General features: G+C 60.3%; 438 protein-coding genes, 4 tRNA genes, 1 pseudogene and 2 riboswitches (2 of these 445 only partly in view). Of the genes and pseudogenes, 211 read left to right on the forward strand and 232 right to left on the reverse strand.

Going from position 1 to position 454,207, the window contains the following annotated elements; genetic code table 11:
* On the forward strand, positions 1-270 hold the final stretch of the coding sequence (gene trhO / locus BM229_RS09820) for an oxygen-dependent tRNA uridine(34) hydroxylase TrhO (RefSeq protein WP_093927476.1). 630 nt of this gene lie to the left of the window's left edge; only the last 270 of its 900 coding nucleotides appear in the window; the start codon falls outside the window, past its left edge; the stop codon is at positions 268-270.
* 6 nt (positions 271-276) lie between these two features.
* Here the strand turns inward: trhO and BM229_RS09825 are convergent, their stop codons facing one another.
* The 5 genes from BM229_RS09825 to BM229_RS09845 all read right to left on the reverse strand — a co-directional run bounded on the left by BM229_RS09825 (position 277) and on the right by BM229_RS09845 (position 5,590).
* Positions 277-1,605, reverse strand: a complete 1,329-nt coding sequence (locus BM229_RS09825; protein WP_093927477.1) for an NAD(P)/FAD-dependent oxidoreductase — start codon at positions 1,603-1,605, stop codon at positions 277-279.
* Positions 1,602-2,423, reverse strand: a complete 822-nt coding sequence (locus tag BM229_RS09830; protein WP_093927478.1) for an ABC transporter permease — start codon at positions 2,421-2,423, stop codon at positions 1,602-1,604. Before BM229_RS09830 ends, BM229_RS09825 begins: the two co-directional genes overlap by 4 nt.
* Positions 2,420-3,295, reverse strand: coding sequence for an ABC transporter permease subunit (locus tag BM229_RS09835; RefSeq protein ID WP_093927479.1), 876 nt, complete (start codon positions 3,293-3,295; stop codon positions 2,420-2,422). Before BM229_RS09835 ends, BM229_RS09830 begins: the two co-directional genes overlap by 4 nt.
* A 2-nt stretch (positions 3,296-3,297) precedes the next feature.
* Positions 3,298-4,425 (reverse strand): ABC transporter ATP-binding protein, encoded by a 1,128-nt coding sequence (locus BM229_RS09840; RefSeq protein WP_093927480.1) that lies wholly within the window; start codon positions 4,423-4,425, stop codon positions 3,298-3,300.
* 79 nt (positions 4,426-4,504) lie between these two features.
* Complete coding sequence (locus tag BM229_RS09845; protein WP_093927481.1) at positions 4,505-5,590, reverse strand: polyamine ABC transporter substrate-binding protein; 1,086 nt, start codon at positions 5,588-5,590, stop codon at positions 4,505-4,507.
* A gap of 145 nt (positions 5,591-5,735) precedes the next feature.
* Here BM229_RS09845 and BM229_RS09850 point away from each other — a divergent pair, with 145 nt between their 5' ends.
* Entirely contained in the window at positions 5,736-6,437 is a 702-nt protein-coding gene (locus tag BM229_RS09850) for a GntR family transcriptional regulator (protein ID WP_093927482.1), read from the forward strand.
* Between the two features lie 75 nt (positions 6,438-6,512).
* The gene (locus BM229_RS09855) at positions 6,513-7,910 is read left to right on the forward strand and encodes an aspartate aminotransferase family protein (protein ID WP_093927483.1); all 1,398 of its coding nucleotides are present in this window, start codon (positions 6,513-6,515) and stop codon (positions 7,908-7,910) included.
* Positions 7,911-7,942: 32 nt separating this feature from the next.
* On the opposite strand, the gene BM229_RS09860 is transcribed toward BM229_RS09855, so the two are convergent.
* From BM229_RS09860 to dapD, 7 genes are all read right to left on the reverse strand, one after another.
* On the reverse strand, positions 7,943-9,241 hold the full coding sequence (locus tag BM229_RS09860; RefSeq protein ID WP_093927484.1) for a lytic murein transglycosylase: 1,299 nt from the start codon (positions 9,239-9,241) through the stop codon (positions 7,943-7,945).
* Positions 9,242-9,342: 101 nt separating this feature from the next.
* Positions 9,343-11,607 carry a ribonuclease R gene (gene rnr / locus BM229_RS09865; protein WP_093927485.1) on the reverse strand — a complete coding sequence of 755 codons (2,265 nt, stop codon included), beginning with the start codon at positions 11,605-11,607 and terminating at the stop codon, positions 9,343-9,345.
* Between the two features lie 32 nt (positions 11,608-11,639).
* The gene (locus BM229_RS09870) at positions 11,640-12,209 is read right to left on the reverse strand and encodes a TIGR04282 family arsenosugar biosynthesis glycosyltransferase (protein WP_093927486.1); all 570 of its coding nucleotides are present in this window, start codon (positions 12,207-12,209) and stop codon (positions 11,640-11,642) included.
* On the reverse strand, positions 12,206-13,351 hold the full coding sequence (dapE, locus tag BM229_RS09875; protein ID WP_093927487.1) for a succinyl-diaminopimelate desuccinylase: 1,146 nt from the start codon (positions 13,349-13,351) through the stop codon (positions 12,206-12,208). The genes BM229_RS09870 and dapE overlap by 4 nt, the downstream gene beginning before the upstream one ends.
* Positions 13,352-13,476: 125 nt before the next feature.
* Complete coding sequence (locus tag BM229_RS09880; protein ID WP_093927488.1) at positions 13,477-13,815, reverse strand: hypothetical protein; 339 nt, start codon at positions 13,813-13,815, stop codon at positions 13,477-13,479.
* A gap of 75 nt (positions 13,816-13,890) precedes the next feature.
* Positions 13,891-14,145 (reverse strand): GlsB/YeaQ/YmgE family stress response membrane protein, encoded by a 255-nt coding sequence (locus BM229_RS09885; protein ID WP_093927489.1) that lies wholly within the window; start codon positions 14,143-14,145, stop codon positions 13,891-13,893.
* A gap of 56 nt (positions 14,146-14,201) precedes the next feature.
* Complete coding sequence (gene dapD, locus BM229_RS09890) at positions 14,202-15,029, reverse strand: 2,3,4,5-tetrahydropyridine-2,6-dicarboxylate N-succinyltransferase (protein ID WP_093927490.1); 828 nt, start codon at positions 15,027-15,029, stop codon at positions 14,202-14,204.
* Between the two features lie 172 nt (positions 15,030-15,201).
* On the opposite strand from dapD, the gene BM229_RS09895 reads away from it, so the two are divergent.
* Positions 15,202-16,065 (forward strand): LOG family protein, encoded by an 864-nt coding sequence (locus BM229_RS09895; protein ID WP_067622333.1) that lies wholly within the window; start codon positions 15,202-15,204, stop codon positions 16,063-16,065.
* Positions 16,066-16,085: 20 nt separating this feature from the next.
* Here BM229_RS09895 and BM229_RS09900 read toward each other — a convergent pair whose 3' ends face one another.
* Positions 16,086-17,051 carry an NAD(P)H-dependent flavin oxidoreductase gene (locus BM229_RS09900; RefSeq protein WP_093927491.1) on the reverse strand — a complete coding sequence of 322 codons (966 nt, stop codon included), beginning with the start codon at positions 17,049-17,051 and terminating at the stop codon, positions 16,086-16,088.
* Between the two features lie 4 nt (positions 17,052-17,055).
* Positions 17,056-18,669 carry a GMC family oxidoreductase gene (locus BM229_RS09905; RefSeq protein ID WP_093927492.1) on the reverse strand — a complete coding sequence of 538 codons (1,614 nt, stop codon included), beginning with the start codon at positions 18,667-18,669 and terminating at the stop codon, positions 17,056-17,058.
* 345 nt (positions 18,670-19,014) lie between these two features.
* Between BM229_RS09905 and BM229_RS09910 the strand changes: the two genes are divergently transcribed.
* From BM229_RS09910 to BM229_RS09920, 3 genes are all read left to right on the forward strand, one after another.
* Positions 19,015-22,158 (forward strand): CHASE domain-containing protein, encoded by a 3,144-nt coding sequence (locus BM229_RS09910; RefSeq protein ID WP_208604057.1) that lies wholly within the window; start codon positions 19,015-19,017, stop codon positions 22,156-22,158.
* A 352-nt stretch (positions 22,159-22,510) separates the two neighbouring features.
* Positions 22,511-23,950: a PAS domain-containing sensor histidine kinase gene (locus BM229_RS09915; protein WP_244152154.1), complete on the forward strand. Its 1,440-nt coding sequence runs from the start codon at positions 22,511-22,513 to the stop codon at positions 23,948-23,950.
* 12 nt (positions 23,951-23,962) lie between these two features.
* On the forward strand, positions 23,963-24,334 hold the full coding sequence (locus BM229_RS09920; protein WP_093927494.1) for a response regulator: 372 nt from the start codon (positions 23,963-23,965) through the stop codon (positions 24,332-24,334).
* Between the two features lie 90 nt (positions 24,335-24,424).
* On the opposite strand, the gene BM229_RS09925 is transcribed toward BM229_RS09920, so the two are convergent.
* The 5 genes from BM229_RS09925 to BM229_RS09945 form a co-directional block, all read right to left on the reverse strand.
* The gene (locus BM229_RS09925) at positions 24,425-24,784 is read right to left on the reverse strand and encodes an Hpt domain-containing protein (RefSeq protein ID WP_093927495.1); all 360 of its coding nucleotides are present in this window, start codon (positions 24,782-24,784) and stop codon (positions 24,425-24,427) included.
* Positions 24,781-25,752, reverse strand: a complete 972-nt coding sequence (locus BM229_RS09930) for a response regulator (protein ID WP_093927496.1) — start codon at positions 25,750-25,752, stop codon at positions 24,781-24,783. Before BM229_RS09930 ends, BM229_RS09925 begins: the two co-directional genes overlap by 4 nt.
* A gap of 287 nt (positions 25,753-26,039) precedes the next feature.
* Positions 26,040-27,410, reverse strand: coding sequence for an aspartate aminotransferase family protein (locus BM229_RS09935; protein ID WP_093927497.1), 1,371 nt, complete (start codon positions 27,408-27,410; stop codon positions 26,040-26,042).
* A 48-nt stretch (positions 27,411-27,458) separates the two neighbouring features.
* Positions 27,459-28,943, reverse strand: a complete 1,485-nt coding sequence (locus BM229_RS09940; RefSeq protein WP_208604058.1) for an NAD-dependent succinate-semialdehyde dehydrogenase — start codon at positions 28,941-28,943, stop codon at positions 27,459-27,461.
* 128 nt (positions 28,944-29,071) lie between these two features.
* A complete protein-coding gene (locus BM229_RS09945) occupies positions 29,072-29,620 on the reverse strand; it encodes an Lrp/AsnC family transcriptional regulator (protein WP_244152155.1) in 549 nt (182 codons plus the stop codon).
* A 7-nt stretch (positions 29,621-29,627) separates the two neighbouring features.
* Here BM229_RS09945 and ehuR point away from each other — a divergent pair, with 7 nt between their 5' ends.
* The 8 genes from ehuR (at position 29,628) to doeB (ending at position 37,647) form a co-directional block, all read left to right on the forward strand.
* Positions 29,628-31,004: a MocR-like ectoine utilization transcription factor EhuR gene (gene ehuR / locus BM229_RS09950; RefSeq protein WP_244152156.1), complete on the forward strand. Its 1,377-nt coding sequence runs from the start codon at positions 29,628-29,630 to the stop codon at positions 31,002-31,004.
* 137 nt (positions 31,005-31,141) lie between these two features.
* Positions 31,142-32,152, forward strand: a complete 1,011-nt coding sequence (locus BM229_RS09955) for a TRAP transporter substrate-binding protein (protein WP_093927499.1) — start codon at positions 31,142-31,144, stop codon at positions 32,150-32,152.
* 76 nt (positions 32,153-32,228) lie between these two features.
* Complete coding sequence (locus BM229_RS09960; RefSeq protein ID WP_208604059.1) at positions 32,229-32,867, forward strand: TRAP transporter small permease; 639 nt, start codon at positions 32,229-32,231, stop codon at positions 32,865-32,867.
* Between the two features lie 3 nt (positions 32,868-32,870).
* Positions 32,871-34,157 (forward strand): TRAP transporter large permease, encoded by a 1,287-nt coding sequence (locus tag BM229_RS09965; RefSeq protein WP_093927500.1) that lies wholly within the window; start codon positions 32,871-32,873, stop codon positions 34,155-34,157.
* Between the two features lie 12 nt (positions 34,158-34,169).
* Positions 34,170-34,610, forward strand: a complete 441-nt coding sequence (locus tag BM229_RS09970) for a universal stress protein (protein WP_093927501.1) — start codon at positions 34,170-34,172, stop codon at positions 34,608-34,610.
* A 17-nt stretch (positions 34,611-34,627) separates the two neighbouring features.
* A complete protein-coding gene (locus tag BM229_RS09975; protein ID WP_167360229.1) occupies positions 34,628-35,419 on the forward strand; it encodes an aspartate racemase/maleate isomerase family protein in 792 nt (263 codons plus the stop codon).
* 60 nt (positions 35,420-35,479) lie between these two features.
* Positions 35,480-36,661, forward strand: a complete 1,182-nt coding sequence (gene doeA / locus BM229_RS09980) for an ectoine hydrolase DoeA (RefSeq protein WP_067938832.1) — start codon at positions 35,480-35,482, stop codon at positions 36,659-36,661.
* Positions 36,658-37,647 carry a N(2)-acetyl-L-2,4-diaminobutanoate deacetylase DoeB gene (gene doeB / locus BM229_RS09985; RefSeq protein WP_093927503.1) on the forward strand — a complete coding sequence of 330 codons (990 nt, stop codon included), beginning with the start codon at positions 36,658-36,660 and terminating at the stop codon, positions 37,645-37,647. The genes doeA and doeB overlap by 4 nt, the downstream gene beginning before the upstream one ends.
* Before the next feature lie 15 nt (positions 37,648-37,662).
* On the opposite strand, the gene BM229_RS09990 is transcribed toward doeB, so the two are convergent.
* From BM229_RS09990 to BM229_RS10050, 13 genes are all read right to left on the reverse strand, one after another.
* A complete protein-coding gene (locus BM229_RS09990) occupies positions 37,663-38,622 on the reverse strand; it encodes an ABC transporter ATP-binding protein (protein ID WP_093927504.1) in 960 nt (319 codons plus the stop codon).
* Complete coding sequence (locus BM229_RS09995) at positions 38,619-39,596, reverse strand: ABC transporter ATP-binding protein (RefSeq protein ID WP_093927505.1); 978 nt, start codon at positions 39,594-39,596, stop codon at positions 38,619-38,621. Before BM229_RS09995 ends, BM229_RS09990 begins: the two co-directional genes overlap by 4 nt.
* Positions 39,597-39,599: 3 nt before the next feature.
* Positions 39,600-40,505, reverse strand: coding sequence for an ABC transporter permease subunit (locus BM229_RS10000; RefSeq protein WP_067938852.1), 906 nt, complete (start codon positions 40,503-40,505; stop codon positions 39,600-39,602).
* Complete coding sequence (locus tag BM229_RS10005) at positions 40,505-41,512, reverse strand: ABC transporter permease subunit (protein WP_067938855.1); 1,008 nt, start codon at positions 41,510-41,512, stop codon at positions 40,505-40,507. Before BM229_RS10005 ends, BM229_RS10000 begins: the two co-directional genes overlap by 1 nt.
* A complete protein-coding gene (locus BM229_RS10010; RefSeq protein ID WP_093927506.1) occupies positions 41,506-42,615 on the reverse strand; it encodes a M24 family metallopeptidase in 1,110 nt (369 codons plus the stop codon). Before BM229_RS10010 ends, BM229_RS10005 begins: the two co-directional genes overlap by 7 nt.
* Positions 42,616-42,693: 78 nt before the next feature.
* Positions 42,694-44,286 (reverse strand): ABC transporter substrate-binding protein, encoded by a 1,593-nt coding sequence (locus BM229_RS10015; protein WP_093927507.1) that lies wholly within the window; start codon positions 44,284-44,286, stop codon positions 42,694-42,696.
* Between the two features lie 64 nt (positions 44,287-44,350).
* Positions 44,351-44,941, reverse strand: a complete 591-nt coding sequence (locus BM229_RS10020; protein ID WP_093927508.1) for a helix-turn-helix domain-containing protein — start codon at positions 44,939-44,941, stop codon at positions 44,351-44,353.
* 201 nt (positions 44,942-45,142) lie between these two features.
* Positions 45,143-45,949, reverse strand: a complete 807-nt coding sequence (locus tag BM229_RS10025) for a metallophosphoesterase family protein (protein WP_093927509.1) — start codon at positions 45,947-45,949, stop codon at positions 45,143-45,145.
* Positions 45,946-46,734, reverse strand: a complete 789-nt coding sequence (locus tag BM229_RS10030) for an ATP-binding cassette domain-containing protein (RefSeq protein ID WP_093927510.1) — start codon at positions 46,732-46,734, stop codon at positions 45,946-45,948. The genes BM229_RS10025 and BM229_RS10030 overlap by 4 nt, the downstream gene beginning before the upstream one ends.
* The gene (locus BM229_RS10035; RefSeq protein ID WP_093927511.1) at positions 46,727-47,701 is read right to left on the reverse strand and encodes an ABC transporter ATP-binding protein; all 975 of its coding nucleotides are present in this window, start codon (positions 47,699-47,701) and stop codon (positions 46,727-46,729) included. The genes BM229_RS10030 and BM229_RS10035 overlap by 8 nt, the downstream gene beginning before the upstream one ends.
* Positions 47,698-48,516 (reverse strand): ABC transporter permease, encoded by an 819-nt coding sequence (locus BM229_RS10040; protein WP_093927512.1) that lies wholly within the window; start codon positions 48,514-48,516, stop codon positions 47,698-47,700. The genes BM229_RS10035 and BM229_RS10040 overlap by 4 nt, the downstream gene beginning before the upstream one ends.
* On the reverse strand, positions 48,513-49,457 hold the full coding sequence (locus BM229_RS10045; protein ID WP_093927513.1) for an ABC transporter permease: 945 nt from the start codon (positions 49,455-49,457) through the stop codon (positions 48,513-48,515). The genes BM229_RS10040 and BM229_RS10045 overlap by 4 nt, the downstream gene beginning before the upstream one ends.
* A gap of 50 nt (positions 49,458-49,507) precedes the next feature.
* A complete protein-coding gene (locus BM229_RS10050) occupies positions 49,508-50,995 on the reverse strand; it encodes an ABC transporter substrate-binding protein (protein WP_093927514.1) in 1,488 nt (495 codons plus the stop codon).
* A 238-nt stretch (positions 50,996-51,233) separates the two neighbouring features.
* Here BM229_RS10050 and BM229_RS10055 point away from each other — a divergent pair, with 238 nt between their 5' ends.
* Positions 51,234-52,364 carry an NAD(P)/FAD-dependent oxidoreductase gene (locus tag BM229_RS10055; RefSeq protein WP_093927515.1) on the forward strand — a complete coding sequence of 377 codons (1,131 nt, stop codon included), beginning with the start codon at positions 51,234-51,236 and terminating at the stop codon, positions 52,362-52,364.
* Here BM229_RS10055 and rlmN read toward each other — a convergent pair.
* On the reverse strand, positions 52,361-53,542 hold the full coding sequence (gene rlmN / locus BM229_RS10060; protein WP_093927516.1) for a dual-specificity RNA methyltransferase RlmN: 1,182 nt from the start codon (positions 53,540-53,542) through the stop codon (positions 52,361-52,363). The genes BM229_RS10055 and rlmN overlap by 4 nt on opposite strands.
* A 101-nt stretch (positions 53,543-53,643) precedes the next feature.
* On the reverse strand, positions 53,644-54,144 hold the full coding sequence (locus tag BM229_RS10065; RefSeq protein ID WP_093927517.1) for a MarR family winged helix-turn-helix transcriptional regulator: 501 nt from the start codon (positions 54,142-54,144) through the stop codon (positions 53,644-53,646).
* 234 nt (positions 54,145-54,378) lie between these two features.
* Here BM229_RS10065 and ectA point away from each other — a divergent pair, with 234 nt between their 5' ends.
* Genes ectA through BM229_RS10085 form a run of 4 tightly spaced genes read left to right on the forward strand, consistent with a single transcriptional unit; the run spans position 54,379 to position 58,098 of the window.
* Positions 54,379-54,912, forward strand: coding sequence for a diaminobutyrate acetyltransferase (gene ectA, locus BM229_RS10070; protein WP_067937246.1), 534 nt, complete (start codon positions 54,379-54,381; stop codon positions 54,910-54,912).
* Between the two features lie 53 nt (positions 54,913-54,965).
* On the forward strand, positions 54,966-56,258 hold the full coding sequence (ectB, locus tag BM229_RS10075) for a diaminobutyrate--2-oxoglutarate transaminase (protein WP_093927518.1): 1,293 nt from the start codon (positions 54,966-54,968) through the stop codon (positions 56,256-56,258).
* A 5-nt stretch (positions 56,259-56,263) separates the two neighbouring features.
* On the forward strand, positions 56,264-56,656 hold the full coding sequence (locus tag BM229_RS10080) for an ectoine synthase (RefSeq protein ID WP_093927519.1): 393 nt from the start codon (positions 56,264-56,266) through the stop codon (positions 56,654-56,656).
* A 5-nt stretch (positions 56,657-56,661) separates the two neighbouring features.
* Entirely contained in the window at positions 56,662-58,098 is a 1,437-nt protein-coding gene (locus BM229_RS10085) for an aspartate kinase (protein WP_093927520.1), read from the forward strand.
* 175 nt (positions 58,099-58,273) lie between these two features.
* On the opposite strand, the gene BM229_RS10090 is transcribed toward BM229_RS10085, so the two are convergent.
* Entirely contained in the window at positions 58,274-58,798 is a 525-nt protein-coding gene (locus BM229_RS10090) for an invasion associated locus B family protein (RefSeq protein ID WP_394805059.1), read from the reverse strand.
* Positions 58,799-58,984: 186 nt separating this feature from the next.
* Here BM229_RS10090 and BM229_RS10095 point away from each other — a divergent pair, with 186 nt between their 5' ends.
* Positions 58,985-59,965 (forward strand): asparaginase, encoded by a 981-nt coding sequence (locus BM229_RS10095; protein WP_093927522.1) that lies wholly within the window; start codon positions 58,985-58,987, stop codon positions 59,963-59,965.
* 50 nt (positions 59,966-60,015) lie between these two features.
* Here the strand turns inward: BM229_RS10095 and serB are convergent, their stop codons facing one another.
* A complete protein-coding gene (gene serB / locus BM229_RS10100) occupies positions 60,016-60,891 on the reverse strand; it encodes a phosphoserine phosphatase SerB (protein ID WP_093927523.1) in 876 nt (291 codons plus the stop codon).
* Positions 60,892-61,045: 154 nt separating this feature from the next.
* On the opposite strand from serB, the gene BM229_RS10105 reads away from it, so the two are divergent.
* From BM229_RS10105 to BM229_RS10115, 3 genes are all read left to right on the forward strand, one after another.
* Positions 61,046-62,209 carry a phosphoserine transaminase gene (locus tag BM229_RS10105; RefSeq protein WP_093927524.1) on the forward strand — a complete coding sequence of 388 codons (1,164 nt, stop codon included), beginning with the start codon at positions 61,046-61,048 and terminating at the stop codon, positions 62,207-62,209.
* Positions 62,210-62,288: 79 nt separating this feature from the next.
* The gene (gene serA / locus BM229_RS10110; protein WP_093927525.1) at positions 62,289-63,884 is read left to right on the forward strand and encodes a phosphoglycerate dehydrogenase; all 1,596 of its coding nucleotides are present in this window, start codon (positions 62,289-62,291) and stop codon (positions 63,882-63,884) included.
* A 132-nt stretch (positions 63,885-64,016) separates the two neighbouring features.
* A complete protein-coding gene (locus BM229_RS10115; RefSeq protein WP_093927526.1) occupies positions 64,017-64,745 on the forward strand; it encodes a metallophosphoesterase family protein in 729 nt (242 codons plus the stop codon).
* A 5-nt stretch (positions 64,746-64,750) separates the two neighbouring features.
* Here BM229_RS10115 and tdh read toward each other — a convergent pair whose 3' ends face one another.
* The 3 genes from tdh to BM229_RS10130 all read right to left on the reverse strand — a co-directional run bounded on the left by tdh (position 64,751) and on the right by BM229_RS10130 (position 67,635).
* Positions 64,751-65,791 carry an L-threonine 3-dehydrogenase gene (gene tdh / locus BM229_RS10120; RefSeq protein ID WP_093927527.1) on the reverse strand — a complete coding sequence of 347 codons (1,041 nt, stop codon included), beginning with the start codon at positions 65,789-65,791 and terminating at the stop codon, positions 64,751-64,753.
* Positions 65,788-66,975 (reverse strand): glycine C-acetyltransferase, encoded by a 1,188-nt coding sequence (locus tag BM229_RS10125; RefSeq protein WP_093927528.1) that lies wholly within the window; start codon positions 66,973-66,975, stop codon positions 65,788-65,790. Before BM229_RS10125 ends, tdh begins: the two co-directional genes overlap by 4 nt.
* A 93-nt stretch (positions 66,976-67,068) precedes the next feature.
* Entirely contained in the window at positions 67,069-67,635 is a 567-nt protein-coding gene (locus BM229_RS10130) for a helix-turn-helix domain-containing protein (protein ID WP_093927954.1), read from the reverse strand.
* A gap of 115 nt (positions 67,636-67,750) precedes the next feature.
* Here BM229_RS10130 and BM229_RS10135 point away from each other — a divergent pair, with 115 nt between their 5' ends.
* Complete coding sequence (locus tag BM229_RS10135; RefSeq protein ID WP_093927529.1) at positions 67,751-68,932, forward strand: acetyl-CoA C-acyltransferase family protein; 1,182 nt, start codon at positions 67,751-67,753, stop codon at positions 68,930-68,932.
* 28 nt (positions 68,933-68,960) lie between these two features.
* Here the strand turns inward: BM229_RS10135 and ubiB are convergent, their stop codons facing one another.
* A complete protein-coding gene (gene ubiB / locus BM229_RS10140) occupies positions 68,961-70,493 on the reverse strand; it encodes a 2-polyprenylphenol 6-hydroxylase (RefSeq protein ID WP_093927530.1) in 1,533 nt (510 codons plus the stop codon).
* Positions 70,493-71,245, reverse strand: coding sequence for a bifunctional demethylmenaquinone methyltransferase/2-methoxy-6-polyprenyl-1,4-benzoquinol methylase UbiE (gene ubiE, locus BM229_RS10145; protein WP_093927531.1), 753 nt, complete (start codon positions 71,243-71,245; stop codon positions 70,493-70,495). The genes ubiB and ubiE overlap by 1 nt, the downstream gene beginning before the upstream one ends.
* A 100-nt stretch (positions 71,246-71,345) precedes the next feature.
* On the opposite strand from ubiE, the gene mutM reads away from it, so the two are divergent.
* The 8 genes from mutM (at position 71,346) to gyrB (ending at position 80,910) form a co-directional block, all read left to right on the forward strand.
* Positions 71,346-72,197, forward strand: a complete 852-nt coding sequence (mutM, locus tag BM229_RS10150) for a bifunctional DNA-formamidopyrimidine glycosylase/DNA-(apurinic or apyrimidinic site) lyase (protein ID WP_093927532.1) — start codon at positions 71,346-71,348, stop codon at positions 72,195-72,197.
* A 64-nt stretch (positions 72,198-72,261) separates the two neighbouring features.
* On the forward strand, positions 72,262-73,038 hold the full coding sequence (locus BM229_RS10155) for an enoyl-CoA hydratase (protein WP_093927533.1): 777 nt from the start codon (positions 72,262-72,264) through the stop codon (positions 73,036-73,038).
* A gap of 174 nt (positions 73,039-73,212) precedes the next feature.
* Complete coding sequence (rpsT, locus tag BM229_RS10160; protein ID WP_067622964.1) at positions 73,213-73,476, forward strand: 30S ribosomal protein S20; 264 nt, start codon at positions 73,213-73,215, stop codon at positions 73,474-73,476.
* 521 nt (positions 73,477-73,997) lie between these two features.
* Entirely contained in the window at positions 73,998-75,359 is a 1,362-nt protein-coding gene (gene dnaA / locus BM229_RS10165; RefSeq protein WP_093927534.1) for a chromosomal replication initiator protein DnaA, read from the forward strand.
* 164 nt (positions 75,360-75,523) lie between these two features.
* Positions 75,524-76,642: a DNA polymerase III subunit beta gene (gene dnaN / locus BM229_RS10170; RefSeq protein ID WP_093927535.1), complete on the forward strand. Its 1,119-nt coding sequence runs from the start codon at positions 75,524-75,526 to the stop codon at positions 76,640-76,642.
* A 59-nt stretch (positions 76,643-76,701) separates the two neighbouring features.
* Positions 76,702-77,799 carry a DNA replication/repair protein RecF gene (gene recF, locus BM229_RS10175; RefSeq protein WP_093927536.1) on the forward strand — a complete coding sequence of 366 codons (1,098 nt, stop codon included), beginning with the start codon at positions 76,702-76,704 and terminating at the stop codon, positions 77,797-77,799.
* Positions 77,796-78,416, forward strand: a complete 621-nt coding sequence (locus BM229_RS10180; RefSeq protein ID WP_093927537.1) for a LysE family translocator — start codon at positions 77,796-77,798, stop codon at positions 78,414-78,416. Before recF ends, BM229_RS10180 begins: the two co-directional genes overlap by 4 nt.
* A gap of 79 nt (positions 78,417-78,495) precedes the next feature.
* Positions 78,496-80,910: a DNA topoisomerase (ATP-hydrolyzing) subunit B gene (gene gyrB, locus BM229_RS10185; RefSeq protein ID WP_093927538.1), complete on the forward strand. Its 2,415-nt coding sequence runs from the start codon at positions 78,496-78,498 to the stop codon at positions 80,908-80,910.
* 158 nt (positions 80,911-81,068) lie between these two features.
* On the opposite strand, the gene BM229_RS10190 is transcribed toward gyrB, so the two are convergent.
* The 10 genes from BM229_RS10190 to cysQ form a co-directional block, all read right to left on the reverse strand.
* On the reverse strand, positions 81,069-83,258 hold the full coding sequence (locus BM229_RS10190) for an NADP-dependent isocitrate dehydrogenase (RefSeq protein ID WP_093927955.1): 2,190 nt from the start codon (positions 83,256-83,258) through the stop codon (positions 81,069-81,071).
* A gap of 162 nt (positions 83,259-83,420) precedes the next feature.
* Positions 83,421-84,077 (reverse strand): membrane protein YczE, encoded by a 657-nt coding sequence (gene yczE, locus BM229_RS10195; protein WP_093927539.1) that lies wholly within the window; start codon positions 84,075-84,077, stop codon positions 83,421-83,423.
* 83 nt (positions 84,078-84,160) lie between these two features.
* Positions 84,161-85,588 carry a sulfotransferase domain-containing protein gene (locus BM229_RS10200; protein WP_093927540.1) on the reverse strand — a complete coding sequence of 476 codons (1,428 nt, stop codon included), beginning with the start codon at positions 85,586-85,588 and terminating at the stop codon, positions 84,161-84,163.
* A gap of 4 nt (positions 85,589-85,592) precedes the next feature.
* The gene (locus BM229_RS10205; RefSeq protein WP_093927541.1) at positions 85,593-87,290 is read right to left on the reverse strand and encodes a DUF5927 domain-containing protein; all 1,698 of its coding nucleotides are present in this window, start codon (positions 87,288-87,290) and stop codon (positions 85,593-85,595) included.
* On the reverse strand, positions 87,287-88,273 hold the full coding sequence (locus BM229_RS10210; protein WP_208604060.1) for a glycosyltransferase family 2 protein: 987 nt from the start codon (positions 88,271-88,273) through the stop codon (positions 87,287-87,289). Before BM229_RS10210 ends, BM229_RS10205 begins: the two co-directional genes overlap by 4 nt.
* 69 nt (positions 88,274-88,342) lie before the next feature.
* Positions 88,343-89,539, reverse strand: a complete 1,197-nt coding sequence (locus tag BM229_RS10215) for a glycosyltransferase family 4 protein (RefSeq protein ID WP_093927543.1) — start codon at positions 89,537-89,539, stop codon at positions 88,343-88,345.
* 20 nt (positions 89,540-89,559) lie between these two features.
* Positions 89,560-90,453: a UTP--glucose-1-phosphate uridylyltransferase GalU gene (gene galU, locus BM229_RS10220; protein WP_093927544.1), complete on the reverse strand. Its 894-nt coding sequence runs from the start codon at positions 90,451-90,453 to the stop codon at positions 89,560-89,562.
* A gap of 63 nt (positions 90,454-90,516) precedes the next feature.
* The gene (locus BM229_RS10225; protein WP_093927545.1) at positions 90,517-91,794 is read right to left on the reverse strand and encodes a glycosyltransferase family 2 protein; all 1,278 of its coding nucleotides are present in this window, start codon (positions 91,792-91,794) and stop codon (positions 90,517-90,519) included.
* Positions 91,791-92,591 (reverse strand): 3-deoxy-manno-octulosonate cytidylyltransferase, encoded by an 801-nt coding sequence (locus tag BM229_RS10230; protein ID WP_093927546.1) that lies wholly within the window; start codon positions 92,589-92,591, stop codon positions 91,791-91,793. Before BM229_RS10230 ends, BM229_RS10225 begins: the two co-directional genes overlap by 4 nt.
* Complete coding sequence (cysQ, locus tag BM229_RS10235) at positions 92,591-93,388, reverse strand: 3'(2'),5'-bisphosphate nucleotidase CysQ (RefSeq protein ID WP_093927547.1); 798 nt, start codon at positions 93,386-93,388, stop codon at positions 92,591-92,593. The genes BM229_RS10230 and cysQ overlap by 1 nt, the downstream gene beginning before the upstream one ends.
* A gap of 116 nt (positions 93,389-93,504) precedes the next feature.
* Between cysQ and BM229_RS10240 the strand changes: the two genes are divergently transcribed.
* Together BM229_RS10240 and BM229_RS10245 are read left to right on the forward strand one after the other, a co-directional pair.
* Positions 93,505-94,329, forward strand: a complete 825-nt coding sequence (locus tag BM229_RS10240; protein WP_093927548.1) for an ABC transporter permease — start codon at positions 93,505-93,507, stop codon at positions 94,327-94,329.
* The gene (locus BM229_RS10245) at positions 94,326-94,934 is read left to right on the forward strand and encodes a COG3650 family protein (RefSeq protein WP_139226276.1); all 609 of its coding nucleotides are present in this window, start codon (positions 94,326-94,328) and stop codon (positions 94,932-94,934) included. The genes BM229_RS10240 and BM229_RS10245 overlap by 4 nt, the downstream gene beginning before the upstream one ends.
* Before the next feature lie 51 nt (positions 94,935-94,985).
* Here the strand turns inward: BM229_RS10245 and BM229_RS10250 are convergent, their stop codons facing one another.
* Positions 94,986-95,588, reverse strand: a complete 603-nt coding sequence (locus tag BM229_RS10250) for an alpha-ketoglutarate-dependent dioxygenase AlkB family protein (RefSeq protein WP_093927550.1) — start codon at positions 95,586-95,588, stop codon at positions 94,986-94,988.
* 207 nt (positions 95,589-95,795) lie between these two features.
* On the opposite strand from BM229_RS10250, the gene dnaK reads away from it, so the two are divergent.
* The 3 genes from dnaK to radC all read left to right on the forward strand — a co-directional run bounded on the left by dnaK (position 95,796) and on the right by radC (position 99,822).
* Positions 95,796-97,715: a molecular chaperone DnaK gene (gene dnaK / locus BM229_RS10255; protein WP_093927551.1), complete on the forward strand. Its 1,920-nt coding sequence runs from the start codon at positions 95,796-95,798 to the stop codon at positions 97,713-97,715.
* A gap of 80 nt (positions 97,716-97,795) precedes the next feature.
* A complete protein-coding gene (gene dnaJ / locus BM229_RS10260; protein ID WP_093927552.1) occupies positions 97,796-98,944 on the forward strand; it encodes a molecular chaperone DnaJ in 1,149 nt (382 codons plus the stop codon).
* 116 nt (positions 98,945-99,060) lie between these two features.
* The gene (radC, locus tag BM229_RS10265) at positions 99,061-99,822 is read left to right on the forward strand and encodes a RadC family protein (RefSeq protein WP_093927553.1); all 762 of its coding nucleotides are present in this window, start codon (positions 99,061-99,063) and stop codon (positions 99,820-99,822) included.
* 11 nt (positions 99,823-99,833) lie between these two features.
* Here the strand turns inward: radC and BM229_RS10270 are convergent, their stop codons facing one another.
* From BM229_RS10270 to secA, 3 genes are all read right to left on the reverse strand, one after another.
* Entirely contained in the window at positions 99,834-101,393 is a 1,560-nt protein-coding gene (locus tag BM229_RS10270; protein WP_093927554.1) for a phosphate ABC transporter substrate-binding/OmpA family protein, read from the reverse strand.
* A gap of 19 nt (positions 101,394-101,412) precedes the next feature.
* Entirely contained in the window at positions 101,413-102,384 is a 972-nt protein-coding gene (locus tag BM229_RS10275; protein WP_093927555.1) for a hypothetical protein, read from the reverse strand.
* A 101-nt stretch (positions 102,385-102,485) separates the two neighbouring features.
* Complete coding sequence (gene secA, locus BM229_RS10280) at positions 102,486-105,188, reverse strand: preprotein translocase subunit SecA (protein ID WP_093927556.1); 2,703 nt, start codon at positions 105,186-105,188, stop codon at positions 102,486-102,488.
* Between the two features lie 173 nt (positions 105,189-105,361).
* On the opposite strand from secA, the gene BM229_RS10285 reads away from it, so the two are divergent.
* The 5 genes from BM229_RS10285 to BM229_RS10305 all read left to right on the forward strand — a co-directional run bounded on the left by BM229_RS10285 (position 105,362) and on the right by BM229_RS10305 (position 109,884).
* A complete protein-coding gene (locus tag BM229_RS10285) occupies positions 105,362-106,210 on the forward strand; it encodes a peptidylprolyl isomerase (protein WP_093927557.1) in 849 nt (282 codons plus the stop codon).
* A 3-nt stretch (positions 106,211-106,213) separates the two neighbouring features.
* On the forward strand, positions 106,214-107,440 hold the full coding sequence (gene argJ / locus BM229_RS10290; RefSeq protein ID WP_093927558.1) for a bifunctional glutamate N-acetyltransferase/amino-acid acetyltransferase ArgJ: 1,227 nt from the start codon (positions 106,214-106,216) through the stop codon (positions 107,438-107,440).
* A 4-nt stretch (positions 107,441-107,444) separates the two neighbouring features.
* On the forward strand, positions 107,445-107,843 hold the full coding sequence (gene mutT, locus BM229_RS10295) for an 8-oxo-dGTP diphosphatase MutT (RefSeq protein WP_093927559.1): 399 nt from the start codon (positions 107,445-107,447) through the stop codon (positions 107,841-107,843).
* A 320-nt stretch (positions 107,844-108,163) separates the two neighbouring features.
* Positions 108,164-109,081 carry a diacylglycerol/lipid kinase family protein gene (locus tag BM229_RS10300; protein ID WP_093927560.1) on the forward strand — a complete coding sequence of 306 codons (918 nt, stop codon included), beginning with the start codon at positions 108,164-108,166 and terminating at the stop codon, positions 109,079-109,081.
* Complete coding sequence (locus BM229_RS10305; RefSeq protein ID WP_093927561.1) at positions 109,078-109,884, forward strand: metallophosphoesterase family protein; 807 nt, start codon at positions 109,078-109,080, stop codon at positions 109,882-109,884. Before BM229_RS10300 ends, BM229_RS10305 begins: the two co-directional genes overlap by 4 nt.
* Positions 109,885-109,893: 9 nt before the next feature.
* Here the strand turns inward: BM229_RS10305 and infB are convergent, their stop codons facing one another.
* The 6 genes from infB to pip form a co-directional block, all read right to left on the reverse strand.
* The gene (gene infB, locus BM229_RS10310) at positions 109,894-112,362 is read right to left on the reverse strand and encodes a translation initiation factor IF-2 (RefSeq protein ID WP_093927562.1); all 2,469 of its coding nucleotides are present in this window, start codon (positions 112,360-112,362) and stop codon (positions 109,894-109,896) included.
* Positions 112,363-112,371: 9 nt separating this feature from the next.
* Positions 112,372-112,992 (reverse strand): RNA-binding protein, encoded by a 621-nt coding sequence (locus BM229_RS10315; protein ID WP_093927563.1) that lies wholly within the window; start codon positions 112,990-112,992, stop codon positions 112,372-112,374.
* A gap of 20 nt (positions 112,993-113,012) precedes the next feature.
* Complete coding sequence (gene nusA, locus BM229_RS10320; protein ID WP_093927564.1) at positions 113,013-114,641, reverse strand: transcription termination factor NusA; 1,629 nt, start codon at positions 114,639-114,641, stop codon at positions 113,013-113,015.
* Positions 114,641-115,219 carry a ribosome maturation factor RimP gene (rimP, locus tag BM229_RS10325; RefSeq protein ID WP_093927565.1) on the reverse strand — a complete coding sequence of 193 codons (579 nt, stop codon included), beginning with the start codon at positions 115,217-115,219 and terminating at the stop codon, positions 114,641-114,643. Before rimP ends, nusA begins: the two co-directional genes overlap by 1 nt.
* A 151-nt stretch (positions 115,220-115,370) precedes the next feature.
* On the reverse strand, positions 115,371-116,234 hold the full coding sequence (locus BM229_RS10330) for an ABC transporter substrate-binding protein (protein WP_093927566.1): 864 nt from the start codon (positions 116,232-116,234) through the stop codon (positions 115,371-115,373).
* Positions 116,231-117,202, reverse strand: a complete 972-nt coding sequence (pip, locus tag BM229_RS10335; protein ID WP_093927567.1) for a prolyl aminopeptidase — start codon at positions 117,200-117,202, stop codon at positions 116,231-116,233. The genes BM229_RS10330 and pip overlap by 4 nt, the downstream gene beginning before the upstream one ends.
* A 48-nt stretch (positions 117,203-117,250) precedes the next feature.
* Here pip and ubiG point away from each other — a divergent pair, with 48 nt between their 5' ends.
* Positions 117,251-118,009, forward strand: a complete 759-nt coding sequence (ubiG, locus tag BM229_RS10340) for a bifunctional 2-polyprenyl-6-hydroxyphenol methylase/3-demethylubiquinol 3-O-methyltransferase UbiG (protein WP_093927568.1) — start codon at positions 117,251-117,253, stop codon at positions 118,007-118,009.
* Here the strand turns inward: ubiG and BM229_RS10345 are convergent.
* From BM229_RS10345 to BM229_RS10360, 4 genes are read right to left on the reverse strand one after another with little or no spacing between them, the layout of a single operon-like run.
* Positions 117,984-118,424: a MarR family winged helix-turn-helix transcriptional regulator gene (locus BM229_RS10345; RefSeq protein WP_067627893.1), complete on the reverse strand. Its 441-nt coding sequence runs from the start codon at positions 118,422-118,424 to the stop codon at positions 117,984-117,986. The genes ubiG and BM229_RS10345 overlap by 26 nt on opposite strands.
* An 11-nt stretch (positions 118,425-118,435) precedes the next feature.
* Positions 118,436-119,266, reverse strand: coding sequence for a carbon-nitrogen hydrolase family protein (locus BM229_RS10350; protein WP_093927569.1), 831 nt, complete (start codon positions 119,264-119,266; stop codon positions 118,436-118,438).
* The gene (gene grxC, locus BM229_RS10355) at positions 119,263-119,523 is read right to left on the reverse strand and encodes a glutaredoxin 3 (RefSeq protein WP_067265371.1); all 261 of its coding nucleotides are present in this window, start codon (positions 119,521-119,523) and stop codon (positions 119,263-119,265) included. The genes BM229_RS10350 and grxC overlap by 4 nt, the downstream gene beginning before the upstream one ends.
* Positions 119,524-119,560: 37 nt before the next feature.
* On the reverse strand, positions 119,561-120,292 hold the full coding sequence (locus tag BM229_RS10360) for a ComF family protein (protein ID WP_093927570.1): 732 nt from the start codon (positions 120,290-120,292) through the stop codon (positions 119,561-119,563).
* 14 nt (positions 120,293-120,306) lie between these two features.
* Here BM229_RS10360 and BM229_RS10365 point away from each other — a divergent pair, with 14 nt between their 5' ends.
* A complete protein-coding gene (locus tag BM229_RS10365) occupies positions 120,307-121,125 on the forward strand; it encodes a methyltransferase domain-containing protein (protein WP_167360231.1) in 819 nt (272 codons plus the stop codon).
* Between the two features lie 53 nt (positions 121,126-121,178).
* Positions 121,179-122,237, forward strand: coding sequence for a ferrochelatase (hemH, locus tag BM229_RS10370; RefSeq protein WP_093927572.1), 1,059 nt, complete (start codon positions 121,179-121,181; stop codon positions 122,235-122,237).
* A gap of 104 nt (positions 122,238-122,341) precedes the next feature.
* Here hemH and BM229_RS10375 read toward each other — a convergent pair whose 3' ends face one another.
* Positions 122,342-122,524, reverse strand: coding sequence for a hypothetical protein (locus BM229_RS10375; RefSeq protein ID WP_067261136.1), 183 nt, complete (start codon positions 122,522-122,524; stop codon positions 122,342-122,344).
* Between the two features lie 141 nt (positions 122,525-122,665).
* Positions 122,666-123,277, reverse strand: coding sequence for a L,D-transpeptidase (locus tag BM229_RS10380; RefSeq protein WP_093927573.1), 612 nt, complete (start codon positions 123,275-123,277; stop codon positions 122,666-122,668).
* 167 nt (positions 123,278-123,444) lie between these two features.
* Here BM229_RS10380 and dalA point away from each other — a divergent pair, with 167 nt between their 5' ends.
* Positions 123,445-123,942 (forward strand): divisome-associated lipoprotein DalA, encoded by a 498-nt coding sequence (dalA, locus tag BM229_RS10385; RefSeq protein ID WP_093927574.1) that lies wholly within the window; start codon positions 123,445-123,447, stop codon positions 123,940-123,942.
* A 67-nt stretch (positions 123,943-124,009) separates the two neighbouring features.
* Here the strand turns inward: dalA and BM229_RS10390 are convergent, their stop codons facing one another.
* From BM229_RS10390 to hslO, 7 genes are all read right to left on the reverse strand, one after another.
* A complete protein-coding gene (locus BM229_RS10390; protein ID WP_093927575.1) occupies positions 124,010-124,507 on the reverse strand; it encodes a L,D-transpeptidase family protein in 498 nt (165 codons plus the stop codon).
* Positions 124,508-124,621: 114 nt separating this feature from the next.
* Complete coding sequence (locus BM229_RS10395) at positions 124,622-125,845, reverse strand: class I SAM-dependent RNA methyltransferase (protein WP_093927576.1); 1,224 nt, start codon at positions 125,843-125,845, stop codon at positions 124,622-124,624.
* A 37-nt stretch (positions 125,846-125,882) separates the two neighbouring features.
* Positions 125,883-127,715 carry an ABC transporter ATP-binding protein gene (locus BM229_RS10400; RefSeq protein WP_093927577.1) on the reverse strand — a complete coding sequence of 611 codons (1,833 nt, stop codon included), beginning with the start codon at positions 127,713-127,715 and terminating at the stop codon, positions 125,883-125,885.
* Entirely contained in the window at positions 127,712-129,550 is a 1,839-nt protein-coding gene (locus BM229_RS10405) for an ABC transporter ATP-binding protein (RefSeq protein ID WP_093927578.1), read from the reverse strand. The genes BM229_RS10400 and BM229_RS10405 overlap by 4 nt, the downstream gene beginning before the upstream one ends.
* A 166-nt stretch (positions 129,551-129,716) precedes the next feature.
* On the reverse strand, positions 129,717-130,898 hold the full coding sequence (locus BM229_RS10410) for a CCA tRNA nucleotidyltransferase (RefSeq protein ID WP_244152157.1): 1,182 nt from the start codon (positions 130,896-130,898) through the stop codon (positions 129,717-129,719).
* A complete protein-coding gene (locus tag BM229_RS10415) occupies positions 130,874-131,470 on the reverse strand; it encodes a CoA pyrophosphatase (RefSeq protein ID WP_093927580.1) in 597 nt (198 codons plus the stop codon). Before BM229_RS10415 ends, BM229_RS10410 begins: the two co-directional genes overlap by 25 nt.
* Position 131,471: 1 nt before the next feature.
* A complete protein-coding gene (hslO, locus tag BM229_RS10420; protein ID WP_093927581.1) occupies positions 131,472-132,446 on the reverse strand; it encodes an Hsp33 family molecular chaperone HslO in 975 nt (324 codons plus the stop codon).
* A 76-nt stretch (positions 132,447-132,522) separates the two neighbouring features.
* Between hslO and BM229_RS10425 the strand changes: the two genes are divergently transcribed.
* The gene (locus BM229_RS10425) at positions 132,523-133,017 is read left to right on the forward strand and encodes an NUDIX domain-containing protein (RefSeq protein ID WP_093927582.1); all 495 of its coding nucleotides are present in this window, start codon (positions 132,523-132,525) and stop codon (positions 133,015-133,017) included.
* On the opposite strand, the gene ilvA is transcribed toward BM229_RS10425, so the two are convergent.
* Positions 132,958-134,190, reverse strand: coding sequence for a threonine ammonia-lyase IlvA (gene ilvA, locus BM229_RS10430; protein ID WP_208604061.1), 1,233 nt, complete (start codon positions 134,188-134,190; stop codon positions 132,958-132,960). The two genes, BM229_RS10425 and ilvA, sit on opposite strands and share 60 nt — an antisense overlap.
* 124 nt (positions 134,191-134,314) lie before the next feature.
* Between ilvA and BM229_RS10435 the strand changes: the two genes are divergently transcribed.
* On the forward strand, positions 134,315-135,541 hold the full coding sequence (locus tag BM229_RS10435) for an argininosuccinate synthase (protein ID WP_093927583.1): 1,227 nt from the start codon (positions 134,315-134,317) through the stop codon (positions 135,539-135,541).
* 149 nt (positions 135,542-135,690) lie between these two features.
* Here BM229_RS10435 and BM229_RS10440 read toward each other — a convergent pair whose 3' ends face one another.
* Together BM229_RS10440 and BM229_RS10445 are read right to left on the reverse strand one after the other, a co-directional pair.
* Complete coding sequence (locus BM229_RS10440) at positions 135,691-136,089, reverse strand: DUF7282 domain-containing protein (protein ID WP_093927584.1); 399 nt, start codon at positions 136,087-136,089, stop codon at positions 135,691-135,693.
* Positions 136,090-136,153: 64 nt separating this feature from the next.
* Positions 136,154-136,861 (reverse strand): sulfotransferase-like domain-containing protein, encoded by a 708-nt coding sequence (locus BM229_RS10445; protein WP_093927585.1) that lies wholly within the window; start codon positions 136,859-136,861, stop codon positions 136,154-136,156.
* Positions 136,862-137,029: 168 nt separating this feature from the next.
* On the opposite strand from BM229_RS10445, the gene msrA (BM229_RS10450) reads away from it, so the two are divergent.
* Complete coding sequence (msrA, locus tag BM229_RS10450) at positions 137,030-137,680, forward strand: peptide-methionine (S)-S-oxide reductase MsrA (RefSeq protein WP_420855251.1); 651 nt, start codon at positions 137,030-137,032, stop codon at positions 137,678-137,680.
* Positions 137,681-137,695: 15 nt separating this feature from the next.
* Here the strand turns inward: msrA (BM229_RS10450) and BM229_RS10455 are convergent, their stop codons facing one another.
* Both BM229_RS10455 and BM229_RS10460 read right to left on the reverse strand, forming a co-directional pair.
* On the reverse strand, positions 137,696-138,571 hold the full coding sequence (locus BM229_RS10455) for a ribokinase (protein ID WP_093927587.1): 876 nt from the start codon (positions 138,569-138,571) through the stop codon (positions 137,696-137,698).
* The gene (locus BM229_RS10460; protein WP_093927588.1) at positions 138,571-140,829 is read right to left on the reverse strand and encodes an NADP-dependent malic enzyme; all 2,259 of its coding nucleotides are present in this window, start codon (positions 140,827-140,829) and stop codon (positions 138,571-138,573) included. Before BM229_RS10460 ends, BM229_RS10455 begins: the two co-directional genes overlap by 1 nt.
* Before the next feature lie 193 nt (positions 140,830-141,022).
* On the opposite strand from BM229_RS10460, the gene mutS reads away from it, so the two are divergent.
* Positions 141,023-143,644: a DNA mismatch repair protein MutS gene (mutS, locus tag BM229_RS10465; protein ID WP_093927589.1), complete on the forward strand. Its 2,622-nt coding sequence runs from the start codon at positions 141,023-141,025 to the stop codon at positions 143,642-143,644.
* 29 nt (positions 143,645-143,673) lie between these two features.
* Here mutS and BM229_RS10470 read toward each other — a convergent pair whose 3' ends face one another.
* The gene (locus BM229_RS10470; protein ID WP_007118398.1) at positions 143,674-144,237 is read right to left on the reverse strand and encodes a nucleotide exchange factor GrpE; all 564 of its coding nucleotides are present in this window, start codon (positions 144,235-144,237) and stop codon (positions 143,674-143,676) included.
* 9 nt (positions 144,238-144,246) lie between these two features.
* Positions 144,247-145,311: a heat-inducible transcriptional repressor HrcA gene (gene hrcA, locus BM229_RS10475; protein ID WP_093927590.1), complete on the reverse strand. Its 1,065-nt coding sequence runs from the start codon at positions 145,309-145,311 to the stop codon at positions 144,247-144,249.
* Between the two features lie 110 nt (positions 145,312-145,421).
* Between hrcA and rph the strand changes: the two genes are divergently transcribed.
* The 3 genes from rph to hemW are packed head-to-tail and all read left to right on the forward strand — an operon-like array spanning position 145,422 to position 147,890.
* A complete protein-coding gene (gene rph / locus BM229_RS10480; RefSeq protein ID WP_093927591.1) occupies positions 145,422-146,135 on the forward strand; it encodes a ribonuclease PH in 714 nt (237 codons plus the stop codon).
* Complete coding sequence (gene rdgB, locus BM229_RS10485) at positions 146,132-146,743, forward strand: RdgB/HAM1 family non-canonical purine NTP pyrophosphatase (RefSeq protein WP_093927592.1); 612 nt, start codon at positions 146,132-146,134, stop codon at positions 146,741-146,743. Before rph ends, rdgB begins: the two co-directional genes overlap by 4 nt.
* The gene (gene hemW, locus BM229_RS10490; RefSeq protein ID WP_093927593.1) at positions 146,736-147,890 is read left to right on the forward strand and encodes a radical SAM family heme chaperone HemW; all 1,155 of its coding nucleotides are present in this window, start codon (positions 146,736-146,738) and stop codon (positions 147,888-147,890) included. Before rdgB ends, hemW begins: the two co-directional genes overlap by 8 nt.
* Here hemW and BM229_RS10495 read toward each other — a convergent pair.
* The 7 genes from BM229_RS10495 to BM229_RS10525 form a co-directional block, all read right to left on the reverse strand.
* Complete coding sequence (locus BM229_RS10495) at positions 147,887-148,786, reverse strand: ParB/RepB/Spo0J family partition protein (RefSeq protein ID WP_093927594.1); 900 nt, start codon at positions 148,784-148,786, stop codon at positions 147,887-147,889. The genes hemW and BM229_RS10495 overlap by 4 nt on opposite strands.
* A gap of 12 nt (positions 148,787-148,798) precedes the next feature.
* Entirely contained in the window at positions 148,799-149,596 is a 798-nt protein-coding gene (locus BM229_RS10500) for a ParA family protein (protein WP_093927595.1), read from the reverse strand.
* Positions 149,589-150,194 carry a 16S rRNA (guanine(527)-N(7))-methyltransferase RsmG gene (rsmG, locus tag BM229_RS10505; protein ID WP_093927596.1) on the reverse strand — a complete coding sequence of 202 codons (606 nt, stop codon included), beginning with the start codon at positions 150,192-150,194 and terminating at the stop codon, positions 149,589-149,591. Before rsmG ends, BM229_RS10500 begins: the two co-directional genes overlap by 8 nt.
* A complete protein-coding gene (gene mnmG, locus BM229_RS10510) occupies positions 150,191-152,053 on the reverse strand; it encodes a tRNA uridine-5-carboxymethylaminomethyl(34) synthesis enzyme MnmG (RefSeq protein ID WP_093927957.1) in 1,863 nt (620 codons plus the stop codon). Before mnmG ends, rsmG begins: the two co-directional genes overlap by 4 nt.
* Before the next feature lie 13 nt (positions 152,054-152,066).
* On the reverse strand, positions 152,067-153,353 hold the full coding sequence (mnmE, locus tag BM229_RS10515; protein ID WP_093927597.1) for a tRNA uridine-5-carboxymethylaminomethyl(34) synthesis GTPase MnmE: 1,287 nt from the start codon (positions 153,351-153,353) through the stop codon (positions 152,067-152,069).
* 32 nt (positions 153,354-153,385) lie between these two features.
* Complete coding sequence (rho, locus tag BM229_RS10520) at positions 153,386-154,657, reverse strand: transcription termination factor Rho (RefSeq protein WP_093927598.1); 1,272 nt, start codon at positions 154,655-154,657, stop codon at positions 153,386-153,388.
* Positions 154,658-154,781: 124 nt separating this feature from the next.
* The gene (locus tag BM229_RS10525; RefSeq protein WP_093927599.1) at positions 154,782-155,231 is read right to left on the reverse strand and encodes a CopD family protein; all 450 of its coding nucleotides are present in this window, start codon (positions 155,229-155,231) and stop codon (positions 154,782-154,784) included.
* A gap of 406 nt (positions 155,232-155,637) precedes the next feature.
* On the opposite strand from BM229_RS10525, the gene BM229_RS10530 reads away from it, so the two are divergent.
* From BM229_RS10530 to dnaQ, 4 genes are read left to right on the forward strand one after another with little or no spacing between them, the layout of a single operon-like run.
* Positions 155,638-156,237, forward strand: a complete 600-nt coding sequence (locus tag BM229_RS10530) for a Maf family protein (protein WP_093927600.1) — start codon at positions 155,638-155,640, stop codon at positions 156,235-156,237.
* Positions 156,234-157,067 (forward strand): shikimate dehydrogenase, encoded by an 834-nt coding sequence (locus BM229_RS10535; RefSeq protein WP_093927601.1) that lies wholly within the window; start codon positions 156,234-156,236, stop codon positions 157,065-157,067. Before BM229_RS10530 ends, BM229_RS10535 begins: the two co-directional genes overlap by 4 nt.
* The gene (gene coaE / locus BM229_RS10540; protein WP_093927958.1) at positions 157,064-157,657 is read left to right on the forward strand and encodes a dephospho-CoA kinase; all 594 of its coding nucleotides are present in this window, start codon (positions 157,064-157,066) and stop codon (positions 157,655-157,657) included. The genes BM229_RS10535 and coaE overlap by 4 nt, the downstream gene beginning before the upstream one ends.
* Positions 157,650-158,339, forward strand: coding sequence for a DNA polymerase III subunit epsilon (gene dnaQ, locus BM229_RS10545; protein ID WP_093927602.1), 690 nt, complete (start codon positions 157,650-157,652; stop codon positions 158,337-158,339). Before coaE ends, dnaQ begins: the two co-directional genes overlap by 8 nt.
* A 3-nt stretch (positions 158,340-158,342) precedes the next feature.
* Here the strand turns inward: dnaQ and secB are convergent, their stop codons facing one another.
* Both secB and BM229_RS10555 read right to left on the reverse strand, forming a co-directional pair.
* The gene (gene secB, locus BM229_RS10550; protein WP_093927603.1) at positions 158,343-158,825 is read right to left on the reverse strand and encodes a protein-export chaperone SecB; all 483 of its coding nucleotides are present in this window, start codon (positions 158,823-158,825) and stop codon (positions 158,343-158,345) included.
* Between the two features lie 65 nt (positions 158,826-158,890).
* Positions 158,891-159,391: an FxsA family protein gene (locus BM229_RS10555; RefSeq protein ID WP_093927604.1), complete on the reverse strand. Its 501-nt coding sequence runs from the start codon at positions 159,389-159,391 to the stop codon at positions 158,891-158,893.
* A 104-nt stretch (positions 159,392-159,495) separates the two neighbouring features.
* Between BM229_RS10555 and BM229_RS10560 the strand changes: the two genes are divergently transcribed.
* From BM229_RS10560 to BM229_RS10570, 3 genes are read left to right on the forward strand one after another with little or no spacing between them, the layout of a single operon-like run.
* The gene (locus tag BM229_RS10560; protein WP_093927605.1) at positions 159,496-160,155 is read left to right on the forward strand and encodes a Tim44/TimA family putative adaptor protein; all 660 of its coding nucleotides are present in this window, start codon (positions 159,496-159,498) and stop codon (positions 160,153-160,155) included.
* Between the two features lie 41 nt (positions 160,156-160,196).
* Positions 160,197-161,189 (forward strand): murein transglycosylase A, encoded by a 993-nt coding sequence (gene mltA, locus BM229_RS10565; RefSeq protein ID WP_093927606.1) that lies wholly within the window; start codon positions 160,197-160,199, stop codon positions 161,187-161,189.
* Positions 161,186-161,770: a Smr/MutS family protein gene (locus BM229_RS10570; protein WP_093927607.1), complete on the forward strand. Its 585-nt coding sequence runs from the start codon at positions 161,186-161,188 to the stop codon at positions 161,768-161,770. The genes mltA and BM229_RS10570 overlap by 4 nt, the downstream gene beginning before the upstream one ends.
* On the opposite strand, the gene BM229_RS10575 is transcribed toward BM229_RS10570, so the two are convergent.
* From BM229_RS10575 to hslV, 3 genes are read right to left on the reverse strand one after another with little or no spacing between them, the layout of a single operon-like run.
* A complete protein-coding gene (locus tag BM229_RS10575; protein ID WP_093927608.1) occupies positions 161,767-162,984 on the reverse strand; it encodes an MFS transporter in 1,218 nt (405 codons plus the stop codon). The two genes, BM229_RS10570 and BM229_RS10575, sit on opposite strands and share 4 nt — an antisense overlap.
* A 38-nt stretch (positions 162,985-163,022) precedes the next feature.
* Positions 163,023-164,330 carry an ATP-dependent protease ATPase subunit HslU gene (gene hslU, locus BM229_RS10580; RefSeq protein ID WP_093927609.1) on the reverse strand — a complete coding sequence of 436 codons (1,308 nt, stop codon included), beginning with the start codon at positions 164,328-164,330 and terminating at the stop codon, positions 163,023-163,025.
* The gene (gene hslV, locus BM229_RS10585; RefSeq protein WP_067623712.1) at positions 164,327-164,887 is read right to left on the reverse strand and encodes an ATP-dependent protease subunit HslV; all 561 of its coding nucleotides are present in this window, start codon (positions 164,885-164,887) and stop codon (positions 164,327-164,329) included. Before hslV ends, hslU begins: the two co-directional genes overlap by 4 nt.
* Before the next feature lie 100 nt (positions 164,888-164,987).
* On the opposite strand from hslV, the gene BM229_RS10590 reads away from it, so the two are divergent.
* A complete protein-coding gene (locus tag BM229_RS10590; protein WP_093927959.1) occupies positions 164,988-165,890 on the forward strand; it encodes a hypothetical protein in 903 nt (300 codons plus the stop codon).
* Positions 165,891-165,955: 65 nt separating this feature from the next.
* On the opposite strand, the gene trxA is transcribed toward BM229_RS10590, so the two are convergent.
* The 8 genes from trxA to regB form a co-directional block, all read right to left on the reverse strand.
* Positions 165,956-166,276, reverse strand: a complete 321-nt coding sequence (gene trxA / locus BM229_RS10595) for a thioredoxin (protein WP_007118424.1) — start codon at positions 166,274-166,276, stop codon at positions 165,956-165,958.
* 36 nt (positions 166,277-166,312) lie between these two features.
* On the reverse strand, positions 166,313-169,684 hold the full coding sequence (gene addA / locus BM229_RS10600) for a double-strand break repair helicase AddA (RefSeq protein WP_093927610.1): 3,372 nt from the start codon (positions 169,682-169,684) through the stop codon (positions 166,313-166,315).
* Positions 169,681-172,638, reverse strand: a complete 2,958-nt coding sequence (addB, locus tag BM229_RS10605; RefSeq protein WP_093927611.1) for a double-strand break repair protein AddB — start codon at positions 172,636-172,638, stop codon at positions 169,681-169,683. Before addB ends, addA begins: the two co-directional genes overlap by 4 nt.
* Positions 172,631-173,323 carry a nucleotidyltransferase family protein gene (locus tag BM229_RS10610; protein WP_093927612.1) on the reverse strand — a complete coding sequence of 231 codons (693 nt, stop codon included), beginning with the start codon at positions 173,321-173,323 and terminating at the stop codon, positions 172,631-172,633. The genes addB and BM229_RS10610 overlap by 8 nt, the downstream gene beginning before the upstream one ends.
* Positions 173,296-174,309 carry an aminoglycoside phosphotransferase family protein gene (locus tag BM229_RS10615; RefSeq protein ID WP_208604062.1) on the reverse strand — a complete coding sequence of 338 codons (1,014 nt, stop codon included), beginning with the start codon at positions 174,307-174,309 and terminating at the stop codon, positions 173,296-173,298. The genes BM229_RS10610 and BM229_RS10615 overlap by 28 nt, the downstream gene beginning before the upstream one ends.
* Positions 174,306-174,779: a tRNA (adenosine(37)-N6)-threonylcarbamoyltransferase complex ATPase subunit type 1 TsaE gene (gene tsaE, locus BM229_RS10620; protein ID WP_093927614.1), complete on the reverse strand. Its 474-nt coding sequence runs from the start codon at positions 174,777-174,779 to the stop codon at positions 174,306-174,308. The genes BM229_RS10615 and tsaE overlap by 4 nt, the downstream gene beginning before the upstream one ends.
* Positions 174,780-174,835: 56 nt before the next feature.
* Complete coding sequence (locus BM229_RS10625) at positions 174,836-176,362, reverse strand: PAS-domain containing protein (RefSeq protein WP_093927615.1); 1,527 nt, start codon at positions 176,360-176,362, stop codon at positions 174,836-174,838.
* Between the two features lie 86 nt (positions 176,363-176,448).
* Positions 176,449-177,840, reverse strand: a complete 1,392-nt coding sequence (regB, locus tag BM229_RS10630; RefSeq protein ID WP_093927616.1) for a sensor histidine kinase RegB — start codon at positions 177,838-177,840, stop codon at positions 176,449-176,451.
* Positions 177,841-177,939: 99 nt separating this feature from the next.
* Here regB and BM229_RS10635 point away from each other — a divergent pair, with 99 nt between their 5' ends.
* Together BM229_RS10635 and BM229_RS10640 are read left to right on the forward strand one after the other, a co-directional pair.
* A complete protein-coding gene (locus tag BM229_RS10635; protein WP_093927617.1) occupies positions 177,940-178,554 on the forward strand; it encodes an SCO family protein in 615 nt (204 codons plus the stop codon).
* A gap of 52 nt (positions 178,555-178,606) precedes the next feature.
* Positions 178,607-179,155 (forward strand): ActR/PrrA/RegA family redox response regulator transcription factor, encoded by a 549-nt coding sequence (locus BM229_RS10640; protein ID WP_093927618.1) that lies wholly within the window; start codon positions 178,607-178,609, stop codon positions 179,153-179,155.
* Here the strand turns inward: BM229_RS10640 and BM229_RS10645 are convergent.
* A complete protein-coding gene (locus BM229_RS10645) occupies positions 179,152-179,631 on the reverse strand; it encodes a GNAT family N-acetyltransferase (protein WP_093927619.1) in 480 nt (159 codons plus the stop codon). The genes BM229_RS10640 and BM229_RS10645 overlap by 4 nt on opposite strands.
* A complete protein-coding gene (locus BM229_RS10650; RefSeq protein ID WP_093927620.1) occupies positions 179,628-180,224 on the reverse strand; it encodes an HD domain-containing protein in 597 nt (198 codons plus the stop codon). The genes BM229_RS10645 and BM229_RS10650 overlap by 4 nt, the downstream gene beginning before the upstream one ends.
* Before the next feature lie 78 nt (positions 180,225-180,302).
* Between BM229_RS10650 and BM229_RS10655 the strand changes: the two genes are divergently transcribed.
* The 4 genes from BM229_RS10655 (at position 180,303) to BM229_RS10670 (ending at position 183,711) form a co-directional block, all read left to right on the forward strand.
* Entirely contained in the window at positions 180,303-180,605 is a 303-nt protein-coding gene (locus BM229_RS10655) for an S-adenosyl-L-homocysteine hydrolase (RefSeq protein ID WP_243261870.1), read from the forward strand.
* Between the two features lie 84 nt (positions 180,606-180,689).
* Entirely contained in the window at positions 180,690-182,081 is a 1,392-nt protein-coding gene (gene ahcY / locus BM229_RS10660) for an adenosylhomocysteinase (protein WP_093927622.1), read from the forward strand.
* Between the two features lie 204 nt (positions 182,082-182,285).
* The gene (locus BM229_RS10665; protein WP_093927623.1) at positions 182,286-183,197 is read left to right on the forward strand and encodes a PRC-barrel domain-containing protein; all 912 of its coding nucleotides are present in this window, start codon (positions 182,286-182,288) and stop codon (positions 183,195-183,197) included.
* Between the two features lie 172 nt (positions 183,198-183,369).
* Positions 183,370-183,711, forward strand: a complete 342-nt coding sequence (locus BM229_RS10670) for a DUF2853 family protein (RefSeq protein WP_093927624.1) — start codon at positions 183,370-183,372, stop codon at positions 183,709-183,711.
* 260 nt (positions 183,712-183,971) lie between these two features.
* Here the strand turns inward: BM229_RS10670 and BM229_RS10675 are convergent, their stop codons facing one another.
* Genes BM229_RS10675 through tsaD form a run of 4 tightly spaced genes read right to left on the reverse strand, consistent with a single transcriptional unit; the run spans position 183,972 to position 186,718 of the window.
* Positions 183,972-184,391, reverse strand: coding sequence for an EVE domain-containing protein (locus tag BM229_RS10675; protein WP_093927625.1), 420 nt, complete (start codon positions 184,389-184,391; stop codon positions 183,972-183,974).
* Positions 184,391-184,663, reverse strand: coding sequence for a YciI family protein (locus BM229_RS10680; protein WP_093927626.1), 273 nt, complete (start codon positions 184,661-184,663; stop codon positions 184,391-184,393). Before BM229_RS10680 ends, BM229_RS10675 begins: the two co-directional genes overlap by 1 nt.
* A gap of 1 nt (position 184,664) precedes the next feature.
* Positions 184,665-185,618: an NAD(P)H-dependent glycerol-3-phosphate dehydrogenase gene (locus BM229_RS10685; RefSeq protein ID WP_093927627.1), complete on the reverse strand. Its 954-nt coding sequence runs from the start codon at positions 185,616-185,618 to the stop codon at positions 184,665-184,667.
* Complete coding sequence (gene tsaD / locus BM229_RS10690) at positions 185,615-186,718, reverse strand: tRNA (adenosine(37)-N6)-threonylcarbamoyltransferase complex transferase subunit TsaD (RefSeq protein ID WP_093927628.1); 1,104 nt, start codon at positions 186,716-186,718, stop codon at positions 185,615-185,617. Before tsaD ends, BM229_RS10685 begins: the two co-directional genes overlap by 4 nt.
* A 76-nt stretch (positions 186,719-186,794) precedes the next feature.
* Between tsaD and BM229_RS10695 the strand changes: the two genes are divergently transcribed.
* Positions 186,795-187,493: a uroporphyrinogen-III synthase gene (locus BM229_RS10695; protein WP_167360232.1), complete on the forward strand. Its 699-nt coding sequence runs from the start codon at positions 186,795-186,797 to the stop codon at positions 187,491-187,493.
* 127 nt (positions 187,494-187,620) lie between these two features.
* Here the strand turns inward: BM229_RS10695 and BM229_RS10700 are convergent, their stop codons facing one another.
* Positions 187,621-188,196, reverse strand: a complete 576-nt coding sequence (locus tag BM229_RS10700; RefSeq protein WP_208604063.1) for a hypothetical protein — start codon at positions 188,194-188,196, stop codon at positions 187,621-187,623.
* On the opposite strand from BM229_RS10700, the gene BM229_RS10705 reads away from it, so the two are divergent.
* Together BM229_RS10705 and BM229_RS10710 are read left to right on the forward strand one after the other, a co-directional pair.
* Positions 188,177-189,112, forward strand: a complete 936-nt coding sequence (locus tag BM229_RS10705; protein WP_093927631.1) for a COG4223 family protein — start codon at positions 188,177-188,179, stop codon at positions 189,110-189,112. The two genes, BM229_RS10700 and BM229_RS10705, sit on opposite strands and share 20 nt — an antisense overlap.
* Before the next feature lie 10 nt (positions 189,113-189,122).
* The gene (locus tag BM229_RS10710; RefSeq protein ID WP_093927632.1) at positions 189,123-190,628 is read left to right on the forward strand and encodes a heme biosynthesis protein HemY; all 1,506 of its coding nucleotides are present in this window, start codon (positions 189,123-189,125) and stop codon (positions 190,626-190,628) included.
* Here the strand turns inward: BM229_RS10710 and BM229_RS10715 are convergent.
* The 5 genes from BM229_RS10715 to BM229_RS10735 form a co-directional block, all read right to left on the reverse strand.
* Positions 190,618-191,067, reverse strand: a complete 450-nt coding sequence (locus tag BM229_RS10715) for a GNAT family N-acetyltransferase (RefSeq protein ID WP_093927633.1) — start codon at positions 191,065-191,067, stop codon at positions 190,618-190,620. The two genes, BM229_RS10710 and BM229_RS10715, sit on opposite strands and share 11 nt — an antisense overlap.
* 45 nt (positions 191,068-191,112) lie before the next feature.
* Positions 191,113-191,958, reverse strand: a complete 846-nt coding sequence (gene nadC / locus BM229_RS10720) for a carboxylating nicotinate-nucleotide diphosphorylase (protein WP_093927634.1) — start codon at positions 191,956-191,958, stop codon at positions 191,113-191,115.
* Positions 191,955-193,517, reverse strand: a complete 1,563-nt coding sequence (locus BM229_RS10725; protein WP_093927635.1) for an L-aspartate oxidase — start codon at positions 193,515-193,517, stop codon at positions 191,955-191,957. The genes nadC and BM229_RS10725 overlap by 4 nt, the downstream gene beginning before the upstream one ends.
* A gap of 11 nt (positions 193,518-193,528) precedes the next feature.
* On the reverse strand, positions 193,529-194,581 hold the full coding sequence (gene nadA, locus BM229_RS10730) for a quinolinate synthase NadA (protein WP_093927636.1): 1,053 nt from the start codon (positions 194,579-194,581) through the stop codon (positions 193,529-193,531).
* Positions 194,582-194,715: 134 nt separating this feature from the next.
* On the reverse strand, positions 194,716-195,588 hold the full coding sequence (locus BM229_RS10735; RefSeq protein WP_093927637.1) for a MurR/RpiR family transcriptional regulator: 873 nt from the start codon (positions 195,586-195,588) through the stop codon (positions 194,716-194,718).
* 119 nt (positions 195,589-195,707) lie between these two features.
* On the opposite strand from BM229_RS10735, the gene BM229_RS10740 reads away from it, so the two are divergent.
* The 7 genes from BM229_RS10740 to BM229_RS10770 are packed head-to-tail and all read left to right on the forward strand — an operon-like array spanning position 195,708 to position 203,400.
* Positions 195,708-196,475 (forward strand): N-formylglutamate amidohydrolase, encoded by a 768-nt coding sequence (locus BM229_RS10740; protein ID WP_093927638.1) that lies wholly within the window; start codon positions 195,708-195,710, stop codon positions 196,473-196,475.
* Positions 196,472-197,038: a TRAP transporter small permease subunit gene (locus BM229_RS10745; RefSeq protein WP_208604064.1), complete on the forward strand. Its 567-nt coding sequence runs from the start codon at positions 196,472-196,474 to the stop codon at positions 197,036-197,038. Before BM229_RS10740 ends, BM229_RS10745 begins: the two co-directional genes overlap by 4 nt.
* Positions 197,038-198,363 carry a TRAP transporter large permease gene (locus tag BM229_RS10750; protein WP_093927639.1) on the forward strand — a complete coding sequence of 442 codons (1,326 nt, stop codon included), beginning with the start codon at positions 197,038-197,040 and terminating at the stop codon, positions 198,361-198,363. The genes BM229_RS10745 and BM229_RS10750 overlap by 1 nt, the downstream gene beginning before the upstream one ends.
* 50 nt (positions 198,364-198,413) lie before the next feature.
* On the forward strand, positions 198,414-199,451 hold the full coding sequence (locus BM229_RS10755) for a TRAP transporter substrate-binding protein (RefSeq protein ID WP_093927640.1): 1,038 nt from the start codon (positions 198,414-198,416) through the stop codon (positions 199,449-199,451).
* Positions 199,452-199,510: 59 nt separating this feature from the next.
* Positions 199,511-200,875, forward strand: coding sequence for a glutamine synthetase family protein (locus BM229_RS10760; protein ID WP_093927641.1), 1,365 nt, complete (start codon positions 199,511-199,513; stop codon positions 200,873-200,875).
* A 2-nt stretch (positions 200,876-200,877) separates the two neighbouring features.
* Positions 200,878-202,251, forward strand: coding sequence for an aldehyde dehydrogenase family protein (locus BM229_RS10765; RefSeq protein WP_093927642.1), 1,374 nt, complete (start codon positions 200,878-200,880; stop codon positions 202,249-202,251).
* A gap of 3 nt (positions 202,252-202,254) precedes the next feature.
* Positions 202,255-203,400 carry an iron-containing alcohol dehydrogenase gene (locus BM229_RS10770; protein ID WP_093927643.1) on the forward strand — a complete coding sequence of 382 codons (1,146 nt, stop codon included), beginning with the start codon at positions 202,255-202,257 and terminating at the stop codon, positions 203,398-203,400.
* Between the two features lie 62 nt (positions 203,401-203,462).
* Here BM229_RS10770 and BM229_RS10775 read toward each other — a convergent pair whose 3' ends face one another.
* Positions 203,463-203,936: a c-type cytochrome gene (locus tag BM229_RS10775; RefSeq protein ID WP_093927644.1), complete on the reverse strand. Its 474-nt coding sequence runs from the start codon at positions 203,934-203,936 to the stop codon at positions 203,463-203,465.
* A 195-nt stretch (positions 203,937-204,131) separates the two neighbouring features.
* Between BM229_RS10775 and idi the strand changes: the two genes are divergently transcribed.
* Together idi and hemF are read left to right on the forward strand one after the other, a co-directional pair.
* Positions 204,132-204,662 (forward strand): isopentenyl-diphosphate Delta-isomerase, encoded by a 531-nt coding sequence (idi, locus tag BM229_RS10780; protein WP_093927645.1) that lies wholly within the window; start codon positions 204,132-204,134, stop codon positions 204,660-204,662.
* Between the two features lie 19 nt (positions 204,663-204,681).
* Complete coding sequence (hemF, locus tag BM229_RS10785) at positions 204,682-205,563, forward strand: oxygen-dependent coproporphyrinogen oxidase (RefSeq protein ID WP_093927646.1); 882 nt, start codon at positions 204,682-204,684, stop codon at positions 205,561-205,563.
* A gap of 223 nt (positions 205,564-205,786) precedes the next feature.
* On the opposite strand, the gene hemE is transcribed toward hemF, so the two are convergent.
* Positions 205,787-206,827 carry a uroporphyrinogen decarboxylase gene (gene hemE / locus BM229_RS10790; RefSeq protein ID WP_093927647.1) on the reverse strand — a complete coding sequence of 347 codons (1,041 nt, stop codon included), beginning with the start codon at positions 206,825-206,827 and terminating at the stop codon, positions 205,787-205,789.
* 84 nt (positions 206,828-206,911) lie between these two features.
* Here hemE and hemC point away from each other — a divergent pair, with 84 nt between their 5' ends.
* The 6 genes from hemC to maiA all read left to right on the forward strand — a co-directional run bounded on the left by hemC (position 206,912) and on the right by maiA (position 214,072).
* Entirely contained in the window at positions 206,912-207,859 is a 948-nt protein-coding gene (hemC, locus tag BM229_RS10795) for a hydroxymethylbilane synthase (RefSeq protein ID WP_093927648.1), read from the forward strand.
* The gene (locus BM229_RS10800; protein WP_093927649.1) at positions 207,856-208,788 is read left to right on the forward strand and encodes a LysR family transcriptional regulator; all 933 of its coding nucleotides are present in this window, start codon (positions 207,856-207,858) and stop codon (positions 208,786-208,788) included. The genes hemC and BM229_RS10800 overlap by 4 nt, the downstream gene beginning before the upstream one ends.
* A gap of 62 nt (positions 208,789-208,850) precedes the next feature.
* Positions 208,851-210,926, forward strand: coding sequence for a hydantoinase/oxoprolinase family protein (locus BM229_RS10805; RefSeq protein WP_093927650.1), 2,076 nt, complete (start codon positions 208,851-208,853; stop codon positions 210,924-210,926).
* A 4-nt stretch (positions 210,927-210,930) separates the two neighbouring features.
* Entirely contained in the window at positions 210,931-212,640 is a 1,710-nt protein-coding gene (locus BM229_RS10810; RefSeq protein ID WP_093927651.1) for a hydantoinase B/oxoprolinase family protein, read from the forward strand.
* A gap of 98 nt (positions 212,641-212,738) precedes the next feature.
* Positions 212,739-213,428: a fumarylacetoacetate hydrolase family protein gene (locus BM229_RS10815; RefSeq protein WP_093927652.1), complete on the forward strand. Its 690-nt coding sequence runs from the start codon at positions 212,739-212,741 to the stop codon at positions 213,426-213,428.
* Positions 213,425-214,072, forward strand: coding sequence for a maleylacetoacetate isomerase (maiA, locus tag BM229_RS10820; RefSeq protein ID WP_093927653.1), 648 nt, complete (start codon positions 213,425-213,427; stop codon positions 214,070-214,072). The genes BM229_RS10815 and maiA overlap by 4 nt, the downstream gene beginning before the upstream one ends.
* 3 nt (positions 214,073-214,075) lie before the next feature.
* Here maiA and BM229_RS10825 read toward each other — a convergent pair whose 3' ends face one another.
* From BM229_RS10825 to gabT, 4 genes are all read right to left on the reverse strand, one after another.
* Positions 214,076-215,443, reverse strand: coding sequence for a tetratricopeptide repeat protein (locus tag BM229_RS10825; RefSeq protein ID WP_093927654.1), 1,368 nt, complete (start codon positions 215,441-215,443; stop codon positions 214,076-214,078).
* On the reverse strand, positions 215,440-216,249 hold the full coding sequence (locus BM229_RS10830; protein WP_093927655.1) for an alpha/beta fold hydrolase: 810 nt from the start codon (positions 216,247-216,249) through the stop codon (positions 215,440-215,442). The genes BM229_RS10825 and BM229_RS10830 overlap by 4 nt, the downstream gene beginning before the upstream one ends.
* Positions 216,242-217,231, reverse strand: a complete 990-nt coding sequence (locus BM229_RS10835; protein ID WP_093927961.1) for a P1 family peptidase — start codon at positions 217,229-217,231, stop codon at positions 216,242-216,244. The genes BM229_RS10830 and BM229_RS10835 overlap by 8 nt, the downstream gene beginning before the upstream one ends.
* A gap of 246 nt (positions 217,232-217,477) precedes the next feature.
* The gene (gene gabT / locus BM229_RS10840) at positions 217,478-218,878 is read right to left on the reverse strand and encodes a 4-aminobutyrate--2-oxoglutarate transaminase (protein WP_208604065.1); all 1,401 of its coding nucleotides are present in this window, start codon (positions 218,876-218,878) and stop codon (positions 217,478-217,480) included.
* A gap of 182 nt (positions 218,879-219,060) precedes the next feature.
* On the opposite strand from gabT, the gene BM229_RS10845 reads away from it, so the two are divergent.
* A complete protein-coding gene (locus tag BM229_RS10845) occupies positions 219,061-219,612 on the forward strand; it encodes a cupin domain-containing protein (protein ID WP_093927656.1) in 552 nt (183 codons plus the stop codon).
* A gap of 371 nt (positions 219,613-219,983) precedes the next feature.
* On the opposite strand, the gene BM229_RS10850 is transcribed toward BM229_RS10845, so the two are convergent.
* The 3 genes from BM229_RS10850 to BM229_RS10860 are packed head-to-tail and all read right to left on the reverse strand — an operon-like array spanning position 219,984 to position 222,438.
* Positions 219,984-221,708, reverse strand: coding sequence for a sensor histidine kinase (locus BM229_RS10850; protein ID WP_093927657.1), 1,725 nt, complete (start codon positions 221,706-221,708; stop codon positions 219,984-219,986).
* A 2-nt stretch (positions 221,709-221,710) separates the two neighbouring features.
* Positions 221,711-222,268: an RNA polymerase sigma factor gene (locus BM229_RS10855; protein WP_093927658.1), complete on the reverse strand. Its 558-nt coding sequence runs from the start codon at positions 222,266-222,268 to the stop codon at positions 221,711-221,713.
* Positions 222,268-222,438: a NepR family anti-sigma factor gene (locus tag BM229_RS10860; RefSeq protein WP_201722086.1), complete on the reverse strand. Its 171-nt coding sequence runs from the start codon at positions 222,436-222,438 to the stop codon at positions 222,268-222,270. The genes BM229_RS10855 and BM229_RS10860 overlap by 1 nt, the downstream gene beginning before the upstream one ends.
* Before the next feature lie 94 nt (positions 222,439-222,532).
* On the opposite strand from BM229_RS10860, the gene BM229_RS10865 reads away from it, so the two are divergent.
* The 3 genes from BM229_RS10865 to BM229_RS10875 all read left to right on the forward strand — a co-directional run bounded on the left by BM229_RS10865 (position 222,533) and on the right by BM229_RS10875 (position 224,120).
* On the forward strand, positions 222,533-223,342 hold the full coding sequence (locus tag BM229_RS10865; protein WP_093927659.1) for a response regulator: 810 nt from the start codon (positions 222,533-222,535) through the stop codon (positions 223,340-223,342).
* A gap of 121 nt (positions 223,343-223,463) precedes the next feature.
* A complete protein-coding gene (locus BM229_RS10870; protein ID WP_093927660.1) occupies positions 223,464-223,769 on the forward strand; it encodes an ElaB/YgaM/YqjD family protein in 306 nt (101 codons plus the stop codon).
* Positions 223,770-223,784: 15 nt separating this feature from the next.
* The gene (locus BM229_RS10875) at positions 223,785-224,120 is read left to right on the forward strand and encodes a phage holin family protein (protein ID WP_167360234.1); all 336 of its coding nucleotides are present in this window, start codon (positions 223,785-223,787) and stop codon (positions 224,118-224,120) included.
* Here BM229_RS10875 and BM229_RS18055 read toward each other — a convergent pair.
* Positions 224,071-224,442: a hypothetical protein gene (locus BM229_RS18055; protein ID WP_139226278.1), complete on the reverse strand. Its 372-nt coding sequence runs from the start codon at positions 224,440-224,442 to the stop codon at positions 224,071-224,073. The genes BM229_RS10875 and BM229_RS18055 overlap by 50 nt on opposite strands.
* A gap of 88 nt (positions 224,443-224,530) precedes the next feature.
* Between BM229_RS18055 and BM229_RS10880 the strand changes: the two genes are divergently transcribed.
* Positions 224,531-225,259 (forward strand): Crp/Fnr family transcriptional regulator, encoded by a 729-nt coding sequence (locus BM229_RS10880; RefSeq protein ID WP_093927662.1) that lies wholly within the window; start codon positions 224,531-224,533, stop codon positions 225,257-225,259.
* Between the two features lie 6 nt (positions 225,260-225,265).
* Here BM229_RS10880 and BM229_RS10885 read toward each other — a convergent pair whose 3' ends face one another.
* The 3 genes from BM229_RS10885 to BM229_RS10895 all read right to left on the reverse strand — a co-directional run bounded on the left by BM229_RS10885 (position 225,266) and on the right by BM229_RS10895 (position 228,536).
* Positions 225,266-226,201 carry a YihY/virulence factor BrkB family protein gene (locus tag BM229_RS10885; RefSeq protein WP_167360235.1) on the reverse strand — a complete coding sequence of 312 codons (936 nt, stop codon included), beginning with the start codon at positions 226,199-226,201 and terminating at the stop codon, positions 225,266-225,268.
* Positions 226,202-226,243: 42 nt separating this feature from the next.
* The gene (locus BM229_RS10890; protein WP_093927663.1) at positions 226,244-227,083 is read right to left on the reverse strand and encodes a formate/nitrite transporter family protein; all 840 of its coding nucleotides are present in this window, start codon (positions 227,081-227,083) and stop codon (positions 226,244-226,246) included.
* Positions 227,084-227,273: 190 nt separating this feature from the next.
* A complete protein-coding gene (locus BM229_RS10895; RefSeq protein WP_093927664.1) occupies positions 227,274-228,536 on the reverse strand; it encodes an Hsp70 family protein in 1,263 nt (420 codons plus the stop codon).
* A gap of 158 nt (positions 228,537-228,694) precedes the next feature.
* Between BM229_RS10895 and BM229_RS10900 the strand changes: the two genes are divergently transcribed.
* Entirely contained in the window at positions 228,695-230,179 is a 1,485-nt protein-coding gene (locus BM229_RS10900) for an ABC transporter substrate-binding protein (RefSeq protein WP_093927665.1), read from the forward strand.
* Positions 230,180-230,253: 74 nt separating this feature from the next.
* Here the strand turns inward: BM229_RS10900 and BM229_RS10905 are convergent, their stop codons facing one another.
* Entirely contained in the window at positions 230,254-230,691 is a 438-nt protein-coding gene (locus tag BM229_RS10905; protein ID WP_093927666.1) for an HdeA/HdeB family chaperone, read from the reverse strand.
* Positions 230,692-230,943: 252 nt separating this feature from the next.
* On the opposite strand from BM229_RS10905, the gene BM229_RS10910 reads away from it, so the two are divergent.
* The 11 genes from BM229_RS10910 (at position 230,944) to BM229_RS10960 (ending at position 246,309) form a co-directional block, all read left to right on the forward strand.
* A complete protein-coding gene (locus BM229_RS10910) occupies positions 230,944-231,891 on the forward strand; it encodes an ABC transporter permease (protein ID WP_093927667.1) in 948 nt (315 codons plus the stop codon).
* Positions 231,888-232,703 carry an ABC transporter permease gene (locus BM229_RS10915; protein WP_093927668.1) on the forward strand — a complete coding sequence of 272 codons (816 nt, stop codon included), beginning with the start codon at positions 231,888-231,890 and terminating at the stop codon, positions 232,701-232,703. The genes BM229_RS10910 and BM229_RS10915 overlap by 4 nt, the downstream gene beginning before the upstream one ends.
* Positions 232,700-234,301 carry an ABC transporter ATP-binding protein gene (locus tag BM229_RS10920; RefSeq protein ID WP_093927669.1) on the forward strand — a complete coding sequence of 534 codons (1,602 nt, stop codon included), beginning with the start codon at positions 232,700-232,702 and terminating at the stop codon, positions 234,299-234,301. The genes BM229_RS10915 and BM229_RS10920 overlap by 4 nt, the downstream gene beginning before the upstream one ends.
* Positions 234,302-234,534: 233 nt before the next feature.
* The gene (locus BM229_RS10925; RefSeq protein ID WP_093927670.1) at positions 234,535-235,494 is read left to right on the forward strand and encodes a TAXI family TRAP transporter solute-binding subunit; all 960 of its coding nucleotides are present in this window, start codon (positions 234,535-234,537) and stop codon (positions 235,492-235,494) included.
* 102 nt (positions 235,495-235,596) lie between these two features.
* Positions 235,597-238,350: a TRAP transporter permease gene (locus tag BM229_RS10930; protein WP_093927671.1), complete on the forward strand. Its 2,754-nt coding sequence runs from the start codon at positions 235,597-235,599 to the stop codon at positions 238,348-238,350.
* 12 nt (positions 238,351-238,362) lie between these two features.
* Complete coding sequence (locus tag BM229_RS10935) at positions 238,363-238,794, forward strand: universal stress protein (RefSeq protein WP_093927672.1); 432 nt, start codon at positions 238,363-238,365, stop codon at positions 238,792-238,794.
* A 67-nt stretch (positions 238,795-238,861) separates the two neighbouring features.
* Positions 238,862-239,944 carry a carbon-nitrogen hydrolase family protein gene (locus BM229_RS10940; RefSeq protein WP_093927673.1) on the forward strand — a complete coding sequence of 361 codons (1,083 nt, stop codon included), beginning with the start codon at positions 238,862-238,864 and terminating at the stop codon, positions 239,942-239,944.
* A gap of 65 nt (positions 239,945-240,009) precedes the next feature.
* Positions 240,010-242,745, forward strand: coding sequence for an aminotransferase class I/II-fold pyridoxal phosphate-dependent enzyme (locus BM229_RS10945; protein WP_093927674.1), 2,736 nt, complete (start codon positions 240,010-240,012; stop codon positions 242,743-242,745).
* Positions 242,746-242,762: 17 nt separating this feature from the next.
* On the forward strand, positions 242,763-244,220 hold the full coding sequence (locus BM229_RS10950) for a biotin carboxylase (protein WP_093927675.1): 1,458 nt from the start codon (positions 242,763-242,765) through the stop codon (positions 244,218-244,220).
* A gap of 17 nt (positions 244,221-244,237) precedes the next feature.
* The gene (locus BM229_RS10955; protein WP_093927676.1) at positions 244,238-245,209 is read left to right on the forward strand and encodes a C45 family autoproteolytic acyltransferase/hydrolase; all 972 of its coding nucleotides are present in this window, start codon (positions 244,238-244,240) and stop codon (positions 245,207-245,209) included.
* Between the two features lie 2 nt (positions 245,210-245,211).
* The gene (locus tag BM229_RS10960; RefSeq protein WP_167360236.1) at positions 245,212-246,309 is read left to right on the forward strand and encodes a CaiB/BaiF CoA transferase family protein; all 1,098 of its coding nucleotides are present in this window, start codon (positions 245,212-245,214) and stop codon (positions 246,307-246,309) included.
* 51 nt (positions 246,310-246,360) lie between these two features.
* Here BM229_RS10960 and BM229_RS10965 read toward each other — a convergent pair whose 3' ends face one another.
* Complete coding sequence (locus BM229_RS10965) at positions 246,361-246,921, reverse strand: type 1 glutamine amidotransferase domain-containing protein (RefSeq protein ID WP_093927678.1); 561 nt, start codon at positions 246,919-246,921, stop codon at positions 246,361-246,363.
* A 157-nt stretch (positions 246,922-247,078) separates the two neighbouring features.
* Here BM229_RS10965 and BM229_RS10970 point away from each other — a divergent pair, with 157 nt between their 5' ends.
* The 7 genes from BM229_RS10970 (at position 247,079) to BM229_RS11000 (ending at position 256,002) form a co-directional block, all read left to right on the forward strand.
* Positions 247,079-247,726, forward strand: a complete 648-nt coding sequence (locus BM229_RS10970; protein ID WP_093927679.1) for a paraquat-inducible protein A — start codon at positions 247,079-247,081, stop codon at positions 247,724-247,726.
* A complete protein-coding gene (locus BM229_RS10975; protein WP_208604074.1) occupies positions 247,684-248,343 on the forward strand; it encodes a paraquat-inducible protein A in 660 nt (219 codons plus the stop codon). Before BM229_RS10970 ends, BM229_RS10975 begins: the two co-directional genes overlap by 43 nt.
* On the forward strand, positions 248,336-250,420 hold the full coding sequence (locus BM229_RS10980; RefSeq protein ID WP_093927680.1) for a PqiB family protein: 2,085 nt from the start codon (positions 248,336-248,338) through the stop codon (positions 250,418-250,420). Before BM229_RS10975 ends, BM229_RS10980 begins: the two co-directional genes overlap by 8 nt.
* A gap of 3 nt (positions 250,421-250,423) precedes the next feature.
* On the forward strand, positions 250,424-250,990 hold the full coding sequence (locus BM229_RS10985) for a PqiC family protein (protein WP_093927681.1): 567 nt from the start codon (positions 250,424-250,426) through the stop codon (positions 250,988-250,990).
* Positions 250,991-251,117: 127 nt separating this feature from the next.
* Positions 251,118-251,588, forward strand: coding sequence for a GbsR/MarR family transcriptional regulator (locus BM229_RS10990; RefSeq protein ID WP_093927682.1), 471 nt, complete (start codon positions 251,118-251,120; stop codon positions 251,586-251,588).
* Positions 251,589-251,632: 44 nt separating this feature from the next.
* Positions 251,633-252,874 (forward strand): efflux RND transporter periplasmic adaptor subunit, encoded by a 1,242-nt coding sequence (locus BM229_RS10995; protein WP_093927683.1) that lies wholly within the window; start codon positions 251,633-251,635, stop codon positions 252,872-252,874.
* The gene (locus tag BM229_RS11000; protein ID WP_093927684.1) at positions 252,871-256,002 is read left to right on the forward strand and encodes an efflux RND transporter permease subunit; all 3,132 of its coding nucleotides are present in this window, start codon (positions 252,871-252,873) and stop codon (positions 256,000-256,002) included. The genes BM229_RS10995 and BM229_RS11000 overlap by 4 nt, the downstream gene beginning before the upstream one ends.
* Before the next feature lie 6 nt (positions 256,003-256,008).
* Here BM229_RS11000 and BM229_RS11005 read toward each other — a convergent pair whose 3' ends face one another.
* The 18 genes from BM229_RS11005 to aroC form a co-directional block, all read right to left on the reverse strand.
* Positions 256,009-256,473: a PTS sugar transporter subunit IIA gene (locus tag BM229_RS11005; RefSeq protein ID WP_093927685.1), complete on the reverse strand. Its 465-nt coding sequence runs from the start codon at positions 256,471-256,473 to the stop codon at positions 256,009-256,011.
* A 40-nt stretch (positions 256,474-256,513) separates the two neighbouring features.
* Positions 256,514-257,080: a ribosome hibernation-promoting factor, HPF/YfiA family gene (gene hpf, locus BM229_RS11010; protein ID WP_093927686.1), complete on the reverse strand. Its 567-nt coding sequence runs from the start codon at positions 257,078-257,080 to the stop codon at positions 256,514-256,516.
* Positions 257,081-257,389: 309 nt separating this feature from the next.
* Positions 257,390-258,148 (reverse strand): LPS export ABC transporter ATP-binding protein, encoded by a 759-nt coding sequence (lptB, locus tag BM229_RS11015; RefSeq protein ID WP_093927687.1) that lies wholly within the window; start codon positions 258,146-258,148, stop codon positions 257,390-257,392.
* Positions 258,145-258,639, reverse strand: a complete 495-nt coding sequence (gene lptA, locus BM229_RS11020; protein WP_093927688.1) for a lipopolysaccharide transport periplasmic protein LptA — start codon at positions 258,637-258,639, stop codon at positions 258,145-258,147. Before lptA ends, lptB begins: the two co-directional genes overlap by 4 nt.
* 5 nt (positions 258,640-258,644) lie before the next feature.
* On the reverse strand, positions 258,645-259,253 hold the full coding sequence (lptC, locus tag BM229_RS11025; RefSeq protein ID WP_093927689.1) for an LPS export ABC transporter periplasmic protein LptC: 609 nt from the start codon (positions 259,251-259,253) through the stop codon (positions 258,645-258,647).
* 6 nt (positions 259,254-259,259) lie between these two features.
* Positions 259,260-260,228: a KpsF/GutQ family sugar-phosphate isomerase gene (locus BM229_RS11030; protein WP_093927690.1), complete on the reverse strand. Its 969-nt coding sequence runs from the start codon at positions 260,226-260,228 to the stop codon at positions 259,260-259,262.
* Positions 260,225-260,839, reverse strand: a complete 615-nt coding sequence (locus BM229_RS11035; RefSeq protein WP_093927965.1) for a ribonuclease D — start codon at positions 260,837-260,839, stop codon at positions 260,225-260,227. The genes BM229_RS11030 and BM229_RS11035 overlap by 4 nt, the downstream gene beginning before the upstream one ends.
* Before the next feature lie 54 nt (positions 260,840-260,893).
* Entirely contained in the window at positions 260,894-261,682 is a 789-nt protein-coding gene (locus tag BM229_RS11040) for a PaaX family transcriptional regulator C-terminal domain-containing protein (protein ID WP_093927691.1), read from the reverse strand.
* Positions 261,672-263,696: a phenylacetic acid degradation bifunctional protein PaaZ gene (gene paaZ, locus BM229_RS11045; protein WP_093927692.1), complete on the reverse strand. Its 2,025-nt coding sequence runs from the start codon at positions 263,694-263,696 to the stop codon at positions 261,672-261,674. Before paaZ ends, BM229_RS11040 begins: the two co-directional genes overlap by 11 nt.
* 10 nt (positions 263,697-263,706) lie before the next feature.
* On the reverse strand, positions 263,707-264,771 hold the full coding sequence (locus tag BM229_RS11050) for a 2Fe-2S iron-sulfur cluster-binding protein (protein ID WP_093927693.1): 1,065 nt from the start codon (positions 264,769-264,771) through the stop codon (positions 263,707-263,709).
* Positions 264,772-264,778: 7 nt separating this feature from the next.
* Positions 264,779-265,336: a 1,2-phenylacetyl-CoA epoxidase subunit PaaD gene (gene paaD / locus BM229_RS11055; protein ID WP_093927694.1), complete on the reverse strand. Its 558-nt coding sequence runs from the start codon at positions 265,334-265,336 to the stop codon at positions 264,779-264,781.
* A complete protein-coding gene (paaC, locus tag BM229_RS11060; RefSeq protein WP_244152169.1) occupies positions 265,330-266,052 on the reverse strand; it encodes a 1,2-phenylacetyl-CoA epoxidase subunit PaaC in 723 nt (240 codons plus the stop codon). Before paaC ends, paaD begins: the two co-directional genes overlap by 7 nt.
* Positions 266,053-266,084: 32 nt before the next feature.
* Positions 266,085-266,429 (reverse strand): 1,2-phenylacetyl-CoA epoxidase subunit PaaB, encoded by a 345-nt coding sequence (gene paaB / locus BM229_RS11065; RefSeq protein WP_093927696.1) that lies wholly within the window; start codon positions 266,427-266,429, stop codon positions 266,085-266,087.
* 5 nt (positions 266,430-266,434) lie between these two features.
* Positions 266,435-267,427, reverse strand: coding sequence for a 1,2-phenylacetyl-CoA epoxidase subunit PaaA (paaA, locus tag BM229_RS11070; RefSeq protein WP_093927697.1), 993 nt, complete (start codon positions 267,425-267,427; stop codon positions 266,435-266,437).
* A 28-nt stretch (positions 267,428-267,455) separates the two neighbouring features.
* Positions 267,456-268,661, reverse strand: coding sequence for a 3-oxoadipyl-CoA thiolase (pcaF, locus tag BM229_RS11075; RefSeq protein WP_093927698.1), 1,206 nt, complete (start codon positions 268,659-268,661; stop codon positions 267,456-267,458).
* A 241-nt stretch (positions 268,662-268,902) separates the two neighbouring features.
* The gene (gene cobO, locus BM229_RS11080) at positions 268,903-269,508 is read right to left on the reverse strand and encodes a cob(I)yrinic acid a,c-diamide adenosyltransferase (RefSeq protein WP_093927699.1); all 606 of its coding nucleotides are present in this window, start codon (positions 269,506-269,508) and stop codon (positions 268,903-268,905) included.
* A 70-nt stretch (positions 269,509-269,578) separates the two neighbouring features.
* Positions 269,579-270,517: a DMT family transporter gene (locus tag BM229_RS11085; RefSeq protein WP_093927700.1), complete on the reverse strand. Its 939-nt coding sequence runs from the start codon at positions 270,515-270,517 to the stop codon at positions 269,579-269,581.
* A 10-nt stretch (positions 270,518-270,527) separates the two neighbouring features.
* Positions 270,528-271,637, reverse strand: a complete 1,110-nt coding sequence (gene aroC / locus BM229_RS11090; RefSeq protein WP_093927701.1) for a chorismate synthase — start codon at positions 271,635-271,637, stop codon at positions 270,528-270,530.
* Positions 271,638-271,729: 92 nt separating this feature from the next.
* Positions 271,730-271,830: riboswitch (TPP riboswitch) on the forward strand.
* Between the two features lie 34 nt (positions 271,831-271,864).
* Here aroC and thiB point away from each other — a divergent pair.
* Genes thiB through BM229_RS11105 form a run of 3 tightly spaced genes read left to right on the forward strand, consistent with a single transcriptional unit; the run spans position 271,865 to position 275,053 of the window.
* Positions 271,865-272,842 (forward strand): thiamine ABC transporter substrate binding subunit, encoded by a 978-nt coding sequence (gene thiB / locus BM229_RS11095; RefSeq protein WP_093927702.1) that lies wholly within the window; start codon positions 271,865-271,867, stop codon positions 272,840-272,842.
* On the forward strand, positions 272,818-274,374 hold the full coding sequence (locus BM229_RS11100) for a thiamine/thiamine pyrophosphate ABC transporter permease ThiP (RefSeq protein WP_093927703.1): 1,557 nt from the start codon (positions 272,818-272,820) through the stop codon (positions 274,372-274,374). The genes thiB and BM229_RS11100 overlap by 25 nt, the downstream gene beginning before the upstream one ends.
* The gene (locus tag BM229_RS11105) at positions 274,361-275,053 is read left to right on the forward strand and encodes a thiamine ABC transporter ATP-binding protein (RefSeq protein WP_093927967.1); all 693 of its coding nucleotides are present in this window, start codon (positions 274,361-274,363) and stop codon (positions 275,051-275,053) included. The genes BM229_RS11100 and BM229_RS11105 overlap by 14 nt, the downstream gene beginning before the upstream one ends.
* On the opposite strand, the gene BM229_RS11110 is transcribed toward BM229_RS11105, so the two are convergent.
* A complete protein-coding gene (locus BM229_RS11110; RefSeq protein ID WP_093927966.1) occupies positions 275,050-275,532 on the reverse strand; it encodes a 6,7-dimethyl-8-ribityllumazine synthase in 483 nt (160 codons plus the stop codon). The two genes, BM229_RS11105 and BM229_RS11110, sit on opposite strands and share 4 nt — an antisense overlap.
* Before the next feature lie 77 nt (positions 275,533-275,609).
* Positions 275,610-275,749: riboswitch (FMN riboswitch) on the reverse strand.
* 58 nt (positions 275,750-275,807) lie between these two features.
* Here BM229_RS11110 and BM229_RS11115 point away from each other — a divergent pair.
* From BM229_RS11115 to BM229_RS18425, 5 genes are all read left to right on the forward strand, one after another.
* Positions 275,808-276,422: an FMN-binding negative transcriptional regulator gene (locus tag BM229_RS11115; RefSeq protein WP_093927704.1), complete on the forward strand. Its 615-nt coding sequence runs from the start codon at positions 275,808-275,810 to the stop codon at positions 276,420-276,422.
* A gap of 60 nt (positions 276,423-276,482) precedes the next feature.
* Positions 276,483-277,091, forward strand: a complete 609-nt coding sequence (locus BM229_RS11120; RefSeq protein WP_093927705.1) for a glutathione S-transferase — start codon at positions 276,483-276,485, stop codon at positions 277,089-277,091.
* 190 nt (positions 277,092-277,281) lie between these two features.
* On the forward strand, positions 277,282-277,842 hold the full coding sequence (petA, locus tag BM229_RS11125) for a ubiquinol-cytochrome c reductase iron-sulfur subunit (protein WP_093927706.1): 561 nt from the start codon (positions 277,282-277,284) through the stop codon (positions 277,840-277,842).
* A gap of 15 nt (positions 277,843-277,857) precedes the next feature.
* Entirely contained in the window at positions 277,858-279,201 is a 1,344-nt protein-coding gene (gene petB, locus BM229_RS11130) for a cytochrome b (protein WP_093927707.1), read from the forward strand.
* Between the two features lie 11 nt (positions 279,202-279,212).
* Complete coding sequence (locus BM229_RS18425) at positions 279,213-280,658, forward strand: cytochrome c1 (RefSeq protein WP_276326636.1); 1,446 nt, start codon at positions 279,213-279,215, stop codon at positions 280,656-280,658.
* 253 nt (positions 280,659-280,911) lie between these two features.
* On the opposite strand, the gene mtaB is transcribed toward BM229_RS18425, so the two are convergent.
* Together mtaB and dapF are read right to left on the reverse strand one after the other, a co-directional pair.
* Positions 280,912-282,165, reverse strand: a complete 1,254-nt coding sequence (mtaB, locus tag BM229_RS11140; protein WP_093927709.1) for a tRNA (N(6)-L-threonylcarbamoyladenosine(37)-C(2))-methylthiotransferase MtaB — start codon at positions 282,163-282,165, stop codon at positions 280,912-280,914.
* Complete coding sequence (dapF, locus tag BM229_RS11145) at positions 282,162-282,995, reverse strand: diaminopimelate epimerase (protein WP_093927710.1); 834 nt, start codon at positions 282,993-282,995, stop codon at positions 282,162-282,164. Before dapF ends, mtaB begins: the two co-directional genes overlap by 4 nt.
* Before the next feature lie 104 nt (positions 282,996-283,099).
* Here dapF and BM229_RS11150 point away from each other — a divergent pair.
* A tRNA-Lys gene (locus tag BM229_RS11150) sits at positions 283,100-283,175 on the forward strand.
* A 61-nt stretch (positions 283,176-283,236) separates the two neighbouring features.
* Here the strand turns inward: BM229_RS11150 and BM229_RS11155 are convergent.
* Genes BM229_RS11155 through BM229_RS11170 form a run of 4 tightly spaced genes read right to left on the reverse strand, consistent with a single transcriptional unit; the run spans position 283,237 to position 287,575 of the window.
* A complete protein-coding gene (locus tag BM229_RS11155) occupies positions 283,237-284,085 on the reverse strand; it encodes an ABC transporter permease (RefSeq protein ID WP_093927711.1) in 849 nt (282 codons plus the stop codon).
* A 4-nt stretch (positions 284,086-284,089) separates the two neighbouring features.
* Entirely contained in the window at positions 284,090-285,319 is a 1,230-nt protein-coding gene (locus BM229_RS11160; RefSeq protein WP_093927712.1) for an ABC transporter permease, read from the reverse strand.
* Between the two features lie 60 nt (positions 285,320-285,379).
* Positions 285,380-286,423: an ABC transporter substrate-binding protein gene (locus BM229_RS11165; protein WP_093927713.1), complete on the reverse strand. Its 1,044-nt coding sequence runs from the start codon at positions 286,421-286,423 to the stop codon at positions 285,380-285,382.
* A 60-nt stretch (positions 286,424-286,483) separates the two neighbouring features.
* Positions 286,484-287,575: an ABC transporter ATP-binding protein gene (locus BM229_RS11170; protein ID WP_093927714.1), complete on the reverse strand. Its 1,092-nt coding sequence runs from the start codon at positions 287,573-287,575 to the stop codon at positions 286,484-286,486.
* 252 nt (positions 287,576-287,827) lie between these two features.
* Here BM229_RS11170 and BM229_RS11175 point away from each other — a divergent pair, with 252 nt between their 5' ends.
* The 3 genes from BM229_RS11175 (at position 287,828) to BM229_RS11185 (ending at position 289,726) form a co-directional block, all read left to right on the forward strand.
* Positions 287,828-288,910, forward strand: coding sequence for an NAD(P)/FAD-dependent oxidoreductase (locus BM229_RS11175; protein ID WP_093927715.1), 1,083 nt, complete (start codon positions 287,828-287,830; stop codon positions 288,908-288,910).
* Positions 288,911-289,074: 164 nt separating this feature from the next.
* Positions 289,075-289,254, forward strand: coding sequence for a hypothetical protein (locus tag BM229_RS11180; protein WP_093927716.1), 180 nt, complete (start codon positions 289,075-289,077; stop codon positions 289,252-289,254).
* A gap of 76 nt (positions 289,255-289,330) precedes the next feature.
* Positions 289,331-289,726 carry a response regulator gene (locus BM229_RS11185; RefSeq protein ID WP_167360237.1) on the forward strand — a complete coding sequence of 132 codons (396 nt, stop codon included), beginning with the start codon at positions 289,331-289,333 and terminating at the stop codon, positions 289,724-289,726.
* A 448-nt stretch (positions 289,727-290,174) separates the two neighbouring features.
* Here the strand turns inward: BM229_RS11185 and BM229_RS11190 are convergent.
* Positions 290,175-290,260: transfer RNA gene (locus BM229_RS11190), tRNA-Leu, on the reverse strand.
* A gap of 169 nt (positions 290,261-290,429) precedes the next feature.
* On the opposite strand from BM229_RS11190, the gene BM229_RS11195 reads away from it, so the two are divergent.
* From BM229_RS11195 to BM229_RS11240, 9 genes are all read left to right on the forward strand, one after another.
* Positions 290,430-291,416, forward strand: a complete 987-nt coding sequence (locus tag BM229_RS11195; RefSeq protein ID WP_093927718.1) for a complex I NDUFA9 subunit family protein — start codon at positions 290,430-290,432, stop codon at positions 291,414-291,416.
* A complete protein-coding gene (locus BM229_RS11200; protein WP_093927719.1) occupies positions 291,416-292,222 on the forward strand; it encodes an undecaprenyl-diphosphate phosphatase in 807 nt (268 codons plus the stop codon). Before BM229_RS11195 ends, BM229_RS11200 begins: the two co-directional genes overlap by 1 nt.
* A 160-nt stretch (positions 292,223-292,382) precedes the next feature.
* On the forward strand, positions 292,383-293,816 hold the full coding sequence (locus tag BM229_RS11205; RefSeq protein ID WP_093927720.1) for an NAD(P)-dependent oxidoreductase: 1,434 nt from the start codon (positions 292,383-292,385) through the stop codon (positions 293,814-293,816).
* Between the two features lie 141 nt (positions 293,817-293,957).
* Positions 293,958-298,490 carry a glutamate synthase large subunit gene (gltB, locus tag BM229_RS11215; protein WP_093927721.1) on the forward strand — a complete coding sequence of 1,511 codons (4,533 nt, stop codon included), beginning with the start codon at positions 293,958-293,960 and terminating at the stop codon, positions 298,488-298,490.
* Positions 298,491-298,642: 152 nt separating this feature from the next.
* Complete coding sequence (locus BM229_RS11220) at positions 298,643-299,347, forward strand: SGNH/GDSL hydrolase family protein (protein WP_093927722.1); 705 nt, start codon at positions 298,643-298,645, stop codon at positions 299,345-299,347.
* A 7-nt stretch (positions 299,348-299,354) separates the two neighbouring features.
* Entirely contained in the window at positions 299,355-300,089 is a 735-nt protein-coding gene (gene mtgA / locus BM229_RS11225; protein WP_093927723.1) for a monofunctional biosynthetic peptidoglycan transglycosylase, read from the forward strand.
* A gap of 58 nt (positions 300,090-300,147) precedes the next feature.
* A complete protein-coding gene (fzlA, locus tag BM229_RS11230; protein ID WP_093927724.1) occupies positions 300,148-300,816 on the forward strand; it encodes an FtsZ-binding protein FzlA in 669 nt (222 codons plus the stop codon).
* Positions 300,817-300,838: 22 nt separating this feature from the next.
* Positions 300,839-301,885, forward strand: coding sequence for a tRNA epoxyqueuosine(34) reductase QueG (queG, locus tag BM229_RS11235; RefSeq protein WP_093927725.1), 1,047 nt, complete (start codon positions 300,839-300,841; stop codon positions 301,883-301,885).
* Between the two features lie 10 nt (positions 301,886-301,895).
* Positions 301,896-303,902, forward strand: coding sequence for a hydantoinase/oxoprolinase N-terminal domain-containing protein (locus tag BM229_RS11240; protein ID WP_093927726.1), 2,007 nt, complete (start codon positions 301,896-301,898; stop codon positions 303,900-303,902).
* A 29-nt stretch (positions 303,903-303,931) separates the two neighbouring features.
* Here the strand turns inward: BM229_RS11240 and msrA (BM229_RS11245) are convergent, their stop codons facing one another.
* The 6 genes from msrA (BM229_RS11245) to ade all read right to left on the reverse strand — a co-directional run bounded on the left by msrA (BM229_RS11245) (position 303,932) and on the right by ade (position 309,797).
* Entirely contained in the window at positions 303,932-304,441 is a 510-nt protein-coding gene (gene msrA / locus BM229_RS11245; protein WP_093927727.1) for a peptide-methionine (S)-S-oxide reductase MsrA, read from the reverse strand.
* Positions 304,438-304,887, reverse strand: a complete 450-nt coding sequence (msrB, locus tag BM229_RS11250) for a peptide-methionine (R)-S-oxide reductase MsrB (RefSeq protein ID WP_093927968.1) — start codon at positions 304,885-304,887, stop codon at positions 304,438-304,440. The genes msrA (BM229_RS11245) and msrB overlap by 4 nt, the downstream gene beginning before the upstream one ends.
* A 95-nt stretch (positions 304,888-304,982) precedes the next feature.
* Positions 304,983-305,852, reverse strand: a complete 870-nt coding sequence (locus tag BM229_RS11255; RefSeq protein ID WP_093927728.1) for a DMT family transporter — start codon at positions 305,850-305,852, stop codon at positions 304,983-304,985.
* Positions 305,853-306,120: 268 nt separating this feature from the next.
* The gene (locus BM229_RS11260) at positions 306,121-306,408 is read right to left on the reverse strand and encodes an HU family DNA-binding protein (protein ID WP_007118569.1); all 288 of its coding nucleotides are present in this window, start codon (positions 306,406-306,408) and stop codon (positions 306,121-306,123) included.
* Positions 306,409-306,534: 126 nt separating this feature from the next.
* The gene (locus tag BM229_RS11265) at positions 306,535-307,998 is read right to left on the reverse strand and encodes an AMP nucleosidase (protein ID WP_093927729.1); all 1,464 of its coding nucleotides are present in this window, start codon (positions 307,996-307,998) and stop codon (positions 306,535-306,537) included.
* The gene (ade, locus tag BM229_RS11270) at positions 307,995-309,797 is read right to left on the reverse strand and encodes an adenine deaminase (RefSeq protein WP_093927730.1); all 1,803 of its coding nucleotides are present in this window, start codon (positions 309,795-309,797) and stop codon (positions 307,995-307,997) included. Before ade ends, BM229_RS11265 begins: the two co-directional genes overlap by 4 nt.
* Before the next feature lie 123 nt (positions 309,798-309,920).
* Between ade and BM229_RS11275 the strand changes: the two genes are divergently transcribed.
* Positions 309,921-311,165, forward strand: coding sequence for a glycosyltransferase family 4 protein (locus BM229_RS11275; RefSeq protein ID WP_093927731.1), 1,245 nt, complete (start codon positions 309,921-309,923; stop codon positions 311,163-311,165).
* An 8-nt stretch (positions 311,166-311,173) separates the two neighbouring features.
* Here BM229_RS11275 and BM229_RS11280 read toward each other — a convergent pair whose 3' ends face one another.
* Entirely contained in the window at positions 311,174-312,286 is a 1,113-nt protein-coding gene (locus tag BM229_RS11280; protein ID WP_093927732.1) for a polysaccharide biosynthesis/export family protein, read from the reverse strand.
* Positions 312,287-312,439: 153 nt separating this feature from the next.
* Between BM229_RS11280 and BM229_RS11285 the strand changes: the two genes are divergently transcribed.
* The 7 genes from BM229_RS11285 to BM229_RS11315 all read left to right on the forward strand — a co-directional run bounded on the left by BM229_RS11285 (position 312,440) and on the right by BM229_RS11315 (position 320,605).
* Positions 312,440-313,324, forward strand: a complete 885-nt coding sequence (locus tag BM229_RS11285) for an NAD-dependent epimerase/dehydratase family protein (protein WP_276326642.1) — start codon at positions 312,440-312,442, stop codon at positions 313,322-313,324.
* Positions 313,325-313,334: 10 nt separating this feature from the next.
* The gene (locus tag BM229_RS11290) at positions 313,335-313,946 is read left to right on the forward strand and encodes a sugar transferase (RefSeq protein WP_093927734.1); all 612 of its coding nucleotides are present in this window, start codon (positions 313,335-313,337) and stop codon (positions 313,944-313,946) included.
* Positions 313,947-314,190: 244 nt separating this feature from the next.
* Positions 314,191-316,074: a polysaccharide biosynthesis protein gene (locus BM229_RS11295; protein WP_093927735.1), complete on the forward strand. Its 1,884-nt coding sequence runs from the start codon at positions 314,191-314,193 to the stop codon at positions 316,072-316,074.
* Between the two features lie 129 nt (positions 316,075-316,203).
* On the forward strand, positions 316,204-318,396 hold the full coding sequence (locus BM229_RS11300) for a YjbH domain-containing protein (RefSeq protein ID WP_244152158.1): 2,193 nt from the start codon (positions 316,204-316,206) through the stop codon (positions 318,394-318,396).
* Positions 318,393-319,091, forward strand: a complete 699-nt coding sequence (locus BM229_RS11305) for a YjbF family lipoprotein (protein WP_167360239.1) — start codon at positions 318,393-318,395, stop codon at positions 319,089-319,091. The genes BM229_RS11300 and BM229_RS11305 overlap by 4 nt, the downstream gene beginning before the upstream one ends.
* A gap of 51 nt (positions 319,092-319,142) precedes the next feature.
* Positions 319,143-319,997, forward strand: a complete 855-nt coding sequence (locus BM229_RS11310; protein WP_093927970.1) for an SDR family oxidoreductase — start codon at positions 319,143-319,145, stop codon at positions 319,995-319,997.
* 14 nt (positions 319,998-320,011) lie between these two features.
* Entirely contained in the window at positions 320,012-320,605 is a 594-nt protein-coding gene (locus tag BM229_RS11315; RefSeq protein WP_093927737.1) for an exopolysaccharide biosynthesis protein, read from the forward strand.
* On the opposite strand, the gene dxs is transcribed toward BM229_RS11315, so the two are convergent.
* The 5 genes from dxs to BM229_RS11340 form a co-directional block, all read right to left on the reverse strand.
* Positions 320,602-322,530, reverse strand: a complete 1,929-nt coding sequence (gene dxs, locus BM229_RS11320) for a 1-deoxy-D-xylulose-5-phosphate synthase (RefSeq protein ID WP_093927738.1) — start codon at positions 322,528-322,530, stop codon at positions 320,602-320,604. The two genes, BM229_RS11315 and dxs, sit on opposite strands and share 4 nt — an antisense overlap.
* A 41-nt stretch (positions 322,531-322,571) precedes the next feature.
* Positions 322,572-323,456, reverse strand: a complete 885-nt coding sequence (locus tag BM229_RS11325) for a polyprenyl synthetase family protein (protein ID WP_093927739.1) — start codon at positions 323,454-323,456, stop codon at positions 322,572-322,574.
* Between the two features lie 8 nt (positions 323,457-323,464).
* Positions 323,465-323,707: an exodeoxyribonuclease VII small subunit gene (locus BM229_RS11330; RefSeq protein ID WP_093927740.1), complete on the reverse strand. Its 243-nt coding sequence runs from the start codon at positions 323,705-323,707 to the stop codon at positions 323,465-323,467.
* A 108-nt stretch (positions 323,708-323,815) separates the two neighbouring features.
* Positions 323,816-324,517: a response regulator gene (locus BM229_RS11335; RefSeq protein WP_093927741.1), complete on the reverse strand. Its 702-nt coding sequence runs from the start codon at positions 324,515-324,517 to the stop codon at positions 323,816-323,818.
* Positions 324,514-325,026 carry a MarR family winged helix-turn-helix transcriptional regulator gene (locus BM229_RS11340; protein ID WP_067264985.1) on the reverse strand — a complete coding sequence of 171 codons (513 nt, stop codon included), beginning with the start codon at positions 325,024-325,026 and terminating at the stop codon, positions 324,514-324,516. The genes BM229_RS11335 and BM229_RS11340 overlap by 4 nt, the downstream gene beginning before the upstream one ends.
* Positions 325,027-325,197: 171 nt before the next feature.
* Here BM229_RS11340 and BM229_RS11345 point away from each other — a divergent pair, with 171 nt between their 5' ends.
* On the forward strand, positions 325,198-326,067 hold the full coding sequence (locus tag BM229_RS11345; RefSeq protein WP_093927742.1) for a branched-chain amino acid aminotransferase: 870 nt from the start codon (positions 325,198-325,200) through the stop codon (positions 326,065-326,067).
* Here the strand turns inward: BM229_RS11345 and BM229_RS11350 are convergent.
* The 8 genes and pseudogenes from BM229_RS11350 to BM229_RS11385 form a co-directional block, all read right to left on the reverse strand.
* Complete coding sequence (locus BM229_RS11350) at positions 326,064-326,831, reverse strand: LamB/YcsF family protein (protein ID WP_093927743.1); 768 nt, start codon at positions 326,829-326,831, stop codon at positions 326,064-326,066. The two genes, BM229_RS11345 and BM229_RS11350, sit on opposite strands and share 4 nt — an antisense overlap.
* The gene (locus BM229_RS11355) at positions 326,828-327,859 is read right to left on the reverse strand and encodes a 5-oxoprolinase subunit C family protein (protein WP_093927744.1); all 1,032 of its coding nucleotides are present in this window, start codon (positions 327,857-327,859) and stop codon (positions 326,828-326,830) included. Before BM229_RS11355 ends, BM229_RS11350 begins: the two co-directional genes overlap by 4 nt.
* Positions 327,856-328,584 carry a 5-oxoprolinase subunit B family protein gene (locus tag BM229_RS11360; RefSeq protein ID WP_093927745.1) on the reverse strand — a complete coding sequence of 243 codons (729 nt, stop codon included), beginning with the start codon at positions 328,582-328,584 and terminating at the stop codon, positions 327,856-327,858. The genes BM229_RS11355 and BM229_RS11360 overlap by 4 nt, the downstream gene beginning before the upstream one ends.
* Complete coding sequence (locus BM229_RS11365) at positions 328,577-329,512, reverse strand: hypothetical protein (protein ID WP_093927746.1); 936 nt, start codon at positions 329,510-329,512, stop codon at positions 328,577-328,579. The genes BM229_RS11360 and BM229_RS11365 overlap by 8 nt, the downstream gene beginning before the upstream one ends.
* Before the next feature lie 12 nt (positions 329,513-329,524).
* Entirely contained in the window at positions 329,525-330,835 is a 1,311-nt protein-coding gene (locus BM229_RS11370; RefSeq protein WP_093927747.1) for a TRAP transporter large permease, read from the reverse strand.
* A 4-nt stretch (positions 330,836-330,839) separates the two neighbouring features.
* A complete protein-coding gene (locus BM229_RS11375; protein WP_093927748.1) occupies positions 330,840-331,364 on the reverse strand; it encodes a TRAP transporter small permease in 525 nt (174 codons plus the stop codon).
* A 69-nt stretch (positions 331,365-331,433) separates the two neighbouring features.
* Complete coding sequence (locus tag BM229_RS11380; protein ID WP_208604066.1) at positions 331,434-332,423, reverse strand: TRAP transporter substrate-binding protein; 990 nt, start codon at positions 332,421-332,423, stop codon at positions 331,434-331,436.
* A 38-nt stretch (positions 332,424-332,461) separates the two neighbouring features.
* Positions 332,462-333,721: pseudogene (locus tag BM229_RS11385) on the reverse strand (NAD(P)/FAD-dependent oxidoreductase); the annotation flags it as partial.
* 145 nt (positions 333,722-333,866) lie between these two features.
* Here BM229_RS11385 and BM229_RS11390 point away from each other — a divergent pair.
* Positions 333,867-334,562, forward strand: a complete 696-nt coding sequence (locus BM229_RS11390; protein ID WP_093927751.1) for an aspartate/glutamate racemase family protein — start codon at positions 333,867-333,869, stop codon at positions 334,560-334,562.
* On the opposite strand, the gene BM229_RS11395 is transcribed toward BM229_RS11390, so the two are convergent.
* Together BM229_RS11395 and BM229_RS11400 are read right to left on the reverse strand one after the other, a co-directional pair.
* Entirely contained in the window at positions 334,559-335,773 is a 1,215-nt protein-coding gene (locus tag BM229_RS11395) for a winged helix-turn-helix domain-containing protein (protein ID WP_093927752.1), read from the reverse strand. The two genes, BM229_RS11390 and BM229_RS11395, sit on opposite strands and share 4 nt — an antisense overlap.
* Positions 335,770-336,807 carry a LacI family DNA-binding transcriptional regulator gene (locus tag BM229_RS11400; protein WP_167360240.1) on the reverse strand — a complete coding sequence of 346 codons (1,038 nt, stop codon included), beginning with the start codon at positions 336,805-336,807 and terminating at the stop codon, positions 335,770-335,772. Before BM229_RS11400 ends, BM229_RS11395 begins: the two co-directional genes overlap by 4 nt.
* Positions 336,808-336,953: 146 nt before the next feature.
* On the opposite strand from BM229_RS11400, the gene BM229_RS11405 reads away from it, so the two are divergent.
* Positions 336,954-337,030, forward strand: a tRNA-Arg gene (locus BM229_RS11405).
* A gap of 331 nt (positions 337,031-337,361) precedes the next feature.
* Here the strand turns inward: BM229_RS11405 and BM229_RS11410 are convergent.
* Together BM229_RS11410 and BM229_RS11415 are read right to left on the reverse strand one after the other, a co-directional pair.
* On the reverse strand, positions 337,362-339,281 hold the full coding sequence (locus BM229_RS11410) for a bifunctional 5-dehydro-2-deoxygluconokinase/5-dehydro-2-deoxyphosphogluconate aldolase (protein WP_208604067.1): 1,920 nt from the start codon (positions 339,279-339,281) through the stop codon (positions 337,362-337,364).
* Positions 339,282-339,290: 9 nt separating this feature from the next.
* The gene (locus BM229_RS11415; RefSeq protein ID WP_093927754.1) at positions 339,291-340,136 is read right to left on the reverse strand and encodes a MurR/RpiR family transcriptional regulator; all 846 of its coding nucleotides are present in this window, start codon (positions 340,134-340,136) and stop codon (positions 339,291-339,293) included.
* Positions 340,137-340,336: 200 nt separating this feature from the next.
* Between BM229_RS11415 and BM229_RS11420 the strand changes: the two genes are divergently transcribed.
* The 5 genes from BM229_RS11420 to BM229_RS11440 are packed head-to-tail and all read left to right on the forward strand — an operon-like array spanning position 340,337 to position 345,544.
* Entirely contained in the window at positions 340,337-341,299 is a 963-nt protein-coding gene (locus tag BM229_RS11420) for an L-idonate 5-dehydrogenase (protein WP_244152159.1), read from the forward strand.
* On the forward strand, positions 341,299-342,732 hold the full coding sequence (locus tag BM229_RS11425) for a mannitol dehydrogenase family protein (protein WP_093927756.1): 1,434 nt from the start codon (positions 341,299-341,301) through the stop codon (positions 342,730-342,732). The genes BM229_RS11420 and BM229_RS11425 overlap by 1 nt, the downstream gene beginning before the upstream one ends.
* Positions 342,725-343,222 carry a TRAP transporter small permease gene (locus BM229_RS11430; RefSeq protein ID WP_244152160.1) on the forward strand — a complete coding sequence of 166 codons (498 nt, stop codon included), beginning with the start codon at positions 342,725-342,727 and terminating at the stop codon, positions 343,220-343,222. Before BM229_RS11425 ends, BM229_RS11430 begins: the two co-directional genes overlap by 8 nt.
* 2 nt (positions 343,223-343,224) lie before the next feature.
* Positions 343,225-344,517 carry a TRAP transporter large permease gene (locus BM229_RS11435; protein WP_093927757.1) on the forward strand — a complete coding sequence of 431 codons (1,293 nt, stop codon included), beginning with the start codon at positions 343,225-343,227 and terminating at the stop codon, positions 344,515-344,517.
* Positions 344,518-344,539: 22 nt separating this feature from the next.
* Positions 344,540-345,544 (forward strand): TRAP transporter substrate-binding protein, encoded by a 1,005-nt coding sequence (locus tag BM229_RS11440; RefSeq protein ID WP_093927758.1) that lies wholly within the window; start codon positions 344,540-344,542, stop codon positions 345,542-345,544.
* A gap of 366 nt (positions 345,545-345,910) precedes the next feature.
* On the opposite strand, the gene BM229_RS11445 is transcribed toward BM229_RS11440, so the two are convergent.
* Both BM229_RS11445 and BM229_RS18230 read right to left on the reverse strand, forming a co-directional pair.
* Positions 345,911-346,693 carry a DUF4394 domain-containing protein gene (locus tag BM229_RS11445; RefSeq protein ID WP_093927759.1) on the reverse strand — a complete coding sequence of 261 codons (783 nt, stop codon included), beginning with the start codon at positions 346,691-346,693 and terminating at the stop codon, positions 345,911-345,913.
* A gap of 2 nt (positions 346,694-346,695) precedes the next feature.
* Positions 346,696-346,920 (reverse strand): hypothetical protein, encoded by a 225-nt coding sequence (locus BM229_RS18230; protein ID WP_167360226.1) that lies wholly within the window; start codon positions 346,918-346,920, stop codon positions 346,696-346,698.
* 31 nt (positions 346,921-346,951) lie between these two features.
* Here BM229_RS18230 and BM229_RS11450 point away from each other — a divergent pair, with 31 nt between their 5' ends.
* The 3 genes from BM229_RS11450 to BM229_RS11460 all read left to right on the forward strand — a co-directional run bounded on the left by BM229_RS11450 (position 346,952) and on the right by BM229_RS11460 (position 348,738).
* Positions 346,952-347,521: a sigma-70 family RNA polymerase sigma factor gene (locus BM229_RS11450; RefSeq protein WP_244152161.1), complete on the forward strand. Its 570-nt coding sequence runs from the start codon at positions 346,952-346,954 to the stop codon at positions 347,519-347,521.
* A complete protein-coding gene (locus BM229_RS11455; protein ID WP_093927761.1) occupies positions 347,518-348,237 on the forward strand; it encodes an anti-sigma factor in 720 nt (239 codons plus the stop codon). Before BM229_RS11450 ends, BM229_RS11455 begins: the two co-directional genes overlap by 4 nt.
* A gap of 228 nt (positions 348,238-348,465) precedes the next feature.
* Positions 348,466-348,738 (forward strand): hypothetical protein, encoded by a 273-nt coding sequence (locus BM229_RS11460; protein WP_093927762.1) that lies wholly within the window; start codon positions 348,466-348,468, stop codon positions 348,736-348,738.
* Positions 348,739-348,800: 62 nt separating this feature from the next.
* Here BM229_RS11460 and BM229_RS11465 read toward each other — a convergent pair whose 3' ends face one another.
* Positions 348,801-349,466: a L,D-transpeptidase gene (locus tag BM229_RS11465; RefSeq protein WP_093927763.1), complete on the reverse strand. Its 666-nt coding sequence runs from the start codon at positions 349,464-349,466 to the stop codon at positions 348,801-348,803.
* Positions 349,467-349,706: 240 nt separating this feature from the next.
* Here BM229_RS11465 and BM229_RS11470 point away from each other — a divergent pair, with 240 nt between their 5' ends.
* Positions 349,707-351,104 (forward strand): sensor histidine kinase, encoded by a 1,398-nt coding sequence (locus BM229_RS11470; RefSeq protein WP_093927764.1) that lies wholly within the window; start codon positions 349,707-349,709, stop codon positions 351,102-351,104.
* Positions 351,105-351,253: 149 nt separating this feature from the next.
* Complete coding sequence (locus tag BM229_RS11475) at positions 351,254-352,015, forward strand: MauE/DoxX family redox-associated membrane protein (RefSeq protein WP_093927765.1); 762 nt, start codon at positions 351,254-351,256, stop codon at positions 352,013-352,015.
* A 57-nt stretch (positions 352,016-352,072) separates the two neighbouring features.
* Here the strand turns inward: BM229_RS11475 and BM229_RS11480 are convergent.
* The 8 genes from BM229_RS11480 to BM229_RS11515 all read right to left on the reverse strand — a co-directional run bounded on the left by BM229_RS11480 (position 352,073) and on the right by BM229_RS11515 (position 358,123).
* Positions 352,073-352,149, reverse strand: a tRNA-Pro gene (locus tag BM229_RS11480).
* A 168-nt stretch (positions 352,150-352,317) separates the two neighbouring features.
* Positions 352,318-353,169, reverse strand: a complete 852-nt coding sequence (locus BM229_RS11485) for an arsenate reductase/protein-tyrosine-phosphatase family protein (RefSeq protein WP_093927766.1) — start codon at positions 353,167-353,169, stop codon at positions 352,318-352,320.
* A 127-nt stretch (positions 353,170-353,296) separates the two neighbouring features.
* Positions 353,297-353,623 carry a winged helix-turn-helix domain-containing protein gene (locus tag BM229_RS11490; RefSeq protein ID WP_093927767.1) on the reverse strand — a complete coding sequence of 109 codons (327 nt, stop codon included), beginning with the start codon at positions 353,621-353,623 and terminating at the stop codon, positions 353,297-353,299.
* Positions 353,620-354,312: a phosphate signaling complex protein PhoU gene (gene phoU / locus BM229_RS11495; protein ID WP_093927768.1), complete on the reverse strand. Its 693-nt coding sequence runs from the start codon at positions 354,310-354,312 to the stop codon at positions 353,620-353,622. Before phoU ends, BM229_RS11490 begins: the two co-directional genes overlap by 4 nt.
* 8 nt (positions 354,313-354,320) lie before the next feature.
* The gene (pstB, locus tag BM229_RS11500; protein ID WP_093927973.1) at positions 354,321-355,118 is read right to left on the reverse strand and encodes a phosphate ABC transporter ATP-binding protein PstB; all 798 of its coding nucleotides are present in this window, start codon (positions 355,116-355,118) and stop codon (positions 354,321-354,323) included.
* Positions 355,119-355,199: 81 nt separating this feature from the next.
* Entirely contained in the window at positions 355,200-356,150 is a 951-nt protein-coding gene (pstA, locus tag BM229_RS11505; RefSeq protein ID WP_093927769.1) for a phosphate ABC transporter permease PstA, read from the reverse strand.
* Position 356,151: 1 nt separating this feature from the next.
* Positions 356,152-357,084: a phosphate ABC transporter permease subunit PstC gene (pstC, locus tag BM229_RS11510; protein ID WP_208604069.1), complete on the reverse strand. Its 933-nt coding sequence runs from the start codon at positions 357,082-357,084 to the stop codon at positions 356,152-356,154.
* A gap of 67 nt (positions 357,085-357,151) precedes the next feature.
* Positions 357,152-358,123: a PstS family phosphate ABC transporter substrate-binding protein gene (locus BM229_RS11515; protein WP_093927771.1), complete on the reverse strand. Its 972-nt coding sequence runs from the start codon at positions 358,121-358,123 to the stop codon at positions 357,152-357,154.
* Positions 358,124-358,517: 394 nt separating this feature from the next.
* Here BM229_RS11515 and phnD point away from each other — a divergent pair, with 394 nt between their 5' ends.
* The 4 genes from phnD (at position 358,518) to phnE (BM229_RS11535) (ending at position 361,974) form a co-directional block, all read left to right on the forward strand.
* Positions 358,518-359,474: a phosphate/phosphite/phosphonate ABC transporter substrate-binding protein gene (gene phnD / locus BM229_RS11520; protein WP_093927772.1), complete on the forward strand. Its 957-nt coding sequence runs from the start codon at positions 358,518-358,520 to the stop codon at positions 359,472-359,474.
* A 69-nt stretch (positions 359,475-359,543) separates the two neighbouring features.
* A complete protein-coding gene (phnC, locus tag BM229_RS11525) occupies positions 359,544-360,365 on the forward strand; it encodes a phosphonate ABC transporter ATP-binding protein (RefSeq protein WP_093927773.1) in 822 nt (273 codons plus the stop codon).
* Complete coding sequence (phnE, locus tag BM229_RS11530) at positions 360,362-361,165, forward strand: phosphonate ABC transporter, permease protein PhnE (protein WP_093927774.1); 804 nt, start codon at positions 360,362-360,364, stop codon at positions 361,163-361,165. Before phnC ends, phnE (BM229_RS11530) begins: the two co-directional genes overlap by 4 nt.
* Positions 361,162-361,974 carry a phosphonate ABC transporter, permease protein PhnE gene (gene phnE, locus BM229_RS11535; RefSeq protein WP_093927775.1) on the forward strand — a complete coding sequence of 271 codons (813 nt, stop codon included), beginning with the start codon at positions 361,162-361,164 and terminating at the stop codon, positions 361,972-361,974. Before phnE (BM229_RS11530) ends, phnE (BM229_RS11535) begins: the two co-directional genes overlap by 4 nt.
* A gap of 147 nt (positions 361,975-362,121) precedes the next feature.
* Here the strand turns inward: phnE (BM229_RS11535) and leuB are convergent, their stop codons facing one another.
* The 4 genes from leuB to leuD form a co-directional block, all read right to left on the reverse strand.
* On the reverse strand, positions 362,122-363,228 hold the full coding sequence (gene leuB, locus BM229_RS11540) for a 3-isopropylmalate dehydrogenase (RefSeq protein ID WP_093927776.1): 1,107 nt from the start codon (positions 363,226-363,228) through the stop codon (positions 362,122-362,124).
* 68 nt (positions 363,229-363,296) lie between these two features.
* Positions 363,297-364,265, reverse strand: a complete 969-nt coding sequence (locus BM229_RS11545; protein WP_093927777.1) for an endonuclease/exonuclease/phosphatase family protein — start codon at positions 364,263-364,265, stop codon at positions 363,297-363,299.
* Positions 364,266-364,288: 23 nt separating this feature from the next.
* On the reverse strand, positions 364,289-365,119 hold the full coding sequence (locus BM229_RS11550; RefSeq protein ID WP_093927778.1) for a hypothetical protein: 831 nt from the start codon (positions 365,117-365,119) through the stop codon (positions 364,289-364,291).
* Between the two features lie 275 nt (positions 365,120-365,394).
* Entirely contained in the window at positions 365,395-366,000 is a 606-nt protein-coding gene (leuD, locus tag BM229_RS11555) for a 3-isopropylmalate dehydratase small subunit (RefSeq protein ID WP_093927779.1), read from the reverse strand.
* Between the two features lie 79 nt (positions 366,001-366,079).
* Between leuD and BM229_RS11560 the strand changes: the two genes are divergently transcribed.
* Entirely contained in the window at positions 366,080-366,295 is a 216-nt protein-coding gene (locus BM229_RS11560; protein ID WP_093927780.1) for a hypervirulence associated TUDOR domain-containing protein, read from the forward strand.
* Between the two features lie 38 nt (positions 366,296-366,333).
* Here BM229_RS11560 and leuC read toward each other — a convergent pair whose 3' ends face one another.
* The gene (gene leuC, locus BM229_RS11565; RefSeq protein WP_093927781.1) at positions 366,334-367,740 is read right to left on the reverse strand and encodes a 3-isopropylmalate dehydratase large subunit; all 1,407 of its coding nucleotides are present in this window, start codon (positions 367,738-367,740) and stop codon (positions 366,334-366,336) included.
* 257 nt (positions 367,741-367,997) lie between these two features.
* Between leuC and BM229_RS11570 the strand changes: the two genes are divergently transcribed.
* From BM229_RS11570 to rlmH, 3 genes are all read left to right on the forward strand, one after another.
* A complete protein-coding gene (locus BM229_RS11570; RefSeq protein WP_093927782.1) occupies positions 367,998-369,353 on the forward strand; it encodes a mechanosensitive ion channel family protein in 1,356 nt (451 codons plus the stop codon).
* 184 nt (positions 369,354-369,537) lie between these two features.
* Positions 369,538-369,909 carry a ribosome silencing factor gene (rsfS, locus tag BM229_RS11575; protein WP_093927974.1) on the forward strand — a complete coding sequence of 124 codons (372 nt, stop codon included), beginning with the start codon at positions 369,538-369,540 and terminating at the stop codon, positions 369,907-369,909.
* 23 nt (positions 369,910-369,932) lie between these two features.
* Positions 369,933-370,403 carry a 23S rRNA (pseudouridine(1915)-N(3))-methyltransferase RlmH gene (gene rlmH / locus BM229_RS11580; protein WP_093927783.1) on the forward strand — a complete coding sequence of 157 codons (471 nt, stop codon included), beginning with the start codon at positions 369,933-369,935 and terminating at the stop codon, positions 370,401-370,403.
* Positions 370,404-370,415: 12 nt separating this feature from the next.
* On the opposite strand, the gene BM229_RS11585 is transcribed toward rlmH, so the two are convergent.
* On the reverse strand, positions 370,416-370,772 hold the full coding sequence (locus BM229_RS11585; protein WP_093927784.1) for a hypothetical protein: 357 nt from the start codon (positions 370,770-370,772) through the stop codon (positions 370,416-370,418).
* A 184-nt stretch (positions 370,773-370,956) separates the two neighbouring features.
* Here BM229_RS11585 and BM229_RS11590 point away from each other — a divergent pair, with 184 nt between their 5' ends.
* The 9 genes from BM229_RS11590 (at position 370,957) to BM229_RS11630 (ending at position 378,629) form a co-directional block, all read left to right on the forward strand.
* Complete coding sequence (locus BM229_RS11590) at positions 370,957-372,408, forward strand: FAD-linked oxidase C-terminal domain-containing protein (protein WP_093927785.1); 1,452 nt, start codon at positions 370,957-370,959, stop codon at positions 372,406-372,408.
* On the forward strand, positions 372,405-373,520 hold the full coding sequence (locus BM229_RS11595; RefSeq protein ID WP_093927786.1) for an FAD-binding protein: 1,116 nt from the start codon (positions 372,405-372,407) through the stop codon (positions 373,518-373,520). Before BM229_RS11590 ends, BM229_RS11595 begins: the two co-directional genes overlap by 4 nt.
* The gene (locus BM229_RS11600) at positions 373,517-373,885 is read left to right on the forward strand and encodes a hypothetical protein (protein ID WP_093927787.1); all 369 of its coding nucleotides are present in this window, start codon (positions 373,517-373,519) and stop codon (positions 373,883-373,885) included. Before BM229_RS11595 ends, BM229_RS11600 begins: the two co-directional genes overlap by 4 nt.
* 13 nt (positions 373,886-373,898) lie before the next feature.
* Entirely contained in the window at positions 373,899-375,227 is a 1,329-nt protein-coding gene (gene glcF, locus BM229_RS11605; RefSeq protein ID WP_093927788.1) for a glycolate oxidase subunit GlcF, read from the forward strand.
* A 49-nt stretch (positions 375,228-375,276) separates the two neighbouring features.
* The gene (locus BM229_RS11610) at positions 375,277-376,107 is read left to right on the forward strand and encodes a trypsin-like serine peptidase (protein WP_420855252.1); all 831 of its coding nucleotides are present in this window, start codon (positions 375,277-375,279) and stop codon (positions 376,105-376,107) included.
* Between the two features lie 150 nt (positions 376,108-376,257).
* Positions 376,258-376,728, forward strand: a complete 471-nt coding sequence (locus tag BM229_RS11615) for an Hsp20 family protein (RefSeq protein ID WP_093927975.1) — start codon at positions 376,258-376,260, stop codon at positions 376,726-376,728.
* Between the two features lie 246 nt (positions 376,729-376,974).
* Positions 376,975-377,463: a hypothetical protein gene (locus BM229_RS11620; RefSeq protein WP_093927790.1), complete on the forward strand. Its 489-nt coding sequence runs from the start codon at positions 376,975-376,977 to the stop codon at positions 377,461-377,463.
* Positions 377,464-377,651: 188 nt separating this feature from the next.
* Positions 377,652-378,356, forward strand: a complete 705-nt coding sequence (locus tag BM229_RS11625; RefSeq protein ID WP_093927791.1) for a ZinT family metal-binding protein — start codon at positions 377,652-377,654, stop codon at positions 378,354-378,356.
* Between the two features lie 15 nt (positions 378,357-378,371).
* The gene (locus BM229_RS11630; RefSeq protein WP_093927792.1) at positions 378,372-378,629 is read left to right on the forward strand and encodes a DUF6525 family protein; all 258 of its coding nucleotides are present in this window, start codon (positions 378,372-378,374) and stop codon (positions 378,627-378,629) included.
* A 58-nt stretch (positions 378,630-378,687) separates the two neighbouring features.
* Here the strand turns inward: BM229_RS11630 and BM229_RS11635 are convergent, their stop codons facing one another.
* Positions 378,688-380,163 carry an NAD-dependent succinate-semialdehyde dehydrogenase gene (locus tag BM229_RS11635; RefSeq protein WP_093927793.1) on the reverse strand — a complete coding sequence of 492 codons (1,476 nt, stop codon included), beginning with the start codon at positions 380,161-380,163 and terminating at the stop codon, positions 378,688-378,690.
* Between the two features lie 91 nt (positions 380,164-380,254).
* On the opposite strand from BM229_RS11635, the gene BM229_RS11640 reads away from it, so the two are divergent.
* The 3 genes from BM229_RS11640 to BM229_RS11650 all read left to right on the forward strand — a co-directional run bounded on the left by BM229_RS11640 (position 380,255) and on the right by BM229_RS11650 (position 384,386).
* The gene (locus BM229_RS11640) at positions 380,255-381,043 is read left to right on the forward strand and encodes an alpha/beta hydrolase (RefSeq protein WP_093927794.1); all 789 of its coding nucleotides are present in this window, start codon (positions 380,255-380,257) and stop codon (positions 381,041-381,043) included.
* Positions 381,044-381,168: 125 nt separating this feature from the next.
* Positions 381,169-381,798, forward strand: coding sequence for a DUF1523 family protein (locus tag BM229_RS11645; RefSeq protein WP_093927795.1), 630 nt, complete (start codon positions 381,169-381,171; stop codon positions 381,796-381,798).
* 77 nt (positions 381,799-381,875) lie between these two features.
* Positions 381,876-384,386: a cation:proton antiporter gene (locus BM229_RS11650; protein WP_093927796.1), complete on the forward strand. Its 2,511-nt coding sequence runs from the start codon at positions 381,876-381,878 to the stop codon at positions 384,384-384,386.
* Positions 384,387-384,530: 144 nt separating this feature from the next.
* On the opposite strand, the gene BM229_RS11655 is transcribed toward BM229_RS11650, so the two are convergent.
* Together BM229_RS11655 and BM229_RS11660 are read right to left on the reverse strand one after the other, a co-directional pair.
* Entirely contained in the window at positions 384,531-385,043 is a 513-nt protein-coding gene (locus BM229_RS11655; RefSeq protein ID WP_167360241.1) for a PepSY domain-containing protein, read from the reverse strand.
* 116 nt (positions 385,044-385,159) lie between these two features.
* Positions 385,160-386,737 carry a DUF5928 domain-containing protein gene (locus tag BM229_RS11660; protein WP_093927798.1) on the reverse strand — a complete coding sequence of 526 codons (1,578 nt, stop codon included), beginning with the start codon at positions 386,735-386,737 and terminating at the stop codon, positions 385,160-385,162.
* A gap of 169 nt (positions 386,738-386,906) precedes the next feature.
* Between BM229_RS11660 and BM229_RS11665 the strand changes: the two genes are divergently transcribed.
* The 5 genes from BM229_RS11665 to BM229_RS11685 all read left to right on the forward strand — a co-directional run bounded on the left by BM229_RS11665 (position 386,907) and on the right by BM229_RS11685 (position 392,562).
* Positions 386,907-387,725, forward strand: a complete 819-nt coding sequence (locus BM229_RS11665; RefSeq protein WP_093927799.1) for a sulfotransferase family protein — start codon at positions 386,907-386,909, stop codon at positions 387,723-387,725.
* A 47-nt stretch (positions 387,726-387,772) separates the two neighbouring features.
* Positions 387,773-388,261, forward strand: coding sequence for an SsrA-binding protein SmpB (gene smpB, locus BM229_RS11670; RefSeq protein WP_067266812.1), 489 nt, complete (start codon positions 387,773-387,775; stop codon positions 388,259-388,261).
* Positions 388,262-388,565: 304 nt separating this feature from the next.
* The gene (sseA, locus tag BM229_RS11675; protein ID WP_093927800.1) at positions 388,566-389,420 is read left to right on the forward strand and encodes a 3-mercaptopyruvate sulfurtransferase; all 855 of its coding nucleotides are present in this window, start codon (positions 388,566-388,568) and stop codon (positions 389,418-389,420) included.
* Between the two features lie 33 nt (positions 389,421-389,453).
* A complete protein-coding gene (locus BM229_RS11680; RefSeq protein WP_093927801.1) occupies positions 389,454-390,635 on the forward strand; it encodes an amino acid aminotransferase in 1,182 nt (393 codons plus the stop codon).
* A gap of 202 nt (positions 390,636-390,837) precedes the next feature.
* Positions 390,838-392,562, forward strand: coding sequence for a histidine kinase N-terminal 7TM domain-containing protein (locus BM229_RS11685; protein WP_167360242.1), 1,725 nt, complete (start codon positions 390,838-390,840; stop codon positions 392,560-392,562).
* Between the two features lie 60 nt (positions 392,563-392,622).
* Here the strand turns inward: BM229_RS11685 and amt are convergent, their stop codons facing one another.
* The gene (gene amt, locus BM229_RS11690; RefSeq protein ID WP_093927803.1) at positions 392,623-393,930 is read right to left on the reverse strand and encodes an ammonium transporter; all 1,308 of its coding nucleotides are present in this window, start codon (positions 393,928-393,930) and stop codon (positions 392,623-392,625) included.
* 271 nt (positions 393,931-394,201) lie between these two features.
* Here amt and BM229_RS11695 point away from each other — a divergent pair, with 271 nt between their 5' ends.
* From BM229_RS11695 to BM229_RS11730, 8 genes are all read left to right on the forward strand, one after another.
* Positions 394,202-396,454, forward strand: a complete 2,253-nt coding sequence (locus tag BM229_RS11695; protein ID WP_208604070.1) for a transglycosylase domain-containing protein — start codon at positions 394,202-394,204, stop codon at positions 396,452-396,454.
* Between the two features lie 120 nt (positions 396,455-396,574).
* Entirely contained in the window at positions 396,575-398,311 is a 1,737-nt protein-coding gene (locus BM229_RS11700) for a type I secretion system permease/ATPase (protein ID WP_093927804.1), read from the forward strand.
* Entirely contained in the window at positions 398,308-399,618 is a 1,311-nt protein-coding gene (locus BM229_RS11705) for an HlyD family type I secretion periplasmic adaptor subunit (protein WP_093927805.1), read from the forward strand. Before BM229_RS11700 ends, BM229_RS11705 begins: the two co-directional genes overlap by 4 nt.
* A 90-nt stretch (positions 399,619-399,708) precedes the next feature.
* Positions 399,709-400,167, forward strand: coding sequence for a RidA family protein (locus BM229_RS11710; protein WP_093927806.1), 459 nt, complete (start codon positions 399,709-399,711; stop codon positions 400,165-400,167).
* A complete protein-coding gene (locus tag BM229_RS11715; protein WP_093927807.1) occupies positions 400,164-400,925 on the forward strand; it encodes a glycerophosphodiester phosphodiesterase family protein in 762 nt (253 codons plus the stop codon). The genes BM229_RS11710 and BM229_RS11715 overlap by 4 nt, the downstream gene beginning before the upstream one ends.
* Positions 400,926-400,973: 48 nt before the next feature.
* On the forward strand, positions 400,974-402,161 hold the full coding sequence (locus tag BM229_RS11720) for a GNAT family N-acetyltransferase (RefSeq protein WP_093927808.1): 1,188 nt from the start codon (positions 400,974-400,976) through the stop codon (positions 402,159-402,161).
* The gene (locus BM229_RS11725; RefSeq protein WP_093927809.1) at positions 402,158-402,466 is read left to right on the forward strand and encodes a 4a-hydroxytetrahydrobiopterin dehydratase; all 309 of its coding nucleotides are present in this window, start codon (positions 402,158-402,160) and stop codon (positions 402,464-402,466) included. The genes BM229_RS11720 and BM229_RS11725 overlap by 4 nt, the downstream gene beginning before the upstream one ends.
* Before the next feature lie 12 nt (positions 402,467-402,478).
* Positions 402,479-403,327, forward strand: coding sequence for a mechanosensitive ion channel family protein (locus tag BM229_RS11730; RefSeq protein WP_093927810.1), 849 nt, complete (start codon positions 402,479-402,481; stop codon positions 403,325-403,327).
* A 76-nt stretch (positions 403,328-403,403) separates the two neighbouring features.
* On the opposite strand, the gene BM229_RS11735 is transcribed toward BM229_RS11730, so the two are convergent.
* Complete coding sequence (locus BM229_RS11735; protein WP_093927811.1) at positions 403,404-403,892, reverse strand: peroxiredoxin; 489 nt, start codon at positions 403,890-403,892, stop codon at positions 403,404-403,406.
* Positions 403,893-403,980: 88 nt separating this feature from the next.
* On the opposite strand from BM229_RS11735, the gene BM229_RS11740 reads away from it, so the two are divergent.
* From BM229_RS11740 to BM229_RS11775, 8 genes are all read left to right on the forward strand, one after another.
* Entirely contained in the window at positions 403,981-405,186 is a 1,206-nt protein-coding gene (locus tag BM229_RS11740) for an NAD(P)/FAD-dependent oxidoreductase (protein ID WP_093927812.1), read from the forward strand.
* Entirely contained in the window at positions 405,183-405,743 is a 561-nt protein-coding gene (gene rsmD, locus BM229_RS11745) for a 16S rRNA (guanine(966)-N(2))-methyltransferase RsmD (RefSeq protein ID WP_093927813.1), read from the forward strand. Before BM229_RS11740 ends, rsmD begins: the two co-directional genes overlap by 4 nt.
* A 126-nt stretch (positions 405,744-405,869) precedes the next feature.
* A complete protein-coding gene (locus tag BM229_RS11750; protein ID WP_093927814.1) occupies positions 405,870-407,132 on the forward strand; it encodes an imelysin family protein in 1,263 nt (420 codons plus the stop codon).
* Between the two features lie 60 nt (positions 407,133-407,192).
* Positions 407,193-407,441 (forward strand): (2Fe-2S)-binding protein, encoded by a 249-nt coding sequence (locus tag BM229_RS11755; protein WP_093927815.1) that lies wholly within the window; start codon positions 407,193-407,195, stop codon positions 407,439-407,441.
* Complete coding sequence (gene bfr, locus BM229_RS11760) at positions 407,438-407,923, forward strand: bacterioferritin (protein WP_093927816.1); 486 nt, start codon at positions 407,438-407,440, stop codon at positions 407,921-407,923. Before BM229_RS11755 ends, bfr begins: the two co-directional genes overlap by 4 nt.
* A gap of 69 nt (positions 407,924-407,992) precedes the next feature.
* Entirely contained in the window at positions 407,993-409,516 is a 1,524-nt protein-coding gene (locus BM229_RS11765) for a di-heme oxidoreductase family protein (protein ID WP_167360248.1), read from the forward strand.
* Positions 409,516-410,502 (forward strand): imelysin family protein, encoded by a 987-nt coding sequence (locus BM229_RS11770; RefSeq protein ID WP_093927818.1) that lies wholly within the window; start codon positions 409,516-409,518, stop codon positions 410,500-410,502. The genes BM229_RS11765 and BM229_RS11770 overlap by 1 nt, the downstream gene beginning before the upstream one ends.
* On the forward strand, positions 410,502-411,578 hold the full coding sequence (locus tag BM229_RS11775) for a DUF1513 domain-containing protein (RefSeq protein ID WP_093927819.1): 1,077 nt from the start codon (positions 410,502-410,504) through the stop codon (positions 411,576-411,578). Before BM229_RS11770 ends, BM229_RS11775 begins: the two co-directional genes overlap by 1 nt.
* Positions 411,579-411,607: 29 nt before the next feature.
* Here the strand turns inward: BM229_RS11775 and map are convergent, their stop codons facing one another.
* Positions 411,608-412,438: a type I methionyl aminopeptidase gene (gene map / locus BM229_RS11780; protein ID WP_093927820.1), complete on the reverse strand. Its 831-nt coding sequence runs from the start codon at positions 412,436-412,438 to the stop codon at positions 411,608-411,610.
* A 51-nt stretch (positions 412,439-412,489) separates the two neighbouring features.
* A complete protein-coding gene (gene sfsA / locus BM229_RS11785) occupies positions 412,490-413,197 on the reverse strand; it encodes a DNA/RNA nuclease SfsA (RefSeq protein ID WP_093927821.1) in 708 nt (235 codons plus the stop codon).
* A 47-nt stretch (positions 413,198-413,244) separates the two neighbouring features.
* Between sfsA and BM229_RS11790 the strand changes: the two genes are divergently transcribed.
* From BM229_RS11790 to BM229_RS11805, 4 genes are read left to right on the forward strand one after another with little or no spacing between them, the layout of a single operon-like run.
* Entirely contained in the window at positions 413,245-413,964 is a 720-nt protein-coding gene (locus tag BM229_RS11790; RefSeq protein WP_093927822.1) for a competence/damage-inducible protein A, read from the forward strand.
* Positions 413,961-414,677: a GNAT family N-acetyltransferase gene (locus BM229_RS11795; RefSeq protein ID WP_093927823.1), complete on the forward strand. Its 717-nt coding sequence runs from the start codon at positions 413,961-413,963 to the stop codon at positions 414,675-414,677. Before BM229_RS11790 ends, BM229_RS11795 begins: the two co-directional genes overlap by 4 nt.
* A gap of 11 nt (positions 414,678-414,688) precedes the next feature.
* Entirely contained in the window at positions 414,689-415,258 is a 570-nt protein-coding gene (locus BM229_RS11800; RefSeq protein WP_093927824.1) for a peroxidase-related enzyme, read from the forward strand.
* Positions 415,255-416,208: an OmpA family protein gene (locus BM229_RS11805; protein ID WP_093927825.1), complete on the forward strand. Its 954-nt coding sequence runs from the start codon at positions 415,255-415,257 to the stop codon at positions 416,206-416,208. Before BM229_RS11800 ends, BM229_RS11805 begins: the two co-directional genes overlap by 4 nt.
* Before the next feature lies 1 nt (position 416,209).
* Here BM229_RS11805 and BM229_RS11810 read toward each other — a convergent pair whose 3' ends face one another.
* Positions 416,210-416,641 carry an Lrp/AsnC family transcriptional regulator gene (locus BM229_RS11810; RefSeq protein WP_093927826.1) on the reverse strand — a complete coding sequence of 144 codons (432 nt, stop codon included), beginning with the start codon at positions 416,639-416,641 and terminating at the stop codon, positions 416,210-416,212.
* Positions 416,642-416,764: 123 nt separating this feature from the next.
* Here BM229_RS11810 and BM229_RS11815 point away from each other — a divergent pair, with 123 nt between their 5' ends.
* On the forward strand, positions 416,765-418,006 hold the full coding sequence (locus tag BM229_RS11815; protein WP_093927827.1) for an MFS transporter: 1,242 nt from the start codon (positions 416,765-416,767) through the stop codon (positions 418,004-418,006).
* Here the strand turns inward: BM229_RS11815 and BM229_RS11820 are convergent.
* Genes BM229_RS11820 through mbfA form a run of 6 tightly spaced genes read right to left on the reverse strand, consistent with a single transcriptional unit; the run spans position 418,003 to position 422,844 of the window.
* On the reverse strand, positions 418,003-418,917 hold the full coding sequence (locus BM229_RS11820; protein WP_093927828.1) for an ornithine cyclodeaminase family protein: 915 nt from the start codon (positions 418,915-418,917) through the stop codon (positions 418,003-418,005). The two genes, BM229_RS11815 and BM229_RS11820, sit on opposite strands and share 4 nt — an antisense overlap.
* On the reverse strand, positions 418,914-419,534 hold the full coding sequence (locus BM229_RS11825; RefSeq protein ID WP_093927829.1) for an HAD family hydrolase: 621 nt from the start codon (positions 419,532-419,534) through the stop codon (positions 418,914-418,916). The genes BM229_RS11820 and BM229_RS11825 overlap by 4 nt, the downstream gene beginning before the upstream one ends.
* Before the next feature lie 32 nt (positions 419,535-419,566).
* A complete protein-coding gene (locus BM229_RS11830) occupies positions 419,567-420,019 on the reverse strand; it encodes a YaiI/YqxD family protein (protein WP_093927830.1) in 453 nt (150 codons plus the stop codon).
* A gap of 3 nt (positions 420,020-420,022) precedes the next feature.
* Positions 420,023-420,856, reverse strand: a complete 834-nt coding sequence (gene fghA / locus BM229_RS11835; protein WP_093927831.1) for an S-formylglutathione hydrolase — start codon at positions 420,854-420,856, stop codon at positions 420,023-420,025.
* Between the two features lie 28 nt (positions 420,857-420,884).
* Positions 420,885-421,814: an AEC family transporter gene (locus tag BM229_RS11840; RefSeq protein ID WP_093927832.1), complete on the reverse strand. Its 930-nt coding sequence runs from the start codon at positions 421,812-421,814 to the stop codon at positions 420,885-420,887.
* 55 nt (positions 421,815-421,869) lie between these two features.
* The gene (gene mbfA / locus BM229_RS11845) at positions 421,870-422,844 is read right to left on the reverse strand and encodes an iron exporter MbfA (protein ID WP_093927833.1); all 975 of its coding nucleotides are present in this window, start codon (positions 422,842-422,844) and stop codon (positions 421,870-421,872) included.
* Positions 422,845-422,998: 154 nt separating this feature from the next.
* On the opposite strand from mbfA, the gene BM229_RS18235 reads away from it, so the two are divergent.
* Positions 422,999-423,436, forward strand: coding sequence for an I78 family peptidase inhibitor (locus BM229_RS18235; protein ID WP_167360243.1), 438 nt, complete (start codon positions 422,999-423,001; stop codon positions 423,434-423,436).
* A gap of 9 nt (positions 423,437-423,445) precedes the next feature.
* Here BM229_RS18235 and paaK read toward each other — a convergent pair whose 3' ends face one another.
* Positions 423,446-424,756 carry a phenylacetate--CoA ligase PaaK gene (gene paaK, locus BM229_RS11855; RefSeq protein WP_093927834.1) on the reverse strand — a complete coding sequence of 437 codons (1,311 nt, stop codon included), beginning with the start codon at positions 424,754-424,756 and terminating at the stop codon, positions 423,446-423,448.
* On the reverse strand, positions 424,756-425,193 hold the full coding sequence (paaI, locus tag BM229_RS11860) for a hydroxyphenylacetyl-CoA thioesterase PaaI (protein WP_093927978.1): 438 nt from the start codon (positions 425,191-425,193) through the stop codon (positions 424,756-424,758). Before paaI ends, paaK begins: the two co-directional genes overlap by 1 nt.
* Positions 425,194-425,323: 130 nt before the next feature.
* On the opposite strand from paaI, the gene BM229_RS11865 reads away from it, so the two are divergent.
* On the forward strand, positions 425,324-425,671 hold the full coding sequence (locus BM229_RS11865; protein ID WP_093927835.1) for a DUF2794 domain-containing protein: 348 nt from the start codon (positions 425,324-425,326) through the stop codon (positions 425,669-425,671).
* Here the strand turns inward: BM229_RS11865 and BM229_RS11870 are convergent.
* From BM229_RS11870 to BM229_RS11880, 3 genes are all read right to left on the reverse strand, one after another.
* Positions 425,668-426,450 (reverse strand): C40 family peptidase, encoded by a 783-nt coding sequence (locus BM229_RS11870; protein WP_093927836.1) that lies wholly within the window; start codon positions 426,448-426,450, stop codon positions 425,668-425,670. The genes BM229_RS11865 and BM229_RS11870 overlap by 4 nt on opposite strands.
* On the reverse strand, positions 426,447-427,829 hold the full coding sequence (locus BM229_RS11875; RefSeq protein WP_093927837.1) for a leucyl aminopeptidase family protein: 1,383 nt from the start codon (positions 427,827-427,829) through the stop codon (positions 426,447-426,449). The genes BM229_RS11870 and BM229_RS11875 overlap by 4 nt, the downstream gene beginning before the upstream one ends.
* Positions 427,830-427,892: 63 nt before the next feature.
* Positions 427,893-428,270 (reverse strand): hypothetical protein, encoded by a 378-nt coding sequence (locus tag BM229_RS11880; protein ID WP_093927838.1) that lies wholly within the window; start codon positions 428,268-428,270, stop codon positions 427,893-427,895.
* A 155-nt stretch (positions 428,271-428,425) separates the two neighbouring features.
* Between BM229_RS11880 and BM229_RS11885 the strand changes: the two genes are divergently transcribed.
* Positions 428,426-429,076, forward strand: a complete 651-nt coding sequence (locus tag BM229_RS11885; protein WP_093927839.1) for a carbonic anhydrase — start codon at positions 428,426-428,428, stop codon at positions 429,074-429,076.
* Positions 429,077-429,156: 80 nt separating this feature from the next.
* On the opposite strand, the gene BM229_RS11890 is transcribed toward BM229_RS11885, so the two are convergent.
* The 3 genes from BM229_RS11890 to BM229_RS11900 form a co-directional block, all read right to left on the reverse strand.
* Positions 429,157-430,179, reverse strand: a complete 1,023-nt coding sequence (locus tag BM229_RS11890; RefSeq protein ID WP_067623574.1) for an aspartate-semialdehyde dehydrogenase — start codon at positions 430,177-430,179, stop codon at positions 429,157-429,159.
* A 108-nt stretch (positions 430,180-430,287) separates the two neighbouring features.
* Positions 430,288-430,962, reverse strand: coding sequence for a winged helix-turn-helix domain-containing protein (locus tag BM229_RS11895; protein ID WP_093927840.1), 675 nt, complete (start codon positions 430,960-430,962; stop codon positions 430,288-430,290).
* A 1-nt stretch (position 430,963) separates the two neighbouring features.
* Entirely contained in the window at positions 430,964-431,257 is a 294-nt protein-coding gene (locus BM229_RS11900) for a hypothetical protein (RefSeq protein WP_093927841.1), read from the reverse strand.
* A 217-nt stretch (positions 431,258-431,474) separates the two neighbouring features.
* Between BM229_RS11900 and BM229_RS11905 the strand changes: the two genes are divergently transcribed.
* From BM229_RS11905 to BM229_RS11915, 3 genes are all read left to right on the forward strand, one after another.
* Positions 431,475-432,032 carry a hypothetical protein gene (locus tag BM229_RS11905; protein WP_093927842.1) on the forward strand — a complete coding sequence of 186 codons (558 nt, stop codon included), beginning with the start codon at positions 431,475-431,477 and terminating at the stop codon, positions 432,030-432,032.
* 126 nt (positions 432,033-432,158) lie between these two features.
* Complete coding sequence (locus BM229_RS11910; RefSeq protein ID WP_093927979.1) at positions 432,159-432,788, forward strand: ribonuclease HII; 630 nt, start codon at positions 432,159-432,161, stop codon at positions 432,786-432,788.
* 88 nt (positions 432,789-432,876) lie between these two features.
* Positions 432,877-433,977 carry a site-specific DNA-methyltransferase gene (locus BM229_RS11915; RefSeq protein WP_093927843.1) on the forward strand — a complete coding sequence of 367 codons (1,101 nt, stop codon included), beginning with the start codon at positions 432,877-432,879 and terminating at the stop codon, positions 433,975-433,977.
* A gap of 115 nt (positions 433,978-434,092) precedes the next feature.
* Here BM229_RS11915 and BM229_RS11920 read toward each other — a convergent pair whose 3' ends face one another.
* The 4 genes from BM229_RS11920 to mutY all read right to left on the reverse strand — a co-directional run bounded on the left by BM229_RS11920 (position 434,093) and on the right by mutY (position 436,865).
* Positions 434,093-434,302, reverse strand: coding sequence for an ANTAR domain-containing protein (locus BM229_RS11920; protein WP_244152162.1), 210 nt, complete (start codon positions 434,300-434,302; stop codon positions 434,093-434,095).
* A gap of 29 nt (positions 434,303-434,331) precedes the next feature.
* The gene (locus tag BM229_RS18370; protein WP_244152163.1) at positions 434,332-434,517 is read right to left on the reverse strand and encodes a response regulator; all 186 of its coding nucleotides are present in this window, start codon (positions 434,515-434,517) and stop codon (positions 434,332-434,334) included.
* 68 nt (positions 434,518-434,585) lie between these two features.
* Complete coding sequence (locus BM229_RS11925; RefSeq protein WP_244152164.1) at positions 434,586-435,734, reverse strand: alkane 1-monooxygenase; 1,149 nt, start codon at positions 435,732-435,734, stop codon at positions 434,586-434,588.
* Between the two features lie 66 nt (positions 435,735-435,800).
* Positions 435,801-436,865: an A/G-specific adenine glycosylase gene (mutY, locus tag BM229_RS11930; RefSeq protein ID WP_093927845.1), complete on the reverse strand. Its 1,065-nt coding sequence runs from the start codon at positions 436,863-436,865 to the stop codon at positions 435,801-435,803.
* 82 nt (positions 436,866-436,947) lie between these two features.
* On the opposite strand from mutY, the gene BM229_RS11935 reads away from it, so the two are divergent.
* Genes BM229_RS11935 through BM229_RS11945 form a run of 3 tightly spaced genes read left to right on the forward strand, consistent with a single transcriptional unit; the run spans position 436,948 to position 439,300 of the window.
* Positions 436,948-437,457, forward strand: coding sequence for a DUF721 domain-containing protein (locus BM229_RS11935; protein ID WP_093927980.1), 510 nt, complete (start codon positions 436,948-436,950; stop codon positions 437,455-437,457).
* A 38-nt stretch (positions 437,458-437,495) separates the two neighbouring features.
* Entirely contained in the window at positions 437,496-438,182 is a 687-nt protein-coding gene (locus BM229_RS11940) for a DsbA family protein (protein ID WP_093927846.1), read from the forward strand.
* The gene (locus tag BM229_RS11945) at positions 438,182-439,300 is read left to right on the forward strand and encodes a CaiB/BaiF CoA transferase family protein (protein WP_067624451.1); all 1,119 of its coding nucleotides are present in this window, start codon (positions 438,182-438,184) and stop codon (positions 439,298-439,300) included. Before BM229_RS11940 ends, BM229_RS11945 begins: the two co-directional genes overlap by 1 nt.
* Here the strand turns inward: BM229_RS11945 and lpxK are convergent.
* The 6 genes from lpxK to BM229_RS11975 all read right to left on the reverse strand — a co-directional run bounded on the left by lpxK (position 439,297) and on the right by BM229_RS11975 (position 445,582).
* A complete protein-coding gene (gene lpxK, locus BM229_RS11950) occupies positions 439,297-440,283 on the reverse strand; it encodes a tetraacyldisaccharide 4'-kinase (protein ID WP_093927847.1) in 987 nt (328 codons plus the stop codon). The genes BM229_RS11945 and lpxK overlap by 4 nt on opposite strands.
* Complete coding sequence (locus BM229_RS11955; protein WP_093927848.1) at positions 440,270-441,514, reverse strand: 3-deoxy-D-manno-octulosonic acid transferase; 1,245 nt, start codon at positions 441,512-441,514, stop codon at positions 440,270-440,272. Before BM229_RS11955 ends, lpxK begins: the two co-directional genes overlap by 14 nt.
* A gap of 6 nt (positions 441,515-441,520) precedes the next feature.
* Complete coding sequence (locus tag BM229_RS11960) at positions 441,521-441,763, reverse strand: DUF4170 domain-containing protein (RefSeq protein ID WP_067262181.1); 243 nt, start codon at positions 441,761-441,763, stop codon at positions 441,521-441,523.
* Between the two features lie 63 nt (positions 441,764-441,826).
* Positions 441,827-442,603, reverse strand: coding sequence for a 3'(2'),5'-bisphosphate nucleotidase CysQ (locus BM229_RS11965; protein ID WP_093927849.1), 777 nt, complete (start codon positions 442,601-442,603; stop codon positions 441,827-441,829).
* The gene (locus BM229_RS11970) at positions 442,596-443,942 is read right to left on the reverse strand and encodes a TldD/PmbA family protein (protein WP_093927850.1); all 1,347 of its coding nucleotides are present in this window, start codon (positions 443,940-443,942) and stop codon (positions 442,596-442,598) included. The genes BM229_RS11965 and BM229_RS11970 overlap by 8 nt, the downstream gene beginning before the upstream one ends.
* A 110-nt stretch (positions 443,943-444,052) precedes the next feature.
* A complete protein-coding gene (locus BM229_RS11975) occupies positions 444,053-445,582 on the reverse strand; it encodes a DUF2125 domain-containing protein (RefSeq protein ID WP_093927851.1) in 1,530 nt (509 codons plus the stop codon).
* A 142-nt stretch (positions 445,583-445,724) separates the two neighbouring features.
* Here BM229_RS11975 and BM229_RS11980 point away from each other — a divergent pair, with 142 nt between their 5' ends.
* From BM229_RS11980 to BM229_RS11990, 3 genes are read left to right on the forward strand one after another with little or no spacing between them, the layout of a single operon-like run.
* Positions 445,725-446,474, forward strand: a complete 750-nt coding sequence (locus BM229_RS11980) for an SDR family oxidoreductase (RefSeq protein ID WP_093927852.1) — start codon at positions 445,725-445,727, stop codon at positions 446,472-446,474.
* The gene (locus BM229_RS11985; RefSeq protein ID WP_093927853.1) at positions 446,471-447,115 is read left to right on the forward strand and encodes an enoyl-CoA hydratase/isomerase family protein; all 645 of its coding nucleotides are present in this window, start codon (positions 446,471-446,473) and stop codon (positions 447,113-447,115) included. Before BM229_RS11980 ends, BM229_RS11985 begins: the two co-directional genes overlap by 4 nt.
* Entirely contained in the window at positions 447,112-448,290 is a 1,179-nt protein-coding gene (locus BM229_RS11990) for a TIGR03862 family flavoprotein (RefSeq protein ID WP_093927854.1), read from the forward strand. The genes BM229_RS11985 and BM229_RS11990 overlap by 4 nt, the downstream gene beginning before the upstream one ends.
* Here the strand turns inward: BM229_RS11990 and BM229_RS11995 are convergent.
* The 5 genes from BM229_RS11995 to BM229_RS12015 all read right to left on the reverse strand — a co-directional run bounded on the left by BM229_RS11995 (position 448,287) and on the right by BM229_RS12015 (position 453,505).
* Positions 448,287-448,880, reverse strand: coding sequence for a glutathione S-transferase family protein (locus BM229_RS11995; protein ID WP_093927855.1), 594 nt, complete (start codon positions 448,878-448,880; stop codon positions 448,287-448,289). The genes BM229_RS11990 and BM229_RS11995 overlap by 4 nt on opposite strands.
* A 19-nt stretch (positions 448,881-448,899) precedes the next feature.
* Positions 448,900-449,898, reverse strand: coding sequence for a DNA polymerase III subunit delta (gene holA, locus BM229_RS12000; RefSeq protein ID WP_093927856.1), 999 nt, complete (start codon positions 449,896-449,898; stop codon positions 448,900-448,902).
* A complete protein-coding gene (gene lptE / locus BM229_RS12005) occupies positions 449,895-450,395 on the reverse strand; it encodes an LPS assembly lipoprotein LptE (protein ID WP_067624415.1) in 501 nt (166 codons plus the stop codon). Before lptE ends, holA begins: the two co-directional genes overlap by 4 nt.
* Positions 450,382-452,928: a leucine--tRNA ligase gene (gene leuS / locus BM229_RS12010; protein ID WP_093927857.1), complete on the reverse strand. Its 2,547-nt coding sequence runs from the start codon at positions 452,926-452,928 to the stop codon at positions 450,382-450,384. The genes lptE and leuS overlap by 14 nt, the downstream gene beginning before the upstream one ends.
* A gap of 82 nt (positions 452,929-453,010) precedes the next feature.
* Positions 453,011-453,505 carry a DUF3576 domain-containing protein gene (locus tag BM229_RS12015; RefSeq protein ID WP_093927858.1) on the reverse strand — a complete coding sequence of 165 codons (495 nt, stop codon included), beginning with the start codon at positions 453,503-453,505 and terminating at the stop codon, positions 453,011-453,013.
* Between the two features lie 277 nt (positions 453,506-453,782).
* Between BM229_RS12015 and BM229_RS12020 the strand changes: the two genes are divergently transcribed.
* A protein-coding gene (locus BM229_RS12020; RefSeq protein ID WP_093927859.1) for a porin crosses the window boundary here: on the forward strand, positions 453,783-454,207 show its 5' end (the start). 484 nt of this gene lie beyond the right edge of the window; only the first 425 of its 909 coding nucleotides appear in the window; it begins with the start codon at positions 453,783-453,785; its stop codon lies beyond the right edge, outside the window.

Consider the following 454,207-nt stretch of genomic DNA (forward strand, 5'->3'; position numbering starts at 1 on the left):
CCCGAACAGGAAAGCACGTGGGAAGGCGATTGTTTTGTCTTCGACAACCGCGTCAGCGTTGGCCACGGGCTGCGCGAAGGTCCGCATATGCTCTGTCACGGGTGCCGCCGTCCGATCCTGCCTGAAGACACGAAACACCCCGCCTATGAGGCTGGGGTGTCTTGCCATCAGTGCGCGGACGAGACATCGGACGCCGACAAAGAGCGGTTCCGCGAGCGTCAGCGGCAGATCATGCTGGCGAAAGAACGTGCCGCGCGGGAGCAGGGCTAAACGCCTTTAACGGTCCGACAGCGCGAACCCTGCATAGGCAAAGGGCATTACCGCCCGGCGAAAGCGCCCCAACTCGAACCGCGCAAGCCGTGCGCGCATGGGGGCTGGATAGGGCCGCTCGGGCGTTTTCCCACGGACTAGATCGGCCAATAGCGCGCCGGAATAGCTGCCCATCGCCACGCCGTTCCCGTGGTAGCACAGGCCCGCGAACATCCCCGGCTGATCTGGCACTTCTCCCACAAAGGGCATCCGTTTGCGCGCGATACAGACCATGCCGGACCAGCCGTGCGGCGTTTCAACGTTGCGCCACGCGGGGAACATCGCCTCGAAATCCGCCCGTGCGCGGCGCAGGGCACGCGCCTCGGACGCCGGGTTAGACAGCAACCCGCCACGCACGCCGAACAACATGCGATTGTCGGGCATCAGGCGAAAGTAATGAAGCAGATGGCGGCTGTCATAGCTGGCTTGCTGGCTCGTCCAGCCTTGCGCGGCCAGCTCGGCTTCGGTCATCGGGCGGGTCACGATCACGCTGGACTGCGTTGGCATGTAACGCGCGGCAAGCCACGGCGGCAGGTCTTCGGAGGAATAGCCATTGGTGGCGATGATCACCCGCTCGGCCCGAATGCGGCCCTGCGGCGTCGTGACCTCGAACGCGCCCTCCTGCCTCGTCACCCCGGTGGCCGGACTGTTGTGATAGATCGCGGCCCCCGCCTCTTTTGCGGCCTGCGCGAGGGCGATCACATATTTGCGGGGGTTGAGGCCAAAGCCGATCGGCACGGTGATCGCGCCCTCGAAGCCTGCGTTCAGCCCCTCAGCGGCCAGATCGGCTTTTTCGGTCAGCCGGGCCGTGACGCCGTAATTCTCCGCGTAGTAATCGAGCCTGCCGCGCATCTCTTCGAAATCGCGCGGGCGATGGGCAAGCTGGGTCTCCCCTTGGGAATGCCGATCGACATTGATGCCGCGGGCGGCGATGAAATCCTCCACCTGTCGGATCGCCGCCACCTCGGCCTGCCGCCAGCCAAGCCGCTCTGTCCGCCCGAATTTCCGGTCGAGCGCCGCGTCGTCCAGCATCCCGCCGCCCAAGCAGCAAAAGCCGCCGTTACGGCCCGAGGCGCCAAAGCCCACGCGCTCGGCCTCCAGCACCGTGGCCCCTACCCCGGCCTGCGCCAAATGCAGCGCCGCGTTGAGGCCGGTGAACCCGCCGCCGATGATCACCACATCGGCCTGCGCGTCGCCCTGCTGCGCCGGACGATCCGGCGCGGCGCAGGTTTCATCCCACCAGCACCCCGCGCGGGGTGCTTCGGAATAGGCGAAGGCCGGGTAGATGCGCCTCATGTGGTGGGCCGTTCCGCCGCACGCGTCTCCTCCTGTGCGCGCAGGCTTGAGCGTTTGCTGACCAGCGATGCGGTGATGACCCCCACTGTGACGATGGCGATCATGATCGTCGACAGCGCGTTGATCTCAGGCGAGACGCCAAGCCGGACTGCCGAGAAGATCTTGATCGGCAGCGTCGTCGCCGACGGCCCGGCGGTAAAGGAGGCGATCACCAGATCATCAAGGCTGAGCGTGAATGCCAAGAGCCAGCCCGAGATCACCGCAGGCGCGATGATCGGCAGGGTGACCAGACGAAACGCCTCCCAAGGAGACGAGCCAAGATCAAGCGCGGCCTCCTCCAACGAGCGGTCAAAGGACACCAGCCGCGAAGACACGACGACCGAGACATAGCACATCGAAAAGGTCGTATGCGCCAGCACGATAGTCAGCACCCCCCGGTCCAGCCCGATGCCGATGAACAAGAGCAGCAGCGACAGGCCGGTGATGACTTCAGGCATCACCAGTGGCGCATAGATCATGCCGGAAAACAGCGTCCGCCCCATGAACCGCCCGCCGCGCACCAGCACATAGGCGGCCATCGTGCCCAGCACCGTGGCGATCGACGACGAAATCACCGCAACCTTGATCGTGACCCAAGCGGCATTCAAGAAGGCTTCGTTTTGCAGCAATTCGCCATACCAGCGGGTCGAAAAGCCGGCCCAGACCGTCACCAGTTTAGAGGCGTTAAAGCTGTAGATCACCAGAATGATCATCGGCAGGTAAAGAAAGGCAAACCCCAACGTGAGCGAGGTCACGTTGAACCATGTCATCCGCTTCATTGTTCGGCCTCCGCCTGTTTCTGCTGGTTGCGCTGGAACAGGATGATCGGAATGATCAGGATCAGCAACAAGATCACGGCAACGGCGCTCGCCACCGGCCAGTCGCGGTTGTTAAAGAACTCTTCCCAGAGCACTTTGCCGATCATCAGCGTGCCCGACCCGCCCAGCAGCGAGGGGATCACGAATTCGCCCAAGGCGGGGATGAAGACCAGAAAACTGCCCGCCACGATGCCATTGCGCGACAGCGGGATCGTCACCAGCCAGAAGGCTTGCAGCCGCGAACAGCCCAAATCCTCAGCCGCCTCATTCAGCGATTCATCCAGACGGTCCAGCGCAGCGTAAATCGGCAAGATCATGAACGGCAGGTAGGTATAGACGATGCCGATATAGACTGCCGTATTGGTATTAAGGATCTGTAAAGGCTCTGCCGTTACACCCACCCACATCAGCAATTGATTCAGCAGCCCTTCGTTGCTGAGAATGCCCATCCACGCATAGACGCGGATCAAGAAGGAGGTCCAGAAGGGTAAGATCACCAACATCATCAATGTGGCGCGCCACTCTTCGGGGGCGCGGGCCATGCCGTAGGCGATGGGATAGCCGACCAGCAACGTAAAGGCGGTAGAGATCACCGCGATGCGCAGCGAACTAAGGTATGCTTTCCAATACAGATCGTCAGAGGCGAGGAAGGTGAAATTCTCGAAATCCAGCTGCGCAATCAACGCGCTGATGCCGTCCTTGATGGTCGGCGTATAGGGCGGGATCGCCAGCGCCGTGTCGGACAGCGAGATTTTGAAAACGATCAGGAAAGGCACCAGAAACAGCGCCAGCAGCCAGAAATAGGGGACCGCGATCAGGGCGAAGCGACGCATATTCATTGCGCCAACAAAACGCCTGCGGTGGCGCTCCATGAAATCCAAACCGGGTCTTCCCATGTGATGTCACGCCGCGCGATGCGCCGGGTGTTAGCCGTCTGCGCCTTGATCACCTGCCCGCCGGGCAGTTCGACGTGATAGGTGGAGAGGTTCCCCAAATAGGCGATGTCGAGCACTTTGCCCTGTAGCGCGTTGGGCGCGTCCTCGGGCCGGTCGGTCGAGATTTTTATTTTCTCAGGTCGGATCGCCAGATGGGCCTGCTGCCCCTCGCTGAACGGCAAGGCTGAGGTCGCGGTCAGCGGCGGCTGCCCCTCGATCCAGTTCAGATGGTATTGATCTTGACCGATGGCCTTGGTGCTGGCCTTGATGATGTTCACGTCACCGATGAAGTCGGCCACATAGACAGAATTGGGTGCCTCATAGATCTCGGCCGGGGTGGCCACCTGAATGACGCGGCCCTCGTCCATCACCGCCACGCGGGAGGCAACGGTCATCGCCTCTTCTTGGTCGTGGGTCACGATGACAAAGGTGGTGCCGGTGGATTCTTGAATGTCCATCAGTTCAAACTGGGTATCTTGGCGCAGCTTTTTGTCGAGAGCGCCCAAGGGTTCATCCAGCAACAAAAGCTTCGGAGCTTTCGCAAGCGACCGGGCAAGCGCCACGCGCTGCCGTTGGCCACCGGAAATCTGATGGGGCTTACGGCGAGCGAATTTCTCAAGGCGGGTGAGCTTGAGCATCTCGGCCACGCGGGCCTCAATCGCGTCTTTGCTCATCTTATCACGGCGCAGGCCGAAGGCGATATTGTCCCAAATGCTGAGATGCGGGAAGAGCGCGTAGGACTGGAACATCATGTTCACCGCCCGCTTGTTCGGCGGCACCGGCGCGATGTCTTGCCCTGCCAATTCGATCCGCCCCGATGTCGGGTTTTCAAACCCCGCCAGCATCCTCATCATCGTGGTTTTGCCACAGCCAGAAGGCCCAAGCAGGGCAAAGAATTCCTGTGCGTAGATGTCCAAAGACAAATCGTCGATGGCGACGAATTCACCGAATTTCTTAGTCACATTCTTAAAGCGAATGAGCGGCTTTTCGTCAGGGTTGTTCCAGGGGGCGAAAACGGTTGGGCTCACGATTGAGGCATCCTTTGATCAGGTCGCGAAGGGTAAGAAAAAGGGGTGCGACCAAACTGGCCGCACCCCTTGTTTCAGATCAGGTACCGGACTTGATCTTGGTCCAGAGCCGGGTCACCACGCGCTGAACTTTTGGCGGGTAAGGTGTGGTGGTGAACAGGTTGTCCAACGCCGCCTCAGAAGGGTAGATCGCGGGGTCGCCGATCACATCTTCAACCAGATGTTCTTGCGAGGCTTTATTGCCGTTCGCGTAGTAAACATAGTTCGACGCAGCCGCCATATTTTCGGCGTCCATGATAAAGTTAAGAAACTTATGCGCGCCCTCGGGGTTTGGCGCATCGGCCGGGATGGCCATTTGGTCAAACCACATCTGCGCCCCTTCGGAGGGAGCATTATAGGCCACTTCAACGCCGTTTTCAGCTTCGGCCGCGCGGTCACGGGCCTGCAGAATATCGCCGGACCAGCCGACTGCGACGCAAACGTCACCATTCGCTAGAGCATTGATGTATTCCGAGGAGTGGAACTTCTGGATATAGGGGCGGATCGGCATGAAGACGTCTTCGGCCTTCGCGATGACATCGGGGTCATGGCTGTTGGGGTCTTCGCCGATGTAGTTCAGCGCTGCGGGAATCATCTCGGCCGGGGCATCGAGGAAATGCACGCCACAATCGGCCAGTTTTTCCATATTGGCAGGGTCGAAAACCAGATCCCAGGAGTCGACCGGGGCGTCTTCGCCCAAAACCTCTTTGACCTTGCCGAGGTTTACGCCGATCCCGGTGGTGCCCCACATGTAGTTGATCGAATGTGCGTTGTCGGGATCATATTGTTCGGTCCGCGAGGAGACTACGTCCCACATATTCTCAAGGTTGGGCAGCTTGGAGGCGTCCAGCGGCTGGAATGCCCCGGCAGTGATCTGGCGCTGCAGGAAGGTGCCCGTGGGCACAACCACGTCATAGCCCGACCCACCGGACAGCATTTTGGTTTCCAGCATTTCATTGCTGTCGAACACATCATAGACCAGTTCGATGCCGGTCTCTTCTTCAAATTTCTCCAGCAGGGATTCATCGATGTAGTCGGACCAGTTGTAGACCCGAACTGTTTCGGCAGAAGCGGCACCTGCCATCAAGGTGGCAACGGCGGCGCTGCTTAGTAGCACATGTTTCATATCATACTCCCGTTAGACAGGTCGGGTTGATCCCCACCTTTCGTCAATTTGATCAAGTTTTGCCTCTTCGGGCAAGATGGTTTATGCTTTCACGCAGAAGGAAATGCTGCAAGCTACGGCGAAACAAGATGGAAAGACCGCTCCCATGGGTTCAGAAAAAACCGATTCGAGACTGCTTCCCGCCGCCGACGCGGCAGCCAAGACACCCATCCATCAGCATGTATATGAACGTCTGCGCAAGATGATTCTTTTCGGCGATTTGGCCCCTGGTCAGGGGGTGACGATCCAAGGCCTGACAGCCGCGCTTGACGCGGGCATGACCCCCGTTCGCGAGGCCATCCGCCGCTTGATTTCCGAAGGCGCGTTAACCCATTTGGGCAACCGCCGGGTTACCGTGCCAGAACTCACCCATACGGGCCTTGAAGAACTGGGTTTCATGCGTGAAACGCTAGAGCCGGAGCTGACACGGCGGGCCGCGGAACGCATGACAAAAGGGCGTATGGACGCCCTGAAAGAGTGCGACACCGCGCTGAACCTTGCCATAGACCGGGGCGATGTTGGCGGCTACTTGATGCAGAACTACAACTTCCACGCAATGATCTATGACCTTGCCGAAGCGCCGATCATGGCCGCCACGGTAGATCGGCTTTGGCTGCGGTTCGGCCCTTCGCTGCGGGTGGTCTGTGGGCGCTATGGCACCAGCAATCTGCCCGATAAACACGCAGAGCTTATGGCTGCCTTTTCTGCAGGCAACGTCATTCTCGCCGGGGAGGTCATGGCAGGCGATGTTGCCCAAGGAATGAGCCAAATCCGCGCAGCTCTTGATGGATTGCCCGTTCCGCGTTGATTCGATTGACATGCTATAATTTGATCATATTCTCCGACGAAGCTTAATTTTCACGCAGATAGAAGGTGCGTCCCCATGCCGCCAATCACGAATCACCTCCCCACCGCAGACCTTCAGGCCCTTGATGCGGCACATCACATGCACCCTTTCACCACCAATGACGACTTGGGCAAAAAGGGCGCGCGCATCATCACGCGGGCCAAGGGCATCTATCTGACCGACAGCGAAGGCAACGAAATCCTCGACGCGATGGCGGGGCTTTGGTGTGTGAACCTTGGCTATGGCCGCGAAGAGATGGGCAAAGTAGCCGCGCGGCAGATGAATGAACTGCCCTATTACAACACCTTCTTCCAAACGACTCATGTGCCCGCCATCGCGCTGGCCAAGGAACTGGCCGACCTCGCCCCCGGTGATCTGAACCACGTCTTTTTCGCCGGTTCCGGATCAGAGGCGAATGACACCAACCTGCGCATGGTTCGCACCTATTGGGCGCAAAAGGGCAAACCCGAAAAGAGCCACATCATCAGCCGCAAGAACGCCTATCACGGGTCCTCTGTTGGATCGGCCAGCCTTGGGGGCATGACGCCGATGCACGAACAGGGTGGTCTTCCGATCCCCGGCATCCATCATATCGGCCAACCCGATTGGTACGCCGAAGGGGGCGACCAATCCCCCGAGGAGTTCGGCCTCGCCCGCGCACGTGAGTTGGAGGAGAAAATCCTTGAACTGGGCGCGGATAAGGTCGCTGCGTTCATTGGTGAGCCCGTGCAGGGTGCCGGTGGCGTTGTCATCCCGCCCAGCACTTACTGGCCTGAAATCCAGCGCATTTGTGAAAAGCATGACATCTTGCTGATCGCCGACGAAGTGATCTGCGGCTTTGGCCGGACAGGCAACTGGTTCGGCTCGCAAACCATGGGCATCACGCCGCATATCATGACCATCGCCAAGGGGCTCAGCTCTGGCTATGCACCGATTGGCGGGTCAATCGTTTGTGACGAGGTGGCTGAGGTCATCAACGCCTGCGAATTCAACCACGGCTACACATATTCCGGCCACCCGGTTTGCGCCGCCGTGGCGCTGGAAAACCTGCGTATCATGCAAGAAGAGAACATCATCGACCATGTGCGCGACGTCGCCGCCCCCGCGCTAAAAGAAGCGCTGGAAAAACTGGGTGAACATCCCTTGGTCGGTGGGGTTAACGTCTCTGGCCTTATGGCTTCCTTGCCCCTGACACCGCATAAAGAAAGCCGTGCCAAATTTGCCGCCGATGGTGGCGTGGCGGGGTATACCTGCCGGGAGCATTGCTTTGCCAATAACCTGGTGATGCGTCATGTGGGCGACCGGATGATCATCTCTCCGCCGCTGATCATCACGCCCGAAGAGATCAAGATTTTTGCCGAACGGGCCACCAAGGCGCTGAATGCGACTTATGCGGACCTGAAAGACAAAGACCTGTTGAAAGCAGCGTCCTAAGCAACCGGGCTGCCCTCACGTGGGGCGGCCCGTTACTCTTTGCGTAGGCGTTCCAGCAGCCGGGGAGAGGCATAGCCATCTGGCGCAATCCCCTCGGCTTGTTGGAAGCTGCGCACGGCATTGACGGTCAGCGGGCCTATTTTTGCGTCGATCTTTTGCGTGTCAAACCCGGCTTTGGTCAGCAAGGTCTGCAATTCGATCCGCTCATCAAAGCTCAGCGCGCGGTCTTCACGCGGCCAGTCTTGCTGAAACTCTTCCGCGCCACCGATCCTATCCGCCAGATGGCCCACGCCGATGACATAGGCATCAGCGGTGTTGTAACGCTCGATCACTTCGAAGTTCGGGAAAATCATAAAGGCCGCGCCCTGGGCCCCGGCGGGCAGCAGCACCGACGCCGGACCGTGATCTGCCACCGCAGCGCCGTCCCGCGCGGTCACACCAAGCGCCGCCCATTCCGCCGGGGTTTTGGTGATTTCACGATCGGCCAGCAGGTAGTCAAACCCTTCTGGCAAAGAGACTTCGACACCCCAAGGCTGCCCTTTGGTCCAGCCGAAATGCTCAAGGTATGCCGCCGTCGAGGCCAGTGCGTCAGAGGGATCATCGCCCCAGATATCGCGCCGCCCGTCGCCATCCCAGTCAACGGCATAAGACAAGAATGACGAAGGCATGAACTGCGTATGCCCCATCGCCCCCGCCCAAGAACCGCGCATCTGTTCGGCATCGGTATCGCCAGCCTGAAGGATGCGCAGCGCGTTAAGGAGTTCTGCCTCAAAAAACGCCGCTCGCCGTGCGTCATAGGCCAGCGTCGAAAGCGAATTCATCACGTTATCTCCGCCCCGAAAGCTGCCATAGGCGCTTTCCAGCCCCCAAATCGCGGTGACAATCTCTTTCTCCACGCCGTATTTCGCTTCGATATCTTCCAGCGTACGCTGCCACTGTGCCAGCGCCTTCTGCCCGTTCTGCACCCGCAGGTCCGAGGTCGCGGTATCAAGGTAATCCCAGATCGTCTTGGTAAATTCCGACTGGTTGCGGTCGCGGCGGATCACCTCAGGGTCATAGCTTACCGTATCAAGCGCGCGGTCAAAGACATCTGGATCAATGTTCTCTTGCAGGGCGCGGGGGCGGAATTCTTTTACCCACGCGCGAAGCCCCGCATCGTCACCTATGGTTTCCACAGGTGCATCCTGACCCGCCGGGGTAGAGGAGACGAGCACAACCTCAGACGCACGCGGCGCGGGGCGCGCGGATTCAGACGGGCCGGACCCGAAGGCCGGAACCGCCATACCCGCGGTCGCCATAATGCTTGAAATCATCGCATAGTGCCGGATCATAAACGCCTCGCCTGATAAAGTTGCGGTAAATCCTATGCGTGCCCCGCCCCGGTGGGAAGGGAGGGGCACAAGCATCCGCAAAGCTCCGCCGGTTTGCCGCCTCAGCGGCGGGTGCGGGTCACTTTGCGCTTGATCTTGTCCTTCTTGCGCTTGGCTTTCACGGCCTTGCCGCGCGGGTTGCGCCCTGCCGGGCTACGCCGACCAGCGCCGCCTTGTTTTACCTTCTGATCTTCGATCTCAAGCAGTTCCAGCGCGATGCCCCCGGTCACCGGGACCGCCTCGGCCAAGCGCACGGTCACACGCTGGCCGATGCCGATAATCATGCCGGTATCGGAGCCCATGAGCGTCTGCGCCTCTGGATCATGGTGGAAATACTCGCGCCCCAAAGACCGCATCGGCACCAGCCCATCCGCGCCTGTCTCGTCCAGCTTCACGAAGGCCCCGAACCGGGCGATGCCGCTGATCCGACCGGTGAACTCATTGCCCACACGCTCTGACAAGAAGGCGGCGAGATAGCGGTCGGTCGTGTCGCGCTCTGCCACCATCGAGCGCCGCTCGGTGTCCGAGATATGCGCGCCGGACTGTTCCAGTCCTTCGATCTCTTCCGGGGTCAGACCGTCCTTGCCCCAGCCATGCGCCGTGATCAGCGCACGGTGGACAATGAGGTCGGCATAGCGCCGGATCGGGGAGGTGAAATGCGCGTAAGACCGCAACGCAAGGCCAAAGTGCCCGATGTGCGCAGGGCCGTAATAGGCCTGCGTCAGCGAGCGCAGGGTGCTGATGTTGATCAATTCGGCGTCGTCGGTGCCCGCCGCCTGATCCAGCAGCCGGTTCAGATGCGATGTCATCAGCACCTGCCCCTTGGCCAGCGTCAGCCCGGCCGCCTGCGCCGTCTCGCGCAAGGATTCCAGTTTCTCCGGTGAGGGCTCCTCGTGGATGCGGAACAGCAGCGGCGTTTTCTTTTTCAGCAGTGTCTCTGCAGCGGCGACATTGGCCAGCACCATGAACTCTTCGATCAAACGGTGCGCGTCGAGCCGTTCGCGAAAGTTCACCGACTTCACCTTGCCATCCTCGCCCAATTCGATGCGGCGTTCGGGGAGGTCCAATTCCAGCGGCTGACGCTCCGCCCGGGCCAGCTTCAACGCGCCATAAGCGGCGTAGAGCGGCTTCAGCACCGGCTCCAACAGAGGTCCGGTGCGGTCATTCGGGTTGCCGTCGATGGCGGCCTGCACCTCTTCGTAATGCAATGACGCGGGCGAGCGCATCAGCCCGCGATGGAACGTATGGCCGATCTTGTTGCCCTTGGCGTCCAGAACCATGCGCACGGCGATACAGGCCCGCGGCACACCCTCGTGCAATGAGCACAGATCGCCCGAAAGGCGGTCGGGCAGCATCGGCACCACGCGGTCAGGAAAATAGGTAGAATTACCCCGTATGCGCGCTTCGATATCCAACGCAGAGCCGGGGGTCACATAGGCAGCCACATCCGCGATGGCGACCCAGACAACATGGCCGCCCTCGTTCTTGGGGTCTTCATCCGCATGGGCATAGCAGGCGTCATCATGGTCACGCGCATCCGACGGGTCGATGGTGACAAGCGGCAGATCACGCAGGTCTTCCCGGCCCTTGAGGCCTTGTGGCTTGGCGGCGTCAGCTTGGGCCACCACATCATCGGGGAAATCGTCCGGAATGCCATGCTGGTGGATCGCGATAAGCGACACCGCGCGCGGCTCTGAGGGGTCGCCCAACCGCTCGACGATGCGGGCACGGGGAGAGCCCATGCGCCCCTTTGGTCCGGCCTGCTCGGCCTCGACCAATTCGCCGTCCTTGGCCCCGTGGGTGTGATCCGCACCGACACGCCATTCACGGTCTGCGCCCTTGTCGATCGGCACGATCCGTCCGCCCTCGGCGGCCTTGCGGAAGATGCCCAACACCTTTTTCGGGTTGCTGCCAATGCGGCGGATCAGCCGCGCCTCATAATGGTGTTCTTCGCCTTTCACTAGCGTCAGCCGCGCCAGAATGCGGTCGCCTTCGCCAAGGGCGGGGTCACTCTCGCGCGGGATCAGCAGCACGACGGGCTCTGTCCCCTCGCCGTGCCACTCCATCGGCTTGGCAAACAGATCGCCATCCTTGTTCGGCCCCGTGACCAACAGCACCGAGACCGGCGGCAAGCGATCCGGGTCTTGATAGCTGCGTTTGCGCTTCTCCAGATGGCCTTCGGCCTCCAGCTCTTTCAGCACGCGCTTCAGATCGATCCGCGCCGCACCTTTGATGTCAAAGGCTTTGGCGATGTCGCGCTTGGCGGTCAGCGTGGGGTTCTGTTCGATCCAGTTAAGGATCTCGGATTTGCTGGGTATCTTGCTCATACCTCAGCAGGTAGCACGCAGCCCCCCTGTCGTCATGGCAAATCGTGAATTTCGTCCACGTCAGCAAGGGAGGAGACTTCGGTGATGCGGTAGCCCGGCAGGCTCGCGCGGCTGTCGGCCAGCGCATGCGGACCGGACCAGCGCACACCGTCGAACAGGCTGGGCGGCGCGCGGCGTGGGTGTTTTAGCCCAACGAGCCAGTAGCCGCCGTCAGGTGCCGGACCAAAAACCGCGTCATGGCTGCCAAGCGCCTCGAACGCGCGGGCCAACTCAGCCCGGTTAACCCCCGGAATATCCGCCCCGATCACGCAAGCCGGCCCCGGTGCCGCGCGCAGCATCCGCGCCATACGATCACCAAGGTTGCCCCTGCCCTGCGGCCATCGTGGTAGATGCGCGGGCCACACACGGCTTTGCAGCCCTTCGATATCCGGCGCGACAGCCAGCACCACTTGCCAACGCGGATCTGCGATCCGGCGCAACAAGCGGCGGGTTTGATGGCGAAACCACCACGCAGCACCGACCATCCCGATGTCGCGGCCCAGCCGGGTTTTCACCCGACCGGGATGCGGCTCTTTCACCATAACGATGAGCGTTGGTTTCACGTGAAATAATCCCGCAGCACGCGCGCGTAGATGGATTTAAGCTGGTGGATATGCTCGACCCGCACATGTTCATCGACTTGGTGCATGGATTGACCGACCAGACCGAACTCCACCACCGGGCAATGCGCCTTGACGAAACGCGCATCCGAGGTGCCGCCCGTGGTCGAGAGCTCCGGTTTTACGCCCGTCTCAGCCTCGACCGCGCCTGAGATCAGATCAGACAGCGCGCCCGGCGGCGTGATAAAGCTTTCGCCCGAAATCTTAATTTGCACATCCACCTGCACGCCAAACTCGGCTGCGATTTTATCCGCCTCGCTGCGCAGCCAATCACTTAGGCCGTCGCCGGAATGGTGGTCGTTGAACCGAATATTTACCGCACCGCGACATTGGGCCGGGATTACATTGGTGGCTTTGTTGCCAGTGTCGACCGTTACAACTGCCAGCGTGGAAGGATCAAAATGATCGCTACCCTGATCCAACTCATGGCTCGCCAAACGGTCCATCAGCCGCATCATCGCAGGCAGCGGGTTGTTGGCCCGGTGCGGATAGGCCGCGTGGCCCTGTTTACCCGTCACCTTGAAATGCGCATTCATCGACCCGCGCCGCCCGATCTTGATCATGTCGCCCATCGTCTCTGGGCAGGTCGGCTCGCCCACCAGACAGACATCCATGCGCTCGCCGTTTTCGTCCATGTAATCCAGCAATGCCGTCGTTCCGTCGACGGCGTCACCCTCCTCATCCCCGGTGATCGCCAGCACGATAGACCCATCTGGCGGTGTGTCACCCACGAAATCCACCGCCGCCGCGACAAAGGCCGCCACGCCCGATTTCATATCCGTGGTGCCACGGCCATACATGATGCCGTCTTTCACTTCGGCACCAAAGGGCAGCACGGACCAATCCGCTTCGTCTCCGATTGGCACAACGTCGGTGTGCCCGTTAAAGCCGAAGGACTTGTGGTTGCCCTTCTTCCCCCAACGAGCAAAGAGGTTGCAAACACCGCCCCGGTCAACCCGCGTGCAGTCAAACCCAGCGGTACCCAAAACTTCCTCCAGCACTTCAAGCGCGCCGTCGTTGATGGGGGTCACAGAGGCGCAGCGCACCAGTTTCGCGGTGAGTTCAGCAGGATCGAGACCGGACATTTCGGCTCCTTTTCAGGGTATTTCGCGTTTCCCGATACTTTTGTGGGGAAAAACCTAAGATGCCAAGGGGGGCCAGCGCAAATCCCCGCGAGGATCAGCGTTGAAGTCGCAATACGAATGAAATGTCAGTCGAAGAATGGCGTCATCTGCGCGACGATGACCGAATTCTCTTCCAAAGCGCGTTGCATGAGTTCGCGTTCTTCGCTGTCGATCTCCTGACCTTCGGCCTCGCGCTCTTCCAGCGTGCCATAGCCGGTCACGTCGAGCGGGTTGGTGTCAGCTTGTTTCAGGATCGCCACGGTTTCGCGAACCGCTTCGGCTTCATCAATCCCAGATGCAAAACACATCAGCGCGGCACCGGTGGCCTTGTCGGGCAAACCGTCACCATCCTTGCGCCCGATCTGCACCAAAAGGGTAAAGACCTGCTGGCGCGAAGGTTTTTTGGTTTTCTTAGGTTCAGACATGATAAGGGCCGCCGATTGCTTTCGGCAGCCCTAACCTTTTCGCTCAGACTTGGAAAGGGGCCGTAGCCCCCGCCGTTATGACTTGCCGCGCACCATCCGGGTGACCCAGATCAACAGACATGCACCGATCACACCGACGACGAGTTGACCCAACCAACCGCCCAGCGTGCTGCCGACGATCAAAACCAAGAGCCAGTTCGCGACCAAGGCACCAACGATGCCAAGGATGATGTTCATGATCAGACCCATGTCCGACTTCATGATTTTTTCCGCGATCCAGCCTGCAAGGCCGCCTACGATGATTGCGGCAAACCAACCAATACCAGTCATGTCGTTAATCTCCTTTAAATTCAGGGATCAACGCCATAACCGGGCATTTGGTTCCCTCAGTCGCGCAGCAACTCGTTGATCGAGGTCTTGGAGCGGGTCTTGGCATCCACCCGTTTCACGATCACGGCGCAATAAAGGTTCACGTTGTTCTTCGATGGCATGGTGCCTGCGACGACGACCGACCCTGCGGGCACTTCGCCATACATGATCTCACCGGTTTCGCGGTCGACGATCTTGGTCGACTGGCCGATGAAGACACCCATGCCCAGCACCGAACCTTCGCGCACGATGCAGCCTTCGACGACTTCCGAACGTGCGCCGATGAAGCAATTGTCTTCAATGATGGTCGGACCTGCCTGCATCGGCTCCAACACGCCGCCAATGCCAACGCCGCCCGACAGGTGCACGTTCTTGCCGATCTGCGCGCAGCTGCCGACGGTCGCCCATGTGTCAACCATGGTGCCACTATCCACATAGGCGCCGATGTTCACGAAAGATGGCATCAGCACCACGCCCGGCGCGATAAAGGCAGAGCGGCGCACCACGCAGTTCGGCACAGCGCGGAAACCGGCCTCTTTCCACTCGGCATCGCCCCAGCCTTTGAACTTGCTGTCGACCTTATCCCACCAGCCAGCGCCCTGCGGGCCGCCTTCTTGATGTTCCATGTCCTTGATGCGGAAGCCCAGCAGCACGGCCTTCTTAGCCCACTGGTTGACGTGCCACTGACCGTCGTCCTGCTTTTCCGCCACACGCAGCTTGCCGCTGTCGAGCGCATTCAGCGTCTCTTCGATGGCGTCGCGCACCTCGCCGGTGGTGGCAGATGTGATCTGGTCGCGGGTATCCCAAGCGGCTTCGATGGCGGTTTCAAGTTGGGCGTTGGACATGGGGCAAGTCTCCGAATGTGAAAAGGCCTTTCGAGGGCTATAGCCTTGCACCGCCAAGGGTGCAATTGCCGGGCGATGAGGGGCGTGGCCATTCTGTGATCAACAAGGCATGTTGACCTGAACGGCCATCGCGCCACCTGAGCCAAGCCCTAGACCAAGGAAAGACCCGAGGATGACCGAGGAACACCGCCACCCCCTGCGCCGCGCCAATGTTGACCGCGCCAAGGCCCAAGACGCCCCCGACACGCCGCAAACCCGCGCGCCTGCCTACCGTCTGGCCTTTACCGACGATGACTTCATGTGCCGCGATGAGTTGCGCCCGGTGCGCCTGCAACTGGAACTGCTCAAGCCGGAGTTGCTGCTGGATGCCCACGGCATCCAATCGACCATCGTGCTTTTTGGCGGTGCGCGCATTCCCGCGCCAGCCGAGAAACACACCGCCCGCACCAAGACGCTGGCCGACCTGTCGCGTTTTTATGATGAAACGCGCACCTTTGCCCGCCTGATGACCGAAAAGTCGATGGAGACCGGCGGTGTGGAGAACGTCATCGTCACTGGCGGGGGCCCGGGCGTGATGGAGGCTGGCAACCGCGGCGCGTTGGACGCAGGCGGCCATTCCATCGGCCTGAATATCGTGCTGCCGTTCGAGCAGGCTCCCAACGAATACGTCACGCCGGAGCTTTGCTTTAACTTCCACTATTTCGCGATCCGCAAGATGCACTTCCTGATGCGCGCCCGCGCGATCTGTGTTTTTCCCGGTGGTTTCGGCACCATGGACGAGCTCTTTGAGGCGCTGACGCTGATCCAGACCGGTCGCATGAACCGCGTGCCCTTCTTGTTGTTTGGCCGCGAGTTCTGGGAAAAGATCATCAACTGGGATGCGCTGGCCGATGCTGGGACGATCTCTGCCGAAGACCTCGACCTGTTCCGCTTTGTCGAAAGCGCGGATGAGGCGATGGAAGTTATCGAGAATTGGGAAACCGCCCCCGCCCGCGAACATGTGCCGGGCCGGGAAGAGGTCGAAGATCACGGCTGATCGGGCTTTGCCCGGCCCCGTCACCGGGTAAAGGTCTGGCCCAAGGCCACTTTGGCCCCTTGGACAATATCGCGCAGGATATCGGCGGCGGGTTTGACCGCGCCGATCAGCCCTGCGACCTCTCCGACAAAGGCATTGGCAGTGCGGGCATCGCCCTCTGCCACCGCCGCCTGCCAGCGCGGCAACTCTTGCGCCTGCGCGGCGCGCAGCCCGTCAGGGTCATCATGCCAGCGGTCGGTGAACTCATTGCGCAGCACGCGGCCCGTATAGCGTCTAGGCCAATCGTAGCCGCGCATGATGTCGGTCACGGTGCTGCGCAGCGTGTCGTCGCCGCTGGCCTCAATCGCGGCCTCAAGCATCGCGGGATGCACCAGCGCCTCTTCCGATGCCCAGAAACGCGAACCGACGACCACCCCATCGGCCCCGAGCATCAGCGCCGCCGCCAACCCGCGCCCATCCGCCACGCCGCCTGCGGCGCAGAGCAGCACCTCCGGCGCGCGGCGGGCGATGTGATCGGCAATTTCTGGAACCAGCGTAAAGGTCGCGCGTTTTTCGCCGTGTCCACCGGCTTCGGCCCCTTGGGCGACGATGATTTCAGCCCCCAGATCAATCGCGTGGGCCGCGTCGCGCAGCGTTTGCACCTGACAGATCAACGGCACCTTTGCGTCGCGGATTTGGGGGACGAACTCTGCTGGATCGCCAAAAGACAGAAAGACCGCCGCCGGGTCGCGGGCGAGGACCTGCTCCAACGCCTGCGGATGCTCGCGCAGCTTCCAAGTGATGAAGCCGCAGCCGACCGACTGATTGCCCGCCAGATCCTGCTGCTCAGTGATCCATTCGCCCGCGTCGTAAGCGCCGCCGATCATACCCAGGCCTCCGGCACCTGAGACCGCCGCCGCCAGCCGACCGCCCGCCGCAAAGGCCATGGGCGCTTGGATGATGGGGTGGCTGATCCCCAGCCGCTCGGTCAATCGCGTGTTTAACATACCGTCACCGCCCCGCCAAAATCGCGTCGGCAGCCTTTTCGGCAATCATCACCGTGGGCGATGCCGTGTTGCCCGAAACGATCTTGGGCATGATCGACGCATCAATCACCCGAAGCCCGCGCAGCCCATGCACCCGCAGATCGGTATCGACCACGGCCATCGGATCACTGCCCATCTTGCAGGTGCCAACGGGGTGAAAGATCGTCGTGGCAATATCGCGCGCCTTGTCGAGCAGGTCTTCGTCGCTCTGCACAGCAGGGCCGGGCAAGATTTCCTCGGGCTGATAGGGGTGCAACGCCTTGGCCGTCATAATGTGTCGCGCCTGCTTCATGGCCGCGACCGCGACGCGCTTGTCGCTCTCGGCGGAAAGATAGTTCAGGCGAATGTCGGGCTGCACCGCGCTGTCGCGGCTGGTCAGGTGGCAAGACCCGATGCTCTCAGGCCGCAGGTTACAGACCGAAACGGTGATCGCGGGGAAGGGATGCAGTGGATCGCCCAGCTTGTCGGTCGACAGGGGCTGCACGTGGTATTCCAGATCAGGCGTCTCCAACGCGGGGTCGGACTTGGTGAACATGCCGAACTGGCTGGGCGCCATCGCCAAGGGGCCGCTGCGCCGCATGAGATATTCCAGCCCCATCCGTCCCTTGCCCCACAGCGAATGGGTCATCGTGTTGAGCGTCTTGGTGTTCTGCACCTTATAGACGGTGCGGATCTGCAAATGGTCCTGAAGGTTCTCCCCCACGCCGGGCAGTTCATGCAGCGTGGTGATCCCCATGCCGCTCAAAAGCTCGCTCTGTCCAATACCTGACAGCTCCAAGATTTTCGGCGAGTTGATCGCCCCGGCGGCCAAGAGCACCTCCCCCTCGGCCACGGCCCGAAGGGCGCGGCCCTTATGGGTGAAACGGACGCCGGTCACACGCTTGCCCTCAAGGATCAGCCCATTGGTATGTGCATCGGTCATCACCCGAAGATTGGGGCGCTGCATCGCCGGGCGGAGAAAGCCGCGCGCGGTGTTCCAGCGCACGCCGTCCTTTTGGTTCACCTCGAAAAAGCCCGACCCTTCGTTGTCGCCGTCATTGAAATCAGCACGCGGCTCGATCCCGAACTCCCGCGCGCCGTCCTGCACGGCCTCCAGAATATCCCACCGCAGGCGCTGTTTGCTGACCTTCCATTCACCTCCGGCGCTGTGCATGTCATTGCCGCCCGCGTGGTGATCCTCGGACTTGAGGAAATAGGGCAGCACGTCGTCCCAGCTCCACCCGGTGTTGCCGAGTTGCCGCCAGTGGTCATAATCCGCCGCCTGCCCGCGCATGTAGATCATGCCGTTGATGGAGCTACAGCCGCCCAACACTTTGCCGCGCGGATAGGTAAGAGAGCGCCCGTTCAGTCCCGGCTCAGGGGCGGTTTTCATCATCCAATCGGTGCGCGGATTGCCAATGCAGTAGAGATAGCCCACCGGCACCTTGACCCAGTGGTAATTGTCATCCCCCCCGGCCTCGAGCAGCAAGACGTTATTGGCCGGATCGGCACTGAGACGGTTGGCAAGTACACAGCCTGCGGTGCCTGCGCCGACGATGATGTAATCATAGCGGCCCTCTAGCTGTGTCTCGTCGTGCATGGTGATCCCTTCCCAATATGCCTGCGCCGCCTCCCGGCTCGATATTGGTAGAGCGCCCGGCGACAGGTCACAATCCCTGCCGTAAATGAAGCGCACCGCCCCCCCTTGCCGACCTTTTGCCCCAAAGCCACATCTGCGGCGCTTAGCGTCCGCATCGCATCCGTTTGTTGCTTTTTTTGACCCACAGGTGAATATGGCCAGATTGGATATACTGCCCCGAAGCGCTAGATTGTTCCTTTAACGAAGAGAATTTTATCGCCGCGCGGTGGCTAGATACGAAGGTTGAAACTGTTGCGGCGACCCGAATTTATATTGTTCCTCGGATGTCTTGCCATCACTTTTGGGGTGTTTCTTTACAGCAGCCGCAGCAACGATGCCGCCGCCGAACAGGCCTTTGACCGGATAGCCGAGGAAAGCCTGCAAAGCCTCGACGCGCGTATTCGTACCTACCTGCAAAGCCTCAACGGCGTCGCCGCTTTCTTGAACGCCTCTGACGAGGTGACTGCCCGCGATTTTGCGCATTACGTCGACACCCTGCAAATCGACAGCTTCTTGCCCGGCATAAATGGCATCGGTTTTGTCGCGTCGGTGGCCAAAGGGACAGAGGACGCATTCGTCGAAGAAGTCACCGCCCTTGGGATCAAGGACTTCCGCATCCACCCAGATACCGGCAACGCCGAGAAGTTGGTGATCCAATATATCTACCCCCAAGGGCCAAATGCAGAGGCTGTCGGCCTCGACATCAGTTTTAACGACGACCGCCGCCGCGCTGCCCTGCGCGCCCGCGAAACCGGAGAGCCACAGCTAACACCGCGCATTCTGTTGGTGCAGGATAAGACCCGGCAGCCCGGTTTTCTCCTGCTCCGCCCGGTCTATGCCGCTACTGCGGGCACGCAGGAAGCAACGGAATTTTCCGGCTGGGTCTATGCGCCCTTTGTCGGTGCAAACCTCTTGAACAAGCTGACCTCCGCGCAGGGAGAGGCATATGACATCAAGGTATTCGATGGGCTGACCACAGCCCCAGAAAACCTGATTTTTGACAGCACTAACGAAAATGCCGAGGGCGGACGCCAAAGCGTCGTACAAACAATCGAACGCTTTGGACGACCTTGGACGGTCGTCCAAGTCAGTACAGCCGGTTTCGACAGCGCCATGCACAGCGCCGTGCCGGAAATCCTGCTTATCTCTGGTATTTTGCTGGCGATCCTATTCTTTGTGGCCTTCCGCAGCCTGCGCCAACGCAGCGCAGCGCTCAGCCAGCTTGCCGTCTTGCGCGAACGTCAGATCGACGCCCATGAAGAGGAAAACCGCTCGGTCATCGAAAACGCTGTGACGCCTGTGTTCCTGCTCGACAGCAAGGATCGCGTGCGTTTCGCCAACCAAGCGGCACTGGTCTGTTTCGGCTATGGCCGCGAGGCGCTTGAAGGCATGGACTTTGCCGATCTTGTGACCGAACGGATCAATGATCACGACCATGAACAAGTCAATGCGGCGGGCAAGACCTGCTTTGGCCAAGAGCTGAAGCTTGACCTGCAACGCAACAATTGGACCACCCACACCGGCGAGCGGCGCGTGACGGCGATTGTGCGCGATCTTACCTCGGAACTTGCGGTGCAGGATGAACTGGCGCGCAATAAGGCGCTTTATGACCTAGCCCTTGAAGGCGCGCAGATTGGCGTTTTCGACATTGACCTGCGCAGCGGCAAATCCGAGGTTTCAGACACTTGGCGCCATATCTTGGGAATGGCGGATTACGAGCGGCTTACCGATCCGCAGGCGGAATTTCTGAAACGGGTTCACCCCGATGATCTGCCCCTACTCACCCAGACCGATCAAGCCTGCATTGCAGGTCAGCAAAAGCGATCCGTGACCGAATATCGGTTGAAGGTGGGCACCGGGGAATGGCGCTGGATGCGCTCTGACGCGGTGGTGACCGAACGTGATGAGAACGGCGCCGCCCTGCGGATGGTCGGCACCCAGACTGATGTGACAGATGTCGTTCATGCGCGTAACGCTCTTGAAACCAGCGAGCGGCGGTTCCGGCAGGTGCTTGCCGCCGCACCGGTGGGCATGGCCATTCTCGGCGAAGGCGGCGTCTTTAACAGCGTCAACAGTGCGCTGTGTACGCTCTGCGGCTATAGCGAAGATGAACTGCTATCGAACACCAAACTGGGCGATCTGATGCCCAATGGCGATTTGCAGAAACTTTACGGAGAGGTCCGCGGGCTGGTCGAATCCCACAGTTCTCAGACGTATCAGGCCGAATACCGCATCACCCATAAATTGGGCTATGAACGTTGGGGCCTGTTCAACGTTTCTTGGACATACGACAAGAACAACCGAAGCTATGTCTTCATCGTGCAGATCAACGACATTACCGATCAAAAGAAGCTTGAGCAGATTAAAAGCGAATTTGTCTCAACCGTCAGCCATGAGTTGCGCACTCCGCTCACCTCGATCAAGGGGGCATTGGGCCTGATCGACACCACGGACAACACGCGCCTTCTTCCGGCACATATTCGGCTGATCGACATCGCGCGCAGCAACGCCGACCGACTATCGCATATCGTGAACGATATCCTCGACCTCGAAAAAATCTCCTCTGGGGAGGTTCAGTTCGATTTTCATGACGTTGATTTGAACGACGTGATCAGCGATTCCGTGAATGAGATGTCGCCCTTTGCCACCACCCATAACAACACCTTGGGCCTGCAATTGCCCGAAAGCCCGCTGATGGTCAGGGTCGATGAAAGCCGCACCCGGCAGGTGCTGGCCAATCTGATCTCTAACGCCTGCAAGTATTCCGACGCGGAGTCTGAGGTGCAAATCCGTGCCGAGCGTTTGGGCGACCGGGCGATTGTCTTTATTCAAAACACTGGCCCTGGCGTGCCTGAGAATTTCCGTCCCCGGATATTTCAAGCTTTCTCTCAGGCGGATGGATCAGACACCCGGGCCAAGGGCGGTACCGGGCTGGGGCTGAACATCACCCGGCAGATTATCAAACGTCAGGATGGAACCATCGGCTTTGAAAGCATTCCGAATGGCGTCACCGTCTTTTGGTTCACCTGCCCCATCGCCAATGCCGAGACCACACAGACGCCCACCCTGCCAGACATGCGAATTGCGGCGCGGGATGAAAAACTTCGTGTGCTGCACATCGAAGACGATCTAGATTTTGCTGAGGTCATCCGCACAGGATTGGACAGCGTTGCGGATGTGACCAATGTGACCAACCTTGCCCAAGCGCGAAAGTTGATCGGCAAAGAGGAGCTCGATGTCGTGATCCTTGATTGGTCCTTGCCCGATGGTGATGCCCGCTCTTTGCTGGAAGACATTACGCGGCTGCACCCCGCCGCCAAGATCATCAGCCTTTCTGCCGACAACAATCGCGAACCCGACCCGCGGGTCGGGATTAACCTTATCAAATCACGGAGCGGCATTAGCTCGGTGGTCAATTCAATTACAGGAACAACCGCACGCGCATCCTAAAAGCTGGTAACCCTACGGCATGACGCTAAAGTGCTACATGCCATATTATTGCCAAGATAGTTTGCCAGTTTAATTAAATTACAACTCATAGGTCATGCTATAGTTTGCAGCATGCACGCTTCTGGGCGAGGATTTACGAGTGTCGTCGAAGTCATTTAACAAACGTACCGCCGCCACATTTTTTCTGGGCAGCGCCATTTCAGGTAGTTGGTACACAGCAACTTCTGCACTGTTCGCAGGCCAAATCGGGGAGGTTCTGCCCGTGGTCGGCGCAATCGTTCTTGCGGGTATTACACCCTTTGCGATGAACGCGTTACGTTCAGGCAGCGATCAACCTCTCGAAAACCATAACATGGCGCAACGGCTTAAAGCCTTTGACAGCCATGCCATCGTGAACATCTTAGATACAGGCGGCATCCTCACACAGGTGAATGATCGCTTTATCGAACTGACCGGCTATGCCCGCGACCAGCTGATAGGTCAGCCCGTTTCGATGCTTTACAACGAACGATCTCGCGAACTCGCTGCAGAAATGCGCGCCACTTTGATGCAAGGCAAGACGTGGCAGGGCGAAACTCCTCTGCGCTGTGCCGATGGTCGGGTAATCCAAACACAATGCACAGTCATGCCGCTTTTTGACCAACAAGGGGCATGGGCCGGGTCAATCTCGGCCCGTACAGATGTGACCCACGCCAATGAGCTTTTGGCCGAGCGCGACACTGCGGAAACGCTGTATGAACTGCGCGATGACATCTGGATCGTCGATGCTGAAACGCTCCGCTTTAGCTATATGAACCGCGTCGCAATGAGCCGTACCGGCTGGCGCAACGATTCATATTCAGAACGCACCCTTCAAGACCTTGCCGAAAAAAGCGGCAACCAAACCGTGCTTGAAGCCTGCCGCAACCTTTCTGCTTCGGGCAAGGGGATGACCCAGTTCGACACAGAAATTATGGGCAATCACTTTCAGGTCACGATCAAACTGCTGCCCATCGGCGGCACGGCGGGGCGCTTTTTGATCATGATGCACGACATTACGGACATCATCGACGAAGAGCGGATGAAGTCGGAGTTCATCTCGATGGTCAGCCATGAGCTGCGCTCGCCGCTCACCTCGATCAAAGGGTCGATGGGGCTGCTTTTGTCGCGTGCGGCGGGTGAACTGCCCAGCAAGGCACGCGCCCTGTTGGAGATATCGCACCGCAATGCAGATCGCTTGGTATTGATCATCAATGACATTCTTGATCTTGAAAAGATCTCGAATGGACGGCTGGAGTTCAACCTTCAAAAGATTGATATATCTGAGCTTCTTCGGGAAACGAGTGCCGCCAACGCCTCGCTTGAACAGCGCCACGGCGTACGCATTCAAGTTGAAAACGCGGATGCCCCGATGCAGGTCGTCACGGATCCAAACCGAGTCATTCAGGTGCTGACAAACTTTCTATCCAACGCGGCCAAATTTTCGAAACCCGGTGAGCGGATCGTCATCCGCGCCCAAGAGACCGACGATGAATTGCGCATTTCTGTGTCGGACCGGGGGCCGGGCATTCCGGCGTCTGAAGAGCACAAAGTGTTCCAGCGTTTCGCCGATCTGTCCAACTCAAGCCGCGCTGAAAAGGGTGGTACGGGGCTTGGCCTTAGCGTGTGCAAGGCCATCGTCGAAAACCTTGGTGGCAAAATAGGTTTTGACAGCCGCGAGGGATTTGGTACGACATTTTACTTTACCCTGCCGAAGAAAAATTCTCTGGTAGCGGCAGAGGAACCGGCTTCGCTGCTGCGCGAAGCCTCCTAGAGAGAGTACGGAATGATCAAATTGCTGCACGTCGAGGATGACGCGGATATTCGGGAAATCGCGCTGATGGCGCTTGAGCTGAGCGGCGATTTCGATGTCGTCCAATGCGAAACCGGAGAAGTGGCGCTGAAACAGGTTCAGTCCTACACGCCCGATGTTATCCTGCTCGATATGATGATGCCCGGCATGACGGGGCGCCAGACCCTTGAAAAAATGCGTGAAATGGACAGCCTGCGCGATGTGCCGGCGATCTTTATGACCGCTCGTGCCCAGCATAATGAGATTGAAGAACTGCGTGATCTGGGCGCGGCTGATGTCATCAGCAAGCCGTTTGATCCCATCGCCCTGGCCGATCAGGTCAAAGCAGCGATGCAGGGCGCCTAAGCCAGCACCCCCTCAGTTTACCATTTCGTCGGCTTGGTTGTGAGTTGTAATGAATAAGGACGTGCCACGCCGGGCACGGCCGCCACGTCATTAGGCGTGAGCGTCGATTTCTTTACGACACTGCGCAACGAAACCATCCAGTTCCGAGATGATCTCGATAGGGCAATCCGCCCGGTTGGCGCTTGGCCCGGCCAGATGGTCCACGATCTGCGTCTCACATTTACGCGCCATACGGCCCAGCTCTTCGAACCCCAAGGATCCAGCACTTCCAGCAATCTGGTGCAGGATGGCCTGTGCGCTTGCCAGATTACCTTTGATCTCTTCCACAGTAGTAGCGTCCCACGCCGCTAGCCCATGGCTTGCAATTTGGGTCTGACGCTCGGCCAACATTTCGACAAAGCGCTTGCGAATGCGCTCTATGCCGGGAAGTTCAGCTAACATTTTAGTCATGCCTGTTGATCATTCTGCCAAAAGTCATTGAGCGATTTCGTATGTGCCACACTGGCGGCTTCTGCGCTTGCATGGGCCTGCCCCAGCGCGTCCATGACGGAGTTGCCGCTCTTCCAAATCAGCCGCACGGCCTCGCCCGAACTGACACGCGGGTGAACGCGCTCGCCATTATTGTCGAACAATTCAGTTTGAGACAACTCAAAGTTAACCGCATCCATCAACCCGCCCATATTCGGGCGCCAGCCACTTTCCGTAATGCACACAAATGTGCCGTTACCCGCGTAGGACATGAGCACCTGATGATCGACAAGCGTATCGGACAGGATCTCGGCCACATCGGACACAAGGCTATAGAACTCAAAAGAGGTCATCGTCGCGTGGAAAGCGTCGACCTCGCGGATGGTGAATGCAAAGGCGGTAGAACCGAACAGCGCACTGCGCGACAACTGCGCGACGTAGTTTTCCATCGCGGTGTAGTCGATCACATTGTCCACGTCATAGATCGGGATTGGCTCAAACAGCTCCATATGGGTGGCTTGGTCAGCTATCGTTTTGGCGGCAAAGATTTTCTTGGTTCGCTGCTGGCGATCCTTCACCATGCCTTCGACCAGACCGATACGTGCTTTCAGTTCGGCAATCTCGAACGGTTTGGTCACATAGTCGGTGGCCCCGGCGGCAAAAGCCGCATCGATATAGCGTTTATCGGACATCGCGGTCAGCATCAGGATCGGCGTATCGGCATGGCGCGACGAATTGCGAATGTGCTGCGCCAGTTCGATCCCATCCATCCCCGGCATCTGAATATCAAGCATGAAGCAATCAATCGGCCCTAGGTTCGGATCGCCTAGCATATCAATCGCATGCAGAGCCGATGGGGCGGTCGTCAGTTCATGCGCGCCGATGATCTCTACGAATTGCCCAAGCAATTCGAGGATAATCGGATCGTCATCCACCGCCAGAATTCTCATTACATCTCTCCACAGATAAAAATCTTCGGGCCCCAAACTGGACGGGCCGCTGCTTTCTCCTAATTTCCCTGTGAAGTGTGGCCTAATTTGGGCGATTCCTTAGTAAATAGACGACAAACCGGGGTACTGTTTCCAGTCCGATGCATTTTTTCCAGAACTAATCCGCAAATTTTACCTGATCTCTTTTTTTGAGGAACTTCCGGTCACTCCTCACTCAATTGTGATTCTTCTAATGAAAATGGCCCGACGTTTCCGCCGGGCCCTTCGATCTTTGATGTTTTCAAGTTTTAGCCCAAGGTTGCCTTGATCGCGTCAGCGGTGGCACCCACAACCTTGTCCGCTTCTTCGCGGGTCAAGCAGAAGGGCGGCGCAAAGCCGATGATGTCGCCTTGGGGCATGGCGCGGGCGATCACACCTGCTTTGACCATATCGCCAACGATGGTCGGCACCACTTTGCGCGATGGATCAAACTGCGTGCGGCCATCGCGGTCTTCAACCAGTTCTACGGCGCAGAGCATCCCTTCGCCGCGAATGTCGCCCACCTTGGGGTGGTCGCCCAATGCGGCCTTCATCTGCGCATTCAGATAGCCGCCCACGTCCGAGGCATTCTCGATCAGCTTCAGATCGTCGATCAGCTTGAGGTTCGCGATCCCCGCAGCCGCGCCGATGGGGTGGGCCGAATAGGTCCAGCCATGGCCGATGGGGCCGTTTTCATCGGTGCCCTGCTCCAGCACCTTCCACATCTTGTCACCCACAATCGAGCCCGACAGCGGCGCATAGGCCGAGGTCAGCCCCTTGGCGATGGTGATGAGGTCAGGCTTCATCCCGTAATGGTCCGAGCCGAACATGGAGCCCAGACGGCCAAAGCCGGTGACAACCTCATCCGCGACCAGCAGGATGTCGTGTTTGTTCAGCACCTCTTGCACGGCGGCCCAATAGCCTTCGGGCGGCGGCACGATGCCCCCGGTGCCCAGAACCGGCTCCCCGATGAAGGCGGCGATGGTGTCGGCGCCCTCACGCTCGATCAGCGCTTCCAATTCGCCCACCAGATGCGCGGTGAACTCTGCCTCGCTCATGTTGGCGTCGGGGCGGCGATAATAATAGGGCGCTTCGGTGTGCACCACCTGTGCCAGCGGCAGGTCGAATTTCTTGTGAAACAGCTCCAGCCCAGTCAGCGAGCCTGTCACCAGACCAGACCCGTGATACCCACGCCAGCGCGAGATGATTTTCTTCTTCTCGGGGCGGCCAAGGATGTTGTTGTAGTACCAGATCAGCTTGACGTTGGTCTCATTCGCGTCCGACCCGCCAAGGCCGAAATAGACTTTGCTCATGCCCGCAGGCGCACGGTCGAGGATCATTTTCGACAGGGTGATGCTCGCCTCGGTGCCATGGCCGACATAGGAGTGGTAATAGGCCAGTTCATGCGCCTGCTCAGCAATCGCCTCGGCGATCTCGGTCCGGCCGTAGCCCACGTTCACGCAGTAGAGACCGGCAAAAGCGTCGAGCATCTGGTTGCCGTCGCGGTCCGTGATATGGCTGCCTTTGGCGGTCTTGATCACACGGGTCGGGCTTTCGCCACGGGCGTGCTGCGCCAGATGGGTGGAGGGGTGAAAGAAATTTTCACGGTCCCATTGTTCGAGCATATCGTTCTTCAGCATTGGTCATTCCTTTCTTCCGACGCGCCTTTGCGCCGTATCTTTCAAATCTTAGGCCCAGTCACGGCAGACGTATTTCACTTCCGTAAAGGCTTCGAGCCCCAGCCGCGATCCCTCGCGTCCGATGCCCGATTGTTTCGTCCCGCCAAAGGGGATCGGCGCGCCGGTCACCTTGGTGCGGTTCACGGCCACCATGCCGAAACACAGCGCCCGGCTGGCGCGGTAGATGCGGCGTGGGTCTTGGCTGTGGACATAGGCCACCAACCCGTACTCCGTGTCATTGGCCCGTGTGATCGCCTCATCCTCACTGTCGAAGGCCGCGATGGCGGCCACGGGGCCAAAGGTCTCTTCACGCATGATCAGCGCGTCGGCAGGCACATCCGCCAGCACCGTCGGTTCAAAGAACAGCGGCCCCGCTGCGTGCCGCTTGCCACCACAAAGCAGCCGCGCCCCACGGTCAAGCGCATCTTTTACGTGTTCCTCTTGTTTGGCGACCGCCTTTTCGTTCATCAGGGGGCCGATGTCGGGATCATCCGCGCCGACGCCCACGGTCAGCGCCTGCGTCGCTGCGGCGAACCGCGCGCAGAAGGTCGCATAGCTGTCGCGGGCGATGAAGAAACGGTTGGCGCCGAGGCAGTCCTGACCGGAGGTGGCGAACTTGGCCTTGATCGCCTCTTCGACCGCGCGGTCCATATCGGCATCATCGAACATGATGAAAGGCGCATGGCCACCGAGTTCGAGGACCAAGCGTTTCACGCTGTCGGATGCTTGACGATACAGCAGCTTGCCGATCTCAGTAGAGCCGGTGAAAGAGATGGCCCTCACGCGGGTGTCTTCCATCCATGGTTTCACGATCTCGGGGGCCTCCCCGGTGACGACGTTGAACACGCCTTTCGGCAGCCCTGCCTGTTCGCCCAATTCGGCCAGTGCCAGCGCCGAGAACGGCGTCTCTGCCGAAGGATGCGCCACCACGGTGCAGCCCGCCGCCAGCGCGGCACCTGCCTTGCGAGTCAGCATGGCGGAAGGGAAGTTCCACGGGGTGATCAGCGCGGCTACGCCCACCGGCTCGCGCCAGATTTCCACCTCGGCATCCGGCAGATGCGAGGTGACGCCTTCGATGTTGGGGCGGCGCGCCTCTTCGGAATAGAACTCAAAGAAAGACGCGGCATAGTCGATCTCGCCGCGCGATTCCGAGATGGGTTTGCCCTGTTCGGCGGTCATGATCCGGGCCAGATCCTCACGGTTTTCCAACATCAGATCGCGCCAGCGGCGCAGGATGGCACCACGCTCTTGCGGTAACAGCCCGGCCCAATGGGGAAAGGCAGCATGGGCGGCATCCACCGCGGCGCGGCTGTCGTCGGCGTTAAGCTTAGCAACCGACCCCAAGACTGCCCCGCTTGCCGGGTCAGTCACCTTGAAGTCATCGCTCTGCGCGCCAGCAACCCATGCCCCGCCGACATAGGCGAAATGGCGGGCCAGCTCGCCCCGCGTCAGCGCGGGCAGACCATCGGCGGGGGTTGGGATCATCTTGGTCATCGGGCACCTCCTTGGGATGAATTGCCCCGAAGGTAAGACAGGATGCGGCGCGGGTTTGACCGAATATCACACCATCGGCAGGAGGTTTTGCGGCGCAGCACCCTGCCCGCCGCAAAAACTACGGCGGCTCAGCTTTCGTCTTCGGGCAAGAGCTGCGACAGAGGCAGCGGTGCCGATTTGACCGATTTGGTGACAACATAGGTGAAATAGCGCGTCAGCCCGGCCTGCTGATCCAGCAGCGCATCCATCAGACGTTGGTAACTGTCGATGTCGCGGGTGACGACCTGTAGCAGATAGTCAAAACCGCCGCCCAAGGCCCAGCACTGGACGATCTCATCATGCTGCGCGATCACCGCCTCGAACCGCTGAAACGCCTCGGCACGATGATTGCCCAGTTCGGCCTGCACAAAGACGGTGACATGCGGGGCGATGCGGCGCAGGGCGACATGGGCCTGATAGCCGGTGATGATGCCCGCAGACTCCAACCGCGCCAGCCGTTCGCCGCAGGCGGTGGGACTTAGATTAACCTTGTCGGCCAGCGCAGATTTGGCGATGCGCCCCTCGCGAGAGAGGATCGACAGCACCGCGATATCGCGTTTATCCAGTTTGACAAAGCTCATGCCAGTTTCATGAGAGCGCAGGTCAGACTTGTCAATTGTCATGATTGTGGTGATCATCCCGATCATGACAAAATGGCGCCCAGACCCCGGTTCCCTGACCCGACCTGCCTACCGATCACTCGTTCAGGCGATTGAAACGGCGATTCAAAATGGCGTGCTCAAACCTGGAGACCGGATGCCAACGCAGCGCCAACTGGCGTTCGATCTGTCGCTCAGCGTGCAAACCGTCAGCCGCGCCTATGACAAGCTGGTTGAGGCGGGCAAGATCGTCGGAGAAGTGGGGCGCGGCACCTTTGTGCGTGCGGCGAGCGATGATATCTCCATGCCCTTCGTCAGCCGCAAGGCCGCCGGGCGGTTGCTGGATATGTCGATCCTGAAACCCGTGCTGGACCACGCCCATGAAGAGGCGATGCAAAAGACGCTACGCGCGATGGCGCGGTCCCTGCCCCGCGCCATGATGGGCGGGTTTCGCCAAGACCTCCGCGCCGGAGACAGCAGCAGCGCGGTGCGGCGCTGGCTCTCGCTTTGTGGGCTGGATCTGGAGGGGATGGCAGTGATCCCGACCAATGGCAGCACCAGCGCGATGACCGTGGCGATGATGACGGCGGCCCAACCCGGTGATCTGATTGTGAGCGAAGACATCGGCCATCACACCCTGCGCCCCCTCGCCCGCTTTTTGGGCATCCGCCTGCAAGGAGTAAGCGTCGACGCAGGCGGCATCTGCCCCGAGGCGCTGGAGCGGGTCTGTGCGAAAGAGCCTGTCAAAGCCGTCTACCTGATCCCCAACGGGGCCAACCCGCTGGCCTTTACCATGACCGAAAACCGCCGCGCCGCGGTGATCGAGGTGGCACGACGCCATGACCTGCTAATCATCGAAAACCAATCATGGGGGCCGCTGCAAGACGCGCCGCCACCGCCGATGGCAGCCATGGCGCCAGAACGGGTGCTCTATTTCACCAGCCTCACCAAATGCCTGATGCCGGGGCTGCGGGTCGGTTATCTGGTGGTGCCGGACCACCTTGGGGCATCGGCGGGCAACCGGCATATGGTAACCAATTGGATGGCCACCAATATGATGACCGAGATCGCCGGGCGCTGGATCGAAGAAGGCACTGCCCAGACTCTCCTCAACCGTCAGCAACTGGCCCTGCGCGACCGCGCCGATTTCGCCGCAAACGTCTTTCGCGGGCTCGACATGCGCACCAGCCCAAACGGGCTGCATCTTTGGCTGCCCTGCCACGACACCTACGAAGAGGCCGAACTGGTCAAATCCATCCGCGAGAGCGGCGTCGCCGTGGCCAATGGAGCCAGTTTCGCCATCGGCCCACCAGACCGCCACCCGGGGCTTCGCGTCTCGATCGGGGGGCAATCCTTTCCCGAATTTGCCCGCGGGATTCGCATGATCGATGTAAGATTACGCAACAGGGGTAGGACGGAGTGACTGTGAGAGCGTCTCAAATTGTCATGGATCAATATTCACATTGACATGATTGGGATCGGTTTAAATGATCTAGCAGTCAGGACATTAGTTTCGCTGCGGCCTTTGTGCTGCGCGGGCAATAAATGAAAGGGAGTAACATGGCTATTTTCAAGACCGTTATCACCGGGGGTATCCTCGCAGCCGTGACGAGTGTCGCAGGCGCGGCCTCGGCAGACACATGGCGCTATGCATTCGAAGAGGCACTGGACGAAGTGCAGGGCAAATACGCCCAGAAATTCAAAGAAGAAGTCGAAGCGAACTCCGACCACGAAGTTCAGCTTTTCCCATACGGCACCTTGGGTGAATCCGTCGACACGATGGAGCAGGCGCAGGCCGGCATCTTGCAGTTCGTGGACCAGTCGCCCGGCTTCACCGGCGCGCTGATCCCCGAGGCGCAAGTCTTCTTCGTGCCTTACCTGCTGCCGCAGGACGGTGAGCAACTCAACGAGTTCTTCCGCACCTCCAAGGCCATCAACGAGATGTTCCCCGCGCTCTATGCAGAGCAAGGTCTGGAACTGCTCAGAATGTTCCCCGAAGGCGAGGTCTGCATGACCACGCAAGAGCCGGTCAAAACGCCCGAAGACCTCAACGAGGTCAAGTTCCGCGTCATGACCAACCCGCTTTTGGTGGAGAGCTACAAAGCCTTTGGCGCGACGCCAACACCGCTGCCATGGGGCGAAGTCTATGGCGCGATGCAGACCGGCATCATCCAAGGTCAGGAAAACCCGGGCTTCTATCTGGAATCCACCAAGATGTATGAGGTGACAGACGTCATCACCTGCATCGGCCACAACAACTTCACCACCGCTGTGATGGCCAACAAGGATTTCTATGACGGCCTGTCCGATGAGGACAAAGAGGTTGTGCAGAACGCTTCTGACGCGGCATTCGATTATATCCTCGAATACCAGTCCGGCCTGCAGGAAAAGTCGCTGGAAAACATCGCAGCGGCGAAGCCTGACATGCAGATCAACATCCTGTCCGAAGAAGAGCGCCAGCCCTTCAAAGACAAGGCTGCATCGGTCGAAGAAGCCTTTATCGAGATGACAGGCGACAGCGGCAAGGAAATCCTTGAGCAATTCAAGGCCGACCTCGAAGCCGTTAAGTAAACGCATCCTTTCACCCTCCGGCACTGTCCGGGGGGTGACCTTATTTTGAAGCGATCCATTTTGAACCATTCACGGGATGACGCCGGTGACGGAAGACAACCACAGTTCGCAACTGCAATCGCAGGCAGATACCACCGGCACCGATGACGCCCCCGTGGGCACCTATAAATCCACCCTCCCCGGCCCTTTGGGCACAATCGACAACGCCATCAGCTGGCTTGAGTCTGTGATGCTCGCCGCTGGTGTTTTGCTGATGGCGGCCAATACGATTGCCAATGTGGTGGGCCGTTTCGTCTTTCAAAGCTCGATCTTCTTTTCCGAAGAGCTGAACAGCATCCTGATCATCCTCATCACCTTCGCGGGCATCTCCTATGCCGCGCGGCACGGGCGGCATATTCGCATGTCGGCGATTTTCGACGCCCTGCCCCCGCGCCCCCGCAAGGTGCTGATGATCTTTATCGCCTTCGTCACCGCCATCTTCATGTTCGGCCTCGCGTGGTACGCGCTGCAATATATCATGACCCAAGCCGGGCGTGGCCGCCTGCTGCCTGCGCTGCAAGTGCCGGTCTGGTGGACGCTGGTCTGGGTGCCCTTCGGCTTCTTCATGACCGGGCTGCAATACCTGCTGACCGCCATCAAGAACATCATCGAGCCTGATATTTACCTGTCGACCAGCGTGCTGGAAGGCTACGACGACAACGAGCGGGAGGTCTAAGCGATGGCTACTACCATTTTCTCCATCATGGTCGTCCTGCTGCTGCTCGGCTTTCCCATGATGATCCCGCTGATCGTCGGCGCGTTTGTTGGCTTCTATTCCCTCTTCGGCGGTTTCGGCCAGCTTGAGACGATGGTGCAGCAGATGATGGCTGGCGTCCGGCCCGCCTCGCTGATCGCCGTGCCGATGTTCATCTTTGCCGCCGATATCATGACGCGCGGCCAGTCCGCCGGGCGGCTGATCGACATGGTGATGTCTTTCGTCGGCCATATGAAGGGCGGTCTTGCGGTCGCCACCGCCGCAGCCTGCACCATGTTCGGCGCGGTCTCGGGCTCCACTCAGGCGACGGTCGTCGCCGTCGGCTCCCCCCTGCGGCCCCGGATGCTGAAAGCGGGCTACAAAGACAGCTTTGTGCTGGCGCTGATCGTGAACTCCTCCGACATCGCTTTCCTGATCCCGCCCTCCATCGGGATGATCATCTACGGCGTCGTCTCTAACACATCCATTGCAGAACTATTCATCGCGGGCATCGGGCCGGGCCTGCTGATCCTCGCGCTGTTTTCGGTCTATTCGGTGATCTACGCCTACCGCCACAACGTCCCTACGGAAGAGAAAGCCACATGGGGCGAGCGTGCCCGCGCGGTACAACAAGCGCTTTGGCCGCTGGGCTTCCCGGCGATCATCATCGGCGGCATCTACGGCGGTGTTTTCTCTCCGACCGAAGCGGCGGCGGCCTGTGTGCTCTATGCCATCTTCCTTGAGATGATCGTCTTTCGTGAGATCGACTTTGCGGGCATCTATGAGACGGCGAAATCCACCGGGCTTATCACCGCCGTGGTCTTCATCCTTGTTGCGGCGGGCGCGGCCTTTTCTTGGGTGATCTCTTTCGCGCAAATCCCGCAGGCGGTTTTGGCGGGCATCGGGATCGACAGCATGGGGCCGATTGGGGTGCTCTTTGTGATCTCCATCGCCTTCTTTATCGGCTGTATGTTCGTGGACCCGATCGTGGTGATCCTCGTCTTCGTGCCGATCTTTGCGCCGGTGGTCGACTCGGTTGGCCTTGATCCGGTGCTGGTCGGCACGGTCATCACGCTGCAAGTCGCCATCGGCTCGGCCACGCCGCCCTTCGGGTGTGACATCTTCACTGCCATCGCGGTCTTCAAACGGCCCTATATGGAGGTCATCCGCGGCACCCCGCCTTTCATCATCATGTTGCTGAGCGTCTCGGTTGCCCTGATCTTCTTCCCACAGATCGCCCTGTTCCTGCGCGATCTGGCTTTTGCGAAATAAGAGGAGAGCGTCATGTTCACCCATATCCTCGCCCCCTATGACGGCTCGGTGAATGCCGACCGCGCATTGATGAAGGCGGCAGAGATAGCCAATCTGACCGGGGCAAAGGTGACGCTGCTGACGATCTACCGGCATCATTCGATGCTGGAGGCGTCGCTGTCGATGGTGCGGGTGAACGATCCGGGCAATATCGACGATGCGATGCAGGCCCATGCGACCGAGATCATCAGCCACGGCAAACAGTTGATGAAAGACGCAGGCGTCGAGAATGTACGCGCTTTCGTGCGCTCGGGCCGACCGGCGCGGGCGGTGACCGAATTCGCCAAGAAACATGATGCCGATCTTATCGTCATCGGCTCTCGCGGGTTGGGGGCGACAGGCGATAGCTATCTGCTGGGATCGGTGTCACACAAAGTCACGGGGCTTGCGAAATGCCCTGTGCTTGTCGTCTAGATCAAAGGAATATTCAGGTGACACCCCCTGTGCAAAGCGAAACGCTTGACTGCCGTTTGCGTGAAGATGATCCCGTGCGCCTTGGCGCGATGCTGCTGTCGACCGACATGACCTTTGAGCGTGACGCCGCACGGTTGATCGACCCCGCGCAGGCCGCATTGCATGTGGCGCGGATCGCGTTTGAGAACCCCACCACCCCCGAGCGCCTGCGCGCCATGACCCCCGATATGGCCCGCACAGCGGCGCTGCTGGTGCCGGGGATCAAGCTTTCGGCCATCGCCTTTTGCTGCACCTCGGCCTCTGTCGCCATCGGTAATCCTGCGGTACGCGAGGCCATCGGCGAAGGGCTCCCCGGCGTGCCGGTCATCACCCCCGCCTCTGCCGCTATCGCGGGTTTTGCAGCACTTGGCGTGAAACGTGTGGCAATGCTCACCCCCTATTTACCTGAAACCGCCGCCCCCCTCGCCGCCTATTTCGAGGAACAAGGCCTACAGGTCATGCGCAACGGCGCATTCGGGTTGGAAGACGACCGCGACATGGCGCGGATCGACGACGAAAGCATCATCAACGGCGCCAAAGCACTGGACGGAGCGGAAGTAGAGGCATTTTTCCTCTCCTGCACGTCTTTGCGCGGTGTCGACGTGATCGACCGGATCGAAGCCGCTTTGGGCAAGCCGGTCGTGACCTCCAACCAAGCGCTGTGCTGGGCATTGCAACGGATGGGCGGGCTGTCAGGCCGTCCCGATGGCTATGGCCGTCTGTTCGACTGCGACATGCCAAACGTCCATGCACAGGGCATCATTCCGTGATCCCGGCCCCTCTGGCCGGATCACAATATTCGGGTAACCAGACATGAAAGGGGCTGGCCTATGACCACGTATGAGGCGAATTTTACCAACAGCGAGTACCAGCGCCGGGTCGACCGAACGCGCAAGACCATGGCCGCGCGCAACATGGATGCGATCGTGGTCAGCGACCCGTCGAACATGTCTTGGCTGTCGGGCTATGACGGTTGGTCGTTCTATGTCTACCAAGCGGTGATCGTGACCCATGAAGGTGAGCCCGTCTGGTGGGGCCGCGGCATGGACGCGCTTGGCGCACGACGCACCGTCTTCATGGAGGATGACTGCATCCGCGGCTACGATGACAGCTACGTGCAGAACCCCGAAAAACACCCGATGGAAGACCTCTCGGCCCTACTGAGCGAAATGGGGTTGGAGAACGCGCGCATCGGCGTTGAGATGGACAACTACTATTACTCCGCCCGCGCCCATGACACGCTGAAAACCAAGCTGCCCAAGGCGACCTTTATGGATGCCACGGCGCTGGTGAACTGGGAACGCGCGGTCAAATCCGAGCGCGAGATCGAATACATGGAACGCGCTGCGCGGATCGTGGAGGAAATGCACGTTCGCATCCTCGAAGTCGCCGTGCCGGGGATGCGCAAGAACGATTTGGTGGCCGAGATCTATGCCACCGGTATTCGCGGCGCGCAGGGATTCTGGGGGGATTACCCGGCCATCGTGCCCATGGCCCCGTCTGGCATGGACGCCACCGCCCCGCATCTGACGTGGGACGACCGGCCCATGCAGCCCAACGAGGCGACGTTCTTTGAGATCGCAGGCGCGCACCGGCGCTATCAATGCCCACAATCGCGCACGCTGTTCTTTGGCGATGTCCCGCAAAAATACCGTGACGCGGAAAGCGCCGTGCTGGATGCCATCGACGCCGGGCTCGAACAGGCCAAACCCGGCAACAAGGCCGAGGATATCGCCAATGCTTTCAACAAAACGCTCAACAAGGCGGGGTTTGAGAAGGACAGCCGCTGCGGCTATGCCATCGGCATCAGCTACCCGCCCGACTGGGGCGAGCGCACGATCTCTTTCCGCCGCGGCGACACGACGATTCTAGAGCCGGGCATGACCTTCCACTTTATGCCCGCGCTCTGGCTTGACGACGGCGGGCTAGAGATCACCGAGCCGATCCGCATCACCGAGACCGGCCATGAATGTTTCTGCACCACACCGCGAAAGTTGTTTGTTTCCGCATGACCAGCAATCCCATCACCCCGACCATCCCGCTCGACAAACCCGGCGCACATCACGGTTTCCTGCGCCTGCCCTACAGCCGCGATGATAGCGCCTGGGGCTCTGTCATGGTGCCGATCACCGTCATCCACGGCGGCGACGGCCCCACGGCGCTGCTGACAGGCGGCAACCACGGCGATGAATACGAAGGCCCGATTGCCCTGCAGGAACTGGCGGCAACGCTCGATCCGGCGCAGATCAAGGGCCGCGTCATCATCCTGCCGATGATGAACCAACCCGCCTTTGCCGCTGGCCGCCGCTGTTCGCCCATCGATGGCGGCAATATGAACCGCAGCTTTCCGGGCAGCCCCGGCGGCACGGTGACCCAGAAGATCGCGCATTACATCGCGACCGAACTGGTGCCGCTGGCCGATATCGTGCTGGATTACCACTCAGGCGGACGCACGCTGGATTTCCTGCCCTTCGCCGCCGCGCATATCCTGCCCGACAAGAAACAGGAGGCCGCCTGCATGGCCGCGATGGAGGCGTTCAACGCACCCTATTCGATGAAGATGCTAGAGATCGACAACCGCGGCATGTTCGACACCGAGGTAGAGGAGCAGGGCAAGGTCTTTGTCACCACCGAGCTTGGCGGCGCGGGCACGTCGACGGCCAAGAGCGTCGCCGTCGCCCGCAAAGGCGCGCGCAATCTGTTGATCCATGCTGGAATTCTGGCTGGCGAGCCCGAGATGGCAGAGACCGTGATGCTCGACATGCCCGATGGGCGCTGCTTCACCTTTAGCGAGACGAATGCGCTGCTGGAGCCGCTGGTCGATTTGGGGGATGAAGTGACCGAAGGCCAAGCCATTGCGCGGCTCTGGCCCAGCGACCGCAGCGGTCAGCCCGCAATTACCGCCCATGCGCAGCTTGGCGGCATCCTGACCGCCCGACATGTGCCGGGGCTGGTCAAGATGGGCGATTGTATCGGCGTGGTGGCGCAGGTGGTCTGAACCACCTGCAACGCCTCATTCGTCGACGGGGAAGTAGCAGGCTGCCGGATGCGGTGCCCCCTCAAGCACGGGGCGCTCTTTCCGGCAGACGTCCTGCACCTTCCAGCAACGCGGCGCAAAGGGGCAGCCCTCGGGGATCGCCAGTGGGGAGGGCAGTTCGCCCTGCAGCTTGATCCGCTCTTTGCCGCCTTCGGGATCGGCGCGTGGGGTCGCGGACAGCAGTGCTGCCGTGTAAGGGTGGCGCGGGTTCTCAAAAACTTCGTCCTTCGGCCCCTTCTCAACCGCGCGGCCCAGATACATGACGATCACATCATCGGCGACGTGGCGCACGACTGAAAGGTCGTGGCTGATGAAAAGATAGGCCAGCTGCATCTTTTCCTGAAGGTCCACCAACAGGTTCAGGATCGCCGACTGGATCGACAGGTCCAAAGCCGAGACCGGCTCATCCAGCACCAGCACCTTCGGGTCCAACATCAACGCCCGCGCCACCGCGATCCGCTGACGCTGACCGCCCGAGAACATATGCGGATAGCGGTCGTAATGCTCGGGCCGCAGGCCAACCAGACGCAGCATCTCGCGCGCCTTTTCCTCGCGCTGCTTCTTGGACATGTCCTTGCGGTTGATGACCAGCGGCTCTTGCAGGATCGTGCCGATCTGCTGGCGCGGGTTGAGCGAGCCATAGGGGTCTTGGAACACGATCTGCACATGCTGGCGCAGGTCGGCCCAATCTTCGGGGCGCACCTGTTTGCCATCGAGCGTGAGCGACCCGGCGGTCGGCTCTTCGATCATCGTGACCATGCGCGCCAGCGTGGATTTGCCACAGCCGCTTTCGCCCACCACAGCCAGCGTCTTGCCGGGGTGCAGTTGGAAATCGAGGCCCGCAACGGCCTTGAGCGTCTGGGTCTTGCGCAGGAAGCCGCCACCAACCTGATAGTGACGCTCCAGCGCGTCGGCGGTCATTACGGGGGCAGTCATGACGCGACCCTTTCATCGGTATTAAGCGGATAGAAACAACGCGCCTTGCCCAAGTCCTCGCCCAAGGGCGGCGGGTTCTCGGCGCGGCATTTGTCGTTGGCGAACTTGCAGCGCGGGGAGAAGAGGCAGCCCGCGGGCCGGTCGAACTGGCCGGGCACCACGCCGGGGATCGTCGGCAGGCGTTTCTCAGTCGCGCGTTCGGGCAGCGCATCCAAAAGCGCCGCCGTATAGGGATGGTGCGGCTCGCGGAAGAGCGGCAGCACCTGCTGCTCTTCGATCTTCTGGCCGGCATATTGCACGCTGACGCGCTCGGCGGTTTCGGCCACCACGCCCATGTCATGGGTGATCAGCACCAGCCCCATGCCGGTCTCGTCACGCAGGGAGGTCAGCAGATCGAGGATCTGCGCCTGAATGGTCACGTCGAGCGCGGTCGTCGGCTCATCCGCGATCAGAAGCTTGGGTTTACAAGCAATCGCCATGGCGATCATCACGCGCTGGTTCATCCCGCCCGACATCTGGTGCGGGAAGACCGAGAGGCGCTTTTCCGGGTCCGGGATGCCAACCTGCTCGAACAGTTCGATGGCGCGCTTGTGCCGCTCGGCCCGGTTCAGGCCAAGGTGAAAGCGCAGGGATTCCTTGATCTGCCAGCCCACCGGAAAACAGGGGTTGAGCGAGGACATCGGCTCTTGGAAGATCATCGCCAGATCATTGCCGACAATTTTGCGCCGGGCGCGGCGGTCCATTTTCAGCAGATCGTGACCATCGAAGGTCAGCTCATCGGCGGTCACGGTGGCGGTCCAGGGCAGCAGGCCCATCAGCGCCAGCATCGACACCGACTTGCCCGAGCCACTTTCGCCGACGATGGCGAGGATTTCGCCGGTGTCGACATCTTGGTCAACCGAGTCCACCGCGCGGAACTTGCCCGAGGCGGTGGCGAAATCGACCGAGAGGTTGCGGATACGCAGAAGAGACATCAATCAGCTCCGCTTTAGTTTCGGGTCAAGGGCGTCGCGCAGCCCGTCCCCCATGAGGTTGATCGCCAACACGGTGACGAGGATCGCAAGGCCGGGGAAGGTCACGACCCACCACGCCCGCAGAATGAACTCGCGCGCTTCGGCCAGCATAGTGCCCCATTCCGGGGTGGGCGGCTGCGCCCCCATGCCGAGGAAGCCAAGCGCGGCGGCATCAAGGATCGCGGTGGAAAACGACAGCGCGGCCTGCACGATGATCGGCGCAAGGCAATTCGGCAGCACGGTCACGACCATCAGCCGCAGGGTGCCAGCACCGACAACGCGGGCTGAAGTCACATAGTCTTTCTGCCGCTCCGAGAGCACGCTCGCCCGGGTCAGACGCACGTAATGCGGCTGCAACACGATGGCGATGGCGATCATCGCGTTGGTCAGCGACGGCCCAAGGATGGCCACCAGCACCAGTGCCAGCAGCAGCGACGGGAAGGCGAGAATGATGTCCATGATCCGCATGATGATCGTGTCGAGCCACTTGGGCGCGAAGCCCGAGATCAACCCGATGATGATCCCGCCAGAGGCTGCGATGGAGACCACGACGATGCCAACGAAGAAGGAGTAGCGCGCACCGACAATAAGACGCGACAGCATATCGCGGCCGAGCGGGTCGGTGCCAAGGATATGGCTCCACGTGCCGCCGTCCTGCCAGACAGGCGGCTGCAACGTCGCGGCGCGGAACTGTTGGGTCGCGTCATGCGGGGCGATCCACGGGCCGAACAGCGCCAGAAAGGCGAAGACGGCAAAGATCCACAGGCCAATCACGGCCCCACGGTTTTCGCGGAAATAGAACCAGAATTCGCGCAGGCGTCCGGGGCGCGCGTGTACCATTTCGGCTTCGGCAGAGAGTGCGTCGTCCATTAGCGTTTCCTGATCTTGGGGTTGATGATGCCATAGAGCATGTCAACGGTGAGGTTCACGACCATGACCATGACGGCGATCAGCAGCAGGCCACCCTGCACCACCGGGTAGTCGCGGCGGAAAATGCTGTCGACCATCCACTTGCCGATGCCCGGCCAGCTAAAGATCGTTTCGGTCAGAATGGCGCCCGCCAGCAGCGTGCCGACCGAGAGGCCGATCACGGTAATGACGGGGATAAGTGCGTTGCGCAGTGCGTGGATGCCATTGATCCGGCCCGAGGACATGCCCTTGGCCCGCGCGGTGCGGATGTAGTCTTCGCCCAACACTTCGAGCATGGCCGAGCGGGTCTGCCGCGCGATCACCGCCAGTGGGATGGTGCCCAGCACGATCGTCGGCAGCAACAGGTGCCGCAGCGCCGAGGTAAACGCCCCGTCCTGCCCGGAGGCGATGCTGTCGATCAGCATAAAGCCCGTGGCGTTGGGGAAGTAATAAAGCAGATCAATCCGGCCCGAGACTGGCGTCCAGCCTAAATTGCCCGAGAACACGATGATCAGCAGCAACGCCCACCAGAAGATCGGCATTGAGTAACCCACGAGTGCCGTGGACATCAGCGCCCGATCAAAGAACTTGCCCCGGTTCACGGCGGCAATCACCCCCGCAGGCAGGCCCAAGGCCACTGCAAAGATCATTGCGCAGACCGACAGTTCCAGCGTGGCCGGAAAGAGCGAGAAGAACTCATCCCAAACAGGCCGTTTGGTCACGAAAGAGTTGCCCAGATCGCCCTGCAGAACGCCGGTGAAGTAGTCCCAGAACTGCACATAGATCGGGCGATCAAACCCGAACTGCTGTTGCAGTTCCAAGTAGCGTTCTTCGGAAATGCCCCGCTCGCCCGCCATGACGACGATCGGGTCGCCCGGCAGCATGCGGATAAAGGCAAATGAAATCAGCGTGACGCCGATAAAGGTCGGGATGAAGGTCGCAAGGCGCGACAAGACATATTTCAGCACGGGAGCACCATCAGTTCCTTCGGAAAGTTGGTCAGGGATTTGTAGCCATCTTCGGTGATCAGCACGTCATCTTCGATGCGCACCCCAAAGTTGCCGATCTCATAGAGGCCGGGTTCGTTGGTGTACACCGTTCCGGCGGGTAAAGTCATATGGTTGCCACGCATGATATAAGGCGCTTCATGTACATCGCGGCCAAGGCCGTGGCCTGTCTTGGTGCGGATGCGGTCGGCATAGGGCGAGGCTTCGAGGACCGAAATCACCACATCGTCGATCTCATGCGCGGTGACACCGGCGCGGGTGGCCTCCAGCCCGGCGAGGTTGGCGCGCAGCACGGTGTCATAAACCTCGCGCCCCTCGTCGCTTACGTGGCCGAGGAAAACGGTGCGGGTGATGTCGGCGGCAAAGCCGTTCTTGCGCGCGCCGAAGTCGATCAGCAGCGCATCGCCCGCTTTGACGTGGTAATCTTCGCGCGCTTTGGCGTGTGGACGGGCCGAGCCATCACCGGCAGCGACGATAGGGGCAAAGGACAGATCATCGGCCCCTTTGGCAAAGACCATCTGCACCAGTTTCTGCTCAATCTCTTTCTCGGTCTGCCCGAGTTTCACAGAGTCGAGCGTGGCGCGCAGGGCGCGTTCGGAGATGTTGATGGCTTCTTGCAGGGCGGCGACTTCGGCCTCGGTCTTGATCATGCGCGGGGCGGAAATTTCACGCTCGGCGTCTATGATCCGCAGGTCGGGCTGCGCTTTCTTCAGCGCGTGATGCACAAAGACGCGCATCACTTGGCCCTCGACGGCCAGCGAGGTGATGTTCAGATGCTGCGTCAGCGCGGCAAAGGCATCGTCATAGCCTGTCTGGTCGCGCCAATCGAAAACGGCACCGTCAAAGCCGACCAGATCCCAGCTGCCCAATTCAAGGTTCGGCACCAATGCGGCGGCGGGGCCGTGAGCGGGGATTACTAAAAGAAAGGGGCGCTCGTTGCTCATAAAAAGATGGTCGACGGCGCGGGTGAAATTCGGGCCGGGCACCAGCGCCACGGCGTCCACCGATAGTGCGGCGGCGATATCGGCATAGGCCGAGAGGCGATCATTCAGTGAATTGGACATGGGCTGGCTTTCGAGCTGGCGAAGTTAATAAAATGGGGACGGCATAGAATGCCGCCCCCTTTGGTCAAAGCGGCAGGGTTACTGCTTCAGGCCAACTTGGTTGAAGATGTGGCCACCCAGCGGGTGCACGACATAGTTTTCAACTTCGGGGCGCATGGTCATGTAAACAACCGAATGCGCGATAGTGGCCCAAGGCGCTTGATCCTTGAAGATCTGCTGCGCTTCTTCGTACAGCGGCGCACGCTCTTCTTGGGTCGGCAGAACCTTGGCTTTCTGGATCAGCGCGTCGAATTCCTCGTTGCACCACTGGGCGCGGTTGGATTTCTCTACACCGTCACAGCCCAGCAGAACCGCGAGGAAGTTGTCTGGGTCACCGTTGTCACCGGTCCAACCCAGCAGCACGGCACCGTCACGGTCCTTGGACTTGGAACGCTCAAGGTACTCACCCCATTCGTAGGAGACGATTTCAACATCGACGCCAACTTTGGAGAAGTCTTCCTGCATCAGCTCAGCCATACGGCGGGCGTTGGGGTTGTAGGGACGCTGAACCGGCATCGCCCAGATCTTCATGGACAGGTCGGTCACGCCTTCTTCCTCAAGCATCGCCTTGGCGGCCTCGGGGTCATAGTTGTCGTCTTCGATGGCGTCGTTGTAGGACCACATGGTCGGCGGGATCGGGTTCTTCGCGATTTCGCCGGAACCTTGGAATACCACGTCGATGATCGCCTGTTTGTCGATCGCCATGTTCAGCGCCTTGCGGACATTGGCGTTGTCAAAGGGCGCAACCTGCGTGTTGTAAGCCAAGTAGCCCACGTTCAGGCCTTCTTGCTCCATCACGACGATGTCTTCGGCGTCTTTCATCGCCTGAACATCGGCAGGGTTCGGATATGCCGTCACGTGGCACTCACCCGCCTGCACCTTTTGGTAGCGGACCGAAGCGTCAGGCGTGATCGCGAAGATCAGGCTTTCGACTTTGGCCGGGTCACCCCAGTATTCGTCGTTACGCAGGTAACGAATGACCGCGTCTTTCTGGTAGGCTTGGAACTGGAACGGGCCTGTACCGATGGGCGCTTGGTTCACCATCTCAGGTGTGCCAGCTTCCATCATCGCGTCGGCATATTCCTTGGACACGATCGAGGCGAAATCCATTGCCATGTTGGCGATGAAGGGCGCTTCGGGACGGGTCAGGTTGAAGGCCACGGTGTAATCGTCGACCTTTTCGATGCTCTCGATCAGGTCAGGCATGGACATGCCGCCGTAGTATTCCCATGTGCCGCCAGAGACGGTGTGATAGGGGTTTTCTTCGTTGCCCTGACGGTCAAAGCTGAAGATCACGTCGTCAGCGTTGAAATCGCGTGTCGGCGTGAACTGGTCGTTGGAGTGGAATTTCACACCCTGACGCAGCTTGAAGGTCACGGTCATGCCGTCTTCGCTGACTTCCCAGCTTTCAGCCAGCGCAGGCACGACTTCGGTCGTGCCGACTTTGAACTCGGCCAGACGGTTGTAGATCGGGTGGCTGGAGGCATCAAAGGTGGTGCCGGCTGTGTAAAGCGCCGGGTCAAAACCCTCGGGCGAGCCTTCGGAGCAATAGACCAGCGATTGAGCCGAGGCGGCTGTGGCACCCAATGCCGCCAGCATGGCGCCGGTGGCCAATTTCGTTGTAAAAGACATAATTTTCTCTCTCCTGATTGGTTTGTTTTTTGGCAGCGGTTTGTCCGCCGCAGGTGATACGCCCTTACGGGCGAGACGACGCGAATGCGGTGGCTAGTGCCCCTTCATTCGGGCGTATTCTATTGGCGCCAGCGGCCAGATCGTACTGCATCCGGCCAACCCAGAGCATACGCGCAGGTTTATCTGTCTTGTTGGACCACGAATGCGGGCTGCTGCCGAGGTAATGCAGGCTGTCACCGGGGCGCATGATATGTTCGCCCCCATCGACGACCTGCACGATCTCTCCCTCAAGGATATAGATCACTTCTTCGCCCTCATGCACGACTTCTTCCGAGGCATAACCCGGTGGCACGTTCATGATGTAGGACGACAGTTCATGGCCCGGAAAATCCGCGCCAAGCTTTTCGTATTCAATCGAAGACCCCGACACGGCAAAACGCTGACGTTCATCCGCGCGGGTCAGGCTGTCTTGGGTCTTGGGGGTATGGATAAAAAAGCTAACCTCAACCTGCAAGGCGACCGCGATCTGCGACAGGGTGCCCAGTGATGGCGTGGCCCTGCCCCGTTCAACTTGGCTCAGATAGCCAACCGACACGCCAGAAGCTTCGCCCAACTGCTGCAATGTCAGGGACAAACGGTGGCGCTGCCTACGCATACGCGCGCCAAGTGTGGATACACTATCGCCATTGGCAGTTGGCAAATTCACCCTCCCCGTGAACAGCAACCCGATCTAACGCCGGATATTGCATTATGATGTATCGCTGTGTGAAATTAAAAAGGTTGAGGGTCAACAATAATTTTTTTACCGAAAGGGCGATGTGCCTAAATTTTCGGCACCGGATCGGGTAAAATCATCTTATTCAAAGGACCTTAGCCGATCGTGGCCGATCCGCGCGAGTTCACGCGCCGTGGGGTCAAGCGGAGCAAATGCAACGCTTAGCCCGCTGGAATGCCAGTCGCACAGGCCGAATCCGGTGCCTTCGACGATACGCAGATCGCGCGTTTCTGTCAGGTCGATGGTGGAATGCAGCCCGTTAGAGATCACCACTGGAATGCCATGCCAATGGCTCACCCGGTTCACATGCACATGGCCCGACAAGATCCCCGCGACGTGCTGACCTTTCAGCATTCCGGCCAAGCGCGCGCTGCTTGTCTCATCAAGACTGCCCCAAGCCAGCGCATCAGGGTCAATTCGCGGCGGGTGGTGGATGACCAATAGCTTTGCCAGATCGGAATGGCGCTCTAACGCCGCCTCAAGAAACTCGAACTGCGGATCATCAAGCGCTCCAGCCACCTTGTTCGGCACGCTGCTATCCAACGCAATCACGTGCAGGTCACCGTGCCGTGCATCGTGGAAATAAGGCGCATCCGCCAGCCCCGGCGCAAAGACCGCGTTGAACCCGGCGCGTTTGTCGTGATTGCCAAGCGCCAGCACCAAAGGGGCGCGCAGATCGCTAAGAATGTCGCGCACCAGCTCATAGCTTTCACGGTCGCCCTGATTTGTTAGATCGCCGCTGGCCACCACGAAATCGGGCTGCGGGTCCATCGCGTTGATCACCTCAACCACGCGGCGCAGCGTTGCGGGGGTGTCACTTTGCAGATGTGGATCGTTCAGATCGGGGTGCGAGATGTGCAGGTCGGTCAGGTGGACAAAGCGGGTCATGGGCGTACTCCTGCGGCTTTCAGCAGGGTTTTCGTATAAGGGTGCTTAGGCGCGCGCAACACATCAGCGGCGGGACCGCTTTCCAACGTCTTGCCGTGCTGAAGCACCAGCACCCGGTCACAGATCGACGCCACCACTGCAAGGTCATGGCTGATAAAGACCATGCCAAGCCCCAGATCATCTTGCAGGTCCATTAGAAGGTTCAGGATCTGCGCCTGCACTGACACATCCAAGGCCGAGACCGCCTCATCCGCGACCAGCAGCGCGGGCCGGGTTATGATCGCGCGGGCAATGGCGATACGTTGGCGCTGCCCGCCTGAGAACTCATGCGGATATTTGCCTGCGTCGGCTGGATGCAGCCCGACCTGCTCCAAGGCTTCGGCGACGCGATGGGTGATATTCTCCGTCTCTCCGTTGGCGCGCAGCGGCTCCGCGATGGACCAGCCAATGCGGCGGCGCGGGTTGAGCGAGCCGAAAGGGTCTTGAAACACCATCTGAAAGCCGCGCCGCAGCTTGCGCAATTCCTCTGCGGTCAGGCCGTGCAGATCGCGGCCCTGAAACAGCACCTCCCCCGCGTCCGGACGCTCAAACGCCATAATGAGCCGCGCCAAGGTCGATTTGCCCGAACCACTTTCGCCGACCACGCCCAAGGTCTCTCCGGCGCGCAGCGAAAATGCAGCCCCTTCTAGCGCCGTCAGCACGGGTGCCCGGCGCAGCAGGCTTTGCCGTGGCAGCTTGTAGTGGCGGGTGAGGTTGCGGACTTCCAAGAGCGGCACGTCAGTCATGGCGTGCCTCCGTCAATAAGTGACAGGCAGCACCGCGCGCGACTTCGGTCTGCGTAAAAGCCGGGCGCTGCGTGGCGCATTGGGGCAGTTCGACGGGACAGCGCCCTGCGAAACGGCAGCCTTCGGGCAGGCCCTGCAGGGGCGGCACAGATCCCGGAATGGTTGGTAGGCGCCGCCGTTTCCCATCGGCATTCCGTCCCGCCACACCGACATCAGGCCGCGCGCCCAATAGCCCCTTGGTATAGGGATGCACGGGCGCGCCAAGCACCGCTGCCGTGCGGCCCCGCTCAACCATATCGCCCGCATACATCACCACGATGTCTTCGGTGGCCCGCGCCACGGCGGCGAGGTCATGGCTGATGAAAACCAGCGCCATCTCGCGCTCTCGCGCCAGCCGCTGCAATAGGTCGGTGATCCGCAGCGCCACATTGGCATCCAATGCAGTGGTTGGCTCATCCGCGATCAGCAGCATAGGGTTGCAGGCCAAGGCCAGCGCGATCAACACACGCTGCCGCTGCCCCCCTGACATCTCATGCGGGAACTGCCGCAGGCGTCGGTCCGGGTCGGGGATGCCCACCTCTTCGAACAGGCTCAGCGCCCGGTCGCGGGCTGCGCGGCGGGTCAGACCGTCGTGCAACAGCATCGGCTCTATCACCGTATCGCCCACCCGCCGCAGCGGGTTCAGGGCCGCCATCGGTTCTTGAAACACCATCGCCACCCAGCGGCTGCGCAGCCTCTGCCAATCCCGCTCTGCCGCCCGGGCCATATCCTGCCCGTCGATGCTAAGCTGCCCGGTCAGGCGCGCGCTGTCGGGGGCCATGCCCATCAGGCACAGGGCCAGAAGCGTCTTGCCCGAACCGCTTTCACCAACGACACCCAAGCGGTCGCCACGCTCGATCACCAGATTGGCGTCACGCAGCGCCGCCGCATGGCCGAAATGGACCGAGAGATTGCTGAGTTCGATCATCGCGCGCGCGCCAGTCTCGGGTCGGTGATATCGCGCAGTCCGTCGCCCAGAAGGCCGAACCCCAGCACCGCCACGACGATGCAAAGGCCGGGATAGATTGCCAGCTGCGGGGCGAGATACATCAACGTCTGCGCCTCCGACAACATTCGCCCCCAACTCGACGCGGGCGGCTGCGCGCCGAGGCCAAGATAGCTCAGCGCCGCTTCGGCGAGGATTGCAACGGCAAATTCGATGGTGGCCTGCACGATGATTGCCGCGGCGATATTAGGCAGGATGTGATCGCGGCTGATCGCAAAGCGCCCCCGCCCCGCCGCGCGTGCAGCGGCGACATAATCGCGTGTCCAGATTTGGTTGGCGGAGGCACGGGTGACGCGCGCGAAGATGGGGATGTTGATAAACGAGATCGCCAGCACCGCATTGGTCAGCGACGGCCCAAAGACCGCCGCCAGCATGATCGCAAAGAGCAGCGCGGGAAAGGCGAAGCCCAGATCGGCCAGCCGCATCACCCCATCCTCGACCCAACCGCCAAGCGCCGAGGCGAGCAACCCAAGCGCCACACCGATGCTGCCGCCCAAAAGCACCGCCACCAGCGCCACGGTCATCGAATTGCGCGCCGCCGCCATAAGCTGCGCCACGACATCGCGGCCCAACTGATCGGTGCCCAGCCAATGCTCTGCCGAAGGCGGCGCGAATTTGGTCGAGATCGACATGGTCTGCGGGTCATGCGGGGTCCAGATCAACGACAGGGCCGCCACCCCGACCACTAAGCTGACCAGAACCGCGCCCAACAAGAAATTCGCCGGAAGCCGCCTCATGCCCGCGCCTTCAGCCGGGGGTCGATCACGACATAGAGCAGATCGACCACGAAATTCGCCGTTACTACGATGGCGGCAAAGAGCATCACCAGCGCCTGTACCGTGGGCAGGTCTCGGTTGGCGATGGATTGGAAGATCAGCCGCCCAAGGCCGGGCAGGTAGAAGACGTTCTCGATTACGATGGTCCCCGTCACCAAAGCCGCAAACTGCATCCCGACAATGGTGACAATCGGCACCAACGCATTGGGCAGCACATGACGCCACAGTATCCGGCGGTGCGACAACCCACTGGCCCGCGCGGTGCGCACGAAGTCCTGCCGCATCACCTCCAGCGCCGAAGACCGCGTGACCCGCGCCAGCACCGCCGACTGCACCAGCGCCAGCGCCACCGTGGGCAGAATGAGCGAGCGCAGCGCGGCAACCGGATCGTCCCAGCCCGCAAAGCCCCCGGGGGGCAACCAACGCAGCTTCACCGCAAAGAGCATCACCAAGAGGATCGACAGCCAGAACGCCGGCACCGCAATGCCAAGCTGGCTGAGGAACATCACCCCCCAGTCGCCCGCGCGGCCATGCTGCGCCGCCGCCGTGATGCCAAGGCTCAGGGCAAGCACCAGCGTCACCAACATCCCCGCTACAGCGAGTGAAATGGTCATCGGCAGCCGCTCGGAAATCAGCTCTGAGACCGGGACACGGAAAGAATGGCTGATCCCGAAATCCCCCTGCAAGGCGTTCCAGACCCATGAAACATAGCGCGTCACCAGCGGCGCGTTCAGCCCCAACTGCTCGCGCAGCGCCGCCAGCGCGTCCTCGCTGGCGTCCATCCCAAGGATCGTCAGCGCCGGGTCGCCCGGCAGCACGTTCATCACGGCAAAGACCACGACCGACACGGCCAACAGGGTCAGCACGAAACCAAGCGTGCGGCGGAAAAGGAAATAGGCCACGGGGTCAGGTCCAATGGCTGCGGAACACGTGGCACCGCAACCGGTTTAGGTCAATTGGCGACGCTGACGCCCTTGAGCGGCATGTAGAGTACAGGCGAAGAAGACCAATAGCCTTCTACCCCCTCACGGAAAACACCGAGCAATGGCAGCTGGAACAGGAAAGCATGAACTGACTGATCCGACAGCATCTGCTGGCCCTGCTTGAGCAGTTCATCGCGCTTGGCCGGGTCGACCTCTGTCGTGATCTGCTCCCATAGGGCGGTCATCTCGGCATTGTCATAGCCGTAGAAGTAGTCCGGCCCACGGGCGAAATTGCCCATGTCGTTGGGGCTGGTGTGGGCGATGATGGTCATGTCGTAGTTCTTCTGCTTATAGACCTCATCGATCCAGAAACCCCATTCGACATTCTCAACCTTGGCGTCGATCCCGGCCTCTGAAAGCTGGTTCTGAATGATCTCGGCCGAGCGGGTGGCATAAGGAAACGGCGGCACGCGCAGGGTCATCGTCGTGCCGGCCACGCCGGCGGCTTCGAACATCTCCTCGGCCTTGGTGCTGTCATGCGGATAGGCGTCCGTCAGGTCGACATAGGCGGTGCCATGCGGCGGGTAGAAGCTGCCGATGGGCACGGCTTGGCCGTACATCGCGCCCTCAATGATCTCGTCGCGGTCGATGGCGGTGGCCACGGCGCGGCGCACCTCGACATTGTCGAAAGGCGGCTTCGCGTTGTTCATGGCGAGGATCACCTCGCCCTCGGTCGAGCCGACGTTGACGCGGAAGCGCGGATCGGCCTCGAACTGCGGCAGCAGCTCCGGCGCGGGGAAGCCGGGGAAGGCGTCCAGTTCTTCGGCCATCATCGCCGCAGTGGCGGCGGCGGGGTCTGAGATGAAGCGGAACACCACCTTATCGAGCGCCACATCGGCGGCATCGCGGTAATCGGGGTTCTTGACCAAAGTCAGACGGTCGCCACGGGTCCAGCTGTCGAACTTGAAAGGGCCGGAGCCAATGGGATTTGCGTTGTTGGTCTCCGCACTCTCGGAAGCGACAATGGCGCTGTCGCCCTGCCCCATGTTGAACAGGAAGAACGCATCCTTGCCGCTGAGCGTGATCTCGACCGTCTGCGGATCAACGGCTTTCACGCTCATGATCGGCTCGAAAATATCCTTGGAGGGGTTCACGCTCTCCTCACCCATGGCGCGGTCGAAGGAGAAGACCACATCCTCAGCGTCCAGTGCGCTGCCATCGTGAAACATCACGCCCTCGGCCAGATGGAACGTATAGGTCAACCCGTCCTCGGATACGTCCCACTTGGTGGCAAGATTGGGCTGCACTTCGCCGTTCTCGGCCACGGTGGTCAGCGATTCAAAGACGTTTTGCGTCATCATGCTGTCGATGGAGGCGGTCGCATCCGCTGTCGGGTCAAGCGACGTGGGCTCCTGCTGCATGCCGACAACAAGCTCAGCAGCGGCAGAGGCGGACGCCAGCAGGCCAAAGGCCAGTGTCAACGCGGGAAGAGGTTTGGTGAGGGGCAGGTCAAACATGGGGCAGCACTCCTGTTGGCAGGAGCATCAATAGAACCGGCAGACCGGACGCCCCTTTATGACAGATTGCGCCGGGCGGGGCATCCGGTCAACGGCTTTGCGGCTTGGGCGGAAAACTTCATGCAATTGCAACATACTGGCGGTTTTTTTCCGCTGCTGCTTCCAACCTTGAATTCATCTGCATCCGCTCTTTTGCCGCGCTGCGGGCGGTGCTAGCCTTTGCGCAAAGGGGACGACTATGAACACCTCCACCACCGGTTTTGATTGCATTGTCATCGGCGCGGGCATTGCTGGCGCGTCAGTCGCGGCTGAATTGGCCAGCGACCGCCGGGTGCTGCTGCTAGAGCGCGAAAGCCAGCCCGGCTATCACACCACGGGCCGATCTGCAGCGCTGTTTACCGTGACCTATGGGCCGGATGTTATCCGCGCTTTGTCCCGCACCTCTGCCGCGTTCTTTAACGATCCGGCCAGCCCGCATTTGGACCACCCGCTGTTGGAACCGCGCGGCGCGGTCTTCGTCGCGCGGCAGGACCAGCAAGCATCGCTAACACGCACAGCCGAGGAACTGGGGCCGCATGTCACCCCGCTCACCGGAGCAGAGATCGAAACCCTCGTGCCGCTGCTGCGCAAGGGTTATGCTACAGCCGGACTGCGCGATGGATCGGCGGCGGATATCGACGTGAACGGGCTGCATCAACATTACCTCAAGTCGTTCCGCGCGGCGGGCGGCGTTCTGCAGACCAAGGCCGAGGTGCTGTCGCTGCGCAAAGACGGCGACTGGCAGGTTGACAGCTCGCAGGGCCAGTTTCACGCCCCGATTATCGTCAACGCAGCAGGTGCATGGGCGGATGAGATCGCGACAATGGCAGGCCTCACCCCCGTGGGTCTGACCCCGAAACGCCGCACCGCCCTGACCGTGGCCCCGCCTGAGGGCATGGTGCCAGACCGCTGGCCTATGGTCGTGGATATAGACGAGCAGTTCTACCTCAAAGCCGATGCAGGCAAGCTGCTGATCTCTCCTGCAGACGCGACCCCCTCCGCGCCCTGCGATGCGCAGCCCGAGGAGTTGGACGTGGCGATCTGCATTGACCGGATCGAAACGGCCTTTGAGGTCAGCCTGCGGCGGATTGAGAGCCGCTGGGCCGGTCTGCGCAGCTTTGTGCCAGATGGCGACCCGGTCGCGGGGTTTGATCCTAAAGGAGAAGGGTTCTTCTGGCTGGCGGGGCAAGGCGGTTATGGCATTCAAACCGCGCCCGCTCTGGCCCGCGCTGCCGCCGCACTGGTACGGGGCGAAGATATCCCCGGCGACATTGCCGCCGAGGGGGTTACTGCTGCAGCCCTTGCAAGGGGCCGTGCGGGATTGGCTTAGCCTTTCATCCCAGCTTCAGCTTCGATCTGCTTGCGCGACTTGCGCGCGCGCTCTGTCGCCGATTTCAGCTGACCGCAAGCGGCCATGATGTCTTCGCCACGCGGTTTACGCACGGGCGAGGCATAGCCCGCGTTATAAACGATATCGGCAAAAGCGCGGATGCGGTTGTTGGACGACCGCTCGTAAGGCGAACCGGGCCATTCGTTGAAGGGGATCAGGTTGATCTTGGCCGGGATGCCCTTGATCAACTCAACGAGCCGATGCGCGTCTTCGTCGCTGTCGTTCACACCTTTCAGCATCACGTACTCAAAGGTGATCCGCTCGGAATTACTGACCTTGGGATAGGCGCGTAGGGCGTCGAGCAGTTCTTCGATGTTCCAACGCTTGTTGATCGGCACCAGCTTGTTGCGCACCTCATCGGTGGTGGCGTGGAAAGACACGGCCAACTGGCAGCCAATCTCGGCGGCGGTGCGATGAATTTCCGGCACAACGCCGGATGTCGACAGCGTGATGCGGCGGCGCGAAAGCTGGATGCCCTCGGGGTCCATCGCAATCTTCATCGCGTCGCGCACGTTCTCGAAGTTATAGAGTGGCTCACCCATGCCCATCAGCACGATATTGCTCAAAAGACGGGCCTCTTCGGTCCGAGTGCCAGTCTCGGGCCATTCATCCAGATCGTCGCGCGCCACCATAACCTGACCGATAATCTCAGCGGCGGTAAGGTTACGCACCAGTTTCTGCGTGCCCGTGTGGCAGAAGGAACAGGTCAGCGTGCAGCCCACTTGGCTGGACACACAAAGCGTGCCGCGACCCTCTTCAGGGATATAGACCACCTCCACCTCATGGCCGCCCGCGATACGCACAAGATACTTGCGCGTGCCGTCTTCGCTTTCCTGCCGGGTCACGACCTCGGGCACTTCGATCACGAATTTTTCTGCCAGTTCAGCGCGGTAGCCTTTGGCAAGGTTGGTCATGGAGTCGAAGTCACGCACACCCCATTGATAAATCCATTGCCAGATTTGCCCCACACGCATCTTCGCCTGTTTCTCAGGCGTGCCGTTTGCGATCAACACATCGCGCATGGCGTCACGGGTCAGACCGACAAGGTTGATCGGCCCCTCAGGCAACTTGCGGGGGAGGGTCATCACGTCTTGGGTGATGGGCGCGGAAGCGGACATTTCAAAGACTCACAGGCTAGGGATGGGTCTCTATATAGGGAATGGCGCGATTTGCAAAAGGGTTTGCCGAGCGAAGGGCGGCTGGGCCATCCTGCCCGGCCCTAATCGTTCTTCTTGGTCGTCCGCAGCTCACCCGTGGCCAAAACCGGGGCCGCGTCAAGATTATCGACATTCAGCATCGCCGCGACCCGCTCCAGCGAAGATACCAATTGCGCCTGTTCCCAATCTGCCAGATCGGCAAAAGCCCGCACATAGCGCTGCTGCAGAGCGTCAGGCGCCTCTTCCAAGACATCCTCACCCTGATTGGTCAGGGTGATATTGGTCTGCCGCCGATCCTGCGCCGAAGTTAGCCGTGACACCAATCCACGCGCCACCAGCTTATCAACCAGCGATGTCACGGTAGCTTGGCTCACCCCCATCTGGGTGGCGAGGGTCTTGGCTGTCGGGTCTTTCTTCTCTCCCACGATCTGCAAAACACGCAGTTGCGCCGGGGTCACCCCCGCCGCCTGCGCCAAATCACGGGCATAAAGCTCTGTGGCGCGCAAAATGCGGCGCAAGGCGATCAAACTCTCGTCGACCCGGTCGGGATGTTTCTGCGTCATGGTGCATCCTTGCACATTGGGGGCAATTTCAGCAATCGGTCAAAACCACCCTGAACGCTTAGTATAGCTAAGCGAAACGGTCCAATTTCGTTAGCCCTACGAAACAAATATGCACATAAGTATGCCTCTGAAACCACGCTATAAGCGCATTTTCAGGTATTTTGCTTTGAATGTTGAAGTATCACCCCACATGCCCTACTTAGCTTATCGAAACAATAAGGGAGCCCCGACCGGATGCAGAATGAACTCGACATAAAGAAAGCCCGCACACCCAAGCTGCGTAAGCCCATTGCCGAGGACGGAGCCGCCATCTGGCGGTTGATTCGCGACTGCAAGCCGCTCGACGAGAACTCGCTTTACGCGAACCTGATTCAAGCCGACCACTTCCGCGACACTTGTGTTGTAGCGGAAATGGACGGCGACATCGTTGGCTGGATTTCTGGCCATATGATCCCTGCTCAAGACGCCTTCTTTGTCTGGCAGGTCGCCGTCAGCCCCAAGGCCCGTGGCCTTGGTCTGGGTAAAACCATGCTGATGGAACTGGTGAACCGCGATGAGACTGAGGACGCCAAGACCCTCAAGACCACGATCACCCGGGACAACGACGCCTCCTGGGGGCTGTTCCGCAGCTTTGCCAATCACGTCGGCGGCGACCTTTCGGATGCCCCGCACTTTACCAAAGACGCCCATTTCGAGGGCGCGCATGACACCGAACATATGGTGACGATCACGCTGCCCGAGACTGCCGCGCTCAAACGCGCCGCGTAAACCGCAGCTGACAATTCACACGACAGATTCTCTTGAAGAGAAAGGATATTCCTATGCCTAAAGACATGGCACAGAACACAACGATCTTTACCCGCCGCGAGAGCGAAGCACGCTCCTATTGCCGTGGCATGAACGCCGTTTTCACCCGCGCCAGTGGGTCCGAGATGTTTGACGGCGAAGGCAATCGCTACATCGACTTCCTCGCCGGCTGTTCCTCGCTGAACTACGGCCACAACGATGCGGACATGAAGGCCGCGCTGGTGGAACACATCACCAATGACGGCATCGCCCATGGTCTCGACTTCCATAGCGACACCAAGGCGGCGTTCCTGAACGCCTATGAGGAAAACATCCTCAAGCCGCGCGGCATGGATTACAAAGTCATGATGACCGGCCCGACCGGCACCAATGCCGTCGAAGCCGCGATCAAGCTTGCGCGCAAGGTGACAGGCCGCACGAACGTGATCTCCTTCACCAATGGCTTTCATGGCATGACCATGGGCGCGCTGGCGCTGACCGGCAACAAAGGCAAACGCGGCGGCGCGGGCGGTGGCTCGTTGGCCGATGTGACGCATATGCCCTTCGAGGGATCGCTGGGCAAAAATGTCGACACGCTGGAAATGATCGACGCAATGCTGTCGAACCCGTCATCGGGCATCGACGCCCCTGCGGCACTCATCTTTGAGCCGATCCAAGGCGAAGGCGGTCTGAACGCGGCCTCCGACGCATGGATGCAGGGCATTGAGAAAATCGCCCGCAAGCATGGCGCACTCCTGATCATCGACGACATTCAGGCCGGTTGTGGCCGTTCGGGCAGCTTCTTCTCGTTTGAGGCGTCCGGCATCAAGCCTGACATGATCACCCAAGCGAAATCGCTTTCCGGTTTTGGCCTGCCCTTCGCAGCCCTGCTGATCGCGCCTGAGCATGACATCTGGAAGCCCGCCGAGCACAACGGCACCTTCCGTGGCAACACCCACGCCTTTGTCACCGCCCGCGTCGCGATTGAAAAATTCTGGTCCGACGACAAGTTCGAAAAGTCGCTGGCCGAAAAAGCCGTGGTACTGACCACCGCGCTCAAGGACGTTGCCGATCTGGTCGAGGGCGCCACGCTGAAAGGCCGCGGCCTGATGCAGGGTGTCGACGTTGGTTCTGGTGAACTGGCCGGTGCGATCTGTGCGCGTGCCTATGAATTGGGCCTTGTGATCGAAACATCGGGCGCGAACGACGAAATCGTTAAATATCTTGCCCCGCTCACCACACCGGAGAAGGTCATGCGCGAAGGGTTTGATATCCTCCTTCAAGCGACCCGTGACGTGACGGGCAACATGAAACTGGCAGCGGAGTAATACCGATGATTGTACGTGATTTTAACAAACTTCAGGGCACAGACCGTCACGTTGGTGACGCTCAATGGACGTCCACACGCTTGCTTTTGGCTGATGACAAGATGGGATTCTCTTTCCACATCACCGTTCTTGAGGCCGGGTCGGAACACACGTTCCACTACAAGCACCACTTTGAGAGCGTCTATTGCATGAAGGGCAAGGGCTCGATCACTGATCTCGCCACTGGCGAGACCCATGAGATCACCCCCGGCGTGATGTACGCCTTGAACCTGAACGACAAACACACATTGCGCGCAGAGGAAGAACTGCACATGGCGTGCTGCTTCAACCCGCCGGTCGCCGGCAACGAAGTGCACCGTGAAGACGGCTCCTATGCGCCCGCCGAGGAGGTAGCGTAAGTTATATGACCCAACCGTCCCACACTGTCGAAAAAATCGGCGGGACGTCCATGTCCCGCGTGAACCAACTCAAGGATACACTCTTTGTCGGTGACCGTAAGGGCGCGGACATCTATGGGCGCGTCTTCGTGGTCTCCGCCTTTGGCGGGATCACGAACCTGCTGCTGGAGCATAAGAAATCCGGCGAGCCGGGCGTTTATGCGCATCTGGCCAACGCCAGCAATGATCACGGCTGGCACGAGGCGCTGACCCGGGTGTCTGCCGAGATGCAGCGCGTGCACCGCGAGGTGCTGGAGCATCCCGGTGACATCGAACAGGCCGACGCCTTTGTGTCCGAGCGCACCCATGGTGCCCGCAACTGCCTGATCGACCTGCAACGTTTGTGTGCCTACGGCCACTTCCGCCTGTCGGAGCACATGCTACAAATCCGTGAGTTGCTGTCCGGGCTGGGCGAGGCGCATTCCGCTTTTGTCACCACAATCCTGCTGCAGCGCGCTGGCGTGAATGCCCGTTTCGTCGACCTCTCCGGTTGGCGCGATGAGGGTAATGTTACGCTGGACGAGCGCATCGAGCAGGCGATGGACGGCATTGATCCACACACCGAAATGCCCATCGTCACCGGCTATGCACAATGCGCCGAAGGCTTGATGCGTGAGTTTGACCGTGGCTATTCCGAAGTGACCTTCTCCAAGCTGGCGGCCCTGACGGGCGCGCGCGAGGCGATTATTCACAAGGAATTCCACCTGTCGTCCTGCGACCCGAAACTGGTTGGCGAACATGCCGTCAAAAAGATTGGTCGCACGAACTATGACGTAGCGGACCAACTGTCGAACATGGGGATGGAGGCGATCCACCCCAAGGCAGCCAAGACCCTGCGCCAAGCTGACGTACCGCTACGCGTAACAAACGCTTTTGAGCCCGAAGACCCCGGCACGCTGATCGACGACCGCAAGGCCGAGACGCCTGCGGTGGAGATTGTCACGGGCCTCGATATCGTGGCTTTCGAGCTGTTCGAGCAGGATATGGTCGGCGTGAAAGGCTATGACACCGCGATTCTCGACGTGCTGACACGGCACAATGTGCGGATCGTCTCGAAGGTCTCGAACGCCAATACGATTACGCACTACCTTGATGCGTCGCTCAAGACGATGCGCCGGGTGGAGAAGGATCTGGCACAGATTTATCCCGCTGCCGAGATCACCACCCGCACCCTGTCGATGGCTTCGGTCATCGGGCGCGATCTGAACGGCTTGTCGGTACTGCAGCGGGGCCTCGTGGCCATCGCCGAGGCCGGAGAGACGGCGATCGGTGCGAGCCAAGGGCCGCGCAACGTGGATGTGCAGTTCATCGTCGAGCGGGAGAGCCTGCAACCGGTGATCAAGGCGCTGCATGGTGCTTTCATTGAGGAAGAAGTCGCGACGTCGCTGTCGCGGGCGGCCTGAGGCCCGGTACATTCGACGTATCCTTAGCCGCGGCTCCCAAAAGGAAGCCGCGGCTTTTTCATGCCTGAGGTCCGGCGCCTACGGCTTGTCCCGGTTCCGGGTTGCAAACGCACTGCCACAAACAAAAACGGCCCCGCAATTCGCGAGGCCGTTCCAAAAATTGCTCTGGCCGCTCTCAGCCGCCGCAGCGCTTCGCCGCATCTTCCACCGCCGCTGTGAACCCCAGCAGCGAGAACTTGTCGCTGGTCTGTGTGCCGCGCGATGAGCGGCCGACCAAAGTCGCATCCGCGCCGCGTTTCATGGCGGCGATGATCTTGGCGTCATCCGCCGTGGTTGCAGGCCATGCCCACTCCCCTTCGGTGAACAGCTCGTAGCTATCGCCCGAAATATCCATTGTCACGGTCGAACCGGATGCGAAAGGATAGCCGCCGGTGAAAGCAACCTGACCCTTGGCCTCGGCAGACGGACGATAGAACACCATCAGCAATGTTTGACCCCGGTTCACTGCAACTACCCGCCCATCGCGGGTGTTCACGACTTCCTTGGGCGTTGAAACGCCCCAGCATTCCGTCGGGTTATCTTCTACAAAGACGCTCCAGTCGGTCTTGGCAGCCACCCGATTGGTGCTCTGCTCCTGCGCCACTGCGCCACTTGCCACAAGGGCGAGCGCCCCAAGTGCAAGACCACATGTCTTCATCATTCCCATCTGTCCAGCCTCCAGCCGTCCTTGACCTCAACGCGTTCACAGACCCCAATCGGGCAACCTCGGGCGGGTTGCTCTCTTGCGGGCGTCTGTTATCTGTTCGACACCAACCACAATAACGGCAAACGCGCGACCGACGAAACCCTGATTGGCAGGTTTTCGCCCAGAAACAGGATGAACCTCATGACCAAAGCAGCCCCATTTGCGGAAATCTGGCGCGGACCCTTTCTGGAAAGCGTACATTCTGGGCATGCCGTGATCTGTGACGACAGCGGCCAGATCGTCGAGGCTTGGGGTGATCCTGAGAAAGTGATCCTGCCGCGCTCTTCGTCGAAGATGATCCAAGCACTCCCCCTGATCAATTCAGGCGCCGCCGACGCAGCGGGTCTGAGCACCGAACAACTGGCCCTTGCCTGTGCCTCGCACCAAGGTGCGGCAATCCACACCGACCGTGTCGGCGTTTGGCTCGACACGCTGGGGCTGGGCGATGATGATTTTCGCTGCGGCGCACAGGAACCCAATGACCGTGACGCCATGGAAGCGCTGATCCGCGCGCATGAGAAACCCTGCCAAATCCACAACAACTGCTCAGGCAAACACGCGGGGTTCCTCACGCTGAACAAACACCTCGGCGGGGTAGCGGATTACGAAAAGCCCGATCACGCGGTGCAGAAAGCCTGCCTTGAGGCTTTCGAGACGGTCACCCAAGAAACCTCGCCCGGCTATGGCATTGACGGCTGTTCGGCCCCCAACCCGGCCTGCACCCTACACGGCATGGCCCGCGCCATGGCGCATTTCGCCGCCGCCCCCGAAGGCTCTGCCGAAGCGCGCCTGCACCAAGCCATGCGGCTGCACCCCGAACTGGTCGCCGGCGAAGGCCGCGTCTGCACGGAACTGATGCGGGCGATGGACGGTAAGGTAGCCCTGAAAACCGGGGCCGAAGGCTTCTTCATCGCCATTTGGCCCGAGCGCAAGCTGGGTATCGCGCTCAAAGCCGCCTGCGGCACCACCCGCGCCGCCGAATGCGCGATCACCGCGCTGCTGGTCAAACTGGGCGCGCTGGACGCCAACCACCCCGCCGCGCTCAAGCGGATGAATACGCCCATCACCAACTGGCGCGGGCTTGAGACCGGGATGCTGAAACCAGCGGCGGGACTGCTCTAAACCTCTCGCGCTGCCGCTTTATTCAAACGAAACAGCAGCGCCACGCGGTCTCAGCCCGCAAATTCGGTGCGCGCATAGCCCTGCACGAAAAGCAGCGCGGTCAAATCGCCGAAATTGACGCGGATGTCGCATTCCGCCGCGACCGACGGCTTTGCGTGCAGCGCCACGCCCATGCCAGCCCGCCCCAACATGCCCAGATCATTGGCCCCATCGCCCACGGCGACGACCTGATCTTCGGTGATCCCCAACTTTGCGGTGATCTCTTCCAGCGCGGCGACTTTGGCCTCGCGGCCCAAGATCGGCATACCCACATCGCCGGTCAGCGCCGCCCCATCGACCAGCAGCGTATTGGCGCGGTTCTCATCAAAGCCCAGCATCTCAGCCACTTTGGCAGTAAAGGCGGTGAACCCGCCCGAAACCAGCGCGGCATAGCCGCCGTTGGCTTTCATCGTGCCCACCAAGGCACCGCCGCCGGGCATCAGGGTGATCCGCTCGGCCAAAACCTTGTCAATGACAGCGGCTTCCAGCCCTTTCAGCAGACCGACACGTTCGCGCAGCGCGCCGTCGAAATCCAACTCACCGTTCATGGCGCGGGCGGTAATTTCTTTCACATGGGCGCCAACGCCCGCTTCCTCGGCCAACTCGTCGATGCACTCCTGCTGGATCATGGTGCTGTCCATATCGGCCAGCAGCATCTTCTTGCGGCGGCCTTTGCTGGGCACGATCACCAGATCGACGCCCATGGATTGGCAGCTTTCCCAAACGTCCCAACGGTTTTCCGGCATCTGGGCCAGCGAGAATTCCGCCGCCTCATCCGGGGCCAGCCAAAGCGCGTCGCCCCCGCCCCAAGCGTTGCGCAGGCTTTCGACCAGCGCCGCTTCGAGGGAGGGTTTGGAGGGGGAGGTCAACAAGATTGCCGTGAACATAAGTTTCCGATCCGCATCATTCGCGCCGCGCAAAGCGACATGACCGGCGTCCTAGCGCCATTTTGCGACTTGCGCCAGCCCGGCCTCCACGCGTATGCCGACAAGTGGGACACCCTTCCCCAACGAAGGGCGATTATCTGAGAGGGTAGCATAAATGGCTATTACACAACCGGCATCGCGCCCGGACACGAAACCTGTTGCCGTACCGGCAAACCCACGTTTCTCTTCCGGCCCCTGCGCCAAAATCCCCACATTCGATCTGACCAAGCTGGCGGACGCACCATTGGGCCGCAGCCACCGTGCCGCACCCGGCAAGGCCAAGTTGCTTGAGGCAATCGAGACCACCCGCGAGGTACTCGGCGTGCCTGCGGATTACCGCATCGGCATCGTGCCCGCCTCCGACACCGGCGCATTCGAGATGGCCATGTGGTCGCTCTTGGGCGAACGCCCGGCTGAGATGGTTGCTTGGGAATCCTTCGGCGCAGGCTGGGTCACCGATGCGGTCAAACAGCTGAAAATCGAAGCGCAGGTCCACACCGCCGAGTACGGCGAGATCGTCGACATGGCTGCGCTGAACTATGACAACGACGTTTGCTTCACTTGGAACGGCACCACCTCCGGCGTGCGCATGCCCAATGGCGATGCGATCTTCGCTGACCGCGCGGGCCTGACGCTTTGCGACGCCACCTCGGCGGCCTTTGCGATGGACCTGCCGTGGGATAAACTGGATGTGACGACCTTCTCTTGGCAGAAGGTGCTGGGCGGCGAAGCGGCGCATGGCATGCTGATCCTGAGCCCCCGCGCAGTTGAGCGGTTGGAAAGCTACACCCCCGCATGGCCCTTGCCGAAAATCTTCCGCCTGACCAAAGGCGGCAAGCTGATCGAAGGGATCTTCAAGGGCGAGACGATCAACACCCCTTCGATGCTCTGCGTCGAAGACTACCTGCAGGCGCTGGACTGGGCGAAATCCGTGGGCGGCCTCAAAGGGCTGATCGCGCGGGCCGATGCCAACACCAAGGCGATTGCCGAATTCGTCGAAGCGCATGATTGGATTGATTTCCTCGCCACCGATCCCGCGACTCGGTCCAACACCTCGGTTTGCTTGAAATTTACCGACGACCGCATTCAAGACGGCGCAGCCTTTGCCAAGGCCGTGGCCAAGCGGCTGGAAGCTGAAGGCGCAGCCCTCGACGTCGGCGCTTACCGCGATGCCCCTCCGGGCCTGCGCATCTGGTGCGGCGGCACGGTTGAAACGGCTGATATCGAAGCGATGCTGCCGTGGCTCGAATGGGCCTTTGAAGCCGAAATCAACGCCTAATCAACACCTAAAGCATTCCGGCGGGCGCGTGATCCCACGCGCCGCCCCTGCCCCCATATTTTTGAAAAGGACCACAAAAATGGCTCCCAAAGTACTCATTTCCGACAGCCTGTCGGAAGCCGCCGTTCAGATCTTTCGCGACCGTGGCATAGACGTTGATTTCCAGCCCGATCTGGGCAAGGACAAAGACAAACTGGCCGAAGTGATCGGCAACTATGACGGCCTCGCGATCCGCTCCGCCACCAAGGTGACGGAAAAGATCCTCGCCGCCGCGCCGAACCTCAAAGTGGTCGGCCGCGCGGGCATCGGCACCGACAACATCGACAAGGAAGCCGCGTCGAAACAGGGTGTGATCGTGATGAACACGCCCTTCGGCAACATGATCACCACTGCCGAACATGCCATCGCGATGATGTTCGCCGTGGCGCGCCAGATCCCCGAAGCGTCGGCCTCCACCCACGCCGGCAAATGGGAAAAGTCGAAGTTCATGGGCGTTGAGCTCACCGGCAAGACGCTGGGCGTCATCGGCGCGGGCAACATCGGCGGCATCGTTTGCGACCGCGCGCGGGGCCTCAAGATGAAAGTCGTGGCCTATGACCCCTTCTTGGGCGAAGAAAAGGCCGAGAAGATGGGTGTCGAAAAGGTCGAGCTGGACGAACTGCTGACCCGCGCCGATTTCATCACCCTCCACGTTCCCTTCACTGAGCAGACGGCGAATATCCTCAGCCGCGAGAACCTTGAAAAGACCAAGCCCGGCGTGCGCATCATCAACTGCGCCCGTGGCGGTCTGGTTGACGAAGAAGCGCTCGCCGACCTGTTGAAATCCGGCCATGTGGCGGGCGCGGGTTTCGATGTCTTCGCAGAGGAACCGGCCAAGGAGAACCCGTTGTTCAACCTGCCCAACGTGGTCTGCACGCCGCACCTGGGTGCCGCGACCACCGAAGCGCAGGAAAACGTGGCGCTGCAAGTGGCCGAGCAGATGTCGGACTACCTGCTGACCGGTGCCGTGACCAACGCGCTGAACATGCCATCGGTCACCGCCGAAGAAGCCAAGGTCATGGGCCCATGGGTCAAACTGGCTGGTCACCTCGGTGCCTTCATCGGTCAGATGACCGACGAGCCGATCAAGGCGATCAATATCCTTTATGACGGCTCCGTCGCACAAATGAACCTCAAGGCGCTGAACTGTGGCGTCGTGGCGGGTATCATGAAACGCGCCAACCCGGACGTGAACATGGTTTCCGCCCCCGTGGTCGCCCGTGAAAAGGGCATCCAAATCAGCACCACCAACCAAGACAAATCCGGCGTCTTCGACGGCTATGTCAAAGTGACCGTGGTGACCGAAAAGCGCGAGCGCTCCATCGCGGGCACCGTGTTCTCGGATGGCAAGCCGCGCTTTATCCAGATCAAAGGCATCACCATCGATGCCGAGATCGGGGAACATATGCTTTACACAACCAACGAAGACGTGCCGGGCATCATCGGCACATTGGGCCAGACCATGGGCGAAAACGGTGTGAACATCGCCAACTTCACCTTGGGCCGCCATACCGCCAAGGGCGAGGCGATTGCCCTGCTCTATGTGGACGATCAGGTGCCAGAAACCGTGATCGGCAAGCTGCGCGACACCGGCATGTTCCGGCAGATCAAGCCGCTGCAATTCGACGTGGCCTAAGCCTCGCAACTGCACAATCTGAAAGCGCCCCCTCGTGGGGCGCTTTTGCTTTTGGGAGTATCGTTGGTCCAAGCCTTTCCTTCGCGCTGGCTTTGCGGCATCACGAGGGGGTGCAGAAGGACAGGAACGACCATGCCCAACCCCATCTATGCCATCGGAGACATCCACGGTTACGCTGCCGAACTTGAGCGCGTGCTGACTTTGATCGAAGAAGACGGCGGGCCAGACGCGCGCATCGTCTTCCTTGGCGATTACACCGACCGTGGCCCCGACAGCAAAGCGGTGATCGAACGGCTGGTCACCGGCAAGGCCGACGGCCGCAACTGGACCTTTTTGATGGGCAATCATGACCGCATGTTCAGTTGGTTCATGGAGGATTTCCCGCGTCATGATCCGCTTTTGCTAGTTGAACTGAATTGGCTGAACCCGCGCTTAGGCGGCGACACGACGCTGGGGTCCTACGGTGTACCCGTCAACGGACGCGACCGGATGTCAGACGTTCATGCAAAGGCCCGCGAAGCGGTGCCGCAGGCGCATGTCGACTTCTTGAAAACCCTCGCGCTGTCGCATCAAACGCCCGACCACTTCTTTGCCCATGCGGGTATCCGCCCCGGGGTGCCGCTGGATGATCAGACCGAGAATGACCTGCTGTGGATCCGCAAAGAGTTTCACGAATTCACCGCACCACATCCCAAGCTGATCGTGCATGGCCACACCCCTGTGGATAGCGCTACGCATTACGGTAACCGCGTCAACCTCGACACTGGCGCGGGCTACGGAAAACCGCTTTGTGCAGCGGTGTTTGAAGGCGAAGACGTTTGGGTTCTGACGCAACAGGGGCGCAATCGCCTGCGCCCCTGATTGGTTCACGTCCAGTCGAGGACTACTTTGCCCGACTGGCCGGACTTCATCGCGGCGAAGCCCTTCTCGAAATCATCTACGCCGAAGCGATGGGTGATGATCTGCGAGACGTCGAGCCCGTTTTCCAGCATGGCGATCATCTTGTACCACGTCTCGAAAATCTCGCGGCCATAGACGCCCTTGATGGTGATCGCCTTGAAAACGATCCGGCTCCAGTCCACCGGCGACTTGCCCGGTGGGATGCCCAGCATGGCGATACGCCCGCCCATGGTCATGGCCTCGACCATCTGATCGAGCGCCTGTTGGTTGCCGGACATCTCTAAACCGACGTCAAAGCCCTGTTTCATCTTTAGCCGGGGGATCACGTCGGCCAAATTCTCCTCGGCGACATTAACCGTCACCACATCGGCGACCTTTTCCGCAAGCGCCAGCCGCGCAGGGTTCACATCAGTGATCACCACATGCCGCGCGCCCACATGCCGCGCGATGGCGGCGGCCATGATGCCGATGGGGCCCGCGCCTGTAATCAACACATCCTCGCCCACCAGATCGAAGCTGAGCGCTGTATGCACCGCGTTGCCCAAGGGATCGAGGATCGCGCCGATGTCGTCCGAAATCTCATCCGGCAGCGGGACAACATTGAACGCGGGCAGCTTAAGGTACTGCGCAAAGGCCCCCTGCTCGTTCACTCCAATACCCCGCGTTGCGGGATCGAGGTGGAATTTGCCCGCGCGGCTTTGACGCGACTGTTTGCCGATCAAATGCCCCTCGCCCGAGCAGCGCTGGCCGATCTCCAGCCCTTCGACATTGCGGCCCAATTCCACGATCTCACCCGCGAACTCATGGCCGGTGATCAGTCCCACCGGCACGGTCTGCGCAGCCCAGTCGTCCCAATTCCAGATGTGAATATCGGTGCCGCAGATACCGGTCTTGTTGATCTTAATCAGCACGTCATCCGGGCCGATTTCCGGCACCGGGGCGTGGGTCATCCACAGCCCCTCGCGGGCATGCAGCTTTGACAGCGCCTTCATTTCATTCGTGGTCATTCGATCACCCCACATGCCTTGCCAGCCACTTCAAAGGCTTTCAGCGCCCGGTCCAATTGCTCGCGCGTTAAGGCTGCGTTCATCTGAGTGCGGATGCGGGCCTGCCCGCGTGGCACCACCGGGAAGAAGAAGCCGGAGACATAGACCCCCTCCTCAAAGAGCTTTGCCGCCATGTCCTGCGCCAGTTGCGCCTCGCCCAGCATGACCGGCACGATGGGATGCTCGCCCGGCAGCAGGTCAAAGCCAAGCCTTTCCAGCCCCGCACGCCAGTATGCTGTGTTTTCGAACAACTGCGCGCGTAGATCATCGCCTTGCTCCACCAGTTCCAGCGCCCGCATCCCTGCCATGACAATCGACGAGGGCAGCGAGTTGGAAAACAGATAGGGCCGCGCGCGCTGGCGCAGCAGGTCGATCACCGCCTGCGGCCCGGCGATATAGCCGCCAATCGCCCCGCCAAGCGCCTTGCCCAGCGTGCCGGTCACGATGTCGACCTTGACCCCGTGATGCGCCGGGGTGCCCGCGCCCTTTGGCCCCATGAAGCCGGTGGAATGGCAATCGTCGACCATCACCAGCGCCTCGTATTTCTCCGCCAGTGCGGTGATCTCGGGCAGGTTCGCCAGATAGCCGTCCATGGAGAAGACCCCGTCCGTCGCGATCATGATGAAGCGAGCGCCGTCTTCACGGGCCTGTTTCAGCTTGGCCTCCAGATCTGCCATGTCGCTGTTGGCGTAGCGGTAGCGCTTGGCCTTACACAGGCGGATGCCGTCGATGATCGACGCATGGTTCAGCGCGTCCGAGATCACCGCATCCTCCGGCCCCAGCAGCGGCTCGAACAGCCCGCCGTTGGCGTCGAAACAGGCGGCGAAGAGGATCGAATCGTCATGCCCGAGGAAGCCCGCCAGCTTCTGCTCCAACTCGCGGTGGATGTCCTGCGTGCCGCAGATAAAGCGGACCGAGGCCATGCCGAATCCCTTCTCGTCCATCGCCTCTTTGGCGGTGGCAATCAATTCGGGATGATCGGCAAGGCCGAGATAGTTGTTGGCGCAGAGGTTGATAACCTCGCGGTCGCCCACCGCGATCTCCCCGCCCTGCGGTGTGGTGATCAGGCGCTCGCGCTTCATCATGCCCTCGGCGTCGATCCCGGCCAGAGTGTCGGTGATGTGGTCCAGAAATGCTTTGGTCATGAGACTCTCCTTTTGAGAATCATCTACCATAGCGGAGGCTATTCCGGAATAGAGGATTTCTTGAATAGCGGATTTTTTCCGATATACCGGATATCAGGCGTCCTGCACGACCAGGAAGGCCCGCACCGGTCCCGCCGTGGCGCGGATGGCGTGGGGCACGTCGGCGGCGTAGCGCGCGGTGTCTCCGGCCTGCAATTGCTCGGTCCCCGCGCCGCTGGTGATCTCGACAGCACCTTCAAAGACGCTCAGATGCTCACGGGCACCACGGGTATGCGGGGCGCTGTCCAACATGCCGCCCTCGGCGATGAGCAGCTCATACACCTCATGATGCCCGGCCTCTTCCGGCGGGGATAGGATGCGGATGCGACAGCCGGAGCCAAGGTTGTTGATCGTCGGCACCGCAGCACTGCGCAGCACTTCAATCTGCGCTTCGGTGGGGGCACCATCCAAAAGCCCCGCGAAATCCACCTGCAACGCACGGGTCAGGTTCCACAGCGTGGCGATGGTCGGGCTCGATTCCCCGCGTTCAATCTGGCTCACCATAGAGCGCGACACCCCCGACAGCTTGGCCACGGCATCAAGCGACAGCCCCTGCCCCTGCCGCGCTTCTTTCAGGCGGGCGGGCAGTTGCGTCAGGATCTTGTCATTATTTTCCGTCATGGCGGATATGTCGCGCGGCGCACTGCCCCTGTCAAGCGGCGCTTTGACGGGACGTTTCGCCTGACAATGGTTCATCTCCGCCCCATAGTACCGCCAACGGATAGAGGAGAGCTTCATGTCAAACGATATCGTCATCTTGGGCGGCGCACGCACCGCCATCGGTAATTTCGGCGGCAGCCTTGCCGCGACCCCGCCAACCACCTTGGGCAGCACCGTGGCCCGCGCCGCGATGGAGCGTGCAGGCGTTGACCCGGCGCAGATCGGCCATGTGGTTTTCGGCAATGTCATCAACACCGAGCCGCGCGACATGTACCTCAGCCGCGTCGCCGCGCGGGAGGCGGGTGTGCCTGATGAAGTGCCTGCGATGAACGTGAACCGCCTGTGCGGTTCGGGCGTGCAGGCGCTGGTCTCGGCCACCCAAAGCCTCATGCTCGGTGATGCGGATTTCGCCCTTGCCGGGGGGGCCGAGAGCATGTCGCGCGCGCCCTATATCCTGCCCGACGCCCGCTGGGGCCAAAAGATGGGCGATGTCCGCAGCGTCGACATGCTTTTGGGCACGCTGAACTGCCCCTTCGGCACCGGTCACATGGGGGTCACCGCCGAGAATGTGGCGGATGAGCATACCGTTACCCGCGAAGAAATGGACGCCTTTGCCCTGCAAAGCCAAGAGCGCGCAGCGGCGGCCATCGCGGCGGGGCATTTCAAAGATCAGATCGTGCCGGTCGACGTAAAGGTCAAGCGCGACATGGTGCCGTTCGACACCGACGAACACCCCAAGGCGACCACCGCCGAAGCGCTGGCCGGGCTGCGTCCGGTGTTCCAGAAGGACGGGCGTGTCACCGCCGGTAACGCCAGCGGCATCAATGACGGTGCGGCAGCACTGGTGCTGGCCCGCGCCGAAGCGGCTGAGGCCGCTGGGTTAAAACCCCGTGCGCGCATTATAGGCTACGCCCATGCTGGTGTGCGGCCTGAGGTGATGGGCATCGGGCCGATCCCTGCCGTGCAGAACTTGCTGAAACGCACCGGGCTGAAAGCCAGCGACTTCGACGTGATCGAAAGCAACGAGGCCTTCGCCAGCCAAGCACTAGCTGTGAACAAAGAGCTGGGCTTTGATCCTGCGAAGGTGAACCCCAACGGTGGGGCGATTGCGCTTGGCCACCCGGTCGGCGCGACGGGGGCGATCATCACCGTAAAGGCGCTTTATGAGCTGGAGCGGATCGGCGGCAAGCGCGCGTTGATCACCATGTGCATCGGTGGCGGTCAGGGCATCGCGATGGCAATCGAACGTATTGCCTAAATGCGGGGGGCCTCCGCGGCCCCCTGCCCTAAAGCAGCGCGTCGATCAGGGCGATTGTGGTGGCCCCGGCCATGCCGGACATCACCGCAGTCGCCGCGATATAGCGCCAGAAACGCGGGCGGCGCGGCGGCTGCTCTTCGGCTTGACGGTTCAGCGCCTGTTCGACCAGCCCCGGCAAACGCGGACCAAAGCGGGCCATGACCATCGCCGTGTCGCGCAGATCAGAAACGATCGCGCGCGGCCCTAGCGACTTGGTGATGTAATCGGTCACAATCGGGCTTGCGACTTCCCAGATGTTGATATGCGGGTTGAGCGAGCGGGCGACGCCCTCGACCACGACCATGGTGCGTTGCAGCAAGATCAGCTCGGTCCGGGTTTCCATGCCGAAACGCTCAGTCACTTCGAACAGATAGGTCAGCAACCGAGCCATGGAGATGCGGGTAGCGTCCATGCCGAAAATCGGCTCGCCTACCGCGCGCAGGGCGCGGGCGAATTCATCGACATCCTTGTCAGCGGGCACATAACCCGCCTCGAAATGCACTTTGGCCACGCGCATATAGTCACGACGGATGAAACCGTAGAGAATTTCCGCGTACACCCGACGGGTATAGCTGTCGATATGGCCCATGATGCCGAAGTCATAGGCGATGATATCGCCGTTGGCCGCAACCTTGAGGTTGCCTTGGTGCATGTCGGCGTGGAAATAACCATCGCGCAGGGCGTGTTGCAAAAAGAGTTGCAGCACCCGTTCCGACAGCGCCACGCGGTCGTGCCCGGCGGCATCGAGTGCCGCGTTGTCGCCCAGCGGCAGGCCATCGGCCCAGCCCAGCGTCATCACGCGGCGGCCCGAATAATTCCATTTGATTTCGGGCAGTTGAAAGCCGGGATCATCTTTGGTGTTGGCCGCGAACTCAGACGCGGCAGAGCTTTCCAGCCGCAGGTCCAACTCGCCACGCACCACGCCGTCGAAATGTTCGATCACGTCCATCGGGCGCAGGCGGCGTGAACCAGGCGAGAAAATCTCGGCCATGCGGGCGGCTAGGTAGAAGGCGTCAATGTCCTTGCGGAAGGCTTTTTCGATGCCGGGGCGCAGGACTTTGACGGCGACCTCTTCGCCGGTCTCGGCCAGCCGCGCGTGATGCACCTGCGCGATGGAGGCCGCGGCGACGGGTTCGCTGAACTCGGAAAAGATCGCGTTGACCGGCTCACCCAACTCCTGCTCGACCGCCCTGCGGGCAAGCGCCGTTTCAAAAGGCGGCAGCTTGTCTTGCAGCACGCGCAATTGCACCGCCAGATCGTCGCCCACCACGTCAGGCCGGGTCGACAGCACCTGACCAAATTTGATGTAGGCCGGGCCAAGCGCCGTGAGCGCGCGGGTGGCGGGCGGCATGTTCGGGTCGCCCTTGTAGCCCAGCCATTTGAACGGCAGGCCAAGCGCGCGGGCGACGAAACGCAGCGGCGGGGAGGCGTCAAAAGCATCCAGCACCACATTCATCGCGCCCGCGCGTTCCAGCGTCGCGCCGGTGCGGATCAACCGCCAGATGTTGTGCGGACCGCGCATCAGAGTTTCCAGCCCGAATGCAGCGCCGCGATCCCCATGGTCAGGTTGCGATATTTGGCCTGCCCAAAGCCCGCCGCGCGGACCATCGACAAGAAGGTCTCTTGATCGGGGAAGTTACGGATCGATTCGACCAGATATTGATAGCTGTCGCGGTCGCCCGCGATGGCCTGTCCCATGCGCGGGATCACGTTGAAACTGTAGAGGTCATAGGCTTTTTGCATCGCCGGGTTGGGCAGTTGGCTGAACTCCAACACCATCAGACGGCCACCGGGGCGCAGCACGCGGTAAGCCTCGTTCAGCGCCTCTTGAGGGCGGGTCACGTTTCGGATGCCGAAGCTGATCGTGTAGACGTCGAATGTATTTTCGGGAAACGGCAGCGCCATGGCATCGCCCACCACCCAATCGAGGCTGCCGGTCAGGCTGTCGGCCTCGGCCCGTTTGCGGCCTTCGACGAGCATCGGCTCGGTCAAGTCAAGCACCGTGGCATGACCGTGGCCCGCGCGGCCTAGAAATTTGAAAGACACATCGCCCGTGCCCCCCGCCACATCGAGCAACTTCTGACCGGGACGCGGGGCGAGCCAATCCATCATCGCTTCTTTCCAGACGCGGTGGATCCCCATGCTCATCACATCGTTCATGATGTCGTATTTGCTGGCGACGGAGTTGAACACACCCTGCACGCGACCTGCTTTTTCATGCTCGGGTACGGTCTCGAACCCGAAATGGGTGGTTTTGTCGGCGTCCTGGGTCATCTGCTCTTGCGATCCTCTGGTTCAGTCCCTTGTTATAGGGTGCCGTAGGCTGGGGACAATGCGTGCCTTTTGTCACAGGCAAGCCAGAGGGGAAACCGAGATGCCGGAACTGCCAGAGGTCGAAACCGTCCGCCGGGGGCTGGCCCCCGCGATGGAGGGCCAAGTGATCGCCCGGGCCGAAGTCAACCGCCCCGATCTGCGCTGGCCCTTCCCCGAGCGGATGGCCGAGCGGTTGACCGGGCAGCGGGTCGGGCTGCTGCGGCGGCGGTCGAAGTATATTCTGGCCGATCTGGCGAGCGGGGAATCGCTGTTGGTGCATCTGGGGATGTCGGGGCGGATGCTGGTCTCGGGCGACCCTCTGGGGCAATTTCAGCACAACCACCCCGCGCCCGAGAAACATGACCACGTCGTGTTGCATATGGGTAACGGTGCGCGGATCACCTTCAACGACCCCCGCCGTTTCGGCGCGATGGATCTGATGCCCACCGCCGGGGCCGAGACGCATAAACTGCTGGCCTCGCTCGGGCCGGAACCCTTGGGCAATGACTTTCACGAAGCGCATCTGGTGGCCGCACTAAAAGGGCGCAATACACCGATCAAATCCGCCCTGCTGGATCAGCGGATCGTAGCAGGTTTGGGAAATATCTATGTCTGCGAAGCGCTTTACAGGGCGGGCATTCACCCGGCCCGCAAGGCCGGGCGTATCTCGGCCACCCGGATCGCGGGGCTGGTGCCAATCATCCGCAACGTGCTGGCCGATGCGATCGAGGCGGGGGGATCGTCACTGAAAGACTTCCGCCAAGCCGATGGCGAATTGGGCTACTTCCAACATAGCTTTGATGTCTATGGGCGGGAGGGCGAACCCTGTCGCAGACCGGGTTGTGATGGCACCATTGGCCGCATTGTTCAGAGCGGCCGGTCCTCCTTCTATTGCCCGCGCTGCCAAAGATAACTTGAAACATGGGGGTGCCGTGGTATGCACATTCCCCTGAGCGCAACAACAAAGAGCATTCTTGATGGCTTACGAAACGATCACCGTGGACGTGGACAACCATGTGGCCCTGATCACCCTCAACCGCCCGGATGCGCTCAATGCGCTCAACGACGCGTTGCTGGGTGAATTGGCCAAGGCGCTGAAAGGCGCGCAGGAAAACGACAAGGTGCGCTGCATCGTTATTACCGGGTCGGAAAAGGCATTCGCTGCCGGCGCCGACATCGCAATGATGCGCGAGAAAAGCTTTGTCGACGTCTTCATGGGGGATCTCTTCACGCCAGAGACCGATCAAATCCTGCGCGTGCGCAAGCCGATCATCGCAGCCGTGTCGGGCTATGCCTTGGGCGGTGGCTGCGAATTGGCGATGATGTGCGATTTCATCATCTGTTCGGAAAGCGCCAAGTTCGGTCAGCCCGAGATCAACCTTGGTGTTGTGGCAGGCATCGGCGGGACACAGCGTCTGACCCGTCTGGTGGGCAAGTCCAAAGCGATGGACATGAACCTGACGGGCCGTTTCATGGATGCCGAAGAAGCGGAACGTTCGGGCCTCGTCTCCCGCGTTGTGCCGGTGAAAAAGCTGATGGAAGAAGCCATGGCCGCCGCCGGCAAAATTGCCGAGAAATCGATGATCTCGGCCACCGTGGTCAAGGAATGCGTGAACCGCGCCTATGAGGTGCCGCTGAGCGAAGGCCTTCTGTTCGAGCGCCGCATGTTCCATTCGCTGTTCAACACCGAAGACCAGAAAGAAGGCATGTCGGCCTTCCTTGAAAAGCGCGAAGCGCAGTTCCGCGACAAGTAAGCGATTCCAGTGGCGCGGCTTGCATTGCCGCGCCTGCTGTCTTATAGGCAGCCCCAATACATGCGCGTGCAGCCCGCTCTGGCTAGAATCACCTGCCCTTTGGGGGCCCGGATTTCCGGTAGGGTTGGCGTCACGCATTGCTACGCAACAAAATGAACCCGAAGGCTGATACTCATGGCAAACACAACACAATCCGCAAAGCGCGCACGTCAAAACGAGAAACGTTTTGCGATCAACAAAGCCCGTCGTTCGCGCATCCGCACCTACCTGCGCAAAGTCGAAGAAGCTATCACCTCCGGTGATAAAGAAGCCGCAACCGCAGCTCTGAAAGCCGCCCAGCCCGAGCTGATGCGCGGCGTCACAAAAGGCGTTTTCCACAAAAACACCGCGTCGCGCAAAATGTCGCGTCTGGCCGCACGGGTCAAAGCACTGGGTTAATCCTGCCCCACAGCCAACCCTTTGAAAGACAAGAGGCGCCGCATTGCGGCGCCTTTTTTCGTGCGAGTGCAGCGAAAAAAACACGTCAGAGATTCTTTTCAGGCAATCTCTGAGTCAAGATGGAAGATATGTTGAAGCGGACCTGAAACACTTGCTACCAAAGGTTCAGCGATTCATTTCGCTTGGGGGGACAGGCCCTGAAACAGGCGTCAGCCAATTGGCAGAATGCCAACTTCAGGGAAGTGCGGATGGCCGTTGAAATACGGCACGATGCACTGTCGTGAATGCTGCTGCCAGCACGTTTACCCTGTCGATGAGAACACGAACGGTTCGTTCAGCGCCTCTTGCGCCGGTTTACGGTGTGGCAGGCTAATGGGCAGGCCATTCTAGCAAAGTCCGAAGGACACAGGTCGGTCATCCGCGTGGGACCGGGTGGATGATCTGTTGCCGGGTGAAACGAAAATTTAGGGTCGGGATCCACTCGGCCTCTGTGCGAAGAGCAAAGCGGGACGTTAGGCACGATGACATTAGATCACTGGGGCGAGATCAAAGAGCGGCTTCTGAAGACCGTTGGGCAAAACAACTACACCACTTGGATTGAGCCGCTTGTGCCCGGCGATGTCGAAGATGGAATCGTGACACTCAAGGTGCCCACGAACTTCTTTGGCAATTACGTCAGCCAGAACTTCTCGGACCTGATCTTGCATGAAATTAACGCCGCTGGCACCGATGCCACGCGCCTGAATTTTGCGCTGAACCAGCAGCCCGCCAATGCCGCCGACAAGCCCGCCCCAGCTGCGCGGCAGACCACCGCCGCTGCAAAGCCCGCCGCCAATAGCCAGCTGAGCACTGCCCCGCTCGACCCGCGCTTTAGCTTTGACAACTTTGTTGTTGGCAAACCAAACGAACTGGCCCATGCCGCCGCGCGCCGTGTTGCCGAAGGTGGCCCGGTCACGTTCAACCCGCTGTTCCTCTATGGCGGTGTCGGTCTGGGTAAGACCCACCTGATGCACGCGATCGCCCGCGAGCTGCATGAGCGCAAGCCCGAGATGAACGTGCTTTATCTTTCGGCCGAGCAATTCATGTACCGTTTTGTGCAGGCGCTGCGCGACCGCAAGATGATGGACTTCAAAGAGATCTTCCGTTCGGTCGACGTGCTGATGGTCGATGACGTGCAGTTCATCGCGGGCAAGGATTCAACGCAGGAAGAGTTCTTCCACACGTTCAATGCGCTCGTGGACCAGCACAAACAGATCATTATCTCTGCCGACCGCGCACCGGGTGAGATCAAAGACCTCGAAGATCGGGTGAAATCACGCCTGCAGTGCGGCTTGATCGTGGACCTGCACCCGACGGACTATGAGCTTCGCCTCGGCATTCTGCAAAGCAAGGTCGAAGTGCAGCGCAAGACATATCCGGACCTCGAAGTTGCCGATGGCGTTTTGGAATTCCTCGCGCATCGCATTACCTCGAACGTCCGCGTGCTCGAAGGTGCGCTGACCCGTCTGTTCGCTTTCGCCTCGCTCGTGGGCCGTGAGATCGACATGGGCCTGACCCAAGATTGTCTGGCCGACGTGCTGCGCGCCTCAGAGCGCAAAATTTCGGTCGAGGAAATCCAGCGGAAAGTGTCGGATCACTACAACATCCGTCTGAGCGATATGATCGGCCCCAAGCGTCTGCGCAGCTATGCCCGCCCACGTCAGGTGGCGATGTATCTGTGCAAGCAGATGACCAGCCGCTCCTTGCCAGAGATTGGCCGCCGCTTTGGCGGGCGTGATCATACCACCGTCATGCATGGTGTGCGCCGGATCGAAGAACTGAAGGTTTCCGACGGTCAGATCGCCGAGGATCTGGAACTGCTGCGCCGGGCGCTCGAATCCTGACCCAAATCTGCTGACGGGGTTGTGTTCAGGACACGGTTAAACAGCGATCAGGGGCGCAGCTTGCGCCCCTCTTGCAATCGCAGCAACAAAGCCACAAAAGTTCTTGTGTAAGCGTGGGAACCGGGTAGTTTGCCTCTCCCGGCAATCGGTATGGGAGAAGGCATATGAAATTCAGCATCGAACGCGCGGCACTGCTTAAGGCCGTTTCGCAAGCCCAATCCGTCGTTGAGCGGCGCAACACCATTCCGATCCTCGCCAACGTGCTGATCGAAGCCGAAGGCAGCGATGTCTCCTTCCGCGCCACCGATCTGGATATCGAAGTGGTCGATAAGGTCGCCGCTCAGGTGGAACGCGCCGGGGCCACCACCGTTTCGGCGACGCTGCTGCATGAGATCGTGCGCAAACTGCCCGACGGTGCGTTGATCAGCCTTACCGCCGACACCGCCGCCGGCCGTCTGACCGTCGAAGCGGGCCGATCAAACTTCTCACTGGCGACACTGCCGCGCGAAGATTTCCCGGTTATGGCCTCGTCGGAATATGCCTCCAACTTCTCGGCGCCTGCCCCGGTGCTGCGCCGCCTGTTCGACAAATCCAAATTTGCCATCTCTACCGAAGAGACGCGCTACTACCTCAACGGCGTCTACCTGCACATTGCGGATGCCGAAAGCGGCAAAGCGCTGCGCTGCGTGGCGACCGATGGCCACCGCCTCGCGCGGATCGACGCCGCAATGCCTGAGGGCGCGGCTGAGATGCCCGGCGTCATCGTGCCGCGCAAGACCGTGGGCGAACTGCGCAAACTTCTGGATGACGACGAGATGGAGATTGCGGTTTCCGTTTCGGAGACCAAGATCCGGTTTGCCACCCCTGCCATCACCCTGACATCCAAGGTGATCGACGGTACTTTCCCCGACTACACCCGTGTGATTCCCCAAGGGAACACCCGCAAGATGGAAGTCGACGCCGCCGATTTCGCCCGCGCGGTGGACCGCGTGGCAACCGTGAGTTCCGAGCGTTCGCGCGCCGTGAAACTGCAACTGGACGAAGACCGTCTTGTGCTGTCGGTCAACGCACCTGACAGCGGTGCTGCGGAAGAAGAACTTGCCGTGGCCTATGCGGATGAGCGGCTGGAGATTGGCTTCAACGCGAAATACCTGCTGGAAATCGCCAGCCAAGTGGACCGCGAGAACGCTGTGTTCCTGTTCAACTCCTCTGGCGACCCGACACTGATGCGTGAAGGCAATGATACGTCTGCGGTCTATGTCGTCATGCCGATGCGCGTGTGACTTGGGCGGGAATTTTTGAAATTCCCGCGCCGTTTTCTTTGAAAGAAAACGGAGTCTGAATGACGCAGCTGTATCTATCCAACCTCGGCCTCTCGCATTTCCGCTCGCACCGCCGCGCGGTGATCGATGTCGACGTGCGCCCCGTGGCGATTTATGGGCCGAACGGTGCGGGCAAGACCAATATCATCGAGGCTATTTCTCTACTGTCCCCGGGCCGCGGCCTGCGCCGAAGCAGCGCGCAAGATATGGCGCGTCGGCCCGAAGCGCTTGGATGGAAGGTGACCGGCTTGCTGCACGGCCCGTCGGTTTTGCATGAGGTCGACATCTGGTCCGAGGCGGGCGCTGCGCGGCAAACCAAGATCGACGGCAAAGCTGCCGCGCAGACCGCGCTAGGTCGGATCGCGCGGGTGCTTTGGTTGATCCCCGCGATGGACCGGCTGTGGATTGAAGGGGCCGAAGGGCGGCGGCGGTTTCTGGATCGCGTCACCCTGTCGATGCTGCCCGATCATGCGGAACTGTCGTTGAGCTACGAAAAGGCCATGCGCGAGCGGAATCGCTTGCTAAAGGATATGGTGCGCGAGCCTGCGTGGTATGCCGCGCTTGAAAGTAGCATGGCCGAAACGGGCGCGCAAATTCATGCCAACCGCCTCCACGCCCTCGCGGCGCTGGAAGCCGCTCAAGACGAAGCGCAAACCGCCTTCCCTATCGCCACTTTGGCCTTACAATGCGACATGCCGAGTGAGGCCGAAGCGCTGCGCCGTGCCCTGTCAGACAACCGAATGCGGGATCTTTCTGCGGGGCGTACACTGATTGGCCCGCACCGCGCCGATCTGGAAGGCACCTATGCCGCCAAGGGGGTCGCTGCGCGCGATTGCTCTACCGGAGAGCAAAAGGCGCTTCTCGTCTCGCTGATCCTTGCCAATGCCCGCGCCATCGCCGCCGAATTCGGTGCCCCGCCGCTGCTGCTGCTGGATGAGGTAGCGGCACATCTTGATGCCACCCGTCGCGCGGCGCTTTACGATGAAATCTGTGCGCTTGGCGCCCAAGCTTGGATGACCGGCACCGGGCCTGATCTGTTTGAGAATCTCGGGGACCGCGCGCAGTATGTCGAAGTGACCGAAGAGAAGGGTCTCTCTCGGGTGGAGGCCAGCGTATGAGCATTTCCCTTGCCGACCTGCTGCTCTATTGTGGCGCGTTGCTGATCCTCTTCCTTACCCCCGGCCCGGTCTGGCTGGCGATGATGGCACGAGCGCTTTCAGGCGGGTTTCAGGCCGCATGGCCGCTGGCACTTGGCGTCGCGATTGGCGACATGCTCTGGCCGCTGGTGGCGGTGCTCGGGATCACATGGATCCTCTCGGTTTTTGATACGGTGATGGTGGTGCTGCGCTGGATCGCCAGTGGGGTGTTTATCCTGATGGGCGTGGCCCTGATCCGGCAGGCGGGCGAGAAGATCAGCAGCGACAGCCGCCTGACCCGCCCCGGGATGTGGTCCGGTTTCGTCGCGGGCATTGTCGCGATCCTTGGCAATCCGAAAGCGGTGCTGTTCTACATCGGCGTACTGCCCGGTTTTTTTGATCTGCGCGCAGTCACCGGGCCTGACATTGGCCTGATCCTCGCCGCGTCAGTCATTGTACCGCTAATCGGTAACCTTTCTATCGCGCTTTTGGTCGGCCGTTTGCGCGGCTTTTTGACCACCCCGCGTACGCTGAGGCGGATCAATCTAGTCTCTGGTGGCATGCTGGTTTTCGTGGGCCTTGTCATCCCCTTCGCCTGACACAAAATCTTGTGTCATTCGCGTGACAATGCTGGTCGAAAACACTATAAATCGGGCAAACGAGAAGGGTTATTTCCGCATGTCCGATACCGCGCAGACACCACAGGAATACGGCGCCGATTCCATCAAGGTTCTCAAAGGGTTGGAGGCCGTCCGCAAACGCCCCGGCATGTATATCGGTGACACCGATGATGGCTCTGGCTTGCACCACATGGTCTATGAGGTCGTGGACAACGGGATTGACGAAGCACTGGCCGGTCACGCCGACGCGGTGACGGTCACAATCCACGCGGATGAGAGCGTTTCGGTCAGCGACAACGGACGCGGCATTCCGGTGGGCATCCACGAGGAAGAGGGCGTTTCCGCCGCCGAGGTCATTATGACCCAGCTGCACGCAGGCGGTAAGTTCGACAGCAACTCCTACAAGGTATCCGGCGGTCTGCACGGGGTCGGCGTTTCCGTTGTGAACGCCCTGTCTGACTGGCTGGAATTGCGCATCTGGCGCGAAGGCAAGGAACATATCGCCCGGTTTGAAGGTGGCTTTACGACCAAACACCTCGAAGTCTTGGGCGACACCGACCGTACCGGCACCGAGGTCCGTTTTATGGCCTCTACCGACACGTTCTCGAACCGGGAATACAGCTTTGAAACGCTGGAAAAGCGCCTGCGCGAACTGGCCTTCCTGAACTCCGGTGTGCGCATCATCCTTACCGATGAACGCCCAGTAGAGCCACTGCGGACAGAGCTTTACTACGACGGCGGCGTCAAGGAATTCGTTAAATACCTTGATCGGCACAAAACCTCTGTCATGCCCGAACCGATCTTTATCACCGGGGAGCGGGACGACATCGGCATCGAAGTGGCGATGTGGTGGAACGACAGCTACCACGAAAACGTTCTGCCCTTTACCAACAACATCCCGCAGCGCGATGGCGGCACCCATATGGCTGGTTTCCGTGGCGCGCTGACCCGCACGATCAACGGCTATGCGCAATCCAGCGGCATCGCCAAACGTGAAAAGATCAACTTTACTGGCGACGATGCCCGCGAAGGTCTGACCTGCGTGCTGTCTGTCAAAGTGCCGGATCCAAAGTTCTCCTCCCAGACCAAGGACAAGCTGGTCTCCTCCGAAGTGCGCCCGGCTGTCGAAGGTCTGGTAAACGAAAAGCTGGCCGAGTGGTTTGAAGAAAACCCCAATGAAGCCAAGCAGATCGTCGGCAAGATCGTCGAAGCCGCACAGGCCCGCGAAGCCGCTCGCAAAGCACGGGAATTGACCCGCCGCAAATCTGCGATGGATGTGAATTTCCTTGCAGGTAAGCTCAAGGATTGCTCGGAGAAAGACCCGTCGAAGACCGAAGTCTTCCTCGTCGAGGGTGACAGCGCCGGCGGCTCCGCCCAGACCGGCCGCGACCGTCAAACTCAAGCGATCCTGCCGTTGAAGGGTAAAATCCTCAACGTCGAACGCGCCCGCTTTGACCGGATGCTGGGCAGCCAAGAGATCGGCAACCTCGTTATGGCGCTTGGCACCGGGATTGGCCGAGATGAGTTTAACCTCTCCAAGCTGCGCTACCACAAGATCGTCATTATGACCGACGCCGATGTCGACGGCGCACACATCCGGACGCTCTTGCTGACCTTCTTCTACCGCCAGATGCCTGAGCTGATCGAAAACGGTCACCTCTACATCGCGCAGCCGCCGCTCTACAAAGTGTCGCGTGGCAAGTCCGAGGTTTACCTCAAAGACCAAGCGGCGATGGAAGACTACCTGATCCAGCAAGGTGTCGACGGGGCAATGCTGCGTCAGGGCAACGGCGAAGAAATCAGCGGCCAAGATCTGACTCGCGTGGTCGACATGGCGCGCCAGTTGCGCCGCGTGTTGGAAGCCTTCCCGACCCATTATCCGCGCCACATCCTCGAACAAGCCGCCATCGCCGGCGCCTTCGTCGATGGCGCGGTGGACAGTGACCTGCAAGGCGTCGCCGACAAGGTCGCCGACCGTCTGAACCTGATCGCGCTGGAATACGAGCGCGGCTGGCAGGGTCGCATCACCCAAGACCACGGCATCCGCCTCGCCCGTATTCTGCGCGGCGTCGAAGAGGTGCGCACGCTGGACGGCCGCATGATGCGTTCCGGCGAGGCCAAGAAATCCGGCAGCTTCACCAAGCACTTGCAAGAGGTCTACGATCAGCCCGCCAACCTGATCCGCAAGGACCGCAGCCAGATGATCTATGGCCCCATGGACCTGCTAGATGCGATCCTTGCTGAGGGCGAGAAGGGCCTGTCGTTGCAGCGCTACAAAGGTCTGGGCGAGATGAACCCCGATCAGCTGTGGGAGACCACGCTAGACCCTGACGCGCGTACGCTGCTTCAGGTCCGGGTGGAGGACATGGCCGAAGCGGATGATCTCTTTACCAAGCTGATGGGCGACGTGGTCGAGCCACGGCGCGAGTTCATTCAGCAGAACGCGCTGAGCGTGGAGAACTTGGATTTTTAGGGAGGTGTAGGGAGGCGGGACTGTCTCCGCTGCGTATAGGTATAATAAGCCGTTTAATTATAGCGGCCTATGACAAACCCCTTAGCGCTTTACCGTAACTTTCAGACATATGTGCCGCGCAGCCGTAACTGCGCGGCACATTCTTTAAATCGGGTGATTTAGCCGATGATGCTGTTTAGCGTCTTGGATGGGCGCATCACGGAGTCGGTCTTGGCCGCGTCGGTGCGGTAGTATCCTCCCAGATCAGCCGCTGGCCCCTGAACCGCTGCAAGCTCGCCTAAAATAGCCGCTTCATTGGTTGCCAGTGCTTCTGCGATTGGCGCGAAGTGGGCGGCAAGCTCTGTATCCTTGCTTTGTGCGGCAACCGCTTCGGCCCAATACCGCGCGAACCAGTAGTGGCTGTCGCGGTTGTCCGGCTCACCCACTTTGCGCGAGGGGGAGCGACCATTGTCGAGGATGCCCTGCGTTGCCACTTCGACGGCTTCGCCCAAGATGCGGGCCTTATCGTTGCCCTTGGCATCGGCCAAGAACATCAGGCTCTCGCCAAGCGCACAGAATTCGCCAAGGCTGTCCCACCGCAGGTGGTTCTGCTCGACAAGTTGCTGCACGTGTTTCGGGGCCGAACCGCCCGCGCCGGTTTCGAACAAGCCGCCGCCGTTCATCAGCTTCACGATCGACAGCATCTTGGCAGAAGTCGCCAATTCCAAGATCGGGAAGAGGTCGGTCAGGTAATCGCGCAGCACGTTGCCGGTGATGGCAATCGTGTTCTCGCCTTTGGTGATCGTCTCAAGCGAGGCACGGGTGGCTTCGCGTGGGGCCATGATCTCGAACTTATCGGCCACGCCTTGGGCCTCAAGGATCGGCTTCACGTAGGAGATCAGTTCGGCGTCATGGGCCCGGCTTTCGTCCAGCCAGAAGATCGCCCGGCAGCCTTCGGCCTTTTGGCGGGAAATGGCGAGGTTGACCCAATCCTCAATCGGCGCCTTGCGTGCAGAGGAAGACCGCCAGATATCACCGGCGTCGACTTTGTGCTGGTGCAGCACAGTGCCATCGTCGAGGATCATCTTGACGGTGCCCGCCTCAGCCAATTCAAACGTGGTGGGGTGAGAGCCGTATTCCTCGGCCTTTTGCGCCATCAGGCCGATGTTCTGCACCGTGCCTGCGGTTGCCGGATCAAGCTTGCCGTTCTCTTTGAAGAAGTTGATCGCCTCGTCATAGACGGGTGCATAGGAGTTGTCGGGGATCACGCAGTTGGCGTCGTGTTCCTTGCCGTCCGGGCCCCAGCCCTTGCCGCCAGCGCGGATCAGCGCGGGCATCGAGGCGTCGATGATCACGTCCGAGGAGACATGCAAGTTGGTGATGCCCTTGTCGGAATCGACCATATACATCGGCGGACGGTCTCCCATGCAGGCGTTGATGTCGGCCATGATCTCCGTCTCGCCTTTCACGCGCTCCAGCAGGTCGCCGAGGCCGGAGTTGGGGTTCACGCCCAGTTCCTTGAGCTTTTGCCCATGCTTTTCAAACACCGGCGCAAGGTAGGCTTTGACTGCGTGACCGAACAGGATCGGGTCAGAAACCTTCATCATCGTCGCTTTGAGGTGCAGCGAGAAAAGGATGCCGTCTTCTTTGGTTTTTTCAATCTGGGTGTTGAGGAAGTCCTTGAGTGCCGCGGCGCTCATGAAGGTCGCGTCGACCACGGTGCCTGCAGGATACTCAAGCCCGTCTTTCAGAACCGTCTCACCATCCGCCGTTTCCAGCACGATCTTTGCGCCACTCGCGGCGTCGAGCGTGGCGGAAACTTCGTTAGAGAAGAAATCATTGCCGGACATCGACGATACATGCGTCTTGCTGTCGGATGCCCAATCGCCCATCCGGTGCGGGTTCGATTGCGCGAAGCTTTTCACCGCTTTGGCAGCGCGGCGGTCAGAGTTGCCTTCGCGCAGAACCGGGTTCACAGCCGAGCCCTTGATCGTGTCATACTTGGCCCGAACGGCTTTCTCTTCGTCGGTGCTGGGGGAATCAGGGTAATCAGGCAAGGCAAAGCCTTGGGACTGCAGCTCTTTGATGGCGCCGACCAATTGCGGCACAGAGGCAGAGATGTTCGGCAGCTTGATGACATTCGCCTCGGGGGTTTTTACCAAACGGCCCAATTCGGCCAGATCGTCGGATTGACGCTGGTCTTCGGTCAAAGCCTCAGGGAAGGTCGCCAGAATACGCCCGGCAAGGCTAATATCTTTCGTGCCGACGCTCACACCAGCGGCTTTGGCGAATTTTTGGATGATCGGCAACAGGGACGCCGAGGCCAGCTCCGGCGCTTCGTCAACTTTAGTGTAAATGATGTCGGACATGATATGCTCCAAATTGCTGCATTTGTTGCCCTGATAGCTGAACAGACAGCGAAGGTCGACGGTATACCGCAGTATGCGGTGGGGTCGGCATGGGAAAATGCGGTGATTTAGCGGATTCCAGCCATCGGGCGGGCCAAGCGGCCAGAAAGCGTGGCGATTGCCTTAGCGAGACACGCTGCGCAGCTGTAGGATCTGCATCCCAATCGCCATGGCCGGGCCAATGCCCACCGCAAACAGCAACGTGCCAAGGCCCAAAGTGCCTCCTAACGCCCAGCCAATCGCGACCACGGTCAACTCAATACTCATGCGCACCAGCGCGATGGGTTTGCCCGTGACCCGCTGCAGTCCCGTCATCAGCCCATCACGCGGGCCGGGGCCGAGGTTTGCCACAAGATAAATCGCGCCGCCAAAGCCTGTTACGAAAACACCTGTCAAAGCCAACAGGGCATTCGCCAGATAGCTGTCAAACCGTGGCAGGATCGGCAGTGCATATTCCAGCACCAGCGCCACGATCACCGCGTTCAGAATGGTGCCGATGCCCGGCATCTGGCGCAGCGGAATCCAAAGCAGCAGCACCGTGGCGCTGATAAGGAATGTCGCGAGCCCAAGGCTCCAGCCCGTGATGTTGGTCACGCCTTCGGCAAAAACGGTCCAAGGGCTGACTCCAACGCCTGCATTTACCAAAAGCGCTTCGCCCGTGCCGAACATCACCAGCCCGAGGATCAGAAACACCATCGAGACGAAGGGCGGCTTGAGGGTGAAGGCCTTGGGCGAACTCCACCGCAGCGTGGGGACAGAGGTGACAGACAGGAAACTCACGGGCGCGACCTCTGGCGATGCAATCTAGATGCGCACTTGTTCCAGTTTACGCCAGACCCGGCAAGGTCAATCCGCCCACGAATTTAACGCCAGCGCGAGAAGCCGAAGGTCATATAATCTTTCTGATAAGCATCCGCCGCCAATGCTTCGATCTCATTGTCATAGATGTCGGCAAGCATGAAAGGGCCCGGCTCGACAGGCGCTGGTACGCCGGGGCTGGTCGCATGGCCTTGGGTCGTGGCCAGTGCGGCCAATTCAGCGGCCAAATCCTCTTCGCGGATGATACGATCCGGCAGGCAAAACTCGCCGAAACCCGCGATGGCTTGGGCCTGCGAGCACCACGCGGCATCCACACGGATTGAGGTTTGTCCGGCCAGATTGCCCTTGAGAAACTTCAGAAAGGCCACAAAAGCGGTGCGATGCGCGTCACGGTCATACCCCGCATCAGGGCCGTCTTTCGGCAGCGGCATCTTGTAACGGCGCATCAGCGTGTTGCGCAGCTGACGATAGCTGCCCTCCCCTGTGGTTAGGATATGGCGGCAAAAGGCATCATGTGCCCGCAAGGCCGGATGGCGCAGCACGGTAAAGCCGCGATGCCCCGGCGTTTTGCGTTTCCACTGGCGCAGCTCTTTTTGCGACAACTTATCCCGCAGCGCTTCGCGCGGCACACCATCCAGCGCGGCCAGCCAATTCAACACCTGATCCTCTGGCCCGGACTTGATCGGCAGATAGATCAACCCGCTGGTCGCCGCCGCCACGTAGGAGGGCACATTCGGCCCGCGCCGCGGCTCAAAGTTGGGGGTGCGTGTTAGGTCGAAACGGTCCAGCCGCGCCAGCGCCTCCAGCATCTCGTCATAGTTGCTGACCTTGGCCGAGATCGGGCTGGGGTTCTGTTTCTTGAGGTTCTTGTCCAGCGCCTCCAACTGCTCATCCACACCAAGGTACCGCGCAAGGCCGTTCATCACCTCAACGCTTTGCAGGTCTTCGTAAGCCACGTAAAACGCCGTCTGCCCCGAGGTCTGCAAACGGTTCAGCAGGGTGATCTGAAAGCGCTGCAAGGCATCCAAATGGGCGCTGAACTCATCGGCGTCAAAAACCGCCTGCGCCACCTTCTGCGCCTTCATATCGGTCAGCTTCCACTGCCCCGTCGCCTGCGCGATCTTCCAACTCACGTAGCTGTCGACCGGATTGCGGGTCAGCACGATTTTCGCGCAGCGCTGGTCTTTGATAATGGTATCAAAGACGCGCGGATCGTGATCGTGGAAATACCGAAAACCGCCCAAAGCATCCTGCTGACCCTGGATCGCCGCCAGTAGCTTTTTGGGGTTTTCGTCCCGCGTGGCCTGATCAATACCAAGGATAGGCTCGCTTTTGGGATAGCCCATGAAGAAAGGGTTAAAGGCCTCTCCATGACAGGCGATCCCCGCAAAGGCATTCAGGTTCGCTTCCAGAAAGTTAGACCCGGTCCGCATCTCAGCAAAGACCACGAAACTGTCGAATTTGTCGTTCATGGGGTTATTTCACCAGATAGGGTTTGGGGGTGGGTTTGGCATCGCCAGTCACCCCGCGGGAGACGGGGAAATCGCCGACCAAATAGGGGTGCATACCTTGGTTCTTGAGGTTCTGAAGGAACTGACCGAAACCGTTCAGATCAACCATGCGCGGCGCCTCTGACAGGCGGCGCAGACGGGGGCGGCCAATCTCGTCCAATATGCCCTGTAAAGGCTCCATCGGCGCTTCGATGAATTCAGACATCGTCCAGATCCGCACGCGCGCTTTGGCATGGGCTGAACGCAGCACATCCATATGCGTGCTTTCCGTTTTTTGCAGCTTTGCAGCAAGACGTCGAATATCAGCAAAATCAAGGTTCGAGCGAAACAGCGGTACAGCCCAAGCACCTGTGATGACCGAAATCTGTGCGTTAGGGTCTCTGGCCACGCGCCAATTGATGTCTTGGTTGTCCATTGGGCCGAACTGAAAACACTGGCGTTCGCCACGGGTGTTCCAGATCAGGTTGGTCAAAAACGCGCTGGCATTGTGATCCCGCAGCACCGGATTGTCCGACAAGGCTCCGTTCAACGCGGTCTGGCCTTCAGCAAAATGCACACGGTCAGGGGCAAAGAGATGCCCATGCACGCGGGCCCCGCTGGCACGGCTCAGCCAATGTTCGAAATCCTCGAAAATCTCGGTGAAACCCTGAAACACCGAATAGGGCGCGGCGGTGACGCCGTTTTCCCAATCCTCGTTGGGAAAACGGCTCTGCATATAAAGCCCGGCCCGGCCCCGGGTCCGCCGTTCGACGGCCTTAGCAAAGATGCGGTCGATCTTGCCGGGGTTCGGCTCGGTCTTTTTCATCGCACCGGCAGAGTCGGTCAGGAAGGCATCATAGAGCCTGTCCGCATGAGGCCAGATCTTGCGCGCCACAAAACAATCCGAGCGGCGCAAAAGCTGGAGGTGATCGTCGTAAAAGATATGCGGTTTGCCCTGAAAATCGAACTTCGACAGGGTTAGCGACCGGCTTTCGATCTTGCTGGAATAGAGCCGCGTTAGGGTCTGGAAATAGCTCTCATCCGGGATCCAGACGTGGCGAAAGAACTTGTCGTAGGTCGGCCTGTCGAGGTCTTGCAGGATCGCCGACAGGGTGCGCCGGGTCAGGCACCACCATTGCGAGCCCATATGTGGCACGATCCCGCGCGGCATCCGACGCTTTAACCCCAGCAGGCGCTGCACCTCGACCGCGCGGTCGAACAGATAGCGATTGCGCCGCCACGAGAAGGGGAACCGCAGGGTAAACCGCTCCGCATCCAGCCCCCCCACGGTCCATGGCACATCCGCCGTGGTGGCGCTTTCGATGAAATCGGTCTGGGGGCGATCCTCAAGATAGTCGATCAATTCCTGCACCGGGCGCAGCGGCAGGCAGGAACCCGAGGCCAGATAGACGTGCCGCACCTTGGGAAAGCGAGACAGCATCAATTCCGCCGCCCCCTGCGAGGCAGCAACGATCCCCCAAGTGCCCCATTCGCAGCGTTTGCGGGGGCTGAAATGCACATCCTTCAGGTCAGAGAGTGCCGCCACGAAAGCATCATGCGCCCGCCGGGGCACGGCCTTGTCGATATGGATCACCACGGGGCATCCCGCAGCGGCCCAATGGCGCGCGACCTGCTCGGCCCGGTCAAAAGCGTTGTGCACCAGCATGACGATCCCGACGCTCATGCCCAGTTCCCCTTGGACATAAGGCCGAGAATCTCAAGCTGCCGCCAATTGATGTACCGCTCTGACCACTTGCACCAAAGCTGCGGATCGTCCTTTAACTGCGCTGCATAGGCTTTGTATTCGACCGAAGCCGCGTAATGCTCGCTGCGCTGTAGCTCCTCTGCCGCCTTGGCACCGAAGGTGTCGAGGAACTTGGCATGAAGCAACACGCCGGAGGCTTTCTCTCCGCCCCATTCGTCATAGACCTGATTAAGCCCACGCGGCAGCAGCATATGGGTCGAACTGACATAGGCATAACGCCGGTCCCATTTGACCAGCGGCACCTTGTTAAGCGCCGGGGCCTTTGCGGGCGCGTCGGGAAAGAATACCCGCGCCCGTGGCCCGCCCTGAATCCAAAGGTTCCCGAACCGTCTATTGCGCGAAATGGTGTAGTTGCCGCTGTCGAACCACGACGCAATCTCAAACGGATTTTGGCCCGCTTGGTAAGGTTCCTCGTCAAGCCGCCCTTTGGGATACATATCCAGCAACATCGCGGAAAAGCTTTTGATCGACGACGCATCAAGCCAATCGGTCAGCGCCCGCAGGGGCCGCGTGTCGCAAAAGGGGTAGACCAGAAATTCATCGGGATCGACCGTCAGCGCCCAATGGCCATGGGCGTATTTCATTTGTAGCCAGTTCAGCCAGTCGACGCCGAAGCGCGCGCGCTTGTAGCTGGCCTTGGCGCTCCAGACCGAAACATCGGGTTGCTTGGCCAGATAGTCGAGGGCGCCATCGTCGCTGTCATTGTCCACGAAGAAGAAATGCCCGACACCCATCTCACGGTAGTATTTCAGGAAATAGGGCAGCCGGATCGCTTCGTTGCGCTGCGTGCAGAATAGCAAAATATCGTCAGCTTTGATCTGCGCCGTCCGGTTCGCCACAGAGGTCAACTCGCGCCGCTTGCGAAAGGCGCGGATGCGCCAGCGCTTGCGTTGCAGCCGCAACCGATATGACTGAATTAAGCCCAAACCGCCCCTTACCTTTTCGGACCTGACCGCTCTTTAGCTGCGCTATCACGTCGACTTTAACACGGTCTTGAAGTGTTCGGCCCATGTTGGCGCGATAAAAGTCGTCGCAGGGCGCGGGTCTGGCGGAGATGTGGCCCATTCTTCGATTATTCTGATCCATGAATAGGGCTCGGTTGTGGCGGCGTAAACGGCTTTGTCACCCAAGACCTCGTGCAAGACCGGTAAATCGTTGCATAAAACACGCGCTCCTAGGTGTAGTGCTTCGACGGGGGGCAGGCCAAAGCCTTCGGCATGGCTGGGAAAAAGCATTCCCGCCGCCCCCTGCACCAAGGCCGCCATTGCACTGTCGCCAAGGCCAGAAAGCTCTTGAACCGGGCCATCGGGCGGCAGTTGGTCGAGCCGATCAAAGACCGCCGCGTTATTCCACCCCCGGCTGCCGCAGATCAACAATGGTGGTGCGCCAAGGCCCATGGTCTGCCACAGATCAAGCAAGAACTCATGGTTCTTGCGTGGCTCTATCGTGCCAACGATTATGAAGTAGGGCCGTTTGGGCGGCAGGCCGATGGGCAATGCGCTTGCGTCTGGTGTTGGTGTTTCAAGCCCAAGATGGGCCACCACCGCGGGCGGCACCCGTCCCTGCATTTGCGCCTCACAGCGACGTTTCGTATCTTGAGAGTTGTAGATTACCAGATCGGCATGTGCGTACACTCGGTCAATTTTGGCCCGAAAAGGCGCGACCGTGCCGGGGCGCTGGTATGAAGGATATTCCAGCGGGATCACATCGTGTATCAGAACCGAAATCTGCCCGCGCGCCTCTTTCACGGCGACCAAAACCCGGTCTGTCAGATTGCTGTGCCCCACGTTTAGATAGGCAAAGCCCGGCGGCAAATAGCGCCCAAGCATACGTGACAACCCAGAAGGCAAGCACCGCGCCAGCGCCACGCGCCGCAAATCGCTTTCCGCCCGCATTAAAGCCACCTGTCGCCCCCGCGGCAGACGGGACAGCAAATCGGCCCGGCCCCAAGGCCGTCGGCCTTCTAGCCGATCATAGAAGACTTGCAACCCGGCACGATCAATCAAGACATAGCCCAAAGCCGTGCGTGCCACGCCAAATAGTGGCGCGTCTACTGTAAGAAGATGTGAGAGATAGGCCAGTTCGACCCGATCAACCCCCGTAGCCGTCCGCCCGACCCGGCGCAAAGAGCGCGTCAGGTCGAGCAGCCGAACTGCGGGTTCAATCATTGGTATGCCGATGTAAGAGCTTACTGCGCTGCCCGGTCAACTTGGGCAATGCTTTGTAGGTAAGCGGACAGATCATCCCGCAGTTCTTCGCGCGCAAGGCCAAAGGCCACTGTCGCCTGCAAAAAACCTGCCTTAGAACCGCAATCAAACCGCTGGCCCCGGAAACGGAAGCCGTAAACATCACGCTCCTGTTCGATTTCCTGTGCGATCGCATCGGTCAGTTGGATTTCTCCGCCGGAACCAGACTTAAGCTTGTTGAGGTTCTTTAGAACCGTCGGCGCAAGGATATAGCGCCCGATCACAGCAAGGTTTGAAGGCGCTTTATCTGCGGCGGGTTTTTCCACCATGCCTTTGACTTTGACCAGGTCGCCCTGCTCTTCGCTTGTATCTAAAATACCGTATGAGGACGCCCGCGCGGGTTCGACCTCCATCGCGGCGACCATGCTGCCGCCGGTTTCTTCATAGGCTTCGATCATCTGCTTCAAACAGGGCTTATCGGCGGCGATCACGTCATCCGGCAACATCACCGCAAAGGGTTCATTGCCGATCAAACGGCGCGCGCACCAGACGGCGTGACCAAGGCCAAGCGCCTTATGTTGGCGGATATAAGCAATCGCACCGCTGTCCATATTGGTGTCTTCTAGGGTCTTGAGAAGTTCGAGTTTACCCTTCTTGCGCAACTCTTGCTCAAGCTGCGGCGCGTGGTCAAAGTAATCCTCCAACGCCCCCTTGCCGCGCGAGGTTACAAAAATGAACTCTTTGATACCGGCAGCCCGCGCTTCGTCGATTGCATATTGAACCAGCGGCCGATCAACGAGAGTCATGATCTCTTTAGGCACCGACTTGGTGGCGGGCAGAAAGCGTGTTCCCATTCCTGCAACGGGAAAGATCGCTTTTGTTACCTTCTTGCGCATTCTAATCCTTACAATTTATTCGAAATATACAGAACGCCACGGTCAATTCTCACCTGCGCTTTTCTACCGGCAAGTATCATCGCTGAAACCGCGCTGTCTGGCAACTCGCCTGACTTCCTTTTTCAGCCGATCCTGCCGCCGAGTTAAGCGAAAAACCGCTTCATCCCGTGAAGATTTTCCATATATTCCACCAGTTTGCAGCCAGATAGCGTTGATCGGGTCAAAGGCAACGTGGTGATAAAGGGCTGTGGGTGACAGGCTGAATAGAGTGACGATTTCGCCAGATTCGGCGCGCTTTGCGGCTTTTGCTCGGTCCTTGGCCAGTTTTATAGGCCGCGTGAACATCGCCACGCTGCGACGCAGACAAGCAGGAAATGGGCGAAATGCGCTGTGGGCGTCGCGTGGTACGGCGCTGTTGCCGATCACGCGCTCCATTCCTTCGGCGTGGCCCTTATCTAGCCTATGCAGCAGCCGGGTGACATCGCGCGGTTCAAGCCCGCCGCTCACCAAATAGCGCAACAACCGGCGGCGTTCAGATGCGCGCAAATGCGCCCATTGGGCAGCGCGATCCTGCTCAGGCAGATGTTTGCGGTGAAACACAGCCCAGCTGGCGCCGATATCATACAGATCGCGCGGCACACGGTTGGCACTGCGCATCTGGTTAGCCGCAAACCCGTGGTGGACTTCGGCCAAAGGCACAATTGCCGTGGCATGCCCCGCCCGCGCGAGGCGCATGTTCAAATCGGTCTCATCCAAAAAATAGTGAAAGGCGGGGTCGAACCCACCGAGGTCGGCCAAGACATCACGCCGAAAGGCCATATTGGTGCCTTCGGTTTTGATCGCCCGGCTGGGCGAAGGAAGCATAACGCTAGGGGTTTCGGCGTCAACGTCCAAGTGTTCCGGCTCACCCAGCGCATTTAGCTGGCGCGCACGATACTGAAAGGAGATCCCGTTGCGCCCCCGAACAAAGCCGGTCATGGCGGCTACGTCGGGCTGCGCCGCTGGGGCCATCAAGTGGCGCAGCCATAGTGGCTCTGGCATGGCATCATCGTCGATAAAGGCGACGACCTCTCCCGCGGCCTGCGCGATCCCAAGGTTACGCGCGACAGAGATATTGGCTGTATCAAAGTTCACCAATTTCAATGCGTCGGTAAAGGGCAGATCACGCACCGCGGCGATCCCGGCAGGATCTGCCACAACGATAACTTCGAAAGGGGCATACTGAAGCTGCCCGACCCCCGTCAGACAGCGCCGCAATGCTTCAGGCCGATTCCGGCTGACAATCACGATGCTGACCCGCACACCGTTTCCCAGCGCGCCATTGACGGGGGTGGTTGTCATTCCAATCCCATTTTCGCCATCATGGCTTCGAGCTTCGGCACATCTTCGGGATTGTTCAACTCCCAGAACTCGCGCCCTTTCGCTTCAACCTCGGCACAAAGCACCGAACGGCCATTTTCAAGGAAACGAAGCTGTTCCAGCCCTTCCAACTGCTCCAAGGGACCGACAGGCCAGCTTGGGTATTGCGCCAAGGCTTGAGGCCGGTAGGCATAGACGCCGACATGGTGGAAAACCGGGGTCATCTCAGCCTCTGGATAGGGCTTTCCGGTATAGGGAACGACCTCTTTCGAGAAGTAGAGCGCCCGGTTGTCGGCACTGAAAACCGCCGTCGTGCCGCCGACCCGGCCTGCTTTGCGATCGCCCAGCAGACTGTTAAGCGTGGCACCATCGCAGCGCAGAACGGGGGTGGCGATTTCAGCCTCGGGCATGTCTTTCAGTCCCTGCACCAGCCCCTCGACAAACCAATGCGGCGTCAGCGGTGCATCGCCTTGCAGGTTCACCACTATATCATATCCACCACCCAGCGCGGCATGCGCCTCGGCGCAGCGCTCGGTGCCATTGGCGCAGGTTTCCGAGGTCATCACCACCTCAGCGCCAAAACCCTCGGCAGCTTCGCGGATGCGGTCGTCATCGGTGGCCACCACAACGCGGTCCACGCCAGACACGGCGCAGGCCGCCCGCCAGCTTCGCTCAACTAGTGACTGCTTTTTGCCCGACGCACCGGTAAGTGCGACGAGCGGTTTGCCGGGATAGCGGGTCGAGGCATAGCGGGCAGGAATGGCGACAAGGACAGACATCAGCCCGCCTTCAGATCAACGCCCGGCGCATGGGCGATAAAGAAGGGGTTGGCGAAATCTTCTTTGCCATAGGTCAGCGGCATGAGATCATCAAAACGCACCACGTCGCCCCCGGCACCGTTCAGAACCGCATGGCCAGCTGCAGTGTCCCATTCCATCGTGCGGCCAAGACGCGGGTAGAGGTCAGCCTCGCCCGTTGCCACCAAACAGAACTTCAGTGAAGAACCTGCCGAAGTCATATCACGCACACCGTATTTGCCGATGTAATCGTCGGTCGCCTGATCGCGGTGCGATTTAGAGGCGACAACCATCAGGGCAGAATTGTCTGGATCAGAGACGGAAATTGCCTTGGTCTCTCCCAACTGATCTTTGGCGAAATCGCCTGTTTCTTCGACAGACTGACCGTCGGCTTGGGTGAAGAACATCCGCGACTTGGCAGGCGCATAGACCACACCGCGTGTAGGAACGCCCCCTTCGACCAATGCAATATTCACTGTGAAATCCCCCCGGCGGTGAACAAATTCTTTTGTTCCATCCAGCGGGTCGACGATTAGAAACGTGTCGCCCTTGGCGGTATGGGTCACAGATTGCTCTTCCGTCACCAACATCATGTCGGGGAACGCACGGCGCAGTCCTTCCGAAATGATCGCATCAGCGGCTTCATCGGCGGCGGTGACGGGGCTGTCGTCAGACTTTGACTTCACCTCGAAATCATCCTGACCATAGATCTCCATGATCTTATCTCCGGCTTCCAATGCCAACCGCCGCATTTCTGCGACCAATTTCTCGTAATCCATTTTGCCTCCGGCCCTGCGGGCTGTCGTTGCTTCAATTAATCGTTTCCCTTATGCTGTGCAGCTAACGGAACAGCAAGAATTCCGTGCCACGTTAGGGCTTCGTCAAGGACGCGCGCATGTTCCAATCCAACAGAAAACGGAAATCCGGCATCGGGTCTGCCCTCTCTATGGCAGAGCTCATTTACCATTCTGTCGTGCGCAACGTCCGCAAACAGCACAACAATGCCCTCGTCGCCATTGTAATGAACATGCTGCAAACCGTACTGTTTGTGGTGGCCTTTTACGTGATGTTCTCGATCCTCGGGATGCGCGGATCGGCGGTGCGAGGCGATTTCCTTGTTTATCTGATGTCGGGAATCTTCCTTTACCTGACGCATGTAAAGGCACTGGGGGCCGTCGTCGGGTCTGAAGGGCCGGCCAGCCCGATGATGCAACACGCGCCGATGAATACGATTATTGCCATCGCATCGGCGGCGATGGGGGCACTTTATATTCAGGTGCTGTCGCTCTTTGTAATCTTGTTCATCTACCATGTGGCCTTCACGCCGATCACCATTGATCAGCCAATCCCCGCCTTTGGCATGTTGCTGACGGCATGGTTTACTGGCTGCGCGCTTGGGCTGGTGATGCTGGCGATTAAACCGTGGTTTCCCTCTTTTGTGACGATCTTTTCAACCGTCTATCAGCGGGCGAATATGATCGCCTCAGGCAAGATGTTTCTGGCCAACTCTCTGCCCGGCTACATGCTGGCGATGTTTGACTGGAACCCACTATTCCACAGCATTGATCAAGCGCGCGGATTCGCCTTCATCAACTACAACCCGCGTTACAGCAATTGGGAGTATCCGCTTTGGGTGGGGCTTGTCTTGCTGATGATCGGGTTGATGGGCGAATTCTATACCCGCCGCCATGCTTCGATCAGTTGGAACGCGCGGCGATGAGACTGCTGGCCGTCCTCCTTTGTCTCTGGGCGCTTCCTGCCACCGCAACACAGGACGCATGGCCCGCCTTGTATGACGTGAGCGGCGTGGCAGAGAATGATGCACTGAACATCCGACAAGCGCCTGATGCTGCCGCGCCGATTATCGGCAGCCTTGCGCCCGATGCGGAAGGGATCGAAGTGATCCGCCCCGATGACCACCACGGCTGGGGCTTGGTAAACAGCGGCGAAGGGCGCGGCTGGGTCTCCCTTCGCTACCTCACCCGGCAACCGGGGCAATGGGCTGGTGCGATGCCACCCGTGGCGCGCTGTGGGGGGACGGAGCCGTTCTGGTCCTTCGACGTGACCGGCGAAACGCTGAGCTATGATGCACTGGCGGACAGCCCGCGCGATTTTCGCATCACGCAGTCCGGGGCGGCGCAGGGACGGCGTGACAGCTTTCATTTGATTGGTGAGGAGCCGCAGGGCGCGGCGATCGCCACACTGTCGACCCGCGCCTGTAGTGACGGCATGTCAGACCGCGCCTATGGGCTTTCTGTCGACCTCCTCTTGCAAGGAAATGACGGCTGGCAACATCAAACGGGATGCTGTTCGCTCAGCCGCTGAAACGACGGACTTTTCAAAAAAGTCCGTCTCCGTTTTCTTTAAAAGAAAACGTCACTCCACCACCCGAAGCGTCAGATTGATCCGCCCCCCTTTGGGCAGCAGCGTCGACGTGCCGGGCTTGATCCGATCCACCCCGTGATAGGTCAACCGCGCATCACCGCCCATCACCACCACATCGCCCGACTGCAGCCAGATCGATTCCGTCTTGCCGCCGCGCGTCAGGTTGCCGATCCGAAACAATCCGTCATCTCCCAGAGAGACCGAGACCACGGGCCACTGAAAGTCGGCCTCATCCCGGTCCTGATGCAGCCCCATGCGCGCATCGGCATCGTAGTAGTTTATCAAGCAGCATTCGGGACGGCGTTCCAACCCCGTCAACTTGTCCCAGATCGCCAGAATCGGTGCGGGGATCTCGGGCCATGGCTGGCCATCGGGATGTTCGGTGACGTAACGATAGCCGCGCCGGTCCGAGAACCAGCCATAGCGCCCCGCCGCGCTCATCCGGACCGACATGCGCCCACCGCGCGGGACTTCGGGGCGAAAAAACGGCGCCTGCCGCACCACGCCCCGTACCGCGTCCAGCACCTCCTGCTGAGCGACCCTGCCCAGAAATTCCTTGTGAATATCGAAGCCCCGCAGGCGCAAAGCAGTCATTTTTCGTTCTTCCTCACTCGTTTGGCAAAAACATCACGGAATCGCGACCATCCTGACCAGCCAATGGTTGCAGGGTGCAAATACCCTCCCTATATACGCTCCGAACCGTCGAAGGCACGTGGTCTTCGATGTCAACAGATCGGGGCAGGATGCCAAAACGGGTCCGCGTCTCGTGTCATCGCCTTAGATTCAAAGAGGGATCGAAACATGTCCAAAGTAATCGGTATTGACCTTGGCACCACCAACAGCTGTATCGCCATCATGGATGGCAGCCAGCCGCGTGTGATCGAAAACGCTGAAGGCGCGCGCACAACGCCGTCGATCGTTGCTTTCACCGACGATGAGCGCCTTGTCGGCCAGCCAGCGAAACGCCAAGCAGTCACCAACCCGGAAAACACAGTCTTCGGCGTTAAGCGCCTGATTGGCCGCCGCAACGACGATGCGGATCTGGCCAAAGACAAAAAGAACATGCCGTTCAACGTCATTGATGGCGGCAACGGCGACGCATGGGTTCAGGCCCGTGGTGAAAAGTACTCCCCTAGCCAAATCTCGGCCTTCATCCTTGGTAAGATGAAAGAAACCGCAGAAAGCTATCTGGGTGAGGAAGTCACGCAGGCGGTTATCACCGTGCCCGCATACTTTAACGACGCCCAGCGTCAGGCGACCAAAGACGCCGGCAAGATTGCCGGTCTCGAAGTGCTGCGGATCATCAACGAGCCGACAGCCGCCGCGCTGGCCTATGGCCTCGACAAAGAGAACACGCAAACCATCGCGGTCTATGACCTTGGCGGCGGTACATTCGACGTGACCATCCTTGAGATCGACGACGGCCTCTTCGAAGTGAAATCCACCAACGGCGACACCTTCCTCGGCGGTGAAGACTTTGACATGCGCATCGTGAACTACCTTGCGGATGAGTTCAAAAAGGCCAACGGCGTTGACCTGACGCAAGACAAGATGGCGCTGCAGCGTCTGAAAGAAGCGGCCGAGAAAGCGAAGATCGAGCTTTCCTCCTCCAGCCAGACCGAGATCAACCAACCCTTCATCTCAATGGGCAAAGACGGCTCGCCGCTGCACATGGTGATGAAGCTGACCCGTGCCAAGCTGGAAAGCCTTGTGGGTGACCTGATCAAGGCGTCGATGAAGCCCTGCGCCGCAGCGCTGAAGGATGCCGGTCTCTCGGCCTCCGACATTGACGAAGTCGTCCTGGTCGGTGGTATGACCCGTATGCCGAAAGTCGCAGAGGAAGTGACCAAATTCTTCGGTAAAGAGCCGCACAAGGGTGTGAACCCTGACGAAGTTGTGGCCCTTGGTGCCGCCATTCAGGCCGGTGTTCTGCAAGGCGACGTCAAAGACGTGGTTCTGCTCGACGTGACCCCACTGTCCTTGGGCATTGAGACCCTTGGTGGTGTCTTCACCCGTTTGATCGACCGTAACACCACGATCCCGACGAAAAAGTCTCAGGTCTTCTCGACCGCCGAAGACAACCAGAACGCTGTGACGATCCGGGTTTTCCAAGGTGAGCGTGAGATGGCTGCCGACAACAAGATGCTCGGTGCCTTCAACCTTGAGAACATCCCGCCTGCCCCACGCGGTATGCCGCAGATCGAAGTGACCTTTGACATCGACGCCAATGGCATCGTGTCCGTGGGCGCGCTCGACAAAGGCACCGGCAAAGAGCAGAAAATCACGATCCAAGCGTCGGGCGGTCTGTCGGATGCGGATATCGACAAGATGGTGAAAGACGCGGAAGAGAACGCCGAGGCGGACAAATCCCGTCGCGAGCTGATCGAAGCGAAAAACCAAGCGGAATCGCTGATCCACTCGACCGAAAAGTCGCTGGAAGAGCATTCCGACAAGGTCGATCCGACCACCGTCGAAGCGATCGAACTGGCCATTGCCGCGCTGAAAGACGAACTGGAAACCGACAATGCCGACAAGATCAAATCCGGCATCCAGAACGTCACCGAAGCAGCAATGAAACTGGGCGAAGCCATCTATAAGAACGCTCAGGAGGAAGGCAACGACGATACGGCGCAGCCTTCGGATGCTCAGCAATCGCAGGGTGGCGACGACGACATCCTCGACGCCGAGTTCGAAGATCTGGACGACGACAAGCGCGCGTAAGCGTGAAACGGAACCTGTGAAAGGGCCGGTCCGTCAGACGGGCCGGCCCATCACGTTCCAGCGTAGGAGCATGATAACCCATGGCAAAACGTGACTACTACGAGGTGCTTGGCGTTGCCAAAGGGGCCTCTGCCGACGAGATCAAGAAGGCCTACCGCAGCAAGGTCAAAGACCTTCACCCCGACCGCAACAAAGACAATCCAAACGCCGAAGCCCAGTTCAAAGAAGTGGGCGAAGCTTATGACGTGCTGAAAAGCGACGACAAGAAAGCGGCCTATGATCGCTACGGCCACGCCGCCTTTGAAGGTGGCATGGGCGGCGGGCGTCCCGGCGGCGGCATGGGCGGCGGTCAGGGCGATTTCTCTTCGGCCTTTTCCGACGTCTTTGACGATCTTTTCGGTGACTTCATGGGCCAACGTGGGGGCGGCGGCGGACGCCGTGCCGCACGCGGTGCCGACTTGCGCTATAACCTGCGCATCTCGCTCGAAGATGCCTTCTCGGGCATGCAAAAGTCGATCACAGTTCCGGCCTCTGTCCAGTGTGATTCATGTGACGGCAGCGGTGCCGAGGGCGGCGCAGAGCCGACAACTTGCCCCACCTGTTCGGGCATGGGTAAAGTTCGTGCGCAGCAGGGTTTCTTCACTGTTGAACGCACCTGCCCCACCTGCTCTGGCATGGGTCAGATCGTCAAGAACCCTTGCAAGAAATGCCGCGGCGCGGGCCGTGTTGAGAAAGAGCGCACGCTCTCGGTCAACATCCCCGCAGGCGTCGAAACCGGCACCCGCATCCGGCTTGCCGGTGAAGGCGAAGCGGGCATGCGCGGCGGACCGTCGGGGGACCTCTATATCTTTATCGAGGTGGCCGATCATGAACTCTTTGAGCGTGACGGGCCGAACCTCTTCTGCCGCGTTCCCGTATCGATGAGCACAGCCGCCTTGGGTGGTAATATCGAAGTGCCCACCATCGACGGAGGCCGTGGCCGCGTGCAGATTCCCGCAGGTAGCCAATCGGGCCGTCAGATGCGTCTGCGCGGCAAGGGCATGCCGCCGCTACGTGGCGGTGGTGTGGGTGACATGATTATCGAACTGGCGGTGGAAACCCCGGTGAACCTGACCGGCCGTCAGAAAGAACTGCTGCGGGAGTTTGAGGGCGAAGCCCATAACAACAACCCGGAAAGCAGCAATTTCTTCTCGTCCGTCAAATCCTTTTGGGATTCGATGAAAGGCTGATATCTGAGGGAGCCGCGACAGATGCGGCTCCCTTTTTCGCCACGGCTAAACATGGTGAAAGAACTTTTAATTACCCGTTAATCAATTACTAACCACTTTGGCGCGAAACTCTGGGCATGACCCGCGCCCCGAGAACCTTGGCTGACCAGCCCCTGCCCTATCTGCTGGACGAGACGCGAAATGCGCCGTCTAACACAGGCAAACAACCCTCCTATATCGCAGATCACCGGCAACGCCTGCGCTGCCGCTTTATCGAAGGGGGCGCGGCGGCGATGCCGGATTATGAGATGCTGGAACTTGTTCTTTTCCGAGCCATTCCCCGCCGCGATGTGAAACCACTCGCCCGCGAATTGCTGGACCATTTTGGCGACTTCAACCGCGTCATCACAGCACCCGCACCGCGCCTGCGTGATATCAAAGGCATCGGCGAAGCGGTGATTGTCGAACTAAAGATTATTGAGGCTGCAGCCCAGCGATTGGCCCGTGCGAAGGTGCTGCAGCGGCATATCGTGTCCTCTTGGGATGCTTTGCTGGACTACTGTCACACCACCATGGCCCATCTGGAGATGGAGCAGTTTCGCGTCCTCTATCTGGACCGCAAGAACGTCCTTATCGCGGATGAAGCACAGGCCAAGGGGACCGTTGATCATGTGCCGGTCTACCCGCGCGAAGTTGCCAAACGGGCGTTAGAACTGAATGCCAGCGCAATCATTCTCGTGCACAACCACCCGTCGGGCGATCCCAGCCCTTCAAGATCGGACATCGACATGACGCGGCAAGTCGCCGCCGCCTGTGACGCTTTGGGGTTAACCCTGCATGATCACCTAATCATCGGCAAATCGCGCGAGCTAAGTTTCCGGAGCGAGGGGCACCTTTAGGCACGCGCCCCTTAGCGCACCCAAACCTCAACCCGACGGTTGGCCTGACGGCCCCATTCGCTGTCATCGCAGGCAATCGGCATTGCTTCGCCAAAGGCATCCACCCACAGATCAATACGCGACAGATTGGCGGTCACCGCAGCAGCGCTGACCGCACGTTGCACCGCCTCGGCGCGGCGCAGCGCGATTTCACGATTGGCCCTTGCGGCCCCCTCTCCATCGCTGAACCCCACGAACATTAACCGCCGCGCGTCATACTGGCCCTGCTCCAACGCGCGGGCCAATTGCTGGACGTTGGACCGCGACTGCGCATCAAGCCGGATCGACCCGGCCTCGAACCGGAAGGAGGTGGTGAGCCGCGCCATCGGCACAAGCGTCGCCGTCATGCGCTGCAACTCTTCCAGCGGGGTTTCGACACCGGCGGTGATGATCGCATTTGCAAAACGATTGCCCTGTTCCTCTACCGGGATTTCTTCGGGTGTTTGATCCACGAACCCGGCCCTACGGATCACGATCTGTGCCGATGGGCCGCGGGTAAAGGCGAGAAATTCGCGTGTAATTAGCGGCAGCCGGCGCGCCGGGAAATAGAGAAACATCGGCGCGGTCAGCGGGTAATCTTCGGTCTTGATCGTGCGGCGTGCGGCATCCAGCGCAAAACCGCAGTTGCCGCCAAGGGTCAGCACTTCGGTCCCCCCCTGTTCGGCATAGCTGGTGATGCCAAGCGCAAAGACATCCCGCGCGACCGCTTCTGCCAGCGCGTCGGGCATGGCATGGCGGGTGACATCGGCGCTCAGTTCCAGCCCGGCGGGTGTGAGCACCTGATCCACGATCGCTTGGCTCAGCCCGCTGTCGACAGTCGGCAGGTGCAATTCAATGGGCGCGTCTGGACCACCTAAGCGCTGCCAGTTCTTGATCTCTCCGGCAAACACCCGCGCCAATGTCAGCGGAGAAATCTGTTTCACCGGATTTGACGCCGCCACCACAGGAACCACAGCATCCAGTGCTAGGACCCGACTGCGGTTGGTCCCGGTCAGATCACCCAGCCCCGCATCGCGGGCGTTGGTCCGCTCGTCGCGGCGCACTTCACGCAGGGCCATCACCACATCTGCTTCATCCGCCAATAGATCGGCAAAGCCTTCGTTGGTATTGGTCGCGCGAAAATCAAACCGGGCGGCAAGTTTGCCGTCATCCTTACGCGACAGCAGCAGCGCAAAACGCCCCGCTTCGCCGTCTTCGCGGTCGACGGTATAGCCCTGCCGCGCAGCGAAGGCATCGATCAGCGCGGGCATCAAGACTGCTCCCATGGTGGCGGAGCCCGAGAAGCGCACCTCGGCCACGAAATCCTCTAGGTTGGGGCAACCCGGCCCGGCGCAGGACACGCCGCTGCTGTCGACAGTTAACTCGCCATAGTCGGTTTCGACCCGGTAGAATTCCCCGTCAAACCCTAGCAGGGTACCGCTGAGTTCGACGCTGCCATCGCGTGAGGATAGCGCGACATCCTGCGCCGCGCCCGTAACCGCCGTAAAAAGCAAAAGTGCGGCGCTGATCGCCGCACGTTTCAACCCGTTCATCTAGACCTACCCGGTTGCGTCAGTTCTGCGCGACTTTCAGGTCTTGGAGCAAATTATTCAACACCAGAAAGTTGCCAACCGCATCACAGTCCGGCACCGCGAGGGTCAGGTTCTGGGTTTTCACCTGATCGGTGCCACGCAATTCCAGCGCCTGTGCTTCGATCTCAAGCCCACAGTTGGACTTGCTGACCTCGGCCTCCACACTCAGCGCGACATCGCCTTCTTGCGCCGCTGCGGCGACTGGAAAGCTATAGATTTCGGCCATCAACGGCTCAGCCACATCGGTATCGCCATTGCGGATCATGAAGCCACCTTCGCCCAGCACGGCGGTTGCCATATCGCGGGGCGCACCCGACCAAACATGGCCTGCATCGCCGTAATCCGCGCCAAATTCGCGGGCATGCAGTTCAAAGCCAGCGGCGCCTTTCCATTGCAACACCACGCGGTTGAAGTCAGACAGTTCCGGCACAGTGGTTTGCGCCACAGCGCCATCGCCGTTGCCGAAGGCCAAGATAAAAACCGCCTCTTCGGCCAAGGCGGGCACGGTGACATTCAACCGCCCCTTGTCATCCGTTACTTCGGTGAAGATCATCCCGTTGTGATGCACGGTCAGCCGCTCATTGGGCAGGCACGCGGCATCCAGCGCCAACTTTACCATCGCCGCTGCAACGGCCTGAGCATTTGCGGTAATGTCACATGCAGCGGTGATCGCGACGCCATGGCTTTCGGGGGCGGGCGGCAGACCTTGCGGGGCGGCGGCCTTGGTCACCTGCGCGTCAGGCAGCGGAAGAGCGATTTCACTGTCAAGGGTGGCAGAAGTTAGGGTGATGCCCTCAACTTCTAGCAACGCGCCATTGCTCGCCACAGGGCGCTGCTTTTCGGCCGCACCATAGCGCTGTTCGGCAGTGTCAGAGCTTTGCATGACAAAGCCGATGCCTACGGCGCAGGCCAGAGTACCGACAGTGGTCAGAATTTCTTTGGTGCGGCGCATGACAAGTCTCCTTGAACGGATTCGTTGGAGACTTTATGGGCTAGGATCAGGGCCGGGGTATGGCCCTGAAAAGCCAAGTTATGGGCGAAAAGGTGGCGGACCTATTTGATTTCGCCGTGGCAATGTTTGAACTTTTTGCCCGAGCCACAGGGGCAGAGATCGTTCCGGCCTGGGTTGCCCCATGTGGACGGATCATTCTCATCAAAGCCCGGTGCGGCAGCCTCTGCCTGCTCAGATGCCTCATCGGCAGCCTCGGTCGCGGCGGCTTGCATCGCGGCCTGACGGTCAGCCATTTCCTGCATCATCTCGCGGCGCTGCTCTTCGCTCATCGGTTGGATTTGGCCCAGCTTCTGGGTCACGTCCTGCCGCAGACTGTCGAGCATCGTCTCAAACAGTTGGAATGCTTCGTTCTTGTACTCGTTCAGCGGATCGCGCTGCGCGTAGCTGCGAAAGCCCACGACCGAGCGCAGATGCTCCAGCGTCAGCAGGTGGTCGCGCCATTTGGTGTCGATGGCCTGCAACAGCAACTGTTTCTCGATGTTGCGCATGTTCTCTTCGCCAAAGGCCTCGGCCTTTTTGGCCATCAGCTCATCGGTGGCTTTCATCAGACGCTCGCGGATCACTTCGTCATCCACGCCATCTTCTTCACACCATGCGATGATCGGCACGTCGACGTTCAGCTGTTCGATCACCGCGGCATAGAAACCTTGGGTGTCCCACTGATCGGCGTAGGTCTTGGGCGGCATATAGGTGTCGATCAAATCGTCGATCACCTGCTCGCGCATGTCTGTGACGATCTCATTAAGGTTCTCCGCCTCCATGATCTCGCGGCGCTGGCCAAAGATGACTTTGCGCTGCTCGTTCATCACATCGTCGAACTTCAACAACTGCTTACGGATGTCAAAGTTGCGACCTTCGACCTTCGCCTGCGCGCGCTCAAGCGACTTGTTTACCCAAGGGTGCACAATCGCTTCGCCTTCTTTGAGGCCGAGCGTGGTCAGCACTTTCTCGAGCCGTTCCGAGCCGAAGATGCGCATCAGATCATCTTCAAGCGACAGGAAGAAAGAGGTGCGGCCCGGATCGCCCTGACGGCCCGAACGGCCGCGTAGCTGGTTGTCGATGCGGCGGCTCTCGTGACGCTCAGACGCCAGAACGTAGAGACCACCGGCCTCTAGCACCTTCTGTTTTTCCTCGGCGTGCTGCGCCTCGATCTGGGCACGGATGTTCGCCGGGTCAGCTTCGGGGTCAGCGTCCAGTGCATCCAACACTTTCAACTCAACGTTGCCGCCCAGCTGGATGTCGGTGCCGCGACCCGCCATGTTGGTGGCGATGGTCACGGCACCCAGCTTACCAGCATCGGCGATGATCTGTGCTTCTTGCTCGTGCTGGCGGGCGTTAAGCACATTATGCGCGATCCCATCGGCCGTCAGCATAGCGCTCAGCTGTTCGGACTTTTCGATCGAGGTGGTGCCGACAAGGCAGGGCTGACCCTTGGCGTGGGCCTCCTTCACCTTTTCAATCATCGCCTCGTATTTCTCGCGCGCGGTGCGGTAAACGGCGTCGTCTTCGTCGACACGGGCAATCGGCACGTTGGTCGGCACTTCGACAACGCCAAGACCGTAGATCTCGGCGAATTCCTCGGCTTCGGTCAGGGCCGTGCCGGTCATGCCGCCCAGCTTGTCGTAAAGACGGAAGTAGTTCTGGAAAGTAACGCTTGCGAGGGTCACGTTCTCGGGCTGGATGTCGACGCCCTCTTTGGCTTCAATCGCTTGGTGCAGGCCATCCGACAGGCGGCGGCCCGGCATCATGCGACCGGTGAATTCGTCGATCAACGTCACAGCGCCATCGCGGACGATGTAGTCTTTGTCGCGCTGGAACAGTTTATGCGCACGCAGACCTTGGTTGACGTGGTGCACGATGGTCGTGCTTTCGGGATCATAAAGGGTCATCCCCTCTTCGATCAGATCACGGGCGCGCAACTGCTCTTCGAGGAACTCATTGCCCTCATCGGTGAAGGTCACGTTGCGGGTTTTCTCGTCGAGCTCGTAATGCTCTTCGGTCAACGAGGGGATCAGCGTGTCGATGATCTGATACATCTCAGAACGATCCTGCGAGGGGCCGGAGATGATCAGCGGCGTCCGCGCTTCGTCGATCAGAATGCTGTCGACTTCGTCCACGATGGCAAAGTTATGCCCGTGTTGCAGCATGTCCGACAGGTTCGATTTCATGTTGTCGCGCAGGTAGTCGAAACCCAACTCGTTGTTGGTGGCATAGGTGATGTCGCAGGCATAGGCCGCGCGCTTCTGGTCTTCGGGCATGCCGGAATAAGCGACCCCGGTGGTCAGTCCCAAGGCGCCAAATACTTTGCTCATCCATTCGGCGTCACGTTTGGCAAGGTATTCGTTCACCGTTACCACATGCACACCTTTATGCGTGAGCCCGTTGAGGTAGGCTGCGAAAGTCGCAGTCAGGGTCTTGCCTTCACCTGTCTTTTGTTCGGCGATATTGCCCTGATGCAGGAAAATCCCGCCCAAAAGCTGCGTGTCGAAAGCCCGCAAGCCAAGGGTGCGGCGGGCCGCTTCCCGGCAGTTGGCAAAAGCCTCAGGCAGCAGATCGTCAAGGCTTTCACCCGCATTTGCGCGTTTGGCTAGTTCTTCCGTGCGCGCCTTGATCTCTTCGTCGCTCAGCTTTTCAAACTCAGGCTCCAGCGCATTGATCCGTGCCACAAGCGGACGGGTCGCCTTGATCTTCCGGTCGTTTGGCGTGCCAAAGACCTTTTTGGCGATTGTTCCGATACCCAGCATGTAATCTCCCGCCGAAGTTATGGTGTCTTGCGCCGATCTGGTTGCCGAGCGCCATGGCAGCCCATAGATAGTGGATGAGCCCGCGCCTCTCAGCGCCATAAGGCGATGTAAGGGGCGTGCCATACACTGTCAATGTAGCAGCCCTGCTACGAAGGAAGCGATTGGACCCAACCATGCAAAAACCCCTCACTTTTCTGTCGTCTTTGGCGCTTGCCGCCGCTGTGGCGCTGCCTGTAGCCGCCCAAGACGAACCGGGTGTCGACACGGTTGTTGCCACAGTCAACGACACCGAGATCACGCTTGGGCATATGCTCGTAGCACGTGCCACCCTGCCCCAGCAGTATCAGCAGTTGCCCGATGACGTGCTGTTCAAAGGCATCCTTGACCAGCTTGTGCAGCAGACAGCCCTCGCCGACAGCTTTACCGGCGAATTGCCGCCACGCGTGACCTTGTCGATCGAAAACGAAACCCGTTCGCTCACCGCAGGTGAGGCGATCGAAGGCGTGATGGCCGAAGATGTCAGCGACGAAGAACTGCAAGCCGCCTATGACGCGCAGTACAAAGACGCCGAGCGTGAGCAGGAATTCAACGCCTCGCACATCCTTGTCGAAACCAAGGAAGAAGCCGACGCGATCAAGGCTGAACTCGACGGCGGTGCGGACTTTGCCGAAATCGCCAAAGAGAAATCGACCGGCCCCTCCGGCCCCGGTGGCGGTTCGCTCGGTTGGTTCGGCCCCGGCATGATGGTTCCCGCCTTTGAAGAGGCCGTGGCTGGCATGGAAGCCGGCAGCGTGTCTGATCCCGTGGAAACCCAGTTTGGCTGGCATGTCATCAAGCTGAACGAGACCCGCACCGCCGAAGCGCCCGCGCTGGAAGATGTGCGTGAAGAGCTTGAGACCCAAGTGCGCCAGACCAAAGTGCAGGATGCCATCGAAAGCCTGACCGAAGCCGCCGAGGTTGACCGCAGCGCCGCCGAAGGCATCGACCCTACTGTTCTCAAAAACACTGAATGGCTGAACTAACTCATGGCTAAATCACTGGCTGTCTCGCCGCTCGCCCCGGCCCGTTTCCCTGAACTGCCGGTCATCGACGGCGTGACATTTGCCACCATCGCCGCTGGCGTGCGCTATCAAGGCCGCACCGACGTGATGTTGGCGAAACTGGCGCCGGGCAGTGCTGTGGCGGGGGCGTTCACACGCTCTGCCACCCGTGCGGCCCCGGTGCTGGACTGCCAGGCAAAAATCGGCGGCGCCTCAGATGAGGGCGCCGCCATCGTCGTGAACTCCGGCAATGCCAACGCCTTTACCGGGCGCGGCGGCACCGACGCGGTTGAGGCGATCACCGCCGCCGCTGCCGAAGCCTGCGGTGTGCCGCAATCGCGAGTCTTCACCTCCTCCACCGGCGTCATCGGTGAACCCCTGCCCCATGAGCGTATCACTGCCGTATTGGGGGACCTTCACGCGAAACTTGACCCTGCAGGCATCGAAGACGCCGCGCGGGCGATCATGACCACCGACACTTTCCCTAAAGGCGCGAGCGCCAAGCTCGAGATTGACGGCAAAACGGTTTCAATCGCCGGTATCGCCAAAGGATCGGGCATGATTGCCCCTGATATGGCCACCATGCTGGTCTATATCTTTACTGACGCTCTTATCTCCCAAGACAAACTGCAACAGCGCCTGTCGACCCATACAGAGACGACGTTCAACTGCATCACAGTTGATAGCGACACATCAACGTCAGACGCGCTGATTATGGCCGCTACGGGAGCATCCGGCGTCGATGTATCCGACAACGAAGACTTTGACGCAGCGCTGCGCGATGTGATGCTTGATCTGGCGCATCAGGTCGTCAAAGACGGCGAAGGGGCACAAAAGTTCGTCGAAGTGGCCGTGACGGGTGCGTCGAACGATACCGAAGCCAAGGTTCACGCCATGGCCATCGCGAACTCTCCGCTGATCAAAACTGCCATCGCTGGACAAGACCCTAACTGGGGCCGCGTCGTGATGGCCATCGGCAAATCGGGTGCCGCAGCAGACCGCGACCGCCTGTCGATCCGGTTCGGCGATGTTGAAGTCGCACGAGACGGCTGGCGCAGTCCTGATTATTCAGAGGATGACGCCGCCGCGCATATGAAGGGCGAGAATATCGTGATCGGCGTTGACCTAGGCCTCGGCGAAGGCGCTTGCACGGTCTGGACCTGCGACCTGACCCACGGCTACATCGACATCAACGCCGATTACCGGTCTTGAACCGATGAAAACAGTGCTCGTCTCTGCCGCCGCGTTGATCGACGTCGACGGTCGCGTCCTTCTGGCCCAGCGGCCCGAAGGCAAGCCCATGGCTGGCCTATGGGAGTTTCCGGGCGGCAAGATCGACCCCGGAGAAACACCCGAAGCGGCGCTGATCCGGGAACTGCACGAAGAACTGGGGATCGAGACGTGGGAATCCTGCCTCGCCCCACTGACCTTTGCCAGTCATAGCTATAGTGATTTTCATCTTCTGATGCCGCTTTTCGCTTGTCGGAAATGGGGCGGAACGCCTGTTTCACGTGAGGGGCAGACGTTGAAATGGGTGCGCCCAAACGAAATGCGCGCCTATCCCATGCCCGAAGCAGACGTGCCGCTTATATCAACTCTGCGTGACTGGCTCTAGCGGATCGTTGCAAAAATGCCCTAGTAATTACTCTAGCTCGGCATGTTGCGAAATATTTAACCACTAGCGCACCATACTGAGGCAGACTTGTAACATCTGTATGAAAGGGTGCCGACATGCTGAAAACAATCACTATCGGAAGTTCCATTTACGTTCAGGGTATTTTTGTAAGAATGTTAGCTGGGGGCCGCATGGCCGTCCAAGTTGACGGAAAGATTTTCGAAGGCACGCCAGTCTAAGAAAATCACAACGGAACGCCTATCAGAGTGAACGAATAGGCGTTCCGGCGCGTTTTACCTTACCATGTGGTAGGGAAAATTATGTCATCGCAGCGCGCAATTGTCATTCTGAACCGCGGTTCAGGCCGTCAAAACGGTGACCAAGCCGAAACAACGATCCGAAACGCATTTGCGCGACACGGTATCACGGCTGAATTTATTCATATCGACAAGCGTAATGATCCCAAAAGTGCAGCGCATCAGGCGCTGTCTAGGGGCGATGGCATCATTGCCGTCGCCGGCGGTGATGGCACCATCTCGGGCGTGACCTCGGCGATGGTAGACCAAGATCGGCCGCTCGGGATCATTCCACAGGGCACTTTTAATTACTTTGCACGCTCTATGGGCATCCCCGAAGACCTTGATCGTGCGGTAGACCTGATCGCCAGTGGGGAAAGCCGCCCGGCGCATGTAGCCACGATAAATGGAGAAACGTTCCTCAACAACGCGAGCATCGGCGCATATCCCGCGATCCTCAAAACACGTGAAGGGATCTATCGTCGTTGGGGCCGCAGCAGGATCGCCGCTTATTGGTCTGTCATCAAGGCATTGATCGATTTCCGAACAACGCTAAAGCTAACCATTGTCGTAGACGGCGAGGAAAACACACTGCGCACCCCATTGGTCTTTGCGGTAAACAATGCCTTCCAATTAGATCAGATGGGGCTTGATGGCAAAGATTGCATCGCACGCGGTGACATGGTGCTGCTGGTCGCCCCTGACACCTACCGCTTTGGTCTGCTGCGCCACGCCATCGCCTTGGCTACTGGGTTGGCCAAACCCCATACCGATTATGAAATGCTCTGCGGGTCAGAAATCGATATCCGCATGAAACAGCGCAAACGCTATGTCGCGCGGGACGGAGAGGTTTCAATTATAAAAGGCCCTTACCGCCTTACCCGTGCGGCGTCGCCCATCCATATTTACGTACCCATTGCTGCGAAGGAGGCCGTGAGATGAGCCGTTTGATCCATCTATCCGACCTACATTTTGGCAAGGATCGCCCCGACCTTTTGACCCCGCTGCTGAACGCGGTGAACGGCTATGATCCCGACTTGGTTATCATTTCAGGAGACCTGACACAACGGGCGCGGGAAAAGGAGTATCGTGCGGCGCGGGCGTTTATTGATCGCATCAATGCGCCAGTTTTAAGCGTACCGGGCAATCACGATATTCCACTGCATCGCCCGTTCACGCGGTTTCTGATGCCGTGGCGGTATTACCGTCGTTGGATCGCTCGCGATCTGACTCCGGTACATCAGGGCGCGGATTTCATCGCTGTCGGGATCAACACGGTCGACAGATTTAAATGGCAAACCGGGAAACTCGGCCTTCATCGGCTGCGTCGCGCCTGTCGTGCGCTGTCAGGCGGGGGGAAAGACGCCATGCGCATTGCTGTGTGCCACCATCCACTAGACCACCCGACCGAGACAAAGAAGCGGCCGATTCCGGGCGCACAACGCGCCTTACGGCGGCTGCTGGACTGCGGCGCTGACCTGATCCTGTCGGGCCATCTGCACATCTGGCACGCAGGCACCTTTGCCCACCCCGCACCTGAACATGACGGGCATCTCGCGATCCAGCTTCATGCTGGCACCAGCCTTTCCTCTAGGCAGCGTGGCGAGCCGAATGATTTTAACCTGATTGATATCTCGCCCCTGCACGTCAATCTCGCTCGGATCAGCTTTGACGATAGCAAAAAGGCATTCACAAAAGCAGAGGCCCGGCAATTTGACCGGGCCTCTGGAGAATTCGTCGTCTAAACGCTTGGCTTAGGCCAATGTGCGGGTCACTTCTTCGCGCTCGAAGATCTCGATCACATCGTCGGGACGGATGTCATCGTAGTTCTCAAACGCCATGCCGCACTCCTGCCCGGACTGGACTTCAGGCACTTCGTCTTTGAAGCGCTTGAGCGTTTTCAGCGTACCTTCGTGGATCACGACGTTGTCGCGCAGCAGACGCACACCGGCGCTGCGTCGAGCGACGCCTTCGGTGACCAGACAGCCCGCAACTTTACCCACACCGGTGACCTTGAAGACTTCTTTGATGTTGGCATAGCCAATGAAGTTTTCTTTGATCTCGGCGCTGAGCAGGCCGCTTGCAGCCGCTTTGACGTCATCCACAAGGTCATAGATGACCGAGTAGTAGCGGATTTCGACGCCCTTCTGGTTTGCCGTGTTCCGCGCCGAGGCGTTGGCGCGGACGTTGAAGCCCATGATCGGTGCGCCGGAAGCTTCGGCCAGACCGACATCCGTCTCGGTGATCGCGCCCACACCGGAGTGCAGAACCCGAACGCGGACTTCGTCGTTGCCGATTTTCTCCATCGCCTGAACGATCGCTTCGGCAGAGCCTTGCACGTCGGCTTTGACCAAGATCGGCAACTCGCTGACGTCTTCGTTCGCCTTGGCATTGGCCATAAGCTGTTCCAGCGTCGTCGCAGCGCCAGCAGCGGCACGTTTGTCCTTGGCTGCGTTGGCGCGGTATTCAGCGATTTCGCGGGCCTGCGCTTCGGTTTCAGTGACGTTCAGAACGTCACCGGCCTCTGGCGTGCCGTTGATGCCAAGCACCTCAACCGGTACCGAAGGACCTGCTTCTTTGACGCGCTCGCCTTGGTCATTGATCAGCGCACGGACCTTACCGTACTGCTCACCCACAACAAAGATATCACCCTGACGCAGCGTGCCGTTCTGAACCAGAACAGTCGCAACAGGGCCGCGGCCCACATCAAGCTGCGCTTCGATCACCGCACCCACAGCGGCCCGATCTGGGTTCGCCTTCAGTTCGAGGATTTCGGACTGCAGCGCAATCGCTTCGAGCAACTCGTCCAGACCTTGGCCCGTTGCGGCCGAGACTTCGACATCCTGCACATCGCCAGACATCTTTTCGACGATGACTTCGTGCTGAAGCAGATCCGTCCGGACCTTATCAGGGTTCGCAGCAGGCTTATCGATCTTGTTGATCGCCACGATCATCGGCACTTTGGCCGCTTTCGCGTGGGCAATCGCTTCGATCGTCTGCGGCATCACGGCGTCATCCGCCGCGACCACCAGAACCACGATATCTGTTACCTGAGCACCGCGCGAACGCATGGAGGTAAAGGCCGCGTGGCCGGGTGTGTCGAGGAAGGACAGCACCGCACCATTGTCTGTCGTGACCTGATAGGCACCGATGTGCTGGGTGATCCCGCCGGCTTCGCCAGCAACCACTTTCGCATTACGGATCGCGTCGAGCAGCGATGTTTTACCGTGGTCAACGTGGCCCATGATCGTGATCACAGGTGGACGACCTTGCAGGTCTTCGGGCTTGTCTACGATCTCTTTGATGACATCTTCGACATCAGAGTCGCTGACGCGCACAACCTTGTGGCCAAACTCTTCGATGATGAGTTCAGCGGTATCCGCGTCGATGGTTTCATTCTGCGTGACCATCATGCCGTTCTGCATCAACGCTTTTACAACAGCGCCAGTCTTTTCGGCCATACGGTTGGCAAGCTCGGATACAACAATTGCCGGGGGCAGATTGACGTTGCGCACAATCTTCTCGCGCTCAACCTGACCACCCATGGCTTTTTGACGCGCACGCTCTTGTTTGCGCTTCATCTGCGCCATGGAACGCTGACGGCCACCTTCACCACCGTTGAGGGCTTGGTTCACTGTCAGCTTACCAGAACGGCGGCTGTCGCCACCCTTGCTACGCTTCTTGGTTTCGTCGCGGTCACGCTCTGTGGTTTTGCGCGGCGTTGCGGCGGGCATGGGCTTGTTGCCCGGCTCACGCGCGGCGGCAGGTTCTGGCGCAGGAGCAGCAGCAGCCGCTTCGGCCTCTGCTTTGCGGCGCGCGTCTTCCTCGGCTTTCGCCTTAAGGCTTTCCTCGCGCTCACGCTCTTCGCGTTCTTTGGCTTCAATCTCGGCCCGGCGGCGCTCACGCTCTTCGGCGCGGGCCTTTTCCTCGGCCTCACGTGCTGCGGCTTCCTCAACCTCACGGGCTTTGGCAGCCTGAACAGCTTTCAGACGACGCTCCATCTCGGCATCGGTGATGCCTGCGGGACGTTTCTTGGGATCCCCAATCGGCCCGGCACCCGGCCCGGTTGGTTTCTGGCCACCCGGCTTGGGCACCACAACACGCTTGCGCTTGGTTTCGACCACAACGTTCTTGGTCCGCCCGTGGCTAAAGCTTTGCTTTACATTCCCCGGACGTGCGCCGCCGCGCAGACCCAATGTTTTCTTGCCGTCACTATCGCTCATGAAGCTCGTCTATCCTTTCGGATGGCCGCTGCCACCCTCGTTTACGCGCACGCCTTTAAGTCGTCCGGCTTCCTCTACAACACGTTGCGTGAGTCCGCCAGAGGCGAGCGCCCCATGTATCACAGTTTGGCGACCGAATGCCAAACCCAATTCATCGGCTGTCAACCAACCGATGTAGTGACCGTAATGAGGGGTGCTCAGCTTGGACTTACCGCGCCCTGACCCGTCTACGGCCTGTATCAATACTTCGGCCTCTTCGGTTTGCAACCAACCCTTGACCTTTTCGTAGCCGGCGACCGCCTTGCCTGCCTTGCGCTGGAGCGAGATCAAGTCCACCACCCGGCGCGCCAATTGTTGTTCGACTTCGTCGATCAACCCGTCTGGCAGCGTGACCGGCTGTTTCGCCGACCGAGCAAAGGCCTTTTTCTTTACCGCAAGTTCCAGCGCGGCACGGTCAGCCGAGACATAAATGCCCCGGCCCGGCAGTTTACCCAAAATATCCGGGTAAACCTGATTGTCCGGGCCGATCACAAAACGGATCAACCCGTGTTTTGGCTGCACGTCGCCCGTGGCAATGCACTTGCGTTCTGGACCAGTCTGCTGGTCATTCGAAGCGCCACCGCGTCCCATGTGCAACCCCCGAGGCCCGATTAGGCCTCGGCCTCCTCGGCGTTCTCGCCGTCTGTTTCTACGTCGTCTTCGTCCGCGTCGGCTTCAAGCTCGGTCGGGTCGACCCAGCCCAGCATGACACGGGCGGTCATGATCATAGCTTGGGCGTCTTCAAGGCTGACCTCAAAGGGCTCAAGCGCACCATCGTCCTTAACACGCTCGCCGTTGACCGTGGTCCAGCCGCCAGCCAGTTCCCAATCGGCACAGGTGGCGAAATCTTCCAAGGTCTTTACATCGTCTTTTGCCAGCGCTTCTAACATTTGGGGGGTCAGACCCTCAAATTCAACCAGGCTGTCTTCGACACCCAAGGCGCGGGCGTTATCAAGCGCCGCTTTGTTCTGCGCCTCAAGCACATCACGGGCACGGGCCTGCAACTCGCCAGCGGTGTCTTCGTCGACACCGTCGATGACCAGCAACTCGTCGACTTCGACGTAGGCCACTTCTTCGAGGTTGGTGAAACCTTCGGAAACCAGCAACTGGGCAAAGAATTCGTCCAGATCGAGGTTGTCCATGAACAGCTTGGTGCGCAGTTCGAACTCGGCCTGACGGCGCTGGCTTTCCTGCTCTTCGGTCATGATGTCAATATCGAGGCCGGTCAGCTGGCTGGCCAGACGCACGTTTTGACCACGGCGGCCAATCGCAAGCGACAACTGCTCTTCGGGCACGACGACTTCGATCTTGCCGGCTTCTTCGTCCAGAACCACTTTCGACACTTCAGCAGGCTGAAGCGCGTTCACAAGGAAGGTCGGCTGGTCTTCGTTCCACGGAATGATGTCGATCTTCTCGCCCTGAAGCTCGTTCACGACGGCCTGAACGCGGGAGCCGCGCATACCAACGCAGGCACCGACAGGGTCGATGGAGCCGTCATGCGAAATCACAGCAATCTTGGCGCGCGAACCGGGGTCGCGGGCGACCGCCTTGATCTCGATGATGCCGTCATAGATTTCCGGCACTTCCATCTTGAACAGTTCGGCCATGAACTCAGGCGCGGTGCGGCTCAGGAAAATCTGCGGACCACGCTGCTCGCGACGCACGTCTTTGATGTAGACGCGGATACGGTCGTTCGGGCGATAGCTCTCGCGGCCGATCTTTTCGTTCCGACGCAGGATCGCTTCGCCAGCGCCCACATCGACGATGACGTTGCCGTATTCCTCGCGCTTGACCAGACCGTTGATGATTGTACCGGCGCGGTCTTTGAACTCTTCGAACTGGCGGTCACGCTCAGCTTCGCGGACCTTCTGCAAAATCACCTGTTTGGCCGACTGCGCCGCAATCCGGCCCATCTCAACCGGGGGCACTTCTTCGACGTAAGTATCGCCGACCTTGGGGTCAGCCATATACTGCTTGGCCTGATCGACGGTGAACTCAGCCTGATAATTCTCAAGCTCATCATCCTCGACCACGGTGCGAACGCGGGTAAATGTCGCTTTGCCGGTCTTGCGGTCGATGTCGACCCGGATGTCCATTTCCGCGCCGTAGCGGGACTTGGCGGCACGGGCGAGGGATTCTTCCATCGCTTCGACGACCAGACCGGGGTCGATCATCTTCTCGCGCGCCACCGCCTCGGCGGTTTGCAACAGCTCAAGCTGGTTTGCAGATGTAATGGCCATTAGGTGTCTCCCTCAGCAGACTCTTCAGTCTCGATATCATCAAATTCGTTTTCGTCGATTGCGCCGGACGCTTTGCGCTGGCGGAGCATTTCTTTGATCAGGTCGTCGGTCAGCACCAGCTTGGCATCGCTGAGCCAGTCGAACTGGAGGCCGATGGTGCCTTCTTCGACGTTGATCAGCACTTCGCCACCCTCGACGCCTGCCAACTCGCCCTTAAAGCGGCGGCGGCCGTCGATCAGTTCGGTGGTTTCGATCTTGGCCTCATAGCCTCCGAAAGCGTCGAAATCCTTAAGCCGCGTCAGCGGACGATCGATGCCGGGGCTGGAAACCTCAAGCGCGTATTCGTCAAGGATTGGATCTTCGACATCCAGAACCGCGCCGATGGCCTGCGAAATCTTGGCGCATTCGTCCACTTCGATCCCGCCATCAGGCCGGTCGGCCATGACTTGCAGGATGGTGGACTTGCCCGACATCAGGCGGACGCGCACCAGTTCAAAGCCCATGTCCTCGATCACCGGGGTAATGATCTCGGCCAGACGGCGGTCAATGGCAGCTTTGGCAATCAGGTCGTTCGACATGAGACATCCAATTTAATCTGGCAGTTTCGTTCAGGCATAAAAAAACGGGCGCGCGGCCCGTGTTCAAGATCGGTGGAGCCTTCGGTTTGGACCCGAAAGCGCCGCTGTTGAAATGGGATATAGGCCGGAAAGCCTGAAACTGCAACCCCTCTCAGCCGAACCACCACCGCTCGGGCGCGCGCAGGTTGTCCATCGGCGCTTGGCGTCCGGGGTTCGGCGGCTGGCGCAGATCACCCGACAGGGCGCTGACCCCGCCGGCGCTATCGGACTGAAGGGTCACATCGCCCCGGTCGCGGTAGCGGGGCCGCGCGGGTAAATCCGCTGCATCAACAAGCCTTTCGCTCAATGCCTGCGCGCGCACGTCCCGCGCGGGGATCGAGACAAGCTCGACCGTATCGAACCATCCGGCGGTGCCGTCTTTGTAATGGCTCTCCACCCGCTCGGCCAAAACCTGACGCCCGGCGGAAAAGCGCCGCAGACGGTAAAGCCCGGTGCCGATCCCCGCCTCAGGGGCATGGGCGGGGCGGATCACATAGCGCGATTGCGCCAGCAGCAGCGGCAGACCGGGATTCGCTTGGGGCAGGGTGATCTGCACATGCAGGGCACCCTGCGCGGAAATCTCAGTTTGAGGCAGTAGGCTTTGCAGACTGGCCACAACATCGCGGGCAGTCAGCGGGCTGCCGTCGTGAAACCGCACATCGGGCCGGAGATCAAACCGCCACTGTCGCGCACCCTCGCTCGCTTGCCAGCCGGTCGCCAACTCCCCTTTAAGGATGCCGTTGCCCGCCACTTCGGTCAGCGTGTCAAAGATCATGCCCTGACGTGCGACCTGCATAAAAAGCCCCTCGCCGTGGACCCAAGTGTCCTCTCGCGTGGCACCTGAAAGCGCCAGCCGCAGACGCCCCCCGCGCCGGGGTGGCTCTCCGGCGCCCGCACCTGTCGCGGCCAGCAAAGCCGCCGCCGCACCGGTGGTGAAAAGCGCCCGACGATCCAGCAGAGAGTTGCGCCCGCTCATCGCTGACCAATCCTATCCATGGTCCGCACCAATTCTGTACTGATCCCCGGCTCTGACAGGGCGTGACCCGCGTTGCGGATCATCCGCAGATCGGCATTGGGCCAGCGCTCGGCCAGCGCGTAAGCGCCCGAAGGGGGGCAGATCATGTCGTAACGCCCCTGCACGATGACCCCCGGGATATGCGCGATGCGGCCCATATGTTCGAGGATCTGACCGTCGAACTCCAAAAATCCGTTGTTAGTGAAGTAATGGTTCTCCAACCGCGAGAAGGCCCGCGCATAGGCCGATGGCCCGCCATGCGAAACGCCATCGGACTGCACCGAGGCCAGCGCGTTTTCCCAAGCCGCCCAGGCGCGGCCATAGTCCTGCTCGACCCGCAGATCACCCGAGAACAGCCGCCGGTGATAGGCCGCAATCAGATCGTCACGCTCATCTTCGGGTATCAGGTTCACGAAACGCGCCCAAAGCTCGGGCCAGAACCGCCCGGCCCCGCCGCCGTAGAACCAATCAAGCTCGGCCTGCGTCATCAGGAACACGCCGCGCAGGATCAGATGACGCACGGCCTCTGGATGCGCTTGGGCATAGATCAGCGCCAGCGTCGCCCCCCAAGAACCGCCAAAAACCATCCATTTGTCGATGCCGAGTGTGCTGCGAATCAGCTCGATATCCGCGACAAGATGCCATGTCGTGTTGTCCGTGACCGAGGCATGCGGGGTAGAGCGCCCGCAGCCGCGCTGGTCAAACAGTACCACGCGGTAAATCTTTGGGTCGAAATAACGCCGCATCGCCGGGCTACAACCGCCGCCGGGGCCGCCATGTAGCACGACAACGGGGATACCATCGGGGTTGCCGCATTGTTCGACATAGACCTGATGCCCCTGCCCCACAGACAACATCCGCTGGTCGAAAGGCTCAACCGGCGGATAAAGATGCGCTGCGTCGCGTTTTTGGTCGGGATACTTGTCCATTGCCGCCCTATATAGTCATTGAACCCAAAAGAGCACAGGGAGATCAGAATGCAAGCGGATCAATCAACCATCGACCCCGCCGAGATCGCCAAATTCGAGGCGATGGCCGCCGAATGGTGGGATCTGAACGGCAAGTTCAAGCCGCTGCACATGCTGAACCCCTGCCGGTTGGATTACATCACCAGCCAAATCGCGGGCGAGTTTGACCGTGATCTAACTGTCGACGCGCCGTTTAAGGGTCTGCGCATTCTCGACATTGGGTGCGGCGGTGGGCTGCTCTCGGAACCGATGGCGCGGCTGGGGGCCGAGGTGGTCGGCGCGGATGCGGCGGCGGGCAATATCCCCGTTGCGCAAATCCACGCGCAACAGTCGGGGCTGGAGATTGATTACCGCCACACCACCGCCGAAGCCTTGGCCGAGGCGGGTGAGAAATTCGATGTGGTGCTCAATATGGAGGTCGTCGAACACGTTGCCTCCCCCATCGACTACCTGATCGCCTGCCGCCGCCTTCTGAAACCCGGCGGGCTGCACATCTGTTCGACCCTGAACCGAAATCCAAAGTCCTTTATGATGGCGATTGTGGGCGCAGAACATGTGATGCGCTGGCTGCCCAAGGGCACACATGACTGGAACAAGTTTATCACGCCGGATGAACTTTTTGACCTGCTGAACCGCGCCGGATTGGAGCCTGTTGACCGCAAGGGGTTCGTCTTTAATCCCGTCGCATGGTCTTGGCGTCTGTCGGATCGGGATCTGAGCGTGAACTACGTGACCGCCAGCCTCAACCCTGGCTCAACTGACGTCTGAGCGCGCGCAGGATCGGCAGCGTGGCGCGGACCTGCTCTTCGCCCAGATCATCCACCACGTTCGAGATCATCGGCGTGATCGCATTCACCGCCGCATCCCGTGCCTGCCGCCCGGCAGGGCTGATCGCGACCATTTTGCGCCGCGCATCGTCCCAATCGGGGCGGATATGCACATAACCGGCCCATTCCAGTTTGCTTAGCGTATTGGTCATTGCCCCGCGCGTGACGTTGAATGTCTCGGCCAATTGCGCGGGCGAGCGTTCGCCGCCGTGCCACGACAGAGAGTTCAGCACCGAAAAATGCGAGATCTCCATCCCGCGCGGCAGAACCCGCGTGAGGCGGCTGCGCACCTGTTGATCGGCGGCCAGCAATTCACCGAACAGCATGATCGCAAGTGTATTTTTATCGTCGGTCATTTTCGGTCCGGTCAGGGCGCGGCAAAGGGGCGGCGGTTGGCAAGGCTGGGCACTTTGGCGCGGGCCTTGTCACATTCTTCCATGTCCATGTCACAAAAGTAAACGCCGGGGGCCGTCCCGGCATCAAGCACGATCTCCCCCCAAGGGGCCACAACCAGCGAATGCCCATAGGTATCGCGGGTTTTGTGCTCGGCACTGGCGTGCGTGCCGGTCTGCGCCGGGGCCAACACATAGCAGCCATTCTCAATCGCTCGCGCCCGCAACAGGCTATGCCAATGCGCAGCCCCGGTAACCGGAGAGAAGGCGGCAGGCATCGTCAAGATCTGCGCTCCGGCTTCGGTGAGCGCCTGGTAAAGCGCCGGAAAACGCATGTCATAGCAAACCGACATGCCGATCTTGGCAAAGGGCGTCTCAGCCACCACAGCCTTATCACCGGGGCGATAACCTGCGGATTCGCGGTAGGTCTCGGTCGCGCTGATATCCACGTCGAACATATGGATCTTGTCGTAGCGGGCCACGACCTCTCCCTGAGGGGAGATCAGGAAAGACCGATTGGCAAAACGCCCATCGCCGCCCCGCGTCTTGAGCGCGAGTGAGCCGATCAGCAGCCAGATGCCCGCCTTCGCCGCCTCTTCGCGCAGGGCCGCGAGGGTGGCATCGTCTTCCTCATAGGCCAGCACCGACTGTTGATGGGATCGGCTGGTGCTGACGCAATTCGTCACCTCGGGGGTCAGGACAAACTCGGCCCCGCCCGCCACCGCCTCGCCCAGCAGGGCGCGGGTCTTGACCAGATTGGCGGCGGGGTCGTCCGAGACGTTGAGTTGCAGCAGCGCGATTTTCATCTGTCGCTCAGCAATGCATCCAGCTTGCCGGCACGGTCCAGCGCATAAAGCTCATCGCATCCACCGACATGCACATCGCCGATAAAAATCTGCGGCACGGTCCGGGCACCGCCAGCACGCTGGATCATCTCTTTCTTGCGCTCTGGCTCCGACAGCACGTCGACCTCATCAAAGGCTGCGCCCTTTTGGGTCAGCAGGCGTTTGGCGGAATGGCAAAAACCGCAGAGCGGCGACGTGTAGATTTCGACAGGTTGCATAGGATCACCCTTTGAACAGTTAACGTTGCACAGTGATCTAGGTCTCTTTGGCCACGCGCGCCAGTGCCAGCACGAAAACGGGGCCGGACCCGGCGGCCAGACAAGCCTGCGTGCAGGCGGTCAATGTGGCGCCGGAGGTAAAGACATCGTCCACCAAGATCACCGGTCGCGTTATGATACGGTGCCGCCGCCGCGGATGCACGCGGATCGCCTGTTCCAACACCCGATACCGGGCTGCACGGCCCAAACCCTCCAACGAGGGCGTATGCCGGACCCGCTGCAACAGATCGGGACACCAGCGATGCCCGGTTTCCGCCGACAGCGCCTTGGCCAGTAGAGCCGATTGATTGTAACGCCGTTTCAGTAAGCGCAGCCAATGCAGCGGCACCGGCGCGATGAGCGCTTCATGCGGCAGGATGCCCTGCGCCGCATGCGCCATCCAGCGCGCGGCGGGGCGGGCGATCTCTTGCCGGTCGCTATGTTTCAGCGCCAGAACCAGCCTGCGCCCCATATCGCGGTAGATGAGCGCCGTGCGCCCCTGCGCCCAAGGCCGCGGCGTGGCAAGACAGGCATCACAATGGGGTGAACCCACGTCCCCGCCGCCCGGCAGGGGCAGCCCGCAGGCATCGCAGACCGTTCCCCCGATGAAGGCCGTGTCGCGCCAGCAGGCGCCGCAGAGGCCAAAGTCTGCGTCCACCACCCCGCCACAGCCCAGACAGCGCGGCGGGTAAATTAATGAGAGCGCTGTTTGAAGTCCCCGTGCCGGCATTCTATGTGTTCCCCATGACAGCACAGCCCACCTTGACCGACCCCAAGGCCCTCACCCATCGTCGCGCCCGCGCAACGGCGCGGGGCATGTTCCTGCAACAGGCAGCCGCCGATGAGGTTCAGGATCGGGTGGGATTGGTTAAGAAAGCGTTTACCGCGCCAGCCATCGTGACAGCGTTCCCGCAGGTCTGGGCGGCATCCTTCCCCGAGGCCAAGATTATCCCCGAAGCCGATGTGCTGGCGCTAGAACCGCAGGCTCATGATCTGGTGATCCACGCTATGGGTTTGCACTGGGCGAATGATCCGATCGGCCAGCTGATCCAATGCCGCCGTGCGCTGCGGCCCGATGGGCTGTTGCACGCCGTGGCGCTTGGCGGGCAGACCCTGCATGAATTGCGCGCCTGTCTTGGCCAAGCCGAAGCCGAAGTGACCGGCGGCCTCTCCCCGCGCATCGCCCCGATGGGGGAACTGCGCGACCTTGGCGCGCTGTTGCAACGTTCCGGACTGGCGCTGCCGGTGGCCGACAGCCAGCCGCTGACCGTGGAATACGAAAACGCTTGGGCCCTGATGCGCGACCTGCGCGAGATGGGGGAAACCAACGCTTTGCAAGCACGTCTGCGCCGCCCCACTGGTCGCGCGGTCCTGACCCGCGCGGCAGAGCTCTATGCCACGCATTTCACCGCTCCCTCGGGCCGGATCACCGCGACCTTTGACATGATCTTCCTCGCCGGGTGGGCACCGGATGAAAGCCAGCAGAAACCGCTGCGCCCCGGTTCGGCGCAGCAACGGCTGGCAGATGCGCTGAATAGTCGCGAGGAACCCCTCCCCGATTGACCCAATCTGCAAAGCGGCTATCTCTGCGCGGATCATATGTGCGAGGAAACCCCATGCAGGCACCCCAGCCCGAGACGGCCCGACCCCAACACGGCCCCAGCGATCACCCCAAAGTCCCGCGTCCCAAGGTTGGCGTTCTGCTCGCCAACCTCGGCACGCCGGACGGCTATGACTATTGGTCGATGCGCCGCTACCTGAGCGAGTTCCTCTCGGACCGCCGGGTGATCGACTACAGCCCGTGGAAATGGCAGCCGCTGTTGCAGACGGTGATCCTGACCAAACGCCCCTTCACCAGCGGCGCGGCCTATAAATCAATCTGGAACGAGGCCGAGAACGAAAGCCCGTTGGCGACGATAACCAAGTCGCAAACCGCCAAGATCAAGGCGGCGCTGCAGGCGCGTTACGGCACGGATGTGATGGTCGATTACGCCATGCGCTATGGCAATCCATCGACCCAGTCCAAGGTCGAAGCGATGGTTGCCGCAGGATGCCAAAAGATCCTGTTTTTCCCGCTTTATCCGCAATACGCCGGGGCCACGACCGCAACGGCGAATGACGCTTTCTTTGCTGCATTGGCCAAAGAGAAATGGCAGCCTGCCTCGCGTACGGTCGCGCCTTATTTTGACCGGCCCGACTATATCGAAGCGCTGGCGCAATCGGTTGAGCGTGCCTATGCCGCGAAGGACAAAAAGCCCGACCTGCTGGTCTGCTCCTACCACGGTTTGCCGCAGCGCTATTTGATGGAGGGTGACCCCTATCATTGCCAATGCCAGAAAACGACGCGCCTGTTGAAAGAGCGTTTGGGCTGGCAGGACAGCGAGATCATGACGACCTTCCAATCGCAATTCGGCCCCGAAGAATGGTTGCAGCCTTACACGGTTGAAGAGGTCGCCCGTCAGGCCAAAGCTGGCAAGAAAAGCATCGCCGTCTGCGCGCCTGCCTTTTCGGCGGATTGCATCGAAACGCTGGAAGAGATCAACGAAGAGATCAAGGAGAGCTTTGAAGAGGCGGGCGGCGAGGATTTCACCTATATCCCATGCCTTAACGATGATGACGCGCATATCGAGGCACTGACCACGATCATCAGCGAAAATCTAGCCGGTTGGGTCTAAGCCGATCCGGGGGTCGCTGCGGCGGCCCCTTTTTCAAAACCATACGCAGAATACAAAAAAGGCGGTGCACTGCACCGCCTTTTCCGTTTGATCGTCAGTTCCGATTAGTCGGAAGCAACAGCTGCGGCAACCAGTGCCAACAGGATCAGGGGAACCAGGATGCCCGAGGACGAACCTGTTGTTTCTTCCACGATGACCGGTGCTTCGACGATTGGCTCGGCCAGCGAACCAGCAAAAGCAGTCGATGCAGCAGCGGACAGAGCAGCGGCGAGAACGAGTTTCTTCATAACATAACCTCCAGAATAGGCGTGCAGTATCATGTACATACACGCGCCCAAGACTTACCTCGTGACTCCGTTCTAAACAGTATCGGCAAAAGTTTGCAAACCCGGAATCAGCTATTGCATCAAGGAATCAGGAAAATGTCGTCAAATAAGCAACACTTGGGTGCCGACCTTTGTGAAGGCAAAAAGTTCGGCGATATGTTCGTTATAGAGCCCGATGCAACCATTGGAAGACTTACGTCCAATTTTTCTTGTGTCGTGGGTTCCGTGGATACGATAATAGGTCCAGCTGAGGTATAGCGCGTGGGAGCCCAAGGGGTTGTCCGGGCCGGGGCCAACATAGGGCGGCCACTCGGGATTACGCTTCAGCATCGAAGGCGTCGGGCGCCAGCTTGGCCCCTCTACTTTCTTGATGATCCGGGTACGGCCACGACGGGTCAGGTCTTCGGTCAGGGGCACGGACGAAGGGTAAAGCTTGTAAACGCTTTGATCTTCGGACCAGTAATGCACCGCGCGGCTGTCAATATCTACCAGCACCGCGCCGTTGCGCGTGTCGCTGAAATAAGGCCGCCAATCCAACATGCGGAAGCTAGAGACATTGCGCTTGACCGATTCAGTCAAATCGCGCTCTGCTTCGGTGGTCGCGTCTGAGTTAAAAGAAGAGGTATCTTGCGCCAGTGCCGGGGTGGCAAGCATCGCAGCACTGCCAGCAAGGAAGCCACGACGGCTCTGAAACGAAAAACGGTGAGCGGACATGGAGCGTCTCCAAACTGAAATTATGCTAATTAATGCCACATATATGGCTTGAAAGTCGCAGTTTCAATTGAAACCGCTGTTTGATGGCAGACTCACGCCTATGTGCGTTTGAACTGCAACGCACCCCGATGTAAGGCAGAAAAAATTTCATTGCGTGGAGCGCTCATATGATCCGTATCCTGTCCATCCTGCTGGCGCTGACGGTTGCGCTGTCTGCCTGTGCCCCGTCCAGCACGACCGGTGGCAAAGCCGGCGGTTCCTACCGCATCAGCCGTTCCGACGCGGGTACAATCCAATTCCGCATGCTCGACTCGGTGAATGCGCTGCGCAGCTCTGCTGGGGTCACGCCCTTGGCGCTGGATGCCAAACTGAACGCCGCCGCCGCGACACACTCGCGCGATATGTCGGTGCAAAACCGGCCATGGCACTTCGGCTCTGATGGATCGTCGCCAATCGACCGTATCCAACGCGTTGGCTATACCGGCGGTCTGGTTGGCGAAGTGATCTCGGAAACCTATGAGACCGAGCTTGAGACCCTCGCCGCTTGGATGGAGCAGCCAGACACCCGCCGCATCTTGATGGCGCCCGATGGCCGCCAGATGGGTTTCTCTTGGTATCAGGAAAACGGTGGCAAGATCTGGTGGACGCTGGTCGTCGGCAACTGATCTTTCGCTGAACAATCAGCTTATCCGGCCCCTGCGGGGGCCGGTGTCGTTTCTACCTAGCCTTTGATCAAGGTGTGATCAGGATCGGCGTGCCATCGCGCACCATCGCATAGACATCTTCGATCTCTTTGTTGGTGACGGCGATACAGCCCCAAGTCCAATCGTGCTTTTCCTTCTTCCGCGGGTCTTTCTGCCCGTGAATAAAGATGTCGCCGCCGGGGCTCTTGCCCATCGAACGTGCATATTCGGTATCCAACTGGTTCGGGTAATCGATACCAATTGAAAGATGGAACCGGCTGTTCGGATTGCGGCGGTCGATTCGGTACAGCCCTTCGGGCGTGCGCCCGTCCCCCTCAAAGGTCTTGTGACCAACCGGAGCGAAGCCCAGCTTGATCGGATAGTCCTCCAGCACGCGGTTATGATGCAACAACATCATGCGACGTTGGCTTTTGTTCACAACCACATAGGTCACTTCGGGACCGTTGTATCGTTTAAATTTACTGCTGCTGCACGCACCAAGCGCCACCATAGCGGTGCCGCCAAGTATCATTGTCCTGCGCTTCATCACTGTGCCCTCAAAGCCCCGGCCATTCCGGCCCTTTTTACCTGAGCTACCACAATGAGGGATTAATTTCATTCAAAAAGAGGTGATGAGCCGAGCCAAATGCAGCCCCTTTGCCTAACCTTCCGGCAGTGTCAGGCAGGCGGCAAGCTCCACATGCGACGACCAGCGAAACTGATCCACAACCTGCACCCAGTCCAGCCGATACCCTGCCGCCACCATGTTTTGCACATCGCGGGCAAAGCTGACCGGGTTGCACGAAACATAGGCCACGCGCGGCACCCCGGCACGGATAATCTCGGCCACCTGCGCCTCGGCCCCGGCGCGAGGCGGGTCCAGCACAACGGCGTCGATCTTGGCCAATTCATCCGGCAAGAGCGGACGGCGGAACAGATCGCGTGTCTGAACGGTGAGCGGTTTGGCCCCCTTGGCCCGACGCCAGCCGCCCTCAAGCGCGGCGATCATCTCGGCATCGCCCTCAACCGCATGAACCCGCGCCTTTTGCGCCAGTGGCAAAGCGAAGGTGCCGCAGCCTGCGAACAGGTCCGCCACGGTCTCGGCCTGCCCCACGGCATCTACGACGGCGTCGCGCAGGGCCGCTTCGCCATGGCGGGTGGCTTGCAAAAACGCGCCCGGCGGGGGCGTGACCGCTGCGCTGCCAAAGCGCTGCGCGGGCGGCGCACGCATCGCGATCACCTCGCCATCCCAAGTCAGCCGTGCCAGCGCCAAAGCCTCACAGGTCTGCGCCAACTGCTGCCTCAGCGGCCCGTCGAGCGGTTTGCCATTGGCGACAGATACATCAAGCCCCTCTTCTGAAAGCGTCACTGTGACGGCCAATTCGGCTTTCCGGCTGGTGCCGATCAGCGCCAATTCCTCGGCCACTTTCAGACCGGGCAACAGCGCGGGGTCGACCAGCTGACAGCCCGGCACCTCGATCAACACGTCAGAAGCGCGGCCATGGAACCCCGCCATGGCGCCCTTTTTCGTGCGGCGCGCGGCAAAGGTGGCCCGGCGGCGCGATTGCGCGGGGGAGGTTTGGATGGGGCGAAATTCTGTCTCTAACCCATGAGCCGAAAGCGCATTGCGCACCACATCGACCTTCCAAGCCGCCACGAAATCATCCGCGGCATGCTGCAACTGGCAGCCGCCGCAGGATTTGAAATGGCGACAGGGCGGCGCGACCCGCTGGTCGGAGGGGGTGGCGATCCGCACATCGCGAAGCTGCTGCCCCTCGACAACGCCGGTGACGGTTTCCCCCGGTAGGGTCATCGGGGCAAAGATCGGACCTTCGGCGATGCCATCGCCGTGGTGGCCGAGACGCAAGATTTCATGTTCTGTCATAGCCTGCCCATAGCGCGGCAAAGGCGACTGGGAAAGCCTATTCCGCCGCCTTCACATCCAGAAACCCGCCCGACTGCCTATGCCAATAGCGCGCATAAAGCCCGTCTTGGGCAAGCAAATCGGCATGGCTGCCAATCTCTGCGATGCGACCTGCGTCCAGCACCATGATGCGGTTCATTTCGGTCAGGGTCGACAGGCGGTGGGCGATGGCCAGCACGGTTTTGCCCTCCATCACCCGGTCAAGGGTCTGCTGAATCGCGGCCTCGACCTCGCTATCAAGGGCGCTTGTCGCCTCATCCAGCACCAGTATCGGCGCGTCTTTCAGGATGGCGCGGGCCAAGGCGATGCGCTGGCGCTGGCCGCCCGAAAGCTTCACCCCACGCTCCCCCAGATGCGCGTCATAGCCGTGGCGACCTTTGTGATCTTCGAGCTGCTGGATAAACTCATGCGCCTCGGCCCGTTCGGCGGCGGCGATGACCTCGGCCTCTGTCGCGTCGGGGCGGCCGTAGAGGATGTTATCCCGCGCGGAGCGGTTGAACATCGCCGTCTCCTGCGTAACCATGCCGATATTGCGACGCAGGCTCTCTTGCGTGACTTCCGATGTATCCACTCCGTCTATCAAAATCTTGCCCTGCTCCGGTTCATAGAGCCGCAAGAGCAGCGCCACGAGTGTCGATTTCCCTGCCCCCGAGGCACCAACAATCCCCAGCTTCTCGCCCGGTTTGATGGTAAGCAAAATCTGATCGATCCCGCCGGTCTGGCGGCCATAGGCAAAACCGAGGTCACGCAACTCGATCTGCCCGGCCTCCACGACCAATTTCTGCGCATCAGGCCCATCATCCAACCGCACGCGCGGCGTCAGGGTGCGCATGCCGTCCTCGACCTCACCGATATTGGAATATATCGCCATCAGCGTGAAAGAGACCCAGCCCGTCATCTGCGCAATACGGATCGCAATGGCACCGGAGGCGACGATATCGCCTTCGCTTGCCATATCGCGCTGCCATAGCAGGATTGTCCCGCCCATCAGCAAAACTGGCAAAAGCCCCGCAAGACTCATCAGCGCCAGCCGGAACCCGGCGGCGAGATAGCCGAACTCCAACGCCCGGGCACGAAAGCTTTGCATTGCGGAAAGCGCTGCTCGGTCTTCGTGATCGGCATGGGCAAAGAGTTTCACCGTTTTAATGTTGGTGATCGTATCCACCACCTGCCCCGACACCATCGCCCGCGCCCCGGCACGGCCCGCCGCCCGCTTGCGGACCCGGGGCAGGAACCAGTTGATCAGCGCTAGATACATCACCAGCCAGACTGAAAACCCAACCGCCACGCGCCAGTCAATCGCCAAGAGCAGCGCAACCGACCCGACGAGAGAGGCCAGCGCAAAGGCCACCACGTTGATCACCTCGGCTGCCACATCTGTCACCGCCCGCGCGGCCTGCATCTGCTTTTGCGCGATGCGTCCGGCGAAGTCTTCGTCAAAGAAATTTACGTTTTGCCCCAGCGTCCAACGGTGCAGACGCGACAACACCAGCGGGTTCACATTGGGCTGCACCATGATCGCGTTCGAGGCCGAGGACAGGCCGAACAGCACGGGACGTGCCACAAGAAAGAACGCGACCGCGCCCAGCACCAGCACCAGACTGCTGCCTTCGAAGAACCGCTCTGGCCCCGCGCTGACCGTAGCGTCGATGACCTTGCCCAATATCCACGCCGTGCCCGCCTCCATCGCGCCAGCGGCGGCGGAAAGGAGCGCGGCAAGCCAAAGCACCGGCCAAGCCCCCGACAGACACCAGCGCATGAAGGCCCCCAGCGTTTGCGGCGGCGGGCCATCAGCGGGGTGAAACGGGTTGATCCAGTTCGAAATGCTCACGTCTTGTCATCCAATGCGAGAAAACCGCCCGACTGACGGTGCCAGAAGGCTGCATATAGGCCAGCTTTCTCCAAAAGCGCGTCGTGGGTGCCTTCTTCGACGATACGTCCCTGATCCAAAACAAGAATTCGGTCCATCTCGGCAATTGTAGACAGCCGGTGCGCGATGGCGATGACGGTCTTGCCAGCCATCATGCCATAGAGTGTTTCCTGAATGACCGCCTCCACCTCACTGTCGAGCGCGCTGGTTGCCTCATCCAGCAGCAAGATCGGCGCGTTCTTCAGGATCACCCGCGCCAGAGTGATGCGCTGACGCTGCCCGCCGGAGAGTTTCACACCCCGTTCGCCGACACGGGCATCATAGCCCGCGCGCCCCTCCGGATCTGTCAGATCAAGAATGAACTCATGCGCCTGCGCCTGTTTCGCCGCCGCGACCATCTCGGCCTCGCTGGCGTCGGGGCGGCCGTAGAGAATGTTCTCACGCACCGAACGATGAAGCAGCGAGGAATCCTGCTGCACGACACCGATATGCCGCCGCAAACTGTCTTGCCGGACTTGGGAGATGTCCTGCCCGTCGATCCGGATCTGCCCCGCTTCGGCGTCATAGAACCGCAGCATCAGCTTCACGAGCGTCGATTTCCCCGCGCCGGAACGGCCAACAAGGCCAATCTTCTCGCCCGGTTGTACGATGATATTGATGCCCTGAACCCCGCCGCTCTCGCGCCCGTAGTGGTGGCTTAGATCTGCCATCTCGATCCGCCCTTCGGTCAGCTTCAAGGGCGGCGCATCGCGTCGGTCGGTCAGGGCAAGGGGCTGGGCAATGGTCTCCATCCCCTCGGCCACAACACCCAATTCGCGGAAGAAACTCGACAGCGCCCACATGATCCAGCCGGTCATGGAGTTAAGCCGCAGCGCCAGCGCGGCGGCAGCGGCCACGACGCCAACGCTCGCTTCGCCCGCCATCCAAAGCACCAGCCCCCAGCCGACAATACCCACGATCAACATGCCGTTAAGAAGGGTCAGCACCACATCCATGATGCTGAAAATCCGCATCTCGCCCTGAAAGGTACGCCGCGCCTCTTCGATGGCCTCTCCGGCAAAGTCGACCTCTAGATCATGATGCGCGAACATCTTGACCGAATGGATATTCGTATAGGCATCTACCACGCGCCCCGTCACCTGAGACCGCGCATCTGACGCCGCTTTGGAGGCTGGGCCGACCCGTTTGATCGTCCATGCCACCAAGCCAGCGTAGAGGATAAACCACCCCAAAAGCGGCACTAACAAACGGATATCAGAGGTAGAAAGCAAAATCGCCGCGCCGATCATATAGGCCAGCGAGTAAGAGATCGCATCGAAGACTTGGAACACCACCTCCCCCGCCGCGGGGGGTGTTTGCATGATGCGATTGGCTATACGCCCGGCGAAGTCATTCTCAAACCAACCGACCGATTGCCGCAAGACATGCCGATGCGCCCGCCAACGGATCAGGGTGCCAAAGTTCGGCAGGATGGCGTTGTTCAGCAGCATCACGTCGAAGGCTTGCACCAAGGGTCTCAGGAACAGCACCGCGAGGGCGACAAGGATCAGTTCGGTCCCGTAGTCCTCCCACATCTGCGCGGGATCGCTGCCGAGCAGGTCAACGATCCGGCCCATGTAGTAGATCAGACCAATCTCAATCGCAGCCACAAGGATCGCCATCACCCCGGCGAGGACGAAGACCTTTTTAAAGGGCTGCGCATAATCCCGCAAAAAGGGCCAAAGCCCCTGCGGCGGGTGGTCCTTTTCGCGATAGGCAACATAGGGATCTACGAGGTTTTCGAAAAATCGGAACATGGGGAGGCCTTGGAAACAAACGTGCAAAATGATTGGCGATGCCCAATGGCAAAGCCGCTATGGAGCTAATGGTTATGCTAGCTTAGCTGAACCAGATCCCGCGGTACATTTCGCACATCTCCCTTGCAATGCAGCTTGGATAGCCGAAATCGGCGTCGATGTCGACCTAGCTTGCCTCGGACAGCAGTTCCGCGCGGGACAGGGAGAAATCGGAAGCGATCCAAATTTGCTCTAACCGAGCAATCTCATACCCCAACTCAGGGCCTTTAAACTTCGGCATCAGATCCTTGGCCGACACGGGAAACCGCGCGGAAGCTGCGCGAGTTATCGTCTCTAATACGGCGCTTTCGGGCAATTCTTCAGCCAAACAGGCCCGCAGCAATGCAGCGCCGCGCGCCGCTTCAACTCCGTGCCGATAAGCCAGTTCTGACAGGGGTAGCCCCGCAAAGCCCTGTTCTTGAAATAGCGCAAGACGTTTGGCTTCGACCCTGCTTAGCCGCAGACGGCCAGCCACTCCCTCTCCGCCCAGCGCAGCCAGACGAACCAACCAATCCGGAGCCAGCTCCAGCGCCTGCTCGAAATGGACCAGCGTGGATATCCAGCGGTCATCGCTCCCCGGCAAGAGCACCGGCAAAACGCCGGTCTGGCGCATCAACGCCAATGCTGGCGCGGGATCAGGAGCGCGGAGCAGCTTTTTAAATTCTTGGCCCACACGCTCTGCCGAAAGAGTCTCTAGCCCGTCCAAATTTGATGCGATCGCGTCCAGCGCATCAGGTTCCGGCCCCACCTCCGGATCGCCATACCACGCCATGAAACGAAAATAGCGCAGGGTGCGCAGATAATCTTCGCGAATGCGCTGCCCCGCGTCTTCGATAAAACGCAGGCGTTTCGCGCGTAGGTCAGGCAGCCCGCCCAGCGGGTCAAGCACCTGGCCGTCCGGCGTGGCGTAAAGCGCATTCATCGTGAAATCGCGGCGCCGCGCGTCCTCGGTGATATCGGTCGAGAAAGCCACAACCGCACGGCGGCCATCTGTTTTGACATCGCGGCGAAAGGTGGTGATCTCGAACGGCTTGCCGCCAGAAACCAACGTCACCGTACCATGGTCGATCCCTGTCGGCACAGCCTTGACCCCGGCGGCCTTGGCCAGCGCCATCACCGTTTCAGGTGTCGCATCGGTGGAGAGATCCACATCGCTGTCCGGCAGGCCCAGCAGCGCGTCGCGCACGCAACCACCGACGAAATAGATACGATGCCCGCCGTCCTGCACCACGCGGCAGACCCGCTGTGCATCTTCGTCCTGCAACCAGCGCGTCGAAGCTGGAATCATCTGTTCATTCGCGTCGCCCATGCCCGCAACATACGCGCGGTCGCGCCCCAGATGTAATAGGGGCCGTAGGGCACGGCGTAATAATACCGCCGCTGGCCGCGCCAACGCCGGGAATGGACAAGGTAATTGCTGGGGTTCAGCACATGGTCCAGCGGCACGCGAAACACCTCTTCAACCTCGCCGGGCTCTGGCACCACGGTGAAATCGCGCGTCACATAGCCGATCACGGGGGTCACGTTAAAGCCGGTCACGGTCTCATGGGCCGGAAGAACGCCCAAGACATCCACGATGTCGCTCGGCAGGCCGATCTCTTCGCGGGCTTCGCGCAGGGCGGCGGCGATGACATCCGCATCGCCGCCGTCTTGTTTGCCCCCCGGAAAGGCTATCTGTCCGGGGTGATGTTTCAACGCCGAAGAGCGTTTGGTGAGGATCAGTTCCAATCTTGCACCCGTATCAATCACCGGCGCAAGCACGCCCGCAGGCCGCAGGCTACGCCCCTCAGGCAAAGTGACCTCCGGGTTCAGGTCAAAATCAGAGGATTCTACCCCTGTCTGCGCGAGCGCCTCGCGGAAAGACTGGAATCGATCGCTCACCTTAGGCCTTGGCGTCGAAACCGACCGTGGCCGGGTCGAGGTCATAATGCGCGCCGCAGAATTGGCAATCGGCGGTCACCCGGCCCTCGTCCGTCGTCATTTTCTCGATGTCGCGAGCCGAGTAGATCGAAAGGCTTTGGCGCACGCGATCTTCGGAGCAAGTACACCCAAAACGCACCGGCTGCGCATCATAGACCCGCGGTTGTTCCTCGTGAAACAATCGCAGCAGCAGGTCGGTGGGTGGCACGCTGGGGCCGATCAACTCCAACTCCTCGACCGTGCCGAGCAGGATATTGACGCGGTTCCAGTTCTCGGCCTCATCGCCTTCGACCAAGTCGTCGGCCTTGAGGACATCGCCAGTCCCCTCGCCCGATGCCGCCAGCGGGGAGGCTTTGGGCATATGTTGCAACATGATTCCGCCAGCGCGCCAGTGCTCCGGCTCATCCGGACCGGACGATTTACCAAAGCTTAGCGAAAAACGGGTCGGCAACTGTTCGGACTGCGCAAAATAGGCTTCGGCACAGGCGGCCAAAGACCCGCCGGCCAGCGGCGTGATGCCCTGATAGGGGGTCATGCCTTTGCCTTGGTCGATCATGATCGCGAAATAGCCTTCGCCGATCTGTTCAAACGGGGCGTCATCGGTCAGCCGATCTGCATCATAGCTGGCATAGGCGCGGATGCGCGCAGCCTCGCCTTCCTTTTCGGGGCCGTAGTAATCGGTAGCGATCATCCGCACGGCACCTTTGGATTGCACCTGTAGCGACAGTTTCCAACGCAGTTTGATCGTCTGACCGATCAAAGCGGTCAGCAAAGCCATTTCGGCCACCAAAGCTTCAACCTGCGGCGGGTAATCGTGCTGCTTCAGGATGCCTTCCAACACGCCATCAAGCCGCGCCACGCGGCCGCGCATGTCGACATCATCAAGCTGAAAGGGCAGAACGGTATCGTCCCACGCGATTTTAGTTCCTTGGGTCATCGGGTTTCCTTATCGGGGGCCGCTTGGCATACCGCGTCTATATAGGCGCAGCAACCCATGGAAAAAGGGGCAGCAGATGATCAGACGTACAGGCCGCGCACCGCAGCCCGGCCAAACCTACACGCCCCGCCCCGGCGCCTATGCCATTCTGCCGCTGCAAAGCCGCTTTTTGATGACGCTTGAAATGGGCGACGAGACCGAAGTGCAACTGCCCGGTGGCGGCATTGAGGCTGGTGAATCCCCTCTTCAAGCGCTGCACCGCGAAGTGCTGGAAGAAACCGGTTGGCGCATCGCCCGCCCGCGCCGTCTGGGTGCGTTCCGCCGTTTCACCTATATGAAGGATTACGATCTTTGGGCGCAGAAAATCTGCCATATCTACGTCGCCCACCCTGTGCGCCAGATTGCCGAACCGACAGAACAACACCATGCCACACTGGTGCTATCTGCCAGCGAGGCCGTGGCAACCCTCGCGAATGAGGGCGACAGGCTGTTTCTAGAACGTTACTTCACATCACAAAACAAACTGCGCCAACGTCTCGTCGTTGGTAATGTCCGTATAGGTAAAACCTGATTGTCCCAACTGCTCCAAGAAAGGCCTAAAGCTCTCAGGCTGCCGTGTCTCGATCCCGATCAAAACCGAACCAAAATTGCGCGCTGACTTTTTAAGATACTCAAAGCGGCAAATGTCATCATCAGGCCCAAGCATCATCAGGAACTCTTTCAAGGCGCCGGGCCGCTGCGGCATGCGCAGGATGAAATATTTCTTGACCCCGGAATAGCGCTGCGCTCGCTCCTTAACTTCAGGCAAACGCTCGAAATCGAAGTTACCGCCTGAGGCCACACAGACCACCGTTTTGCCTACAATTTGATCCGCCACTTCGCCCAGCGCATCAATCGACAGCGCGCCTGCTGGCTCCAACACGATGCCCTCGACATTCAACATCTCATTGATCGTCACGCAGATACGGTCCTCCGGCAGATGCACCACATCCGCAGGGTTCACCCCGCGAAGCCGCTCAAACGTCCGCGCACCTATCTTAGCCACTGCGGCGCCATCGACAAAGTTATCAATCGGAGAGACATCGACCGGCGCCCCCACTTCCAACGCCCGCGCCAAGCTCGGCGCACCGGCAGGTTCTACGAATGTGTAATCACAGGTGTCGCCAAAATAACTGACCACCCCCGAAGACAGGCCGCCGCCGCCCACCGGCAAGATCACCCGGTCTGGCACCCGCCCTAATTGCTCGGCAATTTCAACGGCAACAGATGCCTGCCCCTCAATCACATCCTCGTCGTCAAAGGGCGACAGGAAATGCGCCCCCTCATCCCGGCAAAAGTTCTGCGCAGCGGCCAGAGTGGCGTCGAAATAATCCCCGACCAGCCGGATCTCGATGTTATCGCCGCCAAAAATGCGGGTCTTCTGCACTTTCTGTTGTGGCGTCGTCACCGGCATAAAAATCACACCCCGCACCCCGAAATGGCTACAGGCAAAAGCCACCCCCTGTGCATGGTTTCCTGCCGAGGCACAGACAAACAGCCCCTGCCCCGGGATCACCTTGCGCATCGCATTGAACGCGCCACGCAGCTTGTAAGAGCGTACAGGGCTCAAATCCTCGCGTTTCAACCAAATATCCGCGTCAAAACGCTCCGACAGATGCTCATTCCGCAACAGTGGTGTGGCCGGAAACAACACCCGCAACGCCTCTGCCGCCGCCTGTGCTTTTTGTGCAAAATCATCCGCCATCTGTGCTCTCCTTGCTGCCATTCGTCGATAGGCGCGCAGCCTGCATAGGTCAACGCAGGCTTCAATCTTGCCCGCGCCCGCGAAAACCGCTACCTCGCAGAGCGAACTTGAAAGGAACCCCGTCATGTCCGCGCCCAAGAAAGTCGTGCTTGCCTATTCCGGCGGCCTCGATACCTCGATCATCCTGAAATGGCTACAAACCGAATATGGCTGCGAAGTGGTGACCTTCACCGCCGACCTCGGCCAAGGCGAAGAGCTAGAACCGGCTCGCAAGAAAGCTGAGATGATGGGCATCGCCCCAGAAAACATCTACATTGAAGACGTCCGCGAAGAATTCGTGCGCGATTTCGTCTTCCCGATGTTCCGCGCCAATGCTGTTTATGAAGGTCTCTACCTGCTAGGCACTTCAATCGCCCGTCCGCTGATCTCCAAACGTCTGGTAGAGATCGCCGAAGAAACTGGCGCCGATGCGGTCGCCCACGGCGCCACCGGTAAAGGCAACGACCAAGTTCGCTTTGAACTGGCCGCCTATGCGCTGAACCCTGACATCAAAGTGATCGCCCCTTGGCGCGAATGGGATCTGTCGAGCCGCACGAAACTTCTGGCCTTCGCGGAAGAAAACCAAATCCCGATCGCCAAAGACAAACGCGGCGAAGCGCCATTCTCTGTCGATGCCAACCTCCTGCACACCTCGTCCGAAGGCAAAGTCCTCGAAGACCCCGCCGTCGATGCACCCGACTACGTCTACCAGCGCACAGTCAGCCCCGAAGACGCACCCGACACCCCTGAATACGTCGAAATCGGCTTCGAGCGCGGCGATGCCGTCAGCATCAACGGCGAAGCCATGTCCCCCGCCACGATCCTCACGAAACTTAACGAGCTTGGCGGCAAACACGGCTGCGGTCGTCTCGATCTCGTCGAAGGTCGTTTTGTCGGTATGAAGTCCCGCGGCATCTACGAAACCCCTGGCGGCACCCTGCTGCTCGAAGCCCACCGCGGCATCGAATCCATCACGCTCGACCGCGGTGCCATGCACCTCAAAGACGAGCTGATGCCGAAGTACGCAGAGTTGATCTACAACGGTTTCTGGTACAGCCCCGAACGCATGATGCTGCAAGCCGCCATCGACGCCAGCCAAACCCACGTCACCGGCACCGTGCGCCTGAAACTCTACAAAGGCCATGTGCGCACCGTAGGGCGCTGGTCCGATCACAGCCTCTACTCCGAAGCCCATGTGACCTTCGAAGACGACGCCGGCGCCTATGACCAGAAAGATGCCGCAGGCTTCATCCAACTGAACGCCCTGCGCCTCAAACTGCTCGCCGCCCGCGACAAACGTCTCAAAAGCTGAAGCGCGGAAGCCCCCTTCCCCTTCATCCTTTCTTAAATACCCGCGGGGGTCCGGGGGCAGCGCCCCCAGCGGCCTCCTCCAAGGGCGCCAAAAGAAGAAGGCTCAGGCGTTTCCACCTGAGTCTTTTTCTTAACAAGCGCCAAGATACATCACTCCGTGTTCACTACCTTCATCACCAATGCACCCTTCGGTTTGTTCGGCTGGCCCTCTTCCGGCTTAACATCGAACACCGTCTGCTTTGCGTCGCTACCTTCAGGCTGAACGATCATCATAACCATATCGTCCTCTTCGACCTCATCTTGCAGCACCGGGGCGATTTCTTTGGCCTCCCCGGCGCGCAGTGGGGCAACGCCAATCACTGCGCCGGGTTTCATTTCTTCATCGGTCCGGTACATTATTAACCAACCGTTTTCATCCGCGATAACCTTTTCCGCACTTACAGCGGTATAAGAAAAATCATCGTCTGATGCTTCGGCCATGGCAGTGGCATATGCATCGGCGCAAGCACCACCCGTAACCATCGCCAAGGCGATTAGGGTGCTTGTCATACTTCTCATTTACTTCGTCCCCCATTTGCAGCCGCTATATTCACGAAGAAGGAGACCAGAAGTTTCAAATTTGTCGTTTTAATTTTATCCGCTTGGTAAAAAGCTTCTCATAATAGGGCATAGCCTCTTCCAAGACCTCTTGCTGAGTTCGGTTAAGTTCGGGCAATGCTCCTTCGGGGCCTGCGAAACCGGTGCTTTTGTGGATGGCCCCGTACCAATGCGGCGCCCAAACGCCGTCTTCAGGTCGTGGCCCGGCAGACCAGTGCAACATTGCGGGATCAAAGGGTAAATTTACCGCCGTGCATAGTTTGCGCAGCATACATTCGGGATCCGCGCGGATATCTGCACTATCAATGATTACCCCACCAAGATGTTCATACAGCATGACCTGACGCTCAAAACCAATATCGGCCAAGCGTGGCTCTTCGCGTTTTTCCGCGTAGCTAGAAATCACCCGCGCAGGATGCCGGATGAGGTGGACGTTCACGCAGTCCTTCGCCCAATCCAGCGGAAACCCATCAACCATATGCTGCGCCATATGTTTCATATAAAGGTGCCGCGCGCCGTCCTGTACAAACCCGTTGGGGACCAATGCAGGGTCTTGTTCCTGTGCAGCCAGCACCGCGCCGCGCATCGGGTGGTCCAGACCAGTGACCTTCAGATAGGCTGCATAGAAAGGCTCATCTATCGCGGTAAAGTCCTGACGCGCCCCAAAACTATACATCATCGCCGTGCTCAGATTGCGTGGCCCGGACCACATCGCGATACGCATGAAACTCTCCCAATTGCAGTTCAACCTGCGACGCTAGAAAGATCACCGCTTTAAGCCAAGTGGTAAATTGCCTTCACCACAGCGTGACTTTCCCCGTCTCGGCCTTGCGCTACCTGCGTCCCAGCGGCAACCATTTGCCAGAGGAGGACCATCATGTTCCGAAATTCAATGTTTAAGCCCGCAATACTGACCCTTGCCATCACACTTGGGTTCGTGATGCAGAACCGACCCGCTGCGGCGGCAGAGACAGAGGTGCTGACCGTAGCAGGCGGCTGCTTTTGGTGTGTAGAAGCGGATTTTGAATCCGTGAAAGGTGTAAAAGAAGCCGTTTCAGGCTTCGCAGGCGGCCGTACCAAAAACCCGACCTACAAAGAAGTCACCGGCGGCAACACTGGCCACTATGAAGCGGTGCAGATCCAGTTCGACCCTGCCGTGGTCAGCCGCGATACGCTGCTTGATCTGTTTTTCCGTTCGGTTGATCCTACGGACGCCGGCGGTCAGTTTTGTGACCGTGGGGAAAGCTACCGTACGGCGATCTTTGCTAGCAACGCCGCCCAAAAAAGCGCGGCAGAAGCGGCGAAGGCCGAGGCACAGGCCGCACTTGGCACTCAGATCGTGACCCCGATCCTAGGCGATGCACCGTTCTATCCGGCCGAAGATTACCATCAAGACTACTACAAAAGCAGCGAACGGCTGGCGTTCAGCAGTGTAGGTGTAGCCGTTAAGAAATCAGTAGCCTACAAACGCTACCGCAACGGCTGTGGCCGTGATGCGCGCGTAAAACAGCTTTGGGGCAGCGCCGCGCCCTTCGTTAAATAAGCTCTAATTCTTCGGCTAGTCACTAAAATCATGTTCCCCGATCTCTTTGAGGTCGGGGATCACATCCGCTGTTCCGTGGCGCATGACCATCAAGGCTCCGGCCCGCATCGCCAGATCGATTGCCTGCGGCATGTTCATTCCCCGGTCCAGCCCGGCCACCAGATATCCAGTAAAAGTGTCTCCGGCTCCCGTCGTATCCACTGCATCAACCTTATAAGCGGGGAATGTTTCAACGCGATGTGTCTTGTTAGAGATCCATTCACAGCCTTCCGAACCCAACGTCACCACAATGTCATCGACAGGCAATTGACGTAATTCACCCCCGGTAGCCGCCCGAAGCTGTGCCGCTTCAACCTCATTAAGCACCAGCAAATCAATCTGCTCGATAATCGCTGTCACGGCCTCCGCATTAAAAGGTGCCGCTGCATAGGCCAGACGCAAGCCCAAGGTCTTGGCCGTCTGCGCCGCGAAACGCTGCCCGTTGGTTTCGTTTTGCATCAACAGCCAGTCGCCCGCAGATGCCTCACTCAGCGCCGCGCCGATCATTTCCTCGGTGATCTCATGATTGGTCCCGGGGAAGATGACGATGTTGTTCTCCCCCTCAAGATCGACGGCGATATTCGCGTGACCGGTCACCCCTTCCATCAAGGTGATATGCGCCGTTTCCACCCCATATTCCAGCAGCCGCTCCAACGCCCAGCCGCCATCGGCACCAAGCGCACCGACATGCATCACCCGCGTCCCGGCCCGCGCAGCGGCAACCGACATATTGGCCCCCTTACCGCCCAGCCCTTGCCGGAAGTTCCGGGCCGAAATGGTCTCTCCCGGCCCTGGCAGATGAGGCAGCAGATAAAAGTTATCCGCGTTGATAGAGCCGAGATTCCAGATCATCAGCCCACCTTGCAGGCCGCGAGAATGGCCATGTTGAGGATGTCATTCGCGGTGGAGTTAGAGGAACAAATCTGGATCGACTTATCGAGACCGGTCAAAATCGGCCCGATCACCGTAGCCCCCGCCATTTCCTGCATCAGCTTGACCGAGATGCTGGCCGAATGTCGCGCCGGCACCACGAGGATGTTGGCTGGCCCCGTCAGCCGTGAGAACGGGTAGTTCGCCTGGCTGGCGGCGTTCAGAGCCACGTCGACGGTCATTTCGCCCTCGTACTCAAAATCGACGCCGCGCTGGTCAAGCACTTCGGGCGCGAGGTGCATCTTTTCGGCGCGCTCCGAGACGGGGTAGCCAAAGGTCGAGAAGCTGACAAAGGCCACCCGCGGCTCTAGCCCCAGATGCCGTGCTACGCGGGCACCGCTTTCAGCGATATTTGCCAGATCGTTTTCGTCAGGCCATTCGTGCACCAGCGTATCGGCAATAAAGACGATCCGCCCCTTATGCAGCAGCGCCGTGATCCCTGCGGCTCCGGCTTCGGCATTTGCGTCAAAGACATGGTTCAACCGTTCCAAAACATGCGCCGACTTGCGGGTGGCCCCGGTCACCAGACCATCGCCATGGCCATGTGCCAGCATCAGCGCCGCATAGACGTGACGATCGCGCGAGGCGAGGCGGTGAATATCTTTGCGGTCAAACCCTTTGCGCTGCAGACGGCCATAAAGGAAATCTTTGTATGTTTCCAAATGCTGCGTATTGGCAGCGTTCACCACCTCCAACTCGCGCACTGCATCTTCCATGCCGCTGGCTTCCAGCTTGGCGCGCACGTCGTCCTCGCGCCCCACGACCAGCGCCTTGCCAAGGCCCGCACGCTGGTACATCACCGCCGCGCGCAGTACTTTGGGATCATCGCCCTCGGCAAAGATCATCCGCGCTTGGTTCGCCCGAGCCCGCGCATTGATGCCGCGCAGAATGCTGGCAGTTGGGTCCATCCGCGATTTCAGACCCAATTCATAGGCGTCCATGTCGATGATCGGACGGCGCGCGGCCCCGGTGTCCATCCCCGCTTTTGCTACGGCAGGTGGGATCCGGTGGATCAAGCGCGGGTCGAAAGGCGTCGGGATGATGTAATCGCGACCGAAGGTCAGGGTCTTACCATAGGCCAGTGCCACCTCGTCCGGCACATCCTCACGCGCCAATTGGGCCAAGGCGTGCGCACAGGCGATCTTCATCTCGTCGTTGATCGCGCGGGCGTGAATATCCAGCGCTCCGCGGAAGAGATAGGGAAAGCCCAGCACGTTGTTGACTTGGTTCGGGTAATCCGACCGTCCGGTGGCGACGATGGCGTCCATCCGAACCTCATGCGCCTCTTCGGGGGTGATCTCTGGATCCGGGTTCGCCATGGCAAAAATCACCGGGTTATCGGCCATGGAGGCAACCATCGCAGGCGTCACCGCACCCTTAACCGAAACGCCGAGGAAAACGTCCGCCCCCTTCATCGCCTCTTCGAGGCTGCGCAGCTCGGTATTGGCAGCATGGGCCGATTTCCACTGGTTCATACCCTCGGTCCGGCCTTGGTAGATAACGCCCTTGGTGTCGCACATGATGCAATTGTCGTGTTTCGCGCCCATGGCCTTAAGCAGTTCTAGACAGGCGATCCCCGCAGCGCCTGCCCCATTCAGCACGATGCGCACATCTTCGATCTTTTTACCTGACAGATGCAATGCGTTGATTAGACCCGCTGCGCAGATCACCGCCGTGCCGTGTTGGTCATCATGAAAGACGGGAATATCCATTTCTTCTTTGAGCCGCTGCTCGATGATGAAACATTCAGGTGCCTTGATGTCTTCGAGGTTTATGCCGCCAAAGGTTGGCCCCATCAGCTTGCAGGCGTTTATGAAAGCCTCGGTGTCCTCGGTATCCAACTCGATATCGATGGAGTTCACATCCGCAAAGCGTTTGAACAGAACCGCCTTGCCCTCCATCACCGGCTTGGACGCCAGCGCGCCCAAATTCCCCAAGCCTAGCACCGCCGTCCCGTTTGAGATCACAGCGACAAGGTTGCCCTTATTGGTGTAGTCATAGGCCGTTTCGGGGTTTTCCGCGATCGCCTCGCAGGGCACGGCCACACCGGGGGAGTAGGCAAGGCTGAGGTCCCGCTGAGTAGTCATCGGTACGGTGGCCGAGATCTCAAACTTGCCAGGCGTCGGTTCGAGGTGAAAGGCAAGCGCCTCTTCAGAGGTGATACGGTTCTTTCTCGTCACGACATTACCCTTTTGCTGCTTTGGAATCTTCTTAGCCACGAACAGAGTTCAGCACAACGCAAGCGCCGCGTCAGGGAAAATCGCATGACAAAGACCGCCTGAGTCGCCGCCCCCCCCTTTCGCTGCGCCGGGGGGTTTTGTAGGGTCTGCGCTGCAACAGGGGGCAGCCGTGCAGACAGAAAAAGTAACGCCAATGATGGCGCAATATCTCGAGCTTAAAGCGGACCACGCGGATGCGCTGCTGTTCTACCGCATGGGCGACTTTTATGAGATGTTCTTTGACGACGCCGTTGCCGCCGCCGAGGCGCTCGACATTGCGCTGACCAAACGCGGCAAGCATCAGGGCAAAGACATCGCCATGTGCGGCGTGCCGGTTCATGCTGCCGAGGGCTATCTGCTGACCCTGATCCGCAAAGGGTTTCGGGTAGCTGTCTGCGAACAAATGGAAAGCCCTGCCGAGGCCAAGAAGCGCGGTCATAAATCAGTCGTGAAGCGCGATGTGGTGCGGCTAGTGACCCCCGGCACGCTGACCGAAGAGAGCCTGTTGGAAGCACGCCGCCATAACTACCTTGCCGCCTTTGCCGAGGTGCGGGATGCCTGCGCGATGGCCTGGGTCGATATCTCTACCGGTGCGTTTCACGTCATGCCGCTGGCGCAGGTGCGTCTTAGGCCAGAGCTCGCGCGGCTGTCGCCGTCTGAGTTGATCGTATCCGAGGCCAAAGAGAGCGAATTGCACGATGTCGTCTCTGATTTCGGGATTGCGCTGACCGGCTTGGCCCGATCGGCCTTTGACAGCACCAGTGCGGAAAAGCGGGTCTGCGACCTTTTCGACATCGCGACATTGGAAGCATTTGGGACCTTCACCCGCGCCGAAGTTTCCGCGATGGGTGCGGTAATAGAATACCTCACTATCACACAACGTGGTAATCTACCCCTACTGCGCCCCCCACAGAAAGAGGCCGAAGCCCGTACCGTTCAGATCGATGCGGCGACCCGACGCAATCTGGAATTGACGCATTCGCTTAACGGCGGTCGCGGCGGGTCTTTGCTAGCGATCATGGACAATACCGCAACAGCCGGGGGCGCGCGGCTGTTGGAGCGGCGGATCTCAAGCCCCTCTCGGGTGGTCGATGTTGTCACCGCCCGCGCCGATGCGGTGAGCTTTGCCTATGACAATGCCCGTATCGCGCAAGACATCCGGCAAAGACTGCGCAATGTGCCAGATCTCGACCGGGCGCTCTCGCGCCTGTCGTTGGATCGGGGCGGCCCGCGCGACCTTGCCGCGATCCGCAACGGGTTAATCGAAGCGGAGGCCTTGCATCAGACCCTAATCCAACAGGATCTGCCGGAACTTCTGCGTGAGGCTGCCGAAGGGCTACAGGGTCATGGCGACCTCATTGACCTGTTGGATCACGCCTTGGTCGCCGAACCACCCCTGATGGTACGCGACGGCGGCTTTATCGCACCCGGCTATGACGCTGACCTCGACGCCGCGCGAGAACTGCGCGACGAAGGGCGCGGCGTGATCGCGGGCATGCAGCAGCAATTCGTCTCTGACACGGGGATTTCGTCGCTAAAGATCAAGCATAACAATGTGCTGGGATATTTCGTCGAATGCACCGCCACCCATGCGGAAAAGATGCTTTCCCCGCCCTTGTCGGAAACATTCATCCACCGTCAGACAACGGCGAACCAAGTGCGCTTTACCACCGTCGAACTGTCTGAGTTGGAGACCAAAATCCTTAACGCCGGCAACCATGCGCAGGAGATCGAGAAACGTCTCTACGAAAGCTTACGGAGTGCGATTTTGGACCATGCGGCAGAGATCGGCCAAGCCTCCGCTGGTCTGGCCGAGGTAGATCTGGCCGCAGGCTTGGCCGATCTTGCCCGCAGCGAAAACTGGACCCGCCCCCGCGTTGATATGTCCCGCGCCTTCGAGATCGAAGGCGGGCGGCATCCGGTCGTGGAACGCGCATTGGCGCAACAATCCGGCGAGCCTTTCATCGCCAATGACTGCGACCTCAGCGCTGATGGCGAAGCGGCAAACATCTGGCTTCTGACCGGCCCTAACATGGCGGGTAAGTCGACCTTTCTGCGACAGAATGCACTTATCGCGCTGATGGCACAGATGGGCAGCTACGTGCCCGCAGGCTCGGCCCATATCGGCATCGTGAGCCAGCTTTTCAGTCGCGTTGGCGCTTCGGACGATCTGGCGCGGGGCCGCTCTACCTTTATGGTTGAAATGGTCGAAACCGCAGCGATCTTGAACCAAGCCGACGACCGCGCGCTGGTGATCCTTGATGAGATCGGGCGCGGCACGGCCACCTATGACGGTCTGTCAATCGCATGGGCCACGCTTGAGCATTTGCACGACGTGAACCGCGCTCGCGCGCTATTTGCCACCCATTACCACGAAATGACGGCGCTGGCAGGCAAGCTGCCCGGCGTCGATAACGCCACGGTGGCGGTTAAGGAATGGGAGGGCGAGGTCGTCTTCTTGCACGAGGTCCGTAAGGGGGCCGCAGATCGGTCTTACGGCGTGCAGGTCGCCCAACTGGCGGGCCTGCCCGCACCCGTAATCGCCCGCGCCCGCGTGGTGCTCGAAGCGTTGGAGAAGGGCGAGCGCGAAGGTGGCGCCACTCAGAAAACACTAATCGACGATCTGCCACTCTTTGCGGTCAGCCCTGCCCCACAGCCCAAAGAAACCAAATCCTCCGCAGTTGAGGAAAAACTGAAAGAGATCATCCCCGATGAACTCTCCCCCCGTGAAGCGCTTGAGCTGATCTATAAACTGAAAGAGGCGGCCAAATCCTGACCGCCTCTTTCAAAGATATCTGACTGAGCTTAGCTCGCTGGGGTCGAAGACACCCCAACCTGCGCCGGGCGCAGCAGACGGTCGTGCAGCATAAACCCTTCGGCGGCGACCTGAATGATCTCGCCCGCCACGGTGCCAGGCACGGGGGCCTCAAACATCGCTTCGTGGTGCTTCGGGTCGAACTTATCGCCAACCTCGGGTGCGATCACTTCGATGCCATGCTTTTTGAAAACGCTTAGCAGCTCACGCATTGTAAGCTGGATACCCTCCAACAACGGACCCAAGGCTTCGCGCTGTTCATCCGTCGTGGTTTCCAACGCGCGTTTCATGTTGTCGTAGACCGGCAGCATGTCGCGGGCCAGCTTAGAGCCACCGTAGTTCTCGGCTTCGCGCCGGTCCTTGTCGGACCGCTTGCGGGCGTTCTCCGCATCGGCCAGCGCGCGCATGAAACGGTCGCGATACTGATCGCGTTCGGCGCGCAACTCTTCCACCGCAAGGGCTTCCTCGTCAATTTCGGCCATGTCTTCGGCGTATTCTTCAGCTTCGGCGCTGTCGATCTCGTCCAAAAAGTCGTTTTCTTTCGGCTCTGCCATGTTCCACCTCTAGTTCCGGTCGGAAATCAGCTTTCCCACCAGTTGTGCCGTGTAATTCACAATCGGCACGATACGTCCATAATTTAAGCGTGTCGGGCCAATGACACCCACCGCGCCGATCACCTTACGATCAGCGTTCATATAAGGGGAAACGACCAGAGAGGAACCCGAAAGTGAGAAAAGTTTGTTTTCGGAGCCGATAAAAATGCGCACACCGTCCCCATCCTCGGCCAGTTCGAGGAATTCGGCGATGTCCCGCTTGCGCTCAAGATCGTCGAAAAGGCTGCGGATACGGTCAAGGTCTTCGGCCTCCGCCTCTCCGCCCAGCAGATTCGACCGGCCGCGCACGATCAAACGCTCGGAATGCTCCCCTTCCGCATCCCACAGCACCGCACCGCTTTCGACCAGTTGCTGCGCCAGCACGTCAATCTCTTGGCGGTGCTTGGCAATCTCCTGTTTGATGCTGCGCTGTAACTCGCTAATCGTCTTTCCTTCGACAAAAGCGTTGAGAAAGTTTGCTGCCTCACGCATCGAACTTGGGGTTTGGCCCGGCGGCGGGGTGAACAACCGGTTCTCTACATGCCCGTCTGAGAAAACCAACACCACCAGCGCCCGATCTGGCGAAAGTGAGACAAATTCAATGTGTTTGATTGGTGCTTCGTGCTTTGGCGTCAAAACCAGGGACGCCCCATGGGTAACACCCGACAGGGCTGAGCCGATACGATCCAGCAACCCACCGACATCGGATGAATTGTTGCCCAATGTCGCATCGATCTTCTCGCGGTCAAGCTCGGTAGGGTCGCCGATTTCGATCATGCTATCGACGAACATCCGCAACCCCAACTGCGTCGGAATACGCCCAGCAGATACATGCGGGCTGTTCAACAGACCCAGATATTCAAGGTCTTGCATAACATTACGGATCGTCGCCGCCGACACTTTTTCACTGAAATCCCGCGTGAGCGTCCGCGAGCCGACCGGATCACCGTTTTCCAAATAGCCTTCGACCACCCGGCGAAACACTTCGCGGGATCGGTCATTCATGTCTTTCAGCAGTTCAGGCGTGTTTTTCATCTATGCTCGCTCTCATGTCTAATAAAGGTACAAGCCGGGCAAACGTCAATCGGGGTTGCATCAAAGCCTTGTGGGGCGGTATCCCCGGGCAACATCAAAAAGGATATGTCATGCGTCCCTCTGGCCGGAAACTCGATGAAATGCGCGCCGTCTCGATCGAGACAGGTTTCACCAAACACGCCGAAGGGTCGGCCCTGATCAAGATGGGCGATACCCATGTGCTTTGCACCGCTACGCTCGAAGACCGCGTGCCACCGTTTATCAAAGGTTCGGGTCTGGGTTGGGTCACCGCCGAATACGGCATGCTGCCCCGCGCGACCAACACGCGGATGCGGCGAGAGGCCGCTTCGGGTAAGCAAGGCGGTCGCACGGTCGAGATCCAGCGCCTGATCGGTCGCGCCCTGCGCGCAGGCGTTGACCGGTCTGCTTTGGGCGAGCGTCAGATCACCGTCGATTGTGACGTGCTTCAGGCCGATGGCGGCACGCGCTGCGCATCGATCACCGGCGGCTGGATCGCGCTGCGTTTGGCCGTGAACAAGCTGATGAAAGCGGGTGATGTCGTCTCTGATCCGCTGGTTGATCCTGTCGCCGCGGTGAGCTGCGGTATCTATGCGGGCCAGCCGGTGCTTGATCTCGACTACCCTGAGGACTCTGAAGCAGGCGTCGACGGTAACTTTATCATGACCGGTTCTGGCAAGTTGATCGAAGTACAGATGAGCGCCGAAGGCTCTACCTATACCCGTGACCAAATGAACCAGCTGATGGACCTGGCCGAAAAAGGCGTTGGAGAATTAGCGGAAGTCCAGAAATCGGTTACTTCATGACCCGCAAATTCACCGAAAACCGTATTCTGATTGCGACGCATAACGCGGGCAAGCTTGAGGAAATGGGCCAACTCTTTGCACCTCATGGGGTGACCGTGGTCGGCGCGGCAGAGATGCAGCTGCCCGAGCCGGAAGAGACTGAAAACACCTTTGTTGGAAATGCGCGGATTAAGGCACATGCCGCTGCCAAGGCCACCGGAATGCCCGCACTAGCCGACGATTCCGGCATTGAGGTTGAAGCGCTCGACAACGCCCCCGGCGTCTATACCGCCGATTGGGCCGAAACCGAAAATGGCCGTGATTTCATCATGGCCATGACCAAGACCCACAACCTGCTGGAAGAGAAGAACGCCCCCCACCCCCGTCGGGCCCGTTTCTGCGCAACTCTAGTGCTGGCATGGCCCGACGGCCACGATGAGGTCTTCGTCGGGAAGGTTAACGGTACCTTGGTCTGGCCAATGCGCGGCAAGCAAGGTCACGGATATGACCCGATGTTCCAGCCGGATGGACATGACAACACTTTTGCCGAAATGGACGCCGAACAGAAAAACAGCATCAGCCACCGCGCGGATGCCTTTGCAAAATTGATTGCAGGCTGTTTTGGCTGAAGATTGGCAACAAGGTGGCTTCGGTCTCTATATCCATTGGCCATTTTGCGAAGCGAAATGCCCCTACTGCGACTTCAATTCGCATGTCAGCCGGACGATTGACCAACGTGCTTGGCGCGACGCCTACCTAAGCGAGCTACAGCGCGCTGCCGACGAGACCCCCGGGCGTGTCCTCAATGCGGTTTTCTTCGGTGGCGGCACACCCAGCCTGATGGACCCCGATGTCGTAGCAGACATCATTTCTGCCATTAGAGGCCACTGGCCTACAGCCAATGATCTCGAAATAACGCTCGAAGCCAATCCCGGTTCTGTAGAAGCAGGCCGTTTCGCCGCCTATCGGCAGGCCGGTGTTTCCCGGGTCTCAATGGGCATTCAGGCCCTAAACGACGCCGATCTAAAACGCCTCGGCCGGCTGCACTCTGCCCAAGAGGCTATGATAGCTTTCGATACTGCACGCAGCTCGTTCGATCGGGTGAGCTTTGATCTCATCTACGGTCGGCAGGATCAAACTGCTGCCCAGTGGAAAGCAGAGCTAAAGCAGGCCCTATCACTCGCGATAGATCATATTTCCCTCTATCAGCTTACAATCGAACAAGGCACTGCATTTGGGGATCGGTACGCTCGCGGCAAGCTAAGTGGTTTGCCGGACGAAGACCTCGGCGCGGATATGTTCGCCATGACGCAGGATATCTGCAATGAAATGGGCATGCCCGCCTATGAGGTTTCGAACCATGCACGGGACGGTGCACAATCCCGGCACAACCTGATCTATTGGCGTTATGGCGACTACATCGGGATTGGCCCCGGTGCGCATGGACGGATAACCTTAAAAGGTCAAAAGCTAGCTACCGTGGCTTATAGCAATCCGCAGCGCTGGCTTGATGGAGTTTCGAAGTGCGAATCTGAAAAGCCCAGAGCAATGATAAGCCGGAGCGAACAAGCAACCGAGTTTCTTTTGATGGGCCTGCGCCTGAAAGAAGGCGTTGACCTCAACCGCTACGCCGCCATTGCCGGGCATGAGATTGATCAAAACGCTGTCAATCACTTGCAAGATATCGGTATGGCGGCGCGCGAAGGTGATCGGTTAATCGTTTCAGATCAGGGCGTTATCGTATTGAACGCCGTGATCGAAACGCTTCTTCCCTAGGCTCCGCCCAATAGGCGGCAGATCTCGTCCAACTGATCAAGCGACGTATAATGCAATGTTACCTTGCCAGCTTCTTGGCCCGGCTTGTGGTCCAAAACCACCTTCATTCCCAGATTGGCTGACAAATCGCCTTCAAGCGCCTGTGTGTCAGCATCTTTCTCTGAGCGCTGCGAGAGGCGGTCTTTATTTACCATATTACCACGCTCGCCAGCGTGATCTTTCTTAACTAAGGCCTCGGTCGCACGCACGGATAGACCGCCCTTGATAATTTGCTGCGCCAGCTTCATCGGGTCTTTCGCAGGAATCAGCGCCCGCGCATGGCCTGCGCTCAGTTCATTCTGGCGCACCATCTCCTGCACTGGCTCAGGTAGGTTCAGAAGGCGCAAGAGGTTCGCAATATGGCTCCGGCTCTTGCCAAGCGCTTCGGCCATCTTTTCTTGGGTGTGCCCGAATTTATCCATGAGCTGTCGATAACCAGCTGCTTCCTCGACCGAGTTAAGATCGGCACGTTGGATGTTTTCAATAATCGCGACTTCGAGCACTTCGACGTCGGTGAACTCACGTACGATAACCGGGAGGCTGTGCACCTTAGCAATTTGCGAAGCGCGCCAGCGCCGCTCACCCGCCACGATCTCAAAGTTCCCGTCATTCATCGCCCGAACGATAAGAGGCTGAATGACCCCTTTCTCGCGAATCGATGCCGCGAGATCATCGAGGTTCTCCTGTTCAAACCGCTTCCGCGGCTGATCTGGATTCGGTTTAATCCGCTCGATCGGAACAAACTGCTCCGCCGCCGCGGCCCCCTTAGCGGCCACGCTCTCTGTCTCTGCAACGTCAGCCATTAGCGCCGAAAGCCCCCGACCAAGACCCCGTTTACGCTCTTGTTTATCTGCCATACTGCCACCTTGTTAACCATTGTTTTTTGTTAGCTCCAACGCCAAATCCCTGTACGCCACCGCCCCTTTCGAGGATGGGTCATAGCTTAGAACCGGCATTGCAAAGCTCGGCGCTTCACTTACCCGAACATTCCGTGGGATCACTGTTTGGAAGACAAGCTCTCCCAAATTCGCGCGCGCGTCATTCTCGACCTGCTGCGACAGGTTATTGCGCCGATCGTACATCGTAAGGAGAACCCCCTCAATGCGCAGGTCTTTGTTCCCACTCTGGCGGACCTCACGGATTGTCAGCATAAGCTGCGAAAGTCCCTCGAGCGCGAAGAATTCACTTTGTAACGGTACGAGTACAGAATGCGCTGCAATCATCGCATTCACCGTCAAAAGGTTCAAAGACGGAGGACAATCGATGAGGATATAATCGAACTGGAACTGATCCATCTGCGTTTGGCGCAATGCATCATGGAGGAGGAAACTACGCTTTTCATTCGCGAACAGTTCAATATCCGCAGAGCTAAGGTCCACCGTCGCTGGAACGATGAAAAGACCTTCGGTTTCGGTCTTCTGTATAACCTGCTCCGGCTCGATATCGTCTAGAAGAAGTTCGTATGTTGTATACTCGCGATCCTCAACTTCGATCCCAAGACCCGTGGATGCGTTCCCCTGCGGGTCGAGGTCGACAACAAGGATCCGCTTCCCAGCTTCGGCGAGCGCAGCTGCTAGGTTTATTGTAGTGGTCGTTTTTCCCACACCACCCTTCTGGTTCGCAATAGCGATGATTTTTGGTCCGGTTGGCCGGGAAAGGTCAGACACGAGTGATTTCCTTGATTCTTAAAATGGCCGCGTCTGGGTCTGTCTTACTTTTAATAGCATCGCATTCATAAGACCACAGTTGCCGCGCCGCTTCATCTTCTTCCTTCCAGCTTTTTCCTTTCGGAAAAAGCGCAACGCCAGAGGATTTGAGATGCATTTCACAGAACCTAAGAAGTTTCTTCAGATCAGTTAGCGCGCGAGCGGAGAGGACGTCAGCTTCTTGAGTTTCGAGTATTTCTATCCGTTCATTTTTTACCGTCGCAGACAGCTCCAACTCCCGAATCGCAGTCCTTAGGAAAGCGCACTTTCTCTGGTCGCTTTCGATGAGCGTAATCTGGAACCTTTTCTTCTCTTGGTTAAGAACAGCAGCGACGATTCCAGGAAACCCCCCGCCGCTGCCTAGATCAATCCAGCGACCTTCGCCTTCGGCAAGGTCAAATAGCTGAGCGGAGTCAACAATATGCCTTTTCCAAAGGTCTTCTAAACTAGACTTAGAAACCAGGTTTATCTTCGGGTTCCATTTTCTGACGAGCTCGGCAAACCCGCTCAGCTTATCCAATGTTTCACGTGAAACATTTAGCGCTCCGAGATCGCTCATACAGACTTCTTCCCCACGCCCCGTTTAATCCGCGCCAAAATCAATGTAAGTGCAGCAGGGGTCATCCCATCAATCCGCGCCGCCTGAGCCATTGTTTCGGGCCGCGCCTTAGAAATCTTGGCCTTCAGCTCATTAGAGAGCCCCGAAAGCTCATTGAAGTCGAATGTATTTGGAATGACTAACATCTCATCCTTTTTCAGAACATCAATTTCTTTTCGCTGGCGCTCAATGTAAGTTGCATAAAGTGCATCACGCTCAACCTGCCTCCTAACCTCGTCAGGGATTTCTGCTAGCTCTGGGATAAGCGAAATCAGGTCCTCAAACTGGAGATCTGGGAAGGCCAATACCTGCAATCCAGTGCGCTTTGACCCATCCTGATTGACGTTCAGGCCGGAAGTGAGGAGTTCTTTAGGGGTGAATGCCCGGTCAGAAAGACGTGCCTTCGCAATCTCAAGTGCTTCGACTTTCGCTTCAAATCTGGCTCTTCTTTCCATTGACACGCATCCCAGTTCGATTCCAAGCGGCGTCAACCGCTGGTCGGCATTATCAGCCCGCAGGGACAACCGAAATTCTGCGCGAGATGTGAACATCCGGTAGGGTTCAGTGACGCCACGGGTTGTGAGATCATCAATCATCACGCCTATGTAGCTGTCAGATCGGCTGAAAGAGATACTATCACGTTCCTGAGCTACAAGCGCAGCATTCAAGCCCGCAACCAAACCTTGCGCCGCTGCTTCTTCGTAACCCGTTGTACCGTTAATCTGACCTGCTAGGAACAAGCCCGGCACGGATCGTACGGCTAAGGTTAACGACAATGCCCGGGGGTCAACGTAATCATATTCAATTGCGTAACCAGGTTGAAGAATAACTGCGTTCTCCAACCCGACCATACTACGTACGTAGCTTTCCTGCACATCCGCAGGGAGTGACGTTGAGATCCCGTTTGGGTATACAGTATGATCGTCCGTCCCTTCTGGCTCCAAAAAGACTTGGTGAGATTCTTTGTCAGCAAAACGTACGACTTTATCTTCGATCGAAGGGCAGTAGCGCGGCCCTACCCCATCAATATGCCCGCCATACATTGCTGAACGCTCGAGATTGTCCCGGATGATCTCGTGGGTCTTCAGATTGGTATGCGTGATCCCGCATGCGACTTGCGTGGCTGAGATGCGGTCTGACATAAAGGAGAAGAGAACGGGTTCTTCATCGCCCGGCTGAACCTCAAGAATATCCCAGTTAATAGTGCGCCCATCCAGCCGCGGGGGTGTGCCCGTCTTGAGTCGGCCCATCGGAAGATCGAAAGAGTCGATCCGTTCAGCCAACTTAATGGAAGCCCTATCTCCCATCCGGCCCCCATGATGCGATTCATCGCCGATATGAATCACACCCCGTAAAAACGTTCCAGTCGTCAGAACCACCGACACAGAGCTAAGTTCTGTTCCGTCTGCAAGTAGAACGCCGGACACAGCTCCGCCATCCATCAAGAAATCTACAACCTCTCCCTCCACGATGGAGAGGTTTGACTGGGTTTCAATCTCGCGAAGCATCTCGGTCCGATATATCTTTCGATCAGCCTGCGCACGCGGGCCCTGAACTGCCGGGCCCTTCCGTCGGTTAAGAAGCCGAAACTGGATACCAGCTTTATCCGCCACGCGACCCATTACGCCGTCCATAGCATCAATCTCACGGACCAAATGGCCTTTACCTAATCCACCGATTGCGGGATTACAGGACATTACGCCGATACCTTCACGGCTCATTGTCACCAGTGCGGTATTGGCACCCAGGCGCGCAGATGCGTGAGCAGCCTCAGCGCCCGCATGACCTCCGCCAATCACGATCACATCAAAATGTTTCACGTGAAACACTCCATCATTTACCTACGCAAAAACTGGTGAAGATTTCATCCAGCAAGTTTTCAACGTCTATGCGGCCGACCAGAGTTTCCAGCGCGCGTATCGCGAATCGCAATTCCGCCGCGGCTAGATCATAAAAGTCTGGCCCTCGCTGTAGGGTAACATCTACCTCAGCCAAACACGAGACGGCTTGCTCCAAAGCGACGCGATGTCGCTCATGCGTCGCGAGGCCGATGCTGGCGCTCTTCGCCGAAAGGATCGTTTGAACCCGAGCAATAAGCTCAGAGACACCCTGCCCGGTTTTTCCTGAGATCCCGCTTTCTTCCATACCTGAGAGGTCCGCTTTTGGTCGGACCACAATATCGTCGGGTTCCGGAGAGATCATCAAAGTCTCATCCGGTGCGGCAAGAAAGACCCGCAAGTCTGCGGCTTTCGCGCGTTCGATGGCCCGCTCGATTCCGATGGCCTCAATCTTATCATCGCTATCGCGCAGACCCGCCGTATCCAGCAGTGTCACCGGAAGACCGCCGAGGTCCATCCTCACCTCGATAACGTCCCGGGTCGTGCCAGCGATTTCGGATGTGATCGCGGCGTCACGGCCTGCGAGAGCATTTAGCAGGGTCGATTTTCCAGCGTTCGGCGCGCCAATGATGGCAACTTCGAAGCCATTGCGAACGCGCTCTGCGACATAGGTGCCTCTCGCTTCGGCCTGCAACTCTTCCCCGACTTTGGTAAGCAGCGCGTCGACCTCTGGGGTGACATCGACGGGCACCTCTTCGTCTGCGAAGTCGATGGTCGCTTCAAGCAGGGCTGCGGCCCGGATCAGGTCTTTCCGCCAGTGTTCGATACGGGCACCAAGATGTCCGGAGAGAACGCGGAGAGCTTGCTTTCTTTGAGCCTCGGTTTCGGCTTCGATGAGATCTGCCAGACCTTCGACCTGTACGAGGTCCAGCTTTTCATTCTCTAGAGCGCGCCGGGTGAACTCACCTGCCTCAGCCATTCGCGTTTCCGGTAATGTCGCGAGCAGTGAGAGCATCGCGCGCACGACAGCGATCGATCCATGTACTTGTAGCTCAACTACATCTTCGCCAGTGAAGGAATTCGGCCCGGGAAAGCTGAGCACCAAAGCTTGGTCAATGACCTCCCCATCGGCGCCCCGAAGATTGCGCAGCGCGCTTTCGCGCCCCTTAGGACGTTGGCTGGTGATCTTCTCCGCGATCGCGAAGGCCCGGGGGCCGGAAATGCGGATCACCGCAACCCCGGCACGGCCCGGCGCTGACGCTTGGGCGAATATCGTGTCCATACTTCACTAACCTATTGTTATTATTTAATAACTCAGGTGTTCATGGAGTCGAAGAAGTCAGAATTCGACTTGGTTTGCTTGAGCTTGCCGAGCAGGAACTCGATGGCGTCGGTAGTGCCCATCGGGTTGAGGATGCGGCGCAGGACGAATGTCTTTTGCAGGTCCACCTTATCAACCAGCAGATCTTCTTTCCGTGTGCCGGATTTAAGAATATCGATGGCCGGGAAGACGCGCTTATCTGCGATCTTGCGGTCCAGCACGATTTCGGAGTTGCCGGTACCTTTGAACTCTTCAAAGATCACTTCGTCCATGCGGCTGCCGGTGTCGATCAGCGCGGTTGCGATGATGGTGAGCGATCCGCCCTCTTCGATGTTCCGTGCAGCACCGAAGAAACGTTTCGGGCGCTGCAGGGCGTTTGCATCGACACCACCGGTCAGAACCTTACCCGAAGATGGCACCACGGTGTTGAAGGCGCGGCCCAGACGGGTGATCGAATCGAGCAGGATCACAACGTCACGCTTGTGTTCGACAAGACGCTTGGCTTTCTCGATCACCATCTCGGACACGGCCACGTGGCGTGTTGCAGGTTCGTCGAAAGTGGAGGAAACGACCTCCCCCTTTACCGAACGCTGCATGTCGGTGACTTCCTCGGGCCGTTCATCGATCAGCAGGACGATGAGATAGCACTCTGGATGGTTCTTTTCGATGCTATTGGCGATGTTCTGCAGCAGCACGGTTTTACCTGTGCGCGGCGGGGCGACGATCAGCGAACGCTGGCCCTTACCGATGGGTGAGACCAGATCGATGATCCGCGCGGAGCGGTCTTTGATGGTGGGGTCATCGACCTCCATCGTCAGACGCTCGTCAGGGTAGAGCGGCGTCAGGTTCTCAAAAGCAACCTTGTGGCGGGCCTTCTCAGGTGCCTCAAAGTTGATCTTGGTCACTTCGGTCAGAGCGAAATAGCGTTCTGTATCGTCAGGCGCTTTGATCAGACCTTCGATGGTATCCCCGGTGCGCAGGGACCACTTCCGGATCATGTCTGGCGAAACGTAGATGTCATCGGGGCCCGGCAGGTAGTTCGCCTCCGGAGAGCGCAGGAAGCCGAATCCGTCTTGCAGGACCTCCAGCACGCCGTCGCCAGAGATTTCCCAACCCTCATCCGCGCGTTCGCGGAGAATTTGGAACATCATCTCGCCTTTACGCATGGTCGAGGCGTTTTCGATTTCCAGCTCTTCGGCCATGGCGAGCAGGTTCTTCGGCGTCTGCGCCTTGAGATCAGCGAGGTTCAGCGTTTCGGTTGTCATGGGGCATCCTGTTCAGCCGCAGCAAAATGCGGGCTGGTCGATCATTTGAATGTGGCAAGCAGAAACCGCCCCGGACGGGACAGTTTCGCAGATATAGGCAACGGGACCGCTTGAGTCAATCGGTCTAGAATTTCACCACGACAGAGAAGACGATCACGATCATCAAAAGCGTCGGCACCTCGTTCAAAAGCCGGAACTGACGGCCTGTGACCGTGCTCTCCCCACTTTCGACGGATTTAACCTGTTTTTTCAACCAAACGTGGAAAACCGTCATGGCAATGACGCTGGCACCCTTGGTCCATGGCCAGATCATCGTCCAGTCAACGATTCCGGGCGTTAGAACGAGGGCGAGGCCGAAACCCCATGTCGCCATCATCGCGGGGCGCATGATGAACTGAGCGAGCTTAAATTCCATCATCGAGAAAGTCTCATGCATCCGACCTGCCGAGCCTGCCTGTTCGACATGATGCACGAAGAGCCGTGGCAGATAAAATAGCGCGGCCATCCAACTGATGACGGACACGATATGGAGCCCTTTGATCCACGGATAGGCGAGGCTGAGAAGATCAAACATGGGTAAGGCTCCGGTGTGCGTGCTTCTTTCTTAATAAATAAGAAAAGAGAAAAGATGTAGTTGATTGTAGGGAGCCGGATTCCTGTGGATTAATGATTTATACCGCCGCTTATCAACAGGTGAACAAACTTCGCGGCCGCCTGTGGATAAACCTACCCCGATTCGCGAATGTTGAACTTTCTCAGGATCTTGCCAGCGTATTTTCCGGGGGACAAAATGTATCAAAGCGGGGATAACCGGTGAAGTGCCGTGGTTATACGCACAAGCGGCTTATCCCTATCCATCGGGGTGGGAATCGGCGACAAAAACTGCGACTCGTGGCGAGATCTGCGGGCTTGTGCTGTCAACGTTTATCTCGCAGAACAAATCCTCAAGATTTGCGCCAGTTCATCACAGGGTTATCCACATGCCGCAAAAAATCGTCCTCGCCTCCGGCTCGGAAATACGTGCACAGCTGTTGGCGCAGGCCGCGATCCCGCATGAGGTGATCCCGGCGCGGATCGACGAAGAGATGATCACCGCTGCGCTGCGTGCAGAGGCGGCGAAACCGCGCGACATTGCCGATACATTGGCCGAGATGAAGGCCCGCAAAGTGAGCGAGAAACGCCCCGGCGCGCTGGTATTAGGTTGCGATCAGGTCTTGGAGCACCGCGGAGAGATGTTGCACAAGCCCCGTGATCGGGATGAGGCCATCGCGCAGCTTCACCAATTGCGCGGGGATCGGCATTCGCTGCTCTCTGCCGCTGTGCTCTACGAAGATGGTGAACCGCTGTGGCGGCATGTCGGCCAAGTGCGCCTGCGGATGCGTGACGCAAGTGACGCCTATATCAAGGACTACGTCGAGCGGAATTGGGACAGCATCCGCCACGCTGTCGGCTGTTACAAGCTCGAAGAGGAAGGCGTGCGGCTATTCACCCAGATTGAGGGGGATTACTTTCACGTCCTCGGTATGCCATTTCTTGAGTTGCTAAACTATCTGACGCTGCGCGGAGACCTCGAGACATGAGCCTGTCGAAAATCCCCCTTGCCGGAGTAATTGGATCGCCCATCGCGCATTCCAAATCGCCGCAGTTGCACGGCCATTGGCTAGAGACCTACGGCATTGCAGGCCATTACGTACCCCTTGATGTGGCGCCCGACGTTCTGGAGCAGGTGCTGAGAACGCTGCCCAAGATGGGTTTTGTAGGGGTCAATCTCACGATCCCCCATAAGGAGGCGGTGATGAAGATTGCGGATCTCATTACCGACCGCGCCACATTGATCGGGGCGGCGAATACATTGATCTTCCGCGCAGACGGGAAAATCCACGCGGACAATACGGATGGCTACGGGTTCATCGAAAACCTGAAAGCCGGTGCGCCCGATTGGGATCCCAAATCCGGACCAGCCGCGATCTTGGGTGCTGGCGGTGCAGCGCGCGCTGTGGTGTCGTCGCTTTTAGACGCTGGCGTGCCTGAGATCTGCCTGTCGAACCGCACCCGCGTGCGGGCAGAGCAGTTGCAGCGAGATTTCGGCAGCAGGGTCAAGGTCATCGATTGGGTGCAGGCGGGCAATATGATTGACCATGCCGCCTTGGTGGTGAACACCACATCGCTTGGCATGATCGGCAAGGGTGCCTTGCGTGTACCGCTGGATGGTCTGCGCCCCGGCACGGTTGTGACAGATCTCGTTTACGCACCGCTGCGCACGCATCTGCTTGAAACGGCTGAGGAAATGGGCTGCGTCACGGTCGATGGGCTGGGCATGTTGTTGCATCAAGCGGTGCCCGCCTTTGAGCGTTGGTTCGGCCAGCGGCCAGAGGTCAATCGCGCCACGCGCACGGCGGTGCTGCGCTGATGGTTCTCCTCGGGCTGACCGGGTCGATTGGCATGGGCAAGTCGACCACGGCACAGATGTTTGCCGAGCAAGGCTGCGCCGTCTGGGATGCCGATGCAGCGGTACACCGGCTCTATGCCGCCGGTGGTGCGGCGGTCGCGCCGATGCAGGCGGCGTTTCCGACAGCGATTGAACATGGCGCGGTCTCTCGCGTCGCGTTGAAAGAGATCATCGCCGCCGACCCCACCGCCCTGCCCCGGATTGAGGCCATCGTTCATCCGCTTGTCGCGCAAGATCGCGCCGCGTTCCTTTCCAGTGCAACCAATGACATCGCCGTGCTCGACATTCCGCTGCTGTTTGAGACTGGCGGCAACGCTGCGATGGACGCGGTGGTCTGCGTCACCATCCCCGACGCCGTCCAACGCGACCGCGTGCTTGTCCGTGGCACCATGACCGAGGCGCAATTCGATGCCATCCGCGCCAAGCAGATGCCCGCCAAAGAGAAGTGCGCCCGTTCAGACTATGTAATAGTGACCGACACGCTCGACCATGCCCGCGCGCAGGTGCGGGATGTGATCCGCGACATTAGGGAAAAGCTACGCCATGCGTGAAATCGTGCTCGATACCGAAACCACCGGCTTTGACCCCGAAAGCGGCGACCGCATCGTCGAAATCGGCGCGGTTGAGCTGATGAACCATATGGCCACGGGCGAAACCTATCACCAATATATCAACCCCGAACGCGCCATGCCCGAAGAGGCGTTTCAGGTGCACGGGCTGGGCGATGATTTTCTGCGCGACAAGCCCAAGTTCGCACAGATCGGCAAGTCATTCCTCGACTTCATTGGCACGTCCAAGCTGATCATCCACAACGCCGCCTTCGACATCAAATTCCTGAATGCCGAACTGCGCTGGATGGGTCTGCCGCAGATCCCATGGGAACAAGCGCTTGATACGCTCGAAATCGCGCGCAAACGCTTCCCCGGATCGCCCGCCTCGCTCGACGCGCTTTGCCGCCGCTTTGGCATCGACAATACATCGCGGACCTTGCACGGCGCGTTGCTCGACAGTGAAATTCTGGCCGAAGTCTATCTGGAATTGATCGGGGGGCGGCAGCCCGACTTTGCGCTGTCATCGGCGCCCGAACGGAAATCCGGTGAGCCTGACACGCGCTGGACCCCGAAACCGCGGCCCAATCCCCTGCCCTCACATCTGACAGAGGCCGAAGCCGCCGCCCATGCCGAATTTGTCGGCAAACTGGGCGACGACGCGCTGTGGAAACAGCTTGGCTGACGCTTAGGCGTCGGCTTTCGGCGGGTTCTCGGCCTGACGGCGCGCAACTTCGTTGCGGTACAGCGACAGGAAGTCGATGTTTTCGAGGTTCAACGGCGGGAAGCCACCGTCGCGAGTCACGTCACTCACGATGCGGCGCAGGAACGGGAAGATCATGCGCGGGCATTCGATCAGCAGATAGGGGTGCATCTGCTCCTCGGGCACGTTCTCGACCTGAAAAATACCGACATAGTCGATTTCCAGCACGAAAAGCGTTGCGTCGCCGTCTTTCGCTTTTGAGGTGATGTTCAGCTTGATCGCTGTCTCATACTGGCTTTCCCCGGGGCGCTTTTTCGCGTCGAGGTTCACCTGAACCTGAACGTCAGGTTGCACATCCGCAGGCGCACCCTTTTGCGCCATGATGTTCTCAAAGGACATGTCGCGGATGAACTGGCCCAAAACGCGCATCTGCGGTTGTTTGGGTTGCGGTGTTTCGTTTTCTGCCATGGTTTGTGTCCTGTTGTGGTTAATTTCTTAAATCTACCCGGACTTAGCAGGTCGGCACGGGCCGCTCAATCCTTTGTCCAGCCGGATGGTCCTTTGGTCTGGCGTGGTTGTTCGGGAATCTCGTGAAAATCGCCGTCGATCACATCGCCATGCGGATTGCGCCTGCCTTGGGGGCCGGGGCCCGGGCCCATACCGGCACCGGGCGTGCCAAAGCTTTGGATGTTCACGCGGTCACGGATCGCACGGTAGGCCGCCGCCCGAAAGCTCGGGATCAGGAAGGCAAAGCCGACCGCATCAGTGAAAAAACCCGGCGTTAGCAAAAGTGCGCCGGAAAAAAGGATCATCGCGCCATGCACCAAAGGTTCCGTCGGGTCGCGCAGATCAGAGAAAGAGCTGCGCAGCTGCCCCATGGCTATTGCCCCCTGAGAACGCACCAACCACGTGCCCAGAATGGCAGTGAATACCACAACGGCAAGTGTCCAGCCGAGCCCGATAGCGCCCCCGACTTGGATGAAAAGCGTGATCTCGATCAGAGGCACGGCGATAAATGCGATCAATAGCCACATGTGGCGGGGTCCTTTCGCTGGGGGCAGAGTGGACTTGCCCCGGTCGAACACCTACATAAGAGCTTAACTCGCATGTTTCCATGCCACCCCTGAATGAGGTTTCGATGAATTCTCCCCTGATACAGCTTCTGGTGCTTGCCGGTATCGCCGTATTCCTGATCCTGCGCCTGAAAAATGTGCTCGGCACACGTGAAGGTTTTGAAAAGCCTCCTGTCAGTGATCAAACCCCCGCGGCCCGCAGTGGCCCGTCGTTCGAAGTTATCGAAGGCGGACCGGATCTCGATATTACCGATCACGTCCCCGAAGACAGCACTTCGGGCAAAGCGCTTGCCGAGATGAAGCGCGTTGAACCGTCTTTTGGTGTGAACGATTTCTTGCAAGGTGCACGCGGCGCCTATGAAATGATCGTCATGGGCTATGAGCGTGGCGATCTTGCGGAAATTCAGCCTTTCTTGGCCGAGGATGTATACGAGAGTTTCGTTGATGGCGTAGCCGCCCGGGAAGACCAAGGTCTGACGATTGAGGCTAATTTCATCGGCGTGCGTGAATTGGAACTGATTGATGCAAGGATGGAAGAGGGCACGAACGAAGCCGAACTTACCATCCGCTTTGTCGGCGAATTAACCTCGGCGGTGCGCAACCGTGAAGGGGAGATTGTCGAAGGCAGCGTCAACGAAATCAAACGCCAAAAAGATACATGGGTCTTTGCCCGTGTCATGGGCTCGGATGATCCGAATTGGCTGCTGGTTTCCACAGACGGGTAGCACGTGCCCTTTGCGCATTTGCGCTGTTGGCCGGTGTATCAATGAACACGCCGGCCACAGCAGAAGTGCATTATACGGTTATGGATTTTGACCAGCTTGACGGCTGGGCCGACGATGATCACGCCGCCGCGTTCGAGGTTTTCACCAGCACATGCGGGGATATGAAAGACATCGACTGGCGTGCGCTATGCAAGCTTGCGAAAGACGGCTTAGACCCGCGCCAGTTCTTTGAGCTTTTCTTCCGACCAGTGCTGATGGAAGACGGTCAAGACGCGCTATTTACCGGTTATTTTGAACCAGAACTTGACGGCGATCTCTACCCTTCCGCGCGTTTCCAGTATCCGATCTACGCCATGCCGCCCGAAGCCGAGGAGATTCGCCCGTGGCTGACCCGACGCGAGATCCTAGACGGCGAAGTCATGCGCAACCGGGGGCTGGAAATCGCATGGGTCGATGACCCGGTCGAGCTTTTCTTTCTGCAAATTCAAGGTTCTGGTCGTATCCGTCTGCCCGATGGCAGCTATCTGCGTGTCGGCTATCGCGGTGCCAACGGCCATGATTACCGTTCGATCGGGGTCGAATTGGTCCGGCGTGGCGTCTATGAGGCGCATCAGGTCAGCGCCGATGTGATCAAGAACTGGGTGCGCCGTAACCCCGAGGATGGTCGCGAATTGCTATATCACAACCCGTCTTACGTATTTTTCCGTGAGGTTAGCCGCGTGCCTGCCGATAAAGGGCCGCTGGGGGCGATGAACCGTTCCTTAACCACATTGCGCAGCGTTGCGGTGGACCCGGCCCATGTCCCACTGGGTGCGCCGGTCTGGTTAGAGAAAGACGGCAAGAAACCGATGCGTCGTTTGATGGTTGCGCAAGACACCGGCTCGGCCATCAAAGGCACGCAGCGTGCTGACGTGTTTTTCGGCACCGGTGACAAGGCAGGCCGCGCCGCTGGGCGCTTGCGCGATCCGGGTCGGATGATGGTGCTGATGCCAATCCAACGCGCCTATGCCTTTCTACCAGAGAGCGCGATATGAAACGGCGGCGGTTAAATGACGATGACCTAGCGCTTTGGCGCCGGGTGACTGAGCGGACTGAAAAGCTGGAATTGAACGAGCTTTTCACGCCCGAAATCGACGCGCCCGCCCCTGCCCCACCACAGGTGCGACGGGCCAAGATCACGCTTCAGGGCAGCAAACCCCAGCCGACCGCGAAAAAGCGCAGCAACGATCTGCGCCCCACCTTGAGTGAACAGATGAAGGCCGCACCCGTTCAGATGGATCACAAGGCTTTCGGCAAGATGAAACGTGGCAAGCTGCGCCCCGAAGGCCGGATTGACCTGCATGGCATGACGCTTGACCGTGCGCATCCCGCGCTGAACGGCTTTATCATGGACGCCCACGCGCGCGGCAAACGACTGGTGTTGGTGATTACCGGCAAGGGCAAACGCCGTGACGAAGGTGGCCCGATTCCCGTGCGCGACGGGGTGCTGCGCCATCAGGTGCCGCAATGGCTGGCAATGCCGCCGCTAAACGCGTTGGTGCTGCAAATTTCACAAGCCCATATCAGTCACGGTGGCGGCGGCGCATACTACGTCTATCTACGCCGTCATTGTTAACGGGGCAGCCAAGGTTTATAGCGATGGATCGCCCATGTCGCAAGACCGGCGGCAATTAGGTAATACACTGCTATTGGCAGCATCTGCCGTGGGAAATCGACGCCAAGGTCAATGAAAAGCCCCGTAACGCCTGGCCCAATAGCAGACCCAAAGACCATCAGTGCCGCTGCAACCGCCTTGATCGAACCCACATGGCGTGTGCCGTAATATTCCGCCCAAAAGGCCGCCGGTGCAGTCGATTGCATCCCCTGCCCGGCGCCAAAGATCACCAGCGCGATCCCGGCCATCCACAGCGTATCGGCATAGGCTAACACAACGAAAGACAACGCAAAGGGCAGCATCTGTATCCGCAGCACGCGGCTGACGCCAAATCGGTCGATCGCCCAGCCTGAAAGGAACGTACAGGCCACCGCCGACAGAGTGTAAACCGGCATCAGCGCCACAAACTCTACCAGCTCCCAGCCCTTTACCTCGGTCAGGTGCACCTGTTGAAAGAACAGCGCCGTGCCCCATGCTGCGGGGCCGATGGCCATCGGGATCATCATCCAGAATAAACCAGAGCGCAGCATTTCACCCCGTGTCCAATGGCGCCCGTTCATGCCCGCGCGCTGCGCCTGATCGGCCATGCTCTGCGGTGTTCGCTCTTGCCGTAGCAACAATAGGATCACGGGGATGGTCAGCACCACCAGCCCGGCGGCCAGCACCCAAAGGCTACGCCAATGAAAACTGGCGAACAGCGCTACAAAGATCACTGGTAGAAATGCCTGCCCGGCCGCAAAACCCATAGAGGAAAGCGAAAGCGCCTTCCCGCGCGAGGCTTCGAACCAACGCACCATGGCGACCTGTCCCAGCTGAGACATCATCCCCTGTCCGGTAAGCCGCAAGGCATAGATAACAAAGATCAGCGCGGTCCAGTTTGGCACCGCTGCCATGGCCAAGCAGGCGCCAGCAAGCGCCACCATTACGCCAAAGGCCAGCGCTCGCACGCGGAACCGATCCGTCAGCACCCCGGCCCAAACCATGGTGATCGCCGAAAGCGTGGTGCCCACCGTATAGATGCCACCCCATTGGCCATCACTTAGGCCAAAATCACCCTTTATCACCCCCGCAAACAGCGAGATGAAATAGGTTTGCCCATAAGACGAGGTGAAGGTGAGCAGGAAACCGGCCAGCAGAAACAGCCAGTTACGTCGCAAAAATACAAGGTACTCCATGCCCCTTTCATCGCCGGGGCATGGAGGAAAGGGAAGCCCTAAAGAACGTAGCGGCTAAGATCGGTCGAACGTGTCAATTCGCCCAAGTTCTTTTCTACAAAGTCGGCATCGACGGTGATTTCTTGCCCAGAACGGTCGGGCGCGTCGAAAGAGACTTCCTCGAACACCCGTTCCATCACGGTATAGAGCCGCCGCGCACCGATGTTTTCAACCGATGTGTTCACGTCCGCTGCGATTTTGGCCAGCGCTGCGATGCCTTCTTCGGTGAAGGTGACGGTCAGTTGCTCTGTCTCCATTAGGGCTGTGTATTGGCGCGTCAAGGCGTTGTCGGTTTCGGTCAGGATACGGACAAAATCCTCTTCGGTCAGCGCCCGCAGTTCCACACGGATTGGCAAACGGCCCTGAAGCTCGGGCAGCAGATCCGATGGTTTGGCGATATGAAACGCACCCGAAGCGATAAAGAGGATATGATCGGTTTTCACCGGACCATGTTTGGTTGAAACGACTGTGCCTTCAATCAGCGGCAATAGATCGCGCTGCACACCTTCACGTGAAACATCACCACCACGCGCGTCAGAACGGGCGCAGACCTTGTCGATCTCATCAAGGAAGACGATACCGTTCTGCTCTACCGCTTCGATGGCAGCGCGGTTCACGGCTTCATCGTCGAGAAGTTTGTCGGCCTCTTCGCCCAACAGAACCTCATAGCTGTCAGCAACGGCGAGGCGCTTTTTAGTGGTACGCCCGCCCATAGCTTTGCCGAACAGATCGCCAAGGTTCATCATCCCTGCGCCGCCGCCGGGTTGGCCGGGAATGTCCATCATCGGGAAGGGGCTGGAGGTGTCGGCGACCTCAAGCTCGATCATCGTGTCGTCAAGCTCACCGCTGCGCAGTTTCTTGCGAAACATCTCGCGCGTTCCATCACGGGCGTCAGTCCCGGCAATGGCGTCGATCACGCGCTCTTCGGCGGCTTGTTCGGCCTTGGTTTTCACATCCTCGCGCATGAACTCGCGGGTCATGGCGATAGAACTGTCGAGCAGATCGCGGATGATTTGTTCGACGTCCCGGCCGACATAGCCGACTTCGGTAAACTTGGTCGCTTCGATCTTGATAAATGGCGCACGGGCCAACTTGGCCAAACGGCGGCTGATCTCGGTCTTACCAACGCCGGTGGGGCCGATCATCAAGATGTTCTTAGGATACACTTCGTCGCGCAGATCATCCGACAACTGCTTGCGCCGCCAGCGGTTGCGCAGGGCCACGGCAACGGCGCGTTTGGCGTCATTCTGGCCGATGATATAACGGTCCAGTTCGGATACGATCTCGCGGGGGGTCAGGTCGGTCATGCGGTGATTTTCTCCACGGTGAGTTTGCCGTTGGTGTAGACGCAGATGTCGGCGGCAATCGCCATGGCATCACGAGCGATGGTTTCGGCATCACGGTCGCTGTCCATCATGCCGCGGGCCGCGGCGAGGGCGTAGTTCCCACCCGAGCCGATCGCGGCGACTTCGTGCTCCGGCTCCAGCACATCGCCCGCGCCGGTGATCACCAGCAGGTCTTTGCCATCGGTCACGATCAGCATCGCTTCCAGCTTTTGCAGGTATTTATCGGTACGCCAGTCCTTGGCCAATTCGACACTCGCACGGGCCAGTTGCCCCGGTGTCGCTTCTAGCTTGGCCTCTAGGCGCTCCAGCAGTGTAAACGCGTCGGCAGTAGAGCCCGCAAACCCCGCCACCACATCATAGCCGCCGGGGCTGAGCTTGCGCACTTTGCGCGCGGTGCCTTTGATCACGGTCTGGCCAAGGCTGACCTGTCCGTCACCGGCAATCACCACTTCGCCGCCTTTTTTGACGCCAATGATCGTGGTCCCGTGCCAACCGGGGAAATCGTCGTTCTGTGCCATGGGGCCTCCTGTCGCTTGGCGTCTATATGGCCCCCGTGGCAAGGCAGGACAAGGGCAGCGCCGCTTGTGGGCGGATGGGCGGCGGGCTAACCTCTGCGCTATGCAGGATCGCGCCCACGTTGATATTTATCTGGAACCCCCACTGCGGGAGAGCGCAGAAGCTGGCGCACATAACTTCATTGGTAAAGTGGCGCATGTACTGGAGAATGCCCAATTTAGGGTCACATACCGCAATATTGGTGGTCCTTTAGGTGACCCCAATGGCCTATCACTGACCCATATGGCCCCTGCCCCAACCGCGCACGGTTTGGTGTTTCGCCGCTGCTATTACTACCCGTTCTGGCAGATCGAAGCGCGACAAGAGCGTTGGTTATGGGATGTGGCCCAATCCAAGTTTAATTCGGCGAATATTGACCCTGAGGTAGCAAGTCGGTTTTACAAATTCTGGCAAAAACGCCTGTTTGGCGAAGCTCCGCAACAAGCTCGCCGGGATGGGCCGATCTATGTGCCGCTACAGGGCCGCCTGTTACAGCGGCGGTCGTTCCAATCGTGCAGCCCCTTAGCGATGTTAGAGCATACGCTAGTGCACTGCCCGGACGCTGTTGTGGCGGCCTTGCACCCAAAAGAGACCTATAGTTCAGAGGAGTTATCGTCGCTGGAAAACCTTGCAGCGCGGCACCCGCGTTTAACCCTTACATTGGGTAATATGGAGCGGCATTTGCAGGGGTGTGCATTTGTCGTGACCCAGAATTCAGCGGCCGCATTTTCAGGGTATTTCTTTGGTAAACCGGCCCTGTTCTTTGGAAAAATCGACTTTCATCATATTGGTGTCAGGGCAGATCTGGCAGATCTCAGCTACAGCTTTGCCGCCGCTCAAGAGGCTACGCCGGATTTCGCGGCCTATCTATGGTGGTTCTGGCAAGAGAACTGCATCAACGCGGGCCGCCCAGAGGCCAATGAGAAAATCGCCGCCCGGTTCCGACGCTTCGGATGGCCGGTCTGACCCAATGAAAAGGGCGCCCCGAAAGGCGCCCGTTTTCGTAACTGTAATTCAGCAAAATACTGAAATTAGATCGATTCTTCGATCCAGCTTTGCAGAGCGGCCTTTGGGCGCGCGCCAGCAAGGTTCGATACGACCTGCCCGTCTTTAAAGATGAACAGCGCCGGAATACCACGCACGCCGACCTGAGCGGGCGAGTTCGGGTTTTCGTCGACGTTGACTTTGACGATCTTCACGCGACCGTTCATTTCATCCGACAGCTCTTCCAGCGAAGGGCCGATCTGTTTGCACGGGCCGCACCATTCGGCCCAGAAATCGACCAGAACCGGAATGTCCGAATTTTTGACTTCGGCGTCGAAAGTGTCGTCGGTGACTGCGACGGTTGCCATGATGCTCTCCTGACAGGAATGGGTTGAGGCCTGAACCTATGAACGCATGGCAGTGGCGTCAAGATATGGCAGGGCACGCAGCGCATTTGTCACGATATCGTTGGGTAACACCATAAGCGCGGGCGCTGCTGTCCATAGGATGGCCGTCTCAATCCGCCGATCAGGGTAAATCTGACGCAACATATGGGCATAGGCTCCCATCTGACGCAACAGACCATCCGGGCAAGCCTCAGCCGTGCCGGGAACCACGCGGTTGGTTTTGAAATCGACGGCAAGGATGTGATCTTCGGCGATCACCAAACGGTCGATCGTGCCGTGTAGACGCTGTTTTCCGAGGCTTCCGGTCACTGGCACTTCGGCAAGCGTCGTGTCGGCAAACAGCGGGGCGAGGGTAGGGGTACGCAGCACAGCTTCCGCCTCGTCCTGCGCGCGGGCGATCATTTCGGTGGGGTGATTTCGGGCCAAACGGTCCAAGAATATCTGCCGCGCTTCCGTTGTCATAAGCGGGAGGTGCTCCAGCAACTCATGGACTAAAGTGCCATAGCTTAGCGCGGTATCCATATCAAAGCCCGCCTCGCCCGCCAGCGCCTTGGCACCGCCAAGATCAGAGGGGGAGAGCGTTTTATCCTCCCCATGAGGAGAGGGGGCTGAGCGGGCGAAAATAGGGTCTAACGCAGGCGTTGTGACAACTTTCTCAGGCGTCTCAATGATGTCGAGCGCATCCCAATCGCCCTGTTGATAGCGCAGAGTACCATCATCGCCCAAAGGTTCGGCGTGCAGCCGGGCCAAAGCGGCAGCGGTGATCTGATACCAAGAGGATTCATCTTTCGACAGTTCCCCCGCCGCCGCCACGATCAACCATTTCTCGGCCCGCGTCATGGCCACATAGAAAAGCCGAAGCCGCTCTTGCAACGCGGCTTCTTTCATCTCGTCGAGCCGCGCGCGCATGGGTTGGGGCATATCATCCGCCGGGGCTTTCCATACAGGCGTGCCATCGAGGGTGATGATCTCATCCTTGATCGTCACATCGCGCCGCCCGGTGTCGGGCAGGATCACGATCGGCGCTTCCAGACCCTTTGCCCCATGCACCGTCATCACCCGGATCTGGTTCGACGCACTGTCGATCTGGCGTTTGATTTCCAGATCATCGGTCTGCATCCATTGCAGGAACCCGGTCAGGCTGGGCACCGTGCCGCGCTCGTAAGAGAGTGCTTGGCTTAGCATCGCGTTGATCCCATCCTCGGCCTCTGGCCCCAGCCGCGCGAGCAGCTTGCGGCGGCCATCATGGCGGGTGAGAATGCGTTCGATCAGGTCGTAAGGGCGCAGGTAATCAACCTGCCCGCGCAGGTCCCGCAGTACGGCGAGGGTGGCGGCGTGGGTCTCGGTCTGGCCACGCAGCGCCTGCCAGAGGTGATCCTCCTTGCGGTAGTGGGCGAGGGTAAAAAGCTGTTGTTCTGACCAGCCGAACAGTGGTGATTTCAACGCGGTTGCGAGCGATAAGTCGTCATCAGGCGTGGCAAGGAAGGACAGGATCGCCGCCAGATCGCGCACCGCGAGCTCGGCTCCGACCTTCAGCCGATCCGCCCCTGCGATAGGCAGTTCCGCCGCTTTGCAGGCGCGAATAATTTCGGAAAACAAAGCCGAGCGGCGCTGCACGAGGATCAGGAAATCCCCCGGTTGGATACGCCGCCGCGCCAAGCCGCCCTTGCTGTCGTCGGGCAGGTAATGCGCTTCGGTGGTTAGCTCCTTGATCCGCCGCGCGATGCGTTCGGCCAGTTGCACCGTGTGATGCCGCGCGCTGCGGCGGTCCACGGGATCGGTCCAATCGCCTTCCTCGTCGGGGCCCGCCTTTTCGATAAAGGGCCAAAGATCGACGCGGCCGGGCAGGCGATCCTTGAAGGCCATATGGCCGTCATTGGTAAAGCCGGTCTGGATCGCGGGGTCGAAAACCCCATCGACCGCTTGCAAAATCGCCGAAGAGGACCGGAAAGAATACGCGAGGCTGCGGCGTTGGAAAAACTGCCCCGCTTCGCCGATCTTCTGCTCGAATGTCGTGCCTTTGCGGTCCAACTCTTCGGGGTCGGCCCCTTGGAATGAGTAGATCGACTGTTTCTTGTCACCCACGACGAAAAGCGTTCGATCCAACTCGTTACGTGCGCCAGCGCCTGAGTAAAATTCATCTGTCAGCCGTTCGATCACATCCCATTGGCGCGGCGAGGTGTCCTGCGCCTCGTCGACAAGGATATGGTCGATGCCGCCGTCGATGCGAAACAGCACCCAAGCCGCCACCGCCTTGTCGGTCAACAAAGCGCGGGCTTTGAGGATCAGATCGTCAAAGTCGAGCCAGCCGCGCTTTTGCTTCTCATCTGCGTAACGCTCAAGAAAACGGGCTGCGAACCGGTGCAGCACATAGGACTTGCGCGCCGCATTTAGGGCCAGCCGAGCTTCGCGGGCATCTTCAACGCGCTGCATCAATTGCTCAAGCTGCGGCATCTGTTCTGCGATGACCTTTTGCGTCGGCTTGGTCGGAAAACTGCCAATTTTTGCGGTGAAGGGCGCCTTGGCGCCGCTGCCAGTCAAAAGGATATTTTCGAGCTGGGGCAGGGCAGAGAGATCATAGCGGTCGATCTCTTGCAGTGCCGCGCCAGCCTTGCCGTCATTGCCGCCTTTGGCCAGCAGATGCGGGATGATCTCGGCCATCATCGCCGCTTCGCTGCCAAGAAAGACCGATGCCGCGATTTTCTCCTCGGTCAGGTCTTCGGGCTGGGCGAAAAGCGTTAGGATCTCGGCCCATGACCGGGGGTCGGTGAAAGCATCGCGCTGGCCCACGATGCTGCGGGTAAGGCTGGCGAAATCCTCGCCTGTGTAATGCCGCGCGATCTCGGCGACCAGCGGGGCATCTTCGCCTTCGGCCATCTCATCAACGATCTCGGCGCGCAGCAGATCGGCGGCGCGGTCTTCGATCTCGGTGAATTGCGGGCTGACCTGCGCCTCCAGCGGGAAGCGGCGCAAAAGGGCCGCGCAGAAGGAGTGGATGGTTTGGATTTTCAGCCCGCCGGGCGTCTCAATCGCGCGGGCGAAAAGGGTGCGGGCATTGCGCAATTGCTCAGGCGCTAATTCGCCCTGCACGCCAAGATCGGCCAAGGCATCGCGCAGTGCCTTGTCCTTCAGCATCGCCCATTCGCCCAAGCGTTTGAACAGACGGTTCTGCATCTCAGAGGCGGCAGCCTTGGTGTAGGTCAGACAAAGGATATGCTGCGGCTCCACGTCATCCAGCAACAGCCGCGCTACGCGGTCGGTCAGCACGCGGGTCTTGCCAGAGCCTGCGTTGGCCGTCAGCCAAGTGGAGGCATCGGGCCGCGCCGCTTCGATCTGGGCGCGGGTGGCGTCGTCAAAATCGCGCATCATTCCAGATCCTCCGGTTTGGCGGGGCTGGTGCCGTCCCATTCGCCGAAACGGGCGAGTTGGTCAAAGTTTCCGGCAAAGGCATCGGTCTGCACCATGCGCCGCGCCGTGAAGCCTTGCCCCTCATCGAGGTAGCGTGAGAGCAGCGCGTGAAGGCCAGCCAGCACTTCCTGAGGGTTCTCCTCTTCAAGCGGCGCGGGTACTTCGACGGGTTTCGATCCCAACCCGATAAAGGCAGCATGGGCCACATGGGCCACGCCCACCTCAGGAAAGCCGCCACGCTCGACCATCGCTGCTTCGATCAAGAGTTGCTTGTCAAAAAGGCGCTGTTCCTTTTTGCCCGGCGGGGTTCCGGTCTTGTAGTCATAGATCAGCACATCGCCATCATCGGTCTGGTCGATCCGATCCGCAAACCCGCTGAGGGTAAAGCCGAGGTCAGCAAAGGTATAGCTGCCGCGCGCGCCTTGCTCAAAGGCCACGGGGCTGGAAAAACCCGCCCGCTGGCTTTCACGGGCGATGAACCAATCGGCGATCCGGTCGATCCGCGCCAGCCACATGGCGCGGGCGGCGGGCCATGGGGCTTCCTCCTCCAGCACTTCGGCGGCCACTTGCATCAGCGTGTCGCGGGTCAGCCGCGCAGGATCGCGGGCCACCAGCTTCACGAAATCTTCCATGATGCGGTGCAAAACGATGCCCCGCACCGGCGCGTCGGGAGATTGCACCAGCGGGTTGATCGGACGCAATTTTAGGCTGTGCTTGGCGTAGACGGCATAGGGATCACGGATCAGCGTCTTGATCTCGGTCACCGACAGTTTGCGCGGGCGCGCCGCGCGCGGCGGGCGGGGCGAGGGGCGCGTGGCCGGGGCGGTGCGCTCTACCGCTTCCAAGGCACGCACCTGATCCAGCCAATGGTTACCGCGCTGCTGCATGGCCTTCCACGCCTCCGGCCCGCCGGTGTCGCCCAAGCCGCCCAGCAGGTTGCCCAAGCGGTTCAACCAGCGCGATGGCACCATCTCTGCCTCATCCGACCGGATCGCGCGGGTGATCCAAACCTCGGGGCTGGCAATGGCCTGTTGATAGTCATGCGCCGACAGGCCGATGCGCCGTTCGGGCAGCAGCAGCCCGGCCTTCTCGCGCATTTGACGGTTGAGCCATGGATCGGGCGGCGGCGCTTCGGGCCATGTGCCTTCGTTCAATCCGCCAAGGATGACCAACTCGGCCCCCTGCACCCGCGCCTCCATCGTGCCCCAGATCATGATGTCGGGGTGCGGGGTATCGGCCTCACGCACCTCTTCTTGGGACAAGAGCGCGCCGAGCAGATCGGCATAATCGGCGGCGTTCATCGCCCCGCCGTGGGCCGCATGTTCCGTGAGGTTCGCCATCACCGCCTCGGCCGCAATGCCCGCGCCGTGCTGCCAGAGCAGGTGATCGGGGTCGGAGGGTTGTCCGGCGGCGATCTTTTCGGCCAGTGCCAAATGTGCCGCGACGCAATCGGGCAGGGGCCGCTCGCCGGGGGCGTCGTGGCCGGGGAAAACCTCGCCCAGCCAAGCAACCCAATCGCGGAAGCCGCTGGGGTCTTCCATCCGCTTTGCCGCGCGTTCCGCGATTTCGGTCAACCCTTCGGCGTCGGGGTAGGGCAGCCCGTGGCGGCGGATCTCAGCCTCCAAGCGCTGGGTATAGAGCTGATGGAAATTCCGCCCCGCGCCGCTGTGTGTCAGCGGGTGTTTCAACAGGGTCAGCAGCGCTTCGGCATCCAGTTTTCGGACAAACAGCGCCGCCACATGGCGCAAGAACCGCCCCGGCGGAGAGAGTTGCAGCGGCATCCCGGCGCTGTCGTCAGGCAGGATGTTCCACCGATCAAGCGCCGCCGTGACCTGCCGGGTGAGCATCCGGTCGGGCGTGATCAACGCGGCTTTCACCCCGTCTTCGGCAGCTTGGCGCAGGCGCAGCGCGATGGCCAAAGCCTCGACCCGCGGGGTGGGCGCTTCGATGAGGGTGATGTCAGCCGTGGCACCATGCAGGTCATCCAGCTTTGGCCCTTCGTTCAGCCAAGCATGGGTGACCGGCGCAGGCCGGAGCGAAAGCGACAGCAGCTTGTTGCGTGCCTCAGAAACGGGGGGCATCTCGCACCAAGGCTCAATCGCCCCCCGTGAAACGCCAAGCATATTCATCAGCTTGCGGAAACGGTATTGCGGGTGATCCTCGGCCAAAAGCGCTTGATCCAATTCGTTCCAAACGGCGGTCGGCATCTCGAAATCAAAACCCGGCAGGATGATCGCGCCTTGGGGCAGGCGGGCCACGGCCTCCATCAGCAGTGCGGTTGTCCCGCGCGAGCCGGTGGACCCGGCAAGGATCACCGGATGCTGCGGTGGCGCGTCCTGCCAACGGGCGATGATCCGGGCGACCAGTTGCCGCCGCCGCGCCTCGGCATCCGGGCGGGTGGTGGTCTGGCCCAGATAGTCATGCGCGATGGCAAGGAACCGCTGCGCGCGCTCCCAATGGGCCGAGAGATGGCCAACGTCCAGCCCGGCCACTGTCTCGGGAGAGACCCCTTCGCCCTGCATCTCGTCGATCAGCCCCGCAAGACTGTCCGACAGCGCATAAAGCGAGGCCCGCGGCGCGAGATCCGGCGCGGCATCCAACAGACGCGAAACCAGTTGGATCAGTTCGAGCCGCCGTTGCAGGGGCGGGGTCGGCGCTGGCAGGGCAACGCTGGGCGCCAAGGCGTCAAGGTCCGTGATCAGCCGGATGCGCGGCAGAAACCCTGCCGGCCCTGCGTCGAAATCATGGCGCAACCGGCGGGCCATTCGGTTGGTGTTGACCAGCAGTTCAACGCGGGCCATCGCCTCGGGCGGGCCATTCTCCAACCGGTCGCACAGCCCGCGCACCAATCCGCGCGGGAAGTCGACGCCGGGGGCAAGGCCAAAGACGCGGGGGCTGTCCTGCGGCTCAAACATCGGCACCTGCCAAGAGGCTTTCGGCAAGGGGAATGCCGCCGGGATGCCCCACGTCGCACCATCGCCCGCTATAGGGCAGGCCAAACAGCGTACCGCGTGCCAGCATCATGTCCCACAACAGGTTGAGTGAGAATGCCTTGGCTTCGATATCGGCCAACAGGTCGGTCTTGATGATCTGCACCCCGCCATATACCTCACCCGGCCCACGTTGCAGGCGGCCATCCGCGGCGCGGGTAAAGTCGCCCGTGCCGCCATGGCCGAGAGTATTTTCCAACGGCACGGTCATCAAAAGCGCATCCATTCGTGCCGGATCCCAGGCCTCGCGGATCATTGTAAGCGGGTTTGGCCCAGCCCAGATTGCGTCACTGTTCATGGTGAAAACCGGCCCCGCGCTCAGCAGAGGCAGCGCGTTGCGCAGCCCGCCGCCGGTGTCGAGGATGTCAGGCGTCTCAGTGATCGTCTTGACGCCTTGTGCGCGCAAATGCGTGTCTAGCTGATCGGGCAGGTAATGCAGGTTCGCGACGATCCGCGCAGGCGAAACCGCTTGGGCAAGGTCAAGCGCGTGGTCAATCAGCGGGCGACCGGCGACCGGCACCATGGGCTTGGGCTGGTTCTGGGTAAGATGCTTCATGCGCGTGCCGAACCCGGCAGCAAACATCATGATGGCGTCGGGGTACTCGCGCATTGGCTTTTCAAATGCTCCAGAAAATCGGGGGTAGGGTGGGGCAGTGCGCCCGCGATACTGTCTGCCACAGTGGATAGCGCGGGATGGCTTAGGTTGTGTTGCAAATGTTGCCAAACACGGGGGATCAGGTCGACATAATGCGGTTTGCCATCGCGTATGCAGAGGCGGGCAAAAATACCGAGGATGCGCAGGTTGCGCTGCGTACCGAGCAGAGCATATGCGTGCCGGAAGGCGGTTTCGTCCTGCCCGGTCTGAGCAAGATAATAATCTATTATTTTTGCTTCAGTCACGCGCGAAACATCGCGGCGGGCATCTTGCAGGATCGAGACAAGATCATAGGCCGGGTGGCCCAGCAGTGCATCTTGGAAATCCAGCAGGCCCACGCGCGCGGCCCCCGCACGCTGCGGCAACCAAAGCAGGTTTTCGGCGTGGTAGTCGCGCAGGATCACGACTTTGGGCGCGGCGTCCAACGCGGTTGCAAGAGGGTGAAACGCCTGCGCAAAAGCGGCGTTTGGGCCTTGCCCGCTATCCGGCGCATAGAAATCGAACGCAGGGGCCGCCATTTCAGTGAGCCAATCGGCGTCGCAGATCGGCAGATCGGGCAGGGGCGCGGCATGGAGTTGGACCAGCACGTCGGTAGCGGCACGGTAAAGCGGAAGTTCCTGCGCAGGATCGGTCGCCATCAGCTTGGCGAATAATGCGTCACCAAGGTCTTCGATCAGCAAGAGCCCGTGGTCGCTGTCTATGTGGTAAATCTGCGGCGCGCTGAGGTTGTTGGCCGTCAGATGTTCAGCAACCTGAAAGAAGGGGCGCACATCTTCGCCGCGGTTAGGCGGGGCGTCCATCAATATAGCCGTTTCACCATTCGTTCTGCGAAGCCGATCATAACGCCGGTTTGAGGCGTCACCGGCCAGCAGTTTTCGCGTGGCATCGGACCAGCCTGCATTTTGCAGGAAGGTTTCGACTAGGGGGGTGCGCTGGGTCATCTGTGCCACTCGATCAGCTTGTCGGCCCAATCGGCGCCAATCCATTTGGCGGTCAGTGTGCGGGTGTCTTCCTCGGCATCGGGGGCAAGGGTGATGTGCAGCGCCCCGCGGGGTGCGAGCGGCCCCAGACGATCCGGCCATTCCACCAGACAAATCGCATCGTGGAACGCGTCAATCAGCCCCAGTTCCTCAATCTCATGGGTAGAGGTTAGCCGGTATAGGTCAGCGTGCCAGATCGCGCCGCCTTGCACCCCATAAGTCTGCACCAGCGTGAAAGTGGGCGAGGGGATGTCTTCGGGATAGTCGAGCAGTTCAGAGATTAACGCACGAGCGAAATGGGTTTTGCCCGCTCCGACATCGCCGCTGAGCAGGACAACATCGCCGGGGGATAGGCGGCGGGCCAATTGCCGCGCGTGCTGGGCGGTCTCATCCGGGCCGCTGAGCAGGAGGGAAAGTGTATCTTCGGACATGCCCCATGCTTAGCGTGCCGACGCTCAGCCGCAAGATCAAAGCGGATGGAGGTGCTCTACTTGGGGGGTTGCCGCTGGTCGCTTGCCATAGGGGCGGCAGAGCGATCCTGTCTGGCCGCGCCAACCGGGATCGGGCGAAAGCGCACAAGCGTCGCGCCTGACGCGATGGCTGATACTTCGCATGATAGCGGCGCACCTTTGAGGGGATAGATGGGCATGTTCCAGCCTGCGCCGTCCCCCCGGCACATGACAAATTCAGCGATGTCGGCCCAAAGCGGATTTGCCGATGACATTTCGCGCCAAACGCGGATGGCGTCATCAATGGTTATCTCGGCAAAGCTTTTATCGGGGTCTTGTTTCCACTGGGTGCGATATGCAGCGTTGCAGACCGTCAGCACGCCGGAAGCTGAAAAGACGGCGAAACCATCCTCTAATGTGTCAAGAAGGCTTTGGCTTTGCTCAAGTTCGGCGCGGAAATTGCGGGTCAGAGTAACCTCGGCAGTGATGTCTTCGATCAGAAAAGCGGTGGCTCCATCTGGATGAGGGCGGCCCCGAATGCTGTAGGTCTGACCGTTTTCGAGGGACCAAGTCTCCTGATAGCGCCCATCGGTCGCGGCGGCGATCACCTCGGCGATCTCTTGCCGCCAGTTCTTGTAGTTCTTCGGCTCTGGCATGCGGCGGCTTTCGCGCAGTTGATCAAAGAAAGACACCATAGTGGGCCGGGCGCTGAGGAAGGGTGCGGGCAACGCGGTAAGGTCAACCAAGGCCGGATTGAACAGCGCCAACTGCCCGTTTCGGTCAAAGATTGCCAAGCCGATGGACAGATGCGCAAAGGTTTTAGCGAGGGTCTGGACAAAGTTGCGTTGTGCTTCCTCAGCGGCGACAACGGCATTGATGCAGGTGGCGTGGTAAATCTGTAGGTTATCTTCGCAGGTGGTGGTCAGCGCGTACCAATCCGGCTTTTCCCCTTGGGCACTGCGCAAGCAGACGCGGTTGGGATGATCGGGCGACGGCGTGCTGAACAGGGCGGCGCCCCCGCATTCAGGATCATGCTGCGCCTTTTGTTTCAGCGCCGCATAGGCCTTGTTGTGCCAGATGATGCGTCCGCCCGCCTCGGTTTGCCATGCGGGGTTTGGGCTGCTGTCGCTGGCGCGGCGCAGGGCGGCGAGTTTGGTAAATGTTTCCTTTGTGATTTCTTCTGCCGCACGGGTCTGTGGCAGATGCAACCAACACAGCGCGTCCCGCCATGTGATACGAAGCTCTGGCGGGCTGTCCCCATCTTCGGCCGCGAGCGTTAGATTTCCGGTTGCCCCATGGCGGGGGGAGGCGGGAAATTCGGGAAACCGCGTTAACAGCGCCTCGCGAATGTCCTCCCAATGGTGATAACCGGGGGCGAGGGCAAAGCGGGTAAGGGCGTTGTCAGACCCGTGGATCAGGTGCCCATCCTCGAAAAGCAGGCTCATGTCGTCGATATCTGGGGGGGCTTTCGTTGTACGCGTACCGAGGGTGCTAAGCCACCAAAGGGCGACCAAAGCAGATACGCAGGCTGCGGCAAGCACAATGAGAACGTCTGGCAATGCCATGACGGAAAACCCTTTCGGCAAATGCGACGCCTTACCTTGGAGACCAAAGGTTAAAGCATCGTTAACAAATTCTCCCAAGGCCGTCGTTAAACAGTCAGGCGTTGGTTTTCCCCGAACACATTGTCATCTGGGCCAAGGTCGAGCAGGTGGCGCGACCAGACCACTTCGACCACGGCCCCACTGCCTGCGGGCGGCAGCCCGCGCAGCCAACCACTGTCTGATCCATTGGCAAATCGCAGCCGCGCACCGGAACGCTCTAGAAAGGTCTTGGCGATGAAAAGCCCCAGCCCCATGCCCTCATATTCTGGACGCGCAGGTTCGCTTGTCGTGCCGCTGCGGCGGCGCAGGAAGGGGTCCCCAATTCGGCCCAAATGCTGCGGGGGGAAGCCGGGCCCATTGTCGATGATCCGCACCGAAATATCATCGGTCGACCATTCAGTTTCGATCCAAACGGTGGTTTCGGCAAAATCCACTGCGTTCTGCACCAGATTGCGCAGACCGTGGATGATTTCAGGTTTGCGCGGAATGGTTGGCGGGCGCGCGTGGTCTCGGGCCATCGGATTGTCGGAAAACATGACCGTCTTGCCCCGTTCCAAATGCGGCTCTGCGGCCTCTTTCACCACGGCTGTCAGCTGCGCGCGCTGCATGTGCAGATCGTCTTTGCCAATGCGCCCCATGTCGCGCAGAATATCGCGACAGCGGTCAGCCTGATCGCGGATCAGCGCGGCGTCTTCGGCTAGAGCTGGGCGGTCTTCGAGGTCCCCGAGCAGTTCGGTACTGGCCAGTTTGATAGTGGCCAGCGGCGTGCCCAACTCATGAGCGGCGGCAGCGACGACGCCGCTTAGGTCCGACAGTTTCTGTTCGCGCGCCAATACAAGCTGGGTGGCCGAAAGTGCGTCTGCCATCGAATGCACCTCAGAAGTCACGCGCCGCGAGTAGGCGCTGGTAAAGACGATTGCGATCAGCAGGGCAGCCCAATGGCCAAAGACAAAGATACCGGGCTGGCGCAGCACATCACCCGATTGCGTCACCAGCGGCAGATGCCACAACGCCAGCACCGACGCCGCGATAATCGCAGTCGCGCCCAAAACCAGTGTCGAACGTAGGCTAAGCGCCGTCGCCGAGATTGTGACCGGCGCCAACAGCAGTAGCGCAAAGGGATTGTTAAGCCCCCCAGTCAGCCCGAGCAGCAGGGTGAGCTGCAACAGGTCAAACAGCACCATAGCGAGGTTCTCACGCTCGGACAGGCGCTTGTTTTGTGGGAAGACGAAGGCTGCGACGAGGTTGCCCACCACCGAGGCACCGATCGTCAGATAACAAAGGCCAAAGGCCAGCTGCAGGCCAAGCGCTGATTGCGCGACGGTCACGGCAGTCAATTGCCCGGCGATGGCGAACCAACGCAGCACGATCATGGTGCGCAGCCGGATCCAACTGGCGCGGGTGCGCCCGTCGAGGGGCCGAATATTTGCCTGCGTCATCTTAGCCCCATCACTTTATTGCGTCTTGCATCACCTGCGATCTAGCGTAGGTCTGCGGCGAAACACGATCAAGAGCGGCCGATGGCCCGGAGGACTGACATGAAACGGATGATTGCATTTGGTGCGGTTGGGGTTGCAGCAGTATTTCTGGCGGGCACGGCCTTTATGGTGCTCCGCGGCGAGGATGACGCCTATGCCTCCTGCCGGTCGAGCCAAGTGGCAGGTGGCGACATCGGCGGTCCGTTTGAATTGGTCAACGGCGCCGGCGAGACCGTGACCGATGCTGATGTGATCTCCGAGCCTGCGTTAATCTATTTCGGCTACACCTCTTGCCCCGATGTCTGCCCCTTGGATGTGGACCGCAACGCAGCGGCGACCGAGATTTTGGATGAGCGCGGCCAAAGCATTACGCCTGTCTTCATTACCGTCGACCCCGAGCGCGACACGCCCGAAGTGGTCGGTGACTTTGCCGAGGTAATGCACCCGCGTATGGTGGGGCTGACCGGCTCGCCTGAACAGGTCAAAGCGGCCAGCCAAGCGTACCGCACCTACTACAAGGCCCACCCGGCAGATGAGAATGGTGAATACCTCGTCGATCATTCGACTTTCAGCTATCTGGTCATGCCCGAGGAAGGCGTCGTGGACTTTTTCCGCCGCGAAGTGCGCCCCGAGCAGATGGCCGAAAGCATTGGTTGCTTCCTCGATCAAAGCTGAAATTGACCCGCCGCGATAGCCGCCCCATATTAGCCTTTGAGAGGGGACGTTGATGCAGGATATTTCCGACTTAGGCCCAGACCGCAGCTTGCTTTTGGTCGATGACGATGAGCCGTTTCTGCGCCGCTTGGCCAAGGCGATGGAAAAACGCGGCTTTGAGGTGGAAACCGCAGGTTCTGTTGCGGCGGGCAAGGCCATCGCCACCGCGCGTCCCCCGGCCTTTGCCGTTGTCGACCTGCGCCTTCAGGATGGCAATGGTCTAGATGTTGTCGAAGTGCTCCGCGACAAACGCGCCGATACGCGGGTTGTCGTGCTGACCGGATATGGTGCGATTGCCACGGCGGTTGCGGCGGTCAAAAGTGGCGCTACGGATTACCTCTCAAAACCCGCTGATGCTAATGACATCGTGAACGCGCTTCTGGCCACCGGGGGCAATCTGCCCGAGCCGCCGGAAAATCCCATGAGTGCGGATCGCGTGCGGTGGGAACATATCCAACGGGTCTATGAACTCTGTGATCGCAATGTATCGGAAACCGCGCGGCGGTTGAACATGCACCGGCGGACCTTGCAGCGTATCTTGGCAAAACGCTCGCCGCGCTAAAGCTCGAACCGTTTCCAGATTTTATCGACCCGCGTGCCGTCGGCCAGTGTACAGTTGGGCAGGCGGCGGAAATCTTCGAACCCGCGGCTTTGGTAATAGGTCAATCCGCCGGAATTGTCGGCGCGGATGATGGCGTGGATATGGGCATAGCCTAGGTCACGCGCGGCAGTCTTTGTCTGCTCGAACAGGGCCGAGCCGATGCCGAAGCCCGTCTCGCCGACCCGCACGAAGGTCGCGACATCCACACCGCCTTCGGGCAGGTCTGGATGGGGCTCTATATACTGAAAGCCTTTGATCCTGCCGCTTTCATCTTCTGCCAGATGCCACGCGCTATCGGGGGTGGCCATCCAGCCCTGCAACTCACGCGCGGTGACGGGACTGACCATTGCGGTGGTGCCGCCCTTGGCGATGATAGCGTTCAGTAGGTCGGCCAAGGCGCGGGTATCGAGCGCTCCGGCGCGGCGGATGTGGATCACGCCATTTCGCGCAGCAGCGCCGCGTGCCGTTCCGTGAACTCGGCCCGCACCTCGACCGGCGGGCGCAGCAGGATGGTCAGCCCCTCCATCAGCGCCGCATCGGGGCGGCCAAAGAAACGGGTCGCCTCGGTCTCGGAGAAGCCAGCGATCTGGCTCGCCTCCATCCATGCGCTGACACGATCCGCCTTTTTGATCTGCTGCTTGACGCGCACCGGCAAGCTGGCGGGGAGGCCAAAGCGGACATGCACGGCGGTGGTCAACCGCTCATCCAAGGCGCGATAATCCGGCCCAACGGCAGCCTTCACGGGCGAGATCATGTCGCCGATCACATATTCAGGTGCGTCATGCAGCAGCGCAGCCAAACGCCATTTCGCAGGCGCGCGGGGGGCGATCCGGGCAAAGATCGTCTCGACCAACAGCGAATGTTCAGCGACCGAATAGGCATAGTCGCCCCGCGTCTGGCCGTTCCAGCGGGCGACGAAGGCCAGCCCATGCGCGATGTCCTCAATCTCAACATCCACCGGGGTCGGATCTAGCAGATCTAGCCGCCGACCTGAGAGCATCCTTTGCCACGCGCGGGGTTTCTGAGCCATCGCGATGCGGTCCTTCCTTGGTAATCCTTTGGGAACCATTGCCCATTACACCCTGTTCATCCCACGAAGGAGATAATCATGAAACCCGTTTTTTCCGGTACGATACTTGCAGTTACCTTGGCCAGCCTCGCAGGTGCTGCACAGGCAGAAGAAGTCTGCATGCCCGCCAAGGAAATGAAGTCTGCCCTGATCGATTGGTACGGCGAAGAGCCTGTGCCGGGTCAGCGCGAGGACAACAATCAACTTTGGGCATCGGATCAATCGGGCACATGGACATTGGTCAAGACATTGGCAGACGGTAATGCCTGCGTCCTGGCCCAAGGTGACGATTGGATGGCGGGGCTGTCGGGCGATAAGCAACTGGCCGCTCTTCAGAAGTGATACGGTAGGGGCCTCTGCCATTCACATTGAGAATTCGCGGCGAAGGTGCTAACCGCCCTGCAACACTTCAAACAGGAGCGCCGCATGGCCCACGACTATATTGTTAAAGATATCAATCTGGCGGCCTACGGGCGCAAAGAGCTGGACATCGCCGAGACCGAGATGCCGGGTCTGATGGCGCTGCGCGACGAATACGGTGAGAGCAAGCCGTTGAAAGGCTCGCGGATCGTCGGTTCGCTGCATATGACCATCCAGACCGCCGTGCTAATTGAGACGCTCGTCGCACTTGGCGCGGATGTGCGTTGGGCATCCTGCAACATCTTCTCCACCCAAGACCACGCCGCGGCGGCGATCGCCGAAGCGGGCGTTCCGGTCTTCGCCATCAAAGGCCAGTCGCTGGTTGAGCATTGGGATTACCTCGACAAATCCTTCATGTTCCCCGACGGCCCGAACCTGATCCTTGACGATGGCGGCGATGCGACACTCTATATCCTGCTTGGTGCACGGGTTGAGAATGGCGAAGATGAGCTGATCTCCGTTCCCAAGTCCGAGGAAGAAGAAGCGATCTTTGCCCAGATCAAAAAGCGTATGGCGGAAAGCCCCGGCTGGTTCACCAAGATGCGCGACCAGATCAAAGGCGTGTCCGAAGAGACCACCACCGGCGTGCACCGTCTCTATGAATTGGTGAAACAGGGCCAACTGCCCTTCCCCGCGATCAATGTGAACGACTCTGTCACCAAGTCGAAATTTGACAACAAATATGGCTGTAAAGAAAGTCTCGTCGACGGTATCCGCCGCGCCACCGACACGATGATGGCCGGTAAGGTCGCTGTTGTGATGGGCTACGGCGATGTGGGCAAAGGCTCCGCCGCAAGCTTGCGCGGTGCGGGTGCCCGCGTGAAAGTGACCGAGGTCGATCCAATTTGCGCGCTGCAAGCCGCGATGGACGGTTTTGAAGTCGTGCTGCTGGAAGATGTCGTAGCCACCGCCGATATCTTCATCACCACCACCGGCAACAAGGACGTGATCCGCATCGAGCATATGCGCGAGATGAAGGACATGGCGATCGTCGGCAACATCGGCCACTTCGACAACGAAATCCAAGTTGCCGCGCTGAAGAACCACAAGTGGACCAACATCAAAGAACAGGTGGACATGATCGAGATGCCGAACGGCAATCGCCTGATCCTGCTCTCCGAAGGGCGCCTGCTGAACCTCGGCAACGCCACCGGCCACCCGTCTTTCGTGATGTCAGCTTCCTTTACCAATCAGGTTTTGGCGCAGATTGAGCTCTGGGAAAACACCGACAAATACGGCAATGACGTCTACATCCTGCCCAAACATCTGGATGAAAAAGTTGCCCGCCTGCACCTCGATCGGATCGGCGTGAAGCTGTCAAAGCTGAACCCGGAACAGGCTGCCTATATCGGCGTGACCCCCGAAGGTCCGTTCAAGCCCGAACATTATCGATACTAATCGGTCGGTTCACCGCCCTTTCGTAAAAATAACCACGCCGTCTTGCATATCGCAGGGCGGCGTCTTTCGTTTAACCATTTGAAAGTATGTATATAAATTATCTCTCGGCGGATTCAGGCAGATATCCGCGCGCTCCGGGTAGGAAGCGGAACATAGTCATCCGGGCGGTGTTTCTTCCCCAGACCATTACAAAGGAGTTCGAAAATGAAACGTACATTCCTGAAATCGACCGTCGCCGCCCTTGCTCTGACAGCGGGCACCGCTTTCGCTCAGACTGCCGACACCACTGCTGGTGCAGCAGCAAATGCCGAAGCGACCGTCTCTGGTGAAACCGTGTCCAACACCGCCGACGATCTTGGCACATCGGTTGAAAAAGAAGCCGAGCAAACTGCCGAAATGTCGCGCGAAGATTCAGATGATTACGAAGGGACAAACGACCCGGAGGCAACTGATGAAGTGCTGACCGCGCCGACCGAAAGCGCAGAAATCGACGGTGATACCGAAGTCGATAATGACGCTGAACTGACCGCCGAGACCGAAGAGGTGGCGCCAACCACAGACGCCGAAGCGGGTCTGGCCGGGAATGCTGATTCAGAGTCGAATTCGACGCTGAGTACAGACACAAGCGGCACAGCGACGACTGAAACCGATACCGATGTCGCTGCTGAGGAAAACGCCGAAGTCGATAGCGAAATGACCGCTGAAATCGAAGGCGAGAATGAAACTGATCTGACTGAAGATGTCGCCTCCGACACCGAAGCTGACATGGAAACAGACGTCACACGGACCGACACCGGCATGAGCAACGCCTTTTCCGGCATGGTCGTAGGTGACTTGGTTGGCCTGACCGTTGTCGAAGCTGACGGTGATACCATCGGTGACATTGATTACGTGATCCAAACCGACACGGGCTATGCCGCAGTCGTTGGCGTGGGTGGTTTCCTTGGCCTTGGCGAACACACCGTCGCCGTACCGCTTGAAGAAATCTCTATGGCGGCTGAGAATGACCTGAAGCTGAGCACTTGGACCAAAGCCGAGTTGGAAGCGCAGCCAGAGGTTGATGAAAGCCAGATTGAAGGGCTTGAAAACGACGTCAGCCTTGACGACGCATCCTAAGATACGGACGGATATTTAGCGTAGAGGCGTCCCCTTGGGGCGCCTCTTTTTTGTGCTCAGCATGGGGCTACAAACGGCGGCGAAATAAATCTTTTGCAAAACAGCGATATGACTTTAGGCTCCCGTTTCAGGAACCCCTGCGGGGCCGAAGTTTACTATTGGGAGAGATGTTATGGGCAAGCGTGATGAATGGATCGCGAAATACGCCGAAGACCTGAAGAACAAATGCGGCATGGATCCAGACATGGACCTATTGACCAAGGTGACTATCGGCTGCGGTCCGTCGATCTATAACGCCGACGCGCAGACGGTGTCTTCGAGCGACACGGCGGAATTGAACACTGTGAAGGACAATTTTCTTATCAAGAAACTCGGCCTGCCGGATGATGAACATCTGATGGGCGGTATTCAAAAAGCGATAGAAACCTATGGCCGTTCCGAGCGGAACAAATACCGCGCCGTGGTTTATTATATGCTGGTCAAACACTTTGGCAAAGAGTCGGTTTACGGCTGAGCAAGCCCTTAGGGTACCTTAACAAATCCTTTCTTGAAGCGCGCGCTTGGTTAAGCGTGCGTTTCGTTTTTGAACGGGCTTTGACATAGTCGAAAGTTGCGCAAAACAGTCGTTTCGGCTATTTCTCTAGTATCGGCTAGGTAGGGCAGACCAACGTTTAAAGAACATGTGTGGTGGTTACGGGAGCACATGGGGTGAGAAGGGTTCTGGCGGGGTGCCGGAACCCTTCTTCGTTTCACAATGGTCAAAACCTGCTGGGCCTAGGGTGCTGTTTTTCCCAAGGTGCAGATCAACTCCCATTCCGCGTCCGTTACCGGCTGCACCGATAGGCGGGAGTTTTTCACCAGCACCATATCCTCAAGTCGCGGATCGGCTTTGATCGTATCCAACGTGACCGGAACGGCGAAAGACCGTACCGCCTTAATGTCCACGCATTCCCAACGCGGATCATCTGTGCTGCTGTCGGGGTGCGCCTCGGCGCAAACTTCGACCATGCCAACGATCTCACGGTCTTTCTGCGAGTGGTAGAAGAACCCCAGATCGCCAAGCTTCATCTCGCGCATGAAGTTGCGCGCTTGATAGTTGCGCACGCCGTCCCATTCCTCACCCGCGTCGCCTTTGGCTTTCTGGTCGGCCCAGCTCCATGTTGCGGGTTCGGATTTGAACAACCAATAGGCCATCAGCCGATCACCCGGTTCCAGTGGGTCAGGGTAACGCTTTGGAACAATCCGGCCTTGGCATAGGGGTCATTCGCGGCCCAATCTTCGGCTCCGGCCATGTCAGGCACATCCAGAATGATTAGCGAGCCGATCATGCTGCCTTCGCCGTTCAAGAGCGGGCCAGCCTGGGCCACAGCATCGCTGGATTTGAGGTAGGCAAGGTGATCGGGCCGATTTTCCTGACGGATCGGCAGGCCATCGGCTTTGTCATGGGCGATTAGGGCAACAAACATATCATTCTTCCTTTAGGGGGCGTGTCAGCAGAGATTTCATAGCGCCAGGCACATCTAACTGGTTGTCGAGCAATCCGGCAACCGCACGCGTAATCGGCATGTCGAGCGCGGCTTTGCGCGCCAATGCATCAACGGCGCGGGCGGTGGCGGCACCTTCGACCGTGGTCGACGGGTCAAAGGGCGTGCCTTGGCCCAGCGATTGCCCCAGCCGGTAGTTGCGCGATTGCTCGGAGGTGCAGGTCAGCGTCAGATCGCCAAAGCCCGAAAGCCCGGCCAGCGTTGTCGGTTCGGCCTTCAGATGCGTGGCGAGGCGCTGCATTTCGGCATATCCGCGCGTCATCAGGGCCGCTCGTGCGCTTTCGCCCAGACCCGCCCCAATCGCGGCACCGCTTGCGATCGCGACCACATTCTTCAGCGCCCCACCTAATTCCGCACCGATGGTGTCCGTGGTGCGGTATAGCCGCAGGTTCGCTGTGGTCAGTTCCGTTTGAAGGTATTTTCCAGCCTCTGCATCTGCGCAGGCCAAGGTCAGCGCCGTGGGCAACTCCCGTGCGATATCGGCGGCAAAACTTGGCCCCGTGAGGATCGCAGCCTTCGCATCGGGGATCGTCTGCGCAATCACGCTCACTGGTCCGACGCCGCTGCTGAGTTCGATGCCCTTGCAGCAGGCAACCAGATGTTTCCCGTGAAGCAGGGTAGCGTGTTCTTCCAGTACGCTGCGCAGCTTTTGCATCGGGACGGCAAGCAGCAGTATGTCCGCTCGACACCCGAGGGGGAGGCTATTGGTCACCGAAAGGCGATCGGGAAATGGGCAGTCCGGCAGACGTTTGCTATTCTCGCGTCGGTCAGCCATGTCGCCTGGTTCGCGGGCCCAGAGTGTCACCGGACCTTTGCCCGCCAGCGATATCGCCAGCGCCGTGCCAAAGGCCCCTGCGCCCAGAACCGATACGCTCACGCTTTGGCTCCCTTCTTGCCGCTGCCCAACATCGACGGCCGCGCAGTGTCTAATGGCCAACGCGGGCGGGCCGAAAGGGTCAGATCATCGGGGGCGCGCAGTACCGCTTGCTCTCCGGCTGCGAAAGCGATCATCGCGGCGTTATCAGTGCAAAGCGCCAGCGGCGGAGCGACAAAACGTGCCTCTTGCTCGGCAGCAACAGTTTCTAACGCTGCACGAATTGACTGATTAGCAGCGACACCCCCCGCTACGCACAGACCCCGCGCGCCCTCTGCCGGATACTCTGCAAAGGCGCGGCGCGTCTTATGGGCCAACACCTCAACCACGGCGGCTTGGAACCCTGCCGCTAAATCCGCCTGATCTTGCCGCGTCAGCCCGCCATGGGCGGCCACACATTTGTCACGGGCGCGCAGCACAGCGGTTTTCAGACCCGAAAAGGACATGTCGCACCCTTCACGATCCAACAGCGGACGCGGCAGGGCGAAGCGTTTGGCATCGCCCTCCTGCGCGCATTTCTCGATCGAAGGTCCACCGGGCTGCGGCAGGCCCAATAGCCGCGCGACCTTGTCAAATGCCTCGCCCGGCGCATCATCAATTGTGCCGCCGAGGCGATCGAAACTCTCAGGCCCGCGGACCAGCAGGAACTGGCAATGACCGCCCGAGACCAGTAGCATCAAATAGGGATAGGGCACATCATCAGTCAGTCGCGGCGTCAGCGCGTGGCCGGCCAGATGGTTGACCCCGTAAAGCGGCTTGCCCGTCGCCGCTGACAGTCCCTTGGCGCACATCACGCCCGAGACCACACCGCCGATCAACCCCGGCCCCGCAGTAACGGCGATGGCGTCGATCTGCGGCAGGGTGATCCCGGCCCCGGCCAGTGCATCCTCTACACAGTGATCTAATTTCTCTGCATGGGCGCGGGCGGCGATTTCAGGAACGACACCGCCAAAATCGGCGTGCAATTCGGTCTGGCCCGCAACAACCGACGCCAGAACCGTGCCGCGTCCGTCTTCTTCAATACGCACTACGGCTGCTGCCGTATCGTCGCAGCTGCTTTCCAAACCAAGGATCAGGCGTGTCTGGGATTGGCGATAGGGCATGGGGGGCTTTCCGTTGCAAGGCACCTGCACCGCAGGTAACACCGCTCTCACGCGCAAACAATGCCGGAGCCTTGCGATGCCACAGCCAAGATTGCTTCTGACACGCCCGCAACTCGGTGCTGCGCAGTTTCTGGAACGGCTTTCTCCTGCGCTGCGCATGGGGGCTGTTATCTCTCCGCTGGTTGAAATTGCGCCGACCGCTGTGCTGGTCGACCTTACGCCGTTCGCCGGGGTGATCTTCACTTCCGCAAATGGGGTGACCCATGCGCCAGCGGGGGGTGGAATGCCTGCCTATTGTGTCGGGCCGCAAACCACGGCGGCGGCGGCTAAGTCAGGTTGGCAGGCACAAATGGCGGGGTTGGACGCCGAAGCAATGATAGCGAACCTGTCGGGGCGCACCGATATTGGGCCACTTTTGCATCTTGCTGGTCGTCATCGGCGCGGCGATATCGCTGGAATTTTAAGCGCTTCGGGTCTGACCACACAGGTTGTGATTGTCTATGAACAAAACCTGATGCCGCTCTCACCAGAGGCTCAGGCGCTGTTAGAAGGCTCTACACCGGTCATTGTGCCGCTCTTTTCTCCCCGCAGCGCGCACCATTTCGCCCAACAGGCCGCCTGCACCACGGGAGTCATGGCCGTGTCAATTAGCTCTGCCGCTGCAGAGGCGCTTGAAGCTCTGCCGCTCTATGCGCATGATGTCGCCGCAGAACCCACTGGCGAAGCCATGGCGGAAGCCGTTGAAAAACTCTTTCGCCGCACCACCTTGCCTTGAGGGGCATAGGTATGCCGGGTAAGCTCGCCTTTGCGAGTGAATGACAGGTTCAGAATTGAAAGGCGGACGGCGTGGCGAAACCCAAGAAAACGGTCAGCAAAAGCGAAGCGGACAAGACCACGGCCGATCAGACGCCATCGTTGGCGGATAAGGCGACACCAGAGGTTAAGGCCGATGCGCCAAAGACCAATGAGAGTGGCGCCAAGACGCCGAGTGATGTGACGAATGACGCCTCAAAGCCTGATGCGGCGAAGCCCGAAGTTGGAAAGACCGACAGCAGCGCGGCCAAGCCAACCACAGGCAGCGATAGCGCGAAACCCGCGGCAGCAAGTGTGACGTCGAAGTCTGATGATAAGGCCACGGCCACCAAAGCCGCACCTATCGCGTCGACTAAGGATGACAAAGCGGCTTCGGACCCGTCGCCCGCTAAAGATACAAAGCCAGAGCCGACCCTGCCCAAGGGGGATGCGAAACCTGCATCCAACGCCTCGCCTTCAAATGACAAATCTGCCACGGGCTCTTCGCCTTCGCGTGCTTCGACACCAGCGACAAAGTCGAGCGAGTCCGCCACGAAATCGACCGCAAGCAAACCCAATAAAACAAGTACCAGCGCCAGCACACCCAAACCAACTCCAACGCCAGAGCCAGCCCCTAAAGAACATAAGCGCAGCGTGTTCTTCCCGATGCTGCTGGGTGGGGTCATTGCCGCTGGATTGGGCTTTGCCGCTTCGGAATACGACGTTCTGGGCACCCGTGCGCAAAGCGCGGCGGAACTGCAAAGCGCGATGGAGGCGCAACAGGCCCGAATCGCGGATTTGGAGGCCCGCGCCGATGAGCCCGTTACCTTCCCCGAAAGCCTCCCTAAGGTTGATGCCCTTGGCGAGGAGTTGACCGCCGCGCGGGAGACGCTTTCGGTCCTCCAGACCCAATTGGCCGAGATCGACAGCCGCCTTACCACCGTTGAAAAACAGCCCGTGAGCGGCGGTGAAAACGAAGTTGCAGTTGCGGCCTTTGAGCGTGAAATGGAAGCCCTGCGTGCTTCGGTTGCCGAACAACGTGGCGAGATTGAAGCCCTGTTGGATAACGCCCAAAGCGCCGAAGAGGCTACTGCCGCCGCGGCGGAGGCAGCCCGCGCTCAAACTGCCGTAACCCAGATGAACGCCGCGATCAGCGCAGGACGACCCTATGAGGCCGCGCTGGCCGAATTGCAGGCCGCCGGGGTCGAAGATATCCCCCAACCGCTCGCGGACACTGCCGCTGGTGGTGTCGTGACCCTTGCCAACCTTCAGGCGCGTTATCCTGATGCGGCGCGGCAAGCGCTGGCAACCGCCCGCGCCGAAGTGCCGGATGAGGGCGAAGGAGGCGGCTTTGGCAGTTTCCTGAAACGCCAGCTTGGGGCGCGTTCGGTCGCGCCGCGCGAAGGGACAGACCCAGATGCCGTCCTGTCTCGGGCCGAGGCGGCTGTACGCGATGGCCGTCTAACCGATGCGCTGGCCGAGATCGAAACGCTGCCCGCCCCGGCGCAGGATACGATGGCGGAATGGCTTGCCGATGCGCGCGCACGGCAGGCAACCGAAGCCGCCGCTGATGAACTCTCCCAACGCCTGACGGCCAACTGAGGAACGAAAAATGCTTTGGTCTCTTATTAAAATCGTTCTTTTCGTCGTGCTCGTTGCCGCCCTTGCGTGGGGCGCGGGCTTCTTGCTGGAAAGCCAAGGCGGCATACAGTTGACCGTGGCGGGCACGGAATACACCCTTGGGCCACTTCAATCGGTGATCGCCGTTCTGCTTTTGATGTTCGCGGTCTGGGTGCTGCTTAAGATCGTCGCGTTGCTGTCGGCCACATGGCATTTCCTGAACGGAGATGAGACGGCGCTGTCGCGCTACTTTGACCGCAACCGTGAGCGGAAGGGCTATGAGGCGCTGTCTGACGGGCTGATGGCGCTGGCCAGCGGTGAAGGACAGGTTGCTATGGCCAAGGCCGCTAAGGCGGACCGCTATCTTAAACGCCCGGCGCTGACCAATCTGCTGACAGCGCAGGCCGCAGAGCTTGCAGGCGACCGCCGCAAAGCCGAGCGGACCTATCGCAAGCTGGTCGAAGACGAAAAGACTCGTTTTGTCGGCGTGCGTGGCATCATGAAACAAAAGCTGGCTGACGGGGATACTGAGACAGCGTTGAAACTGGCTGAGAAGGCATTCGCGCTGAAGCCCAAGCATGAGGAAACCGGCGATACGCTGCTGAAGTTGCAGGCCGAAAAGCATGACTGGACCGGTGCGCGCGGCACCTTGCAGGCCAAGTACAAAAACGGCCACCTGCCGCGCGATGTGCACAAACGCCGCGACGCGGTTCTGGCGCTGTCGGAAGCCCGCGAAGTCATCGCCGAAGGCAACAGCATTGAGGCGCGCGAGGCCGCGATCGAAGCCAACCGCCTGTCGCCCGATCTGGTGCCAGCCGCCGTGATGGCCGCGCGCAGCTACATCGCGCAGGACAAACCGCGCTATGCCTCGAAAGTGCTGCAAAAAGCGTGGAGCGTGCACCCGCACCCCGATCTCGCCGCCGCCTTTGCCGAGGTTCAGCCGGATGAGACCCCGCAGCAGCGCATCAAACGGTTCCGCGCGCTGACCAAATCACAGCCCGACCATCCCGAAACCAAGATGCTGCTGGCCGAATTGCACATCGCCAACGAAGATTTCCCCGAAGCGCGCCGTGCGCTTGGCAATCTGGTTGAGACAGATCCATCGGCGCGTTCCGTCACGCTGATGGCCGCAATTGAGCGGGGCGAAGGCGCGTCTGATACGGTTGTGAAAGGCTGGCTGACACGCGCGCTGAATGTCTCGCGCGGGCCGCAGTGGATTTGCGAAAACTGTCACCACATCCACGCCGAATGGAAGCCGATCTGCGAAAACTGCAAGAGCTTCGATACATTGGAATGGAAAACGCCGCCGCTCTCGGAAGTCGCCATGCCAAGCGGTGTGCAGATGCTCCCACTGATCGTCGGGGCTCCGGAAACAACGCCAACAGAGGGTGCGCTGACAACCCGGACTGACGATATCGAGGAGGCAGAGCTGGTGACGGACCTAGACGAGCCGACCAATCCCGATGCCCCGAAAAAGGCGCCGGACCCTACAGCTTGATGTCGTAGGTGACCCAGTTGGTCCGGGTGGCCAGCTTGTCATAAACCCCACGGCCTCGGTAGTTATCCTCGGCCGTGATCCAGCGTACGAGGCTCCAGCCGCGTTTCTGGGCGATCTTTTTCACCTCCCCGATCAGCGCGTCTGCAGCGCCGCTGCCGCGGGCTTGGGGATCTACAAAGAGATCGTCGAGGAAACAGCCCGTCGCCGCTGCCAAGGGGCGGGCGAAATGCCGAAAATGAGTCAGTCCGATCACCCGTCCTTCGGCATTTTCGCAGACCAGCCCTTCGACTTCGGTCAGCGGATCATGCAGCCAAGACCAGACCCGCGCGCGCATCTCTGGCGTCTGCTCGACTTTGTAAAATTCGGCATAGCCTTGATAAAGCCGCTCCCAATCGGCGCGGTCATGGTCTCTCACGGTTCGGATGGTAAGGTCGGACATGGCGGGGCTCCCTTCGCTGGCTGCGCGATCTTTGCCCCAGTTGGTTCAGAAATCCAGCCCAAGGTCCAGCGTTGTCGCAGAATGTGTGAGCGCGCCCATAGAGATATAGTTCACCCCCGTCGCCGCGACCTCGGCCAGGCGGGGCAGGGTCATGTTACCCGAAGCCTCAAGCACGATGCGCCCATTGGCAATTTCCACAGCTTGAAGCAGCTTATCCGTGTCCATATTGTCCAACAGCACAACATCCGCGCCGCCTTCGTCCAAGACCTCTTCAAGCTGCGCCAGCGTGTCGACTTCGATCTCGACGCGGATCATATGCGAGGCGTTGCTTTTCACAGCTTGCAAGACAGGTCGAATGCCACCGGATGCGGCAATGTGATTGTCTTTGATCAGGATCGCATCCGAGAGGGAAAAGCGGTGGTTGAACCCGCCGCCATGCAGCACCGCCTGTTTTTCCACCATCCGCAGCCCCGGCGTGGTCTTGCGGGTGCAGGTGATCCGGGTCTCGGTGCCCGTGGTCTCGGCCACGCAGGCCGCCGTCAGGGTGGCGATGCCCGACAGCCGTCCAGCAAAGTTCAACGCCACACGTTCTGCTGACAGGATCGCGGCGGCAGAGCCTTCGATCTCCATCAGCGTGTCGCCTTTGGAAATCGTGCTTCCGTCTTCTTTCAGCGTGCGCACCTCAAGCGTTGGATCGACCAGATGAAAGGCCAGCCGTGTGATCTGCATACCGGAAACGACCCCCTCGGCACGGGCGCGCAGCCGTGCGGTATAGGTCGTGCCCTCGGGGATCACGCTGCGCGTGGTGACATCGCCATAGGTGCCGAGGTCTTCCATCAGCGCGGCGCGGACCAGCGGCTCAAGGATCAGGTCGGGCAGGGCGGTGGTCATGCGGGAAGTTCCTCAGGGTTGGAGCGGAATGCGGTGGCCTCGGCCAGTGTCAGAAAACTGCGCGCGGCTTCGGGGAGCGTGTCGGGATAATCAGTGCGGCAATGCGCGCCGCGGCTTTCGCGGCGGGCGAGGGCGGCGGCGGCGATCAGCGTCGCGGTGGCGGTCATGTTTTGGAGCTGGGCGCAGTCGGGTTGTGCGGCTTCGATCTGTGCAATCGTGGCAAGGGCACGTTGCAGCCCTTCCGCATCGCGCAGAACGCCGACATGGGCGGTCATGGTTTGGCGCAACTGGGCGACGAGGGTCTCATCGGGCGTTTCGCCTGCGGGCAGGTCCGGCAGGGCCACCGTGCCGCTGTCGCCGGTGCTGCATTCCTCAAGCATGTCCTGCGCCGCGCGGCGGGCAAAAACCAGCGCTTCGAGCAGCCCGTTCGATGCCAGCCGGTTCGCGCCGTGCAGCCCGGTCGAAGACGCCTCTCCACAGACCCAAAGCCCGGCGAGGCTGGAACGCCCATGCGCATCCGCGGCCACGCCGCCCATGTGGTAATGCGCTGCGGCGGCCACAGGGATCGGTTGGATCACAGGGTCGATGCCGTTGCGCGCACAGGCGGCGGCGACGGCGGGATACTCGGCCAGTACCGCAGGGCCCAAGGCCGCGCGGGTGTCGAGCATGGGGCGCTGGCCCGCTTGGGTCTGGGCAAAGATCGCGCGGGCCACGATGTCACGCGGGGCGAGTTCGGCAAGCGGGTGGACCTCGGTCATGAACCGGGCCCCCTCGCGGTTGATCAAATGCGCCCCGGCACCGCGCAGGGCCTCGGTTGCCAAGGGGGCGGGGTCTTCGCCGCAGTCGATGGCGGTGGGGTGGAACTGCACGAATTCCGCATCGGCAATGAGCGCGCCCGCGCGGGCAGCCATGCCGATAACCTGCCCCCGGATCCGGGCTGGGTTGGTCGTCAGCGCATAAAGCCCGCCCGAGCCGCCGCCCGCCAGCAAAACGCCTGTGCCGCGCAGCAGGGCGGGTGCGGAGCCTTCGGGCCGGGCCAGTTCAATCTCAACGCCGGTGACTTTACTGCCGTCGCTGTCCAATCCGCGCGCCAGCACGCCTTCAAGCACTTGGATCGACGGGGTGTTGCGCACCCGCTCGATCAAGGCGCGCATTATCTCTGCCCCTGCCTGATCGCCCTGTACCCGCACCACACGCGCGAAACTATGCGCCGCCTCGCGGGACATGACATAACCGCCATCGGGGCTGCGGTCGAAAGCGGTGCCAAAGTCTGTCAGGGCAAGGATGTGGGCGCTGGCCTCTTCCGTCACAGTCGCCGCGACGCGCGCCTCTACCGTGCCGGCACCGGCGGCGATGGTGTCTAGTGCATGCGCCTCGGGGCTGTCGGCCTGCGCCATCGCAGCAGCGACACCCCCCTGCGCCCAAGCAGAACTGGCCCCCGATCCAAGCGGATCAGGCGAGATCAGCAAAACGGGGCGCGGCGCAAGACAAAGCGCGGCATAAAGCGCGCCGAGGCCCGCCCCGACGATGATGATCCTGCCGGTTGTGATTTCTTGCACCGGCGCGGCCCTCAGAGGCCGAGTTCGCGGGAGAGGTCGATCATCCGCTGCACCGCGACGCGCGCTTTTTCAGAGACTTCCGCCTCAACCTCGACCGCGCCGGACATGGTGTGAAGCGACCACAGCACCTTTTCCAGCGTGATCTTCTTCATATAGGGGCACATGTTGCAGGGGCCGACGAAATCGACCTCGGGCAACTCATCCGCGATGTTCGACGCCATGGAGCATTCGGTGACCAGCATCGCTTTCGCCGGTTTTTCGCGGTGCACGTAGTCGAGGATGCCGCTGGTCGAGCCGGAGAAATCCGCCTCCGCCACCACATCGGGCGGGCATTCGGGGTGCGCGATGATGCGGGTGTCGGGGTTCCACTCGCGGTAATCGGCGATATCCTTGGCAGTATAGCGTTCGTGCACGATGCAGGCGCCGTCCCACCAGACGATGCGTTTTTCGGGCACCTGTTTGGCGATGTTCTGGGCGAGGTATTTGTCGGGCGTCATGATGACGGTGTCGCTTTCCATCGCGGCGACGATCTGCGCGGCGTTGGAGGAGGTGCAGCAGATGTCTGACGCGGCTTTCACCTCGGCTGTGGTATTCACGTAAGTCACCACCGGCGCGCCGGGGTATTGCGCGCGCATCTGCTCGACACCCTCGGCGGTGATGCTTTCGGCCAGCGAACAGCCTGCTTCCATATCGGGGATCAGCACGGTTTTTGACGGGTTCAGGATTTTCGAGGTCTCGGCCATGAAATGCACACCGCATTGCACGATCACATCGGCCTCAACCTCGGTCGCCTTGATCGCCAGTTGCAGACTGTCGCCGACAAAATCCGCAATGCCGTGGTAGATGTCGGGCGTCATGTAGTTATGCGCAAGGATGACCGCGTTACGCTCTTTTTTCAGCTTGTTGATCGCGGCGACATAGGGCGCGTGAATGGCCCAATCGGGGGGCGAGACGACACGGTCCATCTTGGCGTAGATATCGGCCATTTCAGCCGCCAGCGCAGGCGATGGCGCGAGGTCATAATGGCGCTCAAGCTCGCTGGGCGAAAAGATTTCATCACGCATGGTCGGTCCCCCTCCGGCCTTGGCGCGTGTCACGGCACCGCGCTGGACACCACACCCGGCGTGCTGGCCATAGACGACTGGCGGGGTTTGGGCAAGCCAATACCCTTTATGACAGGGCGCTCAGCCTTTGTGGATCAGGTGAATTTGCGGAACAATCGGGTCTGGTCGAACATGTCTTCCAGCCGCTCGGCGCGGTCCTTTGTATCTTCCCAGTTGATATCCTGCATGGCCGAGATCACGCTTTCCACCAGCAGCAGCGTGGCCGCCGCGCTGTCCCAAGCCGAGGGCGCGACGATCCGGCTGGAGAAGCAGATATCGGCAAGGCTATGCACCGGAGAGCGCCACTGGTCGGTAAAGAGGATGATCTTGGCCCCCCGCGCATGGGCCATTTCCGCCAGCTTCAGCGTGTTGTTCTCATAGCGGCGCACGTCGAAGATGACGAAGACATCGCCTTCGCCCACGTCGAGCAGGTAATGCGGCCAAGCGTTCGAGGTCGATTGAATATGCGTGACCCGGGGCCGGATGATCTGCGCGTGCAGAAACAGATATTCCGCCATCGTATGCGTGATGCGCCCGCCTACGATATAAAGCGGGTGCGCGGTGTCGGCGATCAGCGCACAGGCGCGGTCAAAGGTCTCGGGCTCGATCTGGCCCAACGTATGGCGGATGTTGTCGATCACCGCGTCGGTGAAACGGTTCAGTACATGGCCCGAGGGCGCGCCTTCGGTCCATGTGTCGTGTTTGGCAATGGGGTTCTTGGCCTTGGCCTTGAGCTCTTCGCGCAACTCGTTCTGAAACTCAGGGTAGCCCTTGAACCCTAGCTTCTGCACCATCCGCGCCACGGTGGGGGTCGAGACATTGGCATCCTTCGCCAGCGCCGTCAGTGGGCCGAGGCCGGAGGCGGGGTAATTCTCAAGAATCGAATGGGCAAGTTGGCGTTCCGCACGGGTCAGCCGGTCCAGTTCTTGCTGGATACGGTCGGAAATAGTCAGCGTCGGTTCAGCCATGGATGCCCCTCTTTTGACGAGTAATAACACAAACTGAACAGCGTTGTAATAAATTTGACATTATTCTGTTGACAGAAGCCCCTCGCCCGAATGAGGTTTGATCAACTGAGGGGGATAGGGTGTCAGAGCAGACAGATCTTTCAAATGAAGCCGTCGAGGTGATCAACGCCGGGGCCAAGGCCCCGCTGGTGTTGGTCTGCGAGCATGCGGCGCGTGAGATACCGGCCTGCTACGACGGTCTTGGGCTGGATGCCGCGGCCCGCGAAAGCCATGTGGCGTGGGATCCCGGTGCGCTGGCCGTGGCGCGGGTGATGGCGCAGGATTTAGACGCCGTGCTGGTGGCCGGGCGCGTTTCGCGGCTTGTTTACGACTGCAACCGCCCGTCCGAAGCCCCCGGCGCGATGCCAGCGCAAAGCGAGATTTTCGCGATCCCCGGCAATGCCACGCTTGACGCGGCTGGCCGGGCCGAGCGGGTGGCACGCTATTACGAGCCATTCCGCGCGACTTTGGCGGCGACGATCAAAAAGGTCGATGCGCCTGCGATAGTCACGGTGCATAGTTTCACGCCGATCTACCACGGCAAACCGCGCGGCGTTGAGATCGGCATTCTGCACGACAGCGACACGCGCCTTGCCGATGCGATGCTGGCGGTGGCGCCAGAGTTCACGGACCTAAAGGTCGAGCGCAACGCGCCCTATGGCCCCCAAGACGGGGTGACCCATACACTGAAAGAACATGGGCTGGCTCATGGTCATCCGCATGTCATGCTAGAGATCCGTAATGACCTCATCACCACCGAAGCCGAACAGCAGCAGATGGCCGAGATGATCAGCAATTGGCTGCGCGCCGCCATGGCTCGGCCCGAGATGAAGGAGGCCACATCATGAGGTTCATGCGAGGCTATATCCGGGGCATCGACGCGATGAACCGACGGATCGGGCGGATCATGATGTATGGCATCTTTGTCCTGATGGGGGTGCTATTGTGGTCCACCGTCAGTAAAGCCTTCTTCGTCCCGTCGCTCTGGACGCTGGAAATGGCTCAATTCATCATGGTGGGCTACTACATTCTAGGCGGGCCATATTCGATCCAACTGGGGTCGAACGTGCGGATGGACCTGCTCTATGGCGATTGGTCGCTGCGCCGCAAAGCGTGGTTTGACCTCTTCACCGTCTTCTTTCTGATCTTCTATCTCTGCGTGCTGCTCTATGGGGCGGTAAGCTCTACCGCCTATTCGCTGGGCTACTGGGGGACCGAGCCGTTCAGCTTTTTCGGCGGCTTGATCACCGGCAGCGAAGAGGTCGGCCATATGGAGCAATCCAGCTCCGCATGGCGTCCCTATCTCTGGCCGATCAAGGTCGTGATGATCGTCGGCATCTTTCTGATGCTGCTGCAATGTCTGTCGGAGCTCTTGAAAGATGTTCTGCGGCTCAAGGGTGAGGCCATCTGATGTCCTATGAAATGATTGCGACATTGATGTTCTCGTCAATGATGCTGATGCTGCTGACCGGCCAGCGGGTGTTTGGCGCCATCGGCTTCATCGCTGTGGTCTCGGCGCTGCTGCTCTGGGGCGACAAAGGGGGATATGACATCGGCTTTGCCGCCGCGATGAAGCTGATGAAATGGTATCCGCTGCTGACCCTGCCGATGTTCATCTTCATGGGCTATGTGCTGAGCGAAAGCCGCATCGCCGATGACCTTTACAAGATGTTCCATGTCTGGATGGGCGGCGTGCGCGGCGGGCTGGCGATTGGCACGATTGGGTTGATGGTGCTGATTTCGGCGATGAACGGGCTGAGCGTGGCGGGCATGGCGATTGGCTCGACCATTGCGCTGCCGGAATTGCTGAAACGCGGGTATGACAAGAGGATGGTGACCGGCGTGATCCAAGCGGGATCGAGCCTTGGCATCCTCGTGCCGCCCTCGGTCGTGCTGGTGCTTTATGCGATGATCGCGCGGCAGCCCGTGGGGCAACTGTGGCTCGCGGGGGTCATTCCGGGGCTGATGATGGCGGCGATGTTCATTGCCTATATCGTGATCCGATGCCGCATGAACCCCGAACTTGGTCCCATCCTCTCAGCCGAAGATCGTGACATCCCCCGTGCCGAAAAGCTGCGCCTTCTGCGCGCGGGCATCCTGCCGCTGGTGATCTTTGCGGTGATGATGGTGCCGTTTGTTAACGGTTGGACCAGCTTGGTGGAAAGCTCCGCCATCGGGGCAGGGGCGGCCTTCCTCGCTGCCGTGCTGAAGGGCCGGATGACGCGCGAAGTTTTTGAGAACTCCGTCCGCAATACCCTCGGCATCACCTGCATGTTCATGTGGATCATCCTCGCCGCTCTTGCCTTTGGCGCGGTCTTTGACGGGCTGGGCGCCGTGAAGGCGATTGAGAGCCTATTCACCGAGAAGATGAATCTCAGCCCCTGGATGATCCTGATCATGATGCAGCTGAGTTTCATCATCATGGGCACCTTCCTTGATGACACCGCGATGCTGGTCATCGTGGCGCCGCTCTATGTGCCCTTGGTCGGTGCGCTGGGCTTTGATCTGATCTGGTATGGTATCCTGTACACGATCACCACGCAGATCGCCTATATGACCCCGCCGTTTGGTTATAACCTGTTCCTGATGCGCGCCATGGCTCCGCCAGAGATTACCCTGCGCGACATCTATGCCTCGATCACGCCCTTCGTGCTGGTGATGGTCTTGGCGCTGATACTCGTCATGGTCTTCCCGCAGATCGCGACATGGCTGCCCGATTACATCTACGACAAATAACAATGAGAGCCGCGCAAAGACGGCCTGACATTTCAACAAAGGAGAGACGTATGACCACTCGCAGAAAGTTTCTATCCGGGGCCGCCGTCGCCGCCCCTGCGGCCCTCGCCGCGCCGTCCATTGTCCATGCCCAAGCGCCGATCAAATGGCGCATGCAGACCTATGCCGGTGCCGCCTTGGGTGAGCAGGTGACCAAGCCTGCCGTCGATTACATCAATGCCGCCGCAAATGGCGAGATGGAGATCGAGCTGTTCTACGCCGACCAGATCGTGCCCACCGGCGAGCTGTTCCAAGCCATGCAGCGCGGCACCATCGACATGGTGCATTCCGATGATGACTCCATGGCTTCGCCCACACCCTTGCAGCAGTTCGGCGGCTATTTCCCCTTTGCCACCAAGCACATCCTCGATGTGCCGGTGCTGTTCAATCAGTACGGGTTGGCCGACATCTGGAAAGAAGAATACGCCAAGGTCGGCGTCGAATGGCTGTCGGCTGCGGGCCAAGACCCCTGTAACTTCAACACCACGAAAGAGATCAAATCGGTCGCCGATCTGGACGGTCTGAAGCTTTACACATTTCCTACCGCCGGCCGCTTCCTTTCGAAGTTCGGCGTGGTGCCGGTGAACATCCCTTACGAGGACGCCGAAGTCGCGGTGCAAACAGGCGAGCTCGACGGCATGGCGTGGTCGGGCATCACCGAAGACTACACCGTCGGCTGGGCCGATGTGACGGACTACTTCCTGACCAACAACATCTCGGGTGCTTGGATCGGGTCGTTCTTCGTCAACCAGCAGCAGTGGGCCGATCTGCCGGATCACCTCAAACAGTTGGTCATGGCGGGGATCGAAGCGGGCCACACCTACCGCAACCAGTGGTACTGGGGCGGCGAGGCGCGTCTGCGGGCGCAGGGCGACAAGCTCAAGCTCAGCACCGTGCCTGCCGACGAATGGGCCGAGGTCGAAGATGCGGCCAAGGACTTCTGGACAGAGATCGCCGAAGAGGGCGAAGTGCACGCCAAGATCGTGCAGATCTTCCGCGACTATAACGAAGTCATCAACAAAGCCGGTCCGCCTTACACCAACGGTTGAACCGACAACCGGGGGCGCGCTGCCTGCGCCCCCGCCTTACCCCCTGAAGTGGACAGAACATGCCCGGCACCCTGACATTCGATGCGCTGAAAAAACTGGTCAAAGAAGGATCCGTCGACACGGTCCTTGCCTGCCTTGTGGATATGCAGGGCCGGTTGATGGGCAAGCGCTTCCATGCGGTTAACTTTGTCGAAACCTCTTACAAAGAGACCCATTGCTGCAACTACCTGCTGGCCACTGACCTTGAGATGGCGACGCCCGATGGTTTCGCCTCTACCTCGTGGCAGTCCGGCTACGGCGACTATGTAATGCAGCCCGACCTTGATACGATCCGCCCGGTGCCGTGGCTGGACGGGACGGTGATGGTGCTTTGCGACGTGCTGGATCACGACACCCATGCGCCCGTGCCTCATTCGCCCCGCGCCATGTTGAAGAAACAGATCGCGCGGCTGAAGGAGTTGGGCTTCGACGCCATGATGGCGACGGAGTTGGAGTTCTTCCTTTTCGAGCAGAGCTTTGACACAATCCGCAAGGGCGGCTATCGCGACCTCACGCCGATCAGCGGCTATAACGAAGATTACAACATCCTCCAGACCACTAAGGAAGAGAACGTGATGCGCCCGCTGCGCAACCATCTCTTTGCCGCCGGTCTGCCGATTGAGAATTCCAAAGGCGAGGCCGAGGCGGGGCAGGAAGAGCTTAACATCCGCTATTCAGCGGCTCTGGACTGTGCCGACTACCACACGATTGCCAAACATGCGGTTAAGGAGATCGCGTGGCAGCAGGGTCATGCAGCAAGCTTCCTGCCCAAGTGGCATAAGGACCGTGTCGGCTCCTCCAGCCACGTCCACCAGTCGCTGTGGAAAGACGGCAAACCGATGTTTGTCGATGGTGACGACGATCTGGGCATGTCCGACCTGATGCGCCATTACATGGCCGGGCTGATCGCCTATGCGCCGGAATATACCTATTTCCTCGCGCCTTATGTGAACAGCTACAAGCGTTTCGCCAAAGGCACCTTTGCCCCGACCAAGACCGTTTGGTCCGTCGACAACCGCACCGCTGGGTTCCGCCTATGCGGGGCAGGGACAAAGGGCGTCCGCGTCGAATGTCGTATTGGCGGATCGGACTTGAACCCTTATCTGGCGCAGGCGGTCATGCTGGCCGCCGGAATCAAAGGGATCGAAGACAAGATGGAGCTTGCCCCGCCCACACGCGGCGATGCTTACGGCGAGTCCGACGCTGTCGATATCCCCCAGACCCTGCGGGCAGCAACCGAGACCCTGCGCGGCTCGACGTTCCTGCGCGAGGTTTTGGGCGACGATGTAGTGACCCATTACACCCGCGCGGCGGAATGGGAGCAGGAAGAATTTGACCGGGTGGTGACCGATTGGGAAATCGCCCGTGGCTTTGAAAGGGCCTGAGAATGACGACGGTAAAATGTATCTCTCCGATTGACGGTTCGGTCTATGCGGAGCGCGAAACCCTGAGCACGCAGGCAGCGCAAGACGCTGTCGCCCGCGCGCGTAAGGCGCAAAAGGCATGGGCCGCGCGGCCCTTGCAGGAACGTGTCGATCTGGTGATGGGCGCGTTGAAAGAGATTGAGAATTCGACCGACCGCATGACCGAGGAACTGGCCCATCAGATGGGCCGCCCGGTGCGCTATGGCGGCGAATTCGGCGGTCTGCAGGAACGCACCAGCCACATGGCCAAGATCGCAGCCGATGCGCTGGCCCCCACGATAATCGAAGACAGCGCCGCCTTTAGCCGCAAGATCCTGCGTGAGCCGCATGGCGTGGTTTTCGTCGTGGCACCGTGGAACTACCCCTACATGACCGCGAACAACACCATCGCGCCCGCGCTGATCGCGGGCAATTCGGTGATCCTGAAACACGCCTCGCAGACCATTCTGGTCGGCGAACACCTCGCCGATGCCTACCGCGCTGCGGGCGTGCCGGAGGATGTGTTCCAGAACGTTCTGCTGAGCCATGACACCACATCGGCGCTGATCGCGGACAACGCCTTTGATTTCGTCAACTTCACCGGCTCTGTCGGCGGCGGGCAGGCGATGGAGCGTGCAGCGGCGGGCACCTTCACTGGCGTCGCGACCGAGTTGGGCGGCAAAGACCCCGCCTATGTCCGGGCCGACGCCAATCTCGACGCGGCAGTCGACGGCGTGATGGACGGCGCAATGTTCAACGCGGGCCAATGCTGCTGCGGGATCGAGCGGATTTATGTGCACGAAAGCCTTTATGACGCTTTCGTTGAAAAGGCCGTGGCATGGGTGAACAACCTCAACCTCGGCAACCCGCTGGATCAGGCCACGACGCTTGGCCCGATGGCCAACGTGCGTTTCGCCAATGAGGTCCGCGCGCAGATTGACGAGGCACTGGCCGATGGCGCAAAGGCGCATATCGAAAAGATGCCCGCCGACGATGGTGGCGCTTACCTCACCCCGCAAATCCTGACCGATGTGACCCACGAAATGCGCGTCATGCGCGACGAAAGCTTTGGCCCCGTGGTCGGCATCATGCCGGTGAAGGACGACGAAGAAGCCATTGCGCTGATGAACGACAGCCAATTTGGTCTGACCGCTGCGATCTTTACCGCCGATGCCGACGCTGCCGAAGCCATTGGCCAGCGGCTGGAAACTGGCACCGTCTTCATGAACCGCGCCGATTACCTGGACCCGGCGCTGTGCTGGACCGGCTGCAAGCAAACTGGGCGCGGCGCGGGCCTGTCTGAACTGGGCTATCACGCGCTGACACGCCCTAAATCCTACCACCTCAAGAAAGCCTGAGACATGTCCCTGACTGCCAATTGGTCTTACCCCACCGCCATCCGCTTCGGCGCGGGCCGCATTAAAGAGATCGCCGAGGCCTGCGCCGCTGCGGGCATCAAGAAGCCGCTGCTGGTCACCGACAAGGGGCTGGCCTATCTGCCGATCACCCAGTCCACGCTCGACCTGATGGAAGCCGCTGGCCTTGGCCGTGCGATGTTCTCGGACGTTGACCCGAACCCGACCGAGATGAACGCCGAGGCGGGCATCAAGGTCTATCGCGACGGCGGCCATGACGGCGTGATCGCCTTCGGCGGCGGCTCGGGGCTTGATCTGGGCAAGGTCATTGCCTTCATGGCGGGCCAAACGCGCCCCCTGTGGGATTTCGAAGATATCGGCGACTGGTGGACCCGCGCCGACCCTGAGGGCATCGCGCCTATCGTGGCCGTGCCGACGACCGCCGGCACAGGCTCGGAAGTTGGCCGCGCAAGCGTGATCACCAATTCCCAGACCCATGAGAAAAAGATCATCTTCCACCCCAAAATGCTGCCCGCCGTCGTGATCTGCGACCCGGAACTGACCGTCGGCATGCCGCCGATGATCACCGCAGGCACCGGGATGGATGCTTTCGCCCACTGCCTCGAAGCCTTCTGCTCGCCGCATTACCACCCGATGAGCCAAGGCATGGCGCTGGAAGGCATGCGGCTGGTCAAGGAATATCTGCCCCGGGCCTATGCCGATGGCACTGATCTTGAGGCGCGCGGGCATATGATGTCTGCCGCGGCCATGGGCGCCACGGCGTTCCAAAAGGGTCTGGGCGCCATCCATGCCATCAGCCACCCGATTGGCGCGGTGCATCACACGCATCACGGCACCACCAACGCGGTCGTCATGCAGCCCGTCCTGCGCATGAACCGCCCCGCGATCGAAGACCGTCTGGCCAAAGCGGCAGCCTATCTTGAAATCGTCGGCGGCTTTGATGGCTTCTATGATTTCGTCGGCAAGTTAAATGCGGAGTTGAATATCCCGACCTCGCTGACCGCCCTTGGCGTGACCGACCCGGATATCGACGCGCTGGTGGCCTCGGCCCTGCAAGACCCAAGCTGCGGCGGCAACCCGATTGAACTGACCAAAGAGAATGTTACGCAGCTGCTGCGCGACTGCTTTTAAAACGCAAAACGGGGGGCCGGATCATCGGCCCCCCGTTTATTAAAAATCAGTGAAACGTCGGATTATTCAGTCGTCTTGGCTTCTTCCATATCCGCTTCAGTAACCTCGGGCCCGACCGAGACCAAATACGTCCAAACATCCTTGGCGTCTTCTTCGTCTCTCAGACGGTAAGACATCTTGGATTTGGCGCGGTTCGTGTCGAGATAGCTGGCCAGAAACTTCTTGGGATCGGCCACATATCCGGCGAAGTCTTCTTCGTTCCACGCCAGCCCGGCCTCGCCGGCTTCAACGAGGGAATCGCCATAGCGGTAGTCTTCGACCGACCCCGCCACGCGGTTGTAGATTCCATATAGGTTCGGCCCGGTGCGGCCGCCTTTTTGGATGTCATTGCCCTCATCATCTTGGATCATGTGGCAGCTTTTGCATTTACGAAAGACCTTTTCCCCGGCTTCGGCATCACCGGAGGCATGGCTTTCCGCCCAAAGGGGCGTGGCCCCAAGGCAGATGGCGAAGATCGACGCGATACGCATGTTCATTGTGAGTTCCTTTGTCTGGCTGATTTGAAACTAGCGTTTGGGGCGATGGGGTAAAGGACCTGTGCTGCGCCAAAAGGTAGCATGAGCGCACCGCATGCCGGTTAGCGGTTGAGACTAGGGGAGATTCCTCCGATAACTGCCGGTGAATTTCTTCTGCGCTGAGGGTGAGATGAACACAACGGCGAGCCGCCTCTGATGGAGATCATGGTCCCCGCCTGGGTCGACGGCACCCTGCAACCGGTTGAAAAACTCGCCGCGCATGAGCGCGGTTTGCGGCATATGGCGGTCTCGGTCTTTGTCATTGCCGAGGGCAAGTTGCTGCTGCAGCAGCGCGCGCTTGGCAAATACCACACCCCCGGCCTCTGGGCGAATACCTGCTGCACGCATCCGCAATGGGACGAGCCGCCCCAAGCCTGTGCCACACGGCGTTTGGAAGAGGAGTTGGGGATCTCCGGGTTGGACCTTCAGAATCGCGGCCAAGTCGAATACCGCGCCGATGTTGGCGGCGGGCTGATTGAGCATGAGGTTGTTGAGGTCTTTCTTGCCCATGCAGACCCGGCACTGTCGATCACGGAAAACCCCGATGAGGTGATGGCGACGCACTGGATCAGCCTAAGCGATCTGCACACCAACCTCGCGCAGAACCCCGAAGAATATACGCCTTGGTTGCGGATCTACATGGCCGAACACCAAGGTCTGATCCTCGGCGGCGGGGCGATAAAATAACAGCAAAGGCGGGCCAGAGATGACCGAAGACATGCAAGACCAAAAGACACGCGCGGCGGAATGGTTCCGCAAGCTACGCGATGACATCGTCCAGGCGTTCCATGACATCGAAGCGCGTCATGTGGGCGAGGAAGAGGCCGGGCGGTTCGTGGTCAGCAACACCACCCGCACCGCGCCCGATGGGTCAGATGCCGGCGGCGGTGAGATGTCCGTCATGCGCGGCGGGCGTGTGTTTGAGAAGGTGGGCGTGAATATTTCCACCGTCTACGGCAACTTGGGCGAACGGGCGCAGGCGGCCATGGCCGCGCGCAAAGGACTGCCGGGCATGGCCGATGATCCGCGTTTCTGGGCCTCGGGCATTAGTCTGGTCGCGCATATGCAAAACCCACATGTGCCTGCCGTGCATATGAACACCCGCATGTTCTGGACCCCTCATGCATGGTGGTTCGGCGGTGGGGCGGATTTGAACCCTTGTATTGAGTATGATGAGGACACCGCCCATTTCCATGCCGAGATGAAGGCCGCTTGTGACCCCCATAGCGTCACGCTCTATGATGAGCTGAAGGCTTGGGCGGATGAGTATTTCTACATCCCGCACCGCAAGCGCGCGCGGGGGGTGGGTGGCATCTTTTACGATGACCGCAACAGTGGCGACTGGGAGGCGGATTTTGCTCTGACTCAAGACGTGGGCCGGGCGTTTCTGCCCGCCTATGTGCCATTGGTCGACAAGCGGCGCGAGATGGAGTGGGACATGGACGACAAGGATGTGCAGTTGCGCCACCGTGGGCTCTATGCTGAGTATAACCTCGTTTACGACCGGGGGACGAAGTTCGGTTTGGAGACGGGGCATGACCCTGATGCCGTGCTGATGAGCCTGCCGCCGATGGCGAAGTGGGTTTGAGCTAAGCGTTTGGGTGGACGTTCGGTTGCTCAATTCCACCCCGGCCCGGAATCAAGCCGTAGGCGCCGGGCCATCGCCTGCCCGCCCGGACGGGTAGGCGATTTGGTAAGGCTTGGCGTGACCTCGCCAACGCACACCATGGTTGAACCATAAAGTGGCTTCAACAGCCGCCAGATCGCCGACCCGCGGGCAGGCGATGGCCCTCCTCACATGTGGCTAGGTCTTACCCGCACGTCCCGCGCACGGTATCAATCATCAACTGCACATTCTCCGGGTCCGCATCCGGCGTAATGCCATGCCCCAGATTAAAGATATGCGGCCCCTTCGACAGCGCATCAACGATCGACCGCGTCTCTTGCACCAGCGCATCGCCGCCCCTCACCATATGTGATGACTTGAGATTGCCCTGCACACAGCCATTGGGCTGCACATGTTCGGCCACCCATTCGGCGCTGACACCATCGTCGATGGCGATGCAGTCCGCTCCGGTTGCTGCGTGTAGATTGGCAAACCGCGCCCCGGCACCGCGCGGGAAGGCGATGATCGGCACGCCCGGATGGCGAGCCTTCAGCGCGCTGATAATCTGGCGCAGTGGCTCGGTCGAATAACGGTCAAAATCGGTGCCTTGAAGCGATCCGGCCCAGCTGTCGAAGAGCTTCACCACCTCGGCCCCCGCCTTGATCTGCATGTCGAGGTATTCGATCGTAGCCAACGTAATCCGCTCCATCAACGCGTCGAACACCTCGGGGTTCTCATCTTTCAACGCATGCGCCGGGCCTTGGTCCGGCGTGCCTTTGCCCGCGATCATATAGGTCGCCACCGTCCATGGCGCGCCTGCGAAACCGATCAGCGTGGTCTCTTCGGGCAGTTCGCGCGACAGGATGCGGACCGTCTCGTAAATCGGGGCGAGGTGGTCGTGGATCGCGTCGGCTGGTTTCAGCGCTTCCATCTCGGCCTTGGTGGTGATTGTCGACAACCGCGGCCCTTCGCCGGTGACGAACCACAGGTCGGCCCCAAGCGCTTGGGGCACCAGCAGGATGTCGGCAAAAAGGATCGACCCATCAAACCCATAGCGGCGGATCGGCTGCAGCGTCACCTCGGCGGCAAGTTCAGGATTGTAGCAAAGCGACAGGAAATCCCCCGCCTTGGCCCGCGTTGCGCGGTACTCCGGCAGGTAGCGCCCGGCTTGCCGCATCATCCAGATAGGTGGGGTCGGCAGGGTTTCGCCCGCAAGGGCGCGCAGGATGGTCTTATTCGCAGTCATTATGGCGTTCCTAATTGTGGCAAACCCGTAGGTAGCGCAGGTACAGCAGTTGTCAGTTCATGTCGACGGGGGTAGGGATGCGTCATGACGTATCAGCTCCCCACCCCGGCCCGGCCCCTCAACATCGGCACACGCGGATCGCTTCTGGCGCTCGCGCAGGCGAATGAGGTGCGCGACCGGCTTGCCGCCGCCTTCGATCTGCCGTTCGAGGCTTTCACCATCGTCGTGATCAAGACCACGGGTGACAAGATCATCGACCGCCCGCTGAAAGAGATCGGCGGCAAGGGCCTGTTCACCCGCGAGATCGAGGCCGCGCTGCTGGATGGCTCCATCGACATCGCGGTGCATTCGATGAAGGACATGCCGACGCTGCAACCCGAGGGGCTGTTGATCGACACCTATCTGCCGCGCGAGGATTGCCGCGACGCTTTCATCTCGCCGCATCTGAAATCCATCGCCGAGTTGCCCGAAGGCGCGGTCGTGGGCACCTCCAGTCTGCGCCGCCGGGCGCAGGTGAAACTGCGGCGGCCTGATCTGGAAGTGGTCGAGTTTCGTGGCAACCTGCAAACGCGTTTGAAAAAGCTCGACGACGGCGTGGCCGAAGCGACTTTCCTCGCCATGGCCGGGCTGAACCGGCTCAAGATGGACGATGTGCCGCAGGCTGCCGTTCACCCTGACGACATGCTCCCCGCCATCGCGCAGGGGGCCATCGGGGTGGAGCGCCGCGAGGACGACAGCCGCGCCGCCGAGATGCTCTCGGCGATTCATGACCGCAAGACTGGCCAACAACTGGCCGCCGAACGCGCGTTCCTCGCCACCCTCGACGGGTCTTGCGAGACGCCAATTGCCGGTCTGGCCGAACTCAACGGCAGCGAGATGCGCCTGCGCGGGCAGGTGCTGCGCCCCGACGGGTCTGATGCGATCGGCGATGACGTGACCTGCGCCATTTCCGATGGCGCCGCGGCGGGCGAGGCGATGGCCCGCAAGCTTCTGGCCGAGGCCGGACCGGGTTTCTTTGACTGGCGCGAATGATCGGCAATCTCTTCACGCTGAAACAGCTTGAAGCGCTGATCTGGGTCGCAGACCTTGGCAGTTTCCGCCGCGCCGCCGCGCATCTGAACACGACACAGCCCAATATCTCTGCCCGGATTTCCGGGCTGGAGGCGACGCTGGGTGTCACCCTGATGCAGCGCGACGCCGGGTCGATCCGGCTGACCGAAAAGGGTAGCGCCCTACTGACGCAGGCCCGCCGCGTGGTGCGCGAGGCCGAGGCGCTGGTCGAGACCGCCGCGCGGCCCGACCTGATCGACGACAGCCTGCGCCTTGGGGTGACTGAAGTGGTTGCCAGCACATGGCTGCGGCCCTTTCTGCGTGCACTAGCCGAGGTCTATCCCAATCTCACCGTCGAGCTTACCGTCGATCTGTCCCGCGATCTGGATCAGGAGCTTGCCGCTCATGCGCTTGACCTGACGTTGCAAACCGCGCCCTTCTCGACCCCGGCGAGCGGGCAGTTGGACCTTGCGACCTATGATTACGTCTGGGTGGCCGCGCCGGAATTGGCCGCCCAGATCGGTCCCGCGCCTGACTTCGACGCCATGCTAGGGTATCCGGTGCTGGGCCATGCGCGGCATACGCAGGCCCATTCCGATCTGATCGGCCATTTCGACGGCACCACCGCGCCCAAGGCCCGTTTGGTACCTTCGAGCAGCCTTTCGGCGGCGATGAACATGGTGCTCGACGGGATGGGCGTGGCGGTATTGCCGCGTGTCATGGTGGCAGGAGCCTTGGTCGACGGGGCGCTGCGTATTCTGCCCGCCGCATGGCATCCGCGCCCGCTGCAAGTCGCCGCGCGCTATCACGCGGATCGCACGCCCGCCTATGTCGCCCGCGCCGCCGAACTGGCCAGGGACTGCGCTCAGGTCTTCGAGGCCGAGGATCGAAAAAATCTTTCACACCCATAGAATATAATAATTTGCAACGATGCTGCGCCCGCTCCTATCCTGCGCCCAAAGAGGAGTGAGACATGGCATCAACCATTCGACTGGGCGTAGACATTGGCGGCACCTTTACCGACGTGGTTCTGGAAAAGGGCGGGGAGAGCTTCTCGACCAAAGTGCTGACCACCTATGCCGCGCCCGAGAACGCGATCATCGACGGGATGCATCAGGTCTGCGCCAAGGCCGGGGTCACCCCTGCCGACCTGACCCAGATCATCCACGGCACCACGCTGGCGACCAACGCGCTGATTGAGCGGCGCGGGGCCAAGACGGCGCTGATCACGACCCAGGGCTTCCGCGACGTGATCGAGATGCGCACCGAAAGCCGGTTCGAGCAGTATGATCTGAACCTCAACCTCCCCGAGCCGCTGCTGCCGCGCCAGATGCGCTATACGGTCAGCGAACGTGTCGATGCTACCGGGGCCGTGCTGCTACCGCTCGACCGGGCCGAGGTTGAGGCTCTGGCGGATCGTATCGCCGAAGCGGGCTATGAAAGCGTCGCGGTGGGGCTGATCCATTCCTACCTGAACGACGCGCATGAACGGCTGATCCGCGAGGTGCTGGAAGAGCGTCTGCCGGGGGTCATGGTCTCGATCTCTTCTGAGGTCTCGCCACAGATGCGCGAGTACGAGCGGTTCAACACCGTGGTCGCCAATGCCTATATTAAGCCGCTGATGAAAAGCTACCTCGGGCGGCTTGAAGGGCGGCTGCATGAGGAAGGCGTCGGCTGCAACATCTTCCTGATGCACTCGGGCGGTGGCATCATCTCGATCGAAAGCGCCGCCGAATTCCCGGTGCGGCTGGTGGAATCCGGCCCGGCGGGGGGCGCGGTCTTTGCCGCCAACATCGCCGCGCGCTATGGGCTCGATAAGGTACTGAGCTTCGACATGGGCGGCACCACGGCCAAGATCTGTCTGATCAAGAACCAGACGCCCAAGACCAGCCGAGTGTTCGAAGTGGCGCGGACCTACCGGTTCAAAAAAGGCTCGGGCATGCCGATCTCGATCCCGGTGATCGACATGGTGGAGATTGGTGCGGGGGGCGGCAGCCTTGCCCATGTGGACGCCATGCGGCAGATCCGTGTGGGGCCGGAAAGCGCGGGCTCCGAGCCGGGGCCCGCCTGTTATGGCCGGGGTGGCGCGAAGCCTGCGGTGACCGATGCCGATCTGGTGCTGGGCAAGCTCGACCCCGACAATTTCGCAGGCGGCTCAATCCGGCTGGATACCGCAGGTTCCGAAGGGGCGCTGCATCAGGTCATCGGGCAAGAGCTCAACATGGACGCCGCCACCGCCGCCTTCGGTCTGGCCGAGGTGGTGGACGAGAACATGGCCAATGCCGCGCGGGTGCATGCGGTCGAAAACGGCGAGGATCTCAGCGACTACACGATGATCGCCTTCGGCGGCGCGGCCCCGCTGCACGCAGGGCGGCTCTGTGAGAAGTTGGGCGTCGAACGCCTGCTGGTACCGCCCGGTGCCGGGGTCGGCTCGGCCATCGGCTTCCTGCGCGCGCCCTTCAGCTTTGAGGCCAACCGCTCGGTCTATATGAAGCTGTCGGATTTCGATGCGGATCGCATTAAGGCGCTGCTGGCCGAGCTACGCGACGAGGCCACCGGCTTTGTCCGCAACTGCGACGCCGGGGCAGAAATCCTGTCGGAATACAAAGTCTACATGCGCTACAGCGGGCAGGGCTGGGAGATCCCCATCGTGCTGGACGAGGCAGACGCCCTAAACCCCGATGCCGCCCGGTTCGAGGCGCTTTTCGAGGCGGACTACGCCAAGCTTTTCGGTCGTACCGTCGAGGGGTTGGATATCGAGATCACGGTCTGGTCGGTCAATGCCACCACCCCGCCCGAGGCGGTCGCCCGCACCGCAGAGCAGTCCCCGGGTGCGGCGGCAGATGTGGCTCTAACACGGCGTATGTTCGACCCGGCGCTCGCTGAATACTGCGAGGCCGACGTGGTGCTGCGCGCCCAGATGGCCCCCGGCCAGACCGCCCAAGGCCCTGCCGCAATCACCGAGGATGAGACGACAATCATCCTGCCCGCCTCGCGCCGGGCGATCTGCCAGCCCGACGGCTGCATCGACATCACCGTGAAAGGGTAAGCCCATGGCACAGACACACTCCAACGTTGCCTATCAGGTCATGTGGAACCGGCTGATCTCGGTCGTCGAGGAACAGGCGCAGGCGCTGGTGCGCACCGCCTTTTCAACCTCGGTCCGTGAGGCGGGCGATCTCTCGGCCGGGGTCTATGACACCGACGGTCAGATGCTGGCCCAAGCGGTCACCGGCACCCCGGGCCACGTCAACGCCATGGCCGACGCGGTGGCGCATTTCATCCGGCGCATCGGGCGGCAGAACATCCTTGAGGGTGATGTCTATATCACCAACGACCCTTGGGAGGGGACGGGCCACCTGCATGACATCACCATGGTCACGCCGTCCTTTCACCGTGGCAAGCTGGTCGGATTTTTTGCCTGTACCGCGCATATCGTCGACATCGGCGGGCGTGGCTTTGGCGCGGATGCGGCGAGCGTCTACGAGGAAGGGCTCTACCTGCCGATCATGAAATTCGCCGATGCGGGCAAGGTCGATGAGACGCTGGTTCGGATCATCCGTGGCAACGTGCGCGAGCCGGATCAATTGGTCGGCGACATTTACGCGTTGACCACCTGCAACGAGATCGGTCACCGCCGTCTCATAGACATGATGGAGGAGTTCGCCCTCGACGATCTCACCGGCATCGCGGCCTTCATCCTCGACAATTCCCGCCACGCCACGCTGGAGCGGATTGCCGCCCTGCCACGCCAGCAGGCGACTGGCGAGATGACGATCGACGGGTTCGACACGCCAATTACGCTCAGGGTCACGGTGAGCATTGAAGAAGATCACATCCTGTCGGATTTCACGGGCACCAGCGGGATCGACAAGAAGGGCATCAACTGCCCGCTGGTCTATACCAAAGCCTATGCCTGCTACGCGCTGAAATGCGCCATCGCGCCGGAGATCCCCAACAACGCCGCCTCGTTAGAGCCGTTTCGGATCACTGCGCCCGAAGATACCATCGTCAACGCCGTGCACCCGGCACCCGTGGCACTGCGGCACATCGTCGGTCACTTCGTGCCCGATACGGTCTACGCGGCGCTGGATCAGATCCTGCCCAATCTTGTCCCGGCCGAGGGCGCGGGCTGCCTGTGCAACTTCCAAGTCAGCCTGCGCCCGCGCACGGATGCGCAAGCCCCCGCAGGCGCGCGCCGGGCTGAGGTGCTGACCTTCAACTCCGGCGGCTCGGGCGCGCGGCCAGAACACGACGGGCTGAACGCAACGGCTTTCCCCTCGGGTGTGATGACCATGCCGGTTGAGGCCACGGAACATGCAGGCCCGGTGGTGATCTGGCGTAAGGAACTGCGGCCCGACAGCGGCGGGGCAGGACGTCAGCGCGGCGGGCTGGGACAATATATGGAGGTCAGCGCCCGCGAGGGCCATGAGTTCGACATGCAGGCGATGTTCGACCGCGTCGATCATCCCGCCCGTGGGCGGCAGGGCGGCGCCTCCGGCGCCCCCACCACCATCGCCCGCGACGATGGCACGCCGATGCGCGGCAAGGGCAAACAGTTCGTGCCGCATGGCCGCCGGGTGATGATGGCCTTCCCCGGTGGCGCGGGATACGGCGATGCGTCTGAGCGCCCCAAGGACTTGGTGAAACGCGACCTTCTGCGCGGCTACATCAGCGCAGAGGTGGCTGCGGCGGACTATGGGCTGAGCGCCGAAGACATCCGCGAGGTGCAAGAGGCGATCCGCAAAGGCGCGGACCTGTGAAAGAGTTGCCGCTCAAGGGTTTATAAGCGCACGGGGGTCATTGACTGTTACAAAGCGCGGGTGTTCCTTGGCCGCATCATGCCAAGAGGAACCCAGTGATGTATGTGATTGACCCCCCAAAGCAGAGCAGCCTTGCCGTTCAAGGCACCAGCGACCGTTTCCCGGTGCGCCGCGTCTTTTGCGTGGGCCGCAACTATGAGGCGCATGTGCTTGAAATGGGCAACGACATGCGCGACCCGCCGTTCTTTTTCACCAAACCCGCTGATGCCACGCTCGATACGCCCTGTACCGTGCCCTACCCGCCGCTGACGGAGGATTTCCACTTTGAGGCAGAGCTTGTCATCGCCATCGGCAAGGGTGGCGCGAATATTGCGGAAGCTGATGTGATGGATCACATCTGGGGGGCCTCCGTGGGCATTGATTTTACCCGCCGTGATCTTCAGGCCCAAGCCAAGAAGATGGGCCGCCCGTGGGACTGGTCTAAGGCGTTTGATAATTCCGCGCCCATCGCACCGATCTTGCCGATTGCAGATGTCGCTTCGGTTGAGACAGGGCGCATCTGGTTGGCCGTAAACGGTGAGATGAAACAAGAGGCCGATCTGGCGCAGATGATCTGGTCGGTACGCGAGCATACCGCAACCCTTTCACGGGCAGTCACACTGGCGCCGGGCGACATAATCATGACGGGCACGCCAGCCGGGGTTGGCGCCGTGGTGCCGGGTGATGTGTTGACTGGCGGCGTCAATGGCATTGCTGAGTTTGAGGTTACCGTCGGCCCGCGCGCGTGAGCGATCTGGCGCTGTATAATTACTTCCGCTCATCGACTTCGGTCCGGGTGCGGGCGGCGCTGAATCTCAAGGGGCTGCGCTATGACTATGTGCCGCTGTCCCTGCTTGCCGGAGAACAGCATGGGGCCAAACATCTGGCGCTGAACCCTTCGGGGGCGGTGCCGACATTGATGACGGGGCAGGGGCCGCTGTCGCAATCTATGGCGATCCTTGAATGGCTTGATGAGGAATATCCCGAACCGCCGCTTTTACCTGCTGATGCGTGGGGCCGGGCGCGGGTGCGTTCGCTGGCCTATATCGTGGTACAAGACGTGCACCCGGTGAACAATCTGCGGGTGTTGCAGCACCTAGAGGGGGAGTTTGGCGTCGACCCATCGGGCAAGGCTGCGTGGTTTGCCTATTGGGCCAGTGCGGGCATGGCGGCGCTTGAGGCACGGTTGGCTCAGGAACCCGAGACGGGCGATTTTTGCCATGGTGATGATGTTGGTTTGGCCGATCTCTGCCTCTATGCGCAGGTCTTGAACAATGCCCGCTTTGGGGTCGATATGACCCCCTACGCCACCATTCGCCGCATCCATGCAAATTGCATGGACGTACCGGCGTTAAAGCTTGCCGCGCCGGCTAACCAGCCCGACGCGGTCTAGCGTTTAGGTACTGACCAACGTCCGCTCGGCTCTTGCACGCGCCTGCGCGGCAAGGTCCGGCAGGCCAGTTTTTTCATAGACTTCGCTCAGCATCAGGTTCAGCGGCACGCCATCTGGATCATAGGTGCGGCGCATTTCCAAAACCTGTTGCGCGGCAGAGGCCCGACCATCGCGCACCAGTGCATCAAGATGGATCTGCTCAAACAGATCGCGTTGGGCATGGCTGCCGCCGCATTCCGCCATCCGGGGCAGAGCCATGCCCAACGCGCGGATTGCGGTACTCCAATCCCCCTTGGCATGGGCGGCGATGCCACGAGCGGCAGGCAGGGCGACTTCGGCCCATGCGGCATGGTCGTAGGCAGTCGTTTCGGTGGCGCGGGCTTCGATTGCAGAGAGCATCTCTGCCGCCTCGGGTCGTTCGGTGCGGCAAAGGGCATAGAGGTATTGCAGCGTCAGGAAGGGGCTAACCGTGTCCTGCCCCCGGGCCGCTACATGATCTGCCACATCGCCCCAACGGTCTCCGACATCGACACCTGCAAACTCCATTCGCGCCAGCAGGGAAACAGCGCCTACCTGATCTTGGGAGTAATCCTTCTCCAACCCCCAAATATGTGTGTCATAGGCGGCACGTACGTCGTCATGGCGGCCCTGCGAGAGATAGAAAAGTGCCAGATGCCACCAATTGTGGCTGCGCATGAATGAGTTCAGATCGGTCCAAGTCTCGGCCACGCTTTCCATGAAGCGGGCGCCTTCGGCCACACGGCCTTCAGTCAACATCACATGGGCCAGCGCGTGATGCGCCCAAGGCTCATCGTGGCGCAATTTCATCGCGCGGCGGGCGGCGGCCTCGGCTCGGTCGAGCAGGTGGCACTGCTCGTAGCCAAAGGCGATCATGCCGTGGGTATAGGCAATGTCCTCGGCCTCGGGCAGGGATTTCAACGCCATGCGCAACATGCCAGCGGCATCGCCTGAGTTGAACAGGTGGTATTGCGCCAGTTTCAGCATTGCCAGATCGCGCGGCCATTGATCGGTGATTGCATCACAGGCGCTGAGCATGCCCGGCACGTCTCCGTCGACCCAATGGCCTATGGCGCGGATCACTTCCGTTTCGCGGGCGTTTGCGCCTTTCGCGGCGTTAGCACGCACCAGATAGGGGCGGGCCTTTTCTGGCGCGATGGGGTGTTCAAGGAACATCCACAAGAGCGCAGCGTAGGCGTTGACCAGCGGCCCCTCCGGGTCGGCATCGGCTGCGGCGATGATGCCTGCGGCTTTGGGCTGGTAGGACAGAAAACCGTGGATGAAATCATTGATCGCCTGCAGGGTTTCCGGGCGGCTGGCTGTCGTTTCCAATCCGTAAAGGTCTTTTGTCATCTCGGGTCTCCGGCGGTGTCGTGGAATTGACGCAGGTGTTGGGCAACAGCAAGGGCGGCATCCCAATGGATCGAATGGCCCGAATCGGGCAGGGTGGCCTGCACCACGTTCGGTATCTGCGCGAAAGCTTCTTCAGCGGCAGCGCGGGGGATCAGCAGGTCTCCGGCACCGTGGAGCACTTGGGTTGGGCAGGTCAGATCAGCAGGGCGCACCGTAGGGCGGAAACCACGCAGGGCTTCCATCTGATGGGCCATGGCATCGGCGCTTTGTGCATGGGGATAGGCCAGCGCGGCGGCTAGGGCGGTGTCTGTATTGGCTGGATCGGTGAAGAATCCCGGCGCGAAGATCCAAGGGTAAAGCCCGCGAAGCCAAAGCTGCTCCCCCTCCGGCGCGCGGCGGACGGCGAGCAGCGCGTCAAACACTGCCATCGTGCGCGGCGCACGGACCGGGGCAGAGGCGAGGATGCTCATCGCTTGGATGCGCTCGGGCGCTAGGCCAAAAAGCTCCATTGCCATCAGGCCGCCCATGGAATGGCCGACAACGTGAAACTTTGCGTGCCCCAGCTCATCCATCAACGCCAGCGCATCCCGTGCCATCTGCGCGACGGAGGTTTCGGCGTCCCACGGGGTCGTGCGCCCGGTGCTGCGGTTATCGGGGCGGATGAGAGTGAACTGGTCGGTCAGCAGCGGCGCCAAAGCGCCCCAACTTGCGCTGTCGCTTAGCATCCCCGCCAACATCAGAATGGGCGGTCCGCTGCCGTCGACCTCAAAATGCAGGGTGATATCGGAAAGGGCGAGTTCAGGCATTCAGGCTGCTCCAACAAGGCAAGAGGTCACCCTCGGCCGGGGTGGCGGTGTAGATCGCTCGGGCGATGGCACGCGAGAGACACAGAGCGGCGGCATGGCCGATCATCGCCACATCCCCCGGAGGCCGGGCGGCGGTCGAGAGAGAGAAGACCAGATCGCCGTCATTGGGCATATGCGCGGGCACCACCGCGCGGGCGATGCCGTCATGGGCGGCCACGGCGACGCGCTGGCATTCGGCTTTGGTCAGCGCTGCATCGGTGGCGACAATGGCGATGGTGGTGTTGGCACGGGCCGACATAGCGGCCATTTTGCGGCTTTCGAATGTAAGACCCAGACCGGCTGACGGGTCTGGCCCCAGCCCGCCAAACTCTCCGTCGATCTCAAATGGGGCGGCGTGGAAATGGCGGTCTCCGGGGGTAGTAACGGCACCGACCGGATTGGCCCCGACCAACGCGCCGACCATGCTGCCGTCAGGCAGTTGTAGGCTGGCAGAGCCGAGTCCACCTTTTACCATCGCGCTGAGCGCGCCTGTGCCCGCGCCGACAGAGCCTATCTCGAACTCCTTGCCCGCCGCCTCTAGCGCCTTGCGGCCCAGATCAGCATAGGGGTTCCGATCCCAATCTTTGTTACCACCATTAAGCAGATCAAACAGGATCGCACCGGGCACCAACGGGATCAGGGCATCCCCCACGCGAAAGCCGCGCCCGCGGGCGCGCAGCGCATCCACCACGCCTGAGCAGGCGTCGAGCCCGTAGGCAGAGCCGCCCGAGAGCACCAGCGCATCCACCGCCGCGACGGTTTTATCGGGGGCCAGCAAATCAGTCTCGCGCGTGCCCGGCGCACCACCCATGACATGAACAGAGGCCGTGAAGGGTGCATCGCCGATCAACACGGTGCTGCCGGATTTCAGCCGCGCGTCTTGAGCATTGCCGACCTTGATTCCGGCGACATCGGTTATGAGGTTGCGTGGGCCGGGGTACATCGCGCGCATCATGAGCGGCATGCTTTTGCAGCGGCGCTGTTCACGTGAAACATCCACGGGATTCTGGCGTTGTGTGTCGCATCGTTGCTCCGGAAATCAGGTCCTATTTCGCGGAGTTTGCGCGCTTCACTGCCTGATGCCAAGACCTGAGGCAGACTTAGGTTCCAGCCCACTCAGCCCGCGCCGTAAAAAAGGGCGCGCAGGTTGCCCCGCGCGCCCAATATCTCTGACCGAAGCCGGTTAAATTTAGTGCTGTTCTTCGGCCACGGCTGCTGCAACCGCTTCTTCAAAGATCGCCAGACCTTCTTCGACAATGGCGTCTGATGCGGTCAGCGGCACCATCACGCGAACGGCGTTGCCGTGCATGCCGCAGCTGAGCAACAGCAGGCCGCGCTTTAGGGCGTGGGCAATGACGCGTTTGGTGAAATCCGCGTCAGGCTTGGCGCTGTCGAAATCGGTCACAAATTCAACGGCGACCATCGCACCAAGGCCACGGATATCCCAAAAACGGAAGGGCGCGGAACGCTCGCCAATCTCGGCAAAGCGAGCCTTGAGCGTGTCGCCCATGGCGGTGGAGCGGGCGAGAAGGCCTTCCTCCTCGATCGCTTCGATAGCGGCGAGCGCTGCGGCACAGGCCACCGGGTTGCCGCCATAGGTGCCGCCCAGACCGCCGGGGATCATCGCGTCCATCAGATCGGCGCGGCCAATCACGCCAGCCAGCGGATAGCCACCAGCCATGGATTTTGCCACGGTGATTAGGTCAGGCACCACGCCGGAATGTTCGATAGAGAACCACGTGCCGGTGCGGCCAAAGCCTGCCTGCACTTCGTCCGCGATCAGCAGGATGCCGTGCTGGTCACAAATGGCGCGCAGTTCTTGCAGCATTTCGAAGGGCACCGGGGTATAGCCGCCTTCGCCGAGCACCGGCTCGATGATGATTGCGGCCACACGTTCGGGCTGCGCATCGGTGAGGAAGAGGTTTTTCAGCCCGGTCAGCGCGTCCTGTACGGAGATGCCATCGCGAACCGAAGGGAAGGGCGCGCGGAAGACATCTGCCGGGAAGGGACCAACGTCTTTTTTGTAGGGGGAGATTTTGCCAGTCATGCCCAGCGTCAGCAGGGTACGGCCATGGTAACCGCCAGTAAAGGCGATGATGCCCGAACGGCCAGTTGCGGCGCGGGCGATTTTCACAGCATTTTCAACAGCTTCGGCACCGGTCGTGACAAGCAGCGTCTTTTTCGGTGCGTCGCCGGGGGCAAGGGTGTTCAGCTTCTCAGCCAGTTCGACATAGGGGCCGTACGGCACAACCTGAAAGCTGGTGTGGGTGTAGTTGTCTTCTTGGGCTTTGGCGGCTTCGATCACTTTCGGGTGACGGTGGCCGGTGTTCAGCACGCCGATACCCCCGACGAAGTCGATGTAGCGGTTGCCTTCAACATCCCACAGTTCGGCATTCTCGGCGTATTTTGCATAGATCGGCGCAGCGGACGCGACACCGCGTGGCACGGCTGCATCGCGACGTGCGACAAGCTCGGCATTGGTCTGACCGTCAGGCTGGGTGGCTGGGTTGGCTTCGACAACCGTCATTTGCGGTGCTGCCTTGGCTTTGGCGGTGGACTTCCGGGTCGATTTCTTGACGGTGCTGGACATGGTGCAGATACCTTATTGCGAAAGTAAGAGGGGCGTAGAGATGGGTCGTTTAAAAAATCCATATTCTGTTTAATATAATTGTCAATCGCCATCGCAGCCTCTATTTAACAATTCTCACGGCCACCACCTGACCCGGCGTAAGTGCCGTGCAGAGTGCGGCCGATCCCATAAAGGACAAGTCATTGAACGTTGGTGAAAAACTTAGATTGATCCGCAAAAAGCACGGGTTGTCTCAGCGTGAACTTGCGGCCAAGGCTGGATTGACCAATGGCACGATATCGCTGATCGAAAAAAACCGGACCAGCCCCTCTGTCGCGTCCCTCAAAAGCCTGTTGGACGCGATTCCCATCAGTATGGCCGAGTTTTTCTCGATCCTAGAGGAAGACGATAGCGCCAAAGTGTTTTACCGCGCGCAGGAACTGACCGAGATTTCGCCCAGCCATCAGGGGGGCGTTTCGCTTCGCCAATTAGGCAATGCGGAACACCACGCACTTCAGGTGCTGCATGAAACCTATGAACCCGGCGCCGATACTGGGCCGGAGTTCCTGCGCCATGACGGCGAAGAGGCGGGTGTCGTGGTGCGGGGCAGTATTGAGGTGACGGTCGACGGCGCGGTGAGCGTGTTGCAAAGCGGTGATGGATATTTGTTCGACAGTCGTCTGCCCCATCGGTTCCGCAATATCGGAGATGTGCCTTGCGAGATCGTCAGCGCCTGCACTCCGCCGAGTTTCTAAAAACACGACCCTGATAAAAATCGACCGCCCCGAGCGGTCTGCTCGGGGCGGTCGATTTTTATCAGGTCTTAGTAGTCTGACCGGTAGTTTGACCTCTGGGCCTCCGGTTGCTGCTTATCGCGCCCGGTACGGTCCTCATCCGAATGAAGTTCCCTTCTGCCCGTTGTAAGAGCAAGTATGATGACCGCAGCTAAGGTCAGGATGGTCAGACCGCCGAGAAATAGCTCCGTGGTCATCTCCGTATTCCTTTTCGCACTGCGTTTCAGGTTCTCAACCGCGACCAGCCCAAAGTGTTCCCACTAATTTTTCGCGCATGACGAGTCTGTGGCGTGCAGAGCACGATTTCGGCAAGATTTCGCAGAGCGCTGGCATCAGTAGTCGTAGACCATTTTGCTATCTGTCGGCACGGGGAAATTTACCCGGATTTGATAGACATCATCCGTGGTCTCAACCTCGACCTGTCCGTTCAGCTGCCGGGTGAACGCGAGGATTAGCCGCGATCCCAGCCCGGTGCCTGACTTCACCTCTTCGGGGTTGCCGATGGTGTTGCGCACTTCAAGCATGGCCTTTTCCGGCCCGGTGGAGATGAGCTTGAGCGAAATGAAACCTTTGCCATGCTCTACTGTAGAGACATATTTAAGGGCATTGGTCAGCGCTTCGGACACCAGCAGTGTCAACGGGGCAGCATCGTCGGCGTCGATCTGAATGGTTTCAAAAGACTGCTCAACCTTCACACCAGAACTGGAAGCAAGCCCAACGGACAACAATTGGCCCACGATCTCGCGCAGCAATTCGCTCGCGTTGACGCGGACAAGGTCGTCGTTCTGGTAAAGGTTCTTGTGTACGGTGGCGAGGCTTAGAATACGATCTTGGAGGCGGCGTAGGACAAAACGTGCGTCTTCGCTTTTGGCCTGCCGGATCTGCATGTTCATGATCGATGAGATAAGTTGCAGGTTGTTCTTAACCCGGTGATGAACCTCTTTCAGCAATATGTTCTTTTGCCGAAGGCTGTCTTCCAATGTTGCCTCGTCTCGCAGGATAGACTCTGCCATGCCAACAAAAGCCGATTCCATCTCGACCAGTTCGGTGGGCACTGACGGGCCAAGCGTGCCACGGGGGAGGGTGCGGTTCAGAGCAAAACGGCGCATTTGCCGCCCGAGTTTGCGAATGTGGTTAATCGCCAGTCGGTTCAATGCCCAAAAGGCCACGATTAGGCTCGCCAACCACATGGCGATGGGCAAAAGCGCACTCAGCCGCGTAGAAAAACCGGTATCAAGGAAGGGCGTGTTGCTGGGCCAAACGCTCAGCGCGAATACCGTTTCGGGCACAATCGGAACAATCGCATAGGCACGTTCTTTGCCGACAGAATTTTGCGAGAGAAAGACGTTCGGATCTTTGGTGGTCAGCAAGGACAAGGCAACATCGTTGGGATATTCCTCTTTGGCCACGTCCAGCCCGTTCTCTGTCGTGAGGATGTGGCCCATCTTGTTGATGGTCATCATCGCGACACTGCTGTGCTTCCCCTTCGGCTCGCGGATGGCGTTGATGGCGTCTTCAGGAATGCTGAGCGCCATGAAGCCAATCAATTCGCGGTCTTCATAGACGGGTGCATTGATTAACGTGACCACCTGATTGCTGACCGCGCCTTGCAGTACCGGCATCGCGCGGCGGACCGGTGCGTCCAGCAATGACTGAAAGCTCTGCTCGTCGGAAAAATCGTGTTCTTGCCCGGTGGAGGAACAGGTCATACGCCCATCAAGCGCAATGAACCCAACCAGTGAATAGATGTCAGAGGCTTGCTTATATTCCTTGAGGAACGCAGTGCATTCTTCGGGATCATCCCGGCGCAGGCGCACGATAGAAGTCAGCGCCTCAGCCGCGCCAAAGGCTTCTTGGATCACCCTGCGTTCCGCAGCAGAGGATTGTTCCGTGACGGCGATCAGCGATAATTCTGCGCTTTGGCGACTTTGATCCGCAATCTGCCGCGTCTGCACAACCGCGATCAACCCAATGGGCAAAAGCGCGAGAGACAGAAACAGCAGAATACGGATCGTCAGCCCACGCATCAGATCACCGCTGAAGAAGCCAGATGTCATACTTAGAAAGAAGAAACTTTAGAGGCAGATAGCACAGACATAGTGGCATCGTCGGTCATCTCAAGAGATTCATCGTCATGATGGCCAAGCAGTTCGGCAAGGCGTGCACGCGCCCGGTTGGTGCGGCTTTTAATCGTGCCGACAGCGACGCCACACATATCAGCTGCTTCTTCATAGGAGAAACCAGAAGCCCCTACCAGCAGCAGTGCCTCGCGTTGCTCATCCTTCAGCAAGGCAAGGGCCTTACGAAAGTCAGTCATTTGCATGTGACCATCATGGGCAGGTTTTTCGGCGAGACCTTCGGTTAGTACGCCATCCACATCCGAGACTTCGCGTTTCGCTTTGCGGCGCGAGGAATAATAAGTGTTCCGTAAGATCGTGAAGAGCCAAGCGCGCATATTTGTGCCCTCTTGGAACTTTTCAATGTTGGTCCACGCCTTGACCAAAGTGTCCTGCACCATGTCGTCTGCCGTGGCGCCATTGCGGGTCAGGCTGATGGCAAAGGCCCGCATGGCCGGCAGATGTTCTACCAGCTCGTCGCGCGGATCGGGACGGGTCATTATGACGTTCCTTTTTCTGAATCCTGTTCCTTCAACTTCTGAAGCAGATCCTTGAAACGGTCAGGGATGCCTTCATCGAGTGTCTCATCGAAGACACGCTTGAGGTTGTCGTCGATGACGCGCTCGCGCTCGTCCTTGTTTCCTGAATTCACTAACATCACCTCTGGCATCGTCGTCTCGTTTAAATAATTATGTACGCATACTGGAACCAAACACAATGTCGGGGTGTTTGGTTCCAAGAAAAGTTAAAAAGGATTCGACTAGATGAACGATGCGACACAAAAGACCAGCATCAGCGATGAACTGGGAGCCAACATCCCCTACCTTCGCCGGTTCGCGCGGGCGATGACAGGCAGCCAGACCAGCGGCGACACATTTGCTGCTGCGGCGCTGGAAGCCATCTTGGTTGATCGCTCGGTGCTCGATGGGGTGGACACAAAGACGGGTCTTTTCAAGGTCTTGTACGGAATTTGGGCCAGCGCAGGCGCCCCTGTTGAAGAAGGTGAGAGCGGCCCCCGGGCCAAGGCGCAGCGCCATCTTGCCAGCCTGACCAACAACAGCCGCGAAGCGCTTTTGCTGCACACGATCGAAGGGTTTTCCCACGGGGAAATCGCCAAGATTATCGGTGTGGACGAGGCCGAAGCAGACGAGTTGATCCAGATCGCGCACCGTGAGATGGCCGACAGCACCTCTGGTTCGGTAATGATTATTGAAGACGAAGCCATCATCGCAATGGATATTGAATCCATCGTCGCAGAGATGGGTCATCGCGTTACGGGCATCGCGCGCACGCGCGACGAGGCTGTTAAGCTGGGCAAAGCCGATGTGCCAGACCTGATCCTTGCAGACATTCAGCTCGCCGATAACTCTTCAGGTATTGATGCGGTAAACGACCTGCTGAATGAACTTGGTATGCGTCCCGTAATCTTTATTACCGCGTTCCCTGAGCGCCTGTTGACCGGTGACAAACCCGAACCAGCCTTCCTGATCTCCAAGCCCTACTCGGTAGATCAAGTCGTTTCGGCAGTATCACAAGCGATGTTCTTCTCCTCCACGGAAACGCTTAACGCCTAAGATTGGCTCGATTCCGGCCCGCATCATATATTTGGTTTCCTGCGCATATTACGCTGCGCGGGGAACCTTTGCATCCGGCCCTCAAGCCGCCTACCATCACTCAACCACTCAGGAGGCCCCCATGGCCAAGACCCCGACGACAGCCGCCAAAGAGGTTACCATCGACGATCTGTCCAGCCAGATCGCGCTCCTCAAGAACGATATTGCATCATTGACCGAGACCTTGGGCGAATACGGCAAAGCCAAATCCGAAGAGATGCGCGACAACGCCCGCACTGCGGCCAACGATTTTGCCGACACGGGCCGCCTAAAGGCGATGGAAGCCCAAAAACAGGCCGAAGAGTTTCTGCAAGCCCAGCCTGGCACCGCATTGGGGATCGCCGCAGGCATCGGTTTCCTAGTTGGTCTTGTGACGGCGCGCCGCTAGATGCTTTCCGCGGTGATGCAACACCTGCGCGGGTCTGCACGGCGCGCAGCACGAACTGCCATGTTGGGCGCAGGTGCCGCGATCCTGCTACTGATCGGGCTGTTGTTCTTGACGCTTGCCGCGTGGTTGTACCTTGTCACCGTCACCACAGCGATGACGGCTGCGCTGATCCTCGGCGCGGCATACTTTGGCGTTGGCTTTCTACTGCTTGCACTGGCCGGATCAGACGGCAGCGCACCCCGCCACGCCCCTGATCAAGGGGAGCCAGCCGCGTCTGAACATGACGGGCTGAAAAATCTGGTTATGGCATTTCTGGCTGGCATAACCGCGGGTCAGAAAGCGCGGCGTTAACCGCGTTTACTAAGGTTCCGCTGGAGAACGGTCGCAGGATAAACCGTGGGTGATCCGTCGCCTCAGGCAGGCGCGGCAGATCATTCAAGATACAGATGATCGGGAACCACTCCTGTAAGTTGCGCAATTCCGGGAGGTATTGATGCAGTTGCTCCTGTCTCAACGAGAGTACGGCAAACTGCGTCTCGCTGATGTTCTCAACCAGTCGGCCGATGTCGAAAGTTTCTAATACGCCGATTTCCGATTGCGGAAAGGCCGTAGAAAGCGTTTCATTTATGTCTGAACAGACCAATGGGTCCGGTTCGTAGATCAAGATCGACATGGTCTTCCCCCGGTGGGCAAAAGACACGATTTAAGGAAAGCGTCGGAGGGGCGCATTAAACTAGGACATAAGAGAGCAATTTTATAAAATGACGACCCAATGCCGCTATTGCCCTCTTCAACGCAAAGATGCCTTCCTGCCGATGTCAAAAGAAGAGCTGAGCTTCATGGAGAAGTTCAAGTCTGGTGAGTTGACCGTCGAGCCGGGCACGCCGATCTTGTTAGAGGGGTCAAACTCACCCCAACTTTATACCGCGCTTACCGGTATGGGCATCCGTGACAAGACGTTGGAAAACGGCAGCCGTCAGGTGATTAGCTTTGTTTTCCCCGGAGATTTCATTGGGTTGCAAGCGGGCATAATGGGCGAAATGGGTCATTCGGTAGAGGCCCGAACGCATATGCGGTTATGTGTCTTTAACCGCAGTGAATTTTGGAATTTCTTCAAATCTCACCCTGAACGCGCATTTGACATCACATGGCTCGCGGCGATCGAAGAGCATTTTATGGGCGAAGTCTTGGCCACCATCGGCCAGCGCACCGCGATACAGGCCATCGCATGGGCCATGGTTAAGATTTTTGAGCGGGGCAAGTCGCTGGGCATGGTCACCCAAAATCAGATGCCGCTGCCCTATTCACAGCGCGACCTTGCCGATGCGCTTGGCCTATCGGTGGTGCATACGAATAAGATGCTCGCCGCGCTCAAAGAACGTCAGTTGCTTTCATGGTCTGACCGCGTGCTGCAAATCAACAACCTTGAAGCGCTGGCTGAAAAGGGAATGACAACCCTTGAGGGGCGGCAAAAACGCCCGCTGTTGTAAGCCCATTTAGTCGTTGGTCACGTCGATATAGGTATCCGCCGCTTCGGCCCCGCGCCGCCCGCGTGGCTTGGCTGCGCCGATAGTGCTGTCAGATCGCGTACGCCGCTCAACTTGCGCGTTCAGCGCGGCCCCAAATAGGATCAGAAAACTGCTGATCCAAAGCCAAATAAGCATCGCAATAACGGCACCGATAGAGCCATAAACCTGATTGTAGTTGCCAAAATTGGCCACATAGTAAGAAAAGCCGATAGAGACGATAGCCCATGACAGCACCGCAAGGATCGCCCCGCTGCTGAGCCATGGCAAGCGCGCTGCGCGTCGGTTCGGGCCAAAGCGGTAAAGCACGCCAACCCCGGCAAAAAGCACCACGGTCGCCACAGTCCAACGGAGCAGATCAGCCACGACATTGCCAAAGGGGCCTAGGGGTATAAAGGCAAGTATGATCGGCGCAATCACAACGGCCAACAGCGCCACAATCCCAACTGCAACAAGGCTAACTGTCAGCAGCAGCGCATGCAGGTAATGTTTTGCCGTATTACGATTACGTTCATTATAGACGGAGTTCAGCCCGATCACCATCGCGCCGACCCCCGCCCGCGCCGACCACAACGCAACCAGCAACGATGCGATACCCGCCCAACCCAGCGTATCGGCCCGCGCGGTAACCAGCCCGGTCACCTGCGTATTAATGATGTCGTAAACATCATCGGGCAGCAGCCCGCGCACGTCTTCCAACTGCGCCACAACGACCACCGGATCAGATATCAACCCGAGCAGGGCAATCAAAGCGGCCAGCGCTGGAAACAGCGACAGCATGGCGAAAAAAGCCACCCCAGCCGAGATCAAAGCAAGGTTTTCGTCCGCCGCCTGCTTGAGGCTTGCCTTAAAGGCATCCCAATAGATCGCCGGTCGGGTTGGGGGACTGCGCAGCACCAAAGCCATTCCTTTCGATCCGATCCCGGCACAAACCGGTACCGTGTAACTTTACTCAACATCGTCGCGGACCTGACCCCAAGCAACAAGGGTAAAGACCAACGTGCCGCCGATGATGTTGCCAACAAGCACCGGCAGGAAGAAGCCAAAGAGCGCCTGACTGAATCCCAAACCGCCATGCAGCATCAGCGCTGCCATCTCGACCGAGCCCGCAACGATATGGGTGAAATCCCCCGCCGCGATGAGCCAAGTAAAGGTAAGGATCAGGAAAAACGCCGCCTCATCGGCTTCGGGCAACATCCAAACGATCAGCGCGACAATCACCCCTGCAGGAATAGCGCGCCAAAATCCCTCTGACGGGGGCATGCCGGTCGCATGTTCCGATAGGCTTATAATGGCAGGTAGGATCTCGGCGGGAATGGCGGGCGTATAAATGAACAGCGCCGCGGCTGCAAAAGCACCGATCACATTGGCCCCCAAAACCACGCCCCACAGCCGCAGGAGGCTGCCAAAAACCTGCCAACTGCGTTCCTGCATCAGAGGTAAAACGGTGGTGATCGTGTTTTCGGTAAACAACTGCATCCGGCCCATGATGACCGCGATGAAACCCAGCGAATAACCAAGGTTCTCCAAAAGGAAACGCCAGCTAGCGTCCGCCAGATAGGTCCGAAAGATCGCTTCACCCAAGACCGAAAGACTGATCAGCATCCCTGCCGAGATCCCCGACCAGATCAGCGACCGGTTGGTGCGGTTCAACTCATCCCGACCTTCGCGCCGGATCACCTCATAGATCAGTTTAGGCGAAAGCGCCGCCGCTTCACTGACAGAGCGTTCTTCGGCTTCTTCCTGCACGGCGGAAGTGGGGGGCTTTTTTTGGATCAATGGGGCCATCAGTGGTTTCCTGAAAATCATGGACATCATGAACATAGCCCGCCGCCGCTTCACGCACAGTAAAAAGCCAATTCTACCCAGTTCGCACAGTTGTTTCGCGCCCCGTCATAACTGTCAGCTGCGCCGCGCCCTCATCTTCATCCTTTCCTAAATACCGTCTGCCCTATCTACTTGGCAAAACCGCATGCGTTCATCTCCGCCCAGCCTGCGCACTGCTCAACGCCAACCCTTCCACAATCGCTGTCAATGCCGCCCCCCGGTGCAACTCCGCACGCGGGAAGCGCGCGCGCAGGGCGGCCTCGACAACCTCCATCAAGCTTGAACCACCGACAAAGATCAACCGATCCACCGCTGCGGGCTCAATCCCCGCGTGGTTCAATGTGGCTACAGCCGCGGTTCCGATTTGTTCGGCCAGTTTGGAAAGCCGCTTCCGCATCCAGTCACGGGGCAACGGAAGCGTGGCGCGGGGTTTTAGCATCGGCACGTCAATCACCGGGTCCGCATCCCCTTCGGCTCCTGCGCCATTGGCCCGGATCTTGCCTGCTTCAACGGCGAACGCAAGATCATGACCAAGCTCTTCTTCAAGCACTTTAATCAGCCGGGCCAAGCGTTTGGGGTGTTCGGCGAACTTATGTAACTCTGCGGCTGCCTTGCGGGTATCGGGGCCGTAAAGAAACGGAATTTTCGCCCAAGTCGCCAAGTCATTAAAGATCGCATTCGGTGCAAGATGGGTGTCGCCGCCAAAGGCATGACGGATTTCGCTGCCCATGCCCAGTTGCGGCATCACCCGACCAATAGACAGGGACCGATCAAAGTCCGTCCCGCCAAGGCGGATGCCGTGGCTGCCCAGAATGTCGATCCCCTCATTGCCGCGCTGCCGGAACAGGGTGAAATCCGATGTGCCGCCGCCAATATCGACCACCAGCCCCAGATCGCCCGGTTGCAAGGCCGCGCGGTTGGCAAGCGCTGCGGCTTCTGGTTCGTTCATGAAATCCACACGGTCAAAACCCGCTCGGCCATAGGCTTCGCGCAAATCTGTCAGCGCTTGGGCATCGCGCGCGTCGTCCGCAGAGTGAAAGCGCACCGGACGGCCCGAAAGTGCGGCATCAAACTGCTTGCCCGTGGCCGCTTCGGCCTGTGACTTCACCCGCGCTAGAAAGCGCGCGACAATGTCAATGAAATCAAGCCGCTCGCCCAACAGCACCCGGCGTTCGCGCATGAGCCTTGTGCCCAGCAGGCTTTTCAACCCGCGCATATAGCGCCCCTCGGATCCGGCAAGCAGCGCGTCAGACGCGGCGGCGCCAATGCGCATTTCTTTCGCCTCGAAATCGAAAAAGACCGCCGTCGGCAGGGTCTGTGCCTCGGCCTCCAGTGCGATCAGTTGCGGTGTTCCATCAACGGCAATACCCGCAGCGGTGTTGGACGTCCCAAAATCGATCCCCAGCGTGGCCATGGCATTCTCCTACTGCCCTTATCACAGCCGATCCGGTGCGCGGGGCCTGTGCAAAGCACCCGCGATACCCTTACCACGCGCGCTTGGCAACGAGTGCTGGCGTGCCGCGCGGCTTTTGGCTAGCCTCCTAGAAAAATACACCAATATGGGAGAACTTTATGAACCGTTTGAACCGCTTGATGACCGGGGTGGCCGCCGCTGCGCTGGTCGTTGCCGCCACAGGGGCGCTGGCTAAGGACGATATCACCGTTGCCTTGCAGCTAGAGCCACCGCACCTTGATCCAACCTCTGCCGCCGCCGGGGCGATCGACTCGGTACTGTATACCAATGTCTTTGAGGGGCTAACACGATTCATGGGCGACGGGTCTGTCGTACCGGGTTTGGCGGCCTCTTGGGAGATTTCCGAAGACGGGCTGACCTATACGTTCAAGCTGCGTGAGGGCGTCACATTTCATGATGGCACCACGATGGATGCCGAAGACGTTAAGTTCACCCTCGACCGGATCAACGCCGAAGACAGCGCCAACGCACAAAAGGCACTCTATTCCGCGATCTCTGAGGTCACTGTTGTCGACCCGCAGACCGTTGAGGTTAAGCTGAGCGAACCCAATGGCAACCTGCTGTTCAACCTTGCGTGGGGCGATGCGGTGATCGTGGCGCCAGAATCCGTTGATACGATCAAACAAACCCCGATCGGCACCGGCGCATTCAAGTTCGACGAATGGCGTCAGGGCGACAAAATTACCTTGTCACGCTATGATGCCTATTGGGGGGACGCGCCCGCATTGGCCAGTGCGACCTTCAAATTCATATCAGACCCGACAGCGGCCTTTGCGTCTGTCATGGCCGAAGATGTCGACGTTTTTGCCGGTTTTCCTGCGCCCGAGAACATTCCCCAGTTCGAAGCTGACCCGCGCTTTCAGGTGCTCATCGGCTCGACCGAAGGCGAAACGATCCTGTCGATCAACAACAAGCGTGAACCCTTTGACAATGTCAAAATCCGCGCGGCCGTGGCTCATGCGATTGACCGTCAAGCGATCATCGACGGGGCGATGTTTGGTTATGGCACGCCGATCGGCACACATTTTGCCCCACATAACCCCGATTACATCGACCTGACCGAGATGAGCGCATATGATCCGGAGAAGTCCAAAGCGTTGCTTGCCGAAGCTGGGTTCCCTGATGGGTTTGAGACGACATTGCACCTGCCACCCCCATCCTATGCCCGCCGAGGAGGGGAGATCATCGCTGCGCAATTGGCCCAAGTTGGCATTAAGGCGCAGATCACCAATGTCGAATGGGCACAGTGGTTAGAGACAGTATTCAAGGGCAAGGATTTCGGTCTGTCGATCGTCAGCCATACAGAGCCGATGGATATCAACATCTATGCCAACCCAGACTATTACTTTCAGTATGACAATGCCGAGGTTCAATCTTTGATTGCGGAGTTTAATCAGACCGCAGATCCCGCCGCACGGAGCGAGATGCTGGCAAAAGCACAGCAGATCATCGCAGAGGATTATGTGAATGGTTTCCTGTTTCAGCTGGCGTTCCCGACGATCGCCAAGGCGGGCGTTCAGGGCCTTTGGGTAAACGCGCCGACACAGGCGACGGACCTAAGCGGTGTAAGCTGGGCGGAATAACCTCCGAGACGACCTTTAGAAAACGCAAAAGGGCGCGCTGTAAAGCGCGCCCTTTATACTAAAAGCGGTGACTATTAGTCTTTGCCGCGCAGGCCGGCTGCTGCTTCGCTAACCAATGCGTCGGGGTTCTGGTTACAGACGACTACGAAGTCTTCCATTTCCTGTTCCATGTCGGTGTCAGCCATCTCGTCGGCTTCTTCCGAATCTTCGACAGCTTTAGTGTTGTCGATCAGGGAATCTTCGGTTTCTTCAGAGTCAGTCGCCTCTTCGGCCGTGATGTCGCTAGGCTCGGAACCGTCGTTCTTGGTTTCCGTAATCATCGAACCTTCGTGGCCGCCATCTTCCAGCTCGGCGATTGCCATGGAAGCAACTTCCATTTTCTCGTCGGCGCTAAGCTCTTGGTACTGAGCGCATGTCATGGTTGCCATGTCCATGTGCGCAGCGGCGAATGCGGGTGCAGAAACGGTGCCCAGAAGGCCAGCGATCGCAAGTGTTTTCAAAGTCGTTTTCATTTTTAATCTCCAGTTTTCTCTGTTCTCCCGAAGACAACCCTGCATAGCGGATATGGTTCCGGTGCATATCGGGCTGAGTGACAGATAACGTGGCATTTTATGATCTAGGTATCTGAAAAACCCTAAAAAATAAATCTTTAACATCGGCTTCAGTCCCTCATCTTGCTAAAGTTCATACAATATTAACTTTTGCCCAAGCAAACCGGCCATGGGCTCTGGACCCTCCCGACCGCGCCGCCTAACCTAGGCGCTATGTTGCGCTACGCGTTAAAAAGATTTCTTTCCCTGCTCATCAGTCTCGCGGTCGCGTCGCTGGTGATTTTTGTGGTTATTGAGGTCGCCCCAGGCGATCCGGCTTCGTTCATGCTGGGTCTTAATGCCCAGCCCGAAACATTGGCCGCCCTGCGCAGTGAACTAGGCCTCGATCAATCCCGACCCGAGCGTTACATCGAATGGGTAGGTGGGATGCTGCAAGGCGATTTCGGCACTTCTTACACCTATCGAACTCCGGTGACAGAGATGATTGGTGATAGGCTTTGGGTCTCTGTGCCTTTGGCGCTTTATGCGCTTTTCCTCTCCGTCGTCGTTGCCTTTCCTGCGGGTATCTATGCCGCATCCCGCCGGGGCCGGGCGGGTGACATCGGCGTAATGGGCGCGACGCAGTTGGGCGTGGCGGTGCCGAATTTTTGGTTTGCCATGATCCTCGTGCTGATCTTTTCGATCAACTTGCGCTGGTTTTCGGCGGGCGGCTTCGTCGGCTGGGACAAGGGGCTTTTTGCCGGGTTGCACGCGCTGACCCTGCCTGCTATTGCGCTTGCCTTGCCACAGGCTGCGATCCTTGCGCGGGTCATGCGCTCGGCGTTGCTGGATGTTCTGGGCGAAGATTTCATGCGGACCGCGCGGGCCAAGGGGCTGACTGCGCGGCAGGCGCTTTGGCGTCACGGGCTGCGCAATGCACTGATCCCGGTACTCACGATCATCGGCCTGCAGTTCTCTTTCCTGTTGGCCGGGTCGATCATCATTGAGCAGGTCTTTTACCTGCCGGGCCTTGGGCGGCTGGTGTTTCAGTCGATTTCGGCGCGGGATTTGATCGTGGTCGAGTCGGTGGTGATGCTTTTGGTCTTCTCGGTGATCTTGGTGAATTTCCTTGTCGATCTGGCCTATGCCGCCGTCGATCCCCGGCTGAGGGCCCGCACATGAACCGCAACTTGATCCTTGGCGCTGCGCTCACCTCGGTCTTTCTGCTGGCCGCGCTGATCTCCTTTGTCTGGACGCCCTATGACTATGCCGGGCTCGACATCGCCAACAAACTGCACAGCCCTTCGCTGGCCCATCCCATGGGGACGGATCACTTCGGCCGCGACATTCTGAGCATGATCATGGTCGGCGCGCGCACCTCAATCGCCGTAGCGTTGGTGGCGGTGGGCATCGGCATGGGCGCGGGCGTGCCGCTGGGGCTTTGGGCCGCAGCGCGGCGCGGGAGTCTCGTGGATGAGATTATCATGCGCGGCAATGATCTGGTCTTTGCCTTTCCGGCCATCGTCATTGCCATTCTGATCACGGCGGTCTTTGGCGCCGGGGCGATCAATGCGATCATTGCCATCGGCATCTTCAACATCCCGGTCTTCGCCCGGATCACACGCGGGGCGGCGCTGTCGCTGTGGCAGCGGGAGTTTATCATGGCGGCACGGGTGGCGGGCAAATCCGCCGCGCGGATCTCATTTGAGCATATCTTGCCCAACGTTGCCAATCTGTTGATCGTGCAGGGGACCATTCAGTTCTCTCTCGGCATCCTCGCCGAGGCGGGGCTGAGCTATGTCGGTCTCGGTGCGCAACCGCCGGTGCCATCCTGGGGCCGAATGTTGGCCGATGCGCAAACCATGGTCAGTATTGCGCCGCATATGGCCTTGATGCCGGGTTTTGCGATCATCCTGACGGTGCTGGGGCTGAACTTGATGGGCGACGGGCTGCGTGACCTGCTTGATCCCCGCCTGAGGGTGGCACGCACATGACGCTTCTGACCGTTTCCAATCTTTCGCTGTCGATCCACGGGCTGCGCATCCTCGACGGGGTGACCTTTTCCGTCGCGCCGGGAGAGATCGTGGCCGTGACCGGGGAAAGTGGCTCGGGCAAGTCGATGACCGCGCTGGCGGCGATGCAGCTTTTGCCCAAGGGCGCGACGACCACGGGCCATCTCATGCTGGGCGACGATGATCTGACCCAGATGAGCGAAGCGGCGCTCTGCGGTATGCGCGGCAATGACATCGGCATGGTGTTTCAAGAGCCGATGACCGCGCTGAACCCGGTGCAGACCATTGGTCGCCAAGTGGCCGAAACCATCCGCGTGCATGAGCCAAGCGTGTCGCGGGCCGAGGCCGAGGCACGCGCCGCCGATACGCTCACCCGCGTCGGCCTGCCCCAAGACCGCTTCCCCCTGTCGCGCTATCCGCATGAGTTGAGCGGCGGGCAGCGCCAGCGGGTGGTGATCGCCATCGCCATCGCCTTGCGCCCCCGCCTGCTGATCGCGGATGAGCCGACCACGGCGTTGGATGTGACCACACAGGCACAAATCCTTACCCTGCTGACCCGGTTGGCGCGGGAAGACGGTATGGGGCTGTTGATGATTACCCATGACCTTGCCGTCGTGGCGGATATGGCCGACCGGATCATCGTCATGCGCAAGGGGCAGATCGTCGAACAGGGGGAGACGCAAGCCCTGCTGCACAACATGCAGCATCCTTACACCAAGATGCTTTTCGACGCCTCCCGCCATGAGGTGAACCTGCCCGCCGCGCCCGCGCCCGTACCGCTGTTGGAGGTCAAAGGCGTCTGCCGCGATTACCATTTGCCGCGCAAGACGCTTTTCGGCGCGCCCGGCACATTCCGCGCGGTGGACAACCTCAGCTTTACCCTGAACCGGGGCGAGCGGTTGGGGCTGGTCGGAGAATCCGGTTGCGGGAAATCGACCCTGACCCGGGCGATTTTGGGTCTGGAACAGGTGCAAAAGGGCAGCATCACCGTCGATGGCCAGCCGGTCTTTACCGGGACAAAGCCGAACCTTGCCGTGCGGCGCAAGATGCAGGTGGTGTTTCAAGACCCTTTCGGCAGCTTCAATCCGCGCCACCGCGTTGATCGGTTGGTGACCGAGCCGTTTCACCTGCTCGACACCCCGCCGCAGGGGGCCGAGCGGTCCCGCGCGATTGACGAAGCGCTGACCGCCGTGGGGCTGCGCCCGGCGGATGCACGGAAATACATTCACGAATTCTCGGGCGGGCAGCGCCAACGCATCGCCATCGCCCGCGCGCTAATCATCCGGCCAGAGTTGATCCTTTTCGACGAGGCGGTCAGCGCGCTGGATGTCTCGGTCCGGGCGCAGATCCTTGATCTGCTGGCCGATCTTTGCAGCCATTACGACCTGACCTACCTTTTCATCTCGCATGACCTGTCGGTGGTGCGCACGGTGACAGATCGCGTTCTGGTGATGCAGTCCGGCAGGATCGTAGAGGCCGGAGAGACCGGGCAGGTTTTTGACGCGCCACAGCACGCTTATACCAAATCGCTGATCGCCGCTGCCCCGGTTCTGCCGGACCTTTCCCAGTCCGTAGGCTAGGCTTTTGCACCTTGATTGCAGCGTGCCGGTCAGTTGCATTGATCGCGATGGCAATCCGACCTAACCTGAATTCGGGGATTCCCGCCACAAGGGCATGTCTGCATGCGGTCTGAACGGCGTGTGTAAAATTTCCTAGCCCAGTCAATTGCCTGAAGGCTGCGGCGCTCTACTTGTGAATGCAATGGGGTCCACCTAAAGGGTGGTCCGCCAAATATAACAATGGGAGACATCTTATGAAAATGTTCAAAATGCTCGCGATGACCGGTGCCATGGTGGCCGGCACTGCGACCATGGCTCAGGAAAAATTCATCACCATCGGCACTGGTGGTCAGACGGGCGTTTATTTTGTCGTCGGTCAATCGATCTGCCGTCTGGTGAACCGCGGCACAGCGGACCACAACCTGAAATGCACCGCGCCGTCGACCGGCGGGTCCATCGCGAACATCAACGCGATCAAAGCGGGCGACATGGACATGGGCGTGGCCCAGTCCGACTGGCAGTTCCACGCCTACAATGGCTCTTCGCAGTTCGAGGGCGACAAGTTCGACAACCTGCGCGCCGTCTTCTCCGTGCATGGTGAGCCGTTCAACGTGATCGCCCGTGCCGACAGCGGCATCGAGTCCTTTGACGACCTCAAAGGCAAGCGCGTCAACATCGGCAACCCCGGCTCCGGTCAACGCGCCACCATGGAAGTCGTGATGGACGCTAAGGGTTGGACGCTGGACGATTTCGCACTGGCCTCTGAGCTGAAGCCAGCCGAGCAGGCTGCCGCTTTGGGTGATAACAAAGTGGATGCGATCATCTACACCGTTGGCCACCCGAATGGCTCGATCCAAGAAGCCGTGTCGACCATCGACGCCAAGCTGATCCCCGTAGACGGTGACGCGATCCAAGGTCTGATCGACGACAACCCTTACTACGCCGAGGCCACCGTGCCGGGCGGCATGTACAAGGGCACCGACGAAGACGTGAAAACCTTTGGCGTGAAAGCGACATTCGTCACATCCGCCGATGTGGATGACGATGTGGTCTATCAGGTCGTCAAAGCCGTCTTTGACAACTTCGACCGTTTCAAGCGTCTGCACCCGGCGTTTGAGAACCTGACCCAAGAAGAGATGATCTCGGGCGGTCTGTCTGCTCCGCTGCACCCCGGTGCAGAGAAGTATTACAAAGAGCAAGGTTGGATCGAGTAATCTTCGCGTGACATGATAGCTCTGGCGGCGGTACGCTGCCGTCAGAGACCCGAAAAAACAATATGCGCATCCATCCTAAGGTGGAGCCGACAGGGGGACGATATGTCTGAGAAGGACCAGCAACAGGCGGCGGCTGTCGAAACCGCCGCAACCGGTGACCGGGGCGGATTGAGCCAGGCGGAACTGGACGAACTTGTCGCTTCTTCTGATACGGGCGGCCGTGCTGTCAGCGGGTTGATGGGCACCTTGCTGCTGTTGGTGGCACTGGCTTGGTCGCTCTTTCAACTCTACATCGCGTCGCCCATCGGTCTTTTCAACGATACGCTGGCCCGTTCCATTCACTTGGGCTTTGCCGTATTCCTTGGCATCATGGTGTTCCCGGCCACGCGCACGAGTTTTCAGGTGGCACTTGGTGTCATCGTTCCGGCCGTTCTTGCCGCGCTCTTTATGGTCAGCACCAAGGATTCGACCGCGATTTGGTGGATCCCGATCCCCGCACTTTTCGTGATTGCGACAGTGCTGCTCGGCTCGCCCAAGAACCGCGTTCCGATCTGGGAATGGGCCTTGGCCATCGTCGGCACCTTTTGTGCGCTATACCTCTTTATCTTCTACCGCGAGATCGCCAACCGTGTCGGTGCACCAATCCTGCCAGACTATATTGCAGGTGTTACCGGACTGTTAATTCTGCTCGAAGCCACCCGCCGCGCCCTTGGGCCTGCGCTGATGATCGTGGCGAGCGTCTTTCTATTCTACACCGTGCTTGGCCCCTATATGCCCAGCATCATCGCCCATAAGGGCAACAGCCTGTCGGAGATCGTGAACCACCAATGGATCACGACCGAGGGCGTCTTTGGCATCGCGCTTGGTGTGTCGACCTCTTTCGTGTTCCTCTTCGTGCTGTTCGGCTCGCTGTTGGACCGTGCGGGCGCGGGCAACTACTTCATTCAGGTCGCGTTCAGCCTCATGGGCCACATGCGCGGCGGTCCGGCGAAAGCGGCGGTCGTGGCATCGGCGATGACCGGCCTGATTTCGGGCTCCTCCATCGCGAACGTTGTGACCACGGGCACATTCACCATTCCGCTGATGAAGAAAGTGGGCTTCAACTCCGAGAAGGCTGGCGCGGTCGAGGTGGCTTCGTCGGTTAACGGGCAGATCATGCCGCCCGTGATGGGTGCTGCGGCGTTCCTGATGGTCGAGTATGTCGGCATTCCCTATTTCGACGTGGTTAAACACGCCTTTTTGCCTGCGGTGATCTCTTACATCGCGCTGGTCTACATCGTGCACCTTGAGGCGATGAAGGCCGGGATGCAGGGTCTGCCGCGCGCCTATACGCCCAAGCCGCTGGTGCAGCAGCTGATCGGTATCGCCTTTGCGATCATCGCGATCTGCGCGCTGTCCTTTGCCGTCTATTACCTGATGGGCTGGATCCGCCCGGCCTTCCCCGAGACGGCGGGCTATATCATCTTTGTCTTCCTCACGGCGATCTATGTTGGATTGCTCTATGTGGCGAGTAAGGAAGAGCCGCTGAAGCTGGACGATCCCAATGCAGAGGTAACATCGCTGCCGATGCCCGGACCGACCGCGCGGTCAGGGCTGCATTTCATCCTGCCTGTCGTCGTGCTGGTCTGGGCGCTGATGGTCGACCGTCTGTCGCCCGGCCTCTCGGCCTTTTGGGCGGCGGCTTACATGATCTTTATCCTGCTGACACAACGCCCGCTGATGGCGATGTTCCGCGGCGAAAGCCAGTTTGTGAACGATGTGAAAGCGGGTGTGCTTGACCTGATCGACGGGTTGGTCACCGGCGCACGCAACATGATCGGTATCGGCATCGCCACGGCAACGGCTGGTATCATCGTGGGCGCGGTCAGCCAGACCGGTGTCGGCTCGGCGCTGGCGGATGTGGTTGAGGTGCTCTCGGGCGGCAATATCCTTGCGATCCTCTTCCTGACGGCGGTGCTGTCGCTGATCCTTGGCATGGGCTTGCCCACCACTGCAAACTACATCGTGGTTTCGGCGCTGTTGGCGCCGGTGATCGTGACATTGGGTCAGCAGAACGGGCTGATCGTGCCGCTGATCGCTGTGCACCTCTTTGTGTTCTACTTCGGCATCATGGCCGATGTGACCCCGCCGGTCGGCTTGGCCAGTTTCGCCGCCGCCGCCGTTTCGGGCGGTGATCCGATCCGTACTGGCTTGGTCGCCTTCTTTTACTCCCTGCGCACCGCTGCGCTGCCGTTCCTGTTTATCTTCAACACGGAATTGCTGTTGATCGGGGTCACATGGGGTCAGGGGCTGTTCATCTTTGTCGTGGCAACCGTGGCGATGCTGCTTTTCGCCGCCGCGACCCAAGGCTGGTTTTTGGCGCGCAACCGTTTCTATGAAACCATCGCGCTGCTGCTGATTGCCTTTACCCTGTTCCGTCCGGGCTTTTGGATGGATATGGTCTATCCGCCCTATAGCGAAGAGGCCCCGACCGAAATCGTGCAGGCGGCAGAGGAAACACCGGCGGGCGAACGGCTGCGACTGCGCGTCTCTGGCGTGAACGATCTGGGCGACCCGCTGGAGTTCGTCGCGCTGCTGCCGATTGGCGCGGGCGAGACGGGGGCCGAGAAGCTGGAAGCCGCAGGTCTCATGTTCCGCGAGGATGGCGACAAGATGATCATCGACGATGTTCTCTATGACAGTCCCGCGCAGGGCGCTGGCCTTGATTGGGATCAAGAAGTGCTGCGCGTGCTGAAACCGATGCCGCAGCCCAGCAAATACTGGATGTTCATCCCCGCCCTGCTACTTCTGGCGCTGGTCGTTTTCCTGCAACGGGGCCGTGCTGCGCGCGAAACGCGCAAGCCTGCGACAGCCTGAGGAGGGCGCATCATGTTCGATAACATCCTGCTGACCGTTGATCTGAGCGACCCGAAGTCATGGGAAAAGGCGTTGCCGCAGGCGGTGGATATGATCCGCTTGTCCAAAGGCACCTTGCATATCCTCTCTGTTGTGCCGGATATGGGCACCCCGCTGGTCGAAGGGTTTTTCCCCGTTGACTACGAAAAACAGGCCACAGGCCGCGCGGCCAAGGCGTTGGAAAAGCTTGTCGAGCGGGAAGTGCCTGATGACGTAAAGGTGAAGCAGCACCTCAAGTTCGGCAAAATCCACCGCGAGGCGCTGAAGACGATAAAGAAATCAAACGCCGATCTGGTGGTCATGGGGTCTGAGCACCCCGACAGCCTGCGCGAATTCCTCGTCGGCTCCAACGCCGACCGCATTGTGCGCCGTTCGCCTGTTTCCGTTCTGGTCGTGAGGGCGTAAGACAGGTGCTTCGCGGAGATAGGCAAGGAAATGGTCCATTGCGCCGCGTTGTTCGGAGTATTCACGCATGACCCCTTTCGCGATTGCCGGCGTGCAGATGTACGTCAATGCCTTGCAGCCCAATGTCGACGGCATGATCCAACGGCTCGACATTCTGATGGCCCGCTTCCCTTGGACGCAGATGGTGCTGTTTTCTGAACTGGCGCCTTTCGGCCCGCTCGACCGGTTTGCCCTGCCGCCCGAGAACGAGACGATTGAGCAGTTTCAGGCTGCCGCGCGGCGGCACCGCATCTGGCTGATCCCCGGTTCGATGTTCCTAAAGCATCCCGAAGATGGCCGGGTCTATAACACCTCCGTCGTCATCAACCCCGAAGGCGAGGTGGTGCGCCGCTATGCCAAGATGTTCCCGTTCCGGCCCTATGAGGCCGGGATCGCGGCGGGCAATGAATTCTGCATCTTCGATGTGCCGGATGTGGGCCGCTTTGGCCTGTCGATCTGCTATGACATGTGGTTCCCCGAGACGACGCGCCAGCTGACCTCTCAGGGTGTCGAAGTGCTATTGCACCCCGTTCTGACCGGCACCACCGACCGCGATGCCGAGCTTGCCATCGCGCGGGCCACGGCGGCGCAGTTCCAGTGCTATATTTTCGACGTGAACGGTCTGGGCGCGGGCGGCGTGGGTAAATCCTGCGTGGTCGATCCGACCTCGATGGTGCTGCACCAATCGGCGGGCCAAGAGGACATGTTCCCGATTGAGATTGATCTGAACATGGTCCGCCGCCAGCGTGAGACGGGGATGAAGGGCTTGGGCCAGTTGCTCAAATCCTTCCGGGACCGCCCGACAGACTTCCCTGTTTATGACCGTGACAGCGGCGCGGATGCCTTCCTGCATACCCTCGGCCCGCTCGAAATCCCGCAGCAGGGCAGCCGTGCGGGGCTGCATGTCGATGTGCCCGCCCAGCAGGTGCCTGCCGAGATCCCCACCTACAAAGGCAAGAACGGTTTCCCGCCTGAGCCGCTTGCCAGCCCCACCGCCGGGACGGCGCCTGAGGTGGCGCAAACACCGGCGCCCGTGGCACCCGCTGCGGCCATGCCAGACCCACAAACAACGCCCGAAACACCCGGGCAGAACGGCAATACCAGCGGCTAGGCCGAGGTCAGGTTCGCAGACTGCGGTACCTAGGCATCGGTCGGCCCTCCAGCAGAGGACGACTGATGCATTCTATGAACGACTATTCCTCGGCCATTCAATTGCGGTCGGATCGGTGGAGCGCCCTGCGCGCTGCCACCACCGCCATGGCGCGTGACCCCAAGAGCAAGGGCGCGGCACAAGGGCGTAAGGAAATCGAGGCCCTGTTCGACTCGCTGGCCCTGATTGAGCCCTATTGGGCCTTTCCGGGCATGAGCGCCTTTGAACATATGCGCCGCCAGTTTGCCCATGGCAATTTCGAGGATCTGGCCTTTGCCGTGAACCGGGTGACCCGTGCGTTGACCACCGGCGCCTATCGCCGTCGCACGATCCCACTGGAACGCGACAGTCTGGATCAGGACGAGCACGACGACGAGGCGATGCTCCCGCCCGAGGCACGGGCGTTGGCGAAACCCTATTTCGAAGTGTTGATCGTCGACAATGTAAGCGAACAGCAAGAGCGCTGGCTGCGCAGCAACGTCACCCGCATGCGCCGCACCGAAGACCCATTTATCTATGAGGCGGTCGTGGTGCCCAGCCTTGAGGACGCGCTGATTGCGGTGATGTTCAACCACAACATTCAAGCCATCGTTGTCCGCCCCGGTCTGACGCTGAAGTCGAAAGTCGATCAGCAAATCCTGACCCGCTACCTTGCCCGCGCGGGGGGGCGGGATGAGATCGACGCGCTTGAGCCTGAAAGCTACGGCCCCGAACTCTGCCGGATGATCGCCAAGGTTCGGCCCGAGTTGGACGCCTATCTGGTCACCGAACGCTCGGTCGAGGATATCGCCGGGCTCGATCTGGGGATCTGCCGCCGGGTCTTTTACAACCAAGAAGACTTCATGGAATTGCACCTCAATATCCTGCGTGGGGTGCAGGCGCGGAATAAGTCGCCCTTCTTCACCGCGTTGGTGGAGTATTCCAAACAGCCCACAGGCGTCTTCCACGCCATGCCGATCAGCCGCGGCAAGTCGATCTCGCGCTCGCACTGGATTCAGGACATGGGGGCGTTTTACGGGCCTAACATCTTCCTTGCAGAGACTTCGGCAACTTCCGGCGGCCTCGATAGTCTGCTAGAACCGCATGGCCCGATCAAAGAGGCACAGGAACTGGCAAGCCGTGCTTTCGGCTCTAAACAAACGTTTTTTGCCACCAACGGCACCTCGACCTGCAACAAGATCGTCGTGCAGGCGCTGGTGCGGCCCGGTGACATCGTGCTGGTCGACCGCGACTGCCACAAGTCGCATCACTACGGCATGGTGCTGGCCGGCGCGCAGGTCAGCTATCTCGACAGCTATCCGCTCAACGAATACTCGATGTACGGTGCCGTGCCCCTGCGCGAGATCAAGCACCGTTTGCTGGAGTTGAAAGCGGCGGGCAAGCTCGACCGGGTGCGGATGCTCCTGCTGACCAACTGCACCTTTGACGGGCTGGTCTATAACGTTGAGCGGGTGATGGAGGAATGTCTGGCGATCAAGCCTGACCTCATCTTCCTCTGGGACGAGGCATGGTTCGCATTCGCCCGGTTTAGTCCCACATATCGCCAGCGAACGGCGATGAACGCGGCCAATACACTGCGCGAGAAATTCAAGTCTGACGCCCATGCCGACGCCTATGAGGCGCAGCAGAAAACGCTGAAAGACGCGGATGACGAGACCCTACTCAACACCCGGCTGATCCCGCCGCCCCACGCGCGGGTGCGGGCCTATGCCACGCAATCGACCCATAAAACCCTGACATCGCTGCGCCAAGGCTCAATGATCCACGTCAACGATCAGGACTTCAAAGGGGAGGTCGAGCAGAGCTTTCACGAAGCCTATATGACCCACACCTCAACCTCGCCGAACTACCAGATCATCGCTTCACTGGATGTTGGCCGACGCCAAGTCGAACTCGAAGGGTTCGAATTTGTCCAGCGGCAGGTCGAAGCGGCGATGTCCATGCGCCGCGCGATCAGCGAACACGCCCTGCTGCGGAAATATTTCAAAGTGCTCTCCGCCGGCGACATGATCCCCGAACAGCACCGCGAAAGCGGCGTCACCAGCTATTATGACGTAGAGCAGGGCTGGACTGATATGTGGGATTGTTGGGAGCAGGATGAGTTTGTACTCGACGCCACCCGCGTGACCTTGGCCGTGGGCGGCACCGGTTGGGATGGCGATACCTTCAAGACGCAGATCCTGATGGATAAATACGGCATCCAGATCAACAAGACTTCGCGCAATACCGTGTTGTTCATGACCAACATCGGCACCACGCGCTCTTCGGTCGCCTATCTGATCGAAGTGCTGGTAGAGATCGCCAAATCGCTCGACGATCTTTTGGACGATGCCAGCCGGATGGAACGGCTGTCGTTTGACCGGCGTGTGACCAACCTGATGGAAAACTACCCCCCGCTGCCGGATTTCAGTTGCTTCCACGAAGCCTTCCGCGCCGCAGACACGCCTGAGGGGGACATTCGGACGCCCTTCTTCCTCGCCTATGATGAGAAAAACTGTGACTACCTCGACCTGAACGGCTCGCTCCAAGAGGCGATGGACGCGGGCGAGACCGTGGTCTCGGCCAGTTTCATCATTCCCTATCCGCCCGGCTTTCCGATCCTTGTCCCCGGACAGGTCGTCAGTCAGGAAATTCTCGATTTCATGCGTGCTTTGGACGTGAGCGAGATCCACGGATACCGGCCCGATCTGGGCCTGCGCGTCTTTACCGCGGAGGCGCTGAAGCGCGTGCGCCGCAAAGACCTTTCTTCTTCACCCGTTTGACCAAAAGGACCAACGACATGGCAACAGTACTTAAAAATATCTCTGAAATCCGCCGGTTCTTTCACCGAAACGAAGACCCTGTTTATTTCATTTCGGCCACCAACTTTAACCTGTTGGGGTTGGATGAATGGGTAAAGAACTTCAAGTACATCTGCTACATCGATTGCTACGGCGGCAAGCACCCGAACGTCTTTTGCCCCTCGGAACAGCCCCATGCGGAGTTCCAGAGCATCGAGGACATCAACAACTACCTGCTGCAGCACAAAGAGGTCATCGACTTCATCAAGCGCCGTGGCGGCAAGCCTAAGTTCGTCTTTTTGATGTTCGATGAAGAGACGGAGCGTCTGTCCAAGGAGCTTGGTGCCGACGTCTGGTTCCCCAAGGCCAAGCTGCGCCAGTCGATGGACAACAAGATTGAAACCGTCCGCATCGGCAACAAGGCGGGCGTGCCTTCCGTGCCGAACGTTCTGGCCGAGGTGAAGTCTTATGACGACTTGAAAAAGACCTGCGAGAAGGCCGGGATCGGTCATGATCTGGTGCTGCAATCGGCCTATGGCGACAGCGGGCACACGACCTTCTTCATCAAGTCCGAAGCCGACTTCCGTCGCCATGAGAGCGAGATCGTCGGCGAAGGCGAAATCAAGATCATGAAGCGGATCGATTGCCGGGGTGCGGCGATTGAGGCCTGCGCCACAAAGGAAGGCACGATCGTTGGCCCGCTGATGACCGAGCTAGTCGGCTTCAAAGAGCTGACCCCCTATCGCGGCGGCTGGTGCGGCAATGAGATTCTTGCGACGGCCTTCCCGCCCAAGGTGCGCGAAAAAGCCCGCGATCTGACCTTCAAATTTGGTGAGCAACTGCGCAAGGAAGGGTATCGCGGCTATTTCGAATTGGACTTCTTGATCGACAAGAAAACCGGCGATCTTTGGCTGGGTGAATTGAACCCGCGCATCACCGGCGCGTCTTCGATGACCAACCACGCGGCTTTCGCCCATGCCGATGCGCCGTTGTTCCTGTTCCACCTGCTGGAGTTCAGCCGCAAGAAATTCGATCTGGACGTCGATGAGCTCAACGCCCGCTGGGCCGATCCAGAGATGATCGACGGTTGGAGCCAAATGGTGATCAAGCACACCGATGACAGCGTCGACATCTGCACCGAAGCGCCTGAGACCGGCATCTATAAGATGAAGGAAGACGGCAGCGTGGTCTTTGACCGCTTCGATTATCACCGCCGCGCAGTGGAGTCGGAGAACGAAGCTTTCTTCCTGCGCATCCTGCAACCGGGTGATTACCGCTATGAAGGGGCCGACATTGGGATCCTTGTGACGCGGGGTCGTTCAATGACCAAGTCTTTCCAGTTGAATGAGCGGGCGAAAAAGTGGATCCACGGGATCAAGCGCAGCGTAGAGGGCAAACCCCTGCCCACCGCGTCTGCTGGTCCGGAACTCTCTGATCCGGCGTTCAAGATCCTGTAGCAAGATGAAAGGCCGCGATGTACTGGCGCGCAATGTCCGAAGACCAGCCCGGCCCCAAGTGGGCCGGTCTCTTCGCGGCCTATTGGCCTGACTACCACGCGTGGTGGCTGAAGGAGGGGGAGGCCGCGCGCCCGACCTATGCCCAATGCCGCCGCGCGTTGGTCAAACATATGCCAGAGATGGCACCGCTTTATGATGAACTCTGCACACTTGCGGGTGGCAGCGATCATGCAGCCCGGTTCCTTAGTTTCTATTGTCCGCCGCCCTATCTTTCGGCCTGTTCGCAAGCGATCTGGGCCGGGAAGGAGCCGGTCATGGTGCGCAACTATGACTATAATCCCAACGCATTTGACGCGATGGTGCTGCGCACGAATTGGCAGGGTCGTCAGGTTATGGGCACCTCGGACGGGCTGTGGGGGCTGGTTGATGGGGTGAATGACGCGGGGCTGTCGATCTCGCTGACCTTCGGCGGGCGGCGTGTGGTGGGCGAAGGCTTCGGCGTGCCGCTGATCCTGCGCTATGTGCTACAAACCTGCGAAACCGCGCAGGAGGCGGGCGAGGTGCTATCGCGCGTGCCGACGCATATGAGCTACAATGTCACCGTTCTAGACCGCAAGCGTAACTACCTGACCGCAATGATGGCACCCGACCGCCCGGCGGTCATCACCCGTGCCGCGGTGGCAACGAACCATCAAGAAAGCGTTGAGTGGATCAGCCACGCACGGTTCACCGCAACAGTTGAGCGTGAACGCTATCTCTTGCAGCGGTTGCGGCTGCACCGCGATCCGGAAGAGAAATTTATCGGCGCGTTTCTGAAACCACCGCTTTACTCCACGGCTTTTAACGCGGGCTTTGGCACACTTTATACCGCCGTTTACCGACCACGAAAGCGCCAAATGGAACTGCGCTGGCCCGGAACAACATGGGCGCTTTCCTTAAGTGATTTCACCGAAGGCGCGCGTCAGGTGCTGGTACCGGGGGCGGCATAAGCATGGCAGAACGCAAAGGGCCGCTGGCCTCGCTAAGGGTGGTGGAATTTTCGGGACTGGGGCCTGCGCCACTTGCTGGGCAATTGTTGGCTGATTTGGGTGCCGATGTCATCACCATAGACCGCAAAGCTGCACCGGCGGATCCCGCCGACATCAACAGGCGTGGCAAGCGGTCGGTGGTGCTTGACCTCAAAACTCCCGAAGGCCATGCGGCAGCGCGGGCGATGATCTCGTCTGCCGATGTGCTGATCGAAGGGTTCCGACCCGGCGTGATGGAGCGTTTGGGCCTCGGCCCGACAGATTGCTCCGAAAAGCTGATCTATGGCCGCATGACTGGCTGGGGCCAAACCGGCCCATGGGCGCAGACGGCGGGGCATGACATCAATTATCTGGCTCTAACAGGGGCTTTGCACGCCATGGGCAGCGCCAATGCGCCCCCGGTGCCGCCGCTCAACATGGTGGCTGACTACGGGGGCGGGACGATGTTTTTGCTGTTCGGAATCTTGTCGGCAGTAATCGAGCGTGGAGTGACCGGCAAAGGTCAAGTGGTTGACGCTGCGATGGTTGATGGGGTGCCCGCGATGATGGGGCTGATCCACGGTATGTTCGCCCAAGGCACATGGTCTGAGGCCCGCGCCGCGAATTGGCTCGACGGTGCCGCTCCGTTTTACCGCTGCTACACCTGTGCCGATGGCAAGTTCGTCGCTGTGGGGGCGTTAGAGCCGCAATTCTACGCAATCTTGCTAGAGAAATTGGACCTTCCGGCTGACTATGGGTCAAGCCAAAATGACACCGCAACTTGGGCCGAGCGCACTGCCGAATTTGCCGCCGCTTTCGCAACGCGCAGCCGCGACGATTGGGCGGCGCATTTCGACGGCACAGATGCCTGTGTGGCACCGGTCCTCAGCTTTTCCGAAGCCCCGGATCATCCGCAGATGGCATCGCGTGGTAATATGTTAAAAGTGAACGGCGTGCTACAATCGGGCCACGCCCCGCGCTTTGGGTCCGGAGTGCCGGTAATGCCGAGCCTACCCCGCCCAATCGGCGCGGATACCGAGGCGGTTCTGGCAGAAATTGGCATGTCATTAAGTCGCCCATGAAAAACCCCCGGCCAAACGACCGGGGGTAGATCGCACATCGAAATGCGTAGCTTAGGCGGCCTCGCGCTCGTGTTTGCCTTCTTCGATCTCCTCGACAATCTTAGCCACAAATGCGTCCAGATCTTCGGGCGAACGGCTGGTAATGATGCCTTGATCGGCGACCACTTCGCTGTCTTCGTAATGCGCACCGGCGTTCTTCACGTCCGTCGCGATAGAGCCAAAGCAGGTCGCCTTGCGGCCTTTGATAATGCCTGCTTCGATCAGCAGCCAAGGCGCGTGACAAATCGCGGCAACGGTTTTTCCGCTGTCGTGGAACGAGCGGATCAACGCCACGGCATCCTTATTGGCTCGCAGCAGGTCGGGGTTGATCTGGCCGCCGGGCAGTACGATGCCCTGATAGTCGTCTACATTCACGTCCTTAAGCGCCAAATCGGCGGGGGTGGTGTTGCCCCAATCGTCTTCGTCCCAGCCCTTGATCTCATTCCCGTCGGGGGTGGCCACATGTACGGTGGCACCGCGCCCGCGCAGGTCGTTCAGGGGTTTTTCCAACTCGGACTGCTCAAAGCCGTTGGTGGCGAGGATCAGGATCTTTGCATTGTTGATATCGGTCATTGCTTTCTCCTTTGTGATTTCTGCTAGACTAACGAGGGGCAGGCCCGACTGTTCCGGTCACGTTCGCGAGAGCGCGAGCTTCCGCCGGTGCAGATACGCCACAGGGTCGGGAATATTTGTTGATACGTCGGGGGGCGGCATCATATATCCACTCAGAATGGATCACCCTGACACACCTCTTGCCGAATTGCCGCTGGACGAGATCATCGTCTGCCCGCAGTGCGATGCCGTTTACCGGCTGCAGCGCCCCGCAGATGGGGAGCGTGCGGCTTGTGAGCGTTGCCATACGGCCCTGATCACTCCGCGTGATAATGCCGGGCTGCAAATCATCGCTGTAGCGGTGGCGGTCATGGTGTTGATTATCGGCGCGTCGGTCTTTCCGTTTTTGACGATCGATGCGGCGGGCAACCGCAATGCTGTTTCGGTGCTGGATGCCGCGCTGGCTTTTGCCGGGGGTCCAATGATCTTGCTGTCCTTGGCCACGGCAGCGCTGATCTTTTTCATCCCGCTGCTGCGGGTGTTGCTGACGCTTTACGTTCTGGTTCCAATTGTGTTGGATCGCCCGCCCGCGCGTCATGCTGTGGCGGCCTTTAGCCTGTCAGAGGAACTGCGCCCTTGGTCTATGGCCGAGGTCTTTGCGATTGGCTGTGCCGTGGCATTGGTCAAAGTGGCCGATCTGGCCGATGTCGGCTTTGGGCCGGCCTTTTACATGTTCGGCGCGTTGGTGGTGCTTGTCATCGCGCAGGACAGATTCTTATGCAAATGGTCCGTATGGAACTCTCTGGAACATCCCAAGAAATCCTGAGCGCACGGGATCTGGGCATCGTCGCCTGCACCCGTTGTAGCAAGCCCGCGCCAATGGGCGCGCAGACCTGCAGCCGTTGCGGGCATCGACTGGTGTCGCGCGACCGTCAGAGCCTGCAACGTGTCTGGGCGTTTTGGACGGTTGGGCTGATGTGCTACATTCCCGCGAATACCTATCCGATGCTTAAGACCCGGACGCTGTTTCAGGTGGATGAAAGCACGATCATCGGTGGGGCAGTCGAACTGGCGCATCACGGCAACTGGGGGATCGCTTTTATCATCCTCTTTGCGTCGGTCGTCATTCCGCTCGCTAAATTTATGGCCGTGGCCTTTCTTGCGATCAGCGTCAAACAGCGCTCTGTTACGTCGCAGCGGCAGCGGCATTACCTGTACGAAGTGGTTGAGTACATTGGCCGTTGGTCGATGATCGATATCTTTGTGGTTGCGATCTTGTCGTCTCTGGTGCAACTCAAATCACTGGCAGCCATCAATCCCGGTACCGCGAGCATCTTTTTCGCTCTCTCCGTGATTTTTACCATGTTAGCCGCACAAGCGTTTGATACCCGCATGATCTGGGATACTCAGACCAAGGACGAGGGCCTGAAAACCAATGACTAAGACGCCTCCCGACCTGCCGATTTCTCCGACCCGCAAGATGTTTCTTAGTGGGGCGTCGGTGATCTGGATCATCCCGATCCTTGCGCTGATCGTGGCGCTTTTTGTGGCGTACCGTTCCTATGCCGAACGGGGCCCGTTGATCGTTATCGAGTTTGAAGAAGGCGCTGGTATTTCTGCTGGAGAGACCGAATTGCGCTTTCGCGATGTGACGGTCGGGGTGGTCGAAAAAGTCGGTTTCACATCGGACCTTGAAAGGGTGACGGCGCATATCCGCCTCGATAAAGATGTGGCGCCCTATATCGACAATGGTGCGGTGTTTTGGATCGTACAGCCAGAGGTCACCGCGCAGGGGATCACCGGCCTCAGCACTGTGCTGAGCGGTGTCTACATCGAAGGTTCGTGGGACCAACAGGTTGGCCCGGTTGCCGAGCGCTTTCAGGGATCATCAACCGAGCCATTGATCCGCGGCGGTCAAGGCGGGCTTGAGATTGCTTTTCGCTCTACAGCCAATGGCCAGCTGACCGACAATGCGCCGATCCTCTATAAGGGCATCGAAGTGGGCCGCGTAGGCTATGCCAAAATCGCCCCGCGCGGCAACTTTGCCATCGTCGAGGCACTGATCTTTGAAGAGCACCGGCAACTTATCAATGAATCCACCCGTTTCTGGGACGCCTCCGGCTTTAGCGTCAACATTGGCCCCGCGGGGGCCGAGATTGACTTTTCCTCGCTCGCCACCCTTGTAGGCGGCGGGATCACCTTTGACACTTTCGTCTCAGGCGGGGCGCAGGTGTCTGACGGGACAGTGTTTGAGATCTACCCCGACAAGGAAACCGCGCGGAACTCTGTCTTTAACGCGTCCGAAGTCGATCCGCTCAAGATGAGCGTCGTTTTTGACGATAATATTTCGGGCCTGATTGTCGGCGCCCCGGTTGAGATGAGCGGGCTTGAGATTGGCGAGGTTGAGACCCTTTCTGGTCTCGTGGATTTCGAACGCTTTGGCGACAGCCGCGTGCGGTTGAATGCGATCCTGTCGATCCAACCGGCGCATCTTGGGCTTCAGGATGACGTGACCGCCGATGCCGCGCTGGCGTTTTTGAAAGAACGTGTGGAAAACGGTCTGCGCGCGCGGCTTGCTTCGGCCAGTCTGTTGACCGGCGGTTTGAAGGTTGAGTTCGTGGCCGTCGAAGACGCGCCCGAGGCCTCGTTGAACGAGACGGAGAATGGCCTCGCCTTGATGCCGACCACGGAAAGCGACGTCTCCGATGCTGCGGCCACGGTCGAAGGGGTCTTTACCCGCATCAACAGCCTGCCGATCGAGGAGTTGCTCAACAGCGCGATTTCCTTCCTCAATTCGGCGGAATCTTTCGTCTCTGACGAAGACCTGCGCGAAACGCCGCAAGACGTGCGGACATTGCTGAACGAATTGACCGGGCTGGTGTCCTCTGATGAGGTTAAGAACGTGCCTGTCGCCCTGAACGGAACGCTCGTTCGGATTGAACAACTGGTTGCCAAGCTGGAGGAAGAGCGCATCGTCGAACAGCTTTCCAGTGCGTTGGATGTGGCCTCTGAAGCGGCGAATGCGGTCTCGTCGTCGGTCGAGGGCGTGCCAGAACTGGTGGAGAGCATTCAGGCGGTCGCCGCCAAGGCCGAAACCCTTGAGGTGGAAGAGTTAATCGTCGCCCTGACGGATCTTACGGAATCCGCCGACGCGGTGATCAGCACCGATGATGCGGTCGCCTTGCCGGGCGCGCTGAAACGGGCATTGGATGAGGTGAACGCCACTCTCGAAGAATTGCGTGAAGGCGGCGCGGTTGAGAATGTAAACCTAACCTTGGCCTCGGCCCGCAATGCGGCAGATAACATCGCCCTATCGGCCCGTGATCTGCCGCAGGTGGTTGAGCGTTTGACCGCGCTTTTCGCACAGGCCAGCCGCACCATCGAAGGCTATAACAAGGGTGAGCAGATCAGCCGCAGCGCTGAGCAAACCCTGCGCAACATCCAGAAAGCCGCCGATGCCCTTGCATCTTTGGCGCGGACCATTGAACGTAACCCCAATTCTCTATTGCTGGGACGGTAAAGCATGAACATTGCAAGACCCCTGATCACTTTCGGACTGCTGGCGGCTCTGGCGGCCTGCGGCGGCACTGCTGAGCGGTTTACCGTGCGTACCCCGGTGGTTACGGAAAAGACCTCTATTGCCTTTAGTTCGGTTGAAGTTCGCGATGTGTCTTTGCCGACTTATGCCGCCGCCGAAGAGATTTCTTTGCAGATGGCGGATGGCAGCCTTGTCAGTTCCACCGATGTGCTTTGGGCCGACGCGCCAGAGCGCGCCGTTGCGCTTGAGCTTAGCCAGAATCTTGCTCGGATGACGGGGCGGCGCATCGCGTCAGAGCCTTGGCCCTTTGAGGCCTTCCCCGATGCCCGTCTTGAGCTACGCTTTTCCGAGTTTGTGGCCACCGAAACCGGTGAATTCCGCGCATCTGGGCAGTATTTCGTGGCCGTTCCAGACGACCGGCGGGAGCGTTCGGGCCTGTTTGACCTAAGTGTGCCTTTCAACAGAGAAGGCGGAGTGAACGCTATTGCAACGGCGCGTGGTCAACTTGTGCTCGATCTGGCCCGCTACATTGCACAGAACGGTTTGAAATAAGGCTGTCTGTCTGAAGTTACCTAGCGGCAATTAGCGTTCAGTCTGTTCGGAATTTTCCGAATACACTTGATTTGTGCTGGCCCTTGGCTATCTACCGTCAACGCAACTTGCCGTAGACGGGAAACAGATGGATACCACAGACCAAATCGACCAAGTTCGCGATGATTTCATCACGCGGATGGGCGTAATCGCGATGGGCGAGGGCTTGCCCCGCATGTCGGGTCAGGTCTTTGCCATGCTTGTCTTTGAGGGCGAGCCGATCGCATTTGGTGCGCTGTCGCGTCGTTTATCGGTCAGCCGGGCAACGATCAGCACGTCGATCCGTTTATTGGAAGAACGCGGTTTGATCCGGCGCGTGAACAAGACCGGAGACCGGCAAGACTACTTTCAACTTGCCGATGATGCCTATGCCGCGATGACGAAATATGCGCTTGCAGGCACCCGCCACGCCAAGGCCGAGATCAACGACACAATCAACAAGCTCCCCACTGAAGCGGATGGTGTGCGTGCGCGGCTCGACTCCTTTGCGGAGTTTTACGAGACGATCAGCACCGCGCTTGATGATGTCGCAACTCGGGTAAGCAAGCCCAAGATTTGACGCGTGACCTGCAAAGACAAGGTCGCAGCGATGGAGTTCTATTAATGAGTGACACATCCCAAGAGCGTCAAACGCTCTCTTTTGACAGCGATGCCGGCTCTAAACGGTCGAAATTCATCGCTGGAGGGATCGCGCTGCTGATCGGCCTGTGGATGGGCAGCGGCTATATCCTTCCATCTGAAGAGGAGCAGGAAGCCGCGCCCGCGCCAATCGCGGCCAAAGCGGTCACAGTTGCCGTACGCGGCTCTCAGGCTGACAGTGTGACACAGGTCTTCGTGGCCGAAGGCCAGGCGCTGCCGGATCGTGATACTATGGTACGCGCGGAATCAGGGGGCGAAATTGCCGAGGTTCTGGTTGCCAAAGGTGCCGAGGTCGCAGCGGGTGATCTGATCGCCCGGCTTAGCACTGCTGCGCGCGATTCCGATCTGGCCCGTGCCCGAGAGGAATTGAACCGTGCGCAGCGCGAATATGACAATGCCGAAGCCTTGTTGAACCGAGGCGTCTCTACCGTTGATCGGGTCAGCCAAGCGCGGGCAACCTTGGCCGCAGCGCAAGCGGCTGTCACCACGGCCGAAGAAGCACTGAACAACACCGAAATTCGCGCGCCCTTTCCGGGGCGGCTTGAGATGTTGGATATCTCTGCGGGCGAGTTCGTCTCAACCGGCGAAGAAATCGCGCGGTTGGTGGATAACACCCCGCTGACGATTCAGGTGCAGGTGCCACAACAGGCGCTGAAAGACATCAAAGAAGGGCAAAATGCCGAGGTGATGTTCATCACCGGGACAGAAGCGCAGGGCAAGGTGCAGTTCGTCTCAAGCAGCGCCAGCGCCGAGACCCGCACTTTTACCGCCGAGATTAGGGTCGAAAACGCTGATGGCGCGATCCCAGCGGGTATCTCTGCCCGTGTGCGCATTCCCACGGGCGAGACCCGCGCGCATTTCGTCTCTCCTGCAATCCTGTCGCTGGATACAAATGGCACTTTGGGTGTTAAAACGGTGAATGGCGACAATAAGGTAGTCTTTAACAAAATCGCGATCGTTCGGGCCCAGACCGACGGTATCTGGATCGCGGGCCTGCCGGATGAGAGCCAGATCATCACCATCGGGCAGGGCTTCGTGAATGATGGCGAGGTGGTCGACCCGCAGCCAGAGACAAGTAACGAAGACCCCGCCGAAGAACTGCCCTCAGCGGGCGTGCCGGAACTGGATGAACTTGAGGAAACCCCGGCGGGCGACGGCCAGATCACGGGCAGCGCCGAAGCTTCTCAGCCGGAGCAGGTGGAATGAACACACTGATCGACGCCGCTTTCAGCCGCGCACGCGTTGTGATCTTAAGCTTGGTCATGATCTTGGCGGTCGGGGCCTATGCCTATGTCGGCATCCCCAAGGAAAGCTCGCCTGAGATCCCGATCCCGACGCTTTATGTCTCCACCTCACTTGAGGGGATTTCGCCCGAAGACAGCGAACGGCTGTTGGTAGAACCGCTGGAGACGGAGCTCAGCGCCATTACCGGCCTGAAACAGATCACTTCCAATGGGGCCGAGGGCCATGCCTCTGTCCAGTTGGAGTTCGAGCCGGGGTTCGACTCCGACGAGGCGCTCGACAAGGTGCGTGAAGGTGTGGACCGGGCCAAATCCGACTTGCCCGAAGACGCCACCGATCCGGTCGTGACTGAGATCAACACAGCGCTTTTCCCGATCCTGACGGCGATCCTTTCCGGCCCGGTTCCGGAACGGACGCTCAACTCCATCTCCGAAGAGCTGAAGGACGCGATTGAGGGGCTGTCCGGCGTGCTTGAAGTCGATGTCGGCGGCGAGCGGACAGAACTTCTAGAAGTGTTGATCGACCCGACGGTGTTTGAGACCTACAACATCTCCTTCGAAGAATTGATCAGCCAGATCAACCGCAACAACCGCCTGATTGCGGCAGGGGCGATTGAAAGCGGCGCGGGACGCTTGGTGCTCAAAGTGCCGGGGCTGATCGAGAACGTCGAAGACGTCATGTCGCTGCCGATCAAGGTGCGCGGCGATACGGTGGTGACTTTCGCGGATGTCGCCACCATCCGTCGAACCTTCAAAGACCCCACCGGTTTTGCCCGTATCGACGGCCAGCCCGCGCTGGCGCTTGAGATCAAGAAACGCTCGGGCGCGAATATCATCGAGACGGTCGCGGCGGTGCGTGAGTTGATCGACGAGATGCGCGCGGAATGGCCCGACAGCATCACCGTCAAATACACCCAAGACGAGTCCGAGCAGGTCCAAGACATGCTCAGCGATCTTGAGGCCAATGTCATCGCGGCGGTCATCCTTGTGATGATCGTGATCGTCTGGGCCTTGGGCGTCCGCTCGGCGCTGCTGGTGGGGCTGGCGATTCCGGGGGCGTTTCTGGCCGGGGTCACCGCGCTTTGGGTCATGGGCTATACGATGAACCTTGTGGTGCTGTTTTCGCTGATCCTCGTGGTGGGGATGCTGGTGGACGGGGCCATCGTGACCACCGAACTGGCCGACCGCCGCCTGCAAGAGGGGCATTCGCCCCGCGCCGCCTATGCCCATGCGGCCAAGCGTATGGCATGGCCGATCATCGCCTCGACGGCAACGACGCTTAGTGTGTTCTTCCCGCTGCTGTTCTGGACCGGCACGGTCGGGGAGTTCATGAAATTTCTGCCGATTACCGTGATCCTGACCCTGACCGCCTCGCTTTTCATGGCGCTGGTTTTCATCCCAGTGGTTGGCGGGATCATCGGCAAACGGCCCCCGCAATCGGCCAAGGACAAGGCGACGCTCTATGCCGCCGAACAGGGCGATCCGCGTGAACTGACAGGCTTCACCGGCGGCTATGTAAAGCTGCTGCAGTTCGCCATTCTGCGTCCTTGGATGACCCTGATCCTTGCCATAGCCATGCTGATGGGCGGCTTTACCGCCTATGCACAATTTGGCAACGGCATCACCTTTTTCCCTGAAGTAGAGCCTGATTTCGCGCAGGTGCAGGTCCGCGCTAGGGACAATTTCTCGATCTACGAACAAGACGCGCTGGTGCGGCAGGTCGAGCAACGCCTTTTTGCTTACGACGAGATTGCCAGCGTCTATGCCCGCACCGGCAGCAGCAACCGCGACAGCGCCGACCTGATCGGCACCATTCAGGTTGAGTTCACCGAATGGGACGAGCGGCGGACGGCGGCCATGATTGGCGAAGAAATCCGGACCGAGATGGCGGCAATACCCGGGATTGACGTGCAGGTGCAGACTGCCTCAAACGGCCCGTCGGCGGGCAAGCCCGTCAACCTGCGGATCAAGGCGCATGACGCCGAGGTGCAGCAGCAGGTGGTCAATCAGATACGCGAGAAGATGTCTGATATCGGCGGGTTCACCGATGTGACGGATTCGCGCCCCCTGCCGGGGGTGGAGTGGCGCATCGCGGTGAACCGGTCCGAGGCCGCGCGGTTTGGGGCCGATATCTCGACACTGGGGCAGGCTGTGCAACTGCTGACGCGCGGCATCACCGTGGCGGATTACCGGCCCGACGACGCCGAAGGCTCTATCGACATCAACGTACGCTTTCCCTCCGATGAGCGCACGTTGGAAGAGTTGCAATCGCTGCGCGTGCCGACATCGGCGGGGCTAGTGCCGATCTCGAACTTCGTGACCTTTGAGCCAAGCCCCCGCACCGGCACGATCACGCGGGTGGATCAAGAAAGGGTCGTTACGATCGAGGCCAACGTTGCACCGGGCGTTCTGGTCAACGATCAGACCGTCGCCTTGCGCAGCGCGATTGACGCGATGGATCTGCCGCCGGGTGTTGAAGCGTCGTTCGCCGGTGAGGCGGAGGACCAGCAGGAATCAATGATTTTCCTCGCTGGGGCGTTTATCACGGCGATCTTCTTGATGTTCGTGATCCTCGTGATCCAGTTCAACACTTTCTACCAAGCCTTCGTCGTCATGTCGGCTATCATCTTCTCCATCGCGGGCGTGCTCTTTGGTTTGATTATCACAGGGCGGCCCTTTGGCGTAGTCATGGGCGGCATCGGGGTGATCGCGCTGGCGGGGATCGTGGTGAACAACAATATCGTTCTGATCGACACCTATAATGACCTTAAGAAAGCCGGGCTGTCGCCGCTGGAGGCCGCGCTGCGGACCGGAGCACAGCGTTTGCGGCCTGTGGTGCTGACCTCCGTCACCACCGCGCTTGGCCTGATGCCCATGGTGATCGGCCTCAACATCAACTTCTTCACCCGCGAGATCGTCTATGGTGCGCCATCAACGCAGTGGTGGACCGAACTAAGTTCGGCCATTGCGGGCGGTCTGGTGGTTGCCACGGTGCTGACGCTCGTGGTGACACCGGCGATGTTGATGTTGGGAGAGAAGAAAGCGAACCGCGGCGTGCCCACCCCGAGAGAGGCAGAGCCCGCAGCGGTCTGATAGGTCTTAGGCGGCCTTGTCGGCCTTGTCTTCGGTCAGGATCGTATAAAGCGTTGCCGGGTCTGGGTTCGACCGCAGCTTGGTACAGATGCTGCTGTCACGCAATGTGCGGGCAACCAGTGCCAGCGCCTTGAGGTGCTCCACCCCCGCATCTTCGGGGGCGAAGAGGGCAAAGGCCACATCGACCGGCTGACGGTCGACCGAAGAGAAATCAATCGGCTTGTCCAGCAAGACGAAGGCACCGACGACCTTGTCGATGCCATTCATTCGCGCGTGGGGCAGGGCGACACCGTGGCCCACACCGGTCGGCCCAAGGGTTTCGCGCGTCATCAGCGCATCCACCACCTGACCGGCCGGCAGCCCATAGGCCTGCTGGACGAGTTCGCCGATATCCTGCATCAGACGCTTCTTGCTCGAAGCCGAAGTCAAAACCTTCACGGCCTCTGGCTTGAGGAGTTTGCCGAAATCCATTCCGCTCGCCCTGCTCTTTGGCGGAGTTTACCGCCGTGGGTTACGAAGGGTCGATCCAGCCGATGTTGCCGTCTTCGCGGCGGTACACGACATTCATCCCTTCCTGGCCTTCCTTGCGAAACAATAGCACTGGATCGCCCGACAATTCCATCTGCATCACTGCTTCGCCGACAGACAAAGTTGGTACCTTCGTCTGCATCTCTGCAATGATCATGGGTTGGAGGGTATCAGGTTCCTGCGCATCTGAATCGCTGTCTGACGCGAGGATATAGGAGGATGCCCCCAGAAGTTCAACCGGTTCGGCGCGATCTTTGTGATGGTCCTTCAGGCGGCGCTTATAGCGGCGCAGCTGTTTCTCCATCTTTTCGCAGCAGCTATCGAAGGCGGCATAGATCTCTGTCGCCTTGGCCTTGGCCGACGCGTTGAGACCGGTGGAAAGATGCACAGTTGCCTCACAGGCAAATTCGTGGCCCGTTTTGGAAAACACCACCATGGCGTCGGTCGGGCGTTCAGCATATTTGCCAACCGCCTCGTCCAGTTCCGTCCGGACATGTGTCCGGAGCGCATCGCCAATGTCGATCTGTTTGCCACTGATCTGATACCGCATATCGTCTCCTTGTCTTTCTTGTTCCGAACATTGCCAAACGGTCCACGAGTGTGGAGCGGGAGCAATTATCAGATATGGAGGAATGGTGCTGCGACCAGGATGATTTTGACCGTTCCTTCGCGGGAAGGGCGATGCAGGATCAAACAGGAACGCGATTTCACCATAGATCAATGAGGCCGCTTTTCCGTTTGAAAGTCAATGGCGCCGATGACGCCGATGGCGTTTAATGATTACAATCAGAGCGGTTTCTTGCAAAGCGCAGGCAATGCTTCGCCGGGCGCTCGCCAATTGGCAAGAAAGCGCTAAGTCTTAGGAAATGCGGAAGTTATCGCCCAAGTAGACGCGGCGCACATTCTCGTTTTGCACAACTTCTTCGGGCGTTCCCGACATCAATACCTTGCCTTCGTGCAGGATATAGGCACGGTCTACGATCTCTAGGGTTTCGCGGACATTGTGGTCAGTAATCAGCACGCCAATGCCGCGTTTTTTAAGATCGGCGACCAATTGTCGGATGTCTCCGACTGAAATCGGATCGACCCCGGCGAAAGGTTCATCAAGCAACAAGTAACTGGGATTGGCGGCCAGACAGCGGGCGATTTCGACGCGGCGACGTTCCCCCCCCGACAGCGCCAACGCGGGTGCGCGGCGCAGGTGTTCGATAGAAAACTCGGTCAGCAATTCTTCGAGCCGTTCACGGCGTTGGTGACGGTGCTTCACCCGAATATCAAGGATTGCGCTAATGTTGTCCTGCACCGATAGCCCGCGAAAGATGCTCATTTCCTGCGGTAGATAACCGATCCCAAGCTGCGCGCGGCGATACATGGGCAGGGTGGTCACATCCTTGCCGTCCACTGTCACGCGGCCACCTTCGGGCGTGACCAGCCCGGCCACGGCATAGAAAGTGGTTGTCTTGCCCGAGCCGTTTGGACCCAAAAGCGCCACGACCTCACCGCGGTCAAGCTCCATCGAGAAATCGCAGATCACCGCTTTTTTGCGGTATGATTTACGCAGATGGCTGATCCGCAGGCCGGATTCGCCCTCGGCAACCTTGAGCTCGGGGGGCATCAGTTGGCGCTGCCGGGCTGCAGAATGGTTTTCACACGTCCCGACATCTGCGCCGTACCGCTGGTGAGGTTCACCGTCATTTCCTGCGCACTCAGCGCACTTCCGCCTTGGGTCATCAACACGTCGCCGCTCATTACCAAGGTGCCCGCGTCGATGTCATAGTCGGCGCGCTGCGATTCAGCGGCGTCTTCGCCCGCAACCAAGACCACGCCGCCGGTCGCCTCAAGCTTGGCAATACCTTGGTCCGCCGCACGATAAATCACCTGCACCTTACCGGCAGAAAGCGTCATTTCACCTTGGGAAATCAGGACGTTACCAGTGAAAACTGCGGTGCCTGATGCGTTATCAACCGATAGATTATCTGCGGTCACTTCGACAGGCAGGCTGGTATCTTGCTCTAGCGCGCCAAAGGCCACGCTGGCCGATTGAGCAGAGACAGGGGCGGCCTGCAGCGCGAAAAGCAGCGGCAGCATCAAAATAAACAAGTGTCTCAAGGCATTTACTCTTTCGTTGCTTGCGGCGTGTATATCAGTTTCACACCCTTGGTGAAAAGCAATTGCGAGCCGGCGCTGTTCTGCCGATTGGTGATTGCCATGCTTCCGGCGGTGATCTCGCCCGCCGGGCTGGTCGCTTTGACCGGGCCAGGCGATAGAAGATCTAGTGTAGTGAGGTTCGATGTCATCCGCTCAGAGAGGATCTGGTAGCCGGTCGAAGTGTTGATCTTCACATCGCCTGCCAGTTCCGCCTCCTCTGCGCCGGTATCAAATCTGCCGCGGCTGGATTGAAGGGTGATCTTGGCGCCCCCCTGCAAGTCTAGTGTGGCCTCAAGGTCTACGGCTTCATTCGTGCCGCTTACGCCGCCGGGGGTTGTCAGCTTTTCGGCAGAAAATGAAATCAGATCGCCATCCGCCGTGGTGCCGGAATAGAAGGGGCCGGTAATCTGCTGATCGCGCAGACGTTCTTGCACTTCTTTATCCGCAAATGGGATAACCGCCTGCGGTTCAATCGCGCGCGACAGCAGGAACAGGGTCGACAGCAGCGCCAACGCGATCAGCGGAAAGAGCACTTTCAGCCAAGAAACAACGCGTGAGTGGCGATCGGCCTTCATCGCGCTTTAGCCCAGCCCGACGCGCAGGCAGTCATGGATATGCAGCAGGCCTAGCGGCGTCTTGCCATCGTTTTGCGAGGGGTCCGTAACGATCAGGCAGGTGATCTTGCGGTTGTTCATTACGCCAACGGCTTTTTCTGCCAATTCTTCGGGGCCGATGGTGATTGGCGCGGAGGTCATGACTTCTTCCGCGGTCATGGTCATCAAACCGTCAAGGTGGCGCGCAAGGTCGCCCATCGTGATGATCCCCGACAGGGCACCTGCCTTATCTGTTACGCAGACCACGCCAAAGCCCTTGCGGCTGATCTCGCTCAGTGCGTCGGCCATTGGGGCATCGACAGAGACCACGGGCAGCGCATCGCCTACATGCATCAGATCGGCCACGCGGCTCAGCCGCGCGCCCAACTTGCCGCCGGGGTGGAAGTCGCGGAAATGTTCGGCGGTGAAGGCGCGGTTCTCCATCAGGGCCACGGCCACCGCATCGCCCATCGCCAGCGTCAGCGTCGTCGAAGTGGTGGGCACCACGCCGGTGCCGCAGGCCTCTGCCGCGCGGGGCAGTTCCAGCACCACGTCACTGTGACGTCCAAGGCTGCTGTCGGGGCGGCTGGTGATGCCGATGAGCGGGATCGCATAGCGGCGCGAATAGGCGATAAGGTTCGCCAGTTCCGGTGCCTCGCCCGAGTTTGAAATCGCCAGCACCACGTCGGCGGCGGTGATCATGCCCAGATCGCCGTGGCTTGCCTCTGCCGGGTGCACGAATTGCGCAGGCGTGCCGGTAGAGGCCAGCGTCGCCGCGATCTTGTTGCCGATATGGCCCGATTTGCCGATGCCGGTGACGATCACCCGGCCCTTGCAGGCGCGCATCAGATCAACGGCGGCTCGAAAACGATCATCAAGGCTCTCGGCAAGCTGGATCAGCGCATCGGATTCGCAGCGGATCACGCGGCGGGCGGTGTCGAGGAAAGGTGTGTTCATGCGTGTGCGAAGATGTCCGTGTCCGGCCATCCCTCCAGATCCAGCTTGGCGCGCATCGGCAGGAAATCGAAACAGGCCTGCGCCATGTCCATCCGACCTTCGCGTATCAGGCGTTTGTTAAGTTCATCGCGCAGACGGTGCAGATACAGCACATCCGACGCGGCATAGTCGATCTGCGCTTGGGTCAGTTTTTCGGCCCCCCAATCGCTGGATTGCTGCTGTTTCGAGATGTCGACACTCAGCAGTTCTTGGCAAAGTTTGGCAAGTCCGTGCCGGTCTGTGTAAGTGCGCACCAAACGGCTGGCGATCTTGGTGCAATAGACTGGTGCGGCGGTGGCACCAAAGGTGTTGAGCATCGCGGCGATGTCGAAGCGACCGTAGTGAAACAGCTTCAGCACCTGGGGATTTTCCAGCAGTGCGCAGAGGTTCGGCGCCTCGGTCTGGCCCTTGGCGACCTGCACCAGATGTGCGTGACCATCGCCGCCCGACAGTTGCACAACGCAAAGTCGGTCGCGGTGCGGGTGGAGGCCCATCGTCTCGCAATCAATGGCGACCATCGGCCCAAGGTCGAGGTCATCCGGCAGGTCATTCTGATAGAGGAAATTTGTCATGCCGTCGTCTATACCGCGCTTGCCCGCCATGGGAAAGCAGCGCTTTGCACAGGCTCAGCCCGCTGCCGAAGTGGCGGCTAACTCTTGCAAGGCGGGCTGGGGATAGCGGCGCAGCATTTGATCGACCAGTAGGTGGCACTGGTAGCCGGCCCAATTGTGTCGGATCACCCCACCGGGCAGGGCAGGGTGTTTCAAAACTAAGCGCCGCCAGTTGTGCACGATAAGGCAGCGCAGCACGGCAACATCAAGTGCGTCCATATGGCGGACGCGGGCCAGTTCATTTTCGGTCGTCGTCAGCGCGACAAGCAACGCGTCATATTCTGATTCAAGCTCCGCAGGCTCTACAGCGCGGCGCAGCCAATCGGGCGGGGTTTCTCCGCGCAGGGCAAGGCAGCCTTCAGGGGCATTGCCGACGGGCCCGACATAGGCGCGCGGCAGGGCAGGGATGAACCCGGCGGCGCGCAGGGCGGCATCCGTCTCGCGCCCGTTCTCTTCGGTCATCACCATCTGCCAAGGCTCTGACAAATCAGGTGGCGCGGCATAGATGCGGGGGCTGGCGGCGGCACTTTCCGCGCGACCCTGCGCGGTCAGACTATGCTGGCTGATCCGGCCCACTTTATGGGACTGCAACCAGCCGTCATTCCGCAGCCTGTGCAGCGCCACGCGACTTGCCTCTGGCCGCACGTCGAGCGCCCCCATGATCGTCGATAGGACCGGTCCGTCGATCGCATCACCCTCTCCCTGCGCCAGATCGCCGAAAAGGCTGACCATCAGCGACCAGACCCGCTGGCCACCTAGGCTAGAGAAGGCCGTGACGGCGGGAAGGGTAGAATCAGAGGGCATTCATCGTCAGCAGGTCATATTCCGCGACCGCCTCCTCGCGCTGGTTTGTCAGGGTCACATGCCAGCGCACCTCGCCATATTCCTCGTTGCGGGGGGTTTTGTGTTTGACACTTAGCCGCACCTTCATGCTGTCCCCGGCAGAGACAGGTTCAAGGAAGCGAAGATTGTCGAGACCCGTATTGGCCAGCACCGGACCCGGATCAGGCTGCACGAACAGACCCGCAGCAAAGCTGAGCAACAGGTAGCCATGTGCCACGCGGCCGGGGAAGAACGGGTTCGCGGCGGCGGCCTCGTCGTCCATATGTGCATAGAACGTGTCGCCGGTGAAATTGGCGAAGGTCTCAATATCTTCGAGCGAGATTTCGCGGGACTTGGAATAAAAGGTCTCGCCCAAGTCCAACTCAGTGAAGCGGCGGGTGAAGGGGTGATCGCGGTCGGTAATTTCTTCCGCACCCGGAACCCACTGTTTGCCGATGGCGGTAAGGATGTCGGGGCTGCCTTGGATGGCGGTGCGCTGCATGTAATGCATCACGCCGCGAATGCCGCCGAGTTCTTCGCCGCCGCCTGCGCGGCCCGGCCCGCCGTGCACCATATGCGGCAGCGGGGAGCCGTGGCCCGTCGCCTCACCCATGGATTTGCGGTTGTTGAAGTAAAGCCGCCCGTGGAAGGCTGCCGAGCCCATGGTCAGTTCGCGCGCGACTTCACCATCGTTGGTGATGATGGAGGCCACTAGAGAGCCTTGGCCACGGTTCAGCAGCTGCGTGGCATGGGCCAGATCGCGGTAGGGCATCAGGGTGGAGACAGGGCCGAAAGCCTCGGTGTCATGCACGCGCTCGGCCTTATCCGGATCGGCGCAATGGAACAGCATCGGCGGCAAGAAGGCGCCCTTGTCGCGGTCCGCGCGTTTCACGGTAAAGTCTTCAGGGTCGCCGAAAATCCGCTCCGCCTCGGCACTCAGCAGCGCGACTTTCTCCAATACGTCACGTTTCTGACTGTTGGAGACCAGCGCCCCCATGCGGGTATTTTCATCTCGCGGGTCGCCGATGATGGTTTTCGCCAACCGTTCTGAGAGCGCTGAGATCACCGCGTCGATCTGTGCCTCTGGCACCATGACGCGGCGGATCGCGGTACATTTCTGACCTGCTTTGGCAGTCATCTCACGCTGCACTTCTTTGACGAAGAGGTCAAACTCCGGCGTGCCGGGCGTGGCATCGGGGCCGAGAACAGAGGCGTTAAGGCTGTCCTGCTCAGAGGTAAAGCGCACCGAGTTTTGCAGCAGCAAGGGATTGCTCCGCAGTTTCAGCGCGGTGTCGGCAGAGCCAGTGAAGGCCACGGCATCCTGACAATCAAGGTGGTCCAGCATATCGCCCAGACCGCCGCTGACCAGTTGCAGCGCGCCTTTGGGCAGCAGCCCGCTATCCAGCATCAAGCGCACACAGTGTTCGGTAACATAGCAAGTCGCAGTAGCCGGTTTCACGATCGCCGGGACACCTGCGAGCAGCGTAGGCGCCAGCTTTTCCAACATACCCCAAACCGGAAAGTTAAAGGCGTTGATATGCACCGCGACGCCTTGCAGCGGGGTGCAGATGTGGCGGCCCATGAACTGCCCTTCGCGGCCCAGTTGCTCGGGCGCGCCGTCGAGATAGACATGCGCGTCCGGCATCTCGCGCCGACCTTTAGAGGCGAAAACCAGCATGGTGCCGATGCCGCCGTCCACGTCGATCTTGTGGTCCGAGAGCGTCGCGCCGGTGTCGTAGCTCAGGTCATAGAGCGCCTGTTTGTGCTCCATCAGGTGCAACGCCAGCGCCTTCAACATGCGCGCGCGGTCGTGGAAGGTCATGGCGCGCAGGGCGGGGCCGCCGTGGTCGCGGGCAAAGCCCAGCATGGCCTGCGCGTCGAGCGCATCGTTTCCGGCTTGGGCGATCACTTCGCCAGTGATGGCGCTGGCGATGTTGCGGGCGCCCGCGCCCGGGGCCAGCCACTCGCCTGCTGCGTAACTGTGAATATCGCGCATGTCGGCTCCTTTAGTGTGTGTCGTAGTCGATGGTGAGCGTATCGCTCAGCGGGTAGCTCTGGCAGGTCAACACATAACCGCGCTCGACCTCGTAATCCTCAAGCGCGTGGTTCGAGATCATCTCGACCTCGCCTTCCAGCACCTTGCCCATGCAGGTCGAACAAACTCCGGCCTTGCAAGAGAACGGCGCTTCCTGACCGTTCTCTAGTGCGGCTTCCAGCACCGATTGGCCCTTCTGCATGGTGAAACTGCGCCGCGCGCCGTCGATGATGACGGTGATCTCGGTGCCGCTCTGGCCCTCGCTGCGCTTGGCCATTTCCTGTTTCGCCAGACGGCCCTGCTGGCTTTCGCTGAAGAGTTCGAACTTGATCTGTTCTTCACTTAGACCATTGGTCTTCAGCGCCTCGGCGATGGCCAGCATCATCGGCTCCGGCCCGCAGATGAAGGAGGTGTCGATGTTGTCGATCTGAATCCAATGCTTAAACAGCGCATCGCATTTCGCTTGATCGATACGGCCCTCAAACAACTCCATATCCTGACCGGATTCGAGGATATGGATAATCGTCAACCGCCCCATGTAGTGGTTCTTGAGATCCTCAAGCTCCTCGCGGAACATGATCGTGTTCACCGCGCGGTTTGCATAGACCAGCGTGAAGGTCGAGTTCGGCTCGCGTTTCAGCACGGTTTTCAGGATCGACAGCACCGGCGTGATGCCCGACCCGCCCGCAAAACCGAGGTAGTTTTTCGCCACGTCTGGTTCAATCGCGGTGAAGAATTTGCCCTGCGGCGGCATCGCGTGGAGCGTATCGCCGACATTCAATTCGGTATTGGCATAGGTCGAGAATGCCCCGCCATCGACGCGCTTGATGCCGACCTTCAGCTCGCCATCGTCCAGACCTGCGCAGATCGAATAGTTCCGGCGCAGCTCGGTGCCGTCGAAGTCTTGCTTGAAGGTCAGGTATTGGCCTTGGGTAAACGCAAAAGCTTCGGGGTTTTCCGGCTTCAGCGTCAGCACCACCGCATCGCGGATGGTGTGGTGGATATCAGTCACTAACAGGGGGTGAAACTGGCTCATCGGGGCCTCAGATACATTTGAAATAGTCGAAGGGTTCGCGGCAATCCTGACACCGCCACTGCGCCTTGCAGGGGGTGGAGCCGAATTGGCTGATCCGCTCCACCGCGGTGGATTTGCAGTGCGGGCAATGTTGCGGCCCACCGGCGGGGCGGGGTGGCGCGATGCCGTAAGATTCCAGCTTGGCACGGCCAGTGTCACTCATCCAATCGGTGGTCCAAGGCGGAGAAAGCTGCCGTTTCAGGTCAAGGTTTTCGATGCCGTGGTCGCGCAGCGCCATCTCGATATCAAGGTTGATGATGCTGGTGGCCGGGCACCCCGAATAGGTCGGTGTGATGGTCACAACCAGAGTATCGCCGTCCCATGCCACATCGCGGATGATGCCGAGATCGGTAAGCGAAATGGCCGGGATCTCCGGGTCCGGGATCGCCGAAAGCCATGCCCAAACCGTCTCTAACGTGGGATTTTCCGCCAACGCGGCACCGCGCGGGGCGGTATCGCGCACCACCCCCGGCACCGGCGCGGGGGCCGGGCGGCTGTGGGGGCTGTGGGGGCTGGGTTTCACCATGTGGCGTCCGGGTAGGCGCGCTGCAGCCACTGCATCTGGGTCAGCATATGGCCCAGATGCTCGCTGTGCCGTGCGCCGCTTTTCCCGCCTCTATGGGCGAAATCATCTTCGGGTTTGGTCAGGGTCGCTGCCGCGAGCGTGTCCCCGACCAGTTGGTCGTAGCCAGCGCGCAGGATGGCTGGATCAGGGGCGATGCCCGCATCTTTCATGGCAGCGTCGACATCATCGCCGAGGAACATCTCCCCCACATATGGCCAGAGCAGATCCAGCGCCGCCTGCATCCGACGATGGCTTTCCTCGGTCCCGTCGCCAAGGCCGATCACCGTGTCGGAGGAACGTTCGAGGTGGTAGGTGACCTCTTTGGCGGATTTCTCGGCAATGGCGGCGATCTCTTTATCGCTGGAATCGATCAATGCGGTCAGTTGCGCCAGATGCCAAGCGTCGAACAGGAACTGCCGCATCATGGTTTGGCCGAAGTCGCCATTGGGCTGCTCGACCAGCAAAACATTGCGAAAATCCCAAACATCGCGGTGAAAAGCCAGCTTATCGGCGTCACGCCCCGCGCCCTCGACCTCACCCGCCATGCCCAGCCACAGCTGCGTTTGCCCGATCAAGTCGAGCGCCATATTGGCCAGCGCTATATCTTCTTCCAGCACCGGAGCCGTGCCGCACCATTCCGAGACGCGGTGGCCCAGCACAAGGGCGTTGTCGCCCATGCGGCAGAGGAATTCGAACTTAGGATCGGTGCTCACATCGCCCCCACTTCGTCGGGAATGTCGAAAAAGGTCGGATGACGGTAAACCTTGTCATTGGCGGGCTCGTAAAGCGCGCCTTTTTCCTCGGGGGAGGAGGCCGCGATGGCGCTGGCCTCGACCGCCCAGATACTCACACCTTCATTGCGGCGCGTATAGACGTCGCGGGCGTTCTTGATCGCCATTTCCGCGTCTGCCGCGTGCAGGCTGCCAACGTGGCGGTGGCTCAGCCCGTGCTGACCACGGATGAAGATTTCCCACAGCGGCCATTCGGTGGAGCGCGCCTTGCCATGCGGGGCCGCTTCGGTGCCTTTGTATTCGCTGGATTCAGGGCTGCTCATGTCGCTTACTCCGCTGCCATTTGTCTGCTGCGCTTTTTCTCGGCGTGGGCCAGAAGCCCCTCGCGCACCCAACGGCCTTCGTCCCAAGCCTTGTTGCGCGCCGCCAGCCGTTCGGTGTTGCAGGGGCCATTGCCCTTGAGCACCTGAAAGAACTCTTCCCAATCCGGCTCGGCAAAATCGTAGTGGCCGGTTTCCCCGTTGAACTTGAGGGTCTCGTCGGGGATCGTGAGGCCGAGGTATTCGGCCTGCGGCACCGTCTCGTCGACGAACTTCTGGCGCAGCTCGTCATTGGTGTTCATCTTGATCTTCCACGCCATCGACTGCGCGGAATGGACCGAATCCTTGTCCGAGGGGCCGAACATCATCAGCGCCGGAAACCAGAAACGGTTCAGCGCATCTTGGGCCATTTTACGCTGCGCCTCTGTGCCCTTGGCCATCTTCATCATGATGTCGAAGCCTTGGCGCTGGTGGAAGGATTCTTCCTTGCAGATCCGCACCATCGCCCGGGCGTAAGGGCCATAAGACGTACGCTGCAAAGGCACTTGGTTCATGATCGCGGCGCCGTCGACCAGCCAACCGACCGCGCCCATATCGGCCCATGTTAGAGTCGGATAATTGAAGATCGACGAGTACTTCATTTTCCCCGACAGGAGGTCGCGGGTCATCTGGTCGCGGGTCACGCCCAGCGTCTCCGCCGCGCAATAGAGGTAGAGACCGTGGCCCGCCTCGTCCTGTACCTTGGCCAAGAGGATCGCCTTGCGCTCAAGTGTCGGGGCACGTGTGATCCAGTTGCCTTCGGGCAATTGGCCGACGATTTCGCTATGCGCGTGCTGACCGATCTGGCGGATCAGGTTCTTGCGGTAGCCGTCGGGCATCCAGTCCTTGGGCTCGATCTTGCCGCCCGCGTTGATGCGCTCCTGAAAGGCGCGCTCTTCGGGGTCCATCTCGTCGAGGGATTTGATGCCCTTGCCGGTGGATTTGATCATCTGTGCATACATCGTTCTGTTCCTTTCTCGGAAAGAAGCCTCAGCCTGCGTTTTCGAGGATCAGTGCCACGCCCTGACCCACGCCCACACACATTGTACATAGCGCGTATTTGCCGCCCGTCCGCTTGAGCTGCAGCGCCGCCGTCATCACGAGACGTGCACCAGACATGCCCAGCGGGTGGCCGATGGCGATGGCACCGCCATTGGCGTTCACATGGGGTGCGTCATCTGGCACGCCGAGCGCGCGCAGGGTAGCGAGGCCTTGGGAGGCGAAAGCCTCATTCAGTTCGATCACGTCCATCTGCTCAATGGTCAGGCCCGCACGGTCCAGCACCTTGCGCACCGCGGGGATCGGGCCGATGCCCATGACGCGCGGCTCGACACCTGCAGCGGACATTGCGACTACGCGGGCGATGGGGGTGAGGCCGTGATCTTTCACGCCTGCCTCAGAGGCCAGCAGCATCGCTGCCGCGCCATCGTTGACGCCCGAGGCATTGCCCGCGGTGACAGTCAGGTCAGCGCCATTGATGCCGCGCAGCTTGGCGAGTTTTTCCAGCGTGGAGCCGGGGCGGGGGTGCTCGTCACGGTCGACGATTACGTCGTCACCCTTGCGCTGTGGGATCGTGACGGGGGTGATTTCCTCGGCAAAGAGGCCCTTTTCATCCGCTTCGGCCCAGCGTTGCTGGCTGCGGGCGGCGAAAGCGTCTTGGTCTTCGCGCGACACATCATGGTCGGCGGCGACGTTGTCGGCGGTTTCGGGCATGGAATCCACGCCGAACTGCGCCTTCATCTTGGGGTTCACAAAGCGCCAGCCGATGGTGGTGTCATAGACGGCGTTATTGCGGGAAAAGGCGGTTTCCGCTTTCGGCATGACGAACGGGGCGCGCGACATGCTCTCGATGCCACCGGCGATGGCCAGATCCATGTCGCCGGCGCGGATCGCCCGGGCGGCGGCACCGACGGCATCCATGCCGCTGGCGCAGAGCCGGTTGATCGTGGCCCCCGGGACATCGACGGGCAGGCCTGCTAGCAGAGCGGCCATGCGGGCCACGTTGCGGTTGTCTTCGCCCGCTTGGTTGGCGCAGCCCATGATGACATCATCGACCCGCGCCCAGTCTACCGAGGGGTTGCGCTCCATCAGTGCCTTCAACGGGATCGCGGACAGATCGTCGGCGCGAACCGAAGAGAGGGCGCCGCCGTAACGGCCAATGGGGGTGCGCTGCGCGTCGCAGATGAATGCCTGCATGGGGGTACTCCTGTTGTTGCTACGCAATTTACACAGCAGGGCGATTCGGTTCAATCAAAATGTTACGGAATAGAACTGAGGCGTTGATTTTGGTAACATGTCGCGGTGCAGAGAGGCCATCGGCGGCAGAGACCCGCGCCGTATGGTGCGGTCATGTAACGCCGGATCGCGAGAGAATTAAAAAGGCCGCCCTTGGGTAAAGACAGCCTTTGGTATTTTCAGAAATGCAAAGCGTGGGGGCTTAGTAATCCACGCCGCGCTGCGCTTTGATGCCCGCTTTGAACGGATGTTTGACCTCTGACATCTCGGTCACCAGATCGGCATAGTCGCAAAGCTCGGGCCGGGCGTCGCGGCCTGTCAGCACGACGGCGGTGCGTTTTTCGCGGGCATCAAGCCCGGCGATCACGTCTTCGATCTTGAGGTATTCATAGCGGATGGCGATGTTGATCTCATCCATCACAACAAGGTCATACTCTCCGCTCGCCATCATTTCGCGTGCCTTGCCGAATGCAGCTTCGGCGGCGGCGATGTCGCGGTTGCGGTCTTGAGTGTCCCAAGTGAACCCTTCGCCCATCGTGTGCCATGTCACCTCATCGAGCTGTTCAAAGAACAGCCGTTCGCCGGTCTTCCATTTGCCCTTGATGAACTGCACCACACCGACGCGCTGTTTCCAGCCGAGCGCGCGTACAACGACCCCGAAAGCAGAGGAGGATTTGCCCTTGCCCGGTCCGGTATGGACCAGCACCAGCCCCTTGTCCGGGTCTTGCAGCTCGGCCACCTTGGCGCGCTGTTCGGCCTGACGCTGCTGCATCTTTTCCTTGTGGTCTTGCGGATCTGCGTCGCTCATCGGTCATCTCCTCTATCCGGTTTCGGGGCACCATAGGGAGAGGATTGGTCAGGCGAAAGCCCGCAATGAATCACGCCTTGGGATCGGTGACAGACCGCGCTTTGCCACGTTCCATCCCCAACTGCCGCTCGCGCCAGATGACCAATGCGCCCGCGCTGATCACCAGCGCCGCACCCGCCAGCATCATCATCGTCGGCAGTTCGGCAAAGAAGACATAGCCCAGCACGATGGCGAAAAGCATCGAGGTATAGTCATAGGGCGCCAGCATCGAGGCCGAGCCAAAGCGATAGGCCGAGGTGATCAGAATCTGCGCCACCCCGCCGATCAGCCCTGCCAACACCAGCAAGCCAAAGGTTTGTAGATCGGGCATTACCCAGCCAAAGGGCAGGGTGAAAAGCGCCAGGATCGACGCGGTGGCCGAGAAATAGAACACGATCGCGGCGGTGTCTTCGTTCTGCACCAATTGACGAATGTGGATCTGCACAAGGCTGCGCACCATTGTCGCCATCAGGATCAACAGTGCGCCAATGGTGGCCGTCTGCTCCATCGTGCCGATGTTGGTAAAACGCGGCCAAAGGATGATCATCACGCCCACCAGCCCCATCGCGACGGCGGTGACGCGGATTAGGCGGATCTGCTCGCCCAGCAACACGGCGGCAAGGATCACGGTGAAAATCGGTGTGGCAAAGCCGATGGCGGTGACCTCGGGCAGGGGCAGCAGGCCAAGGCCAGTGAAGGTCAGCCCCATCGCCGTGGTGCCGAACAGCCCGCGCCAGACATGGCCCATCGGGTTTTGCGTCTTCAGCCCGCTTTTCAATTTGCCGCGCTGCGCCAGCCAGATCAGGATCACCGGAATGGCAAAGAAAGAACGAAAGAAGACGGACTCGCCCGCTGGCACGTCGTCGGCCAGCGATTTGATGATGGCCGACATGCAGGTAAAGAGCAGGATCGCCGTGATCTTCAGCCCGACGCCAAGGGCGGGGCGGGCGGAGAAATCATCGACTTTCATGCTCTGGTCCTCATGCTTCGGGGCCGATCCGTCCGCGGTTGGTGCCGATCTGCCCGCGGTGCAGCAGCAAGTGATCCAGCAACACACAGGCCATCATCGCCTCGCCCACGGGCACCGCGCGGATGCCGACGCAAGGATCGTGGCGGCCCTTGGTGATGATCTCGGTCTCTTCACCCTGTTTGGTGATGGTGCGCCGTGTGGTCAGGATGCTTGAGGTTGGCTTCACAGCGAAACGCACCACGACATCCTGCCCGGTGCTGATCCCGCCCAAGATGCCGCCCGCATGGTTGGAGGAATACTCCGGCCCCTCTGGCCCCATGGTGATCTCATCCGCGTTCAGCTCTCCGGTCAGCATCGCGGCTGACATGCCTTCGCCGATTTCCACGCCTTTGACGGCATTGATGCTCATCATCGCGGCGGCCAAATCGGTGTCGAGCTTACCATAGACCGGCGCGCCGATGCCTGCAGGCACGCCGCGCGCGGTGACTTCGATGATCGCACCTACGCTGCTGCCGGACTTGCGCAGCCCGTCGAGATACGCGGCCCAGTCCTCAGCCGCCTTGGCATCGGGCACCCAAAACGGGTTCTGCTCGATCTGGTTCCAATCGAACGCATCCCGGTCGATTTTATGCGGACCCATCTGCACCATATAGCCGGTGATCTGCAGGTTCGGGGCTAGCGCCTTGATCGCTTCGCGCGCCAGTCCGCCCGCCGCCACCCGCGCCGCCGTTTCGCGCGCCGAGGAGCGGCCACCGCCGCGATAATCGCGGATGCCGTATTTCTGGAAATAGGTGATGTCGGCATGACCCGGGCGGAACTTGTCCTTGATATCCCCGTAGTCTTTCGAGCGTTGATCGGTGTTCTCGATCATCAGTTGGATCGGCGTGCCGGTGGTGACGCCCTCAAAGGTGCCAGAGAGAATCCGCACCTCATCGGCCTCACGCCGCTGCGTGGTGTATTTGTTCTGGCCGGGTTTGCGCTTGTCCAACCACTGCTGGATCATGCTCTCTTCAATCGGCACACCAGGGGGGCAGCCATCAATCGTAGCGCCAAGGGCGGGCCCGTGGCTCTCGCCCCATGTGGTGACCCGGTAAAGATGGCCAAAGCTGTTGATCGACATGGGCGGACCTCCTGTTGTCAAACCCTTAGCGGGGCCAGCGCCCTGCCTCAAGGGGATTTGCCTTGCCAATTGTGCAGGTCCGATCTACCCCTGACGCTACCTCGGGGGGCCTTTGGGCTGAGATGTACGCATGTGCGGACCCGTTGAACCTGAACCGGTTAACACCGGCGGAGGGAAGGTCAGGACAGACATCCACCTTTTACCTTTCGCCGCAAAAGGAGGATGCGATGAAGTATCTTACACTTGCTGCGGGCGTCTTGGGCGCATCGGCTGCATGGGCCGAAACGCCTGAACTGACGGTCTATACCTACGACAGTTTCGTCACCGAATGGGGCCCCGGCCCGGCCATCGAAGAGGGGTTCGAGGCTGAATGCGGTTGCGACCTGAAATTCGTCGGCATGGGCGATGGCGCGGCCCTTTTGGCGCGGTTGAAACTTGAGGGCGCGCGGTCGGACGCGGATATCGTGCTGGGGCTGGACACCAGCCTCGTCGCCGCCGCGAAAGAGACCGATCTGTTTGCGCCGAGCGGGTTGCAGGCTGACTATGATCTGCCGATCACTTGGGAAGACGAAGTTTTCGTGCCCTATGACTGGGGCTATTTCGCCTTTGTCCACGGCACCGATCTGGATGCGCCCGGCGATTTCAAAGCGCTGGCTGAGAGCGATCTGAAAATCGTGATCCAAGACCCGCGCTCTTCGACGCCCGGTTTGGGGCTGCTGATGTGGGTCAAAGCGGCTTATGGCGATGAGGCGCCCGAGGTTTGGGCGGGGCTGGCCGACAATGTCGTGACCGTGACAAAGGGTTGGTCGGAAGCCTATGGTCTGTTCCTCGAAGGCGAGGCCGATATGGTGCTGAGCTACACGACTTCCCCCGCCTACCACCTGATCGCGGAAGAGGATGACAGCAAGACTGCCGCGCTCTTTGACGAAGGCCACTACATGCAGATCGAAGTGGCGGGAAAGCTCGCAGGGTCGGATCAGCCGGAACTGGCGGATCAGTTCTTGCAATACCTCGTCTCTGATGTCGCGCAATCGGTGCTGCCGACGACCAACTGGATGTATCCCGCCGTGACACCCGAAGGCGGTCTGCCCGAAGGGTTCGAGGGCATGATCCAGCCCGGCAAGGCGCTGTTGGTGCCGAACGGTGAGGTCCCTGCGCTCCGTGAGGAGGCTTTGGACGAATGGCTGACCGCGCTGTCGCGTTAAGCGGCAAGACGGGGCTTTTCGCCGCCGCACTGGTCGCGGGGCTGATCCTTGCCGCCTTGGTCGCTGTCTTCACGGCAGCCGATCTGGGCGCAGGGCTCGGTCCGGCGGATTGGGCGGCGGTGCGGTTTACCGCGATGCAGGCGGTCTTGTCGGCAGTGCTCTCGGTGCTGCTGGCCGTGCCGGTGGCGCGGGCCTTGGCGCGGCGGCGGTTCTGGGGGCGCGGGGCGCTGATTACGCTACTCGGCGCGCCGTTTATTCTGCCGGTGATCGTGGCGGTGCTGGGGCTGCTGACGGTCTTTGGCCGCTCGGGCGTGCTGAACCAATTTGGTGCGGCTCTGGGCCTGCCGCCGGTGTCGATCTATGGGTTGCATGGCGTCGTTCTGGCCCATATTTTCTTTAATCTTCCGCTGGCAACACGGCTTTTGTTGCAAGGCTGGCAGAGCATCCCTTCTGAGCGGTTTCGACTGGCCGGTCAGCTGCAGATGACGCCGCGGGCGCTGTTTCTGGCGCTGGAATGGCCCATGCTGCGGCAGGTGCTGCCCGGCGTGGCGGCGTTGATCTTCGTGATTTGCCTGACCAGTTTCGCCGTAGCGCTGACGCTGGGCGGCGGGCCACGCGCGACGACGATTGAATTGGCGATCTATCAGGCATTTCGGTTTGACTTCGATCTGGGCCGCGCCGCGCTTCTGTCGGTGGTACAGCTTGTTCTGGCTGGCGCTGCAGCGGTTGTGGCACTCTGGCTGATCCCGCCGATCAGCCTGGGCGGCGGGTTGGACCGGCCCCTGCGCCGCTGGGATGCGCGGGGCGGGGGGCAACGGGTGTTGGACGGGGGCGTGATTACGGTTGCCGCACTGTTCTTGCTGCTGCCGCTGGGGGCTGTAGCGTTGCGCGGATTGGTAGGATTGGGGCAACTGCCGCCTTCGGTGTGGCAAGCTGCATTGAACAGCATTCTGGTGGCGGGCCTCAGCGTGATGGTACTTGCCGCACCGGCCTTGCCGATGGCGGGTTGGATCGCCACCCGGCGGCGCGGTGGGGTGGAGGCGATTGGCCTGATGGGGCTTGCGGCCTCTCCGCTGATGATCGGCACGGGCTGGTTCATTCTGATTAACCCGGTGCTGGATCCGGCGCGGCTGAGCCTTCCCGTTACGGCCCTCGTGAACGCGCTGATGGCGCTGCCCTTCGTGCTGCGCATTCTGGTGCCGCGGCTGCGTGAGACGTTGCAGGATTATGGCCCGCTGACGCAGACCCTCGGCATGAATGGTTGGGCGCTTTGGCGTCTGTTGGTCTTGCCGCGCTTACGTCCGCAACTGGGCTTTGCTGCCGGGCTCACGGGGGCGCTCTCGGTGGGGGATCTCGGCGTGATCGCGCTTTTCGCCGATCAGGAACGTGCGACACTGCCGTTGCAGATGTACCGTCTGATGGGCGCCTACCGGATGGAGGCCGCAGCAGGCGCGGCGCTGTTGCTGCTGGTCTTGGCGCTGGCGGTGTTTTTCATCTGCGACAAATGGGGGCGCTGGCATGCTGACGCTTGAAGGAATGCGCATTGAGCGGGGCGATTTCAGCCTCACGGCCGACATGACCCTCGCACCGGGGCGCAGCTATGCGGTGATCGGTCCCTCTGGGTCGGGAAAGTCGACGTTGCTGGCGGCGATCTGTGGGTTTGTGCCGGTGGCGGCGGGGCGGTTGTCGCGGGAGGGGGAGGAGGTCACGGATCAGCATCCCGGCCAGCGCGGCATGACGATGCTGTTTCAGGATAATAACCTGTTCCCACATCTTACTGTGCGTCAGAACGTCGGCCTTGGGCTGCGCCCTGACTTGCGGCTGAAAGCGGCGGATCAAGCGCGGATCGATGCCGCCCTCGCGCGGGTGGGGCTGAGCGATCACGCCGCCAAACGCCCCGGCGCGCTGTCGGGTGGGCAGCAAAGCCGCGTGGCGCTGGCGCGGGTGCTGGTGCAGGCGCGGCCTTGGGTGCTGCTGGATGAACCCTTTGCCGCGCTTGGCCCCGCGCTGCGGGTGGAGATGCTGGACCTTGTCCAAGACCTCGCCCGCGAGGCGGGGGCGGGATTGATCATGGTGACCCATGCGCCCGATGACGTGCGCCGCATTGCGGATGAGGTGATCTTTGTCGAAGGCGGGCGCGTCCATGCGCCGGGGCCGGCTACGGAATTGCTGGATAACCCGCCCCCGGCCCTGAGAGCCTATCTCGGCTAGGCGGCGGAAATTTTTGAAATTTCCGGGGCGTTTTCTTTTGAAGAAAACGTCTCAAGCGCTTGGGTCATGCCAAGGGCGGCCTGCGCGGCCTCGCGGCCCTTGGTGACGAAGTGGTCGCGGTAGATCGCGTTGTGATGATCCGTTTCCTGATAGTGGTGCGGGGTGAGCGAGACTGACAGCACTGGCAGGTCGCAGTCCAGCCCCACGCGCATCAGCCCATCGACCACGGTCTGCGCCACGAAGTCATGGCGGTAGATGCCACCATCCACAACAAAGGCCGCGCAGATCACTGCGTCGTAGCGGCCCGTCTTGGCCAGACGCTGCGCCATGAGCGGCAGTTCAAAGGCACCGGGAACGGCGAAACTGTCCACCTGCGCGGCGTCGATAACTTCGGTAAACCCGTCATAGGCGCGGTCGACAATATCCGCATGCCAGCTTGCACGCACAAAGGCGAAACGGGCGGAACGTTCTTGTGTCATGGTGATCTCCTTTAGGTTCAGACACGTCCACCCAAGGCGATCACGCGCAAAGACCGAGGCTTGGCCCCCGTCTTTGTTCGCATTCTCTTTCATCCGGACTGTGACCGTCGGCTCTGGAGTCGCACCAGATCTGCTGACACCTTCGAAAAGGCCGCTCGCGGGCTTGCGGGGACCGCTTACCGCCGGTGGGGAATTTCGCCCCGCCCTGAGAATGATGCTAGGTTGCCAAGTTGGGAAAGGCTCTGCAATACCAAAAGAAACGCATAGGAGGCAGCATGCACCCCAACCTGATCTACCGCAAAGAGGGCCGAGACAGGAACCTTGCCTTTGCCCGTGACACCGGCTTTGGCGTGCTGGCGATCAACGGGGCAGAGGGACCGCTGATGGCGCATGTGCCCTTCATTCTGAACGACGCCGGAGATTTGGCAGAGCTGCATCTGGTGCGCTCGAACCCCATCGCGCGGGCGCTGAAAACCCCGCAGCCGGTGCGTTTGGCGGTGACGGGGGCCGATAGCTATGTTTCGCCGGATTGGTACGGGATCAAGGATCAGGTGCCGACATGGAACTATGTGGCCGTGCATCTGACCGGGATGCTTGAGATGCGCCCGGCAGAGGAACTGCCCGATCTGCTGGCGCGGCAATCGGCGATCTATGAGGCACGGCTGGCGCCCAAGACCCCGTGGAAGATAGACAAGATGACCTCCGAGGCGCGGGACAAGATGCTGCGGATGATCGTGCCCTGCCAGATCCGCGTCACCGGGATCGACGGCACGTGGAAGCTGGGCCAGAACAAGGATGAGGCCGTGCGTTTGGCCGCGGCGGATCAGATGGCGGCACATGGATTCGGCACGGATCCGGCGGTGATGGCGGCCCTGATGCGCGGGGTGTGATCGCCGTTGCGTCTGGCTCTGCCCCGTTGAATAGTACGGTCAACCAAGGGGGGACTTCACGTGAAACTATTCTATTCTCCAACCTCGCCCTATGTCCGCAAGGTCATGGTGCTGCTGCATGAGACCGGCCAGCTTGATGATGTCGCGCTGGAGCCGACATCGGGCACACCATTGGCCCCGGCCGAGGGCCTTGCCGCGCGCAATCCGCTGACCAAAGTACCCGCGCTGGAGCGGCCAGACGGCTGCACGCTTTATGACAGCCGGGTGATCTGCGCCTATCTGGATGACCGCGCGGGGGCGGGGCTTTACCCCCAAGGTGCAAGCAGGTGGGACACTTTGACGCTGGAGGCCACGGCGGACGGCATGCTCGATGCAGCGCTCGCCATGGTCTACGAAGGCAAGCTGCGCCCCGAAGACAAGCGCATGTCGGAATGGGTCGAGGGCCAGTGGGGCAAGGTTGAGCGGGCCTGTAAAACGCTGAACAACCAATGGGCTCCGCATCTCGCGGGGCCTTTGGACATGGGGCAGATCGCGGTTGGCTGCGCCTTGGGTTATATCGATTTCCGCCATGGCGCGCGGGATTGGCGGGCCGGAAACCCCGATCTGGCAGCTTGGTTCGATGCCTTTGATTCGCGCCCTGCAATGACCCATACAGTGCCGCCGCAGTAATCGGGCCGTAATGATATTGCCACAATCGCGGTATTTTTGCCGCGTTGTGGCGCGGTTGATCCCAGATGCGCGGCTTTGACATCTGGACGGGCGCGGTCCATCCCGGTAGATAGCGGCGAGAAGTCAGGTGGCAAGGTGACGCCACCCCTATGTCTGACGGCCAGATTTGGCCAAGAATTGGAGTAAACCCGTGTCCCAAGCAGAAGAACACGCAGGCACCCGGAGGGATTTCCTGTATTACGCGACAGCCGGTACAGGTGCCGTCGCCGTTGGTGCCGCCGTCTGGCCGCTGGTCAACCAGATGAACCCCTCTGCCGATGTAAAGGCGCTGTCGTCCATTCGTGTGGATGTGTCCGGCGTTGAAGTCGGGACGCAGCTGACCGTGAAATGGCTGGGCAAGCCGGTGTTCATTCGCCGCCGCACAGAGGCCGAGATTGAAGAAGCAAACTCTGTAGACGTGTCCAGCCTGCCGGACCCTATCGCGCAGAACGCGAACCTTGGCGGCGACGTGCCTGCCACGGACGCCAACCGCGCTTTGGATGAAAACGGGGAGTGGCTGGTTCAAATGGGCGTCTGCACGCACCTTGGCTGCGTGCCTTTGGGTGATGCTGGCGACTTTGGCGGCTGGTTCTGCCCCTGCCACGGGTCGCATTACGATACCGCGGGCCGCATCCGTAAAGGGCCGGCGCCACGCAACTTGCCGGTGCCTGTCGCCGAATTCGTGGACGAGTCCACGATCAAACTGGGTTAAGGGAGCGGAAGAGAGATGTCTGGAATTCCTCACGACCATTACGAGCCGAATTCGAACGGCGAAAAGTGGCTGCACCGCCGCCTTCCCATCGTTGGCCTGTTGTACGACACATTGATGATCCCCACGCCCAAGAACCTGAACTGGATGTGGATCTGGGGCATCGTGCTGACTTTCTGTCTGGCACTGCAAATTATCACCGGCATCGTTCTGGTGATGCACTACACGCCGCATGTCGATCTGGCCTTTGCCTCGGTCGAGCACATCATGCGTGACGTGAACGGCGGCTATATGATCCGCTACCTGCATATGAACGGTGCGTCGCTGTTCTTTATCGCGGTTTATGCGCACATCTTCCGCGGTCTTTACTACGGCTCCTACAAAGCCCCACGTGAGATCACATGGATCATCGGCATGTTGATCTACTTGCTGATGATGGCCACCGGCTTCATGGGCTACGTGCTGCCTTGGGGTCAGATGTCCTTCTGGGGCGCGACCGTGATCACCGGCCTGTTTGGCGCGATCCCCTTCATCGGTGAGGGTCTTCAGACCTTCCTACTGGGTGGACCTGCGGTTGATAACGCGACGCTGAACCGCTTCTTCTCGCTGCACTATCTGCTGCCCTTCGTGATTGCGGGTCTTGTGGTTCTCCACATCTGGGCTTTCCACACGACCGGCAACAACAACCCCACCGGGGTCGAAGTGCGCCGCACCTCGAAAGAAGACGCCAAGAAAGATACGCTGCCGTTCTGGCCCTACTTCGTGATCAAGGACTTGTTCGCGCTGGCCGTTATCTTGACAGTGTTCTTCGCGGTTGTTGGCTTTATGCCGAACTATCTGGGCCACCCGGACAACTATATCGAAGCCAACGCTCTGGCGACGCCTGCACACATCGTGCCGGAATGGTACTTCCTGCCCTTCTACGCGATCCTGCGGGCCTTCACCTCCGAGGTTTGGGTTGTCCAAATCGCGTCCTTCGTGACCGGTGGCATCATCGACGCCAAGTTCTTCGGCGTGCTGGCGATGTTCGGGGCGATCGCGGTCATGGCGCTGGTGCCATGGCTCGACACCTCCTCCGTGCGTTCGGGCCGTTACCGTCCGATGTTCAAATGGTGGTTCGCCCTCCTGGTGATCGACTTCTTCGCCCTGATGTGGCTCGGCGCGATGCCCGCAGAAGAGCCCTATGCGAGCTTCTCACTAATCGCGTCGGCCTATTGGTTCGCCTACTTCCTCGTGATCCTGCCCCTCTTGGGCGTGATCGAGAAGCCGCTGGCGCAGCCTGAAACCATCGAAGCCGACTTTGACGCGCATTATGCGCCCAAGGCAGGCGGCACCAAGACGCTTGTGAACCCGGCGGAATAAGGATCATGACCATGATGAAGACCAACCTCCTTTCTGCCGTGGTAACGTTGGGCCTCGCCCTGCCGGGAACGGCAGTGCTGGCGCAGGACACAGCGACAGAAGAAGAACAGCTAACAACTCCGGCGGAAACGCCGGAGGCCGAGGCTGAGACTGCACCGGCTGAGGCACCAGCTGCCGAAGAAGCACCGGCGGAAGCCAAGGCGACTGAGGCTGAACCAGAAGTCGAAGCGGCCCCGGCAGACGAACCCGCAGCCGAGGAAGCGCCTGCTGAGGAACCCACCACCGCAGAGGCCCCCGCCGAGGAAGCGCCTGACGAGGAAGTGACACCTGAAGAGGCGCCAGCGGAAGAGGCTGCGAGCGAAGAAGCTCCTGCCGAGACCGTGGCGACTGAAGAAGCCCCTGCAGCTGACGAAGCTGTGACCGAAGAGGCACCTGCAGAAGAAGCTGCTGAAGAAGAAACAACTGAAGAAGCACCCGCTGAGGACGCGACAGAGGAAGTTTCCGAAGAAGATGCGGCAGAAGCGCCCGCCGAAGAGGTCGAAGCCACCGACGAAGTGCAATCGACTGCTGAGGAAAACGCCGAGAACGACGTAATCGCCGAAGATGATGTTGACGGCCAAGCGCATAGCGATGACCCCAACGTGGGTGTCATGGAAACTGATGATCACGGCGAAGAACACGCTGCCGACGATCACGCCGAAGAAGGCGAACACGGTGACGACGCGCATGATTCGCACGCCACACCGCATATCGACAACATCGACTTCTCTTTCGATGGGCCTTTCGGTGGCTATGACGTAAACCAGCTTCAGCGCGGTCTGCAGATCTACACCGAGGTTTGCGCGGCCTGCCATGGTCTGGAATATGTCGCGATGCGGACATTGGCGGACGAAAGCGGTCCGAACATGCCCGAAGATCAGGTGATCGAATACGCCAAAGGCTATGACGTCTATGACGCCGAGCTGGACGACACCCGCCCCGGCACCCCGGTTGATCACTTCCCCGGCTCCAACCTGCCCAACGCACCTGACCTTTCGCTGATGGCCAAGAAACGCGCCGCGTTCCACGGTCCTTACGGTCTGGGCATCAACCAGTTCCTGAAAGGGATCGGCGGGCCGGAGTATATCACCGCGCTGCTGACCGGTTATACTGGCGAAGAGAAAGAGCAGGCAGGCACCGTTCTTTATGAGAACACTGTCTTCCCCGGCGGCTGGATCGCCATGGCGCCCCCGCTGTCTGATGAGCTGGTCGAGTTTGCGGATGAGCATGCCAATGACGTTCAGCACATGGCCGAGGATGTCTCTGCCTTCCTGATGTGGACCGCCGAACCCAAGCTGGGCGCACGCAAGCAGGCTGGCTTTGCCGGGGTCGTGCTGTTGGGGCTGTTGTCGGTGCTGCTGTACCTGACCAACAAAAAGCTCTGGGCGCCGGTCAAGAACCGCCGCAAGGACGACTGATCGGGCCACGGCTTTTGGAAATGAGAAGGGCGTCGGGAAACCGGCGCCCTTTTTTTGGCCATGCGTAATGACGGCGGCCATTTGGCCTAAAACCTCTCGACAGGTTTCGCCCGGTGGCACACCGGGCATCGCCCTCCCTCCCCCCGGAGGGCGATTTGGCGAGGTTTCATGATGCGGAGTCGTTTCGAGTACGGCAGCCGTTCCGACGACAGCCTCGTTCCATCGCCCCCCAGGGAGAGCGATGCCCTTCGCGCTAGGCGGTCAGCTGCGTGCCTGAAATTCCGGTGATCTCGGCCCGCACGACCTCGCCCTCGACCTGTGGCGCGGCAAAACTCACCTCGGTGAACTGCGCCGTGCGCCCCATGTGAGGGTTCTCCATCAGCACATCATGCGTTTGCCCCACCTGCGCGTCCAGATGCCGCTGCACTTGCCGCTCTCCCGCCGCGCGCAGCCGTGCCGCGCGGGTTTTGATCGCAGCACCATTCACCGCGGGCATCCGCGCCGCGGGGGTGCCGGGGCGGGCAGAGTAGGGGAAGACATGCAGCCATGTCAGGTCACATTCCTCGACCAGTTTCATCGAGTTTTCGAACATCGCTTCGGTCTCGGTCGGGAATCCGGCGATGATATCGGCACCAAAGGTCATGTCAGGCCGCAACGCCCGTGCCTCTTGAGCAAAACGGATCGCATCGTCACGCAGGTGTCGGCGCTTCATGCGCTTGAGGATCATGTCGTCGCCGTGCTGCAACGACAGGTGCAGATGCGGCATCAGGCGCGGCTCGGTGGCGATGGCCTGCATCAGGTTTTCATCCACCTCAATTGAATCGATGGAGGAAATCCGCAGCCGCGGCAGATCGGGCACCAGACGCAAGATTCGCATCACCAGATCGCCAAGCTTTGGCGTGGCGGGTAGGTCAGCGCCCCAAGAGGTCAGGTCGACCCCGGTCAGCACCACTTCGTTAAAGCCCTTGTCGACCAGCCGCTTGATCTGATCCACCACGACCCCTGCGGGGACCGAGCGCGAATTGCCGCGACCGTAAGGAATGATGCAAAAGGTGCAGCGGTGGTCGCAGCCGTTTTGCACCTGCACATAGGCGCGGCTCCGGGTGCCGAACCCGTCGATCAGATGGCCTGCTGTTTCAGTGACAGACATGATGTCGTCGACCTGCACGGCCTCGGTCTCGCCGATGAAATCGGCGGCCATACCCTGCCATGTCGCGCCCTGCATTTTTTCGGTGTTGCCGATCACGACGTCGACCTCGGGCATGGTGTTAAAGGTCTCGGGCTCGGTCTGGGCGGCGCAGCCGGTGACGATCAGCCGCGCATCGGGGTGCGCCTTGCGCAGCTTGCGGATGTCTTGGCGGGCTTTGCGCACAGCCTCGGCGGTGACGGCGCAGGTGTTGACCACCACGGCGTTCTGAAGCCCGGCCTGTTCGGCCAGTTCCTTCATTGCCTCGGTCTCATAGGCGTTGAGACGACAGCCCATGGTGCTGAAGATCGGGGCGCTCATGTCAGGCTCTCCAAAAACTCGGGGGTGAAGGTGCCGGAAAAGACATGGGTGGTCGGCCCCGTCATCCAGACGCCATCCTCGCGCCAATCGATGTGCAGCGTGCCGCCGTCGAGGTCGATACGCACGGCGCGGCCCGTCAGGCCCCGGCGCGCGGCGGCCACGGCGGTGGCGCAGGAGGACGAGCCCGAGGCCAGCGTCACCCCCACGCCTCGCTCCCAAACGCGCATGCGGATATGGTCCGGCCCGACGATTTGCGCGACCTGCACGTTGGTGCGTTCAGGGTAAAGCGGGTCATGCTCGGCGCGGGGGCCGAGATCGGAGAGGTCCACCGCCTCGGCATCATCGACGAAAAAGGTGCAATGCGGGTTGCCCATGCCGGTGGCGACGGGGTCGCCGTCAATCGGCAGGTGCAGAGTGTCTACTTCGCGCGCCAGTGGCACCTCGTCCCAATTCAACTGCGGGTGGCCCATGTTGACGGAGGTCAGGCCGCCCCCGGCGTCCTTTGCCGCCAGATCGCCCCGCGCGGTGGTCAAATGCAGCGAATCGCGGCCAGACTCGTCCATCAGGTAGCGCGCGATGCAGCGGGTGGCGTTGCCGCAGGCGGCGGAGAGGGAGCCGTCGCTGTTGTAAAACGTCAGATGCGCGTCGCCCGCGCCCTGCGTAATCACCGCAAGCTGATCGAATCCAACGCCAAATTGTCGGTGCCCGATGGCCTGCGCCATCGCCGGGGTCACGTCGATTGCCTCCGCGCGTGCGTCAAACACGACGAAGTCATTGCCTAGCCCATGCATTTTCATGAAGGGCAATCCGGGGGGCTGATCGCTGTACATTCGGGGCATATAACCCCGGCATGAAAACTAATCCAGCATCTCGCATTATTTTCGTAATAAAGGGCTTGACCCTGCCGCCCGTAATTTCTAGTTACCCGCCTAGTGGGCCGTTAGCTCAGTTGGTAGAGCAACTGACTTTTAATCAGTAGGTCGATGGTTCGAACCCATCACGGCTCACCACTCACCCTACCCGAATATGGTTGTGGATCAGGTGTTTGGTGCCGCCCGCGGGCGGTTTCGCCTATTCCTTCCCGCGCAGTCGGGCCGAGCGTCGGCGCAGCGCTTCCAGCACGAAAAGCATCGTCGCCGACAGCACCACCAGCAGCGTTGCCACCGCCAGAATCGTCGGGTTGATCTGCTCGCGCAGGCCCGAGAACATTTGCCGCGGAATCGTGCGCTGTTCGGGGCCTGCCAAGAAGAGCACCAGCACCACCTCGTCAAAGGATGTGACAAAGGCAAAAAGCCCGCCCGAGATCACGCCGGGGCGAATGAGCGGTATCACCACGTCCCAGAAGACCTTAATCGGAGAGGCGCCGAGGCTCAGCCCAGCGACAAAGAGCGAGCGATCAAAACCGCTAAGCGTGGCGGTGACGGTGATAATGACAAAGGGCACGCCAAGCGCCGCATGGGCGATGATCAACCCGGTGAAGGTGCCGACCAGATTAAACTGCGTGTAGAAAAAGAACATGCCTGCCGCGATGATGATCAGTGGCACGATCATCGGCGATAGCAACAGCGCGGTAATGACCCGTTTGAACGGCATCCAAGGCGAGGCGAGGCCGACGGCGGCCAGTGTCCCCAGAACCGTAGCGATACTGGCGGCTGCAATGCCGACAAGGAAGCTGTTGCGGATCGCGATGCGCCATTTTTGGTCGTCGACAATCTCTTGATACCAGCGCGTCGAATAGGCGTCGGGGTCGAGCGACAGCATGCCTTGGGTAAAGGTAAAGAACGGCTCGGCATTGAACGATAGCGGCATGATCACGAGGATCGGCAGCATCAGAAAGATGAGCACCAAGGCTGCCATGATGCGCAGACCATAGTGCCCCGCCTTGTGCCAGATCGTGTAATAGTCGGGCAATGGGCTCATGGCGTCATCCCAGCTTGAGGTTGTCGGTGCCGACGAAACGGTCGAACAGCCAGTAAAGGACAAGGATCAGGATCAGCAAGAGCGAGCCAAGCGCCGCTGCCAGTTCCCAGTTGTTGGACACCTGCATGTGGAAGGCAATGATGTTGGAGATCATCTGACCGTCGGTGCCGCCCACCAGCGCGGGCGTGATGTAATAGCCGACCGAGATGATGAAGACCAACAGCGCCCCGGCGGAAAGTCCCGGCAGGCTCATCGGTAGGTAGATTTTGTACCACGCGCCGATGGGGTTCGAGCCCATGGAAATTGCGGCCCGCATGAAGCTGCTGTCGATCCCGCGCATCACCGCATAGAGCGGCAGCACCATGAAGGGCAGCAAGATATGGGTCATGGCAAGGATGGTGGAAAACTCGTTGTAGAGAAGCTCGATCGGCTCATTGATTAGCCCCGCCCAGATGAGCGTGGAGTTCACCACGCCGCCCGCTTGCAGCAGCGCGATCCAAGCGGTCGTGCGCACTAGAAGCGAGGTCCAGAAGGGCAGCAGCACAAAGACCATGAGGAAGTTCGCCGTCGCGGGAGAGGCTTGGGACATGTAGAAGGCCAGCGGATAGCCGAGCAACATGGTCAGCCCGGTGATAATCAGCGCCATCTTCAGCGTCTTGGTATAGAGTTGTTTGTAGATCTGCGTGTCGCGCATGATGATCTCACCCTCGGCATCATACTCCAGATCGACGGCGGTGAGGTAATAGCTTGAGGTATAGACCTGCCCGGCGCTGCGGATCGCGCGCCATGTGGCGGGTTTGGCCCAGCGGTCATTCTCGGCCAGCAGCATCTCAGCCCCATTGGCGGCAAGCTCCGCATCATCCGCACGGCGCAGCCCGCGGGCGGTGGATTTGATCACGCTCGACATGCCCGGCAGGGCGCGGTTGATCTCATCGGCGAACCTGCCGGAGGTGCGGTTGCCCGCCATGCGCTTCATGTCGATGGCCATTCGCGTGACCACAGCCGGATCGGGCAGGGTTTCACCGTCCCAGTCCTCCAGCATGGTCAGCGTCTCAGGCACCAGTTCTGCGACGGTCGGGTTATAGACACTGCGGAACAGCATCGTGGTGATCGGCGCGACAAAGGCGAAAAGGATGAAGAGTAGCAGCGGCACCACGAAAAGAAACGCCTGCAGGCGGCGTCTGCGCATTTGGCGACGGGCGTTGGCGGCGTCTTGGGAACTGAGGCTGGACACGCGGTTACTCTTCTATAGGGATTGGGTTCCCCGCGCCCGGTCAGGCGCGGGGCAGGGTGCTTATTGCAGCAGCCATTCGTTGAACTTCTCGCCCAACGTCTCACCATAGTCGGCCCAGAAGATGCCATCGGCTTTGACGCCTTCGTCAAGATGCGCGGTGGGCAGGTCTTGCTTCACGTCCTCGGGCAGCAGCGCTTGGGCAGAGGCGCGGGTCGGACCATAGGCTACGTCCTGCATGCCCGACAGCGGCACGGTGCCGGTGGCGAATTTGATGAACTCCATCGCCTCTTCTTTCTTCTCGGTGCCCTTCATGATGGCCCAAACGTCAAGGTCATAGATGTGGCTGTCCCAGACGATCTCGAAGGGTGCGCCATCGTCCTTGATCGCGGCAAAGATACGACCGTTGGCGGATTGCACCATGGTGGCACCGCCGTCGTTCAGCAGAACGGGGGCCTGAGACCAGCTGTCGTACCAAGTGATCTCGTCTTTGATGGTGTCGAGCTTGGCAAAGGCTTGGGCTTGGCCTTCGGGGGTGGCGAGCACTTCATAGACCTCTTCCGGGGCGACGCCATCGGCCAGCAGTGCCCATTCCATGTTCACTTGGGGCCGTTTGCGCAGGCCGCGTTTGCCGGGGAACTTCTCGGTGTCAAAGAAGTCTTCGATGGTCTGGGGCCCTTCGCCGTTTTCGGTGTTCACCGCAAAGACGACGGACCAAACGATGTTGCCGACGCCGCATTCATTGGCCAGCGCATCTTCGATGAAGTCATCCGCCGCTGCGGTGCCATCGTCGCCCTCGGGCAGAACGGATTGGTCGATCACTTCCAGATAGCCCTCGGCACAGGCGCGTTCGAGGTCGATCACTTCGATGTCGACGACATCCCACAGGATGTTGCCCGCTTCGACCTGCGCTTTCATCTCGGCCACGCCGCCGCCGTAGTCTTCGAACAGGACGTTGGTGCCGGATTCCTTCATGTAGGGTTCAATCATGTGCTCCATCTGTGCCGCGCCATAGGCGCCGCCAAAAGATGTCACTGTCAGATCCTGGGCCAGAACAGGGCTGGCAAGCAGCGCCGTCGTGGCCAGATACGTCAGATGTTTCTTCATCAAGTCTCTCCTTGTTGTGTCCAGGTCTTTTGCGGGGCCCCGGTTTGCCCCCGGTCGCCCTTAATTGGCAAAGGCGATGCAATCTTTCGTCAGGGACAACAGCTGCGCCGTCGCGCCGTCTTCGAACTCGGGCGCGGACAGGTCATTGAGCACTTTGACGATAATGTCGGTGCCGTCGGGTAGGCGGAAATAATAGCGGATGAAATCGCCCACATAGATCCGCGTGACAAAGGTCGCCGTCAGCGCGTTGTCATGCGCATGGGTCGTGGGATGGATGAACAGTTTCTCGGGCCGGATGGAGACGCGGCATTGCGCGCCCTCGGTCAGCCCTTCGGAGGTTTGCGTGGTGATGGTGCCGGTGTCTGTCTCGACCTTGGCGAGGTCGCCTTCGATTTGGCTGACCTTGCCCTGCACAAAGTTATTCTCACCAATGAACTCAGCGACGAAGGCATTGACCGGGCGCTCATACAGTTCTGCCGGGGGCGCACATTGCTGCACGACGCCGTCGTTGAAGACAGCGATCCGGTCGGACATCGAGAGTGCTTCGGTCTGGTCGTGGGTGACATAGATCACGGTAAAGCCGATTTGCTTATGCAGGCGGGTGATCTCGAACTGCATCTGTTCGCGCAGGTTCTTGTCGAGCGCACCCAAAGGTTCGTCCATCAGGATCAGCGTCGGCTGGAAGATCATCGCGCGGGCCAGTGCCACGCGCTGCCGCTGACCGCCCGACAGTTGGCCGGGGCGGCGGTCGCCGAAGGCCGAAAGTTCGACCAATGCCAGATACTCCGCCACGCGCTCTTTGATATCCGCCTTGGACATTTTGCGCACAGCCAGCGGATAGGCGAGGTTTTCGGCCACCGTCATATGCGGGAATAGCGCGTAGTTCTGGAACACCATGCCGATATTGCGCTTGTTCGGCGCGGTCTTGTTGATCGATTTGCCGTTGATGGCGATATCGCCCGAAGTGACGCTCTCAAACCCCGCCAGCATCATCAGAACGGTGGTTTTGCCCGACCCGGAGGGGCCAAGAAGGGTGATGAACTCTCCCTCCTGCACATCCATGTCGAAGCCTTTAACGACGAGGTTTTCCTGATCGTAGCTCTTCTTGACGTTATCAAAACGCAGAAAAGTCTCTGCTTTGGTGTCTTTCATTGTGCCGCGGCTCTCCCTGTCGCTGGGGGGAGTTAATCAGGTGCGATGATTCTAAACAATATGTTGTATCGCTTAAGAGAATCGCCTCGCCTTTGCCGGGCTTATCTGGCGGGCATGTGACTGCTTTTGTGGCAGCGGAAACTGTTTTCAGGGGGCAGAGCGGGAAATCTTTTAAAGAGTGCCTATCTTAGGTAGCTGACCGCATGGGTACATGGCCCGGAAACCTGACATCACCAGAAGGAGACAGCACCGATGGGCAAACGTATCGCAATCATAGGTGGCGGATATGTGGGCGCTGAGCTCGCCAAGACGATGGATGACATAGCCGATGTCACGCTGATCGAACAGCGCAGCCATTTTGTGCATGCGCCAGCGATGATCCGTGCCTTGGTTCAGCCCGGTTTGGTCGAAGAGGCGCTGATCCCTTATGACCGATTGCTAAAGCGCGGCCGGGTGGTTGAGGCGCGGGCAACGGGCGTTGATGGGAATGGGGTCACGTTAGATGATGGCGCGCGGATTGACGCGGATTATATCGTTGTCGCCACCGGTTCGGATTATGCGGCTCCGTTCAAGCCTAAGGGCGCTGACATTGAGGGGATGCGCACGGCAAACCAAGCGGCGCGGGAAAAGCTGGTGTCGGCTAAGACCATCGGCATTATCGGCGCCGGGGCTGTGGGCGTCGAGCTTGCAGGCGAAATTGCCTATGCAATGCCAGACAAAAAGATCACCCTAATCACGATGGACGACAAGCTTTTTGCGGCGAAGCCCGATAGCCTTGGAACATCGCTCAGCAAGAAATTGAAAGCCAGTGGTGTGGAGATCATCCTTGGCGAAAAGGCCGAAGGGCTTGCATCAAAAACAGAGCCGCATGCGGGGAGTGTGACCCTCGGCGATGGGACGCAGCGAGTATTTGACCTGATCTTTCCTGTCCTTGGTGCGCGGGCCTGTTCTGACCTGCTTAAAAACCTGCCCGGCGCAGAGGTGACCGCTGCTGAGCGGATCAAAACCGATGACTATATGCGGCCCTCCTCGCTGCCCAATGTCTTTGCCGCCGGGGACGTTGCGAACCCCGGTGACAATATGACCATCGTTGCGGTTAGCCGTCAGTTGCCGTGGTTGAAAAAGACGCTGACCGGGCTGATCACGGGTCGCAAGCTGGTAGAAATGAAGACCTACCGCCCATGGGGCCCCGAAGCGCCGATCCTGCTGCCCTTGGGGCCCAAACGCGGCAACAGCTTTTTGATGCTATTCACCGTGGGCGACTGGGTCACGCAAAAGATGAAAGGCGCGCATCTTTTTGTGTCGAAGTACGAAAAACTGCTGAACCGTCCCTGACTGATGCGGTCAGTCCTCTGCGCAAATGCGCGGGGTGCTGACCTGACACGGTCCTTTCAGGGGCTGCTCATATACCAAAGAGTAGTGTTCTTATGCCAACGCCAGCAGGCATCGGGCAGCAACTTGTGTGAAGGTTGAGGTAATTCAACTCAGGAGCACAAGCCATGACTATCCAGTTCGACAGCACCCGCGAAGCTATTCAAAACGCCACAAAGATTGCGCCTATCATGGCCTGTGTCAGCATGGGGAAATTTGCCACGGCTCAGGGTGAGCTTGTCTGGCAAAAGGGCGATATCGCTTGCGTGCGTGCGTCGTCAGCCATGTTCGTCGGTAAACGCATCTGAAGGTTCACTCCAAATTAGCTCTTATACATATACTGAGTACCTCGGGATGTAGTCGTAAATGTCGAGGGCGGGTGAAATGAGCTGGAATGTTATCATTGTCGATGATTCTGATATAGCGCGGCAGGTGATTCAGGCGTCTCTCGCCGAAGTTGGGTTTACATGTGTGGCGGAATACGGATGTCCGGCCCGTGCTTTGGATGATCTGAGAAAACAGCGCATCGCGACGGATATCATCACCACTGATTTCATGATGCCGGCGATGGACGGGCTTGAATTTTGTAGCAGTGTTCGGAGGTTGTCGTTCTATCAGGGGGTCCCTGTCGTAATGATCTCTACCCGGAAAAATGATGATCTGTTGCGACGTGCCTTGGCGGCAGGTGCAAGCGACTGTTTGAAAAAACCCTTTAGTTTGGAAGAACTCGAAACACGGTTGCAGCTATGTATGCAGAAGGCGAGGCACGCGCATCAATAACGCGCAATCGGGGTATGAGAGATAGCTGAACTGCGTAGCGTTTTGCCTTTAGGGTCGCGGCAAAATCTCCCTTGCCGCGCTTGCGACAAGCTCCTGCCTGCCCGAACCGATAGTCGTGCGCATATGTGCAAGGCGGGCCGTCGATTGTGGTGCTTTGCTGTCGGCGATTGCGGTTCCGATTATCGCGGAGGGAAAGCCTATCGATGCGGTGGACCTCATTTAGAATTCAGGTGAGCAAAGCTTGGACGCGGTGGTGATTAATCACCTTTCTAGACTTCGGACGGCAGGTGAACTGATCGGCAATGCATACGCGTCCGAGCAATGCGATTCTCCTTAAAGGGGCATCATAACCGCGGCCCCCATAGGGAGTGAGTTTGTGTGATAGCTGTTGGATATGAAAACAAAAACCCCTCGAAAACCGAAGTTTTCGAGGGGTTTTTGTTGATATTGGTGCCCAGGAGAGGACTCGAACCTCCACACCGTTGCCAGTACTAGCACCTGAAGCTAGCGCGTCTACCATTCCGCCACCTGGGCACGTATCGTGTGGGGTGCTCTAAGGCTCGGCTGGGTGACTGTCAATCGCAATTTGGGCGAAAACCTTAAAATCCTCCGCGATGGCTGCTGCGCATTGGGGTTTGGTCTTGTGACAGGGGCGGCGCGCAGGTACATCCTGTGAAAGAATTTGATCTACAGGAGCGGCAAAATGTCTAAGCTGGTCACGATTTATGGCGGTTCGGGGTTTGTCGGACGCTATATCGCGTATCGCATGGCCAGAGCTGGCTGGCGGGTGCGGGTGGCGGTGCGTCATCCCAACGAGGCGCTCTTTGTGCGCACCTATGGTGTGGTCGGCCAAGTCGAGCCGATTCTGTGCAACGTTCGCGACGATGGCTCTGTGCGCGATGCGCTGCGCGGGGCCGATGCGGTAGTGAACTGCGTGGGTATTCTGGTTGAGACCGGCAAAAACGGTTTTGACGCCGTGCAGTCCGAAGGGGCAGAGCGCATCGCGCGTATGGCCGCGGGTGAAGGCGTTGATCGCTTTGTTCAAGTCTCCGCCATCGGCGCGGATATGGAGGTCGACAGTGACTACGCCCGTACAAAGGGCGAAGGCGAGGCGGCGGTGCTCAAGCATATGCCCGATGCTGTGATCCTGCGCCCATCAATCATGTTCGGGCCGGAGGATGAGTTCTTTAACCGCTTTGCAGGTATGACCCGCACCGGGCCAATCCTGCCTGTTGCCGGTGCTTCGACCCGCTTTCAGCCTGTCTTTGTCGACGATGTTGCCAAGGCTGCCGAAAAGGCGCTTGAGGGGCAAGCCGCATCGGGCGTCTATGAATTGGGCGGGCCGGACGTGGATACGTTCCGTGGCTTGATGCAGCGGATGCTTAAAGTGATTCACCGTCGACGCTTGGTGCTGAACATGCCGTGGTTCGTCGCCAAGATGGTGGCCTTTGGTTTCGACATGCTGCAATCGGCCACCTTTGGGCTGTTTACCAATAAGATGCTGACCCGCGATCAGGTCAAAAACCTGCGCAATGATAACGTCGTGGCCGAGGATGCGCGCGGCTTTGCCGAGCTTGGCATCACCCCAATGGCGATGGATGCGGTACTGCCTGACTATCTGTGGCGCTTCCGGCCTTCCGGGCAATATGACGCGATCAAAGCTTCGGCGCGTAATCTCCGGCAGGGATAATGGAAAACTCGACTACTCTGATCGCCGCCTTTCTGGGTTTGCTAGAGGGGCTGACAGAGTTCATCCCCGTATCGTCGACTGGGCATCTTTTGTTGGCCGGGCATTTCTTGGGTTTCCACAGTGCCGGGCGGTCCTTTGAGGTTGTCATTCAATTGGGCGCGGTTCTGGCAATCCTAACGGTTTACTCAGCACGGCTTTGGGCCGTGTTTTCGGCGACACCACATGATCCCCAAGCGCGACGTTTTGTTTGGTCGGTGCTTTTGGCCTTTCTGCCTGCGGTCGTGATTGGCGTCATGGCGCATGAGTTTATCAAAACGGTCCTTTTTGAAACGCCGCTGCTCATTGCCATCATGCTGGTGCTGGGCGGGGTGGTCCTTTTAGTTGTTGACCGTATTGCGCCCGCGCCCACCTATTCTGACGCAACTAAATTTCCGCTTTCGATGGCCTTTAAAATTGGGGTGATCCAATGCCTCGCTATGATCCCCGGCACCTCACGCTCGGGCGCGACGATCGTCGGGGCGTTGTTGTTAGGGTCGAGCAAGCGCGCGGCGGCGGAATTTTCGTTCTTCTTGTCGATGCCGACCATGGCGGGTGCCTTTGCCTATGACATCTATAAGAACCGCGATGTGCTGGATGCCTCGGCCATGGGAGAGATCGCGGTTGGTTTTACGATGGCCTTCATCTCTGCCGTGATCGTGGTGCGTTGGGTGCTCGACTACGTGAGCCGCTATGGCTACGCGCTGTTCGGTTGGTGGCGAATCTTTGTGGGTGGGATCGTTATTGTTGCGCTCTATGCGGGTTTATAAGCCTATAGGTCCGAATCGGACTTTAATTTATGCATAAAAATCATGTCCGGGCAGTTCATTTGGCCGGAAAGAAGTAAATAGGTCAGCACTGCTGTCTTTTATTTATTTTTGAGCTCTTGTATTTGGGCCTTCTGACGGAATTTGTCGAAGGGACGGGTATATGGCGAAGCAGGTTATGCTGAAATTTACGGATGTGGCGCGGGACATGCCTGAGAAGCGTCCGCCCAACCTGCGCCGAACAGATTTCGACGAGATCTATGCCGAATACGCTGACCGCAAAGCCGCCGAGCAATCAAGCCGGTGCAGCCAATGCGGTGTGCCTTATTGTCAGACCCATTGCCCGCTGCATAACAACATCCCCGACTGGCTGCGCCTAACCGCCGAAGGCCGGTTGGAAGAAGCCTATGAGATAAGCCAGGCGACAAACACCTTCCCCGAGATCTGTGGCCGTATCTGCCCCCAAGACCGTCTGTGCGAAGGCAACTGTGTGATTGAGCAGTCAGGCCACGGCACTGTGACCATCGGCTCGATCGAGAAGTACATCACTGACACCGCTTGGGAGAAAGGCTGGGTCAAACCCGCCGCCCCGCGTGAGGAACGTCAGGAAAGTGTCGGCATCATCGGGGCTGGCCCCGGCGGTTTGGCCGCAGCTGATATGCTGCGCCGTGCCGGTGTGCAGGTTACGATCTATGACCGCTATGATCGCGCGGGCGGGTTGCTGACCTACGGTATCCCCGGTTTTAAGCTTGAGAAAGACGTGGTAGAGCGCCGCAATGCGCAACTGGTCGATGGCGGCGTGACCTTTGAATTGAACTGCGACGTAGGCCGCGACATCAGCTTTGGCGCGATCCGTGGCAAACATGACGCAGTGATCATCGCCACTGGCGTCTATAAAACGCGCGAGATCGAAGCCCCCGGCGTAGGTGGCTTTGGCGTAGAGCGGGCGATTGATTTTCTGACCGCTTCCAACCGCAAAAGCTTTGGCGACACGGTTGAAGAATTCGAGAATGGCCGCCTGAATGCTGCTGGCAAAAAGGTTGTCGTGATTGGCGGCGGCGACACGGCGATGGACTGCGTGCGCACCTCGATCCGTCAGGGTGCGGAGAGCGTCAAATGTCTCTACCGCCGTGACCGGGCCAATATGCCGGGCAGCCAGCGCGAAGTGCAAAACGCCGAGGAAGAAGGCGTGATTTTCGAATGGCTCAGCGCGCCTAAAGGTTTTGTCGGTGATCCGGTGACCGGGGTCATGGTGCAAAAAATGCGCCTTGGTGCGCCCGATGTGACGGGCCGTCAGGCACCCGAAGTCATCGAAGGGGCCGACTACGTCGAAGACGCCGATCTGGTGATCATGGCTCTGGGCTTTGAACCCGAAGACCTGCCGGAGCTGTGGGATGAGCCGGACCTGCCGGTCAACCGCTGGGGGACGATCAAGGCGGATTACGTCACCGGGGCCACCGCGCTGGAAGGCGTTTATGCCGTGGGTGACATTGTGCGCGGCGCAAGCTTGGTGGTGTGGGCGATTAAAGACGGTCGCGATTGCGCCGAAGCGATCCTGAATGATTTCAATGGGGTGCAGCGCATCGCCGCAGAATAAGCGACGGCGCGGGCTGCTGCCCAAACCCGAGATTTACATAGATGCGAAACCCGCAGGTCATGACTTTGCCGGGACGCAAGAAACCAAAACCAAGGCCGAAGTCACAGCAGGATTTGCGGCATTTGTGGAAGGAACCAAGCCATGACCAAATATGATGACGCCTGGGTAGCCCGCGAAGAAGCCAAACGGGCGATGATGGCCGAAAAGGGTATGTATAGCTTCGAAGAGGAACATTCCTCTTGCGGTGTTGGGCTGGTGGTTAACATCAACGGCGAAAAGACCCGCGAAGTTGTCTTGAACGGGATCAACGCGTTAAAGGCGATCTGGCACCGTGGCGCGGTAGACGCTGATGGGATGACCGGCGATGGCGCGGGCATTCACCTGCAGATCCCCGTGCCGTTCTTTTACGATCAGGTGCGCCGCACCGGCCATACTCCGCGCGAGAATGAATTGATTGCCGTGGGACAGGTGTTCCTGCCGCGCACCAACTTTGCCGCACAAGAGACATGCCGGACCATCGTGGAAACCGAAGTGCTGCGTATGGGCTATTACATCTACGGCTGGCGCCATGTACCGGTTGATATCTCGGTGCTGGGCGATAAGGCCAATGCGACACGCCCCGAGATTGAGCAAATCCTGATCTCAAACGCCAAGGGCGTGGATGAAGAGACATTCGAGCGTGAGCTATACGTGATCCGCCGCCGGATTGAGAAAGCCGCCATCGCCGCGCAGGTGCCGCAGATGTACATCGCGTCGATGTCCTGCCGCAGCATCATCTACAAGGGCATGATGCTGGCCGAACAGGTGGCCGAATTCTATCCCGACCTGAAAGATGATAAGTTCATCAGCGCCTTTGCGATCTATCACCAGCGCTATTCGACGAACACGTTCCCGCAGTGGTGGTTGGCGCAGCCCTTCCGCATGTTGGCGCATAACGGCGAAATTAACACGCTGAAAGGCAACACCAACTGGATGAAGAGCCACGAAATCCGCATGGCATCTTCGACCTTTGGTGACATGGCCGAAGATATCAAACCGATTGTCGCAGCCGGGTCGAGCGACTCTGCCGCCTTGGATTCGGTGTTTGAGGTATTGGTGCGCGCAGGCCGCTCTGCGCCGATGGCCAAGACGATGCTGGTGCCCGAGTCGTGGTCCAAACTGGCCGTGGAGCTGCCCCAAGCGTGGCGCGACATGTATTCCTACTGCAACTCGGTGATGGAACCATGGGACGGCCCAGCCGCGCTGGCGATGACCGATGGGCGTTGGGTTTGTGCCGGGCTTGACCGGAACGGTCTGCGTCCGATGCGCTATGTGGTGACTTCGGACGGTATGCTGATCGCGGGCTCCGAAGCTGGTATGGTGCCGTTGGACGAGGCGCGGGTTGTCGCCAAGGGCGCGCTTGGGCCAGGGCAGATGATCGCCGTGGATATGACTGAGGGCAAGCTGTTCCACGATACTGAAATTAAAAACAAGCTCTCGGGCAACCAGCCCTTTGGCGATTGGGTTGGCAAAATCCATGAGTTGGATGACGTGCTGAGCGCGGTCACTGAAAAGCCGCTCTTTGAGGGCAATGACCTGCGCCGTCGTCAGGTTGCGGCGGGTTATACCATCGAAGAGTTGGAGCAGATCCTCGCGCCGATGGCCGAGGACGGTAAAGAGACGCTGGCGTCGATGGGTGATGACACGCCCTCGGCTGTTCTGAGCGGGCAATACCGCCCCCTCAGCCACTTCTTCCGCCAGAACTTTAGCCAAGTCACCAACCCGCCGATTGATAGCTTGCGCGAATTCCGGGTGATGAGCCTTAAGACCCGTTTCGGGAACCTAAAGAACGTGCTGGACGAAGACAGCAGCCAGACCGAGATTCTGGTGCTCGACAGCCCCTTTGTCGGCAACGCTCAGTTCGAAGAACTGATGTCGCAGTTTAAGGTTCACACCGTCACCATTGATTGTACCTTTGAGGCGGGCAGCAGTAACCTGAGCGCCGGGCTGGCGCGCATTCGGGCCGAGGCCGAGGATGCAGTACGCTCTGGCGCGGGGCATTTGGTGCTGACCGATCAGTACAGCGACGCAGACAAAGTCGCGATGCCGATGATCCTTGCCACCAGTGCGGTGCACAGCCATTTGGTGCGCAAAGGCTTGCGAACCTTTACGTCGCTGAACGTGCGCGCGGCGGAATGTGTTGATCCGCATTACTTTGCCGTGTTGGTGGGTTGCGGTGCGACCGTCGTGAATGCCTATCTGGCCGAGGATTCCTTGGCCGACCGTATCGGGCGCGGCCTGCTGGATATGACGTTGACGCAAGCGGTGCAGAAGTACCGCGAGGCGATTGACCAAGGCCTGCTCAAGATCATGGCAAAGATGGGGATCAGCGTGATCTCCTCCTACCGTGGTGGTTTGAACTTTGAAGCCGTAGGCCTGAGCCGTGCCATGTGCGCGGAGTATTTCCCCGGCATGACCAGCCGCATCAGCGGCATCGGCGTCGTAGGCATTCAACGCAAAGCCGAAGAAGTCCACGCACGTGGTTGGCAGGGTGATGGCGTTGTCATGCCTATTGGCGGCTTTTACAAGCAGCGCAAAACTGGCGAGAAACATGCGTGGGAAGCCAGCAGCATGCATATGTTGCAAATGGCCTGCAACCGCGCCTCTTATCAGATGTGGCAGCAGTATTCGAAGAAGATGCAGAGCAACCCGCCGATCCATCTGCGCGATCTGCTCGACATCAAGCCGCGCGGCAATCCTGTGCCGTTGGAAGAGGTGGAAAGCATCACCTCGATCCGCAAGCGGTTCGTAACGCCGGGCATGTCGCTGGGAGCGCTGTCGCCCGAGGCGCATAAAACGCTGAACGTGGCGATGAACCGCATCGGTGCGAAGTCCGACAGCGGCGAGGGCGGCGAAGATCCGGCGCATTTCGTGCCTGAGGCCAATGGTGACAATCCGTCAGCCAAGATCAAACAGGTGGCCTCCGGGCGCTTTGGTGTGACGGCGGAGTATCTGAACCAGTGCGAAGAGTTGGAGATCAAGGTCGCACAGGGTGCCAAGCCCGGTGAGGGTGGCCAGCTTCCGGGCATGAAGGTTACCGACCTGATCGCGCGGCTGCGGCATTCAACCAAGGGCGTGACGCTGATCTCGCCCCCGCCGCACCATGACATTTACTCGATCGAAGACCTTGCGCAGCTGATCTATGACCTCAAGCAGATCAACCCGCGCTGTAAGGTGACAGTGAAACTGGTGGCGTCTTCGGGCGTTGGCACGATTGCCGCCGGGGTGGCCAAGGCCAAGGCCGATATCATCCTGATCTCGGGCCATAACGGTGGCACCGGGGCCTCGCCTGCGACCTCGATCAAATATGCGGGTCTGCCGTGGGAGATGGGCCTGACCGAGGCGCATCAGGTCCTGTCGATGAACAACCTGCGCGACCGGGTGACATTGCGCACCGATGGCGGGCTGCGCACCGGGCGCGACATCGTCATGGCGGCGATGATGGGGGCCGAGGAATACGGCATCGGCACCGCTGCGCTGATCGCCATGGGCTGCATCATGGTCCGCCAGTGCCAGTCGAACACCTGCCCCGTGGGCGTCTGTACCCAAGACGAAGCGCTGCGCGGCAAGTTCACCGGCAATGCGGACAAAGTGGTGAACCTGATTACCTTCTACGCCACCGAAGTGCGCGAGATTCTGGCCAGCATCGGGGCGCGCAGCCTTGATGAAGTCATCGGCCGCGCGGACCTGTTGACGCAGGTCAGCCGAGGTTCGGCGCATTTGGATGATCTGGACCTCAACCCGCTGTTGATCACCGTCGATGGCGCACATGAGAACGTCTATGACCGCGACAAACCGCGTCAGGTGGTGCTTGATACGCTTGATGCGCAGATCGTCCGGGATGCCGCGCGGTTCTTGGAAGACGGCGAGAAGATGCAGCTCTCCTATGCGGTGCAAAACACGCATCGGACCGTGGGCACGCGGGTCAGCAGCCATATTGTCAAGCGGTTCGGGATGCGCAATTCCTTGCAGCCGGACCACCTGACGGTGAAGCTGACCGGTTCGGCTGGGCAGTCGCTCGGTGCCTTTGCCGCGCCGGGGCTGAAGCTCGAAGTTTCGGGCGATGCCAACGACTATGTCGGCAAGGGTCTGTCCGGCGGCACGATTGTGGTGCGACCTTCGATGGCGAGCCCGGTGGTGGCGTCCGAGAACACGATCATCGGCAACACGGTGCTTTATGGTGCGACGGCGGGCTATCTCTTTGCCGCTGGCCGCGCGGGCGAGCGTTTTGCCGTGCGCAACTCAGGCGCGCATGTTGTGATCGAAGGCTGTGGCAGCAACGGTTGTGAATATATGACCGGCGGTGTGGCGGTCATCCTTGGTGAGATCGGCGCGAACTTTGCCGCCGGGATGACCGGGGGGATGGCCTATTTGTATGATCCCGAAGGGCTTGCACCGAAGCTGATGAATGCCGAAACCATTGTGACCTGTGCGGTCACTGTAGAGCATTGGCTGAATCAGTTGCATGGATTGATTGAGCGTCATGTAGCGGAGACCAACAGCCGCAAGGGCGCGGATATCCTCCAGCATTGGGACACGGAGAAGCACAACTTCCTGCAGGTCTGCCCGAAGGAGATGTTGGTGCATCTGCCCGCGCCGCTGTCGGTGGAAGAGGCGGCAGTTCCAGCGGAGTAAGTTATCCCCCGCGCGGCTTCGGTCGCGCGGGAGGGTCATCGCCAGCCCGCCGGGACGGGCAGGCGATGGCCCGGCGCCTGCGGCTTGATTCCGGGCTGGGGTGGTATTCAAAAGTGTCTGCGCTACCTCTGCCTCTCCACGGGAGGCAGATCATGCGAAGAATTCTAGCGGTATTGCTGATAATCACAGGCCTAAGCGCCTGCACCGACACCGCACCGCGTGGCGGAGGCGATATCCTCGTGCTGGGCGATTCCATCATGGCGTGGAATGGAGGCCGCTCGATACCCGATGTCATTGCCAACCAAACGCGCCGCAGCGTCACCAGCCGTGCCGTGCCCGGCGCGCAGTTCGACAATGGCTCGACCATCGCCTCTGCCGTTGGCTTTGACATCCAGCAGCAGTTCCCCGGCGGGCGCTGGAACTGGGTGGTGGTGAATGGCGGTGCCAACGATCTGAGCGCCGATTGCGGCTGCGGGGCCTGCGGGGCCTCGGTGAATGCGCTGATCGCACCTGACGGCCAAAGCGGCAGCATCCCCGCCTTCCTGCAACGCCTTCGTGCCCAAACCGGGGCGCAGGTCATGTGGATGGGCTATTACGCAGGCTCCGGCTCGGGCTCCTTTGCCGGATGCCGCGATGATCTGGTCGAAATCGAATCCCGCATCGCCACTTTCGCCGCAGGCCGCCCGGGGATCCATTTCGTCGATTCCGAAGACGTGATCGACCGGGGGGACCGCGGGCTTTTTGCCGGGGACAACGTGCATCCCTCCGCCCGTGGCTCCGCCCAGATCGGTGCCTATCTCGCGCAAGAGATCACCGCGCGTGAGAAAAGTTCACAAATCCCTGCGAGCAGCCTATAGCTAATTCATGACCACGCGCAAAAAGACCGCCTCAAAAGGCCAAACCCGCCGCAAAGCCGCGCCAAAAATCACGTTGAAAAAACGGGTCACCCGCTGGCTGTTTGGCGCAGCCCTTGTGTCTGGCGCGCTGGTGGTTTTGCTGGTGCTGCTTTTTCGGTTCGTTAACCCGCCCACCGGGGTCTACATGTTTTCCGAAAGCCGTCGTTTGGGCGGGGTTCAGCGCGATTGGGTGCCGCTGAACCAGATTGCCCCGGTCATGGCCCGCTCTGCCGTGGCAGCGGAGGATGCGAATTTCTGCAACCATTGGGGCTTTGACATGGAGGCGATCCGCACCGCGATCGAGAACGGCTCTGAGCGCGGAGCATCGACGATTAGCCAGCAGACGGTCAAGAATGTCTATCTCTGGCATGGCCGATCGTGGATACGCAAAGCGATGGAGGCGGGGATGACGCCGTTGGTCGAAGCGCTTTGGCCCAAGCGGCGGATTATTGAGGTTTACCTGAACGTGGCAGAGTTTGACGAAGGCGTGTTTGGCGTCGGCGCGGCGGCTCCGCATTACTTTGGGGTCAGCGCCGCAGAGCTTAGTGCGACACAGGCGGCGCGGCTCGCCGCTATTCTACCCGCGCCCAAAGACCGCTCTGCCTCGCGCCCTAGTGATTTTACCCGCAAGCGCACGGCGCAGATTATGGACGGGGCGGCGACCATCCGCGCGGACGGTCGTGCCGCCTGTTTCGACAGTTGAAAATCCCTGCGCCAGCAGGCATGGAAGAGTGCAATCCCTTTAATCACACGGACTTCTTATGACGGCTCGCTTGTTTCACGTTCCCTTGTCCCCCTTCTGTCGCAAGGTGCGGCTCAGCCTTGGGGAGAAGAAGATCGAGGTGGAACTGGTTGAGGAACGTTACTGGGAGCAAGACCCGGATTTTCTGCGCCGTAACCCGGCGGGCAAGGTACCCGTTCTGCGGCTAGACGGGATCATGATGTCCGAAAGCGCCGCGATCTGCGAATATATCGAAGAGACCCGCCCCGAAGCGTCTCTGCTGCCCAGCGACCCGGTGCAGCGGCTTGAGGTGCGCCGATTGGTCAGTTGGTTCGATGATAAGTTCCACCATGAGGTCACCTCCAAGCTGCTGTATGAACGGGTGAACAAGAAAGTCACCAAACAGGGCTATCCGGACAGTAAAAACGTCAAAGCCGGGGCCAAGGCGATCAAGTACCATCTGGATTACATGACGTGGCTGCTGGATCACCGCCGGTGGTTGGCGGGGGACGTGATGACGCTGGCCGATTTTGCGGCTGCGGCACATCTGTCCTCGCTTGACTATATTTCCGATGTCGATTGGAACCGGTCGGACGTGGTCAAAGACTGGTACGCCAAGATCAAATCCCGCCCGGCTTTCCGCTCGATCCTTGCCGATCAAGTGCCGGGTTTCCCGCCGCCAAGGCAATACAACAACTTGGATTTCTGATGGCGTCCGGGGCGCCAAGAGGGTGACCGTGGACAGCGAAGATCTGAAGGTACGACTGGTCGCGCGAGCGTTCGAAGAAGGCTTTGTTGCCTGCCGCATTTGCCGCCCTGCGGATGTGCCGGAAGTGCCCGAACGCCTCGCCCGTTTTGTCGAAGCTGGATATCACGGGCAAATGGGCTGGATGGAGGACCGGATGCACTGGCGCGGCAATCCTGCCGCCCTCTGGCCTGAGGCGCGGTCGGTCATCATGCTGGCCGAAAGCTATACCCCCGAACATGACCCCCGCGCGGTGTTGGAACATCCCGACAAGGGGGCAATCTCGGTCTATGCGCAGGGGCGCGACTACCACGATATCGTCAAGAAACGGCTGAAGCGGCTGGCGCGTTGGCTGATGGAAGAGGCGCGCGCGGCAGAGCCTGAGGTGAAGGTTTTTGTCGATACCGCCCCGGTGCCCGAAAAAGCCTTAGCGCAGGCGGCGGGGCTGGGCTGGCAGGGCAAACACACCAATCTGCTGAGCCGTAAGTTCGGCAACTGGGCCTTTTTAGGCTCTGTTTTTACCACGCTGGACCTTGCCCCAGACGCGCAAGAGGTCGATCACTGCGGCTCTTGTCGGGCCTGCCTTGATGTCTGCCCGACAGATGCCTTTCCCGGCCCCTACCAACTCGACGCGCGGCGCTGCATCTCCTATCTGACGATTGAGCATAAAGGCCCCGTTGATCTGGAACTCCGCGAAAAGCTGGGCAACAGGATCTATGGCTGTGACGATTGCCTTGCCGCCTGCCCATGGAACAAGTTCGCCGTGACGGCGAGCGATATGCGCTATCACGGGCCAGCAGTGCAGCCCGCCGATCTGGCCGAGCTTGCCGCACTAGACGATACCGCCTTTCGTGCGCGTTACTCTGGTTCTCCGATCAAGCGGATTGGGCGGGACCGCTTTGTGCGCAACGTGCTTTATGCGATAGGGAATTCGGGGCTGGCACCGCTGCGCAGTGCGGCGCAATCTTTGACCGAAGATGCTGATCCGACTGTTGCTGATGCAGCGCGTTGGGCGGTAGAGCGGTTGGCATAGGGGTGCGCCATTGGCGGTTTTATTGGGCGTAGACACGGGCGGCACCTATACGGATGCAGTGCTGATCCGGGATGAAGTCGAGGTGATCGCGTCGGCCAAGGCCCTGACAACCCGTCAAGATTTGGCAATTGGCGTTGGCAAAGCGGTGAGCGCGGTGCTGGCGCAATCCGGTGTGGCAGCGGCCGAGATCGCAATGGCGTCGCTGTCGACGACCCTTGCCACCAACGCGCTGGTCGAAGGGCAGGGCGGCCGCGTGGCGCTGATTTATGTTGGGTTTCCCGCGCGTGATCTGGAGGCACATGGCCTATCTGACGCGCTGCGCGGCGATCCGTTCCTCTTGCTGGCCGGGGGCCATGACCACGCCGGGGCCGAGGCTGCGGCGCTGGACGAAACTGCGCTAATCGCGTTTTTAGAGACACATAAGCATGAGGTAAGCGGTTTCGCAGTGGCCAGCCAATTCGCCACGCGCAATCCGGCGCATGAGTTGCGGGTGGTGGAACTGGTGGCGCAGAGGACGGGCCGCCCGGTTTCTGCCTCCCACACTCTTTCCGCCAAGCTTAATGGCCCGAAACGTGCCTTAACTGCCCTGTTAAACGCGCGGTTGATCGGCATGATTGACCAGCTGATCGGGCGCACCGAAGACCAATTGCGTGCCTTGGGCATCAACGCTCCAATGATGGTGGTGCGCGGCGATGGGGCCCTGATGTCGAGCGCGCAGGCCCGCCAAAGGCCGATAGAGACGATCCTCAGTGGCCCGGCGGCGTCACTGGTGGGTGCGCGCTGGTTGACTGGGGCCGAGACGGCGATGGTTTCTGACATCGGCGGCACGACGACGGATGTGGCGTTGCTGCGTGATGGGCGTCCGGCGATTGATCCGGCAGGCGCGCAAGTGGGGCCATACCGCACCATGGTCGAGGCCGTGGCTATGCGCACCCACGGTCTGGGCGGTGACAGCGAAGTGCATTTCATAGCCGAAGGGCTGACGGCAGGGGTGACGCTTGGGCCGAAACGCTTGCTGCCCGTCTCTCTGATCGCTGTCGATGCGCCAGAGGTGGTGCATACCGCGCTAGACGCACAGTTGCGCCGCAACGTTCCGGGGGAGCATGACGGCCGCTTTGTCCGCGCCGTACCGGGGCAGGCGACCGAAGGGCTGGCGGGGCGGGAATTGGCCTTGCTGGATCGGATCGGTGACACGGTGCGCCCGTTGGGAGATGTGCTGCGCAATCGGATGGAGCAGGGCGCACTGGCGCGGCTGGTGGCGCGTGGGCTGGTTCAGGTTGCCGGGGTCACCCCATCGGACGCGAGCCATGTGACCGGGCAGCTTTTGGCATGGGATCGCGGTGCCGCCCGTAAGGCGCTTGAGCTTTTTGGGCGCAAGCGCGGTGGGTCTGGACTACGGTTCTGCCCTGAACCCGAAGCGCTTGCGCAGATCATTGTTGACCGTCTGACATATCAAACCACTCTGGCGTTGTTAGAGACTGCTTTTGCTGAGGAAGACGCCGATTTTAACCTTTCCCCGGAAGCCTTGGCGCGCCATGTGTTATTGCACCGCGGGCTGGCGGGGCACCGGGGAGTGTTGCGGATCGATGCGGGTCTGAACCTGCCGATTGTCGGACTTGGCGCTTCGGCATTGACCTATTACCCGGCAGTCGGAGAGGCCTTGGGCACCCAGATGATCTTGCCTGAACATGCCGCCGTCGCCAACGCCATTGGTGCGGTGGTGGGGCGGGTCATCACGCGTGAAAGCGGCAGTGTGACATCGCCGGGCGAAGGGAAGTTCCGGGTGCATCTAGCTCAAGGGCCACAGGATTTCCCAGATGCGGAGAGCGCTTTGGCCCATTTAGAGATAGTTCTGACCAATGCCGCGCGCGCCCGCGCGAAATCCGCAGGGGCGGTTGAGATCGAATGCCAAGTCACACGCGATATCCGCACGGCGGGAGTCGAAGGGCGGGAGGTCTTCGTTGAGGCAGAGCTTACCGTCGAAGCCTCGGGACGGCCACGAGTGGCGGTAGGCTAACCCCCGGCGCGGGGCCGGGGGCTGCGGTGTTACTCGGCTGCTTCGCGCTTGGGCAGCACCCAATCCGCGCGAGGGAAGTGGCAGGTGTAGCCGTTGGGCAGACGTTCAAGATAGTCCTGATGCTCCGGCTCCGCTTCCCAGAAATCACCGACCGGCTCGACTTCGGTCACCACTTTGCCCGGCCAGAGGCCGGAGGCTTCCACATCCGCGATGGTGTCTTCGGCCACGGCTTTTTGGTCGTCGTTGGTGTAGTAGATCGCAGAGCGATAGCTCATACCGACATCATTGCCTTGGCGGTTCGCCGTGGTGGGGTCATGGATTTGAAAGAAGAACTCCAGCAGCTCACGGTAGGAGGTCTTTGCGGGGTCAAAGTTGATTTCGATCCCCTCAGCATGGGTGCCGTGGTTGCGATAGGTCGCATTGGGCACGTCGCCGCCGGTATAGCCGACGCGGGTCGAGACCACGCCGGGGCGCCGGCGGATCAGGTCTTGCATGCCCCAGAAACAGCCACCGGCCAATACTGCACGTTCGGTTGTCATGTCACATTCTCCACTTGGTTAAGGTACTCGCCATAGCCTTCGGCTTCCATGTCGTCACGGTGCACGAAGCGCAAAGAGGCGGAGTTGATGCAGTAGCGCAGCCCGCCGCGATCCGGTGGGCCGTCGGGAAAGACGTGGCCAAGGTGGCTATCGCCGTGCTTGCTGCGCACCTCGGTGCGGACCATGCCGAGCGAGGCGTCTTGAAGCTCTTCAACATAGGCGGGCTCGATCGGTTTGGTAAAGCTCGGCCAGCCGCAGCCGCTCTCGTATTTGTCCCCGCTGGCGAACAAAGGTTCGCCCGAGACGATGTCGACATAGATGCCCGGCTCTTTGTTGCTCAGGTATTTGCCGGTGCCGGGGCGTTCGGTGCCGCTGCGTTGGGTGACGTGGAATTCTTCGGGGCTCAGCGCATCAAGCGCTTCGTTGGTTTTTTCGTAGCGGGGCATGGCGTCCTCCATTCATGGGCTTGGCCTATTAGATGGGGTGTGGCGGTGAAATTCAAAGGGTTTGCGCGGGCGCGGTAACAGCGGCGTGAGGCAGCTCACCGCTTTCGTTGACGCGAAATCTGCACCGCAAGGATGCCGCCCGCGATGATCGCAACGCCAAGGATGTCACGCGGCCCCAACGTTTCGCCCAGCAGGAGGGCCGCGATGGCAACCCCAAAGAACGGGTTGAGGAAGTGAAAGGTCGCCGCCCGGGTCGCACCGATGCGGTTGACCAGCCAGAACCAGACCACAGTGGCGGCAAGGCCGGGGACGAGGCAGGTATAGGCGAAGGCGAGAGTCAGGCGCAGGCTCGGGTCGATGCGGGGTGTCTCGAACAGCAGGGTGGCGATGGAGAGGGCCACGCAGCCGACAAGCATTTGCAAGCCGACGACCATGAGGAAGTTGCCGCCCGATGTCGCGCCGCGCACCAGCAGGGTGGCGGCGGTGAGGGCCACCACGCCGATGGCGCAGAGGATGAGACCGTAGAGGTCGACCTGCCCGCCGAGGCGCGCGCCCATGATGATGGCGACGCCGATGACACCGGCAAACAGCCCCATGACGCCCAAAGGGCGCAGCTTCTCGCCCAGAAACGCCCATGCGGCAAAGCCCACGAGCAGCGGCATGGTGGAGGCGATGATTGCGGCGAGGGAGGCTTCGATTGTCTGCATGGCGATGAAATTGAGGCCGAGGTAGACCGCGTTTTGCAGCACGCCGAAGATGATCGTCGCCCGCCATTGCGCGGGGGTGAGCCGCCAGCTTTGCCCCAAGGCCAACGCGATGCCGACGCCGATCAGGCCGGAGATCAGATAGCGCAGCGACAGGGCCAGCAGAGGTGAGGCGTCCATGACGATGATCCGCGCAGAGGTGAAGGCCGAGGACCACATCACGGCAAAGGCCAGACCCATGAGAATTGCGCGGATGTCCATGAGGTGCCTCCTGTGCTGAACTTGCTAAGCAATGGCGGGTTTGTGGGAGGAGGACAAGGTGGTAAGACGGTAGAAAATACCACCCCAGCCCGGAGTCAAGCCGCAGGCGATGGCCCTCGGATCACTAATTCACGGGATGATAGAGATGCAGTACTATGACTGCGACCTCTGCTGAGTTTGGTATCAAGCCGAAGCTGCTTTCCCTCACCACCCTCAACAAAAAAGGGCCGCCCGAGGGCGACCCTTTCGCAAACAATCAGCCAAAGGCTTACTCGTTCACGCTGTCCTTCAGCGCCTTCGCGATGGTCATCTTGACCACTTTGTCGGCGTCTTTCTTGAACTGCTCGCCAGTGGCGGGGTTGCGGACCATCCGCTCGGGGCGCTCACGGCAATAGATTTTGCCAACGCCCGGCAGGGTCACGGCACCGCCGGCGGACACTTCACGGGTGATCAGGTTGCAAACGGCGTCGAGCGCTGCGCCTGCGGATTTCTTGTCTGTGTCCATCTCTTCTGCCAGAGCAGCAACGAGCTGGGTCTTGGTCATCGGTTTTGCCATTTTATTCTCCTTAGACTGCCCGCTTTTAGGGCCTCATGGCCGGAATGTAACGGTATGTTGTGGGATAACACAACGAATTGTGGCGCTCTAAACGCGAAAACATGCGATTTTCCGCTGTTTTTAGCCTTACAGGAACGCAGTTTCGTCGAAGGAACGCAATTTTCGGCTGTGAATTCTCTCTAGCGGCATGCGGCGCAACAGTTCCATGGCGCGAATGCCGATCATCAAATGCCGTGCAACCTGCGATTTATAGAAGTCCGAGGCCATTCCGGGCAGTTTCAACTCGCCATGAAGCGGCTTGTCAGAAACGCATAGCAGCGTGCCGTAGGGCACGCGGAAACGGTAGCCATTGGCGGCGATGGTCGCACTTTCCATATCCAGCGCCACGGCGCGGGACTGGCTGAGGCGTTGCACCGGGCCGGATTGATCGCGCAATTCCCAGTTGCGGTTGTCGATCGTGGCGACCGTGCCGGTGCGCATGATGCGCTTCAGCTCATAGCCTTCGAGCTGGGTGACCTGCGCCACCGACTGCTCGAGTGCAATCTGGATCTCGGCCAGCGCCGGGATCGGCACCCAGACCGGCAGGTCGTCATCCAGAACGTGGTCCTCGCGCAGGTAGCCATGCGCCAAGACGAAGTCGCCCAAAGCCTGCGTGTTGCGCAGCCCGGCGCAGTGGCCGACCATCAACCACGCATGGGGGCGCAGCACGGCGATATGATCGGTCGCTGTTTTGGCGTTGGATGGGCCGACACCGATGTTGACCAGCGTGATCCCAGAGCCATCCGCCCGTTTCAGGTGATAGGTCGGCATCTGCGGGGTCTTTAGCGTCTCGGGCAATGGCGCGTCGGGGTCGCTGATCTCGGCATTGCCGGTTGAGACGAACGACGTGTAGCCGCTCTCCGGGTCGCGCAGCATGGTGCGGGCGTATTGCTCGAACTCTGTCACATAGAACTGGTAGTTCGTGAAAAGAACGTGGGTCTGAAAATGCTCGGGGTCCGTGGCGGTGTAATGCGCTAGCCGAGCGAGCGAGTAGTCGACACGCTGCGCGGTAAAGGGCGCAAGCGGGCGCACATCATCTTCGGGAACATAGGTGCCGTTTACGATATCGTCGTTGGTGGTGCTCAGATCCGGCACATCAAAGACATCGCGCAGGGTGAAATCGGCGGCACCCTCTTGCGGCACATTCATGGCATTATCGCCGCCCATGGCGAAATGCACCGGGATCGGCGTGCTGGAGGGGCCGATAATCACCGGTTGGTCGTGGTTTTCGATAAGCAGCCCAATCTGCTGGATCAGGTAATTCCGAAACAGATCAGGCCGGGTGATCGTCGCGGAAAAACTGCCGGGAGAGGAGACATGGCCAAAAGACAGCCGCGTATCGACATGGGCATAGGAGGAAGTGCGAAAACGCACTTCAGGATAAAAGGCGCGAATGCGGGCCTCGGGCGCCGTGGTCTGCATCGCTTTGGCAAAGCCATCGCGCAGGAACTGGGTGGCGTTGGTGTACAGTTCGGTCAGCCGGTCCACGGCGGCGGTGGCATCGCGAAACTCTTCGGGGTTCGGGGTATCCGGGGTCAGGATCGTGGTCATGTTTGCGGCTCTAACAATGGGATAATTTCAAATTTCTGCACATCGACCAGCCCAAGGTCCGAAATCCTCAACTCTGGGATTACCACGAGCGCCAAGAGCGAGTGCTGCATATAGGCGTTGTTCAGCTTGCACCCGCAGTCGATCATCGCCTGCACAAGCGCTTCCGCATCGGCGGCGACCTCAGCGGCGGGTCGGTCCGACATGAGCCCGGCGATGGGCAGGGCGACAAGCGCCAATTCTTCGCCGTCTCGGAAAATGATGATGCCGCCGCCAACCTCGCGCAGCCGGTTGGCGGCCAGCGCCATCTGCTCGGCATCGGTGCCCACGACGATCATGTGGTGGCTGTCATGCGCCACGGTAGAGGCCATCGCCATGCGCCCCTCGTAGCCAAAGCCCGAGACGAAAGCGTTGGTGACTGTGCCGGTGGCGCGGTGGCGTTCGACCAGCGCGATCTGGCAGACCTCGCCCGTGGCCTGCACCCGGCCTTCGGTGACCGGCAGTTCAAACTTCAACGCACGTGTTGGCGCTTGGTTTTCGACCACACCGATTACATTGGCGGTGACGGCGTTCGCGCCTTCGGGGGCGGGGATGTCGAAATCCTCAGCCGCAAGGTCGCGGGCCATATTGACGGTGCTGCGTGCCGTATCGGGCCAGTCGTAATGCGGGCAATCGACCCGGCATTCGCCGTCTTCCGCAACAACCTCGCCACGGGCAATGACCATTTCGACGGGCAGTGTCTTAAGGTCCGACGACAGGATCACATCGGCACGGCGGCCCGGTGTCAGCGAACCGATCTCGCGTTCTAATCCAAAGTGGGTGGCGGTGTTGATCGTTGCCATTTGCAAGGCAATCAACGGGTCGCAGCCGCAATCAATGGCATGACGCACCACCCGGTTCATATGCCCTTCGTTCGTGATGGTGCCGGAGTGGCTGTCATCGGTGCACAAGATCATGTTGCGCGGGTCGAGGCCCTTTTCGGTAATCGCGGTAATTTGGGTTTTGACGTCATACCACGCCGATCCCAACCGGATCATTGACCGCATCCCCTGCCGCATCCGCGCCACGGCGTCGGCCTCACAGGTGCCTTCGTGGTCATCCGCCGGACCGCCTGCGACATAGGCGGCGAAGGCGGGGCCGAGGTCGGGGGAGGCATAATGCCCGCCAACGGTCTTATTCGCGCGTTGCGTCGCTGCAATCTCGGCCAGCATCTGCGGATCAGCATTGCTGACACCGGGGAAATTCATCATCTCGCCCAAGCCGATAATACCGGGCCATGCCATGGCTTCGGCCACATCCTCGGCGGTGATCTCAAAGCCTGTCGTCTCAAGCCCCGGTGCAGAGGGGGCGCAAGAGGGCATCTGAGTGAAGATGTTGATCGGTTGCATCAGCGCTTCATCATGCATCATGCGCACGCCGTTCAGGCCCAGCACATTGGCGATCTCATGTGGGTCAGTGAAGGCCGATGTCGTGCCATGCGGGATCACGGCGCGGGCGAACTCGGCTGGGGTGAGCATGGTGCTCTCGATATGCATATGCCCGTCACAGAGTCCGGGGACCATATAGCGGCCCTTTGCTTCGATGATCTGGGTGTTGTCGCCACGGCAATGGCTGGCATCCGGTCCGACAAAGGCGATGCGCCCGGCGGCAATGGCGATGTCATGATCGGGCAGGCATTCGCGGGTGTGCACATTTACCCAGATGCCCCGGGTGATGATCGTGTCAGCGGGGCGCCGTCCGGCGGCGACTTCGACCAATTGCGCGGCCACATCGGGCCAAGAGGGGAATGTTTTATCTGTCATGGCCAAAGGTGACATAGGGGCGGGGGAGGTTCAAGCGGGCGGGCAGGAGGAAAAGGCGCGACATGTTGCCAGAGCGCGACGCTTGGGGCTAACTGTGGGCCAAGGTAATGACGGGACGGTCGGATGAATTTTCTCTTTGTGCATCAGAACATGCCCGGTCAGTACCGGGAATTGCTGCAATGGTTGGCCCAAGCGGGCGGCCATCGCATTTATTTCCTCACCCAACGTCAAAACGCGCCAAAGCTTTCGGGGGTCGAAACCCGTGTCTACCGTTCGCATCATCGGCCGGACGCCAAAGCCTACGGTCTGTCAACCGTCTGGGAAGAGGCCGCAGGCAATGGATTTGGGGCGGTCATGGCCGCGCAGCAGATCGAAGAGAAAGAAGGCTTTCGTCCCGATATTATAATCGGCCATATTGGCTGGGGGGAGTTGAGCTTTTTCAAACAGCTTTGGCACGATGTGCCGATCATCGGCTATTTCGAATATTACTATAACATGACCGGCGGCATGGTGGGGTTTGACCCTGCCGAGAAAATCTCGGCCCATGCGCCCTATCTGAATCACGCGCGCAACCTTGTGCCGCTGGCGAATATAGAAACCGTCGATCTGGGCCATTGCCCGACCTATTGGCAGCGTGATCGTTTCCCGGAAAGTTTTCACCGCAAGCTGTATGTCTGTCACGATGGTATCCGCACCGATCAGTTGCTGCCGAACCCGGATGTCAGTCTAAGGCTGGGGCGGTTGGCGCAACCGGTGACGCGCGACGATGAGATTGTGACCTATGTGGCGCGCAATCTGGAAAAGACGCGGGGCTTTCATACGATGATGCGTGCCTTGCCGCGTATCCTGCGCGAGCGACCCAATGCGCGGGTGGTGATCGTCGGCGGCAATGAAGTGTCCTATGGCAAGCAAAGCGACCACCCCGGCGGGCTGCGCGGAGAGATGGCAACGGAACTGGGCGATACCATCGACTGGGAGCGGGTGCATTTCGTGGGCAAAGTGCCTTACCCTGATTTCATGAAACTTGTGCAGATCAGTCGCTGCCACATCTACCTGACGATGCCCTTTGTGCTGTCATGGTCGCTGCTAGAATCCATGTCGATGCAAGCGACGATCGTCGCCGCTGATGTGGCCCCGGTACGCGAAGCGGTGACCCATGGAGAGACCGGGCTTTTGGTGGATTTCTTTGATCCTGATGCCTTGGCCGCGCAGGTGGTCGATGTGCTGGCCAATCCTCAGGCTCATGCGCATCTCGGCCCGGCTGCACGGACGCATGTGGTCGAAAATTATGATTTTCTGACCCGCTGCCTGCCCGAGCACCTTGCGCAGATTAACGCGCTGGTACCCGAGGACAAGCAGATCAGCTGAGCTTGGTTTCAGAGGTTTCCGGCTGTGTTCACAAGGCCAAAGACCGATCCGACGATGCCGAGAATGGTGCGTGTATCGGATAGAGGTGTCTCGGTCGCCAGTACCAGATCGCCGGATTGAATATGGAAATTTCGGGCCGAGAAAAGCCCGTCAGAACTTGTCAGATCAAGCGTGAAAACAACCCGCGTGCGGCGTGGGCCGCGCACGCCGGCACTGACCGCGCTGGCAGGGTATTCGCGCAGGATCAAGATGCCTTCGGGGTCGGCACGGGAATCGTTCACGCCCCCAATGATCGCTAGCGCATCCAACGCCGAGACATCATCGCGGTTAAAGGGAAACTGTGCCTCGCTCCCTGCGGCACCCAGCGACAGGAAATAACGCCGATCTTTCTCGACGATCAGTTTGTCACCACCGATCAGGCGTGTGTCGAGGCTTGGGTTCTCATACAGTCGATCAATGGAGGTGCTATAGATGTTCGAGCCCCGGACCAGTTTGACCTGCGGGTTTTCGATGCTGCTTTGTACCCCTCCGCCTGCGGAAATGGCCGCAAGAACCGAGAAGTTGTTATCTGGCATCACAACATTGCCGGGACTATTCACGCCGCCCACAAGGTCGATGGAGTTGCCACGGCCTTCGGTCATGGCCAGCTGTACCTGCGCGGATGGAATGATTGTTTCCAATTTCCGCTGAAGCAATTGCCGCGCCGAATCCGGGGTCCGGCCAGAAACCTGAACCTTGCCGATATAGGGCATAAAGATCGTCCCGCTTTCCGAGACGCGGATCCCCGGCAGCGTGGCCATCTGTTGGGTCGGAGAGGTCAGCAATGAATTGTCGCCGCTGTCCCAAACCAGCACGTCCAACCGATCACCGGGGCGGATGACCTGCGCGTTTGACCCCCGGCTTGCCCCAATCCAGCCATGCCGGGCATCCCCGGTACGAGGCCACTGGGCGACGCTGGGCAGAAAAGCGCGGGTCACGGGATAGACGGCGATATCGGCATCCGGCGTTGTCGCCTCTTGAGTGACTTCTTTTTGGATCGCAGCGCCACGTGGTAGGTTGCTACATGCTGCCAGCGAAAGTGCCATCAGGGCCGCGAGGAAAAGCTTGCTCAGGTACTTCATAAAATGCGCAATCGCTTTCTGGTGTTTCGCCGGTTGACCGGAGTATTTGTGCTTGTATGCAGCGTTAACTGGCGGGTTGCAAAGGATGTTGTGACCCCCAGCCCTCATTTGAAATTCTCGTCCCGCAGGATAGTGACTGAACCCATGGCGTCAATGATTACGAAAAGTGGTAAGGTTTCTAGCAGAGCTGAGGGATTTGGCGAGGTTCTGCTGATCGGGGCGACGGGACGCTTAGGGGGCATGCTGCGTCGCCACTGGCCTGCTGATGACACGCTGTGCTGTCAATCTCGGCAATCTTTGCCCGGTTTTGTGCAGTTTGACTTGCCCGCAATCGGGGAGCAGCCCAGCGATGCGGCAATCGCTGCCGCTCGCGGGGCACAGGCGATTATCTGCTTGGCTGGCATAACCCCGGCGCGGGCGGGGGCAAGCGGGGCATCGTTGAATGATAACATCAGCCTCGCCCTCGGCGCCTTGAACTTGGCGGAGTCCGCCGGCGTGCCCCGGTTTCTAGCGGCCTCTTCGGCGGCGGTTTACGGCGCGGGGGAAGGACCATTGACCGAGGATGTGACCTGCATGCCGGTATCAGATTACGGCAAGCAGAAACTCGCGATGGAGCGCGCGCTGCTGGAAGCATCCGCCGCCGCAGCGGTGACCATCCTTCGCATCGGAAATGTCGCTGGCGCGGATGCGATCCTGGGCGGCTGGCAGCCAGAGATGCGAATTGATCGGTTCCCTGATGGACGTACGCCAAGCCGCAGTTATATCGGGCCGATCACCTTGGCGCGGGTGATGCATCATCTCTGTTTTGTAGAGGGGCTGCCGCGCATTCTTAATATCGCCGCCCCCGGCGCGGTACAGATGGGTGCACTATTGGATGCGGCGGGGCTGGATTGGCAGCCCAAACCCGCACCTGCCTCTGCCATTCCAGAGGTGCGGCTCGATACGAATACACTTGAACGCCATGTCGATTTTGCGCCAGAAAACCAAACGCCCGCCGGATTGGTAAGTGAATGGCAGCAGGATATGAAAAAACTATGAAGACCCTTCTATGACGTGGCGCAAGCGCATCTTCGATCTGTTTTTTGCCAGCTTGCTGGTCATCATCCTTGGACCGATCCTGCTGGGGTTGCTTGTCTGGCTGCTGCTGAAAGAAGGGCGGCCGCTGTTTCACGTGGCCGAACGGATGAAAACGCCTGAGCAGAGCTTTAAGCTATGGAAGCTGCGCACGATGACAGTGGTCGACAAGGATCAAGGCGTGTCAGGTGGCAACAAAAACGGGCGGATCACTCCCACCGGGGCTTGGCTGCGGGCCCGGCGTCTGGATGAGTTTCCACAACTTTGGAACATTCTTCGCGGCGATCTAAGCTTTGTTGGACCGCGCCCGCCACTGCGCGAGTATGTGGAGCGTTTCCCCAAAGTTTACGCCGACGTCCTTAAATCCCGCCCCGGCGTGACTGGTTTGGCCACGATCCGCTTTCACAAACATGAAGAGCGACTTCTTTCGCGCTGCGAAACGCCAGAAGAGACGGATAGGATATACAGTCTAATCTGTGTGCCGCGCAAAGCTCAGCTTGATCTGATTTACCAGCGCCACCAAAGCACCTGTTACGATTTTGATTTGGTGTTCCAAACGATTGGGAATCTGTTCAAGCGGGGGTGACGCCGGGGTGAGAATGTGGCGCATCTTTGGTCACAAATGTTAAAGAATTGGTTTTTCCAAGGAAACCATGGCATTGTGTGCTGCATAATTAAGCAGTTGTAGATTCGTTTAAGGATTTAACGCGTACAGGTAGTATATTTCGTGCTTGATGCTATGCGCTAGGGGATGCATGGACGTTAGACATTAACGTCGCGCTCCGAGCGCCGTGCGCTCGCAGAAATAGTCGCAAGTAAGGGAACGGCGCATGCTGAGCATTATCAAGTCGCTGACCAAACGGCAAAAGCGTATGATTATGCTGACGCTGGATTCGCTCCTGATCGTTTGTGCGACTATTTTTGCCTTGGCAGTACGCGGACTACCCGAACATTTCCTCGACACTCTGGGCGGCTATGCCCCGGTTCTGCCAGTCACTGTAATCGTCGGTATATTTGTCTCGATCCGGCTTGGGGTTTGTAGCACCCAGTTGAACGCCTATGAGACCGCAGCGGTCGGAAGCACGGCAATATTGGCGACAATCCTATCTGCCGTTTCCCTACTTTCTGCGTCTGTTCTGGAGCTCGATTTTCCGCTCGGCGTGCACATTATGTTCGGGGCGATCTTTTTCTCCCTCGTGGTGCTTTCGCGCGTAGTGCTGCTGCACATCGTGCTGAAAATCTATCGTTTGGGAGACGGGCGCTGCCGGGTATTGATCTATGGCGCGGGCACCACGGGAACGCAGTTGGTGTCGGCGCTGCGTGGACATGAAATCATCGAACCTATCGCCTTTGTCGATGATAATATCGGCCTGCAAGGGCTCAACGTGTCCAAGCTTCCGGTTTACTCTCCGCTGGGCATTGCTGAGCTGGTCGTTGAAAAGCAAATCGACCGCGTGCTGTTGGCCGTGCCGTCGCTGAGCACGCCGAAGCAGGCGCAGATCGCGCGGCGGTTGGAGAAGCTGGGGCTTGAGGTGCAGACCCTTCCTTCATTCGCCCAATTGATCGGCGAAGAAGCCTTGGTCGACAAACTCTCTCCCGTGGCACCGCGCCGCTTTCTCAACCGGGATGAGATCGCCTCTCGGATTGATGAAGGGGTGGGCAGCTATGCAGATAAGGTGGTTTTTGTCTCTGGTGCAGGCGGCTCGATCGGGTCTGAACTTTGCCGTCAGGTATTGCTCTGCCGTCCGACCAAATTGGTCCTTTTTGAACTGAGTGAGCTTGCGCTTTATAACGCTGACATGGAAATCCGTCAGCTTGCCGAAGACAGCGACATCGAGATCGTTTCAGTCTTGGGCACAGTGACCGATTCCCGGCAACTGCGCAAAGTATTGTCGCAGCATAAGGTCAATGTGATCCTCCATGCAGCAGCCTATAAGCATGTCCCACTGGTCGAGGCGAACCCGCTTTCTGGGTTGGTGAACAATGTACTGGGCACGCAGTCATTGGCCGAACAGGCCGCCCGCGCGGGTGTGGAACGTTTTATCCTCATCTCGACCGACAAAGCCGTGCGCCCGACGAATATCATGGGCGGGTCCAAGCGGCTTGCTGAACTCGTCATTCAAGACATGGCACGCAAATATGGTGGCGAGGCTGGCGTCATCTTTTCCATGGTGCGCTTTGGTAATGTGCTGGGGTCATCTGGGTCTGTCGTGCCGCTGTTTCAAGAGCAGGTCAGCCGGGGCGGACCGTTGACAGTGACCGACCGTGGCGTGGCGCGTTATTTCATGACCGTCGAAGAGGCCGTGCGCCTGGTGTTGCAGGCCGGATCCTTGGCTCAGGGGGGGGAGGTCTTTGTTCTGGACATGGGCAAACCTGTTCCCATCCTCAAACTGGCCCGTCAGGTTATCGAAACCGCCGGTTACACTGTGCGGGATGAAGATAACCCAGATGGCGATATTGAGATCGAGATCACCGGCCTGCGCCCCGGCGAAAAGATGACCGAGGAACTGACGCTCAGCGGTGTGCTTCTTAACACGGCCCACCCCAAGATCTACTCCGCTCGGGAAGATGGGTTGAACGAACTTGAAATCGCCTCGGTCCTGCGCGATCTGCGCGAAGCGCTTGTCGCTAACGATGAGGATTTGGCCCGTCAGGTGGTTTATCGCTGGGTCGAAGGCTTTGCCGCGCCAGAGGCCCTGAGAAAGTCCTCCTGACCGGGCGATACATGTCGCGATATTGCCGCGCATTTGCGGCGCAACAAATGAGCGGCGGGACAGACATTGATTTGCAGGCCGCGTCCGTGCCAAATCAGGGCAACAAATAGTGCAGGTAAGGGGCGGCTCGTGGATCATGGGACGGAATTGAGAACGCGCAAGCTGCGCCGTGGCCCTGCAGTGTCTATGCTATTGGCGGGCGTGGCGCTGCCCAGCATCGCGCTGGCCGACCCGACCTACCACATATTCGAAACTCCAGACCGGCCTTCTTTGAACTTCTATGGCTCGCCGGGCTTGGTTGATATGCCCACTGCTCATGCGCTGCCAGATGGGCAGTTTACGGTCGGCGTATCAAGCTTTGCAGGCATGACCCGCAGCACGATTACCTTTCAGGCCACACCGCGCCTATCGGCGAGTTTCCGTTATGTTGGGCTGCGGGATTGGAACGACGTTGTTCCCAGCAACTTTGACACCTACCGCGACCGCAGCTTTGACGTCCGCTACCTTTTGAAGAAAGAAGACGATTTTTGGCCCGCGATCACCGTCGGCCTGCAAGATTTTGCAGGCACCGGCATTTACGCTGGCGAATATGTCGTCGCCACCAAGAGCTTTGACAACACAGTGTTGCCCGGCAGCATCAAGGTGACCGGCGGTTTGGGCTGGGGACGTCTGGGAAGTCACGGCGGCATCGGCACGCCTTTCGGTGGCAACCGCGGGGCGTTTGATGCGGGCGATACGGGGGGCGAACCCTCATTCGATCAGTGGTTTCGCGGGGAGGCTGCCCCGTTCGCTGGGGTTGAGTGGGCGGTGAATGACCGCTGGACCGTCAAAGCAGAATACAGTTCCGACGCCTATGAAACCGAAGACGGCTCGCGCGAGATTTTTACGCGCAAATCCCAGTTCAACTTCGGCACAGAGTACCAATACTCCGATGGGCTGCGCTTGGGCGCCTATTACCTTTATGGATCGGAAATTGGGGTTAACCTGCAATACCAGCTAAACCCCCGCAAACCGCTTAATCCCGTTAAGATTACCCCCGTTGCACCGCTGAAAGTACGGCCAAACCGCGCGGCATCCCCGGCAGCTTGGGATACGCAATGGGCTGCGAGCACCAACCAGCAGCGCAGCCTGCGCGATCAGGTCAAAGAGGTTTTGGCTGCCAGTGATCTATCATTGGTGGCGCTAAAGCTTGATTCCGCGCAGGCCGAGCTGCGACTGCGCAACGATCAGTATCAGGCTCCGGCGGTCGCGGTGGGCCGTGCTGCGCGGGCCTTGGCTTGGGTATTGCCCGCATCGGTTGAGACGTTCCGCATCGTACTGGTCGAAGGGGGGCTGGCGCAATCGGCGGTGACCGTGCGGCGTTCCGACCTTGAGGCTTTGGCATATGATCCGCAGGCGGCAGATGCGCTTTTGGCCGTGGCCGGCATAGGAGAGGCGGCACCGCGCCTTCCGGATGCTCTAGAGAATGATGACCTCTATCCCGATTTCGCGTGGTCCATCGGCCCCTATGTATCCCCCAGCTATTTCGACCCGGAAGAGCCGGTTCGCCTTGATGGCGGCATAGAGGCCACGGCGGCCTTTCGACCTGCACCGGGTTGGACGATCGCGGGCGGACTAAAGCATCGCTTGTTTGGCAATGTCGGCGATAAATCCCAAGAAAGTAATTCCGTTCTGCCACATGTTCGCACCGATGGGCCGCGCTATGCGAACGAAGGCGATACGTTCATCGACAACGCCTATGTAAGCAAGCAATGGAAGGCCGGAAACGATCTATATGCGCGGGTCTCAGCGGGCTATCTGGAGCGGATGTTCGGCGGCGTCTCGGCTGAGCTTTTGTGGAAGCCGGTGAGCAGCAACCTCGCCCTTGGGGTTGAAGCAAACTACGTTAAGCAACGCGACTATGATGGCGGTTTGGGTTTTCTCGACTACAGCGTCGCGACGGGCCATGTATCGGCCTATTACGAGATGGGCGGCGGCTATCACGGGCAGTTGGACGTAGGCCGCTATCTGGCAGGGGACGTCGGCGCGACGGTGACCCTGACGCGCGAATTCGCCAACGGCTGGAAGGTCGGTGGGTTCTTCACCATCACGGATGTTTCGGCTGATGACTTCGGCGAAGGCTCCTTTGACAAAGGGATCAACCTGACGATCCCAATCGGTTGGTTCCTTGGCGAACCGGACAAGCGCAGCGTTTCGACCACGATCCGGCCCATCCAACGCGATGGCGGGGCGCGGCTTGAAGTGCCGGGTCGTTTGTATGAACAGGTGCGCAGTGGCCACCGCAACGCATTAGAAGATCAATGGTCGAGGGTCTGGGAATGAAGCATCTTGCAACCGGCCTCCTTCTGATCGCCAGCCTTGCTTTGACCGGCTGTGCCGGTGGCGGGCGCGAAGCGGAACGCAGTCCGCTGTTCAGCGCGGGCAGCACGCTGTTCACCATTCTCAAGGCCCGCACGGGGCCAGAGGCACCCGCCAAAGGCAAGGTCACCGTGACCCGTGCGCTGCTTGATAAGACGCCCGGCGCGGTGTTGCAGGTGGTGCCCGAAAAGACAGGGTTGCAAGACTTCCTCCAGCGGGTTGCTCAGCGATCCGATGGCACACCTGGCACGGTCGAAGTCTGGCAATCGTCCGATCAAATACAGGTCATCCTGCGGGAAGGCGTTCTGGTGGGCACCAAGGGGCTGGGCGGTGACATGCGGTCTGCTGAGGCTCAGACGGTGATCGCGGCGCGCGACGGACAGGGCGGCGGGGGCGAACGGCTGATTACGCTTGCCCGGCTGGATGGCACGGCGCAGACGGTGCCCTACGCCTGCGATGTGACACATCTGGGGTCCGAGACGATCCAGATCGTGGATCGGCGCCTGTCGGCCCGTCACTTCCGCGAAGACTGCGCCTATGGCGAGACCACCTTTAGCAATGACTATTGGGTAGAGGCTGGCACAGGCAAAATCCGCCGCTCGCGGCAATGGGCCGGGCCGCAGTTTGGCTATATGGCGATTGATCTTTTGAAAGATTAAATTCACCGCTTGGTGCTTGTGACCAGAGCCCGCGTGGGCCACTTTGACGGCATGGATAAGACGCTTCTATCACTTGGCCACGGCTATAGCGCCCGCGCATTGGCGGCGCGGCTGATCCCGCAAGGCTGGCGCATCATTGGGACCACCCGCAGCCCTGAAAAATTGGATGAAATCGCTGCGACCGGGGTGGAGTCTATGCTTTGGCCCGGCGACGATGTGATCCCGCTTTTGCAGCAGGTTCCTAACCTCTTGGTCTCGGCCGGGCCGGGGCCAGAGGGCGACCCGGTGCTGTTGGACCTGCACAATGAAATCGCCGCCGCGGCCCCTCATCTGCGATGGGTCGGCTATCTGTCGACCACCGGTGTCTACGGCGATCACGGCGGCGATTGGGTGGATGAAAATACACCTCTCGCCCCCTCAACCCGACGCGGTGCAGCGCGGGTGCAGGCCGAGGCCGCATGGGGCGCGATCCCAGACCTGCCGCTGCATATCTTTCGGCTGGCGGGCATCTACGGCCCCGGTCGGGGGCCGTTTGCCAAGGTGCGCAAGGGCACGGCACGGCGGATCATCAAGCAGGGCCAAGTCTTTTCGCGCATCCATGTGGAGGATATCGCCCAAGCGTTGGAACTGTCGCTGGCCAATCCGCAACCCGGCGCGGTCTATAACCTGTGCGACGACGATCCCGCGCCGCCGCAGGATGTGATTGGCCATGCCGCCGAGCTTTTGGGCCTGCCCTTGCCCCCGGCGGTGAACTTCGACGCGGCCGAGATGACCCCCATGGCCCGCAGTTTCTATGCAGAGAGCAAGAAGGTGAGGAACGATCATGCCAAGGCGGCGTTGGGCTGGCAACCGATCTACCCCGACTACCGCTCTGGTCTGGCCGCGCTTTTGGGGTCGGATGACTGAACCTGAGGCTCTGCATGCGTCAAGACGAACACACCTTGGCCCATCTACTCGATAGTATGGAGCGCGCGGCCGAGAAGGAAGCTGTGTCGATCAACGATGTGTTGCACGAGATCGGCGACCGCTCGATTACGCCGTTGATCCTTATCGTTGCCTTGCTGCTGGTCTCGCCCCTGTCGGGCATACCCGGAGTCTCAACCCTTGCGGCGGTGACGATCATCCTGTTGGCCGTGCAGGCCGTGACCGGGCGGCGCAGGTTATGGATGCCGCAGTTTCTATTGCGGCGAGAGGTCGCGGGCCATCGGTTGAGCGGCTGCGTGCGTTTTCTGCGCCGTCCCTGCGCCTTTGTTGACGGGCGTTGCAAGCCTCGGCTTCAGTTTCTGACCACAGGGAAAATGCGTTTTATCACGCTCGTCGTGGTGACAATTATCCCCTTCGGCTGGCCCTTTATGGAGGTGCTTCCGATGATGTCATCGCTCGGCGCTGGCACCGTGGCGCTGCTGGTTTTCGGCCTGTTCACCCGCGACGGGCTCTACGTGCTTTTGGGCTATCTCTGCGTGGCGATCACGCTGCTCGCGGGCGGTCTGCTGGTGCTGACCGCCACCAGTTAGGCGCGCTGCGCGCCTAAATCAGCAACGCCGAGCACGTCGAGCACCTTGGCAGTGATCTGTTCCGCGTTCATCCCCGCCACCGCGTACATATCCGCCGGGCTGGCCTGATCGATGAAGGTATCGGGCAGCACCATGGAACGGAACTTAAGCCCCTTATCAAAGACCGCCGCATCCGCCAGCAGTTGCGCCACATGGCTGCCAAAGCCGCCGACCGCACCCTCTTCGATGGTGATGAGCGCTTCGTGCTCGGCGGCCAGTTTCAGGATCATATCGCGGTCCAGCGGCTTGGCGAAACGCGCATCGGCGATGGTGGGGGTGATGCCCTTGGCGCTAAGCTGTTCGGCGGCCTTCTCAACTTCTTCGAGCCGCGTACCAAAGGACAAGAGCGCGACCTTGCTGCCCTCCCGGATCATCCGGCCCTTGCCGATTTCCAGTGGCGTGCCGCGCTCTGGCATCTCGACCCCGCGCCCCTCGCCGCGCGGATAGCGGAAGGCGATGGGGCCTTCGTCATGGGCGGCGGCGGTGGCGACCATATGGCGCAACTCTGCCTCGTCTGCGGCGGCCATCACCACGAAACCCGGCAGGTTGGCAAGGAAGGCCACGTCGAATGCGCCCGCGTGTGTTGGCCCATCGGCCCCCACCAATCCGGCGCGGTCGATCGCGAAACGCACCGGCAGGCGCTGGATTGCGACATCGTGCACGACTTGGTCATAGCCGCGCTGCAGGAAGGTGGAATACATGGCGCAGAAGGGTTTCATCCCCGCCGCCGCGAGCCCCGCACAGAAGGTCACGCCATGTTGCTCGGCAATGCCCACGTCGAAGCAGCGGCTGGGGTAGCGTTCGGCGAAAAGGTCGAGGCCGGTGCCATCGGGCATGGCGGCGGTCACAGCGCAGATCTTGTCGTCCTCGGCGGCCTCGGCCAGCAGGCTGTCGGCGAAAACGCGGGTATAGCTCGGCGCGTTTGAGGGGGCTTTCTTTTGCTCGCCCGTCACCACGTTGAACTTGGCCGTGGCATGGCCGCGATCCCGCGCGGCTTCGGCGGGGCCGTAGCCTTTGCCCTTTTGCGTCTGGATGTGGATCAGGATCGGCCCGGTCGCGCGTTGATGAACGGTGCGCAGCACGGGCAGCAATTGGTCCATGTCGTGCCCGTTGATCGGGCCGAGGTAGGAAAAGCCGAGGTTCTCGAACAGGGTGCCGCCGACCGCCATGCCCTTGAGCATGTCCTTGGCCCGTTTGGCCCCTTCGCGGAAGGGTTCGGGCAGCAGGCTCACCGCGCCCTTGGCGGCGGCTTTGAAATCTTGAAATGGCGCTTCGGCATAGAGGCGGCTGAGGTAGCTCGACATCGCGCCGACGGGCGGGGCGATGGACATCTCATTGTCGTTGAGGATTACGATCAGCCGCTTCTTCAGGTGCCCCGCGTTGTTCAGCGCCTCATAGGCCATGCCCGCGCTCATCGCGCCGTCGCCGATCACGGCGATCGCGTCGCCCAGTCCTTCGGGGATCACGCCGCCCAGATCGCGGCCCACGGCAAAGCCGAGCGCGGCGGAAATCGAGGTCGAGCTATGCGCCGCGCCAAACGGGTCATAGGGAGATTCGCTGCGCTTGGTGAATCCCGACAGCCCATCCTTCATGCGCAGGCTGCGGATGCGGTCGCGGCGTTCGGTGAGGATTTTATGCGGGTAGCACTGGTGGCTCACGTCCCAGATGATCTTGTCGCGCGGGGTGTCAAAGACCGCGTGCAACGCGACGGTCAGTTCAACCACGCCCAGCCCCGCGCCCAGGTGTCCGCCGGTTTCCGACACGGCCGAGATCGTCTCGGCCCGCAGTTCACGCGCGACTTGGGTCAGTTCGGCATCGGACAGGCGTTTCAGGTCCGCAGGGCGGGTGACCTGATCAAGCAGGGGGGTGGCGGGTTTGTCACTCATCGGAGCCTCTCTGGTGCCGCATTGGCGCATGTGCCGCCCGGCTAGCTGTCGCGGGCAATAACGAAGGCGGCAGCGGCTCGCAAGCTCTGCGCCTCTGATCCATATTCAGATAGGGCGTCGCAGGCCATGTCCACCAATTCGGCGGCGCGGGTCTTGGCCCCGGCAAGCCCAAGGTGGGACACAAAAGTGGCCTTGCCCGCCGCGTCGTCCTTGCCGACCGCCTTGCCGACCGTTTCAGCATCGCCTTCGACATCAAGGATGTCATCCGCGATCTGGAACGCAAGGCCAAGGTGTTTGGCGTAGGCCCCAAGGGCGGTGGCATCGGCGCCCGCCATCCGTGGGCCAGCCATGGCGGACCATTCGATCAACGCGCCGGTCTTGCCTGCCTGAAGCGCCGTGATCTCGGCCAACGACAGCGGCGCGGGGGCGGTTTCGGCGGCGATGTCCAGCGCTTGGCCGCCGACCATGCCGCCGACGCCCGCCGCTTGGGCGAGGCTGGTCATCAAGGTCAGACGCGCTTCTGCAGGGCAGGCAAGCTGCCCGAGTAGTTCAAAGGCCAGCGTTTGCAGCGCATCCCCGGCCAGAACGGCGGTGGCCTCATCCCATTTGCGGTGCACCGTGGGCTGGCCCCGGCGCAGGTCGTCGTCGTCCATGCAGGGCAGATCGTCATGCACCAGCGAATAGGCGTGCAGCGCCTCAATCGCGCCCGCTGCCGGGGCGGCCATGCCGGGGGCGATGCCATGCAGCCGGGCGGATTCGATCACCAGAAAGCCGCGCAACCCCTTGCCGCCCGAGCAGGCATAGAGCATCGCCTCGGCGACCGGACCTGTGCGCTCGGCCAAGGCCGCTTCGATCTGCGCCTGTGCCAAATCACGGGCATGGGCCAGCGCCGCTGCAAAGGGGAGGGGAGTGGACTGTAAGGTCATACAGCCGGTCAAAGCCCTTCGACGGGTTTCAGCCCATTTGGGTTGCCATCGCCATCAAGCGTGATCGCGGCGACCTTTTCTTCGGCCTCTTTCAGCTTGGTCTCGCAGCGCGCCTTCAGCTTGGCCCCGCGTTCGTAAAGCGCGATGCTTTCGTCCAGCGCGACATTGCCATTTTCAAGCTGGCTCAGCACTTTTTCAAGCTCCGCCATGGCGGTCTCAAAGTTCATCTCTTCTACGGGTGTGTCAGACATTGCGCGCCTCGTTGGTCGGAATTTCGCGCGACAATAGAACTTCGCGCCGCGCATTGCCAGCGGGCTGGCCTTATGAATTTTACCTATGTGTTTCGCCGAAGCGTCGGGTCAGTCTGGCGCCAGCATATAGCCCGCGCCGCGCACGGTTTGCAGGTATTGCGGCTGTTTCGGGTCGCTCTCGATCTTGCGGCGCAGGCGGGTAATCTGAACGTCCACCGCGCGTTCTTGCGCTTGACCCCGGTCGCGGCCCAATTCTTCGACCAGTTTGGATCGGCTGAGGGCGATACCGGGTTGCGCGGCAAAGATCTTCATCAGCTGCACTTCGGTCGCGGTGAGACGTACCAGATCGTCACCCTGCCACATCTCGCCCCGCTCCATGTCATAGCGGATCACGCCGAGCGACAGGACTTTTGGCGCGGCATCGGCGGCAGAGGTATCAGGCATACGGCGCAGGATCGCGTTGATGCGCAGCAGCAGTTCTTTGGGTTCAAAAGGTTTGGGCAGGTAATCATCCGCCCCGGCCTCCAACCCTTCAATGCGGTTGTCTGTCTCGCCCTTGGCGGTCAGCAGCAAGATCGGCGTTTGCAGGGTTTCGCGCAACGATCGGGTCAGCGCCATGCCGTCTTCGCCGGGCATCATCACGTCGAGCACGATGAGGTCGAATTCCAACCCGGCCAGCACCCGGCGGGCATGGGCGGCATCGCGGGCGGTGCTGACCAGAAAGCCATGCCGCATCAAGAATTTCTTCAACAGGCTGCGGATGCGCTCATCGTCGTCGACAACCAGCAGGTGCGCGTCGAGTTCGTTCATGGGGCGCTTTCGCGCAGCCGGTCAAAGCTTTGGCGCATTTCGGGGTCCATCATGGCCTCCAATACCGTTCTGAAGCCGGCCACAGCTTCGGGGCCGGCGGTGCGAAAGGCCAGCCGCATGCGCGCGCGCTGAGCGTCCGATAGCTCCTGTTCCAGCTTGCGACCCTCGTCGGTCAGGAACAGGTGCCGCTCGCGCTTGTCATTGCGGCCAACCTTGCTTTGCACCAGACCATCGGCGATCAATGTGCGCAAGACACGGTTGAGCGATTGTTTCGTGACCCCAAGGATGTTGAGCAAGTTGTTCACGGTCGTGCCGGGGGCGCGGTTGATAAAGTGTATGGCGCGGTGATGGGCGCGGCCATAGGCCATATCGGCCAGAATCCGATCGGGATCGGCGGTGAAACCGCGATAGGCAAAGAACATCGCCTCGATCCCCTGCCGCAGTTGTTCGTCGGTCAAAAACAGCAGGCTGTCGCCGCTGCTAGGGGCCATCATGCGCCCGTCAGCCATAGTATGTCTCATTCTCTCTCGGGCCTGTTGGGGATCAGTTTACGTCAGCCTTGTTGACATTCCAATAGTGAAAGGCTATCGAATCTCGTGTTTTGCGCAATTAAATGTCTGCTTCTGCCGATTTTTGCGCAATTTTTGGAAAGATAGCGGGTCATTTGGAGAGGAAACACCATGGCAGGCGGATATGACAACCGGGACGGGCACATCTGGATGGATGGCAAAATGGTCGAGTGGCGCGAGGCCAATGTCCACATCCTGACCCATGCGATGCACTATGCGTCTTCGGTGTTCGAGGGCGAGCGCGCCTACAACGGCAAAATCTTCAAAAGCCGGGAGCATTCCGAACGGCTCAAGCGCTCGGCTGAGATGATCGACTTCGAGATCCCCTACACCATTGAAGAGATCGAAGCCGCCAAGGCCGAAGTCCTCGCGGCTTCTGGTCTGCAAGACGCCTATGTGCGCGCGGTCGCATGGCGCGGTGTGGGCGAAGACATGGGTGTCGCCTCGGCCCGCAACCCGGTCCGCTTGGCCATCGCGGCATGGGAATGGGGTGCCTATTACGGTGACGCCAAGATGAAGGGTGCCAAGCTCGACATCTCCAAATGGAAGCGCCCCAGCCCTGAGACGATCCCGAGCCATGCCAAGGCGGCGGGTCTCTACATGATCTGCACCATGTCCAAACATGCAGCCGAGGCGAAGGGCTGCTCCGACGCAATGATGTACGACTACCGCGGCTATGTGGCCGAGGCGACAGGCGCGAATATCTTCTTCGTCAAGGACGGCGAAGTGCACACGCCGACGCCCGATTGCTTCCTCAATGGCATCACCCGCCAGACGGTCATTGGCATGTTGAAAGACAAAGGCATCACCGTCCACGAGCGCCACATCATGCCCGAGGAACTCGAAGGGTTCGAGCAGTGCTGGCTGACCGGCACCGCCGCCGAAGTGACCCCGGTGGGCCAGATCGGCGACTGGAAATTTGAGGTCGGCGCGCTGACCCGTGAGATTGCCACCGACTATGAAAAGCTGGTGCGCAGCTAAACGCTGCCGCCGAATTTTGCCAAAGTTACCCCGCCGTCCTGCAAACCCTTGCGGACGGCGGTTGCGATTTGAACGGCCTCTGCGGTGTCGCCATGCAGGCAGATCGTGTCGATCCGCGTTGGGATATGTTTGCCGCTCTCGGTGATGATTGCGCCCGCTTTGACCATGTCGACCATCCGCGCCGCGGCGGTGTCGGCGTCATGGATCACAGCACCCGGCTTGCTGCGATCGACCAGCGTCGCGTCGTCGTTATAGGCGCGGTCGGCAAAGATTTCTCCTGCCCATTTGCAGCCCAGTGATTTCACCGCCTGTTCCTGCGCCGTGGCGGCCAGCACCATAACGATAAGGTCGGGCGCCACGCTTAGCGCCGCCTCATAAAGATCGCGGGCCAGTGCTTCATCCTCCGACGCCATATTCGCCAGCGCCCCGTGCAGTTTCAGATGCCGCACTTGCGTGCCGACGCTCCGGGCCATGCCGACACTTGCCGCGACCTGATAGCGGATCTGGTTCTGCAAGGTGCCGCGCGGCACTGAGAGGCGGTTGCGGCCAAAACCGGCGAGGTCCATGAACCCCGGATGCGCGCCGATGCCGACGCCGTTCTCATGCGCCATGCGCATCGTTGTCGCCATGACATCGGCGTCGCCCGCATGCCCGCCACAGGCGATATTGGCCGAGGTCACGACGCGCAGAAGCGCCGTGTCGTCGCCCATTTTCCAAGGCCCAAAGCTTTCGCCCATGTCGGCGTTGAGATCGACGGTGGTCATGTCTTTTCCTTCTCGAAGGGGTCAGCGGTGGCCGAAACCACGCCGGAGATCAGTTGATAGCCCAAGAGGTCGCGGATGCGCGCCGGATCGCGCAACAGCGGCTGGCGGCGCTTGGGCAGGGCGGCAAGGTCGGCGCGGTGGCGCGTCTCGGCGGCCAGCGCCTCACCGAGGTCGACGAACTCGAATTGCAGCGCAGCACTCGGCTGGGCCTGCGCGACGATCGGCAGGTCACAGGGGATCACCGTGCCAATGCGGGGGTAGCCGCCTGTGGTCTGGCATTCGCACATCAGCACGAAGGGCGCGCCGTCGCCGGTGATCTGGATGTCGCCGGGGGTGATGACTTCGGAAACGATGGTCAGCTGCCCGCCGGTGGTGAAGCCTTCGGCGTCGTGATCCATCCGCGCGCCCATGCGGTTGGCGCGGGCATCGCGGCGGAAGGTGGTTTCGGTGAACCGCTGGCGGGTTGCTTCGTCGAAGGCGTCGGTCTGCATGGAGGCGACGATGCGTACACGCTCCGCGCCAAAGCGGTTGTCGCGGGGCAGGGTGAGGTTCGTCTCACCGCCCTTGTCCGCCCCCAGCGGCAGGGTCTCACCACTTTGCAGCAGCGCGCCAATGCCAGCGGCCAAATGGCTGGAGCGCGACTCCATCACGGGCACCACGTCAAACCCGCCGCCAACGTGGAGGTAGCCATAGGCCCCATCCCGCGCGCCGCCGATGGTCAGTTTCGCCCCGGCAGGCAGCAGGTGGCTCGCGTTCCATGCAATCGCTTCGCCGTCGATGTTCACCTGCATCTGGGCCCCGGTCAGGGCGATGCGGGTGTCCTGATCCACCTCGAAACTGCCGCCGCTGCCCGCCATCTCCAGCGCGGCGCTGTTGGGGTCTTGCCCCAGCAAGGCGGCCCCTTCGTGCAGGGCGGTCGGGTCCGCCGCGCCGCCATGGGTCAGTCCAACGGCGCGGTAGCCGGGGCGGCCAAGGTCTTGGATGGTCATGGCCGGACCGGCTTGGAGGATGGTCAGCGTGCCGCTCATGTCAGCGCCTCCCGCTCGGCACCGCCGGTGGGGTCGTCGGCGATCCGGTCGAACTCTTGCCGGGTGATGGATGGAAAGATCAGCTCATCGCCCGGCGACAGCGGGAAGGGCATGGCGCTGCCCGGGCGGAAGGTGCGAAAGGCGGTTTGCCCGATATGCCGCCAGCCGGTGGGGGAGGCATTGGTGAAGATGATCAACTGCCGAATGGCCACGACCAGCGAGCCCGGCGGCACCGATTTCGTCAGCCCCTGCTGGCGCGGGATGTCCCAGTGCGGGGGCAGTTCACCCATATAGGGCTGGCCGGGGGCGAAGCCGATGGTCAGCACCCGCACCCGCGCCTGCGACAGTTCTGCGATCGCCACATCGGGGTCGAGGCCCGCAGCCTCGGCGGCCTCCTCCAACTGCGGGGCGAGGTCGGTGCCATAGACGGTCGGCACATGCCACAGGCTGCGCCCGGCGGGGAGGGCTTCGGCGAACCAGTCGCGGGTTTCGAGTAATCCGCGCAGGCGGTCGGTCATCTTTGCGATGGCGTCCTGTGAAACCTCGAACTGCACAAAGGTGGACACCAGCGAGGTGCTGGTCTCGCTTACTTCGGACCAGTCCTGCTCCTCCACCGCCGCGCGAAAGGCGAGGGCGGCGCGGTTGGCGGGTTCGGACATCTTCTCGGCAAAGGTGACCAATAGGCCGGAGAGGCCGACGCTGCGGATGCGGGGCCAGTCAGTCATTGCGGAGCATCCTTTCGTAAAGGCGCGGCAGCAGCACCGGGGTCAGATACATCGGCAGTTGCCAGCAGCCGATAAAGATCATCAGCGGCGCGATGACATCTGCAGGCAGCGCCACGAGAAACAGCGCGATATTGCGGTTGCCCGCACCGATCGCCAGTGGCCCGGCCACGGTGCGCAGCGGGCCGCGCCGGGTCAGCAGCAACGTGCCCGCCTGCAACAGATAGCTTAGAGCGAAGGCCAGCAGCGTCCAGCCCGCTACGGCCCATGGATCGCTTCGCAGGGCGGGGTTGAGTGCCGCCATAAGCCCGACGACAATGACCGAGAAGGCCAGCACCGACGCGCCGTCGAGCGCTTCGATCTGACGCGCTGAGGGGCGCGGCAGGAAGACATGGCGCAGGGCAAAGCCCAAGCCCGTCGCCCCAAGGATCACCGCCAACAGACGCAGCGCGGCTTGGGCCACGTCCGAGGCTGGTCCGAGTTGCGGCAGCAAGGCCAAGACCGGCAGTACCGTCAGCGGAAAAGCGGCGGTGCCCAGCACCATCAGTTGCATCATCCGCCCGGCGTCGAGCCGCAGCAACAAGGCAAGGTTGACGCTGCCCGTCAGCGCCGGGGCCGCGGCGGCCAGCGTCACCGCCAGTGCGGCGGGGGTCTGTCCCAGACCGGCCAGCATGAAGCCCCCCAGCAGCGCCAGCGGCAGCACCGTCTGCAAGGCCAGTACCGAGGCCAATCCCCAAAGCAAATCCCGTACAGCCCCAAGGGCCGCGCGATGTCCGATCCTGAGCGCGGTGATTGTCAGCAGCGCCGCCACCATCTGCGGCAGCCACCCGGCCAGCGCCGCCGCAAGGCTGGGCAGGGCCAGCCCGGCCAGCAACCCGGCGATCAGGCAGACCCGCGCATGGCGCGAGGCCAGTCTCAGCATATAGCGCATGGCCCTTCACCGCTAAACCGGTGCGCTGCGCAGGTTTTCGGGCAGCCATGTGGCCACCTCGGGAAACCAGATCAGGACAAAGACCATAAAGACCATAATCGCAAACATCGGCAGCGCGGCCTTGGTGATATAGCCCATCTCGTGATTGGTCATGCCTTGCAGCACGAAGAGGTTGAAGCCAATCGGCGGGGTGATCTGCGCCATTTCGACGACCACGACCACGAAGATACCGAACCAGATCAGGTCGATGCCTGCGCCGCGCACCATCGGCTCCACCACGGCCATGGTCAGCACGACCGAGGAGATGCCGTCGAGGAACATGCCCAGCACGATGTAGAAGACCAAAAGCGCCATCAGCAGCTCGAAGCGCGACAGCTCCATCGCCGCGATCCCATCGGCCAGCGCCCGGGGCAGGCCGGTAAAGCCCATCGACAATTTCAGGAAGGCCGCGCCCGCGAGGATCAGCGCGATCATGGCGGAAGTCCGCATCGCCCCCATCAGGCTTTCGCGGAAGCTGTGCCAGTTCAGCGAGCCCTGGAACAGCGCCAGTGTCAGCGAGCCGATGACGCCGATCGCGGCGGCTTCGGTCGCCGTGGCAAAACCGAGGTACATGGAGCCGATCACAACCGAGATCAGCACAAAGACCGGCAGCAGGAAGCGCGAGTTGCGCAGCTTGTCGGCAAAGCTCATGTCGGTCTCGATATCGGGGTTCCATTCTTTCGACAGCTTGCTGGTGATCGCGACATAACCCATGAACATCAGCGCCAGCAGCAGGCCGGGCATGACGCCCGCAAAGAACAGCTTGGTGATGCTTTCATTCACCGTCACGCCATAAACGATCAGCGCCAGCGAGGGGGGGATCATCAAGCCCAGCGTAGCCGCACCCGCCAATGTGCCGATGATCATCTTCTCAGGATAGTTGCGCGCCCGAAGCTCCGGGATCGACATCTTGCCCACGGTGGTCAGCGTCGCGGCGGAAGACCCCGACACGGCGGCAAAAACAGTGCAGCCGACGATATTGGTATGCACCAGCCCGCCCGGCAGTTTCGCGAGCCAAGGCGACAGCCCGCGGAACATGTCTTGCGACAATCGCGTGCGGTAAAGGATTTCGCCCATCCAGACAAAAAGCGGCAGGGCGGTCAGCGTCCAGCTAGAAGAGCTGGCCCAGATCGTGGTGATCATTGCATCGCCCACGGGGCGGGTGGTGAAAAGCTCCATCCCGACCCAGGCCACGCCCATCAGGGCTAGGCCAACCCAGACACCGGTGCCGAGGAGGAAGAACAGGACGATCAGAAACAGGGTAATGGCATAAATCTCGGTCATGGCGTCATTCCCCGAAGCTTTGGTCGACTAGGTCACGGGTGACGCGGTGGTCACCCTTGAAGATGAGGTGCAAAAGGTTGTCCGTTAGCGCGATGGCGAGAATGCCGCCGCCGATGACCATGACAGATTGCGGCATCCACAGCGCGGTGGCGTCTTGGTCTTGGCTGACCTCGTTGAACTTCCACGACCAGTAGACGAACCAATAGGCGTAGTAGGTGAAGTACCACGCGACCGCCGCCGCAACGGCGAAGCACCAGATATCAAGCAGCCGCTTCCCGCCCGCGCTTAGCGCGTTAAGCAGGATCGACACGCGGATATGCGAGCCGCGGTTCAGCGCATTGGCGAAGGCAAGGAAACTGGCCCCGGCCATGGCATAGCCTGCATAGCTGGCAGCGCCCGGAAAGACATTGCCGGTCCAACGGGCGACCATCTGGGTCACGATCAAGGTAAGGATGGCCACAAGACAGAGTGCCGCAAGTGCTCCCGCCCCGGTATAAAGCCCGTCCAATAGTCTGCGCAGCGTCTTCATCCGACCCTCCCTAAATCATGCCCCGGCATGAGAACGGCGGCCCAAACAGGGCCGCCGCAAGTTGTGCGATTATTGCATCGCCTTATAGTCATCGACGATTGCTGCGCCGTCTTCGCCAGCGGCTTCAAGCCACTCTTGCGTCATTGTTTCACCCACTTCACGCAGGCCGGACATCAGCTCTTCGCTGGCTGGCTCCACATTCATGCCGCCTTCGCGCAACCCGTCATAGGTAAACTGGGTGTAGTCCTTGGCGGCTTGAAGGCCGCGCTCTTCGGCTTCGGTGGCGCAGGTGGTGATCGCCTCTTTGTTGGCGTCCGTGACTTCGGCCCAGACATCGGCGTTCACCATCACATAGTTGCGCGGCAGCCATGCGTCGACTTCGTAGAAATGCGTCAGGCTTTCCCAGACCTTCTGGTCATAGCCGGTGGCCCCCGAGGAAATCATCGATTCCGCGACACCGGTGGCGAAGGCTTGGCTGACTTCGGCAGCCTCAATAGTGACGGGCGACATGCCGGTCAGTTCGGCCAAACGCGCGGTGGTGTTGTTGTAGGAGCGGAATTTCACGCCCTTCATGTCTTCGACCGAGCCGACCTCCTTTTTGAAATAGAGCCCTTGGGGCGGCCATGGCACGTTATAAAGCAGGACGAGGTTCTGCTCTTCCAACACGGCTTCGACCTTGGGCTTGGCGGCTTCCCAAAGCTGCGCGCTGGCCTCGAAGGAGGGCGCGAGGAAAGGGATGGAGTCAAAGCCGAAAACCGCGTTCTCGTTCTGGTGGCCGGAAAGCAGACGCTCGCCCAGTTGGACCTGCCCGGTCTGGATTGCGCGTTTGATGTCGGCCCCTGCGAAAAGCGCGCCGCCCGGATGCACGGTGATCTCGATCTCGCCGCCGGTGGCTTCGGTCACGCATTCGGCGAATTGCACGCCGTTCTCGGAATGGAAGTTCGAGGCCGAATAGGCCATCGGCATATCCCATTTCTCGGCCGCGAAGGCGGGCATGGCGGTGCCCAGTGTCAGGGCGGTCATCGCCGCGCCGGCCATCAGTCTTGCTGTCAGTGTCATTTGGTTTCTCCCTTGTTTATTTGCGTGCGCGTTTGGCGTTATCTGTCAAAGCGCTGGGGGTGATACGGGGTTAGATCCGTGTTTGGCGGCTGCCCCGTGATCAATCCGGCGATCAGTCGGCCCGTTTTCGGCCCGCCCGTCAACCCGATGTGGTGGTGCCCGAAGGCAGTATAGACCCGGCTCGTTCCGATCTGCCCGATCAGGGGCAGCGAGTCGCTGGGGGCGGGTCGGTGCCCCAGCCATTCGATCTCTTCCTCGGTGGTGAGGTGGGGGAAGGCGGCCTTTGCCTGACGGCGCAGCAACGCCAAGGGCGCTTTGGATGCACCCGCTTCTAATCCGCCGAACTCGACGATCCCGGCGCAGCGCAGCCCCTCGGCCATCGGCGTGGCGACGAATTTGCCCGCGGCCATCATGGTAGGGCGCGACGGGCCGCCCTCAGCATCCTTAAATACGATATGATAGCCGCGTTCGGATTCCAGCGGCACATTGATCCCCAGTTTGCGCATCAGTGGTTTCGACCAGACCCCGGTGGCCAGCAGCACGTCGTCGCAGGGCAGGGGGTCTTGATCGGTCAGGACCGAAGTGACCTCTTCATCAAGAATCGTGATGTCCTCAACCTCGGCCCGTTTAATAGTGCCGCCCATCCCCTCAAACGCCTTTGCCAAAGCCCGAACATAGCCGCCGGGGTCGGCGATGAAACCATGGTCGGCCAGCCGGGCGATGCAGCTGATCTGCGGGCCATAGGCCGGGTCGAATTCCTGAACCGCGCCACCTTCGATGATCTCTGGCACGAAGCCCGCATCGCGGCGCAGCGCCCAAGTGTAGCCTTCGGCCTCGAAAGCGGCGCGGTTGGTATAGGCAAAGCAATAGTCGCTGTCGCGGACCCAATCGGCCAGCCCCAGATCGGCGCAGAGGGCTTTGTGTTGCGCCACGCTGTCGCTCACGATGGGCACCAGCCCGGCAGAGATGCGTCGGGTGTCGGCATCATTGGCGTGGCTCATGTAGCGGCGTAGCCATGGCAGCAGACGTGGGAGATAGGGCCAACGCAGGAACAGCGGAAACTCGGGGTCGCGCAGCATCCCCGGCGATTTCCGCATCAGGCCCGGCCCGGTCACCGGCGCAACGCCCGCCGCCGCCAGCACGCCACCGTTGCCATGCGAGGTGCCCCGCCCCGGCTCAGACCGGTCCAGCAGCGTTACCTCCGCCCCGGCGCGGCGCAGCCAGATCGCGGCAGAGACGCCGACAATCCCGGCGCCGATAACGACGACATGCTGGCTCATGGGTGGCGGCTTTCGTTTTCGCGTTGAGTCATGGCTGGGTTCCTTTGGGGCATCTTTACATAAAAAATCACCACGTCAACAAAATGCTGATAAAATGTCATCGTTCGAGTTTCACTTGTCTCGCGCTGCCCGCAAATGCACCCTGCGCCCAAACGGAGGGCATATGGCAAACGAGACAGGCGCGCGGCTGGGGATACTGATGCTCGACACGCGGTTCCCCCGCATTCTGGGCGATGTCGGCAATGCGGGGAGTTGGCCCTTTCCGGTGCGCTATGCCGTGGTGCCGGGGGCCACGCCCGAAGCCATCGTTTGCGATGATATGGAACCCTTTGTGCAGGCATTCATTGCGGTGGGGCAGGACCTGGTCGCCGAAGGCTGCACCGGCATCGCCACAACCTGCGGGTTCTTGGCGCTGATCCGGCCCCGTCTGGCCGAAGCGTTGGACGTGCCCGTTGCCGCCTCGGCGTTAGAGCAGGCCGAGCAGATCGCGGCCTGCCTGCCGCCCGGGCGCAGGGTGGGGATTTTAACGATCTCGGCCAGCACCCTTTCGCTCGCCCATCTGCGCGCGGCGGGCGTGCCCGAAAGCAGCCCGGTGATGGGGTTGGAAGGCAGCAGTTTCGCCCGGACGATCCTTGGCAATTTGCCCGACCTTGATGTGCCGCAGGCGCGGGCCGAGATGGTGCAGGCGGCACAGCGCTTGGTGGGGGCCAACTCGGATGTCGGGGCGATCCTGTTGGAATGCACGAATATGGTACCCTACGCCCCCGACATCGCGGCGGCGACCGGGCGGCCCGTGCATTCGATCCATAGTTATCTCAACTGGTTTCACGCAGGGTTGCTGCCGCCCCGTTTCGCCTAAAGCGACGCGCGCAGCCAGTCGTCGGCAAAACAGACTTGGCTCACCCCGGCGAGGGGCAGGAGCCGGTGCACTTCCGCCTCAAACGCCACCTGCCGCCCCTTGCCCCAGCGGATGCCACGTTCGGGCCACAGCGCAGTGATGCGCAGCTCATCCGCGTCGCGATGGGCTTTCATATCAACGCGGCCCACCAGCCTGTCGCCCTGTAGCAGCGGAAAGACATAGTAGCCGTATCTGCGCTGCGCCTCTGGCACGAAGACCTCGATCCGATAATCAAAACCGAAGAGCCGTGCCGCGCGTTTGCGGTCGCGCAGGGCGGGGTCGAAAGGGCTGAGCACCCGAAGCCGTCTGGGCGGTTCGCGTGTGAGGGCGGGGTCATCGGCCCAGCCGGGGCGGAGGAAGGCGGGGCGCAGGCTGCCGTCGGCGGCCTCCACGTCGATCTCTTCCAGCCGCCCCGCGGCCTGCTCTGCCACGCACCAGCCCCTCGCCTCGGCCGGGGAGATATGGGCCCAGAAGGCGGCCAATTCCCCCGCCGTGGCGAAACCTAAGCGCGCCAGCGCCTGATCGCAGCACCAGTCGACCGTCTGCCCTATGTCGGGGGCATTCGCCGGGTCACGCAGCGCAGCGGGCACCACCCGCTCGGTCAGATCATAGCGCTTGCGAAACCCCTCGCGCCCGGTCACAGCCAGCGCGCCGCTGCGCCACAGATATTCCAGCGCGGTTTTTGACGGATGCCATTGCCACCAGCCGCCGCTGCTGCGCGGCTCGTCCCGACCGACATCCGATGAGGTGACGCTGCCCTCGGCTCGGACCTGCGCCAGCACGCTTTGCATCTGTGTTTCAAAGTCGTGCCGCTGCCAATCTTTCCAGCGGCCCAAAAGCTTCGCCGCGTCGCGGGTCCGACGCAGATGCCACTGCGGGTAGAATTCCATCGGGATGACGGCGGCGTCATGGGTCCAATGCTCAAACAGCGCCCGGTCTTTTTCATAGAGCCGCTTGAGCGCCGCAGGGCGATAGCGTGGACGCCGGGCGAAAAGGATCAGATCATGCGCCCGCGCCACCGTGTTGATGCTGTCGAGCTGCACAAAGCCCAGATCATGAATCAGCTTGAGCAGCGCCGCGCCCTTGGCCGGACCCTGCGGCGGGTCGGACAGCAGGTGACGCGACAGGAACAACCGCCGTGCGGCGGCATTGCCAAGCGTTGGGCGGCTCACCCCTGACGGCGGCGGCGCAGGGTATCGCCCAGCGACAGCGTTGGGGTCAGGGTGATTTGGGTCTGCATATCGGGGTCGGGTTCGGGAACAGTCTGATTGAGGATGATCCGCGCGGCCGCTTGGCCGATCTCGTTCCGGCAGGCATCCATTGTCGCCAATTGACGTGGCAAACCTTGCAGAAGTTCGACGTTGTTAAACCCAGCGAGGCCGATCTGGCCGGGAATGTCGATGCCTCGGTCGATCAGGTGCAGCAGTCCGCCCGCGCCGATCATGTCGTTGGAGTAATAGAGAAAATCTAGGTCGGGCGAGCGTTCCAGCATCTCTTGCGTCATCTCGCGCCCCTTAGCCAGCGCGGAGCCGCCGGAGTAAAAGGCGCGGTCTTCGATCTCCACCCCTGCCTTGGCGAGCCCTTCGGTAAAGCCCTCAAACCGTTTTCGCGCGCGGTGATCCAGCGGCATTTTCGTGCCCATGAAGCCGATCCGCTCATAGCCTTCGCGCAGGATCGCCTGCGCCATCTCGCGGCCCGCGCGGCGGTGCGAAATGCCCACCATCGCGTCAATGGGTTTGCCATCGGTGTCCATGATCTCAACCACCGGAATGCCCGCATTGCGCAGCATGGCGCGGGTGGCCTCTGAATGCTCTAACCCCGCGATGATCACCCCCGAGGGCCGCCACGACAGCATCTCGTAAAGCACCCGCTCTTCCTTCTCGGGCAGGTAGTCGGTGACCCCCACGACCGGCTGAAGCGGTGTATCTTCGAGCACCTGATTAATGCCGTTGAGCACTTCGGGGAACACCATATTGCCCAGCGAAGGGATCACGACGGCAACGAGGTTCACCCGTTGGCTGGCCAGCGATCCGGCGATCTGGTTGGGCACATAGCCAAGCGCCTTGGCAGCAGCAAGCACGCGGTCGCGGGTGGCGTCGGAAACGTCCCCACGCTTGCGCAGAACACGGCTGACCGTCATCTCGGAAACGCCACATGCATCGGATACATCGCGCAGGGTCAACGGGCGTTTGGGGGGTGTGGTCAATTTGGTTTTCCTGTTTGCCTCTGCCATAGTTAGCGCGAAGCGGGAGGCGCGATCAAGCATTGCCGCCGCGGTACTGCGAAGCAGGTCCAATCGGTTGCCATTCTGCCGATGACATCGGCCCGTGCTTGCGATAAACCGCCCCTGTCGGCCCCGTGGCTCAACTGGATAGAGCAGCCCCCTCCTAAGGGGCAGGTTGCAGGTTCGAATCCTGCCGGGGTCGCCAGAAATCGTTTGCAAATTAGTATACCACGTTTCTGAAAATTGAATCTCTTCGGTTCGCCTAAATTATTTGGCGCCGTATTTGACCCTCAATACGAGCTTCAATCGTACAAACCGGTGCAGCCCATGGTATCGGGAGCGGAGATCTCACTTGGCCGATCCGCATACTGCTTCGGTTCAGAGCCCGCGCCTTCCTTAATTTGGCCACGCCTACGCATGGTGCACTGCGGCCACCACGATTGCTGGCAAAGAAGCTTCGTCGCTACATTCTGCCGTGGGGCGAGCGAACTGCTGCTGAAGCTCTGCCAGCTCCGTTTGCCTTCTGGTCAACCGACTTAGGCCGCTTCTTGTCGGCGTGCCTTTATCCAGCAGTTGATGAGGCGCTCGAAACGTTCTTTCATCATCTTCTGAGCCGTCGCATCGTCGATAGCGTTTGCAAGCCAAGCCCGCGCTGCATCGCCAAAAATCGTGCGCCCTACTGCGAAGCCACGAACATGTCGGCTGTCTGCCGCGCGTGCGATACTGCTTTCAAGCTTGTCGAATGGTGCATCCAAGCCGAGCAATAGGATGCCTCGGCACCACCTGTCATTGCTTTCAATTACTGCGCTGATCGCCGCCCAACCTGCCTTGGTTTGGTCGGTTAGCTTCCACCAGTCCGGGCGGATTCCTTCGTCATAGATCTGCTGCATGGCCTCTGAGGTGGCCATCTCTCCTACCTTGCCCTCTGCTGTTCCGATTACCTCAATAAGGAACTCATGGCGGCTGAGACGGGCCGCGGAGGCAAGGCGGTGCAATTGATCCAATTGCTGACGGCGCAAGGCTTCCGGATCGTCGGGATTGTAAAAGACAAGACATTTGATGACATGATCGTCCGGCCATGACGCCACCTCGGCCCCCAGGGACGGTGCCCCTTCGAATTGCAGGGGGCGCGAACCCGGCAGTTCGACCGGGCGACCGATCCAAAGGCCTTCCTTTTCGGCGCGGAATAGGCCTTGGCGGCCATATTTGCTATCAAGCAGGGTGCCGAGGTTCATATCCGGACGCCGCGCACTCAGCATTGTGTCGAGTGCGAGATCTTTGAATTTCGCAATACGCTCTGGATTAGCGCCGACATCCTTAGCCATCGTCTCAAGTTGCATGCGGTGATCGATGGCAAAGGCGCAAATGTTGTCCCACTGTCCGCGTCGGTTGGTGGCCCAATGGACGTGCTCAAGGTCAGCATCCTCGCGCAGGCGCGGATTTACCACGCCGCGGTCGAGGAAGAACTCAAGCTCTTCCCAGCTTGGATAGGATGGCGCGCAGCCGTGGCGAGAGACAGCCAGCGCGCCGCAGGCGTTTGCAATGCGGCAGCAGTCTTCCAGCGGGAGATCACGGACGTACCCACGAAGGAAGCCCGCCATAAAGCCATCTCCGGCCCCCAGCACGTTAAACACTTCGACGGGGAAACCCTCGGATGATATTCCGTCCTCGATGTTCTGTGGAATTGCATCAGGGAAAACCAGACACCCTTTGGGGCCGGTTTTGAGTACGATCGTCGCTTTCGTGAGTTTGCGGATGTTGAGAAGGGCCGCGCGTGTGTCGGTCGAGCCGCCTGCGATATGCACCTCTTCGTCAGTGCCTACGACAACGTCGCAATCAGGCAGGATGCTCTGGACCCGGGCAGTTACTTTCGCATCGGCGATGAAGCGAACGTCGCCTGCGCCTGCGCCCAAAAGCCCCCAGAGATTGGGGCGATAGTCGATGTCAAAGATGATCTTGCGGCCAGCCTCTTTGGCTATCCGCATCGCTTTGAAGCTTGCGGCTTCCAAATGAGGTTTCGAGAAATGTGTGCCTGATACGACAATGGCTTTGGCGGACCGGATGAAATCCGGGTCGACGTCATCCTCGCACAATGCAGCGTCGGCGCAATCCGTGCGAACGAAGAGCAAGGGGAAATTCCGATCGTCTTCGATCCCGAGAAAGGCCATTGCGGTCAACCGTTCTGGATCGGTGGCCACACCGCGGGTCTCCACGCCTTCGGCCTTAAGTGTTTCAAGGACGAACCGACCGATCTGATCGTCACCGACCCGGCTTAGAAGCGCGGTTTTGAGGCCGAGACGGGCACCCCCGACTGCGATATTGGTCGGGCATCCCCCAACATATTTAGAGAAGCTACGTGCATCTTCCATGCGACAGCCAATTTGGTCAGCATAAAGATCGGCGCAGGAACGACCGATTGTGATGATATCATAAATGGGCATAGGCTGTGTGGCCATGGTGGGTCCTTAATCTTCTTTGGGTCGTTCTTCGCCGCAAAGCGTTCCGGCGCGGATCGCCAGAATGAGTGCGAGTGAAATCGTTGCGTTTAGCGATCTAAAGCCGTCGACGCTCGCCTCGGAAATTTGGAAGCAGCTATCGGCATTTGTGAATGGAGCGCGGGGCAGATCAGTGATCGAAATCGTGCGGGCGCCGATGGCGCGGGCGCGTTCGAAAGACCGTACAGTGTCTTCGGCGCTCGGGTGGAATGAGATGGCCACCACGGTGTCTTCGGGGCTGATCATCATCATCTGTTGATCCAACGTCCCCCCGCTGCCGTCCAAAAGGTTGGCTGGAACTTCGAGGCGTGCCAAGTTGTAGACAAGGTAGGTGGCGGCAGTGAATGTCCGTTTCTGGGCCAGAACATGCACGATGCGGGCATCTGCCAGCAAACGGGCTGCTGTCTCAATCTTGTCGATGGGCGTGCTGCGCTGCAACTCCCGCAGAGATGCGATGCCCGCTTCGACAAAGCGGTCGGTCATCTCAGCCGTATCACGGGCAGCGCCGCTTTTTTCTAGGTTTCTGATCCGGTCCTGATAGGGTGTGGAGCTGGCTTGAAGCTCGTCGCGGAAGACCGACTGAAGCTCTGAGAAGCCTGAAAACCCGAAGTGCTTGGCAAAACGAATGATGGCTGATGGTGCAACGCCGATCTCATCCCCCAATACCGCAGCCGTGCGCAGGGCAAAGCCGGATGGGTCGCGCAGTGTGAAATCCGCGATAAGTTTCAGTCGGTTGCTGAGATCATCGTAAGATGCGGCGATCTCTTCACGCAGCGCTTTGAAATCGCGTTGAGGGGTGTCCTCGTCGGTTGCCATCTTGTTTTCCACTAACTTCCCGGCCCTCCGCTTTCTGTTTTAGAATTTGTATTCTATATTGACCCGAGTGTGAACTTTATGTTCTAAGACGTCACACATCAAGGGCAAAGTTTGATGAACGAGGAGGGGGATTTATGAAAGCTTGTGTGATTCACGGGGCGCGAAATATCGCGATAGAAACGTGTTCGACGCCTTCTCCAATGGCGGGTCAGCTTCTACTTTCATTCGCTTACGGCGGTATCTGCGGGTCAGATCTTCACTATTACGAGCACGGGCAAGTTGGCGATTCGATCCTGCGCGGCCCAATGGTTTTGGGCCATGAGTTTTCCGCTGTCGTTTCCGGTGTGGGCGAGGGCGTGGCAGATTTCGCGCCCGGCGATAAAGTCGCGGTAACTCCCGCGCTGCCCTGCCAGACATGCGATTATTGCCAGCGGGGTCTGTCCAACTTGTGCACTGACATGTCCTTTATGGGCAGCGCAGCACGTTTTCCGCATTGCGACGGTGGGTTCGCCAGCGGCTTGGTGGTGGAAGCGCGCCAGTGCATCAAGCTGCCGGCGGATACCGACATGCGCCATGTGGCGATGGCTGAGCCTTATGCCGTCGCCCTGCATGCGGTCTCTATGGCGGGCGATTTGCGCGGAGCCACTGTGTTGGTCACCGGGGCAGGTGTGATAGGGCAAATGTGTGCCACCGCTGCACGCGCAGCGGGTGCCGCGCGTATTTTAATGAGTGATATTGCACCGGCAGCGCTCAAGCGCGCCAAAGCACTTGGCATAGATGAAGTGTTTGATGCGGCTGATCCAGCGGCGATGGCTGGTCTGACCGATACGCCCCGCTGCGATGCTGTTTTCGAGGCGTCAGGCGCGGCCCCTGCTCTCAGCATGGCAATCTCGGCGTCAAAACCGCGCGGCACAGTGGTTCAGGTCGGCTTCTTGCCCCCGAAAGCACCGGTAGATTTCGCCAAACTGCTAACCCGAGAGATCAAGCTGGTTGGCACATATCGGTTTATCGATGAATTTGCAGAGGCCGTCCGTCAGATTGTTGCGGAAGAGGTCGATCTGCGCCCGATGATATCGGCAGACATGTCGCTCGACGACCCGGATGCTGCCTTTGACCGCGCCTTGGATAAGACCGATGCGCTAAAGGTCATGGTACATTTCTGATGATTAGCAACTTCGCCTATGACCGCAGCAAACTGCGCCCGCGCGCCGCGCATATCGGAGTTGGTGCATTTCACCGCGCGCACCAGCAAGAGTACTATGACGATCTTGCACGTGAAGCGAACGGCCCAAGCTGGGGCGTGGTGGGCATCAATCTGACGCCACCGGATATCGCAGGCACCCATGCGGCTGAAGGCGCGAACTATGTACTTCTTAAAGAAGATGACGATGGCGCCGTTTGTCGACCGATCGGCACGTTGCTTCAGCTTTGGGATGCGCAAGACGCCCGTGGCGTCGATTGGAGCGATATTGAATTCGCCACGCTGACGATCACTGAAAAGGGATATTGCCACTTATCAGGCAGCATGGACCTTGATCTGAACGCAGTTGGCGCGGATTTGGCCAATCCGGAAACGCCAACTACAGCGATTGGCTATCTAGCATGGATGCTGGAGCAACGTCGCCGCAGCGGCGGGTGTCCGATCACCTTGGCAAGCTGTGACAACGTGGCTGACAACGGGCTTTTGCTAGGCTCTGTCCTGCGGGACTATGCAGCCCGCACTTTCCCGAACCTTTCCAAATGGCTTGAGGAGAATGTGGCATTCCCCACGTCGATGGTGGATCGCATCGTTCCGGCTATGTCAGACGCGGGGCGCGCATGGCTCGAGGCAGCTTGTGGTCATCGCAGTTCGCTTGGCGTGGTCGCTGAACCGTTCCGGCAGTGGGTCATTGAAAATCGTTTCGCTTCTGACCGCCCAGCCTTTGAGGATGTCGGCGTACAGATCGTTGATGTGCTGGCGCCTTATGAGCATATGAAGCACCGCCTGCTGAACGGCATCCAATCTTCCTATGCCGAACTGGGGCGTCTTTGTGGACACGAGAGTTCGCATGGCGCCGCAATGGATCCTGCCTTGCAAGATTGGGCGGCAATCTTCTTTGCGTCGCAGTCTGACACATTGGAATGCCCCGCTGGCGAGAGCGTTTCGGACTATGCGGGCACCAGCCTAAAGCGCTTGCAAAACCCGACCATTCATCACCCGCTCAACCAGATCGCCAGCGACGCGAGTTTCAAGTTGCCTCAGCGAATTGGGGCGCCAGCCGCCGAGCGGATCAAACGCGGGCTCTGCGCAGAACCGCAGGCCATGGTCTTGGCAGGGTGGGCCTTGCAAGCAGGCAATATGACCCCCGATGCAGACGGCGTGGTCACTCAAGATCCGCTGGGCCGAACGGTCGCCGAATTGAGAGAGCGCCATGACGGTTCTGCCACAGATCTTGCGCAGGCAGTTCTTGCCCTGCCGATCTGGTCTCCGCGCTTGCAGGCGGATAGCGGGTTTTCTGCCAGCGTTGCTAAATGGGTGAAGACCCTTGCCTGCGCAGACCCGGCCACCTGCCGCGCAGAGATAGGCGCGTTTTCAAAGGAGAGAATGAATGCGTAGGTACCTTGGAGGCCGCACGCCTGAAGAATGGTTGGGGGCGCTTCTGATGACCCTTGTGGTCGTGTTGCTCGGCTTTCAGGTTATTGCTCGGTTCGGTATGGGACGGTCGTTTAGCTGGCTTGAAGAAGTAAGCCGTTTTGCCTTTGTCTGGGCCGTCTATTTTGGTTTTGTCATTGCTGCTGCAGGTGACCGGCACATCCGTGTGTCGCTGCATATTGAAATGCTGCCGCCCAAGGCCCGATTGGTCATGCTAACGCTGGCGGACGTGATCTGGCTTGCCTTCAATGCGGTGGTGATCTGGCACGGTTACCATTTCACGGTATCAATGTTTGAGTTCCCCTATATTTCGCAAACGACGGGCATCAATCTCGTTTGGGTTCAGATGATCGTGCCGCTGGGCTTTGCCTTTATGTCGGTCCGCATCGTGCAGGTCATGCTGCGTAGATGGCGAACCGGGCAAGGGCCCGTCGACTCGCGGATCGGAGAATAACGATGGATCCGACACTCTTGATGGCAGGCTCTTTCGTTGTTCTGCTGCTGCTGGGCGTTCCTGTGGCGGTCTCCATCGGATTTGCCGCCGTGGTCACTATGGCTTCGGCCAATATGCCCATGTCTTACCTTGTACAGACGGCTTACTCAGCGGTGGACGAATTCACCATCATCGCCGTGCCGATGTTCATTCTGGCGGGCACCCTGATGGAGAAGGGCGGCCTGACGAGCAGGCTTATCGGCTTTAGCCGGGCAATCGTCGGACCAGCGCCGGGCGGCTTGGCGACCGTGACAATCGTCGCGTGTACCTTCTTTGCGGCAATCTCGGGGTCTGGTCCGGCGACGACGGCCGCCATCGGGTCAATCATGATCCCCGCTATGATCAAAGATGGCTATGACAAGGGGTTTGGCGCGGCGATCACCTCTTCGGCGGGGGGGATCGGCGTGGTCATCCCGCCTTCGATCCCGATGATTATCTATGGCATCACCTCGGAAACGTCGATCAGCGCGTTGTTTGTGGCGGGCGTCGTGCCCGGGCTGATGCTGGCCGTGGCGCTTTGGATGACCAGCCGCTTCATCTCGGTCAAGCGCGGCTACAGCTCTGGTGGCGTGAATGAGCGCAGCCTGTCCCATATCCGGCAGGCCGCATGGGAAGCAAAATGGGCCTTGGCCGCGCCCATCATCATTTTGGGCGGAATTTACACCGGTGTCTTCACGGTGACTGAGGCATCGGTCGTGGCCGTGCTTTATGCGTTGCTGGTCGGGGTGTTTGTCTACCGCGAGATCAAGCTCGGATTGTTCTTCGATGCCGTGGTCTATGCGGTGCGGATCACTGGGACCGTGATGCTGGTGCTGGTCACAGGGCGGATCATCGGGCGGATGTTGTCGATGTTTCAAGTGCCGCAGATGGTGTCTGGCTATCTGATTGATGCCGTTTCGAACCCGGTCCTGCTGATCCTGCTGGTGTTGCTGATGCTGGTCTTCATCGGGATGTGGATGGAGACGCTCACGCAGATCATTATCCTCACTCCGCTGCTTCTGCCCGTGGTGGCAAATGTCGGGATCGATCCGATTCAGTTTGGCATCATCTTCGTCATCGCTTGTGAGATCGGTTACTCCACACCGCCATTGGGGGTGAACCTCTTTGTTGCGGCAGAGATTGGGAACACCACGGTCGAGCGCGTGTCGAAAGCATCAATTCCATTCCTTTGCGCAGAAATACTGGTGATGGTGCTTGTCGCCTTCATCCCAGAACTGACGCTATGGCTGCCCAGACTGATGGGCTTCATCAATTGATTTTTTACTGGAGGAGAGAACCATGAACTACCTAACGAAGAGCCTATCCACGGCGGCGCTTGCCCTGTTGGTCGCACTACCAGCGGCAGCAGCCGAGTACACCATGCGCCTGAGCCATGGTGACAACGAAAACAACCCGACCCACAAGGGCGCGTTGAAGTTTGAAGAGCTTGTCGAGAAATACTCCGACGGTCGGATTGATGTGCAGATTTTCCCTTCGAACCAGCTTGGCTCGGAACAGGAAGTAGCGCAGGCGCTGCGGATGGGATCGATTGAGTCTGAGATCCTTTATACAGGTAACCTCGTCCCGCTGGCCCCATCCGTTGGCGTGATGATGCTGCCCTATGCTTTCACGTCGAACGAGGAAGCGCATGCCGCGATGGATGCCCTCAAAGGCCCGCTTAACGAGCGTCTGCCGAAAGAGGCAGGCGTGCGTGTGCTGGGCTATTTCGAAAAAGGGTTTCGTGTTCTGACCAATGGAGAACGCGAAGTAAAAACACTTGAAGACCTTAAGGGTCTGAAAATTCGCGTGTCAAAAAACAACATCGCCATTGAGACGTTCAAATCTTGGGGTCTGGACCCAATCCCAATGGCTTGGGCCGAAGTTTTCCCCGCGTTGCAGCAGGGTGTGATCGACGGGCAAGAAAACCCCTATACCACCGCGATCTCTTCGAAATTCTACGAAGTTCAGAAGTATATCACCGAGGTTCACTACCTGATCTGGTCAGGACCGATCATCGTATCTGATCGGTTCTATCAGGGGCTGCCGGAAGACCTGCAAGCTGCTCTCGACAAGGCGGGCGAAGAGGCAGCATCTTATGAGCGTGAGGTTTCCGCTAAGGAAACTGCCGCTGCCAAAGAGAAACTGGTGGAACTCGGTATGACCTTAACGGGTGCACCTGAGGACGAAGAAAAATGGCAAGAAGCCGCCAAAGCGCTTTGGCCAAGCTTCGCCGCTGATATCGGCGGTGAGGAATGGGTAAACGAAGCGACCCAAATCATGAACGAAGCAATCGGCAATAACTGATCGAAGCTTCTTTCAAGACGCCATTGTAAAACTATGGGGCTCAAGCAAACAGCTTGAGCCTTATTTTTTATGGTGACGCTTACGCTCTGGTCCTGAATGAGGGCCATTGCCTGAATTGAGCCGTCTTCGCGCTTGTCAAAAGCAGCTTTCAGCCTGCGTTTTCCAGTCTTGGAGCGGTGGAATTGGATCTCCGCCTGCGCCGCAAGGCGCGAGGGGCGTCGGCTGCAGGAGGGGGCACATCATAGGCGCTGCAACGCTGGCTGATCGCTCCAAACGTGAAACTTCTACACGGTCCGTGTAGATATTCAGAAATTCTGTCGTGTAGCGGGCCCCGGTTTGGGCCCGCTACTATGGTATCGCCGCAAATTACATTGCTGGCAGGATGGTGATGTCGCGGATCATGCCGTCGACGCCTTCGATCATGCCTGTTTCGGTGGCGGCACCTGTCTCCAGATCAACGGAGTAAAGCGTGTTGCCGTTGACCAACCATGCCATATTTTCCATCTCGGCAGTGGTTTGGATGTCGAATGCATAGGCCGCTTCGGGGGCGTCGATGCCCAGCTTGCCGATCGCGCCCAATGTGCCGTCGTTGGGGGAGATCTGTTGGATCACGGCAACGATGGTCGAGTCGATGTCAAACATCGCGGTGCTGTCGGGTTTGCCGTAGCTGTTGACGTAGGCGGCGGCGGCAATTGCGGGTGTTTCGCCGACGTGCATGTCACCGGTTTCCCAGTCAAGGCTGCCATCGACGGTCACGGCACCGGTATCGACGTCAACGCGGTGGTTGGTCGTGCCGGTCATAAAGCGCAGTTTGTCGGCCATTGGATTGAAATCTACGATGACGGGCTGATCTTCGACCGGCAGCGGCGTGTCCATCATCGACATTTCTGTCGCTTCGCCAGACGCGGGATCAATGCTCACGATCTGCATGTCAGGTGTGACGCCGACCAATGTATTGTTGGAAGGGCGCAGGTCAAGGCCAAGCAGGCTGTCAACGCCGGTTACATCCATCGTGCCCGAAACGGCCAGGGTTTCTGTGTCGAACATGACCAATGTCTTTTCACCGACAAGGCCAACCGCCGGTGCCGCGACGGCGGCCGAAAGCGACAGGGTCAAAGCTGTGGTGGAGAAAGCTGCGATACGAAGCATGGTTAAATTCCCTTTGTTTGGACTTCAAAAGCACGGCGGTTATCGCCGTCCATATCTCGAAGACACGCCAGCCCGAAAATTGGATGCAGGTTTTTTGAAAAAATTGCATCCGCATCGCTTCGCCGGGTGTCTTCAGGGGTAAGAGAGGTTAAATCTATGCAGAATTTAACGGTCGCATTAGCGTTGCCACGACAGGCTTTCCCTTTCATTCCGACGGGGTTGCCCATTACGGTGTGGGAATTCAGGGAGGAGTCCATTTTGGCTAAAGATACGGACGCAGACGCGCGGTCCACTCTGCTTTCGCGGGCGCTTGCCGATTGTGCTGCGGGTAATCAGGCTGGTGTCGATGCCATTCTTGAGAGCGAGGGTAGACAGCTTTTGGGTGTCGCGCAGCGTATTCTGGCCCGTCGCGATCTGGCCGAAGAGGCGCTTCAGGATGCCATGCTGCAAGTGTGGCGTAAGGCCAAGCAGTTCAACGCCAGTAGTGGCTCTGCACGGGGCTGGATCTATGCGATATTGCGCAATCGATGTCTGAATATTCTGCGGGGGGACAAGCGGCTTAGCACGCTGGCTCCGGCCGATCTTGCGACATTGCAAGAAAGCCGCCAGCAGATCGTCCCCGAAGAAGGCTGGGAAATCCTTGCCGGGCCCAGCCGCATTCGTGATTGCCTTGGCGGGTTAGACAGTCAAAGCCGCCATGCCATTCTACTGGCTCATGTCGCAGGCTACAGTCACGCCGAAATCTCAACGAGGCAGGATGTGCCTCTTGGTACGATCAAGTCTTTGATCCGTAGGGGTTTACAGGCTCTGAAGGAGTGTTTGTCATGACCGATCTATCAGCAGAGATCATCGCCCTTTCAGACGAATATGTTCTGGGCCTTTTGACGCCTACCGAAGCCGCGCTGGTGGAAGAGATCATGGCCCGCGATATCGAGCTGGCACAGCGTGTCGGTGATCTGCGCGACCGTCTGCTGCCGCTTGATCTGTCTGCGGCCCCGGTGGACCTGCCAGAAGGCTTTGGCGTGCAAGTTGCAGAACAGTTGGCCAACAAAGACCAACTGCCTAAGATGCAGTTTGCCGGGGTGCCGACAGAAAAGCCCGCGAACCAGCCCGCCGCGCCCAAGCCGTGGCTGGCCGGGATGCTGGCCGCCTCCTTGGCGGGTATTGCAGTGGGCTTTGGGGTTGCGTGGATGCAGCCGGCGCCAGCGCCCAAGGTCGTTGCCGTTTTGATGGATGCCCAAGGCGTGCCGCAGGCGGTTGTCGACGATTACGGGAATGATACGGCCACCGTCCGTTTCGTGGCGGATGTGCCCGTGCCCGCAGATCGAAGTTTGCAAGTCTGGACCCTGCCATCAGCCGACATGGGCCCCACATCCCTTGGTGTATTGACCGGCGCGGGGGCGGCGCAGTTGTCCTTTGACGATCTGCCGGACCCAAGCGCCGAGCAGCTTTATGAGGTCACGCTTGAACCCCTTGGAGGGTCTCCGACCGGCCGTCCGACGGGACCGATCATCGGGAAAGGGTTCGCGGCGGAACAGACCTAATCTGCTGTAGAGGGCGCTTGGAGCCTGTTGGTTGGCGGTAGGGTAAGGCCCGCGCTTAGGAGGCATTTTGCGATGCGGCAACGGTCTTCAAGCAGCATAACAGGGGCGCAGGCTTAACAAGGGTGTGAGCTTGTGCCTCAAACAGCAGGCCAGCGCCCCTTGCTGCTTGAAATCCCCACCCGGTCTGTCAGATTGCCCGCGATATAATTATGAATGGCAGAGGCTTCGATGAAGACAGGAACATATGTGATCGGGGCGGCATTGCTGGTCGTCGCCGGCTGTACGGTACCCGCGACAGGGCCAGACGGCAAACCTGCCCGCGTAGGCAAAGTGTCAGAGGCGGTGGTTAACCTTGCCGCGCCAAACCAAGACTTGTCCACGGCGCGTTTGCGGCCCGAAGATGGTTGTTACTGGTACGAACATAACGGCCCGGTTGAGACAACTCTGGTGCCGCTCCGTGCGGTGGGCGGCAACCCGATCTGCACCAAAAGCGCGGCTTGAATTAAGGCCTGACTTGCTAACGGGGGGCCGCTACTGGGTGGCCCCCCGTTTGTCGCCATCGCTTAACTGCGCGCGACAACGCTTTCTTCCGCCGAATAGAGGTAGGCGGTCGAGCCGGTCCGCACATTCGGGTAAAGCTGATTGATATGCGCCATGATCATCCGCACACAGCCCGAGCTTGCCCGGCCACCGATGCTTTGCGGCTGAGGGGTGCCGTGGATGCGCAGATAGGTGTCGCGGTTGCCTTCGAATAGATACAGCGCACGCGAGCCGAGCGGGTTTTCCGGGCCGGGTGGTACGCCGTCTTCAAGGCCAGCATAGAGTTCTGGATCGCGCTTAATCATGTTTTGGGTAGGTGTCCAATGCGGCCATTCCACCTTGCGCTTGATCGTATAAGTACCGGGCTCGTAAAGGTTGCCGCGCGCAATCGCCACGCCGTAACGCATCGCGGTGCCACCTTCTTCGATGTGGTAAACATAGCGCGCAACGGCGTCCACGTGCACGTCGCCGACCCGTAGGTTATCATTGGCAACCACGCGCTGCGGCAAGAAGCGCGGGTGTACACCCCAAGGGTTGCTGGTCGCGGGGTCAAAGCCTGCGGGGGTGATCCGCGCGTCCCACGCAGCCTTCTCGGCGCTAGTGGGGCGGGTGCGGGCCATCAGCGGCGTGGCGATGGCACTGGAAAACAGCGCGGTGGTTGTTTGAATGAAATGTCGTCGTGTTAGCATGTATTCGCTCCGTAATTGCGCCACTGCCGGAGGCAGACGCATATGCGTGTATGAGGGACTAACGGCCTTTCCCCGCTGGAGGTTCAAGGAAGAAGGTGTTTGCTAAAGAAAATGTGATCTAAAACACACGGTTTTTGGCACGACTGAGGCCATTGGTGCCCGATAGAACAACGGGTTTGCGCTTGGTAATTATACCTATGTTAACTTTAGCCAGTCCCGGAACTGGGCTATTGTACTGATATGTTGCAAAGCACTCAGAGCGTAGCGCTCGACGCCAGCCATTTTGAATTGATAGAGGCAATGACCGATGAGGTCGTGATCCTTGACGCCACGGGAACGATTGTGGCGGCCAATACGGCTTGGAAACTCTTTTGTGAAGAAAACGGCGGTGACCTGAAGTCGCATTATGTGGGGGCCAATTACTTCGACATCTGCAAATTGGCTGTGTTGGACGCCGTAGTGCAGGCCGAGGCCGTTTTGGACGGGCTTCGGACAGCGCTCAAAACCGGCGCGCCCTTTGAGGGTGAATATCCCTGTGATGGGCCGGGTGTGCGGCGTTGGTTTCAACTGAATGCCAACCGTATGGCGATCCGGGGGGTGCCTTGTTTGTTGCTTCAGCACCGCAATGTGACCACCCGACGCATGGCCCATGATGACATTGAACGCGCCCATCTGCAGGCCGAGACCTTCGCCGCGCTGGTCGCCACCACGGGCGAAGCGATTCTGACCTATGATCTGGAAGGGTGCATCATCAGTTGGAACCCGGCAGCAGAGCGGCTTTATGGCTATACCGAACAGGAGGCTTTGGGCCAGTCGGTTGAATTGCTCTATCCGCGGGATTGGCCAACCAGCGTGCTTGAGTATCGCGATCAGATCGTGGCGGGCAATCTGCGCCAGTTCGATGCGGTACGTGTCGCCAAGGATGGCACAAAGCGCCATGTGACGATTGCCTGCACGCCCATTCGCACGCTCTCTGGTGACATCGTTTCGATCTCAAACATTCACCATGATGTGACGGCCACGCGGAAGGCTGAGGAGGTGCGCGATCTGGTGTCGCGCGAAGTTATTCATCGCGCAAAGAACATGCTGTCATTGGTCACAGCGATGCAGCGTCAAACGGCCAATTCTGCCAAATCACTGGCCGAGTTTAACAAATCCTTCGGGGATCGCATTCAAGCGCTTGCCCGTTCGACCGACCTATTGGTCGATGGGGGGTGGTCGTCCGTTGACCTTGACCAGCTGGTTCGGGCGCAGTTAGACCCGTTTTTGCATGGACAAGACGACGTTGTCGATGTGGCCGGCCCTCCTGTTTCGCTGGGCCCGCAAGCTTTGCAACTGATCGGTATGGCGCTGCATGAATTGGCGACCAATTCCACAAAATACGGCGTGATGAGCGACGTAAACGGGCATATCTCCTGCCATTGGTCTCATACAGAAAAGGGCGGGCTGCACTTTCATTGGGCTGAGACGGGGATCACCCTTGATCCTTCGCTCAAGAAAACGACAGGCTTTGGCAGCAAAGTCCTTTCGGTGCTGGCACCTGCCATGGTCAACGGGTCAGCAGAGACAGTGACCAGTGAAAACACACTGACATGGACGGTCACGATCCCGGCTGCGCATCTAAGTAGCCCCTGCTGAAAGCCGTCGGAACGGACGTGTCTGTCGCGTGCGACGGACTGAGCGCAATCCGTTTCCCGCGGAACTATTTGCACAGGTTGCGGAACTCTCCTGCGCTGGAAACTTGTTTCCTCCTCAGCAGCGCGCCCTAAGCGCGTAAACTGGAGGATATGATGGCCAATGGACATAGCAAGACCGCATCCCTTTACCGGATGGTGATGGAGCAACATCTCTGCCCTTACGGATTGAAGTCGAAAGACCTGTTGGAACGGCAGGGCTATACCATTGACGATCACCACCTTACGCCCCGTGAAGAGACGGATGCCTTCATGGCGAAAGAAGGGGTCGATACCACTCCGCAGACCTATATCGACGGCGAGCGGATCGGTGGCTACGATGATCTGCGCGTCCATTTTGGCTTGGATATACCCAAAGACGAACAATCAGGCACAAGCTATCAGCCTGTTATCGCGATTTTTGGTGTGGCTTTTCTGATGGCGTTGGGCCTGTCGTGGTATGTTTTTGACACTATCCTTACCTTGCGTGCCTTTGAGTGGTTCATTTCAATATCCATGTGTTTCTTAGCCGTGCAAAAGCTGCAGGACGTCGAGAGCTTTTCGACGATGTTTTTGAACTACGACCTGCTGGCGCAGCGTTGGGTGCCCTATGGAAAGATCTATCCCTTTGGCGAGGCGCTGGCGGGTATCTTGATGACCGCGGGTGCATTGACCTGGCTATCGGCCCCGGTCGCGATCGTCATCGGCTCGATTGGCGCGGTGTCGGTGATCAAGGCGGTCTATGTCGATAAACGCGAACTTAAATGCGCCTGCGTGGGCGGGTCCAGCAATGTCCCGCTGGGGTTTGTGTCGCTTACCGAGAATGTCATGATGTTGGGGATGGGGATTTGGATGTTGATCAAGGTCTATAGTTGAGCAAATCCGTTGCCACGGAGCGAACACTGACACTGCGTTGTGATGCGAGAGGTAAATTGGTCGGGCTGAGAGGATTCGAACCTCCGACCCCCTGCTCCCGAAGCAGGTGCGCTACCAGGCTGCGCTACAGCCCGACCGATGCGCTGCGCATAGCGTAACTAGGTAAGTTTGGCAAATGCTGTCTGGCCAGAGATTGGAAGGGCTGCATTGAGTTGGCGCGACGGAATTAGGGGCGCCGCCCGGCCGTTAATTGTCAGCTACATAGGCAATTGTAGAAATATACGCCCCGCACCAGACATCGCTCAAACAACGTCTACTTTTTCCGGCGTCTGTCCGATGAAATCCAGCTCTTGCTGCAAAGAAATTTTCGAAAGGGAGGAAAACGGCAATGACGTAAATGCCTTTAGACGGCGCTCCATCGTGGCATAGCACTGCTTGAACGCTAAGGCGCGTTCGGCCTCAGTGCCCTCTGTCCTGCTGGGGTCGGTCATGCCCCAATGGGCCGTAACGGGCTGGCCTAAAAGCGGGGGGCATTCTTCGTTCGCTGCGCGGTCACAAACGGTAAAGACAAAATCCATGCGCGGGGCAGAGACTTCATAGAAGGCGTCATAACTTTTGGGGTAGAACTGCGATATCACGTGCCCCTTGGCGCGCAGCACCTCACTTGCGAGGGGCTTAAGGGTCGCGCGGGGGCGGGTGCCTGCGGAAAAGGCGCGAAACTTTCCTCCGCCTTCGGCCTTCAGGATCGCTTCGGCAAAGATCGATCGGGTGGAATTCCCGGTACAAACGAAGAGAACGTTAAAGATTTTTTGCGAGCCGGTGATTTCGTCTGGTCGAGGCTGAGATATCAGAGACGTCAAAAGTTCTGGGCGACCACGGCAGCAATCGGTCACAAGGTATTCGATCAAAGAACCGGTTAACGCGAGATCAATGCTATAGTGGAGCGAGCGGCCCCTGCGAGTTTGCTGGATAAGGCCCGCGCGTGTGAGAATTCCCAGATAAACCGATAGCGTGCTGGGTTTTAACGAAAGTGCTTCGTTCAGCTCCCCCGCCGAAACGGTATCCGGGGTGCGCCGGGCCAAAAGCCGAAAGACTGCCATGCGTCCCGGGTGGGCCAGTGCGGCCAGTGCCGCAATGTTTTCTTTTTCGCTCATGGCTGACCGGACTTAACACCTAAAACAACAGTAGGATGGCGGCTGTGCGTGGAGGAAAAACCATCCGAGAAACCGCATTTAGCATCCCAACGGCCCGCCAGACAACCGCAATAGCGCGATGGATCGCTTAGCCGAGGGCATAGCCAACGCCGTGCACGGTTCGGATCGGATAGGACTTGTCGGTTTGGCAAAGCGCCTTGCGCAGTCGGGCCACATGGACATCAACCGTTCGTGCTTCGACTCTGGCATCCCAGCCCCAAACGCGATCAACAAGGGCAGCCCGTGTCCAGACCTTGCCGGGGGTTTCGATCAAGGCGACCAGCATGACGAACTCAGTCGATCCAAGATGTACCAATCGCCCTGCGCGGCGCACACGCAGGCATTCTATATCAAGCACGATGTCGTCAAACTCGAATACGAGTTCATCCGCGATCAATGCTCGGCCCCAAGTCATCCAATCCCAGACCCTGTTCTGGTCGCGCCGGGTGCGACGCCCCGCGAGACGAACAATACCTCTTCTGCGATGTTGGTGGCGTGATCGCCGATCCGTTCAAGCGCCACGGCAACCAAGATGCGCCCTATGTGGTCACGCGCCTGCGCGGCATTCCGTTGAAGGTCCACAATCGTCGCGTCGAAGACCGTGTCGCGATAAGCATCAACCCGCAGATCCGCAGCCAGAACCTGTTTTGCGGCTTCGGTTGAATGATCTGTCATCGCGATCACGCTTTTGCCCAGCGTGCGCGCGACCAAAGCCGCCATTTCGTCAAGCCGGATGCGATCCTCGGGGGCTAGCATTTGTCTCGGTGTGGCAATCACATGTCGGGCGATGGTCTTGGCGTGATCCCCGGCCCGTTCCAGATTGCCGACCGCGTGTTCAATCCCCATGACCAGCCGCAGGTCCTTTGCGACGGGTTGAAACCTTAGCAGCACGTCAAAACAATCCGATCGCAATTGTTCAAAGGCTTCGTCGATATCAAGGTCGTGGTTGATCGCCTCAAGCGCGCGTGCCTCGTCATGGGCAAGATATGCGGAGGTTGCCAAAACGCAGTTCTCGGCTGTCATATTTCCCATTTGCTGGAAGTTCTGACGGAGCACCTGAAGCGCGGCATCAAAGGATTTCAAAAAATGCGGATGCTGGGACATGATGATGCTTACCCGTATCGGCCCGTGATATAGCTTTCCGTGCGGGGGTGTTTGGGATTGGTGAATATCTGGTTTGTGTCCCCAAACTCGATCGCCTCGCCCAGATACATAAACGCCGTCCGATGCGAGATCCGCGCGGCCTGTTGCATATTGTGGGTGACGATCACGATGGTCACGGTTTCCGACAGCTCCTGTACAAGGTCTTCGACCTTCGCGGTGGCGATCGGATCAAGGGCGGAGGTCGGCTCATCCAGCAGCAGGATTTCGGGGTTGGGTGCCAGCCCGCGTGCGATGCAAAGGCGCTGTTGTTGCCCGCCAGAAAGGTCATAGGCCGAGCCGTGCAGTTTGTCCTTAACCTCATCCCAAATGGCGGCACGGCGGAGGGCGGTTTCGACGGCCTCATCGATCACGGCGCGTTTTTTGATCCCCCGCACGCGGAGCCCGGCAGCAACATTTTCATAGATCGACTTTGGAAAGGGGTTGGGCTTTTGAAACACCATCCCCACCCGCAGGCGCACCAGCACGGGGTCGGCCTCAGGCCCGATCAGGTTCTCGCCCTCGGGCTCTAGGATCACTTTGCCCTCATAGCGGTTACCGGGATAGAGGTCATGCATCCGATTGAGGCTGCGCAGCAGGGTCGACTTGCCACAGCCCGAAGGGCCGATGATTGCGGTGATCTTGCGATCAAGAATTGGCATGTCGACCTGTTTGATCGCCTGAAAGCCGTTCGAGTAGTAAAAGCTAAAGTTCTCAATTCGTGCGCGCAGCGGATCGCGCTCTGCCGCGGGTTTGATGGCGGGCGGCATGTCGGGCTCGGCCTTAGTGGGGGCCGCCGGCTGCGTATCCGTCTTTGTCTTGTCTATGGTCATGGTGGTATCCGTCATGGGTCAGTTCCTATAGCCTTGGCGCAGTCGATAGCGGATCCAGATCGCGATCCCGTTGAGCGAGAAAGTCAGCGCGATCAGAACCACGCCGGTAGCTGCGGCAGCGACGTGGAATTCCGCTTGTGGGCGCGAGACCCAGTTGAACATCTGGATCGGCAGCACGGTGAAACCGTCGTTTAGCCAAGCGAATGAGATGAATGGGAATTCGCCGGTCACCGGAGCAGGGGGAAGAAAGGCGATGAAGGTCAGCGCACCGATGGTAATGATTGGTGCTGTTTCGCCAATGGCGCGGCTCAGCCCGACGATGGCACCCGTCAGGATGCCTGGGCGGGCGGCAGGGATGATATAGCTCCACATCACCTGCCATTGATCTGCCCCAAGCCCGTAGGCGCCCTCTTTGATGATCCGGGGGATCGCGCGCACCGCCTCGCGGATTGAAACGATGACGATCGGCAGGATCAACAGGGCCAATGTCATCCCTGCGACAAGGATCGTCTTGCCCAAGCTAAAGCCATAGACAAACAGGCCCAACGCGAGCAGGCCATAGATGATCGACGGCACCCCAGCGAGGTTTGATACATTGATCTCAATGAAATTCGACAGCCACCCTTTACGGGCATATTCCTCAAGATAGAGCCCCGCGCCAATGCCGATGGGGATGGCGAGAAATGCGGTCACCAGCATCACCAGCAATGAGCCGACCCATGCCGATAGAATGCCCGCCCGTTCAGGCAACCGAGAGGGGTAGCTGGTTAAGAAACCATAGTCGATGCGCGTGGCGCCGCGAATGACCAAATCCCCAATCAGCGCCAGCAGCAGCGTCATGGCCAGCGCCATAACAACAAGCCCGCCGGTGGCGAAAAGGATGTCTTTTTGCTTGGCCTTACGAACGGCATCAAAGGCAGTTTGGTTGGTGGTTGCGGCGCTCAACGCGCCTTGGGTAGTGGTGCTCATCTTAATACGCCTCGCGGAATCTACGGCGCAGATAGAAGCCGATGATGTTGAAAAGCAGCGTGATGACGAAAAGCAGCAAACCGACGGCAAAGATCGACTGGTAGGCGATCGAACCATGGGCCACGTCGCCGAGGCTCATCTGCACAATATAGGCGGTGATGGTCGCGGCCCCTTCGCGGGGATCCCATGTCAGGTTCGGGTTCTGCCCTGCCGCGACAGCCAGCACCATGGTTTCGCCCACCGCGCGTGACATCCCAAGAATGAAGGCCGCAGTGATACCGGAAAAGGCACCGGGAATGACGATCCGTGTGGCCACCTGCCATTTCGCCATACCCAGCCCATAGCCGCCTTCGCGCAGGCTGTTGGGCACGGCGCGCATCGCGTCTTCGCTGACAGAAACGACGTAAGGCAGGATCATGATGCCAAGGATGATGCCTGGCACCAACAAATTGATGCCTTTCAACCCAGGGACGAAGCCCTGCAAGAAAGGGGTCATGACCAAAAGGGCGAAATAGCCGTAGACCACCGTTGGCACGGCCTCCAACATCTCTAGCGCGGGTTTGATCGTTTCGCGCACTGCGGGCCGCGCATATTCGCTGAGGTAAATCGCCATGATCAGGCCGAAGGGGACGGCAATTGCCATTGCCAGCCCTGCGGTTTGCAGCGTCGCAGCCAAGAGCGGCAGCACGCCAAATTGAGGGTTGGCAAATACCGGTGTCCACATTGTGCCGAAGAGGAAATCAAACAACGGGACATTCGCGAAAAAGTCCCAAGAGTCGCGGACCAGAACAAAGACAATGGCCGTGGTCACAAAGACAGACAGGGCCGCGCAAAGGAACAAAAAGGTCTTCATACCGCGCGCGATCCATTTTCGGCGTCGGACGAAACCGCTTTGGATCAACTCGGCAGAGGTGGGGATGGAAGAATTAGGCACGCGTGTCCTCGTTCGGTCGTGAAGAAATGCGCGGCGGACCCAACGGCCCGCCGCAAAGGCGCGATGCTTAGTTCGCCGCCAGAAGATCGTCAGGTGTCACGCCAACCTTGGAGCCGCCGTCAAAGAATGAGCCGGTCTTGCGGGCCGCAATCTTTTTTTCCGCTGCGGTAAAGGCCGCTTCGGGAAGTGCGAGGTAGCCGGTGGAGGACACCAAATCGATGGCATGGGCCGGATCGAAGAAGAACTTGGCGAAATCCTCGACATTCGGCATCTCATCAAGGTGGGCTTTGTTCACATACATAAACAGCGGCCGCGTCAGCGGCTGGTAGGTGCCCGATGCTGCATTCTCGGTCGAAGGCTCAACACAATCGCCGCCGTTGTAGGAGATTTCCAAAGGCTTCACGCGGCCGCGGTTTTCTTCGACATAGGCTAGACCAAGAAAGCCGATGGCATCGGGGTCAGTCGACACACCTTGAATAGTAATGTTGTCATCCTCGGTCGCAGTGAAATCCCCGCGCGAAGCACCTTCTTCACCGATCACAGCAAAGGTGAAATAGTCATAGGTGCCTGAGTCTGTGCCTGCCCCGAATAGGGTCAGCGGCTGATCCGGGTATTCCGTATTCAACTGGTTCCAGTTATCGATCTTGCCCTGCGCTTCGGTCTCATAGGCTGTCTTCAGCTCTTCGACGCTCATACAGGTTAGCGGGTTTTCTGGGTTCACGATGACGGCAAGCGCGTCCATCGCGACCGGCATTTCCAGAAACTCGATGCCGTTTTCCGCGCAAAGGTCGGCTTCTTCGGTTTTGATTGGGCGCGAGGCACCCGAGAAGCTGGTCTCGCCACGGCAGAATTTCTTAAAGCCGCCGCCGGTGCCGGAAACACCGACCACCACGCGGTTGCCAGTTGCGGTTTGGTATTCTTCGGCAAAGGCTTCGGACACCGGGAAAACCGTGGAAGAGCCGTCAACCTGGACGGCGTCTTGGGCGAAAGCCATACCCGGCAAAGCAAGGGCAAGGGTGGTGAGGGATAGAGTACGCATGAGCAGATATTCTCCTGTCGATGTTTGCAGCTCAGCGTCGGGCTAACGAAAGTTTGTTTCAGTTTTGTGAATTCATGAAATATTGAATTGAAAAATTTATAAACAGAACTGGCCGAGGGAAAAATCGCCATTTTCATGCATTGCCGTTCATTTTGGCACCTGTGCTTTGATCGTAATACAACGCCGCCGGAAGAGTTCCTGAATGTGAAGTTTTTGTAAAAAAACGGTTTTTTGGCCAATTCGCGCTACGGTGAGCTTGATAAATCTACTCTACGTGAAATAACAAAATGACTGCGCCCAATCTGGCGTGGTCACGCGCCTCGCTGTTCGGCAGGGCGCGGGAAGACTGCCATTTTCCTTACGCGGCACCGACCGCACATCCGACGGAGATATCATGTCCCTTCTTTCCAATAGCATCGCAGGCGCAACCATCGCGGCCTTTTGCGCCGTACCGGCTATGGCTGAATTTCAACTTGGAGAACGTTATTCTGACGCGGATGGCGACTTGATCGCCGACATCCCACAAGATGCCGCTGATCAGATCGATCCCTCGACACTTATCTTCGCCTATACCCCGGTCGAAGACCCTGCCGTTTACGCTGATGTTTGGTCTGAGTTCCTTGCGCATATGAGCGAGGTTACCGGCAAAGAAGTGCAATTCTTCCCCGTTCAGTCGAACGCTGCGCAGATCGAAGCGATGCGCGCAGGTCGCTTGCATGTTGCGGGCTTCAACACCGGCTCCAATCCGTTGGCCGTGGCCTGTGCAGGCTTTCGCCCCTTTGCCATGATGGCGGCGGAAGACGGCTCTTTCGGTTACGAAATGGAGATCATCACGCATCCGGGTTCTGGGATTGAAGCTGTCGAAGACATCAAGGGTGGCCAAATGGCCTTCACTTCCGAGACTTCGAACTCAGGCTTCAAAGCGCCCTCCGCGATCTTGAAAGCCGATTTCGGCATGGAAGCGGGCAGCGATTTTGAGCCTGTCTTCTCTGGCAAACACGATAACTCGATCCTTGGCGTCGCTAACAAAGACTACCCCGCAGCGGCGATCGCCAATTCGGTCAAGGCGCGCATGATTGAGCGTGACGTTGTCACCGAAGACCAAATGAACGTGATCTATACCTCGCAGACTTTCCCGACCACGGGTTACGGCACCGCCTACAACCTCACACCGGCCCTGCAGGAGAGCATCCGCAAGGCGTTCTTCTCCTTTGACTGGTCCGGCACCGGCCTTGAAGAAGAGTTCGGCAAGAACGGCGAAGCGCAGTTCATCGACATCACCTTCAAGGAAGATTGGGCCGTGATCCGCAAGATCGACGAGGCCAACGGCGTCGCATACGACTGCCAATAAACACTTCTGACGGAAAACCAGTCAGGCGGCCTGTGCGCCGCCTGACCATCTTTATCGAAAGCCCCATTCATGCTTGAACTCAGCTCCGTCTCCAAGACCTATCGAACTGGCGACGCCGCCTTGTCAGATGTCTCATTGCAAGTGCCCAAAGGCCAGATCGTGGGGCTGATCGGTCCATCTGGCGCTGGCAAATCGACGCTTATCCGCTGCATCAACCGGCTGGTGGAGCCGACCGCGGGTGACATCGTTCTTGGCGGCAAAAGCCTCGTGTCGCTGGGTGGGCGCGATTTGCGTCGACAGCGCCGCCGGATCGGCATGATCTTTCAGGAATACGCTTTGGTCGAACGATTGACAGTGATGGAGAACGTTCTGTCCGGGCGGCTTGGCTATGTCCCCTTCTGGCGGAGCTTTCTCCGCCGCTATGAGGGTGCGGACATTCAGCGCGCGTATCAACTGCTTGATCGGGTTGGTTTGCTCGCCCATGCCAATAAACGCGCCGATGCGCTTTCGGGTGGTCAGCGGCAGCGGGTCGGCATCGCCCGCGCCTTGGCCCAAGACCCTGATTTGCTGTTGGTGGATGAACCCACAGCGAGCCTTGATCCCAAGACCAGCCGCCAGATCATGCGCCTGCTGACCGAGATCTGCGCAGAGCGTAACCTACCCGCCATCGTCAACATCCATGACGTCCCGCTTGCGCGCCAGTTCATGCAGCGCATCGTCGGGCTGCGGGCCGGCACGGTTGTCTTTGACGACGCCCCCAGTGCCTTGACCGAGGACGCGTTGACCGAGATCTACGGCGCCGAAGATTGGGACGCCATGCGTAAGGGCGACGATGAGCAAGCCGAAGCCGAAAGCGACGCCCTGCGCCAGCTTGCCGAGGTCGGCGCATGATCGCGCAATACCCCACCACTTGGCGACGACCGCATCAGATCGTTCCCGACCGACGGCTCCGCATTGCGCTGCAAATCGGGGTGCTTGTGTACCTTGTGCTGGCCTTCAGCACGGTTGAGGTAAACTGGCAGCGTGTCACCGAAGGGATGGAACGTGGGCAGCGATTCATCATGGGGTTCCTACAGCCTGATTTCACCAGCCGTTGGCGCGACATCAGCCAAGGGTTGATCGAGAGCCTGACCATGACTTTGACCTCTACGGTCGTAGGCGTGTTGATCTCTGTGCCCATCGGGATTGGCGCGGCACGCAACCTTGTGCCGCGACCAGTCTATTTGGTCTGCCGCGCCATCGTTGCGGTAAGCCGGTCACTGCAAGAAGTGATCGTGGCGATCTTCCTTGTCGCGATGTTCGGCTTTGGCCCCTTTGCTGGCTTCCTGACACTGACCTTTGCCACCATTGGATTTATCGCCAAGCTGTTAGCTGATGACATCGAAGAGATCGACGAAACCCAAGCAGAAGCGATCCGCGCCACTGGGGGGACCTGGTTTCAACTGCTGGACTACGCCATCAAGCCCCAGATCATGCCGCGACTGATTGGCCTGTCGCTTTATCGGCTCGACATCAACTTCCGTGAAAGCGCGGTGATTGGCATCGTCGGCGCGGGCGGCATCGGCGCCACGCTGAATACCTCGATTGACCGCTACGAATACGACAGTGCAGGGGCGATCCTGCTTATCATCATCGCGATTGTGATGGTGGCCGAATATAGCTCCAGCTATCTCAGAAAGTTCCTGCAATGAGCGACATTTCAATGCTTCCGGTGGACTGGTGCCTGCGCAGCCGTGCCAAGCGGATCGCGATCTGGATGGGCTGGCTAGCGCTTGTTGCACTTTTTGTGTGGTGCTGGCAGATCATGACAGAAACCACGATCTGGGCCTTTGTCTGGGACGCGCCGCGTCAGGCGCAGGACGTTGGCGGGCGCATGTTGCCGCCCGAATGGGGCTACCTGCCCGAGCTGATGCAGCCACTCTGGGACACGCTGAACATCGCGACTCTTGGCACCATTGGTGGCGTGATCATGGCCGTGCCGGTCGCCCTGCTGGCGGCCCGCAACACCACGCCTTCGGCGACCTTCCTGCGGCCTATCGCGCTGTTCATCATCGTGGCCTCCCGGTCAATCAATTCGCTGATCTGGGCGCTGTTACTGGTGACGATTATCGGCCCCGGATTGCTGGCTGGCATCATCGCCATCGCCCTGCGCTCCATCGGCTTCATCGGCAAGCTGTTCTACGAGGCAATTGAGGAAACCGATCCTAAGCAGATCGAGGCGATCCAGGCCACGGGTGCCGGCCCTGCGCAGGTTTTGACCTATGGGGTGGTTCCGCAGGTCATGCCTGCTCTCTGGGGCATTTCGGTTTTCCGCTGGGACATCAACATCCGCGAAAGCGCCATCCTCGGGTTGGTGGGCGCGGGCGGCATCGGGCTGAAGCTGAACGCCTCAATGGCGATTTTGGCCTGGGATCAGGTGGCGGTGATCCTGCTGCTGATCCTTGCGACTGTGGTTGTGAGCGAATGGGTCTCAGCCGTGATCCGCCGCACTATTATCTAATCAAGACCTGACGTAAGCGGCGATTGTCGAGCGGCCCCGTATGTGTGGGCAGGGGGCGCTGCCCCCGCAGCCTTCGGCTGCTCCCCCGAGGGTATTTAAGAAAGAATGAAGGGGGAAGGGGCGGGGCGTGAACCCCGCCGCGGTTCTTTAGAGGCTCGCGTCGAGCGCTTTGAGGATCGCGTTGCCCATTTCCTCGGTCGTGATGGGGGTGCCGCCTTCGGGGCCCATCAGATCGGGGGTGCGGGCGCCGTCGGCCAGTGCCTGTTCGACGGCTTTTTCCAGACGTGCGGCTTCTTCGCCTTGGTCGAAGGAGTAGCGCAGTGCCATGGCGAAGCTGAGGATACAGGCGATCGGGTTGGCTTTGCCTTGACCTGCAATATCGGGGGCGGAGCCGTGGACGGGCTCGTAGAGGGCTTTGGGCCGGCCATCGGCATTGGGCGCGCCGAGGCTGGCGGAAGGCAGCATACCGAGGCTGCCGGTAAGCATGGCGGCGCAGTCGCTGAGGATGTCGCCGAAGAGGTTATCGGTGACGATGACGTCGAACTGCTTCGGCGCACGGACCAACTGCATAGCGCCGTTGTCGGCATACATGTGGCTGAGTTCGACGTCGGGGTATTCAGCGTCGCGGACCCGCTGGGTGACTTCGCGCCACAGGATGCCGCTTTCCATGACGTTGGCTTTTTCCATGGAGCAGACTTTGTTGCCCCGGCGGCGGGCGAGTTCAAAGGCGGAGCGGGCGACGCGCTCGATCTCGCTTTCGGTGTAGCGCTGTGTGTTGATGCCGACGCGCTCGTTGCCTTCCTCGAAGATGCCGCGCGGTTCCCCGAAATAGACGCCTGAGGTCAGTTCGCGCACGATCATGATGTCGAGGCCCGCGACGATGTCTTTTTTCAGCGAGGAGAAATCGGCCAGCGCGTCAAAGCATTGTGCTGGGCGCAGGTTGGAGAAAAGGTCCATTTCCTTGCGCAGGCGCAAGAGGCCGCGTTCGGGTTTTACGGAGAAGTCGAGGTCGTCGTATTTCGGGCCGCCCACGGCGCCCAGCAGCACCGCGTCGACTTCGAGAGCGCGGGCCATCGTGTCGTCGTGCAGGGGGGTGCCGTGTTTGTCATAGGCGGCACCGCCGACCAGATCATGCTCAGCGTCGAAGGCCAAATCTCGCTTTTCGCCGAACCAATCGATGATGCGCGTGACCTGCGCCATGACCTCGGGGCCGATGCCGTCGCCGGGGAGGATGAGCAAGGATGGGTTGGCCATGGGGAACTCCTGAAAATACGGTTGCTGATGGGTAGCCTGCGGGTTCCGGAGGGTCAAGATAGCGGGGCCTAGCGGGTGAGATCGACCCAGACGAGGGCATGGCGGCTGGCGGCGTCACCCTGAGGCCAGATCAGGCCTGTGTCGGCCACCTGCCAGTGGTGGGAAGGCAGGATGTAGTCGACGCGCATCGGGCCGGTTTGGGCCCAGTTGGCTGTGGGGTGTTCGGGAAGCGGGTCTTGTATGGATGGGTGGGCCAGCAGGGCGGCAATGGCTTTGCCGCGACCGTCGCCGCGGGTGGGATCAAGGTTGGCATCGCCGAGGAGGATGAAGGCATCTTGGGGCGGGGTGCCGATCTCTCCGGCTAGATGGTGCACCCAAAAGACGGTTTCATCATGGTTGCGCCGGCCATTGCGGTCTTCGGGGCCGTCGAAGACAGGCGGGGTGGCGTGGTATGTCAGCAGGGTGATGGGGCCGGTGGGTGTCTGGATAGGTAGGGACCAGTGGCTGTTGGACGACAGGCGCTGCGTGGCGTGCGCCTCGGTTCCGGCGAAGGGGGCGCCGTCGATGATCGGGTAAAGTGATCCGGGGAGGTCGCGCCAGAGGAGGGTGCTGAAGTCTTGGAGCTGCGCCGTCATGATCGGGTAGCGCGAGAGGATGGCCATGGCGCCTTGGCCAAAGAAACGGCCGTAACCTTGCGCGTCGCGGGGGCCGCCGCGCTTGCCATCGCCGTCTAGGTCGACACCGCTTTGACGGCCTGCATTGGGCGGCGCGGCGAAGCGGTGTGGGTAGGGCGCACCAGCAGCGGTGAGGGCATCGGCGAGGGCATTAAGGGCGCTGAGTTCGAGATCGTAGTCGATGCCTTGGAGGGCGATGATATCGGGATTGGCAGCGGTGATGGTTTGCACCACCGATGCGATGCTTGGGTCATCATCGCGCAGGATATCGCGCAGCAGAATGCCGGGCCCTTTGCGTGAAAGTGCGGTGTTGAAGGTGGCGATGCGCAACGGCTCGGCCTGCGCGAAACTGGCCAGCAGCAACAGCGCTGGCAGCAGCAGCCGGATCAGGCGGCCTGCATATGCGCTTCGGCGTAGGCGCGGCGGCGTTTGTCGTGGATCATCTCGGCCACGCGCCCCATGGCGATGCCCCGCATGATCATACTGGCCGGAAGGAAAGCCCATGCGCTTATTGTCCAGATCATGGTTTGCGGATTGCTCAGTGAGATTGGATCTAGCAGATCGGCAGTGGCTTTGACCACTGCGGGGATGATGAAGGGCAGCAGGAAGCCAAGCGCGATGTTGATCCGGGCGTCGCGTTGCAAGCGGTAGAGCACGTCGCCACCTGCAGTCGGATCAAAAAGCGGCAAGTTTACCCAAACGTTAAATGCACCATGGCGGGCGGGCCAGCCCATGACGCGCACCAACACCACGAAGGTTGCCAATGCGATGAGCGAAACGAGGTAGGCCAGCCCCGCTGCCGTGCGGATCAGATTGACGGACTCATAGGGCGCATCGGCGGGCATCATCAGCACTACGAGCCGTACCGGAGAATAGGGGAAATCGAGCGCATTGCCCAAGATCGTGCCAAGTGAGGCCAGCGCGCCTGTCAGCAGAGTGGGAGTGACTTGGCCCCGTGCGATCAGCGACAGCACGACTATGGTAAAAAGCAGGCTGATAAACCGCAAGCGATTGAACGGCGGCGCATCTCGGAATTCGACGATGCTAGGCTGGCGCGAGTTGTACTCTAAGAACGTTAAGATTGCCGCGACAAAAGCGAGAAGCACGGTGATCTGGCTCGATTCCGCATCGGCTCCCGGCAAAAGCAGGGCAGGGGTGGCTATCAATAGCGCCACCAATAGGCCACGCGTCGCCGCGCCTGTCATTCGTCCGATCACTGCTCTGCCCTTTCAAACTGGCCAGCCGCGATACATTGCCGCGTGCTTGTTCCAACTTGATGGCCCCGGTTTCTGGGGCTCGCCTCATTCTTGTCCAATTTTTGCCTTCTTTCCGAGCGTGCCTCAAGGCTCCGCGTGGAGAACAGCAGGGTTATGGGGTATTTTGAGGGAAAGGGTGGTGCGATCTTGCATCAATTAGATGGCGGTTTAATGGCAAGTCGCAACATCTTGTGGGCACTGAACTGGCGCCCACAAGTTTAGTATGGAAGCTGCTCTTAGACCCAAGGACGGCTTTGGCCGAGCGAATCCTCATAGCTGTCGATCGCCGTGCCCTTCTCCAGCGTCAGGCCAATGTCGTCCAGACCGTTGAGCAGGCAATGCTTTTTAAATGCATCGACTTCGAAGGGGAACTTCTCACCGTCCGAAGTGGTGACAGTCTGGCCTTCCAGATCAATAGTCATCCGCGCGTTTGAGCCTTTTTCGGCGTCCTTCATCAGCACGTCGACTTGCTCTTGCGGCAAGACGATCGGCAGGATGCCGTTCTTGAAGCAGTTGTTGTGAAAGATATCGGCAAAGCTGGGCGCGATGACGCAGCGGATGCCGAAATCCTTGATCGCCCAAGGGGCGTGTTCGCGCGAAGAGCCGCAGCCGAAGTTGTCGCCCGCCACGAGGATCTGAGCGTCGCGGTATTGCGGTTGGTTCAGCACGAAATCGGGGATTTCGTTGCCTTCGCGGTCATAGCGCATTTCGTCGAACAGGTTCACGCCAAGGCCGGAGCGTTTGATCGTTTTGAGAAAGACCTTGGGGATGATCATGTCGGTGTCGATGTTCACCAGCGGCATGGGGGCCGCGGTGCCGGTGATTTCTGTAAACTTTTCCATCGGGGTATCCTTCGGAGAGTGCGGGAACCGCGCCGCTGAACGGCGCGTTCTAAGCAAATGGGTATCAGGAGGGCATGGCATGTCGTACCAAACCGGCACGAAAGTAGAGTGGGACTGGGGCAATGGCACCGGGACCGGTAAGATCGTCAAGAAATACACACAGAAGATCACGCTGAAGCTGCAGGGCAGCGAGGTGACCCGCAAAGCGAGCGATGACGAACCGGCCTATAAGATCGAACAGGACGACGGCACCGAGGTGCTGAAGTCCGGCAGCGAGCTGCGCAAGGCCGACTGAGCCCTGCGCAACGCGCCCGGTATCCACGCCCCGATCGCTCACGCCAATTCGCGCACGTCGGTCAGGTGACCGGTGAGAGCCGCCGCCGCGGCCATGCCGGGCGACACGAGATGCGTGCGGCCTTTATAGCCCTGACGCCCTTCGAAGTTACGGTTCGACGTGGCCGCGCAGCGTTCGCCGGGGGCGAGCTGATCGGGGTTCATCGCCAAACACATAGAGCAACCCGCAAGACGCCATTCGAAACCGGCCTCGCGGAAGATGTCCGCCAGACCTTCTTCTTCGGCCTGCGCACGCACGAGGCCTGAGCCGGGTACGACCATGGCCCGCAAACCGTCTTTGATCTTCTTGCCCTTCAGCACCGCAGCGGCGGCGCGCAGGTCTTCGATGCGGCCATTGGTGCAGGAGCCGATAAAGACGGTGTCGATCTGGATGTCGGTCAGTTTCTGGCCGGGCTTCAGGTCCATATATTCCAGCGCGCGTTTCACCGCGTCGATCTTGCCGCCTTTGAAGTCCTCGGGCGCAGGAACGACCGAAGTGATCGGCAGCACGTCCTCGGGCGAGGTGCCCCATGTGACGACCGGCGCGATGTCTTCGCCTTTAAGCGTCACGACCTTGTCCCAATGAGCGTCTTCGTCAGAGAAGAGCGTTTTCCACCAGTCCATCGCCGCTTCCCACTGGGCACCCTTCGGCGCATGAGGACGGCCTTTACAGTATTCGAATGTCTTTTCGTCCGGCGCGATGAGGCCAGCGCGTGCGCCGCCTTCAATCGCCATGTTGCAAACGGTCATGCGGCCTTCCATCGAAAGGTCGCGGATCGCTTCGCCGCAGTATTCAATGACATAGCCGGTGCCGCCCGCCGTACCGGTGGCGCCGATTACCGACAGGGTGATGTCCTTGGCCGTGACACCGGGGCGCAGCTTGCCGGTGATCTCGACCTTCATGTTCTTGCCCTTGCGCTGGATCAGCGTCTGGGTGGCAAGCACGTGCTCAACCTCCGATGTGCCGATGCCATGCGCCAGCGCGCCAAAAGCGCCGTGGGTCGCGGTGTGGCTGTCGCCGCAGACGACGGTCATGCCGGGCAGGGTCCAGCCCTGCTCGGGGCCGACGATATGCACGATGCCTTGGCGCACGTCCGAGACGGGATAGTAATGCACGCCGAACTCGCGCGCGTTCTTATCCAACGCAGAGACCTGAATGCGGCTGTCTTCGGTCATCGCGGCGGGGTCTTCGCGACCCTCGGTGGTTGGCACGTTGTGATCCGGCACGGCGATGGTCTTGTCCGGTGCGCGGACGGTGCGGCCCGACATGCGCAGCCCCTCAAAGGCCTGCGGGCTGGTCACTTCGTGTACGAGGTGACGGTCGATATAAAGCAAGCAGGTGCCGTCATCGGCCTCGTGGACGACATGGGCGTCCCAGATTTTATCGTAAAGCGTCTTGGGGGACATGATGGTCCTCTCCCGTGGTTTGGAATGGCTATGGGTGTGGCTGAGAGGGCTGGCTTATAGTCGAGCCAGAACGCTATGCGTCGCGCCGAAAAAGCGTTCGCGCAGACGCGCACGGTCGCAAAGATCAAACACCAGTATCATGGGGCCTTGGATATAGACCCTGAGTGAGTCTCGCAAGGTGGCATCGCCGTGCAGCGAACTTGCCCTATCATTGCGGCTATGTAACCGTGATCTTCCCTTAGCTGCAAAGGCCGCCCATGATCCCTGAATCCCACCCTTTTACGAACTTCCTCGTTTCGCTGCGGGCTTTGTTTGATGGAGTTTTGGGTTTTGGCGAGAGTGTTCTCAGCCCCGGTTGGCGGCAGAACCAGATATTGATCCTGCTGGCCTTAGTGGCGCTGGCGTGGATTTTGCACCGGGTCACCGGCGTGATGCTGCAAAACTGGGTCCGTTCGCGCGAAGGCTGGTCAAAATGGCAGCTTCGTGTGGTGGTGCAGGTCAAGCGGCGGCTGGGGCTGATGTGGTTCGCGCTGCTGGCCGGGCTTTTGTATCAGGTGATGCAGAATGTCACTTGGCCTTCGCGGTCTTACCTCATCGGTTTGGCGGCGACACTGGCGGCGATCTATGTCGGCATCGCATTTGCCGCGCGGCTGGTGCGCAACCGCCCGCTGCGGCGCATGGTAACATGGGGGCTGTGGATCTACGCCACGCTCTACATGCTCAATGTCGCCGATGATGTGGCAGTGTTTCTGGATGACGTGGCGCTGACCATCGGTGAATTCCGGCTTTCGGTACTGACCGTCCTGACGGCCTTGGTGGTGGTCGGCGCGTTGTTGACCATGGCGCGGCTGGTAAGCACCACCACCGCCGCGACGATCCGCAAGAATGAGGACATCAGCCCCTCCATGCAGGTGCTGGCCGTGAAGGGGGTGCAGATCCTACTCTACGGTTTGGCGTTCTTTATCGGCGTTCGGGCCGTGGGGATTGATCTGACGGGGCTGGCGGTGCTCTCGGGTGCGATCGGTGTGGGCCTTGGCTTTGGTCTGCAAAAGGTCGTATCGAACCTCGTCTCAGGCGTGATCATCCTGCTGGATAAGTCGATTAAGCCGGGCGATGTGATCAGTCTGGGGGAGACCTTTGGCTGGATCCAAACGCTCGGCGCGCGCTATGCCTCAGTGGTGACGCGGGACGGCAAAGAATACCTGATCCCGAACGAAGACCTCATCACCGGGCAGGTGGTGAACTGGTCACATTCCAACGACTTTGTGCGCCTCGATATCTATTTTGGCACAGCCTATTCCGACGATCCGCATGTGGTGCGCAAACTGGCCGTTGATGCGGCCAAGGGCGTCGACCGGGTGCTGAGCTACAAGGCGCCGGTCTGCCATATTGTGGGCTTTGGCGATTCGTCGGTGGATTACATCCTGCGCTTCTGGATCAAGGATCCGACCGGCGGGCTGACCAACATTCGCGGCAATGTCTATCTGGCGCTTTGGGATGCGTTCAAGGAAAACGACATTTCCATCCCCTTCCCGCAGCGCGAGGTGAAGATCATCGAAGACAGTCAATTGGCGCTCTCCCGGGCTGCAGCGACGCAGAATTTGCCTGACTAAGCGGGGATTTGCGCCACGGTTGGCGCGGAACGCATAGGGTCCATTGAAAAATCTGGCCTATATCGCTAAATTAGGGGGGCTCGGCACCGGGGCAAGCGTTCAGCATTGGCGGTGCATTACGAAGGAGGACAATGTCCTGTCTCTTAACGTTGACGCAGCGCAGGCTGCTGACCATGGGGCCGCAATGACTGCCGCCTCGCAAATCGCAACCAGCGACGACCTGCTGGCGCTTATCCTTTCCTCGCTGAATGACGACAAGGCCGAAGATATCGTGCAGATCGATCTGCGCGGCAAGACGGCCATCGGCGACTATATGGTGATCTGCTCGGGCCGCTCCACGCGGCAGGTTTCGGCGATCTCGGAAAAGCTGGCACAGGCCGTCAAAGACGCCACCGGACGTACGTCCAAGATGGAAGGCCGCGAAACCGGCGACTGGGTCTTGATCGACACAGGCGACGTTGTTGTGCATGTCTTCCGCCCCGAAGTGCGTGAGTTCTACCAGCTCGAAAAGATGTGGCTGGGCGGCGAACACGCGGCCGCGGTCATGCCGCACTGATCCCGCTTTCGCGGGACTAAGCCATGCGGGTACATATCTGCGCCATGGGCCGGCTTCGTGCCGGTCCCGAAAAATCTCTTGTCGATGACTATCTCACCCGGTTTGACCGGACCGGGCGCGGTCTGGGCCTTGGCCCTGCGCGCGTGGTCGAGATGGAAGACAAGAAAGGCGGTGGGATGGCCGCCGAGGCGGTGTTGTTGCAGCGCGCGATCCCCCAAGGGGCGGTGATCTGTGTGCTGGACGAACGCGGCAAGGTTGAAACTTCCCCGGCTTTTGCCGAACGGCTTGGCGCTTGGCGTGATGCCGGGCGGGGGGATCTGGCCTTTGTGATCGGCGGGGCGGATGGCATTGACCCCAGCTTGCGGGCGCAGGCGGATCACGCGCTGTCATTTGGCAAGATGGTCTGGCCGCATATGCTGGTGCGGGTCATGCTGGCCGAACAGCTTTACCGCGCGGCAGCGATCCTATCGGGCGGACCCTATCACCGGGTCTAGGCCCGTCTTGGCTTAGCGCAGTGGAACGCGGACAATTTCCGACGCCCAGCCATCTACACTGTCGCGCGCTTGAATGCTGACTTCGGTCACACCCTCGGGGATACGTACGCCCGACAGTGACCGGGTAAAGGGCTGTTCCTGAACATGTGGATGCGCCAGATTGCGCGTGCCCAGAGGTTTCCCATCGGGGTCAAGAACGCGCCAAGCGTCAGCATAGTGATCCCAACCGCTGTCGTTATGACGGATGGTTACGTCAAACTTCCACAGGTCACCAAGTTGATCGACCCTGACATTCAAAATGGCGGGAGGATCGGCCAAGGCCGGTGTGGCAAAAGCCAATATGGCAAAGATGAGGCTGCGATTTAACATATGACACCACCTAAAATAACAAGCTTTATATAGAGCATTTGGCCGCGGTTCCAAGCTTGGCCGAACTTGGGCTGCGCAAATCACTGTGATACCGTGAATTCGTGGTGCAATTGCACCAAACACGCGGCAGACTGGTCAAACCCGCGCCACGATACCTATGCTGCGCGGTAGGGGGAGGATCGCGATGGACATGCCAAAACCAGATGCCGGTATCATTGCGCGCAAGGCGCGGATCGTTGCGCGGCTGCGCGCGGCCTTGCCGCAGGCCGCTGTGATCGACGATGTGCATGAGACTCGCGCCTATGAATGCGACGCGCTAACCGCCTATAAATGTCCGCCCCTCGCTGTCGCCTTGCCTGCCAGCACCGAAGAAGTCTCGACCGTGCTGCGCATCTGCCATGAGGAGGGCGTGCCGGTCGTGCCGCGCGGGTCGGGCACCTCGCTTGCCGGTGGGGCGTTGCCGACGGCGGATAGTGTGGTGCTGGGCGTGGCGCGGATGGCCGAGGTGCTAGAGGTCGATTATGACAACCGCCTGATGCGGGTGCAAACTGGCCGCACCAACCTCAGCGTGACCGGCGCGGTTGAGGAGGATGGGTTTTTCTACGCGCCCGATCCCTCCAGCCAGCTGGCCTGCGCCATCGCGGGCAATATCGCGATGAACTCCGGCGGGGCGCACTGTCTGAAATACGGGGTCACCACCAACAACCTGCTGGGCGTCACGATGGTGATGATGGATGGCGAAGTGGTCGAGATCGGCGGCGGCTATATGGACGCGGGCGGACTGGACCTTTTAGGCTTGATCTGCGGCTCCGAAGGGCAGCTTGGCGTGGTGACAGAGGCGACGCTGCGGATCCTGCCCAAGCCCGAAGGCGCGCGGCCCGTGTTAATGGGCTTTGACGACAGTGCCGTAGCCGGGGCCTGCGTCAGCGACATCATCAAGGCTGGCGTCTTGCCCGTGGCCATCGAATTCATGGACCGCCCCTGTATCGAGGCGACCGAAGCCTTCGCGCACGCAGGCTACCCGATGTGCGAGGCGCTGCTGATCGTCGAGGTCGAAGGTTCCGACGCCGAGATCGACCACCAGCTGGCGCTGATCACCGAGATTGCCCGCCGTCACAACCCGGTGGAACTGCGCGAAAGCACCAGTGCCGAGGAAAGCGCGGCGATCTGGCTGGGGCGCAAATCGGCCTTCGGTGCGATGGGGCAGATCAATGACTACATGTGTCTGGATGGCACGATCCCGGTGAACGAACTGCCGATGGTGCTGCGGCGCATTGCCGAGATGTCGGACAGCTATTGCCTTAAAGTCGGCAACGTCTTTCACGCAGGCGACGGCAATATGCACCCGCTGATCCTGTTTGACGCCAACAAACCCGGTGATCTGGAAAAATGCGAGGCCTTTGGCGCGGATATCCTGCGGCTTTGTGTTGAGGCGGGCGGTTGCCTGACCGGGGAGCATGGCGTCGGGATCGAGAAGCGCGATCTGATGCATGTGCAATATGCCGCGGCGGATCTGGAGGCGCAGTTGGCGGTGAAAGATGTGTTTGACCCGGCGTGGCTGTTGAACCCGGCCAAGGTCTTTCCTTTGGATGTCACGGAAGGGCGGCGCGGCAGCGGCGCATCGGTGGCTGCGTGACGATAACCTCAGAGACAGAATTGGTCGATGCGATCCGCAGTGCGCAAGCGCCCTTGTCCCTGCGGGGTGGCAATACGCGCGGCATGGCCGGGCCGGGGGCGGACCTGTCGCTTGCCGGATTGCGGGGCATCAGCCTCTATGAGCCGGGCGCGCTGACGCTGGTGGCGCAGGCAGGCACGCCGGTCTCCGAGATTGAGACGACATTGGCCGCCGAAGGGCAGCGGCTGGCCTTTGAACCGATGGACCACCGCGCGCTTATGGGCTGCAGTGGCACGCCGACCATCGGCGGGGTCTTTGCCGCCAATGTCAGCGGCCCGCGGCGGCTCGCCATTGGGGCCGCGCGGGATTTCCTGTTGGGTGTGCGCTTTGTCGATGGGCAAGGGAACGTCATCAAAAACGGGGGGCGGGTGATGAAAAACGTCACCGGCTATGATCTGGTCAAGCTGATGGCCGGGTCGCGCGGGACATTGGGAGCGCTGACCGAGGTGTCGCTAAAGGTGCTGCCCACCCCGGAAACCAGCGCAACGCTCGTGCTTTCGGGGCTGGACGACCCCGCAGCCATTGCCGCCATGGCACAGGCGATGCGCAGCCCTTTCGAGGTTACCGCAGCCGCCCATGACCCGGCACAGCGCCGAACGTATCTACGATTGGAGGGGTTTGAGACCTCAGTCACCTACCGCATCGGGCGGCTGAAGGATTTGCTCTCTGCAACCGGTGCCGCGCTTGAGAGTCTCGCGGCGAATCCCTCCGCGACCCTCTGGCGCGACCTGCGTGATGTAGCGGCCTTTCATGGGGCGGCGGGGGATATCTGGCGGGTGCATTGCCGCCCGACCGAGGCCCCCGCGCTGGCGGCAAAGGCCGGGGCCGAGGCAAATCTTTATGACTGGGCCGGGGGGCTGATCTGGCTGCGCATGGCCCCCGGCACCGACCTGCGCGCGCGGTTGGGGCGGTATGACGGTCACGCGACCCTATTGCGGGCCGATGACGCAGCGCAGGCACTGCCCTGGCAGGAACCCGAAGCGCCGGGCGTGGCGAGGTTGACGGCGGGGCTGAGGGCTAAGTTCGACCCGCGCGGTATCTTCAACGCCGAAGCCTTGGCACTGGCCCCATGACATTGCTGCTGATCTTTCTCATCGTTTTTCTGATCGGCCCGTTTCTGTTCAAAGCTCTGGTCGCCATGCCACCCTCCCTGCAGGCCATCCGTGCCTTGGGGGCCGTGGTTCTGGCCGCCTTTCTGATCGCCATCGGCCTGCGCTACGGCTTCTTGCGCTATTGGAGCGACAGCCTGTGGTTGCTCGGAGCCGTGGCCCTCGCACTCTGGGCCGCTTGGATCGGGGTGATTGCGCTGGTGGTCCAAGCGCTCCGTCGCGCCGACCCGCGCCCCGCCATGCGCCGATGGAGCGGGGTTCTGGGGGTCGTGGGCACGACCGTTCCTTGGTTCGGTCTCGTCCTCGCCAATCTGATGCGCAGCACATAATTTCGGAGCATCCATGCAAACTACATTCACCCCCGAACAGTTGCAGGATCCTGAAACGCAGCGCAGCAACGACATTCTGCGCGCCTGTGTACACTGCGGCTTCTGCACGGCGACCTGCCCGACCTATCAGGTCTTGGGCGATGAGTTGGACAGCCCGCGCGGGCGTATCTACCTGATCAAGGACATGCTTGAGAACGACCGCGACCCGGACCCAAAGACGGTGCTGCACATCGACCGCTGCCTTTCTTGCCTTGCCTGTATGACGACCTGCCCCTCGGGCGTGCATTACATGCATCTGGTCGACCACGCGCGCAGCTACATCGAAGAGCGGTACAAGCGGCCAATGGGGGAACGCGTGCTGCGCTGGATGCTGGCGCGGATTCTGCCCTATCCCACACGCTTTCGACTGGCGCTTTTGGGGGCCAAGATCGGGCGGCCCTTCGCCCGACTGATGCCCGACGCCCGGCTGCGCGCCATGCTTGAGATGGCGCCAAAGACGATCCCCCCGGTCAGCCGCAATGACGATCCGCAAAGCTTCCCGGCTCAGGGCAAACCGCTGCGGCGTGTGGCCCTGATGACCGGCTGCGCGCAAAAGGCCCTGAACACCGATATCAATGACGCGACGATCCGGCTGCTGACCCGCGCGGGCTGCGAGGTGGTGGTGGCCGAAGGCGCGGGCTGTTGTGGGGCGCTGACCCATCATATGGGCAAGACCAATGAAAGCCACGCCCACGCCGCCCGCAACATCAGCGCGTGGTGTGCTGAGATGGCCGGCAAGGGGCTGGATGCCATCGTGATCAACACCTCGGGTTGCGGTACCACGGTCAAGGACTACGGCCATATGTTCCGCAATGATCCGCTGGCAGAGGATGCCGCGCGGGTTTCGGCCTTGGCAAAGGATGTGACGGAGTTGCTCGCGGAGTTGGACCTGCCTTTCGCTGAACCTGCGGAGCAAGGCATGGTCGTCGCCTATCACGCGGCCTGCTCGCTGCAACATGGGCAACAGATCAAGGCCACGCCGAAGACGCTGCTGAAACAGGCGGGATTTACGGTTGTGGAACCGGCGGACAGTCACCTCTGCTGCGGCTCGGCGGGCACCTATAACCTGATGCAGCCCGAGATTTCGGCCCAACTGAAAGAACGCAAGATCAAGACCTTAGAGGCCAAATCCCCAAACGTCATCGCGGCGGGCAATATCGGTTGCATGATGCAGATTGGCTCGGGAACCGGGGTACCTGTAGTGCATAGCGTCGAACTGCTCGATTGGGCCTGCGGAGGGCCAAAACCGCCGGCGCTCAGCCGTGATCCCGATGCGCCCGCGCAGGTGCCGCGTTTGCGTTAAGCCATCGCCGTATTTTCGCCGCAACTCCCCTATATCCGCCAAAGTGGACATGGTTTTGAGGTGCATTTTGCGACAATTGTTGGCGGCTATTCTCGGGGTCTTTACCTTCGCAACGACGGCGATGGCCCAAGACAGCGCGCTCAAAGCGCTCGATAACGGTGTCGATGCCGCCGCTTGGGAGGCTGTGGGCCGCCTTGACATCGGCGGCACCGGCTTTTGCACCGGCACGCTGATCGCGCCGCGTCTTGTCCTGACCGCAGCGCATTGTCTTTTCGACCGCGAAACTAAAGCCCGGATTGATCATGGCAAGGTGCAGTTCCTTGCCGGCTGGCGCAACGGCCGCGCCGGGGCCTACCGCGATATCCGCCGCGCCGTGGTGCACCCCGACTACGTCTATGACGGAGAGGTATCCTCGGGTCGGGTACGCAATGATCTGGCGCTCTTGGAACTCTCCCGCCCCATCCGCAACACGACGATCCGCCCCTTTGGCACCGCCGCGCGGCCGCGTCCCGGCGACAGCGTGGGCGTGGTCAGCTATGCCCGTGACCGGGCCGAAGCGCCGTCCCTGCAAGAGGTTTGTAAGGTTTTGGCGCAGCAAGAAGGGGTTCTTGTCACCTCTTGTTCAGTCGATTTCGGCTCCAGCGGCGCGCCGATCTTTAGCATTGTCGCGGGCGAGGCGCATATCGTTTCGGTCGTCTCGGCCAAGGCCGAGGTCGAAGGCGCGCAGGTCTCTCTCGGCACCGCTCTTGGCGCGCCCTTGGCGTTGCTGCAAGCGGAGCTGGTAGCGGGCAAAGGTGTGTTTCTGGATTCCAACCCCGCTGGCAAGCGCATCCGGGTCGGCGAAGAGCGCGGCACCGGAGCGAAATTTATCCGACCCTAAATCTGCGACCCCAAGTCTTGAAAGCGCGCAAAACCCTTCCCACATGAGCTTTGCCGAAGTGCCTCTATAGGGCTTCGGCGCTTGAAAAACCGGGTCTGTCCAATGGTGGAAGGCCCGATATGTCAATCGCTCAAAGATGAGGATGAACACATGCGTAGCTTTGATTTCGCACCCCTTTACCGCTCCAGCGTTGGTTTCGACCAGATCGCCAATATGATGGACCGGGTTTTGACAAATGATGGGGCCACCCCCAGCTATCCCCCCTACAACATCGAAAAACTCGATAACGATGCTTACCGCATCTCCATCGCCGTGGCTGGTTTCTCTGACAGCGACCTGAGCGTCGAAGTACGTGAGAAGGCGCTGATCGTTTCGGCCCGCAAGGCGGATGAGGATGAGGCCAAGACCTACCTGCACCGCGGCATCGCCACCCGCGCCTTTGAGCGTCGCTTCCATCTGGCGGACCACGTTCAGGTGATCGGCGCGGCCCATGCCAACGGCATGCTGCATATTGAGCTTGAGCGGCAGGTGCCCGAGGCCCTGAAACCACGCCAGATTGCGATCTCTTCCGAGGTGAAGGCGATCGACAAGGACGTGGTTGACGCTAAATCCGTAAACTAAGCGCGGTTCCATTCCGAGCTTTGTGAAGGCCCGCTATCAAGCGGGCCTTTTTCGTTGGGTAGCGGGCAACTGCGGGCATGGCTTTGGGAGGATATCTGCCGGTGAGGGGAGCCGAAACCGGCGTGTTTCTGCTGCGCATTGGTAGGCGCGAAACCAAGGGCCAGCCACCGGGTTGAGGGTGGGACCGGGCAGGCGTGCTCGGGCAACTGCGTGCAAAAATCCGCACGCGCAATGAAAGGAAGACCCATGACAACCTATGTAAATTCCCTACGCAAATTGACTCTGACCACCGCTGTGGCAGCTTTGATGACCGCTCCGGTCGCCGCGCAATCGCTAGATGCGGGTGTTGGCTCTGACGTGAGTGCCGATGTGGCCGGCACCGAAGTCGACGCGAATGTCGCGGCTGACGTCGATGGCAGCCTGCCCGTAGACCAAGCTGCCACAGCCGACACAGACATCGACACCGCGCTTGATGGTAGCTCCATCGCTGTAGCGTCGGATGACACTGTAATTGGCACGATCTCAAACGTTGAACCGCAGCCTGATGGTTCCGTGCGCTATTCCATTGATCTATCTAGCGATCTGGACGTCGATAGCGACCGTGCCGTGGTGCAGATCGATCAGGTTGTTGATGCCGAGGGGCAACTTGTCATTGGCATGACAGGCGAAGAATTTGCCGCAGCCCTGACCCATCAGATGAATGCAGGCGGCGCTGCACAGACCCAGACCAACTAAGTCAGGTCATTCCGATAGGGCGTCCTCTCCCGCGCCCCGAGGCCGGCAGCATGAAAGTGCTGTCGGCATTTTTTGTGCCCGCTCTTTGGTCGAGAGTTCTGTCAGCTTGCCAAGATGCCCGAAGAAAATTAGAGAGATTTAGTTATGATATAACATATCTTTTTCGCCACTCGGCATAAACACGGAGTATGACCTTGCAAAAGACACTCGCATCCCCGCTTTACCTTCTCGCTCTTGGCGCTGGCCTCGCGCTTTCGGCACCGGCGTACGCGGAAACGGCTTCTAAGACGAATAATGAATCGCATAGTCACGACCACGACCACGACCACGACCACGCTCATGATCACGACCATGCCAAAGAAGACATCTACAAAGGCTACTTCGACGATGAACAGATCAAGGATCGCCCCTTGTCTGATTGGGCAGGCGACTGGCAATCCGTGTTTCCGCTGTTGCAACAGGGCGCGCTTGATCCGGTGATGCAGCACAAAGCTGAAAAAGGCGACAAGACCGCGCAGGAATACAAAGCCTACTACGAGGTTGGCTATGCCACCGATGTGGACCGCATCACCATCGAAGGTGATGCCGTGACCTTTTTCCGCGCGGGCGATCCGGTACAGGGGCGTTATGCCAGCGATGGTTACGAAGTTCTGACCTACGAAAAGGGCAACCGCGGCGTGCGTTATGTTTTTGCCAAAGAGGGCGGCGATGCCGAAGCATCGGCGTATATTCAATTCAGCGACCATATCATCGCACCCGAGAAGGCCGACCACTACCACCTCTATTGGGGCGATGATCGCGCTGAAGTGCTTGCGGAACTCACCAACTGGCCAACCTACTTCCCCACCAGCATGAGCGCCGCTGACATCGCGGCGGATATGCAGGCGCACTAAAGGCGGCCCATCAGCATGTCTGGCAGAAAACGAAACCTGCGCAGCGGGCTGAAGCATAGGCGGCGGCAGGGTGATCCGATGGCGGCATATGATCGCCTGCCACCGCCTCTGCGGGCTTGGCTAGCGCAGGCGGCATTGCCGTGGTCGCCGCAATCCGCGCATCGGATTTGGTGCCGGGCGTTGCAGCGCTGCGAAGGGGATGTGGCGCAGGCCGTGCATCACTTGAGCCGCGCAGAAGGTCGGATGCTGGCGCAGGACCGCCCGGAGCGTTAAGGCAAAACAAAACGGGGCGCGCCTTAGGCACGCCCCGTTTCATTCCTCCGGTCGGTTCTTAGACCGACAGGCAGACGTATTTCATCTCAAGGTAGTCCTCGATCCCATGGTGGCTGCCTTCGCGGCCAAGGCCGGATTGCTTGACCCCACCAAAGGGCGCAAGCTCGGTCGAGATGATGCCGGTGTTCACGCCGACGATGCCATATTCCAGCGCCTCGGCCACCTTGTAGACACGGCTGAGGTCCTTGGCATAGAAGTAGGACGCGAGGCCAAAGATCGTGTCGTTCGCCATGGCGATCACGTCGTCCACATCGTCGAACTTGAACAGCGGCGCGAGCGGGCCGAATGTCTCTTCCTTGGCGACCTTCATGTCCTGCGTCACGCCGGTCACGATGGTCGGGCCGAAGAAGTTGCCGCCCATGTCATCCTTGGCGTTGCCCAGAATGATTTCGGCCCCGTTGTCGACCGCATCCTTGATATGCTCGCGCACCTTGTCCGAGGCTTCGGGGTTGATGAGCGGGCCAAGGTCAGTGCCCTCTTCAAGGCCGTCGCCGACCTTCATCTTGCTCACACGGTCCTTCAGCTTGGCGGCGAATGTGTCATAGACGCCCGCCTGCACGTAGATCCGGTTGGCGCAGACGCAGGTCTGGCCATTGTTGCGGAACTTGCACATGATCGCGCCTTCGACGGCGGCATCTAGATCGGCGTCATCGAAGACGATGAACGGCGCGTTGCCGCCCAATTCCATCGAACATTTCATCACTTGGTCTGCGGCCTGTTTCAGCAGGATGCGCCCGACTTCGGTGGAGCCGGTGAAGGTCAGCTTGCGCACGGCGGGGTTCTCGCAGAACTCTTTGCCCACAGCCGACGAGGACGACGACGGTAGCACGTTGAACACGCCTGCGGGAATGCCTGCACGTTCGGCCAGCACACCCATGACGATGGCCGAGAGCGGAGTCTCCGCCGCCGGACGCGCCACAAAGGAACAGCCCGCCGCCAGCGCCGGAGCCGCCTTGCGGGTGATCATCGCATTGGGGAAGTTCCACGGCGTGATCGAAGCGGCAACACCGATGGGTTGCTTCATCACCATGATGCGCTTGTCGCGCTGGTGGCCGGGGATCATCTCGCCGTAGACGCGCTTGGCCTCTTCACCGAAGAACTCGATGAAGGAGGCGCCATAGGCGATCTCGCCCTTGGCCTCGGCCAGCGGTTTGCCCTGTTCGGCGGTGAGGATAGTGCCCAGATCGTCTTGGTTCTCCATCATCAGGTCGAACCATTTGCGCATCACTGCGGCGCGTTCCTTGCCGGTCCAGCTGGCCCAGTCCTTCTGCGCCTTTTCCGCCTGTGCAATAGCACCCGCGACTTGTGCGCGGCTCAGATCAGCAACCTGTGCGATGACATCGCCCCGCGCGGGGTTGGTTACGTCAAATGTGCCGTCATCGCCGTCGACCCATTGGCCACCGATATAGGCGCGGGTCTCCAGCAAGCTGGGGTCTTTGAGTAGTGATTTCAGATCCGTCTTAGCATCAGTCATGTCATCTCTCCGCTATTCTCTATAGCCTCCAAAGCAACAACGAGTATGATTGTCCAGTTCAGTTTGATCAAATCCGGGGTGGGAGACCCAAATGATGCTAGATGACGCCTATGCAAATGCAGCCTATATCGATGGGGCCGACGGCTTTCCGCCCCGCTGGGAGAAGGAGGCAGAGGCGTTTCGCGCAAACTTGGGCGCGCGGGCGCAGTTGAATGTGCGCTATGGCCCTTCGGATCGTCAGAAATTCGATTTCTTCCAGCCCGAAGGCGTGTCGCGCGGCACGGTCGTCTTTGTGCATGGCGGCTATTGGAAGGCGTTCGACAAGAGCTATTGGTCGCATCTGGCTGCCGGGCCATTGGCGCGGGGCTATGCTGTGGCGATGCCGTCTTATGATCTTTGCCCCGATGTACGCATCTCGGAAATTTCGACACAGATCGCCGCCGCGTTGACCGAGGTGGCGAACCGCACGCAGGGCGCCATCGTGCTGTCGGGCCATTCGGCGGGCGGGCATCTGGTGGCGCGAATGACCGACCCCTTGCTCTTGGGGGCGGAGGTGCGGGACCGGATCACACGGATCGTGCCGATCTCGCCCGTGGCCGATCTGACACCGCTGCTTCAGACCGAAATGAACGACACCCTGCGTCTGGATGAGGCCGAAGCTGCCGCTGAAAGCCCGATGAACATGACCCCGCCCCATGGGGTTGACGTGACGGTTTGGGTTGGCGCGGATGAGCGCCCGGTCTTCCTTGAGCAGGCCGAGAATTTCGCCCGTAGTTGGGGCGCGAAGCAGGTTGTGGCCGAGGGCAAGCATCATTTCGATGTGATTGATCCGCTGGCCGAAGCTGATAGTGAGCTGACCAAAGCACTTTTGGGCAGCTAAATCGCTTGCGCCGCGACAAATGCCCTGCGCCAAGGCGTAAGGCATTTGCCGCAGTGCCGCAGAGGAACTATGTCGTGAGGGGAAGGCCCCTGATCGGCCGCGCGACGTAATTGAAAGGGCCGAAGATGAAAATCGTCAAATGGGTGTTCTGGGTAACCATTTGGGTGATGGTGGGGGCGTTCTTCCACTATACCTTGCCACAGACCGATATCGTGCGTGTCACGGACACCTATGAAAAGCGGATCGACTTCGGCATCAGTTCTATATTCTGGTCCGGGTCGTCGACTGACAGTGCCGGGCAGGCGGTCAACCGCGATGTCTTTTTCATCCAGACCCGCCGCGCCAAGGGCGATGTCATGGTCTACCGTAACGAAGATACGGGCTGGGGCTGGCCGCCCTATTTCAAATTCGACACCGCCAACCTTCAGGCCGAGGCCGCAGACGCACGCAGCACCACTGGCGCACCGCAGTATTACGCGCTGAAACACTATGGTTGGCGCAGTGAGCTATTGTCGATCTACCCCAATGCCATCTCGCTCCGAGCGGTCGAAGGGCCTGAGGCGAGCAAGGGTATTCCCTTTGTCACCATCATCGTGCTGCTGCTTTTCGCGGCGCTGGTCTATGCGATCTGGGTGCGCTGGCGGCGGTTCCGCCGGGCGCGGCTGGACCCCAAGATAGAGGCGATCGAGGATGACATCGCCGTTCGACGGGGCCGTTTTGCCCGTTGGCGGGCCGAACGCCGCGCGCGGAAGTAAAATCACTGAGAACTGCAAGCGCTGAGCGGGGCAAGAAGTGTCCCGCATTCAGGTAAAACTCTGGTATTCCATCCTATATGGACATCATCCTCGTCACCACGATCATCGCGTCGCTCTTTGTGGTCATCGGCTTGGCCGAGCCCTTGGCGGCGCGATTGCGCCTGCCATTCAGCGTGATCCTTGCTGTTGTGGGTATCCTTATCGGGGCCTCGGCGATCTTTTTGTTGCGTACGGATTTGACCGATGCGCTGAACCCGATGGCCGCCGCCATTCTGGGGCTGCCGATCCGGTCGAACGTCTTTCTTTACGTCTTTCTGCCGACGCTGTTGTTCCAAGCGACCTTGGGGATGAACCTGCGCCGGATGGTCGACGATTGGGTGCCAATCCTTGTGCTGGCGGTCGTGGCGGTTGTGGTGGCGACGGTCAGCATTGGCTACGCGCTTTTCTGGTTTAGCGCCATTCCATTGGCGGCCTGTCTGCTGATCGGGGCGATTGTTTCAACCACTGACCCCTCGGCGGTTGTTTCGATCTTTCGCTCAATCTCGGCTCCGCGTCGGTTGGCGCGGATCATTGAGGGTGAAAGCCTGCTGAACGATGCCGCGGCGATCGCGCTTTTTGGTTTGTTCATGGGCTATGTCATGCTGGGCATCCCCGACCCGGAACTGGGCAGTGCCTTGGCGCAATTCCCGATGTTGATCGCGGGCGGGGCACTTGTCGGTTGGCTGGGCGCGCGGGTCGCTGTTTGGGTGATGGCGCTGTTTGCACGGCACGAACTGGCACAGCAATCGATCTCGGTCGCGCTCCCCTATCTAGCCTATATCGTGGCCGAGCAAAGCGTCGGCGCGTCGGGTGTGATCGCCGTGGTCGCGGCGGGGCTGACGCTAAACCTCACCGCGCCGGGCCGGCTGCCACCGCAAGCGCTGACCAATCTGCGCGAGTTGTGGGATGTGCTGGCCCATTGGGCGGGAGCGCTCATCTTTATCCTTGCCGCTTTGCTGATCCCGCGCTTGCTGGAAGAAGTCCGGCTGGAGGATTTCTTCCTTATTGCGGTGGTCGTCATTGCGGCGATCCTTTCCCGCGCGGTGATCCTTTTTGGCCTGCTGCCATTGCTGACGGCTGCCAAACTTTCCCCGATGGTTGAGCGGCCCTATCGCGTGGCCATCCTTTGGGGTGGGCTGCGCGGCGCGGTCACGCTGGCGCTGGCCCTAGCCGTGACGGAAAGCGTGCGGGTACCGGATGATATCCAACGGATCGTGGGTATCTTGGCCACCGGGTTCACGCTCTTTACCCTTTTGGCACAGGGTACGACGCTACGTTGGATCATTGGGCGATTGGGCTTGGATCAGCTTTCCCCCATCGACCACGCGCTGTCGCGGCAGGTGATCGCCGTTGCCCTACAGACCGTGCGCGAGGATGTGGCCCAAACGACCGAAAACTACGATCTGAACCGCGATATCGTGCGGTCTGAGGCCAAGCGCTTTGGCGAGCGGTTGGAGACGACGGTGAAGACTGCCGAAGAGGCGACCGACATCCTTGACCGCGACCGCATCGCGCTTGGCCTGATCGCGCTGGCGGGCCATGAGCGCGACACGATCCTTGCCCGCGTGCGGGAGCGGACGATCTCGGCCCGGATGGCCGATCTGGTGCTCTCTGACGCTGACCGGCTGATCGAAGGGGCGCGGACCCAAGGCCGCAGTGGCTATCAACGTGCGGCGCGGCGCAGTGTGGCCTATGGGCGCACCTTCCGCGCAGCGGCGGTGCTGCACGGGCGCTATGGTGTGTCTGGCCCATTGGCGCGGATGACGGCGGACCGCTTTGAGATGTTGCTGTCGCAGCGGTTGATCTTGCGCGACTTGGGGACATTCATCGACGGGCGCATTCGCCGTATTCATGGGCGCCGGGTGGCGGAACTGCTGCACGATCTGCTGGCGCGCCGCATCGAAGGAATTGAAACCGCCTTGGAAGGTTTGCGGCTACAGTACCCCGGTTACGCCGAAGAATTGGAACGCCGTTTCATTCGCCGGACCGCGCTGCGTTTGGAAGAGCGTGAATATACGTTGATGCGCGAAGATGGGCTGTTTGGAGCCGAAGTCTATACCGCTCTCATGCAGGAATTGACGACACGGCGTATGGCAGCGGAAGGTCGACCGGGGCTGGATCTCGCCGTGCGGCGCGGGGCGCTCATTGAGCAATTTCCTCTGTTCACAGATCTGGAGGATGGCGCGCTAAAGCGGCTGAGCCGGTCGCTCAAAACCCGCTATGTCGATATTGGCGATGTGGTTTTGCATAAGGATAGCCCTGCGAGCAGCGTTTTCTTTATCGCTTCGGGCGCGGTTGAGTTAGAAAGCGCGGGGCAAACTTGGCGTTTGGGGCGCGGGGAAATGTTTGGGCAGATGGCGATCCTGACCAACCGAGTACGTCGGGTAGATGTCCGGGCCATCGCACCCACGACTCTACTGGTGCTGGACGAAGACCGCTTTCGACGCCTGCTTGAACGGAGCGCTGCACTGCGAGACGCCGTGCGGGCCAGTGCGGAAAAACGGGGGATCGATCCGGTGGATCTGGTGGCCGGTGACGGTAAGATTTGAGCGGTGAGGCGGGGGAAAACGCTGGCGTTGCGGCTGGGGCCGATGCTGCGCAGCGGTATTTGAGAAAGGATGAAATTAGGGGAGGGGCGTTTTGTTGATTGTTAGGTGCGGCCAGCTAGGGCAGCCGCACCTTGCGCTTGTCGATCAGCCGTCGTTTGTGATCTCGCCGGTGCTGGCGTCGATTATCACGTCGCGTTCGCCCGTGGCGTCGGTCAGTTCGACCTCATAGACCATGCGGTCGTCTTCTTCGTCGAGTGATAGCTCTTCAACCCGCGTGCCGTCTTGACTTTCGAGTTCGGTAAGCGCTTGCATCAGGACTTCGAGGGAGTCACCGGCGGCGCGTAGCTCATCCTCCTGGAACAGACCGCTGAGGAAACTGGTCAGTTGCTCTTCGGATTGCGAGAGCACCTCGCCCGTAGCGGCATTCACGGTCACTTCGTAGACGGCATCACCGCGGACGAGGTCAATTTCGTAGACCAGCGCATCGCCTTCGGTTTCAATCTCAGCTTCGAGTACGCCGCCGTCGATGCTGCCTTGCGCGGCTTTGACGGCCTGGGACATGCTGACACGGTCTACCTGCGGGGCGGTCTCTTGGGCAAGGAGGGCAGCTGGGGCAAGCAGGAGGGAAGTGGCGATGGCGGTGAACTTGGGGTGCATGGGTGACCTCATTAGTTGCATGTTGGTTTTGCCGATCCGCAGATGGTGCGCGGTATCGGCGTTCCGGGTCCAACGCCTGTCGGTCGGGGCTGTTCCATGTAGTTAGAGTGGTGGTGCTAATCTGCGAAGAGATTATCGGTCTGCGCGATCGCGCGGGCCTTATCCTCAGTAACGGTCAAGAAGCGTGCCAATGCTGCGGTATTGGTCTCTGTGTCGGCGTACTCAGACAGGCGGCCATAATTTTCGAACTGAGCATCACGAATTTGATCGGCTTCGTGCAGCATGTCGCCTCGGATTGTGGGCAGCAGGCGCGTCAGGGTTTCTTGGGACGTCTGCTCTCCGGCCAGCCCGATGCGTAGGGCGTGGTCAGTCAAGTACCGGTCTGTCAGCTTGCATTCGATCTCAAGCATGCGCACTTGGGCGCGGTCCGAGGCGAAATCATTCAGCAGGTCGAGGTTGGATGTATCCATACAGACGATCAGCCGCTCGCTATCATAATAGTTATAGAGCATCCGCATCAGCGCGCGCCGGTGGCGGGTGCGTTTTTCAAGCGTGGTTTGGATGCCGCCGAGGTCGGGCAGGGGGGTGTCTTGCTCATTAAACAAAAAGTCGATGGCGGGCAGGTTGGTCACCTGACGCATGCGCTCGAGCACACGTTTGGCCACATGCCATTTCTTTGCGATGACGATCAGCAGTTCACGTTCGCGACCAAGGCTGGCTTCGATCTCCCAAAAGCGGGGGGCGAAGCGGCGGCCAATACGGCCCCGCGCAGTGAGAAACTTAAAGAGGTTGCGGCCTTCGTTGCTGATCTGAAACTGTACCCCTCGGGCGGAATAGAGCAGGCCGAGGCGGCGTTTGAGGTCCAGCGCTTCGGGGCTGATTTTGCGCGCGAAGAGGTGGTTTTGACCGAGCAGCAGATCGTAGTGATCGTTGTAGAATGTGACCGGCATGCCGTAGTCGGAGAACAGCAGGAAGGTCAGGCTGCGGTTGGAAATTTCGGCCTCGGGGACCAGATGGCGCACGAGGGTTTGGAAAAACGTCTCATCCGGGATCCATGTGCTGCGGAAAAAGCGCATCACGTCGCGGCGGCGATGGGTGAATGCTATCAGCGCCTCAATGGTGCGGCGGCGCAGGCACCACCATTGGCTGCCGATTTGCACCTGAAGGTCGGCGGGGATTTTGCGGGTGAGGCCAAGGCGTTTCTGGACCTCAAACATCGCGTAGAACCGCTTGCGCTGTGTGCGTTCGTTGAACCAGTGGCGATAGATCAGCCGCTCTTCTTTCCAGCCGGTCTTGATCCAATCGCTGTCGAAATAATCCACGCTTTCGATGAAGTCGGTGTCGTTCTCGTCAAGAAACTGATGCGCGTATTCGGCGGATTTGATTGCCATGCAATCGCCGGACATCAGGTAGAAATGCGTGGCGCGGGGGAAGCTTTGCAGCGCGGCGGTGAGCGTATCCAGCGTGGCCTGTACCAAAGACCATTCGCCCCAGCCGCAGCGGATGCGGTTTCGCGGGAAGGTGACGCTGGGGTTGTCGCCAAGGGCGGTGGTGATCTGGACGTAATCCTCGGTACTGGCGGAAGCGTCGAAGTGGATCGCCATGTAATCGCCCACGGCGGTCAGCCGCTCGGCCTGCCGGATAACAGCCTCCGGATCCTTGTGGCACAGCAGGATATAGGCAATTTTCGCCATGCAGGATACCGAATGTCCTTGTCGCGGCCCGCTTGCATCGGCCTTTTGTCGTGGGTCATTTACCTAGTTAATCGTGAAGACCGATTGAATAAACAGCATTTCTTTGCTTTTTTGCTGCAAGGCCAGATTGTTGCTCAAAACAGTCAGCGCCAGCAGGAGGCGAGCGAGCATGGGTTTTCCCGGAACATGGATGACGGAGAGCGAGAGCATGGTGTACCGGGTGGTGCCCAAATGCGCCTGTTCGACCATCGGGCAGATCATGTATTATTCCGATCACGGCGAATTCTTTGACGGGGACATCCATGATGCCAAGGCAGGCATCCACAAATGGGCCTTGGATGCATCGCAGGGGCCGATTACCGATAATGTGACAGCGCGCAAGTCCTATGCCTTTACCTGTGTGCGCAATCCCTACACGCGGGTTTTGTCATCCTTCTTTGACAAGATTTGCGGCATCCAGCGCAATGGGAGGCGGTATCGCGGCAATCTGGTGCCGCTGCTGGTGCAGAAATACGGGATCGACGTGGGCGGCGATGACGGCAAGCAGGAGTTTGACCAGATCGCCAGCTTCCGGCGCTTCTTGTTGTTTGCGCGCGATACCATCCGCTGGCGGCGGCCGATGGACCCGGACATTCACTGGTCTGCGGTGTCGGGGCACGTCAGCACATTCATCATCAACGGTGGCACCTACGATAATATCTTTTGGACCGAGCAATTTAACGAAGGCATGCAGCAGGTGCTCGATGCCGTGGACACGCCGCATAAGGTTGATCTGGCGGCGATCCCGCGCTTTAACGAAAGCGAGGGCCACGGGCCCAAGCGGGCGCATCCGGTTGAGGATTACTTTGACGATCTGTCGATGCATCTGATGCGCGAGATCTACAAACGCGACTTCGACCTGTTCAAATATGACTTCGACAATCCGGGGAACAAGCTGCCCGTGGGGGAGATTGATCTTGATGAGGTGCACGCCAAACTGGGTGACTGAACGGCAGCATCTTGCACCGGGGCGGGGGGCGCTCTACATGCTTTGGCATGTCACAGGTCAAATCCAGCTCCAAATCCGATCCGAACTACAAGGTGATCGCCGAAAACCGCCGCGCGCGGTTTGATTACGCTATCGAAGAAGACATCGAATGCGGCATCATCCTTGAAGGGTCCGAGGTCAAATCTCTGCGCGAAGGTGGGGCGAATATCGCCGAGAGTTACGCCGCCGTGGAGGATGGCGAGCTGTGGTTGGTGAATTCCTATGTGGCGCCCTACAAGCAGGCCAAGACCTTTCAGCATGAGGAACGCCGTCGCCGTAAGTTGTTGGTGAGCCGCAAGCAATTGGCGGACCTGTGGAACGCGACGCAGCGCAAGGGCATGACGCTGGTGCCGCTGGTGATGTATTTCAACCATCGCGGCATGGCGAAGATCAAGATCGGCGTGGCCAAGGGTAAGAAGCTGCATGACAAGCGCGAGACGGCGGCCAAGCGCGATTGGTCGCGGCAGAAGCAGCGGTTGTTGAAGGATCACGGCTGATACGCGCGGCAGGCCCGGGCAAGCCGCAGGCGCCGGGCCATCGCCTGCCCGCCCATCACGCCAGAGGCGTGCCAGAATACACTAGGCGCACCTTTGGTGCGACCGGGCTGGCGATTTGGTGAGGCGGGCGCCTCCTTGACGGCACACATCAAAGCTGAACCATAAGGTGGTGCCAACAGCCCGTAGCATCGCCACCCCACGGGCAGGCGATGGCCCTCCTTACACCTCTCACTACCCCCTTCCACTTGCCAGCATCCCCTACCGGTTATAGTCAAGGGCAACGCCCGCGACGAAGGAGGCCCCCATGGCCGACGATCCCAAGACATTGGTTTCAACCGACTGGTTGGCTCAGCACCTGAAAGACCCCGACCTGCGCATCCTTGATGCCTCGTGGTATTTGCCCGACGCCGGGCGCGATCCGAAGGCCGAGTATGACGCCGCCCATATCCCCGGCGCGCGTTTCTTTGACATTGATGACATCTCGGACGCGCGGTCGGACCTGCCGCATATGGCCCCCCCGATTGAGAAATTCATGTCACGCCTGCGCGCGATGGGCGTGGGTGATGGGCATCAAGTGGTGGTCTATGACGGCGCGGGGCTGATGTCTGCGGCGCGTGTCTGGTGGCTGTTCCGGCTGATGGGGCAAGAGAACGTCGCCGTGCTGGATGGTGGTCTGCCGAAATGGCAGGCCGAGGGGCGCGAGACCGAAGATATGCCGCCCGTTCCGCGTGATCGCCATATGACCGTGCGCTTTCAGAACCAACTGGTGCGCGATGTGACGCAGGTCGCCCATGCCTCCAAGCTCGGGGATCCGCAGATCGTTGACGCCCGCGCCGCCGCACGCTTCCGTGGTGACGCGCCTGAGCCGCGTGCGGGGCTGCGGGCTGGTCATATTCCGGGCGCGCGCAATGTGCCCTTCACCGAATTGCTCAACGACGACAAGACTATGAAGACCTCCGAAGAGACCCGCGCCATTTTCGAGGCGGCGGGCGTGGACCTGTCGAAACCCGTCATCACCTCTTGCGGGTCGGGCATCACCGCCGCCGTGCTGGCGCTGGCGCTGGAGCGGGCGGGTCACCGCAAATGGTCGCTCTACGATGGCTCTTGGGCGGAGTGGGGCATGTTTCCCACCGTGCCCGTCGCCACTGGCGCGGCTTAACCCTTTTTAGTTACCTTCCAACCGGAGAACCCCATGTTCGAGACGCTCAAGGCGCAACCCGCTGACAAGATCCTCGCCCTTGTACAGGCCTACCGCGAAGACCCGCGCGACACGAAGATCGACCTCGGCGTCGGTGTCTACAAAGACGCCAGCGGCAACACCCCGGTGATGCGCGCCGTCAAAGCCGCCGAGCAGCGCATCTGGGAAAACCAAGACACCAAAGTGTACACCGGTTTGGCCGGCGATCCGGCCTATACCAACGCGATGGCTGCGCTTGTGCTGGGCGATGCCGTGCCGCGCGGCGCGATTGCCGCCGCCGCCACCCCCGGTGGCACCGGTGCTGTGCGTCAGGCGTTTGAACTGGTGCGTATGGCCAATCCCGATGCGCGCGTTTTTGTGTCTGACCCGACATGGCCGAACCACCTGTCGATCCTGTCCTATCTGGGGATGGAAGTGGTCAACTACCGTTATTTCGACAGCGAAACCGGCGGCGTGAACTTCGATGGGATGATCGAAGACCTCAAGACCGCCAAGAAGGGCGATGTGGTCCTGCTGCACGGCTGCTGCCACAACCCGACCGGTGCGAACCTTAACAGCAGTGAATGGGATGCGGTGATCGAAGTGCTGCAAAGCACTGGTGCCGTGCCGATGATCGACATCGCCTATCAGGGCTTTGGCAACGGGCTGGAAGCCGATGCCGCCGCGACCCGCAAAGTGGCGTCTTCGGTGCCTGAGTGCCTGATCGCGGCAAGCTGCTCCAAGAACTTCGGGATCTACCGCGAGCGGACCGGCATCCTGATGCTGGTGGCTTCCGAAGCGGCCCAAGGGCTGAACCAAGCCACTTTGGCCTTCCTCAACCGCCAGAACTACAGCTTCCCGCCCGACCACGGCGCGCGGATCGTGTCGACCATCCTGACCGATGACGAACTCAAGGCTGACTGGAAGGCCGAGTTGGAGGACGTCCGCAACGCCATGCTGGCCCTGCGCGAGCACCTGGCCGGTGAATTGCAGCGCTTGTCTGGATCGGACCGTTTTGGCTTCCTCGCTCAGCACCGCGGCATGTTCTCGCGTCTTGGCACCACGCCGGACAAGGTCGAAGCGCTGCGTGAAAAGCATGGCATCTATATGGTGGGTGACAGCCGTATGAACATCGCAGGGTTGAACCAGAACAGCGTGCCAATTCTGGCCCGCGCGATCATTGACGTAGGTATCTAACAACAATCTGGGCCGCGCCTGTCGCGGCCCGATCTCTTTATCTGTACCGGGTTGATCCGGACCACAGCGGCACCATTGCCCCGGTTCTGTCCAGATTAGATCAAAACTTGGTCGGAATGGTCTGTTTGGATACCTCTGGGGAAAACTCAGGGTCAGACAGATTTTAGAATCAATTTTTCAGTGCATTCGAATGGATGTAAGCATGCCAGCTGTGCAGCTGGTGATTGTGACGGCTTCGCTCGTCACCGTGCTGGCCCTTTGGGTGCGTGGACATAGCAGCCTGCCCGGTAAACATTGGTTCCTATGGGCCATCTTTGCCATGGATTTCTGGCTTCTGTCCGTCGGGATAGAGCTTTCCGCCACTTCGGCCTCCTGTGCCTTTGCGATCAGCCGTTGGGCGTGGATCGGCTTTGTGCTGCTGCCGACATTTTGGGCCTTTTTTCTTTATGAATACGCGCTTGGGGCCAAGGTGCCGCGGCGGCTGGTGCCGCTTTGCAGTGTTGTCGCGCCTGCGCTTATCACCCTTGGGGCGGTAACCAACAATTGGCATGGAAAGTTTTACGGATCAGAGACCAAATGGCTGGCGGGGGAGAATGGATCATATATTCTGTCCGACCATGGTCCGCTGTTTTTTGTAGCGATTACATATCTTTATATGGTCATCATGGCGGCCGCAGTCGTCGCGGGCCGCGCAGTGCGTTCGGCAAATCCAGCAGTACGGAGCTTTTTTCTCAAGCTTTTTGCTGCGACGCTCATCCCGATGGTGGCCAATCTGACTTATATTATGGGCGGGGTTACCCTGTTTCACACCGACCCTACGCCATTTTCCTTTGCTCTTTCGCTGACGCTGGTGGTCTGGCTGGTGGCCGACAACCGCTGGATTGACGTCAGCGCAATTGCGCGGGAGCTTTTATTTTACAACAGCACCGATCCGGTTTTTGTGATCGACCCCGAGGGAGAGGCACTTGAGACGAACCCAGCGGCGGCAGAATTGCTGCGCCGGGAGGCCGTGCATGCCCCGGCGCTGCGTGAATTCGGAGAGTTAGGGTCGATTATCCGCTACCTCGCGGCACAGGGCTGTTTGCCAGATGTGACTGACTTTCAGCTGGGTCACCGCCATTTCGCCGTGCGCGCCCATGCGATTTCTTTGGGAATGGGGCAAAAGCACGTCGGCTGGGCCGTGGCGCTTTTGGATGTCACCGTACAGAAGATTGCCGCGCAAAAGGCGATTGCCGCCGAACAGATGCAGGCGCAATTTCTTTCCACGGTAAGCCACGAACTGCGGACCCCGCTGACGGTGATTAACGGCGCGCTTGGCTTGTTGTCGCAAGGCGGCACCAAGGTAAACGAGGCGCAAAAGGCCCGCTTGATCGCAAAGGCGACCAGCAGTTCCGAGGCGCTGACAAAGCTGGTGAATGATTTGATTGATACCCAGTGCCTCAGCAGCGCGCAGTTCAGCATAGACCCGAAACGATGCGCACTCGGCCCCATGGTTCAGAACGCGCTGGCGCAGGCAGAGAGCCTGCAGCCCGAGAAGAATATTCGCTTTACCTGTGACATTCCTGAAGCTGCGCTGATGGTGGAAGGCGATCCCGCGCGGCTGGCCCAAGCTCTGTCCAACGTGCTGTCGAACGCGGTGAAGTTTTCACCTCTGGGTGGGTTGGTCGAGGTTAGCCTGCGGTGTGAAGCGGGGGTGGCCGTGGTGGCCGTGAGTGACAGTGGCTGTGGCATCCCACCGGGGGCCGAAGATCAAGTGTTTGCACGGTTTTGCCAGCTGGACAGCTCCGACACGAAAACCGCCTATGGCAGCGGACTGGGGCTGCATATCACACGGCAGATTTTGGACCGTCACAATGGCAGCATCCGCTATGTCAGCGCACCGGGTGTCGGGACAACCTTTACGATTTCTTTACCGCTGGTGGCCTAACGCAAAACCGCCCGGCCTTTTCAGGTCGGGCGGTCGATTGTTTAGCGATGTCGCTAGGGTTTAGCCCTTGGCGAACTCGGGGTAGGCTTCCATCCCCAGTTCCGACATATCCAGACCGGTGATCTCAGCTTCTTCGCTGACGCGGATGCCTGCTACGGCCTTGATGATCATCCAGACCACGATGCTGACCACGAAGACGAAGATGCCAACCGCGGCAAAACCAATGATCTGCGTCACGAAGGATGTGCCTTCGGTGTAGACCGGCACAACCAGCGTGCCCCAGAAGCCAGCGATCAGGTGAACCGGGATCGCGCCGACCACGTCATCGATCTTGAACTTGTCGAGCATGGGCACGGTGAAGACCACGATGACACCACCAACGGCACCGATCCAAAGCGCGCCGAACAATGTCGGGTCAAGCGGTCCGGCAGTGATCGAGACGAGGCCCGCCAGCGCACCGTTCAGCACCATGGTCAGGTCGACCTTTTTGTACATCACCTGTGTCAGGATCAGCGCGGCAACGGCACCAGCGGCAGCGGCCATATTGGTGTTGGCAAAGATTTGCGCCACGGCGTCAACGTCTTCGATGGTGCCCATGGCAAGCTGCGAGGCGCCGTTAAAGCCGAACCAGCCCATCCACAGGATGAATGTGCCCAGAGTGGCGAGCGCAAGGTTGGAGCCCGGCATCGGCACAACGCGGCCATCCTTGCCGTATTTGCCCAAACGCGGCCCCAGTACGATGGCCCCGGCGAGTGCGGCAAAGCCACCAGCAGCGTGCACGAGGGTCGAGCCAGCAAAGTCGCTAAAGCCCATCGCGGAAAGGAAACCGCCGCCCCACTGCCAGGATGCCTCGATCGGGTAGATGAAGCCGGTCAGTACGACCACGAAGATCAGGAAGGGCCAGAGTTTAATCCGCTCGGCCAGCGCGCCTGAGACGATGGAGGCCGTGGTGGCGCAGAACATCAACTGAAAGAAGAAGTCGGAAGCGTTGGAGTAGCCGCCCGCGTCGATCTCGGACTTGATGTCTTTGGTGGCAAAGGTGCCAAAGACGCCTTCCATGATCCAATTACCGTCACCGGGATACATGATGTTGTATCCCACCAGCCAATACATGACTGCCGCGATGGCAAAGAGGCCCATGTTCTTGGTCAACTGCGTTGTCACGTTCTTGGATCGGACAAGTCCAGCCTCCAGCATGGCAAAGCCTGCCGCCATCCAAAAGACGAGGAAGCCGCCGATCAGGAAGAGGAGTGTGTTAAAGATGAAGGTCGTATCCGCCAGCGTCGCGTATTCTGCGTCCTGTGCCAGCGCCAGCCCGGGCAGGGCGCTGACCGCCGCTGCAAGGGGAAGTATTAAGATGGGTTTCATATGGTCGTTTCCTGTCTGCGGGTCCGAATGCGTGCTTACCGAAGCGGGCGGTTGCCCGTGCAGCACGAGAAAACCGGGAATCAGGCGCTGTTGGACAGGTTTGCTTGCCAAATTTGCGCCATTCATTGGCACCGCTGCTCAAAAAGCGGGCGCTGGCTGGAATCTGCCTATAAATTAATCAGACAATTGACGCCGATTGCGCCTTGAAGCGCTAAACAAACCGCTGCAGTCAGGCTAAAGTGGCAAAAAATAGGGCCGGGCAGGCAATTTTATGACCGACAAGAACAAGCGAAAGCGCCCTTTGGTGGCGGACAAGCGGTATCCGGGTAAGGCAAAGCCGAAACCCAAGTCGCGTGCACAGGCCAAACCTGCCGCGCGCAAGGCGGCACCCGCGCGCCGTAAGCCAGCCCGGACCAAACGGCCTCGGCGCGGGGGCATCGGTGGCTTTTTTGCCGGATTGGCTCGTTGGTTCTGGCGCTTGATCTGGACAATAACTTGGCGCGTTAGCCTGGTGGCTTTCCTCGTTCTTGGCTTGGCTGTCGGCTATATCTATACCACAATCCCGCCGCTTGACGCATTGCTGGATGGTCGTGCGCGTGGCTCTGTCACTATGTTGGACCGCGAAGGCGACGTCTTTGCGTGGCGCGGTGACCAGTTTGGCGGCGTGGTGTCCGCTGAATCCGTTTCCAAACACCTCAAAAACGCGGTCATCGCTACCGAAGATCGGCGTTTCTACCGTCACTTCGGGGTCAGCCCGCGGGGCATCGCTTCGGCTGTGCGCATTAACCTCAGCGAGGGGCGCGGCCCATTACAGGGGCACGGTGGCTCCACCATCACGCAGCAAACGGCAAAACTGCTCTGTCTTGGGGAACCCTATGACCCCAGCACAGGCATGACGGAAAAGGAATATGAGGCAGATTGCCGACGTTCTTCTTTGGGCCGCAAAGCCAAGGAAGCGCTCTTTTCCATGGCGATGGAGCTAAAATATACCAAGAACGACATCCTCTCGATCTATCTTAATCGCGCCTATATGGGCGGCGGTGCCTTTGGCGCCGAGGCCGCAGCGCAACGTTTCTTCGGCAAGCCTGCCGCAGCATTGTCGGCGTCCGAAGGGGCGATGCTGGCCGGTCTTTTGACCGCGCCCACAACGCTTTCGCCGACCAACAACCTTGATCGGTCACAAAGCCGCGCCGCCACAGTGATCCGCCTGATGGAAGAACAGGGCTATTTGTCCGCTGCCGAAGCCGATGAAGCCATCGCCAACCCCGCGCAACTGTCCGAAGCGGCAGAAGCCGAAGCAGGCGGTTACTTTGCCGATTGGGTCATGTCCTCGGGGCCGGAGTTCTTTACGCGCAACACCACCGAAGATGTCATCATTAAAACGACGCTCGATCAGCGCATCCAGCGTGCGGCTGAAGACGGCTTGAAATGGATTTTCGAGAACAAGGTGCGCGAAAGCTCGAAAGCGCAGGCAGCGATTGTTGTTATGTCTTCGGACGGTGCGGTGCGCGCACTGGTGGGGGGGCGCAAAACCAAAGTCGCAGGCGCATTCAACCGTGCCACGCAGGCGATGCGTCAGACCGGCTCGGCCTTCAAACCCTTCATCTATGCGGCGGCACTCGATCTGGGCTATTCGCCCAATGACATCATCGTGGACGAACCTTACTGCCTGAACATCCCCGGCTCAGGTCAATGGTGCCCCAAGAACTACACCAAGAACTTCAAAGGCCCGGTCACCCTGACCGATGCGCTCAAAAATTCGCTCAACATTCCGGCGGTCAAAGTCTCCGAAAGTGTGGGGCGTGAGATCGTAAGCTCGGTTGCCTCGCAATTCGGGATCAAAAGCGATCTGGCTGCTGGCCCCGCGCTGGCGCTTGGCGCGTCGGAAAGCACGCTGCTGGAAATGACCGGTGCCTATGCGGGCATTCTTAATGGCGGGTCGTCCGTGACGCCCTATGGTCTGATTGATCTGCGTCTGCTGGGCGAAACCGAACCCTTGATGGGGACCGGTGGCGGCATCAACGAGCGTGTCATTCAAGAAGATGCCGCGCGGCAGTTGGTCTACATGATGGAGAAGGTCATCTCTGAAGGGACGGGCCAACGCGCCAAGTTTGGCGGTCGTCAGCTGGCCGGGAAAACGGGCACGACCTCAGCGAACAAAGATGCATGGTTTGTCGGTTTCTCGGCGGATTATGTGGCCGGTGTCTGGATGGGTTATGACGATAACACACCGCTGACAGGGGTCACTGGCGGCGGCCTGCCGGCAGAGATTTGGCGTGAAACCATGAGCCGCGTGCATGAGGGCATGCCATTGACCGACTTGCCGATGCTCGCCCCCGCACCGCCGAGCGATTTCGGCGAAGCGCAGCCCGTGCCGGAGCCTCAAACATCGCAACCCCAAGGGGGCGGCAATCAGGGCGGTGGCGCGGACAACGTGATTGATCGGGTCTTGCGCGACATCTTTGGGGGCGGCAGCAGTGGCGACGGGGCCAGCGCCCCCGCGCCGGGTTTCCTCGATCGCTAGGGCGGTTGGGTGTTGGCCTTCGCAAAAGGAAAGTTGGCAATAAGTTGTTAAATTAATTATGCCTTAAAAAGGGCATACTGCGCAGCGGTGCTCGGTGGCGGATAGGGTTGGTAGATATCGATGCAAAGCGATGTTGTGAAAAGAGGGCTGGCTGAGCTGCGGCAGATACGCAGGCGCAGCCGTGGGCTTTATTGGGCGGTGGCGCTGTTCAGTCTTTTTGCCAATATGCTCATGCTGACCGGCCCGCTTTACATGCTGCAAGTTTATGACCGTGTGCTTGGCTCTGGTTCTGAGGAAACGCTGATCGCGCTCTCTGTTCTGGTTGTCTTTCTTTATGGTGTGATGGGGGTGCTGGATTACACGCGCGGTCGGATCATGGCGCGGGTGGGGGCGCGGTTTCAATCCGATCTCGACCGGCGGGTGTTTGATGCGGTGGTGCGCAAGTCTGCGGTGGCGCCGGATGTGAAAACCAATGCCAGCCTTGCGGATCTTGAGGCCGTGCAGCGTTTGATGACCTCGCCCGTTCTTATGGCCGCCTTCGACGCACCTTGGACGCCCATCTTCTTCGCGGCGATCTTCCTGTTTCACCCAATGCTGGGTTGGCTGGCGCTCAGCGGGGCGGCGGTGCTGGTGGCGATCACCGTGGCGAACCAATTGCTGTCGCGCGAAAGCCAAGCACAAGCTGGTATTTCGGGGCAGGCGGCAAATGCCATGTCAGACCAAATCAGGGTCGAGGCCGAAATGGTGCAGGCGATGGGCATGCGCGACGCCGCTTTTTCGCGCTGGCAGCAGGCCCGTGGTCAGGCGCTGCAGCAGCAGGTTAAATCAACCGATGTGGGCGGTACATTCACAGCAATGACAAAGACGCTGCGGTTGTTTTTGCAATCGGCAATGCTGGGTCTTGGCGCGTGGCTGGTTTTGCAAAACCAGATGACGCCGGGTGCGATGATTGCTGGCTCAATCTTGCTGGGCCGTGCACTGGCTCCGGTGGAATTGGCGTTGAACCAATGGCCGGTGGTGCAACGCGGGCGGGCCGGTTGGGCCAATCTGGCTCAGCTTTTGGGGGCTGTCGGGGTCGAACCCGCGCGCACCGCGTTGCCCAAGCCCAAGGCCAAACTGGTCGCCAAGGCCCTGACCGTCGTTGCTCCGGGTGAGAAGCAAGCCGCGTTAAAGTCGATAAACTTCACCGTAGAGCCGGGCCAAGCGGTTGGCGTGATCGGCCCTTCGGGGGCGGGCAAATCGACGCTGGCGCGCACTCTTACCGGGGTTTGGCAGCCTGCGGGTGGCTCAATTCGCCTCGACGGGGCTGCGCTAGAGCATTACGGGAGCGAGACGCTGGGACGGCACATTGGATACCTGCCGCAGCGGGTTCAGTTGTTTGACGGCACTATTGCCGAGAATATTGCCCGTCTTTTGTCCGAGCCGGATGACGCCAAAGTGGTCAAAGCCGCCAAGATGGCAGCGGCCCATGAGATGATCCTTGAATTTCCCCAAGGCTACGATACGCCGATCCGCGCGGGTCAGGTACGGCTTTCGGGTGGGCAAATGCAGCGTATCGGGCTGGCGCGGGCGCTTTATGACGATCCGGTGATCGTTGTGTTGGATGAGCCGAACTCGAACCTTGATAATATCGGCTCACAGGCGCTGAACCATGCGATCCGGCAAATGAAAGCCAGCGGGCGTTCGGTGCTGATTATGGCGCATCGCCCAGCGGCCATTCAGGAATGCGACACGCTGCTGGTGCTTGATGGTGGTATGCGCAAGGCCTTTGGCCCCAAGGATGAAGTGCTGGCAGAAATGGTGCAGAACCACCGCGAAATCAAAAAAGCGCCTGCGCATGCCGGGGGTGTAACATGAGCGATCAAACGGATAAGCGTTGGTCCGCAACGCGGCCTTTGATCCTTGGGTTTCTGGGGCTGATTGTGCTTTTCGGTGGCTTTGGTACTTGGGCCGTGACCAGCCAAATCGCTGGGGCTGTTGTTGCGTCAGGTCGGATCGAAGTCGACCGCAATCGGCAGATCGTTCAGCATGAAACGGGTGGCGTGGTGGCCGAGATCCGCGTTGATGAAGGCGACAGCGTCGCCGCCGGGGATGTATTGTTGCAACTCGACGCTGAGCAGCTCACCTCGCAATTGGCCATCGTCGAAGGGCAATTGTTTGAACTTATGGCCCGCCGGGGCCGGTTGGAGGCGCAGCGCGACGAAACCGACGCGGTGACCTTTGATGATGAATTGATCGCCGCTGGGTCGGAAAATACGGATGTGCAGGAATTGATCGACGGGCAGCGTAACCTGTTCGACGCGCGGCGCGTCAGCGTGGCCCAAGAGCTTGAGCAGTTGGGCAAGCGCCGCTTGCAGATCAACGCCCAAATCCGCGGTGTCGACGCGCAGGAAACGGCACTGGCACGGCAGTTGGACCTGATCGAAGAAGAACTGGGTAATCAACAGTCGCTGTTGGATCGCGGGTTGACGCAGGCGTCTGCCGTGTTGGACCTGCAACGTGAAGAGGCCCGTCTAACGGGGCAGATCGGCGAACTGTCAGCGCAAAAAGCCCAGTCCCAAGAGCGTGTGACCGAGATTGATATCGAACGCCTTAAACTTCGTTCAGCAGGCCGCGAAGAGGCGATCACCCAGTTGCGCGACCTGCGCTATCGAGAGCTGGAAATGGCAGAACAGCGCCGCGCGCTTAGGGCTGAAATTGACCGTCTTTCTATCCGCGCTCCGGTGTCGGGGATCATCTACGCCATGCAAGTACAGACGCCGCGTTCGGTCGTGCGCGCAGCAGAACCGCTGATGTATCTTGTCCCACAAGATCGCCCGTTGATCATCGCATCGCGTGTGCAAACAATCCACATTGATCAGGTCGCGGTGGGCCAAGAAGTAAACTTGCGCCTGTCGGCCCTGAACCAGCGCACCACGCCAGAACTGATCGGCAAGGTGTTGCAAGTGTCCGCCGATTCCATCGAAGACGACGCCACCGGGCAAACCTATTACCGAGCTGAGATTGCGCTGAATCCCGGTGAAACTGACAAGCTGGAAGAAGGCACCATCCTACTACCCGGCATGCCGGTCGAGGCTTTTATCCGCACCGGAGAACGCTCTCCCATGGCCTATCTGCTCAAGCCCATGGCCGACTATTTTGCCCGCGCCTTCCGCGAAAGCTGACCCGGTCGACCGGCCAGGCGGCAAAGGGGCTTTTCCTCGGCCTTGAGGGCGGATAGCGTCCGCTTGAAACCGCAGCCAAAGGAGAACGCCATGTCCCTGACCGCCCGCCTTGCCGACCTCGGGATTACCCTGCCCGACGCCCCTGCACCTGCCGCGAACTACGTGCCCTTCGTGTTCACAGGGAACACCGTCTATGTATCGGGCCAGATCTCGAACGGGCCGGATGGGCTGATTGTCGGGCGTTTGGGTGACAGCATGGATGTCGACGCCGGGGCGGCTGCCGCGCGCAGCTGTGCACTAAGCCTTTTGGCGCAGGTGCGCGCCGCTTGTGACGGGGATCTGGATCGGCTTAAGCGGGTTGTGAAACTGACCGGGTTTGTCAATTCCACCGCAGATTTCACCGACCAGCCCAAGGTGATCAACGGTGCATCAGATTTCATGGTTGAGGCCTTGGGCGAGGCAGGTCGTCACGCGCGGTCGGCGGTTTCTGCCGCATCGTTGCCACTGGGCGTTGCCGTCGAAATCGAAGGCATTTTTGAGATCGAATGACCCTTCCTTCCGCCTTTCTGAATGTTCCATTGGCGCATCGCGCGCTGCATGATCTCGCCGCCGGACGGTCCGAAAACAGCCGTGTCGCTGTCCGCGCGGCGGTTGAGGCGGGGTTCGGGATTGAGATCGACCTGCAACTTAGCGCCGATGGTAAGGCGATGGTCTTTCACGATTATGGGCTGGAGCGGTTGACGGCAGAGCGAGGTGCGTTGCGCCTGCGCGATGCCGAGGCTCTGGCGAAGATCCCCCTCAAAGGCGGCGACGAAGGCATCCCGACGCTCGAAGAGATCCTTGATCTTGTTGCCGGCCGCGTGCCGCTGCTGGTGGAGTTCAAGGATCAAGATGGCGGTATGGGGCCAGATGTCGGCGCATTAGAGGCCGCAGCCGCCGGGCCTCTTGCCGCCTATCGCGGCGATCTGGCCGTGATGTCGTTTAACCCGTATTCGGTGCGAGAACTCTCCCGGTTGTTGCCCGATGTGCCACGCGGCTTGACCACCAGCGGCTACCGCGCCGATGAATGGCCGCTGCCCACGGCGACCTGCGACCGGCTGCGTGAAATTCCCGACTATGCCGACTGTGGCGCCTGTTTCATCAGCCACGAGGCCGATGACCTCAGCCGCCCCCGTGTGGCCGAGTTGAAAGCCGGTGGTGCGGCGGTGCTGTGTTGGACGATTCGTAGTCAAGCCGAAGAAGACATCGCACGTCAGGTGGCCCAGAACGTTACCTTTGAAAGCTATCTACCCCAGCCGCGCCCTTGATCCGCGGGGCCAAGGCCACACATAGGACGCAAGGCAGGCAAGGTTCAGATGAGCGCGCAGGAAATCGAGATTACGGTGGTGCCGGAACTGGCACAGATCGGCCAAGAGGATTGGGACGCCTGCGCCTGTCCTGAGGCCGCAGACGGGGCGCGTCCGCGTGACCCTTTCACGACCTATCGATTCCTATCGGCCTTGGAGCGCAGCGGGTCAGTCGGGCCCGGCACGGGTTGGCAGCCGCAGTATCTGGTTGCACGGATTGCGGGCCAAGTGATCGCCGTGGCGCCAATGTATGCCAAATCGCACAGCCAAGGCGAATATATCTTCGACCATAACTGGGCACATGCCTATGAACGCGCGGGCGGGCGCTATTACCCGAAACTCCAGATCGCGGTGCCGCATACCCCCGCCACCGGGCGGCGCTTTCTGGTGCGGCCCGGGTTCGAAGAGGCGGGCACCGCCGCGCTGGTTCAGGGCGCGGTGCAACTGACCGACAATAACGCGCTGTCCTCGCTACATGTGACCTTTTGCACCGAGGGCGAAGTCACCCGGGCCGAAGCTTTGGGCCTGATGAGCCGCAAAAGTCAGCAGTTTCACTGGCACAACCGCGATTATGCCGATTTCGACGGTTTCCTCGCCAGTCTATCCTCGCGCAAGCGCAAGAATATCCGCAAGGAACGCTCTCAGGCGCAGGATTTTGGCGGCACGATCCACACTTTCACCGGCGATCAGATCGAACCCGAACATTGGGATGCCTTCTGGCAGTTCTACCAAGACACCGGCGCGCGGAAATGGGGTTCGCCCTATCTCACGCGGGAATTCTTTGACCATGCGCAGGAAAGCCTGCGCGAAGATATTGCGCTGGTGCTGGCTGAACGTGACGGGCGTTGGATTGCCGGGGCGCTCAACTTCATCGGAGCAGAGACGCTCTTTGGCCGCTACTGGGGCTGTACCGAACACCACCCCTTTCTGCACTTTGAGCTGTGCTATTATCGCGCCATGGATTTCGCCATCGCCCATGGGCTTTCCCGAGTAGAGGCGGGCGCGCAGGGCGAACACAAGCTCGCACGCGGCTATCTGCCGTCACCCACATGGTCGCTGCATTGGATGCGCGATCCGGGTTTTGCCTCTGCCGTGGGGGAGTATCTGCAGGCCGAACGCGACGCCGTGGACGAAGAGATCAGCGTGCTGACCGACTACGGCCCCTTCAAAAAGACGACGATTGAGGAACAAGAATGACCGAGAGATTAAGCATCGAGACCCGCAAAACCCTGCTGCATCCGCTGTTCAATACCGGCTGGGAGATGGTCGAAAGCCGGGATGCGATCCACAAGACGTTCAAGTTCAAGGATTTCGCCGACGCCTTTGGCTGGATGACAAGGGTGGCAATCTGGGCGGAAAAATGGAATCACCATCCCGAATGGAGCAACGTTTACAACCGTGTGGAGGTGACGTTGATCACCCATGACGTAGATGGGCTAAGCTCGCTTGATGCGAAACTGGCGCGCAAGATGGATGGTCTCTTTGGGGCCGGGAAAGACTGACGGAGAGACCGGATGCAAGATTTGTTTGAAACGGAACTGTGGCAGGGCAAGACGATCGCCGATCTGCTGACGCTTGAATTCCTTGCCAGTGCGGCGGGTTCGGTGATTGGGGCGATTGTGATCCTGTTGCTGGGGTGGGTCATCTCAAGTTGGCTGCAACACCGTGTCGAAAACCTTGGCAAGCGGAACAAGCACCTTGACGAGATGCTGTTCGAATTTCTGGCCTCAATCGTGCGCTATGTGGTGCTGGGTTTTACGGTTCTGTTCGTGCTCAACACCTTTGGGGTCAAAACGACATCGGTCGTGGCAGTCATTGGTGCGGCGGGTCTGGCCATCGGTTTGGCTTTGCAAGGCACGCTGTCGAATGTGGCGGCGGGCGTCATGTTGATCTTGTTCCGCCCGATTAAAATCGGGGATTTCGTTGTGATCGCGGGCGAAATGGGCACGGTCAAGCAGATCAACCTCAACTACACCGTGCTGGCTGATCTAAGCAACGTGCAAGTCATCGTGCCGAACTCTGAGGTTTGGGGCAATGTGATCACCAACTATTCGGTAAACCCGACCCGCCGCGCGGAATGGACCTTTGGTGTGGGCTATGGTGCGAACCTCAAGACCGCCGAAGAGATCATTCGCAGCACGATCACAGCAGACGCGCGCGCGCATGCCGATCCTGAACCCTTTGTGCAGGTGAGCAACCTTGGCGACAGTTCCGTTGATTTTCTTGTGCGGGTCTGGTGCAGCGCGGATGATTATTTTGCCTTCAAGGCCGATATGACCCGCAAGGTCAAAGAGGCTCTGGATGAGGGCGGTGTCGATATTCCGTTCCCCACGCGTACCATTGTGCAGGCTGCTGCAGAGTAGGCCTTCGCCCGTGCGACCTTGAGGGGGCAGCCCCAGTTAGCAAAACGCCCGGCCAATCTGGCCGGGCGTTCGCGTTTTACATATTGTCCAGCAGCGCTTCGCCGCCGGAAATCTCGCAGGTGCCGGGGCTTTCCTCGGGTTGCCAAAGTGTCACCTTGCCGTCTTCGACGAGCATCGCATAGCGCTTGGACCGTGCGACCAAACCGGCAGGGGCCGCGTCGAACTCCATGCCGATGGCGCGGGTGAATTCGCTGCTGGCGTCAGCCAGCATTGTGATCCCGGCCTCGGTTGCGCCGGTTGCTTCGCCCCAAGCTTTCATCACGAAAGGGTCGTTGCAAGAAACGCAGATCACCTCATCCACGCCTTTGGCGTCGAACCGATCCTTGGTGCGCACAAAGCTCGGCACATGGGCAGAGTGGCAGGTCGGCGTGAAGGCGCCCGGTACGGCAAAGATCACCACTTTGCGGCCCTTAAGCTTGTCGGCCATCTGTACCGGCTCGGGCCCATCCGCGCCCATCTGAACCAGTTTTGCATCGGGCAGCGTGGAACCTTGAGAAATCGTCATGGGATAGCCTCTCCTGTCATTGCGGTTGTCTTGGGGCCAGATATAGGCTTTGACCGCGACTGAGACCAGATCAATCGGGGGTAGGCAGATGCAGCATGTGGTGGTGATCGGAGCCGGGCAGGCGGGGGCCTCTTGCGTGGCCAAACTCCGCAATGGTGGGTTTGACGGGCGGATCACCCTGATTGGGGCCGAGCCTTGCCCACCCTACCAGCGCCCGCCGCTGTCTAAAGGGTACCTGCTGGGCGATATGACACTGGAGCGGCTGTTTTTGCGGCCCGAGGCGTTTTATGCCGATCAAGGGATCACGCTGAAAACCGACTGCCGCGTAACCGCGATTGACCCTGAAACGCACGTTCTTGCCACCACAGACGGGCAGATCGCCTATGACGAACTAGTGCTCGCCACTGGATCCGTCCCGCGCCGTCTGCCTGAAGCGATTGGCGGGGCGCTGGATGGCGTCTTCACCGTGCGCGATTTGGCCGATGTCGATGCAATGGCCCCGCGTTTCGTGAAGGGCGCGAAGGTACTGATCGTCGGCGGTGGCTACATCGGGCTGGAGGCAGCGGCGGTGGCGGCCAAGCTGGGGCTTGAGGTCACGCTGGTGGAAATGGCCGACCGCATCCTGCAGCGCGTCGCAGCGCCAGAGACCAGTGACTATTTCCGCGCCCTGCATGAAGGCCGCGGCGTGACCCTGCGCGAAGGCGTGGGGCTTGAGCGGCTGTTGGGGGAGACCCACGTTACCGGCGCGCGCCTCAGCGACGGAACGGAGATCGCTGCCGATTTCGTCATCACCGGAGTGGGCATCGAGCCCGATGTCGTGTTGGCGGCAGCGGCGGGGATCAAGATCGAAAACGGCATCAAGGTCGACGCGCAGGGGCGCACGAACATGCCGGGCATCTGGGCGGCCGGGGACTGCACTTCTTTCCCCTATCGCGGCGGGCGCATCCGGTTGGAAAGTGTGCCGAACGCCATTGATCAAGCCGAGGTGGTGGCCGAAAACATCCTCGGCGCGGGCAAGGAATATGTCGCCAAGCCGTGGTTCTGGTCAGATCAATATGACGTGAAGCTGCAAATCGCCGGGCTGAACGCAGGCTATGACCGCGTGGTCAGCCGCCTTGGCGACGGCAGCGCGTCCTTCTGGTACTACCTTGGTGACACCCTGCTGGCCGTGGATGCTGCGAACGACCCACGTGGTTACATGGTGGGTAAACGGTTGATCGAGGCGGGGAAATCGCCTGATCCCGCGCTGGTCGCGGACCCTGATACCGACCTTAAGGCTTTGCTGAAAGCATGAGGATCATTGCCGGGAAATACCGTGGCCGCCCCCTTGCGGCACTTGGCAAGGGTGATGCCGGAGCGCATCTGCGCCCGACCTCTGATCGCGTCCGCGAAAGCCTTTTTTCGATGTTGACTCATCACGACGTGATCCAAGGTGCGCGGGTGCTAGATTTGTTCGCAGGCACCGGCGCGCTGGGGTTCGAGGCGCTGTCGCGGGGTGCCAACACGGTCTGTTTCGTCGAGAATGGCCACACCGGGCAGCGGCTGATCGGAGAGAATACCCGCACGCTTGGGGCCGAATCTGAGACGCGATTGATGCGCAACGATGCCACACGGCTGGGGCCATGGACGCAGCCTCCGTTTGATCTGGTCTTTCTCGATCCGCCCTATGGTAAATCCATGGGGCAGAAAGCGTTGATAGCCGCTGCTGCAGGCAGCTGGCTTGCCCCCGGCGCGATGATCGTTTGGGAGGAAAACACCCCCATGCATGCCCCAGAGGGATTCGCCCGGATTGACACGCGCAAATATGGCGATACCCATGTGACGCTCTTGCAAAGGGCTGAAGGCAAATAGCTTTACTCGCGGGGCAGCGTCACGGCACCTTCACCCTTGTCTTTTCCGACAGTTTGAGTCACCTATTGCAAAAGAGCCCGCTGCAGTCTGCGCGGCGCCAAGGTGATATCCAAGGAAGGACATTCGATGCGCCTCAAAGCGACCACAGCCATTGCGCTGATCACATTTGCCGCCGCTCCGGCATTCGCGCAAGACAAGGCTGAGGTGCTGGGCACCTATGCCGACATCGCGCAGGCGGGCTACGAAGACAGCCTGACCACCGCGCAGACGCTGCAAGCCGCCGTCGAGACGCTGATCGCCACCCCCTCGGCCGAAGCGCTTCAGGCTGCGAAAGCCGCATGGCTGGCTGCCCGCGTGCCCTACCAGCAGACCGAGGTTTTCCGCTTTGGCAACGCCATCGTCGATGACTGGGAAGGCAAGGTTAACGCATGGCCGCTGGACGAAGGTCTGATCGACTATGTCGACGCCTCCTATGGCGGCGAGACGGATGAAAACCAACTGGCGGTTCTGAACGTTATCGCCAACCCGAGTTTCACGCTGGGCGGGGAGGAGGTGGACGCCACCGAGATTACGCCTGCGCTCCTCGAAGGGCAGTTGCATGAGGCGGGCGCGGTTGAGGCCAATGTCGCCACCGGCTACCACGCCATCGAATTCCTGCTCTGGGGCCAAGACCTGAACGGTACTGAGCATGGCGCGGGCAACCGTCCTTGGACCGATTACGCAGCGGGCGACGACTGCACCGGCGACAACTGCGACCGCCGTGGGCAATACCTCAAGGCCGCGACCGATCTGCTGGTCAGCGATCTGGAATGGATGGCCAGTCAGTGGGCCGAAGGCGGCGAGGCGCGCGCCGCCGTGCTGGCCGACGAAGACGCCGGGATCGACGCGATCCTGACCGGCATGGGCTCGCTCTCCTACGGCGAACAGGCCGGGGAGCGGATGAAGCTGGGCGTCATGCTGAACGACCCCGAGGAAGAGCATGATTGCTTCTCGGACAACACCCACAACAGCCACTACTACGACGGTCTGGGCGTGCGGAACGTCTATCTGGGCGAATACCTGCGCGTCGATGGCCGCGTGGTTTCCGGCGCGTCGTTGTCCGATCTGGTGGCCAGTGCCGATGCCAGCGTCGACGAAGACCTGCGCGCCAAGCTGAACGCCTCCATGGTGGAACTGGGCCAGATTAAAACCGCCGCCGAAGCGGGTTTCAGCTATGACATGATGCTTGAGCGCGGCAATGCCGAAGGCGAGGCGCTGATCATGGGCGCGGTCGATGCGTTGGTGGGTCAGACCCGCGCGATTGAGCGTGCCGTGACGGCTCTGGGCGGTGACGAGATCGCCTTTGAAGGCTCCGACAGCCTCGACGCGCCAGAGGCCGTCTTCCAGTAATCCTAATCCATCCTCGGGCCGCTGCGGCGGCCCGAGGCCAGCAAGGGAATACGCAAAACCATGATTGTTTGTCACTGTCAGAACATTACCGATCGCGACATCAACAACGCCATCGACTGGATGCGCGCCTCTGACGCGCGGACGGTCATCACTGCGGGTAAAATTTACCGCGCCTTGGGCAAAGCAGCCGATTGTGGTGGCTGCATGCCTCTGTTCTTGTCTACCATGCGAGGAAATGGCAACTTTTCCGTGCCTGTGCTGAAACCCACTCTACGTCAGGCAAAACCAAACAAGGAGACAGGTTCATGAAGGGCGACGTAAAGGTCATCGAATATCTCAACGCGGCACTGCGCAGCGAGCTGACAGCGGTAAGCCAATACTGGCTGCACTACCGGCTGCAAGAAGACTGGGGCTATGGTCGGCTTGCCGATAAGTCGCGCGAGGAAAGCATCGAAGAGATGAACCACGCCGACAAGCTGATCGAGCGGATCATCTTCCTCGAGGGGCATCCGAATCTGCAAAAGCTGGACGCGCTGCGCATCGGTGAAACGGTCAAGGAATGTCTTGAGTCCGATTTGGCCGCCGAACATGAGGCCCGCACCCTGTACATTGAGGCGCGCAATCACTGCGATCAGGTTGGGGATTATGTCTCTAAGAACCTGTTCGAGGAATTGATTGCCGACGAGGAAGGGCATATCGACTTCCTCGAAACCCAATTGTCGCTTCAGGCCGAACTGGGCGAGGCCGTCTATGGCCAGCTTCAGGCCAAGCCGACAGACGACAGCAAGTAACTTCGAATGGCAGGCCCGGTTCTGGGCCTGCCGCTATCCAAGGCATTCCCCATGCGATTCCTCATTCCGATGCTCACGGTGGCCGCCGCGAGCATGGCCGCCGCCGCTCCACAGGCACTGGAGGAACCGCATCTCAAGGTCATCCCCCGCACCGCAGAAGAGGCCGCCCGGATTGCCAAGGTCACCGCCCCCGCGACCGAATTCGACAAGCCCGAACCCTTTGAGACAAACCCGGCAGGGGCCGCCACGGTCAGCCCGCGCGGCAATGCCGATGCGTTTTCGCTGCCCTCGGGTAACATTCCGTTCGAGCGGGAGTTGGACTTTAAGGTCGGCAATGGTTTGTTCAAAAAACTCTGGGTGTCATCGCCGTCTTCGACGCTCGCGTCTGACGGGCTGGGGCCGCTTTTCAACGCGCGTTCCTGCCAGCGTTGCCACCTGAAAGACGGGCGCGGCCATCCGCCCGAGGGGCCAGAGGATGACGCGGTGTCGATGTTCCTGCGCATCTCGGTCCCCACTGCCCCCGAAGAGGCGATGAGCGAGATCGAGGCGTTTCTGCTTTCGGTGGGCGACAGCACCCCGCGTACGCGGCCCGATCCGGTTTATGGCGGACAATTGCAGGATTTCGGGGTGGCGGGCCATCCGGCGGAATACCGTTTGGGCGTGAGTTATGAAGAGGTGGAGGTCGCCCTGTCCGATGGCGAAACCGCCAGCCTGCGCCGCCCGGCCTACAGTGCCGAAGACCTCGGCTATGGTCCCTTGGCCGACGGCGCGATGCTCAGCCCCCGTGTGGCCCCGCCGATGATCGGTCTGGGCTTGCTGGAGGCGATCCCAGCCGCAGATATCTTAGCCCTCGCGGACCCCGAAGACGCCGACGGCGACGGCATCTCGGGCCGGGCGCAGATCGTCTGGTCCTTTGAACACACGCGCCCGATGCTGGGCCGTTTCGGCTGGAAAGCCGGCGCACCGACGATCCGCGAACAATCCGCCAGCGCCTTTGCGGGCGACATCGGCATTTCATCCCCCATCTTCGACGCAGCTTGGGGCGATTGCACCACCGAACAGACCGCTTGCCGCGACGCCCCGCATGGGGATGGTGACGCGCGCGGGACAGAGATTGACGCCGAAGGTCTTGATCTGGTGACCTTCTACAGCCGCAACCTTGCCGTGCCCGCCCGACGCGATGTTGGCGCGCCTGAGGTGCTGCGCGGCAAGGCGGTGTTCCATGAGGTCGGCTGCACCTCCTGCCATCAGCCGAAATTCGTGACCGAACGGTTGGAGGATCAGCCCGAGCAGAGCTTCCAACTGATCTGGCCGATGACCGATCTTTTGCTCCATGACATGGGCGAAGGGCTGGCCGACGACCGCCCCGAGGGCCGCGCGAATGGGCGCGAATGGCGCACCGCGCCGCTTTGGGGCATCGGCTTGACCGAACAGGTTAACGGGCATACCCAATTCCTGCACGACGGGCGCGCGCGGTCGCTGCTTGAAGCGGTGCTCTGGCACGGCGGCGAAGCCCAGCCCGCCCGTGATGCCGTGGTAGAGATGCCCAAAGCCGACCGTGACGCCCTGATCCGCTATCTGGAGAGCCTTTGATGCGCAGCTTACTGACCGCCACATTCCTTCTGACCGCCGCCCCCGCCCTCGCCGGGGTAAACGACGTGATCCGAGATCACGCACTCCCGGGCACCGCGCGTTTCGCCTCTGCCACTGCGGCGCTCGACGCTGCAGCGCAGGCCAATTGCACTGACACGGCCCTGCGCCCGGCCTATCAAGAGGCTTTCGACGCATGGATGGGCATCGCGCATCTGACTCTTGGACCGTTGGAGGAGGACGGGCGCGGGCTGGCCATCGCCTTCTGGCCCGATACGCGCGGCATGGTAGGGCGCAGCGTGGCGCGGCTGGTGGCCGAGGAAGACCCGATTGCGACAAGCGGGGAGTACGCCGAAGTCTCCATCGCCGCGCGCGGGCTCTTTGCGCTGGAACGGCTGCTTTATGACGAAGACTTCGCAGGCTACGGGGCCGAGAGCTATAGCTGCGCATTGGCCCAAGCGATGGCGGCCGATCTGGCCGTGCTGGGGCGCGAGGTCGACACCGCATGGCGTGAGGATTTCGCCACGACGCTCAGCAGCGCGGGGGAGGCGGGGAACAGCCGTTTCCTCAGCCCGCGCGAGGCGTCACAGGCGCTTTACACCGCCCTCGCCACCGGGTTGGAGTTTGTCGCCGATCAACGTCTGGGCCGCCCAATGGGCAGCTTTGACGCCCCCAAACCGCAGGTGGCCGAGGCGCGCCGTTCGGGTCGCAGCCTGCGCAATGTGGTGTTATCGCTTGAAGCATTGCGGGACTTTGCGCGCACCCTGTCGGACCAGCCCACGCCTGAAACCGACGCCGCCTTTGACCGCGCGCTCACCGCCGCCCGCGGCTTGGAAGACCCGATCTTTGCCGGGGTGGCCGATCCGATCAGCCGTATCCGGGTCGAGGCGCTGCAAAATGACGTGCGTGCCATTTCCGAGGCGGTGGGGACCGAGATCGCCCCTGCGCTCGGCGTTTCGGTCGGGTTTAACTCGGCGGATGGCGATTGATGCCGTCGCGCCGCCATTTCCTCGCCGGTCTCGCCGCCGCGACGAGCCTGCCAGCGATGGGCTGGGCCGCCGCCGGAAGCCCCGTCTACCTTGCCGCCGCGCGTGACCCTTCGGGGGCCTATGCGCTTTTCGGGCTGGACGGGACCGGCCATGACATTTTCCGCATCCCGCTGCCCGACCGGGGCCATGCCGCCGCCGCGCATCCCACGGCGCCGGAGGCCGTGGCCTTTGCCCGCCGTCCAGGGCGGTTTGCACTGGTGATCGACTGTGAGAAGGGGCAAGTGGCCCACCGGCTCGAAGCGCCGGTGGGGCGGCATTTCTACGGGCATGGGGCGTTTTTGCAGGGCGGGGCCATCCTCGCCACCAGCGAGAATGAGATCGCCACAGGCGAAGGGCGCATCGGACTGTGGTCCTGCGCAAAGGGCTATGCCCGGATCGGAGAGATCGCCTCGGGCGGGATCGGTCCGCATGAAATCCGCCGCTGGGCCGAGGATGTGCTGGTGGTGGCCAATGGCGGCATTCGCACCCATCCTGACAGCGGCCGGGAGAAGCTGAACATCGACGGTATGCGGCCCAATCTGTCTTATGTGAGCCTCTCGGGCGAGGTTTTGGAGCAGGTCACATTGCCCGATGATCTGCACAGGAACTCAATCCGCCATCTGGCCTTGGCCCCGGACGGGCAGGTGGCTTTTGCGATGCAATGGCAGGGGGAGCCGAACGACGCCGTGCCGTTGTTGGGCCTCCACCGGCGCGGGCAAAACCCGGTGTTGGCCGAGGCCGATCTGGCCGAGCAGATCGCGATGCAGGGCTACGCGGGCAGCGTGGCATTCGCGGCAGATGGCGGGGCGGTCGGGATCACCTCCCCCCGGGGCGGGCGGCTGCATCTGTTTGATAGTGAGGGTGGTTTCTTTGCCAGCCACCGCCGTGCCGATGTCTGCGGGCTGGCGCCGGGCCGAGGCGGCTTTGTTGCCACGGATGGGCTGGGCGGTATCCTGTCGCTGCAAGAGGCCACGCTGTCGCGGCTGACCACGGCCAGCCGCGCGTGGGACAACCATCTGGTCGCCATCGACGCATAGGCGGGCGGGGGCCGTGCCCCCGCAGCGTTTCAGTCGGTTTTATAAGTCGGGTGGAACAGCCCGCCGGGCGAGAGGGTGAAAATCTCCACACCATCTTCGGTCACGCCAACCGAATGCTCGAACTGCGCCGAGAGGGATTTGTCGCGGGTGACGGCGGTCCAATCGTCGGCGAGGGTCTTGGTCTCGGCCCGGCCAAGGTTCACCATCGGCTCAATGGTAAAGAACATGCCCGGCTCAAGCACAGCACCCGTGCCGGGGCGGCCATAGTGCAGCACGTTGGGCGGCGCGTGAAAGACCTGCCCAAGCCCGTGCCCGCAGAAGTCGGTCACGACCGACATGCGGTGGCCTTCGACAAATGTCTGGATGGCATGGCCGATGTCGCCAAAGGTATTGCCCGGTTTCACCGCCTCGATCCCGTGCATCAGGCTGTCGTGGGTCACGTTGATCAAACGCTCGGCCTTGCGCGAAAGCTTGCCCGCCACATACATGCGGCTGGTGTCGCCGAACCAGCCATCGACGATCACGGTCACGTCGATGTTCAGGATGTCGCCGTCTTTCAGCTTCTTGTCGCTAGGGATCCCGTGGCAAACCACATGGTTCACTGAGATGCAGCTCGCATGCTGATAGCCTTTGTAGCCGATCGTCGCGGATTTCGCATGGGCGGCGTTGACCTTCTCTTCGATCAGGCGGTCAAGCTCTCCGGTGGTCTGACCGGGGAAGACATGCTCTGCGATCTCGTCGAGGATCGTGGCGGCCAGACGGCCCGCCGCTTGCATCCCCGCGTGATCCGAAGGCTCGTAAATGCGAATGCCGTCGCGCGTCTGGCGGCCTCGGTGTGCGTTGTTCACCGCTCTCTCCATCTTTGTGTTCGCTCCTATTTAGCGTGGCTTTCCGGCAAGGGCCAGTGCAGCTCAGCCCGCAAAGGGGATCGGTTGCGCCAGTGTGACGGCTTGGGGCGTGATATGGGTGCCGATGGCATGAATTTCCAGCCCCGCCGCCCGCGCCGCTTGGGACGCAGCGGCATAGGTCGGGTCAATGTCGGCGGCAAGGGTCATCTGCGTGCAATCCGTGCGCTGCACCAGATAGAGCAGCACGGCACGGTGCCCGGCCTCAGCCATCCGGGCTAGTTCGCCAAGGTGTTTCGCACCGCGCGCGGTCACGCTGTCGGGGAATTCGGCCAGACCCGTTTGCCGCGAGAGGGTGACCGATTTCACCTCGACATAGGCGTCGGGCAGGCCATCGCCGCTGAGCAGGAAGTCGATGCGGGAATTTTCGCCGTATCTCACTTCGGGCCGGACCTCGGTATAGGCGGCAAGCGGCGCCACCTCGCGTGCGATTAACGCCGCCTTCATCGCGCGATTGGGCAGGGCGGTGTCGACGCCTGTGAAATGGCCGTTCTCATGGTCAACCAGCCGCCAGCCATAGTTCAGCTTTTTCTTCGGATCATCGTTCGGCTCCAGCCAGATGCGGCTGCCCGGTTCCGCCAGCCCCATCATCGAGCCGGGGTTGGCGCAATGGGCGATCACTTCCTCGCCCGTCTCCTCTAGCCTGCAATCAGCCAGAAAGCGTTTGTAGCGGCGGATCAGCCGGGCGGGGACAAGTTGGGTTTGAAAGCGCATGGGACGCGGCCTATACCGAAGGGACGCCATCCTCAAGGAGCCGCCCCATGTCAAATCCCACCGCCGCGATGATCGTCATCGGCGACGAAATCCTTTCGGGCCGGACCCGCGACAGCAATATGCATTACCTTGCGGGGGAGTTGACGAAAGTGGGGATCGACCTGCGCGAAGTGCGCGTGGTCTCGGACGATCACGGGGCGATCATCGCCGCCGTGCAGGCGCTGTCATCGGCCTATACCCATGTCTTCACCTCGGGCGGGATCGGGCCGACCCATGACGACATCACCGCCGATTGCATCGCCGCCGCCTTTAACCGCGACATCGACGTGCGCGACGACGCGCGCGAGATACTGGTCGAACACTACGCCCGCGCGGGCACTCAGATGAACGAGGCCCGCCTGCGCATGGCGCGCATTCCTGAGGGCGCTGCGCTGATCGAAAACCCGGTCTCTGCCGCGCCGGGGTTCGTTGTCGAAAACGTGCATGTGATGGCCGGGGTGCCTTCGGTGTTTCAGGCCATGGTCGCCAGTGTTTTGCCGGGGCTGACAGGCGGCCAACCCTTAATCAGTGAGACGCTGCGCATCGACCGGGGCGAAGGCGATATCGCCGGGCCGTTGGGCGCATTGGCCGAAGAATATCCGCACCTGTCCATGGGCAGCTACCCGTTTCAAAAGGATGGTGTCTTTGGCGCGCATGTGGTGATCCGGGGCAGCGATCCGGGGATGGTCAAAGCGGCGATGGCCAAGCTCAAGGCCGCCTTCGCATGAGTGAGGCGCAGGCGTTTTTTGACGCGGGCGACGCGACATGGCCCGCCGCGCGGCGGTTTGATCACGGGCCATGGACCCTGCGCGAAGGGCAGGGCGGCGGCAAACGGGTCTCGGCGGCGACAGTGCGCGGAGCGATCAATGACGCCGCCATTCCGGTCGCCGAAGCGGCGATGCGCGAGATGGACCAGCGCCCGCTTTTCATGGTCCGCGCGGGGGAAGATGACCTCGACGCGCTGCTGGCCGCGCGGGGCTATGACGTGGTCGATCCGGTCAGGGTCCTAAGCCTGCCGATCACCCGACTGACGGATGTGCCGATGCCCCCAGTCACCGCCTTTTGCATTTGGGAGCCGCTGGCGATCATGGCCGAGGTCTGGGCCGCCGGAGGGGTCGGCCCCGCCCGCCTTGCCGTGATGGACCGCGCCGCGACCAAAACAGGCATCCTTGCGCGCTGGAACGAGAAACCCGCAGGCGTGGCCTTTGCCGGGGTGCACGAAGACATCTGCATGGTCCACGCGGTCGAGGTGCTGCCCCATCAACAGCGCCAAGGCGTGGCCACTTGGATCATGCGCGCCGCGGCCCATTGGGGGCAGGCGCAGGGGGCCAAGCGGCTTTCGGTGCTCTGCGTCGATACCAACACCCGCGCGCAGGCGCTTTACGCCAAACTGGGCTTTGCACCGGTCGGGCACTATCATTACCGTCAAAGCACTGAGTAAAGGATAAGACCATGGCCAACGACATGCCCACCGCCCTTGATCTGCCGATGGTCGATCCGCTGCCCGAGGCGACGCAGAAGTATTTCGACGTCTGTCAGGAAAAGCTCGGAATGGTGCCGAATGTCCTGCGGGCCTATGCCTTTGACATCGACAAGCTGAACGCTTTTGCGGGCATGTATAACGATCTGATGCTGGCTGACAGTGCGCTCAGCAAGCTAGAGCGTGAGATGATCGCGGTGGCGGTGTCTTCGGTCAATAAATGCTACTACTGCCTTGTGGCCCATGGGGCGGCGGTGCGCGAAATGTCGGGCGATCCGCAATTGGGCGAGGCGCTGGTGATGAACTATCGCGTGGCCAAGATCAGCGCCAAACAACGTGCCATGTTAGATTTCGCGGTGAAGCTGACCGAGGCGAGCGCCAAGGTCGAGGAGGTCGACCGTCAGGTGCTGCGCGATGCGGGTTTCACCGACCGCGATATCTTTGACATCGCTAGTGTGGCCGGGTTCTTTAACATGACCAACCGCGTGGCCAGCGCCACCGACATGCGCCCGAACGATGATTACCACGCGCAGGCGCGATGAGCCGGGCGGGGGTTGCTGCGGCTCTAATCGGGGTGCTGCTGGCGGCCCCGGCGGCGGCGCTTGAACTGGCGCTGCCCAGCACCGCGCGGCTGACGGCAGAGCGTAACACCGCGCCGGACCGCTATGCCCCGCCCGTGGGTGTCTATGCCGAAGGGCAGGTGGCGCGGGTCAATGTGGATGGCAGCGTGCGCCGCGCTGCGTGGCGGATGGACACGCCGGGGCTGACCGCCTTGCAGGTGATGCGCCCGCTGCGGCGACAGTTGGGCGAGGCGGGCTTTGACATCGTGCTCGACTGTGCCGCGCGGGAGTGCGGCGGCTTTGATTTTCGCTTTGCCGTGGAGGTGCTGCCGGGGCCGAACATGTATGTGAACCTGCGGGCTTTCCACTTCATCACCGCCCTGCGCCGGGGCGAGGACGGAACGCCGACCGAGGCGATCAGCATCCTTGCCAGCACGGCGGCGACCTCGGCCTATGTGCAGATCATTCAGGCCCGAAGCGGTGAAGCGCCCGAAGGGGAAAGCACCCCCATCACGCCAGAGGCGACTGCCGAGGTGCCGCTTGCCACTGCGACGGGCGATTTCGCAGAAACCCTGAAGGTCGATGGCCATCTGGTGCTCAACCGGCTGGAGTTCGAGACCGGCACCTCTGCGCTTGGTCCCGGCCCCTTTGCCACACTTGAGCGGCTGGCCGAGTTGCTCAAGGCCGAGCCGGATCTGCGCATCGCGCTGGTCGGGCATACCGATGCAGTGGGCAGTTTGGACGCCAACACCGCCCTGTCGCGCCGTCGGGCAGAGGCTGTGCGGCAACGTTTGGTGCAGAGCTATGACGTGGCCCCCGGCCGGGTGGAGGCGCAGGGTGCTGGCTATCTCGCGCCGCGGGCCAGCAACCTGACCGAAGCGGGCCGCGAGCAGAACCGCCGGGTTGAGGTGGTGGTGCTGTCAGCCGAGTAGGCTATTTCGTGACCGTCATTTGGGTTGCCAGCAGCAGGTTCGTCTCGCTGGAACTCACTCCCTGAATGCGGCGAATTTGGCCCAGCACGCTGTCCAACTCTTCGACGGTCTCGGTCCCCGTTTCGACAATCAAATCCCATTTACCATTGGTCGCATGGATCGCCTGCACGGCGGGCATACCGGCAAGGAGGCGTTTGATCCGGTCGGTGCCCGCCCCTTCAATGGCCAAGAGCGTATGGCCCCGGATCGGGCTGTGGCGCATGTCTTCTTTCAGGATCAGCGTAAAGCCCAAGATCGCGCCGGAACTGACCAGACGTTCGACCCGTGCCCGGACCGTCACACGCGACAGACCCGTGGTGGCCGCCAGCGCGGAATAGGATATGCGCGCGTCACGCCGCAGTTCTGCGATGATCTTATTGTCGATCTCGTCCATGGGGATCCCATTTGCTTTGTTGAATAGGGTTTACGGCAGCGCGGGCAGGCTGGCCAGTCTTTGGGGATGCGCAATTGACGGCGGCGGGGAAACCCATAATCTGCCGCGGAAAGGATTTCCTCCATGCAAAGCCTCGCGCCCCTGTTCACCCCGGTCCTGATGGTCGGATGTATCATCATCATGGTCAGCTTCGCCGTGCGGGCCTCTTTCGGCGTGTTCCAGATTCCGATTGCCGAGGAATTTGCATGGGCGCGGAGCGAATTCTCCCTCGCCATCGCGATCCAAAACCTTGCCTGGGGCATCGGGCAGCCGATCTTTGGCGCGCTGGCCGAAAAGATCGGTGACCGAAAGGCGATCATCATCGGCGCGGTGGTCTATGCAGTGGGGCTGCTTTTGTCGGCCAATTCCGCGACCCCGATTGAGCATCAGACCTATGCTTGGCTGGTGGGGTTCGGCATCGCGGGCACGGGCTTTGGCGTGATCTTGGCCGTGGTGGGCCGCGCGGCGTCGGATGACAACCGCTCCATGTCGCTGGCGATTGCCACGGCGGCGGGCAGTGCGGGGCAGGTCTTTGGTGCGCCGGTGGCGGAGTGGATGCTGAGCTTCATGTCGTGGCAGATGACCTTTGTCAGTTTCGCGGGTGTGATCCTTGCGATGCTGCTGACCCTGCCGATGATGCGCGCGCCCGCGATGGCCAGCCGGGCCGAGCTTGAGGAGTCGATGGGCCAAATTCTCGGCAAAGCCTTCCGCGATCCGTCCTATACGCTGATTTTTCTGGGATTCTTTTCCTGCGGCTATCAGCTTGCCTTCATTACCGCGCATTTCCCGGCCTTCGTGACCGAGATGTGCGGCCCTATCTTGGCCGGGGGTGTGCTGCATAACATTGGAATCACGACCACCTCGGCGCTTGGTGCGGTGGCGATTTCGCTGATCGGGCTGGCCAATATCGCGGGCACTTTGCTCGCCGGATGGGCGGGCAAACGTTATTCCAAAAAGTACCTGCTGGCGGGGATCTATGTCGGGCGCACGGTGATCGCCGCGGCCTTCATCATGTTCCCGATCACGCCGATGACAGTGATCCTGTTCTCTGTGGGCATGGGCGCGCTCTGGCTTGCCACGGTGCCGCTGACCAGCGGATTGGTCGCGCATATCTATGGGTTGCGCTACATGGGCACGCTTTATGGGATCGTCTTTTTCAGCCACCAGTTGGGCAGCTTCCTCGGCGTTTGGCTGGGCGGACGGATGTATGACATCTATGGCAGCTACACCGGCGTCTGGTGGGTCGGTGTGGCCGTGGGGGCGTTCAGCGCCGTGGTCCATCTGCCGATCCGCGAGAAACGGCTTGAGGGGCTGGTGACCGCCTAACGCGCGCGCCAGCGTTCGAGGATGTGCCGTGCGGTCATCAGGTCGAGATGCGCGCCGCCGCCGTTTTTGAACAGGGTGATTTCGTTATCGCTTTGTCGGGTGAAGACCCCGAGGTCGTAGTAATCCGCGATCAGGTGGTCGCGGGAGATCGTGCCTGCCTCAAGCGGAATGTTGATTTCGCCGATATGGCCGATGGTGGTGTCAAAACTGTCGACAAAGACCCGCGACTTCAGCAGGGCCGTGTCGTCCACCTCACGCATGTCGGGGCGGTAGGCACCGATAAGGTCGATATGCTGGCCGGGTTGCAGCCAGTCGCCCATGATTAGCGGGTCGGTCGACATGGTGGCGGAGGTCACGATATCGGCGGCACGGACGGCCTGCTCCAGATCGGTCGCTACGTTGATCTTTAGCTCAGCCGCCATCGCCTCGGCGTTCTTGGGCGTCCGGTTCCAGACGGTGAAACGCGCCTTCGGGAAGGCTGCGGAATAGGCGGCATGAAGCGCACGGCCTTGGGTGCCCGCGCCGACGATCAGGATGTTCCCACTGTCGGGTCGCGCCAGCCGCCGCGCGGCGAGCAGGCTGTCGCCAGCGGTTTTCCATTTGGTGACGAGGTGGAAATCCACGATCGCGGCGAGCGTGCCGGTTTCGTCATCAAAGAGGGACACGCCGCCGTTGACCATCGGCACCTCGCGGTCGGGATTGCCGGGGAAGATCGTGGCGGATTTCACCGCGATGCCCAGCCCGTTGATCCACGCCGCGCGGCTGAGTAGCGTGTCCTTGCCGCGATAGAGGAAGGTATCGCCAATCTCGGCCTTGGGCATGTCATGGCCCGCGGCCAGCGCATCGGTGAGCGCGATCCAGTCCAGTAGCGCTTCGCCTTCGTCGAAAGAGATATTGGGGATCACGGTCATGCGGTTTCCTCCCGGCTCAGCAGCCCAGCGGAGACGAGCCGGTCAGCCCATCCCTGCGGTCCGGTGAAGTGATGCGTCTGCCAGCCGCGCGCGGCGGCGGCGGCGATATTGTCGGCGCGGTCGTCGGTAAAGAGCAGCGCCTCAGGCGGCAGCCCGCTGCCCTGCTCCACGGCTTCATAAATCGACGGCGCGGGTTTGATCATGCCAAGGTGGCCGGAAATGAAATCACGGTCGAATTCGCGCAGGAAGGGGTAATGGGTCGCGGCCAGATCATAGCTTTGGATGCCAAAATTGGTGAGCGAGAAGACCGGCACGCCGCGCGCCTGAAGTGCCTTCATCAACCGCAGGGAGTGGTCGATCACCGGCGCGGCCATTTCGATCCAGCGGTCGTGCCAGAGGCGGATTTCATCGCGCCAATCGGGCGTCGCCTCGGCCATGGCATAGATCGTGTCGCGGAAGTTTTCGCCGCTGTCGACGCGGTCGTTCATGCCGTGCAGATCGACGGCATCGAACATGGCGCGGCGGCGATCTGCGCCGATGACGCTGTCGTAAAAGCGTTCCGGTTGCCATTCGATCAATACGTTGCCGATGTCGAAAACGACCGCCTGAGGTGTCATATCACTTGCCCTATCAATTCCTAAACGCGGGGCTAACCCCGCGCTGCCGCGCGCAGTTCCCGCTCCAATGCTTCGAGGAAACGGGAGCGGTCGGCCTTTGTAAACCCCTTGCCGCCGCCTTGGCGAAAGGGGTCGGCAGCGCGCAGGTCGGTCATCAGATCGCGGGTGGCGAGCACGTTGCCGATATTAGCCTGTGTCAGCGCTTCGCCGTTGTGTTTCAGCACCCTTGCCCCGGCTTCCACGCATTTCGCGGCCAGCGGGATATCCCCCGTGACCACCACATCCCCTTTGCCGCAGCGGTCAGCGATCCACATGTCGGCGATGTCGGACCCGTCAGGGACGATCACCACTTCGACCAGCGGGTTCTGCGACATGCGCAAGCCGCCGTTGGAGACGAGGTACATCTTGACCTTGTGGCGCGTCGCGACCCGTTCGGCCTCGGTTTTGACGGGGCAGGCGTCGGCGTCGATATAGAGCGATGTCATCGGTTAACCTGCATAGAGCGCATCGGCATGGAATGCGACGTGATCTTCCATGAAGCTCGCCACGAAGAAATAGCTGTGGTTATAGCCCGGTTGCATCCGGAAGCTGCCTTGTTGGCGTTTGGCGGCCATGGCCTCGGCCAATGCTTCGGGTTTCAGCAGCTCGAGGAACTGGTCGCTGCTGCCTTGGTCGATCAGGATCGGCCCGTCAAAACCCTTTTCGCGCATCAGGAGGGTGCTGTCATGCTTGGCCCATGTGGTTTCATCTGCGCCGAGATAGGCGCTGAGTTGCTTTTTGCCCCAGTCGCTCTCCGTCGGATTGGTGATCGGCGCAAAGGCAGAAACCGAGAGGAAACGCCCCGGCAGGTTCATCGCCAGTGTCAACGCGCCATGCCCGCCCATGGAATGCCCGGTGATGCCCTGCCGCTCCATATCAATGGCGAAGTTTTCGCCGATCAGGCCGGGCAGTTCCTCGGCCAGATAGTCCCACATCTGGTAGTGTTTCGCCCAAGGCTCCTGCGTCGCGTTCACATAGAACCCCGCACCTTTCCCGAGGTCGTAAGCCTCATCATCCGCCACATCCTCGCCCCGTGGGGAGGTATCTGGGAAGACCACTGCGATGCCATGTTCCGCCGCCCAAAGCTGCGCGCCCGCCTTGGTCATGGCGTTCTCATGGGTGCAGGTCAGGCCCGACAGATACCACAGCACCGGCACCGGGCCGTCCTGCGCCTCGGCGGGGAGGAAGAGGCCAAAGGTCATGTCGCAGCCGCAGGCGTCGGACGCGTGAGAATAGACCCCCTGCGTGCCACCGAAACAGGCGTTTTCCGAGATGGTCTTCATGGCAGCGTTCCTTTCGAAATTGGGTATGTCACAGGGCCGAGACCCAGCCTACGACAAGGCTGACGGTAACGATACTGACTGTGGTTGAGACGAGAATGGCGGCAGAGACCCGCTGAGGGGCGACGCCGTAGTGTTGGGCGAGCATATAGACATTGCCCGCCACCGGCAGTGCTGCGGCGGCGATGATGACCCCGGCTTTGTAGGGATCGACGCCGAAAAGAAACAGCGCGCCAAAGGCTACGAAGAGCGGGTGCAGCACCAGTTTGCAAAAGGTCAGCCAGCCTGCGATCTCAATCCGCTCGGCGGATTTGGAAGCCAGCGACGCGCCGATGGCAAAGAGCGCTCCGGGGGTGGCAGCCCCGCCGAGGATGGCCAGAAATTCGTTCAGCGGCACGGGGATTGGGATGCCGAAGCCAGACCAAAGGAACCCCAGCGTGATGGCGACGATCATCGGGTTTTTCAGCAGCCCCAGCCCCACGATCTTGAGCGTCGCCAGCCGCAACTGCCCCTCGCGGGAGCCGGTAATCAGGATCACGATCAGGCTGGAAAAGATAATCATGTCGACGGTCAGCGCCAGCAGCACGGGGCCAATCGCCTCTGGCCCCAAAAGCAGCGTCAGCATCGGCACGCCCAGAAACCCGGTGTTGCCGATCACGGCGCATTGCGCCTCGATCCCGTTGGTCGCCACGTCGAGCCCGCGCAGGAAGCCGACGAGGCTGGCAATGGCATAGACGAAAGCGGTGCCCCAAAGGTAGGCGGCGACAAGGCGGCTGTCCCACACCTCGGCCAGTGAGAGATTGGCGGAAAAGCGGAACAGCATCGCCGAGAGGGCGAAATAGAAAACAAATTTGGTGAGATAGGCCGTCGCTTCGGCTGAGAAGAACCGCGTGCGCCCGGCCCAGTAGCCAAGGCCGATCAGCGCAAAGAACGGCAGGGTTTTCAGGAAGATCGCGACCATGGGTCAAGCATTAGCCAGCCCGCTCGCGGGGTGCAATGGGGCAGGGGCCATTGCCTTACCCTGAGCCGATCAGCACCCCGGCGGCAAAGACCAATGCGCCGCCCAGCACCACTTGGAATGCGGCGCGAAAGAAGGGCGTTTCCATGAACTTATTCTGGATCCACGCGATGGCCCAAAGCTCTACAAAGACGACGATGATCGCGACCACGGTGGCGGTCCAGAAGTCGGTGATCAGGTAGGGCAGCGCGTGGCCCAGCCCGCCCACCGTGGTCATCACGCCCGAGGCTACCCCGCGTTTGATCGGAGAGCCGCGGCCCGATAACTCGCCGTCATCCGACGCGGCCTCAGTAAACCCCATCGAGATGCCGGCGCCCACACTGGCGGCAAGGCCCACAAGGAAGGTTGTCCAAGTATTATGGGTGGCAAAGGCCGTGGCGAAGATCGGGGCGAGGGTCGAGACAGAGCCGTCCATCAGCCCCGCCAGACCCGGTTGCACCCAAGTCAGCAGGAATTGCCGATGCGCACGGCTGTCCTCGTCGCTGCGGCTGTCGTCATCAAGGTGCCGCTCGGTCAGATCTTGTGCGTCGCCTTGGTGGCCTGCCTCGGCTGCGGCCAGATCACCCAAAAGCTGTCGGGTCGCGGCGTCGCTGGTGCGGGCCGCGGCGGCGAGGTAGAACTTCTCCGCATCCTGCTCCATCGCGGCGGCCTCTTGCCGGATGCGCTCCAGCGAGAGGTTCTCGATCAGCCAGACCGGGCGCCGCGCGTAATAGCCAGAAACATGCTCGCGCCGGATGAGGGGGATGACCTCTCCAAAACGGCTCCGGTGCAGGTCAATCAAACGGCGGCGGTGTTCATTCTCCTCCTCGGCCATCCCGTCAAAGATTGCGGCGCTGTCGGGATATTCATCACGCAACCGTTCAGCATAGTCACGATAGATGCGCGCATCGTCCTCTTCAGAGGAGATAGCGAGCGCCAGAACCTCCTGTTCGCTCAGGTCTTTGAAACGTTTGCGGTTGAACGAAAATCGCATGGGGAAACTCCGTAATCTGGCACTTACCGTAGTGCCATCGGCGGGTTCCAGCAAATGCAAAGCGCCTTGCCCTTGGCGGCGCGCGGGATGGACCTACCTGTTGCGAGATCGTCGGCCCTTGCTCCGGCGCCACGCGAATAACGAGGTTTGGAACATGAGATTAGTTTTCTTGGCACCCCTATTGGTGGCAGGCTGCGCCGAAGTGTCGACTGCGCCTGTGCAAAACCCCATTCCGGCCCCTACGGCGCCGACGGCCACTGCGCCGCCACCTGCACGCCCCGCGTCTGCGGAAACGTCTACCCCGTCGACCAAGCCCAAACCATTGCCCAGTTCGGTCATTAATGCGGTGAATGAAACGTCGAGCACGTCAACATCACCGCAATCGCCGCCGACCTCAAAACCGCTGTCGGAAACCTGCAAAGAAGGCAGTTGGTGGGGTCTGGTTGGCCGCCCTCGCTCGGCCGCCAGCATCGTGTCAGAGCCCAAGCGCGTCTATACCGAAGGCGACCCGGTGACCATGGACGCCAATCCCAACCGCACCAACATCGTGTTGGACGCGGAAGGAAAGATCGCCAAGGTCACCTGCGGCTAGGGTCTCCCCCTAGCCCTTTGGCCGCTTGTCGAGAATGCGCACGGCTTTGCCCTCTGACCGGGCAACGCCGCCGACATCCATGACCTCAACCTTGACCGAGATGCCGACCGTCTGCTTGATCTGTGCTGACAGCGCTCTGATCGCCGCTTGCCGGGCGTCAGTGGTGATGCTGGCGTCCGCGCATTCGCATAGCACGCGCATCTGGTCCATCCGGTCGGGGCGCGAGAGTTCGATCTGGAAATGCGGGGCCAGCCCGGGCGTGGCCATCAGCGCCTCTTCGATCTGGGTGGGGAAAACGTTGACGCCGCGCAGGATAATCATGTCGTCGCTGCGGCCCGTGACCTTCTCCATCCGGCGCATGGAGCGCGCGGTGCCCGCCAGCAGACGGGTGAGGTCGCGGGTGCGGTAGCGGATGATCGGGAAGGCTTGTTTGGTGAGGGAGGTGAACACCAGCTCGCCCATTTCACCATCTTCGACCGGGGCACCTGTTTCGGGGTTGATGATCTCGGGGTAGAAGTGATCCTCCCAGATGTGCAGCCCGTCTTTGGTCTCCACACATTCCATCGAAACGCCCGGCCCCATGACTTCGCTGAGGCCATAGATATCGACGGCATGCATGTCGAAGGCTTGTTCGATCTCCAGCCGCATGGCGTTGGTCCAAGGCTCTGCGCCGAAGATGCCGACCTCAAGCGAGGATTGACGCGGATCAATGCCTTGGTTGGCGAATTCATCCAAGATCGACAGCGCGTAGGAGGGCGTCACCGTGATGCCCTTGGGCTGGAAATCCTCGATCAGCCGCACTTGGCGTGGTGTCATCCCGCCCGAGATCGGCACGGTCGAGAGGCCAAGCGCATCAGCGCCAAGGTGAATGCCCAAGCCGCCAGTAAACAGCCCATAGCCATAGGCGTTGTGCAGCATGTTGCCCGGGCGCATCCCCGCCGCGCGCAGGGAGCGGGCGACGACTTGGCCCCAGTTCGCCAGATCATCCTTGGTGTAGCCCACCACCGTCGGCTGCCCGGTGGTGCCAGATGATGCGTGAATGCGCGCCACCTGATCGCGCGGCACGGCGAACATGCCAAAGGGGTAATTGTCGCGCAGATCGGTTTTGACGGTGAAGGGAAAGCGCGAGAGATCGGAAAGCTGTTTCAGATCATCGGGATGCACGCCTGCATCGTCAAAGCTTTGCTTGTAAAAAGGGACGTTGTCATAGGCGTGGCGCAGGGACCATTTCAGACGGTCCAATTGCAGGGCGCTGATTTCGTCCCGGCTGGCGATCTCAATCGGGTCGAGCGTATCCTTCGCGGGGGTCAGGTCTTTCATCAGGTCGGCTCCTCCTCGGTAAATAGCTGGCCCTTGATGCTGCGGGAAAGCCCGCGAAACAGGGCCACGACACGGTCATCCGCGCCCGTGACGGTAACGTCATAGATGCCCGACCGACCGCTACGCGACACTTCGCGTGCGGTGGCGGTCAGCCGCTCCTCTGGCTGACCGGGGCTGAGATATGTGATCTGGTTCTGCTGGGCGACAGTGGTTTGGTTGTAGCTGTTGCAGGCAAAGGCAAAGGCGCTGTCGGCTAGTGTGAAGATAAATCCGCCGTGGCAAATGCCGTGGCCGTTCAGCATGCCCGGGCGCACCGACATCGACAAAACCGCGCCGCCGGGGGTCACATCGTCGATGGTCATGCCCAATCCGGCAGAGGCGGAATCTTGGGCGAACATCACCTCGGCACATTTGCGGGCGCGGGCTTCTGGGGTCATTCCATCGGGCCTTTGTGTTTCATTTTTCAGATTGGTTGCACAATTCTGTAACGCTTTCAAGAAATTTAGAGCGGCGCATTCGACCATGTCAGGGCTTGATTTGGCCCCCATCAGGGTCAACTGTAAAGCCATGAGCATAGAGCCCCCATCGCCGATCACGGCTTTCGAGCGCCCCGCCGAACAGGTCGCATTCCACCGCACGGAACTGTCGCTGATCCTATCGCTTTATGGCCGGATGGTCGCCGCCGGAGAGTGGCGCGATTATGGGATTTCCCACCTTAAAGAAGTGGCGGTCTTTTCAGTCTTTCGGCGCACGGCGGAGATACCGCTGTACCGGATCGAAAAGCGGCCCAAGCTGCGCAATCGGCAGGGCATGTATGCGGTGGTGGGTACCGGCGGGCAGGTGCTGCGCCGGGGCCATGACCTTAAGGCCGTGCTGCGTGTGTTAGAGCGTAAGCTGATCCGCGCGGTGGACTAAACGCCGGGGCGGCGATGTGCCGTCACCGGGCCGTCCCCGCCCGCTTCGATCCGGGCGATCGCGTCGGCGATGTTTTCATAGCTCACGGCCATCGCATGGGCATTGGCGTGGATCATCGTTTCGCCATCCACCACCAACGCTACATGGCCTTTCCAGAACAGCAGATCATTGCGCTGATAGGCGCCGCTGACGGGGGCGCCCACGGTCTTTTCCTGCTGATCGCTGTCACCGGGGCAGGGCATGCCGCAGGCCAGCAACGCCGCCTGCACGAGGCCGGAACAATCAATCCCCCAGCGGCTGTTGCCGCCCCAAAGATAGGGCGTGCCGAGGAACAGCGCCGCGATCTGCGCGGGGTCTTCCTCATGGCTGTCGATGGGGGCAAGATGGCCCTGCGGGATATGCCCCTGCGGGGTTTCGGCGAAATCCTTGGTCTCTGCCGTGACCGTGACGCGCGCACCGTAGCTGAGGCTCAGCAGGTCCGGCGATTTCAGATCGGCGTCGCGATAGGCATGGGTGGCAGGCACGCGGACGCGGTGGGTGGCCTTGCGCGGTGTGCCAAGGGTGCTTTGCAGGACATAGCCGCAATAGCCATCCTTCTCGGCCTGTACATAGGCCCAGCCCGACGCCTCATGCAGGACGGTCACCTGTTCGCCGAACAACACCTGCCGATCGCGCGGCCCGTCGGGACGGCGGCAGAGGTCTGCCACCGGCACCGCCACCTGCGCAGGGCGGTTCTGGGTCGCCAGCGCCGGGTCCGGGGTAAGGCGCGGGTCGCTCATTGTTTTAGCAACGCGGGCAGGGCGGCATAGATCGCGCGGGTGCCTTGCCCGGTGCCGCCTTTCGGGCGGGCGGGGGCGTCGGCAGGCTGCCAGCCGTAGATGTCAAAATGGGCATATTTGCTCTCGGTCACGAAACGGCGCAGGAAAAGCGCTGCGGTGATCGACCCGGCGAACCCGCCCTTGGGCGCGTTGTCGAGGTCGGCGATGCCGGGCTCAATCAGCGCCTCGTAAGCGTCATGGAAAGGCATCCGCCAGACCGGATCGGCAGAGCCCCGAGCGGCGCTTTCCAAGGCTGAGACGAAAGCGGCATCGTCGCTGTAATAGGGCGCAAGGTCCGGCCCTACGGCCACCCGCGCAGCCCCCGTGAGCGTCGCCATCGAGATGATCTGATCGGGTTTGTCCTCATCCGCCAGCGCCAGCGCATCGGCCAGCACCAGACGCCCTTCGGCGTCGGTGTTGTTGATCTCTACCGTCAGCCCCTTGCGCGAGGTCAGGATGTCGCCGGGGCGGAAGGCATTGCCGGAGACCGAATTTTCCACCGCCGGGATCAGCACGCGCAGTTGCACTGCCATGCCGGTGGCCATGATCATATGCGCCAGCCCCAACACGGCAGCGGCGCCCCCCATGTCCTTTTTCATCAGCGCCATGGACGCACCGGGTTTCAGGTTCAGCCCGCCGGTGTCGAAACAGACGCCTTTGCCCACCAGCGTCAGCTTTGGCCCCGTGTCGCCCCATGCCATGTCGATCAAACGCGGCGCGCGGTCGGCGGCGCGGCCAACGGTGTGGATCATCGGCAGGTTGTTCTCTAGCAACGTATCGCCGGTTGTGACTTCGATCTTCGCGCCATGCTGCTCGGCCAATTTGCGCGCGGCGGCTTCGAGATCGGGCGGGCCCATGTCAGAGGCGGGGGTGTTGATCAGGTCGCGGGTCAGCATCTCGCCCGTGGCAAGTGCGGTGATCTGCGCGGCGTCGATCCCTTCGGGCGCGACAAGCCGGGCCGCCAGTGGCGTCTGGTCGCGGTAGCGGTCAAAGCGGTAGCCTGCCAGCAGCCAGCCGAGCGCTTCATTCGCCGCTTGGTCCTCCGGCAGACCGCTTTCAATTCGGTAGTCCCCCGCAGGCAGCTTTGCCGCAGCGGCAGCAAGGTGAAAGCGGCCCCGCCGGCGCGCGGCTTCGGTGCCGTAGCCCACCAATGCCAGCGCGGGAGTGCCTTCCTCCCCCGGCACGACAAGCGCCTGACCAAGGCCGCCCGAAAAACCGCCGGCTTTCACCCATGCCTGCACAGCGCCGGGCTGATCGGCAAGCCAGCCTTCAAGCGCGGCTTCGCTCAAGACATGAAGCGGCAGGGCATTGGCGGAGGGGGTGGCGAATTCGGCGGACATGACAAACCTTTGCAAATCTGGAACTGCGCGCAGCCTACTCTTTCCATCGCCACCCGCAAGCGATCAGATCGTGAGGTCTGGCAAGTCCCAGATCGCAGTCAGCGACCGTTCCCCGCTGCGGATCAAGCGCGACAGCGTGGCGGCGGTGGCGATGTCATCCTTGGCATCAATACAGGCTATAACATCGGCCGCCACCTGCGAGACCAATGCCATGCCAATCTGCTCGGCAATGGCGATCAGACGATGCACGCTTTTGCGCAGCCCGGCGCGGTCTTGGGTCTGGTGCAGACTTTTGCAATGGGACATCCGCAAAGCCAATTCCTCCGACGCGCGACAGACGACATCTTCGGCCCCCACCTCACCAAGTTGGGAATAAAGCAGCCCAAGACAGTCTTGATCGACACGGATCTGTTCCGTCGGGCGTATTTGCACAAGTTGCATCGTTGTCATCCTTCAATCAGCCCCCACGGCCATGTCGCAACATCACGCAAGATGGTGTGCAAAGGGTTGGGATGGTGGAGTCTTTTCTCTCGAATTCGTATCGGATTTGCGCTATCTGCGCTGAAACCGCTTCATGCATTAAGGGACGTTTACACATGGACAAGGCCAAGGCTCTGCCGTCGTATCTGTTGCAACGCTATCAAGGGTGGAAGGCGACCGGCTATGCCGAGAACCAGACATGGTATCGCCGATTGGCCGCTGAGGGGCAGCGCCCGCGCGCGATGGTGATCTCCTGCTGCGACAGCCGCGTGCATGTGACCTCGATCTTTGGCGCCGATCAAGGCGAGTTCTTCATTCACCGCAACATCGCTAACCTTGTGCCGCCCTATGAGCCGGATGGCAAACAGCACGGGACCTCGGCGGCGGTGGAATATGCCGTCAACGCGCTGAAGGTCGCGCATCTGATTGTGCTGGGCCATTCCAGCTGCGGTGGCGTCGCGGGGTGTATCCAGATGTGCAAAGGCAACGCGCCCGAGCTTGAGAACCAAGACAGTTTCGTGGGCCGCTGGATGGACCTGCTGCGCCCGAAATACGAGACGGTGGAAAAGGTCGAAGACGCGGCGGAGCAGCAGCTTTTGCTGGAGCGTCAGGCGGTGCTGACCTCTCTTGAGAACCTGATGACCTTTCCTTGGATCAAGGAAAAGGTCGAAGATGGCACGCTGAGCCTGCACGGCCTGTGGACCGACATCGGCGAGGGCAGCTTGGAATATTACGACGCCAAGGCGCAGACATTCGAGCCGGTTTAAGCCCATCGCAGATGCATGAGGCAGAGACGAAAAAGGGGGCCGTTTGGCCCCCTTTCTTATTCCTAGACTGGGGCTGAACCTCAGCCTTTTTTCAGTACTTCGCGGCCCAGCAGTTCGGCGATCTGTACGGCGTTCAGGGCGGCACCCTTGCGCAGGTTGTCGCTGACGCACCACAGGTTGATGCCGTTGTCGATGGTACTGTCCTGACGGATGCGGCTGATGAAGGTGGCGAAGTCACCCACGCATTCCACCGGCGTGACGTAGCCGCCGTCTTCGCGCTTGTCGATCACCATGAGACCCGGCGCTTCGCGCAGGATGTCGCGGGCTTCGGCTTCGTCGAGGTGGTCTTCGAATTCGATGTTGATCGATTCCGCATGGCCCACGAATACCGGCACACGCACGCAGGTCGCGGTGACTTTGATCGACGGGTCGACGATCTTTTTGGTCTCGGCGACCATCTTCCATTCTTCCTTGGTCGAGCCGTCTTCGAGGAAGACGTCGATATGCGGAATCACGTTGAATGCGATCTGCTTGGTGAACTTGCTGGCGGGCTTGTCATCGGTCGGGTTGTAGATGCTCTTGGTCTGATCCCAAAGCTCATCAATGCCTTCCTTGCCCGCGCCGGAAACCGACTGGTAGGTCGATACGACGACGCGCTTGATTTTGGCGCGGTCGTGCAGCGGCTTCAGCGCCACAACCATCTGCGCGGTCGAGCAGTTGGGGTTGGCAATGATGTTTTTCTTGGAATAGCCGTGCACGTCCTGCGGGTTCACCTCGGGCACGATCAACGGCACGTCTTGGTCATAGCGGTAAAGCGACGAGTTATCGATCACCACGCAGCCCGCTTTGGCAGCGGCAGGGGCGTATTTCTTGGTTGCTTCGGAACCCACGGCAAAAAGCGCCATGTCCCAGCCAGTGAAGTCGAAAGTATCGAGGTCTTTGGTCTTGAGGGTCTTGTCCCCAAAGCTGATTTCCGAACCCAGCGAGCGGCGGCTGGCCAGAGCCACGATCTCGTCCACGGGGAACTGACGCTCCGCGAGGATGTTCAACATTTCACGGCCCACATTGCCTGTGGCACCGACGACGGCGACGCGATAACCCATCTGATTACTCCAGTCTGTCCAATTAAATTTGACGCCATTTAACGTGCCTGCGGGGCATTGGCTAGGGCCAGCCGCGCGCGGGCAGGGTGGGGCGGTGCTTTGCCGAGGTTAAAGGACCTTGATCACGTCCTTGTTGATCGCCAGCATATAGCCGCGCCGGGCGATGTTCTTGACCAACAGTTCCGACACCAATTGATTGCCCAAGGTGTCGCGCAATCGCTTGATCCGCGTGGCCCCGGCGGCCTCATCACAGTCGGCGGCGTTGCGGCCCGATATCATGCCTTCGATCTCAGAGCCTGACAATACGTCGTCATCCATCCGTGCTTCGGCAAGGACCGACATCGTCTCCATCGCCGCTGCGGTCAGTTTGAAGCCGAGGTTATTAAGGTAAACGGTGTTTTCTTCGCGGCTGATGAGCAATGAGTTCACCTGAATGCCCGTCCGCTCGATCTGCGCCATACGGCGGTTGAAGCCGACGAGCATGATCAGAAACACCATCGCCGCGATCAGCATGGCGCTGGCAAAGACCAGCAAGACCACGATCACAATGCGATAGCTGGCCAATGTCTCGGAAAATGCGGTGCCGGACTGGGCGAGGATTTCGAGCAGCTTGATCTCGGCTTGGGTGGTCAGATCGTCATTTTCGATAAAAATCCGCTCAACCCGCGCGTTAAAGGCATTGGCATCGGGCAGCGCCCAAAGCAGCAACGCCGCCCCGGCCAGCAACACCAGCACGACGGCGGCAATGCCACCGCCTACGAAACGCCCGCCAAATCTGCGCATGTCAGAAGCGGAGGTAGAATGTTCCTGCACTGTCTTTCCTTTGATCCAGACCTTCGTCGCCGAATACGGAGAGGATATTCAACAATGTCCAGCCCTCCGCCGCAAGTCGTGGCGTGAGTTCGGCCTTGGCACCGGCGGCATCGCAGGCATCATTAATCTGCGCTACCCCATAATGGAGGCGCAGCGGATTGTCTTGCTTGGCCTTATAATCGGCATAGCAGCCAGCCGCTGCCATCGCGGGCAGGGCCACAGTGACCGCCAGCGCGGTCATCAGGGTGAAACATGCGTTTTTCATACGTTTTTAATGCGCGTTTGCCCGCTGATATTCAATAACTAAGGTGTTTTCGGCCGCATGTTATTCGATAACGACCCCCTGTTATTGCCTGTCTTTGGCCCTCTCCCCAATTTGCTGGCATCAACAGACACGAAAACTCAGACACGGCCCCCGAGCGTTGGCCGCAGACGACAAAGGGCGCAGGACACCGCGCCGATAACAAGAAGGGACCAGACCCATGTACCGCAAGTTCATTGCTACCATCGCTGCTCTGTCGGTTGCCATCACCGCTTTCGGTGCCCGCGACGCCGCTGCCGATGAAAAGGAAGTGCTGCGCACCCTCGCCGCGATTGCGGGCGTCGCGATCGTGGGCAAAATGATCTACGACAATAAGAAAGACCGCGAAGAGCGCGAGACCGTGACCCGCCGTCGTGCCGCCCCGGTTTATGAAGCGCCACGCTATTACCCCACGGTTTCCGAGCGGCCCCGTTTGCGCCCCTATGTTGATCGGCGCCCGCAGCCGCGTCACACTGCCCGGACATCGCCCAAGCGCGAAGTGCGCCCCATGCCTGAGCGGGTGGATCGCAAGCTGCTACCGCAGCAGTGCTTCCGCAGCTTTAATGGCGAAGACGGCAAGGTGATGATGTTTGGCGAACCCTGCCTTGAAAAGAATTACGCCCAAGTCGACCGTCTGCCCAACTATTGCGCCAAGCGCGTGAAGACGGCGGACGGCGCACGCTACGGCTATGATGCCCGCTGCCTGCGCGACTCGGGTTACAGCTTGGCCCGTCGGTAACACCGGCGTGCCTTGACCGAGCGGCACGTCCCTGTCGCTCGGGTTTTGAAAGGGGGGGTGTTCGGGCGCCTCCCCTTTCTCTTTTTTTGTTGCACCTTTTCGGCGCATGCGGTTTCACCTCGCCCTATGATACCAGACTTTGAATTTGAACGCGGCGCGGCTGCCCGCGGCTTTCGCACCATTGCCGGGGTGGACGAAGTGGGCCGTGGCCCGCTTGCCGGGCCGGTCACCGCCGCCGCCGTGGTCTTTACCGAAGGGCAGATCCCCGAGGGGCTGAACGATTCTAAAAAGCTGACAGCCCGCGCCCGAGAACGGCTGTATGAAGAGATCATGTCGGTGGCCGTCGTTTGCGTGGCCCATGCCACCGTCGAAGAGATCGAAGAACACAACATCTTGCGTGCCAGCCATCTGGCCATGACCCGAGCGCTGGCCGGATTGGCCTGCGTGGCGGACTACGCGCTGATCGACGGTAATATGCTTCCGCGCGATCTGAGCCTTCCGGCGCAACCTGTGGTGAAGGGTGATGCCCGCTGTCTGTCGATCTCAGCCGCCTCTATCGTTGCCAAAACCGTGCGCGATAACCTCATGGTGGATTTAGCGCAACAGCATCCCGGCTATGGCTGGGAAACCAATATGGGCTACGGATCGAAAAGCCACATGGCTGCCCTCCGGGATCTTGGTGTGACCCCACACCATAGACGTTTGTTCAAGCCGGTACACAATATCTTGTATCAAGCCAATTTGTTAACCGATTGATTCAAAAAAGAAATTGACCACGAATCGTTGATGGCCCATTTTATCCACAACCAATGAGCGCTTAAGCGCCGGGTAATGAGGCAGAGATATGAAAACGATGACAAAGAGCGCTGCGGCGCTTCCCTTGAACACTATTGTTGCGGGCGATTGCATTGAGGCAATGAACGCCCTTCCAGCAGAGTCGGTGGATCTGATCTTCGCGGATCCGCCCTACAACTTGCAGTTGCGGGGTGATTTGCATCGCCCGGACAACTCCAAGGTCGATGCAGTTGATGACGAATGGGACCAATTCGCCAGCTTCAAAGCCTATGATGATTTTACCCGTGCATGGCTCAAAGCCGCGCGGCGTTTGCTGAAACCCGATGGCGCGATCTGGGTGATCGGCAGCTATCACAACATCTTCCGCGTCGGTGCGGCGTTGCAGGACCAAGGTTTCTGGATCCTCAATGATGTGGTTTGGCGTAAGTCCAACCCGATGCCGAACTTCCGGGGCAAGCGCTTTACCAATGCCCATGAGACGATGATCTGGGCAGGCAAGAGCGAGAACAGCAAATACACCTTTAACTACGAAGCGCTGAAGGCGCTGAACGAAGGCATCCAGATGCGCAGCGATTGGGTGCTGCCGATATGCACCGGCCATGAGCGTCTAAAGGACGAAGCAGGCGACAAGGCGCATCCGACGCAAAAGCCCGAAAGCCTGCTGCACCGTATCCTCGTTGGTTCGACCAACCCCGGCGATGTGATTCTCGATCCGTTCTTCGGCACCGGCACCACCGGCGCTGTCGCCAAGATGCTGGGCCGCGATTTCATCGGCATCGAACGCGAGGAAGCTTACCGCAAGGTGGCCGAGAAACGCATCTCGATGGTGCGCAAGTTCGACAATGAAGCGCTCCAAACCACCACCTCCAAACGTGCCGAGCCGCGCGTGCCTTTCGGTCAGTTGGTCGAGCGTGGCATGCTGCGCCCGGGCGAGAACCTCTATTCCATGAATGGCCGTCACAAGGCCAAGGTCCGTGCCGATGGCACCCTCATTGGCAGCGATGTCAAAGGGTCGATCCATCAGGTGGGCGCGGCCTATGAGAAAGCGCCAAGCTGCAACGGCTGGACCTACTGGTGCTACAAGAAAGACGGCAAGAATGTCCCCATCGACATTCTGCGTCAGCAGATCAGAGCCGAAATGGCCAACTGATCCACCCACAGACATTCGAACACCGCCGGCACCCGTGGCCTCTCTGCGTGAGGGGCAGCCACACGGGTGCCTACCTTGACCCCGCCCCATGGCGGGGTTTTTTTGTTGGACCGGCCTAATTGACCCACCGTTTGCGGGCCTGAAACTCACGCAGCACGGCGTCAATATAGCGGGCATCGAAATCGGATTTATTCACCACGTAGAGCACCCCGGCAGAGGCGGCTTTTTCCCACATGCCGGGGGAGGGCCAATCGCTGACCATAATCACCGGCGTTTGGGCATGGCGGTCGTCACAGGCCAGCTCCAACGCGAAATTCGCGCCCAACCCATCAGGCAGGTTGTTGTCGAGCAGGATCAGCGCCTTGTCCCCCCGCTTAGCGCCTTGCGCGCGGCTTCGATGCTGGAGGCGAACTCCACCCGCATCCCGCCATAGGCGCGGCCCAGAATGCGGCGCAGCCTCTCTCTGTCAAACTCACTGTCTTCGACGATCAGACAGGTGCCATCATACACCGCCCCCGAGGGCGCTTGCTGTTGCCGCATCAATACCACTCCACTGGTAACAATCGCAGCCTATGTGACAGGCAAAGTTTAACTTTGCGTTGCCGCGCTCAGAGCCGGGGCAGGGGATTGCTGGCCTTGTTGTAGGCTTTCCAGTCGGTGATCTCGGGGTAGTACATCTCGCGCCATTTGCGCACGCGGGGGTTCATGATGCCCCGCCACAGCGGGGGCACCATCGCGGCCATTGTCATTACCGGATAGCCATAGGGCAACTGCGGCGCGTCGCCCGTGCCATAGGTCTGCAAGACCGGGAAGCGCCGGTCGGGTTTGTAGTGGTGATCGGAATGGCGTTGCAGGTTGATCAGCAGCCAGTTGCTGGCCTTATGCGCCGCGTTCCATGAATGGCGCGGCTGGACGTGTTCGTATTTGGCCCCGCCCAGATGTTTGCGCGTCAGCCCGTAGTGTTCGATGTAATTGACCAGTTCCAATTGCCAGATCGCCACACCGGCTTGAACAAGGAACAGACCGAGCCCGCTCCAACCGCCCAAGATCAGCGCCAGCAGCAGGAAGGCGGCTTGCAGCGCCCAGTATTTAAGGAACGGATTGCCCGGATCGGTCCAAGGCAGCCCCTTGCGCGCCAGCATGTTCTTTTCCGCATGAAAGGCCGAGGTCAGCGACTCGCGCAGCACACGGGGATAGAAGCGGTGGAACCCTTCATTATAGCGCGCCGTCACCGTGTCGCGCGGGGTGCCGACATGGCGGTGATGCACCAGCAGATGTTCCGACCGGAAGTGCGAATAGAGCACCATGGCCAGCAGGATATCCGCCAGCCGCCGTTCGGTCTTGTTGCGTTGGTGCATTAGCTCATGGCTGTAGTTGATGCCGATGGTACCGGTGATGACGCCCACGCCAAAGAACAGAAAGATCCGCTCTGCCGTGCCTAGATGCGCGGCACGCGTGGCGTAATAGATCAGGCCAAAGACGGTCAGGAATTGCAGTGGCGTCCAGATCAGAGTGACGAGGCGATACCAATAGAGATCGTTCTCGGTCGCTTCCAGATCAGCGTTGTCGAGGTTCAGCCCCAGCACCGCGTCGAGCAGGGAAAAGAGATACCATGTCACCAACGGCAGCAGCGCGATGGTCCAGCCGCCCTGCGTTGCACAGCACCACGCCAGAGGGATCAGCAGCAGGGACATCCAGAAAGGCAGTGCGCGCGACAGACGGGCGAGGTCTTGGGCGGCGATGATGCGGTTGGACATGGGGCACCTCATAGTTGCGCGCCAGATATACCGCAGTTTGCCCGAGGCTCAAAGCCTGACGCGGCGCTATCGCGCGAGGTCGAAGGCTTTGCGCATGACGGTGGGAAGGTCGCTGGGGCGGAACTGGTTCTGGCCGATAAATTCACCGTTTTGCGGCGCGGCATCATGGCCGACCCGCGCGTGCTGCACCGTCAACATCAGATGGAAATGGGTGAAGGTGTGGCGCACCTCGCCGGGCAGGGCGCGCCAATCGGCGGCCAAGGGCGGCGTCCCTGCGGGGCGCGGCTCGGATGCGTCTACCCAGTCGGAGCCGGGCCAGCCAAGCATGCCGCCGAGCAGCCCCTTATCGGGCCGTGTCTCCAACAACCACGCGCCATCCTCGCGTTGCGCCAGATAAACGGTGCCGTGCCGGATGGGTTTCGGCTTTTTCGGGGTCTTCTTAGGCAAGAGCGCTGCTGTGCCTTCTGCACGGGCCACGCAGGGCTCGCGCCACGGGCAGATGCCGCAGGCGGGGGATTTTGGTGTGCAGATCGTGGCACCGAGGTCCATCACGGCTTGGGCATAGTCTCCGGGCCGGTCCTGCGGGGTCAGCGCGACGGCCCGCGCCATCAGCTCGGGCTTCGCAGCGGGCAGGGGCGTGTGGATGTCATAGACCCGCGCCATCACCCGCTCGACATTGCCATCAAGCACCGCGTGGGGCAGATCGAACGCGATGGAAGAAATCGCCGCCGCCGTATAAGGCCCGATCCCCGGCAGTTTCAGCAGCGCGTCGTGATCCGCCGGAAAATTGCCTTCATGCTCATCCACCACCACGCGGGCACATTTCAGCAGGTTGCGGGCGCGGGCGTAATAGCCAAGGCCCGCCCATTCGGCCATCACATCAGCATCCTCGGCGGCGGCAAGGGCGGCGACATCCGGCCAGCGGGCGGTGAACCGCGTGAAATAGTCCTTTACCGTGGCCACGGTGGTCTGCTGCAACATGACCTCGCTCAGCCAGATGCGGTAGGGATCGGGCGTGACACCTGCCATCCGGTCGTGCGGCGGCACCCGCCACGGCAGGGCGCGGGCGTGGGTGTCGTACCATTCCAGCAGGATCGGCGGCAGCTTGCTGACGGGTGTCTTCTCACGCAATGTTTAGGCCTTTCGAGGGGGCAGGGGCTGGTGACGCTGGGGCAAATGGTTATGTATGTCAGCACATTCGGGAAACAAAGCCATGCCGCCACGTCGTACGACTACAAAAGGGTTCAAACGCACCGACAGCCTGCTCTCGCAGCAGATTCGCAAGGCGAGCGAGACCCGTGGCTTTGCGCAATCGCGTCTGTTGACCCATTGGACCGAGATCGTGGGCGAAGCAACCGCCGCCATCTCGCGCCCGGTTGAGGTCAGCTATGGCCGGAAAGAAGGCATCGGTGCCACGCTGACCTTGCTGACCACCGGGGCCAATGCGCCCATGCTGGAGATGCAAAAGGAACAACTGCGCGCGCGGGTCAACGCGGTCTATGGCTATAACGCCATCGCGCGGGTGCGGATCACCCAGACAGCGGCGACAGGCTTTGCCGAAGGGCAAGTGGCGTTTGATCATAAACCCAAGGGCGAAAAGACCGCTCCGAGCCCTGCATTGCAACGCAAAGCAGCCGAAGCCGCTCAGCCCGTGGCCGACGAAGGGCTGCGCGCAGCCCTTGCACGTCTGGGCGAGAACATATTGAACAAGAACCAAAGCTGACCAACCTAAAGCTGACGTAACAGACAAAGGAACATCTCATGAATCGCAGAAACGTAATCCTTGGCGGTCTCGCCACACTCGGCGTCGGTGGCTGGTTTGCCGCAAGCAGCTTCGGCTCCCCCCCCCTTGGCAGCACCGCGCTGACACCTTTCGTTGGGGCCGCGAACGCGCAAACGACTGAGGGCGATGTGGATACCTCAGGCATCACCGAGATGGTCATGGGCGATGAAAACGCGCCGGTGACGATGATCGAATACGCCTCCTTCACCTGCCCGCACTGTGCGACCTTCCACAACGATACCTTCAAAAAGCTGAAGGCCGATTACATCGACAGCGGCAAGGTCAAGTTCATCTACCGCGAAGTCTATTTCGACCGCTACGGTCTCTGGGCCTCCATGGTGGCGCGCTGCGGCGGTCAGGAGAAGTTCTTTGGCATCGCCGACTTGATCTACAAATCGCAAAGCGAATGGACCCGCGCGGGCGAACCTGCCGCCATCGTCGACGAGCTGCGCAAGATTGGCCGTCTGGCTGGCCTAGATAACGAGACGTTGGACGAATGCCTGAAAGACGGTGAAAAAGCCGAGGCGCTGGTGGCATGGTACACCGAGAACTCCAAAGAGGATGACATTTCAAGCACACCGAGCTTTGTCATCGACGGCAAAAAACACTCCAACATGTCCTATGGCGACATGAAGGAAATCCTCGACGAAGCGCTGGCTGGCTAATGACCGCACCGCTTGCAGGACTGAAAGTCGTCGAATTGGCGCGTGTTCTGGCTGGCCCTTGGGCCGGTCAGACACTGTCGGACCTCGGATGCGAGGTGATCAAAGTGGAAAGCCCGGCGGGGGATGACACCCGCCAATGGGGGCCGCCCTTTGTTACCCGGGACGAGGATGTCACCGCCTCCTATTTCCACTCGACCAACCGGGGCAAAGCCTCGGTCACCGTGGATTTCCGCACTGAGGAAGGTCAGGCGCAGGTCAAAGAGCTTTTGGCCGATGCGGATATCCTGATCGAAAATTTCAAGACCGGGGGATTGGCGAAATACGGGTTGGACTATGCCAGCCTCTCTGCCCAGTTCCCGAAACTGATCTATTGTTCGATCACGGGGTTCGGCCACACCGGTCCCTACGCCCATCGCGCGGGCTATGATTTCATCATCCAAGGCATGTCCGGCCTGATGTCGATCACCGGGGAGCCCGACGGCCAGCCGCAGAAATCCGGCATGGCGATCACCGATATCTTTACCGGGGTCTATGCCAGCACCGCAATTTTGGCCGCCGTGCATCAGCGTCACCAAACCGGCGTCGGCCAGCATATCGACATGGCACTGCTTGACTGCGCCGTGGCGATCACCGGCAATCAGGCGATGAACTATCTCACCACCGGCAAGGCGCCGACGCGGATGGGCAACGCGCATCCCAATCTGACGCCCTATGAGGTGTTTGAGTGTTCCGACGGCCATCTCATCATCGCCACGGGCAATGACGGGCAATATCAGCGCCTGTGTCAGTTGCTGGGCCTCGATGACATGGCCACCGCGCCGGAATACCTCAAGAACGCCGACCGTGTCGCAAACCGGCCCGAGATGATCCGCCGCTTGACCGGGGCGACCCGTCTGCGCAGCCGCGATGATCTTTTGGCGGCGTGCGAAGCGCATGGCGTGCCCGCCGGGCCGATCAACGACATGGCCGATGTCATGGCCGATCCGCAGGTCGTGGCGCGGGGCATGCAGATCGAACTCGACGGTGTGCCGGGGCTGCGGTCGCCTTTTACCTTTTCAGGGGCCGAGCTTTCGCTGCACCGGCCCGCGCCGAAATTGGGCGAAGACAATAAGGCCTAAGGCGGTGGCAGCCTGTCCAGCGCTGTATGCAGCGCATTGCCTTCGGGCAGGGACAGGCGCACCGGCAGGGTCAGCACCTTGGCGCGGAACTCCATCGGCAGGCGCACGGCGTCTTTCTCGGTCGTGACAAGCTGGGCGCCGCGCATCGCGGCCTCGGTCTCTAGCCGCAGCATCAGTCGTGGCGTCAGTGGCTGGTGATCCTCCAGCGCCTCGGCGTGCAGGATCGTGGCCCCCAGCCCGCGCAGCGTGGCGAAAAACTTCTCAGGGTGGCCGATGCCTGCAAAGGCGAGCACTTGGGAATCCGACCAATCCATTCCGGTTTGCAGTGGGGCGAGTTCGGCGCGCGCGTGGGGGAGATCGGTCTTTGGCAGCCTTGCTGCAAAAGCTGCCTGCGCTGCGTCAGCCCCAATCGACAACAGTAAGTCAGCCCGCGCCAGCCCCGCCGCGACAGGTTCACGCAACGGCCCGGCAGGCAGGCACAGGCCGTTGCCGAAACCTTTGACCGCGTCCACTACCACGATGCTCAGATCCTGCACCAGCGCGGGGTTCTGAAAACCGTCATCCAGCACCACCACCGTGGCCCCCGCCGCTTCGGCGGCCTGCGCCCCCACTGCGCGATCCCGGGCGACCCAGACATCGGCAAAGGCGGCGAGCAGCAGCGGCTCGTCCCCGACCTCATTCGCGCTGTGCTGTACGGGGTCAACCCGCACCGGCCCCTCCAGCGTGCCGCCATAGCCGCGTGAGACGACATGCGGACGATGGCCGCGCTCCAGCAGATATTGCAGCACCGCCATCACCGTCGGCGTCTTGCCGGTGCCGCCCGCGTTGATATTGCCGACGCAGATCACCGGGATGCCCAAGCGCAGCGGCGTGCCGCTGGCCAGCCGCCGCGCGGTGGCCGTGGCATAGAGCGCGCCTAGCGGTTGCAATAGCCGCGCGCGCCAATCGGGTCGGGGCAGGTGCCAGAAATCAGGCGCGCGCATGGGATGCTCCCGCCTGTTCGTCGAGCCGGTCCTGCACCATTTCAATCACCCTATCGGCCAGTTCGGCCCCTTCGCTGATCACGTCCCAGCCCGCATGGGCCATGGTGGCGGCCTGATCCGGCGCGATCAACCGCGACACCGCGTTGCCAAGGGCGCCCGCGTCGTTGACGATCCGCGCCGCCCCCGCCGTGGCGAGCCGCCCGTAAGAGGGCAGGAAGTTCCTTACCTTGGGGCCATAGAGCACCGCCGAGCCAAGCGCCGCCGCCTCGAAGGGATCGCAGCCGCCGTGGCCCGAGACCAGCGAAGACCCGAGGAAGGACACCGGAGCCACCCGAAAGAACAGCCCCCGATCGCCCGGATCGTCCGCCACCATGACCTGCGTCGTCTCGTCAGGGTAGGGGTCATCCCCCCACCGCATCGCGGTGAACCCACGCGCGCGGGCGCGTTCATAGGCAATATCGGCGGTCGGGTAGTCATGGGTGTGCAGGATCAGCAGCAAGCGATGCGACAGGCGCAGCGCTTGGCGGTGAGCGGTCAGCACGACGGGTATCTCTTCGGGGAGGATTTGCGTGGCATACCAGACCGGACGTCCGACAAGGCAGGCCGACATATCCGCCAGATCCGAATCCGCGCAGCGCAGCGCTTGGCCGCCCGTCAGCAGCGGCGAAGTCACCTCTCCGTTGCTGCGCGGCAGGCCCAGTTGCACGAGACGGCGCAGCACTGCGGGGGAGCGGGCCAGCACCTGTTCGAAAGCCCCCAGCAACTGCCGCGTCACATCGGGCAGCCAGCGGTCCCGTCGGCCATCGAAGCCGGCGCTGTCGGCGTCGATCATCATCATGGGGCAGCCGCGCTCTGCGGTTTCCAACACGAGGTTGGGCCTCAGCCCGCCCCATGTCCACAGGCAGAAATCGGGCCGCCAGTGGTCAAGGAACCGCGCGACATTGTCGGGGTGTTCGCCGGGGGCGGGGAAGATGAACAGATCACGCGTGTCGCAGATTGGCAGGTCTTGCGCAGCCGCGCTTTCCGAAAGGGTGACCAGCACCGCGACCCGGTCGCGCATCGCCATGAACCGTTTGGCAAGGTCAAGCACGGCCAGCACGTTGCCCGCCTCGGCGGCATGCATCCAGACCAGCTCCCCTTTGGGGCGGAGGGCATAGGGCGGCGCGTCTTCGGCCCCGCCGCGGCGCACGAGGGCGCGATAGGCTGCAAGCCCCAGCGACCGCGCCGCCATGGTGGTTTATTCCAGCTCTTCGGTGGGCGAGGCCGAGGTCTCTTCGTCGCGCAGGCGGTGCAGATGGGCGATGTAATAGCGCATATGCGCGTTATCCACGGTCCGGTGCGCTTCGGATTTCCATGCGTCATAGGCGCTGGCGTAGTTGGGGAAGATCCCGACGATATGGATGTCGTCGACATTCTTGAACGCGTTCTTGGTCGGATCGACAAGTTCGCCACCGAAAACAAGGTGCAGGCGTTGGGTCATGGAGCTGTCCTTTGATCTGTCAAAGCTGCGGTGCTGCGCCTAGTGCCTAGCAGATGGGGCCGGTCACGCAAGGGCGTCGATCAGGGCGCGCTGCACCGAGGGGCCACCCGCGACGATGCCATCCACGCGCGGGTCGGGGTTGTTGAACCTGAGCGGCGCGCCGGTGGCGGTTGTACAAGTACCGCCCGCCTCGGCTACGATCAACGTGCCTGCGGCGATGTCCCATTCCCACGTGCGGCGCAGGGTGATCATCGCGTCAAACGACGCATCGGCCACCAGCGCCATTCGGTATGCGAGCGAGGGACGGTAGCTGCGTTTGAACACAGGCGGTGCGCCGCCGTGCCAGCGTTCTGCCACCAGCGCGGGGCGGGCGGCAAGTACAGTCGCCCCGGCCAGATCGCCCACCTCGGAGGTACGGATCGGCGTGCCGTTCTGCGTGGCCCCACCGCCCCGGCTGGCGGCATAGAGCATGTCGCGCATCGGCAGGTAGACCACCGCCGCCGTGACCTCACCCGCCTCGGCCACCGCCAGCGAATGCGCCCATGTGTCGGAGCCTTCGACGAAACTGCGGGTGCCGTCGATCGGGTCGATGATAAAGACCCGTTCATGCCCCAGCCGGTCGGTGTTGTCCTCCGTCTCCTCGGACAGCCAGCCATAGTCGGGCCGGGCGTCGCGCAACTCCGACAGCAGCAGATCGTTTACCGCCAGATCGGCCTCGGTCACCGGGCCTGCGTTGTCGGGCTTGTCCCAGCGTTTCGCCGTGGCCCCGACAAAGCCGCGCGCCACGGCACCGGCCTTGCGGGCGGCGTCGATTAAAAGGGCGAGGTCCTCCTCAGGCACCGGCAAGGGTCATTCCCGGCACCAGCAGCGAGGGCACAACGCGGCTCAGATGGGTGCGTGCATCATTGGCGGGGATCATCGCCCGCAGCATGTCGCGCAGATTGCCCGCGATGGTGCATTCGTTGATCGCATGTGTGATCTCGCCATTCTCGACCCAGAGGCCAGAGGCGCCGCGCGAATAGTCGCCCGTGTTGGGGTTGATCGTGCTGCCGATCATGGAGGTCACCAAAAGCCCCGTGCCCATCTCAGCAATCAGATCGTCGCGGCTGGCCTCCCCTTGGGTCAGCGCAATGTTCCAGTTCGACGGCTGTGGGCCGGAGCTTGGACCGCGCGCGGCGTTGCCGGTGGGGGCAAGCGCCAGCTTACGGGCCGTCGCCAAGTCGAGCGTCCAACCTTGCAGAATGCCCTTGTCGACGACGGCACGCTGTTGGGTCGGCAGCCCTTCGGCGTCAAAGGGGCGTGAGCCGGTGGCGCGGATGCGGGTCGGGTCTTCGATCAGCGATAGGCCTTCGGGCAGCACCTGTTCGCCCATCGCATCGCGCAAGAAAGAAGCCCCGCGCGAAATCGCCTGACCGTTGATCGCGCCCAGCAGATGCCCGATCAGCGACGCTGCAATGCGTTCGTCAAACAGCACCGGATAGCTGCCGGTGGGGGGCTTGCGGGCACCCAGCCGCGCCAGCGCGCGTTCGCCCGCGCGGGTGCCGATCTCTTGCGCGTCGCGCAGGTCGGCCTGAAAGATGCGGCTGTCGCCGTCGTAATCCCGCTCCATCCCCGTGCCGCTGCCTGCAATGGCGACGCAGGACAGCCCGCGTTCACTGCGGGCATAGCCGCCCTCGAACCCGTTTGTCGCGGCGAGGTAAATCTCTTGCGCGCCATAGCCTGCGCCCGCCGATTGCACTTGGCTGACCCCCTTGACGGCCAGCGCGGCGGCTTCGGCGCGGGCGGCGTCCTCTTGCAGGGTTTCGGGGGAGGGTTCGGGCGTTGGATCGCAAAGCTCCAGCCCTTCGGCATCGCGGCGGGCAGAGAGTTGATCCGGATCAGCCAACCCCGAATAGGGGTCTTCGGGTGCTTCGCGAGCCATGGCAACAGCGCGTTCGGCCATTTCCTCAATCGTGCGCGACGATGTGTCAGAGGCCGAAACATTGGCCGAGCGGTGCCCGACGAAAACCCGCAGACCGATGTCCGTCCCTTCGGAGCGCTCCGCCTGTTCCAGCGCCCCGCCGCGCACCTCGATCGAGACAGAGCTTGCCGTGATCGCCATTGCATCGGCCGCATCCGCACCGGCATCGGTGGCCGCCTGCAAAAGGGACTTGGTCAATGCATCAAGGGCTTCTGGCATGGTTTGGCTCCGCTTGGGTTGCAAAAGGGGTAATCCCCCGCCCCGCAGGGGGCAAGGGTAACGCTGTATTTCCCCAGTTGAGAGAGCGCGGGAAAGCCAGCGCTGTGGGGTTATTTGATTTGCTGACCATTGGCGAGGATGCCGCCGTCTTCGGTAAACTCAATCTTTGAGGTCAAGGAATCTTCGCCGTCGCCCGGTACGGTAAAGAGACCCATCATCATCCGCGCGCCCATTGCCTGCTCTTGCGGGACCAGACCCATGGTCACCAATTTATCGAGCAATGTCACACCGCCGATCAGCGACAGGTCCAGCGAGCCGACGGGTTGGGGCATGCCGGGGGCGCCGCTCATGCCGTCATTGTCGAATGTGATGGCGCCCGTCGCGTCGAATTCAGCGCCAGCAAGGTCAAGGGTGACCTCATTCACGGTCAACTCGTGAATCTCTGCCGGTGCCTGATCGCCCATGGTGGATGCGACTTCGGGGTCCAGCAATTCAAACAGCATCTTGGCCTTGCCCGAAATATCGACGACCAATGTCGCTGGATCGCGGGGCAGTTGGCCAGTGGGGTCAAAGATGCCCCAAATCATGTCCGACATTTCAAAACTGTCGAGCGTGACGCCGAAGGCGAAGTCTTGCGGCTCGTCAGTCACCATGATCGGCATCTTCATGTCAAAGGCGCTTTCGGCCATGCTGAACTGGATTGGGAAGGGCATGTCAGCGGCGGTGACATTGACATCGATGTCCTGCTGGCCGCCCTTATAGGCGAGCCCCTCTGGCCCCATGCTGACGCCCAGCTTCGCGCCCGAAGAACTGCTGATCAGGCCGAAGTCGCCATTTTCGGGGTCTGAAACTTCCATCTCGGTGCTGCCCGCCCCAGCGGTAAAGTTGCCGTCAAAGGTCAGGCCTGCGCGCATCATCGCGGCCATATCCGAACCCGCGTCGATCATCGGCAATGCGCCACTGCCGTCAAACACAACCTGTGCCAAACCACCGTTCATCGCGACGCGCGCCGGGTCATCGGGGGTCTTCATCACTACGTCATATGTCAGGTTGTCGATGCGGCCCGATTGCTCATAGCTGCGCGTCTCGGTGCCGCTCATTTCAGTCCGGCTGCTGACGCCGGTCCCGGTTAGGCTGAACTTGGCCTGCTCTTCAGTGTAGCTTTGCTCGCCAACCTTCAGACCCGCCAGCGTGAGCGAGATCGTGTCGGCGGCATAGTTATATTGCAGCGCATCAGGGCTGCCGCTGGCGCGCATTACCGGGGCGGTCTGGGTGTAGTTTAGCACCATCGACACCGGCTCATCCTCGGGTGTTTCGGGGGCCACGTTGATGGTCATCGGCATCACATCAGGCATAAGGATGTTAACCGCGCCGTCGCTCTCTTGCTCAAAGTTCAGCGTGCCGAGGGACATGGAGAAATCGCCGCCGTCTTCGGCCATGTCCATTTTCAGGGTCACGTCGCTTACGGTAAGGTCATCCCCTTCCGTGGCCTCTTGGGCTTCGACCTGATAGCCCATGCGCTCCATATATTGGCGCCAGTCGCCCCAGACTTCTGCCGGGGTCAGATCGGCCCAAAGGGCCGTCGATGCCAGCGTAACCGGGAGGGAGAGAAACAGCGATGCTGTGGGAATGCGGGACATCAGAAAATCCTTTTCGGCAATGAGTTAGGCGCAGAGTCTGCCATTCCCTGCGTAGGGTCAAGCCACGCGAGGCTGGACCCTGATTGATCGGCGGATTACCACAGCACTTAAGCAATGACAAAGTTAGCGGAAGGATCATCACATGGATATGACAGGCAAGACGATCATGATTACCGGCGCCAGCCGGGGCATCGGCGCTGCGGCCGCGCGTGTCTTTGCCAAAGCGGGCGGCAATGTGGCCCTGCTTGCACGCAGTCAGGATGCCATCGCCGATTTGGCGGGGGAGTTGGGCAAACAGGCCATCGCCATCCCTTGCGATGTGACCCGCTATAACGAGATGTCCTCGGCGGTGGAAACAACCCGGCAGGCATTTGGCGGGCTGGATGTCTTGATCAACAACGCAGGCGTCATCGACCCGATCTCGCTTTTGGCCGAAGCCGAGCCGGCCGAGTGGGCCAAGGCCGTCGACATCAATGTGACCGGCGTCTTCCATGGAATGCGAGCAGCCCTTCCGGTGATGAAAGACGGGGGCGGCGGCACGATCCTCACGATCTCTTCCGGGGCGGCCCACGGTCCGGTCGAGGCATGGAGCCACTACTGCGCCTCCAAGGCTGCAGCGAATATGCTGACCCAATGCCTGCACCACGAAGAGGGCGGCAACGGCATCCGCGCCATCGGCCTGTCACCCGGCACGGTTGCGACCGACATGCAGCGCGACATCAAACAAAGCGGCGTAAACCCGGTAAGCCAGCTTGACTGGGACGTACATATCCCCGCCGATTGGCCTGCGCGGGCTCTGCTGTGGATGTGTGGCCCCGAAGCGGATCGTTTCTTGGGCGATGAGATTTCCCTGCGGGACGAAGACATCCGCAAGGCGGTGGGCCTCATATGATCGATCTCGACCGCGCAGGCGACATCTGGACCGTCACGGTCAACCGCCCCGACAAGGCTAATTCCCTGACCCATGCCATGCTGGTCGAGCTGGCTGAGGTCATGGAGGCGGCCCAGACGGCCCGCGCGGTGATCCTGACCGGGCGCGGCAAGGTGTTCAGTGCCGGGGCCGATCTTGACGAAGCCCGCGCGGGACTTGCGAAATCGGATGTTTGGGAGCGTCTTTCGGGCGCGGTGGCAGCACTGCCCGGACTGAGCATCGCCGCCTTGAATGGCACATTGGCCGGGGGCGCGATGGGCATGGCGCTGGCCTGCGATCTGCGCATCGCGGTGCCGGGGGCAAAGTTCTTCTATCCGGTGATGAAGCTTGGGTTTCTGCCGCAACCCTCTGACCCCGCGCGAATGGCGGCGCTCATTGGGCCTGCGCGAACCAAGCTGATGTTGATGGGCGGGCAGAAGATTACGGCAGAAGAGGCACTGACCTTTGGCCTGATCGACCGCATCGTTGACGGGGACGACCTGCTTACCCACGCCGCTCAGCTCGCCGCTGATACGCTTGCAGCACCCGCCGAGATCGCCAGTGGGATCAAAGAAATGTGCGCGCCAGAGGGCGGCGTCTTCGATCCGCAAACCCGTCGATGAAGAGCGCGCTGGTCATCGGGGGCGGCCCCGCCGGGTTGATGGCGGCAGAGGTCATGGCGGATGCAGGGCTGTCGGTGACGCTCTGTGAAGCAAAACCCTCGGTCGGGCGCAAGTTTCTAATGGCAGGCAAATCCGGGCTGAACTTGACCAAGGCAGAGCCGTTCGATCCGTTCCTCGCAGCCTTTCAGGAGGCAAGCCCCGCCCTGCGTCCGATGCTTGAGGCGTTTGATGGCCAAGCGGTGCAGGATTGGACCGAAGGCTTGGGACAGGAGGTTTTTACCGGCTCCACCGGGCGGGTCTTTCCCCGTGCGATGAAGGCCTCACCGCTGTTGCGTGCATGGTTGGCACGCTTGACCGAGCGCGGCGTGCAGATCAATACCCGCTGGCAATGGCAGGGCTGGGAGGGCGATGCACTTGTTTTCAACACGCCAGAGGGACCAGAGCAGATTGAAGCAGATGTAACTGTACTCGCCCTCGGCGGCGCAAGTTGGAAACGGCTGGGCGCGACAGGTGCATGGGCACCGCTATTGGTTGAGCGCGGAGTGGGATTGAGCGATTTTGCTCCAGCCAATGTTGGTCTGCTGGTCGATTGGTCGCCCCATATGGCGCGGCACTTCGGCGCGGCGCTAAAGGGGGGGGCATGGACTGCCGGCCCTTACCACTCACGCGGGGAGGCGGTGATCTCAGCCAAAGGGCTGGAGGGTGGTGGCATCTATTCCGTTTCGCGCGGGCTGCGTGAAGGACATGGGCTGGCGCTTGATCTGTTGCCGGACTTGCAGGTTGGCGACGTGGCGGCGCGTCTGGCGAAACCGCGCGGCAAGGACAGTCAGGCGAACCACCTGCGCAAGCGTCTGAAACTTACCCCCGCGCAGATCGCGTTGCTCCAAGAAATGGCGCGCCCGCTGCCGCAGAATGCCGAAGCTCTGGCCGCCTTGCTGAAAGGCCTGCCCATCGCCCATGCCGGGCTGCGCCCCATGGATGAGGCGATTTCGACGGCGGGGGGGATAGCGCTCGACGCGCTGGATGCGGGGCTGATGCTGTGCGAGGTGCCGGGCGTCTTTGCCGCCGGGGAAATGCTGGATTGGGAAGCGCCCACGGGCGGCTATCTGATCAATGGCTGTCTGGCGACCGGCCATTGGGCGGGCCGCCATGCTGTCGATTGGGTCCGGCGTTAACCGTTTTCTTTGGCCATCGCCGCGACGAAAGCGGGGCGTTCGCGCAGGGATTTCGCCCAGAGGTTCAGCTTGTCATCCACACGCGGGAATTTCGCGCCGATCGACCAGTTGACGCAATGTACGGCTAGCAAGTCGGGGACGGTGATCTGATCGCCCATGAGAAACGGTCCCTCAAGGCGGTCGGAGAGCGCATTGGCCGCGCGCTCGAACTCGGCCTTTAGGCTGTCTTTGATTGCTGGCACACGCGCTTCTTCGGGGAAAACAAAGCTGTGTTTCGCAGCCGCCCAAAGCACGGCGTCGAATTCGTCAATCAGCCAAAAGGTCATCGCATCCTGCTGCGCGCGGGCGGGCGTTCCGGCGGGGGCGGTCAGCGCGCCGTGCTTGTCGGCCAGATAGGTCATGATCGCGATAGAATCGGTCAGCACCTCATCGCCGTCCACCAGCGCGGGGATCTTGCCTGAAGGGTTGTATTTGCGCGCCTCTTCCGAGCGGGGTGCGGCGGGGTTCAGCGTGTAGGGCTGGCCCAATTCTTCGAGCATCCACATGACGCGAAACGCGCGGGACTTGGTGCCGCCGATGACTGTGTACATTGAATTTCCTCTCCCAAAATCAACGTTGTGCGCCCAGCATCGCCAGACGGATAAAGGCCCGCTCGACCAAAGCCAGCGCCGGGGCGTGCTGCCCGGCAGAGCGCAGCTTGAGGTCGGTCTCGGTCAGCACCGCAAGCGCCGTTTCCAGCTTCACCGCGCCCCAGTTGCGCGCCTGCCGCATCGCGCGGTCGCGGTCGCGCACACCATAGATCGGCGCGCCGGGGTTGGCGGCGATGCGGTAGAGGGTGCGGAAATGCCGGGTCGCCATGATGGTCAGCGTCACCGGGTTCACGCCTTGGCCTTGCAGCTTGCTCATCACCGGGCCGATCTCGGCGGCGCGGGTCTCGGCGACCACATGCAGGATGTCGTCGACCTCGGCCTCGGTCGAGGTGGGGGCGCAGGCGGCGATGTCTTCCAGCCCGATGGGGCTGCTGTCGCCCAGTTTGTAGAGCGTGATCTTTTCTAGCGTTTGGCGGAAATCGCCCGGATCTAGGGTGCGGGCCAGATCGCTGAGCGCGGCCATCGCGTCGGCTTCGGGGGTGAGGCCCGCATCCTTTAGCATCTGTTCGATCTCGGCCCGGTCGGGCGGGTTGTCATAGATCGCGGTGGCATAGGCGTTGGGGTGGCTCTCAAACGCTTTGAGCACCTTGGAGGTCTTCTTGAGATCGCCCGCCGTGACGATGATCTGCGCATCGCCCGGCTGCCAGTCTTTCAGCGCGTCGAGCAGGATTTTGGCGATATTGTCATTCGCCTCTTCCACCAGCGCCGCTCGGGGGCCGGGAAAGAACCCGACGGCCTTGATCGCGTCCAACAGCATCGCCGGGTCGCGGCGCAATTCGCCTGCGGGCATCCGGCTGAGGCGCATTTCCTCTTCGGCATTGGCGCCGAGCAGGTTTTTTAGGAATTCCTGCCGTTTCAGCGCCACGCGCATGGCATCGCTGCCGTAGATCAAAAGCCCCGTCCGCGCGGGGTCAGGCCGCGCGAAATAGGGTTTCGCCTCGCGCGGGGTGAGCTTCATTGCGGCAGGTCAGCCGCGTAAAGACGGCTCACGACGAGGTCAGCCAGAATCACCATCAGGCGTTCCTGCGCATCCAACTCGGCGGCGCGGGTGGCAACGGTGGTGCCGGTGGCGGAATAGCCGGTGAAGCTTTCGACCTTGCCCGAGGTCACGATCTGCCCGCTGTCGAGGTCGCGCAGGGCGTAAGAGGTGGTGCCAAGCAGGTTATAACGCCGAGTGTTGCCTTCGCTGTCGATGGCCAGCCCGTCTTCGGTTGTGGTGGTGGTCAGCGCCAGCCCCCAGCGGGGCGTGGCCGCGCGGCCCAAACGGCTTTCCACCTCGCGCACCAGGAAATAGCCAAAGCGGTCTTCGGGCGCATCGACCAGCACGCGGTTCTGCAGGGCCGTGCCCGCGCCGCCGGGGCCATAGACCGGCTCAAACCCGCAGGCGGCGAGCGCCAGCAGGGGAAGGGCCAGCAGGAAGCGGCGGCGCATATGAGTGGGCTTAGGCAACGACATTCACAATCCGTCCGGGCACGACGATGACCTTTTTCGGTGTGGCCCCGTCCAGCGTTCGAATGACAGCTTCATGCGCCAGCGCGATTTTTTCAACCTCTTCCTTCGGCATGTCGGCGGGCACCTGAATTTCCGCCCGGCGTTTGCCGTTGATCTGGATCGGCAGGGTCACAGTGTCATCGACCAGCATCTTCTCATCGGCCTTGGGCCATGGTGCCTTGGTGATCAGCCCTTCGCCGCCTTGATGCGCCCAGATGTCTTCGGCCAGGTGCGGGGTCATCGGCGACATCAACTGCGCCAGCGTCATGATCGCTTCGCGCTGCGCGGCATAGCCCGCCTTGGATTTCTGCAAAGTGGCGGTGAAGGCATAGAGCTTGGCAATCGCCGCGTTAAAGCCGAAGGATTCCACGCCCATCGTTACGTCATGGATCGTCTTGTGCATGGCGCGGAGCAGGTCATCATCGCCGGTGCCGGTTGCATCGCGGTCCATTTCGCTCACGCGGTCGCAGATGTTCCACACGCGCGACAGGTGCTTGTAAGACGCCTCGGCGCCGCTGGCGGTCCATTCCACGTCCCGCTCGGGGGGCGAATCGCTTAGCACGAACCAACGCGCGGTGTCGGCGCCGTAGTTCGAGATGATGTGCAGCGGGTCGACGACGTTTTTCTTGGACTTCGACATTTTGGCGGAGGGGATGATCTCGACCTCGGTGCCGTCTGCCAATTTGCCCTCGGTCACCTCTTCGGGGAGGTGATAGACCGGGCGGCCATTGCCGTCGCGCGTCTGGTAGATCTCATGCGTCACCATGCCTTGGGTAAAGAGCGCGTCGAAGGGCTCAACAGCGCTTTCGGGCAGGTGGCCGGTGATCTGCATCGCACGGGCAAAGAAGCGCGAGTAGAGCAGGTGCAGGATCGCGTGTTCGATGCCGCCGATATATTGATCGACGTTCATCCAATATTGCGCGTCTTCCATGACGGTCGGCGTCTCCGCGCGCGGAGCTGTGAAACGGGCGAAATACCAGGAGCTGTCGACGAAGGTGTCCATCGTGTCGGTCTCGCGCAGGGCGTCCTTGCCGCAGGCGGGGCAGGCGCAGTTGCGCCATGTCGGGTGGCGGTCAAGCGGGTTGCCGGGGGTGTCAAAGGTGACATCGTAGGGCAGCTCGATCGGCAGGTTCTCTTTCTTTTCGGGCACCACGCCGCAGTCATCGCAATGAATGACCGGGATCGGGCAGCCCCAGTAGCGCTGACGCGAGAGGCCCCAGTCCCGCAGACGGTATTTGGTGACGCCTTGGCCAATGCCGTTTTCCTCGCAAAAGGCGATGGCGGCGTCGACGGCGTCTTCGCCGGTCTGCCACTGGTTGCCCGCGAAGCCACGGTTGTAGAACACCTTTTCCGACTTCTGCGGCACGAAGGCCTCGGCCAGTTTGGGCGAGGCGTCTTCCGAAGGCAGGAAGGTCGAGATGATCGGCAGGTCGTATTTGCTGGCGAAATCGAAATCGCGCTGGTCGTGGCCGGGGCAGCCAAAAATCGCGCCGGTGCCGTAGTCCATCAAGATGAAGTTCGCGATATAGACCGGCAATTCATGTGCCGTGTCAAAGGGATGGCGCACGCGGATGCCGGTGTCATAGCCCAGCTTCTCGGCGGTTTCGATGGCTTCCTCGGTGGTGCCGCCCTTGCGGCATTCGGCACAGAAGGCGGCGACGGCTTCGTCGTCCCGCTCCAGCGTCTTGGCGAGCGGATGGTCGGGCGAGATGCCGACGAAGGAGGCACCCAGCAGCGTGTCGGGGCGGGTTGTATAGACCTCGATCCGGTCAAAACCCTCGGGCGCTTCAATGGTCGAGAAGGCAAACTGCAGCCCGCGCGATTTGCCGATCCAGTTGGCCTGCATCAGTTTGACCTTGGCGGGCCAGTTGTCGAGACTGTCGAGCGCAGAGAGCAGTTCCTCGGAGTGGTCCGAAATCTTGAAGAACCATTGCGTCAACTCACGCCGCTCCACCGGCGCACCAGAGCGCCAGCCGCAGCCGTTTTCGACCTGCTCGTTGGCCAGCACGGTCATATCGACCGGGTCCCAGTTTACCACGGCGTTCTTGCGGTAGACCAGACCCTCTTTGAGGAAGTCGAGAAACAGCGCTTGCTGCTGACCGTAGTAACCGGGGTGGCAGGTGGCGATTTCACGCGACCAGTCGATCGACAGGCCTAGAGGTTTCATCTGCTTCTTCATCTCGGCGATGTTGTCATAGGTCCAATCCGCCGGGTGGCCGCCAATGGCCATGGCGGCGTTTTCGGCGGGCATGCCAAAGGCGTCCCAGCCCATCGGGTGCAGCACGTTATGCCCTGTTGCGATCTTGTAGCGCGCGATCACGTCGCCCATCGTGTAGTTGCGCACATGGCCCATGTGGATGCGACCCGAGGGGTAGGGGAACATCTCAAGCACATAGTACTTCGGCTTGTCAGCGTTGCGAACGGCCTGAAAAATGCCGTCCTTTTCCCAGGCTTGCTGCCAGCGGGCTTCGATCTCGGCGGGGGTATAGCGGGGCATGAGGGGACCTTCGTGACATGAAAAACGCCGGGCTGCTGCTTTCACAGGGCCCGGCGTTGGAAAGGTGTTGAGTTTAGCGGGCTCAGAATTTGCTGTCGGACACGCGCATTTCCCGCGCCCGGCTTAGGATCGCATCCTCTACCGCACGCGAGGTGGCCCGTGCGACAGGCTGGCCGCCCGAGGACTGCAGTGCGACGTTGAGCGAGCGGGCATCAAGCGCCGGATCGTCAATCAGAACCGTCGCGCGGTAAGCACGGCCACCGCCCGGCGGGGTGCCGTAGCCCGTGACGATCACGCCGGTGAAAGGATCGACCGATTGCACCGGCAAGAAGTTCAATACTTCAAGCGAGGCCGACCACAGGTATTTGTTCACCGAAACACTACTGTCCGTGTTCTTGCGGTTAAAGATCGACCAGATCGTGTTTTCCGGGTTGGTCTCAATGTTATTAGGGTTGTTTGAGTTGGTGTATTGATCTGGCCGTTCCGTGGCAGGGCTACCAAAGCCCCCACCACAGGCGGCAAGCGCGCTAAGCGCCAGAACGGAGATCGCCATCTTGCAAGCGGTACGAAGGGCCATTGCAGCTTTCCTTTGCCTGTTTGCGCTCCGGTCTATCCAAGCGGGCCCATATCGGCAAGGTCTATGTCATAGGAGTGTGCATGCGGGGCAGGCGCTGTGTGGGCGCTGTGTACAGCCCGAGACGGCCAAACTGTGGCATAGCTGCACCAGCCCCGGTGACATTGTAGGTGGGCGGCCCGTGAACCTTGCCAAGTGCAGGGCATTGGGGGCAAACACCCTTCATACCCTTACCGGATTCCCCGGTCTGGGCATATGAATTCAAACCGAGGGAAAACTCATGAAAAAAGTTCTCTTCGCTACAACAGCCCTGGTTGCGACCGCCGGTGTAGCAGCAGCAGACGTGACATTCGGCGGCTACGGCCGTTTCGGTATCATGTACAACGACAACGACTCCACAACTGGTGACAGCTCCACAGACGTGACTTCGCGTTTCCGTCTGCAGATCGACGCGACAGCTGAGTCCGACGCTGGCGTTGTCTTCGGTGCACGCACTCGCATCCAGCAGAACAACACAGACAACGGCAACGATCCTGCCGGTTCTGACCTCAACGGTGTTCGCTTCTTCGCTCGCACCGGTGGCTTCGAAGTTGGCGTTGGTAACATCTTCGGTGCTCTGGAATCCATGCCAGGTCAGTACCCTGTCGACATGGGTCTGACCGGTCTCGGTTATGACTACACCGCGTTCAACGACCGTGGCGACCA

This window comes from Sulfitobacter dubius, from assembly GCF_900113435.1.
Lineage (GTDB): Bacteria > Pseudomonadota > Alphaproteobacteria > Rhodobacterales > Rhodobacteraceae > Sulfitobacter > Sulfitobacter dubius.

Bases quoted from the DNA above. Each gene is read 5' to 3' on its own strand.
- BM229_RS10735 (WP_093927637.1), bottom strand. From the start codon at position 195,588: ATGGCTGAACCGACGCTGACTATTTCCGACCGTATCCAGCAAGAACTG.
- thiB (WP_093927702.1), top strand. From the start codon at position 271,865: ATGAAGTATCTTACACTTGCTGCGGGCGTCTTGGGCGCATCGGCTGCA.
- phnD (WP_093927772.1), top strand. From the start codon at position 358,518: ATGTCCCTTCTTTCCAATAGCATCGCAGGCGCAACCATCGCGGCCTTT.
- amt (WP_093927803.1), bottom strand. From the start codon at position 393,930: ATGAAACCCATCTTAATACTTCCCCTTGCAGCGGCGGTCAGCGCCCTG.
- BM229_RS10665 (WP_093927623.1), top strand. From the start codon at position 182,286: ATGAAACGTACATTCCTGAAATCGACCGTCGCCGCCCTTGCTCTGACA.
- serA (WP_093927525.1), top strand. From the start codon at position 62,289: ATGGCTCCCAAAGTACTCATTTCCGACAGCCTGTCGGAAGCCGCCGTT.
- BM229_RS11925 (WP_244152164.1), bottom strand. From the start codon at position 435,734: ATGTCCAACCGCATCATCGCCGCCCAAGACCTCGCCCGTCTGTCGCGC.
- BM229_RS10635 (WP_093927617.1), top strand. From the start codon at position 177,940: ATGAAACGGATGATTGCATTTGGTGCGGTTGGGGTTGCAGCAGTATTT.
- BM229_RS11325 (WP_093927739.1), bottom strand. From the start codon at position 323,456: ATGACCTTACAGTCCACTCCCCTCCCCTTTGCAGCGGCGCTGGCCCAT.
- BM229_RS11870 (WP_093927836.1), bottom strand. From the start codon at position 426,450: ATGAGCGACCCGCGCCTTACCCCGGACCCGGCGCTGGCGACCCAGAAC.
- addB (WP_093927611.1), bottom strand. From the start codon at position 172,638: ATGTTTGAGCCGCAGGACAGCCCCCGCGTCTTTGGCCTTGCCCCCGGC.
- BM229_RS10950 (WP_093927675.1), top strand. From the start codon at position 242,763: ATGGCAACAGTACTTAAAAATATCTCTGAAATCCGCCGGTTCTTTCAC.
- BM229_RS11915 (WP_093927843.1), top strand. From the start codon at position 432,877: ATGAAAACGATGACAAAGAGCGCTGCGGCGCTTCCCTTGAACACTATT.
- BM229_RS10680 (WP_093927626.1), bottom strand. From the start codon at position 184,663: ATGTTTGTTGCCCTAATCGCCCATGACAAAGCCGATGGCCTGCCGATC.
- BM229_RS10905 (WP_093927666.1), bottom strand. From the start codon at position 230,691: ATGAAAACGACTTTGAAAACACTTGCGATCGCTGGCCTTCTGGGCACC.
- gyrB (WP_093927538.1), top strand. From the start codon at position 78,496: ATGTCCGATACCGCGCAGACACCACAGGAATACGGCGCCGATTCCATC.
- BM229_RS10560 (WP_093927605.1), top strand. From the start codon at position 159,496: ATGAATTCTCCCCTGATACAGCTTCTGGTGCTTGCCGGTATCGCCGTA.
- BM229_RS10800 (WP_093927649.1), top strand. From the start codon at position 207,856: ATGATCGGCAATCTCTTCACGCTGAAACAGCTTGAAGCGCTGATCTGG.
- BM229_RS10095 (WP_093927522.1), top strand. From the start codon at position 58,985: ATGACCAAAGCAGCCCCATTTGCGGAAATCTGGCGCGGACCCTTTCTG.
- secA (WP_093927556.1), bottom strand. From the start codon at position 105,188: ATGCTGGGTATCGGAACAATCGCCAAAAAGGTCTTTGGCACGCCAAAC.
- recF (WP_093927536.1), top strand. From the start codon at position 76,702: ATGACGCAGCTGTATCTATCCAACCTCGGCCTCTCGCATTTCCGCTCG.
- mnmE (WP_093927597.1), bottom strand. From the start codon at position 153,353: ATGGACACGATATTCGCCCAAGCGTCAGCGCCGGGCCGTGCCGGGGTT.
- BM229_RS11700 (WP_093927804.1), top strand. From the start codon at position 396,575: ATGCAAAGCGATGTTGTGAAAAGAGGGCTGGCTGAGCTGCGGCAGATA.
- BM229_RS09935 (WP_093927497.1), bottom strand. From the start codon at position 27,410: ATGCTGAAGAACGATATGCTCGAACAATGGGACCGTGAAAATTTCTTT.
- BM229_RS10180 (WP_093927537.1), top strand. From the start codon at position 77,796: ATGAGCATTTCCCTTGCCGACCTGCTGCTCTATTGTGGCGCGTTGCTG.
- BM229_RS11115 (WP_093927704.1), top strand. From the start codon at position 275,808: ATGCACCCCAACCTGATCTACCGCAAAGAGGGCCGAGACAGGAACCTT.
- BM229_RS11960 (WP_067262181.1), bottom strand. From the start codon at position 441,763: ATGACCCAACGCCTGCACCTTGTTTTCGGTGGCGAACTTGTCGATCCG.
- pstA (WP_093927769.1), bottom strand. From the start codon at position 356,150: ATGAGCACCACTACCCAAGGCGCGTTGAGCGCCGCAACCACCAACCAA.
- BM229_RS10975 (WP_208604074.1), top strand. From the start codon at position 247,684: ATGGTCCGTATGGAACTCTCTGGAACATCCCAAGAAATCCTGAGCGCA.
- BM229_RS11490 (WP_093927767.1), bottom strand. From the start codon at position 353,623: ATGACTTGGGGCCGAGCATTGATCGCGGATGAACTCGTATTCGAGTTT.
- BM229_RS11280 (WP_093927732.1), bottom strand. From the start codon at position 312,286: ATGAAGTACCTGAGCAAGCTTTTCCTCGCGGCCCTGATGGCACTTTCG.
- mutS (WP_093927589.1), top strand. From the start codon at position 141,023: ATGATGGCGCAATATCTCGAGCTTAAAGCGGACCACGCGGATGCGCTG.
- BM229_RS11180 (WP_093927716.1), top strand. From the start codon at position 289,075: ATGACTATCCAGTTCGACAGCACCCGCGAAGCTATTCAAAACGCCACA.
- rsmG (WP_093927596.1), bottom strand. From the start codon at position 150,194: ATGAGCGATCTCGGAGCGCTAAATGTTTCACGTGAAACATTGGATAAG.
- BM229_RS11560 (WP_093927780.1), top strand. From the start codon at position 366,080: ATGTCGTACCAAACCGGCACGAAAGTAGAGTGGGACTGGGGCAATGGC.
- bfr (WP_093927816.1), top strand. From the start codon at position 407,438: ATGAAGGGCGACGTAAAGGTCATCGAATATCTCAACGCGGCACTGCGC.
- BM229_RS09900 (WP_093927491.1), bottom strand. From the start codon at position 17,051: ATGTTAAACACGCGATTGACCGAGCGGCTGGGGATCAGCCACCCCATC.
- BM229_RS10330 (WP_093927566.1), bottom strand. From the start codon at position 116,234: ATGAGCGGGCGCAACTCTCTGCTGGATCGTCGGGCGCTTTTCACCACC.
- tdh (WP_093927527.1), bottom strand. From the start codon at position 65,791: ATGACCACGAATGAAATGAAGGCGCTGTCAAAGCTGCATGCCCGCGAG.
- rho (WP_093927598.1), bottom strand. From the start codon at position 154,657: ATGACAACCGAAACGCTGAACCTCGCTGATCTCAAGGCGCAGACGCCG.
- BM229_RS11680 (WP_093927801.1), top strand. From the start codon at position 389,454: ATGTTCGAGACGCTCAAGGCGCAACCCGCTGACAAGATCCTCGCCCTT.
- ahcY (WP_093927622.1), top strand. From the start codon at position 180,690: ATGGCCCACGACTATATTGTTAAAGATATCAATCTGGCGGCCTACGGG.
- BM229_RS09845 (WP_093927481.1), bottom strand. From the start codon at position 5,590: ATGAAACATGTGCTACTAAGCAGCGCCGCCGTTGCCACCTTGATGGCA.
- BM229_RS10410 (WP_244152157.1), bottom strand. From the start codon at position 130,898: ATGGGCGACGCGAATGAACAGATGATTCCAGCTTCGACGCGCTGGTTG.
- BM229_RS11740 (WP_093927812.1), top strand. From the start codon at position 403,981: ATGCAGCATGTGGTGGTGATCGGAGCCGGGCAGGCGGGGGCCTCTTGC.
- petB (WP_093927707.1), top strand. From the start codon at position 277,858: ATGTCTGGAATTCCTCACGACCATTACGAGCCGAATTCGAACGGCGAA.
- BM229_RS10970 (WP_093927679.1), top strand. From the start codon at position 247,079: ATGGATCACCCTGACACACCTCTTGCCGAATTGCCGCTGGACGAGATC.
- BM229_RS11725 (WP_093927809.1), top strand. From the start codon at position 402,158: ATGACCGAGAGATTAAGCATCGAGACCCGCAAAACCCTGCTGCATCCG.
- msrA (WP_420855251.1), top strand. From the start codon at position 137,030: ATGTTTAAGCCCGCAATACTGACCCTTGCCATCACACTTGGGTTCGTG.
- BM229_RS11885 (WP_093927839.1), top strand. From the start codon at position 428,426: ATGGACAAGGCCAAGGCTCTGCCGTCGTATCTGTTGCAACGCTATCAA.
- BM229_RS10270 (WP_093927554.1), bottom strand. From the start codon at position 101,393: ATGAACGGGTTGAAACGTGCGGCGATCAGCGCCGCACTTTTGCTTTTT.
- BM229_RS11360 (WP_093927745.1), bottom strand. From the start codon at position 328,584: ATGACTGACTGGCCCCGCATCCGCAGCGTCGGCCTCTCCGGCCTATTG.
- nadA (WP_093927636.1), bottom strand. From the start codon at position 194,581: ATGCGTGATGAAATCTTTTCGCCCAGCGAGCTTGAGCGCCATTATGAC.
- pip (WP_093927567.1), bottom strand. From the start codon at position 117,202: ATGGACAAGTATCCCGACCAAAAACGCGACGCAGCGCATCTTTATCCG.
- BM229_RS09850 (WP_093927482.1), top strand. From the start codon at position 5,736: ATGGGTTCAGAAAAAACCGATTCGAGACTGCTTCCCGCCGCCGACGCG.
- BM229_RS10375 (WP_067261136.1), bottom strand. From the start codon at position 122,524: ATGAAGAAACTCGTTCTCGCCGCTGCTCTGTCCGCTGCTGCATCGACT.
- BM229_RS10105 (WP_093927524.1), top strand. From the start codon at position 61,046: ATGGCTATTACACAACCGGCATCGCGCCCGGACACGAAACCTGTTGCC.
- BM229_RS11660 (WP_093927798.1), bottom strand. From the start codon at position 386,737: ATGGCGAAAATTGCCTATATCCTGCTGTGCCACAAGGATCCGGAGGCT.
- BM229_RS11865 (WP_093927835.1), top strand. From the start codon at position 425,324: ATGAGCATAGAGCCCCCATCGCCGATCACGGCTTTCGAGCGCCCCGCC.
- ubiE (WP_093927531.1), bottom strand. From the start codon at position 71,245: ATGACCCAGGACGCCGACAAAACCACCCATTTCGGGTTCGAGACCGTA.
- BM229_RS11815 (WP_093927827.1), top strand. From the start codon at position 416,765: ATGCAAAGCCTCGCGCCCCTGTTCACCCCGGTCCTGATGGTCGGATGT.
- BM229_RS11820 (WP_093927828.1), bottom strand. From the start codon at position 418,917: ATGACCGTGATCCCCAATATCTCTTTCGACGAAGGCGAAGCGCTACTG.
- BM229_RS11435 (WP_093927757.1), top strand. From the start codon at position 343,225: ATGGATCCGACACTCTTGATGGCAGGCTCTTTCGTTGTTCTGCTGCTG.
- BM229_RS10765 (WP_093927642.1), top strand. From the start codon at position 200,878: ATGACGACGGTAAAATGTATCTCTCCGATTGACGGTTCGGTCTATGCG.
- BM229_RS10925 (WP_093927670.1), top strand. From the start codon at position 234,535: ATGAAAATGTTCAAAATGCTCGCGATGACCGGTGCCATGGTGGCCGGC.
- BM229_RS10350 (WP_093927569.1), bottom strand. From the start codon at position 119,266: ATGAAAATCGCGCTGCTGCAACTCAACGTCTCGGACGACCCCGCCGCC.
- BM229_RS11220 (WP_093927722.1), top strand. From the start codon at position 298,643: ATGCGAAGAATTCTAGCGGTATTGCTGATAATCACAGGCCTAAGCGCC.
- BM229_RS11155 (WP_093927711.1), bottom strand. From the start codon at position 284,085: ATGAGCCCATTGCCCGACTATTACACGATCTGGCACAAGGCGGGGCAC.
- BM229_RS10130 (WP_093927954.1), bottom strand. From the start codon at position 67,635: ATGACGGAAAATAATGACAAGATCCTGACGCAACTGCCCGCCCGCCTG.
- BM229_RS11805 (WP_093927825.1), top strand. From the start codon at position 415,255: ATGAGCCGGGCGGGGGTTGCTGCGGCTCTAATCGGGGTGCTGCTGGCG.
- rnr (WP_093927485.1), bottom strand. From the start codon at position 11,607: ATGAGCAAGATACCCAGCAAATCCGAGATCCTTAACTGGATCGAACAG.
- BM229_RS11615 (WP_093927975.1), top strand. From the start codon at position 376,258: ATGCGTAGCTTTGATTTCGCACCCCTTTACCGCTCCAGCGTTGGTTTC.
- BM229_RS10035 (WP_093927511.1), bottom strand. From the start codon at position 47,701: ATGATCGAACTCAGCAATCTCTCGGTCCATTTCGGCCATGCGGCGGCG.
- BM229_RS10240 (WP_093927548.1), top strand. From the start codon at position 93,505: ATGTTCCAATCCAACAGAAAACGGAAATCCGGCATCGGGTCTGCCCTC.
- glcF (WP_093927788.1), top strand. From the start codon at position 373,899: ATGCAAACTACATTCACCCCCGAACAGTTGCAGGATCCTGAAACGCAG.
- fghA (WP_093927831.1), bottom strand. From the start codon at position 420,856: ATGAAGACCATCTCGGAAAACGCCTGTTTCGGTGGCACGCAGGGGGTC.
- BM229_RS11705 (WP_093927805.1), top strand. From the start codon at position 398,308: ATGAGCGATCAAACGGATAAGCGTTGGTCCGCAACGCGGCCTTTGATC.
- BM229_RS10525 (WP_093927599.1), bottom strand. From the start codon at position 155,231: ATGTTTGATCTTCTCAGCCTCGCCTATCCGTGGATCAAAGGGCTCCAT.
- BM229_RS10085 (WP_093927520.1), top strand. From the start codon at position 56,662: ATGACCCAACCGTCCCACACTGTCGAAAAAATCGGCGGGACGTCCATG.
- BM229_RS11030 (WP_093927690.1), bottom strand. From the start codon at position 260,228: ATGAACACACCTTTCCTCGACACCGCCCGCCGCGTGATCCGCTGCGAA.
- BM229_RS10870 (WP_093927660.1), top strand. From the start codon at position 223,464: ATGGCCAAGACCCCGACGACAGCCGCCAAAGAGGTTACCATCGACGAT.
- paaD (WP_093927694.1), bottom strand. From the start codon at position 265,336: ATGGTGAAACCCAGCCCCCACAGCCCCCACAGCCGCCCGGCCCCCGCG.
- galU (WP_093927544.1), bottom strand. From the start codon at position 90,453: ATGCGCAAGAAGGTAACAAAAGCGATCTTTCCCGTTGCAGGAATGGGA.
- BM229_RS11085 (WP_093927700.1), bottom strand. From the start codon at position 270,517: ATGAAAGTCGATGATTTCTCCGCCCGCCCCGCCCTTGGCGTCGGGCTG.
- BM229_RS11345 (WP_093927742.1), top strand. From the start codon at position 325,198: ATGGCAGGCGGATATGACAACCGGGACGGGCACATCTGGATGGATGGC.
- BM229_RS10610 (WP_093927612.1), bottom strand. From the start codon at position 173,323: ATGCGCGAGTACCCCGACGCCATCATGATGTTTGCTGCCGGGTTCGGC.
- nusA (WP_093927564.1), bottom strand. From the start codon at position 114,641: ATGGCCATTACATCTGCAAACCAGCTTGAGCTGTTGCAAACCGCCGAG.
- BM229_RS10155 (WP_093927533.1), top strand. From the start codon at position 72,262: ATGGCTTACGAAACGATCACCGTGGACGTGGACAACCATGTGGCCCTG.
- BM229_RS11005 (WP_093927685.1), bottom strand. From the start codon at position 256,473: ATGGATTTCGGCAAACTCCTCAAGCCAGAGGCCGTGAAGGTTTTGACT.
- BM229_RS10615 (WP_208604062.1), bottom strand. From the start codon at position 174,309: ATGACCCAGCGCACCCCCCTAGTCGAAACCTTCCTGCAAAATGCAGGC.
- rph (WP_093927591.1), top strand. From the start codon at position 145,422: ATGCGTCCCTCTGGCCGGAAACTCGATGAAATGCGCGCCGTCTCGATC.
- trxA (WP_007118424.1), bottom strand. From the start codon at position 166,276: ATGGCAACCGTCGCAGTCACCGACGACACTTTCGACGCCGAAGTCAAA.
- ilvA (WP_208604061.1), bottom strand. From the start codon at position 134,190: ATGGCGGATGATTTTGCACAAAAAGCACAGGCGGCGGCAGAGGCGTTG.
- paaZ (WP_093927692.1), bottom strand. From the start codon at position 263,696: ATGCGCGATATTCACAGTTACGCAGCAGGCGAGTGGCTGGCCCCGGGC.
- BM229_RS11185 (WP_167360237.1), top strand. From the start codon at position 289,331: ATGAGCTGGAATGTTATCATTGTCGATGATTCTGATATAGCGCGGCAG.
- BM229_RS10025 (WP_093927509.1), bottom strand. From the start codon at position 45,949: ATGACCCGCTTTGTCCACCTGACCGACCTGCACATCTCGCACCCCGAT.
- BM229_RS11825 (WP_093927829.1), bottom strand. From the start codon at position 419,534: ATGACACCTCAGGCGGTCGTTTTCGACATCGGCAACGTATTGATCGAA.
- BM229_RS09945 (WP_244152155.1), bottom strand. From the start codon at position 29,620: ATGATCACCACAATCATGACAATTGACAAGTCTGACCTGCGCTCTCAT.
- sseA (WP_093927800.1), top strand. From the start codon at position 388,566: ATGGCCGACGATCCCAAGACATTGGTTTCAACCGACTGGTTGGCTCAG.
- BM229_RS10365 (WP_167360231.1), top strand. From the start codon at position 120,307: ATGACAGCACAGCCCACCTTGACCGACCCCAAGGCCCTCACCCATCGT.
- BM229_RS11770 (WP_093927818.1), top strand. From the start codon at position 409,516: ATGCGCAGCTTACTGACCGCCACATTCCTTCTGACCGCCGCCCCCGCC.
- BM229_RS10750 (WP_093927639.1), top strand. From the start codon at position 197,038: ATGTCCTATGAAATGATTGCGACATTGATGTTCTCGTCAATGATGCTG.
- mutT (WP_093927559.1), top strand. From the start codon at position 107,445: ATGAAAACAGTGCTCGTCTCTGCCGCCGCGTTGATCGACGTCGACGGT.
- doeB (WP_093927503.1), top strand. From the start codon at position 36,658: ATGACCAGCAATCCCATCACCCCGACCATCCCGCTCGACAAACCCGGC.
- mutM (WP_093927532.1), top strand. From the start codon at position 71,346: ATGCCGGAACTGCCAGAGGTCGAAACCGTCCGCCGGGGGCTGGCCCCC.
- BM229_RS09960 (WP_208604059.1), top strand. From the start codon at position 32,229: ATGACGCCGGTGACGGAAGACAACCACAGTTCGCAACTGCAATCGCAG.
- BM229_RS10955 (WP_093927676.1), top strand. From the start codon at position 244,238: ATGTACTGGCGCGCAATGTCCGAAGACCAGCCCGGCCCCAAGTGGGCC.
- BM229_RS09830 (WP_093927478.1), bottom strand. From the start codon at position 2,423: ATGAAGCGGATGACATGGTTCAACGTGACCTCGCTCACGTTGGGGTTT.
- BM229_RS11000 (WP_093927684.1), top strand. From the start codon at position 252,871: ATGAACACACTGATCGACGCCGCTTTCAGCCGCGCACGCGTTGTGATC.
- BM229_RS11040 (WP_093927691.1), bottom strand. From the start codon at position 261,682: ATGCCCTCTGATTCTACCCTTCCCGCCGTCACGGCCTTCTCTAGCCTA.
- msrB (WP_093927968.1), bottom strand. From the start codon at position 304,887: ATGCCCCGCTACGAAAAAACCAACGAAGCGCTTGATGCGCTGAGCCCC.
- lptC (WP_093927689.1), bottom strand. From the start codon at position 259,253: ATGAAGGCCGATCGCCACTCACGCGTTGTTTCTTGGCTGAAAGTGCTC.
- tsaE (WP_093927614.1), bottom strand. From the start codon at position 174,779: ATGTCCGAAGATACACTTTCCCTCCTGCTCAGCGGCCCGGATGAGACC.
- BM229_RS11655 (WP_167360241.1), bottom strand. From the start codon at position 385,043: ATGCACCCCAAGTTCACCGCCATCGCCACTTCCCTCCTGCTTGCCCCA.
- BM229_RS11365 (WP_093927746.1), bottom strand. From the start codon at position 329,512: ATGCGCTATATGCTGAGACTGGCCTCGCGCCATGCGCGGGTCTGCCTG.
- addA (WP_093927610.1), bottom strand. From the start codon at position 169,684: ATGATGCGCGATTTTGACGACGCCACCCGCGCCCAGATCGAAGCGGCG.
- BM229_RS10895 (WP_093927664.1), bottom strand. From the start codon at position 228,536: ATGGCCACGCTGGGGATCGATTTTGGGACGTCCAACACCGCTGCGGGT.
- BM229_RS09915 (WP_244152154.1), top strand. From the start codon at position 22,511: ATGGCGCAACGGCTTAAAGCCTTTGACAGCCATGCCATCGTGAACATC.
- BM229_RS11880 (WP_093927838.1), bottom strand. From the start codon at position 428,270: ATGCAACTTGTGCAAATACGCCCGACGGAACAGATCCGTGTCGATCAA.
- hrcA (WP_093927590.1), bottom strand. From the start codon at position 145,311: ATGAAAAACACGCCTGAACTGCTGAAAGACATGAATGACCGATCCCGC.
- BM229_RS09970 (WP_093927501.1), top strand. From the start codon at position 34,170: ATGTTCACCCATATCCTCGCCCCCTATGACGGCTCGGTGAATGCCGAC.
- BM229_RS11445 (WP_093927759.1), bottom strand. From the start codon at position 346,693: ATGCTTCGTATCGCAGCTTTCTCCACCACAGCTTTGACCCTGTCGCTT.
- BM229_RS10455 (WP_093927587.1), bottom strand. From the start codon at position 138,571: ATGATCTGGAATCTCGGCTCTATCAACGCGGATAACTTTTATCTGCTG.
- BM229_RS11905 (WP_093927842.1), top strand. From the start codon at position 431,475: ATGTACCGCAAGTTCATTGCTACCATCGCTGCTCTGTCGGTTGCCATC.
- BM229_RS11710 (WP_093927806.1), top strand. From the start codon at position 399,709: ATGTCCCTGACCGCCCGCCTTGCCGACCTCGGGATTACCCTGCCCGAC.
- BM229_RS10880 (WP_093927662.1), top strand. From the start codon at position 224,531: ATGACGACCCAATGCCGCTATTGCCCTCTTCAACGCAAAGATGCCTTC.
- lptE (WP_067624415.1), bottom strand. From the start codon at position 450,395: ATGTCGTTGCCTAAGCCCACTCATATGCGCCGCCGCTTCCTGCTGGCC.
- BM229_RS11335 (WP_093927741.1), bottom strand. From the start codon at position 324,517: ATGAACGAACTCGACGCGCACCTGCTGGTTGTCGACGACGATGAGCGC.
- tsaD (WP_093927628.1), bottom strand. From the start codon at position 186,718: ATGCCCTATCGCCAATCCCAGACACGCCTGATCCTTGGTTTGGAAAGC.
- ubiB (WP_093927530.1), bottom strand. From the start codon at position 70,493: ATGCGCGGTCCGCACAACATCTGGCGGTTGATCCGCACCGGCGCGACG.
- BM229_RS11455 (WP_093927761.1), top strand. From the start codon at position 347,518: ATGACCGATCTATCAGCAGAGATCATCGCCCTTTCAGACGAATATGTT.
- BM229_RS11165 (WP_093927713.1), bottom strand. From the start codon at position 286,423: ATGAAGAAACATCTGACGTATCTGGCCACGACGGCGCTGCTTGCCAGC.
- BM229_RS10380 (WP_093927573.1), bottom strand. From the start codon at position 123,277: ATGTCCGCTCACCGTTTTTCGTTTCAGAGCCGTCGTGGCTTCCTTGCT.
- BM229_RS10020 (WP_093927508.1), bottom strand. From the start codon at position 44,941: ATGCGTAGGCAGCGCCACCGTTTGTCCCTGACATTGCAGCAGTTGGGC.
- BM229_RS11050 (WP_093927693.1), bottom strand. From the start codon at position 264,771: ATGAGCCAGTTTCACCCCCTGTTAGTGACTGATATCCACCACACCATC.
- BM229_RS10530 (WP_093927600.1), top strand. From the start codon at position 155,638: ATGCCGCAAAAAATCGTCCTCGCCTCCGGCTCGGAAATACGTGCACAG.
- BM229_RS10990 (WP_093927682.1), top strand. From the start codon at position 251,118: ATGGATACCACAGACCAAATCGACCAAGTTCGCGATGATTTCATCACG.
- BM229_RS11990 (WP_093927854.1), top strand. From the start codon at position 447,112: ATGAAGAGCGCGCTGGTCATCGGGGGCGGCCCCGCCGGGTTGATGGCG.
- BM229_RS11645 (WP_093927795.1), top strand. From the start codon at position 381,169: ATGAAAATCGTCAAATGGGTGTTCTGGGTAACCATTTGGGTGATGGTG.
- BM229_RS10940 (WP_093927673.1), top strand. From the start codon at position 238,862: ATGACCCCTTTCGCGATTGCCGGCGTGCAGATGTACGTCAATGCCTTG.
- BM229_RS18230 (WP_167360226.1), bottom strand. From the start codon at position 346,920: ATGGGCAACCCCGTCGGAATGAAAGGGAAAGCCTGTCGTGGCAACGCT.
- BM229_RS11735 (WP_093927811.1), bottom strand. From the start codon at position 403,892: ATGACGATTTCTCAAGGTTCCACGCTGCCCGATGCAAAACTGGTTCAG.
- nadC (WP_093927634.1), bottom strand. From the start codon at position 191,958: ATGACCACCGCCCTGCCCGACCTGATCCTTGAGCCGCTGGTCCGCGCC.
- BM229_RS11600 (WP_093927787.1), top strand. From the start codon at position 373,517: ATGACATTGCTGCTGATCTTTCTCATCGTTTTTCTGATCGGCCCGTTT.
- paaK (WP_093927834.1), bottom strand. From the start codon at position 424,756: ATGAAAGACCTGACCCCCGCGAAGGATACGCTCGACCCGATTGAGATC.
- hemC (WP_093927648.1), top strand. From the start codon at position 206,912: ATGACGTATCAGCTCCCCACCCCGGCCCGGCCCCTCAACATCGGCACA.
- hslO (WP_093927581.1), bottom strand. From the start codon at position 132,446: ATGACCCAAGGAACTAAAATCGCGTGGGACGATACCGTTCTGCCCTTT.
- BM229_RS10915 (WP_093927668.1), top strand. From the start codon at position 231,888: ATGAACCGCAACTTGATCCTTGGCGCTGCGCTCACCTCGGTCTTTCTG.
- BM229_RS10015 (WP_093927507.1), bottom strand. From the start codon at position 44,286: ATGTCTTTTACAACGAAATTGGCCACCGGCGCCATGCTGGCGGCATTG.
- BM229_RS10960 (WP_167360236.1), top strand. From the start codon at position 245,212: ATGGCAGAACGCAAAGGGCCGCTGGCCTCGCTAAGGGTGGTGGAATTT.
- mltA (WP_093927606.1), top strand. From the start codon at position 160,197: ATGAACACGCCGGCCACAGCAGAAGTGCATTATACGGTTATGGATTTT.
- BM229_RS10300 (WP_093927560.1), top strand. From the start codon at position 108,164: ATGTCATCGCAGCGCGCAATTGTCATTCTGAACCGCGGTTCAGGCCGT.
- BM229_RS10360 (WP_093927570.1), bottom strand. From the start codon at position 120,292: ATGCCGGCACGGGGACTTCAAACAGCGCTCTCATTAATTTACCCGCCG.
- hslV (WP_067623712.1), bottom strand. From the start codon at position 164,887: ATGGCACAGAACGACGATTTCCCCGGTTGGCACGGGACCACGATCATT.
- secB (WP_093927603.1), bottom strand. From the start codon at position 158,825: ATGGCAGAAAACGAAACACCGCAACCCAAACAACCGCAGATGCGCGTT.
- pcaF (WP_093927698.1), bottom strand. From the start codon at position 268,661: ATGCAGGCATTCATCTGCGACGCGCAGCGCACCCCCATTGGCCGTTAC.
- BM229_RS11840 (WP_093927832.1), bottom strand. From the start codon at position 421,814: ATGGTCGCGATCTTCCTGAAAACCCTGCCGTTCTTTGCGCTGATCGGC.
- BM229_RS11715 (WP_093927807.1), top strand. From the start codon at position 400,164: ATGACCCTTCCTTCCGCCTTTCTGAATGTTCCATTGGCGCATCGCGCG.
- BM229_RS11810 (WP_093927826.1), bottom strand. From the start codon at position 416,641: ATGGACGAGATCGACAATAAGATCATCGCAGAACTGCGGCGTGACGCG.
- BM229_RS10470 (WP_007118398.1), bottom strand. From the start codon at position 144,237: ATGGCAGAGCCGAAAGAAAACGACTTTTTGGACGAGATCGACAGCGCC.
- hpf (WP_093927686.1), bottom strand. From the start codon at position 257,080: ATGCGGTATCAGATCAGTGGCAAACAGATCGACATTGGCGATGCGCTC.
- gltB (WP_093927721.1), top strand. From the start codon at position 293,958: ATGACCAAATATGATGACGCCTGGGTAGCCCGCGAAGAAGCCAAACGG.
- BM229_RS11410 (WP_208604067.1), bottom strand. From the start codon at position 339,281: ATGGCCACACAGCCTATGCCCATTTATGATATCATCACAATCGGTCGT.
- BM229_RS11265 (WP_093927729.1), bottom strand. From the start codon at position 307,998: ATGACCACGATCCTGACCCCGGATACCCCGAACCCCGAAGAGTTTCGC.
- BM229_RS10855 (WP_093927658.1), bottom strand. From the start codon at position 222,268: ATGACCCGTCCCGATCCGCGCGACGAGCTGGTAGAACATCTGCCGGCC.
- BM229_RS11465 (WP_093927763.1), bottom strand. From the start codon at position 349,466: ATGCTAACACGACGACATTTCATTCAAACAACCACCGCGCTGTTTTCC.
- BM229_RS11630 (WP_093927792.1), top strand. From the start codon at position 378,372: ATGTCTGGCAGAAAACGAAACCTGCGCAGCGGGCTGAAGCATAGGCGG.
- rsmD (WP_093927813.1), top strand. From the start codon at position 405,183: ATGAGGATCATTGCCGGGAAATACCGTGGCCGCCCCCTTGCGGCACTT.
- BM229_RS10760 (WP_093927641.1), top strand. From the start codon at position 199,511: ATGCCCGGCACCCTGACATTCGATGCGCTGAAAAAACTGGTCAAAGAA.
- BM229_RS11910 (WP_093927979.1), top strand. From the start codon at position 432,159: ATGATACCAGACTTTGAATTTGAACGCGGCGCGGCTGCCCGCGGCTTT.
- BM229_RS10935 (WP_093927672.1), top strand. From the start codon at position 238,363: ATGTTCGATAACATCCTGCTGACCGTTGATCTGAGCGACCCGAAGTCA.
- BM229_RS10910 (WP_093927667.1), top strand. From the start codon at position 230,944: ATGTTGCGCTACGCGTTAAAAAGATTTCTTTCCCTGCTCATCAGTCTC.
- BM229_RS11390 (WP_093927751.1), top strand. From the start codon at position 333,867: ATGGCAAACGAGACAGGCGCGCGGCTGGGGATACTGATGCTCGACACG.
- leuS (WP_093927857.1), bottom strand. From the start codon at position 452,928: ATGCCCCGCTATACCCCCGCCGAGATCGAAGCCCGCTGGCAGCAAGCC.
- BM229_RS09895 (WP_067622333.1), top strand. From the start codon at position 15,202: ATGACCGAGGAACACCGCCACCCCCTGCGCCGCGCCAATGTTGACCGC.
- BM229_RS11310 (WP_093927970.1), top strand. From the start codon at position 319,143: ATGGATAAGACGCTTCTATCACTTGGCCACGGCTATAGCGCCCGCGCA.
- BM229_RS10655 (WP_243261870.1), top strand. From the start codon at position 180,303: ATGAAACCCGTTTTTTCCGGTACGATACTTGCAGTTACCTTGGCCAGC.
- BM229_RS10985 (WP_093927681.1), top strand. From the start codon at position 250,424: ATGAACATTGCAAGACCCCTGATCACTTTCGGACTGCTGGCGGCTCTG.
- BM229_RS10395 (WP_093927576.1), bottom strand. From the start codon at position 125,845: ATGACAGAACATGAAATCTTGCGTCTCGGCCACCACGGCGATGGCATC.
- BM229_RS11375 (WP_093927748.1), bottom strand. From the start codon at position 331,364: ATGAAGACGCTGCGCAGACTATTGGACGGGCTTTATACCGGGGCGGGA.
- leuB (WP_093927776.1), bottom strand. From the start codon at position 363,228: ATGGCCAACCCATCCTTGCTCATCCTCCCCGGCGACGGCATCGGCCCC.
- paaI (WP_093927978.1), bottom strand. From the start codon at position 425,193: ATGACCCCAGAAGCCCGCGCCCGCAAATGTGCCGAGGTGATGTTCGCC.
- BM229_RS11685 (WP_167360242.1), top strand. From the start codon at position 390,838: ATGCCAGCTGTGCAGCTGGTGATTGTGACGGCTTCGCTCGTCACCGTG.
- BM229_RS10050 (WP_093927514.1), bottom strand. From the start codon at position 50,995: ATGTTTGACCTGCCCCTCACCAAACCTCTTCCCGCGTTGACACTGGCC.
- phnC (WP_093927773.1), top strand. From the start codon at position 359,544: ATGCTTGAACTCAGCTCCGTCTCCAAGACCTATCGAACTGGCGACGCC.
- BM229_RS09880 (WP_093927488.1), bottom strand. From the start codon at position 13,815: ATGTCTGAACCTAAGAAAACCAAAAAACCTTCGCGCCAGCAGGTCTTT.
- BM229_RS11290 (WP_093927734.1), top strand. From the start codon at position 313,335: ATGACGTGGCGCAAGCGCATCTTCGATCTGTTTTTTGCCAGCTTGCTG.
- BM229_RS10440 (WP_093927584.1), bottom strand. From the start codon at position 136,089: ATGACAAGCACCCTAATCGCCTTGGCGATGGTTACGGGTGGTGCTTGC.
- BM229_RS10230 (WP_093927546.1), bottom strand. From the start codon at position 92,591: ATGTCTGTCCTTGTCGCCATTCCTGCCCGCTATGCCTCGACCCGCTAT.
- BM229_RS11105 (WP_093927967.1), top strand. From the start codon at position 274,361: ATGCTGACGCTTGAAGGAATGCGCATTGAGCGGGGCGATTTCAGCCTC.
- BM229_RS11900 (WP_093927841.1), bottom strand. From the start codon at position 431,257: ATGAAAAACGCATGTTTCACCCTGATGACCGCGCTGGCGGTCACTGTG.
- paaA (WP_093927697.1), bottom strand. From the start codon at position 267,427: ATGTATGCACAGATGATCAAATCCACCGGCAAGGGCATCAAATCCCTC.
- dapD (WP_093927490.1), bottom strand. From the start codon at position 15,029: ATGTCCAACGCCCAACTTGAAACCGCCATCGAAGCCGCTTGGGATACC.
- phoU (WP_093927768.1), bottom strand. From the start codon at position 354,312: ATGTCCCAGCATCCGCATTTTTTGAAATCCTTTGATGCCGCGCTTCAG.
- BM229_RS10040 (WP_093927512.1), bottom strand. From the start codon at position 48,516: ATGAGGCGGCTTCCGGCGAATTTCTTGTTGGGCGCGGTTCTGGTCAGC.
- BM229_RS11890 (WP_067623574.1), bottom strand. From the start codon at position 430,179: ATGGGTTATCGCGTCGCCGTCGTCGGTGCCACAGGCAATGTGGGCCGT.
- BM229_RS11980 (WP_093927852.1), top strand. From the start codon at position 445,725: ATGGATATGACAGGCAAGACGATCATGATTACCGGCGCCAGCCGGGGC.
- BM229_RS10770 (WP_093927643.1), top strand. From the start codon at position 202,255: ATGTCCCTGACTGCCAATTGGTCTTACCCCACCGCCATCCGCTTCGGC.
- BM229_RS10535 (WP_093927601.1), top strand. From the start codon at position 156,234: ATGAGCCTGTCGAAAATCCCCCTTGCCGGAGTAATTGGATCGCCCATC.
- regB (WP_093927616.1), bottom strand. From the start codon at position 177,840: ATGACGCAGGCAAATATTCGGCCCCTCGACGGGCGCACCCGCGCCAGT.
- BM229_RS11100 (WP_093927703.1), top strand. From the start codon at position 272,818: ATGGCTGACCGCGCTGTCGCGTTAAGCGGCAAGACGGGGCTTTTCGCC.
- BM229_RS11470 (WP_093927764.1), top strand. From the start codon at position 349,707: ATGTTGCAAAGCACTCAGAGCGTAGCGCTCGACGCCAGCCATTTTGAA.
- ubiG (WP_093927568.1), top strand. From the start codon at position 117,251: ATGCAAGCGGATCAATCAACCATCGACCCCGCCGAGATCGCCAAATTC.
- BM229_RS11695 (WP_208604070.1), top strand. From the start codon at position 394,202: ATGACCGACAAGAACAAGCGAAAGCGCCCTTTGGTGGCGGACAAGCGG.
- BM229_RS11570 (WP_093927782.1), top strand. From the start codon at position 367,998: ATGATCCCTGAATCCCACCCTTTTACGAACTTCCTCGTTTCGCTGCGG.
- BM229_RS11730 (WP_093927810.1), top strand. From the start codon at position 402,479: ATGCAAGATTTGTTTGAAACGGAACTGTGGCAGGGCAAGACGATCGCC.
- BM229_RS11790 (WP_093927822.1), top strand. From the start codon at position 413,245: ATGTCAAATCCCACCGCCGCGATGATCGTCATCGGCGACGAAATCCTT.
- BM229_RS09925 (WP_093927495.1), bottom strand. From the start codon at position 24,784: ATGACTAAAATGTTAGCTGAACTTCCCGGCATAGAGCGCATTCGCAAG.
- BM229_RS10425 (WP_093927582.1), top strand. From the start codon at position 132,523: ATGATCAGACGTACAGGCCGCGCACCGCAGCCCGGCCAAACCTACACG.
- BM229_RS10390 (WP_093927575.1), bottom strand. From the start codon at position 124,507: ATGAAGCGCAGGACAATGATACTTGGCGGCACCGCTATGGTGGCGCTT.
- BM229_RS11420 (WP_244152159.1), top strand. From the start codon at position 340,337: ATGGCGGGTCAGCTTCTACTTTCATTCGCTTACGGCGGTATCTGCGGG.
- BM229_RS10670 (WP_093927624.1), top strand. From the start codon at position 183,370: ATGGGCAAGCGTGATGAATGGATCGCGAAATACGCCGAAGACCTGAAG.
- hemF (WP_093927646.1), top strand. From the start codon at position 204,682: ATGACCGAAGACATGCAAGACCAAAAGACACGCGCGGCGGAATGGTTC.
- smpB (WP_067266812.1), top strand. From the start codon at position 387,773: ATGTCACAGGTCAAATCCAGCTCCAAATCCGATCCGAACTACAAGGTG.
- BM229_RS11795 (WP_093927823.1), top strand. From the start codon at position 413,961: ATGAGTGAGGCGCAGGCGTTTTTTGACGCGGGCGACGCGACATGGCCC.
- ectA (WP_067937246.1), top strand. From the start codon at position 54,379: ATGCAGAATGAACTCGACATAAAGAAAGCCCGCACACCCAAGCTGCGT.
- phnE (WP_093927774.1), top strand. From the start codon at position 360,362: ATGATCGCGCAATACCCCACCACTTGGCGACGACCGCATCAGATCGTT.
- BM229_RS10695 (WP_167360232.1), top strand. From the start codon at position 186,795: ATGCCACAGCCAAGATTGCTTCTGACACGCCCGCAACTCGGTGCTGCG.
- BM229_RS10890 (WP_093927663.1), bottom strand. From the start codon at position 227,083: ATGGCCCCATTGATCCAAAAAAAGCCCCCCACTTCCGCCGTGCAGGAA.
- BM229_RS11650 (WP_093927796.1), top strand. From the start codon at position 381,876: ATGGACATCATCCTCGTCACCACGATCATCGCGTCGCTCTTTGTGGTC.
- argJ (WP_093927558.1), top strand. From the start codon at position 106,214: ATGGCTAAATCACTGGCTGTCTCGCCGCTCGCCCCGGCCCGTTTCCCT.
- BM229_RS11370 (WP_093927747.1), bottom strand. From the start codon at position 330,835: ATGACCGAGATTTATGCCATTACCCTGTTTCTGATCGTCCTGTTCTTC.
- dnaQ (WP_093927602.1), top strand. From the start codon at position 157,650: ATGCGTGAAATCGTGCTCGATACCGAAACCACCGGCTTTGACCCCGAA.
- leuC (WP_093927781.1), bottom strand. From the start codon at position 367,740: ATGTCCCCCAAGACGCTTTACGATAAAATCTGGGACGCCCATGTCGTC.
- BM229_RS10190 (WP_093927955.1), bottom strand. From the start codon at position 83,258: ATGTCCGACATCATTTACACTAAAGTTGACGAAGCGCCGGAGCTGGCC.
- BM229_RS11340 (WP_067264985.1), bottom strand. From the start codon at position 325,026: ATGGCTGACGGGCGCATGATGGCCCCTAGCAGCGGCGACAGCCTGCTG.
- BM229_RS10875 (WP_167360234.1), top strand. From the start codon at position 223,785: ATGCAACACCTGCGCGGGTCTGCACGGCGCGCAGCACGAACTGCCATG.
- BM229_RS11170 (WP_093927714.1), bottom strand. From the start codon at position 287,575: ATGAAAGACACCAAAGCAGAGACTTTTCTGCGTTTTGATAACGTCAAG.
- rsfS (WP_093927974.1), top strand. From the start codon at position 369,538: ATGACTGCCGCCTCGCAAATCGCAACCAGCGACGACCTGCTGGCGCTT.
- BM229_RS09995 (WP_093927505.1), bottom strand. From the start codon at position 39,596: ATGTCTCTTCTGCGTATCCGCAACCTCTCGGTCGATTTCGCCACCGCC.
- BM229_RS10860 (WP_201722086.1), bottom strand. From the start codon at position 222,438: ATGCCAGAGGTGATGTTAGTGAATTCAGGAAACAAGGACGAGCGCGAG.
- BM229_RS11635 (WP_093927793.1), bottom strand. From the start codon at position 380,163: ATGACTGATGCTAAGACGGATCTGAAATCACTACTCAAAGACCCCAGC.
- fzlA (WP_093927724.1), top strand. From the start codon at position 300,148: ATGACGGCTCGCTTGTTTCACGTTCCCTTGTCCCCCTTCTGTCGCAAG.
- BM229_RS10930 (WP_093927671.1), top strand. From the start codon at position 235,597: ATGTCTGAGAAGGACCAGCAACAGGCGGCGGCTGTCGAAACCGCCGCA.
- BM229_RS11665 (WP_093927799.1), top strand. From the start codon at position 386,907: ATGGGTTTTCCCGGAACATGGATGACGGAGAGCGAGAGCATGGTGTAC.
- BM229_RS10590 (WP_093927959.1), top strand. From the start codon at position 164,988: ATGCAGGATCGCGCCCACGTTGATATTTATCTGGAACCCCCACTGCGG.
- BM229_RS09955 (WP_093927499.1), top strand. From the start codon at position 31,142: ATGGCTATTTTCAAGACCGTTATCACCGGGGGTATCCTCGCAGCCGTG.
- BM229_RS10065 (WP_093927517.1), bottom strand. From the start codon at position 54,144: ATGACGCAGAAACATCCCGACCGGGTCGACGAGAGTTTGATCGCCTTG.
- BM229_RS11590 (WP_093927785.1), top strand. From the start codon at position 370,957: ATGGACATGCCAAAACCAGATGCCGGTATCATTGCGCGCAAGGCGCGG.
- BM229_RS11275 (WP_093927731.1), top strand. From the start codon at position 309,921: ATGAATTTTCTCTTTGTGCATCAGAACATGCCCGGTCAGTACCGGGAA.
- ectB (WP_093927518.1), top strand. From the start codon at position 54,966: ATGCCTAAAGACATGGCACAGAACACAACGATCTTTACCCGCCGCGAG.
- gabT (WP_208604065.1), bottom strand. From the start codon at position 218,878: ATGTCCAGCACCGTCAAGAAATCGACCCGGAAGTCCACCGCCAAAGCC.
- BM229_RS11985 (WP_093927853.1), top strand. From the start codon at position 446,471: ATGATCGATCTCGACCGCGCAGGCGACATCTGGACCGTCACGGTCAAC.
- sfsA (WP_093927821.1), bottom strand. From the start codon at position 413,197: ATGCGCTTTCAAACCCAACTTGTCCCCGCCCGGCTGATCCGCCGCTAC.
- BM229_RS11895 (WP_093927840.1), bottom strand. From the start codon at position 430,962: ATGCGCAGATTTGGCGGGCGTTTCGTAGGCGGTGGCATTGCCGCCGTC.
- BM229_RS10030 (WP_093927510.1), bottom strand. From the start codon at position 46,734: ATGACTGACGTGCCGCTCTTGGAAGTCCGCAACCTCACCCGCCACTAC.
- BM229_RS10865 (WP_093927659.1), top strand. From the start codon at position 222,533: ATGAACGATGCGACACAAAAGACCAGCATCAGCGATGAACTGGGAGCC.
- dapF (WP_093927710.1), bottom strand. From the start codon at position 282,995: ATGTACAGCGATCAGCCCCCCGGATTGCCCTTCATGAAAATGCATGGG.
- BM229_RS10745 (WP_208604064.1), top strand. From the start codon at position 196,472: ATGAGGTTCATGCGAGGCTATATCCGGGGCATCGACGCGATGAACCGA.
- lpxK (WP_093927847.1), bottom strand. From the start codon at position 440,283: ATGCGCGCGCCTGATTTCTGGCACCTGCCCCGACCCGATTGGCGCGCG.
- BM229_RS10225 (WP_093927545.1), bottom strand. From the start codon at position 91,794: ATGACAACCACCCCCGTCAATGGCGCGCTGGGAAACGGTGTGCGGGTC.
- BM229_RS10405 (WP_093927578.1), bottom strand. From the start codon at position 129,550: ATGTTCCGATTTTTCGAAAACCTCGTAGATCCCTATGTTGCCTATCGC.
- BM229_RS10805 (WP_093927650.1), top strand. From the start codon at position 208,851: ATGGCATCAACCATTCGACTGGGCGTAGACATTGGCGGCACCTTTACC.
- BM229_RS11755 (WP_093927815.1), top strand. From the start codon at position 407,193: ATGATTGTTTGTCACTGTCAGAACATTACCGATCGCGACATCAACAAC.
- BM229_RS10835 (WP_093927961.1), bottom strand. From the start codon at position 217,231: ATGTACCCCGGCCCACGCAACCTCATAACCGATGTCGCCGGAATCAAG.
- BM229_RS11200 (WP_093927719.1), top strand. From the start codon at position 291,416: ATGGAAAACTCGACTACTCTGATCGCCGCCTTTCTGGGTTTGCTAGAG.
- BM229_RS11875 (WP_093927837.1), bottom strand. From the start codon at position 427,829: ATGTCCGCCGAATTCGCCACCCCCTCCGCCAATGCCCTGCCGCTTCAT.
- BM229_RS10850 (WP_093927657.1), bottom strand. From the start codon at position 221,708: ATGACATCTGGCTTCTTCAGCGGTGATCTGATGCGTGGGCTGACGATC.
- BM229_RS10315 (WP_093927563.1), bottom strand. From the start codon at position 112,992: ATGGGACGCGGTGGCGCTTCGAATGACCAGCAGACTGGTCCAGAACGC.
- BM229_RS10965 (WP_093927678.1), bottom strand. From the start codon at position 246,921: ATGACCGATATCAACAATGCAAAGATCCTGATCCTCGCCACCAACGGC.
- BM229_RS11970 (WP_093927850.1), bottom strand. From the start codon at position 443,942: ATGCCAGAAGCCCTTGATGCATTGACCAAGTCCCTTTTGCAGGCGGCC.
- BM229_RS11720 (WP_093927808.1), top strand. From the start codon at position 400,974: ATGAGCGCGCAGGAAATCGAGATTACGGTGGTGCCGGAACTGGCACAG.
- BM229_RS11610 (WP_420855252.1), top strand. From the start codon at position 375,277: ATGGTTTTGAGGTGCATTTTGCGACAATTGTTGGCGGCTATTCTCGGG.
- BM229_RS10090 (WP_394805059.1), bottom strand. From the start codon at position 58,798: ATGATGAAGACATGTGGTCTTGCACTTGGGGCGCTCGCCCTTGTGGCA.
- BM229_RS11750 (WP_093927814.1), top strand. From the start codon at position 405,870: ATGCGCCTCAAAGCGACCACAGCCATTGCGCTGATCACATTTGCCGCC.
- BM229_RS10250 (WP_093927550.1), bottom strand. From the start codon at position 95,588: ATGACTGCTTTGCGCCTGCGGGGCTTCGATATTCACAAGGAATTTCTG.
- BM229_RS10205 (WP_093927541.1), bottom strand. From the start codon at position 87,290: ATGAGCGTCGGGATCGTCATGCTGGTGCACAACGCTTTTGACCGGGCC.
- BM229_RS11800 (WP_093927824.1), top strand. From the start codon at position 414,689: ATGGCCAACGACATGCCCACCGCCCTTGATCTGCCGATGGTCGATCCG.
- BM229_RS10010 (WP_093927506.1), bottom strand. From the start codon at position 42,615: ATGTCCAATTCACTGAATGATCGCCTCTCGGCCTATGCCGATATCGCC.
- BM229_RS11585 (WP_093927784.1), bottom strand. From the start codon at position 370,772: ATGTTAAATCGCAGCCTCATCTTTGCCATATTGGCTTTTGCCACACCG.
- BM229_RS10920 (WP_093927669.1), top strand. From the start codon at position 232,700: ATGACGCTTCTGACCGTTTCCAATCTTTCGCTGTCGATCCACGGGCTG.
- BM229_RS10125 (WP_093927528.1), bottom strand. From the start codon at position 66,975: ATGACCAAAGCATTTCTGGACCACATCACCGACACTCTGGCCGGGATC.
- hemE (WP_093927647.1), bottom strand. From the start codon at position 206,827: ATGACTGCGAATAAGACCATCCTGCGCGCCCTTGCGGGCGAAACCCTG.
- BM229_RS10055 (WP_093927515.1), top strand. From the start codon at position 51,234: ATGAACACCTCCACCACCGGTTTTGATTGCATTGTCATCGGCGCGGGC.
- BM229_RS11295 (WP_093927735.1), top strand. From the start codon at position 314,191: ATGCTGAGCATTATCAAGTCGCTGACCAAACGGCAAAAGCGTATGATT.
- BM229_RS10830 (WP_093927655.1), bottom strand. From the start codon at position 216,249: ATGCCTGAACTCGCCCTTTCCGATATCACCCTGCATTTTGAGGTCGAC.
- rlmN (WP_093927516.1), bottom strand. From the start codon at position 53,542: ATGTCCGCTTCCGCGCCCATCACCCAAGACGTGATGACCCTCCCCCGC.
- idi (WP_093927645.1), top strand. From the start codon at position 204,132: ATGGAGATCATGGTCCCCGCCTGGGTCGACGGCACCCTGCAACCGGTT.
- BM229_RS11765 (WP_167360248.1), top strand. From the start codon at position 407,993: ATGCTCACGGTGGCCGCCGCGAGCATGGCCGCCGCCGCTCCACAGGCA.
- BM229_RS10445 (WP_093927585.1), bottom strand. From the start codon at position 136,861: ATGCGTATCGCGATGTGGTCCGGGCCACGCAATCTGAGCACGGCGATG.
- BM229_RS11625 (WP_093927791.1), top strand. From the start codon at position 377,652: ATGACCTTGCAAAAGACACTCGCATCCCCGCTTTACCTTCTCGCTCTT.
- BM229_RS09965 (WP_093927500.1), top strand. From the start codon at position 32,871: ATGGCTACTACCATTTTCTCCATCATGGTCGTCCTGCTGCTGCTCGGC.
- BM229_RS10115 (WP_093927526.1), top strand. From the start codon at position 64,017: ATGCCCAACCCCATCTATGCCATCGGAGACATCCACGGTTACGCTGCC.
- BM229_RS11945 (WP_067624451.1), top strand. From the start codon at position 438,182: ATGACCGCACCGCTTGCAGGACTGAAAGTCGTCGAATTGGCGCGTGTT.
- msrA (WP_093927727.1), bottom strand. From the start codon at position 304,441: ATGACAACCGAACGTGCAGTATTGGCCGGTGGCTGTTTCTGGGGCATG.
- BM229_RS10200 (WP_093927540.1), bottom strand. From the start codon at position 85,588: ATGAACGACAAATTCGACAGTTTCGTGGTCTTTGCTGAGATGCGGACC.
- BM229_RS10675 (WP_093927625.1), bottom strand. From the start codon at position 184,391: ATGGCCTATTGGTTGTTCAAATCCGAACCCGCAACATGGAGCTGGGCC.
- BM229_RS11935 (WP_093927980.1), top strand. From the start codon at position 436,948: ATGCCGCCACGTCGTACGACTACAAAAGGGTTCAAACGCACCGACAGC.
- BM229_RS11830 (WP_093927830.1), bottom strand. From the start codon at position 420,019: ATGACATCGCTCTATATCGACGCCGACGCCTGCCCCGTCAAAACCGAG.
- BM229_RS10775 (WP_093927644.1), bottom strand. From the start codon at position 203,936: ATGAACATGCGTATCGCGTCGATCTTCGCCATCTGCCTTGGGGCCACG.
- hemH (WP_093927572.1), top strand. From the start codon at position 121,179: ATGCAGGCACCCCAGCCCGAGACGGCCCGACCCCAACACGGCCCCAGC.
- cobO (WP_093927699.1), bottom strand. From the start codon at position 269,508: ATGAGCGACGCAGATCCGCAAGACCACAAGGAAAAGATGCAGCAGCGT.
- BM229_RS11640 (WP_093927794.1), top strand. From the start codon at position 380,255: ATGATGCTAGATGACGCCTATGCAAATGCAGCCTATATCGATGGGGCC.
- grxC (WP_067265371.1), bottom strand. From the start codon at position 119,523: ATGCAACCTGTCGAAATCTACACGTCGCCGCTCTGCGGTTTTTGCCAT.
- BM229_RS10710 (WP_093927632.1), top strand. From the start codon at position 189,123: ATGCTTTGGTCTCTTATTAAAATCGTTCTTTTCGTCGTGCTCGTTGCC.
- BM229_RS10555 (WP_093927604.1), bottom strand. From the start codon at position 159,391: ATGTGGCTATTGATCGCATTTATCGCCGTGCCTCTGATCGAGATCACG.
- mbfA (WP_093927833.1), bottom strand. From the start codon at position 422,844: ATGCGATTTTCGTTCAACCGCAAACGTTTCAAAGACCTGAGCGAACAG.
- BM229_RS10275 (WP_093927555.1), bottom strand. From the start codon at position 102,384: ATGCGCCGCACCAAAGAAATTCTGACCACTGTCGGTACTCTGGCCTGC.
- BM229_RS10285 (WP_093927557.1), top strand. From the start codon at position 105,362: ATGCAAAAACCCCTCACTTTTCTGTCGTCTTTGGCGCTTGCCGCCGCT.
- radC (WP_093927553.1), top strand. From the start codon at position 99,061: ATGACCCGCGCCCCGAGAACCTTGGCTGACCAGCCCCTGCCCTATCTG.
- BM229_RS11620 (WP_093927790.1), top strand. From the start codon at position 376,975: ATGACAACCTATGTAAATTCCCTACGCAAATTGACTCTGACCACCGCT.
- dnaN (WP_093927535.1), top strand. From the start codon at position 75,524: ATGAAATTCAGCATCGAACGCGCGGCACTGCTTAAGGCCGTTTCGCAA.
- BM229_RS09930 (WP_093927496.1), bottom strand. From the start codon at position 25,752: ATGAGAATTCTGGCGGTGGATGACGATCCGATTATCCTCGAATTGCTT.
- BM229_RS11175 (WP_093927715.1), top strand. From the start codon at position 287,828: ATGGGCAAACGTATCGCAATCATAGGTGGCGGATATGTGGGCGCTGAG.
- BM229_RS10755 (WP_093927640.1), top strand. From the start codon at position 198,414: ATGACCACTCGCAGAAAGTTTCTATCCGGGGCCGCCGTCGCCGCCCCT.
- aroC (WP_093927701.1), bottom strand. From the start codon at position 271,637: ATGTCGATCAACAGCTTTGGCCATCTTTACCGGGTCACCACATGGGGC.
- BM229_RS18235 (WP_167360243.1), top strand. From the start codon at position 422,999: ATGAGATTAGTTTTCTTGGCACCCCTATTGGTGGCAGGCTGCGCCGAA.
- BM229_RS09860 (WP_093927484.1), bottom strand. From the start codon at position 9,241: ATGATCCGGCACTATGCGATGATTTCAAGCATTATGGCGACCGCGGGT.
- BM229_RS09905 (WP_093927492.1), bottom strand. From the start codon at position 18,669: ATGCACGACGAGACACAGCTAGAGGGCCGCTATGATTACATCATCGTC.
- BM229_RS11350 (WP_093927743.1), bottom strand. From the start codon at position 326,831: ATGACCACCGTCGATCTCAACGCCGACATGGGCGAAAGCTTTGGGCCT.
- BM229_RS10345 (WP_067627893.1), bottom strand. From the start codon at position 118,424: ATGACCGACGATAAAAATACACTTGCGATCATGCTGTTCGGTGAATTG.
- BM229_RS09855 (WP_093927483.1), top strand. From the start codon at position 6,513: ATGCCGCCAATCACGAATCACCTCCCCACCGCAGACCTTCAGGCCCTT.
- mtaB (WP_093927709.1), bottom strand. From the start codon at position 282,165: ATGAGCGCCCCGATCTTCAGCACCATGGGCTGTCGTCTCAACGCCTAT.
- BM229_RS11955 (WP_093927848.1), bottom strand. From the start codon at position 441,514: ATGGCGGCGCGGTCGCTGGGGCTTGCAGCCTATCGCGCCCTCGTGCGC.
- BM229_RS11255 (WP_093927728.1), bottom strand. From the start codon at position 305,852: ATGGACATCCGCGCAATTCTCATGGGTCTGGCCTTTGCCGTGATGTGG.
- phnE (WP_093927775.1), top strand. From the start codon at position 361,162: ATGAGCGACATTTCAATGCTTCCGGTGGACTGGTGCCTGCGCAGCCGT.
- BM229_RS10570 (WP_093927607.1), top strand. From the start codon at position 161,186: ATGAAACGGCGGCGGTTAAATGACGATGACCTAGCGCTTTGGCGCCGG.
- serB (WP_093927523.1), bottom strand. From the start codon at position 60,891: ATGTTCACGGCAATCTTGTTGACCTCCCCCTCCAAACCCTCCCTCGAA.
- BM229_RS10080 (WP_093927519.1), top strand. From the start codon at position 56,264: ATGATTGTACGTGATTTTAACAAACTTCAGGGCACAGACCGTCACGTT.
- BM229_RS09825 (WP_093927477.1), bottom strand. From the start codon at position 1,605: ATGAGGCGCATCTACCCGGCCTTCGCCTATTCCGAAGCACCCCGCGCG.
- dnaK (WP_093927551.1), top strand. From the start codon at position 95,796: ATGTCCAAAGTAATCGGTATTGACCTTGGCACCACCAACAGCTGTATC.
- BM229_RS11260 (WP_007118569.1), bottom strand. From the start codon at position 306,408: ATGGCAAAACCGATGACCAAGACCCAGCTCGTTGCTGCTCTGGCAGAA.
- BM229_RS11940 (WP_093927846.1), top strand. From the start codon at position 437,496: ATGAATCGCAGAAACGTAATCCTTGGCGGTCTCGCCACACTCGGCGTC.
- BM229_RS10825 (WP_093927654.1), bottom strand. From the start codon at position 215,443: ATGACAAAAGACCTTTACGGATTGGAAACGACAGCCAGCCGCCCGGAA.
- rlmH (WP_093927783.1), top strand. From the start codon at position 369,933: ATGCGGGTACATATCTGCGCCATGGGCCGGCTTCGTGCCGGTCCCGAA.
- BM229_RS10575 (WP_093927608.1), bottom strand. From the start codon at position 162,984: ATGGAGTACCTTGTATTTTTGCGACGTAACTGGCTGTTTCTGCTGGCC.
- BM229_RS11205 (WP_093927720.1), top strand. From the start codon at position 292,383: ATGGCGAAGCAGGTTATGCTGAAATTTACGGATGTGGCGCGGGACATG.
- BM229_RS10650 (WP_093927620.1), bottom strand. From the start codon at position 180,224: ATGGCTCAGAAACCCCGCGCGTGGCAAAGGATGCTCTCAGGTCGGCGG.
- BM229_RS11430 (WP_244152160.1), top strand. From the start codon at position 342,725: ATGCGTAGGTACCTTGGAGGCCGCACGCCTGAAGAATGGTTGGGGGCG.
- BM229_RS11305 (WP_167360239.1), top strand. From the start codon at position 318,393: ATGAAGCATCTTGCAACCGGCCTCCTTCTGATCGCCAGCCTTGCTTTG.
- BM229_RS10495 (WP_093927594.1), bottom strand. From the start codon at position 148,786: ATGGCAGATAAACAAGAGCGTAAACGGGGTCTTGGTCGGGGGCTTTCG.
- rdgB (WP_093927592.1), top strand. From the start codon at position 146,132: ATGACCCGCAAATTCACCGAAAACCGTATTCTGATTGCGACGCATAAC.
- BM229_RS10245 (WP_139226276.1), top strand. From the start codon at position 94,326: ATGAGACTGCTGGCCGTCCTCCTTTGTCTCTGGGCGCTTCCTGCCACC.
- BM229_RS10945 (WP_093927674.1), top strand. From the start codon at position 240,010: ATGCATTCTATGAACGACTATTCCTCGGCCATTCAATTGCGGTCGGAT.
- dalA (WP_093927574.1), top strand. From the start codon at position 123,445: ATGATCCGTATCCTGTCCATCCTGCTGGCGCTGACGGTTGCGCTGTCT.
- BM229_RS11355 (WP_093927744.1), bottom strand. From the start codon at position 327,859: ATGAGCGGCACGCTGACCATCCTCCAAGCCGGTCCGGCCATGACCATC.
- doeA (WP_067938832.1), top strand. From the start codon at position 35,480: ATGACCACGTATGAGGCGAATTTTACCAACAGCGAGTACCAGCGCCGG.
- BM229_RS11380 (WP_208604066.1), bottom strand. From the start codon at position 332,423: ATGACACTGACAGCAAGACTGATGGCCGGCGCGGCGATGACCGCCCTG.
- ehuR (WP_244152156.1), top strand. From the start codon at position 29,628: ATGACAAAATGGCGCCCAGACCCCGGTTCCCTGACCCGACCTGCCTAC.
- BM229_RS09920 (WP_093927494.1), top strand. From the start codon at position 23,963: ATGATCAAATTGCTGCACGTCGAGGATGACGCGGATATTCGGGAAATC.
- BM229_RS11415 (WP_093927754.1), bottom strand. From the start codon at position 340,136: ATGGCAACCGACGAGGACACCCCTCAACGCGATTTCAAAGCGCTGCGT.
- BM229_RS10705 (WP_093927631.1), top strand. From the start codon at position 188,177: ATGCTGCTGGGTGGGGTCATTGCCGCTGGATTGGGCTTTGCCGCTTCG.
- BM229_RS10000 (WP_067938852.1), bottom strand. From the start codon at position 40,505: ATGGACGACGCACTCTCTGCCGAAGCCGAAATGGTACACGCGCGCCCC.
- BM229_RS11440 (WP_093927758.1), top strand. From the start codon at position 344,540: ATGAACTACCTAACGAAGAGCCTATCCACGGCGGCGCTTGCCCTGTTG.
- leuD (WP_093927779.1), bottom strand. From the start codon at position 366,000: ATGGAAAAGTTTACAGAAATCACCGGCACCGCGGCCCCCATGCCGCTG.
- mtgA (WP_093927723.1), top strand. From the start codon at position 299,355: ATGACCACGCGCAAAAAGACCGCCTCAAAAGGCCAAACCCGCCGCAAA.
- BM229_RS11475 (WP_093927765.1), top strand. From the start codon at position 351,254: ATGATGGCCAATGGACATAGCAAGACCGCATCCCTTTACCGGATGGTG.
- BM229_RS11195 (WP_093927718.1), top strand. From the start codon at position 290,430: ATGTCTAAGCTGGTCACGATTTATGGCGGTTCGGGGTTTGTCGGACGC.
- BM229_RS12015 (WP_093927858.1), bottom strand. From the start codon at position 453,505: ATGGCCCTTCGTACCGCTTGCAAGATGGCGATCTCCGTTCTGGCGCTT.
- BM229_RS18425 (WP_276326636.1), top strand. From the start codon at position 279,213: ATGATGAAGACCAACCTCCTTTCTGCCGTGGTAACGTTGGGCCTCGCC.
- BM229_RS10995 (WP_093927683.1), top strand. From the start codon at position 251,633: ATGAGTGACACATCCCAAGAGCGTCAAACGCTCTCTTTTGACAGCGAT.
- BM229_RS18370 (WP_244152163.1), bottom strand. From the start codon at position 434,517: ATGCGGCAACAGCAAGCGCCCTCGGGGGCGGTGTATGATGGCACCTGT.
- BM229_RS11460 (WP_093927762.1), top strand. From the start codon at position 348,466: ATGAAGACAGGAACATATGTGATCGGGGCGGCATTGCTGGTCGTCGCC.
- BM229_RS11975 (WP_093927851.1), bottom strand. From the start codon at position 445,582: ATGTCCCGCATTCCCACAGCATCGCTGTTTCTCTCCCTCCCGGTTACG.
- dxs (WP_093927738.1), bottom strand. From the start codon at position 322,530: ATGAGTGACAAACCCGCCACCCCCCTGCTTGATCAGGTCACCCGCCCT.
- BM229_RS11330 (WP_093927740.1), bottom strand. From the start codon at position 323,707: ATGTCTGACACACCCGTAGAAGAGATGAACTTTGAGACCGCCATGGCG.
- BM229_RS11515 (WP_093927771.1), bottom strand. From the start codon at position 358,123: ATGCGTACTCTATCCCTCACCACCCTTGCCCTTGCTTTGCCGGGTATG.
- BM229_RS10810 (WP_093927651.1), top strand. From the start codon at position 210,931: ATGGCACAGACACACTCCAACGTTGCCTATCAGGTCATGTGGAACCGG.
- BM229_RS10435 (WP_093927583.1), top strand. From the start codon at position 134,315: ATGTCCGCGCCCAAGAAAGTCGTGCTTGCCTATTCCGGCGGCCTCGAT.
- rpsT (WP_067622964.1), top strand. From the start codon at position 73,213: ATGGCAAACACAACACAATCCGCAAAGCGCGCACGTCAAAACGAGAAA.
- BM229_RS09940 (WP_208604058.1), bottom strand. From the start codon at position 28,943: ATGACCAAGATGATCCCAACCCCCGCCGATGGTCTGCCCGCGCTGACG.
- cysQ (WP_093927547.1), bottom strand. From the start codon at position 93,388: ATGGATTACGAGAAATTGGTCGCAGAAATGCGGCGGTTGGCATTGGAA.
- dnaJ (WP_093927552.1), top strand. From the start codon at position 97,796: ATGGCAAAACGTGACTACTACGAGGTGCTTGGCGTTGCCAAAGGGGCC.
- map (WP_093927820.1), bottom strand. From the start codon at position 412,438: ATGGAGAGAGCGGTGAACAACGCACACCGAGGCCGCCAGACGCGCGAC.
- BM229_RS11485 (WP_093927766.1), bottom strand. From the start codon at position 353,169: ATGAGCGAAAAAGAAAACATTGCGGCACTGGCCGCACTGGCCCACCCG.
- pstB (WP_093927973.1), bottom strand. From the start codon at position 355,118: ATGCCGCCCGCCATCAAACCCGCGGCAGAGCGCGATCCGCTGCGCGCA.
- BM229_RS11110 (WP_093927966.1), bottom strand. From the start codon at position 275,532: ATGACACAAGAACGTTCCGCCCGTTTCGCCTTTGTGCGTGCAAGCTGG.
- BM229_RS18055 (WP_139226278.1), bottom strand. From the start codon at position 224,442: ATGTCGATCTTGATCTACGAACCGGACCCATTGGTCTGTTCAGACATA.
- rimP (WP_093927565.1), bottom strand. From the start codon at position 115,219: ATGTCGAACGACCTGATTGCCAAAGCTGCCATTGACCGCCGTCTGGCC.
- BM229_RS10305 (WP_093927561.1), top strand. From the start codon at position 109,078: ATGAGCCGTTTGATCCATCTATCCGACCTACATTTTGGCAAGGATCGC.
- BM229_RS09990 (WP_093927504.1), bottom strand. From the start codon at position 38,622: ATGACTGCCCCCGTAATGACCGCCGACGCGCTGGAGCGTCACTATCAG.
- BM229_RS10900 (WP_093927665.1), top strand. From the start codon at position 228,695: ATGAACCGTTTGAACCGCTTGATGACCGGGGTGGCCGCCGCTGCGCTG.
- BM229_RS11425 (WP_093927756.1), top strand. From the start codon at position 341,299: ATGATTAGCAACTTCGCCTATGACCGCAGCAAACTGCGCCCGCGCGCC.
- dnaA (WP_093927534.1), top strand. From the start codon at position 73,998: ATGACATTAGATCACTGGGGCGAGATCAAAGAGCGGCTTCTGAAGACC.
- BM229_RS11035 (WP_093927965.1), bottom strand. From the start codon at position 260,839: ATGACAAATTTCCTCTATCAGAATGACCTGCCGGATGACCTCGACCTT.
- BM229_RS10815 (WP_093927652.1), top strand. From the start codon at position 212,739: ATGTATGTGATTGACCCCCCAAAGCAGAGCAGCCTTGCCGTTCAAGGC.
- BM229_RS10640 (WP_093927618.1), top strand. From the start codon at position 178,607: ATGCAGGATATTTCCGACTTAGGCCCAGACCGCAGCTTGCTTTTGGTC.
- BM229_RS11775 (WP_093927819.1), top strand. From the start codon at position 410,502: ATGCCGTCGCGCCGCCATTTCCTCGCCGGTCTCGCCGCCGCGACGAGC.
- BM229_RS10135 (WP_093927529.1), top strand. From the start codon at position 67,751: ATGTCAAACGATATCGTCATCTTGGGCGGCGCACGCACCGCCATCGGT.
- paaB (WP_093927696.1), bottom strand. From the start codon at position 266,429: ATGAGCAGCCCTGAATCCAGCGAATACAAAGGCACCGAAGCGGCCCCG.
- holA (WP_093927856.1), bottom strand. From the start codon at position 449,898: ATGAAGCTCACCCCGCGCGAGGCGAAACCCTATTTCGCGCGGCCTGAC.
- BM229_RS10715 (WP_093927633.1), bottom strand. From the start codon at position 191,067: ATGTCCGACCTTACCATCCGAACCGTGAGAGACCATGACCGCGCCGAT.
- BM229_RS10885 (WP_167360235.1), bottom strand. From the start codon at position 226,201: ATGGCTTTGGTGCTGCGCAGTCCCCCAACCCGACCGGCGATCTATTGG.
- hslU (WP_093927609.1), bottom strand. From the start codon at position 164,330: ATGACCGACCTGACCCCCCGCGAGATCGTATCCGAACTGGACCGTTAT.
- ade (WP_093927730.1), bottom strand. From the start codon at position 309,797: ATGACAGATAAAACATTCCCCTCTTGGCCCGATGTGGCCGCGCAATTG.
- BM229_RS11315 (WP_093927737.1), top strand. From the start codon at position 320,012: ATGCGTCAAGACGAACACACCTTGGCCCATCTACTCGATAGTATGGAG.
- BM229_RS11995 (WP_093927855.1), bottom strand. From the start codon at position 448,880: ATGTACACAGTCATCGGCGGCACCAAGTCCCGCGCGTTTCGCGTCATG.
- BM229_RS09835 (WP_093927479.1), bottom strand. From the start codon at position 3,295: ATGCGTCGCTTCGCCCTGATCGCGGTCCCCTATTTCTGGCTGCTGGCG.
- BM229_RS10215 (WP_093927543.1), bottom strand. From the start codon at position 89,539: ATGATTGAACCCGCAGTTCGGCTGCTCGACCTGACGCGCTCTTTGCGC.
- infB (WP_093927562.1), bottom strand. From the start codon at position 112,362: ATGAGCGATAGTGACGGCAAGAAAACATTGGGTCTGCGCGGCGGCGCA.
- BM229_RS11285 (WP_276326642.1), top strand. From the start codon at position 312,440: ATGATTACGAAAAGTGGTAAGGTTTCTAGCAGAGCTGAGGGATTTGGC.
- BM229_RS10625 (WP_093927615.1), bottom strand. From the start codon at position 176,362: ATGGCATTGCCAGACGTTCTCATTGTGCTTGCCGCAGCCTGCGTATCT.
- BM229_RS10980 (WP_093927680.1), top strand. From the start codon at position 248,336: ATGACTAAGACGCCTCCCGACCTGCCGATTTCTCCGACCCGCAAGATG.
- BM229_RS09885 (WP_093927489.1), bottom strand. From the start codon at position 14,145: ATGACTGGTATTGGTTGGTTTGCCGCAATCATCGTAGGCGGCCTTGCA.
- dapE (WP_093927487.1), bottom strand. From the start codon at position 13,351: ATGTCCGGTCTCGATCCTGCTGAACTCACCGCGAAACTGGTGCGCTGC.
- BM229_RS10700 (WP_208604063.1), bottom strand. From the start codon at position 188,196: ATGACCCCACCCAGCAGCATCGGGAAGAACACGCTGCGCTTATGTTCT.
- paaC (WP_244152169.1), bottom strand. From the start codon at position 266,052: ATGGGCGACAACGCCCTTGTGCTGGGCCACCGCGTCTCGGAATGGTGC.